General features: G+C 47.7%; 363 protein-coding genes, 15 tRNA genes, 1 other RNA gene and 1 pseudogene (1 of these 380 running past the window's edge). 286 read left to right on the top strand and 94 right to left on the bottom strand.

Going from position 1 to position 351,788, the window contains the following annotated elements; translation table 11 throughout:
* Positions 1–106: 106 nt before the first annotated feature.
* From rpmH to A1sIIB76_RS06825, 8 genes are read left to right on the top strand one after another with little or no spacing between them, the layout of a single operon-like run.
* On the top strand, positions 107–244 hold the full coding sequence (gene rpmH / locus A1sIIB76_RS06860; RefSeq protein ID WP_095675443.1) for a 50S ribosomal protein L34: 138 nt from the start codon (positions 107–109) through the stop codon (positions 242–244).
* Positions 245–270: 26 nt separating this feature from the next.
* The gene (gene rnpA, locus A1sIIB76_RS06855) at positions 271–627 is read left to right on the top strand and encodes a ribonuclease P protein component (protein WP_095697333.1); all 357 of its coding nucleotides are present in this window, start codon (positions 271–273) and stop codon (positions 625–627) included.
* Positions 627–887, top strand: a complete 261-nt coding sequence (gene yidD / locus A1sIIB76_RS06850) for a membrane protein insertion efficiency factor YidD (RefSeq protein WP_095694103.1) — start codon at positions 627–629, stop codon at positions 885–887. Before rnpA ends, yidD begins: the two co-directional genes overlap by 1 nt.
* A complete protein-coding gene (yidC, locus tag A1sIIB76_RS06845) occupies positions 887–1,819 on the top strand; it encodes a membrane protein insertase YidC (RefSeq protein ID WP_095675440.1) in 933 nt (310 codons plus the stop codon). The genes yidD and yidC overlap by 1 nt, the downstream gene beginning before the upstream one ends.
* Before the next feature lie 52 nt (positions 1,820–1,871).
* Positions 1,872–2,414, top strand: a complete 543-nt coding sequence (locus A1sIIB76_RS06840) for a Jag family protein (RefSeq protein WP_190286236.1) — start codon at positions 1,872–1,874, stop codon at positions 2,412–2,414.
* 12 nt (positions 2,415–2,426) lie between these two features.
* A complete protein-coding gene (gene rsmG / locus A1sIIB76_RS06835; protein WP_095697332.1) occupies positions 2,427–3,008 on the top strand; it encodes a 16S rRNA (guanine(527)-N(7))-methyltransferase RsmG in 582 nt (193 codons plus the stop codon).
* A gap of 39 nt (positions 3,009–3,047) precedes the next feature.
* Positions 3,048–3,956 carry a ParA family protein gene (locus A1sIIB76_RS06830; protein WP_095697331.1) on the top strand — a complete coding sequence of 303 codons (909 nt, stop codon included), beginning with the start codon at positions 3,048–3,050 and terminating at the stop codon, positions 3,954–3,956.
* Entirely contained in the window at positions 3,956–4,825 is an 870-nt protein-coding gene (locus A1sIIB76_RS06825) for a ParB/RepB/Spo0J family partition protein (RefSeq protein ID WP_095697330.1), read from the top strand. The genes A1sIIB76_RS06830 and A1sIIB76_RS06825 overlap by 1 nt, the downstream gene beginning before the upstream one ends.
* On the opposite strand, the gene A1sIIB76_RS06820 is transcribed toward A1sIIB76_RS06825, so the two are convergent.
* From A1sIIB76_RS06820 to A1sIIB76_RS06790, 7 genes are read right to left on the bottom strand one after another with little or no spacing between them, the layout of a single operon-like run.
* Positions 4,818–6,077, bottom strand: coding sequence for an aminotransferase-like domain-containing protein (locus tag A1sIIB76_RS06820; RefSeq protein ID WP_095697329.1), 1,260 nt, complete (start codon positions 6,075–6,077; stop codon positions 4,818–4,820). The two genes, A1sIIB76_RS06825 and A1sIIB76_RS06820, sit on opposite strands and share 8 nt — an antisense overlap.
* 57 nt (positions 6,078–6,134) lie before the next feature.
* Positions 6,135–7,133: an N-acetylmuramoyl-L-alanine amidase gene (locus A1sIIB76_RS06815; RefSeq protein WP_095694098.1), complete on the bottom strand. Its 999-nt coding sequence runs from the start codon at positions 7,131–7,133 to the stop codon at positions 6,135–6,137.
* Between the two features lie 28 nt (positions 7,134–7,161).
* Complete coding sequence (gene trxA / locus A1sIIB76_RS06810; RefSeq protein ID WP_095675434.1) at positions 7,162–7,485, bottom strand: thioredoxin; 324 nt, start codon at positions 7,483–7,485, stop codon at positions 7,162–7,164.
* A 52-nt stretch (positions 7,486–7,537) separates the two neighbouring features.
* On the bottom strand, positions 7,538–8,467 hold the full coding sequence (trxB, locus tag A1sIIB76_RS06805; protein WP_095675433.1) for a thioredoxin-disulfide reductase: 930 nt from the start codon (positions 8,465–8,467) through the stop codon (positions 7,538–7,540).
* Between the two features lie 27 nt (positions 8,468–8,494).
* Positions 8,495–10,129, bottom strand: coding sequence for a murein biosynthesis integral membrane protein MurJ (gene murJ, locus A1sIIB76_RS06800; RefSeq protein ID WP_095697328.1), 1,635 nt, complete (start codon positions 10,127–10,129; stop codon positions 8,495–8,497).
* Positions 10,126–11,220: a DUF6049 family protein gene (locus A1sIIB76_RS06795; RefSeq protein ID WP_095697327.1), complete on the bottom strand. Its 1,095-nt coding sequence runs from the start codon at positions 11,218–11,220 to the stop codon at positions 10,126–10,128. The genes murJ and A1sIIB76_RS06795 overlap by 4 nt, the downstream gene beginning before the upstream one ends.
* A complete protein-coding gene (locus A1sIIB76_RS06790) occupies positions 11,217–11,813 on the bottom strand; it encodes an NUDIX hydrolase (RefSeq protein ID WP_095675430.1) in 597 nt (198 codons plus the stop codon). Before A1sIIB76_RS06790 ends, A1sIIB76_RS06795 begins: the two co-directional genes overlap by 4 nt.
* A gap of 2 nt (positions 11,814–11,815) precedes the next feature.
* Between A1sIIB76_RS06790 and A1sIIB76_RS06785 the strand changes: the two genes are divergently transcribed.
* Positions 11,816–13,294: a CCA tRNA nucleotidyltransferase gene (locus tag A1sIIB76_RS06785; RefSeq protein WP_095697326.1), complete on the top strand. Its 1,479-nt coding sequence runs from the start codon at positions 11,816–11,818 to the stop codon at positions 13,292–13,294.
* Here the strand turns inward: A1sIIB76_RS06785 and A1sIIB76_RS06780 are convergent.
* Positions 13,278–14,555: an MFS transporter gene (locus A1sIIB76_RS06780; RefSeq protein WP_190286235.1), complete on the bottom strand. Its 1,278-nt coding sequence runs from the start codon at positions 14,553–14,555 to the stop codon at positions 13,278–13,280. The genes A1sIIB76_RS06785 and A1sIIB76_RS06780 overlap by 17 nt on opposite strands.
* Positions 14,556–14,598: 43 nt before the next feature.
* Here A1sIIB76_RS06780 and A1sIIB76_RS06775 point away from each other — a divergent pair, with 43 nt between their 5' ends.
* The 7 genes from A1sIIB76_RS06775 (at position 14,599) to rplI (ending at position 19,954) form a co-directional block, all read left to right on the top strand.
* A complete protein-coding gene (locus A1sIIB76_RS06775; protein ID WP_190279070.1) occupies positions 14,599–15,015 on the top strand; it encodes a DUF5318 family protein in 417 nt (138 codons plus the stop codon).
* A gap of 26 nt (positions 15,016–15,041) precedes the next feature.
* Positions 15,042–16,949 carry a transglycosylase domain-containing protein gene (locus A1sIIB76_RS06770; protein ID WP_095697325.1) on the top strand — a complete coding sequence of 636 codons (1,908 nt, stop codon included), beginning with the start codon at positions 15,042–15,044 and terminating at the stop codon, positions 16,947–16,949.
* A 6-nt stretch (positions 16,950–16,955) separates the two neighbouring features.
* Positions 16,956–18,143: a mannosyltransferase gene (locus A1sIIB76_RS06765; protein WP_095697324.1), complete on the top strand. Its 1,188-nt coding sequence runs from the start codon at positions 16,956–16,958 to the stop codon at positions 18,141–18,143.
* A gap of 105 nt (positions 18,144–18,248) precedes the next feature.
* Positions 18,249–18,533 (top strand): 30S ribosomal protein S6, encoded by a 285-nt coding sequence (gene rpsF / locus A1sIIB76_RS06760; RefSeq protein WP_017955646.1) that lies wholly within the window; start codon positions 18,249–18,251, stop codon positions 18,531–18,533.
* Positions 18,534–18,620: 87 nt separating this feature from the next.
* Complete coding sequence (locus A1sIIB76_RS06755) at positions 18,621–19,121, top strand: single-stranded DNA-binding protein (RefSeq protein WP_095675425.1); 501 nt, start codon at positions 18,621–18,623, stop codon at positions 19,119–19,121.
* An 84-nt stretch (positions 19,122–19,205) separates the two neighbouring features.
* Positions 19,206–19,493: a 30S ribosomal protein S18 gene (gene rpsR, locus A1sIIB76_RS06750; protein WP_095675424.1), complete on the top strand. Its 288-nt coding sequence runs from the start codon at positions 19,206–19,208 to the stop codon at positions 19,491–19,493.
* A 14-nt stretch (positions 19,494–19,507) separates the two neighbouring features.
* Positions 19,508–19,954, top strand: coding sequence for a 50S ribosomal protein L9 (gene rplI / locus A1sIIB76_RS06745; protein WP_095675423.1), 447 nt, complete (start codon positions 19,508–19,510; stop codon positions 19,952–19,954).
* Positions 19,955–20,019: 65 nt separating this feature from the next.
* Here rplI and A1sIIB76_RS06740 read toward each other — a convergent pair whose 3' ends face one another.
* Positions 20,020–20,991: a magnesium and cobalt transport protein CorA gene (locus A1sIIB76_RS06740; protein WP_095697323.1), complete on the bottom strand. Its 972-nt coding sequence runs from the start codon at positions 20,989–20,991 to the stop codon at positions 20,020–20,022.
* Between the two features lie 230 nt (positions 20,992–21,221).
* Between A1sIIB76_RS06740 and dnaB the strand changes: the two genes are divergently transcribed.
* Entirely contained in the window at positions 21,222–22,685 is a 1,464-nt protein-coding gene (gene dnaB / locus A1sIIB76_RS06735) for a replicative DNA helicase (protein WP_095697322.1), read from the top strand.
* A gap of 11 nt (positions 22,686–22,696) precedes the next feature.
* On the opposite strand, the gene A1sIIB76_RS06730 is transcribed toward dnaB, so the two are convergent.
* Positions 22,697–23,620 carry an EamA family transporter gene (locus tag A1sIIB76_RS06730; protein ID WP_095697321.1) on the bottom strand — a complete coding sequence of 308 codons (924 nt, stop codon included), beginning with the start codon at positions 23,618–23,620 and terminating at the stop codon, positions 22,697–22,699.
* Between the two features lie 23 nt (positions 23,621–23,643).
* Positions 23,644–25,470 carry an acyl-CoA dehydrogenase gene (locus A1sIIB76_RS06725; RefSeq protein WP_095697320.1) on the bottom strand — a complete coding sequence of 609 codons (1,827 nt, stop codon included), beginning with the start codon at positions 25,468–25,470 and terminating at the stop codon, positions 23,644–23,646.
* Between the two features lie 81 nt (positions 25,471–25,551).
* Here A1sIIB76_RS06725 and dcd point away from each other — a divergent pair, with 81 nt between their 5' ends.
* From dcd to A1sIIB76_RS06680, 9 genes are all read left to right on the top strand, one after another.
* Positions 25,552–26,130 carry a dCTP deaminase gene (gene dcd / locus A1sIIB76_RS06720; protein WP_095697319.1) on the top strand — a complete coding sequence of 193 codons (579 nt, stop codon included), beginning with the start codon at positions 25,552–25,554 and terminating at the stop codon, positions 26,128–26,130.
* 58 nt (positions 26,131–26,188) lie between these two features.
* Entirely contained in the window at positions 26,189–26,737 is a 549-nt protein-coding gene (locus A1sIIB76_RS06715; RefSeq protein ID WP_095697318.1) for a LemA family protein, read from the top strand.
* An 8-nt stretch (positions 26,738–26,745) separates the two neighbouring features.
* Positions 26,746–27,663: a M48 family metallopeptidase gene (locus A1sIIB76_RS06710; RefSeq protein WP_095675417.1), complete on the top strand. Its 918-nt coding sequence runs from the start codon at positions 26,746–26,748 to the stop codon at positions 27,661–27,663.
* 248 nt (positions 27,664–27,911) lie between these two features.
* The gene (gene gyrB, locus A1sIIB76_RS06705) at positions 27,912–29,891 is read left to right on the top strand and encodes a DNA topoisomerase (ATP-hydrolyzing) subunit B (protein WP_095697317.1); all 1,980 of its coding nucleotides are present in this window, start codon (positions 27,912–27,914) and stop codon (positions 29,889–29,891) included.
* Entirely contained in the window at positions 29,891–32,389 is a 2,499-nt protein-coding gene (gene gyrA, locus A1sIIB76_RS06700; RefSeq protein WP_095697316.1) for a DNA gyrase subunit A, read from the top strand. Before gyrB ends, gyrA begins: the two co-directional genes overlap by 1 nt.
* 96 nt (positions 32,390–32,485) lie before the next feature.
* Positions 32,486–32,560 (top strand) — tRNA-Ile (locus tag A1sIIB76_RS06695).
* 13 nt (positions 32,561–32,573) lie between these two features.
* Positions 32,574–32,646, top strand: a tRNA-Ala gene (locus A1sIIB76_RS06690).
* 1 nt (position 32,647) lies between these two features.
* Positions 32,648–33,160, top strand: a complete 513-nt coding sequence (locus tag A1sIIB76_RS06685; RefSeq protein WP_095675414.1) for a peptidylprolyl isomerase — start codon at positions 32,648–32,650, stop codon at positions 33,158–33,160.
* Positions 33,161–33,175: 15 nt separating this feature from the next.
* A complete protein-coding gene (locus tag A1sIIB76_RS06680; RefSeq protein WP_095694084.1) occupies positions 33,176–33,733 on the top strand; it encodes a rhomboid family intramembrane serine protease in 558 nt (185 codons plus the stop codon).
* On the opposite strand, the gene A1sIIB76_RS06675 is transcribed toward A1sIIB76_RS06680, so the two are convergent.
* The 3 genes from A1sIIB76_RS06675 to A1sIIB76_RS06665 are packed head-to-tail and all read right to left on the bottom strand — an operon-like array spanning position 33,708 to position 37,293.
* Positions 33,708–35,753, bottom strand: coding sequence for a 4Fe-4S dicluster domain-containing protein (locus tag A1sIIB76_RS06675; RefSeq protein WP_095697315.1), 2,046 nt, complete (start codon positions 35,751–35,753; stop codon positions 33,708–33,710). The two genes, A1sIIB76_RS06680 and A1sIIB76_RS06675, sit on opposite strands and share 26 nt — an antisense overlap.
* Before the next feature lie 17 nt (positions 35,754–35,770).
* Entirely contained in the window at positions 35,771–37,000 is a 1,230-nt protein-coding gene (locus tag A1sIIB76_RS06670; RefSeq protein WP_095697314.1) for an alpha-hydroxy acid oxidase, read from the bottom strand.
* 26 nt (positions 37,001–37,026) lie between these two features.
* The gene (locus A1sIIB76_RS06665; RefSeq protein ID WP_095675529.1) at positions 37,027–37,293 is read right to left on the bottom strand and encodes a cell division protein CrgA; all 267 of its coding nucleotides are present in this window, start codon (positions 37,291–37,293) and stop codon (positions 37,027–37,029) included.
* A gap of 29 nt (positions 37,294–37,322) precedes the next feature.
* Between A1sIIB76_RS06665 and A1sIIB76_RS06660 the strand changes: the two genes are divergently transcribed.
* Complete coding sequence (locus A1sIIB76_RS06660) at positions 37,323–37,952, top strand: aminodeoxychorismate/anthranilate synthase component II (protein WP_095697313.1); 630 nt, start codon at positions 37,323–37,325, stop codon at positions 37,950–37,952.
* On the opposite strand, the gene A1sIIB76_RS06655 is transcribed toward A1sIIB76_RS06660, so the two are convergent.
* Positions 37,949–39,496, bottom strand: coding sequence for a protein kinase domain-containing protein (locus tag A1sIIB76_RS06655; protein WP_095694080.1), 1,548 nt, complete (start codon positions 39,494–39,496; stop codon positions 37,949–37,951). The two genes, A1sIIB76_RS06660 and A1sIIB76_RS06655, sit on opposite strands and share 4 nt — an antisense overlap.
* Entirely contained in the window at positions 39,493–40,269 is a 777-nt protein-coding gene (locus A1sIIB76_RS06650; RefSeq protein WP_095694171.1) for a PP2C family protein-serine/threonine phosphatase, read from the bottom strand. Before A1sIIB76_RS06650 ends, A1sIIB76_RS06655 begins: the two co-directional genes overlap by 4 nt.
* A gap of 36 nt (positions 40,270–40,305) precedes the next feature.
* Between A1sIIB76_RS06650 and A1sIIB76_RS06645 the strand changes: the two genes are divergently transcribed.
* The 10 genes from A1sIIB76_RS06645 (at position 40,306) to A1sIIB76_RS06600 (ending at position 48,414) form a co-directional block, all read left to right on the top strand.
* Positions 40,306–41,001: a glycerophosphodiester phosphodiesterase gene (locus A1sIIB76_RS06645; RefSeq protein ID WP_095697312.1), complete on the top strand. Its 696-nt coding sequence runs from the start codon at positions 40,306–40,308 to the stop codon at positions 40,999–41,001.
* 3 nt (positions 41,002–41,004) lie between these two features.
* The gene (gene pheA / locus A1sIIB76_RS06640) at positions 41,005–41,847 is read left to right on the top strand and encodes a prephenate dehydratase (protein WP_095697311.1); all 843 of its coding nucleotides are present in this window, start codon (positions 41,005–41,007) and stop codon (positions 41,845–41,847) included.
* Positions 41,844–43,112, top strand: coding sequence for a serine--tRNA ligase (serS, locus tag A1sIIB76_RS06635; protein ID WP_095697310.1), 1,269 nt, complete (start codon positions 41,844–41,846; stop codon positions 43,110–43,112). Before pheA ends, serS begins: the two co-directional genes overlap by 4 nt.
* Positions 43,109–43,939 carry an HAD family hydrolase gene (locus A1sIIB76_RS06630; protein WP_095697309.1) on the top strand — a complete coding sequence of 277 codons (831 nt, stop codon included), beginning with the start codon at positions 43,109–43,111 and terminating at the stop codon, positions 43,937–43,939. The genes serS and A1sIIB76_RS06630 overlap by 4 nt, the downstream gene beginning before the upstream one ends.
* Before the next feature lie 60 nt (positions 43,940–43,999).
* A tRNA-Ser gene (locus tag A1sIIB76_RS06625) sits at positions 44,000–44,082 on the top strand.
* A 171-nt stretch (positions 44,083–44,253) separates the two neighbouring features.
* Positions 44,254–45,054 carry a hypothetical protein gene (locus tag A1sIIB76_RS06620; RefSeq protein ID WP_095685142.1) on the top strand — a complete coding sequence of 267 codons (801 nt, stop codon included), beginning with the start codon at positions 44,254–44,256 and terminating at the stop codon, positions 45,052–45,054.
* 15 nt (positions 45,055–45,069) lie between these two features.
* On the top strand, positions 45,070–46,965 hold the full coding sequence (locus A1sIIB76_RS06615; RefSeq protein ID WP_095697308.1) for a fumarate reductase/succinate dehydrogenase flavoprotein subunit: 1,896 nt from the start codon (positions 45,070–45,072) through the stop codon (positions 46,963–46,965).
* Complete coding sequence (locus A1sIIB76_RS06610) at positions 46,965–47,723, top strand: succinate dehydrogenase/fumarate reductase iron-sulfur subunit (protein ID WP_095675402.1); 759 nt, start codon at positions 46,965–46,967, stop codon at positions 47,721–47,723. The genes A1sIIB76_RS06615 and A1sIIB76_RS06610 overlap by 1 nt, the downstream gene beginning before the upstream one ends.
* A gap of 2 nt (positions 47,724–47,725) precedes the next feature.
* Positions 47,726–48,079 carry a fluoride efflux transporter FluC gene (locus A1sIIB76_RS06605; protein ID WP_095697307.1) on the top strand — a complete coding sequence of 118 codons (354 nt, stop codon included), beginning with the start codon at positions 47,726–47,728 and terminating at the stop codon, positions 48,077–48,079.
* Positions 48,076–48,414 (top strand): fluoride efflux transporter FluC, encoded by a 339-nt coding sequence (locus A1sIIB76_RS06600; RefSeq protein ID WP_095697306.1) that lies wholly within the window; start codon positions 48,076–48,078, stop codon positions 48,412–48,414. The genes A1sIIB76_RS06605 and A1sIIB76_RS06600 overlap by 4 nt, the downstream gene beginning before the upstream one ends.
* 169 nt (positions 48,415–48,583) lie before the next feature.
* Here the strand turns inward: A1sIIB76_RS06600 and A1sIIB76_RS06595 are convergent, their stop codons facing one another.
* Together A1sIIB76_RS06595 and A1sIIB76_RS06590 are read right to left on the bottom strand one after the other, a co-directional pair.
* Positions 48,584–49,993 carry an aminopeptidase P family protein gene (locus tag A1sIIB76_RS06595; RefSeq protein WP_095697305.1) on the bottom strand — a complete coding sequence of 470 codons (1,410 nt, stop codon included), beginning with the start codon at positions 49,991–49,993 and terminating at the stop codon, positions 48,584–48,586.
* 44 nt (positions 49,994–50,037) lie between these two features.
* Positions 50,038–50,649, bottom strand: a complete 612-nt coding sequence (locus A1sIIB76_RS06590; protein WP_095697304.1) for a Rieske (2Fe-2S) protein — start codon at positions 50,647–50,649, stop codon at positions 50,038–50,040.
* Between the two features lie 192 nt (positions 50,650–50,841).
* On the opposite strand from A1sIIB76_RS06590, the gene A1sIIB76_RS06585 reads away from it, so the two are divergent.
* The 3 genes from A1sIIB76_RS06585 to A1sIIB76_RS06575 all read left to right on the top strand — a co-directional run bounded on the left by A1sIIB76_RS06585 (position 50,842) and on the right by A1sIIB76_RS06575 (position 53,832).
* Positions 50,842–52,464, top strand: a complete 1,623-nt coding sequence (locus tag A1sIIB76_RS06585) for a hypothetical protein (protein ID WP_095697303.1) — start codon at positions 50,842–50,844, stop codon at positions 52,462–52,464.
* A 126-nt stretch (positions 52,465–52,590) separates the two neighbouring features.
* Positions 52,591–52,679, top strand: a tRNA-Ser gene (locus A1sIIB76_RS06580).
* A gap of 100 nt (positions 52,680–52,779) precedes the next feature.
* Positions 52,780–53,832 (top strand): Gfo/Idh/MocA family protein, encoded by a 1,053-nt coding sequence (locus tag A1sIIB76_RS06575; RefSeq protein WP_095697302.1) that lies wholly within the window; start codon positions 52,780–52,782, stop codon positions 53,830–53,832.
* Here the strand turns inward: A1sIIB76_RS06575 and A1sIIB76_RS06570 are convergent.
* Together A1sIIB76_RS06570 and A1sIIB76_RS06565 are read right to left on the bottom strand one after the other, a co-directional pair.
* Complete coding sequence (locus tag A1sIIB76_RS06570; RefSeq protein WP_095697301.1) at positions 53,790–54,938, bottom strand: MmgE/PrpD family protein; 1,149 nt, start codon at positions 54,936–54,938, stop codon at positions 53,790–53,792. The two genes, A1sIIB76_RS06575 and A1sIIB76_RS06570, sit on opposite strands and share 43 nt — an antisense overlap.
* Positions 54,931–55,947 (bottom strand): LacI family DNA-binding transcriptional regulator, encoded by a 1,017-nt coding sequence (locus A1sIIB76_RS06565; protein ID WP_095697300.1) that lies wholly within the window; start codon positions 55,945–55,947, stop codon positions 54,931–54,933. The genes A1sIIB76_RS06570 and A1sIIB76_RS06565 overlap by 8 nt, the downstream gene beginning before the upstream one ends.
* A 149-nt stretch (positions 55,948–56,096) precedes the next feature.
* Between A1sIIB76_RS06565 and A1sIIB76_RS06560 the strand changes: the two genes are divergently transcribed.
* The 5 genes from A1sIIB76_RS06560 to A1sIIB76_RS06540 all read left to right on the top strand — a co-directional run bounded on the left by A1sIIB76_RS06560 (position 56,097) and on the right by A1sIIB76_RS06540 (position 62,482).
* Positions 56,097–57,224, top strand: a complete 1,128-nt coding sequence (locus tag A1sIIB76_RS06560; RefSeq protein WP_223298151.1) for a mandelate racemase/muconate lactonizing enzyme family protein — start codon at positions 56,097–56,099, stop codon at positions 57,222–57,224.
* Positions 57,225–57,475: 251 nt separating this feature from the next.
* On the top strand, positions 57,476–58,489 hold the full coding sequence (locus A1sIIB76_RS06555; RefSeq protein WP_095697299.1) for a sugar ABC transporter substrate-binding protein: 1,014 nt from the start codon (positions 57,476–57,478) through the stop codon (positions 58,487–58,489).
* A 55-nt stretch (positions 58,490–58,544) separates the two neighbouring features.
* Positions 58,545–60,035, top strand: a complete 1,491-nt coding sequence (locus tag A1sIIB76_RS06550; protein WP_095697298.1) for a sugar ABC transporter ATP-binding protein — start codon at positions 58,545–58,547, stop codon at positions 60,033–60,035.
* 14 nt (positions 60,036–60,049) lie between these two features.
* Positions 60,050–61,036: an ABC transporter permease gene (locus A1sIIB76_RS06545; protein ID WP_095675391.1), complete on the top strand. Its 987-nt coding sequence runs from the start codon at positions 60,050–60,052 to the stop codon at positions 61,034–61,036.
* Between the two features lie 3 nt (positions 61,037–61,039).
* Positions 61,040–62,482, top strand: a complete 1,443-nt coding sequence (locus A1sIIB76_RS06540; RefSeq protein WP_095675390.1) for an L-fucose/L-arabinose isomerase family protein — start codon at positions 61,040–61,042, stop codon at positions 62,480–62,482.
* 31 nt (positions 62,483–62,513) lie between these two features.
* On the opposite strand, the gene A1sIIB76_RS06535 is transcribed toward A1sIIB76_RS06540, so the two are convergent.
* The 5 genes from A1sIIB76_RS06535 to A1sIIB76_RS06515 all read right to left on the bottom strand — a co-directional run bounded on the left by A1sIIB76_RS06535 (position 62,514) and on the right by A1sIIB76_RS06515 (position 67,071).
* The gene (locus A1sIIB76_RS06535) at positions 62,514–63,560 is read right to left on the bottom strand and encodes a LacI family DNA-binding transcriptional regulator (RefSeq protein WP_095685128.1); all 1,047 of its coding nucleotides are present in this window, start codon (positions 63,558–63,560) and stop codon (positions 62,514–62,516) included.
* 113 nt (positions 63,561–63,673) lie between these two features.
* Complete coding sequence (locus tag A1sIIB76_RS06530) at positions 63,674–64,714, bottom strand: mandelate racemase/muconate lactonizing enzyme family protein (protein WP_095697378.1); 1,041 nt, start codon at positions 64,712–64,714, stop codon at positions 63,674–63,676.
* 88 nt (positions 64,715–64,802) lie between these two features.
* A complete protein-coding gene (locus A1sIIB76_RS06525; RefSeq protein WP_095675387.1) occupies positions 64,803–65,042 on the bottom strand; it encodes a biotin/lipoyl-containing protein in 240 nt (79 codons plus the stop codon).
* Positions 65,042–66,037, bottom strand: coding sequence for a thiamine pyrophosphate-dependent dehydrogenase E1 component subunit alpha (locus A1sIIB76_RS06520; RefSeq protein ID WP_095675386.1), 996 nt, complete (start codon positions 66,035–66,037; stop codon positions 65,042–65,044). The genes A1sIIB76_RS06525 and A1sIIB76_RS06520 overlap by 1 nt, the downstream gene beginning before the upstream one ends.
* Positions 66,034–67,071: an alpha-ketoacid dehydrogenase subunit beta gene (locus A1sIIB76_RS06515; protein ID WP_095697297.1), complete on the bottom strand. Its 1,038-nt coding sequence runs from the start codon at positions 67,069–67,071 to the stop codon at positions 66,034–66,036. The genes A1sIIB76_RS06520 and A1sIIB76_RS06515 overlap by 4 nt, the downstream gene beginning before the upstream one ends.
* Before the next feature lie 119 nt (positions 67,072–67,190).
* Here A1sIIB76_RS06515 and A1sIIB76_RS06510 point away from each other — a divergent pair, with 119 nt between their 5' ends.
* On the top strand, positions 67,191–68,318 hold the full coding sequence (locus tag A1sIIB76_RS06510; RefSeq protein WP_095697296.1) for a CaiB/BaiF CoA transferase family protein: 1,128 nt from the start codon (positions 67,191–67,193) through the stop codon (positions 68,316–68,318).
* Here A1sIIB76_RS06510 and A1sIIB76_RS06505 read toward each other — a convergent pair.
* Positions 68,315–69,076: an SDR family NAD(P)-dependent oxidoreductase gene (locus A1sIIB76_RS06505; RefSeq protein ID WP_095697295.1), complete on the bottom strand. Its 762-nt coding sequence runs from the start codon at positions 69,074–69,076 to the stop codon at positions 68,315–68,317. The two genes, A1sIIB76_RS06510 and A1sIIB76_RS06505, sit on opposite strands and share 4 nt — an antisense overlap.
* 136 nt (positions 69,077–69,212) lie before the next feature.
* On the opposite strand from A1sIIB76_RS06505, the gene A1sIIB76_RS06500 reads away from it, so the two are divergent.
* The 5 genes from A1sIIB76_RS06500 to A1sIIB76_RS06480 all read left to right on the top strand — a co-directional run bounded on the left by A1sIIB76_RS06500 (position 69,213) and on the right by A1sIIB76_RS06480 (position 73,928).
* Positions 69,213–69,974: an SDR family NAD(P)-dependent oxidoreductase gene (locus tag A1sIIB76_RS06500; RefSeq protein ID WP_095697294.1), complete on the top strand. Its 762-nt coding sequence runs from the start codon at positions 69,213–69,215 to the stop codon at positions 69,972–69,974.
* Positions 69,971–70,837, top strand: a complete 867-nt coding sequence (locus tag A1sIIB76_RS06495) for a sugar phosphate isomerase/epimerase family protein (RefSeq protein WP_190286234.1) — start codon at positions 69,971–69,973, stop codon at positions 70,835–70,837. The genes A1sIIB76_RS06500 and A1sIIB76_RS06495 overlap by 4 nt, the downstream gene beginning before the upstream one ends.
* A gap of 131 nt (positions 70,838–70,968) precedes the next feature.
* Positions 70,969–71,847, top strand: coding sequence for an SMP-30/gluconolactonase/LRE family protein (locus tag A1sIIB76_RS06490; RefSeq protein WP_095675380.1), 879 nt, complete (start codon positions 70,969–70,971; stop codon positions 71,845–71,847).
* Positions 71,844–72,626 carry an SDR family NAD(P)-dependent oxidoreductase gene (locus A1sIIB76_RS06485; protein ID WP_095697292.1) on the top strand — a complete coding sequence of 261 codons (783 nt, stop codon included), beginning with the start codon at positions 71,844–71,846 and terminating at the stop codon, positions 72,624–72,626. Before A1sIIB76_RS06490 ends, A1sIIB76_RS06485 begins: the two co-directional genes overlap by 4 nt.
* A gap of 174 nt (positions 72,627–72,800) precedes the next feature.
* The gene (locus A1sIIB76_RS06480; RefSeq protein WP_095697291.1) at positions 72,801–73,928 is read left to right on the top strand and encodes a mandelate racemase/muconate lactonizing enzyme family protein; all 1,128 of its coding nucleotides are present in this window, start codon (positions 72,801–72,803) and stop codon (positions 73,926–73,928) included.
* Between the two features lie 42 nt (positions 73,929–73,970).
* Here the strand turns inward: A1sIIB76_RS06480 and A1sIIB76_RS06475 are convergent, their stop codons facing one another.
* From A1sIIB76_RS06475 to A1sIIB76_RS06455, 5 genes are read right to left on the bottom strand one after another with little or no spacing between them, the layout of a single operon-like run.
* Entirely contained in the window at positions 73,971–74,813 is an 843-nt protein-coding gene (locus A1sIIB76_RS06475) for an HpcH/HpaI aldolase/citrate lyase family protein (RefSeq protein ID WP_095697290.1), read from the bottom strand.
* Between the two features lie 25 nt (positions 74,814–74,838).
* Positions 74,839–76,239: a rhamnulokinase gene (locus A1sIIB76_RS06470; protein ID WP_095697289.1), complete on the bottom strand. Its 1,401-nt coding sequence runs from the start codon at positions 76,237–76,239 to the stop codon at positions 74,839–74,841.
* 2 nt (positions 76,240–76,241) lie between these two features.
* Entirely contained in the window at positions 76,242–78,305 is a 2,064-nt protein-coding gene (locus tag A1sIIB76_RS06465) for a bifunctional aldolase/short-chain dehydrogenase (protein ID WP_223298766.1), read from the bottom strand.
* Positions 78,293–79,459 (bottom strand): L-rhamnose isomerase, encoded by a 1,167-nt coding sequence (rhaI, locus tag A1sIIB76_RS06460; protein WP_095697288.1) that lies wholly within the window; start codon positions 79,457–79,459, stop codon positions 78,293–78,295. Before rhaI ends, A1sIIB76_RS06465 begins: the two co-directional genes overlap by 13 nt.
* A 33-nt stretch (positions 79,460–79,492) precedes the next feature.
* Positions 79,493–79,816: an L-rhamnose mutarotase gene (locus A1sIIB76_RS06455; RefSeq protein WP_095675374.1), complete on the bottom strand. Its 324-nt coding sequence runs from the start codon at positions 79,814–79,816 to the stop codon at positions 79,493–79,495.
* Positions 79,817–79,989: 173 nt separating this feature from the next.
* On the opposite strand from A1sIIB76_RS06455, the gene A1sIIB76_RS06450 reads away from it, so the two are divergent.
* The 4 genes from A1sIIB76_RS06450 (at position 79,990) to A1sIIB76_RS06435 (ending at position 83,920) form a co-directional block, all read left to right on the top strand.
* Positions 79,990–81,027 carry a substrate-binding domain-containing protein gene (locus A1sIIB76_RS06450; RefSeq protein WP_125918795.1) on the top strand — a complete coding sequence of 346 codons (1,038 nt, stop codon included), beginning with the start codon at positions 79,990–79,992 and terminating at the stop codon, positions 81,025–81,027.
* Positions 81,028–81,049: 22 nt separating this feature from the next.
* Positions 81,050–82,324, top strand: a complete 1,275-nt coding sequence (locus A1sIIB76_RS06445) for an FAD-dependent oxidoreductase (RefSeq protein ID WP_095697286.1) — start codon at positions 81,050–81,052, stop codon at positions 82,322–82,324.
* Between the two features lie 3 nt (positions 82,325–82,327).
* On the top strand, positions 82,328–83,764 hold the full coding sequence (locus A1sIIB76_RS06440) for a GuaB1 family IMP dehydrogenase-related protein (protein WP_095697285.1): 1,437 nt from the start codon (positions 82,328–82,330) through the stop codon (positions 83,762–83,764).
* Between the two features lie 83 nt (positions 83,765–83,847).
* Positions 83,848–83,920 (top strand) — tRNA-Arg (locus A1sIIB76_RS06435).
* A 44-nt stretch (positions 83,921–83,964) separates the two neighbouring features.
* On the opposite strand, the gene A1sIIB76_RS06430 is transcribed toward A1sIIB76_RS06435, so the two are convergent.
* From A1sIIB76_RS06430 to A1sIIB76_RS06410, 5 genes are all read right to left on the bottom strand, one after another.
* Positions 83,965–85,371: an aspartate aminotransferase family protein gene (locus A1sIIB76_RS06430; RefSeq protein WP_095697284.1), complete on the bottom strand. Its 1,407-nt coding sequence runs from the start codon at positions 85,369–85,371 to the stop codon at positions 83,965–83,967.
* A 134-nt stretch (positions 85,372–85,505) separates the two neighbouring features.
* Entirely contained in the window at positions 85,506–86,261 is a 756-nt protein-coding gene (locus A1sIIB76_RS06425; protein WP_095697283.1) for a sulfite exporter TauE/SafE family protein, read from the bottom strand.
* Positions 86,258–88,081 carry an adenylyl-sulfate kinase gene (gene cysC / locus A1sIIB76_RS06420; protein WP_095697282.1) on the bottom strand — a complete coding sequence of 608 codons (1,824 nt, stop codon included), beginning with the start codon at positions 88,079–88,081 and terminating at the stop codon, positions 86,258–86,260. Before cysC ends, A1sIIB76_RS06425 begins: the two co-directional genes overlap by 4 nt.
* Positions 88,081–88,986: a sulfate adenylyltransferase subunit CysD gene (gene cysD / locus A1sIIB76_RS06415; RefSeq protein WP_095697281.1), complete on the bottom strand. Its 906-nt coding sequence runs from the start codon at positions 88,984–88,986 to the stop codon at positions 88,081–88,083. Before cysD ends, cysC begins: the two co-directional genes overlap by 1 nt.
* Positions 88,983–89,855: a sulfotransferase gene (locus tag A1sIIB76_RS06410; RefSeq protein WP_095697280.1), complete on the bottom strand. Its 873-nt coding sequence runs from the start codon at positions 89,853–89,855 to the stop codon at positions 88,983–88,985. Before A1sIIB76_RS06410 ends, cysD begins: the two co-directional genes overlap by 4 nt.
* A gap of 47 nt (positions 89,856–89,902) precedes the next feature.
* Here A1sIIB76_RS06410 and A1sIIB76_RS06405 point away from each other — a divergent pair, with 47 nt between their 5' ends.
* Genes A1sIIB76_RS06405 through A1sIIB76_RS06395 form a run of 3 tightly spaced genes read left to right on the top strand, consistent with a single transcriptional unit; the run spans position 89,903 to position 93,607 of the window.
* On the top strand, positions 89,903–90,724 hold the full coding sequence (locus A1sIIB76_RS06405; RefSeq protein ID WP_095697279.1) for a glycosyltransferase family A protein: 822 nt from the start codon (positions 89,903–89,905) through the stop codon (positions 90,722–90,724).
* Positions 90,725–90,765: 41 nt separating this feature from the next.
* On the top strand, positions 90,766–92,244 hold the full coding sequence (locus tag A1sIIB76_RS06400) for a glycosyltransferase family 2 protein (RefSeq protein WP_190286233.1): 1,479 nt from the start codon (positions 90,766–90,768) through the stop codon (positions 92,242–92,244).
* On the top strand, positions 92,237–93,607 hold the full coding sequence (locus A1sIIB76_RS06395) for a glycosyltransferase (protein ID WP_095697277.1): 1,371 nt from the start codon (positions 92,237–92,239) through the stop codon (positions 93,605–93,607). The genes A1sIIB76_RS06400 and A1sIIB76_RS06395 overlap by 8 nt, the downstream gene beginning before the upstream one ends.
* Here the strand turns inward: A1sIIB76_RS06395 and A1sIIB76_RS06390 are convergent.
* Positions 93,604–94,398, bottom strand: a complete 795-nt coding sequence (locus tag A1sIIB76_RS06390; RefSeq protein ID WP_095697276.1) for a tryptophan 2,3-dioxygenase — start codon at positions 94,396–94,398, stop codon at positions 93,604–93,606. The two genes, A1sIIB76_RS06395 and A1sIIB76_RS06390, sit on opposite strands and share 4 nt — an antisense overlap.
* On the bottom strand, positions 94,395–95,669 hold the full coding sequence (locus A1sIIB76_RS06385; RefSeq protein WP_095697275.1) for a kynureninase: 1,275 nt from the start codon (positions 95,667–95,669) through the stop codon (positions 94,395–94,397). The genes A1sIIB76_RS06390 and A1sIIB76_RS06385 overlap by 4 nt, the downstream gene beginning before the upstream one ends.
* 24 nt (positions 95,670–95,693) lie before the next feature.
* Here A1sIIB76_RS06385 and A1sIIB76_RS06380 point away from each other — a divergent pair, with 24 nt between their 5' ends.
* Positions 95,694–97,466 carry an ABC-F family ATP-binding cassette domain-containing protein gene (locus tag A1sIIB76_RS06380; RefSeq protein WP_095697274.1) on the top strand — a complete coding sequence of 591 codons (1,773 nt, stop codon included), beginning with the start codon at positions 95,694–95,696 and terminating at the stop codon, positions 97,464–97,466.
* A 12-nt stretch (positions 97,467–97,478) separates the two neighbouring features.
* On the top strand, positions 97,479–98,435 hold the full coding sequence (locus A1sIIB76_RS06375) for a DMT family transporter (protein ID WP_095675357.1): 957 nt from the start codon (positions 97,479–97,481) through the stop codon (positions 98,433–98,435).
* Here the strand turns inward: A1sIIB76_RS06375 and A1sIIB76_RS06370 are convergent.
* The 3 genes from A1sIIB76_RS06370 to upp are packed head-to-tail and all read right to left on the bottom strand — an operon-like array spanning position 98,365 to position 101,000.
* Positions 98,365–98,988: a DedA family protein gene (locus A1sIIB76_RS06370; protein ID WP_095675356.1), complete on the bottom strand. Its 624-nt coding sequence runs from the start codon at positions 98,986–98,988 to the stop codon at positions 98,365–98,367. The genes A1sIIB76_RS06375 and A1sIIB76_RS06370 overlap by 71 nt on opposite strands.
* Positions 98,985–100,361, bottom strand: a complete 1,377-nt coding sequence (locus A1sIIB76_RS06365; protein ID WP_095697273.1) for an NAD-dependent malic enzyme — start codon at positions 100,359–100,361, stop codon at positions 98,985–98,987. The genes A1sIIB76_RS06370 and A1sIIB76_RS06365 overlap by 4 nt, the downstream gene beginning before the upstream one ends.
* Positions 100,362–101,000 (bottom strand): uracil phosphoribosyltransferase, encoded by a 639-nt coding sequence (upp, locus tag A1sIIB76_RS06360; protein WP_095685101.1) that lies wholly within the window; start codon positions 100,998–101,000, stop codon positions 100,362–100,364. It lies immediately after the preceding gene.
* Between upp and A1sIIB76_RS06355 the strand changes: the two genes are divergently transcribed.
* A complete protein-coding gene (locus tag A1sIIB76_RS06355) occupies positions 100,999–101,520 on the top strand; it encodes a tRNA adenosine deaminase-associated protein (protein ID WP_095675353.1) in 522 nt (173 codons plus the stop codon). The two genes, upp and A1sIIB76_RS06355, sit on opposite strands and share 2 nt — an antisense overlap.
* Before the next feature lie 29 nt (positions 101,521–101,549).
* On the top strand, positions 101,550–101,978 hold the full coding sequence (locus A1sIIB76_RS06350; RefSeq protein ID WP_095697272.1) for a nucleoside deaminase: 429 nt from the start codon (positions 101,550–101,552) through the stop codon (positions 101,976–101,978).
* Here A1sIIB76_RS06350 and A1sIIB76_RS06345 read toward each other — a convergent pair.
* Positions 101,967–104,306 (bottom strand): amino acid permease, encoded by a 2,340-nt coding sequence (locus tag A1sIIB76_RS06345; protein ID WP_095697271.1) that lies wholly within the window; start codon positions 104,304–104,306, stop codon positions 101,967–101,969. The two genes, A1sIIB76_RS06350 and A1sIIB76_RS06345, sit on opposite strands and share 12 nt — an antisense overlap.
* A 93-nt stretch (positions 104,307–104,399) precedes the next feature.
* Here A1sIIB76_RS06345 and A1sIIB76_RS06340 point away from each other — a divergent pair, with 93 nt between their 5' ends.
* The 3 genes from A1sIIB76_RS06340 (at position 104,400) to A1sIIB76_RS06335 (ending at position 107,082) form a co-directional block, all read left to right on the top strand.
* Entirely contained in the window at positions 104,400–105,818 is a 1,419-nt protein-coding gene (locus A1sIIB76_RS06340; protein ID WP_095697270.1) for an NAD-dependent succinate-semialdehyde dehydrogenase, read from the top strand.
* Positions 105,819–105,931: 113 nt separating this feature from the next.
* On the top strand, positions 105,932–106,102 hold the full coding sequence (locus A1sIIB76_RS06930) for a hypothetical protein (protein WP_190277052.1): 171 nt from the start codon (positions 105,932–105,934) through the stop codon (positions 106,100–106,102).
* 122 nt (positions 106,103–106,224) lie between these two features.
* Entirely contained in the window at positions 106,225–107,082 is an 858-nt protein-coding gene (locus tag A1sIIB76_RS06335; protein WP_095697269.1) for a hypothetical protein, read from the top strand.
* Between the two features lie 23 nt (positions 107,083–107,105).
* Here the strand turns inward: A1sIIB76_RS06335 and A1sIIB76_RS06330 are convergent.
* A tRNA-Ser gene (locus tag A1sIIB76_RS06330) sits at positions 107,106–107,193 on the bottom strand.
* A gap of 92 nt (positions 107,194–107,285) precedes the next feature.
* On the opposite strand from A1sIIB76_RS06330, the gene ffs reads away from it, so the two are divergent.
* From ffs to gmd, 7 genes are all read left to right on the top strand, one after another.
* Positions 107,286–107,382, top strand: an RNA gene (ffs, locus tag A1sIIB76_RS06325) — signal recognition particle sRNA small type.
* A gap of 81 nt (positions 107,383–107,463) precedes the next feature.
* Positions 107,464–109,194: a DNA polymerase III subunit gamma and tau gene (locus A1sIIB76_RS06320; RefSeq protein WP_095697268.1), complete on the top strand. Its 1,731-nt coding sequence runs from the start codon at positions 107,464–107,466 to the stop codon at positions 109,192–109,194.
* A gap of 11 nt (positions 109,195–109,205) precedes the next feature.
* Positions 109,206–109,799 carry a recombination mediator RecR gene (recR, locus tag A1sIIB76_RS06315; protein ID WP_095697376.1) on the top strand — a complete coding sequence of 198 codons (594 nt, stop codon included), beginning with the start codon at positions 109,206–109,208 and terminating at the stop codon, positions 109,797–109,799.
* A 90-nt stretch (positions 109,800–109,889) separates the two neighbouring features.
* Positions 109,890–111,161: an aspartate kinase gene (locus tag A1sIIB76_RS06310; protein ID WP_095697267.1), complete on the top strand. Its 1,272-nt coding sequence runs from the start codon at positions 109,890–109,892 to the stop codon at positions 111,159–111,161.
* A complete protein-coding gene (locus tag A1sIIB76_RS06305; protein ID WP_095697266.1) occupies positions 111,158–112,237 on the top strand; it encodes an aspartate-semialdehyde dehydrogenase in 1,080 nt (359 codons plus the stop codon). Before A1sIIB76_RS06310 ends, A1sIIB76_RS06305 begins: the two co-directional genes overlap by 4 nt.
* A gap of 32 nt (positions 112,238–112,269) precedes the next feature.
* Complete coding sequence (locus A1sIIB76_RS06300; protein WP_095697265.1) at positions 112,270–113,202, top strand: GDP-L-fucose synthase family protein; 933 nt, start codon at positions 112,270–112,272, stop codon at positions 113,200–113,202.
* Positions 113,199–114,182, top strand: coding sequence for a GDP-mannose 4,6-dehydratase (gene gmd / locus A1sIIB76_RS06295; RefSeq protein WP_095694026.1), 984 nt, complete (start codon positions 113,199–113,201; stop codon positions 114,180–114,182). The genes A1sIIB76_RS06300 and gmd overlap by 4 nt, the downstream gene beginning before the upstream one ends.
* Here gmd and A1sIIB76_RS06290 read toward each other — a convergent pair whose 3' ends face one another.
* Entirely contained in the window at positions 114,183–114,998 is an 816-nt protein-coding gene (locus tag A1sIIB76_RS06290) for a metallophosphoesterase (protein ID WP_095694025.1), read from the bottom strand.
* 38 nt (positions 114,999–115,036) lie between these two features.
* On the opposite strand from A1sIIB76_RS06290, the gene A1sIIB76_RS06285 reads away from it, so the two are divergent.
* Genes A1sIIB76_RS06285 through A1sIIB76_RS06280 form a run of 3 tightly spaced genes read left to right on the top strand, consistent with a single transcriptional unit; the run spans position 115,037 to position 116,125 of the window.
* Positions 115,037–115,489 (top strand): GatB/YqeY domain-containing protein, encoded by a 453-nt coding sequence (locus A1sIIB76_RS06285; RefSeq protein ID WP_095685088.1) that lies wholly within the window; start codon positions 115,037–115,039, stop codon positions 115,487–115,489.
* 22 nt (positions 115,490–115,511) lie between these two features.
* Positions 115,512–115,664, top strand: coding sequence for a DUF4177 domain-containing protein (locus A1sIIB76_RS06925; protein WP_190286232.1), 153 nt, complete (start codon positions 115,512–115,514; stop codon positions 115,662–115,664).
* On the top strand, positions 115,664–116,125 hold the full coding sequence (locus tag A1sIIB76_RS06280) for a RidA family protein (RefSeq protein ID WP_095697264.1): 462 nt from the start codon (positions 115,664–115,666) through the stop codon (positions 116,123–116,125). Before A1sIIB76_RS06925 ends, A1sIIB76_RS06280 begins: the two co-directional genes overlap by 1 nt.
* On the opposite strand, the gene A1sIIB76_RS06275 is transcribed toward A1sIIB76_RS06280, so the two are convergent.
* Positions 116,126–116,809 (bottom strand): Crp/Fnr family transcriptional regulator, encoded by a 684-nt coding sequence (locus tag A1sIIB76_RS06275; RefSeq protein ID WP_095697263.1) that lies wholly within the window; start codon positions 116,807–116,809, stop codon positions 116,126–116,128.
* Between the two features lie 17 nt (positions 116,810–116,826).
* Between A1sIIB76_RS06275 and nth the strand changes: the two genes are divergently transcribed.
* Genes nth through A1sIIB76_RS06260 form a run of 3 tightly spaced genes read left to right on the top strand, consistent with a single transcriptional unit; the run spans position 116,827 to position 118,513 of the window.
* Positions 116,827–117,525 carry an endonuclease III gene (nth, locus tag A1sIIB76_RS06270; RefSeq protein WP_095697262.1) on the top strand — a complete coding sequence of 233 codons (699 nt, stop codon included), beginning with the start codon at positions 116,827–116,829 and terminating at the stop codon, positions 117,523–117,525.
* A complete protein-coding gene (locus A1sIIB76_RS06265) occupies positions 117,522–118,046 on the top strand; it encodes a TlpA disulfide reductase family protein (protein ID WP_095697261.1) in 525 nt (174 codons plus the stop codon). Before nth ends, A1sIIB76_RS06265 begins: the two co-directional genes overlap by 4 nt.
* The gene (locus tag A1sIIB76_RS06260; RefSeq protein WP_095694020.1) at positions 118,043–118,513 is read left to right on the top strand and encodes a CvpA family protein; all 471 of its coding nucleotides are present in this window, start codon (positions 118,043–118,045) and stop codon (positions 118,511–118,513) included. Before A1sIIB76_RS06265 ends, A1sIIB76_RS06260 begins: the two co-directional genes overlap by 4 nt.
* On the opposite strand, the gene acs is transcribed toward A1sIIB76_RS06260, so the two are convergent.
* The gene (gene acs / locus A1sIIB76_RS06255; RefSeq protein ID WP_095697260.1) at positions 118,497–120,461 is read right to left on the bottom strand and encodes an acetate--CoA ligase; all 1,965 of its coding nucleotides are present in this window, start codon (positions 120,459–120,461) and stop codon (positions 118,497–118,499) included. The genes A1sIIB76_RS06260 and acs overlap by 17 nt on opposite strands.
* Before the next feature lie 395 nt (positions 120,462–120,856).
* Here acs and fbaA point away from each other — a divergent pair, with 395 nt between their 5' ends.
* The 18 genes from fbaA (at position 120,857) to A1sIIB76_RS06165 (ending at position 137,498) form a co-directional block, all read left to right on the top strand.
* Positions 120,857–121,891 carry a class II fructose-bisphosphate aldolase gene (gene fbaA / locus A1sIIB76_RS06250; protein WP_095685082.1) on the top strand — a complete coding sequence of 345 codons (1,035 nt, stop codon included), beginning with the start codon at positions 120,857–120,859 and terminating at the stop codon, positions 121,889–121,891.
* A 32-nt stretch (positions 121,892–121,923) separates the two neighbouring features.
* Positions 121,924–123,207: an adenylosuccinate synthase gene (locus A1sIIB76_RS06245; RefSeq protein ID WP_095697259.1), complete on the top strand. Its 1,284-nt coding sequence runs from the start codon at positions 121,924–121,926 to the stop codon at positions 123,205–123,207.
* Positions 123,208–123,210: 3 nt separating this feature from the next.
* The gene (purD, locus tag A1sIIB76_RS06240) at positions 123,211–124,455 is read left to right on the top strand and encodes a phosphoribosylamine--glycine ligase (RefSeq protein ID WP_095697258.1); all 1,245 of its coding nucleotides are present in this window, start codon (positions 123,211–123,213) and stop codon (positions 124,453–124,455) included.
* The gene (purB, locus tag A1sIIB76_RS06235; protein WP_095697257.1) at positions 124,456–125,877 is read left to right on the top strand and encodes an adenylosuccinate lyase; all 1,422 of its coding nucleotides are present in this window, start codon (positions 124,456–124,458) and stop codon (positions 125,875–125,877) included. It abuts the gene before it with no gap.
* Positions 125,874–126,755, top strand: coding sequence for a phosphoribosylaminoimidazolesuccinocarboxamide synthase (locus A1sIIB76_RS06230; RefSeq protein ID WP_095697256.1), 882 nt, complete (start codon positions 125,874–125,876; stop codon positions 126,753–126,755). Before purB ends, A1sIIB76_RS06230 begins: the two co-directional genes overlap by 4 nt.
* 21 nt (positions 126,756–126,776) lie before the next feature.
* A complete protein-coding gene (gene purS, locus A1sIIB76_RS06225; protein WP_095697255.1) occupies positions 126,777–127,022 on the top strand; it encodes a phosphoribosylformylglycinamidine synthase subunit PurS in 246 nt (81 codons plus the stop codon).
* Positions 127,023–127,027: 5 nt separating this feature from the next.
* Positions 127,028–127,696 (top strand): phosphoribosylformylglycinamidine synthase subunit PurQ, encoded by a 669-nt coding sequence (gene purQ, locus A1sIIB76_RS06220; protein WP_095697254.1) that lies wholly within the window; start codon positions 127,028–127,030, stop codon positions 127,694–127,696.
* Entirely contained in the window at positions 127,696–129,927 is a 2,232-nt protein-coding gene (purL, locus tag A1sIIB76_RS06215) for a phosphoribosylformylglycinamidine synthase subunit PurL (RefSeq protein WP_095697253.1), read from the top strand. The genes purQ and purL overlap by 1 nt, the downstream gene beginning before the upstream one ends.
* 6 nt (positions 129,928–129,933) lie before the next feature.
* The gene (locus A1sIIB76_RS06210) at positions 129,934–130,230 is read left to right on the top strand and encodes a sterol carrier family protein (protein WP_095697252.1); all 297 of its coding nucleotides are present in this window, start codon (positions 129,934–129,936) and stop codon (positions 130,228–130,230) included.
* Complete coding sequence (gene purF / locus A1sIIB76_RS06205) at positions 130,227–131,699, top strand: amidophosphoribosyltransferase (RefSeq protein ID WP_095697251.1); 1,473 nt, start codon at positions 130,227–130,229, stop codon at positions 131,697–131,699. The genes A1sIIB76_RS06210 and purF overlap by 4 nt, the downstream gene beginning before the upstream one ends.
* Positions 131,699–132,757 (top strand): phosphoribosylformylglycinamidine cyclo-ligase, encoded by a 1,059-nt coding sequence (gene purM, locus A1sIIB76_RS06200; RefSeq protein WP_095697250.1) that lies wholly within the window; start codon positions 131,699–131,701, stop codon positions 132,755–132,757. Before purF ends, purM begins: the two co-directional genes overlap by 1 nt.
* 5 nt (positions 132,758–132,762) lie before the next feature.
* Complete coding sequence (locus A1sIIB76_RS06195; RefSeq protein WP_095697249.1) at positions 132,763–134,094, top strand: hypothetical protein; 1,332 nt, start codon at positions 132,763–132,765, stop codon at positions 134,092–134,094.
* Positions 134,091–134,786 carry a class I SAM-dependent methyltransferase gene (locus A1sIIB76_RS06190; protein WP_095697248.1) on the top strand — a complete coding sequence of 232 codons (696 nt, stop codon included), beginning with the start codon at positions 134,091–134,093 and terminating at the stop codon, positions 134,784–134,786. Before A1sIIB76_RS06195 ends, A1sIIB76_RS06190 begins: the two co-directional genes overlap by 4 nt.
* 120 nt (positions 134,787–134,906) lie before the next feature.
* Entirely contained in the window at positions 134,907–135,083 is a 177-nt protein-coding gene (locus tag A1sIIB76_RS06185; RefSeq protein ID WP_095675322.1) for a DUF3073 domain-containing protein, read from the top strand.
* Positions 135,084–135,110: 27 nt separating this feature from the next.
* A complete protein-coding gene (locus A1sIIB76_RS06180; protein WP_095697247.1) occupies positions 135,111–135,926 on the top strand; it encodes a DUF8083 family protein in 816 nt (271 codons plus the stop codon).
* Between the two features lie 117 nt (positions 135,927–136,043).
* Entirely contained in the window at positions 136,044–136,241 is a 198-nt protein-coding gene (locus A1sIIB76_RS06175) for a BldC family transcriptional regulator (protein WP_095675320.1), read from the top strand.
* A gap of 15 nt (positions 136,242–136,256) precedes the next feature.
* Positions 136,257–137,297, top strand: coding sequence for an MraY family glycosyltransferase (locus A1sIIB76_RS06170; RefSeq protein ID WP_095675319.1), 1,041 nt, complete (start codon positions 136,257–136,259; stop codon positions 137,295–137,297).
* Positions 137,298–137,306: 9 nt separating this feature from the next.
* The gene (locus A1sIIB76_RS06165; RefSeq protein WP_095675318.1) at positions 137,307–137,498 is read left to right on the top strand and encodes a DUF5302 family protein; all 192 of its coding nucleotides are present in this window, start codon (positions 137,307–137,309) and stop codon (positions 137,496–137,498) included.
* Positions 137,499–137,514: 16 nt separating this feature from the next.
* Here the strand turns inward: A1sIIB76_RS06165 and A1sIIB76_RS06160 are convergent.
* From A1sIIB76_RS06160 to A1sIIB76_RS06140, 5 genes are all read right to left on the bottom strand, one after another.
* Positions 137,515–137,588, bottom strand: a tRNA-Phe gene (locus tag A1sIIB76_RS06160).
* Positions 137,589–137,664: 76 nt separating this feature from the next.
* Positions 137,665–137,738 (bottom strand) — tRNA-Asp (locus tag A1sIIB76_RS06155).
* Between the two features lie 44 nt (positions 137,739–137,782).
* Positions 137,783–137,855, bottom strand: a tRNA-Glu gene (locus A1sIIB76_RS06150).
* 76 nt (positions 137,856–137,931) lie between these two features.
* Positions 137,932–138,636 (bottom strand): SIMPL domain-containing protein, encoded by a 705-nt coding sequence (locus tag A1sIIB76_RS06145; protein WP_095697246.1) that lies wholly within the window; start codon positions 138,634–138,636, stop codon positions 137,932–137,934.
* A 14-nt stretch (positions 138,637–138,650) separates the two neighbouring features.
* Complete coding sequence (locus tag A1sIIB76_RS06140) at positions 138,651–139,790, bottom strand: glycosyltransferase (protein ID WP_095697245.1); 1,140 nt, start codon at positions 139,788–139,790, stop codon at positions 138,651–138,653.
* Positions 139,791–139,829: 39 nt separating this feature from the next.
* Here A1sIIB76_RS06140 and A1sIIB76_RS06135 point away from each other — a divergent pair, with 39 nt between their 5' ends.
* Together A1sIIB76_RS06135 and A1sIIB76_RS06130 are read left to right on the top strand one after the other, a co-directional pair.
* Positions 139,830–140,795, top strand: coding sequence for an L-threonylcarbamoyladenylate synthase (locus A1sIIB76_RS06135; protein WP_190286231.1), 966 nt, complete (start codon positions 139,830–139,832; stop codon positions 140,793–140,795).
* Positions 140,796–140,843: 48 nt separating this feature from the next.
* Positions 140,844–140,916 (top strand) — tRNA-Lys (locus A1sIIB76_RS06130).
* Positions 140,917–140,953: 37 nt separating this feature from the next.
* Here A1sIIB76_RS06130 and A1sIIB76_RS06125 read toward each other — a convergent pair.
* Positions 140,954–141,865 carry a hypothetical protein gene (locus A1sIIB76_RS06125; RefSeq protein ID WP_095697243.1) on the bottom strand — a complete coding sequence of 304 codons (912 nt, stop codon included), beginning with the start codon at positions 141,863–141,865 and terminating at the stop codon, positions 140,954–140,956.
* Between the two features lie 205 nt (positions 141,866–142,070).
* Between A1sIIB76_RS06125 and A1sIIB76_RS06120 the strand changes: the two genes are divergently transcribed.
* The 3 genes from A1sIIB76_RS06120 to A1sIIB76_RS06110 all read left to right on the top strand — a co-directional run bounded on the left by A1sIIB76_RS06120 (position 142,071) and on the right by A1sIIB76_RS06110 (position 144,376).
* Positions 142,071–142,143, top strand: a tRNA-Lys gene (locus tag A1sIIB76_RS06120).
* A 56-nt stretch (positions 142,144–142,199) separates the two neighbouring features.
* Complete coding sequence (locus tag A1sIIB76_RS06115; protein WP_125918794.1) at positions 142,200–143,321, top strand: metallopeptidase domain-containing protein; 1,122 nt, start codon at positions 142,200–142,202, stop codon at positions 143,319–143,321.
* Between the two features lie 152 nt (positions 143,322–143,473).
* Entirely contained in the window at positions 143,474–144,376 is a 903-nt protein-coding gene (locus A1sIIB76_RS06110; protein ID WP_095697241.1) for a DMT family transporter, read from the top strand.
* Here A1sIIB76_RS06110 and nicT read toward each other — a convergent pair.
* Positions 144,373–145,560 carry a Nickel transporter NicT gene (gene nicT, locus A1sIIB76_RS06105; protein WP_095697240.1) on the bottom strand — a complete coding sequence of 396 codons (1,188 nt, stop codon included), beginning with the start codon at positions 145,558–145,560 and terminating at the stop codon, positions 144,373–144,375. The two genes, A1sIIB76_RS06110 and nicT, sit on opposite strands and share 4 nt — an antisense overlap.
* A gap of 158 nt (positions 145,561–145,718) precedes the next feature.
* Here nicT and A1sIIB76_RS06100 point away from each other — a divergent pair, with 158 nt between their 5' ends.
* On the top strand, positions 145,719–146,672 hold the full coding sequence (locus A1sIIB76_RS06100) for a tetratricopeptide repeat protein (protein ID WP_095697239.1): 954 nt from the start codon (positions 145,719–145,721) through the stop codon (positions 146,670–146,672).
* Positions 146,673–146,679: 7 nt separating this feature from the next.
* On the opposite strand, the gene A1sIIB76_RS06095 is transcribed toward A1sIIB76_RS06100, so the two are convergent.
* The gene (locus A1sIIB76_RS06095) at positions 146,680–147,330 is read right to left on the bottom strand and encodes a TrmH family RNA methyltransferase (RefSeq protein WP_095697238.1); all 651 of its coding nucleotides are present in this window, start codon (positions 147,328–147,330) and stop codon (positions 146,680–146,682) included.
* Positions 147,331–147,374: 44 nt separating this feature from the next.
* Here A1sIIB76_RS06095 and A1sIIB76_RS06090 point away from each other — a divergent pair, with 44 nt between their 5' ends.
* The gene (locus A1sIIB76_RS06090) at positions 147,375–147,722 is read left to right on the top strand and encodes a hypothetical protein (protein WP_095697237.1); all 348 of its coding nucleotides are present in this window, start codon (positions 147,375–147,377) and stop codon (positions 147,720–147,722) included.
* Between the two features lie 11 nt (positions 147,723–147,733).
* Positions 147,734–148,951 carry a D-alanyl-D-alanine carboxypeptidase gene (locus A1sIIB76_RS06085; RefSeq protein WP_095697236.1) on the top strand — a complete coding sequence of 406 codons (1,218 nt, stop codon included), beginning with the start codon at positions 147,734–147,736 and terminating at the stop codon, positions 148,949–148,951.
* Here the strand turns inward: A1sIIB76_RS06085 and A1sIIB76_RS06080 are convergent.
* Positions 148,929–150,011, bottom strand: a complete 1,083-nt coding sequence (locus tag A1sIIB76_RS06080) for a YncE family protein (protein ID WP_095697235.1) — start codon at positions 150,009–150,011, stop codon at positions 148,929–148,931. The two genes, A1sIIB76_RS06085 and A1sIIB76_RS06080, sit on opposite strands and share 23 nt — an antisense overlap.
* 39 nt (positions 150,012–150,050) lie before the next feature.
* On the opposite strand from A1sIIB76_RS06080, the gene A1sIIB76_RS06075 reads away from it, so the two are divergent.
* Positions 150,051–150,920, top strand: coding sequence for a heme o synthase (locus tag A1sIIB76_RS06075; protein WP_095697234.1), 870 nt, complete (start codon positions 150,051–150,053; stop codon positions 150,918–150,920).
* Here the strand turns inward: A1sIIB76_RS06075 and metZ are convergent.
* Positions 150,902–152,125 (bottom strand): O-succinylhomoserine sulfhydrylase, encoded by a 1,224-nt coding sequence (gene metZ, locus A1sIIB76_RS06070; RefSeq protein WP_095697233.1) that lies wholly within the window; start codon positions 152,123–152,125, stop codon positions 150,902–150,904. The two genes, A1sIIB76_RS06075 and metZ, sit on opposite strands and share 19 nt — an antisense overlap.
* A 36-nt stretch (positions 152,126–152,161) precedes the next feature.
* On the opposite strand from metZ, the gene A1sIIB76_RS06065 reads away from it, so the two are divergent.
* The 17 genes from A1sIIB76_RS06065 (at position 152,162) to A1sIIB76_RS05985 (ending at position 169,622) form a co-directional block, all read left to right on the top strand.
* Complete coding sequence (locus tag A1sIIB76_RS06065; protein WP_095697232.1) at positions 152,162–153,070, top strand: ABC transporter ATP-binding protein; 909 nt, start codon at positions 152,162–152,164, stop codon at positions 153,068–153,070.
* Positions 153,067–153,858: an ABC transporter permease gene (locus A1sIIB76_RS06060; protein WP_095697231.1), complete on the top strand. Its 792-nt coding sequence runs from the start codon at positions 153,067–153,069 to the stop codon at positions 153,856–153,858. The genes A1sIIB76_RS06065 and A1sIIB76_RS06060 overlap by 4 nt, the downstream gene beginning before the upstream one ends.
* A gap of 54 nt (positions 153,859–153,912) precedes the next feature.
* On the top strand, positions 153,913–155,115 hold the full coding sequence (locus tag A1sIIB76_RS06055) for a C40 family peptidase (protein WP_095685053.1): 1,203 nt from the start codon (positions 153,913–153,915) through the stop codon (positions 155,113–155,115).
* Between the two features lie 9 nt (positions 155,116–155,124).
* Positions 155,125–156,084: a tRNA lysidine(34) synthetase TilS gene (tilS, locus tag A1sIIB76_RS06050; protein ID WP_095697230.1), complete on the top strand. Its 960-nt coding sequence runs from the start codon at positions 155,125–155,127 to the stop codon at positions 156,082–156,084.
* Between the two features lie 31 nt (positions 156,085–156,115).
* Positions 156,116–156,667, top strand: coding sequence for a hypoxanthine phosphoribosyltransferase (gene hpt, locus A1sIIB76_RS06045; RefSeq protein ID WP_095697229.1), 552 nt, complete (start codon positions 156,116–156,118; stop codon positions 156,665–156,667).
* An 8-nt stretch (positions 156,668–156,675) separates the two neighbouring features.
* Positions 156,676–158,745: an ATP-dependent zinc metalloprotease FtsH gene (gene ftsH, locus A1sIIB76_RS06040; RefSeq protein ID WP_095697228.1), complete on the top strand. Its 2,070-nt coding sequence runs from the start codon at positions 156,676–156,678 to the stop codon at positions 158,743–158,745.
* Positions 158,742–159,353 (top strand): GTP cyclohydrolase I FolE, encoded by a 612-nt coding sequence (folE, locus tag A1sIIB76_RS06035; protein ID WP_241389350.1) that lies wholly within the window; start codon positions 158,742–158,744, stop codon positions 159,351–159,353. Before ftsH ends, folE begins: the two co-directional genes overlap by 4 nt.
* A gap of 6 nt (positions 159,354–159,359) precedes the next feature.
* Positions 159,360–160,115 (top strand): dihydropteroate synthase, encoded by a 756-nt coding sequence (gene folP / locus A1sIIB76_RS06030; protein ID WP_095697227.1) that lies wholly within the window; start codon positions 159,360–159,362, stop codon positions 160,113–160,115.
* Positions 160,112–160,468: a dihydroneopterin aldolase gene (gene folB, locus A1sIIB76_RS06025; RefSeq protein WP_095697226.1), complete on the top strand. Its 357-nt coding sequence runs from the start codon at positions 160,112–160,114 to the stop codon at positions 160,466–160,468. Before folP ends, folB begins: the two co-directional genes overlap by 4 nt.
* Positions 160,465–160,911, top strand: a complete 447-nt coding sequence (folK, locus tag A1sIIB76_RS06020; RefSeq protein ID WP_095697225.1) for a 2-amino-4-hydroxy-6-hydroxymethyldihydropteridine diphosphokinase — start codon at positions 160,465–160,467, stop codon at positions 160,909–160,911. The genes folB and folK overlap by 4 nt, the downstream gene beginning before the upstream one ends.
* A gap of 50 nt (positions 160,912–160,961) precedes the next feature.
* Complete coding sequence (locus A1sIIB76_RS06015) at positions 160,962–161,732, top strand: 4-phosphopantoate--beta-alanine ligase (RefSeq protein ID WP_095697224.1); 771 nt, start codon at positions 160,962–160,964, stop codon at positions 161,730–161,732.
* Positions 161,729–163,342, top strand: a complete 1,614-nt coding sequence (locus A1sIIB76_RS06010) for an L-aspartate oxidase (protein ID WP_095697223.1) — start codon at positions 161,729–161,731, stop codon at positions 163,340–163,342. The genes A1sIIB76_RS06015 and A1sIIB76_RS06010 overlap by 4 nt, the downstream gene beginning before the upstream one ends.
* Positions 163,339–164,163: a carboxylating nicotinate-nucleotide diphosphorylase gene (nadC, locus tag A1sIIB76_RS06005; RefSeq protein WP_095697222.1), complete on the top strand. Its 825-nt coding sequence runs from the start codon at positions 163,339–163,341 to the stop codon at positions 164,161–164,163. The genes A1sIIB76_RS06010 and nadC overlap by 4 nt, the downstream gene beginning before the upstream one ends.
* A 2-nt stretch (positions 164,164–164,165) precedes the next feature.
* A complete protein-coding gene (locus A1sIIB76_RS06000; protein ID WP_095675291.1) occupies positions 164,166–164,933 on the top strand; it encodes a type III pantothenate kinase in 768 nt (255 codons plus the stop codon).
* Between the two features lie 34 nt (positions 164,934–164,967).
* Positions 164,968–166,476, top strand: coding sequence for a lysine--tRNA ligase (gene lysS / locus A1sIIB76_RS05995; protein WP_095675290.1), 1,509 nt, complete (start codon positions 164,968–164,970; stop codon positions 166,474–166,476).
* 2 nt (positions 166,477–166,478) lie between these two features.
* Positions 166,479–166,973 (top strand): amino-acid N-acetyltransferase, encoded by a 495-nt coding sequence (locus A1sIIB76_RS05990; RefSeq protein WP_095675289.1) that lies wholly within the window; start codon positions 166,479–166,481, stop codon positions 166,971–166,973.
* Between the two features lie 147 nt (positions 166,974–167,120).
* Positions 167,121–169,622 (top strand): ATP-dependent Clp protease ATP-binding subunit, encoded by a 2,502-nt coding sequence (locus A1sIIB76_RS05985; RefSeq protein WP_095697221.1) that lies wholly within the window; start codon positions 167,121–167,123, stop codon positions 169,620–169,622.
* A 10-nt stretch (positions 169,623–169,632) separates the two neighbouring features.
* Here A1sIIB76_RS05985 and A1sIIB76_RS05980 read toward each other — a convergent pair whose 3' ends face one another.
* The 3 genes from A1sIIB76_RS05980 to A1sIIB76_RS05970 are packed head-to-tail and all read right to left on the bottom strand — an operon-like array spanning position 169,633 to position 172,684.
* Complete coding sequence (locus A1sIIB76_RS05980; protein WP_095697220.1) at positions 169,633–170,481, bottom strand: HhH-GPD family protein; 849 nt, start codon at positions 170,479–170,481, stop codon at positions 169,633–169,635.
* Positions 170,481–171,848, bottom strand: coding sequence for a DNA repair protein RadA (gene radA, locus A1sIIB76_RS05975; protein ID WP_095697219.1), 1,368 nt, complete (start codon positions 171,846–171,848; stop codon positions 170,481–170,483). The genes A1sIIB76_RS05980 and radA overlap by 1 nt, the downstream gene beginning before the upstream one ends.
* Before the next feature lie 26 nt (positions 171,849–171,874).
* Positions 171,875–172,684, bottom strand: coding sequence for a DUF3109 family protein (locus tag A1sIIB76_RS05970; RefSeq protein ID WP_095697218.1), 810 nt, complete (start codon positions 172,682–172,684; stop codon positions 171,875–171,877).
* A gap of 30 nt (positions 172,685–172,714) precedes the next feature.
* Here A1sIIB76_RS05970 and proC point away from each other — a divergent pair, with 30 nt between their 5' ends.
* Complete coding sequence (proC, locus tag A1sIIB76_RS05965) at positions 172,715–173,530, top strand: pyrroline-5-carboxylate reductase (RefSeq protein WP_190286230.1); 816 nt, start codon at positions 172,715–172,717, stop codon at positions 173,528–173,530.
* The gene (locus tag A1sIIB76_RS05960; protein ID WP_095697217.1) at positions 173,530–174,720 is read left to right on the top strand and encodes a hypothetical protein; all 1,191 of its coding nucleotides are present in this window, start codon (positions 173,530–173,532) and stop codon (positions 174,718–174,720) included. The genes proC and A1sIIB76_RS05960 overlap by 1 nt, the downstream gene beginning before the upstream one ends.
* 2 nt (positions 174,721–174,722) lie before the next feature.
* On the opposite strand, the gene A1sIIB76_RS05955 is transcribed toward A1sIIB76_RS05960, so the two are convergent.
* A complete protein-coding gene (locus A1sIIB76_RS05955; RefSeq protein ID WP_223298765.1) occupies positions 174,723–177,089 on the bottom strand; it encodes a fibronectin type III domain-containing protein in 2,367 nt (788 codons plus the stop codon).
* A 44-nt stretch (positions 177,090–177,133) separates the two neighbouring features.
* Here A1sIIB76_RS05955 and A1sIIB76_RS05950 point away from each other — a divergent pair, with 44 nt between their 5' ends.
* On the top strand, positions 177,134–177,385 hold the full coding sequence (locus A1sIIB76_RS05950; RefSeq protein ID WP_095697215.1) for a glutaredoxin family protein: 252 nt from the start codon (positions 177,134–177,136) through the stop codon (positions 177,383–177,385).
* Here A1sIIB76_RS05950 and A1sIIB76_RS05945 read toward each other — a convergent pair.
* Genes A1sIIB76_RS05945 through A1sIIB76_RS05930 form a run of 4 tightly spaced genes read right to left on the bottom strand, consistent with a single transcriptional unit; the run spans position 177,348 to position 183,099 of the window.
* Positions 177,348–178,997, bottom strand: coding sequence for a DNA repair helicase XPB (locus A1sIIB76_RS05945; RefSeq protein WP_095697214.1), 1,650 nt, complete (start codon positions 178,995–178,997; stop codon positions 177,348–177,350). The genes A1sIIB76_RS05950 and A1sIIB76_RS05945 overlap by 38 nt on opposite strands.
* Positions 178,994–180,094 (bottom strand): M20/M25/M40 family metallo-hydrolase, encoded by a 1,101-nt coding sequence (locus A1sIIB76_RS05940; RefSeq protein ID WP_223298764.1) that lies wholly within the window; start codon positions 180,092–180,094, stop codon positions 178,994–178,996. Before A1sIIB76_RS05940 ends, A1sIIB76_RS05945 begins: the two co-directional genes overlap by 4 nt.
* On the bottom strand, positions 180,091–182,292 hold the full coding sequence (locus A1sIIB76_RS05935; RefSeq protein ID WP_095697213.1) for a helicase-associated domain-containing protein: 2,202 nt from the start codon (positions 182,290–182,292) through the stop codon (positions 180,091–180,093). The genes A1sIIB76_RS05940 and A1sIIB76_RS05935 overlap by 4 nt, the downstream gene beginning before the upstream one ends.
* 45 nt (positions 182,293–182,337) lie before the next feature.
* A complete protein-coding gene (locus A1sIIB76_RS05930) occupies positions 182,338–183,099 on the bottom strand; it encodes an HAD family hydrolase (RefSeq protein WP_095697212.1) in 762 nt (253 codons plus the stop codon).
* Between the two features lie 51 nt (positions 183,100–183,150).
* Between A1sIIB76_RS05930 and A1sIIB76_RS05925 the strand changes: the two genes are divergently transcribed.
* Genes A1sIIB76_RS05925 through ccsB form a run of 5 tightly spaced genes read left to right on the top strand, consistent with a single transcriptional unit; the run spans position 183,151 to position 187,411 of the window.
* Positions 183,151–183,771 carry a histidine phosphatase family protein gene (locus A1sIIB76_RS05925; RefSeq protein WP_095697211.1) on the top strand — a complete coding sequence of 207 codons (621 nt, stop codon included), beginning with the start codon at positions 183,151–183,153 and terminating at the stop codon, positions 183,769–183,771.
* A gap of 1 nt (position 183,772) precedes the next feature.
* The gene (locus A1sIIB76_RS05920; RefSeq protein WP_095697210.1) at positions 183,773–184,309 is read left to right on the top strand and encodes a TlpA family protein disulfide reductase; all 537 of its coding nucleotides are present in this window, start codon (positions 183,773–183,775) and stop codon (positions 184,307–184,309) included.
* Positions 184,306–185,031, top strand: coding sequence for a cytochrome c biogenesis CcdA family protein (locus A1sIIB76_RS05915; RefSeq protein ID WP_095697209.1), 726 nt, complete (start codon positions 184,306–184,308; stop codon positions 185,029–185,031). Before A1sIIB76_RS05920 ends, A1sIIB76_RS05915 begins: the two co-directional genes overlap by 4 nt.
* The gene (gene resB, locus A1sIIB76_RS05910; RefSeq protein WP_095697208.1) at positions 185,031–186,497 is read left to right on the top strand and encodes a cytochrome c biogenesis protein ResB; all 1,467 of its coding nucleotides are present in this window, start codon (positions 185,031–185,033) and stop codon (positions 186,495–186,497) included. The genes A1sIIB76_RS05915 and resB overlap by 1 nt, the downstream gene beginning before the upstream one ends.
* Positions 186,497–187,411, top strand: a complete 915-nt coding sequence (gene ccsB, locus A1sIIB76_RS05905) for a c-type cytochrome biogenesis protein CcsB (protein WP_095697207.1) — start codon at positions 186,497–186,499, stop codon at positions 187,409–187,411. The genes resB and ccsB overlap by 1 nt, the downstream gene beginning before the upstream one ends.
* A gap of 6 nt (positions 187,412–187,417) precedes the next feature.
* Here the strand turns inward: ccsB and A1sIIB76_RS05900 are convergent, their stop codons facing one another.
* From A1sIIB76_RS05900 to A1sIIB76_RS05890, 3 genes are read right to left on the bottom strand one after another with little or no spacing between them, the layout of a single operon-like run.
* The gene (locus A1sIIB76_RS05900; RefSeq protein ID WP_095675273.1) at positions 187,418–187,681 is read right to left on the bottom strand and encodes a PLD nuclease N-terminal domain-containing protein; all 264 of its coding nucleotides are present in this window, start codon (positions 187,679–187,681) and stop codon (positions 187,418–187,420) included.
* A 17-nt stretch (positions 187,682–187,698) separates the two neighbouring features.
* Positions 187,699–188,544: a 1,4-dihydroxy-2-naphthoate polyprenyltransferase gene (locus A1sIIB76_RS05895; protein WP_095697206.1), complete on the bottom strand. Its 846-nt coding sequence runs from the start codon at positions 188,542–188,544 to the stop codon at positions 187,699–187,701.
* Positions 188,540–189,634 carry an AMP-binding protein gene (locus tag A1sIIB76_RS05890; RefSeq protein WP_095697205.1) on the bottom strand — a complete coding sequence of 365 codons (1,095 nt, stop codon included), beginning with the start codon at positions 189,632–189,634 and terminating at the stop codon, positions 188,540–188,542. Before A1sIIB76_RS05890 ends, A1sIIB76_RS05895 begins: the two co-directional genes overlap by 5 nt.
* Before the next feature lie 80 nt (positions 189,635–189,714).
* On the opposite strand from A1sIIB76_RS05890, the gene menB reads away from it, so the two are divergent.
* The 3 genes from menB to menD are packed head-to-tail and all read left to right on the top strand — an operon-like array spanning position 189,715 to position 193,077.
* A complete protein-coding gene (gene menB, locus A1sIIB76_RS05885) occupies positions 189,715–190,554 on the top strand; it encodes a 1,4-dihydroxy-2-naphthoyl-CoA synthase (protein WP_095685232.1) in 840 nt (279 codons plus the stop codon).
* On the top strand, positions 190,499–191,503 hold the full coding sequence (locus A1sIIB76_RS05880) for an o-succinylbenzoate synthase (RefSeq protein ID WP_420021855.1): 1,005 nt from the start codon (positions 190,499–190,501) through the stop codon (positions 191,501–191,503). Before menB ends, A1sIIB76_RS05880 begins: the two co-directional genes overlap by 56 nt.
* Complete coding sequence (gene menD, locus A1sIIB76_RS05875) at positions 191,461–193,077, top strand: 2-succinyl-5-enolpyruvyl-6-hydroxy-3-cyclohexene-1-carboxylic-acid synthase (RefSeq protein WP_223298762.1); 1,617 nt, start codon at positions 191,461–191,463, stop codon at positions 193,075–193,077. Before A1sIIB76_RS05880 ends, menD begins: the two co-directional genes overlap by 43 nt.
* Here menD and A1sIIB76_RS05870 read toward each other — a convergent pair.
* Both A1sIIB76_RS05870 and A1sIIB76_RS05865 read right to left on the bottom strand, forming a co-directional pair.
* Complete coding sequence (locus A1sIIB76_RS05870; protein WP_095697202.1) at positions 193,066–194,289, bottom strand: isochorismate synthase; 1,224 nt, start codon at positions 194,287–194,289, stop codon at positions 193,066–193,068. The two genes, menD and A1sIIB76_RS05870, sit on opposite strands and share 12 nt — an antisense overlap.
* Positions 194,290–194,889 carry a biotin transporter BioY gene (locus A1sIIB76_RS05865; RefSeq protein WP_095697201.1) on the bottom strand — a complete coding sequence of 200 codons (600 nt, stop codon included), beginning with the start codon at positions 194,887–194,889 and terminating at the stop codon, positions 194,290–194,292.
* A gap of 69 nt (positions 194,890–194,958) precedes the next feature.
* Here A1sIIB76_RS05865 and A1sIIB76_RS05860 point away from each other — a divergent pair, with 69 nt between their 5' ends.
* The 16 genes from A1sIIB76_RS05860 to A1sIIB76_RS05785 are packed head-to-tail and all read left to right on the top strand — an operon-like array spanning position 194,959 to position 211,682.
* A complete protein-coding gene (locus A1sIIB76_RS05860) occupies positions 194,959–195,648 on the top strand; it encodes a demethylmenaquinone methyltransferase (RefSeq protein WP_095697200.1) in 690 nt (229 codons plus the stop codon).
* A 43-nt stretch (positions 195,649–195,691) separates the two neighbouring features.
* Positions 195,692–196,057 (top strand): NADH-quinone oxidoreductase subunit A, encoded by a 366-nt coding sequence (locus tag A1sIIB76_RS05855; RefSeq protein ID WP_095693961.1) that lies wholly within the window; start codon positions 195,692–195,694, stop codon positions 196,055–196,057.
* Positions 196,058–196,060: 3 nt separating this feature from the next.
* Positions 196,061–196,618 (top strand): NuoB/complex I 20 kDa subunit family protein, encoded by a 558-nt coding sequence (locus tag A1sIIB76_RS05850; protein WP_095697199.1) that lies wholly within the window; start codon positions 196,061–196,063, stop codon positions 196,616–196,618.
* A complete protein-coding gene (locus tag A1sIIB76_RS05845; RefSeq protein WP_095693960.1) occupies positions 196,619–197,254 on the top strand; it encodes an NADH-quinone oxidoreductase subunit C in 636 nt (211 codons plus the stop codon).
* Positions 197,251–198,591 carry an NADH-quinone oxidoreductase subunit D gene (locus A1sIIB76_RS05840; RefSeq protein WP_095675262.1) on the top strand — a complete coding sequence of 447 codons (1,341 nt, stop codon included), beginning with the start codon at positions 197,251–197,253 and terminating at the stop codon, positions 198,589–198,591. Before A1sIIB76_RS05845 ends, A1sIIB76_RS05840 begins: the two co-directional genes overlap by 4 nt.
* Complete coding sequence (nuoE, locus tag A1sIIB76_RS05835; protein ID WP_095697198.1) at positions 198,591–199,220, top strand: NADH-quinone oxidoreductase subunit NuoE; 630 nt, start codon at positions 198,591–198,593, stop codon at positions 199,218–199,220. Before A1sIIB76_RS05840 ends, nuoE begins: the two co-directional genes overlap by 1 nt.
* Complete coding sequence (gene nuoF / locus A1sIIB76_RS05830; protein ID WP_095697197.1) at positions 199,220–200,500, top strand: NADH-quinone oxidoreductase subunit NuoF; 1,281 nt, start codon at positions 199,220–199,222, stop codon at positions 200,498–200,500. The genes nuoE and nuoF overlap by 1 nt, the downstream gene beginning before the upstream one ends.
* Positions 200,500–202,863 carry an NADH-quinone oxidoreductase subunit G gene (locus tag A1sIIB76_RS05825; RefSeq protein ID WP_095697196.1) on the top strand — a complete coding sequence of 788 codons (2,364 nt, stop codon included), beginning with the start codon at positions 200,500–200,502 and terminating at the stop codon, positions 202,861–202,863. Before nuoF ends, A1sIIB76_RS05825 begins: the two co-directional genes overlap by 1 nt.
* Positions 202,860–204,089 carry an NADH-quinone oxidoreductase subunit NuoH gene (nuoH, locus tag A1sIIB76_RS05820; protein WP_095693956.1) on the top strand — a complete coding sequence of 410 codons (1,230 nt, stop codon included), beginning with the start codon at positions 202,860–202,862 and terminating at the stop codon, positions 204,087–204,089. Before A1sIIB76_RS05825 ends, nuoH begins: the two co-directional genes overlap by 4 nt.
* Positions 204,086–204,700 (top strand): NADH-quinone oxidoreductase subunit NuoI, encoded by a 615-nt coding sequence (gene nuoI / locus A1sIIB76_RS05815; RefSeq protein ID WP_095697195.1) that lies wholly within the window; start codon positions 204,086–204,088, stop codon positions 204,698–204,700. The genes nuoH and nuoI overlap by 4 nt, the downstream gene beginning before the upstream one ends.
* Positions 204,700–205,470 (top strand): NADH-quinone oxidoreductase subunit J, encoded by a 771-nt coding sequence (locus A1sIIB76_RS05810; protein ID WP_095675257.1) that lies wholly within the window; start codon positions 204,700–204,702, stop codon positions 205,468–205,470. Before nuoI ends, A1sIIB76_RS05810 begins: the two co-directional genes overlap by 1 nt.
* A complete protein-coding gene (gene nuoK, locus A1sIIB76_RS05805) occupies positions 205,470–205,769 on the top strand; it encodes an NADH-quinone oxidoreductase subunit NuoK (protein ID WP_095675256.1) in 300 nt (99 codons plus the stop codon). The genes A1sIIB76_RS05810 and nuoK overlap by 1 nt, the downstream gene beginning before the upstream one ends.
* 2 nt (positions 205,770–205,771) lie before the next feature.
* The gene (nuoL, locus tag A1sIIB76_RS05800) at positions 205,772–207,661 is read left to right on the top strand and encodes an NADH-quinone oxidoreductase subunit L (RefSeq protein ID WP_095697194.1); all 1,890 of its coding nucleotides are present in this window, start codon (positions 205,772–205,774) and stop codon (positions 207,659–207,661) included.
* On the top strand, positions 207,658–209,175 hold the full coding sequence (locus tag A1sIIB76_RS05795) for an NADH-quinone oxidoreductase subunit M (protein ID WP_095697193.1): 1,518 nt from the start codon (positions 207,658–207,660) through the stop codon (positions 209,173–209,175). The genes nuoL and A1sIIB76_RS05795 overlap by 4 nt, the downstream gene beginning before the upstream one ends.
* Entirely contained in the window at positions 209,176–210,693 is a 1,518-nt protein-coding gene (gene nuoN, locus A1sIIB76_RS05790) for an NADH-quinone oxidoreductase subunit NuoN (protein WP_095697192.1), read from the top strand.
* Positions 210,693–211,682 carry a polyprenyl synthetase family protein gene (locus A1sIIB76_RS05785; protein ID WP_095693952.1) on the top strand — a complete coding sequence of 330 codons (990 nt, stop codon included), beginning with the start codon at positions 210,693–210,695 and terminating at the stop codon, positions 211,680–211,682. The genes nuoN and A1sIIB76_RS05785 overlap by 1 nt, the downstream gene beginning before the upstream one ends.
* Here the strand turns inward: A1sIIB76_RS05785 and rarD are convergent.
* Positions 211,641–212,552 carry an EamA family transporter RarD gene (rarD, locus tag A1sIIB76_RS05780; protein ID WP_095697191.1) on the bottom strand — a complete coding sequence of 304 codons (912 nt, stop codon included), beginning with the start codon at positions 212,550–212,552 and terminating at the stop codon, positions 211,641–211,643. The genes A1sIIB76_RS05785 and rarD overlap by 42 nt on opposite strands.
* A complete protein-coding gene (locus A1sIIB76_RS05775; protein WP_095675250.1) occupies positions 212,553–213,041 on the bottom strand; it encodes a YajQ family cyclic di-GMP-binding protein in 489 nt (162 codons plus the stop codon).
* Between the two features lie 95 nt (positions 213,042–213,136).
* On the opposite strand from A1sIIB76_RS05775, the gene A1sIIB76_RS05770 reads away from it, so the two are divergent.
* The 5 genes from A1sIIB76_RS05770 (at position 213,137) to A1sIIB76_RS05750 (ending at position 216,784) form a co-directional block, all read left to right on the top strand.
* Positions 213,137–213,221, top strand: a tRNA-Tyr gene (locus A1sIIB76_RS05770).
* Between the two features lie 131 nt (positions 213,222–213,352).
* Positions 213,353–214,198: an ABC transporter substrate-binding protein gene (locus A1sIIB76_RS05765; protein WP_095697190.1), complete on the top strand. Its 846-nt coding sequence runs from the start codon at positions 213,353–213,355 to the stop codon at positions 214,196–214,198.
* A gap of 36 nt (positions 214,199–214,234) precedes the next feature.
* Positions 214,235–215,101, top strand: coding sequence for an amino acid ABC transporter permease (locus tag A1sIIB76_RS05760; protein ID WP_095697189.1), 867 nt, complete (start codon positions 214,235–214,237; stop codon positions 215,099–215,101).
* Positions 215,101–215,847 (top strand): amino acid ABC transporter ATP-binding protein, encoded by a 747-nt coding sequence (locus tag A1sIIB76_RS05755; RefSeq protein ID WP_095697188.1) that lies wholly within the window; start codon positions 215,101–215,103, stop codon positions 215,845–215,847. The genes A1sIIB76_RS05760 and A1sIIB76_RS05755 overlap by 1 nt, the downstream gene beginning before the upstream one ends.
* Positions 215,848–215,851: 4 nt before the next feature.
* Positions 215,852–216,784 carry an NHL repeat-containing protein gene (locus A1sIIB76_RS05750; protein ID WP_095697187.1) on the top strand — a complete coding sequence of 311 codons (933 nt, stop codon included), beginning with the start codon at positions 215,852–215,854 and terminating at the stop codon, positions 216,782–216,784.
* Positions 216,785–216,797: 13 nt separating this feature from the next.
* Here A1sIIB76_RS05750 and A1sIIB76_RS05745 read toward each other — a convergent pair whose 3' ends face one another.
* On the bottom strand, positions 216,798–217,283 hold the full coding sequence (locus A1sIIB76_RS05745) for a phosphate-starvation-inducible PsiE family protein (RefSeq protein WP_095697186.1): 486 nt from the start codon (positions 217,281–217,283) through the stop codon (positions 216,798–216,800).
* A gap of 168 nt (positions 217,284–217,451) precedes the next feature.
* Between A1sIIB76_RS05745 and msrB the strand changes: the two genes are divergently transcribed.
* Positions 217,452–217,853 (top strand): peptide-methionine (R)-S-oxide reductase MsrB, encoded by a 402-nt coding sequence (gene msrB, locus A1sIIB76_RS05740; protein WP_095685006.1) that lies wholly within the window; start codon positions 217,452–217,454, stop codon positions 217,851–217,853.
* A gap of 15 nt (positions 217,854–217,868) precedes the next feature.
* Here msrB and A1sIIB76_RS05735 read toward each other — a convergent pair whose 3' ends face one another.
* A complete protein-coding gene (locus A1sIIB76_RS05735) occupies positions 217,869–218,285 on the bottom strand; it encodes a CoA-binding protein (RefSeq protein WP_095697185.1) in 417 nt (138 codons plus the stop codon).
* Positions 218,286–218,328: 43 nt separating this feature from the next.
* Between A1sIIB76_RS05735 and A1sIIB76_RS05730 the strand changes: the two genes are divergently transcribed.
* The 8 genes from A1sIIB76_RS05730 (at position 218,329) to A1sIIB76_RS05695 (ending at position 222,827) form a co-directional block, all read left to right on the top strand.
* Positions 218,329–219,501: an FUSC family protein gene (locus A1sIIB76_RS05730; protein WP_095697184.1), complete on the top strand. Its 1,173-nt coding sequence runs from the start codon at positions 218,329–218,331 to the stop codon at positions 219,499–219,501.
* Between the two features lie 187 nt (positions 219,502–219,688).
* A tRNA-Thr gene (locus A1sIIB76_RS05725) sits at positions 219,689–219,761 on the top strand.
* A 28-nt stretch (positions 219,762–219,789) separates the two neighbouring features.
* Positions 219,790–219,863: transfer RNA gene (locus A1sIIB76_RS05720), tRNA-Met, on the top strand.
* A gap of 99 nt (positions 219,864–219,962) precedes the next feature.
* Positions 219,963–220,133, top strand: coding sequence for a 50S ribosomal protein L33 (rpmG, locus tag A1sIIB76_RS05715; protein ID WP_017955317.1), 171 nt, complete (start codon positions 219,963–219,965; stop codon positions 220,131–220,133).
* On the top strand, positions 220,133–220,522 hold the full coding sequence (locus tag A1sIIB76_RS05710; RefSeq protein ID WP_095697183.1) for an FAS1-like dehydratase domain-containing protein: 390 nt from the start codon (positions 220,133–220,135) through the stop codon (positions 220,520–220,522). The genes rpmG and A1sIIB76_RS05710 overlap by 1 nt, the downstream gene beginning before the upstream one ends.
* On the top strand, positions 220,519–220,914 hold the full coding sequence (locus A1sIIB76_RS05705; RefSeq protein ID WP_095697182.1) for a MaoC/PaaZ C-terminal domain-containing protein: 396 nt from the start codon (positions 220,519–220,521) through the stop codon (positions 220,912–220,914). Before A1sIIB76_RS05710 ends, A1sIIB76_RS05705 begins: the two co-directional genes overlap by 4 nt.
* The gene (locus tag A1sIIB76_RS05700) at positions 220,911–221,801 is read left to right on the top strand and encodes a glycosyltransferase family 2 protein (RefSeq protein WP_190286229.1); all 891 of its coding nucleotides are present in this window, start codon (positions 220,911–220,913) and stop codon (positions 221,799–221,801) included. The genes A1sIIB76_RS05705 and A1sIIB76_RS05700 overlap by 4 nt, the downstream gene beginning before the upstream one ends.
* Positions 221,802–221,810: 9 nt before the next feature.
* The gene (locus tag A1sIIB76_RS05695) at positions 221,811–222,827 is read left to right on the top strand and encodes a UDP-N-acetylmuramate dehydrogenase (RefSeq protein ID WP_095697181.1); all 1,017 of its coding nucleotides are present in this window, start codon (positions 221,811–221,813) and stop codon (positions 222,825–222,827) included.
* Here A1sIIB76_RS05695 and A1sIIB76_RS05690 read toward each other — a convergent pair.
* Positions 222,817–224,010, bottom strand: a complete 1,194-nt coding sequence (locus tag A1sIIB76_RS05690) for a pyridoxal phosphate-dependent aminotransferase (protein WP_095697372.1) — start codon at positions 224,008–224,010, stop codon at positions 222,817–222,819. The genes A1sIIB76_RS05695 and A1sIIB76_RS05690 overlap by 11 nt on opposite strands.
* Positions 224,011–224,173: 163 nt before the next feature.
* Here A1sIIB76_RS05690 and A1sIIB76_RS05685 point away from each other — a divergent pair.
* From A1sIIB76_RS05685 to groL, 65 genes and pseudogenes are all read left to right on the top strand, one after another.
* A tRNA-Trp gene (locus tag A1sIIB76_RS05685) sits at positions 224,174–224,247 on the top strand.
* A gap of 53 nt (positions 224,248–224,300) precedes the next feature.
* Complete coding sequence (gene secE, locus A1sIIB76_RS05680; RefSeq protein WP_095697180.1) at positions 224,301–224,525, top strand: preprotein translocase subunit SecE; 225 nt, start codon at positions 224,301–224,303, stop codon at positions 224,523–224,525.
* Positions 224,526–224,538: 13 nt separating this feature from the next.
* Complete coding sequence (gene nusG, locus A1sIIB76_RS05675) at positions 224,539–225,306, top strand: transcription termination/antitermination protein NusG (RefSeq protein ID WP_095697179.1); 768 nt, start codon at positions 224,539–224,541, stop codon at positions 225,304–225,306.
* A 39-nt stretch (positions 225,307–225,345) separates the two neighbouring features.
* On the top strand, positions 225,346–225,774 hold the full coding sequence (gene rplK, locus A1sIIB76_RS05670; RefSeq protein WP_095675235.1) for a 50S ribosomal protein L11: 429 nt from the start codon (positions 225,346–225,348) through the stop codon (positions 225,772–225,774).
* Positions 225,775–225,875: 101 nt separating this feature from the next.
* A complete protein-coding gene (rplA, locus tag A1sIIB76_RS05665; protein WP_095675234.1) occupies positions 225,876–226,580 on the top strand; it encodes a 50S ribosomal protein L1 in 705 nt (234 codons plus the stop codon).
* Between the two features lie 209 nt (positions 226,581–226,789).
* Entirely contained in the window at positions 226,790–227,437 is a 648-nt protein-coding gene (gene rplJ / locus A1sIIB76_RS05660; RefSeq protein WP_095684999.1) for a 50S ribosomal protein L10, read from the top strand.
* A gap of 18 nt (positions 227,438–227,455) precedes the next feature.
* Entirely contained in the window at positions 227,456–227,839 is a 384-nt protein-coding gene (gene rplL, locus A1sIIB76_RS05655) for a 50S ribosomal protein L7/L12 (protein WP_095675232.1), read from the top strand.
* 227 nt (positions 227,840–228,066) lie between these two features.
* Complete coding sequence (gene rpoB / locus A1sIIB76_RS05650; RefSeq protein ID WP_223298143.1) at positions 228,067–231,519, top strand: DNA-directed RNA polymerase subunit beta; 3,453 nt, start codon at positions 228,067–228,069, stop codon at positions 231,517–231,519.
* A 14-nt stretch (positions 231,520–231,533) separates the two neighbouring features.
* Positions 231,534–235,340 (top strand): DNA-directed RNA polymerase subunit beta', encoded by a 3,807-nt coding sequence (locus tag A1sIIB76_RS05645; RefSeq protein ID WP_095675230.1) that lies wholly within the window; start codon positions 231,534–231,536, stop codon positions 235,338–235,340.
* 68 nt (positions 235,341–235,408) lie between these two features.
* Positions 235,409–235,753, top strand: coding sequence for a hypothetical protein (locus A1sIIB76_RS05640; RefSeq protein ID WP_125918793.1), 345 nt, complete (start codon positions 235,409–235,411; stop codon positions 235,751–235,753).
* Between the two features lie 250 nt (positions 235,754–236,003).
* Entirely contained in the window at positions 236,004–236,384 is a 381-nt protein-coding gene (gene rpsL / locus A1sIIB76_RS05635; protein ID WP_095675227.1) for a 30S ribosomal protein S12, read from the top strand.
* On the top strand, positions 236,384–236,854 hold the full coding sequence (rpsG, locus tag A1sIIB76_RS05630) for a 30S ribosomal protein S7 (protein WP_095675226.1): 471 nt from the start codon (positions 236,384–236,386) through the stop codon (positions 236,852–236,854). Before rpsL ends, rpsG begins: the two co-directional genes overlap by 1 nt.
* 49 nt (positions 236,855–236,903) lie before the next feature.
* The gene (fusA, locus tag A1sIIB76_RS05625) at positions 236,904–239,015 is read left to right on the top strand and encodes an elongation factor G (RefSeq protein WP_095675225.1); all 2,112 of its coding nucleotides are present in this window, start codon (positions 236,904–236,906) and stop codon (positions 239,013–239,015) included.
* A gap of 61 nt (positions 239,016–239,076) precedes the next feature.
* A complete protein-coding gene (gene tuf / locus A1sIIB76_RS05620) occupies positions 239,077–240,270 on the top strand; it encodes an elongation factor Tu (protein WP_095675224.1) in 1,194 nt (397 codons plus the stop codon).
* Between the two features lie 92 nt (positions 240,271–240,362).
* Entirely contained in the window at positions 240,363–240,671 is a 309-nt protein-coding gene (gene rpsJ / locus A1sIIB76_RS05615; protein WP_017955300.1) for a 30S ribosomal protein S10, read from the top strand.
* 17 nt (positions 240,672–240,688) lie between these two features.
* Positions 240,689–241,387, top strand: coding sequence for a 50S ribosomal protein L3 (gene rplC, locus A1sIIB76_RS05610; RefSeq protein WP_095675223.1), 699 nt, complete (start codon positions 240,689–240,691; stop codon positions 241,385–241,387).
* Between the two features lie 2 nt (positions 241,388–241,389).
* Positions 241,390–242,073, top strand: a complete 684-nt coding sequence (gene rplD / locus A1sIIB76_RS05605; protein ID WP_095675222.1) for a 50S ribosomal protein L4 — start codon at positions 241,390–241,392, stop codon at positions 242,071–242,073.
* Positions 242,073–242,366 (top strand): 50S ribosomal protein L23, encoded by a 294-nt coding sequence (gene rplW, locus A1sIIB76_RS05600; protein WP_095675221.1) that lies wholly within the window; start codon positions 242,073–242,075, stop codon positions 242,364–242,366. Before rplD ends, rplW begins: the two co-directional genes overlap by 1 nt.
* A gap of 31 nt (positions 242,367–242,397) precedes the next feature.
* Entirely contained in the window at positions 242,398–243,231 is an 834-nt protein-coding gene (gene rplB / locus A1sIIB76_RS05595; protein ID WP_095684996.1) for a 50S ribosomal protein L2, read from the top strand.
* Positions 243,232–243,240: 9 nt separating this feature from the next.
* The gene (gene rpsS, locus A1sIIB76_RS05590; RefSeq protein WP_095675219.1) at positions 243,241–243,522 is read left to right on the top strand and encodes a 30S ribosomal protein S19; all 282 of its coding nucleotides are present in this window, start codon (positions 243,241–243,243) and stop codon (positions 243,520–243,522) included.
* The gene (gene rplV, locus A1sIIB76_RS05585) at positions 243,515–244,006 is read left to right on the top strand and encodes a 50S ribosomal protein L22 (protein ID WP_095675218.1); all 492 of its coding nucleotides are present in this window, start codon (positions 243,515–243,517) and stop codon (positions 244,004–244,006) included. Before rpsS ends, rplV begins: the two co-directional genes overlap by 8 nt.
* Positions 244,006–244,806 carry a 30S ribosomal protein S3 gene (gene rpsC, locus A1sIIB76_RS05580; RefSeq protein WP_095675217.1) on the top strand — a complete coding sequence of 267 codons (801 nt, stop codon included), beginning with the start codon at positions 244,006–244,008 and terminating at the stop codon, positions 244,804–244,806. The genes rplV and rpsC overlap by 1 nt, the downstream gene beginning before the upstream one ends.
* Positions 244,806–245,219, top strand: coding sequence for a 50S ribosomal protein L16 (gene rplP / locus A1sIIB76_RS05575; protein ID WP_095675216.1), 414 nt, complete (start codon positions 244,806–244,808; stop codon positions 245,217–245,219). Before rpsC ends, rplP begins: the two co-directional genes overlap by 1 nt.
* A 2-nt stretch (positions 245,220–245,221) precedes the next feature.
* Entirely contained in the window at positions 245,222–245,434 is a 213-nt protein-coding gene (rpmC, locus tag A1sIIB76_RS05570; RefSeq protein ID WP_095675215.1) for a 50S ribosomal protein L29, read from the top strand.
* Positions 245,434–245,706 (top strand): 30S ribosomal protein S17, encoded by a 273-nt coding sequence (rpsQ, locus tag A1sIIB76_RS05565; protein ID WP_095675214.1) that lies wholly within the window; start codon positions 245,434–245,436, stop codon positions 245,704–245,706. Before rpmC ends, rpsQ begins: the two co-directional genes overlap by 1 nt.
* 17 nt (positions 245,707–245,723) lie before the next feature.
* Positions 245,724–246,092, top strand: coding sequence for a 50S ribosomal protein L14 (gene rplN, locus A1sIIB76_RS05560; RefSeq protein WP_095675213.1), 369 nt, complete (start codon positions 245,724–245,726; stop codon positions 246,090–246,092).
* 2 nt (positions 246,093–246,094) lie between these two features.
* Positions 246,095–246,406 carry a 50S ribosomal protein L24 gene (rplX, locus tag A1sIIB76_RS05555; RefSeq protein WP_095675212.1) on the top strand — a complete coding sequence of 104 codons (312 nt, stop codon included), beginning with the start codon at positions 246,095–246,097 and terminating at the stop codon, positions 246,404–246,406.
* The gene (gene rplE / locus A1sIIB76_RS05550; protein ID WP_095675211.1) at positions 246,406–246,963 is read left to right on the top strand and encodes a 50S ribosomal protein L5; all 558 of its coding nucleotides are present in this window, start codon (positions 246,406–246,408) and stop codon (positions 246,961–246,963) included. Before rplX ends, rplE begins: the two co-directional genes overlap by 1 nt.
* 2 nt (positions 246,964–246,965) lie before the next feature.
* Positions 246,966–247,151, top strand: coding sequence for a type Z 30S ribosomal protein S14 (locus A1sIIB76_RS05545; RefSeq protein WP_018207218.1), 186 nt, complete (start codon positions 246,966–246,968; stop codon positions 247,149–247,151).
* 67 nt (positions 247,152–247,218) lie between these two features.
* Positions 247,219–247,623 (top strand): 30S ribosomal protein S8, encoded by a 405-nt coding sequence (gene rpsH / locus A1sIIB76_RS05540; protein ID WP_095675210.1) that lies wholly within the window; start codon positions 247,219–247,221, stop codon positions 247,621–247,623.
* A gap of 7 nt (positions 247,624–247,630) precedes the next feature.
* A complete protein-coding gene (gene rplF, locus A1sIIB76_RS05535; protein WP_095684994.1) occupies positions 247,631–248,170 on the top strand; it encodes a 50S ribosomal protein L6 in 540 nt (179 codons plus the stop codon).
* Entirely contained in the window at positions 248,170–248,547 is a 378-nt protein-coding gene (rplR, locus tag A1sIIB76_RS05530; RefSeq protein ID WP_095675208.1) for a 50S ribosomal protein L18, read from the top strand. The genes rplF and rplR overlap by 1 nt, the downstream gene beginning before the upstream one ends.
* Complete coding sequence (rpsE, locus tag A1sIIB76_RS05525) at positions 248,547–249,167, top strand: 30S ribosomal protein S5 (protein ID WP_095675207.1); 621 nt, start codon at positions 248,547–248,549, stop codon at positions 249,165–249,167. Before rplR ends, rpsE begins: the two co-directional genes overlap by 1 nt.
* On the top strand, positions 249,167–249,349 hold the full coding sequence (gene rpmD / locus A1sIIB76_RS05520; protein WP_017955281.1) for a 50S ribosomal protein L30: 183 nt from the start codon (positions 249,167–249,169) through the stop codon (positions 249,347–249,349). The genes rpsE and rpmD overlap by 1 nt, the downstream gene beginning before the upstream one ends.
* Before the next feature lie 2 nt (positions 249,350–249,351).
* Complete coding sequence (gene rplO, locus A1sIIB76_RS05515; RefSeq protein ID WP_095675206.1) at positions 249,352–249,792, top strand: 50S ribosomal protein L15; 441 nt, start codon at positions 249,352–249,354, stop codon at positions 249,790–249,792.
* A 37-nt stretch (positions 249,793–249,829) separates the two neighbouring features.
* Positions 249,830–251,125: a preprotein translocase subunit SecY gene (gene secY / locus A1sIIB76_RS05510; protein WP_095684993.1), complete on the top strand. Its 1,296-nt coding sequence runs from the start codon at positions 249,830–249,832 to the stop codon at positions 251,123–251,125.
* Positions 251,125–251,760, top strand: coding sequence for an adenylate kinase (locus A1sIIB76_RS05505; protein ID WP_095697177.1), 636 nt, complete (start codon positions 251,125–251,127; stop codon positions 251,758–251,760). The genes secY and A1sIIB76_RS05505 overlap by 1 nt, the downstream gene beginning before the upstream one ends.
* A gap of 9 nt (positions 251,761–251,769) precedes the next feature.
* On the top strand, positions 251,770–252,582 hold the full coding sequence (gene map / locus A1sIIB76_RS05500; RefSeq protein WP_095697176.1) for a type I methionyl aminopeptidase: 813 nt from the start codon (positions 251,770–251,772) through the stop codon (positions 252,580–252,582).
* Between the two features lie 161 nt (positions 252,583–252,743).
* Entirely contained in the window at positions 252,744–252,965 is a 222-nt protein-coding gene (gene infA, locus A1sIIB76_RS05495; protein WP_017955276.1) for a translation initiation factor IF-1, read from the top strand.
* 32 nt (positions 252,966–252,997) lie between these two features.
* Entirely contained in the window at positions 252,998–253,111 is a 114-nt protein-coding gene (rpmJ, locus tag A1sIIB76_RS05490; protein ID WP_017955275.1) for a 50S ribosomal protein L36, read from the top strand.
* A 135-nt stretch (positions 253,112–253,246) separates the two neighbouring features.
* Positions 253,247–253,624: a 30S ribosomal protein S13 gene (gene rpsM, locus A1sIIB76_RS05485; protein ID WP_095675516.1), complete on the top strand. Its 378-nt coding sequence runs from the start codon at positions 253,247–253,249 to the stop codon at positions 253,622–253,624.
* Positions 253,624–254,043 carry a 30S ribosomal protein S11 gene (gene rpsK / locus A1sIIB76_RS05480; RefSeq protein WP_095675202.1) on the top strand — a complete coding sequence of 140 codons (420 nt, stop codon included), beginning with the start codon at positions 253,624–253,626 and terminating at the stop codon, positions 254,041–254,043. Before rpsM ends, rpsK begins: the two co-directional genes overlap by 1 nt.
* Positions 254,044–254,059: 16 nt before the next feature.
* Positions 254,060–254,686, top strand: a complete 627-nt coding sequence (rpsD, locus tag A1sIIB76_RS05475; protein ID WP_095675201.1) for a 30S ribosomal protein S4 — start codon at positions 254,060–254,062, stop codon at positions 254,684–254,686.
* Positions 254,687–254,747: 61 nt separating this feature from the next.
* The gene (locus A1sIIB76_RS05470; RefSeq protein ID WP_017955271.1) at positions 254,748–255,758 is read left to right on the top strand and encodes a DNA-directed RNA polymerase subunit alpha; all 1,011 of its coding nucleotides are present in this window, start codon (positions 254,748–254,750) and stop codon (positions 255,756–255,758) included.
* A gap of 11 nt (positions 255,759–255,769) precedes the next feature.
* Positions 255,770–256,123 (top strand): annotated as a pseudogene (rplQ, locus tag A1sIIB76_RS05465) (50S ribosomal protein L17); the annotation flags it as partial.
* Positions 256,124–256,146: 23 nt separating this feature from the next.
* The gene (truA, locus tag A1sIIB76_RS05460) at positions 256,147–256,986 is read left to right on the top strand and encodes a tRNA pseudouridine(38-40) synthase TruA (RefSeq protein WP_095697175.1); all 840 of its coding nucleotides are present in this window, start codon (positions 256,147–256,149) and stop codon (positions 256,984–256,986) included.
* A gap of 124 nt (positions 256,987–257,110) precedes the next feature.
* The gene (gene rplM / locus A1sIIB76_RS05455; protein WP_095697174.1) at positions 257,111–257,563 is read left to right on the top strand and encodes a 50S ribosomal protein L13; all 453 of its coding nucleotides are present in this window, start codon (positions 257,111–257,113) and stop codon (positions 257,561–257,563) included.
* Positions 257,564–257,580: 17 nt separating this feature from the next.
* Positions 257,581–258,066 carry a 30S ribosomal protein S9 gene (rpsI, locus tag A1sIIB76_RS05450; RefSeq protein WP_095675196.1) on the top strand — a complete coding sequence of 162 codons (486 nt, stop codon included), beginning with the start codon at positions 257,581–257,583 and terminating at the stop codon, positions 258,064–258,066.
* Positions 258,067–258,114: 48 nt separating this feature from the next.
* A complete protein-coding gene (glmM, locus tag A1sIIB76_RS05445; protein WP_095684988.1) occupies positions 258,115–259,461 on the top strand; it encodes a phosphoglucosamine mutase in 1,347 nt (448 codons plus the stop codon).
* Positions 259,462–259,464: 3 nt separating this feature from the next.
* Complete coding sequence (gene glmS, locus A1sIIB76_RS05440) at positions 259,465–261,303, top strand: glutamine--fructose-6-phosphate transaminase (isomerizing) (RefSeq protein ID WP_095684987.1); 1,839 nt, start codon at positions 259,465–259,467, stop codon at positions 261,301–261,303.
* A gap of 2 nt (positions 261,304–261,305) precedes the next feature.
* On the top strand, positions 261,306–261,974 hold the full coding sequence (locus A1sIIB76_RS05435; RefSeq protein ID WP_223298142.1) for a phosphatase PAP2 family protein: 669 nt from the start codon (positions 261,306–261,308) through the stop codon (positions 261,972–261,974).
* 20 nt (positions 261,975–261,994) lie between these two features.
* Positions 261,995–262,336 carry a holo-ACP synthase gene (locus A1sIIB76_RS05430; protein ID WP_095675193.1) on the top strand — a complete coding sequence of 114 codons (342 nt, stop codon included), beginning with the start codon at positions 261,995–261,997 and terminating at the stop codon, positions 262,334–262,336.
* Positions 262,333–263,436, top strand: a complete 1,104-nt coding sequence (alr, locus tag A1sIIB76_RS05425) for an alanine racemase (RefSeq protein WP_095684986.1) — start codon at positions 262,333–262,335, stop codon at positions 263,434–263,436. Before A1sIIB76_RS05430 ends, alr begins: the two co-directional genes overlap by 4 nt.
* Before the next feature lie 42 nt (positions 263,437–263,478).
* On the top strand, positions 263,479–264,276 hold the full coding sequence (locus A1sIIB76_RS05420; RefSeq protein WP_095675191.1) for an ABC transporter ATP-binding protein: 798 nt from the start codon (positions 263,479–263,481) through the stop codon (positions 264,274–264,276).
* Positions 264,269–264,982, top strand: coding sequence for an ABC transporter ATP-binding protein (locus tag A1sIIB76_RS05415; RefSeq protein WP_095684985.1), 714 nt, complete (start codon positions 264,269–264,271; stop codon positions 264,980–264,982). Before A1sIIB76_RS05420 ends, A1sIIB76_RS05415 begins: the two co-directional genes overlap by 8 nt.
* Positions 264,982–265,893 carry a branched-chain amino acid ABC transporter permease gene (locus tag A1sIIB76_RS05410; protein ID WP_095684984.1) on the top strand — a complete coding sequence of 304 codons (912 nt, stop codon included), beginning with the start codon at positions 264,982–264,984 and terminating at the stop codon, positions 265,891–265,893. The genes A1sIIB76_RS05415 and A1sIIB76_RS05410 overlap by 1 nt, the downstream gene beginning before the upstream one ends.
* Complete coding sequence (locus A1sIIB76_RS05405; RefSeq protein WP_190277047.1) at positions 265,886–266,878, top strand: branched-chain amino acid ABC transporter permease; 993 nt, start codon at positions 265,886–265,888, stop codon at positions 266,876–266,878. The genes A1sIIB76_RS05410 and A1sIIB76_RS05405 overlap by 8 nt, the downstream gene beginning before the upstream one ends.
* Positions 266,879–267,065: 187 nt before the next feature.
* Entirely contained in the window at positions 267,066–268,427 is a 1,362-nt protein-coding gene (locus A1sIIB76_RS05400) for an ABC transporter substrate-binding protein (RefSeq protein ID WP_190286228.1), read from the top strand.
* A gap of 4 nt (positions 268,428–268,431) precedes the next feature.
* Positions 268,432–270,039 carry an alpha/beta fold hydrolase domain-containing protein gene (locus A1sIIB76_RS05395; RefSeq protein WP_125918792.1) on the top strand — a complete coding sequence of 536 codons (1,608 nt, stop codon included), beginning with the start codon at positions 268,432–268,434 and terminating at the stop codon, positions 270,037–270,039.
* Positions 270,040–270,116: 77 nt separating this feature from the next.
* Positions 270,117–270,554, top strand: a complete 438-nt coding sequence (gene tsaE / locus A1sIIB76_RS05390) for a tRNA (adenosine(37)-N6)-threonylcarbamoyltransferase complex ATPase subunit type 1 TsaE (protein ID WP_223298760.1) — start codon at positions 270,117–270,119, stop codon at positions 270,552–270,554.
* Positions 270,551–271,084, top strand: coding sequence for a tRNA (adenosine(37)-N6)-threonylcarbamoyltransferase complex dimerization subunit type 1 TsaB (gene tsaB, locus A1sIIB76_RS05385; protein WP_095697171.1), 534 nt, complete (start codon positions 270,551–270,553; stop codon positions 271,082–271,084). The genes tsaE and tsaB overlap by 4 nt, the downstream gene beginning before the upstream one ends.
* Positions 271,081–271,533, top strand: coding sequence for a ribosomal protein S18-alanine N-acetyltransferase (gene rimI, locus A1sIIB76_RS05380; protein ID WP_095697170.1), 453 nt, complete (start codon positions 271,081–271,083; stop codon positions 271,531–271,533). Before tsaB ends, rimI begins: the two co-directional genes overlap by 4 nt.
* Complete coding sequence (gene tsaD, locus A1sIIB76_RS05375; RefSeq protein WP_095697370.1) at positions 271,533–272,561, top strand: tRNA (adenosine(37)-N6)-threonylcarbamoyltransferase complex transferase subunit TsaD; 1,029 nt, start codon at positions 271,533–271,535, stop codon at positions 272,559–272,561. Before rimI ends, tsaD begins: the two co-directional genes overlap by 1 nt.
* A gap of 148 nt (positions 272,562–272,709) precedes the next feature.
* Positions 272,710–273,003: a co-chaperone GroES gene (groES, locus tag A1sIIB76_RS05370; protein ID WP_095675183.1), complete on the top strand. Its 294-nt coding sequence runs from the start codon at positions 272,710–272,712 to the stop codon at positions 273,001–273,003.
* Positions 273,004–273,006: 3 nt separating this feature from the next.
* Positions 273,007–274,641 carry a chaperonin GroEL gene (gene groL / locus A1sIIB76_RS05365; protein WP_095675182.1) on the top strand — a complete coding sequence of 545 codons (1,635 nt, stop codon included), beginning with the start codon at positions 273,007–273,009 and terminating at the stop codon, positions 274,639–274,641.
* 69 nt (positions 274,642–274,710) lie between these two features.
* On the opposite strand, the gene A1sIIB76_RS05360 is transcribed toward groL, so the two are convergent.
* Positions 274,711–275,013, bottom strand: a complete 303-nt coding sequence (locus tag A1sIIB76_RS05360) for a WhiB family transcriptional regulator (protein ID WP_095675181.1) — start codon at positions 275,011–275,013, stop codon at positions 274,711–274,713.
* A gap of 145 nt (positions 275,014–275,158) precedes the next feature.
* On the opposite strand from A1sIIB76_RS05360, the gene A1sIIB76_RS05355 reads away from it, so the two are divergent.
* From A1sIIB76_RS05355 to A1sIIB76_RS05330, 6 genes are all read left to right on the top strand, one after another.
* A complete protein-coding gene (locus tag A1sIIB76_RS05355; RefSeq protein WP_095697169.1) occupies positions 275,159–276,046 on the top strand; it encodes a MerR family transcriptional regulator in 888 nt (295 codons plus the stop codon).
* 44 nt (positions 276,047–276,090) lie between these two features.
* On the top strand, positions 276,091–277,206 hold the full coding sequence (guaB, locus tag A1sIIB76_RS05350) for an IMP dehydrogenase (protein ID WP_095697168.1): 1,116 nt from the start codon (positions 276,091–276,093) through the stop codon (positions 277,204–277,206).
* Between the two features lie 2 nt (positions 277,207–277,208).
* Positions 277,209–278,321, top strand: a complete 1,113-nt coding sequence (locus A1sIIB76_RS05345) for a GuaB3 family IMP dehydrogenase-related protein (protein WP_095697167.1) — start codon at positions 277,209–277,211, stop codon at positions 278,319–278,321.
* Positions 278,311–279,861 carry a glutamine-hydrolyzing GMP synthase gene (gene guaA / locus A1sIIB76_RS05340; RefSeq protein WP_095697166.1) on the top strand — a complete coding sequence of 517 codons (1,551 nt, stop codon included), beginning with the start codon at positions 278,311–278,313 and terminating at the stop codon, positions 279,859–279,861. The genes A1sIIB76_RS05345 and guaA overlap by 11 nt, the downstream gene beginning before the upstream one ends.
* A 12-nt stretch (positions 279,862–279,873) precedes the next feature.
* Positions 279,874–280,512 (top strand): peptidylprolyl isomerase, encoded by a 639-nt coding sequence (locus tag A1sIIB76_RS05335; RefSeq protein ID WP_095697165.1) that lies wholly within the window; start codon positions 279,874–279,876, stop codon positions 280,510–280,512.
* Between the two features lie 186 nt (positions 280,513–280,698).
* Entirely contained in the window at positions 280,699–282,426 is a 1,728-nt protein-coding gene (locus A1sIIB76_RS05330; RefSeq protein ID WP_095697164.1) for an IlvD/Edd family dehydratase, read from the top strand.
* Positions 282,427–282,440: 14 nt separating this feature from the next.
* Here the strand turns inward: A1sIIB76_RS05330 and eno are convergent, their stop codons facing one another.
* From eno to A1sIIB76_RS05305, 5 genes are all read right to left on the bottom strand, one after another.
* Positions 282,441–283,709, bottom strand: a complete 1,269-nt coding sequence (gene eno, locus A1sIIB76_RS05325) for a phosphopyruvate hydratase (protein WP_095697163.1) — start codon at positions 283,707–283,709, stop codon at positions 282,441–282,443.
* Positions 283,706–284,701, bottom strand: a complete 996-nt coding sequence (locus A1sIIB76_RS05320; RefSeq protein ID WP_095697162.1) for a phosphotransferase — start codon at positions 284,699–284,701, stop codon at positions 283,706–283,708. Before A1sIIB76_RS05320 ends, eno begins: the two co-directional genes overlap by 4 nt.
* A gap of 3 nt (positions 284,702–284,704) precedes the next feature.
* Positions 284,705–285,400 carry an SDR family oxidoreductase gene (locus A1sIIB76_RS05315; protein ID WP_095697161.1) on the bottom strand — a complete coding sequence of 232 codons (696 nt, stop codon included), beginning with the start codon at positions 285,398–285,400 and terminating at the stop codon, positions 284,705–284,707.
* Positions 285,401–285,403: 3 nt separating this feature from the next.
* Positions 285,404–286,327: a U32 family peptidase gene (locus A1sIIB76_RS05310; protein ID WP_095675171.1), complete on the bottom strand. Its 924-nt coding sequence runs from the start codon at positions 286,325–286,327 to the stop codon at positions 285,404–285,406.
* A gap of 80 nt (positions 286,328–286,407) precedes the next feature.
* Entirely contained in the window at positions 286,408–287,298 is an 891-nt protein-coding gene (locus A1sIIB76_RS05305; RefSeq protein ID WP_095697160.1) for an SMP-30/gluconolactonase/LRE family protein, read from the bottom strand.
* Positions 287,299–287,416: 118 nt separating this feature from the next.
* On the opposite strand from A1sIIB76_RS05305, the gene A1sIIB76_RS05300 reads away from it, so the two are divergent.
* The 15 genes from A1sIIB76_RS05300 to A1sIIB76_RS05230 all read left to right on the top strand — a co-directional run bounded on the left by A1sIIB76_RS05300 (position 287,417) and on the right by A1sIIB76_RS05230 (position 301,369).
* On the top strand, positions 287,417–288,181 hold the full coding sequence (locus A1sIIB76_RS05300; protein WP_095697159.1) for an SDR family NAD(P)-dependent oxidoreductase: 765 nt from the start codon (positions 287,417–287,419) through the stop codon (positions 288,179–288,181).
* 243 nt (positions 288,182–288,424) lie between these two features.
* Entirely contained in the window at positions 288,425–289,444 is a 1,020-nt protein-coding gene (locus A1sIIB76_RS05295; RefSeq protein ID WP_095697158.1) for a sugar ABC transporter substrate-binding protein, read from the top strand.
* Positions 289,445–289,523: 79 nt separating this feature from the next.
* Complete coding sequence (locus A1sIIB76_RS05290) at positions 289,524–290,294, top strand: ATP-binding cassette domain-containing protein (RefSeq protein ID WP_095675168.1); 771 nt, start codon at positions 289,524–289,526, stop codon at positions 290,292–290,294.
* A gap of 7 nt (positions 290,295–290,301) precedes the next feature.
* Positions 290,302–291,306 (top strand): ABC transporter permease, encoded by a 1,005-nt coding sequence (locus A1sIIB76_RS05285; protein ID WP_095697157.1) that lies wholly within the window; start codon positions 290,302–290,304, stop codon positions 291,304–291,306.
* 18 nt (positions 291,307–291,324) lie between these two features.
* Positions 291,325–292,227, top strand: a complete 903-nt coding sequence (locus tag A1sIIB76_RS05280; RefSeq protein ID WP_095675166.1) for a dihydrodipicolinate synthase family protein — start codon at positions 291,325–291,327, stop codon at positions 292,225–292,227.
* Entirely contained in the window at positions 292,220–293,158 is a 939-nt protein-coding gene (locus tag A1sIIB76_RS05275; protein ID WP_095697156.1) for a sugar kinase, read from the top strand. The genes A1sIIB76_RS05280 and A1sIIB76_RS05275 overlap by 8 nt, the downstream gene beginning before the upstream one ends.
* Positions 293,155–293,775, top strand: coding sequence for a bifunctional 4-hydroxy-2-oxoglutarate aldolase/2-dehydro-3-deoxy-phosphogluconate aldolase (locus A1sIIB76_RS05270; protein ID WP_190286227.1), 621 nt, complete (start codon positions 293,155–293,157; stop codon positions 293,773–293,775). The genes A1sIIB76_RS05275 and A1sIIB76_RS05270 overlap by 4 nt, the downstream gene beginning before the upstream one ends.
* On the top strand, positions 293,772–294,935 hold the full coding sequence (gene dgoD / locus A1sIIB76_RS05265) for a galactonate dehydratase (protein ID WP_095697154.1): 1,164 nt from the start codon (positions 293,772–293,774) through the stop codon (positions 294,933–294,935). Before A1sIIB76_RS05270 ends, dgoD begins: the two co-directional genes overlap by 4 nt.
* Positions 294,936–294,940: 5 nt before the next feature.
* Positions 294,941–295,699 (top strand): SDR family NAD(P)-dependent oxidoreductase, encoded by a 759-nt coding sequence (locus tag A1sIIB76_RS05260; RefSeq protein WP_095675162.1) that lies wholly within the window; start codon positions 294,941–294,943, stop codon positions 295,697–295,699.
* Between the two features lie 93 nt (positions 295,700–295,792).
* Positions 295,793–297,004 carry a CaiB/BaiF CoA transferase family protein gene (locus tag A1sIIB76_RS05255; protein WP_095697153.1) on the top strand — a complete coding sequence of 404 codons (1,212 nt, stop codon included), beginning with the start codon at positions 295,793–295,795 and terminating at the stop codon, positions 297,002–297,004.
* Between the two features lie 3 nt (positions 297,005–297,007).
* On the top strand, positions 297,008–297,802 hold the full coding sequence (locus A1sIIB76_RS05250; RefSeq protein WP_095675160.1) for an enoyl-CoA hydratase/isomerase family protein: 795 nt from the start codon (positions 297,008–297,010) through the stop codon (positions 297,800–297,802).
* Between the two features lie 4 nt (positions 297,803–297,806).
* Positions 297,807–298,895 carry a glycoside hydrolase family 88 protein gene (locus A1sIIB76_RS05245; RefSeq protein ID WP_095697152.1) on the top strand — a complete coding sequence of 363 codons (1,089 nt, stop codon included), beginning with the start codon at positions 297,807–297,809 and terminating at the stop codon, positions 298,893–298,895.
* Positions 298,892–299,611, top strand: coding sequence for a FadR/GntR family transcriptional regulator (locus A1sIIB76_RS05240; RefSeq protein ID WP_095675158.1), 720 nt, complete (start codon positions 298,892–298,894; stop codon positions 299,609–299,611). Before A1sIIB76_RS05245 ends, A1sIIB76_RS05240 begins: the two co-directional genes overlap by 4 nt.
* Entirely contained in the window at positions 299,611–300,399 is a 789-nt protein-coding gene (locus A1sIIB76_RS05235; RefSeq protein ID WP_095697151.1) for an enoyl-CoA hydratase/isomerase family protein, read from the top strand. The genes A1sIIB76_RS05240 and A1sIIB76_RS05235 overlap by 1 nt, the downstream gene beginning before the upstream one ends.
* A gap of 13 nt (positions 300,400–300,412) precedes the next feature.
* Positions 300,413–301,369 (top strand): MBL fold metallo-hydrolase, encoded by a 957-nt coding sequence (locus tag A1sIIB76_RS05230; RefSeq protein ID WP_095697150.1) that lies wholly within the window; start codon positions 300,413–300,415, stop codon positions 301,367–301,369.
* 3 nt (positions 301,370–301,372) lie between these two features.
* On the opposite strand, the gene A1sIIB76_RS05225 is transcribed toward A1sIIB76_RS05230, so the two are convergent.
* Entirely contained in the window at positions 301,373–302,098 is a 726-nt protein-coding gene (locus A1sIIB76_RS05225; protein ID WP_095697149.1) for a PIG-L deacetylase family protein, read from the bottom strand.
* A 28-nt stretch (positions 302,099–302,126) separates the two neighbouring features.
* On the opposite strand from A1sIIB76_RS05225, the gene pcrA reads away from it, so the two are divergent.
* The 11 genes from pcrA (at position 302,127) to A1sIIB76_RS05170 (ending at position 313,711) form a co-directional block, all read left to right on the top strand.
* Positions 302,127–304,370 carry a DNA helicase PcrA gene (gene pcrA, locus A1sIIB76_RS05220; protein WP_095697148.1) on the top strand — a complete coding sequence of 748 codons (2,244 nt, stop codon included), beginning with the start codon at positions 302,127–302,129 and terminating at the stop codon, positions 304,368–304,370.
* A gap of 65 nt (positions 304,371–304,435) precedes the next feature.
* A complete protein-coding gene (sucC, locus tag A1sIIB76_RS05215; RefSeq protein WP_095697147.1) occupies positions 304,436–305,602 on the top strand; it encodes an ADP-forming succinate--CoA ligase subunit beta in 1,167 nt (388 codons plus the stop codon).
* Positions 305,602–306,483 carry a succinate--CoA ligase subunit alpha gene (gene sucD, locus A1sIIB76_RS05210; RefSeq protein ID WP_095697146.1) on the top strand — a complete coding sequence of 294 codons (882 nt, stop codon included), beginning with the start codon at positions 305,602–305,604 and terminating at the stop codon, positions 306,481–306,483. The genes sucC and sucD overlap by 1 nt, the downstream gene beginning before the upstream one ends.
* A gap of 7 nt (positions 306,484–306,490) precedes the next feature.
* A complete protein-coding gene (locus A1sIIB76_RS05205; protein WP_095697145.1) occupies positions 306,491–307,576 on the top strand; it encodes a cell division protein PerM in 1,086 nt (361 codons plus the stop codon).
* Complete coding sequence (gene purN, locus A1sIIB76_RS05200) at positions 307,573–308,145, top strand: phosphoribosylglycinamide formyltransferase (protein ID WP_095697144.1); 573 nt, start codon at positions 307,573–307,575, stop codon at positions 308,143–308,145. The genes A1sIIB76_RS05205 and purN overlap by 4 nt, the downstream gene beginning before the upstream one ends.
* On the top strand, positions 308,138–309,685 hold the full coding sequence (gene purH, locus A1sIIB76_RS05195) for a bifunctional phosphoribosylaminoimidazolecarboxamide formyltransferase/IMP cyclohydrolase (protein WP_095697143.1): 1,548 nt from the start codon (positions 308,138–308,140) through the stop codon (positions 309,683–309,685). Before purN ends, purH begins: the two co-directional genes overlap by 8 nt.
* A gap of 21 nt (positions 309,686–309,706) precedes the next feature.
* Positions 309,707–310,549, top strand: a complete 843-nt coding sequence (locus A1sIIB76_RS05190) for a bifunctional methylenetetrahydrofolate dehydrogenase/methenyltetrahydrofolate cyclohydrolase (protein ID WP_095697142.1) — start codon at positions 309,707–309,709, stop codon at positions 310,547–310,549.
* Entirely contained in the window at positions 310,537–310,764 is a 228-nt protein-coding gene (locus A1sIIB76_RS05185; RefSeq protein ID WP_095675147.1) for a hypothetical protein, read from the top strand. Before A1sIIB76_RS05190 ends, A1sIIB76_RS05185 begins: the two co-directional genes overlap by 13 nt.
* 58 nt (positions 310,765–310,822) lie before the next feature.
* Positions 310,823–311,773, top strand: a complete 951-nt coding sequence (mdh, locus tag A1sIIB76_RS05180) for a malate dehydrogenase (protein ID WP_095675146.1) — start codon at positions 310,823–310,825, stop codon at positions 311,771–311,773.
* A 28-nt stretch (positions 311,774–311,801) separates the two neighbouring features.
* Positions 311,802–313,016, top strand: a complete 1,215-nt coding sequence (locus tag A1sIIB76_RS05175; protein WP_095684958.1) for an NADP-dependent isocitrate dehydrogenase — start codon at positions 311,802–311,804, stop codon at positions 313,014–313,016.
* 5 nt (positions 313,017–313,021) lie between these two features.
* Positions 313,022–313,711 (top strand): Type 1 glutamine amidotransferase-like domain-containing protein, encoded by a 690-nt coding sequence (locus tag A1sIIB76_RS05170; protein WP_095675144.1) that lies wholly within the window; start codon positions 313,022–313,024, stop codon positions 313,709–313,711.
* 53 nt (positions 313,712–313,764) lie between these two features.
* On the opposite strand, the gene A1sIIB76_RS05165 is transcribed toward A1sIIB76_RS05170, so the two are convergent.
* Entirely contained in the window at positions 313,765–314,847 is a 1,083-nt protein-coding gene (locus tag A1sIIB76_RS05165) for an ABC transporter ATP-binding protein (RefSeq protein WP_095675143.1), read from the bottom strand.
* A gap of 136 nt (positions 314,848–314,983) precedes the next feature.
* Between A1sIIB76_RS05165 and A1sIIB76_RS05160 the strand changes: the two genes are divergently transcribed.
* From A1sIIB76_RS05160 to A1sIIB76_RS05115, 10 genes are all read left to right on the top strand, one after another.
* Positions 314,984–316,279: a hemolysin family protein gene (locus A1sIIB76_RS05160; protein ID WP_095697141.1), complete on the top strand. Its 1,296-nt coding sequence runs from the start codon at positions 314,984–314,986 to the stop codon at positions 316,277–316,279.
* A gap of 20 nt (positions 316,280–316,299) precedes the next feature.
* Positions 316,300–317,292: a tryptophan--tRNA ligase gene (gene trpS / locus A1sIIB76_RS05155; RefSeq protein ID WP_095697140.1), complete on the top strand. Its 993-nt coding sequence runs from the start codon at positions 316,300–316,302 to the stop codon at positions 317,290–317,292.
* A complete protein-coding gene (locus A1sIIB76_RS05150; RefSeq protein WP_095697139.1) occupies positions 317,292–318,275 on the top strand; it encodes a BMP family lipoprotein in 984 nt (327 codons plus the stop codon). The genes trpS and A1sIIB76_RS05150 overlap by 1 nt, the downstream gene beginning before the upstream one ends.
* Before the next feature lie 135 nt (positions 318,276–318,410).
* Positions 318,411–319,472 carry a BMP family lipoprotein gene (locus A1sIIB76_RS05145; protein WP_223298758.1) on the top strand — a complete coding sequence of 354 codons (1,062 nt, stop codon included), beginning with the start codon at positions 318,411–318,413 and terminating at the stop codon, positions 319,470–319,472.
* Positions 319,473–319,571: 99 nt separating this feature from the next.
* On the top strand, positions 319,572–321,071 hold the full coding sequence (locus A1sIIB76_RS05140; protein ID WP_095684954.1) for an ABC transporter ATP-binding protein: 1,500 nt from the start codon (positions 319,572–319,574) through the stop codon (positions 321,069–321,071).
* A complete protein-coding gene (locus A1sIIB76_RS05135; RefSeq protein WP_095697137.1) occupies positions 321,068–322,237 on the top strand; it encodes an ABC transporter permease in 1,170 nt (389 codons plus the stop codon). The genes A1sIIB76_RS05140 and A1sIIB76_RS05135 overlap by 4 nt, the downstream gene beginning before the upstream one ends.
* Positions 322,237–323,514: an ABC transporter permease gene (locus A1sIIB76_RS05130; RefSeq protein ID WP_223298336.1), complete on the top strand. Its 1,278-nt coding sequence runs from the start codon at positions 322,237–322,239 to the stop codon at positions 323,512–323,514. Before A1sIIB76_RS05135 ends, A1sIIB76_RS05130 begins: the two co-directional genes overlap by 1 nt.
* Positions 323,514–323,912: a cytidine deaminase gene (locus A1sIIB76_RS05125; protein ID WP_095697136.1), complete on the top strand. Its 399-nt coding sequence runs from the start codon at positions 323,514–323,516 to the stop codon at positions 323,910–323,912. Before A1sIIB76_RS05130 ends, A1sIIB76_RS05125 begins: the two co-directional genes overlap by 1 nt.
* The gene (locus tag A1sIIB76_RS05120; protein WP_095697135.1) at positions 323,909–325,198 is read left to right on the top strand and encodes a thymidine phosphorylase; all 1,290 of its coding nucleotides are present in this window, start codon (positions 323,909–323,911) and stop codon (positions 325,196–325,198) included. Before A1sIIB76_RS05125 ends, A1sIIB76_RS05120 begins: the two co-directional genes overlap by 4 nt.
* Positions 325,195–326,289: an adenosine deaminase gene (locus tag A1sIIB76_RS05115; RefSeq protein WP_095675133.1), complete on the top strand. Its 1,095-nt coding sequence runs from the start codon at positions 325,195–325,197 to the stop codon at positions 326,287–326,289. The genes A1sIIB76_RS05120 and A1sIIB76_RS05115 overlap by 4 nt, the downstream gene beginning before the upstream one ends.
* 5 nt (positions 326,290–326,294) lie before the next feature.
* Here the strand turns inward: A1sIIB76_RS05115 and A1sIIB76_RS05110 are convergent, their stop codons facing one another.
* The 9 genes from A1sIIB76_RS05110 to A1sIIB76_RS05070 are packed head-to-tail and all read right to left on the bottom strand — an operon-like array spanning position 326,295 to position 336,095.
* A complete protein-coding gene (locus tag A1sIIB76_RS05110) occupies positions 326,295–327,146 on the bottom strand; it encodes an aldehyde dehydrogenase family protein (protein ID WP_095697134.1) in 852 nt (283 codons plus the stop codon).
* Positions 327,147–328,649, bottom strand: a complete 1,503-nt coding sequence (locus tag A1sIIB76_RS05105; RefSeq protein WP_223298757.1) for an aldehyde dehydrogenase family protein — start codon at positions 328,647–328,649, stop codon at positions 327,147–327,149.
* Complete coding sequence (deoC, locus tag A1sIIB76_RS05100) at positions 328,609–329,556, bottom strand: deoxyribose-phosphate aldolase (RefSeq protein ID WP_095675130.1); 948 nt, start codon at positions 329,554–329,556, stop codon at positions 328,609–328,611. The genes A1sIIB76_RS05105 and deoC overlap by 41 nt, the downstream gene beginning before the upstream one ends.
* Positions 329,553–331,169, bottom strand: a complete 1,617-nt coding sequence (locus tag A1sIIB76_RS05095) for a phospho-sugar mutase (RefSeq protein ID WP_095684948.1) — start codon at positions 331,167–331,169, stop codon at positions 329,553–329,555. Before A1sIIB76_RS05095 ends, deoC begins: the two co-directional genes overlap by 4 nt.
* 19 nt (positions 331,170–331,188) lie before the next feature.
* Entirely contained in the window at positions 331,189–332,019 is an 831-nt protein-coding gene (locus A1sIIB76_RS05090) for a purine-nucleoside phosphorylase (protein WP_095684947.1), read from the bottom strand.
* Positions 332,016–333,734, bottom strand: coding sequence for an acetyl/propionyl/methylcrotonyl-CoA carboxylase subunit alpha (locus A1sIIB76_RS05085; RefSeq protein WP_095684946.1), 1,719 nt, complete (start codon positions 333,732–333,734; stop codon positions 332,016–332,018). Before A1sIIB76_RS05085 ends, A1sIIB76_RS05090 begins: the two co-directional genes overlap by 4 nt.
* Positions 333,731–334,333 carry a Maf family protein gene (locus A1sIIB76_RS05080; RefSeq protein WP_095684945.1) on the bottom strand — a complete coding sequence of 201 codons (603 nt, stop codon included), beginning with the start codon at positions 334,331–334,333 and terminating at the stop codon, positions 333,731–333,733. Before A1sIIB76_RS05080 ends, A1sIIB76_RS05085 begins: the two co-directional genes overlap by 4 nt.
* Positions 334,333–334,515: an acyl-CoA carboxylase subunit epsilon gene (locus A1sIIB76_RS05075; protein ID WP_095684944.1), complete on the bottom strand. Its 183-nt coding sequence runs from the start codon at positions 334,513–334,515 to the stop codon at positions 334,333–334,335. Before A1sIIB76_RS05075 ends, A1sIIB76_RS05080 begins: the two co-directional genes overlap by 1 nt.
* 2 nt (positions 334,516–334,517) lie before the next feature.
* Entirely contained in the window at positions 334,518–336,095 is a 1,578-nt protein-coding gene (locus A1sIIB76_RS05070; protein ID WP_095684943.1) for an acyl-CoA carboxylase subunit beta, read from the bottom strand.
* Between the two features lie 12 nt (positions 336,096–336,107).
* On the opposite strand from A1sIIB76_RS05070, the gene A1sIIB76_RS05065 reads away from it, so the two are divergent.
* The 3 genes from A1sIIB76_RS05065 to purE are packed head-to-tail and all read left to right on the top strand — an operon-like array spanning position 336,108 to position 338,500.
* Complete coding sequence (locus A1sIIB76_RS05065) at positions 336,108–336,875, top strand: biotin--[acetyl-CoA-carboxylase] ligase (RefSeq protein WP_190279060.1); 768 nt, start codon at positions 336,108–336,110, stop codon at positions 336,873–336,875.
* A complete protein-coding gene (locus A1sIIB76_RS05060) occupies positions 336,832–337,992 on the top strand; it encodes a 5-(carboxyamino)imidazole ribonucleotide synthase (protein ID WP_095684942.1) in 1,161 nt (386 codons plus the stop codon). The genes A1sIIB76_RS05065 and A1sIIB76_RS05060 overlap by 44 nt, the downstream gene beginning before the upstream one ends.
* Complete coding sequence (purE, locus tag A1sIIB76_RS05055; RefSeq protein WP_095675122.1) at positions 337,985–338,500, top strand: 5-(carboxyamino)imidazole ribonucleotide mutase; 516 nt, start codon at positions 337,985–337,987, stop codon at positions 338,498–338,500. The genes A1sIIB76_RS05060 and purE overlap by 8 nt, the downstream gene beginning before the upstream one ends.
* On the opposite strand, the gene A1sIIB76_RS05050 is transcribed toward purE, so the two are convergent.
* A complete protein-coding gene (locus A1sIIB76_RS05050) occupies positions 338,497–339,807 on the bottom strand; it encodes a UDP-glucose dehydrogenase family protein (RefSeq protein ID WP_095684941.1) in 1,311 nt (436 codons plus the stop codon). The two genes, purE and A1sIIB76_RS05050, sit on opposite strands and share 4 nt — an antisense overlap.
* 45 nt (positions 339,808–339,852) lie before the next feature.
* Positions 339,853–340,953, bottom strand: coding sequence for an LCP family protein (locus A1sIIB76_RS05045; RefSeq protein WP_095675120.1), 1,101 nt, complete (start codon positions 340,951–340,953; stop codon positions 339,853–339,855).
* Positions 340,954–340,989: 36 nt separating this feature from the next.
* Between A1sIIB76_RS05045 and A1sIIB76_RS05040 the strand changes: the two genes are divergently transcribed.
* Genes A1sIIB76_RS05040 through A1sIIB76_RS05025 form a run of 4 tightly spaced genes read left to right on the top strand, consistent with a single transcriptional unit; the run spans position 340,990 to position 344,810 of the window.
* The gene (locus A1sIIB76_RS05040; RefSeq protein ID WP_095684940.1) at positions 340,990–341,991 is read left to right on the top strand and encodes a glycosyltransferase family 2 protein; all 1,002 of its coding nucleotides are present in this window, start codon (positions 340,990–340,992) and stop codon (positions 341,989–341,991) included.
* 30 nt (positions 341,992–342,021) lie between these two features.
* Complete coding sequence (locus A1sIIB76_RS05035; protein WP_095684939.1) at positions 342,022–342,849, top strand: ABC transporter permease; 828 nt, start codon at positions 342,022–342,024, stop codon at positions 342,847–342,849.
* Positions 342,827–343,633: an ABC transporter ATP-binding protein gene (locus A1sIIB76_RS05030; RefSeq protein ID WP_223298137.1), complete on the top strand. Its 807-nt coding sequence runs from the start codon at positions 342,827–342,829 to the stop codon at positions 343,631–343,633. Before A1sIIB76_RS05035 ends, A1sIIB76_RS05030 begins: the two co-directional genes overlap by 23 nt.
* On the top strand, positions 343,626–344,810 hold the full coding sequence (locus A1sIIB76_RS05025; protein WP_223298136.1) for a SpoIID/LytB domain-containing protein: 1,185 nt from the start codon (positions 343,626–343,628) through the stop codon (positions 344,808–344,810). The genes A1sIIB76_RS05030 and A1sIIB76_RS05025 overlap by 8 nt, the downstream gene beginning before the upstream one ends.
* A 10-nt stretch (positions 344,811–344,820) precedes the next feature.
* Here A1sIIB76_RS05025 and dapD read toward each other — a convergent pair whose 3' ends face one another.
* Positions 344,821–345,738 (bottom strand): 2,3,4,5-tetrahydropyridine-2,6-dicarboxylate N-succinyltransferase, encoded by a 918-nt coding sequence (gene dapD, locus A1sIIB76_RS05020; RefSeq protein ID WP_095684938.1) that lies wholly within the window; start codon positions 345,736–345,738, stop codon positions 344,821–344,823.
* A 30-nt stretch (positions 345,739–345,768) separates the two neighbouring features.
* Between dapD and A1sIIB76_RS05015 the strand changes: the two genes are divergently transcribed.
* The 9 genes from A1sIIB76_RS05015 to A1sIIB76_RS04975 form a co-directional block, all read left to right on the top strand.
* On the top strand, positions 345,769–346,308 hold the full coding sequence (locus A1sIIB76_RS05015) for an LOG family protein (protein ID WP_095675116.1): 540 nt from the start codon (positions 345,769–345,771) through the stop codon (positions 346,306–346,308).
* Entirely contained in the window at positions 346,309–346,758 is a 450-nt protein-coding gene (locus A1sIIB76_RS05010; RefSeq protein ID WP_095675115.1) for an SRPBCC family protein, read from the top strand.
* Between the two features lie 40 nt (positions 346,759–346,798).
* Positions 346,799–346,990 (top strand): sigma factor-like helix-turn-helix DNA-binding protein, encoded by a 192-nt coding sequence (locus tag A1sIIB76_RS05005; RefSeq protein WP_223298135.1) that lies wholly within the window; start codon positions 346,799–346,801, stop codon positions 346,988–346,990.
* Between the two features lie 98 nt (positions 346,991–347,088).
* Positions 347,089–347,268: a DUF3117 domain-containing protein gene (locus tag A1sIIB76_RS05000; RefSeq protein ID WP_020045748.1), complete on the top strand. Its 180-nt coding sequence runs from the start codon at positions 347,089–347,091 to the stop codon at positions 347,266–347,268.
* A 224-nt stretch (positions 347,269–347,492) separates the two neighbouring features.
* Positions 347,493–348,764 (top strand): leucyl aminopeptidase family protein, encoded by a 1,272-nt coding sequence (locus A1sIIB76_RS04995; protein ID WP_236849853.1) that lies wholly within the window; start codon positions 347,493–347,495, stop codon positions 348,762–348,764.
* Positions 348,761–349,387 (top strand): O-methyltransferase, encoded by a 627-nt coding sequence (locus tag A1sIIB76_RS04990; protein ID WP_095675113.1) that lies wholly within the window; start codon positions 348,761–348,763, stop codon positions 349,385–349,387. The genes A1sIIB76_RS04995 and A1sIIB76_RS04990 overlap by 4 nt, the downstream gene beginning before the upstream one ends.
* 27 nt (positions 349,388–349,414) lie before the next feature.
* On the top strand, positions 349,415–350,536 hold the full coding sequence (locus A1sIIB76_RS04985) for a S1C family serine protease (RefSeq protein WP_223298134.1): 1,122 nt from the start codon (positions 349,415–349,417) through the stop codon (positions 350,534–350,536).
* Between the two features lie 20 nt (positions 350,537–350,556).
* Positions 350,557–350,862 (top strand): sec-independent translocase, encoded by a 306-nt coding sequence (locus A1sIIB76_RS04980; RefSeq protein ID WP_095675112.1) that lies wholly within the window; start codon positions 350,557–350,559, stop codon positions 350,860–350,862.
* Positions 350,859–351,788, top strand: partial view of an Mrp/NBP35 family ATP-binding protein gene (locus tag A1sIIB76_RS04975; protein ID WP_095684936.1) — the 5' portion only. The gene runs 189 nt beyond the window's last position; the window shows 930 of its 1,119 coding nt (coding positions 1–930); its start codon is at positions 350,859–350,861; its stop codon lies beyond the right edge, outside the window. The genes A1sIIB76_RS04980 and A1sIIB76_RS04975 overlap by 4 nt, the downstream gene beginning before the upstream one ends.

The following is a 351,788-nucleotide window of genomic DNA, read 5'->3' as shown; positions in this document are numbered from 1 at the left end:
TCGCTGGTTTGACCCGCGGCTATCCACACCCGTAACCTTGCCATCTTGCCTCCCCCGTATTTATGACCAGCTAGGGCTAAAGCGCCCTCAACATTTTGGAGTTCTCATGACAAAGCGCACCTTTCAGCCAAATACGCGTCGCCGCGCCAAGAAGCATGGCTTCCGCGCCCGCATGGCTACCCGTGCAGGACGCGCAGTTCTCTCTGCTCGCCGTGCCAAGGGCCGTATAAAGCTCTCTGCCTAAGGTTTAAGAGCGCAACGGATCTTCTCGTGCTCCCAATAGATGCACGTTTAACTTCAAGCTCTGATTTCGCCCGAGCAACTAAAAGCGGAATCCGAGTTACTACAGAACACTTTGTTGGATATCTCTACATCTCACCTGTCACAAATAATGCATCGGCAAAATGTGGACTCATCATTAACAAAACTGTCGGCGGATCCGTCAAACGTCACCGCCTTGCGCGCAAAGTTCGCCACGCGGTCGCACCTCATATTGTAGAACTCCCACTCGGATCACTTTTTGTTGTTCGCGCTCTTAAACAAAGCGATGATAAAAACGTGGCGTCAGAGATTTCTACCCTTATCCAAAAACTTATTGAGCGCTCTAAAAGAATTGAGGCGCGCTAATGAAGTTACTTCTTACCGCATTTACCCGCACCTACCAATTATTTTCTAGCGCATTCGCGCCACGATGCAAGTACTACCCATCATGTTCTAACTACGCCCTCACAGCGATTACTCGCCATGGGCTAAAAGGAATTGCGATGGCCTCATACCGAATCCTTCGCTGCAACCCGTGGTCACTCGGCGGCGTTGATTATGTAGATGAAGACCTTGATTGCGCAGATGCGAAAAAAGCCCATAAAACACTAGTAGGAGCTCGCTAATGGACTCAATTCTTAACCCACTCTATAGCATCGTCTCCGGTGTCATGGTGGCAATTCACCAAGCGGTTGCTCCCATATTTGGTAAAGACTCAGGTGTCACCTGGACTCTTTCCATCATAGGTCTGGTAATACTCATCCGAATTATTCTGATCCCACTTTTTGTGAAGCAGATTAAAAGCCAACGCGCAATGACTGCACTACAACCTCACATGAAAGAGATTCAAAAGAAGTTTAAGGACGACCGTCAAAAGCAATCAGAAGAGATGATGAAGCTCTATAAAGAGCACAAAACAAATCCACTCGCATCATGTTTCCCGATCATTGCCCAAGCACCAATTTTCTTCGCCCTCTTTACCGTTCTTAACGGAATCGCGGCAAAGACCGATGAAGGTGTAGCAGCCCCTATCGGACGCGGATTTCTTAAAGGAGAATTCCTAGATAGCGCGGCGCAAGCGACATTTTTCGGCGCCAAGATTTCACAGAGCTTCTTAGGCACTACCGACCTTAATGTTCGCATCGTCACTGTAATTTTGATTATCTTCATGTCTGCCACAACATTTACTACCCAGCGCCAACTCATGGTTAAAGGCATGCCAAAGATGGATGCAAGTAACAATATGATGTTGCAGCAGCAAAAAATTATGTTGTATGCATTCCCAGTTATCTTTGCAGTTTCAGGAGTTAACTTCCCAGTGGGTGTATTGATCTACTGGTCGACTACAAACCTCTGGACTTGGGGACAGCAGTACTACGTCATCAAACGAAACCCAACACCGGGATCTCCGGCATATGAGGCGTTGGCAAAAAAGCGCGCGGAGAAAGAAAAGTTAGAGAATAAAACACAGAGCACTGAAATTGACCAGAACCAGGAGCAGGCTCCAGAAGTTCTGGGACAACGAAAACAACCAAAGAAGAAAAAGAAGAAGAAGTAATAAATCAGACAAATACTATTAATAACGCTTAACCCGGACAAAGGATGAGAAGATGTCAGAGAGCACCGAAACAACAGTAGAAACTTTAGAAGCAACCGAAGAAGTGGTTGGTTCAAAAGAGGAGCGCGCTCCAAAAAGTGCTGCCAAACTTGAAGAAGAGGGCGATATCGCAGCCGACTACCTAGAAGGCCTACTTGATATTGCAGATCTCGATGGCGATATCGATATCGATGTGGAAAATGGCCGGGCAGCGCTAGCAATCGTGGGTGGCAAGCTCAAGCACCTGGTTGGCGCAGAAGGTGAAGTCCTTGATTCAATCCAAGAGCTCACCCGCCTAGCTGTGCAGACAGCAACCGGGGATCGCAGCCGACTCATGCTTGATATCGATGGATTTAGAGCAGGGCGCCGTAAAGAGTTGACCGCCCTGGCAGAGAAGATGGCTGACCAAGCAAAGACCACAGGTAGCTCAATCAAGCTAGACCCAATGAACGCCTTTGAGCGCAAAATCATCCACGACACAATCCAGACCTTAGGCCTGACCTCAGAGTCAGATGGGGAAGACCCAAACCGCTTTGTCGTTATCTACCCAGCGTAGATCTAGTTTCACGTGGAACAATCAGTAGAGGGGCTAGTCGGCCGCTACTTCCCAGAACGCCAGGAAGAGATCCGTGCCTTTGCGCAATTCCTGACCACCGCTGGAATTGAACGAGGCCTGATTGGCCCCCGCGAAGGTGAGCGCATCTGGGAACGCCATATCTTTAACTGCCTACCGGTAACCCAGCTTCTGCCTCAGAATGCCTCCCTTTTTGATATTGGCTCCGGGGCGGGCTTGCCTGGCATAGTGATAGCCCTAGCTCGTCCTGATCTAAAAGTAACCCTGATCGAACCCCTTGAGCGCAGGGTTGAATTCCTAAAAGAGGCGACCGAAGGACTGGATATTGAAGTGATCCGCGGGCGCGCCCAAGATGTGAAGAAGTGCGCCGAATACGTCACCGCCCGAGCTGTGGCCCCGTTAGAGAAGCTGAAGAAAATTAGCTGGCATATGGTTAAAACCGGGGGAGCCTTGCTTGCAATGAAGGGTGAATCTGCCGCCGCCGAGATGGTGGGGGTAAAGAACGCGGTACTACATGAGATTGAACTTGAAGGTATAGGACTTGGGCGCATCGTCGAACTGCGCAAACCAAGCTAGTCGAGCTAGCCGCAGCTCCGGGAGTGGTTAGATTGGCTCATGTCCGGTGATGATTCACGTGAAACACTCCCTAAAGTTGTTGGGGTCCGCCGGCTAAAAGAGGCGATGGCAAAGCCGGCCTCCACCCGAATTTTCACCGTGGCAAACCAGAAGGGCGGGGTGGGCAAAACCACCACCACCGTCAATATTGCAGCCGCCCTTTCTATGGGGGGCTTGCGAGTACTTGTCATTGATCTAGACCCACAAGGAAATGCCTCAACTGCCCTGGGGGTGGAACACCGCCAATCTGCCGGTGTCTATGAAGTGCTGATGGGTAGTGTGCAAATTTCAGAGGTCATTCAAAAAGTGGCAGGTTTTCCAGCACTTGATTGCCTTCCTTCAAATACATCACTTGCCAATGCTGAAATCAATTTAGTTTCCATGGTTGCCCGCGAATTACAACTCAAGGCTGCTATCGATGAAATCAGTGCAAATTATGATTACATCTTTATTGATTGCCCACCGTCGCTAGGTTTACTTACCATCAACGCATTTGCTGGATCAAAAGAATTGCTCATCCCGATTCAAACTGAGTACTACGCGCTAGAAGGTTTGTCACAACTTCTTGAGACCTACTCTGTTGTGAAGAGGAGATTGAACCCAACACTTAACCTTTCCACCATTGTTTTAACTATGTTTGATGGGCGCACACGTTTATCAAATGATGTTGCGGCAAATGTGCGATCTCATTTTCCTAATGAACTTATTGATATTCCTATCCCTCGTGCGGTGCGCGTTTCAGAAGCGCCTTCATACAACCAAACGGTGATGACCTATGACCCGCTATCACCAGGTGCGATTGCCTATATGCAAGTAGCCCGCGAAATTGCAGAACGTGGGAAAGCTAAAGATGATGTTGTCTTTGATTCAAATGTTGTCAGCATTAATTACAAGGGTGGAATTGCATAATGGCGATTAAGCGTGGTGGGCTCGGTACAAATCTTGATTCACTTATTCCCACCTCACTAACTGTTGCCGGCACTGAAGTTGCGCAGCAAAACGAAGTACCCATCAACCAAATTTCACCTAACCCACGTCAGCCGCGCACCGTCTTTGATGAAAGCGCACTCAATGAATTAATTGCATCCATCAAATCAATTGGTATCTTGCAACCACCAGTAGTTCGCAAAGTTGCGGAGAATAAATATGAACTCGTTATGGGAGAGCGTCGTTACCGCGCTGCTAAAGCTGCCGGGCTCACATCCATTCCGGTCATTATTAGACAGACACCCGATAACGAATTACTTCGTGATGCACTGATTGAAAATATTCACCGAAGTAACCTCAACCCTTTGGAAGAAGGCGCGGCATATGCACAATTACTCAGCGACTTCGGCTGCACCCACGATGAACTCGCACTCAAACTTGGCCGATCACGCCCGCTGATTTCAAACACAATCCGGTTATTAAATCTTCCTGATGCGGTACAACGCAAAGTTGCATCCGGTGTTCTTTCTGCTGGCCATGCGCGAGCACTGCTGGGGCTAACAGATGCAACAGAGATTGAAAAACTAGCATCAAGAATTGTGGCAGAGGGGCTAAGTGTTCGCTCTACTGAAGAAATTATCGCCACCATGAAACCCACAAGTAAGGGCGCTAAGAAATCTAGCGTTAAGGGAGTATCGGGTGCCGGCTTAGCTGCCGCCGAACTCTTAAGTGATTACCTTGATACCCGCGTGAGTGTGGAGAGCGGAAAAGGTAAAGGCAAGATTGTTATTGAATTTGCCGGCAATGAAGATCTACAACGCATCGTTGATCTCATCGAAGGATCTAAGTAAGCGCGGTTCCTCTGCGACCCATCTCTTGCTTAATCACACCACCGAGTGCTTTCACGCCTTCACGAATTCGCTCTGGTGTTGGGTGGCAATAAGAAAGACGCATCGACCATGAACCAAGACCATCTGCATAAAAAGCACTGCCTGGCACATAAGCAACCTTGGCCACAATCGCCTTCGGCATTAAAGCTTTAGTATCAATTTCGGCCGGCAAATTAACCCACACATAAAAACCACCGCCAGGCTTTGTCCATGTGGCCTCTGCTGGGAAATGTTGCTCTAGAGATTCCAGCATCGCATCGCGGCGCACCTTATAAAGCTCACAGAAGCTAGCAATCTGATCGCGCCATGGCTGATCAGCTAAGTAACTAGAGATAGTGAGCTGGGTGAAGTTTGACGGACACAAAATTGAAGATTCAGATGAAATCACCAACTTATCTTTCAGTGATTGCGGAACAAGTGCCCAACCCACACGAAGCCCAGGAGCAATAGTCTTTGAAAAGGAGCCTAAATAAATAACATTTTCAGAATCTTCGGCGCGCATTGCATTCGGGGAAGGCTTATCAAAACCTAATAGCCCGTAAGGGTTATCTTCAACGACAAAGATTTCTTCTTCACGGCAGATACTTAAGATCTCGGTGCGGCGATCGGCTGGCAGACAAACACCAGTGGGGTTTTGGTAATTTGGAATCAGATACAAGAACTTGATCTTGCGCCCGGTAGCACGCACGCTCTTAATTGCTGCACGCAATGAATCAGGAACCAGGCCATTGTTATCCATCTCAACGTGCACAACCGAAGCTTGATATTGCCGGAAAGTACCGAGGGCGCCGACATAAGAAGGAGCTTCAACGAGCACAACATCACCTGGATCGATAAAGATTCTAGAGATGAGATCAAGTGCCTGCTGGGAACCGGTAGTGATGACGACATCATCAGGGTTTGCGCGAATTCCTTCAAGTGCCATCACATCGCAAATCTGTTGCCGAAGTTTTGGATGTCCTTGGCCACTTCCATATTGCAGTGCTTCCGAACCATTGGTGAGAATGAGTTCCTTGACTACCCCGGCAATCATCTCCATCGGAAGAGCAGAAAGATTTGGCATTCCACCCGCGAGTGAAACAATTTCCGGGCGAGATGCAACTGCAAAAAGTGAACGAATCTCTGAAGGCAGCATCTCGGCAGCGCGCGCAGCAAATCTCTTCTCGAGATTCTGCGGGGCACCGGTTTGGTAGCGGATAGAGATGTCAGACATAAGGAGAAGTCTCCCATAAGTCATGCGATGCTAGCGAATGAATATCCTCTTCATTAATCAGCGAAGACCTGCGCTACGTAGGTCTGATATTCGCAAGGTTCCAGTCTTTGCATCATCTTCGGCCGCTAAATAAAGGCGCTGAATCGCAATAATGAAGCTTTCAGCAATGGTGTCTCTAAATTCGGCTCGGGCTAAACGAGCGGCATCTGCGCTATTTGAGATATATCCAAGATCCACACGAACTGCAGGTGCGGTGATTAGGCGAAGTGAATCCCATGTCTTTGCATGGGTGCGGCAATTCAGGAAATCAGTACGTGCACAGAGTTCGCGCTGTACTAAGGATGCAAATCTTTCACCCACAATTGAGTGCACACCATGTTGGTCATTGCCATAAAAGAATGTTGCCACACCATGTGCTTCAGAGTTTTTGTGCTGGTCGATGTGAAATGAAATCATCAGATCAGCCTTATTTTTATTGGTAAATGAAATCCGCTCTTCTTCACTGGGGTTGTTATTAGCACCGCGTGTGAGAAAAACAGATGCACCCAGTGCTAATAGACGTCCCTCTAACCGCTGTGCGATATCAAAGACAATATCTCTCTCATGTTCTTCTGAACTTGGATCAATCACAATTACTTTATTAGCCAAAGCAGGCCCACGATTTTTCTGCAGCGCACTTTCTCGAAGTGCAGCGGGTGCGCCACCAGAAACAATTTTTGTCAGGCGAAGCATTGCGATAATTGTTGCCGGACCACACTTACCATCAATTGCAACACCGACAGATTTTTGGAATTCCTTAACCGCACTTTCGGTCATAGCTCCGTAAATTCCATCAACTCGTCCGCAGTGAAAACCCATCTCAGTCAGACGCGATTGCAGAGCTGCCACATCATCACCATGCATCAATGGCGGCTTTTGTAGATAGAGCGAGCGATCGCCCAACTTCCATCGAGCCTCTTCTAGCGCGCGAAGCGTTTGTTCGTTGAGCTCACCGGTGATGTGAAGACCACGCTCTTGCTGAAAAGAGCGAATGTCATCGGCCGACATCTCTTTCATAGCAAGACTCTTCCTAAAAGTAAGTTAATTAAATGAAACCTTCGAGCTCTTTCAGAAGAGCAGGCTTTGGCTTTGCACCAATGATTGTCTTTACTACTTCACCATTGACATAAACATTGAGCATTGGAATAGAGGTCACGCCATATTTGATAGCGATGGCAGATTCTTCATCGGTATTGAGCTTTACAATCTTTAACTTATCACCGTGTTCTGCAGCGATATCATCAAGAATCGGAGCGATTGCGCGGCATGGACCACACCATTCGGCCCAGAAATCAACGAGCACTGGCGTGCTGCTTTTAAGTACAACCTCATCGAAATTGGCTGCTGTGACTTTGATCGGTGCACTCATCTTTACTCCTATTTTCTATCTAGCTCTTGTAATTCTATAGCGGTTGAGGTTACTAGTGGGATAAAAACTTTTCAGCATCAAGAGCTGCCTGACAACCCGAGCCCGCCGCTGTGATGGCTTGTCGGTAGGTGTGATCGACCAGATCACCACAGGCAAAGACTCCAGCGAGGTTTGTGCGGGTAGAGCGGCCTTCGACTTTCACATAACCCTCGTTATCAAGTGTCACAGAAGATGTAACAAGCTCAGAGCGCGGAATATGCCCGATGGCAACAAATAATCCAGTGAAGTTACGCTTACTTACTTCTCCAGTTTTAGTGTTACGAAGTTCGAGGGCTTCAACTTTCTGCTCACCTAGAACATCAATGACTTCGGTATCCCACAACAATTCGATTTTAGGATTAGCAAATGCGCGCTCCTGCATAATCTTTGAGGCGCGAAGTTCACCACGGCGGTGAATCAAAACAACTTTGCTCGCAAACTTTGTGAGAAATGTTGCCTCTTCAAGTGCGGAGTCGCCACCACCAACAACAGCAATCTCCTGATCTCGAAAGAAGAAGCCATCGCACGTGGCACACCATGAAACACCACGTCCCGATAAACGCTTCTCGTTCTCTAAACCAATTTCTCGGTATGCCGAACCCATTGCAAGGATTACCGAACGGGCGCGAACAACATTTCCTGACCCATCTTTAATAATCTTGATATCACCAGTGAGATCCATTTCAACAACATCATCGGTAATCAGTTCAGTACCAAAACGCTTTGATTGCTTACGCATGTTATCCATGAGATCCGGTCCCATGATTCCATCAATAAAACCTGGAAAGTTTTCAACTTCAGTTGTATTCATCAGCGCACCACCGGCGGTGACAGAACCTTCATACATTAAAGGATTTAATTGAGCGCGCGCGGCATAGATAGCAGCGGTGTAACCAGCTGGCCCAGATCCAACAATGACAACCTCGCGAATATCTGTGCTCATAGGGTGAGAATATCGCGCTTAACAGAATTACTTATCGCGACGCCGGCGCAGGGTAGCGGCAACGAACCCTCTAAGCCCTGAGACTTCACTCACTTTCAGAGCTCTGGCAATAAAGAGATAGGCAATCCCACTTCCCGCAAGAATAAAGAGCAATCGAATAGCACGAAGGGCAAGGGAGGCATCGTCATAAGCCCAATCGAAGTAGAAAGCGATTGCAAAAAATGGAAGCATTCCCACAAAGGATGCAATTAACAGAAGCCCATGTTGAGCGGCAAAATCACCAACTTGTAACCGCCCGATATGTTTTTTCAATAAAGAGATAGTAATAAAAAGCCCAACGATGTAACTGACTGAAAACGCTAAACCGAGTCCCACTGTCACCCAATAACTATCTAAAGTTTCCAGGAATACATAAGATAAAGCAACAGAGATGATGTTAATAATCAAGATAGATAACACCTGCGTTTTAGTATCTTCAAATGCGTTAAAGCCACGAATCAAAATTAAGTTGATTGAAAAAGCAACGAGACCGATACTGAGCGCCGAAAGAACAAAACCAATGTAACGGGCATCTTCTAGCGAAATTCCTAAATAGAGGGATTGAGTCATCAGCGGGCCAAAGAGAAGTAACGCAACAGCGCTGGGCACGGTGACAACAGCCACCATTCGAATTGCGCGAATGAGCTGCTTGCGCACCTCTTCAATATCCTTAGCTATTGCAAGTCGTGATAAGTGAGGAAGCAGCGCTGTCACAATTGAAATTGTGACGATCGAATATGGCAAGAGCATGATGTAGTAAGCGCTAGTAAATGGAGTAAAACCAACACCTGTTGTTATTCCAGCTTGGGCACTTCGCACCGCGGCACTTGTTGCAACATTTACTGTTACCAAATAACCGAGTTGAGAGATAAGTACGTAGATCAAAGTCCACCCGGCTAGACCGAAAGATTTACCGAGCCCGCCAAGACCAAACATGGGGCGAATATGAATTCCAGAGCGCTTAACTACCGGAATCAAAATCAACGCTTGCACAACAACACCCAGCGTCGTGCCCCAACCCAGAATCTGTACTTGCAGATCTGTAATTGTGCCCAGCGCTAGTGAGCGCTCAGTGATGAGAACGGCGGCAAAAACAACGATCACAACCAGGTTATTTGCAATCGGCGCCCACATTAGTGGCGCGAATGAACCACGGGCGTTTGCAACCTGACCGAGCATTGTAAAGAGACCAAGGAAGAAGATTTGTGGCAAGCAATAGCGAGTAAAGGCAACTGCAATCTCTTGCTCAGTTTCAAAGCCAGGAGTAGAAAATTCAGGTGCATATAAACGAACAAGTGCGGGCGCAAAAATTACTCCCACTGCAACAAGTACGAGGAGAATAAGAGAAATAGTTGTGACAAGTCTGGAAGCGAAACCATGGCCACCATCGTGATCTTCAAAAGATCTCACTAGTTGAGGAACAAAGATGGCGGTGAGCGCACCACCAACAAGTAAGTTATACAAAATGTTAGGCATGGTATTTGCAACGTTAAATGTGTCAGCTAAGAGTGCGGTACCAAGCACGGCGACAGCAAGCAGTGCGCGAACAAAACCGGTAATTCGGGAAAGTATTGTTCCTATCGCCATGATTCCAGAGGCGCGAAAGAGTTCGTTATTTTTCATTTACGACTCTTTCGCACTCTTCGAACAGATTGCGTAATTGCACCTAAGAACAATAGAACTGCAGCAGCCGTTGTAAACCACGCAACACGAGAATCTATGATCGTCGCGCTCAAGGCTAGCTCAGATTGCTCACCAACTAACTGCCCTTCACTATTCATAAATTGGGCATTCACAAGGACAGATCCCGGAGCAATGACATTTACCTCCAGTGTTAACTGCTGCCGCGATTTTGCAGCTAACTGGATGTTATTTACATTCTCAATTGTGATACGTGAGTTCAGCGGAATGAGAGAAAGATTTACAACAGTTGGTGTGTCAAAACTATTTACCAAAGTCACCGGCAACTTAGCGGTAGTAGAAGTGAGTTGATATCGACCTGGAATCACGCGCAGCTTGGCAGTCATTGCCTGAACCGCACGCGTTGCTGAGTAAGAGAAAAAGACGCGTTCACTTTCATCAAGTGCTGGATTCATTACCGTGCCAAGTCGCGCCCGAAGAGCGGTGATTTCAGGGGCGGTTGAGATTGTAGAAAGTCCAGTGAGCATCCTGCGGTTCTCTGTATACAGAGCTTTAAATGGAGAATTAAGGCGCGATGCCCCTTTGCTCCACCCATTTTCGGCAATAACAGGCCGACCTAATTGAAGTTCTAATCGCTGCTTTCCAAATAGCGAGTAGAAACGTAACTCACTTGGCGCTAATCGCTTTGCAAGAGATTGATCTGGGTTGCCATACGGCAGCGCGATAACCGGATTATTAAGCGTCGTAAACTTCAAGGCAAATAACCAACTCTGTGCAGCTAATTGCCCTGCTTTATCTTCTTCGCCCGCAATCGAATAACCATCTGCCATATCTGCGATCTCATCAATAAGAGCTGGGTCTATCACCCACGTTTTTCGCGAGTTCGCTGGGTTATAGACAATTTTGCCTAACTTACCTTCGGGAGTGATCAACGTTGCTAATTCATTATTGCGAAATTTGCCCTCGAAATCTTTATGAGGTTTATCAGTAATTCTTACAACTGGAGTTGCAGCATCTGCAGGCGTCACACCAAAGGCAATGAGTGCCAACAGAACTATTGCTACCTTCTTCATAGCGCAGACATTTCCTGCGCCGCATTTGTTCGCGCAATTAATTTCTTCTCGTCAGGATAAGCAAGGCGTTCCACGATTTCAGCAAGCGGGAACCATGCAACCTCATCTACTTCACTCTCCTGCGCCGCCAGTACCCCGCCATTTTCTCGGAATAAATAATGATGAACAGTTTTATGAATTCTCTTCCCACCTGCCATAAACCAGAAATCAATTACACCCAAAGATTTTTCAATAACAGAGACGATGCCGGTCTCCTCTTGCACTTCGCGCAAGGCCGCTTCTTCTGGAGTTTCACCCTCTTCAATATGTCCCTTTGGCAGTGACCAGAGAATTCTCTTGCCGGTCGTATCTTTAAGATCGCGACGGCCGATAAGCAGGCCAAGTTTTCCGCTGGCATCAACGACAAGTCCACCGGCGCTGACTTCATCTACTCGTTTGGCATAAACAACTTTTGCTGGTGCTTTTTTTGCGCGCTCTGCATTAGGGGCGGTGGGGGTCGTTACATCTTGAGATTGTGGGGAGCGATGAGCTGGGCGCTTGCGCCTACGCTTTTTCTTCGTACCTTCGCTGCCCGCACCAGGTGCCGGGGTCATAGATGAAGAGTACGCGACTACGCTTATCTATTGTGAGCGCAGAGAAGAGCAATTTTGGGGCAGCCGCCGAGTTGGCTATCCGCTCCCTCATCGCAAACGCGCCAGCGGCATCATCACTTGCCCAAGCTTTCACCGCCAGTGGTTTTCGCCTTGCACTCGTGGGTGGCCCTGTGCGCGATGCAATCTTGGGTCGACTTGGAAATGATTTAGATTTCACAACAGATGCGCACCCACATGAGACAAAGAAAATACTTAAAGCATGGGCAGATAATACTTGGGATACCGGAATTCTCTTTGGCACAGTTGCAGCCAAACTCGGTGATGTCACTGTTGAAGTAACTACGTATCGATCAGAGAAATACGAAGAGAATTCTCGTAATCCAGATGTTGAATTTGGTGACAACATTGAAGGAGATCTCTCCAGACGAGATTTCACCGTTAACTCGATGGCGCTAGAGCTCACAGGAACCGAACCAGAATTTATCGATCCATTTGGTGGGCTGGAAGATTTAGCGAAGAAAGTATTAAGAACACCAGCAAGTGCCGAACAGTCATTTTCAGATGATCCACTTCGCATGATGCGTGCTGCTCGTTTTGCAAGTCAACTTAACTTTGCAATTGATCCAGAAGTCACTGCAGCAATGACAGCGATGGCTTCTCGCATCTCGATTATTTCGGCTGAGCGGGTGCGCGATGAGTTTATAAAAATGCTGATGTCAGAAAACCCACGACTTGGAATTACCATTTTGGTAGATACTGGTCTCGCTGATCTTGTCCTGCCAGAGATTCCAAAGCTGCGTCTGGAAATTGATGAGCATCATCACCATAAAGATGTGTATGAACATTCCATTACCGTTCTAGAGCAAGCAATTGCGCAAGAAGACAGACTAGGCGGCCCTAACCTTGTCATTCGCCTAGCAGCGCTTCTGCACGACATTGGAAAACCAAAGACTCGTAACCTTATTGAAGGCGGCGGAGTTTCATTTCATCACCATGAAGTAGTTGGAGCCCGACTAGCAAAGGCGCGCATGAAGGCGCTCCGCTTTGATAATGAGACAGTCGACGCCGTTGAAACCCTCACCGCTTTGCATCTGCGTTTTCACGGTTATGGCGATGACGAATGGACTGACTCTGCGGTGCGCCGTTACGTGCGCGATGCTGGTGAATTACTCACACATTTACATGTATTAACTCGCGCCGATTGCACTACTCGTAATGCAAAGAAGGCAGAACGACTAGCTCGAACATATGACGGCCTTGAGGCGCGCATTGCAAAACTGGAAGAGGAAGAAGAGTTATCAAAGATTCGCCCAGATCTAGATGGCGCGCAAGTAATGCAACTACTTGATCTCAAACCTTCAGCTGATGTTGGCAAAGCCCTTGATTTCCTGATGGAGCTACGCATGGAACATGGTCCGCTGGGTGAAGAACGTGCAACGCAAGAGTTATTACAGTGGTGGAAAGCTAGGCGTCATCCTTAAGAAAGAATTTTTCTGGGCGTAGCAATACTGTGGCAACAAGTACCCAGGAGATTGAAACGATAAGTGGCAATAACCATGAATCACCACTGAGGGGCAAGATCCAGGCGGCAAATAGGGCGCCGGTAACAATTGCTGAATTAACAACAACGTCATAGACCGAAAAGACTCGACCACGGAAGTAATCATCAATCTTTGATTGCACCAAGGCATCGTTTGTCACCTTCACACTTTGACCACACATCGCAGCAAAAAATGCGGTAGCCCCAAGCAGAATTGGGGTGCGATCTATAACGAGTAAGAGTGAACCAAAACTTGCGGCAAAGATAGATAAGCGAATCCAACGATGGCGTCCAACTTTTCGCACGCCGTAAGGAGCGGCAAGTGCCCCAATAACAAAGCCGGTAGCTGCAATAGATAAGGTGACACTTAATCCGGTAAGACCAGCCTCACTGTCGGCCGGATCATTAAAGGTATTTCTTTCTAGTAAAAGCGCGGTCAGCGTAAGGGCGGTCAGACCTCCGCGGTGAATTGCCGTTGCTGCAATTCCGCGAGCAGCATCGGCGTGCTCTTGTAGGAATTGAAAACCTTCGCGCATTTCAATGAGACCTTGGGTAAAGCTTCCTTTAACAATTTCATGTGGGCGCGGGCCAATTTCAGTCTTTCCCAACAAAGATGTGAGCAGTGCAGCAATCAGATACCCGAGAGAAGCTGCAAGTATTAGTACAGCGTCTGCGTTATCGGCGCTCCCGGAAAGATCAAGAAGCTGGCGAATACCTAAGCCAATACCTCCGCCAATAACAACCCAGACTGAACCACCGGTGACAGCGAGAGCGTTAGCGGAAATAAGTTCTTTCGGTGTTGTCATCAGTGGTATTCCGGCAGATAGCCCGGCAAGAATTAATCTATTAACACCGAATGCAATCAAGACGAAGACAGTAATTTCTAGCCCAGTTCTTCCATTAAAGATTAAGAGTGCGATAACGACAAGCGTGAGCGACCTAGTGAGGTTAGCGAAAAATATCGCTCGTTGGCGAGAGAATCTATCGAGCAGAGTTCCAACAAATGGACCCACAATTGAATAGGGCAGCAGCACAACAGCAAATGCCACCGCCGCATTCACCGCACTTGCCTGACGTTCAGGAGAAAAGAGAATAAAAGAGGCAAGCGCGCTTTGAAAAATACCATCAGTGATCTGCCCAGACCAACGGATTCGCAGCAAGCGAAAGAGTTTCCGATCTCTGAGCAATTGCCACAAAGTCATAGGAGAAGCGTAGTTAGGTAAAGGGGTTTATTCTTCTCCTATTATGCAGACTCGACGAGGGTTCATCGATTATTCACTTGATAAGCGTGCAACCCTGCTCGCTCTCTTTCGAGGTGTTGTCGATGCGTGTGATGCTGACCCATATCTGATGCGAGCAGCTAAATATCACGGTGAGAAAACTGAGCGCAAATGCCCAGTGTGTAAGAAAGATGGGCTAGTAGAACTGCGTTACACATTTGGGGATCAACTTGGGCAATTCTCTGGCCGTATAAAAAATGGAGCCGAACTTGCAGAGATGGAGAAAGAGTTCGGAGAGTTCTCTGTGTATGTCGTTGAGGTCTGTCGTGAATGTTCCTGGAATCACTTGTGCTCTACATACTTATTAGGCGATGGCCGCGAGCGTAAAGCTCCACGTCGCCAGCGCACACTCGAGGATGAAGACTTCGCTTCACTGAAGTAGACATATTTACCCAGTAATCTAGCCAAATGATTAAAACCAAATTGATCCGAGCCGGAATCTTCCTGGCAGGCTTTGGTTTTATTGCGGGTGCAACCCTCTTCGCATTTGCCTGGTTTACTGTTTCAATCCCGGACCCAAATGCCTATGTAAATAGTCAATCCACCGTCATCCAATATTCAAATGGTTCTGAAATTGGGCGTGTAGGAACTCAGAACAGACAAATCTTGCCGCTTGCAAAAATTCCACTTCGTCTACGTTATGCAGTGATGGCGGCAGAAGATCGCAACTTTTATGCCAATCGCGCCTTTAGCCCAACCGGCATCGCACGAGCACTTCTCAATAACCTCAGATCAGGAGATCTCACCGGAGAAGGTGGCTCAACAATCACGCAGCAATATGCAAAGACCGCATTTTTATCACCAAGTCGCACAATCCAAAGAAAAATTAAAGAACTTGTTATCTCACTTAAGTTAGAAAATGCGCTCTCGAAAGATCAGATCTTAGAGAACTATCTCAACACCATTTATTTTGGTCGCGGTTCATACGGCGTGCAGACTGCGGCTCAGCAATACTTCAATCGCAACGCTCATCAACTCAGCATTTCACAATCTGCAGTCATCGCAAGTATCTTGCGATCTCCTGGTTATTACGATCCTTCGCTCTCTAAAGAAAACGCAGTCCGACTTGAAAATAGATTTGCTTATGTCATTCAAGGAATGCTCGACAAGAAGTGGATTACTGAAGCCGAGGCAAAGGATGCCAAGTTCCCGCGAGTGGCACCACGTACAACATCTGGACAATTAAGCGGTCCCAAGGGTTACATCATTGATGCGGTACAGAAAGAGCTCAGCAAACTCGGATTTACTCAAGACCAGCTACTTGTTGGCGGTTATGTCATTAAGACAACGCTCGATCAACGCGCACAACAAGCTGCAGTTGATGCGGTAAATAAATTCACACCTGCTGACGCTCCGGAAAACCTTCACACCGCACTTGTTGCTATTCGCCCCGGCACTGGCGAAGTCATTGCGATGTATGGTGGAAAAGATTATGTAGTTCGACAACTAAATGATGCCACCCAGTCCATTGCCCTGGCCGGCTCTACCTTTAAGCCCTTTGCACTCATTGCCAGCCTTGAAGCTGGAATTCCGATGACATCGATGTGGAATGGTGATTCACCTCAAACTTTTGATGACTTAGGAAGACCGTATGAAGTATCGAATTACGGCGATGAAGGGTGGGGTCAGGTAGATCTACTCACCGCAACCCAACACTCCATCAACACTGTATTTGTGCCCCTGGGTATGAAAGCAGGCTTGGATAAAGTTGTTGATGCAGCTAGACGTGCTGGAATTCCAGAAAATGTGGCGATGATTGCAACCCCATCTGTTGCCTTAGGTGTTGCAAGCCCGCATGTGATCGATGTAGCAAACTCCTATGCCACATTTGCCGCCCAAGGTGTGTACTCAAAGCCTTATATGGTTGCATCTGTGACCGGATCAAATAAAGGCTTGCTCTATCAAGGCAAAGCACAGACACAAGAAGTATTTACTAAAGAGGTGATGGCAGATCTCACCTACGCACTTAAGAGTGTGGTCAATGGCGGAACCGGATCGGCAGCCCTTGCTTTGGGTCGCCCGGCTGCTGGAAAAACTGGAACATCGCAATCAAATGCGTCAGCGTGGTTTAGCGCATACACACCACAACTAGCGGCTTCCGTTGCCCTCTTTCGCGATAGCGCATCTGAATCACTTAATGGAATTGGCGGCCTCACATCTGTGACAGGTGGAACATTCCCGGCAAGAATCTGGACCTATTTTATGAAGGGCGCTTTGAAAGATGAGCCCATCATGAGTTTTCCAGCACCTGCAAATATTGGCGGCCTTGAACCTGTCGTGATGACAAGTGGTGGCATTCAAACAAGAAAGAAGTAATACCTAATGCGCGTTGGAATTCGCGTCGTTCTACTTCTTGCAGTTCTTTCTTCGCTAGTAAGTTTTGCCAAGTTCAATTACTGCAGCAGCGAAGGCTGGCAATCACCAGGCCAGTATGTTCATGCATGTTATTCAGATATTCCTGCCCTGTATGGCGAACGTGAATTAGATCAAGGCAGATGGGCTTATTCCAGTGCCGAGAACGCTGTTGAATACCCCGTTGTCCAGGGCGCAATCATGTGGGTTACGGCAAAACTTATTCCGCAAGGAGTAACTAATTACTTCCACATCAACATACTTCTCTTAGCACTGCTCTTTCTCTTTATTTCTTTCATCACATTTAAGATCAAACCCGAATTTGCATATTTACTCCCGCTGGCACCGGCTGCAGTGGCCTCGCTCTATATCAACTGGGATCTCTGGGCGATAGCAACGATGTTAGCTTCGATATATTTCTTCGATAAGAAGTTAGAGATACCGAGTGCGATACTTCTTGGAATTTCGATCTCAACAAAGTTTCTCCCCATCTTCTTACTCATCCCCATCGCGCTTATCTTCTTTCGCCGAGAAAAGATTGCAAAGTTTGCGCAATATTTCCTCATCACCGTTGTCACATTCATTGCAATCAACGCACCGGTATTTCTCACAACACCACAAGGGTGGTGGCGCTTTTATTCACTTAACCTCAACCGCGGATCTGACTGGGGTTCGATTTGGTATGCCCTCTCTAACTTAGGTCTTAACCTCACCCACCAAAATTATTTATCTGTTCTCTGTTTACTCATCGGAATTACCGCACTCATCATCTATTTACTCCAACTCACTAAACCACCCACCCTTGCCCACACAGCGATCTTTATCTTCATCATCGTGATGGCGGTGAGCAAGGTCTATTCACCGCAGTATGTTCTCTGGTTAACACCCCTTGCCGTGATTGCACTTATCGATGAGAAAGATTTGGCCGTGTTCTTCTTCTGGCAAGGGTGTGAACTCTTGTATCACTTCGCAATCTGGCAACATCTTGCCTCTGTTACTGGTGCGAAATTCGGTCTACCGGTTGTGGCATATTCAGTCATTACCCTGGTCCGGATTGGAGCCTCGATTCTCCTGCTGGCCCGCCTAGCCGCCCGCCATCGAAAATCCCGCGTATTTCCGAGCGAATTTCTCTTATCAACAGGCGAGAGTTACCCTTAGCGTCCTGAATTACACAATCCTTCGGAGCGTGTTCTTCAGGAGTATTAACCCTCCTGTCACGGAAATGCCGTGGCCGTCTTAGTCCAAAGGAGGTCGGGTTAACGCATGCGTCACTATGAATTAATGGTCATTCTCGATCCAGAACTCGAAGAACGTACAGTCACACCATCACTTGAGACATATCTCAAGATCATCAAAGACAGCGGAGGCCGCGTCGACAAGCTCGATGTTTGGGGCAAGCGCCGTATGTCATTTGAAATCAATAAGAAGCCAGAAGGCATTTACGCAGTTGTAGATATGCACTGTGAGCCTGCGGCAATCAAAGAGTTAGATCGTCAGCTGAACCTGAACGAATCTGTCTTACGCACAAAGGTAATACGCCCCGAGTAATCAACAGCTGCCGCGTTTCGCGCGGTAGATGTCACCTATTACGGGTAATTTATTAGCACGGACTCCACGAGTAGATAAGAGGAAAAAATGGCAGCAGGAGATACAACAATTACCATGATCGGCAACCTAGTTGACGATCCAGAGCTACGTTTCACACCTAGTGGTGCAGCGGTAGCAAAATTTCGTGTTGCCTCAACACCTCGTTATCTAGATAAGGCTACAAATGAATGGAAAGACGGCGAGAGCCTCTTCCTTCAATGCCAAATCTGGCGCCAAGCTGCAGAAAATGTTGCAGAGTCACTAACAAAGGGAATGCGCGTCATTCTCTCTGGCAGACTCAAGCAACGTTCATATGAAACAAAAGAAGGCGAAAAGCGCACGGTCTTTGAGGTAGAAGTTGATGAAGTAGGTCCATCACTCCGCAATGCAACAGCGAAGGTCACACGAGCTTCGCGTGCAGGTGGAACTGGAGCAAGTGCAGCACCAGCTGCAGCCGAATCCTTCAACGACGATCCATGGGCTGCCGCAACGACTTCACCAGCCGGTGGTGGATGGGGAACATCTACAACCGACGAACCACCCTTTTAAATAGAAGAAGTTAAACAACCGACAATCCATTCCTTCTAAGCAAGTTGCGAAACTACTTGGAAGGGCCCGAAAAGGAGCACCACAATGGGAGCAAGAAATAACAAGGCTCTACGCGAGCCGAAGAATAAGGGCGCTAAAGCAGCAGCCCTTAATAAGAAGTTCAAGAAGAAGCCTTGCAGCTTCTGTCGTGACAAGGTCACATATATCGATTACAAAGATATTGCGACCCTACGTAAGTACATCTCTGATCGCGGCAAGATCCGCGCTCGCCGAGTAACAGGTGCTTGCACACAACACCAACGTTCAGTAGCAACAGCTGTCAAAAACAGCCGTGAAGTAGCGCTACTGCCTTACACATCTTCAGCGCGATAAGGGAGCTAAGAACTATGAAACTCATCCTTACTCGTGAGGTAAATAAGGTCGGAAACGCTGGCGATGTTGTCACTGTTAAAGATGGCTACGCACGCAACTTCTTGTTGCCACGTGGCGTTGCAATCGTCTGGTCACTTGGTGGCGAGAAGCAGATCGAAGGAATCCGCCGTGCACGTGCTGCCCGCGAAGTCCGCGATCTCGATCACGCTAAAGAGATCAAGGCAACACTTGAGAAGGCAACAGTGACCGTAAAAGTCAAGACCGGTACAGCTGGTCGCCTCTTCGGTTCTGTCACAGATAAAGACATTGCTGCTGCAATCAAATCAGCAACATCAGTTGATATCGATCGCCATAACCTCAAGACAACAGGTCATATCAAGAAGACAGGCACACACGCCGTTAAGGTTTCACTTGCACATAACATCGTTGCAACTGTTAACTTGACTGTAGTTTCTGCTTAATAGATCTTCAGTTATAAGAAAGCCCGTCGCAATCTGCGGCGGGCTTTCTTATTTCACCAATTAATTTAGAGCCAGCCAGATTTCTTGAATTTCCTATATAGAACAACGGTGATCACGAGGAGTGAACCGATGACGGCCGGATATCCAAATTCCCAGCGTAATTCAGGCATGGTGTCGAAGTTCATTCCGTAGATTCCAGCAATCATTGTTGGTACAGATGCCAGGGCAACATAGGAAGTAATTTTGCGCATATCGCTATTTTGCTGAAGTTGTACTTGTGCAAGCTCTGCCTGCAGCGCCGATGTGAGTAGCGCATCTAGGCCAGATGCTGCATCAGATGCGCGTGATAGATGGTCGAGGGTATCTCTGAAGAATGGCGTAAGTTCGGTCGGAATATTACGAGCGCCAATACTAGCGATATGTTGAAGTGGCGATAAAAGTGGATCAATTGCATGGCGGAATTCAATAACCTCGCGCTTAAGTAAGTAAATCTCTTGCGATGCACTCTCTCTGGTATCTCCAAAAACCTTATGTTCTACTTGCAACACATCGTTTTCAAGTTCGATTGAGATATCGATATAACAATCAATGACATGGTCAAGAATTGCGTGTGCAACAGCGTAAGGTCCTTTTGCTAATTGCTCCGGGTTACCTTCCAAATGATGGCGAGTGTTCACTAACGGTGCACCATTTCCGTGTCGCACGACAACAATGAAATGTTCTCCAATGAAGCAGAAGATTTCACCGGTAGAAATTTGGCTACCCTTCTCTTCATAAAAGGCGGTCTTTAGTACCAACGCTTGCACGCCGGGGTACTCTTCAAATTTTGGACGTTGATGAGCGGTAATGGCATCTTCGATTGCAAGGGGATGAAATTTAAAGTCACCGATGATCTTGTTAAATTCATTCTCGGTCGGCTCTGCCAGACCTAGCCAGACGAAGCCCCCATCGCTTCTTGCCTTTTGAATAAGTTCAGCGAGATTGGAGGGTTGGGTGTACCGAACGCCATTTTGGTAGAGGGCGTAATCAACAATCATGTGCGAAGTGTTCCGCAGAAAAGTGAATATCAGGTGATATCTCACCAGGTGAGAACTCCTAATTTACTTTTCTCCCCACCTTTCCACGCTCAATTGGCAAGCTATCCACCGATAGGCGTGAGTTACACACACCTTCTCCACACCCTTTTACACATAGAAGTGGGCTTTATCCACACCTTTACCCCCAGGGCCCTTCGCATTTGTCAGTGCTCTAGAGGAAGGTACGCCTCGTGAGCATCGCAGAACTACCCAATAACTCCCAACGTAACGGGCAGTACAACACTGTTGGGGCTGAGTTTGAGCGCACACCACCACAAGATCTTCAAGCAGAACAATCTGTTCTCGGTGGAATGCTGTTATCAAAAGATGCGATTGCAGATGTTGTTGAAGTTCTTCGTGAACGTGATTTCTACAGACCAGCACACGAACTTATCTATGATGCAATTCTAGATCTCTACGGACGCGGTGAACCAGCCGATGCAATTACTGTTGCGGCAGAACTCACAAAGCGTGGCGATATTGCGCGCGCAGGTGGTGCACCTTACTTGCACACACTTATCTCTTCTGTGCCAACCGCTGCTAACGCCGGCTACTACGCAAAGATAGTTTTAGAACATGCAATCATGCGCAGGCTTGTGGAGGCAGGAACAAAGATTGTGCAACTTGGCTATGATCAAAATGGTGAAGTAGATGATGCAGTAGATGCTGCGCAAGCAGAGGTCTATGCGGTAACAGAACGACGCTCTTCTGAAGATTATGTGCAACTTAATACTTTACTGCCGCAGGCACTTGATGAGATTGAAGCTATTTCAAAAGGTGTTGGCGCCGAAGGTGTTAAATCTGGTTTCCGCGATCTCGACCTTCTTACACACGGTTTCCATCCTGGAAATATGATTATTCTTGCAGCTCGTCCTGCTGTCGGTAAATCAACGCTCGGTCTTGATATTGCCCGTCACGCCGCAATTCACGATAACCAAACAGCGGTGATCTTCTCTCTTGAAATGTCGAAATCTGAAATCACAATGCGCATGCTCTCTGCCGAAGCGCGTGTGGGACTTAATAGCATTCGTTCCGGTCAACTCAGCGATGATGAATGGTCAAAGCTTGCTCGCCGAATGGGTGAGATCTCAGATGCACCGTTATTTATTGATGATTCAGCCAACCTTTCTATGATGGAGATTCGAGCAAAAGCACGCCGCTTAAAGCAACGTCACAATCTCAAACTCGTCGTGATTGATTACCTGCAGCTGATGACATCAGGTAAAAAGGTGGAGAACCGCCAGCAAGAAGTCTCGGAATTTTCGCGTCAATTAAAGTTGATGGCAAAAGAATTAGATGTTCCAGTTATTGCAATCTCACAGCTCAACCGTGGCCCGGAACAACGTACAGATAAGCGCCCGATGCTCTCAGACCTTCGTGAATCTGGTTCTATCGAACAAGATGCCGACGTAGTTATCTTGCTTCACCGCGATGATATGTATGACTCACAGAACCGATCAGGTGAAGCAGATTTCATTGTGGCCAAGCACCGTAATGGACCAACTCGCACCATTACCGTCTCTGCCCAACTTCACTTTGCACGCTTCTTTGATATGGCACCGAATGTTGGTTCTGGACGCGACTTCACACAATCAACAGGATCTACAAATGATATCCAACCAACTGCGCCAGGTGATGGTGGCTGGAACGAGTAGTTCCTTTTGATTTATTCTGTGGCCACCGTTTTTGCACGGTCTGCTAAGTAGATTCCAAAGAGCACGACGAGTGCTCCGAAGAGTTGAATTACATCCCAGCTCTGAGCAAACCAGACCCAGGCAAAGGCACCGGCCAGTACCGGCTCAAGCATTCCAATGACGCTACTTGTCGATGCAGTAAGGAGTCGCATTCCGGTAAGCACGCAGAGATAAGGAACTACGGTTCCAATGATTGCAGCTGCTGCCATCATCACCCAACCAGGAACTAATGTGCCAGCAGCAATGCCACCCAGGTCCATCTTCATTGTAAATACTTCAAAAGGAAAGGTCCAAGGTGGAAGAACTACAAGCCAAAAGATTGATGCAAATCCCATACCAAAGATAAGTAGGGCAATCGGTTCACGTTTCTTTCCAATTTTCTCACTCATTAAGAAGTACGCAGCTAGCGCGAAGGCGCTCATCACAGCACCACCGATACCAATCAAGTCGAAAGCGAAGCCATCCCACGCCTTGGCAACCAAGACCAAACCGAGAATTGAGAAGGCGATAGCTATCCACATTTGGCGCGCAACGAAAGACTTACGGACAAACTTAATCCATAAGGCGATCCAGATTGAAGCGGTGAACTCGATAATCAAAACAAGAGCTAGTGGCACTCCACGTTGGATGCCAAGTAGGTATCCAAAATTAACCATCGCAAAACCGATGACACCGTATAAGCCTAATTTAGGTATTTCAGCGCGCACCATCCTGATGATTTCAGGGCGGGTGAGTGCAACCAGTGTTCCGAGAATGAGCACAGCCGTCACAGAACGGAACTCAGCTAAGCGAAATGCTGGCAAATGCTTTAGTACAACCGTAACCACGATTCCGCTTAATGCGAAGAAGAAAGCTCCTAAAACAAGAAAAAACTCACCACGATGTTTTGAAAGCACCAGGAAAGGTTATCGTACAAGGACTAAAAAGCGGACTCCGGGATCTCCATAATCGTTGAATCAGTTGCTTCCACAATCTTACGATCTGCAGTGATATGTGGAAGAACTGTTGCAACAAAGAACTTTGCCGATGCAATTTTGCCGGTGTAGAAATCAGTATCTTTGCCAGCACCGGCAGCTAACTTCGCTTCTGCAATATCTGCCTGGCGAAGAAGAAGCCAAGTAATGATGACATCGCCCACTGCCATCAAAGCGCGTGAGGTGCTTAAGCCCACCTTGTAAATCTCATCTGACTTCTCTTGTGATGCCATCGCATGGCCAACAAGTACGCCGATAATTCCATTGAGATCAGCCAGTGCTTTAAGGAGAGCTTGCTTCTCAGCGGCATGTGCTCCTCCACTTTCAGCAAATGCTTGAATCTCTTTTCCGAGTAGACCAAGTGCACGCCCACCATCTTTTACAACTTTGCGGAAGAAGAAGTCCAAACCTTGAATTGCTGTTGTGCCTTCATACAAAGTATCAATCTTGGCATCGCGCACATACTGTTCTAGTGGCCAATCTTGGGTAAATCCGGCTCCACCAAATGTTTGTAGTGATTCAGTACCAAGAAGTGTCCATGATTTTTCAGAACCGAAGCCTTTAACAACTGGAAGCAGGAGATCGTTCAGACGTTCCATCTTCTCTAACTTCTCTTCTTCCCCGGCTGCTCGAGCCAATTCGATTTCATCTTGGATAGAGGCGGTATAGAGCACGAGTGCGCGCATTCCTTCGGAGTAAGCCTTCTGCACCATCAAGGAGCGGCGAACGTCTGGATGCTTAATGATTGTCACACGCGGGCTTGCTTTATCGTTCATCACCTTCATATCGCCACCTTGCACGCGGACTTTGGCATAGGAGAGTGCTTGCAGATAGCCGGCAGATAACGTTGCAATCGCCTTAGTTCCCACCATCATGCGAGCGAATTCGATAATTTTAAACATCTGGAAGATTCCTTGGTGGACATCACCGAGTAGATAGCCAACGGCAGGCTCTTTCTCGCCAAGATTTACTTCGCAGGTAGCAGAAACATTAAGGCCCATTTTACTTTCCAGGGCTGTGACATATACGCCATTGCGTTTTCCTAGTTCGCCTGTCTCAAGATCGAACATGAATTTAGGAATGAGAAAGAGTGATAAACCTTTTGTTCCTGGTCCGCCACCTTCACGACGAGCGAGCACAAAGTGCATCACATTCTCATAGAAGTCGGCATCTCCGGAAGTGATGTATCGCTTATTTCCGGTGATATGCCAAGTCCCATCTGCTTGTTCCACAGCTTTTGTCCGCCCTGCCCCAACATCTGAACCAGCATCTGGTTCAGTCAATTGCATGGTCGCGCCCCAGTGACGATCAACCATATGTTTCGCCATTGTTTTTTGAACATCTGTGCCCAATAAAAATGCAACATGGGCAAAGGCGTAACCGGATGCATAGAGGTGAACAGCGGGATTTGAGCCAAGAACCATTTCGGCAATCGCCCAACGAATGGATGCTGGAACTTTCATACCACCGAGTTCTACTGGTGCATCAAGTCGCCACCACTCGCCATCAATGTATGACTTATAAGATTTAATAAAGCTCGCAGGCAGATTTACATTGCCAGTCTCTTTATTCAGGATTGCGCCAACGCGATCGCCTTCAACAAAGGAAGCAGCGAGATCGTTCTCACATAAACGCTTCATCTCTTCTAACATTCCCATTGCGGTATCGCGATCAAGTTCAGAGTAGATAGAAGTACCCAGTACTTTTTCGCGACCAAGTAGGTCAAAGAGGCAGAATTCAATATCGCGCAGGTTGGCTGTGTAATGGCTCATGGCGCAATAATGCTACCCGCCAGTAACTTAGGCAAGCGCGCCGGACTCCTTTTTCTAAGCCCGCAAAGGTAGGCTCGCGCCGTGCTTCTTAGTGATCGCGATATTCGCTCCGAAATAACGGCGGGCCGCGTGGCCGTTGAGCCTTTTGAAGAGGCGATGATTCAACCTTCCTCTGTCGATGTCCGCCTGGATAAATTCTTTCGCGTCTTTGAAAATCATAAATATTCAGTCATCGATCCATCACTGGAACAACCCGAGCTCACTCGCGAAGTTGTTGCCGAAGATGGCGAAGCATTTATCTTGCACCCAGGTGAATTCGTATTGGCAAGCACCTATGAAATTATCACTCTTCCCGATGACATCGCCGGGCGGCTAGAGGGCAAATCTTCACTGGGCCGCCTTGGACTGCTGACACATTCCACTGCAGGATTTATTGATCCTGGATTTTCTGGACACATCACCCTGGAACTATCGAATGTTGCTAACTTGCCGGTGAAGTTATTCCCAGGCATGAAAATCGGTCAGCTCTGTCTGATTAGACTTTCATCCCCTGCTGAACACCCATACGGTTCAGCCATTTACGCATCACGTTACCAAGGACAGCGCGGGCCAACCCCAAGCCGCTCCTTTATGAATTTTCACCAGAGCAAGATCAAATAGCTCCTCGGATAGCCTATATCTGGGGAATACAACTACCCACCAGAAGGTTGAACACATTATGGAATATATAGTCATCGGCGCAGTCGTACTTTTGGTTCTATTTTTTATTGCTCAATACAACCGCCTCATTCGTCTAAACATCACAGTCGATGAAGCATTCGCGCAGATTGAAGTACAGCTCAAGCGACGCGCAGATCTGATTCCAAATTTAGTAGAGACCGTTAAAGGTTATGCAGCCCACGAACAATCAACATTTGACGCCGTTGTCACAGCGCGGGCAAAGGCAACAAGTGCAACAACAGTTGCTGACGTTGCAGCAGCAGATGGCGCTCTGACAAATGCACTCAAAGGTTTACTTGCAGTTGCTGAGGCGTATCCAGATCTAAAAGCATCGGCAAACTTCTTATCTCTGCAAGAAGAACTTTCTACAACTGAGAATAAAGTTTCCTTTGCACGTCAGTTCTATAACGACAACGTGCGCTCACTTAATACAGCCGTTAAAACCATCCCCACCAGCTTCTTTGCTGGCTTTGCCAAGGTAGATGCTCGTGATTTCTATGAAGTTGAGAATCCAACAGATCGCAACGTTCCTGGCGTTAAGTTCTAGTTAGTTCGATGGCTGAGAATAACTTTCGCGCACTCGCTTCTGCCAATAAAGGAAAGACCTATTTCCTTCTTGCAGCAATGGGAGTTCTCACCTGGCTTGTCGCATACGCGGTACTAACATATTTTGGAGCCGGGACAGCTTCGACAATTGTTCCCTTTGCGGTGGGAATATCACTCATCGGTGTGTGGGGCTCTTACTATGGCTCAGATAAATTAGTTCTCACCATGACAGGTGCCAAAGTTGTTACCCGCGAAGATGCCCCCGAACTCTTCAATGTGATTGAAGAAGTGGTGATTGCAAGTGGTCTACCTATGCCTAAAGTGGCAATCGTGGAAGATTCTGCGCCCAATGCATTTGCTACAGGGCGAAATCCCGATCATGCACTGATTGCATTTACTACACGGATTCTAGAAGTCATGGATCGCGATGAACTTCAGGGAGTCATTGCCCATGAGATGTCACATGTGGCAAACCGTGACACCTTAGTGTCAGCAGTTGCTGCAACCACTGCCGGAGCAATTGCAATCCTGAGTGATTTCCTGATGCGCATCATGTTCTTTGGTGGCGGTCGCAGAGATGGAAACCAAAATCAAAACCCAGTAGCACTTGTTCTCTCACTTGTTGTCTTAATTCTTGCTCCGATTGCAGCGCTGCTCTTGAAATCTGCAATCTCACGTAAGCGTGAGGCGCTCGCTGATGCCACGGCGGTCTCCTTTACGCGCAATCCTGCTGGGCTACGCAAAGCACTTGAAGTTTTGGCTGCTGATTCAACCGTGGTGCGCCAGAAATCAAATGCGGTCGCACATATTTGGATCGAATCCCCGTTGGATGCAAAAGCTGTCTCAAAGTTATTTAGTACTCATCCACCCATCGAAGAGCGCATTGCAACGCTACGTGCGATGGAATCGCTAGGACCACAGATTTGATATTTCTAACTTTGCGCTGAATTACATGGGTGTAACTCCACCCACAATGGGGATAAACTCTGTGGATATCTAGCAAAGAGTGAGTTGATTCAGTAGGAACCCTCACCCCTGCGCCGAACGGGCGGTAAATCCCACTCCTAAGGCTTCTCGCCGGTATTTGACTTGCGATTTAACGATAGGATTTCACCCTGCTATAGCGGAATCACCGCTCTATAGCCCATTTAAGGCAAATTCAAGGAGTTCCCACTTTGAGCGAAAAGCGTGATGTGAAGAAGGAACCAGGCGGATACGACGCCTCCTCGATCACAGTCCTAGAGGGCCTTGAGGCTGTTCGAAAGCGCCCCGGAATGTATATCGGCTCCACCGGTGAACGCGGGCTGCACCACCTTGTCTATGAAATCGTCGATAACGCAGTTGATGAAGCGCTCGCAGGTTACTGCACTGAAATTAAAGTCAGCTTGATGCCCGATGGATCACTACAAGTGGTCGATAACGGTCGTGGAATCCCGGTTGATATCCACCCGATTGAAAAGAAGCCAGCACTTGAAGTTGTTCTCACCGTTTTACACGCAGGAGGAAAGTTTGGCGATGGTGGTTACTCCGTCTCTGGCGGTCTGCACGGTGTTGGCTCATCCGTGGTTAACGCACTTTCTACAAAGCTATCTGCTGAAGTAAAGCGTGATGGATTTACCTGGCGCCAAGATTACCGACTTGGCGTTCCACAAGCACCTGTTGCTAAAGGTGAAGCAACAACTGAGACCGGAACAACAATTCAATTCTGGCCGTCAGAGGATATCTTTGAAACAACTGATTTCTCATTCGAAGTTCTCTCTACTCGCTTTCGCGAGATGGCATTTCTTAACCGCGGCCTAATTTTATCTCTGACCGATTTACGCCCTGGCCATGTCGATGACAAGGGCGAACAAATTGCAGTGCGCTACCAATACCAGGGCGGAATTACTGATTTTGTAAAGCACCTGAACTCCACCCGTGGTGAGCTGCATAAGACCGTTATCGCCATTGAGTCAGAGGATAAGAAGGCGCAACTTTCTCTTGAAATCTCGATGCAGTGGAATAACGGCTTCTCCGAATCTGTCTACACCTTTGCCAACACTATTCACACCCATGAAGGTGGAACCCACGAGGAAGGTTTCCGCACAGCACTGACTTCAGTGGTTAATAAGTTCGCCGAAGAACAGGGACTTATTCGCAAGAAAGAAGATCGTCTTACTGGCGATGATGTCCGCGAAGGTCTTACTGCAATTGTCTCCATCAAATTGGGTGAACCACAGTTTGAAGGACAGACAAAGACCAAACTCGGTAACACTGCCGCGAAATCATTTACCCAAAAGGTAGTCAATGAACGTTTGACCCAGTGGTTTGAACAAAACCCACAAGAGGGCAAAGACATTATTCGTAAATCAATCGATGCAGCTTCTGCTCGCGTGGCAGCACGCAAAGCACGTGATTTAGCTCGTAACCGTAAGGGTTTGCTCGAAGGTCGTGGAATGCCCGGCAAGCTAGCTGATTGCCAGTGGACTGATCCTTCCAAGTGCGAGCTCTACATTGTCGAAGGTGACTCCGCTGGTGGTTCGACAAAGGGTGGCCGCGATTCACGAAATCAAGCAGTCCTACCAATTCGCGGCAAGATCCTTAACGTTGAAAAGGCTCGCATTGATCGCGTGCTACAAAATAATGAAGTGCAATCCCTGATTACCGCACTCGGTACCGGAGTTCACGATGACTTTGATATCGAAAAGCTGCGCTATCACAAGATTATTCTGATGGCCGATGCTGACGTTGATGGTCAACACATTCGCACACTACTTCTTACTTTGTTATTTAGATTTATGCGTCCATTGATTGAAAACGGTTTCGTCTATCTTGCCCAACCTCCACTTTATAAACTCAAGTGGGGAGGTAAAGACCCGGTTGAGTATGCATTTAGTGACAGAGAGCGCGATGGCATGATCAAGATTGGTCTAGATGCCGGAAAGCGTCTTCCGAAAGAAGATGGAATCCAGCGCTTTAAAGGTTTAGGTGAAATGCCGGCAAAAGAGTTGTGGGATACAACTATGGACCCAGAGCATCGGGTCTTGATTCAGGTAACACTAGATGATGCTGCAGCAGCCGATGATTTGTTCTCTGTTCTGATGGGTGAAGATGTAGAACAACGACGGGCATTTATTCAGCGCAATGCTAAAGACGTTAGATTCTTGGATATCTAATGACAACTGATGACATGACACCGGAAGAGGTAACTTTCGATCGCATCGAAAAAGTAGACCTACAAGTTGAAATGGCGCGCAGCTATCTCGACTACGCCATGTCTGTCATTGTTGGGCGCGCACTTCCTGATGTGCGAGATGGGCTAAAGCCAGTTCACCGCCGCGTTCTCTATGCCATGTTCGATGCTGGTTATCGCCCCGATAAGGGCTATTACAAATCTTCTCGCATCGTCGGTGATGTCATGGGTAATTACCATCCTCATGGTGACACCGCTATCTATGACACCGTTGTTCGTTTAGCTCAGTCATGGTCACTTCGTTATCCATTGGTAGATGGCAACGGAAACTTCGGTTCACCCGGTAACGATCCAGCAGCTGCGATGCGTTACACCGAAGCTCGCTTGGCACCTCTTGCCATGGAGATGATGCGTGATATCGATGAAGATACCGTCAACTTCTCGCCCAACTACGACGGGCGATCACAAGAGCCAGATGTATTACCTGCACGCTTTCCCAACTTACTTGTGAACGGTTCTGCCGGTATTGCAGTGGGTATGGCGACAAATATTCCGCCACATAATCTTCGCGAAATCGGTGAGGCAGTTATTTACGCACTTGAACATCCAGATATGCCGGCCCCAGATCTACTTAATCATTTGCTTACTGTTGTGAAAGGCCCAGATTTTCCAACCAAGGCACTGATTGTTGGCCGTGGCGGCATTGAAGATGCCTATCGCACTGGTCGTGGCTCAGTGACTATGCGGGCAGTAGTAAATGTAGAAGAGATTAATAAGCGCACCTGCTTAGTTGTTACTGAACTTCCCTATCAAGTAAACCCAGATAACCTGGCACTTAAAATTGCGGAACTTGTTAAAGATGGAAAGATTAAAGGAATCGCAGATGTGCGCGATGAAGGTAACGAACGTTTAGGCCAGCGCCTGGTTATTGTCTTGCAGAGCTCGGCAATTCCAAAGGTGATTCTGAATAATTTATATAAGCAGACTCAACTACAAGATACTTTTGGTGCCAACATGTTGGCACTTGTCGACGGTGTTCCGCGTACCTTGCGCTTAGATGAATTCATTAAGTATTACATCGAGCATCAAGTTGAAGTCATTGTGCGTCGTACTAAATTCCGCTTAGTTGAAAAAGAGAAACGCGCACACATCCTTAAGGGATACCTCAAGGCACTCGATGCCCTCGATGCCGTGATTGCACTCATTCGTGCCTCAAAGACCCCCGAAGAAGCGCGCACAGGTTTGATGAAGTTACTTGATGTCGATGAGATCCAAGCAAATGCAATTCTTGATATGCAGTTGCGCCGGATTGCAGCACTTGAGCGGCAGAAGATTAATGATGAATACGAAGGCCTGATGGCTGACATCATCGAACTCAACGCAATCTTGGCATCGGAAAGTAAGCAGCGCGAAATCATCAAGAGCGAGCTCACTGAAGTGATTACTAAATATGGCGATGAGCGCCGTACTCAAATTGTGGCAAGTGAAGGTGATTTCTCGGCTGAAGATCTCATCCCTGATAATAATGTTGTAGTAACTATTACCCGCGGTGGGTATTCCAAGCGCACTACCGCTGATCTCTATAAATCACAGCGCAGAGGTGGTCGCGGCGTTAAAGGTGCGGCGCTGAAGCAAGATGATGTGGTTGATCATTTCTTTGTCGCCTCTACCCATGATTGGCTCTTGTTCTTCACCAACCAGGGCCGCGTATATCGGGCGAAGGTGCACGAGCTTCCTGATGCTGGCCGCGATGCCCGCGGACAACATGTGGCAAATCTGATGGCATTTAAGCCAGAGGAACAAATTGCACAAGTCCTTTCATTTAAAGATTACAACGCAGCTCCTTACCTAGTACTTGCCACAAAAGGTGGACTAGTTAAGAAGACCCCACTGACTGAATACGATTCACCGCGCACAGGTGGCCTCATTGCAATCTCATTAAAGCCTGGAGATGAAGTTGTTTCAGCTTCTCTTGTCCGTAATGCCGATGAACTCTTACTTGTCTCTAAGAAGGCGATGTCACTGCGCTTTACCACCGATGACGATTCACTTCGCCCGATGGGACGTTCCACATCTGGTGTGATTGGAATGAAATTTCGCGCGGGTGATGAACTCTTAACAATGGCGCGCGTTGATTCTCAATCTACGCAAGGTGCATTTGTCTTTACCGCAACTGATGGTGGCTATGGCAAAAAAACTCCAATCGATGAGTATCGATTACAGGGTCGTGGTGGCATTGGCATAAAGGCGGCAAAGATCGATGAAGATTCTCGCGGAACTCTTGTATCCGCACTTGTATTAGAAGATAAAGATGAAATCCTTGCGATTACATCTGCTGGAACTGTCATGCGAACCCCTGCAGCTGAAGTGCGCCAAACAGGCCGCGATTCAATGGGAGTTCGTCTGGTCAACTTAGATGTTGGTGTGACCCTGTTATCTGTGACCCGCAACAGCGAAGATGAGATTTCGGAGCAAAAGTAGTAGGGTTCACGCCTGTAGTAATGGGGGCCGTTTTGGCTACTTGATGATATTCAAGTAACCTTGCGCTTCTGCGAAACGCACGAAAGTACGTCTAGCGGGCCCATAGCTCAGCCTGGTTAGAGCGCTTCCCTGATAAGGAAGAGGTCGGTGGTTCAAGTCCACCTGGGCCCACCCGTTCTAATACGGGGACCTAGCTCAATTGGTAGAGCGCTGCCTTTGCAAGGCAGAGGTTAGGGGTTCGATTCCCCTGGTCTCCACATGTCAAACACTGCAACCCTTCATACCTCACTCGGCGACATCGTCATTGAGCTATTTCCTAACCATGCGCCAAAGACTGTTGAAAATTTTGTTGGTCTTGCAACGGGTGCCAAAGAGTGGACAGATCCTCGCACAGGTAAAAAATCAAATGAGAATTTATATGACGGAACTATTTTCCACCGCGTCATCGCTGGCTTCATGCTCCAAGGTGGAGACCCACTTGGTCAAGGATTTGGCGGACCTGGTTACCAGTTCGCTGATGAATTCCATGGCGAGCTTCAATTCGATCGCCCATACATCCTTGCCATGGCTAACTCTGGACCAGGAACAAATGGTTCACAGTTCTTTATCACCGTCGCACCAACAACATGGCTAAACCGCAAGCACACAATTTTCGGTGAAGTAAAAGATGTCGCTTCACAAGCTGTCGTAGACAAGATTGGCGCAACACCAACAGGTGCTCAAGATAAGCCTGTGACGCCAGTTGTCATCAATAGCGTCACTATCGCGTAGTACTTTTCTAAGCGTATGAAATCGCGTTCAACAGTCATAACGCTAATCACCATTATCTGCGCGTTTTACCTATACGAACTCCTTGATTCCGGAATCATTGGCACATTTGGACTTTATGGAATTGAATTACTTAAATCAACAAACGAGTGGTATCGACTTGTCACTGTGGCTCTCGTGCACGATAACTCAAATACAATTCCAATTCACCTAGCATTTAACATGCTTGCGCTGCACTCACTTGGAACACCGATAGAGCGCTTTATGGGCCGCAATAAATTTCTCATTATCTTCTTCATCTCACTTATTGGCGGCTCACTCTTTTCGGCATACAGTCTTGGCTACAACGGATATTCAGTGGGAGTATCAGGTGCGGTCTTTGGTTTATTCGGTGCATTCGTTGTCATTGGTAAGCGAATGGGCGGCGACATTAAAAGCATCATCGTTGTCATTGCCCTGAACTTTGCACTGGGTTTTACTATTGGCGGCGTAGATTGGCACGCTCACCTTGGTGGTCTTATCGCAGGTGCTGTAGTGACTAAGTTATTGCTTACTCTGAAGCCTTCACGCTTCTAAGTAATATCTGGGCAACATCTAGTACTTCAACATCTGATTGCCGCGCCACCATTCCATCGCCGACCATGATTCGGCAGAATGGACAGGCAACAGCGACTTCTTGCGCACCAGTTTCGATAGCTTCATCAACACGATTTAAGTTGATGCGGGTTCCAAGTTTTTCTTCCATCCACATGCGACCACCGCCACCACCGCAGCAGAATGATCGTTCCTTATTACGTGGCATCTCTTCCACATCGCAACCACTTGCCTCTAATAGTTCGCGAGGTGGTGCATAAATTTGGTTGTGTCGACCGAGGTAGCAAGGGTCATGATAAGTCAGCTTCTTATCTGATTTATGAGGACTTGGCTTCAGCCGCCCTTCTTTAATCAAAGTGTTAAGTAATTGCGTGTGGTGCAACATTTCGAGCTCAAAACCACTCTGTGCATAATCTCGTCCAATAGTTGTGAAGCAATGCGGGCAGGTAACAACAACCTTCTTCTTACCTTTTGATCTATCGCCAAAAGTTTCGTTAAAAGTTGCGATGTTTTCTTGGGAGAGAATTTGGTAGAGAAATTCATTACCGGAGCGACGTGCCGGATCTCCAGTGCAAGTCTCACGTTTTCCTAGAACGGCAAAGTTAACTCCGGCCATATGTAGTAACTCAGCGACAGCCTTTGTTGTCTTCTTTGCTCGATCTTCGTATGCACCAGCGCAGCCAACCCAGAAGAGATATTCAACTTCTTCTGGAAGTTCACCGCTAACAACGCGTACTGGGAAATCACACTCTGCAATCCAGCTCTCGCGGTCAGCCTTATTTGCACCCCATGGGTTGCCGGCCTTCTCCAGGTTTCTAAACGTTCCACCAAGCTCTGTCGGAAACTCGGATTCAACTAATACTTGGAAGCGACGCATATTAACGATGTGATCAACGTGTTCGATATCAACCGGACACTCTTCAACACAAGCACCACACGATGTGCAAGACCATAAGACATCAAGTGAGATAGGAGCGTTCTCACCCACAATGTTCTCAGTCTCGACAACCTTTGACATCGCGTGATCGCGCATCGCCATAATCAATAACTTAGGTGAAAGTGGTTTATCGGTATGCCAGGCCGGACATTGCGATTGGCAACGACCACATTCGGTGCAGCTGGTCATATCCAGCAAGCCCTTCCAGGAGATATCTCCGCGCGTTCCAAGCCCAAATACATCATCTTCTGCCGGATCTTCGAAATTAACCGGCTTACCTTTTGAGAGCATCTCTGGCAGCGCACCGAGTGCTGGTTGATCGATATTGCGTTTGTAGTAAATATTAAAGAAGGCAAGGAATCTGTGCCAGGCGATACCCATAGTGAAATCAGATGCAATCACAATGAACCAGGCCATTGAAATAACAATCTTGAGCGTTGCAACGATAACTATTGCACTTTCAAGGGATGCAACTGACATAGAGTTAAAGGCAAGAACTGCCGGCCATGAAATTGCATAGTGCCAGTTCCATGATTCTTCATTAGCGAGTGCGCCTTCCAAACCGCGAAGTGCAATGACACAGAAAACAATGCCAAGAATTGTTGCCTCGATGTAATAGGCCTTACCCATATTCGATCCACTAAAACGATTGCGCGTGCGAAGACGAGTTACTTGGCGAATGCCAATCAAGGTAACTATGCCAACGCCGGTGAGGGCGGCAATAAGTTCAGCGAAGAGTTCATATCCAACAAAATGCCCAATGATAGGAAGTGCAAAGTCAGGGTTAATTACTTGTCCATATGCGGTGATAAGAGTTCCGAATAGCGCACCAAAACCAATCATCACAAACCAGTGAGCGATTCCCGTGGCTGTGAAGTTGAGCATCTTGGTATGTCCAAGAACTTCTGTGAGCATGTTCTTAAACCGCGCAGATTTATTGTTGCTGCGAGTGGGATCTGGTTGCTGCTTCTTATAAATAGCAATTAATTGGCGCACTCGCACAGTAAGAAAAATGAGTGCGAAGGCAGTAATGAGATAAGAGAGTCCTGCCAGCGCAAACTTCATGAGCGTAAGGGTAATCGTTACTGGCGATTTAGGAAGCGCACATGCTTAGGAGTCAACTCATCTAATGAATTCACACCCAACAACTTCATATTTCGAACCATTTGCGTGCGCATGATTTCAAGTGCGCGCTCGACGCCATCTTGGCCACCAGCCATCAGGCCATATAAATAAGCTCTGCCCACATAAGTAAATTGAGCACCGAGTGCGATAGCGGCCAGAACATCAGCCCCATGCATAATTCCAGTATCAATATGAATCTCGTAATCTTTCTTAAATTCCTTCTTGATATCACTGAGTAAATGCAGCATTACTGGAGCGCGATCGAGCTGCCTGCCGCCATGATTGGAGAGTAGAACCGCATCGGCTCCAAGCTCTGCCGCCTTTTTTGCATCATCAAGATTTTGAATTCCCTTGACCGTCAGCGTTCCATTCCACTGTTCTCTAATCCACTTCAGATCTTCCCATGTCATTGTTGGGTCGAACATGTAGTCAAGGAGTTCTCCTACAGTGCCCTCCCAATTCTTCATCGATGCAAATTCGATTGAGGGAGTTGTTAGAAAGTTAATCCACCAAGCAGGTCGAGGAATAGCGTTAATCACTGTTCCAGCTGTCAGACGCGGTGGAACGGTGAGGCCATTTCGATAATCACGAATTCTTTGTCCGGCGGCAGGAACATCAACTGTGAGCATTAGGTTTTTCACACCAGCACGTTGTGCACGCTCGACCAACGCCATGCTTCCTTCGCGATCTTTCCACATATATAACTGGAACCAATTGCGACCACCAGGTGCTGCGGTGACAACATCCTCAATAGTTGTTGTGCCAAGGGTTGAGAGCGTAAATGGAATTCCATATTTTTCAGCAGCCCGTGCTCCCGCAATTTCACCTTCAGTCTGCATCATGCGGGTAAATCCGGTTGGAGCAATACCAAGTGGCATTGAGAATTTTTCTCCGAGTGAGGTGCGAGTTAAATCTGCAGTAGATACATCTTTTAAAATACTTGGAATAAATTCAAGATCGGCAAATGCTTGACGAGCACGTTCTAGACTAACTTCACTCTCTGCTGACCCGTCGGTGTAATCAAACGGACCTTTAGGAGTGCGCTTCTTTGCAATATCGCGTAAATCCCAGATTGTGTATGCCTTCTCTAAGCGACGCTTCTTGCGGCGCAGAGTAGGAAGTGAGAACTTAAGAAGTGGGGCTAGCTCCGAAGGCTTGGGAAATTGACGCTTAACATTCTTGCCCATGGAAGAAGTGTTCTAAAGTTTCTTACTTAGCGCCACTTAGTTGCGAGCGAGAATCCCACGGCAATAAAGCTAAAGCCAATAATCATGTTCCAAGCTCCGATACCCGGAATTGGGTAGCGAGTTTCGCTGACATAGAAGATGACAATCCAGAAGAGGCCGATTAGGAAGTTGGCAATCATCACAGGGGCAAGCCACGATGGGCTCTCGAGCAGCGGTGACTCTTCTTCGATGTGATGCTGTTCTTCGTGAGCGTGCTGCTCGGCGACTTTCTTACGCAACTTCGACTTTGGCATGAGGGCAAGGTTACAGCACAATTAGGACCATGGCTCGAATCCTCGTCATCGATAACTACGACTCGTTCGTCTTTAACCTCGTTCAATACCTCGCACAATTGGGGGCAGAATGCACCGTTGTTCGAAACGATGAAGTCACAGCCGATGAAGCTGCGCGATATGACGGGGTTTTAATCTCCCCAGGACCGGGCACTCCCGATAAGGCTGGGGTCAGCATCGCGATGATCAAATACTGCGCAGCGAATTCAATTCCGTTATTTGGCGTCTGTCTTGGCCATCAAGCAATCGGTGAAGCATTTGGTGCCACTGTCTCTCGCGCTCCAGAGCTTTTACATGGAAAGACGTCAGAAGTTATTCATAACGCAACGGGAGTACTGAGTAATCTGCCTTCACCATTTACTGCAACTCGCTATCACTCACTTGCAGTAGAACGAGATACCGTTCCAGATGTCTTAGAAATTACCGGGTCAACTGAATCTGGTGTGGTCATGTCACTTAAGCATAGAAATTTGCCAATCGAAGGCGTTCAGTTCCACCCAGAATCAGTCTTAACCGAACACGGACATCAGATGTTGGCTAATTGGTTGGTGACATGTGGTGATCTAGCTGCACCTAAGCGAGCAGTTGGATTATCGCCAGTAGTCGGCAGAGCTAATTAAGGCTCTCTATTAATTGTAATTGTGACTGATTTACCAATTGTTTGGGTTGACTCCGCATCAGGTGCTTGGCGAATAACAACTCCGAGTGGTTGCTCCGGATCAAAATCAAAGAATTCGTTGATAAGAAAACCCGCTTGAATCAGCGAAGTCTTAGCTTGAATTGCTTCCACACCAACCAAGTCTGGAACAGTGATTTCACCACTTGCAATTGTGAGAATTACTCCACTGCCAGCATCGGTAACTGAGCCCACTGCAGGTGTCACTTCGAGCACTGTTCCCTGTGGTTCATCTGATGGAGCAGCAATGGTCTGTGAAACAAGTAGACCAACAGCGGTAAGGGCTGCGCGCGCATCGATTAGTGACATACCAATTAGATCATCAGGAACAATTGCCTCTCCCGGACCCTTTGAAATCGTAAGTACGATCGATGATCCGGGTTGGGCGCTCATTGTTGCTAGTGGAATTTGGCTTGCAACTCGATCGCGTGGAATAACACCGTCATTCGCTCGTCTAATCGTGATTGTGTATTGGCTCAAGAGGGCGCGTGCTTGTGCCTCACTCAAGCCCACAACATTAGGGATTTGCGCCAGATTCTTATTTGAGCTGCCACTATATAAATAACCACCAATAGCTAGCGCAATTGCGGCAAAGAAGGCACCACCATAAATAAGGGCAGACTTACGAGTAAATACTGGAGGGCTAACAACCTTGGCTAATACTTTCTCACCTGCACGTACTCGAGCAATATCATCGAGCATTTCTTGTGCACTTTGGTAACGATCTGCAGGTTTCTTGGCTAGTGCAACTGCAAGGATAGTTTCAATTCCTTCTGGAAGATCTGGTTGTATGGTGCGAATAAGTGGAGCGGTGCTCGAAGCATGTTGGTAGGCAATTGATACCGGAGTTTCTCCAGTAAATGGTGGTTGCCCCGAAAGTAGTTCAAAGAGTAAGCATCCAGCTGAGTAAATATCACTTCGTGAATCTGCGGGCTCACCCACAGCTTGTTCAGGTGAAAGATATTGCGCAGTTCCCACAACATTCCAGGTGCTGGTAAGAGTGGCACCAAGATCATCCATGGCACGCGCGATTCCAAAGTCCATCACCTTCACATCACCTTTATCGGTGATCATTACATTCGCCGGCTTGATATCGCGGTGAACAATCGCTCGCGCATGTGAATACTCAAGGCCTGCAAGAACGCCCTCGGCAATTTCTAGTGCGCGCTGGAGCGGAAGTCTTTCCCCGTCGTGAATCAGATCACGCAGAGTGTGCCCAGAAACAAGTTCCATCACGATATACGGCGCAGGTTCTTCACCAGAGTCATAAACAGCAACAATTGCTGGGTGATTAAGGCCAGCAGCAGCTTTTGCTTCTTTTCTAAATCGAGCCACGAAGAGTGGATCTTTTGCTAAATCACTCCGCAAGATTTTGATAGCTACTTCTCGTGACAAACGTTGGTCTTGTGCAATATACACATCGGCCATGCCACCGGTGCCAATCATTTCCCCAAGCAGGTAGCGAGCACCCAATAATGAATTCATCATTGTGCGGCACCTAAGGTGAGAATCGAACTATCTTCACTTATCTCCACCAGATCAGCGATGATTACCGTGACGTTATCGGGAGCGCCATTGATATAGGTGGCATCAACTAAAGCATCAACAGCTTCTTTGCGATTCTTACCTTTAATCAATGACTTAATCTCTTTCTCGGTTAAGACAGAGCTCAACCCGTCGCTGCATACTAGATAGCGATCTTTAACTTTTCCTTCGAGAATCAGTAGAGGTGCGTGTGTGATGCCATCGCCCATGAGGACTTGAGTGAGCACCGAGCGCTGAGGATGCGTTGCAATATCTGCCTCCGAAATTGCACCTTGGCTAAGTAGCTCTTGAATCACGGTGTGGTCGAGAGAGAGTTGCTCAAATGAGTTTGCCCGCAACCGATATGCCCGGGAATCTCCAATGTGGAGCAAGGCAATCTTTTCCTGTGAGAGAAAGAGAGATGTCAACGTAGTTCCCATGCCCGAAAGCTCTGGGTTTTCATCTGCCGCACTCTTTAGCTGAGTATCAATAGTGTGAAGTGATTGGCCAAAGAGATCGTCAGCAGAATCAGAATCAATATCTGGGTGAGTAATAACTGAGGTGAGTTCGGCAAGTGAATTGATTGCAATCTTTGATGCAACTTCTCCTGCTGCATGCCCGCCCATTCCATCGGCAACGGCAATAACGTGCAGTGAAGTAAGAGCGCTATCTTCATTGCCCTTGCGGACAAGACCCACCGCAGAACGCGCGGCAGTTGCGAAGTAGAGCTGGCCCATGGGGGTAAGACTAATCTCTTTGCTACTCTCGGTCTCATGCTCATCTACGCGCATCGCGGTGCGAGTGCCGATTTTCCAGAACTCACCATGGCCGCCTACGAAGGCGCAGTTGAACAAGGCGCCGACGGCTTCGAGTGCGATCTGCGCATCACCAAAGATGAAGTACCTATCTTGTGGCATAACGCTTCGATGCTCGAACGGGCTGGCAACCGAGGCCTCATTGCTGAGATGACATATGAAGAGGTATCTCAGGCATACCCGCAGGTGCTCACCCTTGATACTTTCTTAGATTATGCAATCGCCAATAAGAAAGGTGTGCTTTTAGAAACTAAGCATCCCGTCTTTTCCGGCAACCGCGTGGAAGAGTTACTAGTTGCCGCACTCCATGAAAAGAAAGCGCTTGCAAAAATTGCAGTCTCGGTCATGTCATTTAGTTGGCTAGCGGTGGAGAAGATGCGCAGATTAGATTCAACAATTAATACAACATTTCTTATGCATAAAAATACGCCATGGTTTCAGGCACGTTTTTCATCTAGTGCTGCAATCGGACCAGGAATGAACGAGTTACGTGCCGAGCCAGTGATTGCGAAAAAGATCCAGTCGCTAGGGCGTTCGCTCAATGTGTGGACCGTCGATAAGGATGAGGACATTCGGTTGTGCCACAAGTTAGGCGTAGACATTCTCATCACCAATAAGCCGGCACATGCACGTGAGGTACTCGGGTATCCTTAACCAGTGAGCACCCAAGACAGCCATACATATGCCTATTTGGGGCCGGTTGGAACTTTTACGGAAGCTGCGTTAAAAACAATTACCAGTGAAGCTGATATCTCCATTCCTTTTGCCAATGTCACCGCCGCACTCGATGCAGTGCGTTCTGGGAAAGCGGATTACGCACTCGTTCCGATTGAGAATTCGGTAGAAGGCGTTGTTGCACGCACCCTTGATGAACTTGCAACTGGAGAACCACTGACAATTGCTAGAGAAGTAACGCTTGCCGTGACCTTCGCTTTAATGTTTAAGCCAGGTACGAAAGAAATCAAGCGGATTGGCACACATCCACATGCCGAATCACAATGTCGGGCCTATATTGCAAAGAACTATCCGCATGCAGAAATAGTTTCTACCGCCTCAACATCTGCCGCAGCTGAGGCAGTGAGCAAGGGTGAAATAGATGCAGCTATTGCATCAAGTGCGGCTGCCCAACATTTCAACCTAGAAGTCATTGCTGAAAATATTGGAGATAACGGCGGCGCCGTCACCCGATTTATCGCCGCCCAGAAGCCGGGATGGATGCCAGAGCCGACCGGACACGATCGCACCTCAATTGCCGTCTTTATCGATATCGACCATGCGGGAGCGCTCCTTGAAATTCTGCAAGTCTTTGCCCAACACGATGTAAACCTGACATTCATCCAGTCACGTCCAACGGGTCGCGAACTTGGTCACTACCATTTCATCATTGATGTCGAAGGTCACATTAAAGATGCGCCAGTCGGTAAATCCGTGGAAGAGCTCCGCGAAATCTGCGACGACATTAGATTCTTAGGATCTTATCCACGGGAGGTGCGCGCATGATTGATATCAAATTCTTACGTGAGCACCCAGATGTTGTCCGTGCATCACAAAAGGGGCGCGGTGAAAGTGTTGAACTCGTAGATCAAATCCTCGCAATTGATGAGAAGAAACGCGCTGCGGTAAAAGAGTTTGAAACGCTACGCCAAGAACAGAACACCCTTTCCAAGAGCGTTGGCGCAGCTAAAGGTGATGAGAAAGCAGCGCTGCTTGAGAACGCGAAAGCGCTGGCAGATAAAGTTAAAGCAGCCGATAGCAAGCGCGCCCAAGTAGAAGAACAGACCAAAGCGCTAATTTTGCAACTCTCTAATCTATTAGACACCCAAGCACCGATAGGCGGCGAAGAAGATTTCCTCATCATTGAACATGTTGGAACTCCTCGTGATTTTGGCAAAGACGGTTTTGCGCCAAAGGATCACGTAGAGCTCGGTAAGTTACTTGGTGCCATTGATACCGAGCGCGGTGCAAAAGTTGCTGGCTCACGTTCTTATTACCTGACCGGTGTTGGTGCGCTCCTGGAATTTGCACTCGTTAATTACGCAATCCAGAGCGCGGTAAAGAATGGTTTCACACCTGTTATTCCACCAGTGTTGGTAAACCCTGCGGCAATGGAGGGAACAGGATTCCTTGGCCAAGCAGCAGAGAATGTATATCGCATTGAAAAAGATGATGTCTATTTAGTAGGAACATCTGAAGTCCCACTTGCAGCGATGCATATGGATGAAACTCTACCGGTTGATAAATTGCCACTTCGCTATGCCGGATATTCGTCATGCTTCCGCCGCGAAGCTGGAACATATGGAAAAGATACTCGCGGAATTATTCGGGTGCATCAATTCGATAAAGTAGAAATGTTTACCTTCTGCAAGCCTGAGGATGCACAAGCAGAGCATCTGCGGTTGTTGCAATGGGAGAAAGATTTCCTGAGCGCAATGGAGATCCCATTCCGCGTAATCGATGTTGCATCAGGTGATCTCGGTTCATCTGCCACACGCAAATTTGATATCGAGGCATGGATTCCTACCCAGGACGCCTATCGTGAAGTAACAAGTACATCTAATTGCACGGAGTTCCAGGGGCGACGCTTGAATATTCGTTATAAAGACTCTGAAGGAGTCAAGGCAATTGCCACTCTCAATGGCACCCTAGTTGCTATTCCTCGCATGATTGTTGCAATTTTAGAGAATCATCAAAATGCAGATGGCACGGTCAATGTTCCAGCAGCGCTGCAACCATTTCTTGGCATGAAGAAATTTGAGGTTGTGTGAGTCTTCCTCAAGTATCGCAGCGCCGTCCAAAGCTCATTGCATCAGATCTCGACGGCACTATCGTCGCCCACTATGGCAATGTAACTCAGCGCACCATCGACGCTTTTCGTAAAGCGCATTCCATGGGAATTGAAATCTTCTTTGTTACAGGTCGCCCACCGCGTTGGATGCCAGAGATCAAAGAGGCATTTGGAATTGGTAACGCAATATGCGGCAATGGCGCCATGTTGTATGACCTGCAGAACAATAAAGTCCTAGAACAATGGCTGATGGATGCTGAAGATATCCTGGAATCTGTCAAGCGATTGCGTGCAGCGATTCCCCAGATTTCATTTGCAGTGGAATCACATAATTACTTTCACCGAGAAAAGATTTATATTCCGCGCTGGGATGTTGGTTTAGATAACATCGGAGTAGATCGCATTGAAGAAGTGATTACTTCTCCATCACTGAAGCTGCTCGCTCGCTGCTCTCAGCAGGAGCTAACATCGGATGAAATGTTAGCTATCGCATCAGTTGAATTAGAAGGCCTAGCAACTGTTACACATTCAAATCCGCATGACTCACTTCTTGAAATTTCTGCTATTGGTGTTTCAAAGGGAATGACACTGGCAAAGATGGCTGGGCGACTTGGCATTGATGCAGCAGATTGTGTTTCATTTGGAGATAACCCAAATGACTTTTCAATGCTTGAATGGTGTGGCCGATCATTTGCGATGTCTGATGGACATCCCGATGGCGTGAAGTATGCAAAGGCAGTTGCTGGTCCATGTGAAGAAGATGGTGTTGCAATCATCATCGAGCAGCTGCTCGAACTTCCTGCCTAATTACTCACTAATTTTTCGCTGAATTATTCAAGATGGCCACTTTCGGGTAATCTCTCCCACGGAGGACTCGCATAGCGGCCGAGTGCACCGGTCTTGAAAACCGGCAGGTGAAAGCCTCGTGGGTTCAAATCCCACGTCCTCCGCGCTTAACGCCAAACCCGCCTCATGCACTGGGGCGGGTTTTGCATTTCATGCGCCAGTTGTGGCTGACTTCATAAGCTATATGCGGCTCACCGCCTAGCGACTTTGCCCCAGTAAGCGCACACTTCTCTCATTAGAGAATCCCGTCACTCGGGAAAACTAGGGGAGCAGACATGTCCGGAGTTTTTTCTCCAACGCGCGCGAAGATTAAAGAGCGCACGCTACGCACAGATAAATGGTGGTTAGAACCCGCAATTACCTTCGGAGTTCTTTTCTCATTCATTATCTATGCAACCTTTAGAGCTTTTGAGGGTGCCAACTACTACAAAGATCATCTGATCTCACCTTTCTATTCACCGTGTTTATCAGAAGCCTGCGTGCCGGAAGCAACATTTCTTGGCTTTACTCCTGTCAGTGCTCAAATTTTTAACTTCGCACTTTCACCAGCACTTATTATTTTGATCTTCCCACTTGGTTTCCGTATGACTTGTTATTACTACCGCAAGGCTTATTACCGCGCTTTCTGGCTTTCACCACCAGCGTGCGCAGTTGCCGAACCACACACGAAGTACACAGGTGAAACACGCGCACCTCTTATCTTGCAGAACTCACACCGTTGGTTCTTCTATGCAGGTTTGGTCTTTAACGTCTTTCTTACCTACGACGCAATTATTTCATTTAAGAGCGTTGAGGGTGAGTGGGGACATATGAGTGTTGGTTCCCTCGTACTGCTCGTGAGTTCAACACTTCTCTGGTTCTATTCACTTTCATGCCACACCTGTCGCCACACTATTGGTGGACGTTTAAAACATTTCTCAAAACACCCAGTTCGATACAAGGCATGGACTTGGGTTTCAGCGCTTAATCACAAGCATCAACAATTTGCCTGGTACTCACTTGCTGGCGTTGCATTTGCCGATATCTACGTTCGCCAAGTTGCAACTGGCGCCTGGACAAACTTCTACTTCTTCTAAAGGATGCCGACAGATATGACTGCCAACGAATCAACTCTGCAAAGAGAGAAGTACGACGTCCTCATAATTGGTGCTGGTGGTGCAGGTTTACGTGCAGCTGTGGAGGCTCGCGAAGCAGGCTTGAGCGTTGCCATTATCTGTAAGTCACTCTTTGGTAAAGCTCATACGGTGATGGCCGAAGGCGGCGCTGCTGCATCTATGGGAAATGTGAATGATAAAGATAATTGGATGGTCCACTTTCGCGACACTATGCGTGGCGGTAAATTCCTTAACCATTTCCGGATGGCAGAACTACATGCCAAAGAAGCACCAGACCGCATCTGGGAACTTGAAATGTGGGGCGCGCTCTTTGATCGCACAAAAGCAGGAAAGATTTCACAACGTAACTTTGGTGGACATGAATATCCACGCCTTGCACACGTAGGAGATCGCACCGGCCTAGAAATTATTCGCACAATGCAACAGAAGATTGTTCAGTTGCAACAGAAAGATGGTCGCGAATTTGGCGACATGGAAGCGAAGATCAAAGTTTTCGCTGAATGCACTATCACTGAAATTCTTAAGGAGAACGGCAAAATCTCTGGTGCTTACGGTTACTGGCGTGAGAGCGGAGAAGAAGTTCTCTTTGAAGCACCTGCAGTAGTTATTGCTACCGGCGGTGTTGGAAAAACTTTCAAGATCACATCAAACTCCTGGGAAGGCACCGGAGACGGACACGCACTTGCACTCAAAGCTGGCGCGAACCTGGTTGATATGGAGTTCTTACAGTTCCACCCAACAGGAATGGTCTGGCCACCTTCAGTACGTGGAATCCTTGTTACTGAATCAGTTCGTGGTGAGGGTGGAATTTTGACTAACTCACTCGGTGAGCGCTTTATGTTTAAGTACATCCCAGATGTATTCAAAGATAAGTATGCCGATAATGAAGAAGAAGCAGACCGCTGGTATCTAGATCAAGATAACAACCGACGTCCGCCAGAGCTTCTGCCTCGCGATGAAGTTGCTCGTGCGATTAACACCGAAGTGAAATCAGGACGCGGTACTGAACATGGCGGTGTCTACCTCGATGTTTCAAAGCGCATCCCTGCTGAAGTGATTAAGAAGCGTCTTCCTTCGATGTGGCATCAGTTCTATGAACTTGCTGGCGTTGATATTACAAAAGAGGCGATGGAAGTTGGCCCAACTTGTCACTATGTGATGGGCGGAGTGGAAGTTGAACCAGATACTGCAGCAGCGGTAGGAGTTCCAGGACTCTATGCCGCGGGTGAAGTTGCTGGTGGAATGCACGGCTCAAACCGTCTTGGCGGAAACTCACTCACAGACCTTCTTGTCTTTGGTCGCCGAGCAGGTGCGGGCGCTGTTAATTATGTGAAGAGCGCGGGTGCTAATCCGGTCTCGGCTGCATCAGTTAAGGCAGCTGCCGATCGCATCGAAGCACCATTTAGTCGAGCGGGTGGAGAGAACTCATACTCACTTCACGCGGAGCTGCAGGAAGTCACACATAACTTAATTGGAATTATTCGCACGCGCACCGAGATTGAAGAAGCAATCATCAAGATTGCCGACATTCGCGCTCGCAGTAAGAACGTAGCCGTTTCCGGGGGGCGTTTATTCAACCCAGGATTCCACCTAGCCTTTGATCTAGACAACATGCTCCTGGTTGCTGAATCAACAGCTAAGTCGGCGCTATTGCGGGAAGAATCGCGTGGTGGACACACTCGAGATGATTTCCCTGGCATGAATAACAAATGGCGCCAGATCAATAACATCGCCAGCTTTGACGGCAATCAAGTCAACATTAAAGAACAAGCTTTGCCAGTATTACCTAAAGAGCTCTTTGATCTCTTTGATGTGCACGAACTTGAGAAGTACATGACACCGGAAGAAATTGCGAAAGGCGGTTCCAACTAATGGCACGCACACTTAATCTTCGCATCTGGCGAGGAGACGCAAAAGACGGTGGTCTCAAAGATGTACAAGTTGATGTCAACGAGGGCGAAGTAGTTCTCGATGTTATTCACCGTGTTCAAGCAACACAGATGGGTGACCTCGCTGTCCGCTGGAACTGCAAGGCAGGAAAATGTGGATCTTGTTCGATGGAGATCAACGGAAAACCACGCCTTGCCTGCATGACTCAGGTTGCTTCATTTGATGAGAATGAAACTATTACTGTTACTCCACTTCGCGCATTTCCTGTCATTAAAGATCTCGTTACCGACGTATCTTTTAATTATAAGAAAGCAATGGAAATTCCGGCCTATGAGCCACCTAAGGATTTAGCACCAGGTGAAGCACGCATGCAACAGGTCGATGTTGAGCGAAGCCAAGAATTCCGTAAGTGCATTGAGTGCTTCTTATGTCAGGACACTTGCCACGTAATTCGCGACCACGAAGAGAACAAGCCATCTTTTGCTGGGCCACGATTTTTTATCCGTATCGCAGAGCTAGATATGCACCCACTAGATATCTTGAAAAACCGTAAACGCACTGCTCAAGAAGAGCATGGCCTTGGAATGTGTAACATTACAAAGTGCTGTACTGAGGTCTGCCCAGAGCACATCAAGATCACTGACAACGCAATCATTCCGATGAAGGAGCGCGTTGTTGATATTAAGTACGATCCAGCTCGCATGTTTGCCGGTCTTCTCAAGCGAGAAAAGCGCAGCTAACACTGAAGGCGGTCTGGCTAGTCTCACTTGGGGGAGTTCTCGGCTCTCTTACCCGCTGGATACTTTCTTTAATAATTCCACACAGTGGTAACGGAACACTTGCCGCCAATCTACTTGCAGTAGCTTTAGCAATCTTCTTCCTAGTGTTGATGGAGCGTCGCGGCATTACAGAGCTACGTTATTTCTTACTTCCAGGTTTCTGCGGCGGACTTTCCACATTCTCTGCTGTGACATATGAAGCTGTGGCACCTGATGAAGCTGGATTTACTTACTTATTAATCAACGTGGTTGCCTCATTGATAGTGGCTTACCTTTCACTTAAAATCGCGCGAAAAGTTGTGAAGGCTCGAATATGAATGTGTTCATGGTCATTATTGGCGCAGCTATCGGGTCCCCTGCACGATTCTTAGTTGATCAATATTTCAAGAAATTTACAGATAAACCTGCTGGAACTTTCATAGTAAACATTCTCGGCTCATTTCTTATCGGGCTCACTTTTGCAACAACCGAGCACTGGCACGATTTTCTGGCCGTTGGCTTTGCCGGCTCCTTCACAACATGGTCCACATTTATCGTTGATCTCTATCTTGGCTATGAACTCAAGCACTACAAGGTAGTTGCAATTAACCTCTTAGCTTCAATTACTTTTGGCTTACTGGCCGCTTATCTGGGCTATAACTTGGTCAGCTAGCCAAAGAGGCTAATTAATTCAAGTCTAGGCTGGCAGAAGTTCACTTTTCATTAACTTTCTAGACCCCAAGACACTCTATTTTTCCTTCGTTATGGCGTGTATTGCGTGTAACGGGACACAAAAAGTGGGCGATGTTTTTCGAGGGAGTCGTCCACTTTTTGCTTTCTATTTATCGCTCTAAGACTCGCTTCATCCACATTTCAATATCATTAGGATGGCGCGGGATGTTTTCAGAAAGATTTCTATATCCATCACTTGTTACAAGAACATCATCTTCAATACGAATACCAATACCGCGATATTCAGGTGCGAAGAGTTCATCATCAGGTTGGATGTATAGACCGGGTTCCACAGTTAATACCATGCCCTCACGCAATGGTGCATCGGAGTACATCTCTTTGCGTGCTTGGGCGCAATCATGCACATCAATACCTAAGTGATGACTTGATCCATGCAAAGTCCAGCGACGATGTAGACCTACCTCAGGCTTCATTGATTCTTCGACCGAGATGGTGAGAACTCCCATATCGGCTAAACCACGTGCCAATACTTCTTGGCATGCCTTATTTACATCAGAAAATAGCGCTCCAGGTTTAACGGCGGCAAAACCAGCGAGCTGAGCTTCATAAACAAGCAGGTAGAGCGCACGTTGTGCCGGAGAAAACCTGCCATTTATTGGAAAAGTGCGAGTGATGTCGGCGGTGTAGAAAGATTCCATTTCAACACCAGCATCGATTAAGACAAGTTCACCTGGATGCAGATCGCCATCGTTACGTGTCCAGTGCAGTACACACGCGTGTGAACCTGCGCCCACAATGGTGTTGTAACCAAGATCGTTACCTAATATGCGGGCGCGGCCATAGAAAGCGGCATCTAGTACTCGTTCACCGCGCGAGGTTTGAACAGCGGCCGGAATGGAGCTAATGACATCATTAAACCCAAGTGTTGTTGCGTGAACTGCGCGCTGCAGTTCACGCACCTCATATTCATCTTTGCATAAGCGCTGTTCTGAGATGAACGTTGCAAAATCCTTATCAGCAGGCGAGAGTGATTTCTTGCCATCAGCTAGTAACTCTTTGAGCTCACTCAAATTCCTGGTTTCAATTTGGTAGCGCGCCTTAGCCTCTGACAATGTGAATCTGCGACCTACCCAGAGTTCGCCATATCTTGCATCGCGATAGAAAGCTTCAGTATCTCTAGTTGAACGTGGGTTCATATAGAGATAGGTAATGTGTGAATCTCCACTCGGTTCAAGTATGAGTACCGCATCAGCTGTTGCATCAGGTCCTTGCACCCCGCTGTAATAAGCAAAAGCACTATCAGGGCGGTAGTTGTAATCGGTATCACCTGCGCGCACTTTGAGTTCGCCGGCAGGAATTACTAGTCGTATTCCTTGGTATGCCGCAGAGAGAACTTGCCTGCGGGAGTAAGCATAGGTAACAACTTCCAGCGGCTCTAACTCAGTGAGTTCACTTTCGGCCCAGCCACTTTTCATAAACTCAGCGAAGAGGTGCGAAGGTCCCTGATCATGGACCCGTGCGGTTTGCTCTTGCGGTGCTTGGGTATTCTCGCTGCTCATTGTGCAATCCTAGGACTTACCGCAGTAAGTTCAAGATGGATGTATCAAGGCGCATCAACGACGAAGATGGTGCCATCCCTTTCTATCGTGGGTAGCAGGATGAGGTTTCTTGTCGCCGGACCCCCAGTTGGCTTACCGGTCGTCGCTTCAAAATATGAACCATGTGCAAAGCAGACTAATTGAGAACCAGAGATCTCGACATCACGCCCCAAGTGGGTGCACCGATTGCTAAATGCAATGACGCCATCTTCGCGGCGAATGAGGATGTAACCCCGCGCTGGGTAATTAAGTGAGGGGTTACTCACCGAGATTGGCTGGTTAAGTTTTAGATTCGCACTCTTCGCTACCGCAAACTCATCTGGTGGAGGCGTGTAGGCAGGGTGCGGTGCAGTTGAAGTGGTGGGAGTTGGCTGCGTGGAAGGTTGAGTTGTAGCCGAAGGAGTTGGCTTGGCTGGTGTGACCGGGACACCTTTATTCCACACTAGCTTGTTACCAGATTTCACACATGTGTATTTCTTATCCCGCCAAATAATCGTTTGCCCCACCCGTGTGCACTTCAGAGTCGGAACTTGAGCAGCCTCAGCAATAAATGGGTTGGCAAGAAGTGCCACTCCAGTGAGAATTTGAAGAATCTGTCTGCGTGAGAAGTGTGACATGTAACGATTATTCCCTGGAATTAGGTGATGAAAGTAAACACCAGGATAACGCAGTATTAATGGAGACAAAAAGCAACACCATGCATTCATATAAAAAGTGATAACAATTTGCCTGGTTGTTACTGGAAATATAACTCTCACCTAAAGACTTCGCGCAAACCTCACCGTGAGGTATTACCTAAGGAGTAATAAATGAAGAAGAAACTCTTCGCAGCTGTATCTACGGGTGTGATTGCATCATCACTCGTTCTTCAGAGTGCATCTGCAGCAGAAGCGCCGGTCTACTTAATTCCCGCAACAGATGCCGCTTCACTTGCTGTTATCGCAACAACAGGCGACAAAATTTCAAACGAAGTACTTCGTGGAGTTCCAGATGGAATGGGCGCGATGAAAAACGCAGATGGAACACTGACCCTGCTTTCAAACCATGAAATCTCAACTGGTGCAGATATCGCAAATAAGAAAGACACCGGAACATGGGGATCATCAATTTCAAAGATGACATTCGATCCGGCAACAAAGAAGATCACAAAGATGGAAAGCTGGATGAAGAGCATGTCCTACTACAACTACGCCACCGAGAAGTGGGGTTCAACATGGGAGCAGTCACTTCCAGTAGGCACTCCAGCCACTGATGCTTATGGATCAATCATCGGCACCAACGGAATTAACCGCCTATGTTCAGGTGACTTGGTCGCGGCAGGTGGATTTGCGTATAGCGAGAAAGATGCAAAGACAAAGAAGACAGTTACCTACGGTTACAAGGATGCTGTCTACCTCACAGGTGAAGAAGGCTCTGATGACCAGTCACGTGCTTTCGCATTCGACGTCGACGGTAACGGAATCCAGCTTCCAAAGATGGGTCTTGCTCCATGGGAGAACCTTCTTACAAAGCCAGGTACAGGTAAGACAACGATTGTTATGGGAAATGAAGATGGCAACGCAACAGATAGCCAGCTTTACATGTATGTCGGTACAAAGCAGACAACAGGAGCTAACTTTGCTGAGAAGGCTGGCCTCACAAACGGCAAGCTCTACACAATTGCGCTAGAGAACTACCGCACAGATAACGCTGTTCGCACAGCCCCAAAGGGCACAAAAATCAAGGTTGGCTTCAATGAAGTTAACACAAACCCTAAGTTCGGAAAGCTTGCAACAATGTCACAAGCTAACGGAACGACATTCTCACGTATCGAAGATGGCGAGTTTGATTCAAAGAATCCAAACGTCTTCTACTTCGTTACAACAGAATCAAATAAGGATCCGCTAGCAACAACACCACGTCCAGGTGCTACATACTCACGTGATGGTGGCGCACTTTGGAAGATGACTTTTGCTGATGCAAAGGATCCATTTAAGGGTGCAACAATTGAGATGCTGCTTAACGGTACCGAAGTTCCGTACCTTACTAAGCCAGATAACCTAACCATTGATGGTGACTACATCCTGATTCAGGAAGATCCAGGCAACAATGCTCACATTGCTCGCCTAGTTGCATACCGTATCTCTGATGGCAAGCTCGCCGAGATTGCAAAGTTTGACGAGCAGTACTTCATCACAGGTGCAGCAAAGTTCATCACCCAAGATGAAGAATCATCAGGAATCATCAACGTCAACAAGTTCTTGAAGGCAAGTGGCGACACAAAGTCACATTTCTTCTTGAACGCACAGGTTCACTCAAAGCTTTCAGTGGCACGCCCAGATTTGGTTGCTGGCCTTGGAACAACTGAAGTGATGGCACTTGATAGCAAGGCAATTGAAGGCGGTCAGTACTACCACCTTGCAGTTGACTGGACAAAGGTCACATTTGCTTAATAAGTAAATGAAGATTTACAACTGAATAAGGCAGAGAGCGGTTCGCTACACAGCGGGCCGCTCTCTCGCCATTTATACAGGGGTTAGGTATGCCTGGGCAGAGGCGCTAAACTTGCCCTGCAACTCGGAGACGTCGCATAGCCCGGTCGAGTGCGCCTCACTGCTAACGAGGTAAGGTGTAAAAGCCTTCAGGAGTTCAAATCTCCTCGTCTCCGCTCAATCTTTCCTCTCTCACGCAAAAATATGAAATGCACTCTTGACCTTTGATAGGAATATTAGATACTTGGGCACACCCAAAGGGAAAGAATAATAAAAATGGCAAAAGTACGTGTTGGTGTCATCGGTGCTGGAAGTTGGGCAATCGCTTCACACCTCCCGCATCTTGCAAATCATGACGACCTCGAATTTGTGGGAATCTCACGTAAAGGTCCAGAAATCCTGAAAAAGATTGCAGATCGTTATGGATTTAAAGTCGCCTCTGAGGATTATCGCGATGTATTAAATGCCGGAGTAGACATTTGCGTGATTGGTAGCCCAACAGGATTACATCATGAGCATGCAAAAGCGGCGCTGGAGGCTGGCGCACATGTTATGTGCGAAAAGCCAGTAACCATCAACCCGACAGATGCATGGGATCTTGATGCAACCGCAAAGCGCGTAGGTAAAGAGCTCATCATTGCCTTTGGTTGGAATTACATGCCAATGATGCAAGAGGCGAAAGCTTTAATGGAAAAGTATGGAATTGGTGATTTAGAACATCTGACTATTCATATGTCTTCTATGACAAGAGAACTTCTCTCCAACACAGGTGCTTATCCGGATGCGACACCAGAATCCTTGCCTGATGAGAAAACTTGGACCGATCCAACACTTTCTGGCGGCGGATATGGTCAGGCACAGCTTTCTCACGCACTAGGTATGGGTTTGTGGGCAACTGGTGCTAGAGCTGAGTCTGGTTTCGCCTTGATGTCTTATCCAATGAATGCTCCTGTTGAAATGCACGATGCGATCAGTTATCGATTTGAAGGCGGTGCAATCGGTTCCGTCTCTGGTGGCTCTGCTCACGCAAAAGCCCATAAGGCTTACCACGCACTTGAATTAAGAGCTATTGGCTCTGATGGCCAAATCCTTTTGGACCTTGAGCGGGCAGCGGTCTGGTTGTATTACAAAGGCGAAAACATCAGATTAGATCTTGATGATGATGCCGGTTATTACAACTGTCAGGGACCAATTGACGCACTTGTTGCAGCGGGTAAGGGTGAGAAGTTTAGGAACTACTCACCAGGAGAACTCGGCGCTCGCTCGGTAGAAGCTTTGGATATTGCTTATCGAAGTGCGGCAAGTGGAAAGCTTGAGCACCGTCTGTAAGAATCTTCCGCACTGCTGATTCCTGCATTGCCCCATTTAACATCGCGCCAAGTGTTCTCTTCGGGCGCTAGTTCCACGTACTCCTCATGCTCGCCACTCGCTGTTTTAATTCGCACTTTTCCGGCGCCAATTGGCATCTCTTCAAATTCAACGTGTGTCACAGCAAGAAATTCAGAGGCGCTTTGCAAGTTAGTTGGATCTCCTGATTCCCAGAGCGCTGCAACTGCATAAGCTGGGTTCCACCACGGCCCGCCTTGTGAGGCATCCAGTATTGAGGCAACAGAAGTTGAGAGCACGACTGTGATGGATTCGATTTTTTCTTTATGCACTTCACGTAATTTCAATGCAGCAGCAAGGGCGGCATGAACAAATCCATTTGCGTCCATTAAACGAATTGCCACACCATCGATACCGTTGAGAATTTCTGATGTTGATCCTTCAACAAGGAATAGCTCAAAGAGCCCGCGAGGCCCACTCCATATTTCTTCTGCGTGTGGAGCGCCAACAAGTGCGGCATGAGCGCTTGTAATTCCAAGTGAAATAGCTGAAGCACGATTTGTTTGGGCGGCACCCTTGCGCTCGAGAACGGCTTGCGAAGAACCACCGATGTTCATAGCGCAAATATGTAGTGCTTTTACGTGTTGCTCTCTTGATAGCCCAAGTGCGATTGCAGCAGTTGTTGTTGCAGCGAATGCTCCACTGGTTGCTGTGACATGCCATTTAGATCTATGCAGTGGTCCAAAGAAATTGGCAATCGTTGCCCCGGTTCGATATCCGTAGGCAGCAGCTTCATAGACTTGCTTGAGCGTCAGACCGCGCTCGATTCCAATCGATGTTGCGATAGGCCAGATGATTGAACCTGGATGAGTGAGTACTTTCCAATTCACATCATCCATATCAAGTGCGCTGGTATAGAGACCTAAAGTCACAGCTCTTTCACTAATGCCCGAGGAGAGCGCCGGTGCGCTCACCCCATAGTGCTTTTCACCTAAAACAGCAGAGGCCACAAAATCTTGGAAGAGTATTTCAAGGCGGTTTTCTTTGATTTCAAGATTGTTTTGCGTCAGTGCTTCGATCATCAACTTTCCAAGTTTGGGATCATGCATGAGAGAGAGCCTTACTACTAGATCGTGGTCGGTAGATTGTGGGAACAACTGCTTGCGATGGGGCCTTTTCTGCAATGAGATCTAACATCAAGCGCGCAGATTGCCGCCCCATCTCTTCCGGATCTCGGTAGACCGAGGATAAATCGGAGGAGAGAAGATCAAACATGGGCCATTCATCTAGTGCGACGAAGGCAATATCGGCCCCAGGCTTAATCTTTAACTCTTTTAGTGCGTGAAGTGCTCCGGTTGAAGCACCAATGCCACCTGTAATCAGCGCATTTGGTAATTTGTTACCAGAGAACAAATCTTTAGTTTGTTCGTATGCAAATTGTTCCCCAAATTTACCAAGTCGAATTAAATCCTCATCAATTTTTATTTTTGCATTCGATAAGGCTTGCTCATAACCTTTAATTCTGTTGCGAGAGATAAAGACATCTTTTCGCCCTGACACAAAAGCAATTCGCTTGTAGCCATTCTTAATGAGGTCCGCTGTGGCTTCTCTTACGCCTTGCGCATGATCGCAGATTACAGCGCTAGCGTTGAGTCCAGTCACTTCCCGATCTAAAAGCACTACTGGGGCACCTAGTTCATTAATCGTGTTGCGAACATATGGAGAGTCTTCGGAGACAAGGGAAGCGATAACACCATCGATTCGGCGACGCTTAAAGAGTGCAAAATTCTCTTTCTCGGCATCTAAATCTCCATGTGAATTAATCAAGATGATTGAATAGCCAGCTTTACGTAATTCGTGCTCAGCGCTCTGTGCAACAATTGAAAAGAGGGGATTGGTGATATCTCGAATCATGAACCCAATCGTGTTGGTAGCTCCTTTGCGCAGTGATTGCGCCAAGTGATCTGGTTCGTATCCAAGCTGGGCAACTGCTGCCTCGACTTTTTCGCGCATTTTCTCTGAGACATCGCGATGGCCGGAGAGAACTCTAGAAACACTAGAAATTGCGACGCCAGCTTTGGCGGCAACATCATGAATCGTGATTCGATTCTTTCCCATGGTCAGCCAGGGTAGTCCTGGCACGAGGGAATGAGAATGAATCCTGGAAATTATTCCCAGAAAAGATTTCCGGGGTAAATATTGACAAAGGCAGATTCCTGCTTAGAATTAGGAATCGTTTCCAGTTTTACTATCCCAGGAGGTGCAACGTGGACCTAACCATCACTCGTGTTGAAACTGAGTCAGTCCGTGTTCCCCTAGAGCGGGTTTATAAGGGCAGTCACTACAAGATGACTCACCGCTCGACAACCATCACTCGTATCTTCACTAAATCTGGCCTCGTCGGTGAGGCTTATGCGGGAGATGAAGATGCGGGGCTACTTGAAATTGACAATATTATTCATGAAGAGCTTGCCCCATTGATTTTGGGTAAAGATGCATTTGAAATTGAAAAGCTGTGGGAGCTCTGCCGCCCGGCAACATGGGACATTCTTCGTGATCGTCGCCTTGGATTAGTGGCAACTGCCTCTATCGATGTGACTTTGTGGGATCTTCTTGGCAAGGCATATAACGCACCACTCTGGAAGCTATGGGGCGGCTATCGCTCCAAGATTCCGGTCATCACAATCGGCGGCTACTACGGAAGTGATTTAACGATTCAAGAAGAAGTTGAATACCTACTCAAAGAAGAATTTGCCGGAATGAAATTTAAAATTGGTGGACTTGAGCCAGAAGAGGATGCCAAGCGCTTTAAAGAAGCTCGACGTGTGGGTGGAGATAAGTTCCGCATTGCAGTAGATGCCAATCAGGGCTACACGGTTCCGCAAGCAATTAAATTCTCACACTTAGTTGCCGACGATAATCTCTTATGGTTTGAAGAGCCATGCATTTGGCAGAATGATAAGAAAGCGATGCGCGATGTTCGCTATATCGGCAACGTCGCTGTTACTGCCGGACAGACTGAATTTTCAGCAGCAGGCTGCCGCGATCTGATGGAGACCGGATCTATCGATTACTGCAACTTTGACTCATCATGGTCTGGCGGGCCAACTGAATGGCGCCGGGCGGCGGCTATCGCAACTGTTTATGACGTAAAGATGGCACACCATGAAGAGCCACAAGTAGCTTCACATCTACTTGCATCCATTCCTCACGGTACCTACCTTGAGTTCTTCCACCCAATGCGAGATCCCATCTGGCACAACATGATCGCCAACCGTCCAAAGCTGAAAGATGGGTATATGCAGCTCAATGACACCCCTGGGCTCGGTTGGGAACTCGACCGTGATTACATCAAGAAGTACCGGATTGCTGAACGGGTTTCAGAGCTAAAGTAAGTTCGTCCCTGACCAGGTGAATTGGTAAGTAGAAATACTGCGCACGAATACGTGCGCCTGTTCAAAAAATCTGGGTATTTCAATGCATTGTTCAATTTATAACATAAGTTTATCTTGAGTAATTGGTGAGTTTTCTATTGACACACATCACCTGGCAGGAAAGGATTCCAGTTAAGGCAAGAAATGCTTATGGGGAATTCGACACGGATCCCTCATCAAAAAACGAAGTTAGTGAAAGGTAACGGTGAACGATGAAAACTTTATCCAAAGCTCGAGTAGGTATTGTTTCGGCTTTAGCAATTGCTGCACTAGTTGGTTCAACGCTAGTTCCTGCTACAGCAGGACAGTATGAGTTCCGTCCAGCGGTCAAAGGCAGTGGTAAGGGAATCACAATCGGATATATCGGACTCGATGATGCAATCGGATTCGGTAAGGATGTTGGCGATTCCATCAAGCGTGAAGCTAAGAAAGCAGGAGCAAAGGTAATTTACTGTGACTCTAAACTTGATGCTGCAAAGGCACTAAACTGTGCAAAGACATTTAAGTTAAAGAAAGTTGACGGTATCTTGAATTTTCAGCCTGTGGCATCAGCCTCTGCAGCAATCTGTAAGGCAGGCCCACAAGTTCCAGTTATTGCAATTGATATTGAGCAAGATCCATGTCAAGACGCATTCATGGGAGCTGACAACAGCTACGCCGGTGAAGTAACCGGAAAAGCACTCGGCGAACACTTCAAGAAGACATTCAACTGTGAGTTTGATTCATTCATCTCACTCGAAGATTACGGAGTTGGAGTTGTAAACGCTGCACGTATGGGCGGATACCGCACAGGCTTCGAATCAGTTTGCGGCAAGATTGGTGACAAGTTGATCCAGATTGATGCTGGTCGTCTTGAGCCAGCTCTTGCAAAGATGAAGGATGCACTTACAACCCTTCCTAACGCAAAGAAGATTGCTGTTGTAGCAATTAACGATGAAGGTATCCAAGGCGCATTCGCTGCTGCAAGAGCAATCGGTCGCGACCAGGATATTTATGCAGGTTCACAAGGTGCAGCTGCTTCAGCTCACTGCGATATCGCTAAGAACCCTAACTGGATCGGAGCAACTGCTTACTTCCCAGAGCGTTACGGCGAGATTGGTGTTCCTTACCTTATTGACCTCATCAAGGGAAAGAAAGTTCCTTTCCAATTGAAGATCAAGCACGTCGCAGTAACTGGGGACAATGTATTTAAGTTGTTCCCAGCTTCAAAGGCGAAGTGCGCGTAATACTGCATAGGTAGGAAAACGCTTCACAACCAACTGCTAGAAAGGGTTTCTATAAATGTCGAACAAGACGGAATTGATTCGTTTGGAAGGCATTAAGAAGTCTTATAACAGTGTGGAAGTTCTGCACGGAGTGGATTTATCTGTAAACGCCGGGGAAGTCATTGCACTTCTCGGGGAGAACGGAGCAGGTAAATCCACTCTCGTGAAGGTTCTGGCGGGGGATATTCCTCCAACAGAGGGCGTTATTAAAGTTAACGGTGCCGAGTTCTCTCAGCTTGATGTATTTAAAGCGAGAGAACTCGGTATTCGTATGATTTTTCAAGAACTTAACGATGCTCCCGCACTCACCGTTGCTGAAAATATTTCTCTTGGCCAATGGCCGACATCCGGTGGAAAGATTGCGTGGAAAGAGCTGAAGGCAAAGGCAAAAGAAGTCCTTAATCGGCTCGAAGTAGATATTCCACTCGATGCAGAAGCAGGCTCACTGCGCGTGGGAGAGCGGCAGTTGCTTGAGATTGCACGAGCTCTTATTCAAAATGCAAAAATTCTTGTTCTGGATGAACCATCGGCAGCTCTTTCAAACATTGAAGTTGAGCGCCTTTTTAAAGTAATGGATCAACTAAAAGCCCAAGGTGTAGGAATGGTCTACATCACCCATCGCCTTGATGAAGTCAACCGCGTTGCAGACCGCGTACAGGTGCTCCGTGATGGCGACTCTGTACTCAATGAAGTGGCTCAAGAAGTCTCACGTGAAGAATTGGTAACTGCGATGCTTGGCCACGCAACTGTACAAAACGTACGTCCAGTAGTTTCGAAAGGAGATACTCGCGCCCTAGTTGTGAATAACCTCTCGGACGGACATGTTTTTAATGACATTTCATTTGATGTTCATCAAGGTGAGGTTCTCTGTTTATTTGGAAAAATTGGTTCTGGCACCTCTGAAATTCTCGAGAGTATTTTTGGTTTGCGCCCACTTAAGTCTGGCGAGATAAGCATGTACGGAGAGAAATTCACTCCTAAGTCTCCGCAAGACTCTACCTCTAAGAAGATTGGCTACCTGCCTGCAGACCGCCAACGACTTGGCTCCTTTGCGATTCGCTCTGTGGCCGAAAATCTCGCTGTTAGTTCATGGGATCGGATGGCTAAGTTTGGTTTTGTGAAGAACGCAGATGAAGAAAAGGCTTATGGAACATGGCAAGAAGCGCTCTCTATCAGCTCGCGCCGCGGGCCATCACAAGAGATTTCAACTCTCTCGGGTGGAAATCAGCAGAAAGTTCTTCTTGGCCGTTGGTTTGAGGCAAAGGTAAATGTGCTTCTCCTTGTTGAACCTACACGAGGTGTGGATGTTGGAGCGCGTCGTGATATCTATGAAATTATTCGTAAACAAGCGAAAGAGAGCAACATGGCTGTTCTTGTTGCCACATCTGATTATGAAGAAGTAGTTCTTCTCGCAGACCGTGCACTCGTCATTTCCCGGGGTGCAATATCTGCAGAATTTACCGATGATTTTGTTCAAGCCAGCAATCTAATAGAAGCGTCAAGTTAGGAGCACATAGCAAAATGATTAAGAATAGAGCTAAATCAGTGACAGCAGGCACCGAAGATGGTGCAAAGAAGTCTCGCAAGATTCCTGACACCGCTCCGCTTATTGCTGTGCTTGTTTTGATGATGATGTATTTCAGTGTCGCCAGCGAATACTTCTTCCAAGTCGAAAACTTCAGAAATATTCTTGCCAACGCTGCAGTAACTGGAATTGTCTGTATCCCATCTACATTTTTAATTATCGCAGGTCATATCGATCTATCCGTTGGATCAGCTGCTGCAGTATCTGGAATGATGCTTGCTCAAGTTGTGAACTCCCAAGGGGTGGCAGTTGGAATGCTTGCAGTTCTCGCCTTTGGATTGGTCTTTGGATGTTTTAATGGATTCCTTGTGACCGTCGTTGGTGTTAACTCGCTGATTACCACCCTTGGCGGCCTTGGATTCCTCTATGGAGTAGCCCTTCTAATTGGTAACGGCCAGACAGTGGGCATGAACGACTTTGAATGGCTAGGAACCGCTCAACCGCTCAAGATTCCACTCCCAATCATCATTTTCGCGGTGATTGCTCTTCTTGGAGCGATCACGCTTCGATATACAAAGTTTGGTCGCTCAATTTATGCAATTGGTTCAAATCCCAATGCAGCCCGTGTTGTAGGTATTCGCTCTAATCGAATTATCTTCCAGACATTTATTCTCTCTGCAGTTGCATCGGCTCTTGCAGGTGCTGTCCTTACCTCACAACTTTCTGCAGGTTCTCCAAACTCAGGTCTAGGACTTGAACTTCAGGTGATCACAGCAATCGTTCTTGGTGGCGCCAGCCTTGCTGGTGGCCGAGGTTCAATCTTAGGAACAGTTCTAGGACTACTCATCGTGGGTATCTTGAACAACGGTCTGATTCTGATGGATGTACCAACCTTCTGGCAGCGTATTGCTCAAGGCTTGATGCTTATTCTTGCTGTTTCCTTCGACTCTATTCGAGCCAAACTCAATAGCACTAGGAGTTAACGCATGACGGTCAATGTTTCTACACAGAGAATCATTCCTGCTCGTCGACCTAAGAGGACTATCAAGGTTGGTTTAGTTGCCGGCGGACTCGGCACATACTGGCCGCAATTTCCACATCTCTTGCCGCAACTACAAGCATCAGCAAAGTATGTCTCACAACGTATCGGGGCGATGGATGTTGAACTAGTTGATGCTGGATTTATCTCTGATCCACAAGAAGGTGCAATAGCTGCTGAGAAGTTACGTGCTGCAGGCTGTGACATGATCGTAATGTTCTTAACTACCTACATGACATCATCAATGGTTATTCCTATTGCCCAGCGTTCTAATTCGCCTGTGCTCGTAATTAACTTGCAACCAACTGAACAGATGGATCACGCAAATTTCGACACCGGTGATTGGCTGGCATACTGTGGAGCTTGTCCACTGCCAGAAGTAGCTAACGCATTTGAGCGGGCCGGAGTTCCATTCCGATCAGTATCAGGATTCCTACGCGAAGAACGCGCATGGACAAAGATTCATGGTTGGATTCAAGCTGCTGGAATTCGCGCAATGCTTCGCAACTCACGTCATGGCATTATGGGCCACCTTTACCCTGGAATGTTAGATGTATCCACCGATATGACTATGGTGACTACTCACTTTGGTGGTCATATGGAAGTGCTTGAATTTGATGACTTACGCGTGCGCGTTGAGAAGGCAACTGAAAAAGAGATTAACGCAGTCCTTGATGAAACTCGTTCAATCTTTGATTTAGATTCAACAGTTAACGATGATGATTTGCGTTGGGCAGGACAAGTAGCAGTTGGACTTCGCCGCCTCATTGATGATTTCGATATTTCAAGTCTTGCTTACTACCACCGTGGTCTGGATGGAGAAATTCACGAGCGTCTCGGTGCTGGAATGATTCTTGGTTGTTCACTTCTTACCGCAGAAGGCGTTCCTGCTGTGGGTGAGTATGAATTGCGCACATCCATCGGAATGTTGATGTTTGATCGAATTGGCGCAGGTGGATCTTTCACTGAGTTCCAGGGACTTAACTTTAATTCTGGTGTTGTTGAAATGGGCCACGATGGCCCTGCTCACCTATCAATTACAAATGACCGACCAATTCTTCGTGGCCTCGGTGTTTTCCACGGTAAGCGTGGTTATGGAGTTTCGGTTGAAATCGGTGTCAAACATGGACCGGTCACTACCTTTGGAGTTAATCAGCGCAAGAACGGAAGCTATCAATTCGTTGCCTCCGAAGGTGAAGTTGTTGCTGGCCCGCGTCTTCTGCTTGGAAATACAACATCACTGATTGATTTTGGAATGAATCCAGGTGAATGGTGTGATGCCTGGAGTGCTACTGGAGTGCCTCACCACTGGGCGCTAGGAACCGGCCACCGCGTGGCAGAACTGCGTTCAATTGCAGAACTTCTTGATATTGAGATGGTTGTTATCTAGTAGCTCTTAGACTGTTAAGAATCAAAGAAATTTAGTAGGACTTCTTTCCTTTATTGCTATTTGTTCTAGCCTTCGTCTCTGCAACGTTATGGAAAGTCGTCGGAATCAAGATAGTTCTTGGAGCCTCGCCACGGATTAACTCCAGAATCAGCTCAGCAGCATATCTACCGATTAATTCAGGATTTCGATAGACCGAAGAAATAGGTGGATTTAACAAGTCAAATAAAGGCCATTCATCTAGGGCAATGATGGTGACATCCTTCTCTGGCACCTTGCCGATCTCTTTAAGGGCATGCAACGTTCCACCGGAAGCTCCAATTCCACCAGTTAAAATAGCGGTGGGCGGCTTTGGGAGCTTAAACAATTTTAAAGTTTCTTCCTTGGCATATTTTTCAGTAAAGTCCTTAAGTCGGATGAGCTCAGGAAAAATCTTCTCATCAGCATCTTTATAAGCGGATCTAAAACCTTCTAAGCGGTTCTTTGTTACATACATATCTTTTGGCCCTGAGATAAAAGCTATGCGAGTGTGGCCCTGTGAAAGAAGGTGTGCAACTGCCTTTTTAACACCCAATGCATGATCGCTAAGTACGGCGCTACTTGTGACTCCGGGCAGCTTACGATCTAGGAGAACCGTTGGTGCACCGAATAATTCGAGGTCTTCTTTCACGCTATCAGATGTCTCAGAGACCAGTGACGCGATGACGCCGTCCACACGCCTGCTCTTTAAAATAGCAAAGTTTAACTTTTCAGTATCTTCTGTGCCCGATGAATTGATAAGAATCATTGAATAATGAGATTTACGTAGCTCTGCTTCACAACTTTGCGCGATAGTTGAGAAAAACGGGTTCATAATGTCTCGGATCATAAATCCGATGGTGTGTGTTGTTCCACGACGCAAAGATTGCGCTAGATGATCAGGTCTATATCCAAGGTTATTGACAGCCTTCTCAACCCTTATTTTCATTGTTTCCGAGACCGACTTATGTCCGGAGAGAACACGAGAAACACTAGAGATAGCCACACCCGCTTGGGCAGCGACATCCTCGATTCGGACCCTAGCTACTTTCTTAGATTTCAAAACTTTGCCTTTCGCAGGGCTATCTTCTTTTGCGGTGTGTGGAGTCTAAAAAGGAGTAAATGCGTTCACCGCATTATAGGAGAATTACCTTGCTTGCAAGAAATTACAGGGAATTAATTCTTATCAATCCTGTATTTTGCAATGAAGTCCTCGTCTAGCTCCCAGCCGAATCCAGGCTCCTCTGAGAGCAGGAAGTTGCCGTTATCGAGCGGCTTCTTATTTGCGAGCATCTCCCAGAAAATAGGATCTCGGGTTGGGGAGAAGCATTCGGTATAGGTACCGTGAGGCACCGATGCCAATAAATGCGATGATACTTGAGCCTCTTCATGGTGACCTAGTTGCACATCAAAAGTGGCGGCAAGAGCTGCAACGCGGCGCCATTCAGTTGGGCCGCCGCCCCAAGATGCGTCGTAGTTACATACATCGATTGCATCATTGACCATTAGCTCGCGCATACCAAGTTTGGTGAACTCACTTTGTCCAGCGGCAACATTGACATTTCCACGAGTTCGAATGTCACGAAGCCCGCGCCAATCTGAATGCCAACGAGTTGGCTCTTCAAACCAACGCAACTCAATCGAATCCTCAATGCATGCCAAGAATGCCAGTGCTTCCGGAACGGTATATCCCTGATTGGCATCAACTACGAATAGAAAATCATCACCAACAATTTTCTTAGCTAGCTTTAATCTGGCAGCATCTTCCTCAGGCGGTTTTGCCCCAATCTTAAATTTCATACCAACTGTGCCAGTTTCTTCCTTGAAAAATTGAAGTTCACGTTCTAAGTCAGCTTCACTGGAACCGTAGTAACCACCAATTCCAATCATTGGAATCCGATCTCGGAATCCACCCCATAGGCGCCATAAAGGCTGGTTAACGCGCTTTCCAAATGCATCCCAGAGCGCACTATCGATACATGCAATAGATTGCATCGGAATTGCGCGATCGCGCAATTGATCGAAGGTAACGGGAAGCATTGCGTGCCACACTTTTTCAATCTGGCGCGAGTCCATGCCGATAATCGCAGGAACAATCTCGTCATGGATAATGCCTAAGACTTCGTGTTGCTCTTCATCTGTGTCAGCGTTATAGCTTTGGCCGACTACTCCATCAGATGTCGTAATTCTTGTGATGATTGTGCAGCGGTTACGCATCTTGTAGTACGAACCTTTGTAGAGGTGTTTAAGAGGTACCTTTATCGGAATCGTCTCGATTTTTTCTATAATTGGCACTTTATCTCCCTTAATTGGTTTCGCAGGTAAAAATGACGTCGCCTGTTTTTATCGCGTCGTTCTCCTTAAATAGGAGTTCAGTAATTTTCCCACTCACGGGAGATGGAACTTCAACCGAAGCTTTATCAGTTTCTACCTCAAGGACCATCTCACCAGCTTCAACCTGGTCACCGACTGATTTCTTCCAGTTTAAAAGGAAAACCTCATCCACTGTGTCACCAAGTCGTGGAAGTTTGACGCTGGTTTTCATTATTTACCTTTCTTATCGGTATAGATATTTTGGAACATTGAAGCCAAAGTAGGATTTGGAGCGCTCTTACACACTTCAACAACACCCTCGATTACCTTAAGAGTCTCCTCTTTAATCTTATTAATTTGAGCAGCATCAATTAACTTCTCTTTGACTAGTTTTTCTTCAGTCAATTTAATTGGATCGCGTGCTTGCCATTTTTCTAACTCTCCTTCTGGGCGATAGAGCGCTAAATCGGCTCTAGAGTGGCCGGAGAATCGGTAAGTCTTTGCTTCGATAAAAGTTGGTCCTTTACCGCTTCTTGCATGATCTACAGCCTTTTGAATACCTTCTTGCACGGCTGCAATATCCATGCCATCAATTGCATAGTGAGGCATGCGATAACTCTCGCCCCGCAGGTGCAAATCTTCCAGCGGTGTCGTGATATCGATGCGGCTGTATTCGCCGTAAACATTGTTGTCACAAATGAAGACAATAGGCAGGTTCCAGATAGCCGCTAAATTCAGGGTTTCATGGAAAGCTCCAATATTTGTTGCACCATCACCGAAAACAGCAACTGCTACATCATCTGTTCCTCGGGTTTGGAATGAGAGCGCGGCGCCTGCAGCAACTGGCATACCGCCTCCGATAATTGCCGAAGTAGGAAGAAGTCCTAATTCCATGTTGCTTAAGTGCATAGAGCCGCCTACGCCACCACAACAGCCAACTGTCTTACCCATGATTTCGCCCAAGACTGATTCCGGGCTAAGTCCAAGTGCGAGTGCAATTCCGTGACCGCGATACGTTGCTGAAACAATATCTGTAGGTCGAAGCACTGATGCCATACCAACTGCAAGTGCTTCTTGCCCGATACACAAATGTGTCGTGCCTCTAATCTCACCTGAGGCAAAGAGCGCATTTATCTGTTCTTCTAAAGTACGTATTTCAATCATACGTTCATACTGAGCAACTTTATTGCCGGCTAAGGCAGATCGACGTTTTAGTTCAGCACTCATGAGCTTAGACCTTCAATCTCCCACCACTGTTTCGGAGTTAATCCGTTTTTCAATGATTCTGTAAGTTGGCGAGCTATATCTTGCGCTGTTGGAATGTATCTTGCTTCCAAAGTTCCACTATAAGGAACTGGAACATCAGGTGTAGTGATTCTAAATGGCGCTGCTTTCAGTGATGAGAAGAGCTTTGAAGTAGTTGCAGCAAGTATCTCAGAGCCCCAGCCACCACTGAGTGGAGCTTCTTCAACCACGACCAAACGACCAGTCTTTTTCACTGATTCAAGGACAGTTTGGCGGTCCCAAGGAACGATGGTCGCAAGGTCAATAAGTTCGGCATCAATTCCAGAAATCTTAATAGCCTCGTGACACACCTTTACCATTTGTCCCATCGATACCAAAGTAATGTCTTTTCCTGAACGCAGAACTCGCGCCTTACCGATCTCCATTTTTAATGAGGTATCAACTGGTCCACGATCGGCGTAAAGAACTCTAGTTTCAAGAAACATTACTGGGTCTGGATCTTGAATTGCTGCTCGAAGCAAACTGTATGCCGACTGAGCATCGCTAGGAGTGATTACTTTTAATCCTGGGGTTGCACTTACCCAGTTTTCAAGAGTTTGCGAATGCTGGCTACCAAAACCTAAACCAGATCCACAAGAAGCACGCACGACCATCGGTACAGATAACATGCCATTACTGAGGTAACGCATCTTTGCCGCTTCAGTAACGAGCTGATCGAGTGCGACCCCTAAGAATTCCATAAACATAATTTCAACAACTGGGCGCATTCCCATGATTGCTGCTCCGACTGCGGCGCCCGTGAATGCCATCTCAGAGATGGGAGTATCTCGAACGCGAAGGGGTCCAAATTCCTGAAGCAGACCTTCTGAAGTTTTAAATGGCCCTTCAGCTACTGCCACATCTTCGCCGAAAATCATTACTGACTTATCGGCTCTCATCTCATCTGCCAGCGCCGTTGCTATTGCTTGGCGAAAACGGATTTCCTTTGTGCCGCTCTCAAGGACCTGTTCAGTCATTTCTTATAACCCTTCACAAGGATAAATCCTATTTTGTTTACATTTTGCTTTACTCAAGCCTATGGAAACGATACCATGTCAGAATATAACTTTCCCACCATAGGAGTCAATAGCTTCACATGTACAACAAATCACTATTTGAGCACTTGCCGCTCTCGGGCTTAAAGGTCCTAGATGCAACCTCTAACATTGCTGGTCCTTTTGGTGGGGCAATTCTGGCTGATTTGGGCGCAGAGGTAATTAAAGTGGAGACTCCGGCAGGTGATGCCTCGAGAACTATGACACCGCAAGATGGAGATAGATCAGCCTATTTTCATATTGTGAATCGGAACAAATCTGCAATCAGTATCGATCTCAAATCGGCAGAAGGTCAGGCAGAGCTGAAAAAGCTTTTGGCTGATACCGATGTCTTTCTGACTAATTTTCTTCCGGAGCGTTTAACGGCGATGCATCTGACCCCAGATGAACTGATGAAGATAAAACCAGGGTTGATTTTTGGCAATTTATCTTCTTATGGCAGCAGCGGACCAGATTCATCTGTGCCTGGATATGACGCCACCTTGCAGGGGCGAACCGGAATCATGCATGTTACCGGCGAACCTCACGGAAAACCTGTTCGAGCCGGTGTCTCAGTACTCGATATGGGCGCCGGGATGTGGCTAGCTATTGGAGTTTTGGCTGCCTTAGTTAAACGCGCTGAAACCGGGCTAGGTTCGGTAGTAGAAACTTCGCTCTATGAGACAGGTGCGTCGTGGGTGAGTTATCACCTTTCCGCGTTCCAACTGAGTGGGAAGCCTTCTGAAAGATTTGGAGCAAGTCACCCAGCTTTTGGTCCTTATGGTCTCTATCAAACACTTGATGGAGACATCTGCATTGGAGTGGGCAACGATAATATTTTTTCTAAGTTGTGTGTCTTACTCCATCGCGAAGATTTGATTACGAACCCACAATTTGTGACTAATACCAGCCGAGTTGCGAATGCAGCGCTACTTCGAATTGAGCTAGAAAAGGTCTTGGTAACCCAGGGCGCTAAGCATTGGGCCGAACATCTTGGTAGACAGGGAGTTCCCGTAGATCGCGTTTCCAAGCCCGAAGATTTGTTAAATGATCTACAGGCGCAAGCAGTGGAGATACTGCTGCCTTACCCTGATGAGACAAGTAAGGTAAAGAAGATCCCGGGGGTCCCAATCCGATTTAATGGAGAAAGGCCACCAATTAGAAATTCCGCCCCACACAGACCCAATTAATACATTAATTGTCCACCGGAGACGTTAAGCACAGCCCCGGTGATGTAAGAAGAAGCATCTGAAGCTAGGAATATCACTGGACCTGCTAGCTCTTCTGGCGTAGCAAGGCGGCCAAGTGGAATCATTGAAACGAATCCTGCTAAAGCTTCTGGAGTTTGATTACCCACCATCATCTGTGTATCGACTCCACCAGGAGAGACCGAATTGACGCGCACCCCATCTGGTGCAAATGAGCGAGCAAGACCTTTAGTCATTGTGACAACTCCACCTTTACTGGCGGCGTATACAACTGAACCACCGAAGCCACCGGTCCACCAACCTTGAGAGGAAAAGTTAACGATGGAACCCTTTGTGCCGGCGTTCCGGAATGAATCTCGGGCGGTGCGGTTTAAGAAGAAGGTTGCTTTTAAATTGGTATCAATTTGGAAATCCCAATCATCTTCTGTTATCTCATCCACAGTTGAGCGCCGGCGCAAAACTGCTGCACAGTGAACAAAAGCAGCCATGGGCGCCATCTCTTGCGCGAGCTCAAAAATACCTTTGTGATTGGCTAGTTGCGATAAATCTAGTTGAAGTGACTTATGCCCCGTGCCTGCCAAGCCAGAAATTATCTCCTCAACTGGGGATCCGGGGATATCAACGAGAAGAACGTGAGCCCCAGCTTCTGCCAATCCTTGGACAACTGCCTTGCCAATTCCACCTGCGGCTCCAGTAACAACAACACTTTTACCCGTTAATCCTGAATCACTTCGCCACATGGACGCCCCACTCCCCGAGTTAGTTAGTTCTTTCGAAAAATTACCAAAACACCTATTTAATATTGTTACATAAACCGCTACAGTCTATTTCACAGCACACCCATAGAAAAGTCAATATATTTAAGGTGGAAATTTAATGGAATCACTATTCGGTATCACTGGATCTAAAGTTTTACTCACTGGCGGTACAGGTGGAATAGGTTCTGCACTAGTCGAGGGTTTTCTCCGAGCCGGAGCTCATGTTTGCGTGTTGGCTCGCGACGAGGATGCGGTGAAAATTTCACAGCAGAAATACTCTGAATTTGGTGGGAACTTAACTTATGTGATTGCTGATTTCCTATCAGATGATTCATGCCTAAGCGCAGTCGCGCAGGCAACAAAAGCGCTAGGTCAGATTGACACTTTGGTGTTGGCACATGGCAACGCCATGCCAGGACCTGCCATCGACCTGACCCTTGATGCATGGTCGGCGCAGATTCAAGTGAACTTAACTGCGACCTTCCGTTTAGCACAGGCAGTTGCGCCAGAGATGATTAAGCGAAAATCTGGAAAAATTATTACTTATGCGAGCATGCTGACATTCCAAGGTGGATTAAATGTTGCTGGATATGCCGCGAGTAAAGGTGGGGTTGGCCAACTTACTAAGGCCTTATCCAATGAATGGGCGCCCCACGGAGTAAATGTGAACTCGATTGCTCCTGGATATATCAAAACCAAACTCAATCAACATGTGTGGAAGGATCCTGAGAGAGAAAAGAGTGTATTAGCTCGCTTAACAAGTGGGCGATGGGGCAACCCAGAAGACCTCGTTGGACCGACCCTGTTTTTAGCTTCCCACGCAGCAGATTACCTACATGGAGTAATTCTTCCCGTGGATGGCGGATGGCTCTCTCGGTGAAAGACGAAGTCGCTACCAACGTTGGTATCGATAGCTACACCTTCCATCGATTCTTTGGCGAGATCACTAAGTGGGAAGAGCCTTCTCAGGAACAGTGGAAGCTAAAGGATTTCTTTGACTTTGCAGATCAACAAGGAGTCTCTTTCGTCTCGCTGCAGACCGTCTACTTAAAAAACGAGATTGATACCTTCAAAGCAGATATCAAGAACTGGTTGGCAAAACCCAACCGCACCGTGGTCTTCACCTGGGGCCATCCAAACGGATTCGATGGCGGGCGCAAACCAGAGATGTTATTTGATGCCTTGTATTTCCTGCAGGTATCCCATGAATTAGGACTTCCGCAGATGCGGATTGTGCTGGGCAATCATTGGAATTTTGATATGCCGGTGCAAGAACGGTTAGAGACGCTTCGACCCCTTGTGAAGTCAATGCTGGTAGCGGCTGAAAATTTTGGGATCAAGATATCTATTGAAAATCATGCAGACTTTCTAGCCGTTCAACTCATGGAATTTATCAAAGAGTTCAATTCTCCCTATCTAGGGATGTGTTTGGATTTAGCAAATGTCTTTCGAGTGGGAGAAAATCCAGAGCAACTTTTGAGAGATTTCAATCTTGATAAGGTATTTATGATTCAGGCAAAAGATGTCAGGAAAATTGAAGGTCATGAACACCCCACTGGATGGTGGCCAAGTCAATTCTTTGGATCTGGAGATGTTGGTTTAATGAATTGCATGAAGGTGTTGAAAGAAAAGAACTTTAGCTCTCCTGTAGTTGCAGAGATATCAAATCTATTTACTGATCTAGAGGTGAAAGAAGTTGCAGCGCAGGCAGTTGCCTACCTAGCCCGTGAACTAAATACCTAATTTTCATGTTAATTGACTTAAGAAGAGTTTAAAAGAGGGAGGAATTCCCATCTGCTCTATTGACGCCATTCCTGCACAGTCTATGCTTATGGAAAGGTTTCTATGAGCAGGTTTCTAATGAGAGAGAAAACGTGAAAGCAGATATTGAAACACTCGCAACAGGGCTAGGTCATCCAGAAGGTCCTGACATTTTGCCTGATGGCCGTATCGTGATGGTAGAAACATTTACAAGTAGAATTATTGCTTGGTCACCGACACGAGGAATTCATGATTACGCGAACTGTGGTGGTGGACCGAATGCTTGCAGGCTAGGTTCAGATGGAGCTGTATATATAACGCAAAATGGTGGCACGGCTGGTACATGGAGAGCCAAAGTTATGTCAGTACCTTCTATCCAGAAGGCTTGGCCAGATGGCAGCGTCGAAATCATTGTTGAGCAAATTGATGGATATAAATTACAAGCCCCAAATGATTTGAGCTTTGGACCTGATGGACGACTTTACTTTACAGATCCAGCAGATTACGACCCTGAAGATAGAGGACTGGGACGCATATTTGCGGTAAATCCTGATGGCACTGGCGAACTTTTAGATGAGATTCCCGCAGCGTTCCCCAATGGCATTGTTGCAGAAGCGGGTGGCACCATTGTTTGGGTAGATTCATATGAAGGCGGTGTATATCGATTGCGTCCAGGTGGGAAATCAGAGAAGATTGCGCAGTTACCTGAAGGTCACGTTCCTGATGGTTTGAAAATTGATGTAAATGAAAATCTATGGATTACTACTTATACAGGTGGAGGTGTAGACATCATTAAGCCAGACGGAACTTATATTGATTTTCTTAAAACTGGGGGCGTTCCACTCAATTGCGTCTTCGAAGGTGAAAACTTAATCATCACCGATTTTGGCGATATTGACACTATTTCAGTTGCTGAACCCATGGAAGGAAGACTCTGGCGGATTCCGGTCGGAGTAAGAGGGATGGAACTATTTCGAGGTGCAATAGCATGACCGATTCTTTTGACCCAATGTTCTCTGTGCAAGGCAAAATCGTGCTGATTTCAGGTGCTGGAAACGGACTGGGAAGAGCAATCGCCATTGGTTTAGCTGCTCGCGGCGCAAAAGTAGGAGCCCTCGATTTTGCTTCAGATCAAGTACAAGAAGTCTGTGATGAAATTATTTCTCAGGGTGGAATCGCAACTCCGCTTGTTGCCGATGTGAGAGATACAGCTGCGCTCGCAATTTGTTTAGAACAATTAATCGAGAAATTTGGAGTTCCAGAAATTGTCGTTGCGGCGGCTGGAATAAATCGGCGTGGTACTGCCGTTGAAATGCTAGATAAGGATTGGCAAGATGTTATTGATGTCAATTTAACCGGATCATGGAACCTTGTGCGCCTCGCTGCAGCAGAGATGATTAAGGCTAAAGTGCAAGGTTCGATGATTTTCATCTCCTCAGTTGCAAGCCTGGTAGGAATCACAACCGGGATTGCGAATTATTCTGCCAGCAAAGGTGGGATTAACTCTCTTACGCGCACCTTGGCGATGGAGTGGGCAACCTTGGGAATCCGAGTCAACGCAATTGCGCCGACTCATTTTCGAACCCCAATGTTGGAGAAGGCAATTTCATTAAATCCAGAAGGCGCTGAATATTTCACAAGAAATATTCCATTAGGGCGACTGGGCCAACCAGAAGAACTGGTCGGGACAATCGTCTACTTGTCTTCGGCCGCATCAAGTATGGTCACCGGAATAGTCTTAGCCGTAGATGGTGGACATACCGCACGATAAAGAAGGTCAACGATTCTCACGATGTCCAAGTAGTGGACTCTGGCCCTGAGATCTCTAATTTTTTATCCACTATCCATTTAGCTCTTCCCATTTTTCTATGCTGGGAGTAGTATCTGGAAACGATACCAGCGGGGAATATGGCAGAAATATTTTCCAACAACGAAAAGGGTTCCTATGAAAATTGTAAAAGTTGAGCCAATCCCCGTCGCATATCCTGAACCCAACGACTTTAATGCTGAGCGATACCTCTGCCTGGTAAAAATCACTACCGATGACGGCCTCGTTGGCTGGGGTGAATCCATCACACAATTTAAAGAAGCAAATTTTGCAGTTGCAGCTCTCATAGAGGGACTCTCCGAGTTCGTTATCGGAAAGTCTCCGGTTGATAATCAGGCAATCTGGACATCAATTCGCGAACGTTATTGGTGGTATGGATACCGTGGCGGCTTAGCAGCATATGCACTTTCTGCAATTGATATCGCACTCTGGGATCTTAAAGGTAAGGCTCTGAATGCAAGTTTGCTTGATTTACTCGGCGGACCTGTGCACGAGAAACTCCCGGCTATTGCTTCTGGTCATGCTCACGACTCATCAATTCCGGCAATGGCTGAACAAGCTAAGGGATGGCTTGCAACTGGAATGCAAGGAGTGAAAGTCGGATTTGGTAAGCGCGGGAATGCACATCTTGGATACGAACACGATCGCGATGTTGAGTATGTAAAGCAGATGCGTGAAGCACTTGGTCCAGATAAGAAGCTCATTATTGATCTTGGCTATGCAATTAAATGGGATGTTGCAACTGCGGTAAAGCGCGTGCAGGCATTTGATGAGTACAACATTGATTGGATTGAGGAACCACTCGGTGCTTGGGACCCTGAGGGTTATCGAACACTTCGCGATAAGACTAAAACTCTCATCGCTTACGGAGAGCGCGAATGGAATGTTGCCGGCTATGAGGCAATTATTGCCACTGGCACCTGCGATGTATTTGGTATTGATCCTGGCCGCGTAGAAGGTGTCACAGGCTTTACAAAGATTGTCTCTCGCATTGAATCAGCAAAGCGACAGGCCAACGCTCACGCTTGGTCATCTGCAATCGTCTCTGCGGCAAGTATTGCGGTCAGCTTTAGTAGTTTGGCCTTTAAGCTCTTCGAATTTAAGCCACTTGCTAACCCGATGCAAAATGATCTCGTTACAACCCCGCTAACCCATACAGATGGCTGGGTCTACCCACCATCCGGGCCAGGACTAGGTATCGAAATCAACGAGGATGTAGTTAATAAGTATCGCCAGAAGAAGTGAGTTTTTCTAGAAAGCGCATCGGTTTTACTGGTCGAAGAATGGCTAGTTGTGAATCTGAGCAGCTCTTTCTAATAAACGTTCTGCAACCTTCTTTGATGCTTCATCAATCATCAGGCCGTCGAGATTAGTAGCACCTGATGATGCGTTAAATGCGGCAATAATTTCTTTTGCATGTGCAATCTCTGCCGGACTCGGTGTAAATGCCTCATTGACCAGAGCGATTTGATTTGGATGAATCACCCATTTCCCATCAACACCTAAAGCGCGGGCGGTGCGGGCAGAGCTTGAGAGGCCGGCATCATCGGTGATTTGAAAGTAAGGCCCATCGTAGGCAGTCTTTGCGTGCGCATGCGCTGCAATCACAACTTGCATCAGCGGCCATTGCAGTGCGTTGGCTGCTTCCGCCCAAGGAGTTCCAGGATTACTACTTGGCATTCCTGCTGAAGCCATGAAATCTGCTGGCCCAAAGGCAAGGGAGATCACTTGCGGATGAGATGCAATCTGTGGCGCATTGATGAGCCCCATCGCACTTTCAATTTGTACTTCAAGTTGCATATTGGCCGGAAGTTTAGCCGCCCAGCTCTTTACGTCCTCCAGGCTATGTATTTTAGGAAGAATAACTGAACTAAGAGGTTGTGGATTAAAACCACAGATGAGATCAATATCGGCTTTGGCAAAGGTGCTTGAGAGTTCATTAACACGGAGTGAAATTTTCTTTTTACTCTCAACTTTGCTCAGAAAATCCTTAAGGTATGCGCGAGCCGCTACTTTATCTGCGGGCGTAACAGAATCTTCCAGGTCAAGAATTATCTGATCGCAATCGAGCGTCAGAGCCTTTTCCACCATCTTTGGCTGGCTAGCAGGCACGCAGAGCAATGAACGCATGTTGCTTAGTCTAGAGGCAGCGGGCTTACGAAGGAAGGAAAATCCTCTGGGTAATCGATGCTGAAATCATTTCACGTAGTTGCGCTAAGCCCGAGACTTCTCCAGCAGCAATAGCCTGCATACCTATATTTCCTAGGAGAGTAGCTTCTACTGCGCCAGTAATAACTTTCTTTCTGGTGACATCAGCGGTCAATTGATTGAGGAAATCATTGGCGCTGCCTCCACCCACTACATAAATGAGATCAAATGAATGGCCTTCCACCTCTTCAAAATCAGAAATTATCTGATCATAAGCAGCAGCCAAACTGTCAAAAATACAACGTGCATACTCCGCCGGAGTATTGGGAACTGGTGCGTTATTTGCAATGCAATACTCGGCAATACGGCCGACCATGTTTCCGGCAGCCAAAAAGATATGATCGTTAGGATTGATAAGAAAGGAATTGGCAGGCACCTTCTGCGCCGCGGCAACGAGTTCTTCGACCTTAATATCTAATCCTTGGGCAGCCCAGTCTCGCTGACATTCTGATAGCAACCACATTCCAGCCACATTACGCAAGGACCGCACAGTTGCCTGCACACCTAATTCATTTGTTAAATCGATTTCAAATGCTTCATTGGAAGTATTTGCTTGCGATTTCTCGTAACCAACCAGAGACCATGTTCCACTTGAGATGTAAATGGATTTCTCCGGATGAGTCATGGGTACGGCTGCAACGGCCGATGCGGTGTCGTGTGAACCCACTGCCACCACTTGAATCCCGTCGAGTTCTCCATGGCCCTTAATCTTGCTTAAAAATGCTCCCGCTTCATGGAGTGCGGGAAAAATTCTCTTGGGGAGATCTAATTCTGCAATCAAATCCCAATCCCAATCGCGCGTTATGGGATTAAGTAATTGAGTAGTAGATGCATTAGTTACCTCTTGCGTCGCACTCCCGCAGAGGAAATAATTAAGTGCATCGGGAAGCATTAGAAATTGAAAAGCACCATCAAATTCATCAATTGAGAGCCCAGCGATTAATTGATAAATTGTGTTAAAGGTGAGAAATTGGATTCCAGTACTTTTATAGATTCGCTCTTTGCCAACTAGCTTGGTCGTATCTTCCATAACTCCTTCGAGTCGTAAATTTCGATAGGAAAAAACTCTTTTGTTAAGCGATCCATCGCTATTAAGAAGTTGGTAATCCACACCCCAAGAATCAACGGCCACTGATGTTAAGGGATATTTCTTCGCCGCCATATTCAGCCCTACAAGAACTTCTTCTTGAAGCTTGGACCAGTTCCAAAGAAGACCATCTACAGGATCATCAATGGGGTCATTGGTAAAACGGTGAATAACTTCGAAGGAGATTTTTCCATCCGAAATAGTCCCAACTGCCACACGGCCGCTGGTTGCACCTAAATCAATCGCTGCGTAAGAAGCCATAGTTAGCGCAGGAATGCACTCGCTACACCGCTATCAACCGGGATATGTGACCCTGTTGTCAGTGGTAAATCTCCTGCAACAAATGCAAATGCCGCTGCAGCAATGTGGGAAGGAAGGACCTCAAGTTTTAAGATGCTGCGCTGGGCATAGAACGCACCAAGCTTCTCTTCTTCAACGCCATAGACGGCAGCGCGATTTGCGCCCCATCCACTAGCGAAAATTCCAGAACCTTGCACAACACCGTCTGGGTTAATTCCATTAACCCGAATTCCATACTCACCGAGCTCAGCAGCTAGCAATCTCACTTGATGAGCTTGATCTGCCTTGGTCGCGCCGTATGCAACATTGTTAGGACCGGCAAAGACGGCATTCTTTGAAGCAATGTAGAGAATATTTCCAGCCATCTTCTGCACAATCATTGCCTTTGCAACTTCGCGTGAGAATAAGAATGAACCACGAGCCATCACATTATGTTGAAGATCCCAGTCACTAACAGTTGTATCAACTAAAGATTTAGAGAGTGAGAGCCCGGCATTGTTGACCAAGATATCTATTCCACCGAATGCCAGTGTTGTGGCATTTACTGCAGCAGCAACTTGATCTTCAAGTGTGACATCGACACCCACGGCGAGTAATCGCTCAGAATTACCCATTTCAGCTATGAGCTTCTTTGCACCTTCTAGATCGCGGTCTGCAATTGCAACACAAGCACCCTCATCAAAGTAGCGCTGAACAATTGCGCGTCCGATTCCTGATGCACCACCTGTCACAAGTGCGATTTGTCCGGCAAGTGCCTTGGGCTTAGGCATGCGACGAAGCTTTGCTTCTTCAAGATCCCAGTATTCGATGCGAAACTTTTCGAGTTCTGAGATTGGTGCATATGTTGAGAGAGCTTCAGCTCCACGCATCACATTGATGGCGTTGACATAAAACTCTCCTGCAACACGAGCTGTCTGCTTATCTTTGCCGTAAGAAAACATGCCGATTCCTGGAACCAGAATAATGAGTGGATCTGCCCCACGTATTGCCGGAGATTCCTTGGTTGCATGACGGTTGTAGTAAGCCGAGTAACTCGCGCGATACTCCTCATGCAAAGTGCGAATACGAGCGGTTACTTGCTCAAGATCAGCACCTGGCTCTGTATCAAGGACCATAGGGGAGACCTTGGTACGTAAGAAGTGATCAGGACATGATGTGCCTAAGGCAGCGAGTTTTTGCAGTGACTGGCTGGCGATGAAATCTAAAACTACATCTGAGTCGGTGAAGTGACCAACCATGCGTGCATCCTGTGAAGCCACGCCTCGCAGTATTGGAGAGAGTTGTGCGGCGCGTGCCCTACGTTCTGCTTCCGCAAGCGCCTTGTACTTAGCGATACTTGCACCAAATGGTTCTGATTTGCCATTTGCCTTAATGAAATCTTCTGCCTTCTTTATGGCATCAAGTGAGCGCTTCTCGCACTCATCAGAAGTATCAGCCCATGTTGTTAAGCCATGGCCACCGAGAATGCACCCTTTAGCGCTCGGGTTCTCTGCGGCAATCTTTGCAATATCCAATCCAAGTTGAAACCCAGGTCGGCGCCAATCCACCCAGAGAATTTCATCCCCAAAACATTTCTTGGTGATGGCAGGACCATCGGCGGAGGTGGCAAAGGCAATGATGGAATCTGGATGTAAATGATCAACATGTAACTTATCTACCAAACCGTGCATCGAAGTATCAATGCTCGGTGCTGCTCCACCTTTACCGAAGAGGCAGTAATCAAATAGTGCAACCATTTCATCCTCGCGTTGCTCACCAGGATAAACATTCTTAAGCTCATGAACTTTATCGGTATATAAAACTGCTATTCCTTCTTCTTTGAGAGTACCGAGATCACCACCGGAACCCTTTACGAAGATAAGCGAGGTTGGCTTACCGGAAATTGGATCAGTAATCGTTGCCTTCGCAGAGGTATTGCCACCGGCGTAGTTAGTCACCTTCGGGTCAGCACCTAAACGATTAGAACGAGAAATCAGTTCGTTTACTGCAGGAGTTAACTCAGATAGCTTTTTAATTATGCACCCCACCCAGCTTGATTGCCGCCGACTCGTGAGTCAGCAATTTTCTTTAGATAACCAGAGGCTTTAAATGCCTTCATAGGATTGGGATCAATTCCCTTATCGCTGCGCCACTCTTCAAGAAGCGGACGGACATCAGTGTTATAGGCATCCATCAGGACACCGTTTGCCTCAAGCACATCACCTGCAGCTTGCGCAGCTTTAAGTGCACTCTGGTCAACTAATAGCGCCTTTGCAGCAGCCTCTTGAACATTGAGAATTGAGCGAATTTGCCCAGGAATTTTCGCCTCGATATTGTGGCATTGATCTAGCACAAATGAAACGGGCGTTCCGATGTCGAATCCGCCGTTGATGTTAACTTCGTGCAGAATGCGGAATAACTGGAACGGATCTGCGGCTCCAACAATCAAATCATCATCAGCGTAGAAACGTGAATTGAAATCGAATGCACCAAGCTTCTTTGCTCGAAGTAAGAAGGCCACGATGAATTCAATATTTGTTCCAGGCGCATGGTGTCCAGTATCAACGCAGACCATTGCACGCTCGCCAAGTTGTAGACAGTGAGCGTAGGAAGTTCCCCAGTCAGGAATATCAGTGGTGTAGAAAGAAGGCTCAAAGAACTTGTATTCAACAAGCATTCTCTGATTGCCTTTGAGATGATTATAAGTTTCGTGAAGTGATTCAGATAAACGATCTTGACGAGAGCTGATGTTGTCTTGGCCCGGATAGTTGGTGCCATCTGCAAACCACAACTTCAAATCTTGCGACCCAGTGATATCCATGATTTCAATGCACTCTAGAAGGTGGCGGACTGCTTTCTCGCGAATCTTCTTATCGGGATGACAGACTGACCCCAGCTTGTAATCATCGTCTTGGAAGGTATTGGAGTTAATTGTTCCAAGCACCACACCTAGATCTTTTGCGTGCTTGGCAAATTTTGCGTAATCCTCAACCTTGTCCCAAGGAATGTGTAGGGCAACGCTGTGAGCAGCACCGGTGTACTTATGTACCTGTGCGGCATCTTCTACTTTTTCAAAAGGATCACGAGGAACACCCGGTTGACCAAAAACTTTAAATCGTGTTCCAGAATTTCCGTATGCCCATGATGGAGTTTCGATTTGTAGTCGGTCAAGAACTTTCTTAACGTCCGCCTTTGATGCCATGCCGTGCTCCTCTAGTAGTGGATGTAATAGAATTTATTGAAGAAAAAAGACTTGCTCAAGCTTGATAAATCCCTGATCTGCATTAACGCCTTCAAGATTTTCAAAGAATGGCGCCATATCTTTCTGCCATTTCTCGTTAATCTCAGTCTTTCCCATCCCTGCTAGCGCCGCCTCTAAATTAAGTGTTTCGAAATATCCAAAAAGTGAGCCATCAGCACGATCGAGGAAGATGGAGTAGTTGGTCCAACCAGTAGAGCGAAGAGCGTCGAGCATCTCGGGCCAGACTTCTGTATGTCTGCGCACATACTCATTCATCATCTCTTTACGAACTTTGAGACGAAATGCGACTCTCTCCATAGAATTCTCCTTGAACCGTTTTAAGCAGTTAGCTAAGGCTATTCATTGAGTTTAAAGGCGTCAATTGAGCGCGAAAAGCGAATCTGTTCAAAAGGCAAAGTAGCCAGACTCGCTCTAAATCCTGTATCGTTTCAAGTGTTCAATAGATTTTGTTCAATTCTAGGGAGATCTTTGTGGCAAGTATCAGAGATGTGGCCAAAGCCGCCGGCGTCTCTTTGGGCACCGTCTCTAATGCGATTAATCGCCCAGAGGTATTGGCACCACTGACTCTGCGTAAAGTGCAAAAAGTTATTGAAGAAATGGGCTTTGTTCCGAATGCATCCGCCCGCAATCTGCGCGCTGGACGAAATCGCGTAATTGGATTAATTGTCCCTGACATTTCTAATCCATTCTTTACTGCGCTAGCCATGGGTGTAAACGATGCTGCCTTTGCCGCAAAGTACGTTGTGATTTTATGCAATACAGATGAGAGCACTGATAAAGAGAGCCAGTATTTAGAGGTACTCAGCGCTCAAAATGTAGAAGGAATTTTGATTACACCAGCTAGAGAGACTATTAGGGCTCTGGCAAAAGTTGCCGAAAAGGGAATTCGCTTGGCTCTAGTTGATCGTCCTGCGCTCGGTTTGCAAGCATGTAGCGTTGCAGTGAACGATTCATATGGTGGTTCGCTAGCTCTCACTCACCTACACGAACTAGGGCACCGCAAAATTTTATTGCTCACCGGAAGTGAAGATATTCCACAAGTTGCCGATCGCAACACCGGAATTAGAGATTCTATGAAAGAAATCCCGGCTAACCAACTCCCTCAGATTATGGAACTTCGCCTGGATTCTATGAGCGCTTCAAATGCATACGATGCGATGATGAAGAAGATTGAATCAGGTGTTGATTTCACAGGAATCATCTGTGGCAATGACTTGATCGCACTCGGTGCCATCCGCGCGTTGCGCGAAAAAAATATTTCGGTCCCAGAAGATGTCTCTGTTATCGGATATGACGATATAGATTTTGCGGGCAGCGCCAACGTTCCCCTCACTTCAATATCACAACCCGCTTATGAACTCGGTTTTGCAGCGGCTGAATTGATTATTTCAGAGTGCGAAAACCCCGAGCGCCATGTTCATCAACGCATTGAATTCCAGCCACGTTTAGTAGTTCGTTCTTCTACCGCCCCTACTAAATCCCACCGTGCAAATTTGCGAATTTCCTAACTGAGTAAGAAACTGGGCATCAATGTCAAGATTTAAGGTAGCAATCGTCGGCGCAGGTCCTGCTGGCTACTTTGCAGCCCAAGGTCTGCAAAACTTGCAGAGCGATGAACTTCAATTTTCTATTGACATGATTGAACGTTTACCAACGCCTTGGGGTTTAGTGCGTAGTGGTGTGGCCCCGGATCATCCAAAGATTAAGACCGTATCGAAAGTATTTGAGAAAATTGCTGTTGAACCAGGCTTTAGGCTATTTGCCAATGTTGAACTCGGCTCAGATCTGACGATTGAACAACTCAAAGAGAAGTACGACGCGGTCATAATCGCTACCGGGTCTGCAGTTGGCAAGAAGCTTGGCATTCCTGGAGAAGATCTACCAGGCTCCATGTCTGCGGCCACCTTTGTGCCTTGGTACAACTCCCACCCAGATTTCAAAGATCACACTATTGATTTGAGTTCCGATACGGCCGTTGTCATTGGCGCCGGCAATGTTGCTATGGATGTTGCCCGGATTTTGGCGCTGGAGCCCAGTGAACTCGATCCAACTGATACTGCAGATCACGCAATTGATTCATTTAAAGCAAGTGCCGTGCGCAAGGTAGTAATCAGTGCTCGCCGTGGACCCGAGCATGCCGCCTTCACATCACCTGAACTTCGCGATCTGCCAAAACTTGAACATACCAATGTCATGATGAGTAAATCAGATATTTCCGATGCTATTTCACGTGCAGGAGCTGAACCTGCAAAAGATGTGAAGAGCAATCTTGATGCCATGTTATTGATTGCTGAAAAAGAAACGACCAACCACGAGCGCACGATTACCTTCCAATTTCTAGCCACCCCGATTGAGATTAAAGGCGCTGGCCGCGTTGAAGAGGTTGTATTTCAGAAGACGGGCAGTGATGAGATATTTAGTATTAAGTGTGGCCTAGTGATTACCGCCATTGGTTATGAAGCAACAGCGCTAGCGGGTGTGCCCTATGAGAAGGGCAAGGTAGTAAATACTGATGGTCGAGTACATGAGAACGTCTATGTTGTTGGTTGGGCTAAGCGTGGTCCGTCAGGTGTGATTGGCACAAATAAGTCAGATGCAGCAGATGTCATGAAATTACTAGTCGATGATTTAACTACTCCCAAGAGCGCGGGTGATATCACCGATGTAATTACACATAACAGAGTTGTCACCCAAGCTCATTGGCAGGTAATAAATCAGGCTGAAGTAGCAGCAGGTGAACCGCTGGGTAAACCGCGTCGCAAGGCCGTTGATCGCGAGGAGCTCTTAAGACTCGGTAGGCTGTAGTACGTGCGATTTATCAACCAGCCGATTTATGATCTGACTTACGACGATGTATTCATGGTTCCAAGCCATTCTGAACTTACTAGCCGTTTAGAGGTAGATCTTTCTTCACGCGATGGCAGTGGCACAACAATCCCGCTTGTTGTTGCAAACATGACAGCAATTGCCGGTCGACGCATGGCAGAGACGGTAGCAAGACGTGGTGGCCTGGTTGTCATTCCACAAGATATTCCAATTCCTGTTGTTGCAGAGGTCATTGCATCGGTAAAAGCTCGCCATACATTTTTTGAAACTCCCATCACGTTGACTCTCAAAGAGACTGTGGCTGATGCCGCATCACTTATTCATAAGCGAGCACATGGGGCCATCATCATCGTTGATGGCACAAAGCCTGTGGGAATCGTGACTGAGGAAGATTTAGCAGGCGTTGATCGCTTTACTCAACTCAGCCAGGTAATGACACAAGAGCTAACAAGCATGCCTGAGACCTTAGATCCGCGTCAGGCGTTTGATTTCCTGCATGAGCGCCTGCGCACTGTCGCCCCAGTAGTTTCGGCAAAAGGTGACCTCGTTGGCATAGTTACCAAAGTAGGTGCACTACGCGCAACGTTGTATACGCCAGCAATTGATAAGAAGAACAGATTACGTATTGCGGCAGCCGTAGGAATTAACGGCGATGTAGCTGATAAAGCGGCAAAGTTAGTTGCGGCAGGAGCTGACGTACTTGTCGTTGATACCGCCCATGGTCATCAGAAGAAGATGATCGAAGCGCTGCAGAGCATTAAGAAACTTAACCTTGGAGTACCAATCGTTGCCGGCAATGTTGTTACCGCCGATGGTGTTCGCGATTTAGTGGCAGCAGGTGCGGACATTGTTAAAGTGGGTGTAGGACCAGGTGCCATGTGCACAACGCGCATGCAGACAGGTGTTGGCCGACCACAGTTTTCAGCAGTTCTTGAATGTGCTACCGAGGCAAAAAAGTTAGGTGCACACGTCTGGGCCGATGGCGGAGTACGCCATCCTCGTGATGTTGCACTGGCGCTCGCCGCTGGAGCATCGCAAGTAATGATTGGTTCTTGGTTTGCTGGCACATATGAATCACCTGGAGATTTAATGCGTGATAGTTCAGGGCGCGCGTATAAAGAATCATTTGGAATGGCATCAAAGCGCGCAGTGAGTGCACGCACTTCACAAGAGGACGCATTCGATAGAGCACGGAAATCACTTTTTGAAGAAGGCATCTCATCTTCCCGAATGTTCCTTGATCCAATTCGTCCAGGAGTTGAAGACCTCATCGATGAAATCATTTCTGGACTTCGTTCTTCTTGCACGTACGCAGGTGCTAAGAACCTAGAAGAGTTTGCAGACCGCGCGGTTGTGGGAATTCAATCTGCCTCTGGTTATGCAGAGGGACGCCCACTGAATCAAAGTTGGCGCAGTTAAGCATTAATTTCTGCTCGTTTTAAGCGTTTTTCAGTAGCGAGAAAAGCCTGTAGTATTCGTTTTCGCAATACACAATTTAATAGGCGTGCGTAGCTCAACGGATAGAGCATCTGACTACGGATCAGAAGGTTAGGGGTTCGAATCCCTTCGCGCGCACAAGTTAAGCCTCGAGTGCCTTTCACACTCGGGGCTTTTCTTCTTTACGCTCTTATTGCCTTCGCAAACTCGCGGAAATCTTCAACTAGTAAATCAATTTCAGCCTGGCCATGCGCCAGTGAAATTAACCATTGCTCATCAAGTCCTGGCGGAGTGATGATTCCGCGGTTGAGGGCAAATAACCAGTGCGCTTCTGCGATACCAAAGTCAGATGCTTTATAGTCACGATAGTTGCGAACTGGTGTTGTTGACCAGGTAACGCAGCCCTTCACACCAAAACCGACAGTGTGTGCTGGAAGTTGGTATTCATCGATAATCTGACCGATGCGTGTAAGTGCCTGCAGGTTCAACTCTTCAGCTGCTGCAAGTGCCTCATCAGTACAAATACGATCTATGGCGCGAACACCTGCCATTGCAAGCGGGTTACCGTTAAAAGTTCCAAAGTGTGCCATTTTTCCGTTGCTGACAAAGTCCATGTATTTCTTCTTGCCACCGAAGGCGGCAAGTGGAAGTCCGCCACCTATAGATTTTGCAAGAGTGATGAGATCTGGCTTTACGCCAAGTCGAGCAGATGCACCGTGTGCACCCGCTGTGAGTCCAGTTTTAACTTCATCAAAGATCAGGATTACGTTGTATTGATCGCAGAGTTCACGAACTCGCTCGAGATAACCTGCATCAGGAAGAACAATCGCAATGTTCTCTAGAACAGGCTCGACGATGAAGCAGGCAATTTTATTTGCGTTGCTTGCAAACATACGCTCGAGTGCTTCAATGTTATTAAATGGAACGACATAGATATCTCCGGGCACCAGATTTGAGTCAATATAAGGAGTTGGCTCTTCAGCGTCTCCAGCTTCTGCAACCGGTGGCTTGGAAGAAACTACAAATGGGTCATAGCTACCGTGGTAGCCACCCTCAATTTTTAGAATGCCCATCTTCTGGGTCGCAGAGCGGGCAACGCGGACGGCATACATTGTTGATTCGGTGCCTGAATTGGTAAATCGAACTTGGTCGATTCCAAAGCGCTTACAGATTCGCTCTGCCGCATCAGTTGAGGTCGGGGAAGGAGTCACGAAGAGCATGCCTTGCTTCAGGGAGGCTTCAATCTCTTCAATCACAATTGGGTTCAGGTGGCCGGCGAGCATTGCGCCAAAGCCCATAGAGAGGTCGAGTAATTGGCGACCGTCGACATCGGTCATATATGCGCCCTTGGCCGATGAGATGGAGATCGGGTAGGGATCCCAGTGCTGGAAGCTAGAGGTGACGCCAAGTGGCAGTGAGTTAAATGCCCGCTTGCTCTCAGTCTCAGATGCTTTGGTGCCTTGTGTGAATAATTCCCATTCAGCCTTAAGTACAGAAGCTACTTTTTCTGGCGAAACTGGAGTTGATGTGGACGGTACGTATCGGTGTGTTGCTGCATGTTGCGATTGGATCGCTGCTTGTGTAGTCATTGTAAAGCTGTACGGCAAATGTTTCTGATTTAGAAACCGTTTGAGAAGTACTCTCCTTTGGTTTTGCGAATGAACGCAAACCAATTATCTATGAAGTGGTAAAAACTTGCAACTAATGCGTGTTTCAGCGAGTTTTACGCACGAATAATCTGAATTGCATTCAATACGATAATTCCTACCGCCACGATAATTCCAAGATACTTTGCGGGTAAACGGCCAACTAGGCGCGCTGCAACTGGGGCGGCGATGACTCCACCAAGTGCCAATCCGCCAACTGTTGACCAATTAATATCAATGCGCCCAATCTGTGCCAAGAATCCGGCAGAAGCAGAAAGTGCAACGACAAATTCTGCTGCGCTCACTGTTCCGATAACTTTACGAGGTTCAGTTGTTGTCGTTGTCATCAGAGTTGGCGTAACAATTGGGCCCCAACCTCCACCACCTGATGCATCAACAAATCCACCAGTGAAACCAAGGTAGGTGAGGAAACGCGGATTTTTTATCTCTAACAAATTAGTTTGTGGTTCGGTCTTAAATACATTGCGGTAGAGAAGTAAGAAACCTAAGAAAAGTAAGAGCGTTGAGATAAATACCTTAGAACTTGAAAGATCAATAAATGTAAGGAATGTGGCCCCTAAGAACGCGCCAATTCCTCCTGGAATAGCCAACCTGAGAAGAATCTTCTTATCTATATTCTCAGCATGCCAGTGAGAAGCACCGGATGCGAGAGTCGTACCGATTTCAGCGATATGAACAGCGGTAGAGGCAACCACTGCAGATGCCCCTAGCGTGACTAAGAGAGTCGAACTTGTGAGTCCAAAACCCATTCCCAGAGAGCCATCAATTAACTGAGCTGCTGACCCTACGAGGGCAAAGAGAAGCCAATTCATAGCAGAATCTTAATTATTTTCTCCACATTGTCTGCAACTGACGCGGTTCCATCAAGGTGCAAATCTGGAGCGAGAGGTCTTTCATAGTCTTGTCCCACACCAGTGAAGTTTGGAATCTGCCCAGCAGCAGATTTCTTATACAAACCTTTTGGATCTCGGGAACGACATGTTTCAACTGGCGTATCAACAAAAACTTCCAGGAACTCACCATCGTCAAAGATGCTCTTGGCACGCTGTCGGTCGACCTCAAATGGACTCACCAGAGCGGTAATGACAATAAGGCCAGCATCAACCATTAGCTTTGCAACTTCAGACACTCGTCGAACATTTTCAGCGCGATCTTCTGGTGTAAATCCGAGATCCATATTTAGGCCTAATCGTAAGTTGTCACCATCTAAAACATACGCGTGAGCACCTGAAGCAAACAGCCGTTGCTCTAGCGCATTAGCAATTGTTGACTTACCTGAACCTGAAAGACCGGTGAGCCAAATTACGCGCGCTTTCTGAGACTTTTGGACCCCACGTTGGGCTTTTGTTATTTCATAATCCTGGTGCGTAACGTTCGAGGCGCGTCGAAGAGAGTGACGGACCATTCCAGCACCAACTGTTTTTAAGGTCAGTCGGTCGACAAGAATGAAATTACCAAATTCTCTCGAATCCGTATAAGGTCGCATGACTACTGGGATATCTGTGGCTACTTCAACATCGCCAATTTCATTCATCTGTAGAACATCTGAAGAGATATGTTCACCCGTATTTACATCAATCTTGTGGCGGATTTTTGTAACAATTGCCGGGGTCGTGGTTGCGCCACTCACAAGCAGGTAAGAACGACTATGAATGAGGGGCTCTTCATTGAGCCAGACAATGTGGGCGGCTAAGCGATCAGAAGGTATTAAATCTTCAGTTGACTGGGCGATGATGTCACCGCGGGTCGCATCAACTTCAGGTGTTAGTACCAAAGTGACCGCCGAATCAGTGGGGGCGTGCGCACTCTCTTGGTTAAAGGTAACTATCGAGGAAATTTTTGCCTTCTGCATGCTTGGAAAAATCGTAACTTCATCACCTTTACTGAAACTTCCACGACGGACAGTTCCTGAAACCCCGCGAAAATTTTCAGCTCGAGCAATCATCTGAATCCGCATCAACCCCCGTGCTTCATGGTCAACTGGTTCGCTCCAGTCTTGGATGCTCTCAATAAGGGTTTTTCCTGAATACCAGTTCATATTTTCGCTGCGGAAAACAACATTATCGCCCGCCAACGCACTCAGCGGGATGATGTGAACATCTGTGAGCTCAAGCCGATCGATAGTTTTCTGAATCTCGGCTGAGATGTCATCAAAGACTTTCTTATCAAAACCGACAGCATCTAATTTATTGATGGCAACAATTACTCGGGAAACGCCCATCAAAGAACAGATTGTTAAGTGGCGCAACGTCTGTGTGCGCACGCCCTTGATTCCATCAACTAAAACCAGTGCTATGTCGGCACGTGAGGCTGCAACCACCATGTTACGTGTGTACTGCTCATGGCCTGGAGCATCGCTAATAATTAAACGTTTACCATCCAAAAGATTCATTGATCGATAAGCGACATCGATAGTAATTCCTTGTTCGCGCTCAGCTTCAAGCCCATCGGTGAGAAGGCTGAAGTCAATTTCTCCAGCAGGGATAGTCGAACCTGTGCGACGTACTTTTCTTGCGGCCCCGACTGTGTCGTGCGGGATGCTATCTGTCTCAACTAATAGGCGGCCAATGAGAGTTGATTTACCATCATCAACACTGCCACAGGTTAAGAGGCGAACAATTGCACCGGACATTAGAAGTACCCCTCGGACTTCTTCTTCTCCATAGAATCTTCATTATCGCCATCAATTAATCGGGTAGCACGTTCACTGAGCTTTACTTGCAATACTTCTTCAACAACATCCTCAATAGTGAGAGCATTGGATTCAACAGCTGCGGTGAGTGGATAACAGCCCAGCGTGCGAAAGCGAACCTGCTTCATAAATGGAGTTTCACCAGCTTGCAAGGGGTAACGATCATCATCGACCATTATTAATTGTTCACCACGTTTGACTACTGGTCGTTCTTTGGCGAAGTAGAGTGGATTTACTTCAATGCCCTCCTGCAGGATGTAATGCCAAATGTCATTCTCGGTCCAGTCAGAAATTGGAAAGACGCGCATGGTCTGCCCAGGGCCCAGCCGAGTGTTATATGTGTTCCACAGTTCAGGGCGTTGTTCGCGCGGATTCCAACGATGGCCAGGATCTCGAACGCTAAAGATTCTCTCTTTCGCCCGGCTCTTCTCTTCATCTCTACGTGAACCACCAATAGCAGCATCAAAACCATGGAAATCAAGTGCTTCACGCAGGGCAACAGTCTTCATCACACGGGTGTATTCGGAAATTCCAGTAGTAAATGGGTTGATATTTGCATCCACGCCAGCTTGATTTGTATGCACAATAAGTTTCGAATTGGTTTGCGCAACTACTCGATCTCTAAAAGCGATCATCTCTTTAAACTTCCACGTGGTATCTATATGTAGCAATGGGAATGGAATAGCTGCCGGATAGAAAGCTTTACGAGCAAGGTGTAGAAGTACCGTCGAATCCTTACCGATTGAATACATCATGACCGGTTTACGGAAACCCACCGCCGTTTCACGGAAGATCTCTATCGATTCGTTCTCGAGTTCTTTAAGGATGCGTGACTTTATACTCATGAGCCCACCCGTGGAAATATGAAGTCTGCATGACTCTTGCCCAGTGATGCAAGAAAATCATCTTGAACCTTGCTCGAGCGATCTTGTTTTACCGTTGTTGGTGCAAGAGTTAACTTTTCCCAATCTGAGAAGCCAGGGAATGCTGCAAAACTCTGTATCTCTCGTACCTTTTCCGGGTTATGTAAATCATCGAAATCAACATCAAGAATCTGGCAACCTTGCGCTTTAGCGAATTTCACATAGCGAGTATAAAAGTCTGTAAAGTCATTAGTAAATCTCTTGAGCTCATTTGCATCAAGATTAATCACTAAGTCAGAAGTAGAAGCTGTATGCCATTTGCCGCTGGCATTTGCTTTCTTGTGCGATACAAAACGATCAAGATGATTTCTACGCAAGAAAATAATGTGCGGCTTGAACTCGGAGATCAGTGATTCCAATTCCTTATCAGGAAGGTGTTGAGGAAATATCTTGATGACGTGAATTCCAGGAATCTTCTTGATTGCACTCAGGGTTTTTCGAGAATCAAGAGATGTCGTTTCGAACTTGTTATAGGACCATTTCTTACGTTGCTGTTTTAGGTTTTGTGAATATCTAAATGAAAAGAATGGATAGTGGCGATTAATCTTTTCAATATTCTTATTCCATGCATTGAAGATGAAGAATTCACCGTAGTAATGAAATCCCACCTGATCATTTGAGAGCAAACTGCCAATTGCATGGGTGCCAGAGCGGGGGAATGAGAGCACGAAGACTATTTTTGATTCCACTTGAATGGCTTTGCGAAGGTAATTGACTACGAAATAGGGAAGTAGCGCCCTGACATTAAGGAGAAACTTCTTTATTGAGGGCATTTTACCTTCGGTAGACACTTTAGAATCTTATCAGTCCAAGTTTTGAACATTGATAGTCTTACCCTGTGTCAGAGCCCGCAATTAAGAGTCTAGATAAACTCACCAGCTTTTCTCAGGAAATTGATGCTCTAGAACAATTACGTAAGCGACGAAGGTCGAAAGTTAAGAAATACCCTTCAGTCTCTGTTCTAGTTTCTACGGTTCGTCCAGATGATCTGACCAATCTACTGCAACAGTTAGTCAGCCAAAGCCTTCCTTTATTTGAATTACAACTTGGTCTGCATGCAATTAAAATAAATGCCTCACACAAGAAACTGATTCGAGTTCTCGAGAAACGAAAAATCTCAGTAAACATATACACATTTGACCGGGAGAGTAGCCTTGGCACAATTCTCTCTTCATTAGCCCAGGCATCGTCAGGAGAATTCATCGCAAAGATGGATGATGATGATTATTACGGACCTGAGCACCTAAGAGATTTATTGGATGCAGCCCTTGATACCGGTGCGGATGTAGTGGGTAGGGCGATGAATTATGTATATCTCGAACCCTTGCAGCTAACCGTTCGTAGATTTTCACCTCACGGGATTCAAGCCGTTGAGTTATGGAGTGATTGGGTTTGCGGAGGAACAATTCTTGCTAAGCGTGCAGTAGCTGAAGCCGCACATTGGTTTGGAGATGGCAATACTGCAGTCGACAGGTTCTTACTCAGCGGAGTAACTAACAACGGTGGAAAAATCTGGAGAACTTTTGGGGCCGGATACATTTATCGTCGCACCTTTACATTCCATACTTATGCAACGAACTATTCCAAGTATCTCAACGGCGCAAATGAACATGTAGTCGGAAGATGGAAACACCCGGTATTTGGAGGTAATCTCCTATGAGTACCAATTTTAGGTTTAACCGCCCTCAAAATCTTGCGCTAGTGAGTAGACCTTCGCTGTCAGTGGCCGTGGTCATCGCATGCAAAGATGGACAAGAGAAGCTAGATCTTGTTTTAGCCTCCCTTACCTCGCAGAGTTACCCATCACGTTTATTCAACGTCTATGTCATTGACGATGGAAGTAGCACACCAATCACTATTCCTTCAATCTCACCGAAAAAAACACGCCTATTGAAGTATAAAAACTCGCCATCTCACTGGGGAAAAACTGCAGCCACCAATCATTTTGCAGCAGGACTTAAAGAAGATGTTCTGTGGTTCATCGATGCAGATATGGTTTTCGAACCTGACCACCTTGCCCACCATATGAAGTGGCATCATGAAGCAAATGATTTTGCAGTCTTAGGTTGGAAGCGATTTGTCGATCACTGGGATTACACACCAGCCATGCTCTTTGAATCGCTACGTAAAGGTGGCTTCCATCAGCTGCATTCTCAGAGCTGGAGTAAAGAGTTGTGGGAAGAACGAGTCAATCGCACGCAGGATTTAGTAAATCCGGCACTTGAAGGTTATCGAACTTTTGTAGGTGCAACATTTTCAATTATGAATTCTCAGTGGAAAAAACTTGGTGGCTATAACCGCGAACTCATCACTGGTGAAGATACTGAACTAGGTTGGCGTATCTTTACAAATGGGCTAAGAACAGTTCCGGAGCGAGAGGCGCACTCTTGGCATTTAGGATTTAGCACAGTCGAGAAAAATAAAGAGTCGATTCACCGCCATAATGATCCGGCGTTAGCGCAGTTTATTCCGGAGATGCATTCAGTCCGGGCACGCTATGAATTTGATTGGAAAGTTCCCACATACCAAGTCTTTGTTGATTCCCGCAATTTAACCTTAAGAGATTTGCTCCTGCGCAGACAGGAGCTGCTAGCAGTCAATGGCACATCCGCTCATTTCACATTGATGGGCCCATGGAAGCTTCTGAGAAGTCGATATTCGCCAACTGCAGATAAGTTCGCCGACCTTCGGGAAATCCATAGCTGGTTAAAGGCAGATGAGAGTTATACATTTGTCGAAATTGATTCAGAAATAAATATGACAATCGATAGCGTTGTTGAATTAATCGAACCAAGTGCAACACCGCACTACATATTTATTGAAGGCTCATCTAAGGTTGATTTAAAGCATTTGGTTGACTTACAGATAACTCAAGGCCATGGCTTGGTGGGAGTTGTTGATAAGGAAGATAATCGAGCTTTTGTCATCTTTGCACCAGCACTTTCGCGCGCGCTCACATCAGGCGGTGATGTGTATGAAAATATCTCCGCACAATGGGGACTCAATTGGATGACAGATGAGAAGTTTCTTCAGCTCAATGCTGGTAGAAAATCTCGCATCAAGCGCTTCAATCGGTTTCTCAAGCGCGAGGGGAAGAAGATTAATTCTCCTGCGCAGCTTTTCATCTTTATCCAAAAGCTTGGGAAGTTGATTCTTCGAAAAGTTTTGCGCAATGGCTAAACCGACAATAATCCTTGCGACAAGCAACGGAATCGGAATGGGGCATCTCGCCAGAGCAACTGCGATAGCAAAAGCAATGCAGGAATTTGCCACCCCTGTGATTGTCTCTGTCGCTGGAGGAATTGCCGAGATTCCATCTGCAACTGGTTTTCAATGTGAATACATTCCAGGAAAGACTCGCGGATGGATGCCGCGCGGTAAATGGGATACCTATTTTCGCGATCGCTTAGTTGCGATAGCTCAGGAAACTGGCGCCAGCGTCATCGCCTTTGATGGAGTTGTTCCTTATCCAGGGTTTATTGCAACTAAATTGATGGATCCCCAGTTAAAACTTGTGTGGATACGACGAGGTATGTGGCAGAAGAATCTCTTGCGCTTTGTTCTTCCCTTTCAATCGCAATTAGTTGATCAAGTTATTGAACCTGGGGATTTTGCTCGAGGCTATGATTTCGGACCAACGGCTGGGCGCAATGAAGCCATCCTTACCGCTCCGGTCTCACTCTTTCAAAAAGATAAGGCGCTATCACGCGATGAAGCCCGAAAAGTTTTAGGTCTTGATATAAATCGCCCAGCTGTACTAGTGCAACTTGGCACCGGTGATAGTGATGTGAATCAGAAAATGAATGCCGCACTCTCAGGGCTTATTGGATGGAAAGATTTGCAGGTTGTACTCACCAAAGATCCAGTTGATAAGAATGGCGCCTCGTTGGCACCCGATGGCTTAGATATTCGGGTAGTGCGCCATTTCCCACTAGCTCAGGTGTTGCGCGCATTTGATGCAAGCGTCTGTGCCACCGGATATAACGGAGTTCATGAACTTTTACCGGCGCAAGTACCAACAGTATTTGTCTCTAATATTCGAGGAACTGATGATCAAGAAGCACGTGCACAGTGGTGTCATGACATGGGCTTCGCCTTACGTGCCGACCAGTCAGATTTAAGCAACATCACTGCAACAGTAAGAAAATTACAAGATTTGCAAATTCGCGCGCGGCTACATCAGCAATGTGAGCATCTTCCAGATCCAGTGGGCGGGCAAGAAATTGCGAAGATTCTGTATGACCTGGCAAGTAAGAAAAAGATGTCTCGTCAAGGGCCCGTTAATCGCCTGAAGCGACTTTTATTGTGGTCAGTTCTCAGAAGGGCGGCTCTCATTTATCGCACGATAAATCCCCATAACGTAGATGACTTAGTAAACCGCGAGGCACCAATCTGGGGATCTCAAAATACTGCTGAAGATCTTCACCCACTTATTAAGGGATCGATGCGTTTTGAACATCTAATAACTGGTGCATCCGAGAATTACATGAGGCGACGCAAGGAGATTGCACAGTCCGCCTACGGCACTCCTGGTCCTAGCTAGAAGCGAGAGCGAATTTCCCAGAGATCTTTAAATATCGGATTAAAGAGAGTGCTTGCAAGATATTCGACTCCACTTGAACCACCGGTTCCTGGTTTCTTGCCGATAGTTCTTTCAACCATTTTCACATGGCGGTATCGCCACTCTTGAATACCTTCATCAATATCGACCAGTCGCTCACTGACCATGGAACTCTCGGGATCTTGCTTATGAACAGTTAAGAGAACATCTTGAACAAGCGGATTGGATTCATATGCAATGGATTTATCCCGCGAGATCACTTCATGGGGAAGTGTGTAACCTCGTGCTTGTAGGTAATCCAGGAAAGAATCCCATAATGAATTGCGAGATGTAATCTCAGCAATTTCTAATTGAACCTCCGGTGGAAGGTGGCTCGACATACGGCTATCGCGACGCCCAAGAATCGCTTCGACTTTTCTAAATTGAGCTGATTGAAATCCACTTGAGGAAGAGAGAAAGCCTCGAAAAGCATTAAATTGAAGTGGCGTCATCGTTTCCAAAATATCTACCTGTGCAACGCATACCTTCATGATGGTCCGGATCCGCCCAAGGATTGCAAGTGCATAGTGGGTGTTACCAGACTCAAGTGCGCGTTGGGCTTCGAAGAACTCATGGATTAACTGTTTGAACCAGAGTTCATAGGTTTGATGGATGATAATAAAAAGCATTTCATCGTGCTCAGGTCCGGTGGAAAGTGGCTTTTGGAGTGCAAGTAATTCATCGATGGCAAGGTAAGAACTGTATGTAAGGGCGGAATCGAATTCATTACTCATGTGACGCGAGATTCCGATCCTTCAATTTTCTCGTATTGACGGGTCTCAGTAAGGGCTGTAATTCGCTGGAATCCATCCCACACCTCGACATAGGAAGTCGCTAACGGGGAGATAGCCAGGCGTATCGCATTAGGAGTGCGGTAATCAGGGATTACATTGGCAAATTTTCTAAGTGCAACGCAAATTCTTGCGGCATCAGGATGACCGAGTGAGATGTGTCCACCGCGTTCCTGAGGATTTCTCGATGTTAAAAGGGTGTAACCAAGCGGAGCTAACCATTCATCGAATAAATCAATCATCATCTGAGTTCCGATAGCAGCCTTCGATGCAATGACGTTTATACCTGCCTCTTCAATCATCGAATAGGAAACTTGCACGCCACGTATTCCAATAATGGACGGACTAGCAATTTGGAAACCGCGAATTCCTTCTGCTTTAACGAAATCAGCTCCCATGCCGAATTGATCTTCATTTGCAAACCATCCTTGAATGGGAGTCTGTAATTCACTTTGAATCTTCTTATTCACATATAACCATGCTGGTGATCCAGGGCCAGCATTGCCATATTTATATGTGCACCCCACTGCAAGATCGACCCCGTTGTCATCGAAGTTCATCTCAATAGCTCCTGCTGCATGGCTGGCATCCCACACAACGAGAGCACCATAACTTCTAGCCAAATCAGTGATGGATTTAATGTCCGAACGAGCACCAGAGCGATACTGAATTACTTCGAAAGTTACTAGTGCGACATCTTCTGTCATGTACTTCTCTAGCAGTTCTGCAGTGACTAACTCATTTTCTGCAATGGCAGGATCTTCGTTGTCGATGATTACCAGGTTCAGCCCATAGCTCTTTGCGATTCCATCGAGTATGTAACGATCAGTAGGAAAATTTGCCGCATCTGTAATTATTGTCTTTCGACCAGGGCGTGCGTTAATTGCCGCTAAACAAAGTTGATAGAAATTAACTGAAGTTGTGTCACAGACTAGAACTTGTCCAGCGCCTGCGCCTAGAACTGCTCGGCCCAGAAGATCTCCCGCTACCTGCGCTTCATCGATCCAATGGCTCCAACCGGTAACGACTTCATTGCCCCACTCGTGGGACAGGAAATCTCCCACCGCTTTGACGGTGGCATGGGGCAATCTGCCCAAGGAATTTCCATCGAGGTAGCAGAGGTTAGGGTCTGTGATTACGAACTTGCTTCTGTATTCGGCGAGCGGGTCATTCTTATCTAATTCCAACGCGTAAGCGCGGTCAGTAACCTTCATAGTTCAAAGGTACGCTCTCCTACCGTGGCGCGCAATGTTGTAAATATCGAAGAGGTTTCTAAGGCCTTCGATATTCGTCCTCTTCTCGATCGTGTTTCACTCGGAGTCTCAGAGGGTGAACGAATCGGAATCGTTGGGCGCAATGGTTCGGGTAAAAGCACGCTCATGAAGATTATTGCAGGCGTAGAAGATCCAGACGCAGGTCGAGTTACAAAATCAAATGCAGCCCGTATTGGAATTCTCTCTCAGATTGATACAGCCGCCGCCGATGCCACCGTTGGTGATGTTGTGATTGGCAATCGTGAGAAACACGAATGGGCTAGTGACCCACAGATACGTGAGATATTTACCGGACTATTTGGTGGATTCGATGACCACCTGTTTGAAAGAGTCTTCTCATCGCTATCAGGTGGTGAAAAAAGACGGGTAGGTCTTGCCAAGTTACTCATTGATGACCTGGATCTGATCTTACTTGATGAGCCAACAAACCACTTAGATGTTGAAGGCGTTGCCTGGCTAGCCCAGCATTTAAACAATCGAAAAGATTTAGCACTTCTTGTTGTTACTCACGATCGTTGGTTTCTAGATGCAGTCACAGATCGAACCTGGGAAGTAGTACTTGGAAAAGTAGAGGAGTATGACGGTGGTTATTCAGCATTTGTTTTAGCAAAAGCAGAGAGATCTCGTCAGGCAAATGTATTGGATAGCCGTAGAAACAATCTCATCCGTAAAGAGTTAGCCTGGCTTAGACGTGGCGCACCAGCTAGAACAACTAAACCAAAGTTTCGAGTTGATGCGGCAAATGAATTGATCTCTGCCGAACCCGCCCCGCGAGATTCAACTGAACTCTTAAAGTTTGCACTCAACCGCCTAGGAAATACTGTCTTTGAACTACACCATGCACTTATCAGGGCTGGTGAAAAGAAGTTGATTGAAGATCTCACTTGGAATATCGGTCCAGGAGATCGCATCGGCATAGTGGGGGTTAATGGTTCCGGAAAAACAACTCTCATGCGCACTTTGGCTGGCTTGCATCAACTCTCAGCTGGAAAACTTGTCACAGGCATTACAGTAAAGATTGCCTTCCTCACCCAACATTTAGATGAGCTAGATCCAGAGTGGCGCCTACTTGAAGCGGTAGAAAAAGTTGCAACCCATGTGGAGATTGGTAAAGGAAAGACTCTTTCAGCATCACAACTATGCGAACGTCTGGGCTTTGATCGCGATGCCCAGTGGACTCCGGTGGGAAATCTTTCTGGGGGAGAAAGACGACGATTGCAACTAACCCGATTGCTTATGGATTCGCCCAATGTTGTTCTACTCGATGAACCTACAAATGATTTTGATATCGAAACCCTCACCGAACTCGAAGATTTACTCGACAGCTATGGTGGAACTCTGATTGTTATCTCTCACGATAGATATTTTCTCGAGCGAGTCTGTGATCGCTTCTATGGGTTGCTTGGAGATGAAAATCTTCGAGATCTACCTAGAGGTGTAGATGAATATCTTGAGCGAAGAGCTGATTCAGTGTCATCACGGGGTAACACGGCACCGAAGCAGTCATCTGGTTCAAGTGCTGCAGAACAGAGACAACTCAAGAAAGATTTAGCCCGCCTTGAGAAGCAGATAGTAAAAGGTAAAGAGAGAATTGCAGAACTATTTGCCGAACAAGAGCGTGAAAGCGCGAATCATCAACGTTTAATTGAACTCACCCATGAACTAGCTTCGGCTGAAAGTGAACTTGCGAGTCGAGAAGAAGAATGGCTGCAAGTGACGTTAGCCCTCGAAAGTTAATAGGATTGGGTTATGTCTAAAAAGACGCAACGCTTAGATGTATTGGCTGCAATATCTGGAGTCATGATTGCTCTTCAGGCACGCGCAAATGGAGAACTCTCACACTTAATCGGCAATGGCGTCCAAGCAGCCCTTGTTTCATTTGGATCAGGCCTAGCCATTATTGCGGTGATTGCACTGTTTAATCCGGCTATCAAAGCTGGCGCAGCTAATTTACGTGGGGCCATTACACGCAAAGAGTTACCAAAATGGACTCTCTTTGCTGGGGCGCTGGGTGGAAGTTTTGTCGCAGTGCAAACGCACATTGTTCCCCTTATCGGTGTGGCAATTTATTCAGTGGCATCTATTGCCGGACAGACCGCAGCTTCACTTGTTGTTGATCGCATCGGGTTAACTGGTGGTGGCAAGAAGCACATCACTCCACGACGAATCGGGGCGGCGCTATTTACAGTCTTTGCAGTCTTCATCTCGGTCTTCGACCGACTTGATGCACAAAACCTTTCAATCTTCGCCGTTATCTTGGGCTGTATCGCGGGGGCGATTGTTGGAGTACAGCGTGCGCTCAATGGACAGATAAACGAACATTCTCATCAGAGTTTCACAACATCCCTGCTCAATTTCATTATGGGAACTGCTTTCCTCGTAATTTTCCTTTTCATGCTTATCGCACTTGGTCCAACAGAACTTGTTCCTTTACCTGCGGGCCCATGGTGGATTTACACGGGTGGCGTCATTGGAGTTATCTACATTGCCTTTACTTCAACGATTGTGCAACACCTAGGAGTTCTAACTTTTACGCTATTCAGCGTTGGCGGACAACTAGTTGGATCCTTGATAATTGATTTTTATTCACCTACTGAAGGCGTGCAGGTAAGTGCTTATCTAGTTACAGGAATCGTTATGACTTACTGTGGGGTTCTCGTCGGTGGCGTGAATAATTCACAATCCCGGAAACGATTGAACCAATAATGAAGAAGGCTGCAATCGCGTAAGAGAATGTTCTCACCCACGGAACACTTGCCGCATAGAACCCAGCGAGAGTAATTCCCGCCCCCCACAGAACTGCCCCCACGACATTGGCAGATAAAAATTTGTAGTAATTCATCTTCGATGCCCCCGCAATGGGTGGAACGAAAGTTCGAATCCAAGGGAAGAAGCGTGCTGCTACAACTGCCCACCAGCCAGATTTTTCATAGAAACGCTCGGAGTTCGCAATCATTCGTTGCACACGCGGTGACTTTCTCTTATCAAGATATGGCCGGCCCACAACACGACCGATGACGAACCCAACTTGATCTCCGAAGAATGCCGCGAGCAAGATAACTGCCACTAAGACAGCAATATTGATATTTCCATGAGAAGCAGCGACTAAGCCTGCGCTAAACAAGATTGAGTCACCAGGAAGGAAAAAACCAAAGAGAAGTCCAGTTTCAATAAAAACTATTGCCCCAATAACAATGTAAAAGATGAATGGAGCAAGAGTTGAGAGTTGTGAATCAAATGATGCGGCTAGCTCAATCACACAGAAGCCTTCACTGCCGCCGCAACTTTAACAACAACGTTAGGGTCAAAAACGCTAGGGACGATGAATGATGTATTTAACTGCGAAGGACTTACGCAATCGGCAATCGCCTCGGCTGCAGCAACAAGTAATTTGTCGGTAATTTTATGAGCTTGCGCATCAAGTAGACCTCGGAAGATGCCCGGGAATGCAAGCACGTTGTTTATTTGATTAGGGTGGTCACTTCGTCCGGTCGCAACGACAGTTGCATACTTTCGAGCGATAACAGGATCAATTTCTGGGTCAGGGTTGGCAAGTGCAAAAACTATTGAACCTGCTGCCATTGCAGCTACATCCGCTTCCTTGAGAACGTGAGGCGCACTGACTCCAATAAATATATCTGCTCCCACCATCGCCTGGTGAATATCACCCGCAAAATTGCCAGGGTTTGAGTGTTCGATAAACCAGGAACGCATTGGGTCTGATGATTTTGAATCTCCACCGATGAGTCCATCTTTATCGAAAGCAATAATATTCTGAGCGCCACTTAAGAGAAGTAGTCGCGCAATCGCTGTGCCAGCAGCTCCTGCGCCACTCATAACAATTTTCACAGTGGACATCTCTTTCTTCACCAACTTAAGAGCATTGCGCAGCGCTGCTAGAACGACAATTGCAGTCCCATGCTGATCATCATGAAATACAGGAATATCAAGAAGTTCACGCAATCGACGCTCGACTTCAAAGCAGCGGGGTGCCGAGATATCTTCAAGATTGATTCCTCCATATACAGGGGCAATAAGTTGCACTGTGCGAACAATTTCATCAACATCTTGTGTATCTAGGCAGACAGGCCACGCGTCCACATTTGCAAAGCGCTTAAAGAGCGCAGCTTTTCCTTCCATGACGGGAAGGGCGGCAGCTGGACCAATATTTCCAAGGCCAAGCACGGCAGAGCCATCAGTAACAACGGCCACCGTATTGCGCTTCATGGTCAGGCGACGAACATCGGATGGGTCATCAACAATTGCTTGCGAAATTCGAGCAACGCCTGGAGTGTAAGCACGCGATAGATCATCACGAGTTTTCAATGGAACCTTAGAAGTTACTTCGATCTTTCCGCCGAGGTGTAGCAAGAAAGTGCGGTCACTTACTTTGCGAACGGTAAGGCCATTATTGGCTGAGAGGGCATCATGAATTTGTTGAGCGTGGTCAGAGTCAATCGTGTCGCAAGTAACGTCAATGACTACTTTTTCAAGCAAAGATTCAACAACGTCGAGTGCGGTAATCGTGGCACCAGCATTGGTAATTGTTGTAGTAATTAATGCAACAGGTTGAAGTTCTGGTGATCCTTCAACACGAATCGTGATTCCGTAGCCGGGTGATGTAGAAGCCATTTACACAACTCCATAGAGACGGTCGCCGGCATCGCCTAGACCAGGAACGATGTATCCCTTTTCATTTAACTTTTCATCGAGGGAGCCTGTCACTAGCGTTATAGGAATTCCTGCATCTTTAAATTCATCCTCGAGTGCCTTGATTCCTTCTGGGGCGGCAAGTAAACAGATGGCAGTAATTTCATTCGCACCTCGCTCGATGAGGTAATTAATAGCCATCGCCAACGTTCCACCTGTTGCAAGCATTGGATCAAGGACAAAACATTGGCGACCAGATAAATCTTCAGGCAAGCGGTTTGCATAGGTGCTTGCTTGCAGCGTCTCTTCGTTGCGAACCATACCGAGAAATCCAACTTGTGCAGTTGGCAATAACTTTGTCATGCCTTCAAGCATTCCTAAACCTGCACGCAAGATGGGTACGACAACTGGACGAGGTTCAGCTAATACCAATCCTGTCGTGGCAGTCACCGGAGTTTTAATGGAGATAGATGTGGTGCGAACATCACGGGTTGCCTCATACGCGAGCAGGGTCACTAACTCTTCAACGAGAAGTCTAAAAGTTGGAGAATCGGTCTTTTCATCGCGCAGAATGGTTAATTTATGAGAGATTAACGGATGGTTAGCAACGTGAACTTTCATGTCATTTACTCTACAGGGCTTTCTTTCTAATCCAATGAGTGCCAAAATGGTTGATGTGTCAGAGCAGACCCAGGACTTCGCAATTGAGGCGTGGCATGAAGACGGCCGTTGGTCTCTTGCCGCATTGCCTGACCCGGATGACCTAACTCACATTATTGATCGGTTAAAAAAGCAGCAAACAAATGGCGGTGCTGTTGCTCTCATCGCTATCGATGACGAATTCTTCATCGCAATTCGTGTACTAGGTAGTAACGTTAAATACTTCATGAGCGATATCACTGCAGCTCTCGACTATGAGGTGGCCGCTGAATTCTTAGAAATTGCAGATATTGATGCACCAGATGAAGAAGATGAGCCACTTCCTACAGGAGACCTAGATATTTTTGCTGACTTAGGTTTACCTCATATGGAACTTTCAACTCTCTGTGATGATGCCAATCTTTTCCCAGACGAACTCATCGAAGCTATTGCTCATCGATTAGGATTTGGGGAGCAATTCGCAGAGTTATTGGAGTCGTAGAAATTTCACTTCGTACGCCAGATCAATTAATGGGTGAGGCAATTGCAATCGCTCATGGCGCCGTGCGCACAGGTGATGTTCCAGTTGGTGCAATTGTCTTGAATAAGGATGGCGTTATTATTGGAATAGGTTCCAATGAACGCGAAGCAAAGAACGACCCGACAGCCCACGCCGAAGTAGTTGCTATTCGTAATGCAGCTTCACGATTACAAAATTCGCGCCTTGATGGATGCACCTTGGTGGTAACCCTCGAACCGTGCGCCATGTGTGCGGGTGCTATCGCACAATCAAGAATTTCACACTTAATCTTTGGTGCTTGGGATGAAAAAGCAGGAGCAGTGGGCTCGGTATGGGATTTACTTCGTGATCCGCGTTCAATTTTCAACGTTGAAGTCATTGCTGGAGTACGTGAAGCTGAGTGTGCGCAGTTACTGAAAGATTTCTTTTCAGATAAGTAGTTCGTAAGAAGGATTTAAAATAACGAGCTGTCCATCTTCTTCCCCGACCATTCCCTCTGCGCGCATTTCCATACCAACTTCCAAGCCAGCTATTTCTCGGCGACCCAAGAAGTTCAAAGTGATTCCACCACTGTGATCCCACACTTCAACCTGAAGTATCGGCGCAGAACCACGCGGAGCAGTTGAGATTGAAGTTACCCTGCCGTGGACCATAGAGCGCTTACGCCATTGGATCTCTCCGATTGCGGTGACATCGTCTACATAGTGAGTAACCGGAGCAAAAACCTTCGGAGCATCCTGTGTTGGCTTCTGGACATCGGTGGTCTTAACGTGGGCCAGGCTCTCACTCGCATGGTTGATAGCAAGTGGTTTACCTGAAGTAATTCTGTTGACATCAAATGGCACAATCGTTGCCACCACACGCTGTAACTGTGAGATTGGTGCTGCAATGTTTTCCGCTGTTTGATCATGGAGCAGGCGACCTAAGAATCGTGAGTATGAACGACGAGGCAATAAAATAGTTAACTCAACATCAGGTTTCTCGGTCTTGCGAATTGCGTAGTCGAGTGCAGAGTTAGCGATTCGACGGTCTGGGCAATCAATGAGTTCAAGCTGAACATCTTCGAGGGCAACAGATGCTGCCCAGGCCTTTTGAATATCTTCAGCGCGACGATCATCAATGACGAAATGCACTGCTCTAATCTTGTGTGGTTTAAGGCTTCGTGCATAACGAACTGCTCCAACTGTCGCAACATCGACGCTATCGACGAATATTGTGACAATGTGACGTGCCATAGACGTGGCACGCTCTTGCTCGGTCTTCACAGAGAGAGCATCTTGTTCGCGTGTGTATTGACGGCGTAAACGCAAGAATGTTGCTACCAAGATTGGCGCCGTCACAAGTACCAACCATGCGCCTTGGGTGAATTTAACGACAGAGAAAATGATGACGATTATTAGCGAGATTGAACCGGCAAGTCCGTTGACAAAGACTTTAATTTTCCATCCCTTTGGTTTTTTACGTAGGAAGTAGCGAGTCATTCCGAACCCAGCCAATGTAAAGCCAGTAAAAACTCCGAGGGCATAGAAGGCGACGAGATGTTCGACAGATCCGGCCGTGATTACCACCAAGAGGAGTCCGCCACCTGCAAGTAAGAGAATTCCATTTGAGAATGCAAGACGGTGACCGCGCTTAGTTAGCTGGCGTGGAAGGTAACCATCTGATGCAATAAAGTTAACTAGCAGCGGGAATGCACTGTATGTGGTGTTTGCTCCAGCAAATAAAATAAGCATTGTTGCTAGCTGAACCATAATAAACATAAATGACCCAAAGGCGCCTGTACCCACCGCAGCCTTTGCAATCTGTGAAATTACTGTCGGAACACCAGATTCATATGGCATGGCATAGATGTGATGAGCAAAGTAGGAGACTCCTAAAACAAGAGTTCCAAGTAGACAGCTCATGATGACAAGAGTGCGCTTGGCATTTACATGCTCTGGTGCTTTAAAGAGGGCAACACCATCGGAGATTGCTTCAAGGCCAGTAAGAGATGATCCACCATTTGCAAAGGCACGAAGCAAGATGAAAATCGCTGCAAATGTGAGCAAGCCTTGTGGTTCTCCTAATTCGACGGCACCAGGCAAATCGGTATCGAGCACAGGCAAAGTTCCATTTGCTAAGCGGTAGAGCCCCATACCAAAGACAATGAACATACATCCGATGAAGAAATAGGTAGGAAATGCGAACGCTTTTCCCGCTTCCTTAACTCCACGCAAATTTCCATATGTAAGAAGTGCGATGACTGCAAAAATCATATGCATCTTCCACGGTTCAGCGGAAGGGAAAGTCGAAATTATTGCAGCGACTCCTGCAGCCGCTTGAATTGCGAGAGTGACGATGTAATCAAGCATCAGTGCGACAGCAGCTATCTGGGCAACAACAGGCCCGAAGTTATCGCGCGAGACAATATATGCGCCACCAGTTTTCGTATACACATCAATAACATTTCGATATGACAATGTAATGATGACAAGTATTACAAGAACTATTGCTGTCATTGGCATCAAGATTGCGAATGCTGCTAATCCAAAGGCGGGAAGGAGTGCGATCAAAATCTGTTCTGAACCGTAGGCAGAAGATGAAATGCAGTCTGAAGAGAGAATTCCGAGCCCGTATCTCTTGCTCAGGCGTTGGTGACCAAGTGAGTGACGATTGAGTGCGCCGCCTAGAAGAAAGCGCTTTACCTTGTAGGAGAATGGATCTTTCACGTGCGCGTGTTCCTGTAGTGCTACCGGCTCCGGTGCATCATCGGTCCAAGACTTAGGCACTTCTACTCCCTCGGGCGTTGCAGTTAAGGCATCACCGCTGCGTAGGAAACCATTTTAGGTGACCCATCGATATCTCGTAAGTATGCTTATCTTATGCGCACTCAGTTATATATAGATGGTCAATGGGTAGATGGAATCGGCACGCTAGACGTTATCGACCCCAGTGACGGCTCTGTTATCGCCAAAGTTGCCACATCCAGTGATGATCAGAACCTCGCCGCCGTAGAGGCCGCCGACCGCGCGGGCCCATCGTGGGCACAGACTGCCCCACGCGTGCGAAGTGAAATTTTGCGGAAAGCCTTTGAGATGATGATTGCCGAAGCCGATTACTTGGCTGAACTGATCTCAAAAGAAAATGGTAAAGCTTTACCTGATGCAAGGGCTGAAGTGAATTACGCGGCAGAATTTTTCCGCTGGTTTGCTGAAGAGACTGTTCGAATTTCAGGTGATTTCAGAATGGCACCTTCGGGGGATAAGCGAATTCTGGTCACACACCAACCTATTGGTGTCTCGCTTTTAATTACACCGTGGAATTTTCCTGCCGGAATGGCAACGCGCAAGATTGGTCCAGCCATTGCCGCAGGCTGCACCATGATTTTGAAACCTGCTGGTGAAACACCACTGACTGCCCTCGCTATCGCCGACATCCTTGAGCGTTGTGGATTACCCAAGGGCGTCTTAAATGTAATTCTTCCAGCGAAAACTGGTCCAGCAATTAGCAAACTGCTTCACGATGATCGGGTAAAGAATTTGTCATTTACTGGATCCACCCAGGTCGGAAAGATTCTGCTTAAAGAAGCAGCAGATCAAGTAATTCGTTGCTCGATGGAAATGGGTGGTAATGCGCCATTCGTTGTTCTAGATGATGCAAATGTGGAAGAAGCCGTAAAGGGTTTGATGCTGGCAAAGATGCGCAATGGTGGCGCTGCATGTAATGCTGCCAACCGCATCTATGTCGCGCGTGCTATTGGCGATAAATTCATTGCAGAATTTACAAAGGCAATGGCGGCTATGAAAATGGGCGTTGGTCGAGAAGCTGGAACACAGCTTGGGGCAAGTGTTTCGATGAAAGAGCGAAACAAGATTGCCGAACTTGTCGATGCTTCAAAAGCGCGTGGTGCCAAAGTTCACCTCGGTGCTACTACTCCTGATGGTCCTGGTGCTTTCTATCCAGCAACCGTGCTTGAAGTTTCCAAAGATGATGACCTCTTGGCTAATGAAATCTTTGGCCCAGTTGCACCGATTGCACTCTTTGATACTGATGAAGAGGCCCTTGTACTGGCTAATGACACTGAATATGGGCTCATGAGTTTCGTGTATTCGCAAGATTTAAAGCGTGCCATCCGATTTGCAGAAGGTATCGATGCTGGCATGGTTGCAATCAACCGCGGATTAATCTCTGACCCTGCTGCGCCATTCGGTGGTGTAAAGCAATCGGGCCTTGGGCGCGAAGGTGGCTTTGAGGGAGTGCATGAGTTCTTGCAGACGAAATACATTGGCGTAGAGATTTAATTTCTTCGCCCATTATTTACCTGACATTCACTATTAGCCGCTGAGTACCTACACGGTGAGGCGGAGAATTAGGACGCTTCCCCAGCCGATTACTTGCTAAAGAAGGGGTTGCTGTGTCACAAATTAATGATCTACCAGAGTGTTTCTTGTGCCGTTCGCAAGACCTCGAACTTGTTATGAATGCAGAAAAAGGACCGATGGTTCTCTGCGATGAGTGCGGGTATTCAAGCTTGATGTCTAATAAACATCTCACGCTGCCAACAGTTTTCACTATCGCTTCGTAATCTGGGCCAAATACTTCCGGCTCACACCTGGCGGAGGATTAGGGATTTATGCTCTTCAGCCTGGGTAATTCGCCGTTCCAAACCTCTGTTCGCGTTACTATCCCGTTGATATTCTTGGAGGTATGAAGCGAGTATCTGCAACCATAGTAATTGGTTGCTTAGTTCTTTCGTTAAACCTTTCAACTGCAACAGCGGCGGTAAAACCTGGCACTACTTGTAAAAAACTTGGCCAGATCAGTACATCCGCAGAGATCAAGTACACATGCATCAAGAGTGGTAAGAAACTTGTTTGGAATAAAGGAGTTGGCACCAAGGGCAGTTCTCCTACTTCACCGGCATCCTCATCTCCAAATGCTGGTGCCACTCCATCGTCATCATGTCCAACTCCGCTTCTTCAAACACCGGTTGACCTTTCAAAGGTCACATCGATTCTTTATCCGGGACAGGAACGAGGCGGAAATTACAAAGCTCATGGTGGTTTTGGTTTTGATAATGCGACCGACAATTTGGTAACAGTGAAGATCCCACTAAATGGCAAGATCACACGGGTTGTTCGTTATAGAGAAATGGGAGAGATTCAGTATCTCTTTGAGTTTGATGGAAATTGTGGAGTTTCCTTCCGATTCGATCATTTAAGAAAATTGACCCCAAAATTTGAAGCGGTAGTTAATGCGTTTCCGATAAAGGAAGACACTCGCACTGACCCAGTAAGCCCGCCTGTCGCTGTAACGGTCGGTGAAGTGATTGCCACGGAAGTTGGTTTCCTCAATAATGTCTCTGTAGATTTCGGCGTTTATGATATGCGTCAGAAAAATGAAGCATCAAAAGATCCTGCTTGGGCTAGCGCTCATTCTCAGTATCCAGCAGATTCTTACGGTATTTGTTGGCTTAATTCACTGCCTCAAGCTGACAGCTTGGCGGTGAAATTGCTTCCTTCTCGTGATGGCAAAAATGGACAGACGAGCGACTACTGCAAATAAGTTTTCATTTATTTTGCACCTACTGGCGGAGGATGAGGGATTTGAACCCTCGATAGGTTGCCCTATACACGCTTTCCAAGCGTGCGCACTCGGCCGCTATGCGAATCCTCCTGAGTCATACCTACCTGCTTCAATGAAGCCCGTGAGTCCGACCGGCTAAGGGTATCGGTGTCCAAGTGAGTGCTCTGACACTTAAGATTGGGTCAGATCTCCGGTGCGACGCCACCGTACCGAACTCCCCCAGGGTAGGAATACAGCAAGGGTAGGTACGCTCTGACGGGTGCACCGGAGGTCCCAAATCAATAAATGCAGTCAGAAGTTAATCAGCTCGCAGCCAATTAGAAGTGAATTGAATTGCGACCTTCACGAGAGTAGAAAAAGATGTCGTTAGCGTTATATCGAAAGTATCGCCCCTCTGTATTTGCAGATGTCATCGGCCAAGAACATGTCACTGTTCCGCTTTCAAACGCGCTCGAATCAGGAAAAACTCATCACGCATATCTCTTTAGCGGACCTCGTGGTTGCGGAAAAACTTCGAGCGCTCGCATCATGGCACGCTCACTTAACTGCGAAAAAGGACCCACGCCGAATCCATGTGGCATCTGCCAATCATGTAAAGATCTAGTAGCAAATGGTCCTGGCTCTATCGATGTGATTGAACTCGATGCGGCAACACATGGGCTGGTCGATGATGCCCGCGATCTTCGCGATAAAGCATTCTTTGCACCAGTACAAAGTAAGTACAAGATTTACATTATTGATGAGGCACATCAGCTAGGGCCAGGTGCTTCAAATGCACTACTCAAAGTTGTGGAAGAACCACCTCCCCACGTAATTTTTATCTTTGCCACAACCGAGCCAGAGAAGTTAATCTCAACAATTCGCTCACGTACCCATCACTACCCATTTCGTTTAGTACCGCCAGGAACTCTGACCACACATCTTGAAGGCATCTGCCAATCAGAAGGCGTGCAAGTTGCAAAGGGTGTTCTGCCACTTGTAGTTCGTGCCTCCGGTGGCTCAGTTCGAGATGCTTTATCTGTCCTTGGCCAACTCCTTGCCGGTGCTGGCAAAGATGGAGTGAGTTATGACATCGCAATTCAACTTCTTGGCTTTACCGATGGGGCGCTCCTTGATGATGCGATGGATGCCATCGCTGCCCGCGATGGTGCAACGCTATTTAAGACAGTGGACCGGGTTATTGAATCAGGACATGACCCACGTCGCTTCACTCAGGATTTACTCGAACGATTGCGCGATCTCATGATTGTTGACGCGCTAGATGCGACAAATGCCAACAGCATCTTGCGCGAACTTCCAGATGATCAACTCGAACGGATGCGCGGGCAGGCACAGAACATCGGACAAGCATCGTTATCTCGCGCTGCAGATATTGCAGCAGAGGGACTCACTCAAATGCGTGGAGCAACTGCGCCGCGTCTTATTCTTGAACTCATCTGCGGGCGCATATTGCTACCGATGGGCGATGCCGGTGAATCAGGACTTCTCGCTCGCATCGAACGGCTGGAGCGCGTTGAAAGTATTGCCCCACAGCCTCGAGCCGTTGATAGAGCCGATTATGTAAGTGCGGCAACTGCTGAAGCAAAACGGGAAGCCCCTGTTAAGCCAGTAAAAGAAGCTGCTGCCGTCGAAGTTGTGGCTGAAGAAAGTAATGCAAAGAAGGAAGCTGCTGCGCCTGCAAAAGCTCAGATTGATTCCATTGATGTGGCAGGGCTGCGAAGGTTGTGGCCTGATGTGATTGAAAATGTGAAGAAGCGCCGCCGCCTTACCTGGTCACTGTTATCAGCTAGTGCACAGATTCTTGGTGTGGATGATAAGAACATCACTATCGGAATCGTTAATTCAGGTGCACGTGATTCATTTGTGCGCAGCGAATCAGATGAGATTCTGCGCCAGGCATTTATTGAAGTTGTTGGCCTTGATCGCAAGATTGAAGTTACAGTTGATCCAAGTATTGATATAACAGCAACACCAGAATCACGTGCGGTGCGAACATCAGAGGCTCCAACAGATAAGTCCCAACTATCGGGTGCAGCGCTCCTTGCCTCCGAACTTGGTGCCACTGTCATTAGCGAAACGAATCACGAATAATGTCAACCGGAATGTATGAAGGCGCGATCCAGGACCTCATTGATGCGCTAGGTCGGCTGCCAGGAATTGGACCCAAGAGCGCCCAACGTATTGCATTTCATATCTTGCAAGCAGATTCTGAAGTAGCAGCTAACTTAGTTGAGGCAGTTCGCACGGTGAAAGAGCGGGTTAAGTTCTGCACGCAGTGTGGCAATGTTTCAGAGGAGACCGAGTGCCGAATTTGTCGCGACCCACGACGTGATGGAACAAAGATTTGTGTCGTTGAAGAGAGTAAAGATGTGATTGCAATCGAGCGCACGCGCGAATTCCGTGGGAAATACCATGTGCTTGGTGGCGCCATTAGTCCCATTGATGGAATTGGCCCAGACCAACTGCGCATCCGAGAATTAATGCAGCGGCTGGCAGACTCATCGATTACTGAAATCATTTTGGCCACAGATCCCAACCTTGAAGGTGAAGCCACTGCCACCTACCTGGCTCGCCTGATTAAGCCGATGGGCATCAACGTCTCGCGCTTAGCTTCGGGTTTGCCTGTGGGCGGAGATCTGGAATATGCAGATGAAGTCACGCTCGGTCGTGCCTTTGAGGGCCGTACAAACCTTTAGTCTCATTATCTGGGCGCTGGAGCATCTCACATAGTAAGATTTTTGGATAATTGGGTGGCGTCATTTTTTCTCCTGCTTCACACTTAAGCCATGGGTCTGATTGTTCAGAAATTTGGTGGCTCCTCTGTAGCTGATGCCGAGGGCATGAAGCGCGTGGCTGCCCGCATTGTGGCGACAAAAAAGGCCGGCAATCAGGTTGTCGTCGTGGTCAGCGCCATGGGCGATACCACTGATGAACTCATCGAACTGGCCAATGCCGTCACTCCGATTCCGCAGGGACGCGAGCTGGATATGTTGCTCACCGCTGGTGAGCGCATTTCAATGGCCGTGCTTGCGATGGCAATTAACAATCTTGGCTTTGAAGCACTTTCCTTTACTGGATCGCAAGCTGGCGTAATTACAGATTCAGTTCATGGCAAAGCGCGCATCATTGATGTGACACCGGGTCGGATTCGGGAAGCTATCGATGGTGGGGCTATTGCAATTGTTGCCGGCTTCCAAGGAATTTCCCAAGATACAAAAGACATTACAACTTTAGGCCGTGGTGGGTCCGATACAACTGCGGTGGCGCTCGCCGCTGCACTAGAGGCAGATGTTTGTGAGATTTTTACAGATGTCGATGGCGTCTTTTCAGCCGATCCACGAGTTGTTCCAGCTGCGCGCAAGTTAAAGACTGTTACATATGAAGAGATGTTAGAACTTGCTGCAGCTGGTGCGAAAGTTCTGCATTTGCGTTGTGTCGAGTATGCGCGCCGATTTAATTTACCGATTCACGTCCGATCATCATTTTCACCTAACGAAGGAACATGGGTGGTTGAAAACCATCCGGATGGAGGCACCATGGAGCAAGCAATCATCTCTGGCGTAGCGCACGATAAGTCAGAAGCTAAAGTCACAATCGTGGGCGTGCCTGACCGCACCGGCGTTGCTGCCCGCATCTTCCAAGCCGTTGCCGATAACGACATTAACGTTGACATGATTGTTCAGAATGTTTCTGCCGCCGCTACTGGCCTGACAGATATTTCCTTTACCGTCTCAAAGACTGAAGGACAGAAGGCAACGACTGTATTGCAACGCATTCAAGGCGAAGTTGGATTTGCATCAATTATTTACGATGACACAATCGGCAAACTCTCACTTGTGGGAGCAGGAATGCGTTCACATCCAGGTGTGACAGCTACATTCTTCGCGGCCATGGCTGATGCCGGAGTTAACATTGAAATGATTTCTACCTCTGAAATTCGCATCTCGGTCATCGTTCGTCAGGCAGACCTTGAGCGCGCGGCAAAGGCTGCCCACACCGCATTTGGACTCGATGCCGATCAGATCGAAGCAGTTGTATATGGAGGAACAGGTCGATGACACCTAAGAAGGCAAAGAGTGCGAAGAAACTTCCATCACTTGCAGTAGTGGGAGCAACAGGTGCGGTCGGCACAGTGATGCTTGATATCTTGAGTAAGCGCAAAAATGTTTATGGTGAAATTCGTCTGATTGCATCTGCACGTAGTGCTGGAAAGAAATTGATGTGCCGCGGTGAAGAACTCACAGTTGTCGCACTCTCACCAGAAGCCTTTGATGGTATTGATATTGCAATGTTCGATGTTCCAGATGAAATTTCAGCCGAGTGGGCACCGATTGCCGCAAAGCGCGGAGCTGTCGTCGTTGATAACTCTGGTGCATTTCGCATGGATAAGAAAGTTCCACTCGTTGTTCCAGAAGTAAATCCGAAGGAAGTAAAGAAGCGTCCAAAGGGAATTATCTCTAATCCGAATTGCACAACACTTTCCATGATTGTTGCTATGGGCGCACTTGATAAGAAGTTCGGCTTGAAAGAACTTGTTGTCTCTTCTTATCAGGCAGCATCGGGTGCTGGGCAACCTGGAATTGATGCGCTCCACGATCAGATTTCAAAGGTTGCTGGTAAGAATCTTGGATCAGTAACCGAAGATCTTCGTGGCACCATTACTGATTTAGGACCATTTCCAGCACCGCTTGCCATGAACGTTGTTCCATGGGCCGGTTCTCTTAAAGAAGCTGGATATTCATCGGAGGAACTTAAAGTTCGCAATGAGTCACGAAAGATTCTCGGTATGCCAAAACTTAAAGTGGCTGCAACATGCGTGCGCGTTCCTGTTATTACTACTCACTCACTCACAGTTCATGCCACCTTTTCCAAGGTTGTTACACGGAAAGCAGCTCAATCGGCCCTAAAAAAGGCGGAGGGAGTCTTCCTCTATGACAATCCAGAGAAGATGCAATTTCCAACTCCTGCTGATGTAGTGGGAACTGATCCGACCTGGGTTGGCCGTGTCCGTCAGTCATTGGATAACCCAAAGTCAATTGACCTCTTTGTATGTGGCGATAATTTGCGCAAGGGTGCAGCGTTAAATACTGCACAAATCGCAGAGTTACTTGCTGCTGAATTCACCCAAAAGTAAATAATCGCAGGAAGCAGAACTAGACTCTGACCATGACAATCGTGGTCGCAGGCGGTACTGGCCTTGCTGGCTCTGCAATTGTGCGGGCCTATCAGGCCACCGGCGCCGAAGTGGTTGCAATCAACCGAAAAGTTGTCGACCTGCTCGATCGTGATGCCACAACAGCCTTCTTGAAATCAGTAAAACCATCTCTGGTTGTTGATGCTGCTGCCAAAGTTGGCGGCATCGGTGCAAATAACGCTTATCCCGTCGAATTCCTTTCCGATAATGTGCGCATTCAAAACAACCTGATGGAAGCGGCGCACGCGGCAGATGTAGAAAAGTTTATTTTTCTTGGCTCCAGCTGCATCTATCCACGAGATTGTGCTCAACCAATTAAAGAGGAATATCTACTCACCGGCCCGCTTGAAGAGACCAACTCTGCCTATGCAATTGCAAAAATTGCTGGAATAGAACTCATTAAATCTTTCCGTAAAGAGTATGGCCGCACCTGGATTTCATTGATGCCCACAAATCTCTACGGCCCACGTGATAATTTCGAATTACAGGGATCACATGTGCTTCCTGCCTTTATTCGCCGCTTTGTCGAAGCCGCGCAGAATGACGTTGCTACCGAAACTTTATGGGGCACAGGTTCACCTAAGCGCGAGTTTTTACATGTCGATGATTTAGCTTCGGCAGTGGTGCACTTGGGCAACACATATGATGCAAAAGAGCACCTGAATATTGGAACAGGTGAAGACCTGACCATTAAGGAATTGGCGCAACTTGTGGCGCAATTAGCGGGCTTTACCGGTGAAATCGCGTGGGATACGACAAAACCCGATGGCACACCTCGCAAGGTCCTTGATGTTTCGAAGGCGAAATCGCTAGGTTGGGCCCCACAGATTTCTTTACGCGATGGAATCGCATCAACTATCGCTTGGTATAAAGATGCAACTGCAAAGGGAGAAGCGCGACGATGAGTAGAAAAGTTGCATTAATTACCGGCGTCACCGGTCAAGATGGTTCCTACCTTGCAGAATTCTTATTAGCTAAAGGTTATGAAGTGCACGGTCTGATTCGTCGTTCTTCTACATTTAACACTTCACGCATTGACCACATATACCAAGACCCACATGAGAAGAACCCAAAGCTATTCCTGCACTATGGCGACCTCATTGATGGAGTAGGACTAACTAACCTCATCCGTGAAATCAAACCGACTGAGGTATACAACCTTGGTGCGCAATCACACGTTCAGGTTTCATTTACTATGCCGCAATACACCGGCCAGGTGGATGCCGTCGGTGCGGTTGGATTACTTGAGGCAATACGTTCTGCCGATCTCGACATTCGTTTCTATCAAGCATCAACTTCCGAACTCTTTGGATCAACTCCACCACCACAGAATGAAGATTCTGTTTTCCGTCCGCAATCACCCTATGCGGCGGCAAAGCTGATGGCGTACTGGTGCACAGTTAATTACCGCGATGGCTATGGGCTTCATGCAACAAATGGAATTCTCTTTAACCACGAATCCCCACGTCGTGGCGAAACATTTGTGACTCGTAAAATTACCCGCGCTGTGGCTGCTATTAAAGCTGGTAAGCAAGAGAAGGTATTCCTAGGAAACCTCACCGCGGTGCGTGACTGGGGTTATGCAAAAGAATACGTCGAATCAATGTGGCTCATGCTTCAGCAAGATAAGCCATCAGATTATGTAGTGGCAACGGGTGTGGGAGCTACCGTGAAAGATTTTGCGGAAGCAGCATTTTCACGAGCTGGTCTAAATTGGCAAGATCATGTTGAGACAGATAAGAAATACATCCGTCCAACGGAAGTAGATGCACTTATTGGTGACCCATCAAAGGTGAAGAAGGCGCTTAATTGGAGTGCGACTACTCACTGGAAAGAACTTGCCGAACTGATGGTTGATGCTGATATTGCAGCACTTAATAATTAATTAGAAACCAGCGGTAAGAGTTACCAAAGAAACTTCTGGTGGACTTGCAACGCGAATTCGTGAGAATGGTCCGGTTCCCATACCTGCAGAAACATTAAGAAGCGGTTCACCTTTCACAACCGTTAATCCACGGGCGCGCCAATTGGGCAGATCGCAATTAGTAGTCAGCGCCTTTGATCCACCAGGCCATGGCAAGCGCACCTGACCGCCATGAGTGTGGCCAGCAAATATTGCATCGAGGTTGTCATCAGACATAGCCTTAAGAATACGCAGATATGGTGCATGGGTAACACCGATAGCGACATGACATTTTTCTGGTTGCCCGGCAACGAGTGAGTAATCATCAAATTCCAGATGTGCATCATCTGTGCCGCGAGCTTCAATCACCGTTTTATTGATGGTCACCATTGCGCGCGAAGTGTTGAGGTTCTTCCAGCCACGTGCTTGCAAACCAGAATCAAGTTCTTGCCAGGCAAGTTCGGGGCCGTGCACACGTTTTCCATGGTTGGGAAGTAGGTACTTAAGCGGATTCCTCGGTACTGGTTCGAAGTAATCATTAGATCCAAAGACAAAGAGCCCAGGAATATCTAAGAGAGAGTCGAGTGCAGCTAAGACCACAGGCACGGCGTGCTTATGGGCCAAGAAATCACCGGTACTAATGACAAGGTCGGGTTTAAGTGAGGCAAAGGATTTAATATCTGCAATCTCACTCTTTCGAGCTGGCGTGAGGTGAAGGTCAGAAAAATGCAGGATTCGAATATCTGCGTGGCCTGCCGGCAAGATAGGCATCTCGGCCTCGCGGAGTACATAACTCATGATTAACCAACAATAGTGGGGCATGAGAAGATACGGCTATGGGATTAAAAGAGACACTCAAGAGTGACCTGACAGAGGCAATTCGTAGCAGCGACAAAGTTGTATCGGGCACCATCCGAATGGTTCTGACCGCTATTACCAACGAAGAGGTATCTGGAAAAGAAGCACGAGTTCTTTCTGATGACGAAATCATTACTGTGCTTTCTCGTGAAGGCAAGAAGCGTCGTGAGGCTGCAGAAGAATTTGCAAAAGCTGGACGCACCGATAGAGCTGCGGAAGAAAAAGCTGAAGGTGAAGTCATTGCCAAGTATCTTCCTGCACAACTTTCCGAAGATGACATTAAGAAGTTAATCGCTGCTGCAGTTGCATCAACTGGTGCAGCGGGACCAGCTGATATGGGTAAGGTTATGGGAGCAATAAAGCCACAGATTGCAGGAAAAGCAGACGGTGCACTCGTTTCATCGCTGGTTAAAGCAGCGCTAACCAATTAAGCACAGGGAGAGGCAATAACTAATGAAGTTTGAATATGCCACAGTTCCACTACTTTCACATGCAACTAGACAAATTCTTGATACCTGGGGCTCAGATGGTTGGGAACTTGTCACTGTTATTCCAGCACCTGGCGGGGAACAACTCGTCGCATACATGAAACGTGAGATTAAGTAATGAGCGTTGATGTTCGGGCAAAGCTGGCCGAAAAAGGGCTAGTACTTCCAGTTTCCTCTAAGCCACTTGCTGCCTATGTTCCAGCAGTGCGCACCGGCAACATTGTCTTTACCGCCGGTCAACTTCCGATGGTCGATGGAAAGATTGCGCGCGAAGGAAAAGTTGGCTCAGATATCACCGTTGAAGAAGCTAAGGCACTGGCTGAAATTTGTGCACTGAATGCGCTCTCTGCTGTTGAACTTGTTGCACCCGTAGATTCCATTGTGAAAGTTGTTCGTATTGTCTGTTACGTCAACGGTGCACCCGGATTTATTTCTCAGCCAGCAGTTGCCAATGGTGCATCAGAGCTCTTTATGCATATCTGGGGAGATGCTGGAGTTGCTGCGCGTAGCGCGTTAGGTGTTGCAGAACTTCCGCTTAACTCACCGGTTGAGGTCGAGTTAACTGTCGAAGTAAGGTAATTACTTACCGCGCTTTTCCAGGCGCTCTAGATCTGTAATCAACACTGCGCGACCATCGAGTTTGAGCCAGCCACGGCCAGCGAAATCTGCGAGGGCTTTATTTACCGTCTCGCGTGATGCTCCAACTAATTGAGCGAGCTCTTCTTGTGTCAGGTCGTGATGAACAAATAAACCTTCGCTGCTCTGCTTTCCAAAGCGGGTACCTAAATCAATAAGTGCTTTTGCAACGCGGCCTGGAACATCAGAGAAGACCAAGTCGCCAACGGCTTCATTGGTGCGACGCAAGCGTTGCGCCAAACGAGTGAGCAGGTGAAGTGATACTTCTGGATTTCCCTTAAGCCAAGGAATCAATTTTTCGTGACTGAGCGAAAAGAGTTTTGCATCAGTAACTGCTGTGGCAGTTGAGGTTCGTGGGCCTGGATCAAAGAGGGAGAGTTCACCGAACATCTCACCGGGTCCAAGAATTGAGAGCAGATTTTCTCGCCCATCACCGCTAGATGTACCTAGCTTTAATTTGCCTTCGAAGATGACATAGACATGTTCACCCTCATCGCCTTCTTTAAAGAGGATGCCGCCCTTGGGGATCTTGACTGAATCCATTGAAGCGCGCAGCGAAGCTGCCTGAGCATCATCAAGGGCGGTAAAGAGCGGGGCGCGTCGTACGACTTCATCTTCTTGGGGCACATCGGTAGTTTACTCGCATGGCCGCCGATAGCGAAACTCGAAGTAACGCTCGCGCTATCTATCGGATCTTGACCAGGACCTACCCAGAGGTACGCTGCGAGTTAGATTTTACAAACCCGCTTGAGTTAACTGTGGCAGTTGTTCTATCAGCGCAATGCACCGACAGGAGAATTAATACCCTGACGCCAGCACTCTTTAAAAAATATAAGAAGGCGAAAGACTACGCGCGAGCACCACTTGCTGAAATTGAAGAGTACATTTTTTCTGCTGGTTTTTACCATGCAAAGGCAAGGCATCTCAAAGGCCTCGGAACCAAACTTGTTGAAGATTTCGATGGGAAAGTTCCGGCCACTATTGAAGAGCTCGTTACCTTGCCTGGTGTGGGAAGAAAGACTGCCAACGTCGTACTCGGACACGCATTTGGTATTCCAGGAATTACTGTAGATACCCACTTTGGCCGGTTATCGCGACGCTTTGCTTGGACAACATCGAAGGATTCCGTCAAAGTTGAGCATGAAGTCGGTGCACTCATCCCGCAGAAAGAATGGACGAATCTTTCTCAACGAATGATTTGGCATGGCCGGCGTATTTGTCATTCTCGTAAACCAGCGTGTGGTGCATGTCCGGTCGCAAAGATTTGCCCATCATTTGGAATTGGTGAAATGGATAAAGCAAAGGCGAAGTTACTGGTGAAGACGGAGAAGGATTTCAGATGAAGAAACTCTCTGGACTCTTTGTACTTCTTTTGGCTCTCACCGCTTGCTCTTCCATAGAACCTATTCAAGTTAAAGGCGTAGTGGTGGATTGTGAAAAAATAAAGGTCGAAAGTGGAACAGGTGAACCTCTGGAGTGTCTTGGTGGCGGTAGCGCAATCGCTGCCGATTCCATTCGCGGGCCAGCGCTAATCAATGTGTGGGGCACGTGGTGTGAACCTTGTAAGCAAGAGTTACCGCACCTCGCTCACTTCTTAGCTAAATACAGCGACCAAGTCGATCTAGTGGGAATTGCCGTGGAAGAGAAGAACCAGCAGAGCGTAAGAAAGTTTGTTCAAAGCCACGGAATTTCATGGCCCATTCTTTATGATGCAACTGGTGCGACTCGTGGCAAATTTGGTATGGGCGTGCCTGTAACCTGGCTGGTAGATGAATCTGGCACAGTTGTATACAAGAAATACGGACCATTTAAGTCCACCGAAGAGATTGAGCTAGCAGCGATAAAGTATTTGGGAGTGAAATGATTTTTGATCTTATCTTCGCACTTGTTGCCATTGGTGCATTCTTTAACGGTTATAAGAACGGCCTGGTCACTACAGTTATTAGAACAATATTCTTCATCGCTGGTGGCGTAGGTGCGATGTATCTAGTTGTTAAATACGATCAATCAGGTTGGCTCATCATCGCAATCATCGTCGGTGCCTACGGAGCTGCTTTTGTAGGAACGCAGATTGCTAAAGGCCTTAAGGTCACCGTTATTCGCGGACCACTTCGGCTGGCAGATTCGCTGATTGGGAGTGCATTTGAAGTTGGTAAGTATGTTCTTCTCTTCTATGTAATTGGCACAATTTTATTGTGGGCGCCATGGCCAGCAGGGCAGAACTCAGTATCTGAGAGCCGCTTCTATCTGCAGGTCAGTAACCACGCACCTGAGGTGATTGCTGATATTCGTAAAGAGGTAGAGAAGGTTCTTTCTAATCCTCGTCTTTAGAAGTTTTCAAACCTTCAGAAATCAACTTCATCACATTGGGATCTGCCAGAGTTGTTGCATCACCTACCGCACGATTTTCAGCAACATCTTTTAACAGCCTTCGCATAATCTTGCCGCTTCGGGTCTTAGGAAGTTCATTGACCACCATGATCTGACGAGGCTTTGCAATAGCCCCAATTTCTTTAGCAACGTGGTTGCGTAGCTCCTTTACGAGTGCATCACCATCGGCATGGGCTGTTCCGCCTCGTAAAATAACGAAGGCAACAATTGCCTGACCGGTAAGTTCATCAGCTGCGCCAACGACGGCAGCCTCAGCGATTGCCTCGTGGGAGACAAGTGCCGATTCAACTTCAGTAGTAGATATGCGATGGCCAGAAATATTCATCACATCATCGACTCGACCCATAAGCCAGATAGCACCGTCATCATCGAGCTTGGCACCATCGCCGGCAAAGTAAATTCCTGGAAAACGAGACCAGTAGGTTTCTTTATAACGTTCAGTTTCACCCCAGATACCGCGCAACATTGATGGCCATGGTTGATCAAGGATGAGGTAACCACCATGTCCATTTCCAACTTCTACACCTTTGTCATCAACAACTTTCGCGCTGATACCGGGTAATGGCCGCATTGCAGATCCAGGTTTTGTGGCAGTCACACCTGGAAGAGGGGAGATCATGATCGCCCCAGTTTCAGTCTGCCACCAGGTATCAACGATTGGGCAGTTACTGCCACCAATAACTTCGCGGTACCACATCCATGCTTCCGGATTAATTGGTTCACCGACAGAACCGAGTAGGCGAAGTGTTGTGAGATTAAACTTATTAGGAAATTCATCGCCCCACTTCATCCAGGTGCGAATGAGCGTTGGTGCTGTATACAAAATAGTGACGCCATACTTTTCGATAACTTCAAAGATGCGACCTTTGTGTGGCGTATCAGGTGTACCTTCATAAATAACTTGGGTGCAACCATTAATTAGCGGTCCATAGACCATGTAGGTATGGCCGGTAATCCAACCCACATCTGCAGTGCACCAATAGATATCTGTTTCAGCCTTGATATCAAAAACAACCTTGTGGGTATATGCGGCTTGGGTGAGATAGCCACCGGTGGTATGAAAAATTCCCTTTGGTTTAGCTGTTGTTCCGGATGTGTAGAGAATAAATAAAGGGTGCTCGCTATCGAAATACTCTGGGGTATGCGTTGGGTTCTGGCGATCGACAAGATCATGCCACCAGATATCCCTGCCTTCAGTCCAGGCGGTCTCTTGCCCAGTGCGCTTTACCACTAAGACATTTGCAACGTTTGTCTCACCTTTCAGTGCTTCATCTACAAGTGGTTTAAGGGCAAATGCTGAACCTTTTCTAAAACCACCATCTGCTGTGATGACTAATGTGGCATCGGCATCTTGAATGCGAGATAGGAGCGCGTCGGCGGAGAATCCACCAAAGACAACAGAGTGAATTGCGCCAATACGGGCACATGCCAGCATGGCAATGATTGCTTCTGGAATGAGTGGCATGTAAATCGCAACACGATCTTCTGAGTTGATTCCAATTTCAGTCAGAGCATTAGCAGCTTTACTAACATCGGCAAGTAGTTGTGCATAAGAAATAGTTCGAGTGTCGCCAGGTTCGCCCTCAAAATGAAAAGCTATGCGATCACCATTACCTTCGGCAACATGTCTATCTACTGCGTTAACGCTCGCATTAATCTCGCCACCAACAAACCATTGCGCAAAGGGTGAATCCCATTGCAGCGTCTTATCCCATTTCTTATGCCAATTCAGAGCACTGGCCTGCTCATCCCAGAAAGCTAAGCGATCTTTATCAGCGTGTGCGTAGAGGTCAGCCCCTGCATTTGCTTGGGCAGCAAAAGCACTTGATGGAGGAAAAGTTCTATTTTCGGTGGAGAGATTTTCTAGTGATTCAGAATTGCCACTCATATACGCGAGATTACTCCTTTGTCAGGAGATTTTTCTAGCGGTATTTATCAACAGAGCGCCAGATTGAGTCCCATTTCTTATCGATGAAGGCTGATGATTCGCAGCTATCGCCACATCCATCTGAAATATGAAAGGAAAATTATGACAATCGCAGCCATCATTACAATTCTGCTCAAAATCCTCGGCAACCCCGCCCTCATAGCAGGGCTGATCGCCTACCTGCAGAAACTCCTCCACCCGTAGGGGGTTTACCGCCTGCAGCTGCTCCCGCGTAGTAAGTGAGTCGATTTTTCTTACGCGGGGGTAGGTGGTTGGATTAGGCGTAAGCCTGACAAAGACCCAGTGCCGCGTCGATGCGTTTACACCAGTTCTACTCACTCACTTGGGAGCCTCAGATGCCAATAGCAACCCCTGAAGTTTATGCAGCAATGTTAGACCGCGCGAAAGCGGGATCATTTGCTTATCCAGCAATCAACGTTTCCTCATCACAAACAATCATCGGAGCAATTCGTGGTTTCGCCGAAGCAGAATCCGATGGAATTATTCAATTTTCTTGGGGCGGAGCCGAATACGCCTCCGGTTCAACGGTAAAGCACATGGTTGATGGCGCAGTAGCGCTAGCAGAGTTCGCCCATGTGGTGGCCAAGAATTACAAAGTCAATATTGGTATTCACACAGATCACTGCCCAGCAGAGAAGCTAGATGGATTCATGCGTCCGCTTCTTGAATTCGGTGCGCAGCGAATTAAAGAAGGCAAGCAGCCACTATTTAACTCACATATGTGGGATGGATCAGCTGTTGATATGCCAGAGAATATGAAGGTCGCTCGCGAACTTCTTGATAAATCTGTTGCAGCTCGCACCGTGCTTGAAATTGAAATTGGCGTCGTGGGCGGAGAAGAAGATGGCATCGAGGCAAAGCATGATGCAAAGCTCTACTCAACTCCAGAAGATGCCCTTCTCACTATTGAAACTCTCGGCACAGATGCAAAAGCTCGGTACATGGTGGCAGCAACATTTGGAAATGTGCACGGTGTATATAAGCCAGGAAACGTTGTATTGCAGCCAAAGATTCTAAAGACTTTGCAAGAGGCAGTTGCGGCAAAGCTTGGTTTACCTGCTGGAAGTAAGCCTATGGATCTCGTCTTTCATGGCGGCTCTGGCTCACTACTTTCAGAGATTCGCGAGTCACTTGATTACGGCGTGATCAAGATGAATGTTGATACCGATACCCAGTACGCCTTTACCCGCCCAGTCGTTGACCACATCATGAAGAATTACGATGGTGTCTTAAAGATTGACGGCGAAGTGGGAAATAAGAAGGCCTACGACCCACGTGCGTGGGGCAAAGCGGCAGAAGCGGGAATCGCAGCACGCGTTGGCGTAGCATGTGAAGACCTTCGCTCCACCGGCACATCACTACTTAAATAACAACCTAACAACGAGTCGGAAAGGCTTTATCCATGCCTGCATTAGTACTGCTGGGAGCTCAGTGGGGCGATGAGGGCAAGGGTAAAGCTACCGACTTGTTGGGCGATCGCGTTGATTACGTTGTTCGCTATCAAGGTGGAAACAATGCAGGTCACACAGTTGTTATCGGCGATCAGAAGTACGCCTTGCACCTCCTGCCTTCTGGAATTCTTTCGCCCAATGTAATTCCAGTTATTGCCAATGGTGTTGTTATTGACCCAGGTGTATTACTTGAAGAAATTAAAGGGCTGACCGAACGCGGAATTGATTGCAGCAAGTTAGTGATATCAACGAACGCACATCTGATTACTCCTTACCACCGCACCATCGATAAAGTCTCTGAGCGTTTTCTAGGCAAATCAAAGATTGGTACAACTGGTCGTGGAATTGGTCCGGCCTATGCTGACAAGATCAACCGCATTGGAATTCGTGTACAAGATCTATTTGATCCATCAATTCTTCGTCAGAAGCTAGAAGCAGCGCTACGCGATAAGAACCAAGTTCTGATCAAGGTTTTCAACCGGAAAGATATTGAGGTCGATGAAGTATTAGAAGAGTATTTACGTTACGCCGAGATTTTGCGCCCTTACGTCGCAGATACTGTGTTGCTGCTTGATAACGCGCTCAAAGCTGGCAAACGAGTACTTCTTGAAGGTTCGCAAGGAACGCTCCTTGATGTCGATCATGGAACCTACCCATTTGTTACTTCATCTAACCCAACCGCGGGCGGTGCATGTACAGGATCAGGAATCGGACCAACAAAGATTGATCGCGTCATTGGAATTGTTAAGGCTTACACAACTCGCGTTGGGTCAGGTCCATTTCCAACAGAACTCTTCGATGAAGACGGTGAGAAGCTACGCACCATTGGCGGTGAAGTCGGTGTGACAACGGGCCGTGCACGCCGATGCGGTTGGTATGACGCACCTATCGCCCGCTATGCGGTGCGAGTCAATGGACTCACCGATTTCTTCTTGACCAAACTCGATGTATTAACTGGATGGGAACAAATTCCAGTCTGTGTTGCATATGAAATCGATGGTAAGCGCGTTGAGGAACTTCCTGCGTCACAAACAGATTTTCACCATGCAAAACCAATCTATGAATATTTGCCAGGGTGGAAAGAAGATATCTCTGGCGCTAAGAAGTTGAGCGATCTGCCTAAGAACGCGCAGGATTACGTGAGCTTCCTGGAAAAGATTTCTGGTGCACCAATGAGCGCCATCGGCGTTGGTCCCGGGCGCACTCAAACAATTGTTGTGAAGGATTTCATCTAAGCCATGAAAATCCTCCTAGTCGGAAGCGGCGGCCGTGAGCACGCACTCGCACTAGGACTACAGGCAGATACAGCATGTACCGAACTCCATGTAGCACCAGGAAATCCTGGCATTGCAACTATTGCCACAATTCATCCAGTTGCTGTGACAGATAATGATGCAATCTGCGAGTTAGCTACGAAGTTAGAAGTTGATTTAGTAGTCATTGGCCCAGAAGTTCCACTTGTTAATGGTGTTGCAGATGTATTGCGCAGCGCTGGTTTTGCCGTCTTTGGTCCCTCAAAGGCCGCAGCGCAACTTGAAGGTTCTAAAGATTTCGCAAAAGGGGTCATGCGCGATGCTGGAGTTCCCACTGCGCATAGTTTTACTTGTACTAAGCAATCAGAGATAGAGATAGCACTCGACAATTTTGGTGCGCCCTATGTTGTTAAAGATGATGGCCTTGCCGCAGGTAAGGGAGTGGTGGTCACCAGTGATCGCGATGTCGCACTGGCGCATGCGCTTACATGCACCCGTGTTGTTATTGAAGAATATTTAGCTGGCCCAGAAATTTCACTCTTTGGAATTTCAGATGGCCGAAACATTTTACCGATGCAACCTGCGCAAGATTTCAAACGCGCCTTCGATGGCGATCTGGGACCAAACACCGGAGGCATGGGGGCATACTCGCCACTTGCCTGGGCACCGGATGACATCGTTGAAGAAACCTATGAGAAAGTATTAGCGCCCATGATTGCCGAGATGGCAGCGCGGGGGACTCCCTTTGTGGGGCTGCTCTATGCCGGGTTAGCGCTGACCGATGATGGAATCCGAGTGATTGAATTTAATGCGCGTTTTGGAGATCCGGAAACACAAGTACTTATTCCACGATTGGTAACACCGCTGGCCACACTTCTCTATAAGGCTGCTACCGATGATCTAGATGATGAAGTTCTGCACTGGCGTGATGAAAGCGCCGTCACTGTTGTACTTGCAGCTGGCGGATATCCGGAATCACCCAAGACGGGCGGAGTCATCACATTAAAACCCACAGTTGAGAAAACCCAGATTTTTCACTCTGGCACAACACAGAACGGAGCATCGCTACTCTCAAGTGGCGGCCGGGTGCTGACAATTACCGGAATGGGCGCTGATCTCACCGAAGCTCGGGACCGCGCATATCGAGTCATCTCACAGATTGCACTCGAAGGCTCTTTCTACCGCAGCGATATCGCACTTAATGCGTCGGTGGCAGAGAAGGGCAATTAAATGGAGGAGAATGCACCAGTGAGCGTATTAGCTAATCGTTATGCATCCGCCGAGATGCGCAAAGTCTTTGCGCCCGAAGAAAAAATCATTGCTGAACGCAAACTCTGGATTGCAGTAGCCAAGGCGCAAGCAAAGCTAGGGCATGTGATTGCTGACTCAGTAATCGCAGATTATGAAAAAGTTATATCAAAAGTAGATCTAGCATCTATCGATGCCCGCGAGAAGATCACTCGCCACGATGTCAAAGCCCGTATCGAAGAATTTAACGCACTTTCTGGCCACGAAGCAATCCATGCCGGAATGACCAGTCGTGATCTGACCGAAAATATTGAAGCACTTCAAGTTCGCAATGGACTTTCGATTGTTCACAATAAGACAGTCGCACTCCTTGCCGCACTTGCTGCAAAAGCAGCGCTGTACTCGGACCAACCCATTGCTGGGCGCTCACATAATGTTCCAGCACAGATAACAACTCTGGGGAAGCGTTTTGCATCAGCGGCGGAAGAACTTCTCTTTGCCTATGAACGACTTGTCTCTCTTCAAGATCGCTATCCCATGCGCGGAATTAAAGGTCCAGTTGGAACAGCGCAAGATTCGATTGATCTCTTGGGTTCAACCGAAGCCCATCAGAAACTGGAATCTGCTATCGCAGCTGAACTTGGTTTCAACCGGGTATTAGATTCAACTGGTCAGGTCTATCCGCGCTCACTTGATTACGATGTAGTAACAACTCTTGTTCAAATTGCGGCTTCTCCTTCCTCGCTTGCTACATCCATTCGACTGATGGCTGGTGCTGAACTTGTCACTGAAGGCTTTAGGGCCGGACAAGTGGGCTCATCTGCCATGCCACACAAGATGAATACCCGTTCATGCGAACGAGTAAATGGACTCACTGTCATTCTTCGCGGATATGCATCGATGGTCTCTGAACTCGCTGGCAATCAATGGAATGAAGGCGATGTTTCATGCAGCGTTGTTCGCCGAGTCGCCCTACCTGATGCGTTCTATGCTATCGATGGGCTACTTGAAACCATGCTCACAGTCCTGAATGAGTTTGGTGCATTCCCGGCCATTATTGCGGCAGAGCTAGAAAGATACTTGCCGTTCTTAGCGACAACAAAGATTTTGATGGCTTCAGTAAAAGCAGGAGTCGGTCGCGAAGTTGCACATGAAGTGATTAAGGAACATGCAGTTGCGGCAGCACTAGGAATGCGCGAAGGAAAGCAAAATAATTTCCTTGATGCGATTGCACAAGATAATCGCATTCCATTCGACAGAGCAGCACTCGATGCACTCATTGGAAATCCACTTGAATTTACTGGCGATGCTCGCCAACAAGTTGCTCGAGTTGTGAGTCGCATTGAGGCGATTTCATCCGCGCACCCTGCCGCTGCGCAGTACAAGCCCGGCTCTATTCGGTGAGCGGCTTCGGTGTAGCTGGCCCGCCGCCAGCACCATCGATTGAGGGTTGGAACCACCTTCGCACCGGAAAAGTCCGCGACTTATATTCAAATGAATCGGGCGAAATTCTGCTTGTGGCATCTGATCGCATTTCAGCTTTCGATTGGGTATTGCCAACAACTATTCCTAATAAGGGTGCAATCCTGACTCAGCTCTCACTCTTCTGGTTTGAATTACTTGCCGACATCGTTCCTAACCATGTCATCTCTGATGAGGTACCCGAATCTGTTGCTGATCGCGCAGTTATTGTGCAACCGCTTGAAATGTTTGCCATTGAATGTGTGGGCCGTGGATATCTGACCGGCAGCGGGCTGGTGGAATACAAAATCAACCAAGAAGTGTGTGGAAATCCACTTCCAGCAGGGTTATTAGATGGTTCAGCCCTGCCAGCAAGCATTTTCACGCCAGCAACAAAGGCTGAAGTAGGTGATCACGATATCAATATAGATTTCCAGAGCGCGAGCAAAATAGTCGGGGCAGAAGCAGCCGAAGATCTTCGCCGGCTTACTCTTGCTCTCTATGACACTGCAGCCGATTTCGCACGCGGGCGTGGCATCATTTTGGCAGATACTAAATTTGAATTTGGAATTAATATGGCGGGTGAAATTACACTAGGAGATGAAGCTCTCACTCCAGATTCATCAAGATTTTGGGAATCTGATGGTTGGGCTCCTGGAAAATCACAACCTTCTTTTGATAAACAATTTGTACGTGATTGGTTAACTGCTAGTGGCTGGGATAAGAAATCTGCGCCACCAGAGCTACCAGCAGAAATTGTTGCGAAGACAGCAGCACGTTATCAAGATGCATATGAACGAATTACCGGCAGTAAGTTCTAAGCGAAAACTAGGGAGATAAAAATGGCAAAGATCGTGGTTGATGTGATGTTAAAGCCCGAAATTCTTGACCCACAAGGAAAGGCCGTTGCTGCTGCCCTTCCACGACTTGGATTTAGCTTTGCCAAAGATGTCAGACAAGGAAAGCGATTTGAAATAGAGGTAGATGGGGATCCAACGCCATCACAGTTGGCCGAAGTTGAGAAGGCAGCCGAAAAATTGTTATCAAATCCAGTGATTGAAAACTTCACAGTGCGAGTGGAGAAGTAGAAGTTATGAAAATAGGTGTTGTTACTTTTCCAGGCACGCTTGATGATCGAGATGCGGCCCGCGCAGTTCGTCACGCAGGTGGGGAAGCCATATCTTTGTGGCATAACGACGCCGATTTAAAAGGGGTAGATGCAGTCATTCTTCCCGGCGGTTTTTCCTACGGTGATTATCTTCGCTGCGGTGCGATCTCGCGCTTTTCGCCAGTGATGGAGCCCATCATTGATGCAGCTAATGGCGGGATGCCGCTTCTCGGTATCTGTAACGGCTTTCAGGTACTTGCCGAAGCGCATTTGATTCCGGGGGCACTCACACGTAATCACGAGCTACATTTCTTATGTCGCGACCAGAAACTTAAGATTGAAAATACAAACACTGCATGGACTTCTTCCTATACCCAAGGTCAAGAAATTCTAATCCCGCTAAAAAATGGCGAAGGCGCATATATGTGCGATGACAAGACCCTGGCAGAGCTAGAAGGTGAAGGTCGCATCATTGCGCGATATGTCGGTGAAGATCCAAATGGATCTCGCAATCTCATTGCCGGCATCACTAATGCACGTGGAAATGTTGTTGGTCTGATGCCCCACCCAGAACATGCAATTGATTCACTGACCGGACCATCAGCAGATGGTTTGGGCTTCTTTACTTCAGTATTGAAAACCTTGGTGGGCTAATGGCACTTGATACCGTTGCAATTGCCCAAGCTAATCCAGATGCAACTCAACCTTTTGCAGAACTTGGGTTGAAAGCAGATGAATATGCAAGCATTAAAAAGATTCTAGGACGGCGCCCCACTTCCTCAGAGCTAGCCATGTATTCAGTGATGTGGTCTGAACACTGTTCGTATAAATCATCAAAAGTTCACTTGAAGCAATTTGGTGAGAAGGCAGTCAAAAGTGATGCGCTCCTGGTTGGTATTGGTGAAAATGCTGGCGTTGTTGATGTCGGACAAGGCTATGCCGTAACTTTTAAAATTGAATCTCATAACCACCCATCATTTATCGAGCCATATCAAGGCGCTGCCACCGGTGTGGGTGGAATCGTGCGTGACATTCTTACAATGGGTGCACGGCCAATTGCAATCATGGATCCACTTCGTTTTGGACCAGCAGATGCACCAGATACTCGTCGCGTACTACCTGGAATCATTGCTGGTGTTGGTGGATATGGAAACTGCTTAGGTTTGCCAAATATTGGTGGCGAAGTTGTCTTTGATGAAACATATATTGGAAACCCACTGGTCAATGCCCTCTGCGTAGGCGTCATGAAACATAGCGATATTAAGCTCGCAAAAGCAGCCGGTGCCGGAAATCTCGTAGTTCTTTACGGAGCAAAAACCGGCGGTGATGGAATCGGTGGCGTATCTGTACTTGCATCAGAGACATTTGAATCTAAGGGACCAGCAAAGCGTCCGGCAGTTCAGGTGGGCGACCCCTTTGTTGAAAAAGTCTTGATTGAATGTTCACTTGAGATATTTGCCGAAGATCTCGTTGTTGGAATTCAAGATTTGGGTGGTGCGGGACTTTCTTGTGCTACCTCAGAACTCGCATCCGGCGGTTCAGGTGGAATGAAAGTGCAGTTAGATAAAGTTCCGCTGCGCGACCCATCACTTTCACCAGAAGAAATCTTGATGTCTGAATCACAAGAGCGGATGTGCGCAATTGTGGAGCCAAGCAAGATTGCACGTTTCCTTGAAATCTGCGAGAAATGGGATGTCACAGTTAATGTGATTGGTGAAGTCACCGATGGCAAACACCTTGAAATTACCTGGAACGGCGAACTTATTGTTGATGTCCCACCTCGCACAGTTGCCCATGATGGACCGGTCTATCAACGTCCACTGGCACAACCTTCCTATATTGATGCGGTTGCCAAGGAAGTAATCAACGTTCCTATTCCATCAACGCCAGATGAAATCAAAGCTACCGTTTTGAAGTTGGCAGTAACTCCAAATTTGGCAGATAAATCATGGGTCACCAATCAATACGATCGTTATGTTCAAGGAAATACCATTCAATCGCAACCTGATGATTCCGGAATGGTGCGTATTGATGAGAAGACACATCTGGGTGTGGCAGTTGCAACAGATGCCAACGCCAATTGGTCTTACTTAAATCCTTACCAGGGTGCGAAGTTAGCTCTGGCAGAAGCAGCACGAAATATTGCAACTGCAGGCGCTAAACCACTTGCGGTGACCAACTGTCTTAACTTTGGCTCACCGGAAGATCCTGGTGTGATGTGGCAATTCGCCGAATCTGTGCGCGGGTTAGCAGATGGATGTTTAGAGATGGGACTACCTATTACCGGTGGAAACGTCTCGTTTTATAACCAGACGGGATCTGTTGCAATCCTTCCTACCCCAGTCATTGGTGTACTTGGTGTCATTGATGATGTGCGCACGCGCACGCCGATGTCATTTGATCGCGCTGGCCTTGATCTCTATCTCCTTGGTGAAACAAAGGAAGACTTGGCTGGAAGCGAATGGGCATATTTGCATAATCAGCGTGGCGGTATTGCACCGATTGCAGATCTTCAACGTGAGATGCGTCTGATAGAACTTCTTGTGGCTGGTCGCACAAAGAAGATATTTACTGCAGCTCATGACTTAAGCCAGGGCGGCTTAGCGGCAACACTGACAGAGATGGTGCTGCGCCATCACACAGGTGCAACAATCCAATTGGAGAACGTTGGAATTGCACTGTTGAGTGAGAGCCCAGGTCGCGTTGTTGTGGCAATTGATCCTGCCCAAACCAATGCACTCACAAGTGAGGCAGCAGCGCAAAAGATTGCACTGACAAAGATTGGTGTAACTGGTGGAGATGCTCTTGTTATCAATGGCGCAGCTATTGCGCTAGCTGAACTGCACACAGCACACACGCAAACATTTCCGAAGTTGTTTGGCTAATTAGCTATGCGCGACCCAGTTGTTCTTCAAGAAGTAAAAGCAACGCTTGCACTTCTGACCGAACGTTCGCCAGGGCGCGCGATAGAAGTACGAGTTCCTCCCTATGCCGCAGTGCAGTGTGGTGAAGGCCCCACACATACGCGCGGAACTCCAGCTAATGTGATTGAGATGGATGCCCAGACCTGGCTCGCACTCGCTCGCGGTGAACGCACCTGGGCCGATGCAATGGCAGCAGGTCTGATTACTGCCTCAGGTGTTCGAGCAGACCTCACTTCACTTCTACCGCTTAAGATTGCGCCATGAGCCGGCGCCCAGATGGATTGTTAAATCACAATCTGCTCGATGCTGACCTTGGACCACAAGATGCCTGTGGTGTTTTCGGAGTATGGGCACCGGGTGAAGAGGTAGCAAAGCTCACCTTCTATGGTTTGTATGCACTTCAACATCGTGGGCAAGAATCAGCAGGTATCGCAACATCTGATGGTGAAAGAATCTTGATTTATAAGGATATGGGTCTTGTTTCCCAAGTATTTACCGAGACCGACCTAGCTTCCCTGGTTGGCAATCTTGCCATTGGTCACTGTCGTTACAGCACAACCGGATCTAGTACCTGGGTAAATGCCCAGCCCACACTTCGACCTACGAAGTATGGAACGTTAGCTCTTGCACATAATGGAAATCTGACAAATACCGGCTCTCTTGCTGAAATTGTGCAAAAGTTAGAGACAAACCTTTCAAAGAATGAACGCGGTGCCACAACTGACACTGAAATCATGACCGCACTCATTGGTCTGCAAGATGAGAACAATGTGGAGGCAAGTGCACTTGCAGTCTTGCCAAAACTTGAAGGTGCATTCTCACTCGTCTTTATGGATGAACATACCTTGTATGCAGCCCGTGATCGCCATGGTGTTCGACCACTTGTCATTGGCAAACTCGAACGCGGTTGGGTAGTCGCATCTGAATCTGCCGCCCTGGATATTGTCGGTGCCGCATTTGTTCGTGAAGTTGAACCTGGTGAATTCCTTGCCATCAATGAAGATGGAATTCGTTCGCAGATGTGGGCAACACCTGATCCCAAAGGCTGCATCTTTGAATATGTCTATCTAGCTCGTCCTGACACAACAATTGCTGGCCAGGGTATCCACGCCGTGCGCGGGCGAATTGGTCAGCGCTTAGCTATCGAGGCTCCCGTGGATGCAGATCTTGTTATTCCAGTTCCTGAATCTGGAACACCAGCAGCAATTGGTTATGCAAAGCAATCTGGAATCCCATATGGCCTTGGCCTGGTGAAAAACTCCTATGTGGGGCGCACATTTATCCAGCCATCACAGACCATTCGCCAACTTGGAATTCGTTTGAAACTTAATCCACTTCGCGAAATCATTGAAGGTAAGCGCATCATCGTTGTCGATGACTCAATTGTCCGTGGAAATACCCAACGGGCACTTGTTCGTATGTTGCGCGAAGCTGGAGCCCTGGAAATCCATGTTCGTATCTCATCCCCACCTGTGAAATGGCCCTGCTTCTATGGAATTGATTTTGCTACCCGCGCCGAACTCATTGCTAGTGGCTTAGAAGTCGAAGAAATTCGCCGTTCCATTGGCGCGGATTCACTTGCCTATGTCTCTGAGGCAGGCCTGATTGAAGCCACAAATGTCGCCGAAGATAAGTTATGCACTGCATGTTTCTCCGGTAAATATCCCATTGCAATCCCAACAGATATGTCTGAAGGAAAGATGCGCCTAGAAATCACAGAGGTTCACAAGTAGTGGCAACATATAAAGATGCTGGTGTTGATATTGATGCTGGAGATCGCGCAGTCGAATTAATGAAGGCATCTATTGCGCGCGCTTCACGCCCAGAGGTAATGGGTGGCATTGGCGGATTTGCTGGACTCTTCGATGCATCTGCGCTCAAAGGCATGAAGCAGCCACTTCTTGCAACATCGACAGATGGCGTTGGCACAAAAACTGAGATTGCTCGCCAATTAGGAAAGTACGACACCATTGGTGAAGACCTGGTTGCGATGGTTGTTGACGATCTTGTTGTTTGCGGGGCAGAACCCTTGTTTATGACTGATTACATCGCAGTTGGCAAAGTAATTCCTGAGCGAATTGCAGATATCGTTGCCGGAATTGCACGTGGGTGCCAGAAGTCAGGAACCGCTCTCATTGGTGGTGAAACTGCTGAACACCCTGGCCTACTTGATGAGGATGAGTTTGATATTGCAGGCGCGGCAACCGGTGTGGTCGATGCTGAGAAACAATTAAGTGCCGAGCGAGTTAAAAGTGGAGATTTGATTATCGCAATGCCGGCAAGTGGCTTTCATGCAAATGGGTATTCACTGATTCGCCACATTCTGAGCTCACAGAAACTTGATCTCAATAAAAAGTATGAAGGATTACATGCCACGCTTGGAGAAGTCCTGCTGACTCCTACTGAAATTTACACACTTGATTGTTTAGCACTGATTAAGGCTCAAGGAGAAAAGTTGCGCACCTTTAGCCACATCACTGGTGGGGGAATAGCCGATAACACTGCGCGCGTTATTCCGGCCGGGTTGCGTGCGCGATATGACCGCTCAACTTGGTCACTACCTATGGCAACACAGTTTTTAGCAGAAAGTGCATCGGTGCCCCAAGCAGATATGGAACGCACCTGGAATTGCGGCATCGGCATGAGTGCCATCGTTGATCCAGCCATTGGTGATCTGGTTATTCGCTCCCTAGCAGCTCGTGGAATGTCGGCCTGGATTGCGGGAGTCGTTGAGCCTGCTCAAGATAATGATGCCCCACGTTCATACTTGGTCTCTGAGTACAAAGGATAAATTCAATGGCAGGTAAGTCAAAGATGGCCCGTCAACAACAAGTGAAGCAGAGTAAGAACGTTAATTTCTACATCATTGCGATTCCGGTTCTTGGTTTTCTTATCAAGTTGATCACCATGATTAACACCCCCAATGGCGGTTGGCTTGGCGCAGATGGTGAAAATTACTTCAGTGGCGTTGACGGATTGCTTGCAGATGGATATTTATCGGATAAGGACGTTCTTTCCTACTGGCCAGCCGGATATCCCATACTGCTGTGGGGCTTAGCGAAGATATCAGTCACACAAATAATTTGGCTCATTTCAATTACGCAGACCCTCTTCTATGCCTACGCCAGCTACTACTTTGTTAAGCAACTTCGCGATACGAAATTGCGCCCTTATCTATTTCTCATCGGGATCATTCTTGCCATTAATCCCACCCTTTCCTTAAGTTCGATGGCAGTTGGTTATGAAAGCCCAATCGCAGCATGCATGTTGATGGTTGTGGGTCTGATTATCAAATCTTTGCAGAGCCCCAATGATCGCCGTTTGGTAATTCGAGTTCTTGGTGTGGGTGGTTTCTCGGCCCTTGCCACATTTATGCAGCCGCGTTGGATTCTGACCTCAATTGTCATTGCAGTGGTGTGGGCGTTGATGTCTAAGAGCCGCAAAGTGCAGGCCCTGATTCTTGTGGGCGTTATTGGAGTAATGGCAATTGCGCCGGCAATCCTTATTCAACGCAACGTGGCATCGATTGATAAACCAATTATCTCAACAAATATCTCTGCTGCGCTCAAGATAGGAACTGGTCCGGAGACATCTGGTGGCTATGATCACACAGGTCCAAACATTAAATGTGAGTCAAAAGTCAAAGGTGAGCAACCATCAGATGGTGAATTCCTGGCCTGCGCAGCAAAATGGTATGTATCCAACCCAATCAAGACTCTGCAATTAACATGGAATAAATCAATCTATTTCTGGTCGCCGTGGAGTGGTCCGATAGCTAACGGCACGATGGCCAGAAACCCTTGGTTAAAAATAAATCCAATTATTCATATTGGAAAGAATTCTCAAGACGGCAATGATTTGGTTTACGGAATCGGTGGAAAAATCATTTCTTGGATCTGGTTGCTATCTGGCCTTGCTCTGCTGTTCTATGGGTTTGTTGCCTTAAAGCGCCTTGGAAACGTGGAGAAACATCTCTCTTACCTTTTACTTCTACCAGTAATTGCGTCATGGCTTGCAAGTGTTGCAACAATTGGGGATCATCGATTCAGAATTCCAACGATGTCGTTGAGCTTGGTGCTACAGGTTGTGGGATTTGTGTTTCTAAAGCAGAGATTTACTAAAAGATGAGTAAATCCGAATCAAATCGCGGAAATGTAGAGCTCTACTACAAGGAGTACTACTCCCGGATGATGGGACATGACTCCGATGGAATTCTGAGTATTTTGTGGAAGTACCCGCATAAGGTGATGGAAAAACCATTTCGCTCTAATGCAGGAAGTCATATTCTTGAACTTGGTTTTGGCGAAGGCGAACACATAGGATTTGTTTCACAAGGATATGAGAGATATCTTGCAACAGATATCGATGCTGACAGATTAAACCGAATAAAGGGATTCCTGCCGTCATCTGCATCCGTTTTGGCCTGCGATGCACTTGCGCTTCCTTTTGAGGATGCTATTTTTGATCGAGTGATTGCTACATGCTTGATTGCGCATCTTTCTAATCCTGAACAAGCGATGATTGAATGGCGGCGGGTTTTAAAGCCTGGTGGGAAACTAACGATGTATGTTCCATGTGAACCGGGTCTTTCCCTCCGACTTTTTAGAAAACTCTTTACGGCACCGAAGGCTAAAAAGCTCGGTTTCGATGGCTTTAATCTTTATATTTCCAGGGACCACATCAATGACGCCTTCAGGGTCCTGAATATTGCAGCTGAGGTCTTTAGGGCCGATTCATTCAAACAGGTTTTTCGGCCCTTCTTCTTCCGATCCTGGTATCTGAACCTCTTCTGCATCGTCCAGATATCCAAGGCGAAGTAAGGCAGGGCCAGGCCCCTTATTCAGGCTAAAACGCGCTCATTTGCGGTGGCTTTGGAGTCAAGTGCCAAGGCGCGATAACCTACGCGTCTGACACGCTAGATATTCGTAAGGAGGTCGCCCATGGGTCGCGGCCGTGCAAAAGCAAAGCAGACCAAAGTCGCTCGCGATTTAAAGTACAACTCTCAGGAGATGGACCTCGATCGCCTTGCCAAAGAACTTCATGGCGATACTCCGAGCCAGCAAAATCAAGAGGATGACGATCCGTTTGCTGAAGGAAATTACATCCCTCGCGCATAAGTAGTTTTTCTACATAGACTTTTCTATGTGAGACCAACCCCGTATGTCGCATCCCTGCGCATCTACGAACCTCTTTCCGCATTTGATTCCCTTGACCGACTTCGTTGGCAGAGTATTGATGCAAATACTGATACTCGCAAAGAAGAGCAAGCGCTCGCACTTCGCAGACTAGTATTTCCAGAACCACCAGCAGGTCGCCCCGATGGTGCACATGTATTAGATATCAAAGACACTCGTTATGTATCACCATGGTCAACTGCAACCCGTTGTTGGGCAGCACTCGATGATTTTAAAGAATCACTGCCATCATCGATTACTCCATTTTTTATCTCATCGGCCCTGGAAGAAGTAATCACAACGGGAGTAGATCTCATTGAAGATCGAGTTCCGCATATCATCACCGAAACCTGGGTGATTCCACCGCGCTGGTTCTCACTATTTACTCCGGAAGAGCGGGTGCGCGGGGAAGATGACGATGGTCCGTTTTCATTTGCGCGAACAACAATGGCTAAAGCTCGCGAACGTGCTATGAGTTCGCATGAAATTGTCTTGGGTGCATTTGGCCAAGGCCCAGTCGAAGGAGAAATTGAGAATTTACTCGATTGGCTTGAGCTCTTTCACCCAGAGTCACTGGTGGAGTTAGATTACGGCGGCTTGGCCGCATACCTTGATGCTTCACTTCGAGCGCAAGGTAAAGATGGTCTTGATGACGATACTTCGATCGAAGATGTTGCGCATAGCTTGTCTGGATTGGCAGCAGCCGATGGCGCCATCGCCGGGCAGGGCTATGAAAAGCTTGTTTCGCGCTGGAGATTGGTGCAAGGGTTCGAATCAGCAACCTAATCTTCATATTTCGGTAAGAAGCTCGGTATTGCCACCAGCGTGGTGGTGGGGAATACTTCGCGACATAACGGCCCAAATCGGACACTCGAATAAGGCCAAGTTTTTTGGAGGAAATACATGAGTCGTCTGCCTGATGCAGAAGTGCTTCTGACTCCGCGCGAGGTTGCCGACTTATTTGGCGTTGATCCCAAGACCGTTACTCGTTGGGCGAAAGCCGGAAAACTCACTTCGATTCGCACGCTAGGTGGACATCGTAGATATCGTAAATCTGAAGTCGATGATCTTCGCCAAAATTACTTCAAGGCACAGAATTAGCTAACCATTTACTTTATGAGTTATTCAATCGCGCAATTTTTCTTATTAGGTTTTCTCACCTTCGCACTCGTTGGTCTGATTACGCCACCAATCAGATATCTTGCGCTGCGCTTTGATGCCGTTGATGCACCCACACTAGAGCGCAAGGCGCAGAAAGAACCCGTTCCATATTTAGGTGGGGTGGCAATTGCTATTGGAATTATCTCTGCATCCTACGGTGCTCTCATTGCAACCGATTTCTCATTAGCCGCCCTCAAACTTGCTAGCTCGGTATTAGTTCCAGCAATTGCAATTTCAGCGATGGGTTTATGGGATGACTTACGTGGTTTAGCTCCATGGCCACGGCTAGTTGCGCAGACATTTACCGGAATCATCGTTGCCGTCATTCTTACCGTCACCGACACCATGGGTTTTGCCTTCAGTAATCACATCGTCAATTATGCAATCACAGTGCTCTGGATAGTTGGCGTCTGTAACTCCATTAATTTCTTTGATAATCATGATGGTGGGGCCGCCGGCACAGTTGCCGTCATTACCTTCTTCCTCTTCTTTATCGCCTATGACCGCCAGCAGGTGCTGGTGAGCGCCCTTGCGATAGTGACCGCCGGTGCCACAGCTGGATTTCTCATCTGGAATCGCACTCCAGCAAAGATTTATATGGGCGACGCCGGCTCACTCTTTCTAGGCATCATCGTTTCGGTGTTAACAATTCGTTTAAGTCCTGGAGTTATTCCTACCTATAAGTCACTCGCTATTCCGCTATTTCTTATGGCAACGCCCATTCTTGATACAACTGTGGCAGTAACATCGCGTCTTTATCGCGGCATCTCACCTTTCCAAGGAGGCCGTGATCACCTTTCTCATCGCTTGATGCGCGTCGGCCTTAATCGTCGCATCACCGCATTTACCTTGTGGGCCTTTGCTGGCTTTTATGGTTTTGTTGCTCTCGCAATCTATATCTGGCCTGATACGTGGGGCACGCAAGTGATTGTTCTAGGCGCCATCGCATGGGTGGCACAGTTGATTTATTTCTTAAGAATTCCTTCTGAGGGGTAGACTGCGAACATGTCAGATAAAAACGAAGATATGAAAGCAAAGATGCTTGCTGCCCTAGAAGCGAAGAAGAATAAGAAGGGCGCACCTGGTTCCCAGACTCACTCTGAATCAGGGTCAAAGATTCGCGGTGGACAACGCAGTGGTGGGGCACCACAGGTGCAACGTAAAGCAGGACCATCTGGCTCAGGTTCTGCAGGTTAATAAAGAAAAATAGAAGTGGCTCGGGACAGGATCGAACTGTCGACCTCACGATTTTCAGTCGCGCGCTCGTACCAACTGAGCTACCGAGCCATTATTTAGTTTTAGTTATCACGTTGCGGCAGTACTTTAAAAAGAGAAGAGAGCGTGTGGACACTCTCTTCTTTCGCGACCCGGACGGGACTTGAACCCGCGACCTCCGCCGTGACAGGGCGGCGCGCTAACCAACTGCGCTACCGGGCCTTGATAAATCAAAGCCTTTACTTCGTACTGCTTCTTGCCTCTTGTGCCCCCAACGGGATTCGAACCCGTGTTACCGCCGTGAAAGGGCGATGTCCTAGGCCCCTAGACGATGGGGACGTTTGAGGCTCGCAAATCGTACCGGCTTACGGGTGCACGACCAAACTCGATTAAAAAGCCCCTATAAATATGGGATTTAGAGCAGTGACCACTGCACTGTGACAGAGACAGTGACATCTTGTTCGCCAAGATCAACGACTGTCGCATCTGATTCTGCTTTTGCAACTGCCACCACTGGAATGTAAGGAGTTGGCGCAGAGTTTTCTACCAGGTAATTAACTTTCCCAAGTTTTACACCGAGAAGTGATGCATATGATGCTGCTTTTGCACGAGCATTTTTGACTGCAACTGTGCGAGCCGCCGTTGCCGCTTTTGTGTTATCTAGCACAAAAGGAGTAGCGCCATTGAGTTGAAGGCTATCGCCACCTGCTGAAACTATTGCATCAATGACATCGCCGGCAGTAGCTGCCGCTCGCACAGTAATTGTGAATGATTGCGATGCGCGGTATCCCACGAGAACAGTGGTGTTGTTATCGTATTTGTATTCCGGGTATACCGAAACACTTGTACTTGCAATATCTTTCTTATCAATTTTGGCCAAAGTCAGAGCAGCGCGGACCGCAGCAGAAGTCTTCGCTGTTGCCGCCAGAGCTTCTTTGCTAGTCGCAGCAATATTTGTAGAAGTTGCGTTGATGCGCACTGCATCAGGAACAACCTTGACGCTACCTTGCGAGCTGATGGTGATGTAACGAGTAGCGGCTGCGTTGGCAGATGGAGCTACTAAAGCTGCAATGGCTAGTGTTAACACGGCAAGAGTTGAGATACGGCTACGAGTTGTCATGACTCTATTATCCCTTACTTCTTGTGGGGTGCGTTATAGATTCCTGTGTGATCTCGGAGCATTCGCTCTAATGAGAAGTATGTATGTGCTTGCTCTCTGCCTGCGGCGCCCAACTGATTTCGTAACTGCGAATCAGCGGCTAATTCAATGACACGTGCTGCCATGGCGCTAGCGGTGGGGGCGGTAAGAAAGCCTGTCTTTGCATCTTCGACGATATCTGAAATAGAACCGACAGCTGGAGCAACTATAGGTAAACCTGCTTGTGCCCCTTGGATCAGCGTAAGTGGAATTCCTTCATTATCACTTGTCAGAATTGCAATATCACTAGCTGCAAACAGTTGGTCAATATCTTTGCGCCATCCTAAGAAAGTTATTGGTAGTTTCTTTGCAGTAGCTCGCAAACGAGAGCTTTCAAATAACTCTCCTTCACCGGCCACCAAAAAGTGCACGGCCACGTTCTGTTTTGCGATGTCGGTGGCAACATCGAGTAGTCGGTCAGGTCTTTTAATCTGTGTGAGTCGACCTACAAATGTGCAGTAAATAGTTGCCGGGTCTAGTTCTAACTCTTTACGTAGTTCGGCCCTTTCGAACCTCTTTGGCTCCGGTAATCCAGGAAAGAAGACGCTGAATTGCGCTGGCTTACCAATACCGGCAGCTAGCAGGTCATTCTTCACAACCGTGCCAATGGCAATGAGGTGATGGGTGCGCGCAGCAAGTGCTTTCTCAATCGCAATAACTAGTTGGGTTTTCCATCCAGAAAAATAACCGTGTAACAAGTGGCCGTGAAATGTGTGAATTCGGATTGCACCGCGTCCGGCGATAATCGAAGCAAGCCGGCCCAGGACGCCAGCTTTCGCAGTATGGGTGTGAATTACATCAGGCTGAATTTTCTTGATCATTGCAACCAGACCGATAAATGCTCTGAGGTCAGTCACTAGTGATATTGATCTACCAAGGCCGGCAATCCGAGTTGCCTTGATATCTGTGGCTACTTCTTCCAGGTAATCTGCTTCATTGACATCGCAATAACCAGTGACAAGCACTTGCTCGAATTTGGATGCATCAAGGCCTCGCATTAATTCGGCCACGATGACGGCAGGTCCACCCACATTCATGCGGGCGATAATCTGCATCACTTTTATGCGCTCGGCCATGTGGTTATCTTCTCGCAAAAAGGCTGGATAATTGAACTCATGAGCAGCGGGCAATTCGTATCTGAGTGCACAGCAGATGTAATTACGCGCGCTGCCCAGCAACTTAAAGCGGGTTCACTGGTCGCGCTACCGACTGAGACTGTCTATGGGCTGGGCGCCGATGCCACAAATGCTGCTGCAGTTGCCAGAATTTATGAAGCAAAGGGACGTCCGGCTGATCACCCGCTGATTGTGCATGTGAGTGAAATGGCAGATATCTCTGATTGGGCCGATGAAATCCCAGAATATGCAATTTCATTAGGACGTAAATATTGGCCAGGACCCATGACGCTGATTTTTAAGAGAACTGATCTCGTGCAAGATTTTATTACTGGGGGACAAGAGAGCGTTGGGCTACGAGTCCCAGACCATGTTGTGGCACTTGCGCTGCTTGCAGAATTTAAGAAGCTTGGCGGTAAAGGTATTGCCGCACCTAGCGCTAATCGCTTTGGACATGTCTCACCAACATCTGCAGCAGCTGTCAACGCCGAACTTGCAGCCTATCTAGTTGACGGTGATCTCATTCTTGATGGCGGCCCATCGCAGGTCGGCGTTGAATCAACAATCATTGATTGCACGGGTATTGCTCCAAGAATTTTAAGACCTGGTGCAATCACGGCAGAGATGATTGAGCAGGTAACTGGATTACACCTTGAAGAATCCGAGACAGATATTCGAGTAAGTGGATCACTTGAAAATCATTACTCACCGGAAGCCACAGTGGCACTTGATTGCCAGCCACAACCAGGTGATGGATTTATTGCACTTGCAAGTGTTCACACACCGCAAGGAGTTGTTCGCTTGGCATCACCTGCAAACAATGAAGAGTTTGCGCGCGTTCTTTACGCCGCGCTACGAAGTGCAGATGAGCGCTCATTAACCCGTGTTGTTGTGCACCAGCCAGCAGGAGATGACATCTCAGTAGCCATCCGCGACCGATTACTGCGTGCCAGCCGCGGTCGCTAAGGTGATAAAGTTCAGCTTCTAGCGCGCAGTTGGCGCTAGTTGTATGTGGGGCCTATAGCTCAGCCGGTAGAGCAACGGACTTTTAATCCGTGGGTCGACAGTTCGAGCCTGTCTGGGCCCACTTTCAGTCCAATTCCTACTCGTATCTGCTATGAAGTCTAAAACTTTGGAATAAGCGTGTATTCAAATCGAGTTACTCGAGATAGCCATGGATAGAGCGGTATATCAGTCAACAAGGCACCTACCTGTAAATTGATATAGCCAGTCTCTCCAGGTTCTATCTCATTTTCAAAAAATCCAGATAGGTATTCTGTTGCAATACCACCAAATGTATTTCCAAACGTGTCCTTAAAAGTGCCGTAGAGAAAGAAATTACAGCCACGATCATCGCACGTTAAGGCCTGGTCAAAAATGTTATCTATGATAATTCTTGAATTAAGGGTTGCCTGAATCTGAAGAATATCTCGTCGCTTACCCCCATAATTATAGTCCAAAAATTCTTCACTGAATTGTTCGAGGCTTAGTGGAGACTTACCTTTTATAACTTTATATTGTTTCCAAACTGTACTTTTGCAGGTAGTCCTTAGTCTCACATCAGTTGGAAACTTTCCTTCAAAAAAGTCTGCCCCGCCTCCAAACTCTAAAGTTTGCCCTGGGAATAATTTAGGGACAGATATCTTGTCCTTCTTGAAGATTCCAAAATTGTCGTAATATTCTACATAGACGTTTATGTCAGTAGCCATGTATTTAATGCTCGCATTAACTAGCATCGCAGAAAACCATACATCCCTGTAATCAAGCCAAAGATCAGAAATTTCCATGCTCCAAGTCGGCACTACGACATTACATGAGGCAGGCATGTCTAATGGAGAAGTATTGGGTTTTTTAGTTGGCACCCCGTTATCCCAATAAAGTTTCTTGCCGAGCTTAATACATGTGTAAGACTTGCCTTTATATGTTGCTTTTTGACCTGCTGACTTACAAGAGGTTCCAGGCGTGATGGTTGCTGCGTAGGCTGGAGGAACACCCAGAATGAGAAAAGCCGCAAGAATACAACTCAGTCGTTTCATTCAGACATTATATGGAATTAACTCTTGAGACAGTAGAGGATTACTTTTTTGTTTAAATTGGCTTAATTTTACAAATAACCACCTTGGCATCCGCATTACCTACTGGACATCTGTTAATTGGCTACCCTAAACAAGACATAAATTGATCGAACCAAACGGAGTTCGAATACTTAAATAGTCGAACAGATGAGCCAATTAGGCAGTGGGGCCTATAGCTCAGCCGGTAGAGCAACGGACTTTTAATCCGTGGGTCGACAGTTCGAGCCTGTCTGGGCCCACTTTGGTATTCGATTGGCCCTATTGGATTGAAATAGAGGCAGAGTAAAGTACGCAAATGCACCGTATGAAAAGAATCCTGGTTGGAATCACTACGGTCGCCCTCACAGTTTCTTTTATGCCTTCTGCACCAGCAGCCACACAGCAAAACAAATGGACTACGACACAGAAGATTGTTTACGTTGGATTAACTCCAAAAGACCAGCCAAATTTCTGGACCGAGAATTCATCAGAATCAGCGACGGCAGAGAGCGAAGGAGAGATGCTGAGTTACGCCAAGAGCACTGTTACTGATGCGATTACCTTTTGGAAGCAAGCCTCCCGCGACAAAATGAAGTTTGGGTCCACCAAATTCATTATCGGCAAATCCGGAACAGCTGTGAAGCATTGCAACAGCTCTGCGGATATAAAGACAGCAATGAAAATCGCAGGGCTGAAGTCAATTCCAACAGGAACCCACTTGATTACTGTAAATGTAAACGACTCGTGTGGATATGCAGGACTTGGCGAACAAGGCGGAAATGCGTTAAACCTTAAATCTTTTGGTTCAACAACATTGATTCACGAGCTTGGCCATAACTTTAATTTTTACCATTCTTCTACCCTTTACTGTGAGAAGTCTGATTACACAAAATTTAATGCAAAGAATTGTTCGGTTGAAGAGTATGGAGATTTTAGAGATCTGATGGGCAGTGATGATTGGTGTCTTGATGCCACATTAAGCGCTACGCAACGCGCAATTACTTTTTCCACCCCGAAGGCAAAAAATGTGACAATTGGCGTTGATATAACTGTTGATGAATCAAGACTTACTACAGACAAGATTGTCTATCAATTCAAGTACATAGGTAACTGGTATTTCTTCGAGTACTACGTGCCAGGTGAAGAGCGTTGCATTGCCTTCCCTACCTTTCTCGATAAACCGCAGATTCAAGTAAGAATGATTGGGCCTGCTTGGACAAAACCCAAAGGGAGTGCCGTTGGTCCCATGCTGATAAAAAGACGCGATTCTGATCTGCCAACTAGTGTTGTAAATCTGGATCCCGAAGTCCTTCCTGAGAAATGGATCCTTACAGGTTTTCTCGAAGGCGAGACGTTTCAATTACCGGGCGCACCATATGTACTTACTGTCAAAAGCACGGGTGCAACAAGTGCAGTCGTAACTCTGACAAAGAGCTAGTGGTTCTACCTGGTACTTCCAGGTGCGAGTCACAATTAACGGTGGGACGTACGGCACTTAAAGACACGCTTAGGAACTTACTAGGTCAGACTTTTAATCCGTGGGTCGACAGTTCGAGCCTGTCTGGGCCCACCCTTAAGTAAAGTCACACCATGAACACCCCCGTGCAGCGTCAGAGATCTTGGATCCCTGCATACATCACACTAGGAATTGTCTGGGGCTGTTCCTTTATCTTCATCAAGTTAGGTCTTGAATTCCTGACACCCTTTGGCGTCGCCTTCGTGCGCTGCGCACTAGGCGCACTTGCACTTCTCATCTACGCAAAATTAAGAGGAATATCCCTACCTAAAGATCGCATGGTGCGATTTCATCTGTGGGTTGTTGCAATCTTTATTAACGTCATTCCTGGAATCTTCTTTGCACTTGCTGAAACTGCAGTGACCTCAATTTTGGCAGGCATTATCAATGCCGTGACACCATTGATGACAATCATTGCAATTTTGGTTATCAACCGAGAGGAAAAACCGAAGCCATCACAACTGCTGGGTCTATTACTTGGCTTTCTTGGAGTCCTTACCGTTCTGGGTGCATGGAGAGGCCTCGGCGATAATCCACTCTGGGCAATACTTGCTTTACTCCTTGCCGTCAGTTGCTATGGAATTTCATTTCCTTACACCCGCAAATATGTGATTCCACTTAAGATTCAAACTGAGTCCCTCATGGCTATGCAGCTCACGTTGGCTGCCTTCACACTCTTACCTTTCTTTCTTTTAGATGGAATTTCTAAGTACGAATATCGAATTGGACCAGTACTGGCAATGATTGGTCTGGGTGTCTTTGGCAGTGGCTTTGCCTACTTATGGAACTACAAAGTTATGCAGCTAGCTGGTAGCGCGATCGCAAGCTCAGTTACTTACCTGACTCCACTAGTTGCAATTATCGTTGGAATCATCTTTCTCAACGAATCAATTACCTGGAATGAGCCAGTGGGCGCGCTCATTGTTCTATTTGGTGCAGCAATTGCGCAGGAGAGAATCACCTTAAAGCAGAGTTAGTCGATCTTCCATCCATCATTAATTGGACCGAGATCAATTCCCGCTGCAGCGTGATCAGTATTTTCTCCACGAGCCATTTGGGCAGCATGTGCTGAGTCATGCCAACGCTCTTCAATCTTGCCAAAACGCCACAGAAGAAGGGCCACACCCCACACAACTACAAAGGCAGCGACGATGTAATAACCGGCTGAATTTAAGTTAAAGGCAAGTGCATATTCCCAGAATCCACCTGTGAGGTTTAACTGCTCGGCAATTACTTGGCAGATTTCAAGGCCACCTACGAAGAGTGCAACTGCTACTGAGAGCCCAGTAATAATGATGTTGTAATACACCTTACGTACTGGTTTCGAGAAAGCCCAACCGTAAGCAAAATTCATGAATGAGCCATCGATAGTGTCGAGCAAACTCATGCCACCGGCAAAGAAGAGTGGAAGTGAGATAACTGCCCACCATGGCAGACCGGCAATCACAGAAGAACCTGCAAGGACTAGTAGACCAATTTCAGTTGCGGTATCAAAACCAAGTCCGAAGAGAATTCCAAGTGGATACATCTTCCAGCTCTTATCAATGCGGCGTGCAATCGGACCGAAGAAGCGCATGAGCAGACCACGAGAGTTCAGGTGCTTTTCAAGCTCTTCTTCGTTATATAACCCTTTGCGCATCTTGAAAAAGACGCCAACAATCGAGACCAGGACAATTAAATTCAAGATTGCAATGAGCATTAAGAATGTGCCTGAGACGGTAAGGCCAATAATGCCGGTGTAGTGGTTAAGGGCAGAGTCTTCATCTTTCAATTGGCTACCAACGGCCTTAATTCCGAAGGTGAGTAATATTGCAAGTGCTGCAACTACCGAGGAATGTCCGAGGGAGAAGAAGAATCCAGTTGCTAATGGCCGTTGTCCTTCTGACATTAACTTTCGTGTTGTGTTATCGATTGCGCTGATGTGATCGGCATCGAATGCATGTCGCATGCCAAGGGTGTAGGCGAGAACGGCAGTTCCCCAACCGAATAAGGTGCCATCGGCTAACTTATAGTTGCCCGTTGTGGCCTTCCACATGAGAAAGGCGCCTGCAACGTGCAGGAATGCGATGAAGCCGAACATGAGCCCCATCCGGCGCCACTCATCGGGTGTGAGGCGATCACGCAGGGGGACGCGAGGAAGCTCGCGTACTACTTCATTCATGGGTGAGGCCTCTCCAGCTAGATGCAAATCATTCGCAAGAAGCGTAGGTTAATCGAGAATTTACCCTCGTGCCACTCGAAATAACCACGAGCCAGCCAGCGTTAGGTCTAAAGTGCAGGAATCTGCCAAGCACGGCGCAAGCCAACGGGAGGTCACATATGAGCGAAGACTACGGCCAGGAAGAGCTCGTCACTGAAGAAATGCTCTGGGATCGAATCCCTGAGGTCCAAGGTGAAGAACGTGCCAACACTTTCTACGAACTCTCCGCCCGCATCTTTGCTCGTGGCCAATACGACGAAGCGTTAGCGCTCGCCGAAACCGCGCGAGATATTTTTTCGGAGTTGGGCGCATTGGCGCCGAGTGAAGGTTTAGCTCAGGCGTATTCAGCCATTGGTTATAACCTCAATCAATTAAAACGTATGGATGAAGCAGCAACTGCAATGAGTAAGGCTGTTGCAATTTTGCGCGATAACAAATCACCGATTGCACTTGAGCTTGCCTGCACCCTGGGTGAGTGGTGGTATTCATCCAAGAATTACGAAAAAGTAATTGAGACCATGTATGAATGTTCGCAAGAACATCTAGTCGACGGAAACACCATTGGGGCGGCAAATGATATGCACCTCATTGGATGCGCTCAGCGCGAACTAAAGAACTTCAATGAGGCGATCATCTGTTTCCAGGAAGCGCGCAAGATGTTTAAGATGGAAAAGGAAGTAATCAACGTTGCTCGTTGTGATCAGAAAATTGCATCCTGCTATGTTGAAATTGGCGAAGGCGAAAAGGCCCTCCAAGCCGCTCGCAAATCAATTGATGTATTTGAAACTGCCCATGATCATCGCCGCGAAACATTTGCCCTCTTTGAATACGGCAAGGCCGAAATTCTGCTTGGAAAGCTAGAAGATGGGCTTTCTACACTTGATAACGTGCTTCAAATCATTGCTGAAGATGAGCCAAAAGACTTTGACTTTATTCTAGATATTGAAACCCGGATGGTGGCTGTCATGCGCCAACTTGGGAGAATGGAAGAAGCCGATGAAGTTGATCGTCGTCTTGCCACAGTAAGAGAGGCGCTAGAAAGTGAAGAAGCTTCTAGAGAAGTCGGCTTCTAAAACAACACTAAAACTTACGCGGTAAGTGCTGCAGGGCCCAGTGATACATCGCAATAGCCCCAGCGGCTGAGGCGTTCATTGACCTGGTAGATCCATATTGTTCAATGGCGTAGAGGACTTCACAGACTGCAATGCCCTCATCTGACATTCCAGCGCCTTCTTGCCCAAAGAGCAGGACGCACTTCTCAGGAAGTGCCGAACCCTCTAGATGTTTTGAAGAAGGAACGTTATCGATTCCAATGATGGGAACTTCATTCTCCTTACACCATGTTGCAAAGTCAGCAACAGTGGGGTGATGCATGACTGTCAGGTATCGGTCAGTAACCATTGCCCCGCGTTTATTCCAATCGCGTTTGCCGATGATGTGGACCAATGACACATTAAAAGCATTAGCGGTGCGCACAACAGATCCAATGTTTAGGTCATGTTGCCAGTTCTCGATCGCAATTTGTAGCTTATGACGTTTACTGTCTAGGTCAGCAACAATGGCTGCAACCGACCAATACCTGTAATGATCGAGGACATTCCTGCGGTCGCCGTTTTCCAACAATTCTGGGTCGTATTGAGCACCCGTTGGCCATGGCTTCTCATGTGGGCCAACGCCAACAACTGGGAAAAATTCACCCGGTCCGATGACGGCAGGTGTGTTGATTTCCATGGATGCACTCTAAACTTACTTTACGGCTAATACCAAGGAGCATCATGAATATCGTCTACCAGATTGCATTTGGCATACATCTACTCTGCATCGTTGCCATATTGGTGCTGCTACTGCTGCAAGTGAATAAGAGCCCTCGTACTCTCAACCCTGGTGTAGTCCACGCAACACTGACTGCACTTATTGCTGGAGTTGTCATGGTGGGGCTATATGAAACGGTAAAAGTTGATGAGGTTGCCAATCACACAAAGTTTGGTGTTAAAGGATTGATCATTGCGGTGTTGTTGACCTTGGGCTACAAGAATTTCAAGAAACCCGAACTAAAGACTTCAGTCTGGGTGGCCATGCTGGTGCTCACGCTTTCTAATGTGCTCATTGCATATATCTGGTAACCAATTTAGTAATGAAGCGTAAAGTTAGCCTATTCTGCAGCGCCCTGCTCCTGCTTACCTTTCTTAGCCCTGCTTCTGCAACAGCGCTGGAGCCAAATTCTGTTGCATCTGTATTTAGTAGATATATTGAAAATAAGTACCTGGCAAACCCTTCGGTGGTTGTGATTGATCAGCATGACGGATCTGTGGTTTACCAAAAAGGGGCGTATTCGTTACGAAAGCCAGCATCAATTCAGAAGATTTTCATGGGTGTAGCAGCGGTCATGCATCTGCCCATGGATCAGGTCTTTCCCACTTCGCTCTGGGTTGGTACAGAACCAAATAGTTTGGTGATTCAAGGGAGTTATGACCCATGGATTAGTACTAGTGCCAAGCTTGCCGAAAAGATGGGCCGAACATCTTTACCGCGGATTGAATTCAACTCACTCAAAGCACTTAAGGACCTAAACCCAGATTTAAATTCGAACTTCACCCTTTTCTATTCAAGTCTTTTTACTCCCGAAACTGAACATATTAAGAAGTTTTTTCGAACCAAGGGCTTAAATGTAAAAATGAAGAGAGTGAGCAACCAGACTGCTCTTGATTTTTCAGGCACACGAATTCTTGGCTCAGAGTCTCCCGTACTTGAGGAAATGCTTGCTTATGCAATTGCATGGAGTGATAACACGCTCTCGGAGCGGATAGCCCGACTTGCCTCTGTAGCCGCAGGCAATACCTTTGATCAAGCTGGCGTTGCAGATACTTTCTCAAATGCATTGGCAGAACTTGGAATCGAATCTTCAAAGATGATTATCAAAGATGCCAGCGGGTTATCTAAAGAAAATCGCGTCACCGCAAATCTGGTCGGTCAATTACTTGTGAAAATTAGAACAGATGAACGATTCGTGCCACTAATAAACGGTTTTCCGATAAGTGGTATTTCTGGCACCCTACGAAACCGATTTACTGAAACTGCCCCAGATGCAGTCGGTTTAGTTAAAGCAAAGACTGGAACGCTGAGCAATACAACTAATTTAGCGGGGTATGTTGAATCTGGAGACCGCGAATATGCCTTTGTCATCATTTCCGATAGACATTTAAAGACTTATTCTGTTGCAAGTCGCATACGCGATCTGATTGACCGCATTCTAGGAAAGATTGCAGCTCCATTTTTCCAAAGCGTGCAAGAAGAACCAGAGGTAGCACTAGAACCAGAAACCGAAATTACTAGTTCTGAAATACCTTTATAGAGCCTTCATAACAAGCAACCCAGGCTTGTTCAGTTTCATTATCGTAGGTAACACCGATTGGTTCCTTGCATACCTTAATGTTTTGGATAATCGAAAGATCGGCAGCCCGCAACTTCGTCATGGTTCCGCTTCTGAAATTAACTACGAAGAGCGCCGTTCCATCACCATTAAGTGCCAGGCTGCGTGCAGAAAGTCCAGTCTTTACACTCTTGATGACCTTGTTCTGCTCTAAATTCCAAGCTATAACTTTCCCTGAGATATTAAGGGTGGCGTAGAGAGTTTTGTCATCTGGCGATAATTGAATGGTACGCGGGTTAGAACCGATTGGAATCAATGACTTAGTAAAGTCAGTTAGATCAATTCGATGAATACTATTCCCGCCCATCTCAGCGACATAGGCATATCTACTATCTGATGAGATTGCTATACCTCGAGGATATCGACCAATTTTCATGGTCTTGATTACTTTTTGTTTTTCAACCGAGATTACCGAAACTGTATATGAACACCAGTTGCTGACCAGAACATATTTGTTATCAGGTGTAACACTTACCACTTTGGGAACTGAACCCACTGGATACACAGCATCGATCTCATAGTTCTCTAGATTGATTCGAGAAACAAAACTGTTATCAAATCCAGATGAGGGTGAGCAGACATCGTGACCCTCCTTATTCAATCCTTTTCCATACATCGCATAGTTAGTGAAGTAGAGATACTGTGAATCTGGTGAGTATGCCCCTTCGACGGGAGCGCCTCGATAAGTGCCGGAAAATCCTGGAATCCCAAGGGATGAAAGTGAGACCGAATCTTTGACTGTCGTAATCAATTCAAGAGAACGTGAATCAAAGATTGTGACGCTATGTTGATACATCATGTTATGCGCACTCACCAAGCCGCTCTGAGATGCTGCTACCGACTTAGGGCTCAAGGATCCAGTGAAAGTCTTAACCAACTGCATCTTAGATTCAGCTGGCTCACTAGCTTGTACTGGGCTGGCAAAAACCAGGGGCGTTAAAGCGGCAATGCAGAGGGCAACTGTGACTTTGGTCTTACGCATGCTGGCAAGAGTACTAGTGCAAAAAGGTAGGCTATACATATGAAGTCGGTGCGCGCATATGTAGACCTGATGAAATTACGCGTGGTTGAACTCTTGATTATTACAACTCTGCCAGCGATGGTTTTGGCAGAGAAAGGGTTACCAAGTTTTGGCTTAGTTGCGGCAACGCTGATTGGTGGCACGTTAGCTGCAGGTGCATCTAACGCCTTTAACATGGTGCTTGAAGCTGAAACCGATAAGTTAATGGCTCGAACTTCACAGCGTCCTTTGGTAACAGGATCCGTCACTCGAACCCAAGCAATCATCTTCGCCTCCATATTGACAGTTCTATCTCTCCTCATTTTTGAAATCTTTACCACCGAGCTGGCAACTCTTCTCGCAGCGCTAGCAATTTTCTACTATGTGGTCATTTACACAATCATTCTTAAGCCCAACACTTCACAGAATATTGTCTGGGGTGGTGCAGCAGGCTGCATGCCAGTTCTGATTGGTTGGGCTGCTGTCACAGGATCACTGACTCTCGTTCCGGTTGCATTCTTTCTAGTTGTTTTCTTTTGGACGCCACCACATTTCTGGGCTCTTGCAATTAAATATAAAGATGATTATTCGGCGGCTGGAATTCCAATGTTGCCTTCGGTTTCAACACAATCTAACGTCATTAACCAGATGTGGTTTCACACAATTGCCATGGTCGTGTCTTCTGCAGCCATGATTCAATTGGCGGGACTGCCGGTATGGGTTCTCTGTGCCACAGTATTTCTTGGAGCAGTATTTACATTCCAACTTTTTGCACTCAAAGAGAATTCAGATAACTACAACAAGGTGGCTGCTGGAATTTTCCATTGGTCGATCACCTACTTGAGTTTATTCTCAGTATTACTGGTTGTAGCTCAGTTACTCAGTGCTTGATCTAGATCTTTAATTAAATCGCCAACGTGTTCTAAACCGACGGAAAGTCTGAGTACCGAAGGAGTAATACCCATCTTGAGCTGATCTTCAGGGCTCAGGCGTCGCTGGGTAGTAGAAGCAGGATGAGTAATGAGTGATTTGCTATCTCCAAGATTATTTGAAATATCAATGACGCAGAGTGCATCCATAAAGGTAAAGGCTTCCCGTTGTGAGCCGACAAATTCAATACCTATAGTGGTTCCACCAGCAATCATCTGCTTCTTAGCTAATTCAAAATCCGGATGCGAAGGCAAGCCGGGATAGCGAACACTCTTAATCTTCGGATGCCCTTCAAGAAATTCCGCAATAGCCTGCGCACTTTCTGACATACGAGAAACTCGAAGTCCCATAGTTTCAAGAGATTTAACAAGAACCCACGCGCTAAATGCACTCAGCGTTGGACCCGTATGTCGAACAAAAGGAATCAATTTTTCATAGATATACGAGAACGATCCAAGAATTGCACCGGCAAGGACGCGACCTTGACCATCAATGTGTTTTGTTGCTGAATACATCACCACATCTGCGCCCAGTTCGAGCGGTTTTTGTAATACCGGCGATGCCATCACGTTATCAACAATCACCGTTGCACCAACTTTGTGGGCTAAATCGGAGACAAATCTGATATCAACAATTTCAAGAAGTGGATTACTTGGTGTTTCAATAAATACTGCCTTTACTTTCTTAGACAGTGCTTTCTCCCAGCCAGCTTTATCATTCGCTTTAACTAACTCGTAAGTCACGCCCCACTTAGGCAAGATTTCGGTAATAACAACATGGCATGAGCTAAACATCGCAGCTGAAGCAACAATGTGGTCACCAGCTTCAAGAATGCAAGCCAAGGATGCAAACATTGCAGCCATTCCAGATGCGGTTGCTACGCAGTGTTCTGCTCCTTCTATGGCTGCCAATCGCTTTTCAAACATTGCAACAGTTGGATTATGAAAGCGGCTATAGAGAAAATGATCAGTTTGGTCGGTAAAAGCATCGGCTGCTTCTTGTGAATCGGTGTAGGTAAATCCACTGTTGAGATAGAGCGCCTCAGATGTCTCACCGAATCCAGAACGAGCGAGTCCTTCGCGAACTGCTGAAGTTTGAGGATGAACTACCCACTCGGGCTCGCGACGTTTTGGGTGTTCGTGATAACCCCAGACCTCTTTACTCATAAGAGCATTCTAAGGTTTGCGTGGTATTTTGCACATATGACGACTATCGCGATATCTGTCAAAGATCTCAGCAAGAAATACGATTCTGGCTTTGCAGTCTCGCACGCAAATTTTGAAGTTCCCTTAGGCACCATCTGTGGGTTCGTTGGTCCTAATGGAGCGGGTAAGACAACAACTATTCGTATGCTGCTCGGCTTGATCTCACCTACGGGCGGAACTGCGGAAATTCTTGGGCAATCCATCAGCCACCCAGATAAATACCTCTCACAAGTGGGCGCCATGATTGAAGGTCCTGCCTTCTATCCGGCGCTGTCAGGTGCGGAGAACCTTAAAGTCCTGGCAACCCTGGGCGGATTTCCTATCGAACGCGTGGAAGAACTTATTCGCATAGTAGGACTCGAGGGACGAGGCCAATCGAAATATAAAACATATTCACTCGGCATGAAGCAGCGACTGGGTATTGCAGCAGCCCTGCTGCCGAATCCAAAGATTTTGATACTAGATGAACCAACCAATGGATTAGATCCAGAAGGCATCCAAGAAGTTCGTGACTTACTCAAAAAGCTAGCTTCACAGGGCACCACTGTTTTTGTCTCATCACATCTACTTTCAGAGCTAGAACTCATTAGTGAATACATCGTCATGTTACGAAAAGGCGAAGTTGTATTTGCAGGGCCACTTCTAGAACTTATGCAAGCGCAACAGCCACTGATTTTGGTGAAGACGCAAAATCCTTCGGACTTACAGAAGATTATTGAGATTGCCGAACGCGATGGACATAAGGCCTCAATCCGCTCTGAAGTTGCACATATTGAAGGTCCAGAAGAGTGGGCCGGAACTCTCAATAAAAAAGCATTTGAAGCAGGCATTGTTCTTACCCAACTTGCTCCGCAACTTCCTAACCTAGAAGAGACATTCTTTGAAATGACTGGAGATCGATCATGATTCGCGTGATTATGGCCGAGTGGCGCAAGCTGCGCAGACCAACTCTCTTCCTTGGCACTTTAGGTGCTGCTCTTTTCTTCACCGCCTTAACCAGCGTTTTTCTCTACCTCATGATTGATTCTGAAAGAGGAAACTCAGATCGTGGTCGACAGGTGAGTCGAGAAGTTCTGGAATTAGCTGGGGGCTCTGTTTTTGGATTTGCATCAGTGGGTGGGTTACTCGGAGTTATTGCACTCTGTGTTTTCGCCGCACAGACCGCGCAGGAGTACACCTACGGAACTTTAAGAAATCTGCTCGTGCGCCAACCTGGGCGGCTTCGGATTTTGGCCGGCAAATTAATTGCCATGAAACTCTTTGCTCTTGTATTAGTAATTATCTCAGCAATCGTGAGTATTGGGATTTCCGTTGCGCTATCTGGGCGCGCAAAAGTTGCGACAGATTTATGGTTCACAGCATCGGGCTTCCACGCAATTGGTCAAACGCTGCTCAATGTCAGCATTTCAGTAATTTACTTTGGCATCGTAGGAATGGTGTTAGGACTGCTCTTTCGCTCGCCAATTTCTGCGATCTCTATCGGGGTTTTGTGGCTTCTTATTATTGAAAACCTCATCGGCGCTGTGAAACCAGTGACGCTGGATTGGATGCCTGGAAATCAACTATCAGTAATTGCCCAAGGTGGTAGCTCAGATGTTTCATATTTGCATGCATTAATTCTGGGAACTCTCTATGTATTTGTTGGATCTATAGTTGCTGCAACACTTTTCTCTCGAAGAGATGTGGCTAACTAACGACACAGGGCCAATAGCCCCAACTAATAACTGTCTCTGATTTATTCTTCTTCAATGCGCCGCAGAAATCGCCTACTTAGCCTTGCAATTATTGCCGGGCTGACTTTGGCATCCACACCTGCTGTGGCAAAACCCAAGCCGACTCTGGCCGAAATTGAAGCCGCCAAGAAAGCAGAAGCGGCGAAGAAGGCGATCGCCGATGCAGCAGCAAAGAAATTAGCGGCGGCAAATACAACTCTTAAAGAATTGACGGCAAAGGCAAGTGTTGCGCGAGCTCTCTATCTCAAGGCGCAGAATGAGCTGAATATCGCTACCGCGCAAGCAGTTGCTGCCGCCAAGTATGCAGCTGAGACTGCAGCAGCAGTGCAAGAAGCACATCGCGTGATTGGCAAGTTAGCAGTTGATGCTTACATGCTTGGTGGTGCGATGAGTGATATCGAACCACTGCTCAGTGCAAACGGCCCACAAGATCTGATTGATCAACTTTCAACACTAAATACCTTAGGTGCACAAAACAGCACTGCGTTAGATAGATATAAAGAAGCAGAGATTGTTGCTCGTGCGGCCAAGAAAAAAGCGGAAGAGGCGAAAGCAGTGCAAGAGGTAGCAACTGCAAAAGTTGCCGCAGCTAAGAAAGTTGCCGATGATGCACAAGCACTGCAACAAAAAGAGGTAGATAAACTTCGCGCAGTGCAAGATAAGTTGATTAAAGAACTTGCTACTGCACGAAATGTTCGCATCACACTTGAACAACAGCGACAGCTCGCTCTCCTGGAAGAGAGCCAGGCAGGAACTGCAGCGAACACCATCAACCAAGCAAAAGTTTGGCCAGATATAGGATTTAAAGGAAGATCAACCATTCGCACCACTGAAGCACAACGTGCAGCTGCAGTTGCATTTGCAAAGAAGCAGGTCCTCGCGCGCAAACCATATATTTGGGGTTCAGAGGGTCCTAACTCATTCGACTGTTCCGGGTTGGTTTATGCAGCTTACAAATCTGCTGGCCTTGGATGGCCTAACTGGGATCGCCTTAACTCAGCGCTCTATTCAGGTTATACAAAGCATGTGTCTCTCAACGAGTTGGTACCGGGTGATCTTCTCTTTTACTCATATAAAGGAACCATCTCAACAATTCACCACATCACAATTTATGCAGGTGGCGGCATGATGTGGGAAGCGAATTCCAAGGGCAAAGGCCTGCTCTATTCAAATATTTATAGCGTAAAGGGACTTATGCCATTTGGTGGTCGGGTCTAACCTAGACCCATGGCGCAGGCATCAGTTGCAATTCGTAACGCGGTAAGAGAGCAACTCGAAAGATGTGAAGCTGGCGACTGCATTCTTGTTGCAGTTTCTGGGGGAGCAGATTCACTCGCTCTAGCCCAAGCAACACTTGTTGAATGCGCCCCGCTAGCAATCAAGGCCGTTGCAGTCACTATCGATCATCAATTGCAAGAGAAATCAGCTGACCAGGCAGCGAAAGTCGAAAAACAATTGAGAGCAATGGGCTTTCAAGATGTGGTGGTTGCCAAAGTAAATGTCTCACTTGAATCTGGATTAGAAGCTGGCGCGCGAAGTGCTCGATACGAAGCGCTACAAAGAATTGCGGGAGAAAAAAAAGCGGTCAGGGTGTTACTGGGGCACACCCGAGATGATCAGGCCGAAAGCGTTCTACTCGGATTGGCTCGTGGTTCAGGAACTCGTTCACTTTCCGGGATGGCAATTGAAAATGGAATTTATCTGAGGCCACTTCTCTCACTTACTCGCACGCAGACCGAAGAAGCCTGCACGGAAGCAGGTGTCGAATTTTGGAATGATCCTCATAACGAAAACCATGAGTTTTCTAGAGTGAGAGTTCGCCGTGAAGTTCTGCCGGTAATGGAAGAACAGATTGGCCCTGGAATTGCAGCAGCTCTGGCCCGCAGTGCTGCTTTACTTCGAGATGATGCCGATGCCCTGGATGCAATTGCCAGCGCTGAAATTTCAAGTCATAACCTCAAAGATTTGGATTGCTCAGCCCTTGAGCTTTTGCCTCGAGCGATCAGAACTCGCATCCTGCGCAGCGCAATCTATGCAGCGGGTGCACCTTCAGGCTCAATTTCAGCTGACCATGTCGGGGCAGTTGAGGCGCTGGTCACTTCTTGGCACGGTCAGGGGCTGGTGAGCCTGCCGGGTGGTGTGAAGGTTGAGCGAATTTCGGGCAGACTTTCGCTCTCAAACCAGTAAGTTCGATTCGAACACATAAGGAGCACACCCGGTGGATCTCGCAGCAGTCGGCACAGATGTTGAAAAAGTTATTGCAACGGAAGCAGAACTGGCTGCAAAGATTAAAGAACTTGCAGCGCTCGTTGATGCCGATTACAAAGACAAACAAGTTCTACTTGTCGGAGTTCTTAAAGGTGCGATCATGGCGATGGCAGACCTCACTCGTGCAATGAAAACACATATTGAAATGGACTGGATGGCTGTTTCTTCCTACGGCTCCGGTACAAAATCAAGTGGCGTAGTTCGAATCCTTAAAGATTTAGATCGGGATATCACTGGTCGCCATGTGCTGATTGTGGAAGACATTGTTGATTCAGGTCTGACGCTCTCATGGCTCAAATCAAACTTACTTTCTCGCGGCGCGGCATCCGTTGAAATTCTGGCAATTCTCCGCAAGCCTGAAGCTGCCAAAGTCGACGTTAACGTTAAATACGTCGGCTTTGATATTCCGACAGAGTTCGTTGTCGGATATGGACTCGACTTCAATGAGAAGTATCGCAACCTTTCATTTATCGGTGTGCTTGCCAAGCACATGTACTCATAAGGAGCTCCATGTCTTCCCAAGCACCCCAAACTAAGTCTCCATTGGATAAATTCAAAAAGTCCAAAGAGAAAAGCGCTGCGAAAAAGAATGTGAAAGCGACGCCGCAGACACGTGCACAGAAACTTTTCCGAGGACCACTCTTTTGGATTATCGTCGCAATTATTGGAGTAACCATTTTTGGGCAAATCTCCAGCGCCTCAAATAGATATACCGAGATTAAGACTTCACAAGCAATTGCTGCCATCTCACAATCTGAAGTTGAGTCAGCTGTACTGATTGATAAGAGTCAGAAGATTCGCCTGATATTAAGTAACGGAAAGACAATTAAAGGTGCAACAAAAGTTGAAGCTTCTTACATTGCGCGCCAAGAACCCACACTTATCGATGAACTCACAGCTAATCCGCCAATAAAAGGCTGGACGGTAGATGTTCCAAAGACATCAGTACTAACGACTATTCTCTTTAGCTTCGGTCCAATACTTATTATCGGTCTGCTCTTCTTCCTGTTGATGAGCCAAGCACAAGGTGGAAATAGAGTATTTTCCTTTGGTAAATCACGGGCAAAGCTGCAAGATAACGATGTACCGCAGAATACATTTGATGATGTTGCAGGTGCTGATGAAGCAATCGCTGAACTAGAAGAAATAAAAGATTTCCTGGCAGACCCAGCTAAGTACGCGCTACTCGGTGCCAAGATTCCTAAGGGAGTACTTCTCTACGGCCCGCCAGGAACAGGAAAGACTCTTCTTGCTCGCGCCGTTGCCGGTGAAGCAAAAGTTCCTTTCTATTCAATTTCTGGCTCTGACTTTGTAGAAATGTTTGTGGGAGTTGGCGCCGCCCGAGTTCGCGATTTGTTCAACCAAGCGAAGGCGAATGCACCCGCGATAGTTTTCGTAGATGAAATCGATGCAGTTGGACGCCAGCGTGGTGCCGGTATGGGTGGCGGCCATGATGAACGCGAACAAACTCTCAATCAACTTCTCGTTGAGATGGATGGCTTTGAAGCTAATGGCCAAGTGATTCTCATTGCTGCCACAAACCGTCCAGATGTTCTTGATCCAGCACTTCTTCGTCCAGGGCGTTTTGATCGTCAGATTCCAGTCGAGCGCCCAGATCTCAAGGGCCGGGGAGATATTCTGAAAGTGCATGCAAAGAACAAACCAATTTCAAAGGAAGTTGAACTCGTTGCATATGCCCGCAGAACACCAGGATTCACTGGAGCCGATCTAGCAAATGTGCTTAATGAAGCAGCGTTGCTATCTGCGCGTGAAGGCCAAAAGACAATTGGTAATACGCAGATAGATGAGGCCATTGATCGCGTCATGGCTGGACCACAGCGCAAGTCACGGTTGATGTCTGAAGAGGAACGTCGCGTTACTGCATATCACGAAGCAGGTCACGCACTTGTTGCGCATGCTCTTCCGCATACTGATCCAGTTCATAAAATAACTATCATGCCGCGCGGGCGAGCACTTGGTTACACCATGGTGTTACCTGATGAAGATAGATACTCAACTACACGTAACCAACTTCTTGATCAGTTGGCGTATTCACTGGGTGGTCGCGCCGCCGAAGAACTTATCTTCCATGACCCATCCACTGGTGCCTCAAATGACATTGAAAAGGCAACCGCGCTTGCTCGCGCAATGGTGACCCAATATGGAATGACTGAGGCAATTGGCGCAATTAAATTAGGAACCGATGCATCAGAACCATTTATGGGCCGTGACTATGGACATCAACGAGATTATTCAGAGAACGTTGCTGCAGTAGTCGATGCTGAAATCCGTAAATTAATTGAAACTGCCCACCAAGAGGCTTATGACATTCTTGAAGCAAATAGAACCATTCTTGATGAAATGGTAATTAAACTTCTTGAGATTGAAACGCTCAATAAAGAAGAGATTGCGCAGATATTTGCCAAGGTGAGGTCATGGCCTAATCGTCCGGCATGGACAGGATCAGAAACACGCACACCTTCAGCTACTCCACCGGTTGATATTCCAGAGCGCATCATCACCGCAACACCTGATGCATCGAAAAAAGCACGGCGCGTGAAGAAAGCAACTTCCGAGTGAGTGATATTTCTTCAGTATCAATGGGGCCACATGATGGAGGCGCATCGCATCCATATGATCATGAGCGCGCGGAAAAGGCTGTCCGCGAACTCTTATTGGCCCTTGGTGAAGATCCCGATCGTGAAGGCTTAAAAGACACACCAGCACGCGTTGCTCGTGCATTTGCCGAAAACTTTGAGGGACTTTGGCAGAAGCCAGAAGATGTATTAACAACAACTTTTGATATTGGACATGAAGAGTTAGTCATCATTCGCGATATCGAGGTATTTTCTCATTGCGAGCACCACCTCACTCCATTTCATGGTGTTGCCCACGTTGGATATATCCCCAGTGGGAAAATTACTGGGCTCTCTAAAGTTGCACGATTAGTAGATCTCTTTGCACATAGACCACAAGTGCAGGAGCGATTAACAACCCAGATTGCCGACGCACTCGTTGAGATCCTTAAGCCAATGGGCGTAATTGTGATTATTGATTGCGAGCACCTATGTATGTCAATGCGTGGGGTGCGTAAGTCTCAAGCACGAACAACGACATCAGCTGTGCGCGGAGTTCTACGCGATCCAACAACTCGCGCTGAAGCAATTAGTCTTATTACGAATCGATAAATCTCAATGCTTGTGATGGGAATTCTCAATGTCACACCGGATTCCTTTGCCGATGGTGGAGTAAATTTTGAGACACACATTGCAATCACCCGTGGCTTAGAGATGATCGAAGAAGGTGTCGACATCATCGATATCGGCGGAGAATCTACACGGCCAGGTGCCGAACGAATATCGGCTCAGGAAGAACAAGCGCGCGTGATTCCCGTCATTGAAGGCCTTGCTGGCAATGGCGTCACTCTGAGCATTGACACCATGCGAGCAGAGACTGCGCGATTGGCTGTGCAGGCAGGTGCGAGCATTGTTAATGATGTCAGTGGCGGGGCAGCAGATCCAGATATGTTTGCAACAGTTGCCGAATTGGATTGTAAATACACGCTGATGCATTGGCGAGGTCATTCAGCAGATATGAATTCAAAGGCTATCTATGGTGATGTGGTCAGTGAGGTAATCGAGGAAGTAACGCTGCAACTAGATAAGGCACTCGCTGCTGGCATTAAGCGTGAGAACATTATTCTTGATCCAGGTATTGGTTTTGCAAAAGATGCCGAACATAACTGGGAGATATTAAATCGCATCGATGAATTCATTGCCCTGGGATATCCAGTTCTTATTGGGCATTCTCGTAAGAGGTTCCTTGGCGGTGACACTCCAGATGCGCGTGAAGAAGCCACCGTTGCAGTTACGCAATCACTTGTGGGTAAAGGTATTTGGGCAGTTAGAGTTCACGGTGTGAAGGTGAATAAGGATGCGATCAGCGCATGAGTGATGTAATTTCAATTAAGGGCATTCAAGGGTTTGGCTATCACGGAGTCTTTGACCATGAAGCAAAAAATGGACAAGATTTCTACGTTGATCTCGAGATTGCCTTAGATTTATCAAAAGCGAGCACCTCAGATAATTTAGAAGACACCATCGATTACGGTGCTCTCGCTGATCTTGTAGTGGAAGAAATTACTGGCGCTCGAGTGCAATTGATTGAAAAACTCGCTGGAAGAATTGCAGATCGAATTAAGGCATCTCATCAGCAGATTGAACGCGTGAGCGTAACCGTGCATAAGCCTAAAGCGCCTGTTTCGGCAGAGGTTGCAGATATCGCAGTAACGATCTCGCGATGAAAGCAGTCGTTGCACTCGGTGCCAATATTGGTAATCCCCGCGAACAGATTGAGTTAGCGCTGACTATGTTGCGAGCTGCAACCGAAGTTATTGCCGTCTCTTCCTTGCACACCACTAAACCTGTGGGGGGTCCAGAGCAACCCGACTACATTAATGCAGTCTGTATTCTAGAAAGTGAATTACCTGCGACAGATCTACTCTCACTCTTACATGGCATTGAAAAAACTCTTGGCCGAGAGCGCCAGGAGCGATGGGGCCCCAGAACTATTGATCTAGATCTCATTCAATATGGCAGTCTGCTCAGCAGCGCCGAAGAGTTAGAACTTCCACATCCACGGGCACATGAAAGACGCTTTGTATTACAACCTTGGAGTGAGATTGAACCCGATGCAATTTTGCTCACCCACGGGAAGATCTCTCACCTTTTGGAGCAATTGCCATAACGCTTTAGACTTAACTCACTGCCTGCCCGGTACCTGAAAGGACTGGAGCCATGAAAGTAGTAACAGATGTTGGCCAACTTCCTTCAGGCTGCGCATTTGTTCCCACGATGGGCGCACTTCATGCAGGACATGCTTCACTAATGTCTATTGCTAAAGAGCACAGCGAGAACGTGGTGGTTAGTATTTTTGTGAACCCACTGCAATTTGAGAATACGGAAGATTTAGCAAAGTACCCAAGAACTCCAGATGCTGATATTGAATTGGCTGCAATGCACGGTGTGACACATGTGTGGTTACCGCCGCACGCAGATATTTATCCGAAAGATCACCCTGTTCTTACCGCTGGTCCAATTTCACATCTCTATGAAGGTAAATCAAGACCAGGGCACTTCGATGGTGTGGTCACCGTAGTTCGTAGATTTTTTGATTTACTCAAACCAAGTACCGCAATATTTGGCGAGAAAGATTTTCAACAACTAAAGCTTGTTGAGGAGATTGCGGGTGATGTAAAAATCATTAGAGCACCCATTATTCGTGAAGCTGATGGCTTGGCGATGTCATCCCGAAATATCCGATTAACCCCCGAAGGCAGAGCAGCAGCGGCAGTGATCTCACAAGCCCTATTTGCATCTGAGACTGAGAGTGAATTACGTAAAGCTCTGGCATCACAGCCACTTCTTACCGTTGATTACGCCGATTTCATCGATGAAGAAAGCTTTCTCCCAGCAGGTGGAGATACAGCACACACTCGTGCAATTGTTGCCGGGTGGATAAATGGGGTCCGTTTGATTGACAATAGGCAGATGGTGCAGCGCTCATGAGATTAGTAGCCCCCGCACCTGGCTGGACTGCGCAAGCCGATGTCATAGTCGTTGGCTCTGGTATCGCTGGCCTAACTACGGCGTTGCAATGTCGAACATTTGGTTTATCCGTTCTACTTGTTACGAAAGCAAGCGTTGATGAAGGTTCGACAAAGTGGGCACAAGGTGGAATTGCTGCTGCCCTTGGTGATGGTGATTCACCTGAAGCGCACGAAAAAGACACTTTAGTTGCTGGTGCTGGGCTATGTGATGTCGATGCTGTTCGAGTATTAGTCACAGAAGGACCGGAGGCGGTACGAAAACTTATTGAACGTGGCGCTATTTTTGATAAAGAGGCAAGTGGTGAGATCGCACTTACTCGCGAAGGCGGACATTTACGTAATCGAATTATCCATGCAGGGGGTGATGCAACCGGAGCTGAAGTTTCACGCGCCCTGCTTGCAGCTGTTCACAACGATCCTGAAATCGAGGTTGTTGAGAACGCACTTGTTTTAGACGCGCTTAAAAACGATATTGGAGATATCTGCGGCGTGACTTTGCACGTGATTGGTGCTGGTAGTCGCGATGGAGTTGGTCGCGCAATTGCTAAGGCTGTTGTCTTGGCAACCGGTGGATTAGGACAAGTCTTTGCTCAAACTACCAACCCTTCTGTTTCAACTGGAGATGGCGTTGCCCTAGCACTTCGCGCCGGTGCCAAAGTTGCTGATGTGGAATTTATTCAATTCCACCCCACCGTTTTATGGCTAGGAAATAACTCCGAAGGCCAGCAACCTTTGATTAGCGAAGCAGTACGAGGTGAAGGTGCCTATCTCCTTGATGACCAAGGGAATAGATTTATGAAAGAGATTCATCCACTTGCTGAGCTAGCGCCACGCGATGTTGTGGCAATTTCAATTATGCGAGTAATGAATAAGAATCATGCACAGCATGTGTGGCTTGATGTGCGCCACCTGGAAGGATTTGAGAAGAGATTTCCAACCATTTATGCATCCTGTATTGCACATGGAATAAATCCACTCACAGAGTTAATTCCGGTGGCACCGGCTTCTCACTATGCATCCGGTGGCGTACGCGTGGATCTCAATGGCAGGACGAGTGTCAATGGTCTCTATGCGTGCGGTGAAACAGCATGTTCTGGAGTGCATGGAGCCAATCGACTTGCATCTAATTCCTTACTCGAGGGCCTTGTTTTCAGTGCGCGTATCGCATCAGATATTGCAGCGAACCTTCCTGAATTTACTGAGCCGGTAGAAAATGTCTCACGAGCCATACTTCTTGACCCATCAGTACGTCACGATATTCAGGTGAGCATGAGCCGGGGAGCGGGGGTATTGCGCTCCTCGGATTCATTAGTGCGCACAAGTTCAGATCTCACACGTATTGAAGATAGAACTAGCGCGCAGCCGTGTGTAGAGGCGTGGGAGACAACCAACCTCTTTCAATTAGCGCAAGCTATTCTTAAAGCAGCACTCATTCGCCAAGAGACACGTGGCTCACACTGGCGGGAAGATTTCCCAGAAACAAGCGATCAATGGCGAAAGCGTATTGTGCAACAACTTGATCAAACTGGATACTGGACAACGGGTTATCAGGAGGTAGGCAATCAATGATTGATCGCGAACTCATTAAACGCGCACTTGCTGAAGATCTAGATGGCGGGCAAGACATCACTTCGGTTGCCACGGTTTCTGGAAGTGAACGAGTCGTTGCAGATTTTGTCTCCCGTAGTGCGGGTGTTATTGCTGGCATGGATATGGCACGCGCGGTACTTGAAGAAGTGGGCCTGAGCGATATCGCGGTATTGGTTGCCGATGGCACAAAGGTCGCTAAGGGAAATGTTCTCATGAGCGTTCGCGGAGATACTCGAGCAATCTTGCTGGCAGAACGTACTGCGCTTAATTTTCTCGGACATCTGGGCGGCATTGCCACACTGACCCGCACTTGGGTAGATGCAATTGCAGGAACTACTTGTGCAATCAGAGATACACGAAAGACAACACCAGGAATGCGAGTCTTGGAAAAGTACGCAGTTCGTATGGGCGGCGGAACCAATCATCGGATGAATTTAAGTGCGGGCGCGCTCATTAAAGATAATCACATTGCCGCAGCTGGCGGAGTCACAGCAGCTTTCAACCGGGTACGTGAGAAGAATCCGACAGCTGAGATCGAAATTGAAGTCGATACTCTGGATCAATTAGCAGAAGTAATTTCACTGAAACCTGATTGTGTGCTGCTCGATAACATGAGTCCAGAGCTATGCGCAAAGGCGGTTGCACTAGTAGCGGGTGCATTTAAACTCGAAGCATCTGGTGGAATCTCACTGACGAACGCACGTGCATATGCCGAAACCGGCGTTGACTACTTGGCAATTGGTGCACTAACTCATAGCGCACCTGTTTTAGATATTGGCCTAGATCTGAGAGCGGAGTAATTATGTTGTTAACAATCGATGTGGGAAATACAAATACAGTTCTAGGAATATTTGAGAAAGAAACTCTCATTAGGTCCTGGCGAGTAAAGACTGATCCCCGCACAACAGCTGATGAACTATGGTTGCAATACAGCGCACTTGTTACCGGTTATGAAGTCGCTGCACTTTCCATCTGTTCCTCTGTCCCGGCTACCCTTCGCGAATTGCGGACCATGATTGATACATATTTCAGTGACACCCCGGTGACAATCGTGGAACCAGGAACAAAGACTGGCGTTCAATTGCTGGTAGATAACCCCAAAGAGATAGGCGCAGACCGAATAGTTAATACGCTAGCTGCCCATACTCTCTATGGTGGACCTGCAATTGTTGTTGATTTCGGAACCTCCACAAATCTTGATGTTGTTTCTCCGAAAGGTGAGTTTTTAGGTGGCGCACTCGCACCCGGTATTGAAATCTCTGTCGATGCGTTGGCAGCACGCGCAGCACAGCTAAGAAAAGTTGAATTAATCAGGCCAAAGAATGTTATTGGCAAGAACACTGTAGAAGCTTTGCAATCAGGAACGATCTATGGATTTGCGGGACAGGTTGATGGCCTTGTCGAACGCATTACTGATGAACTTGCGCAAAGTTATGAGAAAGCACCGATAGTTATTGCAACGGGTGGATTAGCCCCGCTCATTATTGGAGTTTCAGAAACCATTGATGAGCATGAGCCAGACCTGACTCTCATTGGACTTCGCCTTATCCACGAGAAGAACTCTCACTAGTTCTACTGCCAAAAACGATAGACTGTGCGCCACCATGACCACCGATAACTCACCCGCACAAGAGGACGATCTACCGGAGCAACTTCGGATTCGTCGCGAGAAGCGCGCCAGCCTGCTTGAGCGTGGAATTGAGCCATATCCGGTGGCAGTTGCTCGCACAAAATCATTGTCAGAGATTCGTGAAAAATACGTGGGTCTTGAAACCGATATCGCTACCGGAGATATTGAAAGCCTTACCGGGCGAATAATTTTTAAGCGTGATACAGGAAAACTTTGCTTTGCAACGCTGCGCGAAGGTGATGGAACAGAGCTGCAAGCGATGTTATCCCTGGATAAAGTCGGCGAAGTGCAACTCGATGCCTGGAAATCAGATATTGATTTAGGTGACATTGTTTCAGTCACTGGTGAAATCATTACCTCTAAGCGCGGTGAGCTATCGATTCTTGCTAATTCTTGGACACTTGCATCAAAATCGCTACGACCACTACCTAATGATCACAAGCCGATGTCGGAAGAGACGCGCGTTCGTATGCGTTATGTCGATCTTATTGTTCGCCCGGAAGCGCGCAGTGCTGCTCGCATGCGCCCCAATGTCATGCGTTCACTTCGTGAAACTTTTCACTCACAGAGCTTTATCGAAGTAGAGACACCCATGCTGCAAGTCATGCATGGTGGGGCAACGGCGCGTCCATTTAAAACATTCAGCAACGCTTATGACATGGATTTATATATGCGTATTGCCCCTGAACTCTTCTTAAAGCGTTGCGTTGTGGGCGGTATTGAGCGCGTCTTTGAAATTAATCGAAATTTCCGTAATGAAGGCGCCGATTCTTCTCACTCACCAGAGTTTGCAATGGTCGAGTCATATATGGCATACGGTGATTGGCGCACAATCGCTGATCTCACTCGTTCGCTGGTTCAAAATGCAGCCGTTGCCGTGTCGGGTTCTCACGTTGTCACCCATCACGATGGACGTCAAGCAGACCTTGGCGGCACATGGAAAGAGATTTCGCTCTACGACGCAATTTCGCAAGGTGTAGGTGAGACGGTAACGGCATTGACTTCTATCGATGAGCTAAAGAAATATGCGACAAAACTTGGCATGAAGATTGACCCGAAGTGGGTAACAGGCAAGCTCGCCGAAGAGATCTTTGAACATGTAGCAAAAGATAAGTTAGTTGAGCCAACCTTTGTGATGGGCTATCCAGTAGACACTTCACCTTTGGTGCGTGCCCACCGCGAGCTGCCAGGCATGGTTGAAAAATGGGATCTCTATGTCGATGGATTTGAGTTAGCAACTGGGTACTCAGAACTTATTGACCCAGTCATTCAACGTAATCGCTTAGTGGAGCAGGCTCAGCTTGGAGCTAAAGGTGATTTAGAAGCAATGCAAGTGGATGAAGATTTCTTACGCGCAATGGAATTCGGCATGCCCCCAATGGGTGGAATGGGAATGGGCGTCGATCGTTTACTCATGGCGCTCACAGGTCTTGGAATTCGTGAAACTATTTTGTTCCCGCTAGTAAAACCGGAAGTTGATTAGCCATGACAATTATTCGTTCGGCAAAGACTTCTGATGTTAAGGCAATTCGTGAACTTGTAGATTCATATGCGGCGCCTGGGCAAATGCTGGCAAAAGAAACTGTCACGCTCTATGAAAGCGTTCAAGAATTTATTGTTGCTGAAGACGATGGTGTCATTATTGGTTGCGGGGCGCTGCACGTGCTCTGGGAAGATTTAGCAGAAGTGCGAACAGTTGCGGTTGACAAGAATTGGCATAAAAAAGGTGTCGGGCATCTAATTATGGAAGCAATTATTGATAGAGCTCGCAACGTCGGAGTCCAGCGAATTTTCTGTCTCACATTTCAAACTGAATTCTTTGGCCGACATGGTTTTGAAGTGATTCAAGGAACGCCAGTTGATCACGATGTCTACCAACAGCTACTTCGTTCCTATGATGCTGGCGTTGCCGAATTCCTGGATCTCGAATCGGTCAAGCCAAATACCCTGGGCAACACCCGGATGCTGCGCACTCTCTAGAGCCGGCCACCGCTAGTAATCCGAGGGAATATTCACCCCATATTTAGGGTTCTATGAGGCAAGTAGCTTTCTACCTCGCGCCTTCCCTAGGCGGGGTTATAGGCTTACCGCCAGCACATCGAAAGTTAGAAATAAAGGAGTCCGCCAATGTTTGAGCGCTTTACCGATCGAGCTCGACGAGTAGTTGTCCTAGCTCAAGAAGAAGCACGTATGCTCAATCACAATTACATCGGCACTGAACATATCCTCCTTGGCCTGATCCATGAAGGTGAAGGCGTTGCTGCTAAAGGTCTGGAATCACTCGGCATCTCACTCGAGGGTGTTCGCGCACAGGTAGAAGAAATTATTGGCCAAGGTCAACAAGCACCTAGCGGTCATATTCCATTTACTCCTCGTGCAAAGAAAGTCCTTGAGCTCTCACTTCGGGAAGCACTTCAGCTCGGACACAACTACATTGGAACAGAACATATTTTGCTTGGACTCATTCGTGAAGGCGAAGGCGTTGCTGCACAAGTTCTCGTAAAGCTTGGCGCAGATCTCAACCGAGTCCGCCAACAAGTAATCCAACTTCTCTCTGGCTATCAAGGTAAAGAGACTGTTGCCCAAGGTGGTCCGGCTGAAGGAACACCTTCTACCTCACTCGTGCTTGATCAATTTGGTCGCAATCTCACAGCAGCAGCACGCGAAGGCAAACTCGATCCTGTTATTGGCCGCGAATTAGAAATTGAACGTGTGATGCAGATTCTCTCTCGCCGCACAAAAAATAACCCAGTTCTAATTGGTGAACCAGGAGTTGGTAAGACTGCGGTAGTTGAAGGCCTTGCTCAAGCAATTGCCAAGAACGATGTTCCAGAAACTTTGAAAGATAAGCAGCTCTACTCACTAGATCTCGGTGCACTCGTTGCGGGTTCTCGCTACCGTGGTGATTTCGAAGAACGCCTGAAGAAAGTTCTGAAAGAGATCAAGACACGTGGCGACATCATTATCTTTATCGATGAGATTCATACCCTTGTCGGCGCAGGTGCGGCCGAAGGTGCTATCGATGCCGCAAGTATTTTAAAGCCGATGCTGGCACGTGGTGAGCTCCAGACAATCGGTGCAACCACACTTGATGAATATCGCAAGCACATCGAAAAAGATGCAGCGCTAGAACGCCGCTTCCAACCTATCCAGGTAAAAGAGCCATCAGTTGCGCACACCATTGAAATTCTTAAGGGTCTTCGCGATCGCTATGAAACACACCACCGTGTCTCAATTACTGATGGCGCACTAGCTGCCGCTGCAAATATGGCAGATCGTTATGTTTCAGATCGCTTCCTTCCTGATAAGGCAATTGACCTTATTGATGAGGCAGGATCACGTCTTCGCATTAAGCGCATGACGGCTCCTGCTGAACTTCGCGAATTTGATGACAAGATTGCCGAGGCTCGCAAAGCCAAGGAGTCAGCTATCGATGCGCAAGACTTTGAAGGCGCCGCATCTTTCCGCGATAACGAGAAGACACTCCTTCAAGAGAAGCAAGAAGCGGAAAAGAATTGGAAGGCTACAGACCTCGATAAGGTCACTGAAGTTGATGAAGAGCTCATTGCTCAAGTCTTATCTGCTTCAACTGGTATCCCAGTCTTTAAGTTAACTGAAGAAGAGACTGCTCGCTTGCTTCGCATGGAAGATGAACTTCATCGCCGTGTGATCGGTCAAGATCAAGCAATCAAGGCTCTTTCACAAGCAATCCGCCGCACACGTGCAGGACTTAAAGATCCAAAGCGCCCGGGTGGATCATTTATCTTCGCTGGACCTTCTGGAGTCGGTAAGACAGAACTTTCTCGCACCCTGGCATCATTTTTGTTCGGTGATGAAACAGCGTTGATTCAACTTGATATGTCTGAGTATTCAGAACGTCACACTGCATCACGTTTATTTGGTTCCCCTCCGGGATATGTGGGTTATGACGAAGGCGGTCAGCTCACTGAGAAGGTGCGTCGTCGTCCGTTCTCAGTTGTGCTCTTTGATGAAATCGAAAAGGCACATCCAGATATCTTCAACTCACTCCTACAAGTCCTTGAAGATGGACGCCTGACTGATGCGCAAGGTCGCACTGTTGACTTTAAAAACACAGTCATCATCATGACTACCAACCTTGGAACACGTGATATCTCCAAATCACTTGGACTTGGTTTTGCTAATGCCGATGATGACCTCACAAATTACGATCGCATGAAGGGCAAGGTTCAAGACGAACTCAAGAACCATTTCCGCCCAGAGTTCCTTAACCGCATCGATGATGTCATCGTCTTCCACCAGCTCACTAGGGAGCAGATCATTCAGATTGTTGATCTCATGATTGCCAACCTTGATGAGCGCTTGAAGGCAAAAGATATGGGTATCGAACTCACTCAGGCTGCCAAAGACCTCCTTGCAGCTCGAGGTTATGACCCACTTCTCGGTGCACGTCCACTTCGTCGCGTTATTCAACGAGAGATCGAAGATGCACTCTCTGAGCGAATCCTCTTCGGTGAACTTAAGGCTGGCGAAATAATTGTGGTCGATGTTGAAGGCGTTGATGCCGATGCGAAGTTCACCTTTAAGGGTTCGCCAAAGGTATTAATGCCAGATAGCCCAGAGGATTTAGCACAGACACCTACTGCTTAATTGCACGTGCTTAATTGCGGGGAAGTGAGTAACTACTCTTTCCACGTGCTTCAATCAAGCCATCATCTAATAGCGTAAGAAGCGCCTTCTCTAATTGCGAGGGCACATCCCACAACTGCGCAATCTCGCTCTTTTTTAAGACTTGGTTTTCGCGCAGTGCTTGAACAATTGCGCCTCGGCACTGTCTATCTGTGCCATGCCATGTTTGTCGCCTTTTAACGATATCTGATTTTGGGTAATCCAAACTTCGCCAGGTGCAATCCTTTGCCACCGGACAGATTCCACACTTCGGAGTCTGCGATGTGCAGATAAGAGCGCCTAGCTCCATCGTTGCCGCCGCCCACACGTGCGCCTCGTTCTTTGGGATCAACTCTTCATAGCGAGATTTCTCAGCCCTGGTTGCAGATGGTTTTGGAGTTTCTACTCCGTCATAAAGCCTGGCAAAGAGTCTGCGGATATTGATATCAAGAACAAGTGAGCGTTCGTTAAATGCGAAGGCAACCATGGCAGCGGCGGTGTAATCACCGATTCCGGGCAGTGCGCGTAGCTCTGCCTCCTCACGGGGAATACGTCCTTTGTATTGACTTGTAATTACTTTCGCGCATTCATGCAAGCGCAGAGCCCGACGCGGATAGCCAAGTCGTCCCCAGGCAGTAATGACTTCTGCAGGTGTGGCCTTAGCAAGGGATGCGGCAGTGGGCCAGCGCTTAATCCATTCGGTATAGACAGGAAGTACGCGAGTAACGGGAGTTTGTTGCAACATAAATTCAGAAACTAGAACGCCCCAGGCATCTGTCTTTCGCCACGGAAGATCACGCTTATTGCTCTTAAACCAAGAGATGATTTCTTTCTCGTACATTAATCACCAGTGATTTTTACGCGCGCCAGCGCTTGATCAAGACGAGAAACTTCGACAATCTCCATTCCATCAATCTTCACATCAGAGCCAGCTGGAACTAAAGCGCGTTTGAAACCTAAGCGATATGCCTCAGCTAATCTGCGAGAAACACCGCTTACTTTACGAATCTCACCTGCCAACCCCACTTCGCCAATAGCAACCAGATCAGCGGGCAGTGCTAAGCCCTTAGCAGCAGATGCAACTGCAAGTGCGAGAGCTAAATCGGCGGCAGGTTCGGACATCTTCATGCCACCGACAGTTGCCGCATAGACATCGCGCCCACCTACTCGAACGTGGGCACGTAACTCCAGAACTGCAAGTGTCATTGAGGTGCGCGCTGCATCGAGTCCACTTGTTACCCGCCGTGCATTTCCAAAATCATTCTCACGCCCAGCACTTACTAGTGCTTGAATCTCGGCCAGAAGTGGGCGACGACCCTCAAGGGTTACAGTGACACACGTTCCAGGAACTGGTTCGGTGTGACGAGATGTAAATAGCCCCGTGGGGTCTAGCACGCTCTCTATTCCGGTATCACTGAGATCAAAACAACCAACTTCATCGCTAGCGCCAAAACGATTCTTAATTGCACGAATAAGGCGAAGTCGTGAATGACGCTCGCCTTCGAATTGAAGAACGACATCGACGATATGTTCCAGCAAGCGTGGACCAGCAATAGAACCATCTTTTGTCACGTGGCCGACTAAGAGCAGAGTGATATCGCGATCTTTGCAGATGCGAATGAGCGCCCCTGCTACTTCTCGCACCTGTGTTACTCCACCTGGTGAGCCATCAGCAGTTGATGAACCGATTGTTTGAACCGAGTCGATGATAAGTAATTCAGGCTTGACTGCATCGATATGTGCAATGACGGCACCTAAATCTGTTTCGGACGCCAGAAATAATTGTGGGTCAATCGCTTTGATGCGCTCTGCACGTAAGCGAACTTGAGATGCGGATTCTTCACCTGAGATATAGAGCGCCGGAATTCCTTTTGCCGCACTTTGGGCGGCTACGGAAAGCAGGAGAGTTGATTTACCAACGCCGGGTTCACCAGCGAGCAATATGGCCGCACCCGGTACAAGTCCGCCGCCGAGCACTCGATCTAACTCTGATACACCGGTTGGTCTAGCGTGCGCCGCAGATAGGTCGACATCGCCGATAGCTGTTGCTTTATTTGTTACCGAACCTGCAACGAGTGAGAGCTTCTTTGGCGCGGCAAGTTCTTCAACTGTGCCCCACGCCTGGCATTCTCCGCAGCGACCAACCCACTTCTGTGAACTCCAGCCGCATTCAAAACAGCGAAATGGGTCCTTCTCAACTTTGGCCATAGTCCTAGATTAGACCAGAGAACTGACTACTTACCGGCTGCGATTGTTGCTGGGTGTTGAATAACGAAGAGCGGTAGCGAGCGAGCTTGAGCATCTTTGATGCCAGCAATGCGCTTATCGCAATGCTGGGCAAGAACTGCATAGGCATCTTTACCCATGAGTTGTTGCAATTCGGCCTTGTTGGAAATATAGACAGGTTCACTACCGACGTGAGCATCGGTATTACTTGTGCAGTACCAATCGAAATCGTCTCCACCATCGCCCCATGCAAGACGTTCATATTCGCCAATGACGGTGATTTGGTATTCACGTTCGCCAACTTCGCGAGTTTCAAAACTGCGTCGTAAGGGAAGTTGCCAACAAACATCAGGTTTTGTATCTACAAAGTGAATTTCACGCTGCTGTGCCAGGTGATGCAGAACGCAACCAAATGATCCGGTAAATCCTGGTGCTTCATGACCTTTGCGGTTAAGGAATATGCAGGCATTATTGACGGTGCGAGTCTTGCGTTCTTTATCTTCATCTAAATCGGTAATGCGAAGTTTGCCGCCAGGTTTCTTTGGGCGAGCCTCTTCATAGAATTGCCACATTTCAGGGGTCAGATATTCAGCTGCCTTACGAACGCGTTCTTCATCATCCTCATCTGAATACATCGCACCTTCGGTGCAGCATCCATCATTGGGGCGATCCTTAAATACACCTTGGCAGCCATCGCCATAGATACAGGTCCAGAATGAGGTCAACCATGTGAGGTCGCACTTAAAAATTTCTTCTTCATCATTTGGATCTGAAAATTCGACCCAATCACGTGCGAAACCTGGCTTTATCTCTGACATAGTCGCAGAGCCTACGCGTACTCTTTCGCCATGGCTAATTACAAAGGCATCTCCAGAGTTGGCATCATCGGTGCCGGAACTATGGGAGAAGCATTTATTGCAGCCCTTATTCGATCTGGATTACAACCCTCTGCAATTGCCATTGTTGTACGCAGACAAGAACGCGGCCAAGAGCTGGCAAAGAAGTACGGTGTCACAGTTGTTGGCTTAGCTGAAACCATCTCTTCATCTGATGTTCTGCTTCTAGGAATAAAGCCCCAGGGTCTCTCAGAGTTATTGCCTGAAATTGCGCCACATCTGCGTCCCCAAACTCTGGTGATTTCCCTCCTTGCTGGTAAAACCATCGCCGCAATCTCAGAAGGTCTAAGTGGCCATACAGCTATCGCCCGTGTGATGCCAAACACCCCAACCCTTCTGGGCAAAGGGATGGCTGGTTACTCACTAGCTACCGGCGTCACTGAAGATCAGAAGAAGTTTGTTGATCAATTACTGACCGCAACTGGCAAATCACTTCTTATTCCAGAAGAGTTACAAAATGCGCTCACCGGAACAAGTGGCTCAGGACCTGCATACTTCTTCCGTTTTGTGGAAGCGATGATTGATGGCGCTATCGCATTGGGTCTCTCCCGTGAAGATGCAACAACACTTACGGTGCAAACAATCGTTGGGTCTGCGGCCATGTTAGAAGAATCAGGTGATAGCCCAACAGTTCTTCGTGAGAAAGTTACCAGCCTGAAAGGTGCAACTGCCGAAGCACTTGGCGTCTTTAATGAGGCAGGAATTTCGAAGATTGTTGCAGATGCGATGGCTGCATCTGCAAAACGTGCAGCAGAGTTAGCGCAGTAATGAAAAGAATTGCACTACTTCTTGTAATTTCAATAACGCTGATGCCGACAGCTGAAGCTGTTCAAAAGAAAGTCGCAGTGAAGAAAGTGACGACGGTTCTTAGCGTTCCTGGTGCCGAGATGCTGGCGGTATCTGGCTCCTCCATCATCACCATTGCAACGGTAGATTCACAAACAACCGATATTGTGCTGAGCGCTGTTAATGGCACTGGAGTCTCACTCTGGCAGAAGGTCATTGATTCAGGCGTTGATGAAGTGGCGATGGCAACAACTGTTGATGGTGCGGCAAATGTGTGGCTGGCAGGCTTTTCATCGCAAGTAAAGAGTGCTTCTACAGAAACAGCATCTGTCATAGCTGAAAACCCCGATGCAATCACTTTGGAAGCCGCTGAAGAATTGCGAGGAGATCTCAACGTACTCACTGTGTGGAAGATTTCCCCCGCAGGTGAACTGCTTGCAACCTATACATCTCAATACGATCTTCCTGGCCTGATCAACTCAATTTCTGTGAACAAATCTGGGTTATCAATCGTTGGCGTTCTTTCAGAGAAACCGTTTCTGCAGAACATGAGCGCTGCTGGTGAATTCTCACAACAAGCAAGTATTGGAACATCTAAGACCACAATTAACACTGTTGTTCGAAATAGTGATGGAAGTTCATCACTATTTGGTTCCAGTACCGAAACTCTAGGCGGAAAGAAGTTAGCTGGGGTTCGAGACGGTGTACTTGTTAAAACCTCCAAGTCCGGAGCAATCGCTTCTGTGGTTCGAAGCTCTGCTATCAAAGGCGATCGCTCCTGGTTAAGTGCCGATTCAAGTTTGCTCTTAAGTGGTTACGTGAAGGTTGGAAAAACTACAGAGACTGCGATTACAAAATTCACTTCGACATTTGTACCCACTTGGACAATAAGGTTTGCTTCCACCGGTCAATCACGTGCCATCACTGGGGCTGGAATAAGTTATGCCGCGATGGGTTCAAAATCTGCAATTGCATCCATTACAGGATGGAAGCCAAGTAAGGCACAGCTACTGGTTGTGGTATTTGATGCAAAAGGTGTAATGACAAGTGCATTTGGTTCTAGCGAACTAAGTGAGCCGCTGGCACTTGCGTACTCAAAAGATTTGGGAATTGTGGGCCTTGCGCTCAACGCAGATCAATCACCGGCCGTATTTCGTATCGCTGCCCGTTAAATCTAGGGACGAAACATTGAAAGTTGGCCTTTATAGCCGGCAACTAAATATCGAACTCCATTTACGACAACCCAGGCTGAGGAAATTCCAGCTGAGTTTTCCTCGGTAGCAACTAACTTAATGGTTGGTGTGCTCTTTGAATGATCTAGAACACATAACCTCTGAGCACAATTAAAGGCCGTTGCATTGCCATCTGTATTAAGGAATTTACTTGGGGCACCAAAGTTTTCAGGGGTAACCACATTTTGTTCAGGAGTGCTCGCTAGTGTGCTCCAACGAATTCGATTAGGGCTCGGCATCGTTGCCGGACTTGCAATCATCCAACTAGCACTGATTCCCGAAAGATTCTTTGCAATAGAAATATCGTAGCCAGTCATCGGAGTAAAGGACCCGGAAGCATCGAGGTTGTAATAACTCCAAGGCACAGTGGATAGTGTGTCGCGTGATGCAACCCGCACTTCACCTGATGTTGCTTCTTTGCGCTGATTAATTGTGAGAACAGAGTCATAAACAACAAAGGTCTTCTTGCCATCAAAGATAGCTTTGAGGTGAAATGCCACATCGCCTGTGCTGCGGCCATCAATCTTACGATCACCATCGACTAACTCATAGCTCCACTTTGTTGCACTCTTAAGCTTTGATGCACCTAGGAGAATGCCTTGGCTCTCATCACGATAGAAGACTTGAATTCCGGCTGCTGTTGCAACACAGGCGCTTGAAACACTGACATCACTTGCAGTGCGCACACGAATTGGATCTTTGTAGTCATTTACGGCAGTGCCATTTCCATCGATGATTTCATAGGTAAATGACTTGCCGTCATAACGTGCATAGCGCAGATCTCGATCTACCTTTTCGGAGTAGAAGATATGCAGAGTTTGACTCGTTCCTGATCCGTTCACACATGTGGAGATTGGGCTGGTGATTGGGTGCTTAGTGCGCGGAGTGCTTCCGCCTGCGCCATCAATTGTAAGCTTCCTCCAACTCTTACCTTCCCAAGTAGCAATCTTTAGACGCCCACTATTGGAATCGGTATAGAGCAGAGTTGGCTTTCTATTGAAGTTAATGCTGGTCACATTTGTAGCATCAGATGAATCATCGATCACAAATCGCTTCCATGCTGCGGTCGGGGCAACTGGTGCGGTAATCACGGCATCAGAAGTTCCATTGGAATTTGAAGCCACAATGCTGAAGGGATAACTGGTGCCATTCTTAAGGCCAGTAAAGGTTATAGGCGATGACATTCCACTTATCACTTGATCTGTTTTGAGGTTACGGACCGAGTAGCTAGTAATTTGCGCGGATCGGGCATTCGCTGGTGGGTCGAAGGTAACAATGACAGCGCCATCAGAGATCAGCGCTGCTGCATTTCTTACAGCTTGCGGAATTCCAACAGCCACACCCACTGGAGGCTTGCGACGCATATCTTCCATCATGGCAAGTAAAAGCGGGCCTGGTTCGCGGAAGACTTCACCCGCATCAAGATTAGGCGTCATGATGCGATTGAGTTCAGATTTTGAATAAGTCTCTTCATCTAAATGGCTAACAGAAGATCCTTCTTCATATCGCGCAGGTGTATAAAGAAGTGGTTTCACACCGCCGTTGGCTGCTATTCCAAGGGCGCCAGACCACACAAGAGTTGATGTCAGAGCTTTGCCGAGTTCAAGTGATGGCGAAGGAAGGTCGGCAAGTCTTCGACCATCTGGTAACTGTGCATATGCATCATATGGCGTGGGTTGTTCAATAGTTCCATACCCAAAAAAATTGTCGTATGAATCAGTTGAGAGAAAACCTAGGCCATGTCCCATTTCGTGCAAGAAGACAGATTGGAGATCGTATTCATTAACACGCGGAGTGCCATCGTTTCGAGTATTCCAATCTGCAGTTGAATTAACCTGGATAACCATCTCTGGATTATCAGAATCTAAATCTTTGCCAGCTAGTGCATTTGCAAGAGCCGATGGATACCAAAGACTGGGATCAGGTGCACCATCAAAGCCGGAATAGAAATTTCCTGGTCGCGCGCTACCCAGAACCCCATCTGCTGCAACACGATTCCAGGTTGCCTCGATATTAATTGGAACACTCGACTTAAAATTAGCCCCCCATATATCTACTGCTGCTTGTAAATCCTTCCTCGCCCATTCTGGAAAATTCTTATAGTTAACGACAAACTTTGATTTCTGTTCTAAATACGCAATCTTTGGCGAACGAGTCTGCGCCTTAGCAAGTGAGGGACCAGCGTAGATGTATCCCCACGAAGTAGATGGTGCGACCTTGAAATTATTAAGGGCATAAGACTGAACTGGAGAGAGGAGGGAAAGTCCGAGAGTGAAGATTGTGAGAGCGCTGGCTGCTGTGCGTTTCATGCCTCTCATAGCGCCCAACGCTATCAGGATGCGAGAATGCAGTCATGGTCACAGTCACGGTTTATTCACGCCAAGGCTGTCATCTCTGTGAAATCGCTGAGAAAACACTTGAAGATTTGCGAAAAGAGTTAGTTTTTACTTTGGAAAGACTTTATATCGATGGTAACGCCGAGCTTGAAAAACTATACGGAACAGAAGTTCCAGTCATTCATATCAATGGCGAACACCACGATTTTTACAAAGTAGATCCGGTGAGATTTAGAACTTGCCTTGAAAAATATCGTCAGCATCAATAATTCGGTATGAATAACCTTGCTCGGCTAAGAAACGTTGGCGGTTTTGCGCAAAGTCTTGATCAATAGTGTCTCGTGAAACCACTGAATAAAACATTGCCCCACGACCATCTGCCTTAGGTCGCAAAATTCGCCCTAAACGTTGTGCTTCCTCTTGGCGAGAGCCGAAGGCTCCGGAAACCTGAATAGCAATTGTTGCCTCTGGTAGATCAATAGAAAAGTTTGCAACCTTTGAGACAACAAGACAGGTAATTTCACCGGTGCGAAATGCCGCAAATAAACGTTCCCGTTCTTTCTGCGGCGTCTCACCTTTAATCACCGGAACTCCAAGAGTTTCTGATAAATCATCGAGTTGATCTAGATACTGACCAATAACAAGAATCTGCTCATTGGCATGGTGAGCCACAATCTCTTCGACAACATTTCGCTTGGTTCGAGTAGTTGCGCAATATCGGTAACGTTCTTCTGGCTCAGCAGTTGCATAGGCAAGGCGCTCGGCTTCGGTGAGATTTACTCGCACCTCAATACATTCAGCTGGTGCGATATATCCCTGCGCTTCAATCTCTTTCCAAGGAACATCAAAACGCTTAGGACCGATGAGTGAGAAGACTTCACCCTCCATGCCATCTTCCCGGACAAGAGTTGCAGTCAGGCCTAACCGTCTGCGCGATTGAATATCGGCTGTGAAACGAAAGATTGGCGCAGGCAATAGATGTACTTCGTCATAGATGATCAGCCCCCAGTCGTGAGTATCAAAGAGGTCAAGGTGGGCATAGACACCGTTCTTCTTCTTTGTCATCACTTGGTATGTGGCAATTGTTACTGGGCGAATCTCTTTCTTTGAGCCAGAGTATTCACCGATCTCGTCATCATTAAGGGTTGTGCGCTTAAGTAATTCAGAGCGCCACTGACGGGCGGCAATGGTGTTGGTGACAAGAATGAGAGTCGTAGCTTTCGCATGCGCCATTGCGGCAGCGCCCACAATTGTCTTTCCAGCTCCACACGGAAGAACTACAACACCTGAACCGCCATGCCAAAATCCTTCAGCGGCATGCTCTTGGTATTGGCGAATCTTCCAGCCATCTTGCCTGAGCGCAATCTCATGAGCTTGGCCATCGACATAACCTGCAAAATCTTCTGCTGGCCAGCCAAGGCGAAGAAGTGATTGCTTAATCTGACCGCGTTGGCTGGGGTGCACTGCAATTGTTTCATTATCAATTCTTATACCAAGTAGCGGAGCTATCTTCTTCGCACGGATTACTTCTTCCAGCACTCCAACGTCAGTGGTGGCAAGGATAAGTCCATGAACGGGGTCAGCTTCTAGTCGCAGGCGACCATATCGAGACATCGTTTCGGCAACATCAACAAGTAGTGAATGAGGAACTGCATAGCGCGAATACTTAATCAGAGTATCAATTACCAGCTCTGCATCGTGTCCGGCAGCGCGTGCATTCCAGAGTCCAAGATTGGTTAAGCGGTAGGTGTGAATATGTTCAGGGGAGCGCTCTAGCTCTGCAAAGGGTGCAATTGCGCGTCTGCACTCAGTAGAAAGTATGTGGTCAACATCAAGAAGAAGTGTTTTATCGCTTTGAACGATTAATGGGCCATCGCTCATGAGAGTAAATCCTTAATAAAGGCATGCAGGAAATCACTGCGAGGTTGCATGGAGGAAATACTGACCCATTCATGCGGTGCATGGGCACCGCCACCGACGGCACCAAGTCCATCTAGAACTTGCGCACCAGCTGCTGCGGCAAAGTTTCCATCGCTAGCCCCACCTACTTCTGCCGAACCTAAGGCAGGCATTCCCATTGCTGCCGCAACTTTCTCGGCTCGCTCATAGAGTGCTTTGGTAGAAGTGGGTTGTAGTGGGGGACGATTAAGTCCGCCAGTAACTTCAATCCGAGCGTTGGGATTTTCGGCAACGAGCGTGCGAATCTCACGATCAATTCTTTCCAGTTCTGATTGTGAAAATGAGCGGGCATCAATATCAAGTGTCGCTAAATCAGGAACGGTATTGGTTGTATTTCCTGAGCTGAGCAGGGTTGGCACAACAGTCGTTCCGTGCTCAGTATTTTCCAGAGCGGAAAGCTTAAGAATAATGTGGGCAATCTCAGTAGTGGAGTTGACTCCCTTTTCAGGTTCGAGGCCAGCATGAGATGCCAGACCGTGCACTGCAATCTGATACATCGCAGTACCTTTCCGACCTGTCTTCACCTTTCCATCAAGTGATGCTTCAAGGACTAGAACTGCCTTCGCCTTTGATGAGACTTCTTTAATCAAAGCTTTTGAGCAATGACTTCCGGTCTCTTCATCGGTAGTTGCAATGAGGGCAACCGAGCCTTCAATACCTTTCAGTGCATAGAGTGCTTGAATAAATCCGGCCTTCATATCAAATGTGCCAGGCCCGCGTAGAACATCGCCCTTGATTTCCCAGATAGGTTGATAGGAACCAATCGGCCAGACGGTGTCGAGGTGAGCAAGAATGACTACATCAGGAGATTCAGCGCCCCACCAAAAAACAGGACGGCCTTCAATCTCTTTTATCTGTGCCGGAACACCGAGTACGCGTGTGGCAATATCACTTGCAAGTGTGACAACCGACCGACATGCACCGAGATCATCGCTGGGTGATTCACAGCGAACAAGTGCTTCTAGGGCGGCCAACATAGGCTCAAGTCTGCCGTATTGGGCCACCTTCTCGCTTGTCATAGCGCAGCCACCCCTGTGATTCGAGCGATTCTAAAGGTCTGCACTTCACCGGTGGCGTGATCTCGTGCGACCAGTGAGCCGGCAGAGAGTTTCAAGGGATCAATAATGCGGTGAGAAACGAGCCCATTGTTATCGGCATAGCCAATAGAGAGCGATGTTGATGGTTGATTCTGCAAGTAATCACTTAAGAGTTCCAGGGTTTCATTTGCAGTTGTGCGAGGAAGTGAACCCAGCGCCTCTGTTGCAATATTGCGCATGGTGCTCTGCTTACGACTTGATTTCTCACCGGTGCGAAGCGCTCGCAAAGCTCCTTGAATATGAATTTCATCGGGGCGATCAATTTCACCGATAATTCTTGGAGGCCGTGCCTTACTTTGCGCTCGTTGAATTCGCGGGCCGCTCAAAAGAAGGCCGCGAGAATCTTCTGCTGCAGGCAAGTAGCCACAACTGCGCAACACATTCATCGCCTCTGCTGCATCGTGGCCACAGATAAGCACCTCAGGTGCAATCTTGCGCAGACCCAAGATCTCAAGTCGCTTATCTCCCATGATTTGGGTAATGAGAGCTGAATCCTCACAACGGATAAATGAAGCGGTATTTCCCACACGCAATTTTCCATGTTTCTTGGCAACATCGGCGATTAAGTACTCAAGTGGTTGCGGCATAGGAGTCTTTGATGTCTTGGCTAGGAATTTAGTAATTTCTTCACCAGTGCGTCCATGATCGAGTCCTCTACGAATCGAGCTTTCCGAGAATCGATAGACAGTTGCACCACCCCGTGATTCCACATCAGCAATCAGGGCTAAATCTTGCGCTACTTCATGTTCTAGTGGTCCTGGTGCGATTGCGGTGTTATCACTCTGAATAAGTATGTGATCAACAGGCTGTGGCAGATCTGTATTAATTGATTCGTTGTCGCCACCCTGCAAGAAATCAATACCGTATGCCGAGATAACTCCTTGGCCGGTAATTCCCAGCCATTCGGCTTCGCGCAGCGTCCATGTCACGTAATCGAGTTGCAGCCCACCAGAGCGCTTACTCGGAGCCAGCCACTGCGCAGATTGATGTAATGAATCTAAATCTGGTGCGATAGCAGAATTTTCACTAAGCAGTTGCAGAACCAATCGTCTGGTGGTCGCAGCCATTGAACGATCTAACTCTGGGCCCAACGGTGCAACATTCTTCTGTCCCTCTTTGCCAACAAGACCCGACATTCGCGATGAGATATACCAAGCAGATGCCAGTGATTGCCAACGCACAGAAACACTCTGGGTAAGCCAGATATCAAATTGGTGAGTAGGCAATATTTTGTCATCCGGATCAATTGTGAGCAGCCCTGCAAGATATGAAACTTCTGCAACAAATGCCGCACACGTTTCATCGACACCTAGATGAGCCGATAGCTCCTTTAGTTCTCGCACACCTAAGCCACCAGAACGAAGTGCTGTGGCAGGCTCTTGCGCCCAAAAATTCAATACTTCTTCTGTCCAGCGAAGGAAGGTGGTGATATTTGCAATCGCAGCTAGTTGCACATTACGCAGATCACGGGCTGTGCCAGTAACTGATGGCTGCACGTTTTCAAGTTGGCGATGAACTTTATTTCCACGCAAGTACAGCGCTACTTCGCGCGGCATAACAACGGTTTGTTGATTAAATGCAATCAGAAACTTTTCATCTAGTAACCACTGAACACCAGCAGATGGCTTCTTCAGATCACTGATGGCACCGCGTGGTGGTCCCCAGAGCATGGCATCTAGAACTTTCTTCGCTGCATCCGGTGCTTCTTCTAATTTCTTTAACTTCAGAGTTCCAAGAGATGCGGGGCCGAGTCCAGCAATTTCATTTCCGAGCACTTCCCGCAGCGTTGATGGCACGCGAAGACCATCTTTATCCTGATAGATCAGACCTCGTTCAATCAGTCCAGGCAGAACAAAGAGGGCAGACTTTTCTGTAACCGTAGCGATCTCTTTTTCAGTAAATGGTTCATTCATCACGGCACACGCTTCAAGAACCTGTAGTTGCCACTTGTTTAGTGCATCAACTGCGCGGGCAAGACTGGGTGCAGAAGATGCACGCACTGCCAGGCTTGCGATATCTGGTGGAACCGGAGTGATCAGATCAGGACGATATGAAAATATGGCGATGAGCGCGGCATCATCGAGTGCGCGTAGGTAATCGGCGTAAGAACGAATTTCCATAACCTGCCAACGATAGCCGTTAGTGAGGTTGATGTGCCAATCGGGTTAGCGTTTGCGAGGAGAGAGCAGGGTTGCAAGGGCAGCAAGTCTGCTGACAGCCGGCCCAAGTAAACGGTTGACGAATCGAGCTCTACGAAAATCGTGAATTGGCCATCCTTCTGCAAGTGCGCGAATACGAAGAATGGCATCAGGATTTATTGCGCAAGGGTGGCCAACCGCTTGCAACAAAGGAATGTCGTTGTGGCTATCTGAGTATGAATAGCAATCTTGGAGGATAAATCCATGTTCGTCTGAAAGTCTTTGTATTGCTTTTGCTTTCTCTATTCCGTGCAGAAGTTTTCCTTCTAGTTCACCGGTGTAGACACCATTTTCAATACTTGCCTTGCTGCCAAGTGCTCCTGTTAATCCGAGACGTTGAGCGATGATGTCTGCCATATCTTGAGGAGCAGCTGTTACTAGCCAAACTTCTTCACCGCGATCTAGATGAGATTTTGCAATCTCAAATGTTCCTTGCCACAATTTTGGTGAGACGAATTCATCGTAAATCTCTTCTCCAACTTTTTTAATCTCTTCAACTTTATGGCCACCGATAAAATCAGTAGCCGCATTTTGGAACTTTTCAATTACTTCCTTCTTTTCCGTACCTGTCATGCGAAAACGTAGGTTGGCGACCACAAATCGAGAGATATCGGCTTTTGTGAAGAAGCCGCGCTGGTACATGCCTCGTCCGAGAAAGTAGAGGGTGGACCCTCGCACGAGGGTGTTATCTACATCGAAAAAGGCGGCTCGATTTGCTGTGAGTGCCATGTCACTACCCTAGCGATACGCGGTAGAAATAGACGCTTTATGATTAGGGTCATGAGTTCGATTGTCCACGTTATCCGTCATGGTGAAGTGGAGAATCCTGAAAAAATTCTCTATGGCCGCCAACCCGGATGGCGATTGTCACAGCGCGGGCAAGAGATGGCGCAGGTGATTGGTGATTGGTCTAAGTCAATTGATCTCGGCGCAGTACATGCCTCACCGTTACAGCGTGCGCAAGAGACAGCGACACCAATTGCGCGGGCACACTCACTTGATATCACAACAGATGAAAAATTAATCGAAGCTGCCAATATATTTGAAGGTAAGAAATTCGAACTTGGTAGCGGAGTTCTTAGACACCCATCATCATGGAAACATCTGATTAATCCCTGGAAACCATCATGGGGTGAACCTTATGAAGAGCAAATTTCACGGATGTTAGCTGCTGTTTTTCAAGCACGAGATGCTGCGCAAGGTAAAGATGCAATTGTTGTTTCACATCAACTACCTATCTGGATTCTCAGAAGTGCCATTGAGGGGCGAAGATTGATTCACGACCCACGCAAGCGCCAGTGCACATTGGCATCGGTGACTAGCGTTCACTTTGATGACGAGGGAATGATTTCTGGAACCTCCTACTCCGAACCAGCAAAGCATCTTTTGCCACAGAAATAAAATGAAGAAATTTATTCCGGTAGTTATGGCGCTCTTACTGTTGGTGGGATGCAGCAATGGTGGCGCATCGAAAGCGGAAGAGAGTTACATCTCTGGCGATGGAGCGGTTACATTTATCAACTCCAGTGATCGCATTCCTGCTCCAGCAATTTCAGGAATGACGCTACTGGGAACCAATTACACGTATTCAGTCGGTAAAGTCGCCATAGTTAATGTGTGGGCTTCTTGGTGCTCACCATGCAGAGCTGAAGAGCCGGCGCTCTCCGCACTTGCAACCATGTATCCAGAAGTGGCATTTATCGGGATATTAACGCGTGATAATCCAGTCAATGCTGAAGCATTTGTGCGAAAGCGAAACATTCCGTACCCCACTTTGATTGATGACTCAATTCTCATCGGGTTTAGAAAATCACTGCCCGCCAATGCAATTCCCTCAACAGTTGTCATTGATAAACAAGGAAATGTCGCCGCACGCATATCAGGTGCCGTCACAGTCTCATCCTTGAAGGATTTAATAGAAAAGGTTTTGGCAGAATGACCGATTTTATTGTTAACCAGATTATGAGCGGATTTTTGCTGACCGCTATGCCACTAGCAATAGTGGCAGGAGTGGTCTCATTTATATCTCCTTGCGTTCTACCTCTTGTTCCTGGCTACCTCGCTTTCGCTGCCGGCTTTTCGAATTCTCGTGGGAAAGTGCTTCTTGGCTCACTCCTATTTGTGGCTGGGTTTAGCGCACTCTTTATCTCTTACGGTGCTCTGTTCGGAGCACTTGGCTCGCGCGTTGCAACCAATGAAGAGTTAATAACCCGGGTACTTGGCATATTCACCATTCTTATGGGGCTCATTTTTCTTGGACTATTTCCCATGATGCCAACTCTTAAACCAAAGATTTCAACTACGGGCGGACTTATTGGCGCACCATTGCTCGGATTCCTGTTCGGTGTTGGCTGGACGCCATGCATTGGCCCAGCCCTTGCCACAGTGCAGACCTTAGCTTTTCAAGAATCAAGTGCGGTACGCGGTGCGATTCTTTCGTTGGGCTATTGCCTTGGCCTTGGAATTCCGTTTATTGCCACCGGCCTGTATTTAGATAAATCTCAATCTTTGCGAAAATTCATGGTGCGAAGAGGTGACTTGATTACAAAGTTTGGTGGCTCTCTTCTTATTGTGATTGGCGTGCTGCAACTTTTGGGGTTCTGGTCAGATCTCATGATTTCCCTACGTTCACTTATCTCAGACTTTAGCCCGGTGATTTAATGACAGAGCAGAGAGAGTTACCAGAGTTAGGTTTTGTGGCTTTATCTAGATACGCATGGCGACAGCTGACAAGCATGCGCACCGCGTTAATTCTTCTCATGCTGATGGGGGTAGCGGCAATACCTGGCTCGTTAATTCCGCAAAGACCAATAAACCCAATGGCCGTCCGTGATTTCTTTAGTAGCAATCCCGAGCTCGCACGTTGGTATGACCGAGCATCACTCTTTGAGGTCTATGCCTCACCGTGGTTTAGTGCAATTTACATCCTTCTTTTCATCTCACTCATTGGTTGCGTACTTCCACGTTCAGTTGAACACTACAAAGCAATGCTGGCAAAACCTCCTGCGACTCCTAAGAATTTAGCTCGACTTGCGCATTATGAGAACTTTTCAACCACACCGGGCGCTCTTGAGCGTGCGAGCAGTTGGTTCAGTAAGAATAGATTTCGAGTTCGAGTTGAAGAGAATTCACTCTCAGCAGAGAAAGGTTATCTGCGAGAAACTGGAAACCTACTCTTTCATCTCTCCTTAATCTTAATCTTGATAGGAGTTAGTTTCGGTTCCCTCTTCGGCATGAATGGTTATGCCATTGTCAATGTGGGCGAAAGATTTATTAATGTGCCCACAACGTATGACTCGCTCTCATTTGGAAAACTTAAGAGCGATAACTCCTTGCAACCCTTCCAAATCAAGGTTGATAAATTCCTTGCCAAGTACGATCCGAAGACAAGTGCCCCACTTGATTACACCGCCTGGGTGACGGTCACAGACGAAGGCAAAACTCGGAAGCAGACAATTAAGGTCAATAAGCCACTGACCTTTGGAAACGCTCGTGTATATCTGCAGGCAAATGGGTATAGCCCAGTAGTCACAGTGCGCGATGAACTTAAGAACGTTGTATTTCAAGGCCCCGTGCCATTTCTGCCACAAGATGGAAACTTACGATCTATTGGCGCAATCAAAGTTCCAGATGTGCAACCTTCCATTGGCTTCGTTGCCTCATTTGTTCCCACTAACGCCCGAACAACTTCACAGGGTGCGGTATCTATCTATCCAGAGTTACTTGATCCGAAACTACTCTTTTCTATCTGGGAAGGTGACCTCGGACTAGATTCCGGAGTACCTCAATCTGTTTACAAAATTGATACATCTACCTTGAAGCAGATTGGCCTTGGTTCAGTTAAGCCGGGTGATACATATAACTATCCTGGTGGCTCCATCACACTGGAGACCGTTCTTCCATGGGTCAATTTGCAGGTAGTGCAAGACCCCGGAAAGAGTTATGCGCTCATCGGCGCTATTCTTGCCATCGCAGGACTACTTACTTCCCTTTACGGTCGTCGTCGCAGAATCTGGATTCGCGTGACAGATAGTGGAGTTGAAGTTGCAGGGCTGGCAAAAAATAGTGCGCCAGGTCTTGAAGTAGAAGTTGATAAGTTTATTTCGTTTGTTAAGGGAGAGCGGTAATGCAGACTACGTGGGCCTATATCTCTAACTACTTCGTTTACTCTGCAATGGCAGTTTTCACCTTTTCATTTATTGCACATGCATTTGAAACTGCTTTTGCCGTGCGCACACCGGAGAATGCAGATTCAACAGCTGGAAATCTTCTGGTAAAAACTTTAGATTACAAGCGCACGGAAAAAACTGCCCGTATCGCGACAGCCCTGATGATTTTAGGATTCGTTTTATTACTCGCAGGCGTTGTCGCTCGTGGGATTTCTGCCAAGCATGTCCCATGGGGAAATATGTATGAGTTCTCAATCACCGGAGCACTTGCATTTACCGGCGCTTACTTAATTGCGTTGCGAAAGCACGATCTTCGTTGGCTCGGACTCTTTGTATCGATCTCTGTTCTTCTCACACTTGGCACAGCAGTCACGCTGTTATATCGCGATAGCTCACCACTTGTTCCTGCGTTGAAGTCACCATGGCTTGTTATCCATGTAATTGCCGCAATTGTCTCTGGTGGAGTCTTCTTACTTGCAAATGTAGTCGCAGGTGCTTATCTCTATCTTGAAAGAGTTGAAGAGAGAGGCTCGCGTCCTGCTTGGCTGCAACGAGTACCGAGCCTTGAAGTTCTGGATCAACTTTCCTATCGCCTGGTTGCATTTGTATTTCCACTCTGGACATTTTCTGTCATTGCCGGTGCCATCTGGGCAGAAGCCGCTTGGGGTCGTTACTGGGGTTGGGATCCAAAAGAAACCTGGGCATTTATCACCTGGGTTGCATATGCCGCTTACTTACATGCACGTGTAACTGTTGGTTGGCGCGGACGCCGAGCTGCCTGGCTCTGTATCTTTGCTGGCTCTACATTCTTATTTAATTACGTATATGTCAACGTGTGGGGAACTGGAAAACACACTTACTCTGGGCTGTAGAAGTTTCTATATTCTGCGCAAGAAATCTGGGTCATCATCAGGAGGCAAGATTCGCTTCTGTGGCTTTCGCTTAGGCAGGTTCTTCAATGGGTTTCTTCCAATAACCAAATAGGCAATCGGACCAAAAATTCCAGTCAAGAGAATAATGATTAACCAGCCCCACTTAGGCAATTTCTGAATTTGCGTTTCATCCCGACGAGCACAATCAATAAAGGTGTAGAGAGTCAGTGCCACAGACAAAATCAGTAAGAGACCTGTCAATTTAATCATGCTCCAATTGTAATCACCTAGAGTGCTAACGAGCCAGCAAAGGTTATCGCAAAGAGAAGTTGCAACTTACCTGTGCTCCCCAGAAGCGGAATTAGCTGGCTTCCGGTAGCTCCCTGCAGCACCTTTTTGGATATGAAATACGCCATAGGAACGGTGATGAGAGTCAAGAGAACCCAGATATGTCCGGTCAGGGCGGCAAAGATATAGGCAGATACCAGCAAGAGCACGAAAAATACTCTTGAACCGCGATCTCCTAAGCGCACCGCAAGTGTTCGCTTTCCAACTAACTCATCTTGTGCGCGGTCGCGAATGTTATTTATTGCAAGCAGAGCACACGACAGTGAGCCCATCGGAACGGAGGCGGCAAATGAAACCCAGTTAATTTCTAAGGTCTGCACGTAATAACTTCCCATCGTTGCTACAATTCCGAAGAAGATAAAGACAGACATCTCACCTAAACCTTTATAACCATAGGGATTGCTTCCACCGGTGTAACCCCAGGCAGCTGCGATTGCTGCGATCCCCAGAAGAATGACCCACCACGATGACAGCGCTGCCAAAGCAATACCGGCGATAGATGCGGCTGCAAATGCGAGGATTGCGGCACGTTTAACTGATTTAGCTGGTGCTAAACCTGACGCAGTTAAACGAATGGGGCCAATGCGATTGTCATCTGTTCCGCGAATACCATCGGAATAATCATTTGAGTAATTGACGGCAATTTGAAGACAGAGGCTGACAGTCAGTGCGAGAAGTGCTTGAACAGGTTTGAAATCAGCACCAGCTAAGACTGTAGCAACTAGAACTGGGGCGATAGCTGCGGGCAGTGTGCGAGGACGGGCACCTTGAATCCAGATATTAATGGGTACCCTCCTGGTGCAACTCGGCTAACTTCTTGCGATCTACCTTACCGATACCAATCAGGGGCAATTCGGGAAGCGATAGAAATCCTCGTGGTTTTGCAACAACTCCAAATTCCTCAACTAAGAATTCTGTAATTTCTTTCTCATTGGCTGCCACATCACCAGCAATAGCAAGATGTAGCGCATCGCCCCATTCGGAATTTTTCACTCCAAAGGCTGCGAGGGTAAGTGCTGGATATCTGTTCTGTAGAAAGCGTTCAACAGCGCTGATGGAGATGTTTACGCCGCCACAGATAAGAACGTCATCGACTCTACCTTCAACAATAAGTCTGCCATTTTCTAACTTTCCGAAATCAGAAGTGAAGAACCACCCATCGTGCATTTCTTGCTTCCATAATGACTCTGCTCCGATGTAGCTGGTTGCAAGTACTGACCCTTTAATTGCAATCCGGTTTCCCTCAACGATTTTTACTTCAACTCCAGCTAGCGCTTGACCGTTATAGATGCAGCCTCCGCACGTTTCAGTCATCCCGTAAGTAGTAACAATGTTGATGCCGGCAGCAGTAGCTTCTTTTCTAAGCGCATCAGATAAAGCGGCGCCACCAACGAGAACAGCTTTTGCATCTACTAAATGCTTCATCAGATTGGAATCACCGTTAAGTGCGCGAAATAAATGCGTGGGAACAATTGCCGTAAAACTTACTTGCGGATATGGCCCTTGCTGCTTTCGCAGATCAACAGGTTCAGTTCCGAGTTCGAGGCAGCGGATCAGCACATTAATGCCTGCGATATGTGTTGCTGGCAATAGCAGCGACCAGGTATCACCAGCGGATGCACCTAAAAATTTATTTGACCCTTGCGCAGATGAAACAAGTGCTGCTGCCGAAAGCCCGACCTCTTTTGCTACCCCGGAACTTCCGGTCGTAGCAACTACAAGGCTGATATCGCCATCGACAGTTCTGGTAGCGCTCTGCCCAAGAGAAAGTGCTGGGCCCTGTGATGCCAAAGCTTCTGCCAGGCGTGCCATTAACTCGCGCACACTCCACTCGGGATTGGCTGCGAGAAGTTCTCGTTGTGCGTTCTGCTCCATTGCCCGCGTAGGCTATCGCTCGTAGACCAGATGGAGGAATCGTGAGCAAGCCTATTAAGCGTGATTTTGGTGACCGGACTATCCCGGCCTGGGCAACCGGCCCTGGTGGCGAGGCATTTACCGATATCAAATATCAAGTAGCCGATGGCATTGCAAAGATCACGATCAACCGCCCAGAAGTGCGAAATGCATTTCGCCCGCAAACAATTATTGAATTGAAGTCAGCTTTTGATTTAGCACGCGATCACTCTGAAGTTGGAGTCATCATTCTTACTGGTCAAGGCGATGAAGCATTTTGTTCTGGCGGAGATATCAGCGTTCGTGGAGATGATGGATATCTCGGAGATGACTCACTTTCACAGCAAGGCGTTGGTCGACTTAATGTTTTAGATTTGCAAGTACAAATTCGTAGAACTCCAAAACCAGTCATTGCCATGATTGCCGGTTGGGCAATTGGTGGCGGTCATGTTCTCCATGTTGTCTGCGATCTTTCTATCGCTGCAGATAATGCAAAGTTTGGTCAGACCGGACCACAGGTTGGTTCCTTCGATGGCGGTTACGGTTCAGGACTACTGGCTGCAAGTGTTGGCCAGAAGAAAGCGCGCGAAATTTGGTTTCTTACTCGTCAATACGATGCCCAAGAAGCTTTATCAATGGGGTTGGTTAACACCGTTGTTCCACTGAAAGAATTGGAAGCTGAGACAGTTTCCTGGTGCCGCGAGATGTTGCAGAACTCTCCGATGGCACTTCGCCTAATTAAGGCATCGATGAACGCTGCCGATGATGGTCTTGCTGGAGTTCAACAACTTGCAGGAGATGCAACGCTGCTCTTTTATTTATCACAAGAAGGACAAGAAGGCCGCGATGCCTATAAGGAAAAGCGCAAGCCTGACTTTGGAAAGTTCCCTAAGCGTCCGTAAATCTATGGATCAATCCCTGCTCGAAAGTATGCGCGTAGTCGCGCTGCCTATGAAGACAAACTTTCGTGGCATCAACCTTCGGGAAGTAGCACTCTTTAAAGGTGAATTTGGTTGGGGAGAGTTCTCACCATTTCTTGAATACAGTTATGAAGAATCTGCACCATGGTTATTGAGTGCAATTGAGGCCGCGACAAAGCCTCGCCCCAAGCTCTATCGCACTTCAGTAAAGGTTAACGGCACTATTCCAGCGCTGAATGATCTTAAAGATATCGAAGGCATCGTAAATTCTTTTCCTGGAGTAAATACCTTTAAGGTAAAAGTTGGCGAGAATCTGCCAGAAGATATTGCTCGCCTTGCCAAAGTCAGAGCATTGCGCCCCCATGCTGCGCTACGAATCGATGTCAACGGTAATTGGTCTGTACAAGAGGCAGTCACAAATCTCCGTGCCATCTTCGAAAACATTGGCCCGCTGGAATATGTAGAGCAACCATGTGAAACCCTTGATGAACTACGCGAATTAAAATCAAGCATTAATATTCCACTGAAGATTGCTGTAGATGAGGCTGTTCGTAAAGCTAAAGATCCATTTGCGATTAATCTAGAAGGCGCTGCAGATATTGTGATGCTTAAAGTTCAACCATTGGGCGGTATCGCACGAGTACATCAGTTGGCCAAACATCACAATCTTCCAGTAGTTGTATCAAGTGCGCTAGAGAGTGCGGTTGGCATTAGCTATGGATTAATCCTGGCGGCATCACTCCCAGAGCTGAACTTTGACTGTGGCTTAGGTACTGGCTCATTACTCGCTGCAAATGTCGACGAGTTGCCGATCATTGATGGTCAGATTCACCTCAAAGAATTTGAGCCAGAATTCAGCGGTAACGAAGTGGCGCTAGAACGCTATGAATGGTGGAAGAATCGGGTCATGAAGACTGCCGAGCTCTTGTGATGAATTCTTCAACTCAATTAGCTCGTGTGATTGTTCGCCAAATTCTTGAAGCTGGTGTGAAAGATGTTGTCATTTCACCAGGTTCACGCAACGCTCCACTCTCAATCGCTTTTTATCATGCAAGCAAGAAGCAGCTGATTAATCTTCACGTGCGTATCGATGAGCGCACCGCAGCCTTTTTCGCACTCGGCATCGCAAAGGCATCAGGGCTGCCAGTGCCAATCCTTTGCACCAGCGGAACAGCGGTAGCTAATTACCACCCGGCAGTTCTGGAAGCATCACATACAAATACTCCACTGCTAGTGCTCACAGCTGATCGGCCTGCAGCACTACGGAGAACTGGTGCCAATCAAACAACCGAGCAAGCTCGCATCTTTGGTAAGGCTGTTCGTTACTTTGCCGATGTATCAGGTTCTGCCTATCCCATGGAACTTCCTTTTAATTCACTTCATTCAGGTCCCGTGCACCTCAACATTCAATTTGAAGAACCACTTATTGGCGACAGTGATGATTCTTGGCTTGATGGGTTGCAAATTGCTGCGCCAAAAGTTTTCAATCGCAAAAGTGCTGGAACTTTTCACACCAAGTCCACCCGCGGAATACTTGTTATCGGACATGATCGCGGTGGCTTAAGCACTGAATCAGTTCTTGCCTTTTCGAAAGAACTTGGCTGGCCAGTCATCTCCGAAGACCCACTCACCTTCGAAGGCGCTATTTCACATGCCAGCGTCTTCTTGACCTCAAATACGATCTCTGAAGATCTCGCGCCAGACACAGTTGTCGTAGTTGGTCGCACCACTCTTTCCCGCTCAATTAACGCACTCATCGCGCGGGCTAGGAAAGTCATTGTGATTGATCCGCGTTTAGCTACCGTTGACTCTGATCGAAGTGCCTCACAGAAATTTACCCAACTACCAGCTCTCGAAGTGCATATACCGGATGCCGAATATGCCGAGAAGTGGGAGAAATACTCACTTCGCGCGATGAAGCTAGTTGCTGATATTTCAACCTGGTCGGAGCAACTTGTTGCACGCGAAATTGGTGCAGCAATTCCTGAAGGTACTGCGCTCTTTATTTCTTCTTCTCGCCCCATCCGTGACATTGAGGGATTTGCACTTGCGCGGGCTGGCGTTGAAACCTTTGCTAACCGCGGCCTTGCTGGCATTGATGGCAATATCTCAACTGCCCTCGGAATCGCATCACAGCGTAAAGCGACTATTGCGGTTCTGGGCGATCTTGGTTTTCTTCACGATCTCACGGGGTTAATTCAGCAAGAGAAGATCAACCTCAAAATTTTTGTGATTAACAATGATGGTGGTGGCATCTTCTCCACGCTAAGCCAGCGCGGGGTTGATGGTTTTGAAGATGTATTTGGAACACCACATGGTCTAGCTATCCCAGCAATTGCTACTGCTATGGGAGTCACTGCAAAAGAGATCGATAGCCAAGCTCAGTTGATATCAGAGATTGCCGCACCTGTGCAGGGACTGAGTGTTGTTGTTATCAATGTTCCAACTAGAGAAACGAACGCGGATTTCTTGCAGGGGATTTACAAGAGCATTTCATCCATGTAGTGCAGATCGCATCGGAATCATCTTCGCCGCGCTCTCTTCCAGTTCCTTTTCGGGAGTAGATGCGGCAACAATTCCGCAGCCAGCAAAGATGCGAATACTGCGATCAGTAATTTGACCCGTGCGCAGTGCAATACCAAGTTCACCATCACCGCTGGCATCAATCCAACCCACTGGACCTGCATAGCGTCCACGGTTCATGCCTTCAATCTCATCAATAATGTCGAATGCAATATTACGGGGCGTTCCACATACCGCGGCAGATGGGTGAAGTGCTTGCAATAGCGAGAAAGCATCGATGTGTTGTTTTGATTCAATCAGTGCTCCTGTGACATCTGTTGCAAGGTGCATAACGTTAGCCAAATGCAGCACATAAGGAGATTCCGGCACATTTGTGGAAGAACAAAACGGATCTAGTGCATTGGCCACTGATCGCACCGCGTACTCATGTTCTTCCAGATCTTTTGATGAACGTGCAAGGGAAGCCGCAAGTGCTAAATCTTTCTCATCTTCACCGGTCTTTGAAATAGTTCCGGCCAACACGCGTGATGTCACCATGCCACGCGAAAGTCGCACGAGCAGTTCAGGAGTTGCCCCCACCAAGCCATCGACGGCAAATGTCCAGGTAGTTGGATATTCGGCGGCAAGAGTTTTAAGTATCGGACGTGGATCTATAGTTGACTCAGATGTTGCAATCAGATCTCGCGCCAGCACTACCTTTTCCACAGCAGTAGTGCTTACTCGCGCAACGGCATCTGCCACCCGCTTCATCCACTCAGCCGAAGACAGACTTCCTTCGCCAAAGGTAAATGTTGAGGTGCTCAGTAGTGGTGGTGATTCTGGCAGCGCAGGTTGTGGTTGATCACCAATCCAGGTAACCCAGGAATTGGCACCTTTCTGCCCCACAACAACTTGTGGAATAACTAATACCGATTCTTCATTTCTATCAAATGAGAACGAGGTAAAGAGAACGGGACCAGTACCACTGCCGTGTACTGAATTAGAGATTGAGAATGTCTCTAGTTGTTGGTGCCACCAGGTGCGAGCTTTTGCAAAGCGATCTTTTCCACTTACCACTGTGCTTGCATGCACGCCCCAACCAACGAGACCTTCACCATTTCGCACCCATGAAATAGGCGCAGTCGCAGGCAACAAATCGAGAAGCGGAAGATGTTCACCAATTCGAGCAGTGGTGACTGGAATTAACTGCGGCATCTATTTATTAAGTGTGCGTGAAATTCTGCGCCACACAAGCGGCAGCGAAGTAGCAGTAATTGCAATCTTGATTGCTTCACCGAGAATGAAAGGGGTAAAGCCGGCCGCAATTGTCTTTGACCAAGAGAGATCAAGTGTCTGCTGTAACCAGAGTAAGCCGAAGGTGAAGATGATTGCATCGCCAAGAAGAAGTGCTGGGAAAGAGGTTCTGAATTTCTGATCTGCTTTACGATCAGCTAAATAACCAAGCACAAGGGATGCCACCAACATTCCAACAAGGTATCCACCGGTTGCGCCAATCAGGCGATCAATTCCGTGATTGGCAGATGTGCCAGAAGGAGCAAATATTGGTGCACCAGCAACACCGGCAAGAAGATATGTGGCAAAAGTAAGAACTCCTAAGCGAGCGCCATAGGTAGTTCCAATAAGGAGCACAGCAAGTGTTTGCCCTGTGACAGGAACAGGAGAACCGGGAACTGGGATAGCAATCTGGGCAAGGAGTGCGATGAAAGCTACGCCAGCTGCCACAAAGAGCACTTGGGTAAGTGCTGAGCTACGAGGGAAAACAGTCGCGCGTAGTGATCCTGATTGAATCGACATCGGTAGAGCCTCTCATCTGTCATCAAGTACAAGTTGTGCACGAAGCCTACCTTCGGGGAGAATATGCGCATGTCACGCGCCAATATGGATAAGAACCCTGATGAAGTGGCAGCGATGTTCGATGGGGTTGCCAAGCGCTATGACCTAGTCAATGACCTGCTCAGCTTGGGCCAGACCAAAGCCTGGCGCCGGGCAACGACCAAAATCATCGCCCCAAAAGCAGGGATGAAGATTCTTGATTTAGCCGCCGGGACAGGTTCGAGCTCTGAGCCATTAGCCGCAGCGGGCGCCGATGTGATCCCAGCTGATTTCAGTGAGGGGATGTTGGCCGCGGGCCGCAAAGCTCGCCCGCACCTAGCCTTTACCAAGGCCGATGCCCTCAACCTTCCTTTTAAAGATGGCGAATTTGATCTTGTCACTATCTCTTTTGGCCTTCGAAATACTCAGAACACCCAGCTGGCCTTAGCCGAGATGCTGCGGGTGACAAAGCCCGGTGGCCAATTGGTGGTCTGTGAATTCTCCAGCCCAACCTTTGCCCCCTTTCGCAAGATCTATACCAACTACCTGATGCGGGCACTTCCCTGGGTGGCCAGTCGAACCTCATCTAACCCAGATGCCTATATCTACCTGGCAGAGTCGATTCGAGCATGGCCGAATCAAGGGGCGCTCGCTGCTCAGATTAGCCAGGCCGGCTGGAGTGGGGTCACCTGGAAAAACCTGACTGGCGGAGTTGTCGCAGTTCACATGGCGTTCAAGTAATTCCAGTTTTTTGCCACGCTGGATTGCACTTAGGATTGCGCTCGTGAACGGCAATCCATATATCCCAATAATCGTGATTTTCGCGATTGGTTTTGGCTTTGCCGCCTTTTCGGTCGCAATCGCTGCCGTAACCGGCCCGGCTCGCTATAACCGCGCCAAGCAAATGGCCTATGAATGCGGAATCGAACCTTCTCCACAAGCGCTGCAAGGTGGACGCTTTCCGGTCAAGTACTTTCTTACCGCGATGCTCTTCATCATCTTTGATATTGAAATTGTTTTCCTTTATCCATGGGCGGTTGCATTTGATCAACTTGGGCTATTTGGATTAGTTGAAATGGCAATCTTTATCGGCACAGTTTTTGTTGCATATGCATATGTGTGGCGCCGTGGCGGATTGGAATGGGATTAAATCGTGGGACTAGAAGATAAATTACCAAGTGGAGTTTTACTCTCCACGGTTGAAGGTCTTGCCGGCTACATGCGCAAGAGCTCACTCTGGCCAGCAACATTTGGTCTTGCATGTTGCGCCATTGAAATGATGGCACTTGGTTCAGCGCCAAAGCATGATATTTCTCGTTTTGGTATGGAACGCTTTTCGGCATCGCCTCGTCAAGCAGATCTCATGATTGTTGCTGGTCGCGTTTCGCAGAAGATGGCGCCAGTGCTGCGCCAGATTTATGATCAAATGACAGCGCCAAAGTGGGTTATTTCCATGGGTGCATGCGCATCCTCTGGTGGAATGTTTAACAACTATGCAATTGTGCAAGGTGTTGATCACATTGTGCCTGTTGATATTTATCTTCCAGGATGCCCACCGCGTCCAGAACAGTTGATGGATGCAATCATCAAGCTGCACGCACTTATTAGCGATACCAAGCTCGGTCCAAACCGGGAAGCGGTTATTAAAGAGGTAGAACTTGCAGCGATGAATGCCAAGCCAACCATTCAAATGAAGGGTTTGCTCGCCTAAATGACTCAAGAACAGAACGGTATGTTCGGCGCTGCCGGAACGGGAGATACCTCGGGATATGGCGGACTTGTTCGCACCGCGGCAGCAACTGGTTCAACTGAGCGCCCATACGGTGGATATTTTGACGATGTTGCAGACGATCTTGAGCGTGCATATCCTGATTTTGCCGATGCCATCACTCGCGTAGTTGTAGATCGTGGCGAACTGACTTTGCATATTAAGAAATCACGTTTAGTTGAGGTCGCATTTATCTTGCGCGATAAGTTGAAATTTGAAATGTGTATGGGTGTTTCTGGTGTGCACTACCTAGATCGCACAGGTGCGGAACTAGTTGCCCTTTATCCACTGCTCTCGCTGACAAAGAATCAACGTATTCGCCTTGAGGTTGCTACCTCAGAACTTGACCCACATATCCCATCTCTTGTTGAAGTATGGGCTGGCAATAATTGGCATGAACGCGAAACCTTTGACATGTTTGGAATCATCTTCGATGGTCATCCTGGGCTTACTCGTATTTTGATGCCCGATGATTGGGATGGACATCCGCAACGTAAAGATTATCCATTGGGTGGAATCGCAGTTGAGTACAAGGGCGCAACAACGCCTGCTCCATCACAACGCAGGAGCTACCAGTGACTACAACATTTGATCCATACGCATCATCACGCGAAACCACCGAAGGAACAGTCTTTTCAGTTACTGGCGGTGATTGGGATTCACTCGTTTCCGAAATTGGTGAATCTAAAGAGGAACGCATTATCGTAAATATGGGTCCACAGCATCCATCTACGCACGGAGTGCTTCGCCTCGTTCTTGAACTTGAGGGTGAAACCATTACTGAAGTGCGTACCGGTATTGGCTATTTGCATACTGGAATTGAAAAGAACATTGAATACCGTAACTGGACCCAAGGGGTCACATTTGTGACTCGCATGGATTACCTGTCACCAATTTTTAATGAAACTGCTTACTGCCTGGCCGTTGAAAAACTTCTGGGCATCACCAATGACATTCCAGAGCGCGCTTCTGTAATTCGGGTTCTGATGATGGAACTCAACCGAATCTCCTCACACATGGTCGCACTTGGCACCGGCGCACTTGAGCTCGGAGCCATGGGACCAATGTTCTTCGCCTTCCGCGATCGTGAAATTGTGCTTGATACCTTTGAAGAGATCACTGGATTACGTATGAATATGGCCTATGTGCGCCCCGGGGGAGTATCGCAAGATCTTCCAGCCGGAATGGGTGTCAAGCTTCGCGAAGTAGTGAAGACACTTCGTAAGAACTTTGAAGATAATGCCAAGTTGCTTATCGGTAACACAATCTGGATGAAGCGCACAGAAGGTATTGGTTATCTCGATCTAGCTGGCTGTACAACACTTGGAATTACTGGACCAGTACTTCGCTCTGCCGGACTTCCATGGGATCTACGAAAGACGCAGCCGTACTGTGGATATGAAAATTATGACTTTGATGTCATCACAGCAGATACCGCAGATGTCTATGGCCGTTTCCTAGTGCGCATGGCAGAACTAGAACAGTCACTTCGCATTATTGAACAAGCAATCGATAAGTTAGATGCACTAGAAGGTCAACCAGTAATGGTTGCCGATAAGAAGATTGCCTGGCCGGCGCAGTTGGCACTGGGCGCTGATGGTCTTGGAAACTCACTGGAGCACATCCGCGAAATTATGGGATCTTCTATGGAATCACTGATTCACCACTTCAAACTTGTTACCGAAGGCTTCCGAGTTCCAGCAGGCCAGGCATATGTGGCAATTGAATCTCCACGTGGGGAACTTGGCGCACATGTTGTCTCCGACGGTGGAACTCGCCCTTACCGAGTACATTTCCGGGAACCATCTTTTAATAACTTGCAAGCAACTTCTGCCATGAGTGAAGGCGGAATGATTTCTGACATTATCGGCGCAGTTGCATCTATCGATCCTGTTATGGGAGGGGTGGACCGCTAATGGCAATCAATCAAACTTTGAATCAAGAAATAATGCAATCAATCATTAAGCGCTATCCACGTAGCCGCTCAGCAATCATGCCGCTGCTTCACTATGTGCAATCGGTATCTGGTTATGTAACAAATGAAGGTATTGAATTAATCTCTGATCTACTTGATATTGAAACTGCAGAAGTATCTGCAGTGGCAACTTTCTATACCCAGTACAAGCGCAAGCCGGTCGGGGAATATCATGTAGGAGTCTGCACCAATACCTTGTGCGCGGTAATGGGTGGAGATGCAATCTTTTCCGCCCTTAAAGAGCACCTCGGCATTGAAAATGATGGCGTGACAGATGACGGAAAAGTTTCACTTGAACATATCGAGTGCAACGCTGCTTGTGATTACGCACCTGTCGTGATGGCTAACTGGGAGTTCTACGATAACCAAACTGTTGAGTCTGCTAAATCTCTCGTTGATGCAGCGCGCTCTGGAAATCCTCCGGCACCCACACGTGGCCCAAACAAACTTGTTACCTACAAGCAAGCATCGGCAGTCCTTGCCGGACTCGATGACGGACTTGCGCGCGAAGGTGTTCAAGCTGGTGGCCCAACGCTCCTTGGGTTGAAACTTTCAAAGGAAGGTAAGTAATGTCAAAGTTAACTCCCGTCCTTTCGGCACATTGGGATGAAGCAGATTCATTTACCATCGAGGCTTACACACGTCACGGTGGATATACCGCTTCGAAAAAAGCACTTGCCATGGATCCTGAAGCAGTCATTCAAATGGTGAAAGATTCTGGTCTTCGCGGTCGCGGTGGTGCGGGCTTTCCTACCGGTATGAAGTGGGGATTTATTCCACAAGGTGACGATAAAGATCACTACCTGGTAGTTAATGCTGATGAATCTGAGCCGGGAACTTGTAAAGATACGCCGCTACTTTTGGCTAACCCACATGTATTAATCGAAGGCTGCATCATTGCTTGTCATGCAATTCGGGCAAAGCGTGCATTTATCTATATTCGCGGTGAAGTAACACATGTAGTCCGTCGAGTAAATGCTGCAATTGCAGATGCATATAGCGCCGGACATCTTGGAAATGGAATTGATGTCACCCTTCACATCGGAGCAGGTGCATATATTTGTGGCGAGGAAACCGCACTCCTTGATTCACTAGAAGGTTTCCGTGGGCAACCACGTCTGCGCCCACCATTTCCAGCAATTGCTGGTCTCTATGCCCGCCCTACTGTGGTCAACAACGTGGAATCAATCGCATCTGTTCCGGCAATTATTAGCAATGGCGCAGAGTGGTACCAATCAATGGGCACAGAGAAGTCAAAGGGTGCAACTCTTTACTCACTTTCGGGCCATGTGAATAATCCTGGCCAATTCGAAGCACCACTTGGCATTACTTTGCGTGAAATTCTTGAAATCGCTGGTGGAGTTCGAACCGGGCATAAGCTCAAGTTTTGGACACCTGGTGGATCTTCCACTCCACTATTTACCGATGCCCACCTTGATACGCCACTGGATTACGAAGGTGTGGCAGCAGCAGGTTCGATGCTTGGAACTAAAGCACTGCAAATCTTTGATGAAACAACATGTGTAGTGCGCGCAGTACTTCGCTGGACTGAGTTCTATAAGCATGAGTCATGTGGAAAGTGCACACCGTGTCGCGAAGGCACCTGGTGGTTGGTTCAGATCTTGCGTGATCTGGAAAATGGAACAGGTACAGAGGCAGACCTTGAGAAGTTACTTGATCTTTGTGACAACATCATGGGCCGCTCATTTTGCGCACTCGGTGATGGCGCAACTAGCCCAATTACATCTTCGATTAAGTATTTCCGTGATGAATACATCGCACACCTCACAAACGGTGCCTGCCCATTTGATCCCGTGAAATCAACACTCTTTGTCGGGGCGGTGAACTAATGACTACGACTCAAGATGCTGCAGTTGCCGTAGAACTGATCACTGTTGTCATTGATGGTTTCGAAGTCTCTGTTCCAAAGGGAACGCTCATTATTCGCGCCGCTGAAAAACTTGGAATTCAAATTCCACGATTCTGCGATCACCCACTTCTAGATCCAGTAGGGGCATGTCGTCAGTGTCTAGTTGATGTTGAAATCAATGGTCGTGCATTTCCAAAGCCGCAAGCTTCTTGCACAATTCCGGTAGAACCAAACATGATTGTAAAGACACAGCTGACTTCACCTGTTGCAGATAAAGCGCAGAAAGGTGTGATGGAGCTGCTGCTTGGTAACCATCCACTTGATTGCCCAGTCTGCGATAAAGGTGGCGAATGTCCATTGCAGAACCAGGCAATGAGCAATGGGCGCGCAGATGCCCGCCTAGATGGATATAAGCGCACCTTCGAAAAGCCAATCAGTATTTCTTCATCCGTACTACTTGATCGTGAGCGTTGTGTTCTCTGTGCTCGCTGCACCCGATTCTCGGAACAAATCGCATCAGATGCCTTTATTACTCTTAACGAGCGTGGCGCCCTCCAGCAGGTCGGCATTTATGAAAATGATCCATTTAAATCTTACTTCTCAGGTAACACAGTTCAGATTTGCCCAGTGGGTGCGCTGACCGGTACTTCCTATCGTTTCCGTGCTCGTCCCTTTGATTTAGTTTCTACGCCATCAGCTTGTGAGCATTGTGCTTCAGGTTGTGACATGCGCACCGATGTTCGACGAGGCAAGACCCTTCGCCGTCTCGCTGGTGATGATGCATCAGTTAATGAAGAATGGAATTGCGATAAGGGACGCTGGGCATTTAAGTATGTGACCGCACTCGATCGTCTTACTCACCCACTTGTGCGAAATGCAGAAGGTGTGCTTGTGCAAGCATCATGGCCGGAAGCACTGGCAGCAGCGGCAGCAGGACTTAAGGGAAAGCGTGCCGCGGTAATCACTGGCGGGCGCGTTACTACCGAAGATGCATATGGCTATTCCAAGTTTGCCCGCATTGCACTAGGAACAAAAGATATTTATTTTCGAGCGCGTGTTACTTCAGATGAAGAAGGGGACTTCCTGGCCGCCCACGTTGTTGGCTCAGCTGCCACCTATCGCGATATCGATATGGCAGATCATGTTGCACTGATCGCCTTCGAACCAGAAGAAGAGTCTCCGATTGTTTTCTTGCGTTTAAATAAGAATTTTAAGAAGCGTGGCCTGAAAGTTTCGGCAATTGCAACGAAAAAATCTATTGCCATGGATAAACTCAAGGCAGAGTTTGTAAAAGTCGCACCAGGTGCGGAAGGTTCTGCAGTTGCCACACTTTCACTTACTGCAAAGTCTGTGATTCTTGTTGGAGAGCGTGCCTCTGAAAGTGCTGGGCTCTTCTCAGCAGTGGCAGCACTTGCCGCAAAGACTGGTGCAAAGATTGCATATATTCCACGTAGAGCAGGAGAACGTGGAGCACTAGAAGCAGGTGCACTCGGATCACTTCTTCCAGGTGGACGTCCAGTTGCTGATGCCGCAGCTCGAGTAGATATTGCAGCTGCATGGGGAGTTGCCGCACTACCAACGCAACCAGGTCGCACAACAGCAGAAATAATCTCTAGCCTGGCAGCAGGTCAACTTGATGCAGTCGTTGTCGGTGGCATCGATGCGCATGACTTATCTAATTCACGCGTGGCACTAGATGCGCTGAAGAAATCATTTGTCGTCTCATTAGAAATTGCGCCAAGTTCCATTACCGAAGTTGCCGACGTTGTATTACCGGTTGCTGCAATTACTGAAAAGAGTGGAAGTTTCCTTAACTGGGAAGGTCGAGCACGCGCATTTGATGCAGCGGTGGAAGACTCCCAGAACCGTAGCGATGTTCGAATTCTGTCCATGATTGCCGATGCCATGGGTGAATCCATCATGCTCGGCACCGTCACCGCAGCAGCTCGTGAATTTAACCAACTAGGTAAGTGGGATGGCGCCCGCGTTGCCTTCACATCGGTCGCGCCAGTAGCTGCGAAAGCAATCGGTGCCAACGAGGCACTTCTTACTTCATGGCGCCGCCTGCTTGATATGGGAACTTTGCAAAAGGGTGAAGATAATCTTGCTGGCACGCGTCGTCCAACAGTTGCTGTGATTTCAGCTAAGCGTGCGACATCACTCGGTGTTACATCAGGTGATCAGGTGCGAGTAGCAAATGCTCACGGCTCGATCACTATTCCGGCACTGGTTGAAGATATTCACGATGATGCAGTGTGGTTACCACGTAATTCCTTTGCATCACAGACTCTAGTTTCACTCAATGCAGTGCACGGCGATGTAGTAACGGTGGTGAAGGCATGAGTACAGCAGAGCTTTTAGGAAAAGATCCAGGTTGGATTATTGCTGTTAAGGCACTTATTGTCTTTATTATCTGTGTGGTTGCAACGCTGATGGCGGTGTGGACTGAACGTCGCGTTCTCGCCAAAATGCAGCTGCGTACTGGCCCTAACCGCGTGGGAAAGTTTGGTCTTCTTCAATCACTTTCTGATGGCGTCAAGCTAGCCTTAAAGGAAGACATCATTCCGGCAGCTGCAGATAAAGTTGTTTTCATCCTCGCACCCATTATTGCTACCTCAATGTGCTTTATGGCCTTTGCTGTTATTCCAATGACTGGAGTGGTAAATCTCTTTGGGCACCAGACCGCGCTACAACTGACCGATCTGCCAGTGGGAGTTCTTTACATTCTGGCCGTGACATCAATCGGTGTCTATGGCGTTGTACTTGCAGGGTGGTCTTCTGGATCTACTTACCCACTACTTGGCGGATTGCGTTCAAGTGCGCAAGTGATTTCTTATGAAATCGCAATGGGGCTCTCACTTGTTGCAGTCTTTATCTATGCCGGCTCGATGTCTACATCGGCGATTGTTGATTCACAGCACCAAAACATTTGGAATGCAGTGGTGCTCTTCCCGTCATTTATTATTTATGTCATTTCTATGGTGGGCGAGACCAACCGCGCACCATTTGACTTAGCTGAAGCAGAAGGCGAACTCGTTGGCGGATTCCACACCGAGTATTCATCACTTAAATTCGCACTCTTCTTCCTGGCTGAATATGTCAACATCATTGCAGTTTCAGCTCTTGCAACAACACTCTTCCTCGGTGGCTATCACGCACCTCCAGGACTTGGTTTCACAGAGCAATGGCTTGGTGGATGGTTCACATTTGTTTGGTTCATCACCAAAGTTAATTTGTTCTTCTTTATCTTCATGTGGTTGCGCGCAACTCTTCCGCGCCTGCGTTATGACCAGTTTATGAAATTTGGCTGGAAGGTTCTCATTCCTGCCTCACTTGTTTGGATTCTCATCGTTGCAACTATTCGCGTTTTGCAGCAAGAAGGTGCAAGCAGAGTAGTGACCATCGCATTTGCAGGGGGAGTAGCTCTGCTCTTGATGGCGATTTCATCGCTGACAGATCGCAGTAAGAAAGTTTCTGGAGCACCACTTGCGCAAGGTGAAAGCCCTGAATTCCCAGTGCCTTCACTTCCACATCTTCGCTCCATTAGCGTTACAGGAGGCCAGAAATGACAGATTTAATTGAGCCACGCAAGAGCTCAGAGCTCGGTATCAATTCAGTTCCTTTTGTAGAAGTTGAGCAACCTGGCGCTGCGCCACTGCTAGAACAAGCAAAGGGATTCTGGGTCACCTTCTCAACCATGTTTAAGAAGAACCAGACTGTGCAATACCCAGATGTGAAAGCCCCAACAGCGCCACGTTTTCATGGTCGCCACCAACTTAATCGCCATCCTGATGGTTTAGAAAAATGTATTGGGTGCGAACTCTGTGCGTGGGCATGCCCAGCTGATGCCATCTTTGTTGAAGGCGGGAATAACACTCCAGGAAATCAACTCTCGCCAGGAGAGCGTCATGGCGCCGTCTATCAAATTAATTATCTGCGCTGCATTTTCTGTGGGCTTTGTGTTGAAGCATGTCCAACGCGCGCCCTAACCATGACTAATGAATACGAACTCGCAGATGACAAGCGGGAAAAGTTAATCTTCGAAAAGGAAGATCTCCTTGCCCCGCTTCGTCAAGGAATGCTTGCACCGCCACATCCAATGTATCCAGGGATGACAGATACTAATTATTACAACGGCGAAGTTACGCAAGCACACCCATCACAACTGGAACAGAACTAATGCTAGAAATTCAAACTCCTGAAACCATCATGTTCTGGGTGCTTGCTCCACTTTCAGTTATTGCGGCGCTCGGAATGCTCCTGGTGAAGAAGGCCGTGCACTCAGCGCTCTTACTTGCCTGGGTCATGATTACTCTTGCCATTTTCTATATTGCACAAGATGCACTCTTCCTCGGCATTGTTCAGATTGTGGTTTATACAGGGGCAGTCATGATGCTCTTCCTCTTTATTTTGATGCTCGTCGGTGTCGATGCCTCTGATTCATTGACCGAAACAATTTCTGGTCTTCGCCCGATAGCAATTACCGCAGCCGTTGGCTTTGGCGGTCTTTTTGTCTCTCTGATTGGCAGAGCGTCATTGGGCCGTGATGCCGTCGGTCTTACCGCTGCAAATGCCAATGGAAATGTGGAAGGCCTTGCCGCCAAGCTCTTTTCTACCTATGTCTTCCCTTTTGAAGTCGTCTCTGCGTTGTTAATTACGGCAGCCCTTGGCGCCATGGTTCTTGCTCATCACCAACGAAGTGTTGCTCGCCCTACCCAACGCGAACAATCAATTGCACGTTTTCGAACAGGCTCACTTGCAGGTGCCGCCGGACTTCCTAGCCCAGGTGTTTATGCCCGTCATAACGCAGTAGATGTGCCAGCGCTGCTTCCTGATGGAAGCGCCGCACCTACCTCAATTTCGGCAACACTGAAAGCACGCGGGGATATTTTGGAATCTCGATCCTTTGAACTCGGCGAAGTTGATAACACGGTTGCGGAGGAGAAGTAATGAATCCGTATAACTATCTCTACTTAGCAGCCTTGCTCTTCACAATTGGCGCAGTCGGTGTTGTTGTCCGTCGTAATGCAATTGTTGTCTTTATGTGTGTCGAGCTCATGCTCAATGCGGCAAACCTCACCCTCGTTACTTTCTCACGCATTAATGGCACCCTCGATGGTCAGGTCGTTGCCTTCTTTACGATGGTCGTGGCTGCATGTGAAGTTGTGGTTGGACTCGCAATTATCGTGACGATTTATCGCTCACGTCGTTCTGCCTCTGTCGATGACGCTAGTTTGTTGAAGCGATAATGATGACTACTTCGACATCTCTCGGATATCTCATCGCCCTGCCACTTGCAGGAGCTGTAATTTTATTACTCGCTGGACGTCGGGCCGATAAGTGGGGCCACCTGCTCGCCACCACACTTTCGGCAAGTTCATTTGGTGTGGGTATTTATCAACTCACACAGATGCTTGCGCATGAGCCAGAAGAGCGCGCATTTTCGCAGAAGCTCTTTTCTTGGATTAGCGTTGGAACATTTAACGTAGATGCCGGGCTCTTACTTGATCAACTCTCAATCTGCTTTGTACTCCTCATTACTGGTGTGGGCACCCTGATTCATATCTATTCAATCTCTTATATGTCTCATGACCGAGACCGACGTCGCTTCTTTGCTTATCTCAACCTCTTTATCGCCGCCATGCTCTTGCTGGTTCTCGGAGATTCCTATCTCAACCTCTATGTGGGTTGGGAGGGCGTAGGTCTTGCTTCTTATCTCTTGATCGGTTTCTGGAATCAGAAGCCGTCATATGCAACTGCATCAAAGAAGGCATTTGTCATGAACCGTATTGGCGATATGGGTCTTTCATTTGCCATCATGATCGCCTTTGCAACTCTTGGAACTGTCTCCTTTAGTGGAGTTAAAGAAGCTTCAGAGACGGCATCGACTGCTGCACTCACTGGAATTGGACTTATGTTGTTAGTGGCAGCCGCAGGTAAGTCGGCGCAATTCCCACTGCAAGCGTGGCTTGGTGATGCGATGGCTGGTCCAACGCCAGTATCTGCACTCATTCACGCAGCAACGATGGTGACAGCTGGTGTCTATCTCATTACTCGATCTAACTTTATCTTTGATGCCGCACCAACAGCGCAACTTCTAGTCGTTATTGTCGGAGCAGTTACTCTGATATTTGGTGCCCTTGTCGGTACTGCAAAAGATGACATTAAGAAAGCACTCGCAGCATCAACGATGTCCCAGATTGGTTACATGATCTTGGCTGCTGGCCTTGGACCTGCTGGATATGCATTTGCAATCATGCACTTACTTACCCACGGTTTCTTTAAAGCAGGCATGTTCTTAGGTGCTGGTTCAGTCATGCATGGCATGAACGACCAAGTGAATATGCGCCGCTATGGAGCACTTCGTAAATTTATGCCCATTACCTTTGCCACCTTTGGACTTGGTTATCTGGCAATCATTGGCGTTCCACCATTTGCTGGTTTCTACTCCAAAGATGCAATTATTGAGACCGCCTTCAACGCCGGTGGCATAAAAGGAATTCTCTTGGGATCTACCGCCCTACTTGGCGCAGCTATCACCGCCTTCTATATGACACGTGTCATGGTGCTGACATTTACTTCACCAGAGCGTTGGGAAGAAGATCAACATCCGCACGAGTCACCGTTTCTGATGTGGCTGCCTATGGCTGTTTTGGCAGTGGGATCTGTAACAACCGGATACTTATTTACTCGTGGAGATGGGCTCGTGCATTGGTTGGAACCGGTATTCGGTGAGCATGGTGAACATGAAGAGTTCTTGCCGGCAATAGTTGTTTCAGGAATGGCAATTACTGCCGTCATTATTGGTGTTTCTATCGCACTGATAAAGTATCAATTCTCAGATGTTGATGCCGAGGCGCCAGAAAATGTCACAGAATTTACTCGCATTGCACGTAAAGATTTGTTGCAAGATTCATTTAACGAAGCCTTATTCATGCGCCCTGGACAAGCGCTCACAAGACTCCTCGTTAAGGGCGATGACAGTGTTGTTGATGGCACTGTGCGCCTGGTCGGACGTACGGCGCTCAGTGCTGGTTCTGAGCTTCGAAAGACACAGACTGGTTTTGCCCGCAGCTACGCTGCTCTTATTCTGATTGGCGCCGTAGTCCTGATTGCAGCAGTTTGGGTGGTCACACAATGAACGCGCTGACCACAATGATGTTGCTTCCAATTCTTGGCACGCTACTGCTTGCGGTAATTCCGAGTGATCAAGTACTACGCATTAAGCAGGCAGCACTTGCTACCACGCTATTGGTTGCAATCTCTGGCGTACTCACCTGGTTTAACTTTAATGCAGCCGATACTTCATTCCAGTTTGTGCAATCAGTTGAATGGATTCCTTCATTTGGAATCAATTACGCAGTCGGTGTTGATGGACTATCACTCGTTCTTATTCTGATGTCCGTGCTCCTTGCACCCATTGTGGTCTTGGCTGGGTGGAAAGAATCTGAAGGCGGACGTTGGTCTGCCAAGGTCTTCTACATGCTCATTCTTGTTCTAGAAACGATGATGATTGGTGTCTTTGCGGCAACAGATGTATTCCTGTTCTACGTCATCTTCGAAGCGATGTTGATACCGGTCTACTTCCTCATTGGTGGATATGGCAGTGGCGATCGCGCAGCTGCTGCGGTGAAGTTCTTGCTCTATAGCCTCTTTGGCGGTCTCTTGATGCTCGCCTCAATCATTGGTCTTTATGTGATTTCCGGTGCTAATGGCGGACATACCTTTGATATCAACAAATTATCTGAGCTTCATAATTACATGAGCCCTACGACACAGAACCTGCTCTTCCTCGGTTTCTTTATCGCCTTTGCCATCAAGGCTCCACTATGGCCACTACACACCTGGCTTCCAGATGCCGCATCCTCTGCAACTCCAGGAACATCTGTGTTACTCCTTGGCGTGCTAGATAAAGTCGGAACATTTGGAATGATTCGTTTCTGTCTCACACTCTTTCCAGATGCGAGCAAGACCTTCACGCCAATCATTATTACTTTGGCTGTAATCTCAATTATCTACGGCGCCTTCCTAGCTATTGGGGCTACTGATATCAAGCGCCTGATTGCTTACACATCTATTTCTCACTTCGGATTTATCACCATGGGAATCTTCGCTATGACTACTCAAGGTCATAGCGGTGCCACTCTTTATATGTTCAACCACGGCTTCTCAACTGCCGCGCTATTTATTGTGGCCGGCTGGATGGCAGCTCGTCGTGGATCATCAACAATTGCTGACTTCGGTGGCTTACAACGTGTCACACCAGTAATGGCCTGGTCCTTCTTTATCGCCGGCATGTCATCGCTGGCACTTCCTGGACTATCAAGCTTCGTCAGTGAGTTCTTAGTCTTGGTGGGAACATTTACCCGTTATCCAGTTGCGGCCGTCATTGCCACCTTCGGAATCGTGCTTGCCGCACTCTATATTTTGATTCCGGTGCAGAAGGCGCTGCATGGTCCTACTACTCCTGGCAATGAGAACCTGCCAGATTTAAACCTGCGGGAAAAGATTGCTATTGCGCCAGTGATGGCAATCATTATTGCTCTCGGTTTCTATCCATCACCGCTACTCAACGTCATTAATCCAGCATCCGCGCACGTTCTTGAAGTTCAGGGATTTACCGATCCAATACCAACAGAGGGCGCAGGTAAGTAAATGGAATTTATCTCCCCTTCCCTTAATTACGCCCAACTGGCTCCCATTCTGATTGTGCTGGCTGGCGCTCTAGCTGGCGTACTCATCGAAGCCTTTGCCCCTCGTGCTTCGCGTTACTCATCGCAACTCTTTGTCTCAATCTTTTCACTCGTAGCATCCTTTGCAGCGCTCATGCGCGTGCGCACCCAGACTTCAGTCGATGCCGCAATGGGCTCGGTTGCATTCGATGGCGTGGGGGTTCTGCTGCAGGGTTCCATTCTTATTATCGCCGTGCTATCCATATTTCTGATTGCAGATCAAGAGAACTTCACAGCGTTAGCAGCGTCAGTTCCGGGTTCAGAGGAAGAACGTGATGCGGTGCAATCTGATCTGCGCGTCACCGAAGTTTTCCCACTCACACTTTTTGCAGTGGCAGGAATGCTGCTATTTCCGGTTGCTACTGATCTGATTACCCTCTTTGTGGCACTTGAAGTGCTCTCACTTCCTCTCTATCTCATGGCCGGACTTTCCCGTCGTCGTAGATTGGCTTCGCAAGAGGCAGCGCTTAAGTACTTCCTTCTTGGTGCATTTTCTTCCGCCTTCTTCCTACTAGGAATTGCCTATCTTTTCGGTTACTCAGGTTCCATTACTTTGGCCGGAATCCAAGCCAGCGTGATTGGCGGGGCCGGCAATGATGTCTTCCTACTTCTAGGAATCGCATTTATCTCTATTGGCCTGCTCTTTAAAGTGGGCGCAGTGCCATTTCATGCCTGGTCACCTGATGTGTATCAAGGCGCACCGACTGCGATTACTGGATTTATGGCAGCAGCGACAAAGGTTGCAGCATTTGGCGCAATCCTTCGCATCTTCTATGTGGCAATTGCAAATGCAGAGTGGCAGTGGCGACCTGCGATGGTCATCATTGCAATTATCACGATGGTCTTTGGCTCAGTCGTTGCCATCACCCAGCGCGATGTCAAGCGCATGCTTGCTTACTCCTCCATTGCCCATGCTGGTTTCTTACTCGCCGGCGTGATCGCCTTGAGTAAAACGGGCCTAGAAGCTTCCATCTTCTATCTCTTTGCTTACGGCGTTGCCACCGTTGGTGCATTTGGAATCGTCACACTTGTGCGCGATGCATCCGGTGAAGTGGGTGACCTTAACCGCTGGAGCGGTCTTGGAAAGCGTTCACCACTATTAGCATCTGCCTTTGCCTTCTTCTTACTTGCCTTTGCCGGTATTCCGCTGACTTCCGGATTCATTGGAAAGTTCTCCATCTTCTCTGCTGCATATGAATCAGGAAGCACCTCAATTCTTATCGCCGGTGTGCTCTCATCTGCAGTTGCCGCCTTCTTCTATATTCGCGTCATCGTCTTGATGTTCTTTAAAGATCCGGTTGAAGATGGAACATCAGTAGTGATTCCATCAGCGCTGACCACAATCACAATTACTGTTTCATCTGTGCTGACTTTGATTCTTGGAATCTACCCAGCGCCGCTGATTGACTTCATCGCAACAACTGCCACCTTTATTCGCTGATGTCATCCTTTGGAATTCCGGGTTTAGCACCAGCCCTTGAGGTTGAACTCAAAGCAAGTATGAAGAAGGTCGAAGACCTGCTCTTTAGCCATATCCAAGGTGATTACCCGCTGGTGGAAGAGACCTCTCGACATTTAGTTGCCGCTGGTGGCAAGCGATTACGTCCACTACTGACCATCCTTGCATCGCACTACGGAGATAAGAATAAGTTCGGAATTATTGAATCAGCTGCTGTCTGCGAATTAACCCACGTGGCCACCCTCTATCACGATGATGTGATGGATGAAGCACCACTTCGTCGTGGTGTTGTAAGTGCTAATAACCGCTGGGGAAATACCGTTGCTATTTTGACTGGGGATTACCTCTTTGCAAAGGTTTCTGCGTTGCTGGCAGATATCGGACCAGAAGCGGTGCGACTACAAGCATCAACATTTGAACGTCTTGTTATTGGTCAGATCATGGAAACGCAAGGACCACAGAACGGGCAAGCACCGCTAGCGCATTACATGCAGGTAGTAGCCGATAAGACAGGCTCGCTAATTTCAGCCAGTGCTCGCTTTGGTGCGATGGTCTCTGGGGCACCCAATGAAATAAAGGAGACACTGACCGTCTTTGGTGAGAAAATTGGTATTGCCTTCCAATTAGCAGATGACATTATTGATATCGCAAGTGAGTCTCATGAATCAGGAAAGACTCCAGGAACAGATCTACGTGAAGGTATTCCCACTTTGGTCACACTCAATGTTATGAATTCAACTGCTTCCAAAGATCGCGCGCTCATTAAGTTACTTAAAGCACCTATTAAAGATGAAGCAGTTGTTGCTCAAGTATTGAAGGAGCTACGCACACACGATGCAATAGCGCAATCGCGCGCGCAGTTACTCGATATTGCACGCGATGCGCGCACCGCCCTTGGTCCACTGCCAGTTAATGATGTGACCGGGGCTTTATTTTCCCTCTGTGATGCGATTATCGACCGTTCTGCTTGATCGCACGAGATCTACACCGAGTGCTATTAGTGCGCACCAGATTAGGAAGAAGCCGATCCAGCGCGCAGTAGGCATTTCTTCGTGACGTACCCAGACTCCGATAGAAAATAGAATTGTTGGAGTGATGTATTGCAAGAGCCCGATAGTGCTATATGGCAAACGAGTAGTAGATCCGTTAAACAAGAGAAGTGGAATAGCTGTCACCGCCCCGGCGCTAATCAAGAGCAGTGTGAGTCCAGGGGACTGGCCAAAGGATCCGCTGCCTTGCTGGCCGAGAAAGATTAAATATCCAGCGTAAGGAAGCAGCGAAATAAGCGTCTCAATTGTGATCCCTTCAACGGCGCCCAGGTTTAGTTTCTTCTTTACTAACCCATAGCTACCCCATGAGAGTGCAAGTGCGAGTGCTATCCAGGGGAGCCGGCCATAATCAATAGTGAGAACTAATACACCGAAGGCAGCTATTGCAACTGATACCCATTGCAACGGTCGCATTTTTTCGCGCAGAATAATGATGCCGAATGCGATGATAACGAGTGGGCTGATGTAATAACCGAGAGCCGCCTCCACCACATGTCCATGGTTTACAGCCCAGATATAGGTAATCCAGTTGATGGAAATCAAGATTGTGCTCAGTAGCAGCACCACCATAATCTTTGGATTCTTCACGAACTGCAAGGTGGAGAAAATCTGTTTGGTCAGTGCCAGAACTATCAGACAGAAAACCAGCGTCCAAACGGCGCGGTGAGCAACTATTTCTAGCGCATTCGCCGGTTGCAGCAGTGGCCAATACAAGGGCAGTAGCCCCCAGATAACGTAGGAGCTAATTCCAAAGAGTAGCCCTAGTGAATACTCGCTACGTTTACCTGCCACTTAGCGGAAGTTAACAAACTGAACAGCAAAATCAAATTTACCATTCTTAATTTGCTCGATAGCCTCTTGCAGATCATCACGGCTCTTAGATGTCACACGAAGCTCATCACCCTGAATCTGGGTCTTAATTGACTTCGGACCCTCATCGCGCAAGAACTTGGCAACCTTCTTGGCATTCTCAGTAGAGATTCCCTCTTTTAAAGTGCAGGCGATCTTGTAGATCTTGCCTGATAATTGAGGTTCAGGTGCTTCCAAGTGCTTAAGTGATACACCGCGCTTAATCAACTTATCTTTGACAACATCAAGAGTTGCCTTTGCGCGCTCTTCAGTATCTGCCTCAATTGCAATCTTGTCACCTGTTAATTCAATCTTTGCACCGGTGTTCTTAAAGTCAAAGCGGGTATCAATCTCGCGAATAGCCTGATTAATGGCGTTATCTAGCTCCATCCGGTCAATCTTTGAGACTACGTCAAAACTGCTGTCAGCCATTGTTGTGAGGCTCCCCTGTGATTTTTAAAGTTCCAGCGCCTAAGGTATCGTTTGCCGCTCGCACTACCAAAGCGCCGTAAGACTTGTATGACCCTGGCGGGTTGCCCGAGCGGCCAATGGGAGGGGACTGTAAATCCCCCGGCTCTGCCTTCGAAGGTTCAAATCCTTCACCCGCCACCAGTAACGCCCTTCATAACGAGGGGCGTTTTTGCTTTCCTGGGCTTCCTGCGGTTGATTTGCGGGTCGACATTCATGGACTCGGTTAATACTGTTATCCAGTATCCATCACGCCTCGACCTTAAGGAGTTAACGTGCAAAAACGTTTCGGAATTTTCGCGGTAGCAGTAATCGCAGCAGCTTTCACACTCACAGGATGTGGGTCTGGAGAATCTTCATCATCACAAGCTGCATCATGTGAAAAGGCAGATCTAGCAACAATCACTGAAGGTAAGCTGACAATCGCAACTGGCGAACCTGCTTACTACCCATGGGTTATCGATGACAAGCCAGAATCTGGTGAAGGCTTCGAGGGCGCAGTTGCTTACGCAGTAGCTAAGCAGCTTGGCTTTGATGCTGCAGATGTCGAATGGGTCCGCACCACATTTGATTCAGCTGTCACCCCAGGGGAGAAGAAGTTTGACTTCAACTTGCAGCAATTCTCAATCACTGAAGATCGCAAGAAGGCAGTTGATTTCTCTTCACCTTATTACACCGCCCCACAAGCAATCGTTTCATTTAAGGGAAGCAAGATTGAAGGAAAGACTTCACTTGCAGAGCTTAAGGACGCCAAGCTTGGCGCAGCTGTGGGAACAACCTCACTTGATGCAGTTGAAAATCAGATTGGCGTCAAGCCACAGGTATTTAACGACAATGCAGCTGGTGTGTCAGCACTGAAGAACAAGCAGATTGACGGTCTCGTCGTAGATCTTCCAACTGCCTTCTATCTATCAGGTGTTGAAGTTCCAAACGGACTGATTGTTGGACAACTTCCATCAACTGGTGCAGGCGATCAGTTCGGTCTCTTGCTTTCAAAGGGCAGCAAGCTCACATCTTGCGTTACTGGCGCAGTTGATGCCATTACCGCTGATGGAACACTGGCCGCAATTACAGATCAGTGGCTAGCAACTGATGCTGGCGCTCCTGTATTAAAGCCTTAATAGAAACTCAGCAGTAAACACGGTAGTTTGGCGACCATGTCAGAGAAGCAAAACTCTGCTTGGTCGCCAAGCTCACGTGAATTAGAGCGTCGTAAATCTCGCCGATCAATAAGCCGCAGGCAAGCAGGTATTGCCGCGGCTTCTTCTATTTTTGTGCTCGGCACACTCGCCGCAATTCTTGTGACTTCACCAGGCTGGGAAACTGTTAAGGCAACTTTTTTTGATATTGATTACGGCCGGGAAGTCTTTCCCACTGTCCTTCGCGGGCTTTGGATCAACTTACAGTTAACTTTTATTGGTGGGGCAGCAATCGGTGTCATCGCACTTGGTTTGGCGTTGCTGCGCACTACAAAATCACCAGCGCTTACTCCCTTTAGATTCTTAGCTACCGCCTATGTTGATATCTTCCGAGGTGCACCGCTGATTTTGATTATCTTGCTAGTGGGTTTTGGTGTTCCAGCTTTAGGACTTACTGGCGTATCAAGTAATGTAATTTTCTTAGGAACTGTGGCTGTTGTGCTCACCTATTCCGCCTATGTGGCAGAAGTCATTCGAAGTGGGATTTTATCTATTCACCCAAGTCAGCGGGCAGCAGCTCGTTCCCTTGGATTAACTTCCGGGCAGACAATGCGTTTTGTTGTCTTGCCGCAAGCAATACGTCGCGTTGTGCCACCGCTACTCAATGATTTCGTCTCACTGCTCAAAGACACCGGTTTAGTCTCTATTCTGGGTGTCACTGACGCTGTGCGCGCTGCTCAGATTAATGCAAGCCGTACCTTTAATTACACGCCATATGTTGTCGCCGCCATCTTGTTCTTGCTCATCACTATCCCGATGACTCGTTACACAGACCGAGCCATCAGGCAACGCACCAGTGCCCAGAACTCTGAAGGTGCAATTTAATGAGCAACGTCTTAGAGCTGGTAAATGTTCGAAAGTCATTTGGCGAAGAAGTTGTGCTCCAGGATCTATCGCTTTCGGTCCCAGAGCACACCGCCACCGTGCTTATTGGCGCCTCGGGGTCCGGTAAATCAACGCTCTTGCGCTGCATCAATCTGCTGGAATCAATCGATGATGGTCAAATTTTCCTTGATGGGCAAGAGATTTCAGACCCACTGATGAATGTTGATGAAGTTCGCCGCCGCTTGGGAATGGTTTTTCAATCCTTTAACTTATTCCCACACAAAACAGTCTTAGAGAACATCACACTTTCGCCGATCAAAGTCCATGGCAAGAGCAAGGATGAGGCCAATACTCATGCCACACAGCTGCTGAAAAGATTTGATTTAGCCGATAAGGCAGATCAGTATCCAGATCGCTTGAGTGGGGGACAGCAACAGCGAGTGGCAATCATTCGCTCACTTGCAGTTAACCCACGCTTACTTCTTCTAGATGAAGTGACATCAGCACTTGATCCAGTCTTAGTAAATGAAGTTCTCTCTGCTGTGCGTGACCTAAAAAGTGATGGCATGACGATGGTCCTTGCCACACATGAAATGGGTTTTGCAACCCAGGTTGCCGATGAAGTCTGCTTCCTTGAATCAGGTAACGTCATTGAACGTGGAAGTGCGGAGCAAGTCCTGCATAACCCGCAGAACCCAAAGACGCAAGAGTTCCTCAAGCGAGTTCACCAGGCTGGTCGGTTGTAGAGAGATGTCTAAACCCAATTCAATTCCACACGAGGTCAATTGGAAAACACTTTTTAGTGGCAATCCCAGAGATGGATGGATGCATTCGGGCATTGGAATCTTGAGCGATGGTCACATAGTTTTTGAATCCCCTGGTGGACGCGCATTTATTGTCTTAAATCCAGAAGATGCAAGCTTTACTAGAGTTGATGTTGATGCAGCAATCCTGCATGGAATTACCGTGGTTTCGAACTCCAGTGATGATTCTTTCTGGATCTGTGATCCGGGTGGCACGGAGGCTGCGCAAGTGCTTTTGGTTAATCGTAAAGGCGAAGTGCTACGAAAAATCTCAAGACCTAACACTTCCGAAGGCGACGCCGTCACATGGAAACCCACAACGCTTGCCATTGTTGAAGAAGCGGGCCCGTACCAGGGAGATATCTGGATTGGTGATGGATATGGGGAGAGTTTAGTTCACCGCATTAGACCCGATGGCAGCTCTCAAAGCTTTGATGGTTCTTCAACTTCGCTAGTTTTTAACTGTCCCCATGGAATTCTTATTGATACCCGTGGACCGCAATCATTTGTGGTCATTGCTGACCGACGAAATAAAAGAATTGTTTTTTTCACACTCGATGGCGAATATGTGAAATCAGTAAGTTCTGAAGCCATGATCGGTCCTTCATCCTTTGCCATTCGTAATGATCTTCTTATTGTGACTGATCTTTATGGGGCGATGCTTTCGGTGGACCTTGCCGGCAACGTAGAAATTCTTATTCCCAGTATCAAGCCTGAGCGCGGTGAAGGTTGGCCGAATCAGATAAAGGATGGCGAAAGTGTTGCCCCTGATGTAATAGAGGGCGCGGTAAATAGCCCCCATGGCGTTGCAGTTAATTCAAGTGGAAGCGTGTTTTTTACAGAGTGGTATTTCGGAGGCCGAGTAGTTCGGATTTACTGAGTAACTTGTTTTCTTAACGGCTCTTATCTGGCTTTCGTGCAGCCCTTGCTAGGAATAGGCCAAAGACAAGAGCTAGAACAATTCCAGTATTAACACCCATTTCAATGAGCGCACGATTGAAGTATTGATCTGTTTTTTCTTCTTGCATCGTAAGAGATGCACCCACAGTAAGGATGTGTCGGACAGCTGCAATAACGCCGATAATGAGGAAGTTTTCGAGCTGGAATATTCCATCGGTAAATCGCACAATGACGGTGCGCATGATTTCAAGAATGATGACAACAAATAAAATGTCATTAATTCCCTGAATCATTCCAAGTGGGAAGAATGGTCTGGTCTCGATGAGGCGTTGCAAGGTGTATCCGGCAGCCAAGATAGAGATGCCGAATAGAACTATTCCAAGAAAACCATGTAAGAGGTCTTCGAGCTTATCGATGAAATTTGTTGGAATCAGAGACTCATCGTTGGTGAGCAATCCTTTAACAGACTTATATTTCACAATTACCGCCCTTGTTAGCCATGGCTAAGGGTAGGTGCAGGTATAGATGCCCGCAACATATTTGTCATCCGTGTCCTTTTTCAGTTCAATGGATAAATCTTTCTGATTACCCAATTCCGATGGGCTCGGGTATTTTTCTCTCCTCAACACTGGTGGAGGAGCTCTGAGATGAAACCAATTAACGAGGATGAACTCAAGGCTCGCCTTGATCCGCTGTCTTATGCCGTACTTCGTGAAGGTGCCACAGAGCGAGCATTTACCGGTGAATACACCGATACCGACACAATCGGTAGTTATCTCTGCAAAGCCTGCGACAACGTTCTCTTTACCTCTGACACTAAATTTCATTCCGGATGCGGCTGGCCATCTTTTTATGCACCGACTACAGATGATGCAGTGACTCTGATTGAAGACCGTTCACTAGCACCACGCATTCGCACTGAGGTGCGTTGTGCCAAGTGTGATTCACACCTTGGACATGTATTTTCCGGTGAAGGCTATGACGTTCCAACTGATGAGCGTTGGTGTATTAATTCAGTATCACTCGTACTCCAGGAGAAAACTAACTAGTCCTATTGCCCGGGACTAGAAGAAGTTACTGTAATCAACCTTCAGACACCGATCCATCACCACATTCATTCCAGCTGCAGCACCTGCCTCTAAAACTTCTGGGCTAGTAATTCCGAGCTGCAGCCAGATTGCATCTGCGCCAACTGCGATTGCATCTGCAAGAACTTCCATGCAGTCACTAGGTTTTCTAAAGACATCAACTAAGTCGATATGTTCTGGGATTTCACTCAGTGAGTGATAAACCTTTTCTCCAAGTGCTGTCTCTAGCATCGGATTTACAAGAAAGACTGTGTAATGCGAGTGTTCAAGTAAGTATTTGGCCACACCATAACTTGGCCGCTCAGGCTTATCTGAAACTCCCACAATCGCAATCGTTCTTGATTCTTTGATTAGGTTGCGAATCTGGGTGCTATCAGTCACGTGGCCGGGCATGGATTAATCATAAAGGGGTTGGTTGGGCGTAAACTCCTCCTTAATGATTAGAAAAATAGTTAACCTCTTTAAGAACCGGAAGAACTGGGTTCGCCAGATTCTGGTCGCCGGTTTAGCAGGTGGCGTTTCTTGGTTTGTGGGAGATCTACTCATCGAAGATGGTGGGGTAGTCGCTGCCATTGTCTGCACCTTGAGTATTCGCATCTCTCTGCATAAATCTATGCGCGAAGGTTTTGGCCAAATTGTTGGAACGGCTGTGGGTGCAGGTATCGCACTCTTTACCGTCAGTGTCTTTAACTTTGGCTTCATCGCAGTTGCCACAACAATTATTTTCTGCGCCGTCATAGCAAGAGCGCTGCATCTTGGTGAAGTTGCTTCGGTCAACGTGCCAGTAACAGCACTGATTGTTATTGGACCAGGAATTTCGCAGAGCACTGCCGTTCACAGACTGGGATCAACTCTCATCGGTGCCGCAATCGCAATCCTCTTCTCCTACTTTTCACATCCCAATACTCCAGTGGGACGTGCACAAATCCAGATCAGAAATGTGAGCACTAAAGCAGCAGCTCTTCTTGCTGAAATGTCAGAAGGTGTTGCCGCCGGATATACCCAGAAGGATGCCGGCAGCTGGTTGGCACGTGCGCGACTTTTAGTGGAAGAAGTTCCGGCCATCCGCGCGCAATCAGTGGAAGCTCGAAGTCATGCGAGATGGTTTCCTACTGCTGAAAAAGATGAAGCCGAAGATATCTACATTGAAGGAATTGCCGCCGAGCACACCTTGGTGCAGGTGCGCATGATTGCCCGAACACTCTTTGATTCCGCGGTAGAAGGTGGAATTGCAGATTCAACCCAGAAACAAATTGCAGTGGCGCTATCGGCTGCCAGCTATGCAATTTCAGCTCACGTTGAGATACCAGATGACATCAATGATGATGCCTCTTCACCAACAGATGATGCACGTGAGGCAGGCTCAGTCCTGGCCGGAACACTGATTGAAGATGGAGATGATGTTGACCAAGATCAGATTGTCCGCGGGCTCTCTATTGTTGCCAATATCGGCAGAATTGCGGATTCACTTGATCAGAACTCTCCTGCCATCACAGATGTCATCACACCTGATGAGCCAGCCAAAGACCGAGTGCTCAAGCTTTCGCCCATGCAGCAAACTTCTACGATTCGGAATAAGATTAGGAAGTTTTTCAGAAAGTATTTCTAGGAGGAAATATGTGTAGCAAAGTTCAATGCACCAAGTGCGCAAAACCAACATGGCAAGGCTGCGGGGAGCATATAGAAGAGGCCTTAATGGGAGTCGCGGAAGCCGATCGCTGCTCCTGTAATTAACTCATTTGCCACGGCAATTTTTCACTTTAGGCCTTAAGCCCTAGACTTCACTCTCTACCATTGCCCCCCTAGCTCAGTCGGTAGAGTGTTTCCATGGTAAGGAAAAGGTCACCGGTTCGATTCCGGTGGGGGGCTCGAACAACAATTTAATATGCACGCCCTTGGCGGGGTAGCTCAGCTTGGTAGAGCAAGCGGCTCATAATCGCTGTGTCGTGGGTTCAAATCCCGCCTCCGCTACTAATAATCAAGTGCGAAATACGCACGGATTTCACCATTGAAGGTTGCTCGGGTAATCTGAGCTCCGCTTAGTGCAACATCTACGAAGGAGTTAAGACCATGGCAAGTAAGAGCGCGGACGTACGTCCAAAGATCACCATGGCATGCGTGGATTGCAAAGAGCGTAACTACATCACCAAGAAGAACCGCCGCAACGATCCAGACCGCATGGAACTCAAGAAGTTCTGTCCACGTTGCAAGTCTTCAACTCTTCACCGCGAAACCCGCTAATGCTCAACCCCGATTCGGTCGGGCGCACCTTCGCCGGTACAGATGTCATAAAAATTGCTCAATCTGAAATCGATGCCTTCTGTGCTGTTATTGGCGAAACAGATACATCGATTGCTCCACCTACATTTTCTATCCGCATCACACTGACTCAATTTGAAGAAATCCTCACCCAACCAGAGATTGGCCTTGATTGGTCACGCCTAGTTCATGGTGATCAGAAGTTTGAAATATTTTCACCGGTAAAGGCCGGTGATGGACTTACCTGCGCTGCAACTATTGAAAGTTACCGAGTCGCTGCTGGAAATGAAATAGTTACCGTTCGCTCTGATCTACATCGTGAAGGCGCCCTTGTGATATCTGCTTGGTCCACATTGGTGGTGCGCGCATGATGGAAGTGGGCACAGTGTTGCCAGAACAAGTCTTCTCTATTAATCGCGCGATGCTCAAAAGCTATGCCGATGCCTCAGGTGATCAAAACCCTATTCACCAAAATGAAGAGTTCGCACTCTCTGTGGGCCTTCCTAACGTCATTGCCCACGGCATGCTCACCATGGCGCTGGTGGGTAAGTACATCTCTGACTTTGCCGGGGGCGCCGCCAACGTTCTGGAATTCGGTGCTCGCTTTACCAAGCCAGTAATCATTCCTGCAGGTGAAAACGTTGACCTGACCGTCAGTGCAACGGTGAGTGAAGTAGTCGATGGAAAGATTTCACTGAGCTTAAGTGCAACCTCTGCTGGCGTGAAAGTACTTGGAATGGCGAAAGCAGTGGTGCGAAAGTGAGTGCACCCGATTCGGTACACGAGTTAGCCAAGGCTCGATTAGCTGCTCGCGCTGAGAAAAACTTTGCCCGCTCTGATCAACTGCGTGATGAGATTGCAGCTGCCGGCTTTGAAGTTGTTGATAGCGCTGGGGGATATGAACTGCGTCCTAAGAAGCGTTTTCCAGTATATGAATCCACTCGCGATATCCGCCCGATTAATTCAGGCAAATTCGAGATCACAGTGGCAATCATTGTCGAAGGATTTCACGAGGATGCAGCGACTTGTATTGAATCGATTAAGGCCCATAGCCAATGTGCGATTGCCATCCTGGTAATTGGCGATCCTGGAATTCTTGTTGATCAGCTAGATTCACGAACATCACTAGTTCAAGTCAATGAAAACTTTGGCTGGGGCGAGAATGCCAATGCGCTCCTGCGCAATGTGACAAGTGAATTCATTATCATCATGGATCCATCGACGACCTTCACTGGCGATGCAATCACGCCAGTGCTTGCCGAACTACAAAAAAGAGAATTTGTAGCTGTCGGCTGGCGCGGGGGACTAGTAAATCTGGAAGATGATTGGCGCAGTACTGAAGATAAAGGTGCCGGCGAAGTAGATGTTCTCTTTAGTTACTTCATGGCAATGCATCGTGAGGATGCTTTGGCCGTGCGTGGATTTAGCAACCGCGCACTTTTCTATCGCAATGCAGATATTGAATTCTCACTCACTCTTCGTCATGGAAATGGCCGCTTGCTGCAGATGGAGCTACCCCTTGAACAAGGACGCCATCATGGGTATCACGACAGCGAGCCTGAATATCGCGAAGTGCAATCGAAGAAGAATTACGACCGCATTCTTGAGCGCTTCAGAGGCAAGACTGCGATATTGAGTCCGCGCAGGTAGCCTAAGCACATGGCCGATTTACGCGATTACACATCACTACGCGTAGGTGGGCCTGCCAAAAAGTTTGTCGAAGTAGGCACTGAAGCAGAGATCATCGCTGCCATTGAAACCGCTGGCAATTCCCCAATACTTATTATTGGCAGTGGAACAAATATTTTGGTTTCAGATACTGGCTTTGAGGGAACCGTTATTCGCATTGTCAATCACTCGCTGCAATCTGAAATTGATGCATGTAGCGGTGCAACACTGACCATTGGCGCTGGTGAAAATTGGGATGATTTTGTGAAGACCACACTGGAACGTGGCTTTGCCGGCCTGGAAACCTTGAGTGGAATTCCTGGCAGTGTGGGAGCGGCGCCTATTCAAAATATTGGTGCCTATGGACATGAGGTTTCAGAGTTCATCACTCGGGTGCGCACCTATGATCGCCAGAAGAAAGAGATCAAAACATTTACCAACCTTGAGTGCGAATTTGAATATCGTAACTCTCACTTCAAATCTCATCCCGGGCGCTATGTCATTCTTGATGTGCAATTCAATCTGCGCCAAGGTGAAATCACCACACCGATTACCTATTCCGAACTTGCCACAAAATTAGGAATTGAGGTGGGCGAGAAAGCACCGGTAGCTGAAACCCGTAAAGCGGTATTAGAGCTGCGCGCTATGAAGGGAATGCTGCTCAACAAAACAGATCGCGATTCCTGGTCTGCTGGTTCATTTTTTACCAACCCTATTGTTTCGCCAGAAGTCGCAGCGAAGCTTCCAGCAGATGCCCCCCAGTGGCCAACATCTGATGGTCGTGTGAAAACAAGCGCTGCCTGGCTGATTGAAAACTCGGGGATACATAAGGGTGATGCACACGGTGGTGCAAGAGTTTCGACCAAGCATGTGCTGGCACTTACCAATGCGGGTAATGCAACTGCCAAGGATATTCTCGAGCTGGCACACGTTGCCAAAGAGAAGGTCTATGAGAAGTTTGGTATTACCTTAGAGACGGAAGTTAATTTAGTTGGAGTTACTCTGTAAGTAACTTCTTGATCCGCCCAATACCTTCAACGATATCTTCATCGCTGGTGGCATAGGAGAATCGCAAGTATCCCGAAGGCCCAAAGGCTTCTCCAGGAACAGCAGCAACTTCAACTTCTTCTAAGATGATTGTGGCTAGTTCGGCAGATGTATTTGCAACCTTGCCACGAATAGTTTTACCGAGTGCGCTCTTTACAGATGGATAGACATAGAAAGCACCCTGTGGTGTGGGGCAATCAAAGCCAGGAATCTCATTGAGAAGTCCAACAATTAATTTGCGGCGACGGTTAAATGCTTCACCCATCTTGTGTACTTCATCAAGGTTTCCAGAAACTGCGGCAATCGCTGCGCGCTGTGAAACATTGGAAACATTTGATGTCAGATGAGACTGCAGATTTGTTGCTGCTTTGATGGCATCTTTTGGCCCGATCATCCAACCCACACGCCAACCAGTCATGGCATAAGTCTTGGCAACTCCGTTGATGATGATGCAGGTGTCAGCAAGTGCTGGAACCAACACTGGAAGTGATGGAGCTTTAGCACCGTCATATAGTAGGTGCTCATAGATCTCATCTGAGATTACCCACACATTGTTCTTCACAGCCCATTCGCCAATTGCTTTTGCTTGCTCAGGTGAATAGACCGAACCAGTTGGATTAGAAGGGGAGCAGAACAGTAAAGCCTTCGTCTTTGGTGTTCGGGCCGCTTCTAACTGTTCAACTGTCACTAAATAGTTTTGTGACTCATCTGCAAATACTTCAACGCTCTTTCCACCGGCAAGCTTGATTGCTTCTGGATAGGTTGTCCAAAATGGTGAAGGTAAAATGACTTCATCACCTGGATCAATAATTGTGGCAAATGCTTGATAGACCGCTTGCTTGCCACCGTTGGTAACAAGAACTTGATCGACGGTAATTTCATAGCGTGAGTCACGCTTTGTCTTTGCCACAATTGCTTCACGTAGTTCGGCAAGGCCAGGTGTGGGTGTGTAGCGATGATTTGCGCCGACTCTGGTTGCAGCAGCAGCTGCTTCGATAATGTAATCAGCGGTGGGAAAATCTGGTTCACCAGCTCCGAATCCAATGACTGGTCGACCTGCTGCTTTGAGTGCTTTCGCTTTTGCATCTACTGCCAATGTGGCTGACTCTGCGATAGCTGAAATTCGTGCGGAGATTCTGCTCATACGCGAAGTCTGCACCATGGCCCGCATCTCTGGCACGCTCAGAAATGGTGGTACTGGCCACCTCAGAATTAGCCAGTTTTACTCCAGCCGCCCCCTGCCCTTACACTTCGACGCTCACGATGATTTTCTTCCTCGCCTTGGCGCGCCTGAAAATTCGTCGCGAAGGGCAGTAGCTCAATTGGCTAGAGTTGCCGTCTCCAAAGCGGCCGGTTGGGGGTTCGAGTCCCTCCTGCCCTGCAAGATGTTTTACAACCGATGTACCGAATGAAAGATGAAAGAGAAGGAAGATCATGACTGATGCAGTTGAAGTTACCGAGGAGAAGCTCGGGATTTTTGCGCGCGTTGGACTTTTCTACCGCCAAGTTCTTTCAGAGCTGAAGAAGGTTGTTTGGCCAACCCGAAATATGTTGACCACCTACACCGCCGTCGTGCTCGTATTCGTGACTTTTATTATTGCTGTCGTTTCAATCATCGACTTTGTTCTCACCAAAGTTGTCTTCTGGGTATTCGGATAAGGAATTGAGCGAGATGACTGAAGAAATTACTTCTAATACTCCGGCGCCAGATGCCTTTGAGGCAGCCCTTGCTGCCAACGCTGATGATCTTGCAACCCCTGTTGCTGAATTTGTAGCCGAGCCAATTTCTGAAGCTATCGATGACCAGTCGAACTCAGATTTGGCGCTGGCAAGTGATGAAGATGGCGATATTGAATCTGATGAGAATGATCCCAACGCCGAGTTCCGCCGCACACTGCGCGCCGCAATTGGTGATTGGTATGTAATCCACTCTTATGCTGGATATGAGAAGAAGGTAAAGGGCAACCTTGCCAACCGTATTCACACCCTGAACATGGAGGAGTACATCTTCCAGATTGAAGTTCCAGAAGAAGAGGTAATGGAAGTTAAGAATGGTGCGCGCAAGATGGTTAAGCGCAATATCTATCCTGGCTACGTTCTTGTTCGCATGGATCTCACTGATGAATCTTGGTCAGTCGTTCGTAATACTCCTGGAGTCACAGGCTTCGTTGGTAACGCGCACAACCCAAGTCCACTGAGCATGGGTGAGGTCGAGAAGATTCTTGCACCACGTCCAAAGAAAGCTGCCGATAAAGCAGATATTAAATTTATTGATTTCGAAGTAGGAGAATCAGTCACCGTAATGGATGGCCCATTTGCCACACTTCCAGCATCAATTTCCGAGATCATGCCAGAGCAGGCAAAGCTCAAGGTATTGGTCTCTATCTTCGGTCGCGAGACCCCAGTAGAACTTTCATTTACCCAGGTACAAAAGCTCTAACGAACTTTACGAAAATACGAATAGGAAAAGAGAAGCGAAATGGCACCAAAGAAGAAAGTCACCGGATTCATCAAGTTGCAGATCCAAGCTGGCGCAGCAACACCTGCACCACCAGTAGGTCCGGCACTTGGTCAGCATGGTGTCAACATCATGGAGTTCGTCAAGGCATATAACGCTGCGACTGAATCACAAAAGGGCCAGATCATTCCGGTTGAAATCACCGTCTATGAGGATCGCTCATTCGACTTCATCACCAAGACACCTCCAGCATCACGCCTCATTCTTAAGGCAGCTGGCGTTGAAAAGGGATCTGCTATTCCGCACAAGACTAAGGTTGCAAACATCACCATGGCTCAGGTCAAGGAGATCGCAACAACAAAGATGGCTGACCTCAATGCCAACGATATCGATGCCGCAGCAAAGATCATCGCCGGTACTGCCCGTTCAATGGGAATCACAGTCTCGTAAATAAATTTCTTTGTGTCACAGTGGCATAAAGATGTGGGAGAACCGCGCTGGTTCGCTAACCACAACCGAAAACTTGTAGCAATACAAGAAAGAAGGAAGATATGAAGCGCTCAAAGAAGTACACCGAAGTAGCAGCGAAGGTCATCAAAGACCACCTCTACACACCTCTTCAAGCAGTCACACTTGCGAAAGAGACAACAACAACTAAGTACGACTCAACTATTGAAGTTGCACTCGTACTAGGTGTGGATCCAAAGAAGGCTGACCAAGCAATTCGCTCAACTGTTAACTTGCCACACGGCACAGGAAAGACAGCACGCGTTTTGGTATTTGCTAACGGAGAGCGTGCCGAAGAAGCACGTGCTGCTGGTGCAGATATCGTCGGAGGCGATGAACTCATTGATGAAGTATCAAAGGGTCGCCTAGATTTCGATGCAGTTGTTGCAACACCAGATTTGATGGCCAAGGTTGGTCGTCTCGGTAAAGTTCTTGGAACTCGTGGCCTCATGCCAAACCCAAAGACAGGAACAGTGACAACAGATGTCACTAAGGCTGTTAATGACATCAAGGGTGGAAAGATTGAATTCCGCGTTGATAAGAACTCAAACCTTCACTTCATCATCGGCAAGGCATCATTTACTGCAGATCAGCTTGCAGATAACTATGCAGCTGCCCTGGAAGAAGTTCTTCGCGTGAAGCCAAACTCATCAAAGGGTCGCTACATCGCCAAGGCTGTTGTCTCATCTTCGATGGGACCTGGAATCGCGGTAGATCCAAACCTCACACGCGAGCCATCAGCTAACTAGCTCTATTAGGCAGGGGATTTGACCAGTTCCAATCCCCTGCTTAAGATTTACCCATAACCAAAGACCGCAGGTCTTAAGCTCGCAAGAGCTCAAGATAATTGAGGAATCTCAGCCCGCGTAGGTGTTCACATTAATCCGTGCGCATTTACGCGTCACGGATTTTTTTATTGCCTGTAGTCACCTTGAACAACTAACGAAAGGTGAACCGAATGGCTCGCCCAGATAAAGCAGCAGCAGTTGCTGAACTGACTGAAGATTTCAAGTCAGCTACAGCGACTTACCTCACCGAATATCGCGGTCTGACCGTGACTTCGATGAAGGCGCTACGCCGCAGCCTTGGTTCAGATACCAAGTACAGCGTCGTAAAGAACACTCTTACCAAGATTGCAGCAAAGAATGCTGGCGTTGAGATCTCTGATGATCTCCTTGCTGGCCCATCAGCTGTTGCATTCATTAAGGGCGATGCAATCGATGCAGCTCGTAACCTGAAGAACTTCCAGAAAGAGAACCCACTCCTAATCATTAAGGGTGGAATCTACGAAGGAAAGTTTGTTACAACAGCAGAGATCATGAAGCTCGCAGACCTCGAGTCTCGCGAAGTACTTCTTGCAAAGCTTGCTGGTGCCATGAAGGGCTCGCTTGCTAAGGCAGCGCGTACTTTCGATGCACTTCGCATCAAGATGGAAGCAGGAGCACCAGCTGCAGCACCAGTTGCAGCAGCAGCTCCAGTAGCAGAAGCGGCACCAGCTGCAGAAGCTCCAGCCGAGGCACCAGTTGCTGAAGCAGTTGTAACAGAAGAAGTTGTCGCTGAAGTTGCTGCAGAAGCAACAGATGCAGCAGAAACTCCAGCGGAATAAAGAAAAGGACAATACAAAATGGCAAAGCTCTCACAAGCAGATTTAATGACTCAGTTCAAGGAAATGTCACTTGTTGAACTCTCAGAGTTCGTCAAGGCATTTGAAACAGAGTTCGATGTAACAGCAGCAGCACCAGTTGCAGCAGCAGGTGGCGGCGCAGCAGCAGGTGGCGGCGCAGCAGAAGCACAAGATGAATTCACAGTCATCCTTGAAGCAGCAGGCGGACAGAAGATTGCTGTTATCAAGGAAGTACGTAACCTGAACTCAGCACTTGGTCTTAAGGAAGCAAAAGATCTAGTTGATGCAACTCCAGCAACCCTTCTTGAGAAGGTAAATAAGGAGACAGCAGATAAGGCAAAGGCAGCCCTCGAGGCAGCTGGCGCAACGGTCACTGTTAAGTAAATTCTTAACTAAAAAGCCCGGTTCCCTCGTGGAGCCGGGTTTTTTTATCCCCAAAGGGCAGACAAGCGGGGGGATTTGGGGGTATAAGCACTCGGTTTGCCCCAACGGGGGGTGAGGAGTTACTCTTCCCCTTCGCATATTTTTCTAGAGGTCTTTGCATATAGCGGCGGCGACCTTCTAATTGTGCGTGTCCACATAAAAGTGAATTTTGTCTGGAAGGACATCTCTTGGCCGCGAAAAAGAGTTCAACTGCCCCCCGTCGTATTTCGTTCGCAAAGATCCGTGAACCGCTAGAAGTTCCTAATCTGCTCGCGCTGCAAGTTGAAAGCGTTGACTGGTTACTAGGAAACGATCTATGGCGAGCACGTCTTGCACAATCAACTAACACAAATCGAGGAGAACTTCCTTCGAAGTCCGGTTTGGAAGAAATCTTTGAAGAGATTTCACCAATCGAAGATTTCCAAGGAACGATGTCACTTTCATTCCGTGACCATCGCTTCGAGCCACCTAAGCATTCAATTGCTGATTGCAAAGAGCGCGACATGACATATGCGCAGCCACTCTTTGTGACTGCAGAATTTACAAATAACGAGACCGGCGAAATTAAGTCTCAGACAGTCTTCATGGGCGACTTCCCGGTCATGACACCACGCGGAACATTCGTTATTAACGGAACCGAGCGCGTTGTTGTTTCACAGATCGTTCGCTCACCTGGCGTGTACTTCGAACGTCAGATTGAAAAGACTTCAGATAAAGATGTATTTACTTCAAAGATTATTCCTAGCCGCGGTGCTTGGCTTGAATTTGAAGTTGATAAGAAAGATCTCGTTGGCGTTCGTATCGACCGCAAGCGTAAGCAATCTGTCACAGTATTCCTTAAGGCCCTTGGTTGGACCGATGAACAAATTCGTGAAGAGTTTGGTGACTTCGCTTCCATGATGGCAACACTTGATAAGGACACTGTTAAGACTCAAGATGAAGCACTTCTTGATATCTATCGCAAGATGCGTCCAGGTGAGCCTCCAACTAAGGAAGCGGCACAGAACCTTATTGAAAACCTTTACTTCAACCCTAAGCGTTATGACTTGGCTAAGGTCGGTCGCTTTAAGGTTAATAAGAAGCTCGGTCTTGACCTTGAGCTATCACAGAGCATGCTCACCATTTCAGATATCGTGGCAACACTTCGCTACCTCGTAGCGCTGCACCGCGGAGATCTCACAATGGATTACGGCCGCGAAGTTCGCGTGGAGAAAGACGATATCGATCACTTCGGTAACCGTCGTCTTCGCACAGTAGGCGAGCTCATTCAGAACCAAGTACGTATCGGACTCTCACGTATGGAACGTGTTGTTCGCGAACGTATGACAACCCAAGATGTGGAAGCAATTACTCCTCAGACTTTGATCAACATCCGTCCGGTTGTTGCATCAATCAAGGAGTTCTTCGGAACATCTCAGTTGTCACAGTTTATGGATCAGACAAACCCACTTTCAGGTCTCACACACAAGCGTCGTCTTTCAGCCCTCGGGCCCGGTGGTCTCTCACGTGATCGTGCCGGCTTTGAAGTGCGTGACGTTCACCCATCTCACTACGGACGTATGTGTCCAATCGAAACTCCAGAAGGACCAAACATCGGTCTTATCGGTTCCCTTGCGACATATGGTCGCGTTACCGCGTTCGGTTTTATCGAAACTCCTTATCGCAAAGTTGTAAAGGGCAAGGTCACCGATCAGGTTGACTACCTCACAGCTGATGAAGAAGACGAGCACATCATTGCTCAGGCAAATGCGCCATTGACAGATGACAATCACTTCGCAGAAGCACGCGTACTTGTACGTCGTCGCGGTGGCGAAGTTGAATACATCATCGCTGATGAAGTGGATTACATGGACGTTTCACCACGTCAGATGGTTTCTGTTGCAACAGCAATGATTCCGTTCCTCGAGCACGATGATGCAAACCGCGCACTCATGGGTTCTAACATGATGCGTCAGTCAGTTCCGTTGATGCGTGCAGAAGCACCATTTATCGGTACTGGTATGGAATTTCGCGCAGCTGTCGATGCCGGTGACGTAGTCATGGCAACAAAGGCTGGCGTTGTAACTGAAGTTGCTGCTGACGAAGTTAAGGTCATGGGCGATGACGGTACCTACCAAACATATTCACTTGCTAAGTTCACTCGCTCTAACCAAGGTACTTCTTACAACCAGAAGGTTGTAGTTACTGAAGGTCAGAAGCTTGAAGTTGGTTCAGTAATCGCCGATGGTCCATGTACCGAAAACGGTGAAATGGCTCTTGGTAAGAACCTACTCGTGGCATTTATGTCATGGGAAGGCCACAACTACGAAGATGCGATCATTCTTTCGCAGCGCCTAGTGCAAGACGATGTACTGACCTCAATTCACATTGAAGAGTATGAAGTCGATGCCCGCGATACCAAGCTTGGTGCCGAAGAAATCACACGCGATATCCCTAACGTCTCTGAAGAAGTTCTGGCAGATCTCGATGAGCGCGGAATCATCCGCGTTGGCGCCGATGTTGTGCCAGGCGATATCTTGGTTGGAAAGGTAACTCCTAAGGGAGAAACTGAACTCACACCAGAAGAGCGTCTACTTCGTGCAATCTTTGGTGAGAAGGCTCGCGAAGTTCGCGATACATCTCTTAAGGTTCCACACGGTGAATCAGGAAAAGTTATCGGCGTAAAGATCTTTGAATCAGAAGAAGGCTTCGAGCTTGCAGCTGGCGTTAACCAATTGGTTCGCGTTTATGTTGCGCAGAAGCGCAAGATTCAAGATGGTGACAAGCTTGCTGGTCGCCACGGTAACAAGGGTGTTATTTCAAAGATCCTTCCAGTGGAAGATATGCCATTCCTTGAAGATGGAACTCCAGTTGATGTTGTCTTGAACCCACTTGGTGTTCCAGGACGTATGAACGTCGGACAGGTTCTTGAAATGCACCTCGGTTGGGTGGCAAAGACAGGTTGGGATGTTTCCGGAGTCTCTGAAGCATGGGCAGATCACCTCAAGGAGATCGGCGCCGAAAAGGGAGCACCAGGAACAAACCTGGCAACACCGGTATTCGATGGTGCACTTGAAGATGAAATCTCAGGTCTGCTTTCATCAACACTTGCAAACCGCGATGGCAACCAACTTATTGGTCGTTCCGGCAAAGCCCGTCTCTTTGACGGTCGTTCTGGCGAGCCATACCCAACTCCAATTTCAGTTGGATATATGTATATCTTGAAGCTGCACCACTTGGTCGATGACAAGATTCACGCACGTTCAACTGGTCCATACTCAATGATCACTCAGCAACCACTTGGTGGTAAGGCTCAATTCGGTGGTCAGCGATTTGGTGAAATGGAAGTGTGGGCACTTGAAGCTTACGGCGCCGCATACACACTCCAAGAGTTGCTCACTATTAAATCTGACGATGTTCTCGGACGCGTCAAGGTTTACGAAGCCATTGTGAAGGGCGAGAACATTCCAGAACCAGGCATCCCAGAATCATTTAAGGTGCTTATCAAGGAAATGCAATCACTCTGCCTCAATGTCGAAGTCCTCTCTTCAGAAGGTGTCGCAATTGAAATGCGCGATAACGATGAAGAGATTTTCCGTGCCGCCGAAGAACTAGGTATCAACTTGTCACGAGTTGAGCCAAGCTCAGTAGAAGAAATTTAAGGAGCGAATCAAACATGTTAGATGTCAACTTCTTTGATGAACTACGAATCGGTCTTGCATCGGCTCAAAATATTCGTGATTGGTCTTTTGGCGAAGTAAAGAAGCCAGAGACAATCAACTACCGCACACTCAAGCCCGAGAAGGACGGACTCTTCGACGAGAAGATCTTCGGACCAACTCGTGACTGGGAATGTTATTGCGGTAAGTACAAGCGCGTTCGATTTAAGGGAATCATCTGCGAGCGTTGCGGTGTTGAAGTAACACGCGCAAAGGTTCGCCGCGAACGTATGGGTCACATCGAGCTTGCTGCTCCTGTTACTCACATCTGGTACTTCAAGGGTGTTCCATCACGCCTTGGCTACCTACTTGACCTTGCACCTAAGGATCTCGAGAAGGTTATCTATTTCGCTGCGTACATGATCACAGAAGTTGATGCTGAAGCTCGCGAAGAAGATATGCCACAGCTTGAGAAGAAGTTGGCCAATGATCGCAAGAAGATCGAAACAAAGCGCGATGTTGATGTCGATACTCGCACCAAGAAGCTTGAGGCAGATATTGCTGAACTCGAAGCCGAAGATGCGAAGTCAGATGTGAAGCGCAAGGTTCGTGAATCTGCAGAGCGCGAGCTCAAGGCAATCCGTGAACGCGCAGAGCGCGAACTCACCCGCCTAGAAGATGTCTGGTCACGCTTTAAGAACCTCAAGGTTCAAGATCTCGAAGGTGATGAGAATCTTTACCGCGAAATGCGTGATCGCTATGGCATGTATTTCAAGGGAGATATGGGAGCTGCTGCAATTAAGAAGCGCCTGGAAACTTTCGACCTTGAGACAGAGCATGCAATGCTCACTGACCTTTCCGAGAACGGCAAGGGTGCGAAGAAGACTCGTGCTATCAAGCGTCTGAAAGTTGTTAATGCATTTATGACAACGAGCAACCACCCAGCATCAATGGTTCTCGATGCGGTACCGGTCATACCACCTGATCTGCGCCCAATGGTTCAGCTAGATGGTGGACGCTTTGCGACTTCAGATCTAAACGATCTCTATCGCCGCGTTATTAACCGTAACAATCGTTTGAAGCGCCTTGCTGATCTTGGTGCTCCAGAAATTATCGTGAATAACGAAAAGCGTATGTTGCAGGAAGCTGTAGATGCGTTGTTCGATAACGGTCGTCGTGGTCGTCCAGTTACTGGCCCAGGAAACCGTGCACTGAAGTCACTGTCAGACATGCTTAAGGGCAAGCAAGGACGTTTCCGTCAGAACTTGCTCGGAAAGCGCGTTGACTACTCAGGTCGTTCCGTAATCGTTGTTGGTCCACAGCTGAAGTTGCACCAGTGCGGTCTGCCAAAGCAGATGGCGCTAGAACTCTTCAAACCATTCGTAATGAAGCGTCTAGTAGACCTTAACCACGCGCAGAACATTAAATCTGCAAAGCGCATGGTTGAACGTGCTCGTCCAGTTGTATGGGATGTTCTTGAAGAAGTTATTGCAGAACATCCAGTGCTTCTGAACCGCGCTCCTACACTTCACCGTTTAGGTATCCAAGCATTTGAACCACAGCTGGTTGAAGGTAAGGCAATTCAGATTCACCCACTCGTTTGTACAGCATTTAACGCTGACTTCGACGGTGACCAGATGGCTGTCCACCTTCCATTATCTGCCGAAGCTCAGGCTGAAGCACGTATCTTGATGTTGTCATCAAATAACATCTTGTCACCAGCAAATGGTCGCCCAATTACATCTCCTACCCAGGACATGGTTCTTGGTCTCTACTACTTAACAATGGATCGCGAAGGCGTACTTGGCGAAGGCCGTGCATTCGGTTCCATCGCTGAAGCGATCATGGCTCATGATCAGCACTCAGTTTCATTGCAAGCAAAGGTAAAGATTCGCGTTAAGGGAGAAACTCTTGAGACAACGATCGGCCGTGCCCTCTTTAATGAGGCGCTACCTGAGCAATTCCCATTCGTTGATCACGATGTAACTAAGAAAGCACTCGGCGCAATCGTCGACAAGCTGGCTGAGTTCTATCCAAAGGTCACCGTGGCACAGACACTCGATGCGCTTAAGTCACTCGGTTTCCACTGGGCAACTCGCGCTGGTGTAACAATCGGTATCGAAGATGTTGTCACACCTCCTCGTAAGCGTGAAATCCTAGAAAGCTATGAAACACAAGCCGACAAGGTTCAATCACAGTACGAAAAGGGACTCATCACAGATGACGAGCGTCGCCAAGAACTCATTGAGATCTGGACCAAGGCAACAGCTGAAGTAGGTAAAGAGATGGAAGAGAACTTCCCTCGTCTAAACCCAGTCTGGATGATGGTCTTCTCAGGTGCTCGTGGAAATATGATGCAGATTCGTCAGATTGCAGGTATGCGCGGACTTGTTGCAAACCCAAAGGGTGAAATTATTCCTCGCCCAATTAAGTCCAACTTCCGTGAAGGCCTCTCTGTTCTCGAGTACTTCATCTCAACCCACGGTGCACGTAAGGGTCTTGCAGATACAGCGCTTCGTACCGCTGACTCTGGTTACCTCACACGTCGTCTGTGCGATGTTGCTCAAGATGTCATCATTCGCGAAGAAGATTGCGGAACTGATCGTGGTCTCGTACTTCCAATCGCTACTCGCATTGAAGCTGGCAGCCTGGTTAAGCATGATCACGTTGAAACTTCTGTCTATGGCCGCACATTGGCTGAAGACATTACTGTCAACGGTGAGGTCATTGCCCAAGCCGGTGCCGACCTTGGCGATCGCAACATTGATGCACTCGTTGCTGCTGGAGTAGATGAAGTAAAGATTCGCTCAGTTCTTACTTGCGATAGCAAGGTCGGACAGTGCGCAGCTTGCTATGGTCGCTCCCTTGCTGCAGGTCAACTCGTTGCAGTCGGTGAAGCAGTCGGAATTATCGCAGCGCAGTCAATCGGTGAACCAGGAACGCAGCTCACAATGCGTACCTTCCACACCGGTGGTGTTGCTGGTGATGACATCACTCACGGTCTTCCACGTATCGTCGAGCTCTTTGAAGCGCGTACACCTAAGGGTGTTGCGCCAATCGCAGAAGCTGCTGGCGTTGTCTCATTCCGAGAAGATGCAAAGGGTAAGAAGATCATCGTGACACCAGATGATGGTGGCGAAGAAGTTGCTTACCCAATCACACGCCGTCAGAAGCTACTTGTAGAAGAAGGAACACGCGTTGAAGTTGGCCAGAAGATGGTCGTCGGCGCAATTGATCCTAAGCAGGTACTTCGTATCCTCGGACCACGTGCAACTCAAGTTCACTTGGTGAACGAGATCCAATCTGTTTATCGCTCACAGGGCGTAGGCATTCACGATAAGCACATCGAAGTTATTGTTCGCCAAATGCTCAAGCGCATTACTGTGCTTGAAGCTGGCGATACTGAAATGCTTCCAGGTGAACTCGTTGAACGCGGTCGCTTTGAAGCTGAAAACCGTCGCGTTGTGACAACTGGTGCTAAGGCTGCATCTGGTCGCCCAGAACTTATGGGTATCACCAAGGCATCCCTTGCAACTGAGTCATGGTTGTCAGCGGCTTCATTCCAGGAAACAACTCGCGTACTAACTGATGCCGCACTCTCTGAGAAGTCTGATCCACTCTTGGGTCTGAAGGAGAACGTCATCATCGGTAAGTTGATCCCTGCTGGAACAGGCCTTGCCCGTTACCGCAACATCCGCGTTGAACCTACTGAAGAAGCGAAGGCAGCGGTCTATGCAGCCTACGACGAGTACGACTTCACTCCATTTGATCAGCAAGGATCAGGAGAAGCAGTACGTCTTGATGAGGTAGAAATTCCTCGCTAAGTAATTAGCTAGAAAGGGCCGTCGCATAATTTGCGGCGGCCCTTTCTCTTTCTCGGTAACATTCTTTTATGGCTAGAGTGATGAGAGAAGGAAATGAATTGGTTCTTCAACTCTCCTTCTGGGAAAAAATGGGCGCTCTGCACTCAAATCCGCGCACATCAATTGATGCCATAGAAAAAATTGAATTCGTTGATCAACTCTGGGGCTCTTCCACTCTTCGCGGAGTGCGTGCTCCTGGAACTGCTATTCCCTATGTGGTGCTCTTAGGAACGCTGCGAGGCCTGGGATATAAGGACTTTGTAGCAATGAAGGGCAGGGGAGAAGGGGTCGTGATTACGCTCAAAAGCGGTCCTTTTGCCCGCTGGATTTTCACCCTAGGGCAGCCAAATTCGGAGATTTCCGCCCTCTTATAGCGACACGCCGAATGGGCCAAAACCCTGAAAATAGGGGGTGTTGGGGGTCCTGCGGAGTAGAAGGGCCGTTTTGACCTTTCATGCGCCCTGCCGATACCTTTCTCCTCTGCGCTTTTTAGCGCGCTTGTTGCTTCCTCCTGTTAAGAAATTAATCGGGCGAAATGCGAATCGGGTGCAACACACCCGACCGCGTGGGTCGGAAGTATGAGCGTGGAATTAAAAAGTTCAGTAAACGAAATGGAGAAAAGTAGTGCCAACAATTCAGCAGCTAGTGCGTCGTGGTCGTGCAGAAAAGACTACGAAGACATCAACACCTGCGCTTAAGGGTTCCCCTCAGCGACGTGGTGTGTGCACACGTGTTTACACAACAACACCTAAGAAGCCTAACTCTGCGCTTCGCAAGGTTGCACGTGTTCGTCTTACTAGCGGAATGGAAATCACTGCATACATCCCAGGTGAAGGTCACAACCTACAAGAGCACTCCATTGTTCTTGTTCGCGGAGGCCGCGTAAAAGATCTTCCTGGTGTTCGTTACAAAATTATTCGTGGATCACTAGATACACAAGGTGTTAAGAACCGTAAGCAATCTCGTTCACGTTACGGTGCTAAGAGAGAGAAGAAGGCTAGCTAATGCCACGTAAAGGTCCCGTAGTAAAGACTCCTGTAGTTGCTGATCCTGTTTACAACTCACCAGTTGTAACTGCACTTATCAACCGTGTACTTCTTCACGGCAAGCGCTCAACAGCTGAAGCAATTGTTTACAACGCACTAGAAGGCACACGCAAGAAGACTGAAGTTGATCCACTGATCACACTGAAGCGCGCACTTGAGAACATCAAGCCTGCTGTTGAAGTTCGATCACGCCGTGTTGGTGGAGCTACCTACCAGGTGCCAATTGAAGTGAAGGCTTCACGCTCTTCAACTCTTGCACTTCGCTGGTTAGTTGACTACTCACGCGATCGTCGCGAGAAGTCAATGTCAGAGCGTCTTCAGAATGAACTTATCGATGCCGCAAATGGTCTTGGAGCAGCTGTAAAGCGCCGCGAAGATACCCACAAAATGGCGGAAGCAAACAAGGCGTTTGCTCACTACCGCTGGTAATAGTTAAAGAATCTAAGACTTAAAGAATCCGACGAGAAGAGGAATATACGTGTCAACGTCTACAGTAGAGAAGATCGATTTAGCTACGGTTCGCAACATTGGAATCATGGCTCACATCGACGCGGGCAAAACCACTACTACTGAGCGCATCCTTTTCTACACAGGTATTTCTTACAAGATTGGTGAAGTGCACGAAGGTGCAGCAACCATGGACTGGATGGAGCAGGAACAAGAGCGCGGTATCACTATCACCTCTGCTGCAACAACTTGTATGTGGAAAGACCATCTCATTAACATCATTGATACACCAGGCCACGTTGACTTCACAGTTGAGGTAGAGCGTTCACTTCGTGTACTAGATGGCGCAGTTGCAGTATTCGATGGCGTTGCTGGTGTTGAACCACAATCTGAAACAGTATGGCGCCAGGCAGATCGTTATTCAGTTCCACGTATTTGTTTCATTAACAAGCTAGACCGCACAGGTGCTTCATTTGATAAGTGCGTAAGCATGATCAAGGATCGCCTAAATGCAGTAGCCCTCGTTCTTCAACTTCCTATCGGTAACGAATCAGATTTCATTGGTGTAGTTGACCTGATTGCTATGAAGGCACTCGTATGGCGCGGAGAAACTAAAAAGGGCGAAGATTACGCAATCGAAGAGATTCCAGCTGACATGCTCGATAAGTGTAAGCAAGCTCGCGCAGAGATGCTCGAAACTCTTGCCGAAAATGATGATGTTCTCATGGAGAAGTTCCTTGAAGGAATTGAAGTTTCAGAAGAAGAAATCATCGCCGGTATCCGCCGCGCAACAATCGCTGCCAAGCTTTCACCAGTTCTTACCGGTTCTGCATTTAAGAACAAGGGTGTTCAGCCAATGCTTGACGCTGTAAATCGCTACCTCCCATCACCACTTGATATCGATGCAATCGTCGGTACAGATATGAACGATGTGACAGTTGAGATGAAGCGCCAGCCTAAGAATGAAGAACCATTCTCAGCCCTAGCTTTTAAAATCATGACAGATCCACACCTTGGAAAACTTACATTTATCCGTGTTTACTCAGGCGTTCTTGAGACAGGATCAACAATCCTTAACTCAACAAAGAACCGCAAAGAGCGCATCGGAAAGATCTACCAGATGCACGCCAACAAGCGCGAAGAGCGTGACAATGTTGGCGCCGGAATGATTGTTGCTGTGATGGGTCTTAAGGACACCACAACAGGTGAAACTCTCTGTGATCCAGCAAAGCCAGTAATCCTGGAATCAATGGACTTCCCAGCACCAGTTATCTCGGTTGCGATTGAGCCAAAGACAAAGGGTGACCAAGAGAAACTTGGCGTTGCTATTCAGCGTCTATCTGAAGAAGATCCAACATTCCACGTTAATACTGACGAAGAGACCGGCCAGACAATCATCGCTGGTATGGGTGAACTTCACCTTGAAATCTTGGTCGATCGTATGCGTCGTGAATTTAAGGTTGAAGCAAACGTTGGTAAGCCACAGGTTGCATACCGCGAAACACTTCGTAAGCCAGTTGCACGCCATGACTACACACACAAGAAGCAGACCGGTGGTTCTGGACAGTTTGCAAAGATTCAGATTGCTATCGAGCCACTTCCAACAGGTCAGGTTGAAGGCGGATATGAATTCGTTAATAAGGTCACTGGAGGCCGCGTTCCACGCGAGTACATCCCTTCAGTTGATGCAGGATGTAAGGAAGCGATGACAGCAGGACCACTTGCTGGATATCCACTTACAGATGTACGAGTAACTCTTCTTGACGGCGCGTATCACGATGTTGACTCATCGGAGCTCGCATTCAAGGTGGCTGGTATCGCAGCATTTAAGGAAGCAGCAAAACTTGCTGATCCTGCAATTCTCGAGCCAGTGATGAAAGTCGAAGTTGTTACCCCTGAAGACTTCATGGGTGATGTCATCGGCGATCTCAATAGTCGTCGTGGCCAAATCCAGGCCATGGATGAGCGGTCAGGTGCCCGCGTTGTTAGGGCGCTAGTTCCGTTGTCGGAGATGTTCGGTTATGTCGGAGATCTCCGCTCCAGAACACAAGGTCGCGCGAGCTACAGCATGGAATTCGACAGTTATGCCGAAGTTCCAGGAAACGTCGCAAAGGAAATCATTGCGAAAGTTCGCGGCGAATAACCCTAATAAGAACAGCACAACCCCTAATAACTAAGCACTAGGAAACGAAAGAGGAACCAAAATGGCAAAAGCCAAGTTCGAGCGTAATAAGCCGCACGTTAACATCGGAACCATCGGCCATATTGACCACGGTAAAACAACACTTACTGCAGCAATCTCTAAGGTTTTGCATGACAAGTACCCAACTCTTAACGCAGCTACTGCGTTCTCAGATATCGATAAGGCGCCAGAAGAGCGTCTTCGCGGTATCACAATCTCTATCGCTCACATCGAGTACCAGACAGAGAAGCGTCACTACGCACACGTTGACTGCCCAGGCCACGCTGACTACATCAAGAACATGATCACTGGTGCTGCGCAGATGGACGGAGCAATCCTCGTCGTTGCAGCAACAGACGGACCAATGCCACAGACTAAGGAGCACGTTCTCCTTGCTCGTCAGGTTGGCGTTCCATCAATCGTTGTGGCTCTTAACAAGTCAGATATGGTCGATGACGAAGAAATTCTTGAACTCGTAGAAATGGAAGTTCGCGAACTTCTATCTAAGTACGAATTCCCAGGCGATGACACACCAATCGTTCGCATTTCAGCACTTAAGGCTCTCGAAGGAGATGCAAAGTGGGCTGAGAAGATCATCGAGCTCATGGATGCAGTGGATGCATTTATCCCACAGCCAGAGCGCGAAATCGATAAGCCATTCCTTATGCCAGTTGAAGACGTTTTCACAATCACGGGTCGTGGAACTGTTATCACAGGTCGTATCGAGCGCGGAATCGTTAAGGTTAACGAAGAAGTTGAAATCGTTGGTATTCGTGAGCTAGCTCAGAAGACAACTGTTACAGGCGTTGAAATGTTCCGTAAGTTGCTCGATGAAGGACAGGCTGGCGAGAACGTCGGACTTCTTCTTCGTGGAACAAAGCGTGAAGATGTAGAGCGCGGTCAGGTTGTCTGCAAGCCTGGTTCAATCACACCACACACAGAGTTCGATGCATCTGCATACATCCTTTCAAAGGATGAAGGCGGACGTCACACTCCATTCTTTAACAACTACCGTCCACAGTTCTACTTCCGTACAACTGACGTGACTGGCGTTGTAACACTTCCAGAAGGCACAGAAATGGTTATGCCTGGCGATAACACTGAGATGGCGGTAACGCTCATCCAACCAATCGCAATGGAAGATGGTCTTCGCTTCGCAATCCGCGAAGGTGGCCGCACAGTAGGTGCAGGTCGCGTAACAAAGATCAAGAAGTAATTGTGAAAGCGCCGGCGGCGTAAAAACCGCCGGCGCAAACACAACCGAAGACAACAAAAGTTTGAACTAACGAAAGTAAAGAGGAGAACGACATGGCGGGACAAAAGATCCGCATTCGACTCAAGGCGTATGACCATGAGGTGATTGACTCTTCAGCGAAGAAAATCGTTGAGACAGTCGAGCGCACAGGTGCAACCGTCGCGGGTCCAGTGCCGCTACCAACAGAGAAGAACACCTATTGTGTGATTCGCTCTCCTCACAAGTACAAGGACAGCCGCGAACATTTCGAGATGCGCACACATAAGCGCCTCATCGACATCATCGACCCAACACCTAAGACTGTTGATTCATTGATGCGTCTCGACTTGCCAGCAGGCGTCGACATCGAGATTAAGCTCTAAGGAAAGGACGAAAACTAATGACACGTGAAGTTGTAACTCAGTCTTACGGTTCGTCCATCAAGGGCGTTCTCGGTAAGAAGCTTGGCATGACCCAAGTATTCGATGCAGAAAACAAGATGATTCCTGTGACAGTTGTTTCAGTTGAGTCATGCGTTGTTACATCGATTCGCACACCTGAGAAGGATGGCTATTCAGCTGTTCAACTTGGATACGGCGCAATTGATCCAAAGAAAGTTTCTAAGCCACTTGCTGGACATTACGCAAAGGCAGGCGTCACTCCTCGTCGCTCCGTTGCCGAACTCCGCACACTCTCAGCTGCTGAATACACAGTAGGACAAGAGATTGGCGCATCAACATTTGCAGCTGGCGATATCGTCGATGCAACTGGAACATCAACTGGTAAAGGAACTGCTGGTGTTATGAAGCGCCACGGTTTCGGTGGGCTTAGCTCATCTCACGGTGTAGATCGTAAGCACCGTATGCCAGGTTCAATTGGTGCATGTTCAACACCAGGTCGCGTTTTCAAGGGAATGCGCATGATGGGTCGTATGGGTAATGAGAAGGTCACAACACAGAACCTCACAGTTCAAGCTGTAGATCTAGAAAATAACCTACTTCTTATCAAGGGTTCTGTTCCTGGTACCGATGGTGGTCTCGTCTTTATCCGTTCAGCTGCTAAAAAAGCACTTGTTGAGACTGTAAAGGCAGGGATGTAACCATGGCACTTACCGTTGAAGTAAAGAACGCAGAAGGTAAGAAGGTTGGCTCAGTTGATTTGCCAGCAGATATCTTCGATGCGCAGACAAATATTCCTCTTATTCACCAAGTCGTAACAGCTCAACTTGCAGCTGCTCGTCAAGGTACCCAGAAGGCAAAGAACCGTGGAGAAACTTCTGGTTCAGGTAAGAAGCCTTTCAAGCAGAAGGGAACAGGTCGTGCTCGTCAGGGTTCGATTCGTGCTCCGCTTCAGCGTGGTGGCGGTGCTGCACACGCAGTTCGTCCACGTTCATATTTCCAACGCACACCTAAGAAGATGATCGCAGCAGCACTACGCGGTGTTCTCTCTGACCGTCAGCGTAATGAGCGAATTCACGTTCTTGATTCAGTAACAGCTGCTCCTTCAACGAAGGCAGCACTTGCTGCAGTGCGTCAATTCTCAACTCGCAAGAACCTCTTGGTTGTTGTCTCACGTAAGGAAGACGCTGCATGGCGTTCACTTCGTAACGCTGATGACCTACACCTTCTTGTTCCAGATCAGCTCAACGCTTATGACATCTTGAAAAGCGATGACGTTGTCTTCTCTGAAGCAGCGATCAACGACTTCCTCAAGTTCAAGGCTTCAGCTAAGACTTCAGGAAAATCTGTGAAGTCAGTAGCACGCGAAAGTGAGGTATCTGCATAATGAAGGATTACCGTGAAGTTTTGCTAGCACCAGTTGTCTCTGAAAAGAGCTACGGGTTGCTCGATGAAAACAAGTACACATTCCTTGTTGCAACAGATGCTAATAAGACAGAGATCAAGATCGCTGTTGAAAAGGTATTTGGTGTGAAGGTGGTCAGTGTTAACACTATGAACCGCCAGGGAAAGAATAAGCGCACACGTTTTGGTGATGGAAAGCGCAAAGACACAAAGCGAGCAATCGTTCATGTGGCCGCTGGCGACCGTATCGACATCTTCGGAGGCCCTGTTTCGTAATTGAAACAGGACCTTAAAGAGAGGAAACCTCATGGCACTTCGCAAACTAAAGCCAACGACCCCAGGTCAGCGTGGAGCAACTGTTCCAGATTTCGCAGAAATCACTCGCTCAACACCTGAGAAGTCACTCGTTCGCCCAATTCACTCAAAGGGTGGTCGTAATAATCAAGGTCGCATCACTGTTCGTCACCAAGGTGGCGGGCACAAGCGTGCATACCGTCTTATCGATTTCACACGTAACGATAAAGATGGTGTTCCAGCAAAGGTTGCACACATTGAATACGATCCAAACCGCACAGCGCGTATCGCACTTCTTCACTACGCAGATGGAGAAAAGCGTTACATCATCGCTCCAAATAAGCTTGAGCAAGGTGCAACAGTTGAGAACGGTCCTAAGGCCGATATCAAGCCTGGCAACAACTTGCCACTTCGCAACATCCCAGTAGGAACAACTGTTCACGCAATTGAACTTCGCCCAGGTGGCGGAGCAAAGATTGCTCGTTCAGCTGGCGCATCAGTTCAGCTCGTTGCAAAAGAAGGAGCATATGCACAACTGCGTATGCCATCTGGAGAAATCCGTAACGTAGATGTTCGTTGCCGCGCAACTGTTGGTGAAGTTGGAAACGCAGAACAAGGAAACATTAACTACGGAAAAGCTGGACGTAAGCGCTGGTTAGGCGTTCGTCCATCTGTTCGTGGTGTTGTTATGAACCCAGTCGACCACCCACACGGTGGTGGTGAAGGTAAAACTTCTGGTGGTCGCCACCCAGTTTCACCTTGGGGTAAGCCTGAAGCACGTACTCGTAAGAAGAAGGCTTCAGATTCAATGATCGTCCGTCGTCGTAAGTCGAACAAGAAGCGCTAAGGAGCCCTCATGCCACGTAGTCTCAAGAAGGGTCCATTCATTGATGGACATCTCACCAAAAAGGTGGATGCCCAAAATGAAGCCAATACAAAGAATGTCATTAAGACATGGTCACGACGTTCGATGATCTCGCCTTCAATGATCGGACACACAATTGCGGTACACGACGGCCGCAAGCATGTCCCTGTATTTATTACCGACGCAATGATCGGTCACAAGCTTGGTGAGTTCGCACCAACACGTACATTCCGCGGACACGTTAAAGATGATCGGAGAGCTACTCGTGCCTAATACACAAGACGCACTCATCGCTCGTGCAGTACTGCGCGACATCCGCCACACACCACAGAAGGCTCGTCGCGTTGTCGACTTGGTCCGTGGAATGCGTGCAGATGAAGCACTTAACGTTCTTAAGTTTGCTCCGCAAGCAGCTGGTTCAGATGTCTACACACTTCTTAACTCAGCAATTGCTAATGCTAAGCAGCAGAATCCAGCAATCCGTGATGCTTCAGAGCTCTGGGTTGTCGAAGCACTCGTTGACGAGGGACGCACAATGAAGCGTTTTCGCCCACGTGCACAAGGACGAGGTTTCCGTATCTTGAAGCGCTCAAGCCACATCTCTGTGACTGTCAGCGATTCAAAGGTGACTTCAAAGTCACTATCTCGCACGTCAACAAAGGCGCAGACACGAAATCCAAAGCGTTCTGAGAAGTCACCACTTGCTGCTCCAGTAGCAGCAGTTCCAACACCAGCAGCGAAGGGAGCGTCCAACTAATGGGTCAAAAAGTAAACCCACACGGCTTCCGTCTCGGAATCACAACTGAATTTAAGTCACGTTGGTATGCAGATAAGTTGTACAAGGATTACGTCAAAGAAGACGTCGAAATCCGCCGACTTATGCAGAAGGGCATGGAGCGCGCAGGCGTTTCACGTATCGAAATCGAGCGCACACGTGATCGTGTACGTATCGACCTTCACACTGCACGCCCAGGAATTGTTATCGGTCGTCGCGGACAAGAAGCAGACGTTCTACGTCTAAAGCTTGAAAAACTCACCGGCAAGCAAGTTCAGCTCAATATTCTTGAAGTAAAGAACCCTGAAATTGATGCGCAACTCGTTGCACAGGGAATTGCCGAGCAGCTTGCTGCACGTGTTTCTTTCCGTCGCGCAATGAAGAAGTCAATGCAATCAGCGATGAAGGCAGGAGCTCAGGGCATTCGTGTTCAGTGCGGTGGTCGTCTCGGTGGTGCAGAAATGTCACGTTCTGAGTTCTACCGTGAAGGTCGCGTTCCACTACACACACTTCGCGCTGATATTGATTACGGCTTCTACGAAGCTGCAACAACATTCGGTCGCTTGGGTGTAAAGGTCTGGATTTATAAAGGTGAAGTTATTGGTTCACGTGCAGAGCGTGCTGAAAAGGCACTTGCGGAAGCACGCGCACCAAAGCCAGAACGTCGCGGACCACGCACACCACGTGCCCCACGCGCTGAAGTAACAACTTCACACGTTGCAACTGCAGATTCAACTCCTGCAGCTCCAGCAACAGAGACTTCAGAAGGAGGAGCGCAATAATGTTAATTCCTCGCAAGGTTAAGCACCGTAAGCAGCACCACCCATCACGTTCAGGTGCGTCAAAGGGTGGAACACAGGTTGCATTTGGAGACTTCGGTATCCAGGCACTTGCTCCTGCTTATGTCACTAACCGTCAGATTGAGGCAGCGCGTATCGCGATGACTCGTTATATCAAGCGTGGTGGAAAGGTTTGGATCAATATCTATCCAGATCGCCCACTTACAAAGAAGCCTGCTGAAACTCGTATGGGTTCCGGTAAGGGTTCTCCAGAATGGTGGATCGCAAACGTGAAGCCAGGTCGCATTATGTTTGAAATTTCAGGCGTAACAGAGGCGGTAGCTAATGAAGCTATGCGCCTTGCGATTCACAAGCTCCCAATGAAGTGCCGCGTTGTAAAGCGTGAGGAGGCATAACCATGGCGATTACTACTGAAGAACTTCGTCAACTGTCAGCTGATGAGTTAACTGCAAAGCTTCGTGAAGGTAAAGAAGAACTCTTTAACCTTCGCTTCCAAGCAGCAACAGGTCAGCTTGAATCACATGGTCGTCTCGGTGCAGTTCGTAAAGAGATTGCTCGTATCTACACAATTATTCGTGAACGCGAACTAGGAATTGGAGGCGCTGCGTAATGGCTACAAATCCAACAGAAGATCGCGGATCCCGCAAGACTCGTGAAGGCATCGTTGTCTCAGACAAGATGGATAAGACCATCACCGTTGCAGTATCAAACCGTGTTGCACACGGTATGTACTCAAAGGTTATGAGCCGCACACACAAGCTCAAAGCACATGATGAGACAAACTCAGCAGGCACAGGCGATCGCGTATTGATCATGGAGACACGACCAATATCAGCCTCAAAGCGCTGGCGTTTAGTTCAAATCATCGAGAAGGCTAAGTAAGGGAACGGGTGGAATAAATGATTCAACAAGAATCGCGCCTACGCGTCGCGGATAACACAGGAGCTAAAGAGCTTCTCTGTATTCGTGTGCTCGGCGGAACCAAGCGCCGTTACGCCGGTATCGGAGACATCATCGTATGTTCAGTCAAGGATGCAATCCCTGGTGGACAGGTAAAGAAGGGTGAAGTCGTTAAGGCTGTCATCGTTCGCACAGTAAAAGAACGTCGTCGTCCAGACGGTTCTTACATCAAGTTTGACGAGAACGCTGCAGTTATCCTCAAAGCGGATGGCGAACCACGCGGAACTCGTATCTTCGGACCAGTTGCTCGCGAACTTCGCGACAAGAAGTTCATGAAGATCATTTCACTCGCTCCGGAGGTGCTCTAACCATGGCGAAGATTAAGAAGAATGACGAAGTTTTGGTTATCGCTGGCAAGAACAAGGGCGTAACCGGCAAGGTTCTTCATGTAGATGGAAGCCGCGTCACTGTTGAAGGCGTTAATCGCATTCAGCGTCACACCAAGGAATCAACTTCTGACCGTGGCGTCAAAGTAGGCGGAATCATCACACAAGAAGCATCAATTCATATTTCAAATGTCATGGTCGTAGATGGAGATGGCAAGGCAACACGTCTTGGCGTTCGAGTCGATGAAGAAGGCACAAATGTTCGCATCTCACGTCGCACAGGAAAGGACATCTAATGAGCACTGCTACAGATGTTCGTCTCAAGGCTCGCTATAAGAGCGAAATCCAAGCAACTCTTAAGGGTGAATTTGGATATAAGAATCCAATGCAGATTCCTACGCTGACAAAGATTGTCGTCAACATGGGTGTTGGTGAAGCTGCGCGCGATGCCAAGCTCATCGAAGGTGCAATCCGCGATCTAGCAATCATCACTGGCCAAAAGCCACAGGTTACTAAGTCACGTAAATCAATTGCCCAGTTCAAGCTTCGCGAGAACATGCCAATTGGTGCACACGTCACTCTTCGTGGAGATCGCATGTGGGAATTCGCAGACCGTCTTCTCTCAATCTCTCTTCCACGTATCCGCGACTTCCGTGGTCTTTCTCCAAAGCAGTTCGATGGAAAGGGCAACTACACCTTCGGTCTTACCGAGCAGGTTGTATTCCCAGAAATCGAACAGGACAAGATCGATCGCACCCGCGGTATGGATATCACTGTTGTAACAACAGCTAAGAACGATGACGAAGGTCGCGCACTGCTTAAGGCGCTCGGCTTTCCTTTCAAGGAGGCATAAGAATGGCTAAAACATCACTCAAGGTTAAAGCTGCTCGCAAGCCAAAGTTCAAGGTTCGCGGTTACACACGTTGCCAGCGTTGCGGCCGTCCGCATGCTGTTTATCAAAAGTTTGGAATCTGTCGCGTCTGTTTCCGTGAAATGGCGCACCGCGGCGAGCTTCCAGGTATCACCAAGGCTTCTTGGTAATAGTACAAACGAAAAAAGTCCAAGCAGATCGCTTGGGTACTAATTCGAGAAAGGCCACAGGCCACGTATGACAATGACAGATCCGATCGCAGACATGTTGTCTCGTCTGCGCAATGCGAACTCTGCCTACCATGACACGGTTTCAATGCCGTCATCATCGGTCAAGGTACGTATTGCAGAGATCCTCAAGCAAGAGGGTTTCATTGCAGAATACCGCGTTGAAGCAATGGCAACTGGAGTAGGCAAAAACCTCACTCTTGACCTTAAATTCGGCACAAACCGCGAGCGTTCAATCGCCGGTCTTCGCCGCGTGAGCAAGCCAGGACTTCGCGTATACGCAAAGTCAACTGCGCTTCCAAAAGTTCTTGGTGGTCTCGGAGTTGCAATCATTTCAACTTCATCTGGACTACTTACAGATAAGCAAGCCAATAAGAAGGGTGTAGGCGGAGAAGTTCTCGCCTACGTATGGTAAATCTCCCATGTCACGTATTGGTCGTATGCCTATCACCGTTCCAAGCGGTGTAGAAGTTTCAATCACAGGTCAGAGCGTTGCAGTGAAGGGACCTAAGGGTTCACTCGCAATTGCAGTTCCAGCACCTATCCAAGTTTCACAAGCAGATGGTGTTATCACCGTTGCTCGTCCAAATGAAGAGCGCGTAACACGTTCACTCCACGGTCTATCTCGCTCACTTGTAGCGAATATGGTCGAAGGTGTAACAACTGGTTACTCACTCATAATCAACATCGTCGGTGTTGGTTATCGTGTGGCTGAAAAGGGCAAGGATCTTGAATTCCAGCTCGGCTACAGCCACTCAATTCTTTTCCCAGCCCCAGAAGGCATCTCCTACAAAGTTGAATCACCAACAAGGTTAATTATCAATGGAATTGATAAGCAGCTTGTTGGAGAGACAGCAGCGAAGATCAAAAAGCTTCGCAAGGCTGATCCATATAAGGGTAAGGGCTTGCGTCTTGAAGGCGAAGCAGTTCGTCGCAAGGCTGGAAAGGCAGGTAAGAAGTAATGGCAATCGGAGTTAAGGTCCGCAAGGGCTCAGCGCAGAATGCGCGTGCTCGTCGTGCTTTCCGTCTTCGTAAGAAGATTTCAGGCACACCATCACGTCCACGCCTAGTCGTTTCACGTTCATCACGTCACCTCTTCGTACAGGTTATTGATGACACCCAAGCAAAGACAATTGCTTACGCATCAACAATGGAGCTCGAACTTCGCAAGTCATCTGGCGATAAGACAGATAAGTCGAAGCAAGTAGGAGCACTCATTGCTGAACGCGCTAAGAAAGCCGGAATTTCGACAGTTGTCTTTGACCGCGCAGGTAATAAGTACCACGGTCGTATTGCTGCAGTTGCAGATTCTGCACGAGAGAATGGATTGGAGTTCTAATGGCTGTTAATCCAACTAACGATGCAGCGTCCACAACAGGCGCACCTTCAAATAAGGGTCGCGGCGAACGCCGCGAACGTCGTGATGATCGCGAGAAGGAGAAGTCTCCATACACCGAGCGCGTGGTTTTCATTAACCGCGTGTCAAAGGTTGTGAAGGGCGGACGTCGCTTCTCATTCACAGCACTCGTTGTTGTGGGAGATCAGAACGGAACCGTTGGCGTTGGCTACGGAAAATCTAAGGAAGTTCCACAAGCTATCGCTAAGGCAGTTGAAGAAGCTAAGAAGTCATTCTTCGTAGTGCCACGCGTTCAAGGAACAATTCCTCACCCAGTACAGGGTGAAACAGCAGCGGGTGTAGTTCTACTTCGCCCAGCAAGTCCAGGTACCGGAGTAATCGCCGGAGGCCCTGTTCGCGCCGTACTTGAGTGCGCTGGTGTTCACGATGTACTGACAAAGTCTCTCGGTTCTTCAAATGCAATCAACATGGTTCACGCCACTGTTGCAGCACTGAAGATGCTTGAGTCACCTGCACAAATTGCAGCACGCCGCGGTCGTCCGTTGGAAGATGTTGCTCCTGCAGCAATTATTCGCGCCTCACAGATGACAGTTGGTGTCTAATGCCACGTTTAAAGATCACACAAGTCAAATCAACAGTCGGCAATAAGCCAGAGATTCGCAACACCGTTCGTTCACTCGGACTCAAGCGCATCAATGACGTTGTCGTCAAAGAAGATCGTCCAGAAATTCGTGGCATGGCAGTAGCTGCTCGCCACTTAATCAAGGTAGAGGAGGTCGAATAAAGATGACACTTAAACTTCATCATCTTCGTCCAGCTCCAGGTGCTAAGAAAGACAAGACTCGTAAGGGTCGCGGAGAAGCATCAAAGGGTAAGACTGCTGGTCGTGGCGGTAAGGGAACACATGCTCGTAACACGGTTCGTCCTGGTTTCGAAGGTGGTCAACTTCCGCTCGTCATGCGTCTTCCAAAGCTTCGCGGCTTTAAGAACCCGGCACGTATTGAGTACCAGGCAGTGAATGTCTCAACAATCAACGCACTCTTTCCAAAGGGTGGCGCTGTAACAGTTGCAGATCTCATTGAAAAGGGTGCAGTTCGCGATTCACTACCTGTAAAGGTTCTTGGAAATGGCGAAATTGCAGTTAAGGTATCTATTACGGCACATGCATTTTCTGCATCAGCGATTGAGAAGATCTCAGCTGCTGGTGGATCGACAGCAACTCTGTAATACAAACAAACATTATTGAGCTAGAGGGAGAAGATTGATGCTTTCAGCATTTGGAATGGCATTTAAGACGCCTGAACTTCGTAAGAAAATCTTCTTCACTCTCTCAATCATGGCCCTCTTCCGCTTTGGTTCCGTCGTTCCAACACCAGGTGTTTCATACACAGCGGTAAAGGGATGTCTTGCCCAAGCACAGACTGGTGGCCTATTCGGGCTTATCAATCTTTTCTCAGGTGGAGCGCTCTTGCAGCTCTCAGTCTTTGCACTCGGCATCATGCCTTACATCACCAGCTCAATCATTATTCAGTTGCTGACCGTTGTTATTCCTCGCTTTGAAACACTGAAGAAGGAAGGACAGTCAGGTACTGCAAAGCTCACTCAGTACACCCGCTACCTCACCATCGGACTTGCAATCTTGCAGTCAACAGGTCTTGTTGCTGTTGCTCGTACACCTGGTCGCTTGATCTCCGGTTGTAATGTTCCCATCATTCCTGACACTTCATGGCAACGTATCTTGACCATGATTGTTGTGATGACAGCAGGAACATCAGTAATCATGTGGCTTGGTGAGCTCATCACTGATCGTGGTGTTGGTAATGGAATGTCCATCCTTATCTTCACATCAATCGCATCAACTTTCCCCGGTCAGCTCTGGTCAATCAAGCTTCAAAAGGGCCTCTTCGCATTCCTATTCGTTTGCGCAGTGGGAGTCGTCGTAGTTGCCGCTGTTGTATTCGTTGAACAGGCGCAGCGTCGAATTCCGGTGCAATACGCCAAGCGCATGGTGGGACGTCAGGCATATGGCGGAACATCAACCTATATTCCAATTAAGGTAAACCAGGCTGGAGTTATCCCGGTTATCTTCGCATCATCACTTCTCTATATTCCATCGCTGATTGTGAACTTTACCAATAGCCAATCAGGATGGGCGGTGTGGGTTTCACGTAACTTAGTTACCGGTGATCACCCCATTTATATGGTTACCTACGCAGCTCTCATTATTTTCTTCACTTACTTCTACGTTGCAATCACATTTAACCCAGAAGAGGTTGCAGATAATATGAAGAAGTACGGTGGATTTATTCCAGGAATCCGTGCCGGACGACCAACAACTGAATACCTTCAGTATGTTCTCTCTCGTATTACCGCCCCTGGTGCGCTCTATCTGGCACTTGTTGCACTCATTCCAGTCTTCGCACTCGTTCTCTTCGGTGCCACCCAGAACTTCCCATTCGGTGGAACTGCAATTCTGATTGTGGTTGGCGTTGGTCTAGATACAGCCAAGCAGATCGAGAGCCAGTTGCAGCAGCGTTCATATGAAGGTTTCTTGAAGTAATGCGTTTAGTCCTGGTAGGTCCACCAGGTGCCGGTAAAGGAACTCAAGCTCAGTTCCTGGCTGCGCACTATTCAATTCCTCATATCTCTACCGGCGATATTTTCCGGGCAAACCTCAAAGCCAGCACACCGCTCGGTCTTAAGGCAAAAGGATTTATGGATTCTGGACAACTAGTTCCTGATTCAGTGACCAATGAGATGGTCAAAGATCGCCTTACTCATGACGATGTTGCAAACGGATTCCTACTCGATGGCTTTCCACGTAACACCGTGCAAGCTGAGGTCTTGCGTGCTTTCTTAACTGAAAAGGGCACACCACTTCAAGCTGTCCTAGAACTAGCAATTGAAAATGAAATCATCATTAAGCGCCTATCCTCACGCCGCACCTGTAAAGAGTGTGGGGCACCGGCTGCAGCCAACCTTGAGAAGTGTGCGGCATGTGGTGGCGAGCTCTACCAACGCGAAGATGATAAAGAAGAAGTGATTGCCAAGCGCCTTGCTGTCTATGAAGAGCAGACTGCGCCTATCATCTCTTTCTATCGCAACGAAGGCTTGCTTATTACTATTGGCGCCGATGGCGATGTAGCAGATATTACAGAGCGCGCGATTACTGCGTTAAGTCGCGTTCACGGCTAAGTAAGCACCATGGCAATTCAAATCAAAGACCTTGAACAACTCAAGGTGATGCGTCGCGCCGGTCTCTTGGTCGGACAAACGTTGCAACTTCTGCGGGAAAATATCAAAGCTGGCATGACAACAGCTGCCCTGGACGCAATTGCGGCAGCAAATATCAAACGCGGGGGAGGCACCTCAAACTTCCTTGGCTATCATGGATTTCCAGCAACTATCTGCGTCTCAATCAACGATGAGATTGTCCACGGCATTCCTGGAACGCGCGTGATTAACGATGGAGATATCGTCTCTATTGATTGCGGAGCAATTATCGATGGTTGGCATGGAGATGCTGCATTTTCTATCGGCATTGGAAACCTAGATCCAGCAGATCAGAAGCTGATGGACACATGCGAAGAATCAATGTGGGTTGGTATTGCAGCCGGCAAAAACGGTGCTCGACTTTCCGATATTGGTCACGCAATTGAGCAATACATAGATTCGCAAGGTAAGTATGGAATCTTGCAAGAATACGGTGGCCATGGAATCGGCACTGAGATGCACCAAGAGCCTCATGTATTGAACTTTGGAAAGGGCGGAAACGGCCCAGAAATCATTCCTGGAATGGCACTTGCCATCGAACCGATGATTACTCGGGGATCACCCAAGACCAAAGTCTTGAGCGATAAATGGACCGTGGTTTCAACGGATCAATCTCGTGGCGCCCACTTCGAAAACTCATATGTCATCTGCCCTGATGGAAAGCCCTTTGTTCTGACCGCACTCGATGGCGGCAAAGCAGAACTGGCTCGCTTTGGCATAGAGACCTCCGAACTCCTCGCCTAGGCGGCGTGTCGGGTACGGTCAATCAGCTCTTTTTGGGCGATTTCCCTTTATAAGGGGCTCTGCCATAGAATGACCCTTCGCGCCACATTCAATTCCTCTCGGTTTTGAGCGTGGTTCGACCCTGTTCGTTCACATGGAAAAAGAGAAGAAGGTATTGATCCTTGGCAAGTAAAGATGGTGCGATCGAAATCGAAGGCACTGTTGCTGAGGCGTTACCTAATGCGATGTTCCGTGTTGAACTTACAAATGGACATAAAGTCTTGGCGCACATTTCAGGAAAGATGCGAAAGAACTACATTCGTATTTTGCCTGCAGATCGTGTGATCGTAGAGCTAAGTCCATATGACCTTACAAAGGGTCGAATTATTTACCGTTACAAGTAAATCTTTCGCCCCCACTAACAAAAGGAAAACACGTGAAGGTTAATCCAAGCGTGAAGAAGATTTGCGACAAGTGCAAAGTCATTCGTCGCAAGGGTCGCGTAATGGTGATCTGCGAAAATCTTCGTCACAAGCAGCGTCAAGGGTAACTCCGAGACAAAGATAAGTACGCGTGATGCGACTTAACTAGAAATAGTTAAGACCCCCGGACCGGTAGGCCAGGGCTCGATAAATATGTCGAGGAGCATTGCGAAGGACCTCCGGATATAGAAATGGTTGAACATATGGCACGTCTAGTCGGTGTCGATCTTCCACGTGAAAAGCGTGTTGAGATTGCACTCACATACATTTTCGGAATGGGTCTTACCCGTTCCCACGAAACTCTCGCGGCAACTGGTATTTCACCAGATACTCGCGTAAAAGATTTGCAAGAGTCAGAACTTGCTCAGCTTCGTGAATACATCGAAGCCAATTACAAAATCGAAGGAGATCTTCGCCGCGAAGTTGCAGGCGATATCCGTCGTAAAGTTGAAATTCAAAGCTACCAAGGTATTCGTCACCGCAAGGGACTTCCTGTACGTGGTCAGCGCACTCACACAAACGCTCGTACTCGTAAGGGTCCACGTAAGGCAATTGCCGGCAAGAAGAAGGTGACTAAGTAATGGCCACTCCTAAAGCAAAAACAGCAGCCCCAGCAAAGGGCAAAGTAAAGCTTCGTAAGAAAGAGAAGAAGAACGTTGCAGTAGGTAAGGCTTTCATCAAGTCAACCTTCAACAACACAATCATCTCAATCACTGATCCAACAGGGGCTGTTATCTCTTGGTCATCATCTGGCCAAGTAGGTTTCAAGGGCTCACGTAAGTCGACTCCATTCGCAGCACAGCTTGCAGCAGAAGCAGCAGCTCGTCGCGCACAGGAGCACGGCCTAAAGAAAGTAGATGTTTTCGTAAAGGGACCTGGTTCCGGACGCGAAACTGCAATCCGTTCATTGCAAGCAGCAGGCCTAGAAGTTGGAGCAATCTCAGATACAACTCCAGCTCCACACAATGGCTGCCGCCCACCGAAACCACGTCGAGTTTAAGGAAGGAAGAGAATAAATGGCTCGTTATACCGGAGCAGACTGCAAGCGTTGCCGTCGCGAAAAAGTAAAGCTCTTCCTTAAGGGCTCAAAGTGCGATGGACCAAAGTGTCCGATCGAATCTCGTCCTTATCCACCAGGACAGCACGGCCGCGGCCGTTCAAAGGAGTCTGAATACCTATTGCAGATGCGCGAAAAGCAAAAGTGCGCACGTATTTATGGTGTTCTCGAAAAGCAGTTCCGTGGTTACTACGAAGAAGCGAACCGCAAGCAAGGTAAGACTGGTGAAAACCTTCTTATTCTTCTTGAGACTCGCCTCGATAACGTTGTATTCCGCGCAGGATTTGCAAAGTCTCGTGACATGGCGCGCCAGTTGGTTCGCCATGGTCACTTCGTTGTCAATGGTAAGAAGGTAAACATTCCTTCATATCGTGTATCTCCAATGGACATCATTGATGTTCTTTCAAAGTCACACGACCTCACACCATTTATCGTCGCAAGCGCAGAGTTCGGTGAGAAGTCTGTTCCAGCGTGGATGGAAGTTGTTGCAGCACAGATGCGCATCATCATCCACGGTGTACCTGCTCGATCAGTGATCGATACCCAGGTTCAAGAACAGCTCATTGTTGAGCTCTACAGCAAGTAATTTTTCAACCCCCTAGAGGAAATCAAATAGAGGATTTCCACGAGAAGAAAGAGGAGCACAAGTGCTAATTGCACAACGCCCAACGCTTAGCGAAGAAGTAATTTCCGAGAACCGCTCACGTTTCATCATCGAACCACTTGAGCCAGGTTTCGGCTACACACTCGGCAACTCAATGCGCCGTACCCTGCTTTCATCTATTCCAGGTGCTGCAGTAACAAGCATTCGTGTTGCTGGAGCTCTCCACGAGTTCACAACTCTTGAAGGCGTGAAGGAAGATCTCACAGATATCGTCTTGAACATCAAGAACCTTGTTCTTTCAAGTGATAACGATGAGCCTTCAGTGATTTACATCCGTAAGTCAGGTGCTGGCGCTGTCACAGGTGCTGATATCGCTGTTCCAAGTGGCGTAGAAGTTCACAACCCTGAGCTTCACATTGCAACACTAAACGGCAAGGCAAACCTTGAAATCGAACTTACAGTTGAGCGTGGTCGCGGATATGTGACTGCAGTTCAGAATAAGCAAGCTGGAGCAGAGATTGGTCGCATTCCTGTTGACTCAATCTACTCTCCAGTTCTTAAGGTGACCTACAAGGTTGAAGCAACTCGCGTTGAACAGCGCACAGACTTCGATCGTCTTGTTGTTGATGTTGAGACAAAGCCATCAATGAAGCCACGCGATGCTGTTGCATCTGCTGGAAAGACACTTGTTGAGCTCTTCGGACTCGCTCGCGAACTTAATCTTGATGCAGAAGGTATCGAGATGGGGCCATCTGTTATGGATGCTGCTCTCGCTGCTGACCTTGCTCTTCCTATCGAAGATCTTGATCTCACAGTACGTTCATATAACTGCTTGAAGCGCGAAGGCATTCACACAGTGGGTGAACTCGTTAATCGTTCAGAGGCTGACCTACTTGATATCCGTAACTTCGGATCAAAATCAATCGATGAAATTAAGGCAAAGCTTGTATCAATGGGAATGTCACTTAAGGACAGCCCAGCAGGATTTGATCCTTCACAACATCAGAACTACAACGTGTCAGATGAAGACTTCGCTGACGCAGATCAGGCATAAAGGAGAAAACAATGCCAAAGCCAACTAAAGGCCCACGTTTGGGTTCCGGCCCATCACATGAGCGCTTGATTCTTCGTACTCTTGCCGAGCAGTTGTTCGAGCACGGAAAGATCACAACTACAGAAGCAAAGGCGAAGCGTCTTCGTCCACTAGCTGAAAAGTTGATTACCTTCGGTAAGAAGGGCGACCTCTCTGCTCGCCGTGAAGTAATGGCGCGTATTGCTAACAAGAGCGTTGTTCACACACTCTTTACAGTAATCGCTCCAACCTTTGCTAACCGCGAAGGTGGATACACACGCATTACAAAGATTGGTCCACGTAAGGGCGATAACGCTCCTATGGCAGTGATCGAACTCGTAACAGATAAGTAAAAACACTTACCTTTACCATGGCGGCGCCCACTCTCTTTCCTGAGAGTGGGTTTCGTCGTTTACGGCTTGATATTGCCTACGATGGCACCCACTTCTTTGGCTGGGCAACACAACCAGGCCACCGAACACTGCAAGATCTTATTGAAGAAGCTATTTCCCGAATCTCACAGACAAATATCGATTCAATAGTTGCTGGGCGCACCGATGCCGGAGTCCACGCAACAGGGCAAGTAATACATGTTGATGTGCCTGATGCAATGTTTGACCGAGAACTTACCTACCTAGATCTGCGCTACAAACTAAATAGAATTCTTGATGAAGATGTGCGCATCATGAATGTCAGCGATGCCCCTCAAGGCTTTCATGCCCGTTTTTCTGCCTTGCGCAGGTATTACAGTTACAAGATTCTTGATAACAACGATGTCATCGCACCTCTTTCTCGCCACGATGTCGCATCGTGGTATCGCCCACTTGATGCTGATCGCATGAATGAAGCAAGTGCGCTGCTTTTAGGCCATCACGACTTTGCCGCGTTCTGTAAATTCAAGGTAGGCGGAACAACTATCAGAACTCTAGAAAAATATGAGTGGCACCGTAGTGACGAGGGCTTGCTGGTTGCCGATGTTGTTGCCGATGCCTTCTGTTACTCCATGGTGCGCAATCTTGTGGGCGCAGTTGTCTGTGTTGCTGACGGGCGGCAAAGCCCTGCCTGGATTGCGCAATTGCTGGCCAATAAAGAGCGAGTCTCAGATTCCTTGGTATTCCCCGCCCGCGGCCTGACTCTGTATCAAGTTGATTACCCCAATAATGATCAGCTGCTAGAGCGGGCTAAAATCACTGTCGCCAAGCGTGAATAAAGCGTTTTTCACGCTCAGAGGCCGATTTGGCCTGGCACTCCAGGGCAGGTAAAGTTCATCCCCTGCGCCAGATTAGGTGCCGAAAGTAGTCCCCAAGATAAAGAAAAGAAGAAGGTAATAAAGCATGCGTACATATAGCCCCAAGGCAGGCGACGCCGACCGTAAGTGGCACGTTATTGATGCACAGGATGTTGTGCTCGGTCGTCTTGCAACCCATGCAGCCGTTCTTCTACGCGGAAAGCACAAAGCAACATTTGCACCGCACATGGATATGGGCGACTTCGTTATCGTCATCAACGCTGAAAAAATCGCGCTCTCTGGCAACAAGGCGCTGACAAAGTTTGCACACCACCACTCAGGTTTCCCAGGCGGCTTAACTTCAACTGTCTACGGTGAACTGATTGAAAAGCACCCAACACGCGCTGTTGAAAAAGCGATCAAGGGAATGCTTCCAAAGAACCGTCTTGGCGCACAGGTTGCATTGAAGCTCAAGGTCTATGCCGGCCCAGAGCATCCACATGCAGCACAGTCACCAGTTCCATATGTATTCACTCAAGTTTCTCAAGTAGCGAAGTAAGGGATAAGTAAATAAACATGTCAGATACAACTTTCAACGAGATCGACGAGACAGAGACACTTACTTCCTACTCTTCAGCTACTCCAGCTGCTGCAACTAACCGCAAGGCAATCACTGCACCAGGTGCTGGCACAGGTCGCCGCAAGGAAGCAGTTGCTCGCGTTCGCCTAGTTCCAGGTACAGGTCGCTGGGTTGTAAACGGCAAGACACTCGATGGTTATTTCCCAAATAAGGTTCACCAGCAACTAGTTTCAGAACCATTTCGCACAGTAGGTGCAGAGGGTCTCTACGATGTTTTTGCTCGCATCAACGGTGGTGGAGTTTCAGGTCAAGCTGGCGCACTACGTCTTGGTGTTGCACGTTCACTTAACGAGATCGATACTGAGGCTAACCGTCCAGCACTGAAGAAAGCTGGCTTCCTCAAGCGCGATGCTCGTGTGATTGAACGTAAGAAGTACGGCCTTAAGAAGGCACGTAAGCGTTCACAGTACTCAAAGCGTTAATTCTTTTTATCCAGATATCCCGTTTGTTCCTGCAGTAAAGGAGTTGTTATGGCTCTCTTTGGAACAGACGGGATTCGTGGTTTAGCAAACGGGCAAACACTTACCGCTGAAATAGCAGTTGATGTGGCGGTCGCGGCAGCGCATATTCTCGTTGAATCATCGAGTAATAAAGGCAAGCGTCCTAGAGCCATAGTTGGCCAAGATTCCCGTGCATCAGGAGAATTCTTAGAAGCAGCTGTTGCTGCAGGTTTAGCAAGTGCGGGTATCGATGTGTATCGCGTTGGTGTATTACCAACCCCAGCGATTGCCTACCTTGTGGGTGAATCAGGGGCCGATCTCGGGGTCATGATTTCAGCATCGCATAACCCGATGCCAGATAACGGAATCAAATTGTTCTCACGTGGTGGTGGAAAGCTTGATGATTCCATCGAAGCCGCTATTGAAAAGCGTATGGGCGAGCCATGGACACGTCCTACCGGGCGAAATGTTGGACGCATTACCTTTGATGACACCGCCAGCGCTCGCTATCTCAACCATCTAGCCACTTCGGTAACTACACCCCTTAAAGGTCTGAAAATTGTTGTTGATTGTGCCAATGGTGCATCTTCTTTTGTCGCACCCATTGCATATGAAAAAGCTGGAGCAACTGTCGTTGCTATTCATCGTTCTCCTGATGGCTGGAACATTAACGAGAACTGTGGATCTACCCACTTAGAAGATTTACAGGCAGCTGTTGTTAAAGAGGGCGCCGACTTTGGAATTGCCCATGATGGCGATGCTGATCGATGCCTTGCTATCGATGGTGCTGGCAAGGTTGTCGATGGCGATGCCATCATGACAATTCTTGCTATTGGATTCAAAAACCGCGGTGGCCTTACATCTAACACAATCGTCGGCACAGTAATGAGCAACCTAGGATTTATGCATGCTATGAAAGATGCTGGTATTTCAGTCATTAGCACAGCAGTCGGTGACCGCTATGTGCTTGAGAAGATGATTGAGGGCGATTTCTCATTAGGTGGGGAACAATCAGGACATTTGATTATGCGCGAATTTGCCAACACTGGCGACGGAATTCTTACCGCCCTGCAATTGGCACAAGAAGTAGTTCGCAGCGGGAAGTCGCTGGCAGAACTAGCATCACAAATGCAGCGCTTCCCACAGGTTCTGATCAATGTCTCTGATGTGAAAAAAGATAAGTTGGATGAATCAGCAGCGATTGCAAAGGCTGTGGCTACTGCCGAATCAACTCTTGGCGAGAATGGTCGAGTCTTATTGCGCGCATCTGGTACCGAGGCGCTGGTAAGAGTGATGGTTGAGGCCTCGAGTGATAACCTTGCGCAAGACATCGCAACATCTCTTGCAGCTGTTGTGAAAGCAGAACTGGGGAACTAATTCGTGTGCGGAATCGTGGGTTACACCGGACCACAATCTGCAATCACGCCCATCGTTGAAGGTCTTCGCCGACTTGAATATCGCGGATATGACTCTGCCGGAATCGCACTTGGTACCAACAACTCTCTCTTTGTGGAAAAGCGTGCCGGCAAACTCGCTAATCTTGAAGCGGCGCTTCCGGCAAATTTACCCACTGTGCATTCTGGAATCGGACACACACGTTGGGCAACACACGGTGGCCCCACTGACAGTAATGCGCACCCTCACTTAGATAATGAAGGCAAGCTGGCAGTTATTCACAATGGAATCATTGAGAATTATTCAGAGCTACGCAAAGAGCTAGAAGCTCGCGGTCATGCCTTCTCATCTGAAACAGATACCGAATCTGTAGCCCACTTACTTTCTGACCTTCGCAAAGAACATGGTGGTGATCTCACCGCGGCCATGCGGGCAGCGGTCAAACGACTTCGCGGCTCTTTCACACTTCTTGCCATTCACGCAGATGCCCCACAAACAATCGTGGGAGTGCGCCGTAATTCGCCATTGGTAGCCGGTATTGGCAAGGGTGAAAATTTCTTAGCATCTGATGTCGCTGCCTTTATCGATTACACCAAGCGCGCAGTTGAACTTGGCCAAGATGAAGTTGTCACCATCAGCCCAGAGGCAATCACAATCTGTGACCTCGAAGGCCGGGCTGTTGCACTTCGTGAATATGAAATCACATGGGATGCAGCGGCGGCGCAAAAAGGCGGGTTCGCCCATTTCATGCTCAAGGAAATCTTTGATCAACCAAAAGCAATAGCCGACACTCTTATTGGCCGCCTGAGTGATAACAACCAGATACTTCTTGATGAATTACATATGAGCGATGATGAAATGAGACAGATTAAGAGAATTTCTGTCATTGCTTGCGGCACCGCCTATCACGCAGGCATGGTGGCAAAGTATGCAATCGAAAAATGGGCAAAGATTCCCGTTGATGTGGAGATTGCCTCTGAATATCGCTATCGCGATCCGATTATTGATAAAGATTCACTCGTCATCGCAATCTCACAATCAGGTGAAACTATGGATTTGCTGATGGCGGTGCGCCATGCAAAGGCAGCTGGCGCTCGAGTATTGGCAGTCTGTAATACAAACTCATCTACGATCCCACGCGAATCAGATGCTGTTCTCTATACCCATGCAGGTCCTGAAATTGCTGTTGCATCAACGAAAGCGTTTCTTACACAAATTGTTGCTATCTATCTCATCGGCCTGAAACTGGCGCAGGTGCGAAAGCAGCTCACCGAAAAAGAGGTACGCGATCTATATAGCCAGATGCTTGAGCTTCCTGGCAAGGTGGAACAAATCTTGGAAACTATCGAACCCCTTCGTGAGCTAACTCGTAAGTTTGTAAAGAACGACACCATTCTCTTTTTAGGGCGCGGAATTGAATATCCCGTTGCACTTGAAGGGGCACTTAAATTAAAAGAGCTTGCATATATTCATGCTGAAGGATTTGCAGGCGGCGAACTTAAACACGGCCCCATCGCTCTCATTGAAGAAGGTACTGCTGTGATTGCAATATTGCCGCCTGCTGATGAGCATGGCTTGGATGAGAAGATGCTCAGTAACATTCAAGAGGTAAAGGCACGCGGTGCTCGTGTAGTTGTCATTGCTCCAGAAGGTGCTGAAGTAATTGGCGCCGAACACATTATTCGCATTCCTGTGACATCTTCCTTATTCCAGCCGGTCCTTGCAACCGTTCCGCTGCAAGTCTTTGCATATGAAATAGCTGTGGCTCGTGGCACAGATGTAGACCAACCTCGTAACTTGGCTAAATCGGTCACCGTCGAATAACTATGTCAACGATTGTCGATCCTCGCCAGCGCCAAATGCGCCGTGCTCTGAAGTGGTCAGCAAGCCTATTCGCAGGTTACTTATTTGTTACTTATCAGGTACTCACCAACGGATTTCTCATTGAGATTGACCGCACTTTTAACGATGTAGATCACCCGAAATTCCAAGGTTTATCTAACTTTGTTATTCGCAGGCTAGATGACCTAGGTCTGCGTGGCGTCTCTGGGGTTGCGCTGCTGATTGTTGCCGTTTACATCTCGCGCCGATTTAAAACATGGCGGCCAATTAATTTAGGAGTGCTCTCATTTCTTGCCCTCAACGTAGTTGTTGGTGCATTTAAATATGGGTTAGGCCGCACAAAGCCAAAAGAAGGTTTCGATCTCTTGCATGCTGGTGGAATGTCATATCCCAGTGGTCATGCATCAAATGCCATTCTTATTTGGGGGATGGTTGCATATTTGATTTACCGATACGCCCATGTCAATCGCTATCAAGGAAGGCTTGCTAGCGCTGGCGTTGGCCTGCTTGCCTTAACTGTTTGTGTAGTCTCATTGCTGCGAAATACCCACTGGTTCTCAGATCTCTTCGGTGGCCTCTTACTTGGGGGTTCCCTTTTGGTTTTGATAATCGCGATAGACCGATATTTCCCATCTGATAGCCAACTTCACTAACCACTAATAGACTCAGTGTCATGATTGATGGAATTGGCATCGATGTCGTAGACATTGCCCGATTTAAGCAATCCCTCGAGCGCACCCCACATTTGGCGCAAAAACTATTTACCGAATCTGAACGTACCAAATCCGCACCATCACTTGCCGCCCGCTTTGCCGCCAAAGAGGCGCTCTATAAAGCCTTGAGTCCAACTCATGGGCTGCAGTGGCACGATGCTGAAGTCATTAACCATGAAAACGGTAAACCCGACTTTCTCTTTCGTGGTGCAATCGCAGAACTCATTGACGGCGCCACCGTGCACCTTTCACTTTCACACGATGGTGGTATCGCATCGGCGATGGTGGTGATTGAGCGATGAGAGCAGAAGCACTTATTGATCTCAGTGCAATCAAACATAACGTTGAACTACTTAAAGAGCGTTCTGGAACAAATCTTCTGGCAGTTGTGAAAGCTGATGCCTACGGCCATGGACTCATTCCGGTTGCCAAGGCAGCGCTATCAGCCGGTGCTTCATACCTTGGCGTTGCCCTCCTGGAAGAAGCAGTTGCGCTGCGTGAAGCAGGAATCACTGCGCCAATCTTGGCGTGGCTTGTGCAACCTGGCTCAGATTTTGCACAAGGGATCGAGTTAGATATTGAAATCGCTGTGGCATCACTAGCTGCGCTGAAAGAAATTTCGGCAGCAGCTAAGTCTAAGAAAGCGCGCATTCACTTGGAAGTTGATACCGGTATGACCCGTGGTGGGTTTCTGAATGAATGGGATCAACTCACTGCAGAGCATCTAAAGGGTGTGGAAGTTGTCGGAATCTTCTCGCATTTTGCCCGGGCAGATGAGCCAGCTGAAAAACAAAATAGTGATCAACTGGGGCGATTTAGCGCTGCCGTTGCGCATCTGAATTCTCTTGGCCACGTCAACATCATGAGACATTTATCGAACTCAGCGGCCACACTAAAAAATGGCGCTGCTAGCTTTGACATGGTGCGCACAGGTATTGCGATGTATGGACTTTCTCCCGATGTGCAGACACTCGGTGATTCCAAATCTCTCGGCCTTCGCCCAGCTATGCAGTTACGGGCTGCTCTCTATTTAGTAAAAGATGTTCCAGCCGGATCACCTGTTGGTTATGGGGCAACCCAGAGCACAACGGTCGACACCAAGTTAGGTGTAGTTGCGATGGGGTATGCCGATGGAATTCCACGGATCGCACGCACTGCCGGAGTGTGGTCTGCAGGAAAGCGCGCACCGATTATTGGTCGAGTATCCATGGATCAATTTGTTGTGGATTTAGGTGCGGATTCCAAGGCTCGCTCGGGAGACTGGGTGACAGTTTTCGGTAACGGTTCACACGGTGAATACACAGCAGATGACTGGGGAGCAGCGTCTCAATCAATTAATTATGAGATAGTCACACGAATAGGCCCGCGTGTGCCTAGAATCTACGCGCCCCATGTTTACTAATTCCAGATTGAATGCTCTGAGATTGATGAAAGAGAGGACGTTATGAGTGCTGGTCCAGCTCTATCAATTTCTCATCTCAGCGTTAAATTCGGCGGCCTTACCGCACTCGATGATGTATTTCTTGAAATCGCACCCAACACAATTGTGGGTCTGATTGGCCCCAATGGTGCGGGTAAGACAACAATATTTAATGCGATTTCAGGACTTGTCACGCCAGCTTCTGGAGCAATTGCTATTCATGGCAAAGAGATGAAATGGCCAGCAAGTCATGATTTGGCCGGACTTGGCATAAGTCGTACATTGCAAGGTGTTGGACTCTTTAGCGGATTGAGCGTTATTGAAAATGTCATGATGGGCGCCAATCACAGCAGCGGTACCAACTTTTTTAGAGATTTATTAGGACTCTCAGGGCGAGCAGAAGCAAAGCTGCGCCGGCGTGCAAGTGATGCACTTGCGTGGGCTGGTGCGCTGGATTTAGCCGAGAAGATGCCTGGCGAACTTACCTATCCAGAGAGCAAGCGAGTTTCTATTGCTCGGGCGCTAGTTTCTCAACCCGAGATACTTCTTCTGGATGAACCTGCTGCCGGATTAGGTCAAGATGACATTGATAAATTTGCTTCACTTCTCAAGCAATTAAAGCAACGCTGTGCAATCGTCATTGTCGAACATCATGTGGATTTTATTGGCGCGATCTCAGACCAGGTCTATGTTTTAAACTTTGGAAAAGTCATCTCAAGTGGAAGCTTCGACACTGTTAAGCGCGACCCAGCTGTGCTCGCTGCCTACCTTGGCACCTCACAGCAAACCGGCAGTGAAAAGTTGGGCGGTGCGCATGCTTAAGATTGACAATCTCGTCACTCGCTTCGGTTCTGTTGTGGCCATTGATGGCGTATCGATGCAGGCGCAGGAATCAAAGATCACTACCGTGATTGGCGCCAACGGCGCCGGAAAGAGCACGTTACTGCGCACGATTTCAGGTCTGGAACATCCCAGTTCCGGTTCCATCACATGGAAAGGGCAATCAATCCTAGGAAAGCGCCCAGAAGATATTGTCCGATTGGGAATCGCACATGTTCCTGAGGGGCATGCAGTGATTTCAGAGTTGAGCGTGGAAGAAAATATCTCGATGGGTTCTCTTTTCCGCCGTAGAAAATTTAAGTCAGATATAACAACTGCAATAGATGAGATGTATACACTCTTTCCGCGACTTAAAGAGCGCCGTAAACAATTAGCAGGCACGCTCTCTGGCGGAGAACGTCAGATGTTGGCTATCAGCCGCGCCTTGGTGTCGCGTCCACAATTACTTCTTCTAGATGAACCATCACTGGGATTGGCACCTCTTGTTGTTGAACAAATCATTGATTCCGTAAATATCCTGTGTCGCAGCACTGGGCTTTCGGTTTTACTTGTCGAGCAAAATGCCAATACCGCACTCGGTGTGGCAGACCACGGTGTGCTGCTCGCACTTGGAAAAGTTGTGGCAGATCGCCCTGCAGCAGAGCTCAAAGCTGATGCAAAACTACGCGCTGCATATTTGGGGTATTGATGAATACTTTCTTAGCAGCCCTATCTTTAGGCACATCTCGTGGAGCGATCTTCGCACTCGTTGCGCTCGGTCTCGTCATTGTCTGGCGCGGTGCCGGCATTGTGAACTTTGCCCAAATGGGTCAGGCGATGTTTAGTACTTACATCGCTTCAACGCTGATTACTAACGGCTATTCATATTGGCTTGCCTTCTTTGTAGCCCTTCTTTCTGGGGCCGCACTTGGTGCGCTCCTTGATATTTTCATCATGCGACCGCTCTCAAATAAGAAGCAGAGTGAATTACTGAGCAGTGAATCAATGCGGGCGGCAGTTCCTGTTATTGCATCCCTTGGAATCCTAGGCGCACTGCAAGCACTTGCCGGAATTATCTGGGCTGCAGAAGAGCGAGGATTTCCCTCACCAGCAAAGCAGGAAGGCTTCACTGTGGCCGGCAATGTTTTGCCCTTTACCTCATTCGATGTTTTCGTAGTGTCAATTGTGACTGTCACATTAATTCTCACAACACTGTTCTTTACTAAGACTGGCATTGGCCTAGCAATGCGCGCAACAGCCCTTAATCAAGAAGTAGCAAAACTCAGTGGAATTCGAACAAATCGCACTCGTACAATTAGTTGGGCTATATCAGGTGCGGCATCTTCACTAGCTGGACTTCTCATTACCCCAACTTCGAATTTATCGCCGAACACACTTGATCTCGTTCTCATCGTGGGCTTTACCGCGGCAGTTGTTGGCGGACTCGATAGTCCGGCAGGAGCAGTACTCGGAGGGTTCATTCTCGGAATGGTCATCTCATTTGTGACCTTCTATGACACCCCAGAAGATGTATATCTGGCTATCTTGGCGGTGCTTCTCCTGGTTTTGATTATCAGGCCGCGCGGCATTCTCGGCTCAAAGGATGCGCGCCGTGTCTAATCTCAAAGTGAAATCAATAGCACGCACCAGCCTTATTCGCACGCTAATTTTCTCAGCCCTAATACTGCTCGTTGGTCTGCAATTTGATGCCTACAACCAAGCACAACTAGCTGTGGTGCTGATCTTATTTATTGGCGTTCTATCAATCACGTTGCTGACTGGAATTTCAGGGCAATTGTCCTTGGGTCAAGGCGCACTGATGGCGGTGGGCGGATATTCCACGGCGCTGCTGATGATTAATTACAAACTTTCACTCTGGGTTGCGATTCCGCTCTCAATTATTTCTTCAGCCATTGCCGGTCTATTACTCGGTGTTGCGGCAGCTCGACTTCGCGGACCGTACTTAGCCGGAACAACGCTAGTAATTGCACTTGCAATTCCAACTATTGCAAATAGATTTATGTCAGTATTTAAAGGCGATGAAGGGTTGCAAGTAGATGTGGGGTATCCACCACAGTGGTTCTCCTCTCTCTTTGGCGAACCCACCTATGAACAATGGCAGCTCTACGTGGCACTGCCATTTGCAGCGGTAGCACTCTTTTTTGCATCCAACATTCTCTTATCGCGCACTGGGCGGATGTGGCGATCTATTCGAGATCATGAAAGTGCGGCATCACTTGCCGGAGTTAACTTCGCTCGCCAGAAGATTTATGTCTTTGTTATCTCATCAACATTTGCTGGGTTATCTGGCGCCCTCTACGGGCTTCGTGGATTAGTGGGTCCCAGCGTCTATCCAGTTTCACTCTCACTGTTGTTATTGACCGCTGCAGTACTTGGCGGAATCCGCAGTATTGCCGGCGCCTTTATCGGTACTGTCATCGTTGTTTTCTTACCTGACTGGATCGAGCTAATTCTTGGAAACTTCGAATTAAGCGAACAGGTCTCCAACTACTTACCGGCGCTAATCTCTAGCCTCTTACTTATTCTCACAGTGGTGATAAACCCTGCTGGAGTAGCTGGTGTGAAGCTTCACAAACATAAATAAGTTTTATATATTTTTGTTATAAACAAAAATTATAGGCATTCCCGTAGGCAGGGACTCGCCCGTGAGGACTCTTTCCGTTCACTTACCGTTCGGTATCTGTTAGCGTGAGGTCGTTCTAGCCCACCTCGGGGCTAGTGGCGATATGGCGGCTTATGTCCCCTTATCGCATATAAGGCAAAGAGAAAGAGTGAATGCAGTGAAAAATCGTGCATCTCTGTCCCGATCACCTCGTAAGTCCATCGCAGTTATCTCTGTAGCCCTCGCTGGAGCGCTCGCGCTCACGGCGATGCCGGCTCAGGGTGCGAGCACACCAGGTGTAAGTGACACTGAAATTGTTTTAGGAATGCAGCTGCCACAGACAGGCGCAGCGAGCCCCGGATATAACAAGGTAGATGACGCCATGCGCGCCTACTTCGACTACGTCAATTCAAAGGGCGGCGTCTATGGCCGCAAGATCACTTTGGTTGCCAAAGATGACGCATACAAGGCTGGCCTCACAGTTTCAACTGCGTCAGCACTGATTAATAAGGATAAAGTCTTTGCGATGGTGGGCTCTATTGGAACCCAGACACATATCTCTGTTATCAAGGATATTAACCGTCGTGGAATCCCTGACCTCTTTGTCCTTAGTGGATATAGCGGTTTCTACACAGATCCTAAGAAGTATCCAACAACCTTTGGTTCTTTGGGAACCTACGTTGTTGAAGCGAAGATTATTGGAAAGTACATCAAGGAGAATCTGTCTACAAAGAACGTCGGAATTCTCTATCAGACCGATGACTTCGGTCGTAACACTGTGGAAGGTCTAGCAACTGCTGGAGTAACTTTCACAGCGAAGAAGAATGCCGCAACATTTATCGCTGGCGCTCAAGCTGGTGGACTCGATGCTCAGATGCAACAGCTAAAAGACAATAACGTCGAAGTTGTTGTAGTTGGCGCCACTGCTTCAGCATTTGCAGCAGCTGTGGGTTCAGCGAACAAGATTGGCTACAAGCCACAGTACATAGTCATCTCTGTGGGATCAGATGCCACCACCTTCCAAACAATTCTCTTCACAAAAGGTATTCCTTTTGCAAGCTCTGCAGCCCTCCTAGCTGGAACGATTTCAGCATCACATGCTCCATCACCAGGTGAAGCAGATGACGAATTCGTCAAAGCATTTAAGAAGATCAATGATGAATTCAACACCGGCCCAGCCGCAGGCAAGGCTTGGGATAACAATGTTCTGCAAGGAATGAACATTGGCTACACCATGACAGCTGCTCTTATGGGTGCTGGTAAAGACCTCACACGTCCAGGAATCATCAAATACATCGAAAACAATCCAGCTAAGTTATCGAGTGCAGCTCTTGCTCCACTCGGATACTCTGCAAAGACCCACGAGGCTTATACCGGCTTCTGGATCGGAAAATATGATGCAACGGCAGTGCTTAAGCCAATCGATGGCACACGTAAAGTGTGGACAACTGATTCAGCTAAGGGTGCTGTAACCGAACTCAAATACACACGTCCTGCAATCGCAGCCGATGCACTACCAAAGGTTGGTTAATCAGATGAAACTATCAATGCGTAAATCAATCGCAGCTGTGAGTGCGGCAGCACTTGTAGCAGCAGGTGTTCTTGTATCTGTTCCTGCAGCAAACGCTGCGGCGCCAACATGTACAACTGACAAAGCAGCTCTTGAAACCTGTACGGGCACGCTTGCTAATGGTGCTGGATATGTATTTAAGGTGCCATTTAACTTCAAGGGAACTATGTTCTTCTGGGAGCACGGTTTCCGAGCAACATATCCAGGAGTTTCTGCTGTTCCTAAAGGAGTAGAAGAAATTACTCCTGCTAGTCAATCAACAGGTAAAGACATCACAAAAGAGATGATGCTTGCCGGTTATGGCGTTGCAGCATATGACGGAACCGATAAGGGAGCCCGTGGTTGGAATAACACCTCCCGAGTAGAGATGCTCAAGGAAGTTATCGATACGGCGATGGAGAAGTACGGTGCAAAGATTGAGAAGAAGGTTGTCTACGGATCTTCTCAGGCTGGCGCTATTCTTACGCCATTTATTGAAAAGTACCCAACATATGCCGATGCTGTCGGAATCTTGGCTGGAAATACACCTTCGCCAGCTGACTCAATCCAATCTGCATGCGACATCTTCTACATCCTCAGTGTCTTTGCTGACCCAACCATTAAAGGTTGCGCAGCATTTGGAGTGAAGGGGCCGGCAGGACATGGGGCATCAGTAGCAGAATTGCTAAAAGTTGTAGCACTGCTCAAGGCTTGGGAGGTGAATTACGGAGCTCCAGGACTTCAATATCCGGCAGCTCTCAAAGGGTCACCAATTCCACAACGTTCAGCACTTCTTCTAACTGGTCTTCTTTCAGGAGTTCCAACAAAGAGTGCACACATGGATGGAATCTCAACAAGTACACTTGTGCCTGAGCACAGCATCAATGCAACGGTTGCAATCCTGGAAAACATGGGAGAAGCAGTCGCAACTGGAGTCTTGGCCGGACAATCAATGTCTGAAATAACTGGCCCTGGTTTCTACGACAATACAAAAACTAATTGGGCAGCACTGCTCGATGAGGCTGATTCTGGTCGTTACAACCTAGGACTTTCAGGTGATGAAGGTATTGCTGCAATGCTTGGAGTGCTTTCCATGGCTCCTCGTGTTACAGGTGATGCAGCTGCAATTGCCAAGTTCAAGGCACTTGATAAGTCATCATTTACCTCAACCAAGCCAACGATCTTGATTTCAAATGAAGCAGATCGTTTGGTCTTTGCCGGTAACTCATCACGTTATGTAGATCGCAAGCGCGAAGTCTACGAAAAGGCACTTTCAGCTTGGGAGAAGACAAGAACTGGCAAGAAGCCAATCTGGAACACGCTTGCACTCTATGCCATGACACCTGAAACCTACACAAAGTTCCTTGCTACAGGTGCGCCAGATTTGAAGGCAGCTCCAGCAGTATCTGGAGTAGGCCATCAATCCTTCACCACAAAGCAGATGAAGGCATGGGTAGATATGCTCGCAGTCGCTGCTAAATCAGGAAAGGTTCCTACAAGCAAGTATGTTCAATACATTGCAGAAAAGGTTCCTTACCTCAATGGCGATATTGATTATCGTCCAGCCGATCTGAAGTATGACTTCGGCTATTAATTCAGCAATAAGTTAAGAAGAAGGGCCCTGGGAGACTGGGGCCCTTCTTCTTTTTCACTATGAACTATCCTTCACGAGTGAGAATCGAGACTGCTGCAGATATGCATGCACTAGGTATGCGCATAGGTGCACAGTGCCGCGTTGGAGATCTGATCTTGCTCAACGGCCCATTGGGCGCTGGCAAAACTGTTTTGGTTCAAGGTATTGGTCAAGCACTTGGCATCAACGACGTTACATCGCCCACCTTTGTGATCTCCCGAATTCATCAGGCTCCGCTCACACTTATCCATGTCGATGCTTACCGACTACTTGAAGGTGGCAATGCAGCTGTTCACTTAGATGACTTGGATCTTGATACGGCGCGCGAAGATGCCGTGACGGTCATTGAATGGGGCGGGGCTGAATCTGCACGATTAAGTGATGAACGCCTTGAAATCACCATTGATCGCACTGAAGAAGTTCGTGAAGTATTTATCAATAAGGTCGGCGCGCGCTGGCAGGGTGTTGAGCTATGACAATCTCACTCGCTATCGACACCTCAACTTCAAAGACGATTGTTGGCATTATCGAAGATGGCGTAGTTCTTTTTGAGAAAGCTCATGAGGGAGCAACTGATCATGGACGCGCACTTTCAGAGTTAGTTGCAGATGCGCTGAAGGTTGCCAAGCCTCCGCACCAAGTAGTTGTGGGAATGGGTCCGGGGCCATTTACCGGTCTTCGTGTGGGGATCGCATTTGCGCAGTCCTTTGCTCTCGCCCGCCAGATTCCTGTTATTGGAATCTGTTCACTTGATGCGATTGCAATTGATAAAGATCAGTACACAGTGGCAATTGATGCCCGCCGGAAAGAGATTTACTGGGCTAGTTACAAAGATGGCGTCCGCGTTGCTGGTCCCTCGGTCAATAAACCAGCTGAAGTTGCCAACTTCATCATTGATGTTTTTCCCGATATGCAAAAACTAGTTTCACTGGCAGCAAGTCAGAGCGTAACTGAGCCTATGTATTTACGTCGACCTGATGCTGTGCCCACTGCGGAGCGGCCATGATTAGTTATCGCCAGCCCATCGCATTGGATATTCCAGTTCTTGTCGGTTATGAGAAAGAGTTATTTCCATATTCACCGTGGAGCGCTGCGCAATTTAAAGAGGAGTTTGCTGGAATTCCTCGCAGCCGATTTATGTCGGTGGCCGAAAGTGATAATCGCATCGTGGGGTATTGCGGCGTATTTCTGCCAGCACCAGGAGTTGAGGCAGATATTCTCACCGTGGCAGTACTTACTGAATTTCGCAGGCAGGGGATAGCCCGCGAATTTATGCGACAAATTGAGCAATGGTCAGAAGAACGTGGCGCCAGTGCCATGATGCTGGAAGTCGAACATACCAACGCCGCCGCCATCGAGCTCTATCAGGCACTTGGATATATGCAGATTTCGGTACGTATGAATTACTACGGTCCTGGCAGTGACGCTCTTGTCATGCGCAAGGAGTTCACATGATGCAGCCGATAGTTCTTGGCATTGAAACTTCGTGTGATGAAACCGCAATAGGAATTGTGCGCGGGCGCACTTTATTGGCTAATGTCATTGCATCGAGTGTGGAAGAACATGCACGCTTTGGGGGAGTAGTTCCTGAAATCGCATCTCGTGCACATTTAGAGGCGATGCTTCCCAGCATCCAACGCGCCGTGACAGAGGCAAAGATTTCACTTAAAGATATCGACGCCATTGCTGTGACAGCTGGCCCCGGATTAGTGGGAGCACTCCTTGTCGGCGTTGCATCAGCAAGTGGACTTGCGCAAGGTCTTGGTCGCCCGCTCTATGGTGTGAACCATTTAGCAGCTCATGTTTCAGTTGATTACTTAACCCATGACAAACCCACAGATCCAACTATTGCGTTGCTGGTTAGCGGTGGTCACTCTTCACTTCTCCAAGTAGATGACATCACCGGTTCAATTACCAAACTAGGTGCAACGATGGATGACGCGGCAGGTGAAGCTTTCGATAAAATTGCACGGCTATTGGCGCTAGGTTTTCCGGGCGGGCCTGCAATCGATCGGGAAGCAGTTGGCGGATCACCAACTGCAATTGATTTTCCAAGAGGGCTGACAACTTCCCAAGATTGGCAGTCTCGCCCTTATGAATTTTCTTTCTCTGGACTTAAGACTGCAGTGGCTAGATATTTAGAGAACACGCCAAGATTTGTTCGCGCAGATGTGGCAGCATCATTTCAAGAGGCGGTAGTTGATGTCTTGCTGCTTAAGGCACTGGCTGCATGTAAATCGACGGGGATTAATTCATTGGTGATCGCTGGTGGAGTAGCTGCTAATTCACGTCTTCGCGCGGTGGCAGCTGATCGCTGTGAAAAAGCCGGGGTGGAGCTTCGTATCCCAGTCGCCGGCCTTTGTACTGATAATGGGGCGATGGTGGCGGCTCTGGGCTCCCTGATGCTCAGTTCGGGCAGGCCAGCCACACACGGGGCCTTTGATGCCGATTCGAGCCTGAAGGTGGAGCAGGTCAGCCTTTAGCTCTTGGATTTGCCGGGTGGAATAAGCGCCCCTAGGCTTGGCGTTAGCACTCTCGGGCCCACACTGCTAATTGCAGGTAAGTCCCGGCATAGTGGAAATATCAAAGCTAAGACTCGAAACACACACTCGAATAAGAAGGAGTACCACCATGGCAGTTGCCATTAAGCCACTCGAAGATCGCATTGTTGTTAAGGCAAATGAAGCTGAGACTACAACTGCATCAGGTCTTGTTATCCCAGATACCGCGAAAGAGAAGCCACAAGAAGGCACAGTTGTTGCAGTTGGCCCAGGCCGCTTCGATGATGGCGTTCGCGTACCAATGGATGTAAAAGTTGGCGACGTTGTTCTCTATAGCAAGTACGGCGGAACTGAAGTGAAGTACAACAACGAGGAGTACCTCGTTCTCTCTGCTCGCGACATCCTCGCGATTATCGAGAAGTAATCCATGGGAAAAATGTTGGAATTCGACGAGCATGCTCGTCGCGCAATGGAACGTGGAGTTAATCAACTCGCGGACACAGTCAAGGTAACTCTTGGGCCTAAGGGTCGCAACGTGGTTATCGCAAAGTCATTTGGTGCACCAACTATCACTAATGATGGTGTGACAATTGCAAAAGAGATCGAACTTTCAGATCCAGTAGAGAACATGGGCGCACAGCTTGTTAAGGAAGTTGCCACAAAGACCAACGATGTCGCTGGTGATGGAACAACGACTGCAACAGTTCTGGCTCAAGCGATGGTCAAGGAAGGTCTTCGTAACCTTGCTGCCGGTGCCCAGCCAATGGATCTCAAGCTCGGTATCGAAGCAGCTGTAGAAGCAGTTTCAGCGCGCCTTCGCGAAAATGCAACAGTAGTTAAGGACAAGGCACAGATTGCTGACGTCGCAACTATCTCTGCTCAAGATCGCGCAATCGGTGACCTCATTGCAGAAGCAATGGACAAGGTCGGTAAAGATGGCGTCATCACTGTGGAAGAAGCATCAACTACCGCACTTGAACTTGAGTTTGCAGAAGGTATGCAATTCGATAAGGGTTACATCTCGCCATACTTCGTCACAGATCCAGATCGTATGGAATCTGTATTAGATGACGCCTATGTGTTGATCTCGGCAAATAAAATCTCAGCCCTACCTGAACTCCTACCTCTCCTAGAGAAGGTTTCACAGGCAGGAAAGCCGCTTCTGATCATCGCCGAAGATGTTGAAGGCGAAGCACTTTCTACTCTTGTGGTAAACCGCATGCGCGGAGTATTTACTTCAGCAGCCGTTAAGGCACCAGGCTTTGGAGATCGTCGCAAGGCAATGTTGCAAGACATCGCAATCTTGACGGGAGCCACAGTCATCTCAGGTGAAATTGGCATGAAGCTAGAGGCGGCAACACTTGAAGATCTCGGTCGCGCTCGTCGCATCGTGATCACCAAGGATGCAACCACAATCGTTGATGGAGCTGGCGATAAGGCACTTGTTGCTGGTCGTGTGAGTGAAATTCGTAACGAGATAGCAACCTCTGACTCTGATTGGGATCGCGAGAAGCTACAGGAGCGCGTTGCAAAACTCGCTGGTGGCGTCTGTGTTATCAAGGTCGGTGCACACACTGAAGTTGAGCTTAAAGAGAAGAAGCACCGCTTAGAAGATGCTATCTCTGCAACTCGCGCTGCTGTGGAAGAAGGAATCGTTATTGGTGGAGGAGCAGCACTTGTTCACGCTGCCGATGCTCTCAATGACAACCTCGGCTTCACAGGCGATAAGGCAGTTGGTGTGGCACTCGTTCGCAAAGCTTGCGATGAACCACTTCGCTGGATTGCAGAAAATGCTGGACTTGAAGGCTACGTAGTAGTTGCAAAGGTCCGCGCACTGAAATCACATGAGGGCTTCAACGCTGCAACTGATGTCTATGGCGATCTTGCAAAAGATGGCGTTATCGACCCAGTGAAGGTAACTCGCTCAGCACTTGCAAATGCTGCCTCTATCGCTGCGATGTTTATTACAACAGAAGCTGTTGTATTTGAGCGTCCGGCTGATCAAGAGCCAGCAGCTGGTGGACATGGACATTCCCACGGTCCTGGCGGGCACGGACACTAATAAAAAAGTTGATAAGAAAACCCCCGTACTGAGTACGGGGGTTTTTCTCTTCTAGTAATTATTTGATAATTATGATGCGTGTGAAATAACTGGTATGCCGCGCTGTATCAAGATTGCGCTGCGATCATCTTCTGATAGACCGCCCCAGATTCCATAGGGTTCTTGGACGGCGAGCGCGTGGGCGCGGCAGGCTGCAATGACCGGACATGATGCGCAGATAGTCTTCGCGGCATTCTCGCGATTGCGACGACGGGGTCCACGTTCTCCATCAGGATGGAAGAACTTCTCAGAGTCCATCGATCGGCAGGCACCTTGGTACTGCCATTCCCATTGCTCAGCAATAGGTTGAGGAAGTCGTGATAGTTCAGCCATGATGGTTCTCCTTTTCCCTAGGGATCTCAGAGGATACAATCGTTTCATAGGTTGTTCAAGAGGCAATCGTTCCGTGTCTTGTTCAAGGGCCAAAATGTCCGTTTTTCAGGTGGTGAGTTGAGCCACTTTCCGACAGGATTACGTCATGGCTGCCATAGGTGAAGAGAAACTCACCGTGGCGGCGGTGGCTCGCCGGATTGGCGTAGCCCCGGCAACTCTTCGCACCTGGGCCCGCAGATATGGCCTTGGTCCATCGGGCCACGAAGCCGGTGAGCATCGTAAGTATCTCCCGCAAGACCTCGCCAAATTGATCATGATGCGACGGTTGATTGTTGCCGGAGTGAGTCCGGCAGAGGCTGCCGAACAAGCCCTATCTCATAAGGGCAGTCTTAACCTGGAGCAGATCGTAGAGACGGTTCACGAGCGCTCTGATGTGGTGGATGCGATTGTGAGCGCTGCGCAATCACTTGATCACAATTTTGTTGAGGCGCTATTGCGTCAGGAAATTTCTCAATTCGGAGTCATTGATAGTTGGCATGAGGTCATGGTTCCGGTCTTAATTATCGTTGGCGATATCTGGGCGCAAACTGGTGAAGGAATTGAAGTAGAGCACTTACTTTCGGAATCAATCACAAATGTTTTGCGTGATTTCTCAAGGGAGATTAAGAGCCCTATCAATCCTCGTCCGGTGCTGCTGGCATCTGTCGGGGAGGAGCTGCACTGTCTAGCTTTGCATGCACTTACCGCCGCACTTGCTGAATTGAATATCGAATGTCAGGTAATGGGGGCGCGAACTCCGCTGGCAGCGCTATCTACGGTCGTAACTCGCAGCGCCCCACCTGCTGTATTTCTCTGGGCTCAGTTAGCAAAAAATGGTGATCCTAAATTCTTTAAGGAAATTCCGAATGTTCGCCCAGCCCCGCGAGTTGTCCTAGGTGGCCCTGGCTGGGACCGAGATCAATGCCAAGAGGTTGCCTTTGCTGAGGATTTAGCGCTCGCCTGTTCTGAAATCAAGCAGGCAATCGGCGCTTAATTCTCAAGTTAGACTAGGGCGCTCAACCACAGTACGGAGGGCTCATGAGCGGCGATAACGACAAAGTCGCGATGCTCGGGCTGACCTATGACGATGTCCTGCTTTTACCTGATGCATCCGATGTTGTTCCCTCTGAAGTAGATACCTCCACTCGCCTAACTCGAAACATCACTTTGGCCGTGCCACTAGTTTCATCTGCCATGGATACCGTGACTGAATCCACGATGGCAATAGCAATGGCTAAAGCTGGTGGAATTGGGATTATTCACCGTAACTTGCCGATCGATGAGCAAGTCACGCATGTGAAGTTAGTAAAAAACGTTGGTCTTGCTGGGGCAGCAGTTGGTGTGGGCGATGATGGATTTGCACGCGCACAAGCACTCATTGAAGCCGGGGTGGATGTTGTTGTCGTAGACACAGCTCATGGACATCACCGCGCCGTACTCGATGCAATTGCGCGAATAAAGAAGTTTTCTTCCACCATTGAAATCATCGGTGGCAATGTGGCAACTCGCGCCGGTGCCCAGGCGCTGATCAACGCTGGCGCCGATGCCGTCAAAGTAGGCGTTGGTCCCGGATCAATTTGCACAACCCGCGTTGTTGCAGGTGTGGGTGTTCCGCAAGTGACTGCGATTATTGAAGCAGCGAAAGCATGTAACAAGGCTGGCATCCCACTCATTGCAGACGGTGGACTTCAATATTCAGGTGACATCGTTAAAGCAATTGTTGCTGGTGCACACTCTGTGATGCTCGGTTCATTACTTGCTGGGTGCGAAGAATCTCCTGGCGAACTCGTGGAAATTGATGGGCGCACATACAAGGCATACCGCGGTATGGGTTCCCTCGGTGCCATGCAATCTCGCGGTGAACAGAAGTCATATTCGAAAGATAGATATATGCAAGATGATGTTCTTTCTGAAGACAAACTTGTCCCCGAAGGCATTGAAGGAAAAGTTACCTATCGCGGCCCCGTGGCCGATGTTGTTCACCAACTTGTTGGCGGACTTCGTAGCGGCATGGGTTATGCCGGTGCACCCGATATCGAAACGCTGCGACGTGAAGGTCGCCTCATTCAAATTACTGCAGCTGGCTTACAAGAGAGCCACCCACATGATGTTCTGCATGTGGCCGATGCCCCCAACTACAGCAAGAAGAAATAGCTATGGATTACGAAATCGCACCCGGAAAAAGAGCCCGTCACGCCTATTCATTTGACGATATTGCCATTGTGCCAAGTCGTCGTACTCGTACCCCGGAAGATGTTTCCACTACCTGGCAGATAGATGCCTATAAGTTTGATCTACCACTGATTGCAGCACCTATGGATTCAGTGGTCTCACCAGAGACTGCGATTGCGATAGGAAAACTGGGCGGTCTAGGAGTACTTAACCTTGAGGGGTTGTGGACTCGTTATGAGGATCCACGTATTCCACTCGGTGAAATCGCATCGATGCCAGATCAGCATGCAACACGTCGCATGCAAGAGATTTATTCCGCACCTATCCGGCCTGAACTGATCAAAGAACGTATTAAGCAGATTCGCGATTCAGGTGTCACTGTTGCGGCATCACTTTCACCACAGCGCACCGCCCAACTTCACAAGGCGGTGATTGATGCAGGTGTGGATATCTTTGTTATTCGTGGAACCACAGTGTCTGCCGAGCATGTTGCCGCCGAAAATGAAGCACTGAACTTGAAGAAATTTATCTATGAACTCGATGTGCCAGTGATTGTGGGCGGGGTTGCAACAACAACTGGCGCACTACACCTCATGCGCGCTGGAGCTGCTGGAGTTCTCGTTGGTTTTGGCGGCGGAGCTGCCCACACAACCCAAACAGTTCTTGGTATTGAAGTTCCGATGGCAACAGCAGTTGCCGATGTTGCAGCAGCTCGTCGTGAATACCTCGATGAATCTGGCGGACGTTATGTCCATGTTATTGCCGACGGCGCCGTTGGAAAATCTGGAAACATTGCAAAGGCGATTGCATGTGGAGCAGATGCGGTCATGATGGGCGCAGCACTTGCCAAGGCTGTCGAATCTCCAGGTCTTGGTTGGCATTGGGGTTCTGAGGCATACCATCCTGAGGTTCCTCGTGGTCAGCGCATGAATGTGGGAACCGTGGGAACACTGGAAGAAATTTTGAATGGGCCATCACATGCATCCGATGGTTCTATGAATTTATTTGGTGCACTACGTCGTGCGATGGCCACCTGCGGATACTCAGATGTGAAGTCATTCCAGCGCGTAGAAATCGTTATGCAGCATGGCCGATAAGCACGGAGTACTTGTCGTCGATTTCGGCGCACAGTATGCACAGCTCATCGCCCGTCGCGTGCGGGAAGCAAAGGTATATTCCGAGATAGTTCCATCATCTATTACGGCAGCTGAAGTAAGTGCAAAGAACCCAGAAGCAATCATTCTCTCGGGTGGCCCATCTTCAGTCTATGCAGATCACGCACCTAAAGTTGATCCAGCAATCTTTGCACTTGGTATTCCGGTATTTGGAATCTGTTATGGGTTTCAAACAATGGCCGCCGCCCTTGCTGGCGTAGTTGCCCAGACCGGTAAATCAGAGTTTGGTCGCACCCCACTTGATGTGAAGGGCGGCTCTAAGATTTTTGCTGGACTTCCTACATCACAATCCGTATGGATGTCACATGGCGACGCCGTCTCGGAAGTACCGCGTGGCTTTAGCATCTCGGCATCCACTGCCGACACCCCAATTGCCGCCTTTGAGGATGCAAGTGGAAAATTAGCTGGCGTGCAATTTCATCCAGAAGTTCTGCACTCAGAACACGGCCAGGCGATTTTGCAGAATTGGCTTATTAACATCGCAGGATGCATTCCATCATGGACTACTGCAAACATTGCCGAAGAAGAAGTTGCCAAAGCGAAAGCTGCAATTGGCGCAAAGCGAGTAATTTGTGGCCTCTCTGGTGGGGTTGACTCTGCAGTTGCCGCAGCAATTGTGCAAAAGGCAGTCGGAAACCAACTCACCTGTGTCTTTGTCGATCACGGTTTACTGCGCAGCGGAGAATCTGAACAAGTCCAACGTGATTTTGTCACCGCAACTGGAATCGAACTCGTTGTAGTTGATGCGCGGGAGCAGTTCCTTTCCGCCCTGGCTGGTGTGATTGATCCGGAGACAAAACGAAAGATTATTGGCCGCGAATTCATTCGCTCATTTGAGTCAGCAGCCCGCGATATTGCGGCTGGGGGAGATGTTGAATTCTTAGTGCAAGGCACCTTATATCCCGATGTTGTGGAATCAGGAGGCGGCACCGGAACTGCCAATATTAAATCTCACCACAATGTGGGCGGCCTGCCCGATGATTTAAAGTTTGCATTAATAGAACCGCTGCGCACTCTCTTTAAAGATGAAGTACGTCAGGTGGGTCTGGAACTTGGATTACCGGAAGAGATTATTTGGCGCCAACCATTTCCTGGGCCAGGCCTTGGCATTCGCATCATTGGTGAAGTAACACAAGAGCGTTTAGATATCTTGCGCGAGGCAGATCTCATCGCTCGCCAAGAACTCAAAGCTGCTGGCCTTGATCGTGAGATTTGGCAGTGCCCAGTAGTTCTGTTGGCCGATGTTCGAAGTGTTGGCGTGCAAGGCGACGGACGCACATATGGTCATCCCATCGTGCTGCGTCCGGTTTCAAGTGAAGATGCAATGACAGCCGATTGGTCGCGAGTTCCCTATGATGTGCTCGAGAAAATTTCTACCCGCATTACCAATGAAGTTCGTGAAGTAAATCGGGTAGTCCTAGATGTCACAAGTAAGCCACCCGGCACCATTGAGTGGGAATAGGAAAAAAAGAGAATGAGAAAAGTAAGTGCGATTGCAGTAGCTGTATTGGTTCTAGCTGGTGCACTCATTTCGGTACAACAGGCAAGTGCTGCGCCAATAGTCTGCAAGCCAACAACAGCTAAAGCGCACACGCCCTTAAAAACAGTTCCGCCACAGAAGCCTGCTAAGCCTCTTCCCAAGTCAATGACACTTAAAACAAACTGCGGAGATGTAGTAATAGCACTCGATGCAAAGGCACCATTTACTGTTACTCAAATTACCGCACTAGCTAAAGCTGGTTACTACAACAAGAGTCTCTGTCATCGAGAAGCGGTATCTGGCTTTGAAATGTTGCAATGTGGCGATCCAACTGCGCAAGGTAATGGGGGACCAGGATTTACGTATGGGGATGAGAATTTACCTATCGGCAAAGCTCTGGCATATCCAGCAGGCACAGTGGCAATGGCAAACGCTGGGCCAAACACAAATGGCAGCCAGTTCTTCCTCGTATTTGGAGATTCACCTGCTCTGGGGCCCTCATATTCAATTTGGGGAAAGATTACAAAAGGCCTTGATGTGTTGAGATACATCGCATCCAAAGGCGTTAATGATCCAAGTGGAATCGGAGCGCCAAAGATAAAGGTTGCTATCGAATCAGTTGTTGTTAAATAACGTAACGTTGCAAACTTTGAGTAGAACTTTCCTTCATTTGTCATAAATAATGGCCTGAATCTCATAACAAAAGTGAGCAAGCCGAGGGACCTATCTTCAGGGATGCATTTGCTATTAGAATCATGACCTTAAGGTAGACAGGTAGCTAGTCACGCTAGTTGGTGAACTCAATATCAGGAGGCAATTGTGTCCGAAGAAGTATTTGCTCGTAGAAGTGAGAACTGGTTTGCGCTAAAGGACAAACACGGATTCATTTATCGCGAACGCTTACGCAATCAAGGCTACGCCCCAGATGTCTTCATCAATAAACCTGTCATTGGTATTGCGTCTACTTGGTCTGAGCTCAATCCTTGCAATGGCCACCTCAACCGAGTCGCAGAGGCTGTTAAGCGTGGAGTCTGGGAATCTGGTGGTTTCCCACTTGAATTTCCTGCCATGTCATTGGGTGAACCAATCATGCGCCCAACAACTATGTTGTATCGCAATTTGCTGGCAATGGAGGCCGAAGAATTAATTCGTGCCAATCCTTTAGATGGCGTTGTACTTCTTGCAGGTTGCGATAAGACACCTCCCGGATTGCTTATGGGAGCTGCAAGTGTGGATCTTCCAACTCTGATGATTACCGGTGGACCAATGCTTAATGGTCGCTATCAAGGAAAGACTCTTGGTTCTGGCACTGCAGTGTGGAAATACAGTGAAGAACTTCGCGCCGGCAAAATGACAATTGAAGAGTTCTTTGCGATGGAGAGCTGCTCAGCTCGTTCCAACGGAAGTTGTATGACTATGGGAACTGCGTCCACAATGGCATGTGTTACCGAAGCGCTCGGCGTGCAATTGCCAGGAAGTGCCGCAATTCCAGCAGTTGATGCTCGCAGATACTCAACTTCCCATGAAGCTGGCCGTCGCATTGTTCAGATGGTCCATGAAGATCAACGACTTTCTAAAGTCCTCACCCGAGAAGCTTTTGAAAATGCGATCCGGGTAAACGCCGCTATTGGTGGCTCAACAAACGCTGTTGTTCACCTCCTTGCAATCGCCGGCCGTATTGGCGTGAAACTAGAGCTCGATGACTTCGACCGACTAGCACGCGACGTTCCAGTCCTATTAAACCTCATGCCATCAGGTAAGTATTTGATGGAAGAGTTCTTTGATGCAGGCGGCCTTCCTGTGGTTATGAAGGAAATTGAAAGCTTGCTCCATACAGATCACATCACTGTTTCTGGAAAAACTGTTGCAGAAAATATTGCGAACGCTAAATCATGGAATGACGATGTCATTACTCCAATGGCCAAGCCGTTCCAGAAAGCGGGATCGGGCATCGTTGTCGTACGTGGCTCGCTGGCACCAAATGGCGCTGTTCTAAAAATTTCGGCAGCTACTCCTTCGCTCTTGCAACATCGTGGTGTGGCAATGGTTTTTGATCGCATCGAAGAGTATTTAGAAGTAGCTGATGATCCAGATTTAGATGTCACTCCAGATACCGTGCTAGTTCTTCGCAACGCTGGACCAATGGGATATCCAGGTTTTCCAGAAGTTGGAAACATGCCCCTACCTAAGAAGATTCTTGAGATGGGTATTACCGACATGGTGCGCGTCTCTGATGCTCGCATGAGCGGAACTGCCTATGGAACAGTTGTACTTCATGTTTCTCCAGAAGGTGCCGCAGGTGGCCCACTTGCGCTGGTTGAAAACGGCGATGAGATTGAACTCGATGTTGCGAATCGATCACTTACGCTACATGTGAGCGAAGAAGTGCTGGCCGAGCGCCGAGCCAAGTGGAGTAATCCAAATCCGCTTCCCGATCGTGGTTGGTCACGGCTTTATGTGCAACATGTTCAGCAGGCACATTTAGGTGCAGACTTTGACTTCCTGGTAGGTGGAAGTGGATCGGGAATTCCGCGTCACTCTCACTAACTAAATCGCATTACTTAGAATGGTTGAGCGAAGCTCGTCTCTTCCGTAGCTTCTAACTCAAGTAAGCGGTTCCATTTTGCAGTGCGTTCTGAGCCATGGGTTGAGCCCACTTTAATTTGCTGCGCCTTCGAACCTGTTGCTAAATCTGCCAGCCAACTATCTTCAGTTTCACCAGAGCGAGCGGAAAAAACAGTCTTAAAGCCCGCCCCATGGGCGCTTTCGAGGACGCGAAGAGTGTCAGAGACCAGCCCATTCTGATTCGGCTTGATAAGAATTGCGTTTGCACTCTTCTCCGCAATCCCACGCTCAAGTCGCGACTGGCTCGTTGTAAACAAATCATCACCAAGTAATTGCAAATGTGGCGGTGCAACTGATGCAAAATTTTTCCATGAATCCCAGTCATCTTCAGCGAAAGGATCTTCAATCGAGATGATGGGTTGGTTCTTCACAAGATTGGTGATGAAATCTACAAATTCTGCTGATGTGTAACTCTGCTTTGCATTATGAAGTTGATACTGACCATTTTCAAAGAATTGTGTGGATGCAATATCTAGCGCAAGGGAGACATCGACAGCTGGCTTTAGGCCAATCTCCTCAATACATGAGACCACAAAAGAGCAGGCATCCTCTATCGAATCAAATGGAATTCCGAGGCCACCTTCATCTGCAACTAGGTGAGTAACTAGGCCTTTATCCTTGCCTCGAACCGCAGCAAGCTCTCGTATTGCAACAATCCAGGAAAGGGCTTCTGAGAAAGATGTTGCACCATGTGGAAGTACAAGTACATCTTGAATATCCAATGTGCGGTTGGCATGAGCACCACCCGAGAGAATATTAACCATCGGCATTGGAAGTAGGAGATTGCCGGTGGGGGTGAAAAAACGAGCCAGTGATTGGTTCTTACTATGTGCCTCCGCTTTTGCGCCAGCAAGTGAGACTGCAAGCGTGGCGTTTGCTCCTAACCCCTTACGGCTGGTACTCGGATCAATTTCCCTTATTTGATTGTCAATGGTGTGGAGGGCAACTTCTTTACCAACAAGTGCTGGTGCAATTTTTGTATTTATATTTGCAACTGCGGTAAATACTGACTTACCACCATAGAACTTCTCGGCAAGAGCAGTGCCGGCATCTCGTAATTCAAGAGCTTCATGAGCACCTGTCGAGGCACCTGATGGAACTCGAGCGGTATGAACAGATGTGTCAGCAAGGGTGATCGCTGCAGCCACTGTCGGGCGACCCCGGGAATCAAGGACTTGGAATGCCTGAACTCTTGTGATCTTCATTGAGATTCCCCGTTAAATAGTTCTAGTAAATTCATGGGAGCTGTCTCAGAGAGGGCACCCTTGCATAGCTTGGTCAGCCCGATTTGAGCTGATTCATCTAAGTAATTTACTAGTGAAGTTCCCTCAACTCGGGCAAGTGCGATGAGTGCGGTGTGCCAAGCAAGAGAGGGTGCATGTGTAATTTCGCTCTCGGCATCGTATGCCTTAAGGAAATCCTGCGCTGTTTGACGAAGGAGTCCTCGGTTATGAGAATCTTGCTCTCGATGAAATTTACAGAGTAAGTGGGCAGTGAGAAAAGCTAAATCAAATACTGGATTACCAGTATGCGTCACCTCAAAATCTAGAATGTATATATCTTGATCTTCACTGATCATTATGTTCTTCGGTGAAAAGTCGCCATGAACTAGCGTCGTTTTTTCACTCTTTAACTCCTTGACCAAGCTCATAATTCTTGGAGACAGCGGCGGATTCTTACCAGCAACGGTGCCATAAAAGGGAGTAATGCGAAGTTGTTCAAAGAGTAAATCTTCCGAGAATTTCTTTCTTGATTCTTCGGAGCTACGCCCAAAGTTATGCCACGTAGCTAGCGTGTGGCCAAGTTTTGCCCCTATCTCTGGATAGATAACCCCTTGAAGTAAATCTGACTTCCAGACCGTTGCAGAATGTGGAACTCGCTCGAGTACGAGGGTGAATAAGTCAGGATCGTAATCAACAAGCGCTGGCACTTGTTGTGGGGAGAGAGCGTGAAAAGTCTCGATTGCATGGGCCTCAACAATGGCCCGGCGTTGATCTGCCTCCCATTTTGTTGCCACCTTTAACTCGGCAAGTGCCTGCTTTAATACCAAGTCTTTCGATGGAGTCTGAACAGCAAGAACTACATTGGAAACGCCACCAGTCAGGATTTCAACTGTTGCTTTCTCAGTGTCAGAAATGACCCCTCTAGCTTGAAGATATGCAACTACCGTATCTTCAGTGAGAAGTTCAACACTCATTACTTAAATAACTCTCGAAACCGAGAATGCATTATCTACGAAGATGCTTTGTCCTGAAATCGCCGTATTTGATTCGCTGGCTAATAAGTAAGCGCTATTTCCAACATCTTCCGGAGTAACCAATCTTCCACCTGGGGTTGCATTTTCCACATTCGCTATCTGTGCAGCTGTAAGCAATTTCTCCGCCATTGGTGTTTTTACGATCCCGGGGAGAATTCCGTTAACAAGAATTCCTTTTGCACGACCAAGATCTACCGCCATTGATCTTACTAGTCCGCCTACCGCGGCTTTAGAGACGGTGTAAGACATTTTATCTTGGCGAGTAGATAGCTCCCACAGCGAACTTAAGATAACTATTCGCGCACCTCGTTTGATTTTATCGTGGTGCATCAACCCAGCTGTTGCCTCGGTGATTGCGACCACGTTACCTTCGAATACACGTAGCAGCTCTTGAGTCTGACCGCTTATCACACTGTCATTTGTGTTCGTTCCTTGCGCAAAAATAACGGCATCGAATTCAACATCTGCAATCTCAGCCGGAAGATGGTCCTTGGTTATTGGCAAGAGAAAAGAGTGGGCAAGTGTTGATGGTGAACGCACCGCGCAGTAAACGTTCCAATCGGCTTTCACAAATCGAGCATGGATAGCGCCACCTAGGGCACCCGTTGCACCAAAGATTAGAACGTTATTTGTTGCCACAAATTAACCCTTGTAGTCATAGCGCGTAAGCATGGAGTGACCAATTGACGCTCTACGAACACGTTCGCGCGCTGTTGATTCAACGAGACCTTGGATATGGCCGCCGGATGGATAGAGGCCAGGAGAGTTGCGCACCGTAAATTTCAGATAAACAGGGGCGGCAACTCGTACTAAGTCTGGAACTTCATAGTGACGAACAGCCCCACCGAAATCATCGGGACCCTCAACGTAAACATCGAGTGGAACATCTACCTGGGCACGAATTGCAGCAATCTGTTGCAGCGATAGATCTGTTGCAAGATTAAGAGTTGATGCACCTAGCTCTTCCAAAATCTTTGCCGTAGCTGGATTAGTGCAAGGCAGCGCGACCGAGGTTTTCAAAATGAAATCTTTCGGCAAATCGCCCTTCTTCTTCGCTTCACCCAGAACGGCAAGTAGTCCTAGATCTCCGACAAGAACGGAGCGAAGTCCAAGGCTTGCACCATGGAGCACATCTTCAACTGCATAACGAAGTTGATCAGCACCACGAAGAGTAGGCGCGGCTACTCCGCCAGCGGATGAGACAGGTTGCTTTCCGATATCCCATGCAGCGCGCGGGCCAACAAAGAGACAGACCTCAATCTTTTCTTTCTTGCCTATTGCCACCATCTCTGCGATTTCATCATCAGTTTGCATCATGATGCCGGAACCTTGGGAGATGCGATCAATCTTTAGTTTACGTTTCTTTGCTTCTTCAAGAACAACCTTGAAGGCTGCTGGACCTTCGACAGATGGAATCTCAATTTTCCAACGACTGCCATCTTTAAATCGCTTTGCAGATTCGGGAATTGCATCTGCATCTTGGCTCTGCACACCTTGGTTCTTAAGAAGTGAAATTGACTTCTTCATCGGTCCTTTTGGATCTCGAGTTGAAGGCCAGTTAGCCATAGGTGTAGCCCAATCTGTGGAGGCGAAAATCTATTTCCGCAGTGAATAAAAGTTAAGCGTAAGTGTAACCACCCCTGGACTTACATAGGGAAGAGGTTGGTCGCAACCCCTTTGACACCGGGCTTGCAGATAAAGGTCATACCGGACTGTGGCACGGCATCTGCTTGGCCATTATGTGCGGTTGTGATTATCAAAGTATCTAAATTAGGACCGGCAAATACACAGCTCGTGACAAAAGGAGCAGGAATATTAATTTCAGCGGTAATTCTGAAATCTTTATCGAAGCGTCGCACAACAGAGCCACCCCAGAATGCAACCCAAAGGCCGTCTTGCTCATCTATCGCCATGCCATCAGGAAGAGCCGGGTCTCCTTCGGGGACTTTCCACATCGCTCTTCGGTTGGAAATTGTTCGACCATCAGCAGCCACATCAAATCGATCGATACTCAGCGCCATGGTATCGATGTAGAAGAATGCGTCATTTTTAAATGACCAATCCATTCCATTGCTGATTGTTATATCACTAACAATGCGCTCTAGAAAAGAACTATTAGGCGTGTATCGATATAGCGCACCTGCATGAGGCTCCACGTCATAAGCCATTGTGCCAAGCCACAGGTCACCGTTGCGAGAAACTTTTGCATCATTCCAGCGAGTAGGAGTTGTATCTACATCGCCTACGACAGTTGATCGTGTTGGTAGCTGGTGAATTTTTCCGTCCGGACCTCGCAATACCGGCCCACTGACAGTTCCTAAAACTTCACCACCATGCGTGCGAGGAATAGCGAAGGAGACATGCTCTGAGGTGTCGTAGCCGCCTGCAATCCCAGTTTCGAGGTTGCGCCACATGACTTGGTTCTCAAGAATATTGACCCACATCACGTGGTTGTTTCCTGGTCCTGAAGATGTAGGGCCTTCACCGAGAAGGCATTTTCGCTCGTCAAAGACTTCCACTGAGATTTTAGTCGACATCTGCCAGCCCCTTAAAATAAGCGCTCAAAAAGGTTTCTACTGTATTCAAGTTAGTGTAAATTGCCGTAAATACTCAATAGGTGAATGAAACTTTTTACGCCAAACCGAAGGGCTCATCATGACCGAAGACCTCACATCACTCGCTGGGCAGATCTCGGTAGTTACTGGCGCTGCCAGTGGCATCGGGCGAGCATCGGCTATTCTGCTTGCTCGCCGTGGTGCTCATGTCATTGCACTCGATGTCAACGAAACTGGCTTGAAATCTGTTGTGGATGAGATAAAAAGTAGTGGCGCCAGCGCCGCTTATCACATCTTTGATTTGGGTTCTGAGGAAAATGTACGTCAAAGGATTAAAGCTATTGAGAAAGAGCACGGCCGAATTGATTCAGTGGTGAATGCCGGTGGAATTACGGGACCAACGGGAATGCAGACAGAAGATATAACCTGGGAACAATTCCTCAAGCCACTAACAATCGATCTCTTTGGTGCGATTTGGATTACGCAAGCAGTGATGCCACTGATGAAAGAGCGCAAGTATGGGCGCATTGTGCAAGTAGTTTCTATTGCAGGCAAAGAAGGCAACCCTGGAATGTCGCCATATAACACTGCAAAGGCTGGATTAATTGGCTATGTAAAAGGTGTAGCAAAGGAAGCTGCCGCATCTGGCGTAGTAATTAACTCATTGGCCCCAGCGGTAATTCGCACAGCGATAAACGAGAATACAACCGAAGATACGATGAAATATATGATCTCTCGAATCCCGATGGGTCGAATCGGGGAGTCAGAAGAAGTCGCTGAGATGATTGCCTTTATGGCATCACCAGCTTGTTCCTTCACCACAGGATTCACCTTTGATATCTCAGGCGGGCGCGCAACGTATTAACCGTAAGGAGTACTAGGCAAGCCCTACAGGAGGGTCTAAGAGTTTGTCTAGTGGGGTGCGGTATTCATTCTTTTTTTCTTAGCGATAAGTCTCAATTAATGTGCGCTCAGAAGTGCCCTAAAGATGCTTTATGCGGAGTTATCTAATCGTTACTCAGCCGTGATGCAAACCCCTTGTTTCTCCATTAAGTATGAAGTATAAAAGGGGCGGGTCGATTCACGATTCAAACTCTAGGAGGAATAAATGTCAATCAAGAAAGCTAAAGTTGGCTTTGTTGCACTTGTCTTTGCAGCTTCTTCACTTGTTGCGTTTAATAGTGCAACATCTGCAAACGCAGCAGCAACAGGCCAGTGGTGCAAAGGTGTAAAGATCGCCGCATTCCCTGGTGGTCCACAAGGTGGTGTCTTTGCAAATAACGTTTATAACGGTTATCGCCAAGCTCAAAGAGATCTAGGCCCAACAGTGAAGTACTACTTCTCAGATTGGGATCCTGCAAAAATGGTAACCCAGTGGAAAGAAGCTATTGCAACTAAGCCAAACGGCATTGCAATGTACGGCTTCATGGGACCAGAAGCTGCTAAGCCACTAGTCGAGGAGTCTTTCAAGAAAGGCATCATCGTCACAACATTGAACACATCACTTACAGATCTACAAGCCCAGTATTCAACACAGGGATTTGGCTATGTCGGTGCGGTTAACTACAAAGCTGGAGTAGATCTAGCATCAGAAATGGTTAAGCGTGGAAAACTTGCTGCTGGCGACTCAGCATTCGTTTGGGGCCTCAAGGGTCAAGGCGGAGATCGCGGTCAACGTACAGTTGGTGTAATTGATGGCTTCGAAAAACTGAAGGTTAAAGTTATCTATCAGGAAATCGATCAAGCTACCAACACAACACCTGCATCAGGCGGTCCAACATTTGCTGGAATCATGGCAAAGAACCCTAATGTGAAGGCTGTTGTTACTGATCACGGTGGCTTAACTGCTACTGCAGCAACATATATGAAGGCAGCAAACTTGAAGGCAGGATCTGTCTACTTCGGTGGATTCGACGTATCTCCTGCAACAACAACTGCTATCGAGAGTGGCTTCCTACAACTCGTAATCGATCAGCAACCGTTCTTACAGGGATATCTACCAATCCTTCAAATCTGTCTAACCAAGAAGTTTGGTTTCTCAGGTCTTGATGTGAATACAGCTGGTGGATTCGTTGATAAGTCAAACGTTGCAGTCGTAGCACCACTTGCAAAGGTAGAAATCCGCTAATAAATAGCTGATAAATTAGTGTGTGTCGGTTGGGAAGGTAATTCCCAACCGACACACCTTTTCGAAGGGGTTCAGACATATGTCCGGTAGTGCACCAGTAATTCAATTGAAAAATGTTTCAAAAACATTTGGCGAGGTTCGCTCTCTATCTGGAGTTGATCTAGAAATTTATCCTGGCGAGATTGTTGGCCTACTTGGCGATAATGGCGCTGGCAAATCAACCCTAGTTAAGACAATTATGGGTTTCCACAAGCCAGATGAAGGCGGCGAGATTTGGTTTAAGGGCGAGAAGATAACCGACTGGAGCGTGGCTAAGGCCCGTGACCTGGGAATTGAAACAATCTACCAAGAGCGCGCACTCTGTGAACTACAACCTATCTGGCGCAATATGTTCATGGGTAGAGAGATTAAAACTAAATTTGGTCGATTAGACGTTAAGAAAATGAGAAGCGAAGCAACCCGCCTCATGAGCGAACACATGGGTTTCACATCAACGGCAGTGCATCCTGATAATGCAGTCTTAACTATGTCCGGCGGTGAAAAACAAGGAGTGGCAATCACAAGAGCCCTTTATTTTGATGCCGAGCTCGTGATTTTGGATGAGCCAACAGTAGGCTTGTCTCTATCAGAAACTAAGAAGACGCTAGATTTTGTTCAAAACATCAAGAAATCTGGTCGTTCGGCAATCTTTATTGACCACAACATTTTCCATATCTACCCGGCTGTTGACCGGATGATTGTGCTCGATCGCGGCAAAGTGGCCGGCAACTATAAAAAGAGTGAAATTACAATGGATGAGTTAATCGAGAGCATGTATCGAGTTGCTCGCACCGGGTCAATAAAGGAGTAATGAGATTATGAGCGAAAGAACTGATTCAAAGGTAAAGAACAACGCAGCCCGTCCGCCATCATTTTGGCGCAGATTTGGAATGCAATTTGGTATCTGGGGAGTTGGAATTGCGATGTGGCTCGTTTTTGTGGTCACAGCCTCCGAAGCATTTACTTCTAAAGATATTTATTTGGCCTTCGCTTCGAGTACTCCACTCTTTGCCCTGATGGCAATTCCACTAACACTTATTGTTATTACCGGAGAGATTGATCTTTCTTTCCCTGCCGTGATGGCGCTCTCCACAGCAACATTTGCCAAAATTTACCAAGGAACGGGAAATATTTGGCTGGGCTTTGCAGGGGCACTGATTGCCGGAACTCTCTCTGGATACTTCAATGGCTGGCTAGTAACTTACTTTGCTATTCCGTCACTTGTAATCACTATTGGTACTGGATTTCTATTCCGCGGAATCGAACTTGCTTGGATGAACGGCTCCGGAGTTGGCCTTACAGATAAGGAGCTAGCCGGCGTCTCTAACCTTCTTGTAGGTAGATCCTTTTTCGGTATCGCAAATCAATTTTGGTGGGCAGTCCTAGCCACAATCATTTTGTGGTTTGTACTCAATAGAACTCAATTTGGTGCGCATGTTTTCTTAACTGGCGACAATAAAACATCTGCCCAATTGATGGGTGTGAATGTCAACCAAGTGAAGAGACGTACCTTTGCAATCATGGGATTCTTCGCGGCCTTTGCCGGCTTAGTCGCATCCTTTGAGGTTTCATACTTCTGGCCAACACTAGGCGAAGGACTTCTGATGAACTCAATTGCATCAGTGTTCTTGGGTGGCACCTCTGTATTCGGTGGCATCGGAACCGTCACTGGCACATTTGTTGGCTCATTCATTATCGGAGCTATCAATGCCGGAATTGTTGCCTCTGGAATCAACGCCTTTTACACCCAAGTATTCTTTGGGCTAGTAATCATTTTATCCGTGATTATGCAGGCAGTTATTTCTAAGAAAATCAAGCGCTAGTAATTAGGATAAGACCGGGTGAGCATCAAAGGCGTTTGCCCGGTTTTATCTGTTCCTTTCACAACAAAAGGTGAAGTCGATTACGAAAGCTTTCGCGCGCTCTGCCGTTGGATTATCGAGATCGGAACGAAATCCACTCTGTTCTTCGGGGTGGCAAGTGAGAATATAAAACTCTCCGACCCAGAGCGTTATCAACTCTTGGATATCCTGCTGACCGAACGTGCTGGCTCAGATCTGAAGATCATTACCACGGTGGCAGATCACTCATCAGAGCTGGCAGTAATTCGAGCAAAAGACTATGAAGCAATGGGTGTCGATTACATCAATATTTTGCCACCGACATTCTTTGCGCCAACTGCTGCGCAAATAGATTTTCATCTTGAATCTATTTTGAAGTCGGTCAAAATTCCAGTGGTAATTCAACACCTTCCGCAAGCCGGTGGAATGGCTGATGTTTCAGGGCTTGTGAATCTTGCAAATAAATATGAGAATCTGCAAATTATCAAATGTGAAGCGAATCCACCTACAGAATCAATCAAGACTGTTAATTCCTTAACTAACGGTCGAGTCAGAACTCTTATTGGCTGGGGTGGAATCTTTTGGAAAGAGGGAGTTGCCGCAGGTGCTGACGGACTTCAGCCGGGGTGTGGTCTCACTGATCTGTATCTCTGGGCAGAGCGAGCATTGCTCGCAGGTGATCACAAGGAGTTTGATTCACGGCTAGATAGGTTTATCCCGCATATCGCTCGATGGATATCAAATCTCGATTTACTTATCGCTGCTGAGAAAGATGTTCTTTTTAAGCGTGGAATTATTGAGACGAACTACTGTCGGAATCCGACCGTGTCACTTGATGTAGATACGTTAAGAGAGATTGAAGAAATGCTCGCACTTGTTGAAGAGGTGCAGACAAATGTCTGATCTCTATACCCTGGGCGAAATGATGGGGCTCTTTCTTGCAACTGATACTGATGACGTAGCGACAGCGGCAAAATTTGAGTTATCTGTTGCCGGCGCCGAAGTAAATGTTGCAGTTGCGGTGACGCGCCTTGGGCTGCGTGCAACTTTGATTTCGCGGCTCGGAGCCGATCAGCTGGGAAAGAATATTCTTGCGAAACTGAAAAGTGAGGGACTGAGTCTTGATGGGATTAAAACCGTTGAGTCTTATACCCCTGCACTGGTGCGTAATCGTGGCAAAGAGAATCCGATAGATGTGACCTACCTTCGTAAATCATCTGCCGGCTCAACAATCTCTGTGGCAGATATCAAAGAGGAAGAGATTGCCTCTGCTCGATGGGTGCATATGACTGGAATATCTGTTGCAATCTCGGAAAGTTCTGCTGGCGCAGTTGCAAAGGCAATGGATTTAGCCCGCAAAAACAACATTCCAATTAGCTTTGATATCAATCTGCGCCGCAAACTATGGAGTGAATCGCAGGCTGCTCAGGCACTTCATTCACTCATTCATGATGTTGAACTCGTTATCGGTGGCGTGGACGAATACGCCGTGGTCTGGGGAAGTAGCGACCCGGAAGAAAATCTTCGACTAGCTGGTGCTGCGGGTGCAAAAACAGCAATCATGACTGCGGGTGATCAGAAAATGCGCGTGCTGCACAATGGCGAAAGGTTCGACATATCCCCAGAAGTTGTAGAAACTGTGGATCCTGTTGGTTCTGGGGATGCTTTTGTGGGAGGTACGATTTCTGGAATTTTAGGTGGACTTTCAATGCGAGAATCAATTTTGCAAGGAAGTACATGTGGCGCACTCGTTGCATCACACTTGGGGGACTGGACAGGTCTTCCATTTGGCACATCAGGTGTCATCTCTCAGAGATTGGTAAAGAGTTCATGAGCGCACTAGAGGAATTTGAGAAGAGTTCTATAGTTGCCATTATTCGTACTAAGACATCGGCTGAAGGCAGGAGCGCGGCGCATGCCTTACATAGTGCAGGCATTACCTCTTTTGAATTTACGACAACAACACCCGATGTCTTTGATCTGATTGAAGAATTCTCAGCCATCAAGGGAATCACAGTTGGAGTTGGAACAGCTATGAGCCCTGCACATGTCATTAGCGCAAAGAAGGCGGGAGCTACATTTGTTCTCTCACCACATACAGATGCTGCAGTCATTAAGAAGACTCTTGATCTCAACCTTCTATCAGTTCCAGGTGTTGCCACGCCTACCGATGTGGCTCGTGCGCTGCAGGCTGGTGCGAAAGTTTTGAAACTCTTTCCAGCCTCACACTTTGGCCCCGCCTATTTGAAGGCGGTTCGAGATCCATTCCCAGAAGCCAAATGGTTGGCTACCGGTGGAGTAAGTGTAGAAAACATTAAGGATTGGTTTGCTGCAGGTGTTTTAGGCTTCGGAGTCGGGGGACCTTTACTAGGTGGCGGAATTCCAGAAATTCCTACAAGGGTTGCAGCTTTCATCGCTGAAATTAAGAGAGTGAAATCGGGTAAAAAATGAAGATAACTAAAATAACAACAACTGTCGTCAATGCCAAGATGCGCAATTGGGTTGTTGTCCGGGTATATACAGATGTCGCAGGACTTATTGGAATTGGTGAAGCTACTCTGGAGTTTCAAACACAAGCGGTCGTTGGTGCGGTAGAAGATTTAGCGCCGCTACTTGTCGGCCGCGACCCACGTGAAATCGAGCGCAATTGGCAGATTCTTTACCGGCACCCATTTTTTAAAGGTGGAGCCGTGACAATGTCTGCAATAAGCGGAATTGATCAAGCGCTATGGGATATTTCGGCAAAAGATTTAAACGTTCCACTGTGGCGCATTCTTGGTGGCTTAGCCCGAGATCGAGTACGCATGTATGACCACCTTGGTGGTGGAAATTCTGATGCCGTTTATAACTCTGACAGTGTCTCTTCCTTTGAAGATAAGATGAAGCAGAGCATCAAAGATGGATTTACCGCAGTGAAAATTCTTGCGGTTCCGCAATCGGCACCGCTTGGAGATGCACAAAAACTTCGCCATGCAGGAGAGTTGATGGAATCAGCCAGACGTGCTGCTGGACCAGATGTAGACATCATGATTGATTTCCACGGACGAACAACTGCCGCGATGGCGATTCAATTCGCTGAGGTTTTAGCTCCTTATAAGCCACTCTTTCTCGAAGAAATTGTTCCACCCGATCAACATGAAGCGCTGAAGCGGGCTCGAGCAAAGATCACTGTTCCGCTTGCCACAGGTGAACGCCTGCTTCACCGTGAGGATTTCCTGCCGCTCCTCGAGGATGGTCTTATTGATGTCGCTCAACCGGATGTGTGTCATGCAGGTGGCATTACAGAGCTACGAAAGATTTCAGCGCTCTGTGACACATACGGAGTTACGATGGCGCCACATAACCCACTTGGCCCTATTGCAACTATGGTCAACGTACATCTTGGCCTGACTACACCGAACTTCCTCATTCAAGAAGTGATGCGCTCGGATGTTTCTTGGCGTTCAGAAGTATTTTCTGGCGTCCCAGAAATCAAAGATGGTCATATTTATCCACCGACTGCACCGGGAATCGGCGTTGAGATGGATGAAAAAGAAGCAGCGAAACACCCATTTGTATCGGGTATTCCGGTTCAATGGTTCCACAACGACGGCTCAGTAGCAGATTGGTGAAAGAAATGAAACTTCAAAATGAACATGTTTTTGTCACAGGTGGAGCATCTGGAATTGGTGCAGCAATTGTTTTAGATGCTGTTCAACAAGGAGCTCGAGTCTCGTTCTGTGACATCGTAGTCCCAGCCGGTGAAGCCTATGCAGCCGAATTGACGGCGCAAGGATTTAAAGTGATGTTCCATCAAGCAGATGTGGGTAAGTTTGATTCACTTAAGACGGCCCATGATGCGATTGTAAAAGAGCTCGGTCCAATTACAGGCTTAGTCAATAACGCAGGTGTGAATTCAAATGCAGATGCAGTTGAAATGACCGATGAAGAGTGGAACAAATTCTTTGATGTAGATTTAAAGAGCGTCTGGCATACTGCAAAATTAGTATTACCTTCAATGCGAGCAGCTAAGAAGGGTGCGATTGTTAATATTGCATCAATCCATGCGCGCATGACCTACCCAAAGTATTTCCCATATGCAGCTGCAAAGTCAGGCGTCATTGGTTTGACCCGCAACTTGGCACTTGATGAAGGCATCCACCAGATCCGCACCAATGCGGTCTCACCTGGGTACACCCTCACCCCGTTACTGCTGTCGTGGTTTGAAATGCTGCCTGAAAAGAAGGCCGAATCAATGGCGGTGCAACCAATGGCTCGCATGGCACAGACATCAGAGATCGCAAAGGTTGTTACCTTCCTTCTCTCCGATGATGCCTCATTTGTGAACGGGGCAGATTGGATCGTTGACGGCGGCCTGAGCTGCCGATTTGCATAAATGGGATAAAACCCCAGTTCAGCAAGGCAATAACCCGGTAGATGGCAGCGAAATTTCGTTGACATTGAATTCTTCATAAGAAAGTATCTATCCATGAATTCAGCTAAAGGCGCCCTAGATAACCTGCGCGTAATCGATGCAACACAGATGTTGGCAGGACCCATTGCCGGAACTCGACTCGGTGACCTTGGCGCTGATGTAATAAAAATTGAGCCGCCTGTTAATGGTGAATTTAATAGAACTCGCGGATTCGAAGATCGACAGAGTAATGGCGAGATGACCACATTTCTTGCAGTCAATCGCAATAAGAGATCGCTTTCAATCGATCTTAAGAGTGCAGAAGGAAAAGAAGTTCTCTATGAGCTAGTGAAGAAATCTGATGTCTTCTTGCAAAACTTTAGATTTGGAACTGCAGACCGCCTGGGAATTGGTTACGCGGACCTTAAGAAGATAAACCCCAAAATTGTTTACTGTTCTATTTCGGGTTACGGATCTTTTGGGCCTTATCGAGATCGCCCAGGGCAAGACCTCATTGTTCAGGGCTATAGCGGTTCGATGTTTAGCGTTGGAGCGCTAGGTGATGACCCAACTCCGAGTGCGCTCTGGGGCGCTGACGTGATGACTGGATATCAGGCAGTTATAGGAATTCTTGCCGCAATTGAATCACGCCATCAGACTGGCACTGGTCAACACGTTGAAATCGATATGTTGTCAGTCGTGATGGATTGTCAGCTTCAAGAGATTGTGACTTTCTTAAATACAGATCGTATGCCAACTCGTATGGAAGAACGGAGTGCGCATGCCTCAATTCCAGCACCATATGGCGTGTATAAAACAAAAGATGCTTGGCTAACTTTGGCCATGGTGCCGCTCTCAATTCTGGGCGAAGTTCTGGATAATGATTTCCTGCGAACCTTGACGCACTACAACGACGGACATAAACATCGTGATGAGATTTATAAGCTAATTCGACATAGTTTCCAAGAGAAGACTACTGCTGAGTGGATTGAAATCTGTGATCGAGTCGGAGCATGGTGTGGGCCGGTGTATGACTACGAAGCTCTTGTGAAAGATCCACATATTATTGAAACAAAGTACATCTGGGAACAACCGCAGCTGCGGGGTGGAAGTGCAAAAACCGTACGCCCTCCGGTGCGTCTTTCTGATACTCCACCAACTATTCGCCGCGGTGCACCTGCTTTAGGTGAACATACGAAGGAAATTTTGATTGATCTTCTTGGAATGCCGGCCACGAAGGTTGAAGAGCTCATTAAGTCTGGCGCCGTCGGAACAGTGAAGGAGTAAGAAATGGCTACACCACTTACAGGACAGGTCGATTTTGAAGTTCATGGAAAAGTTGCCCATCTCATTCTTAATCGCCCCGAGAAGATAAATGCGATGACCGTGACTATGGATGAGCAGATGAATAGCTACATCTACGAGATTAATAACAACTTAGAAATTCGCTCTGTACTTCTTTATGGCAAAGGCGAGAAAGGTTTTTGTGCTGGCAGCGACCTCACTGATTTAGGCGAATATGGAAGTAATTGGGAATATCGCAATCGCTTTGATCGTAATCTTGATTATGCCCGTGCAATCTGGCTTATCAAGAAACCTGTCGTTGCATCTCTTCACGGCTGGGTAATTGGTGGCGGACTTGAAATGGCATGTGCTTCAGATATTTGCGTGGCTTCTCCTGATGCAAAGTTTTTAGCAGGTGAGATTAGATGGGGTTGGCATGGTGGTTCCGGCCAGACTCAATTGCTCTCACACAGAGTGGGTCCTGGAAATGCCTCGCTCTTTCTATTGCACGGAGAACCCGTCTTGGCAGCTGATGCACTTCGCATGGGTTTGATCCAAGAGTTAGTACCCAGAGAAGAAGTGCTTAATCGCGCCATTGTTATTGCGGAATCTATCGCTGAGAAAGCTCCTATCGCGGCGCAAATGACCAAGCACATGGTGCGAATCTCACAAAGCATTCCGCTAGAAACCGGACTGCTCTACGAAAATGATTCTTTTGCATACTGCATGACAACTGAAGATGCAGCTGAAGGCCAAAGAGCTTTTGCAGAAAAACGTAAACCAGAATTTAAGGGACGGTAAATAGATGACTCAGGCACCCGCACTCCCATCGCGAGAAGAAAGACTTCTACTTCTAGAAAAGGTAGGCAAGTCTCTGCTTGCAATGCCGTACAAGAGTTGGAATTTTGGCGATTCCACAGGATTTGAGGGAATTCTGGAAGCAGGCCGATTACTCAAGGATCCCACTTATTTTTCATTTGCAAATGGCTGGATTCGCGCCTGGGCAAGCCGACCAGAACCATTTCGACGCCTTGATTGCACAGCACCCGGTGTTGCAATGGTGGAAATCGCTCATGAGACAAAAGATAAAGCGATTATCGATTCACTCAATCTATTAGCTGCATATCTAATGAGCCGCACAAAAGACCGTGGAATTTATGACACCTGGGAATCACTCTGTTTGATTCCACCATATGGCGGGGAAGAGCTTCCAACAAATGAAGCAAAGTGGCTGGCAAACCCACCAGGGGGAACATGCATCGACTGTCTTCACTTTGATCCACCATTTTTCACCGCACTTGGTAAAGAAACAGGTAGAGAAGATTTGGTTACCGTTGGAGTCGAACAGGCGCACGCATATATTGATGCGCTACAAAAAGAAAATGGGATTTTTGATCACTTCTTTATGAATGGCGTCGAAGGAACTTGGGCGCCAGGTTGGGGTCGTGGCCAAGGATGGGCCTTACTCGGAATGATGGATGTGCTGAAGAACATTTCACTCAATCATCCGGGACGCAAGAAAATTGAAGATGCTTCAACGAAACTGATTTATTCTATGATTAAACTTCAGCGCGAAGATGGTCGCTGGTGGTGTGTTGTTGATAGCGAACGATCAGGTGAAGAAGGTTCCACTGCAGGCTTTATGGCAACTGGTTTTGCTCGCGCAATCAAGCTTGGAATAGTTGATGAGTCGATTGTGAAACCAGCCATGATCAAAGCACTTGCCGGGGTGATTGCAGATACAGATTCTGCCGGTGAACTTCAAAATGTGACTGCCGCAGTCATGGCATCAACCCGAAAGTCACATTATGAATTTACGCCACGTGGATTCTCAGTTCCTTGGGGACAAGGACCTGTCGCACTTGCTATCTGCGAAACTGATTCACTCCTATGAAAACTAAGATGGCGCGCAACCTGCCAACCCAGATTGTCATCTCACTGGGCAACCAAATAGTCTCTGGTCAAGTTGCGCCGGGCTCAGTGATTACATCTGATGTGCTGGAAGCTCAATTTGGAGTCAGTCGCACCGTAGTCCGGGAAGCTCTCAAAGTGCTTCACGACAAGGGTTTAACTCGTGCTCGCACTAAGACCGGAACGATTGTGCTGGAGCGACATGAGTGGAATTTATTGGATCCTGACGTGATCTCTTGGCTACAGGCATCTGGGCTTGGCCGAGAATTAGTTCGCGATTTAGAAGAAGTTCGAGCGAGCTATGAACCATGGGTAGCTCGAATTGCTGCGAAACGACGCGGAAGTAAAGATATCTCTGTCCTCACCAATTCATTGAAGAAAATGACAGATGCCTTTTATCAAGAGGGACCACAATCTGAAGCAATCGGTGAAGCAGATGCGGCATTTCATCAAGCTCTTTTGGATGCCACGCAGAATGAGTTGATGAAACGTATTGGAAAACTATTCATTCCACTTTTGAAGATTAGAGATGACATGGTTCGCCACGTTGTCGATGATGGAGACTTTCTGATTCAACATCAAGCAGTTCTGGACGCAATTGTTGAGGAAGATGCTGATCTAGCCGAAGCCGCCATGAAAGTACTTCTCAGCCAAGCGATACAAGCATCGACAGATGCTCGTAAGAAATCTCCACGATAATGAGAACTTTGCCAGGGTTGCCAGATGAATTGCTCTTTGTACAAGATGGAGCAGTTGCCACTATAACTTTAAACCGCCCAGAGAAGCTCAATACAATGACGCCTGCAATGGGTAAGGCCATCATCCAATTAGTCACCTACATTAATAATGAGGATTCCATTCGCGTGGTCATCCTGACCGGAACTGGAAGTAGAGCGTTCTCGGCTGGAAGTGATGTAAAAGTTCTTGATGACTATGGGTCTAATTGGCAGTTACGAAACCGGATTGATTACGCTCGCGAACTTTGGAAGATTCGTAAACCAGTAATTGCGAAAATTAGAGGCTATTGCATCGGTGGTGGACTCGAAATGGCGCTGATGTCTGACATTCGTTATGCAACTCCCGATTCCAGATTTGCTGCTGGGGAGATAAAACTTGGATGGCATGGAGGAGCAGGCAACACGCAGCTTCTTCCACGTGTGATGTCACCTGGCAGAGCACTTGAAATGTTACTCACAGGGGACATGGTGAGCGCAGAGGAGGCGCGTGATTGGGGCCTAGTCGACAGAATTTTCGATGATGCTGATATTGATGCAAAGGTAGCCGATCTCGCAGCTCGAATCGCAGGAAATGCTCCTATCGCTTCAGAACTGGCAAAACATCTGGTGCGAGTCTCAATGTCAACTGCTGTAGATGTTGGGTTGCAGTACGAGAATGACACTTTTGCATATTGCTTCACAACCGAAGATAGCGATGAAGGCCGAGCGGCCTTTACCGAAAAAAGAAAACCGAATTTCAAAGGAAGATAGGGAAAGGCAAAAAATGGAGATACTCCCAGGTTTACATCGCATTGAATGTCCAATTGGGCCTCGTTATGTGGCCCTCTATGCCATCGTTGGCAAAGTTGATATTTTGCTTGTCGATACCGGTTTTGATGGCTCGATACGTGAAACCTTAGTTCCATACTTTAAAGAACATAATCTTTCACTGAGCAAAGTTCGCTATGCCATTAATACACACTCAGATTACGACCATACTGGTGGCAATGGCGCAGTCAAAGAGCTGATGCCAAATGCATTGATATGTTGTGGTGAACGAGATCGTCCGATGATTGAAGACCTTCAGATTATGATTGATGATCGATATAACGAATTTGCTCATGACCACGGGTTTGCAGAATCGCAAGAAGCGGTCGATTTCATTCGTACCGTTGCCTTTGAAAGTAAAGTAGATATTGGTTTTGCCGGTAATGAGCGAATTGATTTAGGCGGACGCATGGTAGAGATACTCCATACACCTGGACACTCATGGGGACATTTATCTGTACTCGACGAACAGACTGGTGCAGTAATTATCGGAGACGCAGTTTTAGGTGAGTCAGTTCTCCTTGCAGATGGTGCTCCAGCATTCCCACCCACATATAGATTTGTTGAGGCATATCGTTCAACAATTCGACTTTTAAAGGCCTACAAACCAAGTGAAGTACTGACATCACACTATCCACGATATAAAGGTCAACTTGGTCTTGATTTTCTAGATCTATCTCTTGCGTACACGGATCGAATTGAAAAAATTTGCTTCGAGACTATTCAAGAAGTAGCTAAGCCGATAACCATGCTAGAACTGATTGAGATCGCACATACTCGAATGGGACCATGGCCAGATCCTGCATATAAATATCTGGTCTACCCCGTACTTGGACATCTTGAAGTACTTGAATCCTATGGAAAAATCAAGAGAAGCAAAAATAGTGCGGGAATCGATACCTTCAGTATCTAATATTTAATTCGTATTGACGATTTTGAATGCTTCGGCGATTCGACCCTCTGGAAGTTCGCCTAAGCCAGCGTTACGTTGGCCCCATTCGCGCAGCATTTCTTCCAGGTTTTCCATATGTGATGTCTGGGAAGCATGTTCTTTCAGCGCCGCCAATTTAAAGTGGAATGTGTCGGTGATATCAACGAAGTGATCTGGATGTGCGTGACCCTGCATCCAGACTTCTTTCACCTTCCACGGTTGTAGACCTTCTTTTTCCAATAAATCTGTAAAGGCAAATGGGTTACGGGCATCGGGATAGACCGCTTGAATAGTGGCTTCACCTGCAGCTAGGTGATCTGGATGGCTGGCACCGATGCGTTCCCAATTGCGCTCAGGTGATTGGCAGATCATACGATCTGGTTTCACTCGGCGAATTTGCCTGACAATATCTTTGCGTAGCTCGATAGTCGGTTCAAGATGACCGTCTACATAATTCAGGAATGTGACATCACTAATTCCGAGTGCGGCACATGCTGCGCGTTGTTCTCTCTGACGCACTGCCGGCATCTCTTCTTTGGTAAGTCCAGATTCTTCGCCACCTTGGTCGCCATTTGTGCACAGCACATAAGAGACTTCAATGCCTTGCGCCACCCACTGCGCGATAGTTCCTGAGGCTCCGAAATCTGAATCATCGGGGTGGGCGTTGATAACTAAAACGCGCTTGATCTCTGAATCTGCAATCGGCTCCATGATGCACAAGCCTAATAGACTCCGCGGCATGAGCGCGACCGACCCATTGCTAGACGGACTCAATCCGCAGCAACAGAAGGCGGTTTCCCATGCCGGATCACCGCTGCTGGTTGTGGCAGGTGCTGGTTCTGGAAAGACGCGCGTGCTCACACGCCGAATTGCATACATTATGGCTAGACGCGATGTGCGCCCCTATGAAATCTTGGCGATTACATTTACCAATAAGGCTGCCGGTGAGATGAAAGAGCGGGTCACTGAACTTGTTGGCCCTGTTGCAAAGTCAATGTGGGTCTCTACATTCCACTCATCGTGTGTGCGCATGTTGCGCCAAGAGGTGGAACGACTTGGCTACAGCAGTACTTTCAGTATTTATGACTCAGCCGATTCTCAGAAGCTCATTTCACGAGTCATGGAGACGCTCAATCTTGATTCCAAGCGTTATCCAGTGCGCCAATTCCAGAATCTGATTTCTAATGCAAAGAATGAATTACAGACTCCTTATGAATACTTAAGTCAGGCTAGCAATCAATTCGAAACCATCGTTGCTGATGTCTATACCCTCTATGAAAAGCGGCTGCAGCAGGCCAACGCCATGGATTTTGATGACTTGATCATGAAGACTGTTCAGGTATTGCAGAAATTCCCTGAAGCCAAGGCTCGCTTTCGCTCTCGCTTTCGCCATATTTTAATTGATGAGTATCAAGATACAAATCATGCTCAGTACCAATTAGTAAAAGAACTTACCGGCGTTGAAGGAGACGGCTTCCCACTGGCAGAGCTCTGTGTTGTTGGAGACGCCGACCAATCTATCTATGGCTTTCGTGGGGCAACAATTCGAAATATTCTGCAATTTGAAGTTGATTACCCAAACGCAACTACGGTCTTACTTGAACAGAACTATCGCTCCACCCAGAATATTCTCAGCGCCGCGAATGCGGTCATCACTAAGAATGAATCTCGCAAAGAGAAGAATCTGTGGTCTGATGCTGGTGCAGGTGCGCCACTGACTGGATACGTTGCAGAATCTGAGTATGACGAAGCTGAATTCATTGAGGGCGAGATTCGTTCACTGCAGGATATGGGCCACTCAAACCCGGGCGATACCGCCATCTTCTATCGCACAAATGCTCAATCTCGTATCTTCGAAGAAGTGTTTATGCGTGCAGCAATTCCATATAAAGTCGTTGGTGGGCTGCGCTTCTATGAGCGCAAAGAGGTAAAGGATCTACTGGCATACCTTCGGGTGCTGGCCAATCCTGATGATGAAGTTTCACTGCGTCGAGTTATTAACTTTCCTAAGCGGGGTATTGGAGATCGCGCCCTGGAAGAAGTTGAGTTGTTCGCCGAATTACACGGCATTTCATTCTGGAACGCGCTTTTGCGAGTAACAGAGGCAACAGCGGTGCCAAATAAAGCTGCCCACTCCATTAGTTCCTTCACCTCCATGCTCACAGCTCTGCAAACTCTGGTGGAAGCAAAGACAAAACCTTCCGTGATTATTGAAGCAGTCCTTGAGCAATCTGGGTTGCTTACTGAACTTGAGGCAAGTACAGATTCGCAAGATGAAGTGCGAGTGGAGAACCTGAAGGAACTTGTTTCAGCCTCGATGGATTATGAAGGGCGCCCATTTGAAGAGCTCATTGAAGATGAAGAGATTTCACTTTCAGGATTCCTGGAGAAAGTTTCACTTGTGGCCGATGCCGATGAAATTCCAGATGGAGCCGATCATGGGGGAGTTGTCACCCTCATGACTCTGCACACCGCTAAAGGTTTGGAATTTCCAACAGTCTTTCTCACCGGAATGGAAGATGGAATATTTCCCCATGCCCGCACCCTCGATGATCCGAAAGAGATTGAAGAAGAGCGCAGACTTGCCTATGTGGGTCTTACTAGGGCGGAGAAACGTCTCTACATTTCTCGCGCTGAATATCGCTTAACTTTTGGAACACCTAAATACAATCCGGCATCACGATTCCTCGATGAGATTCCTGCTGAACTTATTCAATGGAATAGCGAAGCTCGTTCATCTTTTACATCCTCATCCGGTGTGAAGAAATCTCGACTTCCATCAGGGCCACCGCCACGAGCCACGGGAAAGAAATCAACAGCGATGGCACTTGTCGTGGGACAGCGTGTGTCACATGACACATTCGGACTTGGCACCGTCGTTTCACTTGCCGGCGAGGGCGATAAATCAGAGGCGACCATTAACTTCGGCGCCTACGGTGATAAACGCCTGCTGCTTCGATATGCCCCTGTCACAGCGCTATAAATTAAGCCTTTAGGATTAGGGGCATACACGTCCTGCTCATTAGCCACACCTGAAGGAGCCCATTAGTGGATCTCTACGAATACCAAGCACGCGATCTCTTTGAAAAGCATAACGTTCCAGTATTACAAGGAGCAGTCGCTACAACAGCAGATCAAGCACACGATGCAGCCGCCAAGATGGGTGGCAAAGTAGTTGTTAAGGCGCAGGTAAAAGTTGGTGGGCGCGGAAAAGCTGGCGGTGTAAAGCTGGCAGTTGACGCAAATGATGCAAAGGAAAAAGCAGGAGCCATTCTTGGAATGGATATTAAAGGCCACACTGTTCATAAAGTGATGATTGCTCAGGCCGCACCTATCGTTGATGAATATTACGTTTCCATACTGCTTGATCGATCTAACCGCACCTTTCTTGTGATGGCATCGGTTGCCGGCGGTATGGATATTGAAGAAGTTGCTCATACTGCGCCAGAGAAATTGGCAAAGGTGCCAGTTAGCGCCGTCGATGGAATTTCATTGGCAAAGGCGACAGAGATTGTTACCCAAGCACAATTTCCCGCAGATGTTGCGGCGCAAGTTGCAGATGTGCTGGTCAAACTTTGGGAAACTTTCCAATCAGAAGATGCCACGCTCGTTGAAGTAAATCCACTTGTAAAGACAGAAGATGGTCGTGTTGTCGCACTTGACGGGAAAGTAACTCTCGATGAGAACGCTGATTTTCGCCAACCAGATCATGAGGCTCTGGTAGATCACGACTCCACCAATGCCCTAGAAGCAGCTGCCAAAGAGAAGGGACTGAACTACGTCAAGCTTGATAGTGGTCAAGTTGGAATCATTGGAAACGGCGCTGGTCTTGTGATGTCTACCCTCGATGTTGTTGCCTATGCTGGAGAAAAATTCGGCGGAATGCGCCCAGCGAACTTCCTTGATATTGGTGGCGGTGCTTCAGCCCAAGTGATGGCAGATGGTCTATCCATCATTCTTGGTGATTCAGATGTGAAGAGCGTATTAGTTAACGTCTTTGGCGGAATCACTGCATGTGATGCGGTTGCAAATGGCATCGTTCAAGCCCTGGAACTACTTGGACCGAAGGCAACGAAGCCAATCGTTGTTCGACTCGATGGAAATAACGTTATTGAAGGTCGTGCAATTCTTAGCGCAGCTAACCACCCATTGGTGGAGCAGGCGCAGACTATGGATGGAGCAGCATCACGTGCTGCAGAATTGGCGGCCAAGTAATGTCAATCTTTATTAATTCAGCAAGCAAGATAATCGTTCAAGGAATGACTGGTTCTGAAGGAACTAAGCACACCCGTCGCATGTTGGCATCAGGTTCCAAAGTTGTTGGTGGTGTGACACCCGGTAAGGGTGGACAGTCAGTCGATATCGATGGCACATCACTTCCAGTGTTTAACACAGTAGCTGAGGCAATGACAGCAACTGGAGCCAACGTTTCAGTGGTCTTCGTGCCGCCAAAGTTTGCTAAGGCAGCGGTCATTGATGCAATCGACGCCAAGATGCCGCTTGTTGTTGTCATCACTGAAGGTATTCCGGTGCACGATTCAGCATTCTTCTATGCCTACTCGCTTCAAAAAGGCACCACACAAATCATCGGCCCCAACTGTCCAGGGCTGATTAGCCCCGAACAATCAAATGTTGGCATCATTCCAGCAGATATTACAAAGCGTGGACCGATTGGCTTGGTATCAAAGTCAGGAACTCTTACTTATCAAATGATGTACGAACTTCGCGATATCGGATTCTCAACAGCTGTTGGTATTGGTGGAGACCCAGTTATTGGAACCACCCATATTGATTGCCTACGTGCATTCCAAGATGATCCTGAAACAACTGCAATTGTGATGATTGGTGAAATTGGTGGCGATGCCGAAGAGCGGGCAGCTGCATTTATCGCTGAATATGTCACCAAGCCAGTTGTGGGTTACGTTGCCGGATTCACCGCTCCTGAAGGAAAAACTATGGGACATGCTGGTGCAATCGTTTCTGGTTCATCCGGTACTGCGCAAGCTAAGAAAGATGCACTTGAAGCAGCTGGCGTGAAAGTGGGACAAACACCAAGTGAAACTGCGCAATTAATGCGCGACATACTAGGTCGTTAATCCCACGATGCAACGCGTCCTCCTGGTCTCGTTGTCTCATGTATTTCGTAGTGCTGCATTTCTACTGCTGCCATTCTCTTTTATTGCACTGATTGCTTGGTCTACAGCAGGTAGCGCAAGCGGATCAACTACAGATCCCATACGTGGAGCGCTCTGGATCTGGCTCGGCGCTCATCACATTCCATTTCAACTCTCCCTTCCACCAACTGGTGTTGCTGGCTATCTCACCTACTTGCCTATAGGTGCAGTAGTTCTGCCAATTCTTGTTATTCGCTCCTCATTTACGCGCGCTCTCGAGCGACTTAAGGGTGATTACCACGACCTTAATGTTGTGAGACTTAACTTCTCAATCATTTATGCACTACTCGTCACCATTTTGGCGTTCATGAGCAGATCAAACACGGTTGCAGTGCAGTGGTATCTAGCCCCACTCTTTGCATTTGCCATCGCTCTGATTTCAACTCTGACAGTGGGTAGTCGGGTAGTGCCATCACGCCCACTTCAAATGAGTGCTCGAGTTTTATCAGTTCTCCTAGGAGTTTCATTCATCGTCGTATCAGTACTTATCTTCATCAATTTTTCTCAGGTGAGAACAATTACGACCTCGCTACAGCCCGGAATCTTTGGTGGAGTACTACTCCTCTTTCTCAATATTCTCTATCTACCGAATGCAGCCATTGCCGGTGCGTCTTATTTTTCAGGAACTGGATTGGCAGTTGGCGCTGGAACTCTGATTTCACCGCATTCATATAGCTTGGGCGAGATTCCAGCCCTGCCACTTCTTGGAATTCTTCCAGTGGGCCCAAAACCTCTTGCACTGTTTGGAATACTTTTCTTTATTGGCCTTGGTGCACTTTTAGGTTATCTGACAGCAAATTTCGATTTCCGCGCGATCATCCAGAGCTATCTCTTTACAGTCGTTGGTCTGGTAGTTCTTGGCTATCTTGCAAGTGGATCACTGATTACCGCAGAGATGGGCGCCATGGGCGTTTCAATCTGGAAGTTCGCACTCTCCATCGCCCTCGAAATGGGAATAGGTCTAGCTGTCACAATATTTATTTCCAATAAGGTATTAAATAGAGGCGTTCGGTGAAGCGAGTTGTCATTCTTGCTTCCGGCGGTGGAACGCTGGCACAGGCCATTTTCGATGCGCGCTCAACAACTTTGGCTGATGTAGATATTGTGGCAGTCATCTCTGATCAGAAAGATGCTCACGTTATTGCCAGAGCAGAAGCAGCGCAGATTGAGTCTTTTGTTGTTCCCATGATGGCCGATCGCACACAATGGGATCGAGAGCTCGAGACACTCCTTGGCGCACTCAAGCCTGACCTCGTGGTTAGCGCTGGGTTCATGCGCTTACTCTCAGCTATGACAGTTGAGAGATTTAAGATCATTAATAGCCATCCTTCACTTCTGCCGCTCTTTCCAGGTGCTCATGCAGTTCGTGACGCCCTGCAAGCAGGAGCCACTCAAAGCGGCACGACAATTCATTGGGTTGATGCTGGGTTAGATACCGGGGAAATTATCGCTCAAGAAAAACTCGAGATAGGTAGTGGGGAAACCGAGGAGTCTCTACACGAGCGCATTAAGATTCTGGAACGCGGTCTCATCGTTGCGACTATTGCATCGATACTGGCTACGCAGGAGAAGAATAATGGCTAATCGCAAACCGATTCGTAGGGCGCTAGTCAGTGTTTATGACAAAGTGCGATTGCTCGAACTTGGCAAAGTTCTGGTTGAAGCTGGCGTTGAAATACTTTCCACTGGTTCTACTGCCAAAACACTGCAGGACGCTGGAATACCAGTAACCGAGGTGAGCGCCTATACCGGTTTTCCAGAAATTATGGGTGGTCGCGTAAAGACTCTGCACCCGAAGATTCATTCAGGAATTTTGGCCGATCAGAATAATCCAGAACATCTGAAAGCAATTGCAGATCTTGATATCGAACCCTTTGATCTTGTTGTCATTAACTTGTATCCGTTTGCAGCAACACTTGCCTCAGGTGCTGATTTTGCTGAGTGTATTGAGCAGATTGATATCGGTGGCCCATCAATGTTGCGCGGGGCAGCCAAAAACCATGGTTCTGTTGCAGTTATCTGCAATACATCGCAATATGACCAGCTCTTTGCATCCATAAAAGCCGGTGGATTTAGCGATGAAGAGCGAAAGTTACTTGCTCTGGAAGTATTTCGCACAACAGCGGAATACGACCTCACCATCGCAAGTTGGCTTGGCTCAACAGTGAGCGATGAGATTCAAGATCTTGATTGGCTTGGTCTAATTTTCAAGCGCGAGAATTCCCTTCGTTATGGCGAGAACCCACATCAGCAAGCTGCCATTTATCGTGGTGGCCCATCGGGAATTGTGAATGCAGTGCAATCACATGGCAAGGAGATGTCATTTAACAATTACACCGATGCCGATGCAGCGTGGCGAGCGGCTTTGGATCATGTCGAACCATGTGTGGCAATCATTAAGCACGCCAACCCATGCGGCATCGCAGTCGGAAAAGATATTGCGCAAGCGTATGCAAAGGCACATTTATGCGATCCAGTATCGGCATTTGGCGGGGTGGTAGCGGCAAATCGCACGATCACTGCTGCGATGGCGCAGTCTCTTTCGGAAGTATTTACTGAAGTAATCATTGCGCCAGAATATGAGAGCGCTGCGTTAGAAATACTGATGAAGAAACCCTCCATTCGAATTCTTACATGCGCTCATACTCGAATCTCGCCTCTTGAAATTCGCCCCGTCTCAGGTGGCGTGTTAGTGCAAGAGACTGATCTCATTGCAGCCGATGGTGATGATCTAAAGAATTGGAAGCAAGTAACTGGCGCCGCACTTTCACCCGATGTCATGCGCGATCTTGAATTTGCATGGCGCGCTGTTCGCGCCGTGAAGAGCAACGCCATTCTTCTTGCTAAAGATGGCGCAGCGGTAGGAATCGGAATGGGGCAAGTCAACCGCGTTGATTCTGCAAAGCTGGCCGTTGATCGCGCTGGAGCTCGCGTTGCAGGAAGTGTGGGCGCTTCCGATGCATTCTTCCCATTTGCTGATGGTCTTGAGATTCTTAGCGCAGCCGGGGTGATAGCAATCGTGCAGCCAGGTGGCAGCGTTCGTGATGAGGAAGTGATTGCTGCGGCAACTAAGGCTGGAATAGCGATGTTCTTCACTTCAACCCGACATTTCTCGCACGCCTAGAGCAACGATTAAGATAAAGCCATGAGCGCGCAAATACTTGATGGCAAGGCACTTGCTGCAACCATCAAGAAAGATCTCACAGCGCGCACGCAGGCACTGAAAGCTAAAGGCATCATCCCAGGCCTTGGAACGATCTTGGTGGGCGATGATCCAGGTTCGCATTCTTATGTTGGTGGAAAACATAGAGATTGCCAGGAAGTAGGAATCAATTCGATCCGGATAGACCTACCGGCAACTGCAACACAAGCCGATGTATTGGTGGCCATTAAAGATCTCAACGCTGCCAAAGAGTGCACTGGATATATCGTGCAACTTCCGCTTCCAGGTTCGATTAATACGCAACTTATTCTAGAAGCCATTGATCCCACAAAAGATGCTGATGGTTTGCACCCACTTAATTTAGGTCGACTCGTTGCCGGCTACCAAGCACCGCTTCCATGCACCCCACGCGGAATTGTTGAGCTTATTAACCACTATAAAATTCCACTTTCAGGTGCAGAAGTTGTTGTCATCGGACGTGGACTTACTGTTGGTCGCCCGCTTGGGCTCTTGCTTACCCGTAAGCAAGAAAATGCAACGGTAACTCTGACACACACTGGTACCAAAGATTTGCTCGCTCACACTAAGCGAGCCGATATTGTGATTGCAGCTATCGGACAACCACACTTCTTAAAGGCGGCAATGATTAAAGCGGGTGCAGCAGTTCTCGATGTCGGGATCTCACGAACTGATGCTGGGCTCATCGGTGATGTTGATCCAGGTGTATTCGAGGTCGCATCATTCGTTGCACCAATGCCAGGTGGTGTTGGGCCCATGACTCGTGCCATGTTGCTGATGAATGTGGTCGATGCATGCGAGCGATAAACGCCCTACAACTTCGTATTGCATACATAGTTATTTCACTCGGAGTTCTCCTTGGTATTGCAGGATTTGTCCGTACTGGAGCGCTGCTTATTTCGGCGGGCACCGGTGTGATTGCGCTCTCGCAGTGGGGGGCTCGCTCTTTCGAGCGCTATCTGCCGCTAACGATAGCCGTGGTGCTTTTCGGGCTGGCAATTGCACTTCCTAATGGGTTGTAGAATTCTCTCGATATCAAGATAAATACGTTCAATACATCAAGGTAGATAAAGGATCGCTATGGCAAAGAAAGTCACCGTTGTAGGTGCAGGTTTCTATGGTTCAACAACAGCCCTTCGGTTAGCCGAATACAACATCTTCGATGAAGTTGTACTCACCGATATTCTTGAAGGAAAGCCAGAAGGTTTGGCCCTTGATATGAACCAATCTCGCTCAATCGAAGGTTTTGAAACGCGCATCACTGGCGCGACAACCACGGCTGAAGGTGCTGGATATGAAAAGACAGCTAACTCTGATGTTGTAGTGATTACGGCAGGACTTCCACGTAAGCCGGGAATGAGTCGCATGGATTTAATTGGTGTTAATGCCGGAATCGTTCGTGGAGTTGCTGAAAATATTGCAAAGCATTCACCAAATGCCGTCATCATCGTGGTCTCTAATCCACTCGATGAGATGACAGCCCTGGCACAGATTGCTACCAACTTTCCGAAGAACCGCGTGATGGGTCAAGCAGGAATGCTCGACACTGCACGCTTTACCAACTTTGTAGCAGAAAAACTGGGAGTGCCGGTTTCTTCAGTGAAAACTCTGACGCTGGGTTCACACGGTGACACAATGGTTCCGGTTCCAAGTCGCTGCACAGTTAATGGCGTTGCACTTTCTGAGAAGTTATCCCAAACTGAAATTGACGAACTAGTTGATCGCACACGCAACGGTGGCGCCGAAGTAGTTGCACTTCTGAAAACTGGCTCTGCTTACTACGCGCCATCTGCAGCAGCAGCGCGTATGGCTAAAGCAGTAATTGAAGATTCTGGTGATGTCATGCCGGTCTGTGCCTGGGTTGATGGCGAATACGGAATCTCTGGCGTCTATCTCGGTGTGGAAGCAGAGATTGGCAAGGTAGGCATTCGCAAAGTTGTGGAGAGCGCACTGACAGATGCAGAGGTTGCCTCACTGAAGGAAGCCGCAGAAGCTGTTCGTGCAAAGCAAGCAGACGTTCAAACACTGTAATTAAGTAGAAGCTAATCGGGAGAAGATAATGTCAAAGATTAAAGTAGCAGGCACAGTTGTTGAGCTAGATGGCGATGAGATGACTCGCATTATCTGGCAGTTCATCAAAGACAAATTAATCTTGCCTTACCTCGATGTAAACCTTGAGTACTACGACCTTGGCATGGAACACCGTGATGCAACCGATGATCAAGTAACAATCGACTCTGCTCGCGCAATCCAGAAGCACGGCGTGGGAATTAAGTGCGCGACCATTACTCCCGATGAAGCTCGCGTTAAAGAATTTGACCTCAAGAAGATGTGGAAGTCTCCTAACGGAACGATTCGCAACATCCTTGGTGGTGTTATATTCCGCGAACCAATTATTATCAGCAACGTTCCGCGCTTAGTTCCACACTGGACTAAGCCAATTGTCATTGGCCGCCACGCTTTCGGTGATCAATACCGCGCAACTGATTTCAAGGTACCAGGAGCTGGAAAACTCACCCTCTCATTTGTGCCAGAAGATGGATCTGCTCCACAGGAGTTTGAAGTGTTTAACTTCGAATCTTCAGGCGTTGCAATGGCTATGTATAACGTTGATGACTCAATCCGTGACTTCGCTCGTGCCTCCTTGAACTATGGACTTCTTCGTAAGTTCCCGGTCTATCTCTCAACCAAGAACACAATTCTTAAAGCCTACGATGGACGCTTCAAAGATATCTTTGAAGAGATCTATCAAGTTGAATTCAAGACGCAATTTGAGGCCGCAGGTATTTGGTATGAACACCGCCTGATTGATGACATGGTTGCCATGTCATTGCGTATGGAAGGCGGATATGTCTGGGCCTGTAAGAACTACGACGGAGATGTGCAGTCAGATACCGTCGCACAAGGTTATGGCTCACTTGGTCTCATGACATCTGTGCTCATGACGCCAGATGGAAAGATTTGCGAGTCAGAGGCAGCCCATGGAACTGTGACTCGTCACTACCGTGAGCACCAAGCAGGTAAAGCGACTTCAACAAATCCGATCGCTTCCATCTTCGCTTGGACCCAGGGCTTAGCCCACCGTGCCAAGCTTGATAACAACGCTGAGCTTGCTAAGTTCACTAAAACTCTCGAGCGAGTATGTATTGAAACGGTCGAGCAGGGAAAGATGACTAAGGATTTAGCGGTACTGATTTCTAAAGATGCGCCATACCAAACAACTGAGCAGTTCCTTGATTCCATTGATGAGAATCTCAAGAAAGCAATGGCTTAAATCAATTGATAAATCAGGACTCTGGTGCAATAGCACTTGTTGGTTCTGGCGAATATTCACTGCAGATGCAGGAGCTAGAAACCGAGCTCCTGCATTTAGCTATTTCTAAAGGTAAGAAAAACACTTTTGTGCAGATCCCAACTGCGTCTTCGCATGAGGGGCAATCACGCCGCGAACATTGGCAATCACTCGGAAGAGAGCAAGCAGATCGCATCGGAAGTCAGTGCGTTTACTTACCTATTCATGAACGTGAAGATGCATTTAACCTAGACTTTCTAGATTTGATTGCTGATGCTGGACTTATCTATTTTTCTGGGGGAGACCCACACAGAGTTGCCGAAATCTTTAGTGGTTCTCCACTCTGGGAAGAAATCATTAAGCAATGGAATTCAGGAACTTCCCTTGCTGGGTGTTCAGCTGGCGCTATGGCTTTTGGGGGCACCATTATGGGCTTGCGTCGCTCAAACCATAGTCCAGGGCTATCACTCTTGCCAGATATTGAAGTGATTCCACACTATGACAAAATGTTAGGTTGGCTACCAGAGCGAGTTGCATCCTTTGTTTTAAAATCTGATTCTCAGTCTGTACTTCTTGGAATAGATGAATACACGGCGTTGGTGCATACCGATTCATGGCGGCGGGCAGGACGCGGGAAAGTACATGTTCTGCGCGGATCCCTTGATTTCACAGAATAAGAAACCCGCCGTAGAAAACTACGACGGGCCACTTACTTAAATATTAGCTGTGATTAATTAACTCGCCCACCTGTTGCAGAATCAAAGAGGTGAACTGCACCCGGTAAGTTAGTGACGGTAACGATCTGTCCCGCCTTTGGTGGGTTCTTTGGATCCCAGCGCACAATTACTTGAGCGCCTTCATCGACAGCATTTGCGAACTTGATGCTTGCATCGGCCGGCTTGCCATAGACAAATGCATCAGAACCAAGTTCTTCGACAACTTCAACATGAACTTGGAATCCCTTATCTGCTGGAACTAATCCTTCTGGACGAATTCCCACGGTCACAGTTGAACCTGCTGATGCGGGAACATCGATATCAAGATCTCCAAGGTGTGCCTTGCCACCAGATACTGGAGCAATAAGTAAGTTCATGGCAGGTGAACCAATAAATCCAGCAACAAATGCATTTCCTGGCTTGTCATAGAGATTACGAGGTGTATCAACCTGCTGTAGCAATCCATCTTTAAGAACTGCAACGCGATCGCCCATTGTCATCGCTTCCACTTGATCGTGAGTGACATAGACAGTAGTAATTCCAAGACGGCGCTGAAGCGCGGCGATTTGGGTACGAGTTGCAACACGCAACTTCGCATCAAGGTTGGAGAGTGGTTCATCCATAAGGAAGACCTGTGGTTCACGCACAATTGCGCGACCCATTGCAACGCGCTGACGTTGACCACCAGAGAGAGCCTTTGGCTTGCGCTCAAGATATGGTTCAAGGTCGAGTAACTTTGCAGCTTCACGAACGCGCTTATCGCGTTCAGCCTTATCGATACCGGCGATCTTTAGAGCGAAGCCCATATTTTCGGCAACGGTCATGTGTGGGTAGAGCGCATAGGACTGGAAGACCATTGCGATATCGCGATCTTTTGGTGCGACATTTGTTACATCGCGATCACCGATAAGAATTCGACCACCGTCGATTTCTTCTAGACCTGCAAGCATGCGAAGTGATGTTGACTTTCCGCATCCTGATGGTCCGACGAGTACTAAGAACTCACCATCTGCAACGGTGAGGTTGAGCTTATCTACTGCTGGAGTTGTGGTTCCTGGATAGATACGTGAAGCATTTTCGAATATGACTGATGCCATCTTTTTTCACCTTCCTTATCCGGGCAGGTACGTGCCCGACGATCCGTGGAGTAAGGCGCTGGTCGGGTGACCAGCGTGGCTAAGGGTATGTCAGCGGCAGGCGGGAGGCAATTACGCTCGGTAGACTTCTCCCATCATGGAAAGTGACCCGAGTACCCCACTTATTAGCTCCATCCTGATTGTTGTAGGCCTCATCGTTACCGGCGGACTCTTTGTAGCTGCTGAGATCGCACTTATCTCATTACGCGAAAGTCAGGTTAAACAATTAGCGCTGCGCGGAAAGCGCGGAGCAATCGTTGCCAAGTTAGCAGCTAATCCCAATCGATTACTTGGAGCACTCCAGGTTGGTGTCACGCTTACAGGATTTCTCTCTGCCGCATTGGGCGCAGAGAAACTTGGAGTTTATGTCATTCCATGGCTAGAAGATCTTGGTGTGCCAACGAAATCTGCAGACACCACGTCACTCATCGGCGTCACCTTAGTCATTGCTTACTTCTCACTTGTATTCGGTGAACTCGTTCCAAAACGGTTGGCGCTATTTCGCACCGAACAAATTGCGCTCGCCTCTGCTTTATTCATTGATTTCGTGGCCAATCTTTTCAGGCCAATCATTTGGGTCTTATCTCACTCTACAAACCTTATTGTTCGCCTCTTCGGTATTGATCCAAAGGAGCAGCGCACAGCCATCTCTGAAGAAGAGCTACTGGATCTTGTGGCTGGCCATGCCGCCCTCACCGATGAAGAACGCGACATTGTGGAAGAAGTATTTAACGCTTCAGAGCGACAAGTGCACGAAGTCATGGTCCCTCGCACAGAAGTAGATTTCATGGATGCTTCTCTCACTGTTGGAAAAGCGATTGCACTGGCTATCGAAAAAGCACACTCTCGCTACCCGGTCGTGCGTGGATCCTCTGATGAAGTCATTGGCTTTATCCATGTTCGAGATTTGTTAGACACCAGCCTTGCGAATTCAAATGCAAAGATTCAAGAGCTTGCTCGAAACATCATGTATCTGCCAGGGACAAAAGCAATTTTGCCGGCCCTGACTGAGATGCGAAAGCAACGTCAGCACCTGGCTATTGTCCTTGATGAGTACGGCGGAACCGATGGCATCGTCACCCTCGAGGATCTCGTGGAAACTCTCATCGGAGATATCCGAGATGAATATGACTCCGATGAGGTAGAAATTTCGGAAGAATCACATACTGGCGATTTTGAAATTGATGGTCTGATTTCACTCGAGGATTTACAAGAAGAGTCCGGGGTTGAGTTACCCGAAGGTCCATATGAGACCGCAGGCGGATTTGTCATGCATTTTTTAGGGCGTATTCCGGTTGAGAACGACATCGTTGGAGTAAATGGAGTTCGAATCACAGTGCTTTCCATGGAAGGCAAGCGCGCTGGTCGACTATTAATCTCACGTAACTACTAAGGCGTGCGAGAATTACACCCATGAAGCGCGTCTTATCTGGAATTCAACCCACAAGTGATTCTTTCCACTTAGGAAATTATCTAGGTGCAGTCAAGCAATGGGTTGAGCTGCAAGATGGCCATGATGCTTTCTACTGCATTGTTGATCTACATGCTCTGACCGTTGAGACAGATCCAGTACTACTTCGAAAGCGCACGCTTGCTTCTGCCGCGCAATTAATCGCACTCGGCATCTCACCTGAAAAATCAACGCTCTTTGTTCAATCTCAAGTTCCACAACACAATCAACTGGGTTGGATTATGGAGTGCCTGACTGGTTTTGGTGAAGCAAGCCGCATGACGCAATTTAAAGATAAATCTTCTAAATCTGGCGCCGATTCCTCTCGCGTTGCGCTCTTTACATATCCCATGCTGCAAGCTGCAGATATCTTGCTCTATCAGGCGCACTATGTTCCGGTCGGTGAGGATCAACGTCAACACATTGAACTCACTCGCGATTTAGCCGGACGATTTAATTCACGCTACGGCCAGACCTTCCAATTGCCAGAAGCCTACATTTTAAAGACCGCTGCAAAAATTAATGACATTCAAGAACCTACTTCCAAAATGAGTAAGTCATCAGGCGCCGTTGCGGGAGTCATTGAGATTATGGATTCACCAGATGCTAACTTGAAGAAGATTAAGAGTGCGGTCACCGATGCTGGTCGCGAAGTCACATTCGATGCGGCCAAAAAACCTGGCATCAGTAATTTGCTTACTATCCATTCCGCGCTTTCTGGCAGAACAATTGCCGAGCTCGAAAATGAATTTGCCGGCAAGGGTTACGGAGATTTTAAGGCAGCTGTTGCAGAGGTAGTTGTTGAATACCTACGCCCCATTCGCACTCGAGCACTTGAGCTCCTAGAAGATGAGAAGCATCTACTTGATATTTTGCACCAGGGTTCAGCTAAAGCCCGCACAGTTGCAGAAGCCACTCTTGCAGATACATATAAGAACCTCGGGGTAGTTCTTTAATGAAACTGCGCATGGCACTTGCCTGTGCGCTGATTTTTGGCGTGCTCACTCCGGCGCCCAGTTCGGCAGATACAGCCACCATTGGAGTTGCCTACGATCTTGGTGGACGTGGAGATAAATCTTTTAATGATGCCACCGCAGCAGGCTTAGAAAAGGCTAAGAAGTCACTCGATTTTGGTATTGAAGCAGTGGTTACTGATGGAACCTCTGAAGACCGCGATAAGAGAATTCGTAGCTTGATTACAAAGAAGTGCGCTCTGATTATCGCTGTTGGCGAGGGATACGGCCCAACTTTGCAAGCACTCGCCTTTGAATTCCCCAATACGCAATTTGCCATTATTAATGACGCAAGCGTTGCGGCAGTAAATGTCAGCTCTATCATCTTTGCTGAAACCCAAGGAGCCTACTTGGCGGGTTTTAGCGCCGCACAAATTTCACAGACTGGCAAGGTTGCGATGATTGCCAACACAAATCAAGCTGATTTATTCAAAAATGGTTTTAGCGCAGGCGTCTTAGCTAGCAAGAAAAAGGTTATTCCCATCGTGAAATATGTTTCTGGCTCCTACTCATTGGCGGCAAGTCAGGTGATTTCTGTTGGTGCAGATGTCATCTATTTGAGCACTCAAGGATCTGACGCCGAGGTATTCAAGGTAATTGTCTCCAACAATATGAAGAAAAGTGCCAAAAAAGTTTCACTCATAAATATCGAGCCAGATCAATACTTGGCCGTGACAAGCCAAACCAAGAAATTTTTGGCTGCAACAGTTGTTAAACGAGTGGATAAGGCAATTATTGACATCATCTCCAAATCACTTTCAGGTGATCAATTTCTGGATTATCTCGACCTAGATGCCGGCCTATTTGGCACCCGCTACGGCATTGATGGCGGAGGAATAGAGTTCACCATCCGATCCAAGGAGTTATTGGCGAAAAGTGATGCAATCAATATTGCAGCCGCCACAGCTGAAAAAATCACCGAATAGCACTCAACTTCAACTTGAGAGTTTTCCTAACTGTTACATGCCACGCCCACGCTTTAGCTCTTCAATTCTTAGGAATTATCACCCTCAACTACTAGGCTCGGGCAAAGCAATATTCAACTATTCCTTGGAGGAACCTTGAAAAACAAATTAGCCTTTATGGCGATCTTTGCCTCGGCTGCCCTTGTATTAAGCGGCTGTAGTGCGTCAAGTGAGAGTGCTGGAGCCAAAGCGTGCCTTGCTCTCGACACAGGTGGCGTGGATGACAAGTCATTTAACGCATCAGCATGGGCTGGAGCTCAGGCTGCAGCTGAAGAGAATTCAGATATCGAAGTTAAGTATCTTGCTGCAGCAACCGATGCAGATTACGCACCAAACATTAAGAAGCTTGTTGATGAGGGATGTACAACAATCATCGGCGTTGGCTTCCTTATCAATGGTGCAATCATTGAAGGTGCTAAGGCGAACCCAGATGTTAAGTTCGCAATCGTTGACCAGGATGGTGAAGATCACGGACCAGATGGTTCAATCTATCCAGGAACCAAGTTTGATAACTTGAAGCCAATTCAATTTTCAACAAATGAGTCAGCTTTCCAAGCAGGTTACCTATCAGCAGGAGTTTCAAAGACCGGAACTGTTGCTACATACGGTGGACTTAACATTCCACCAGTCACAATCTTCATGGATGGCTTTGCTCGTGGCGTCGCGCACTACAACGAAGTTAAAGGCAAGTCTGTAAAGGTTCTTGGGTGGGATACCGCCAAGAAGGACGGCACATTCGTTGGCGGGTTCTCTGACTCCGCAAAGGCACTGCAAATCTCTAAGAACTTCGAGCAACAGGGTGCAGACATTATCTTCCCAGTTGCTGGTGGACTTGGTGGAGCAACTGCAGGTAATTCAATTGCCTCGAAGAAGTCATACGTAATCTGGGTCGACACCGATGGTTACGTGGCTGCCTCTCAGTACAAGGAAGTACTTCTTTCCTCAGTTGTGAAGGGTGTAGATACATCTGTTAAGGCAGTAATTCTTGAAGCAGCTGCAGGTACATTCACAGCAACTGGTTACCAGGGCAATCTTGAGAATGGTGGAACCTACTTGGCTCCATACTATGATCTTGCAGATATGGTTCCTGCAGAACTCAGCGCTGAAATTGAAGCACTTGGTGATGCAATCAAATCAGGTGAGGTCGCTGTTCAGTAATCTGTAAAGGACCGATTTCAAGTCCAACAAATGGGACTAGTGATTATTCACTAGTCCCATTTGCTTTCTATAAAGTAAATTACAGAGTAGATTTACGCTATGTCTCTTGAGCTCCGCGGCATCACCAAACGATTTGGTGATTTGATCGCAAATGATTCAATTAGTTTGAGAGTTGAGTCAGGCGAAATCCACGCGCTTCTTGGTGAAAATGGTGCTGGTAAATCTACGCTTATGAATATCGTCTACGGGCTCTTAGCACCGGATGAAGGCAAAATTTTAGTTGATGAGAAAGAAATTACGATTAATTCACCGCTTGATGCCCTTGCCGCTGGAATCGGAATGGTGCATCAACATTTTATGCTTATTCCGGTATTCACGGTCGCTGAAAATATAGTTCTAGGTCACGAAAAGGTAAGAGGGTTTGGGTTCCTCGATTTGGAAGCGGCAAAGAAAGAGATAATCCGAGTATCTGCTGAGTTTAATTTTGATGTTGACCCCGATGCCTTGATTGAAGATTTGCCGGTGGGAATCCAGCAGCGCGTAGAGATCATTAGAGCTCTCATTTATAACGCAAAGGTGCTCATCTTGGATGAACCAACGGCGGTCTTAACCCCACAGGAGACAGATGAACTCCTTCGAAATATGAGGAAACTTCGGGATCAAGGTACGGCAATAATCTTCATCACTCATAAGCTACGTGAAGTGCAAGAAGCAGCAGATAAGATCTCCATTATTCGCCGCGGTAAGGTTGTAGCGATTGCCTCACCTGAGGCTTCACAAGAGGAACTTGCCTCTCTTATGGTTGGCCGACCTATCTCATTTGAAATTGAAAAAGCTCCTGCATCATTTGGTTCAGTAATTCTCGATGTGGAGAATTTAACAATTCGAGACCACACGGGCAGGGCACTTGTCTCTGATATCTCATTTTCTATCCGGGCTGGAGAAATTCTGGCAGTTGCGGGCGTGCAAGGAAATGGTCAGAGCGAGCTAGCAGAGGCGATTGTTGGATTACAGGACCACGTAGATGGGAAAATTACTTTAGCGGGGAAGGACATTTCGAAGGTTTCTGTGAGAAAAGCCCTGCATGCAGGAATTGCATTCGTTCCAGAATCTCGAGAAGAGGACGGATTGATATCTTCATTTAGTATTGAAGAGAATCTCATCCTCGACTTACATGATCTCCCTCCTTTTGCTAAAGGTCCGGTTATTTCTCAAAGCGTTGTTTCAGAAAACGGAGCATCTAGAGTTACTGAGTTTGATATCCGTGCGCAATCACCAAAAGATTCTGCGTCTTCACTCTCTGGTGGTAATAAGCAGAAGGTGGTCCTTGCCCGTGAATTATCTCGGCCAGTGAAATTAGTAGTAGCGTCACAGCCCACGCGTGGATTAGATGTTGGATCAATCGAGTTTGTACACGAAAGAGTCATAGCAGAACGTGATTCGGGCCGCGCAGTTCTTCTCTTCAGTACCGAACTAGACGAAGTGATTTCTTTGGCAGATAGAATTGCAGTGATGTATCGAGGCAAATTTATTGCAATCGTACCTGCAACAACTTCAAGAGAAGAACTTGGATTATTGATGGCGGGGGTAAAGAGATGAAGAACCTTTGGCAAAGAGTCTCCAGGAAGCTAGCCCTTCCATTGTTGGCATTTGGTTTGGCGCTCCTAGTGAGTGGCCTGCTTGTTGCATTCTCTGATTCAGAAGTGTTGGCCCTTAAATCCTCTCCTTTACAGATGCTGGTAAAGGCCTTTGCTACAGCTGGTGGTGCTTTTGCGGCGCTATGGCAAGGTTCAGTTTTCGATCCAAATCTGACTCGAAATGGATACTGGAATGGCTTCTATCCACTCTCAGAGACAATCGTTGCCGCTTCACCTTTAATTCTCACAGGACTTTCTGTGGCACTAGCCTTTCGTGCAGGACTATTTAATATTGGAGCCCAAGGACAATTTATTGCAGGCGCAATTGGAGCAAGTTTTGTTGGATTTTATTTCGATCTTCCGGTCGTAATTCATGCACTTGCCGCCATACTGGCTGCAGTAATTGCTGCCGGAATTTACGGTGGATTTGTGGGCTTACTAAAGGCACGTACTGGTGCGCACGAAGTTATCGTCACAATTATGCTCAATTATGTCGCAGGATACTTTTTGCTTTGGCTTTTAAGCACTGAAACTTTTTTGCGACCAGGTCGTCAAGATCCACTTGCACCCGAAGTTGCGCTCACGGCGAGATTGCCTAAGCTTTTTGGCGCCGACCTCAGAGCAAATTTAGGATTTATTATCGCTTTAGCTGTAGCAGCCCTGGTCTGGTGGCTTTTGCAACGCAGCACTTGGGGATTTCGATTTCGCGCAGTTGGAGCTAATGCAGTCGCAGCCAAGACTGCGGGTATATCAGTTGGGCGAACTACGACGACGGTGATGTTTATCGCTGGTGCTCTTGCTGGTCTGGGTGGTGCAGTGCAGATACTTGGCTCGGAACCAGCACTCACAGCTGGGGTTGGTGGAACTTTTGGATTCGATGCAATCACTGTCGCCTTACTTGGACGCGCCACCCCTATAGGAACAGTATTTGCTGCTCTACTTTTTGGTGCTCTTCGAGCTGGTGGGTTAGAGATGCAGGCGAGCACGGAAACACCACTGGATCTAGTACTAGTAATTCAAGCTCTCGTTGTCCTCTTTATTGCGGCACCAGCTTTGGTTAAGGCAATTTTCAGATTAAAGAATCTAGACCAAGGAGCGACAATCTCTTCGAAGGGATGGAATGGCTGATGGCAAAGATTAGTTTGCGCACAATGTCTGTTCCGGAGAGACGAAAATTCCGTGGGGTAATCACAATGGGTGTACTAGGAATTTTTGCACTTGTAGTTTTTGCACTCCTGCCGGATAAAAGCCAGCCTGTCACATATGGTTTTATTTTAGGCAAGGAATGGGTGCTGCTCGAGAAGTGGGTCGTTGACTCCAAATCTGGCGCCTTACTCTTCGCCGTCCTGTCAGTAGTTACTGCGCTTGTGGCATTGGGCCTCTTTACGATGAGGAAACATTCAAGAGTCATCAGCCTTGTTTTCGGATCTACATTTCTTATGTCCTTCCTCTGTTGGGCAGCTGCAGGGAAGTTCATTCCTCTTACAGGTCTCTTACAAGGAGGTTTACTACTTTCCGTTCCACTTATTTTTGGGGCAATGGCTGGTGTGCTATCAGAACGCTCAGGAGTTATCAATATTGCAATCGAGGGACAGCTTCTAGCCGGGGCCTTTGCCTCAGGTGTTATTGCTTCACTGCTAAATAATAATTGGTGGGGACTTCTCTTTGCTCCCATAGCTGGAGCACTAATTTCCCTCCTTCTTGCGATTTTTGCAATTAGATACGGAATTGATCAGGTAGTTCTTGGTTTTGTTCTCAATGTTTTGGTAATTGGATTAACTAGCTTTCTTTACAAGAAACTTCTTATTCCATATCAAAGCGAATGGAATTCAGCAACGGCATTTGCTCCCATAGAGATTCCTTTGCTTTCCCAGATTCCAGTGATTGGACCAATCTTTTTTGCCCAAAGCATAATTGTTTACCTCATGTATATTTTCGTAACTATTATTCACATTGCGCTATTTAAGAGCAGGTGGGGTCTTCGTACACGCGCTGTAGGTGAGCATCCAACTGCTGCAGAATCCGTTGGAATCAATGTCAACGCAATTCGATTTAAGAACGTAATTTTAGCTGGTGCCATCGCAGGTCTTGGTGGCGCCTTCTTCACTTTGGGTGCAGTTGGATCTTTCAGTAAGGAAATGACTGCAGGTAAGGGTTTTATCGCCTTGGCAGCGCTCATCTTTGGCCGCTGGAGCCCCATGGGCGCAGTAGCAGCTGCATTGATCTTTGGCTTCGCCGATAACCTCCAAGGGCTACTGACAATTATTGGTACCCCAATTCCATCTGAATTTATGTTGATGGCGCCATACATTGCGACAATCATTGCCGTCTCAGGATTTATTGGAAAAGTTCGAGCGCCGGCGGCAGATGGAATTCCGTATAAACGTGGCGGAGGCTCGCACTAATGAATATTTCTTGGGATGTACTGCACGCAGAGGCGCTAACTGCGATGAAGAAGGCATACGTGCCGTATTCAAAGTTTCCGGTGGGTGTGGCAGCACTTGTCGATGATGGGCGAATTGTTTCTGGATGCAATGTTGAAAATGCGAGTTATGGACTGACCTTGTGTGCTGAATGTGGCTTGGTTTCCTCACTGATTGCAACAGGTGGGGGCCGTCTCGTGGCATTTGTATGCGTGGATATCGCAGGAAATGCATTGATGCCGTGTGGTCGCTGTCGCCAATTACTGCAAGAACATGGTGGTTCCACACTACAAATGATGACTGATCAGGGCGTAAAGACTTTGGCAGATTTACTTCCATGGGCTTTTGGACCCGAGGAAATTGAGAATCGCCTTTCATGATTGAACCTTTTGCAGCTGTAGAAATCATTGCAGCTAAGCGAGACCGAAACGAACTAAGCGACACACAGATTGATTGGGTTATCGACGCGTACACCCGTGGTGTTGTTGCAGATGAGCAGATGTCGGCACTTCTCATGGCAATTCTGCTAAATGGTATGAACTCGCGTGAGATATCACGCTGGACCAATGCGATGATAAATAGTGGCGAGCGTATGGATTGGTCGATGCTTGATCGCAAAACTGTAGATAAACACTCAACCGGCGGTGTTGGCGACAAGATCACACTTCCGTTGGCACCGCTTGTGGCAGCATGTGGTGGCGCCGTCCCTCAACTTTCTGGTCGCGGACTTGGCCACACAGGTGGAACACTCGACAAACTTGAATCAATTCCTGGTTGGCGCGCATCACTTTCTAATGATGAGATGCTTAAGGTATTACAAGAGACTGGTGCAGTCATTTGCGCAGCTGGTGCTGGGTTAGCACCGGCAGATAAGAAGCTTTATGCACTACGTGATGTCACTGCAACGGTGGAGGCGATTCCGCTGATTGCATCATCAATCATGAGCAAGAAGATTGCCGAAGGAACTTCCGCTCTTGTTCTTGATGTAAAGACTGGCAGCGGAGCCTTTATGGCAGATCCCAAGAAGGCATCAGAGCTCGCTCGCACGATGGTGCAACTTGGTACAGATGCCGGAGTAAAGACTCGCGCGTTAGTAACTGCGATGGATGTGCCACTGGGCTTAACTGCAGGCAACGCACTTGAAGTGCGTGAATCTGTTGAGGTATTAGCAGGGGGTGGCCCCAGCGATGTTGTTGAATTAACAATTTTGCTTGCACGTGAAATGATTGATGCTGCTGGAATTATTGGAAAAGATCCAGAAGTTGCACTGAAAGATGGCAGTGCAATGGATCATTGGCGCAGAATGATTAGCGCCCAAGGGGGAGACCCGGATGCAGCGCTGCCAGTAGCGCGAGAAAAACATGTGATTGCAGCTGCTCACAGCGGCACAGTGACCACCATGGATGCCATGAAGGTGGGAGTCAGCGCTTGGCGCTTAGGTGCGGGGCGCTCTAAGCAGGGCGAGAAGGTCCAGGCGGGAGCTGGAATCGAGTTACACGCAAAGCCAGGGGATTACATCACTGCAGGTGCACCGCTTATGACCTTACATACCGATGAGCCAGCGAGATTCGAGCGCGCTTTAGAGATTCTAGAAGGTGCTGTCACAATAGTAGAAGGCGGAACAGTCAACCGACTGCCATTAGTTTTGGAGAGAATCGAAGGATGAGTAACATCACCAAGAAGCCAACTGCTGAACAGGTAAAGCGTTTACCTAAGGCGTTGCTGCACGATCACCTCGATGGCGGACTGCGCCCCCAAACAATCATTGACATTGCCAAAGAGATTGGCCATGAACTCCCAACTTATGATGCGGCAGAGCTTGCTGAATGGTTTAGATCATCATGTGATTCAGGCTCACTAGTTCTCTACTTAGAAACTTTTGCCCACACGGTTGCCGTGATGCAACGCAGACAAGATATTGTCCGGGTTGCGCGCGAATGCGCTGTAGATCTTGCGCGCGATGGTGTTGTTTATGCTGAAGTTCGCATGGCACCTGAACTGATTACCGAAAAAGGACTGACACTTGCACAAGCCATCGAAGCAATCCTCGAGGGTTTCCGCGAAGGTGAAGCTGAAGCAAAGAGTGAAGGGAACACGATTCGCGTCATGTCACTGCTTTGTGGAATGCGCCAAAATCAACTCTCACAAGTAGTTGCAGAACTGGCAGTGAAGTATCGCGATCAAGGAGTTGTCGGCTTTGATATTGCAGGGCCAGAAGATGGATTCCCACCAAGTGATCAGCTAGATACCTTTGAATATCTGCGCCGCGAGAATGCGCACTTCACTATTCATGCTGGTGAGGCCTACGGCCTGCCATCTATCTGGGAAGCAATTCAATTGTGCGGAGCAGAACGCTTAGGTCACGGTGTTCGCATTACCGACGATATCGATTTCAATCACACACCAGCCCGCCTTGGTCGTCTCTCTTCTTATGTGAGAGATCGCAGAGTGCCACTTGAAATGTGCCCATCTTCCAATATTCAAACAGGTGTTGCAGATTCATTTGCCCACCATCCGCTAGCAAAGCTGGCAAAGCTTCGATTTAGAGTGACCATCAATACAGATAATCGCTTGATGTCTGCAACTTCGATGTCACGTGAGATGACAGAGATGGTCAATCAATGTGATTGGACCTTCCAAGATTTGCAGCGAGTGACAATTAATGCCCTGAAAAGTGCGTTTATTCCTTTTGAGGAACGGCTATCGATTATCGAAAGCGTTGTGAAACCGCAGTATGCAAAGATTTCAGAGGAGTAAGTTCGTTACACCCCAACTGAGTGCCAGACAGTTTTAGATTCCATAAATGCAAGGATTCTTGACGGGCTTTGACCAGTACTAAATGCATGAATCCGCTTTAAGTTCTCAGCCCCAGCTACTTTCAGTTCTCCATGTTTTTTCTTGTTAACACCAGAAATATCAAAACCATCAATATCCATATGAGATGCAGCCCACGGGGCAAGTTCATCAAGTGATCCGGTCAGGATATTGATGACACCAGCCGGTAGGTCACTTGTTGCCAACACCTCGGCGAAAGTCATGGCTGGTACTGCAAGTGAACCAGGAACGAGAACAACAGTTGTATTACCTGAGACTACGGCGGCGGCGATAGCATCGATGAAATCGATAAAACTCACATCAGATGCGATGGCAATCACGCCTTGCGGCTCAGAGATTGAGAAATTGAAGAATGGACCAGAGACTGGATTTGTGGCTCCACTGACTGCTTGAAGTTTGTCACTCCAGCCGGCATACCAAACCCAACGATCAATAGCATCTGTTACTTGTGCCTTGGCTTTAGCCGCGGTTATCTGCGAAGTAAGTGCAATTTCAGATTCAAACTGTTCTGCTCTGCCTTCAAGCATTTCAGCGATGCGATAGAGAATTTGACCACGATTGTATGCAGTGGCTTTTGCCCACCCTGATTGCGCAGCACGCGCCGCTGTGACTGCATCACGTAGATCTTTACGCGATGCCAGTGCAGGGTTAGCAATGAAATCCCCATTCTTGGCAGTTACTTCAAATACGCGACCAGATTCACTACGGGCAAATGCACCATTGATGAAGAGTTTGTAAGTCTTCTTCACATCAACACGAGGCTGCTTCTTAGTAGTCATTTACTTCGCCCCAGTCTCTTTGCCATTTTTTAAATATGCAGCAAGGCCATGCTTGCCACCTTCGCGACCCCATCCAGATTCTTTATAACCTCCGAATGGCGATGCTGGATCAAATTTATTAAAGGTATTTGCCCAGATAACTCCAGCTTTGAGGTGTTGGCTAGCCCAGAAAATTCGTGAGCCTTTCTCGCTCCAGATACCGGCAGATAATCCGAAGGGAGTGTTATTTGCCTTGTCGATAGCTTCTTGGGGAGTTCTAAAAGTTAGGATTGACAGAACTGGACCGAAGATCTCTTCCTGCGCGATTCGGTTAGCCTGAGTGACACCAGTAAAGATTGTTGGAGCAAACCAGAAACCTTTATCAGGCAGATTGCACTGTGGGCTCCAACGTTGAGCACCTTCGCCATCTCCGATTGCTGAGAGCTCTTTAATCTTTACCAACTGCTCCTTTGAGTTGATGGCACCGAGATCAGTATTTTTATCGAGCGGATCTCCGACTCTAATTTTAGACATTCTGACCTTGAGCTTTTCAATCACTTCGTCAGCGATACTCTCTTGCAGAATTAGCCTTGATCCCGCGCAGCAGACATGTCCCTGATTAAAGAAGATTCCATTGACGATTCCTTCGACTGCTTCATCTACTGGGGCGTCATCGAAGACAATATTGGCACCCTTTCCACCTAATTCCAGGGTCGCTTTCTTATCTGTGGCTGCAATAGCGCGAGCAATCTTCTTCCCAACTTCAGTAGATCCGGTAAATGCAATCTTATGTATTCCTGGATGGTTCACTATCGCTGCACCAGTAGAGCCATCGCCGGTGACAATATTGACTACTCCATCTGGTAATTCAGCTTGCTGACAGACTTCGGCAAAAAGAAGAGCAGTCAGCGAGGTTGTCTCTGCTGGCTTGAGAACCACTGTGTTACCGGTGGCAAGTGCCGGTGCAACTTTCCAAGCCAGCATTAACAGTGGGAAATTCCAAGGAATGATCTGTCCCGCAACGCCATAGGCTTTAGGGGAGTGACCGAGACCTGCGTAATCTAATTTGTCGGCCCACCCTGCATGATAGAAAAAGTGTGCTGCAACGAGTGGAATATCAATATCGCGAGTTTCACGGATTGGCTTTCCATTATCGAGAGTCTCAAGGACGGCAAACTCACGTGCACGTTCTTGCAGAATTCGAGCAATTCGATATAAATATTTTCCACGTTCTTTACCTGAAAGCTTTGACCAGGTTTTTGTATAAGCCTTTTGTGCCGCTGCAACCGCCTTATCAACATCTGACACACCACCCAGAGAAATAAGGCTCAACACCTCTTCGGTCGCAGGATTGATGGTTGGGAAGTGCTTCTTTCCGGCAACAAAAGAGCCGTTGATGAAGTGACCATACTTAGGCTTGATTGAGACGATCGCCCTAGATTCCGGCGCCGGTGCATATTCGAAGGTCATCTTGCGCCCATTCCTAGTCAATCGATACGTAGTTAGGGCTAGCGTAGTAGCCATCTGACATTTTCATGCGTTGCATCAGTAAATCATTGAGAAGCGCGCTTGCCCCGATTCGAAATAGCTGCGGAGTTAACCAGTCAGGTCCTGCAGTCTCATTTACCAGAACCAATTGCTTAATTGCATCCTTCGTAGTCCGGATTCCGCCGGCAGGCTTGACTCCAATTTTTCGTTGTGTGAGTGTGTAAAAATCACGCACAGCTTCAAGCATCACAAGCACAACTGGCGGGGTAGCAGCAGGAGCCACCTTTCCTGTGGAAGTCTTGATGAAGTCAGCTCCTGCAAGCATTGCAAGGTAGGAAGCCTTTCGAACATTGTCATAGGTGACAAGTTCGCCAGTTTCAAAGATAACTTTAAGATGCGCCTTCTCACCACAGATTTCTCGAATCTTTACAATCTCATCAAAGACCATTCCATACTTACCTGCCAAGAATGCTCCACGGTCAATCACCATATCAATTTCAGCTGCACCCGCATTGATTGCATCTTGAGTATCTTGAATCTTCACCTCCATGGAAGCTCGGCCAGATGGAAATGCAGTGGAGACAGCGGCAACTGGAACATGTTCCCCGCCAATTGCATCTAAATGTGTGCGAGCTATTTCAACCATATCGTTATAGACACAGATTGCGCCTACGCTAGGAACTGTTGGATCCGTTGGATCAGGCCTGACTGCCTTTGAACACAAGGCGCGAACTTTCCCAGGTGTATCTGCACCTTCGAGAGTTGTTAGGTCAACCATGGATATTGCGGTATCAATCGCCCATTTCTTGCTTGTTGTCTTAATACTACGAGTTGCCAGCATTGCAGCTCGAGAGTCTGCACCCACTTGGTCAACGCCAGATAGTTGCTCTAAGAATTTAAGAAGAGATTTCTCAGATCCATCAACTAGGCCATAGAAACTCATGAAAGGAATTCTTTCAGAGGTTGGCGAATCTCGTCGAGTATTTTCTGTGACTCACCTGACGTTGCTGTCACGACTTCGATATAACACTTGATTTTCGCCTCAGTACCTGAGGGACGCACAATGACTCGAATTCCTCCAGCAAGCCAGATTCGCAGCCCATCTGTTGGTGGTAATCCGTTTGTAGGAGCCGCTAAGTCATCGATGGCTTCAACGCCACGTCCGGCAATCTCTTGTGGTGGGTGCTGGCGTAGCCGTGCGAGTAGACCAGTAACCACCGATAGATCAGCGACGCGAATTGAAATCTGTTCCGTGCCATGGAAACCATGTCGGGCCCATACTTCATCGAGCAGGTCAGAAATAGTGAGTCCATCGCGCTTTAAATCGATTGCTATCTGAGCGATGAAGATTGCAGCTGATATTCCATCTTTATCATTAACATTTTCGGAATCAACGGCGTAGCCAATCGCTTCTTCATATCCAAAGGACAGGTTCTCAATCTTTGCCAGCCACTTAAAGCCTGTGAGCACCTCTTTGTATTTGATTCCATAGTGCGCGCTAATCTTGCCCAGTGCCGAGGAAGAGACGATAGAAGTTGCGAATGTTCCAGATGGCTTGGTGCGTGCAATCCATTCGCCAAAGATTATTCCAAGCTCATCTCCGCGCAACATTCGCCAGCCGACTTTAGGATCTTTAATTGCCACCGCACATCGGTCAGTATCTGGGTCATTAGCAATTACCAGCTCAGCGCCAAAATCGCGCGCTTTCTTGAGTGCTAAATCAATTGCGCCAGGTTCCTCCGGGTTTGGGAAAGCAACTGTTGGAAAATCCGGATCAGGAGTGCATTGGTCATCAACCAGAATCAAAGTGGCAAAACCCGCATGGTTAAAGACTCTTTGCACAGTCTCGGTTCCAACGCCATGCATCGCGGTGTAGACAATCTTGAGATCACCGGGACGGGGGGCTAACTGTGCAGTGCGCCTCACGTATTCGGTAATGACATCCTCACCAACGATTTTCCATTCTTTGCCGCGAGGCTGTGATTTCAAGGAATTCACTAAAGTGATTTGATCGGCAATTAACTGATCGGTGGGGCTGATGATTTGCGAGCAGGCGTAGTTGATTCCATCGGCGCTCGGTCCTACATAAACCTTGTAGCCGTTATCTTGTCGAGGATTATGGCTTGCAGTCACCATAATTCCGATATCGCACTTCAAATACTGCGTAGCAAATGCCAATACTGGCGTCGGAAGCGGGCGAGGCAGAACGTACACATCCATGCCGGCACCGCTGAAGATTGATGCGCTCTCCTGGGTAAATTCAGCCGATCCATGACGTGCATCTTGACCGATAACAACTGATTTCATTCCATGAGATTTCATATAGGCAGCGATACCTGCTGCGGTGCGGCCGACTACGGCGCGGTTCATAGCCGAAGGACCGGGACCTACCGGTCCACGTAAACCTGCCGTGCCAAATTGGAGAAATCCATTGAAATACTTCTTAAGTAATTGTTCATCACCGGCATCAAGTGCTTTCTGAAGTTCGCCGGCTGTCTGCGGATCTGGGTCATCGGCTATCCATGCCTCTACTTCTGCCTTCAGTGATGCATCCATAAGAAGAGAGTAACTTTCCTTATACGAGCTTTGGAATTGTGGTTTTAAGAAGTGATCCCATGCGACTCGCAGCAGCTTTCCCTGCGGCAATGACTTCTTCATGGTTTAACTTCTCACCAGTCACACCAGATGCAGCATTTGTTACCAAGGAAATGCCTAGAACTTCAGCACCGAGTGCGTGAGCTGCAATTGCTTCCGGAACCGTAGACATTCCGACTAAATCGGCACCCATGGTGCGCATCATGAGAATTTCTGCCGGAGTTTCATAAGTAGGCCCGCGCCAGTGAACATAGACGCCCTCAGCGAGAGATGAATCTTCCTTCTTCACAATCTCGCGAATTCGCTTGCTGTAAAGATCTGTGAGATCAATAAATGTTGCACCTGAAAGGGGTGAGGCTGCAGTGAGTGAAATATGGTCGCGAATAATGACTGGTTGACCAACCTTGAAGGAGGTGTTAATTCCACCGCAGGCATTAGTTAAAATGACAACCTTGCAACCGGCTTTGACTGCAGTGCGTACACCGTGCACAACTGGCTCCATGCCCTTGCCTTCATACAAGTGTGTACGACCAAGAAAAACTAGCGCTCGTATCGTCTTGCCATTTTCACTGATTTCATATGAGCGAACTTTTCCAGAGTGACCTTCTACTGCTGGAGCTAAGAATCCAGTGAGTTCATCTGCATCGCATTCAAAGGCAGGAGTGCCAAGTGCATCAGCTGCGCCCACCCAACCCGAACCCATCACCAGTGCAACATCGTGCGATGGCACACCCGTGCGCTGGGCGATTTCTTTCGCCGCTTGCGTAGCGGCGGAGAGAGGATCGGAGTAGAGAAGTTCGGTTGAGGTCATGCCTGAATAATGTCACAGAGAACTGTTCCACTAGCCACAGTCTCACCAATTACAGCTTTTAAGTTCTTAATCACACCGCTGGTATGGGCAGTTAATGGCTGCTCCATCTTCATGGCTTCAAGCACTATAACAAGGTCACCCGCTTCAACGCTCTGTCCTTCTTCCACGGCAATCTTTACCACCGTTCCTTGCATCGGAGATGCAAGCCCGGTTCCTGCTGCGCCAGTAACAGAAGATTGCTTTGCACGGTGGCGCTTTACGACTGGTTCTGGTGCATGAACGAGAATCTCAAACCGCTTTCCATTAACTTCAGCAACTAATTTCTCAGCAGCAACCTTCGTCTGAATATCTAAAGGAACAGATTTAAATGCTGGAATCTCGTTGATAAATTCATTTTCAATGTAACTGGTATAGATCTTGAAATCTTCTGTGTAGGCAGGGTCTTCAAGAATTGCGCGGTGAAACGGAAGTGCTGTAGCTAGTCCACCAACTATAAACTCGGCAAGAGCGCGACGAGCACGTTCAATGGCTTGTTCACGTGTTGCACCGGTAACAATGAGTTTGGCAAGAAGTGAATCGAAGTTTCCACCAATTACATCACCGTTACGGAAACCTGCATCAACCCGAACGCCAGGACCAGTGGGGATACTCCACGCAGTAATGCGACCAGGAGCTGGCAAGAATGAACGCCCTGGATCTTCACCATTAATACGGAATTCAATTGAGTGCCCACGCACTACAGGATCATCGAAACCTAAACTTTCACCCATTGCGATTCGGAACTGTTCACGCACTAAGTCAATGCCGGTAACTTCTTCAGAAACAGGATGTTCTACTTGCAGACGAGTATTTACCTCTAAGAATGAAATTGTTCCATCTTGTCCAACAAGGAATTCGCATGTGCCGGCACCGATATAGCCTGCCTCTTTCATAATCGCCTTACTTGAGCGGTAGAGCTCTTCATTCTGAGCTTGTGTCAGAAATGGTGCTGGCGCTTCTTCTACAAGTTTTTGATGTCGGCGTTGCAATGAACAGTCTCGGGTTGAAACAACAACTGCGTGGCCATGCTTATCAACTAGTACTTGAGTCTCAACGTGGCGCGGCTTATCAAGGTAGCGCTCTACAAAGCATTCACCGCGTCCAAAACCTGCAATCGCTTCCCGCACCGCAGAGTCATAGAGCTCTGGGATTTCCTCCATAGTGCGAGCAACTTTGAGACCACGCCCTCCTCCGCCGAAGGCAGCTTTAATTGCAACAGGAAGCCCGTGTTCTTTCGCGAATGCCAATACTTCGCCATGACCAGTAACTGGATCTTTTGTACCTGCAACAAGTGGCGCACCAGCAGCTGCTGCAATGCGACGAGCAGAGACTTTATCGCCGAGCGCGCTGATTGCCGCTGGGGGAGGTCCAATCCAGATGAGACCTGCATCAAGGACTGCTTGTGCGAAGTCGGCATTTTCAGAGAGGAATCCATAGCCAGGATGTACCGCATCAGCCTTTGCTTCTTTGGCAAGTGCGATGATCTTTGGAATATTCAGGTAAGTATCTTTGGCAAGTGTTCCATTCAGTGAGTAAGCAAAGTCGGCGCTCTGGGCGTGCAGCGCATCACGATCTTCTTCTGAGTACATGGCAACACTTTCCAGGCCATGGTCTTTGCAGGCGCGAATAACACGTAAAGCGATTTCGCCTCGGTTAGCAATCAGAACGCGCTTCATAACATCTCCTTTACCTGTGGCCAAGAATATCCAAGTTGCTTCATTGCGCCACGAAGAAAGGGCATCGATATACCGACAACATTAGTGTAATCGCCTTCAATTACCGGAATAAATGGAGAACCGAAGCCATCGAGAGTAAAACCACCGGCGACGTGAAGGGGCTCACCGGATGCAACATAGTCGGTGATTTCTTCTTCGGTCATATCGGTGAATGTCACCTTCGTGGTGACGCGATCTGCAATTTCAATACCTTTCTCAGTATCAATAATGCAGTGACCTGTATGAAGTAGCCCAGTGCGCCCACTAATTTTCTTTGCGCGTTCAATGGCAATATCTGTTGTTCCGGGTTTTCCAAATGAAACTCCATCAACATCAAATGTTGAATCACAACCAATGATGATGGCTGGATAATCAATCATTTCGCGAACTGTATGAGCCTTTGAAACTGCTAGCGCAATGACCATATCCGTTGGGCTCATGGCATTGAAAAAATCAGTTTCTTCATCAACATTGCTTACAATAATTGTTGGCTTAAGTCCCGCATCTTCTAAGAGCCTACGGCGGGAAGTTGATTGGGAAGCAAGAACAATACGGGGCATTAATTCATCTTTCTTGCGCCAAAAGCAACGTGATGAGGCAATGGTTGTCGTAGTTGAGGCCGCCCAAAAATGCTTCGCTTAATCACTGGTGTGAGATCAACAGATTTATGGTTGGCCAAGACTGCTTGCAGCGCGAGGAGTTCCTCTGGAGTGGGGTTTCCAGATACGACGGTGAATTTCATTGCTAGAGCGGAATGTTTCCGTGCTTACGAGCCGGCAAGGTATCGCGCTTTGTCTTTAAGGTGCGGAAAGCCTTTGTGATGTACTGACGTGAATCCTCAGGCTCAATCACACTATCGATAGTCCCGCGCTCTGCAGCCAAGTATGGGTTTGAAAACTTCTCGGTGTACTCAGTAATGAGTTCGGCTCGCTTAGCGTTCTGATCCTTAGATTCAGATAACTCTTTGCGATACAAGATATTGACCGCGCCTTGTGCACCCATCACCGCAATTTCTGCCGATGGCCAGGCAAAGTTGATATCACTGCCAAGGTATTTGGAGCCCATCACAATAAATGCTCCGCCATATGCCTTACGGGTAATGAGTGTGACAAGCGGAACTGATGCTTCAGCGTACGCATAAAGTAGTTTTGCACCGCGACGAATGATTCCGTCCCACTCTTGTTCGGTGCCAGGCATAAATCCTGGAACATCGACGAGGGTAAGAATTGGAATGTTAAAGGCATCGCAGAAACGCAGGAACCGTGCTGCTTTTTCAGATGAATTGATATCGAGTGTTCCAGCTAGCTGTGAAGGTTGGTTGGCGATAACACCGATTGATTGTCCTTCAATACGTGCAAAACCCACAACAATATTTGGCGCATAGAGAGCGTGGACTTCAAGGAATTCACCTTCATCGACAAGAGCTGAAATCAGTGACTTCATATCGTATGGCTGATTAGGGCTGTCAGGAATCAATGTATTGAGTGCAACATCAGATGAGTTCTTATCAAGGTTCTGTGTTGGAGGCAAAACTGGAGAACCATCCATATTATTTGATGGAAGATAAGACAGAAGCGCTTTCACATAATCAATCGCATCAGCTTCCGAATCTGCCATGTAGTGAGCATTTCCTGACTTTGTACTGTGAGTAAATGCGCCACCAAGTTCTTCCATTCCAACATCTTCGCCAGTGACAGTCTTGATGACATCTGGTCCGGTGATGAACATATGCGAAGTTTCCTTAACCATCACGGTAAAATCTGTGAGGGCAGGTGAATAGGCAGAGCCACCGGCGCAAGGTCCGAGAATGAGAGATATTTGTGGAATCACTCCTGATGAGCGAGTGTTCAGACGGAAGATCTTTCCGTAACCATTGAGCGATGCAACACCTTCTTGAATTCGCGCTCCACCTGAATCGTTAATACCGATAAGCGGGATACCTGCTTTGAGTGCAAACTCTGCAATCTTCACAATCTTTTCCGAGTGAACCTCACCGAGTGATCCGCCGAAGACGGTGAAATCTTGCGAGTACAGAGCGATTGGGCGACCATCGACAGTTGCTGTTCCAATAATGACACCATCGCCATATGGACGGTTCTTATCCATTCCAAAGTTCTGAGCGCGATGACGTGCGAACTCATCTATCTCGGTAAAGGAATCGGCATCGACAAGCATCTCAATTCGCTCGCGAGCTGTTCCTTTGCCCTTGGCATGCTGTTTCTCTCGGGCTCTTGTCGAACCAGCGTCAACGGCTTCATTAATTCGCTCACGGAGGTCTTCAATTTTCCCCGCGGTAGTGTGCAGATCTGGGCTCATGAACATAAGGTACTAGTCGTGAGTACAGATACGCCAAGACCACCGCTAGATACCGTGCAGATCTCTGAAAAAATCTCGCGGTACTGGCGAGTAAGCGTGGTCGAAGTCACGGGTTCCACGCAAGAAGATTTACTCAATCTTGTACAGCGGGCAGAGGCACGCACCGGCGATGTTCTTGTTACCAATTATCAAAGTGCCGGACGCGGAAGACTTGATAGAACATTTGAAGCACCGCAAGCATCAGCTCTTCTCTTCTCTTTTTACATTCAACCAAAGCGAGATCAGAGTGAGTGGTCACTCTTACCTCTCATTGTTGGGCTCAGTGCAAGTTTCGCGCTCTCAACACTTGACCCTCAAGTAACCTCATCACTGAAATGGCCCAATGATCTTTTAATCAGTGGCTTAAAAGCTGGCGGAATGATTGCTCAGACAGCCGGCAACGGAATCATTATTGGAGTCGGAATTAACGTTGCGATGCAAGAATCAGAACTTCCTGTTGCCCATGCAACTTCACTGTCGTTGCAAAATTTTGGCGAACTCAATCGCAATGTCATCTTGGCAGCGTTTCTTAACGAATTTGCCAATCTTTTAGAACGCTGGGAAGCCGGCGAGGATCTCCGACATCTCTATCTCGAACGCTGTAGCAGTATCGGTGCGAAGATCCAGGCAGAACTTCCAGGTGGAGTTATCAAGAGCGGAGTCGCAGTCGGTATCAGCCCAAACGGGGAGTTGATTCTAGAAGATGGCTCACGAATTACTGTTGGAGACATCGTTCATCTACGATAAGTCAGTGAACGAGCGATTCCCAACAGTTGGCGTCATTGGCGCGGGCCAGTTAGCGCGCATGATGGTTGCACCAGCTTCGACGCTCGGAATCAATCTCCTTCTTTTCGCACAAAGTGCAGATGACTCAGCGGCTCAAATTAATAGCCATGTGATTGGTGATTTCACAGATTTAGAGGCGCTCAAGAGTTTTGCTGCGCGCTGTGATGTCATTACATTTGAACACGAACTTGTGCCGCTGCCGGTCATTAAAGGACTTGAGGCAGCAGGTGTACGTGTGTATCCAGCATCATCGGCATTTGTCTATTCACAAGATAAGGCAGAGATGCGTAAGAAGTTAGTAAATTATCAAGCACCAGCGTGGAAGGTAATCACTGCAACATCTGAAGTAGATCAGTACCCATTGATTGCAAAGGCCATTTCAGGCGGCTATGACGGGCGTGGAGTATGGAAGATTAATTCTCAGGATGAATTGGCTGAAGTGTTAAAGCACACCCCAAAATTATTGATTGAAGAGCTGATTTCATTTGATTCTGAGATTGCCGTCATGGTTGCACGTTCCCCTCATGGTCAAGCAACATCGTGGGCCCCAACACAGACCGTGCAAGAAGATGGAATCTGCACCATGACCATCACGCCCGCACCCTGCATCTCTGACGAGATTGCAGAACTAGCGCAGAAGCTGGCGCTAGATATTGCAGCCGAAGTAGGTGTCATTGGCGTGATGGCAGTTGAGATGTTTGTAAAAGGTGATCACTTATTCATTAATGAGCTCGCAATGCGTCCACATAATTCTGGACACTGGACCATCGATGGCTCTCGAACAAGCCAATTCGAACAACACCTGCGAGCAATACTCGATCTTCCACTTGGTGAACCTGCCATGACTCACGAGTATGCGGTGATGGGAAATATTTTAGGTGGCGATAAAACCGATATGTATCGCCCATATTTACACCTGATGGCTCGAAACCCAGACCTTAAGTTTCATCAATATAAGAAGGAAGTTCGAAAAGGGCGCAAGATTGGTCATGTCACCGCAATCGGCTCCGACCTTCTACAATTAACCACAGATGTGCAGCATGCACGGGACTACATGAGCGGGGCAATTGATGAGTAATTCTAAAGATGTAGCGATAATCATGGGCTCTGACTCTGATTGGCCAGTCATGGAAGAAGCTGCCAAAGTTCTTGACTCATTTGGTATCTCTTATGAAGTAGATGTTATTTCTGCCCATCGCATGCCACTCGAGATGGTTGATTTTTCACAAAAGGCGCAAGCAAAAGGATTTAAGGTAATTATCGCTGGTGCTGGTGGGGCAGCTCATCTACCTGGCATGGTCGCTTCGCTAACAACACTTCCGGTAATCGGAGTCCCTGTTGCACTAAAGAATTTAGATGGAATGGATTCACTACTTTCAATTGTGCAGATGCCTGCTGGAATTCCAGTTGCAACTGTTGGAGTAGGAAATGCAAAGAACGCGGGAATACTTGCGGCGCGCATTCTTGGAATTTCTGATGCAGCTATCTCTGCCAAGGTTTCAGAATCTCTCAAAGCAATCAATGAAGAGGCAAAAGCAAAGGGCGCTCAATTAAGCGCCCGTCGCAATCAAAAAACTGGGTTCTAGTCAGTTCGACCTAGTGCGTGTACGCGCCAACCAGCTGCACGCCAGAGATTACGATCGAGCATATTGCGACCATCAATTAAGAATTTAGATTTCACAAGTTGTCCAATTACTGAAGGATCTAGTTCGCGATATTCCTTCCATTCCGTCAGGTGCAAGATAGCGTCAGCGCCTTTGACTGCATCGACTACCTTTTCTTGGTAATCAAGGTTTGGAAAACGCTTACGTGCAGGTTCTATTCCCTTAGGGTCATGAACGACAACGGTTGCACCAGCTGCTTGTAGTTGAGCTGCTATATCAAGTGCTGGGGAGTCGCGCACATCATCGCTATCGGGCTTAAAGGTCGCACCCAATATTGCAATCTTGTATTGAGTGAGGTCTTCTGAAAGGTCGGCGCGAACAACATCGATGACTCGTTGACGAGCTCGCATGTTAATTGCATCGATTTCGCGTAAGAATTCAAGTGCTTGATCTGCGCCAAGTTCCTGCGCGCGCGCCATAAAGGCACGGATATCTTTTGGTAAACATCCACCACCAAAACCAATTCCTGCTTGCAAGAATCGATTACCGATTCGGGGGTCATATCCAATTGCTTTTGCAAGAACTGTGACATCTCCGCCTGCTGCCTCGCAGACTTCAGCCATTGCGTTAATAAATGAAATCTTTGTCGCAAGAAATGAATTAGCGGCAACTTTGACAAGCTCTGCTGTTGGTAGGTCTGCGCGTATCCACGGAGTGCCAAGATCAATAATGGGCTTGTAGACCTCTTTAAGAATTTGTTCGGCACGATCATTTACAACACCAACAACAAGGCGATTGGGGGTCAGAGTGTCTTCCACAGCAAAACCTTCCCGAAGAAATTCTGGATTCCAGGCAAGGTCTGCCTGTGGGGCAGATATTGCTAATTGATCGCGTAATAGTTGAGCAGTTCCTACTGGAACAGTTGACTTACCTACAACAAGTGAACCCTCTTTAAGATGTGGGGCTATTGCGGCAACCGATGACTTCACATAGGTCAGATCTGCGGCCAGCCCATCCTTACTCTGTGGGGTTCCCACGCAGATAAAGTGAACATCGGCATCGCTTACTGCAGAGAAATCTGTTGTAAATGAGAGCCTGCCAGTCTTCATCTCTGCTGCAAGAAGGGTATCTAAACCTGGTTCATAGAATGGAAGTTCTCCACGAGAGAGAAGATCAACCTTGCTCTGATCTGTATCAACTCCAACAACTTCGAAACCGAGTGAGGACATACATGCAGCATGAGTGGCGCCAAGATAACCACAGCCAATCACCGAGAGCTTAAGGGTCATGCGCAGGAGTCTATTGCAGCCATAATTGAAATCTCTCCATTTTGACTACTTCTTAGGAGCGCAGGGATTCTCCGCCGCCGTCTTCGTCTTAAATTTATCGATTTTGATTGGCGCAGCTGTAGCACTTGGTGAAGGCTTTACCTCATCTATCAGCGCTTTATCATCACGAATACGTGTCCATAAGTCTGCGGCTAGCTCTTCATCCCAAATCACAACTGAGCCAACAACTGGATCTCTTCCATTGGGGTTAGAAATTGGAACGGTTAGCGTGCGCACATTGCCAGAAGAGAGATTACGCATCTGCTTTGCCAAGGTGAGCAGGTCATTCTTACTCACTCCAGAATCCATCTTCACCGTTGAAATAGTTGCGTTATAGAAATTTGCTAATTTAATTGGGTTTAGCAATACACCACTGCTTGTGGCTTTGCGCAAGACCGAACTGACAAACTTCTGTTGACGCTCCATGCGTCCAATATCTCCGCGACCATCGTAATCACGTGTTCGCACATACTTAAGTGCCTCAATTCCACCCAAGGTGTGCGTGCCGGCGCTCAGTACTAAGTGGCTCTTTGGATCATCGATATCAACGCTGGTACAGACTTCAATTCCACCCAGGGCATCAACTACACGAGTAAATCCGGCAAAGTTTACTTCGACGTAATGGTCAATCTTTAAATTAGTCTTGGTCTCGATAGTTTGGATAAGTAGAGGTGCGCCACCGAAGGCAAATGCTGCATTGAGCTTTCCAGGGCGTTCAGAAATATCTGTCGTTCCATCTTGGCTCTTATGTGCGGGAACTTGAACCAAGGTATCTCTGGGTAGGGAGACGATAAATGCGGCATCTCTACTTTTACTAATGTGAATTAAGAACATTGTGTCCGAGCGTCCACCTGCAGCAACAGCGGTACTGCCCACCCGTAGCGCTTGAATCTCTTTCTTGCTCAAACCTTCGCGAGAATCAGATCCCACAACCAAGTAATTAAGGGCCCGAGAAGTTTTTTCAGGACGGTCTGTGAGCTTTCCAAAAACATCGATACGCGAGATTTGACCACTGACTTGACCTAATCCAACCCATGAAAGCGAGGCTAGTATTACAACACCTAAAGAGAGTGATGTAATTATCCGAATCGCTCGAGTAGATTTCACATACGTAGATTACTTGCACGATAGCGTGGAGGGGTTATGGCGACACCAATGCAAGAGTTAATTGGCTCACCGCACCCATCAATTAGCGTGATCTTGCCTGTGCTCAATGAGCAGTCACATCTGGAGAGCTCAGTTCGCTCGATACTTTCACAAGATTACCAAGGCCCCATAGAAGTCATTTTGGCAATCGGTCCATCAAAAGATAGAACACTAGAAATTGCAAAGCGCATAGCTTCGGCAGATTCACGAGTTGTGATTGTAGAAAACCCCACGGGCAAGACAGCGATGGGTCTGAATCTTGCACTTCGGCAATCATTGAATCCAGTTGTGGTGCGAGTCGATGCCCATGCTGAGATTCCCCAGAATTACCTCTCCTTAATAGTTGAGGTGCTAAATAAGACGGGCGCTGTCAATGTCGGCGGTGTTATGGCCGCTGTTGGGAAAACGATCTTTGAAAAGTCTGTTGCAGGTGCAATGCGCAGTGCATTCGGAGTTGGTGCATCACGTTTTCACACTGGAGGAGAAGCGGGGCCTGTAGATACTGTCTACCTCGGAGCTTTTCGCAGAGAGGCCCTGATTGCAATCGGCGGATTCGATGAACGATTTACACGCGCTCAAGATTGGGAACTCAATTTTCGCTTACGTGAAAATGGAGGAGTCATTTACTTTGATCCCCGACTTCACGTGACATATCGCCCACGGTCAACAGTGCGCGCTCTTGCAAAACAATACTTTGAATACGGCCGCTGGCGTAGAGTAGTTTCTAGGAGACATAAGGGAACAATCAATTATCGTTACCTGGCGCCACCGGTTGCACTCGTTGGGTTCTTAGCATCAGTAATACTTGGATTACTCGTCTCGCCAATTCTTTTTTTCCCGGCTGCGATCTATACGCTCTTTGTCCTGGGAGCCGCAGTAAAGATTTCGTCTTCAATTCGTGAATTCTTTCTATTACTACTTGTCTTACCCACAATGCACTTCGCGTGGGGTGCTGGATTCATATCTTCCCCAAAGACTCTCATGCCTTCATCGGAGTAAGTAGCAACAGGCTGCGGTAGCCTTTCGCACGTGGATAAACCAGTTGTAATTTACGAACCTTTCCGCGCTGGCTTGCCGCCGATGCGGGAATATTTCGCCTCCCTGTGGAGCCGGCGCGCGTTTATCTCAGAGTTTTCTCGATCAGGGCTACGCCAACAAAATTATGGATCTCTCTTTGGTCAGCTCTGGCTGATTCTCAATCCATTGCTCTTATCCGCGGTCTACTTCTTACTTATCTACGTTATTGGCGGCAGTAGTGATGCCACTCGCTTCGGACACCTCACCGCTACGCTTTTTCTCTTCTATTTAATTGCAAATAGCCTCACAGGTGGAGTCAAAGCAATTACCTCGGGTGAGCGCCTGATTCTCAACACACCATTTCCGCGCATCATGCTTCCAATTTCAGCCACTGTAATTGCCCTCTTTAAATTTTTACCTACCGTCGTTGTCTTCACGGTAATTCACCTTCTCATTGGTTTGCCATTTTCGTGGCAGATGCTCTGGGCAGTTCCAATCCTGTTTATTGCAGTTGTGATGGCACTTGGGATGTCGATTCTTATTTCATGCATCAATGTCTATTTCCGAGATATTTCAAGTATTTTGCCTTATCTGACGCGCAGTCTTCTGTATTTATCTCCAATTTTGTATGAGGCAGACAGTATTTCTGAAAGTATTAAGAAATTTGAAATTCTTAACCCCCTCTTCTATCTACTTGATTCATGGTCACGTGTTGTTGTGCATGCTGAGGCTCCATCAATGAATGGGCTCATTCACGCGTCACTATGGGCACTCGGACTTTTATTGATTGGCTCCTACATCTTCCTATCGAGGGAGCGTGATTTCGCTGTCCGACTTTAACCACGAACATGCCCAGCATGGCATTGCTGTTTCGGTGCGAGACCTGGGACTCACGTACACAACATCAATCGAAAAGAAACCAACGTTAAAGGCGCGCTTCAAATCTCTTGGTCGAGGCAAGAAATACACCCGAATTGTTCCTGCACTCACCGATGTGAACATTGATGTTCACTATGGCGCTGTGCTTGGAATTATTGGCTCTAATGGAGCGGGTAAATCAACGTTGATGCGTGTGATTTCAGGAATCATTCCTCCCTCACAGGGGCGCGTTGAGGTCTATGGAAGTGTCAGCACACTGCTTGCACTCGGCGTTGGCTTTAATCCATCAATGACAGGCCGCGATAATGTCTATCTCGGTGGTCTGGCAGCAGGAATGTCTCGGGAAGAGATCGATAACCATTTTGATGCGATTGCCGATTTTTCAGAACTTGGGGAAGCAATCGATGCTCCGATGCGCACATATTCTTCTGGAATGTTTGCTCGCCTAGCCTTCTCAGTAGCTGCCGTAGTTGAACCCGATATTTTGATTATCGATGAAGCGCTCAGCACAGGTGATGCGAAGTTTAAAGAGAAGAGTCTGAACAGAATTAAGGAGTTGCGCAGCGCAGATCGCGCGCTCATTCTTGTCAGCCACGCACTTGCCACTATCGAGGATATTTGCAATGAGGTCATCTGGCTTAATAAGGGCAAGCTTATGATGCGTGGAAACCCTACGGAAGTCATTACTGCCTATCGTGAATTTGTTAACGCTAGAAAGAGCGCATCATCTGATGAGGATGTTTAAAGCCTTACTCTTAGTTTTCTCCATCTCATTTGCTGCAACATCGACCGCCACAGCAACCGCACCTCTCCAATTTTCTTTTACGGGTTCCGGATACGGCCACGGCGTTGGAATGAGTCAGATTGGAGCCAAGGCTCGTGCTCTCTCAGGTGAAAGTGCCACGGCAATTCTCAATTACTATTACAAAAATGTGCAGATTGCACCGATAGTAGATACCCATACGATTCGAGTAAATATTGGTCGCGCTTTAAAGTCAATTTCATTTGTCAGCGCGACACCAGATTCAGCAGTGCAGATCTTTAGCGGTGACATTGCAAATGCGCAAGATGTTCCACCCATTATGACTTTAGCTGCCAAGAAGAAGATAACCTTCAACGTTGATGGTGCATTCGCTACGGGTGAAGGCCTGCGCGCCAAAGCCTTCACCATTAGGTGGAGTGGACCTTCGTCAGTCATTACATTTTCACAGCCAGGTAGTGTCGTGAAATACAGGTATGGGCAGATTCAAGTGAAGGTAGTAAAAAGCGCAATGGAGGTCACTAACACACTGGCCCTTCGCGATGAGTACTTATGGGGGATTAGCGAAGTTCCGTCATCTTGGCCTGCAGCTGCACTTGAAGCACAGGTAATTGCTTCGCGATCATATGCAATGTCAAAGCTTGGAAAAATTAACTCTGCATGCGACTGTCAGGTTTATTCACATATTGCAGATCAGAACTTTGTGGGCTTTTCTAAAGAATCTGAACCGAGGTTCGGTCAGTTCTGGAAAGCGGCAGTTTCGCGAACAATCATTGACACTTCCACAAGTCTGGCAATTCTAAGTAATGGAAAACCAATACAGGCTTACTTCTTCTCATCCTCAGGTGGTGCAACGCAGACAACTCTCGATGCCTGGGGGCAGGCAACGAGTTATACGCAATCAGTAGTTGATCCTGCGGGGCTAGATCCTAAAAACAATCCTCGCTTTGCTACCTGGAGCGCATCGGCAGATCAATCTCTAGTTGCCACTGCCTTCCTGCTCGCAGACATCGTCACTCTTGAAATAATCTCCCGAAATACTGCAGGGGCAGTTACCTACATCAAGGGCACAGCAAGTGATGGGTCAACCAAATTATTAAGGGGAGATACCTTTAGAAGTAGAGTAAAGATTCCTTCGCCCTACTTTAATTTAGCGGGTTAACGCTCGATTATTAGTTGGCGTGCAAGACGGAGTTCAGGCCGCCCCAGGTACCGGTGCGCATCACAACTTCAAGGCCACCACTCAGTGAGTTACGACGAAATAGCAGATCATTTGCACCTGAAAGTGTGCCAGCTTTAACAACTTCACCATCAGGTAACTTCACCTTGGCAGCTGCTGTGATGTAGGTACCGGCTTCAATGACGCAGTTATTGCCTAGTGAAATTCCTAAACCAGAGTTAGCACCCAGTAAGCACTTTTCTCCTACAGAAATTACTTCTTTGCCGCCGCCGCTGAGGGTTCCCATAATCGAAGCGCCACCGCCAACATCTGTGCCATCTCCAACAACTACACCTGAAGAGATGCGACCTTCGACCATCGACGTTCCAAGAGTTCCAGCATTAAAGTTAACAAATCCTTCGTGCATCACAGTTGTGCCAGGTGCTAGGTGGGCACCTAAACGAACGCGATCAGCATCTGCAATGCGCACACCACTTGGCACGACGTAATCAACCATGCGCGGGAACTTATCTACCGAGATAACACTCACGTGACCATGTTGGGCTTTCAAACGTGCACGGGTAAGTTCAAATCCTTCAACGGCGCACGGTCCAACTGAGGTCCAGACAACATTGGCAAGTAGTCCAAAAATTCCATCGAGTGATGCACTATGTGGCTTAACCAAGCGGTGTGAAAGTAAGTGCAGTCGCAGGTATGCATCGCGTGCATCTTTCGGTGCTACCGCTAAATCAATTTCAATCGAGACTAGCTCTCGAGTTACTCCTCGCGCATCATCTGAGCCCACCATTGATTGCAATGATGAATCAGGGGCGCCAGCAATGGCTCCAAGTGCCGGCGCAGGAAACCAGACATCGAGCACAGTTGTGCCGGCAAGAGTTGCGATTCCGTGGCCATGAGCTAATGAAGACATGTTCCAAGCCTAACCCCTATCCTGTGTGTCATGCGCATTGCAGTGTTTTGTTCTTCATCACCGTCGATTGATTCGAAATATATAGACCTAGCCTTTGAACTTGGCGCCGGTATCGCCGAGAGCGGCGCCGAATTGGTTTCAGGGGGCGGTCATATCTCTGCCATGGGCGCAATTTCACGTGGAGCTCGCAGTAAAGCAGGGCGCACCATCGGGGTGATACCGCAGAAGTTAGTTGATATTGAATTTGCAGATCATGAGAGCGATGAATTAATTGTGGTCGACTCTATGCGCACCCGTAAGGCAAAGATAGAAGACCTATCCGATGCCTTCATTACCCTCCCAGGTGGGCTCGGCACTCTAGAAGAACTCTTTGAAATATGGGTTGGGCGCTACCTTCAATTCCACGATAAGCCAGTGATCATTCTTGACCCACATGGTATTTATCAGCCACTACATACATTGGTGGAGCATCTAGAGAATGAGAATTTTGTGAAACCTGGAATGCGCGATCTCTTACATTGGACAACTACGGTTGAGCAAGCACTTGATTATGCACACGGGAAAAAGTAGATGGCGATTAACACGCTAGCGATTTCGCTCTCCATTCCAGCACCTCAGATAGAAGTGTGGAAGGCGATTGCGGATTGGCCTTCACAAGGACAGTGGATGCTGCAAACAAAAGTCTGGGTAACATCAGAGCGCACTTCAGGAGTTGGCACTTCCATTTCTGCATTCACTGGGCCACTTCACAAGTTCTATCCTCGAATTAAGTCACCAGGATTACTGGACCTCATGACTGTTACTCGCTGGGAGGAGCCAGCTCGATGCGATGTTGATCATCATGGAAAAATTCTTAAGGGAAGCGGTTCTTTCATTCTCACCGAAGAGGGTTCACATTCCACGCGCTTTGATTGGTCAGAAACAATCGTGGCACCGCGAGCGCTCTTTTTGCTGATTGCCCCTTTTCTATATGTGGGTGTACGCATATCCCTCGCACGATTCGCACGTTCATTTCACTAAGCACTCAACAATTACTACCTCACCGAGTAATCTGTATCCCGTGAGCAACCCTCAAACACTGGCGCAATTGCTCGCCTCGCTACCTGAGGAAGAGCGATTCATCCTCACCTTGCATTACCTTCGATCCAAGAGCAGTGCAGAAATTGCAGCGCTCCTATCAGTTCCTGAGAAATCGGTTATCGCCGTAATTGAAAGCGGAAAGAAGCGGCTCACCGCCTTTTTGGGCATGTAATTGCCTCGATTTCACCCCGGGCTCATTCTGCGAGATACTTCTCCCTACTGTTCACGCCCGTGCGCATCATCACCCCGTCGTCTCAAGGAGTCCCCACTATGGCAGCTATGAAACCTCGTACTGGTGATGGACCCATGGAAGTCACCAAGGAAGCGCGCTCGCTCGTCATGCGTATTCCGCTCGAAGGTGGAGGCCGTCTGGTCGTTGAACTTAATCCTCAGGAAGCAAACAACCTGAGCGCAGCCCTTGAGGCCGCAGTTGCTCTTATTAAGAAGTAGAGCGGACCGAAGAAATTCTTCACGCAGTTGCTCCTGAATTAGATTCTCTTATCGGAGCAGATGTTCTTGTACTGGGATACATTCAATCTAAAGATGGCGAAATCACCTTTGTTGGAAGCAAGAAGTTACTGAGTAAAATCGAAAAGTTCTTTGAGATAAATCTGGTTGATGAAGTTTCATTCTTTACACCGACTGGTAAAGCAGGAGAAGTAAACGAAATTCCCGTGCTTCACGATGATGCCACCGTTGATCGCCTTTATCTTCTCGGTCTCGGAGATCAATCCCTTACTTCTTATCGCACAGCTGGCGCAGCTATCGGGCGCAAAGTGCGTGGAAAAGCAATAGAAATCATTTCACTCTGTGCCGAGAGCGCTCCTGAAATTAAAGCGCATGGAGTTTCAGCTTTACTTGGCGCCTATTCGTGGAGCTTAAAGACAGGTAAAGAAGTTGAGATTCCTCGAATTGGTATTGCAACTCTTGATGAAAAAACTGTTACTCGCGCATCGGTCATTGCAAAAGCGCTCTATACCGCGCGAGATCTAGTTCATACGCCATCAAATATTAAGAATCCGTTGTGGATGGCGCAAGAAGCGAAGAAGATTGCAGATGAATGTGGATTGGCGATCAAGGTATTAGCCGGTAAGCAACTGGCTGAATTTGGGGGACTACGCGCAGTGGGAAACTCCTCGCCAACACCTGGACCACGCTTTATTGAACTTTCGTATATTCCAAGGATGCGTGGCAATTCAGCGGCAGCGCTACCTCATATTGTCATTGTCGGAAAAGGAATCACCTTTGATACCGGTGGTGTTTCACTTAAGCGCCCCTATGAATTTATGACGGCCATGAAGAGTGATATGGCGGGGGCGGCTGCCGCCCTTGCAACTATCAGCGCACTTCCACAATTACAACCCAAGGTGCGAGTAACCGTCTTGATGATGTGCGCCGAAAATGCACTCTCGGGTAGTGCGCAGCGACCATCAGATGTCATCACGCAATATGGCGGTACCACTGTCGAAATCATTAATACAGATGCCGAGGGAAGACTCGTTCTTGCCGATGGGCTTGCTTATGCGGTGGCAAACCTCGACCCGGATTACCTGATTGATATTGCAACACTGACAGGTTCTGCAACCCTTGGGCTAGGCCGCCAATATGCCGCCCTGTATTCGCGCGATGAAAAACTTGCTAAGAAATTGATGGAGATCGGCGAGGAAAGTGGCGAACGTGTCTGGCATATGCCACTCATCGATGATTACGCCGATTCCCTCGACAGTGATGTGGCAGACCTAAATCACGCAGCAGATAAGGGAGATTACTCTGCCGGATCAGTCACCGCAGCCTTATATCTCGAACATTTTGTCGGAGATAGTCGCTGGGTGCACCTCGATATCGCCGGAACAGGGCGTAGTGAAAATGACTCTGGAGAAAATGTGAAAGGCGGCACTGGATTCGGCGTGCGTTTATTCATTGATTGGATAGTGTCTCTCTCATGAACATTGACCCGCATACCTATGCAGAGACATTTATTGCAGAAGGCACTGTGAAAAGTGCGGCGCGTGCGCGAGGAGAAGAAAATGGAGTCATCGATGTCTCCCAAGGAACGGGTGCATATCTGCGCCAACTTGCTCATCAAATTAAGGCACAGTCAGTAGTTGAAATTGGAACAGGATCTGGAGTTGGTTCACTCTGGCTACTTGAGGGAATGCTTGGAAGCGGAACTCTGACATCGATAGATGATGAGATGGAACATACGTCGATTGCAAAAATCGCTCTAGCCGAAGCAGAAATCGCACAGACTCGAATTAGATTTATTACCAATGCGGTTATGGATGTCATGACAAAGCTCACCGATCGCGCCTATGACCTGGTTGTCTTTAGACACAATCCGGAGGATTTAAGTTTTGCCATCTCTGAAGCACATAGAATCCTTCGAAGTGGCGGCGTTTTTGTGATTGATAATTTTTATGGTGGTGGCAAGGTTCCGGACCCAGCCCAGCGCGATCCGAAGACTATTGCTCTGCGTGAGGCAGGAAAAGCTGTAAAGGCCGATACTGATTCGTGGGTGACATCACTAATTCCAATCGGGGATGGATTGTTGCTTGCAACGAAGTTGTAGCAGAATTTATAGAGTGAGGTTCATCAAGTGAGTGATTTCGATAGCAAGCCGTGGTGGGAAGCGCCCGCACCAAAAGGCTTGAATAAAACAATCTCTCTAAAATCTGCAATCGTTCTTGCCCTCGGTGTGGGTCTTATTGCAGGTACATTTACAGCTTCCTCTACTGGATCGCTCTTTGGCCGCTCGGTAAATCTTGTTAAATCTTCATCGACAATCGAACGCCCGGTTGGATCTGTCGCCGAAATCGCCCAACGCGTTCTTCCATCAGTTGTCTCCATTGCGGCAAACTCAAAAAATGGTGGCGCAACTGGTTCTGGATTTGTTATCGACAGTACTGGCTACATCCTGACAAATAACCATGTGATTGCTGGATCAGTTGAAAGTGGTGGGGATATCTCAGTCAGTCTCAATGATGGGTCTGAGTATTCAGCGAAAGTCGTAGGTCGAGATAGTTCATATGATCTGGCAGTTCTGAAAATTACTGGTGCAACTCTCAAAGCCTTGCAATTCGGAGATAGCGATAAAGTTGCCGTGGGCGATTCAGTAATTGCTATTGGCTCACCACTGGGACTCACTGGCACAGTAACTCTCGGCATTATTAGCGCTAAGGATCGCGCAGTAACTGCCGGAGAATCGCGAGAAGACAATTCATTTATCAACGCGCTGCAAACCGATGCGGCAATTAACCCTGGAAACTCAGGCGGACCACTAGTCGATGCAACAGGTTCAGTCATTGGTGTGAACTCTGCTATTGCATCCCTTGGATATTCAGCAAGGTCTCAAACCGGGTCTATTGGTCTTGGATTTGCGATTCCCATTAATCAAGCACGCAAGACAGCAGAGCAGCTAATTAAGAATGGTAAAGCGACATATCCTGTTATTGGAGTCTCAGTTGAGATGACCTACAACGGGGGCGATGGCGCTCTCATTGCAAAGACAGGTGTTGCAATAGTCAAAGGTGGAGCCGCAGATAAAGCTGGGCTTAAGGCTGGAGATATCATCACTGAATTTGACGGACGCGCGATTGGGTCAGCTGAAGAGTTGATTGTTGCAATTCGTGCGCAAAATGTGGGCGATAAGGTAGAGATAATCTTTAAGCGTGGATCCGAGACCAAGAGAGCCATACTGGTTCTGACTGCATCAGAGTAAAGAGATAGGCTTTCCACATTATGTTCTTTGACTTTGGTGCTGGTGAAGTAATCGGGCTCGCTCTCCTTGCGATGATTCTTTTGGGTCCTGACAAGTTGCCACAATTCGCCGTTGATGCAGCAAAGATGGTCAAGAAAATCAAGAATTTTGCATCCACAGCCACAAGTGAACTTAAAGAGAATCTAGGCCCAGGTTTTGAAGATTTACAGCCTTCTGATTTACACCCAAAGACATTTATTAAAAAACAGTTAGCCAATGCTCTCGAAGAAGATAGCAATCCAAAGAAATTAAAGACAAAAGCACAGATCGATCCCGATCTCCTATGAGCACCTTAGAACTCATTCACGCAGCACTTGCCACCGTGCAAGACCCGGAACTCCATCGAGCTCTACCTGAACTGGGCATGGTGAAATCAGTTGCGCACAATGGAACAACGGCCGAGCTAGAGATTCTGCTCACCATTACTGGGTGCCCTATGAAGGATCGCCTTACAACCGATATTGAGAAGGCTGTTCTGGCAGTTGATGGAGTTTCAGAAGTTTCCATTACTTTTGGAGTGATGGATGAAGAGCAGCGGGCAAATATCAAGAAGTTACTTCGTAATGGCCGTGAAAGCTTTATCTCATTTGCGCAAGCTGATTCACTTACTCGTGTAATTGGTGTTGCATCTGGAAAAGGCGGGGTCGGAAAGTCATCTCTAACAGCAAACTTGGCAGTCGCATCTGCCCAGAGAGGGCTACGTGTCGGCATTCTTGATGCTGATGTCTACGGCCACTCAATTCCCCGCTTGATGGGATTAATAGGCCAACGCCCCACCGCGATAGATCAAATGTTTATTCCACTTGAATCCTTTGGTGTGAAGACTGTTTCGATGGAGATGTTTAAACCTGAACGCTCTGATGCCATTGCTTATCGCGGACCACTTCTACATCGCGTTCTGGAACAACTCTTATCAGATGCCTATTGGGGCGATCTTGATCTGCTCTTTATCGATCTTCCACCTGGAACCGGTGATCTTGCGATATCACTGGGGCAATTAGTTCCCACATCAGAGATTGTCGTCGTAACAACTCCACAAATTGCCGCAGCCGAAGTTGCAGAGCGAGCAGGGCGAATTGCCCATCAGATTCATCAACGTGTTTTTGGCGTGATTGAAAATATGTCAGCCTATCCATGCGCCAAGTGTGGTGAACTGACATCACTCTTTGGCGAAGGCGGGGGAGAAGAAACATCTAAACGGCTATCGCAACTG

The organism is Candidatus Planktophila versatilis (assembly GCF_002288265.1).
Taxonomy (GTDB): Bacteria; Actinomycetota; Actinomycetes; order Nanopelagicales; family Nanopelagicaceae; genus Planktophila; species Planktophila versatilis.
This window is presented reverse-complemented; position numbering and strand designations above follow the sequence as displayed.

Coding starts and splice junctions, on each gene's coding strand:
- A1sIIB76_RS06425 (WP_095697283.1), bottom strand. CDS start 86,261: ATGAATTGGCTTCTCTTTGCCCTCGTAGGGTCAGCAGCTCAGTTAATT.
- A1sIIB76_RS06305 (WP_095697266.1), top strand. CDS start 111,158: ATGACACCTAAGAAGGCAAAGAGTGCGAAGAAACTTCCATCACTTGCA.
- A1sIIB76_RS05825 (WP_095697196.1), top strand. CDS start 200,500: ATGACTACGACTCAAGATGCTGCAGTTGCCGTAGAACTGATCACTGTT.
- A1sIIB76_RS06075 (WP_095697234.1), top strand. CDS start 150,051: ATGAAGTCGGTGCGCGCATATGTAGACCTGATGAAATTACGCGTGGTT.
- rpsC (WP_095675217.1), top strand. CDS start 244,006: ATGGGTCAAAAAGTAAACCCACACGGCTTCCGTCTCGGAATCACAACT.
- lysS (WP_095675290.1), top strand. CDS start 164,968: ATGACCACCGATAACTCACCCGCACAAGAGGACGATCTACCGGAGCAA.
- A1sIIB76_RS06665 (WP_095675529.1), bottom strand. CDS start 37,293: ATGCCAAAGTCGAAGTTGCGTAAGAAAGTCGCCGAGCAGCACGCTCAC.
- A1sIIB76_RS06510 (WP_095697296.1), top strand. CDS start 67,191: ATGTACAACAAATCACTATTTGAGCACTTGCCGCTCTCGGGCTTAAAG.
- A1sIIB76_RS05230 (WP_095697150.1), top strand. CDS start 300,413: ATGGAGATACTCCCAGGTTTACATCGCATTGAATGTCCAATTGGGCCT.
- groES (WP_095675183.1), top strand. CDS start 272,710: ATGGCAGTTGCCATTAAGCCACTCGAAGATCGCATTGTTGTTAAGGCA.
- purQ (WP_095697254.1), top strand. CDS start 127,028: ATGAAAATAGGTGTTGTTACTTTTCCAGGCACGCTTGATGATCGAGAT.
- purF (WP_095697251.1), top strand. CDS start 130,227: ATGAGCCGGCGCCCAGATGGATTGTTAAATCACAATCTGCTCGATGCT.
- A1sIIB76_RS06610 (WP_095675402.1), top strand. CDS start 46,965: ATGGCACGCACACTTAATCTTCGCATCTGGCGAGGAGACGCAAAAGAC.
- A1sIIB76_RS06350 (WP_095697272.1), top strand. CDS start 101,550: ATGGGTGAGGCAATTGCAATCGCTCATGGCGCCGTGCGCACAGGTGAT.
- A1sIIB76_RS06615 (WP_095697308.1), top strand. CDS start 45,070: ATGACTGCCAACGAATCAACTCTGCAAAGAGAGAAGTACGACGTCCTC.
- A1sIIB76_RS05135 (WP_095697137.1), top strand. CDS start 321,068: ATGAAGAACCTTTGGCAAAGAGTCTCCAGGAAGCTAGCCCTTCCATTG.
- A1sIIB76_RS06785 (WP_095697326.1), top strand. CDS start 11,816: ATGAAGAGTACGCGACTACGCTTATCTATTGTGAGCGCAGAGAAGAGC.
- A1sIIB76_RS05050 (WP_095684941.1), bottom strand. CDS start 339,807: ATGACCCTTAAGCTCTCGGTGATTGGCTGTGGTTATCTTGGCGCCACT.
- ccsB (WP_095697207.1), top strand. CDS start 186,497: ATGCAGACTACGTGGGCCTATATCTCTAACTACTTCGTTTACTCTGCA.
- A1sIIB76_RS05355 (WP_095697169.1), top strand. CDS start 275,159: ATGGCTGCCATAGGTGAAGAGAAACTCACCGTGGCGGCGGTGGCTCGC.
- A1sIIB76_RS06335 (WP_095697269.1), top strand. CDS start 106,225: ATGAAGCGAGTATCTGCAACCATAGTAATTGGTTGCTTAGTTCTTTCG.
- tuf (WP_095675224.1), top strand. CDS start 239,077: ATGGCAAAAGCCAAGTTCGAGCGTAATAAGCCGCACGTTAACATCGGA.
- folK (WP_095697225.1), top strand. CDS start 160,465: ATGAAAGCAGTCGTTGCACTCGGTGCCAATATTGGTAATCCCCGCGAA.
- A1sIIB76_RS06670 (WP_095697314.1), bottom strand. CDS start 37,000: ATGGGCAAGAATGTTAAGCGTCAATTTCCCAAGCCTTCGGAGCTAGCC.
- A1sIIB76_RS05255 (WP_095697153.1), top strand. CDS start 295,793: ATGAATTCAGCTAAAGGCGCCCTAGATAACCTGCGCGTAATCGATGCA.
- glmM (WP_095684988.1), top strand. CDS start 258,115: ATGGCTCTCTTTGGAACAGACGGGATTCGTGGTTTAGCAAACGGGCAA.
- A1sIIB76_RS06430 (WP_095697284.1), bottom strand. CDS start 85,371: ATGACTACACAAGCAGCGATCCAATCGCAACATGCAGCAACACACCGA.
- A1sIIB76_RS06925 (WP_190286232.1), top strand. CDS start 115,512: ATGAAGTTTGAATATGCCACAGTTCCACTACTTTCACATGCAACTAGA.
- A1sIIB76_RS06290 (WP_095694025.1), bottom strand. CDS start 114,998: ATGAGTTATGTACTCCGCGAGGCCGAGATGCCTATCTTGCCGGCAGGC.
- A1sIIB76_RS06170 (WP_095675319.1), top strand. CDS start 136,257: ATGAGTTATTCAATCGCGCAATTTTTCTTATTAGGTTTTCTCACCTTC.
- menD (WP_223298762.1), top strand. CDS start 191,461: ATGGTGGAAGAATCGGGTCATGAAGACTGCCGAGCTCTTGTGATGAAT.
- A1sIIB76_RS06375 (WP_095675357.1), top strand. CDS start 97,479: ATGTCTAAAAAGACGCAACGCTTAGATGTATTGGCTGCAATATCTGGA.
- rpsI (WP_095675196.1), top strand. CDS start 257,581: ATGTCAGATACAACTTTCAACGAGATCGACGAGACAGAGACACTTACT.
- A1sIIB76_RS06775 (WP_190279070.1), top strand. CDS start 14,599: ATGCAGACTCGACGAGGGTTCATCGATTATTCACTTGATAAGCGTGCA.
- nuoN (WP_095697192.1), top strand. CDS start 209,176: ATGGAATTTATCTCCCCTTCCCTTAATTACGCCCAACTGGCTCCCATT.
- serS (WP_095697310.1), top strand. CDS start 41,844: ATGATTGATATCAAATTCTTACGTGAGCACCCAGATGTTGTCCGTGCA.
- rplL (WP_095675232.1), top strand. CDS start 227,456: ATGGCAAAGCTCTCACAAGCAGATTTAATGACTCAGTTCAAGGAAATG.
- A1sIIB76_RS05190 (WP_095697142.1), top strand. CDS start 309,707: ATGAGCGCGCAAATACTTGATGGCAAGGCACTTGCTGCAACCATCAAG.
- A1sIIB76_RS05335 (WP_095697165.1), top strand. CDS start 279,874: ATGAGAAAAGTAAGTGCGATTGCAGTAGCTGTATTGGTTCTAGCTGGT.
- ftsH (WP_095697228.1), top strand. CDS start 156,676: ATGTCTTCCCAAGCACCCCAAACTAAGTCTCCATTGGATAAATTCAAA.
- A1sIIB76_RS05750 (WP_095697187.1), top strand. CDS start 215,852: ATGTCTAAACCCAATTCAATTCCACACGAGGTCAATTGGAAAACACTT.
- A1sIIB76_RS06765 (WP_095697324.1), top strand. CDS start 16,956: ATGCGCGTTGGAATTCGCGTCGTTCTACTTCTTGCAGTTCTTTCTTCG.
- alr (WP_095684986.1), top strand. CDS start 262,333: ATGAGAGCAGAAGCACTTATTGATCTCAGTGCAATCAAACATAACGTT.
- A1sIIB76_RS05075 (WP_095684944.1), bottom strand. CDS start 334,515: ATGAAATTCACCGTCGTATCTGGAAACCCCACTCCAGAGGAACTCCTC.
- nuoE (WP_095697198.1), top strand. CDS start 198,591: ATGGCAATCAATCAAACTTTGAATCAAGAAATAATGCAATCAATCATT.
- eno (WP_095697163.1), bottom strand. CDS start 283,709: ATGAAGATCACAAGAGTTCAGGCATTCCAAGTCCTTGATTCCCGGGGT.
- A1sIIB76_RS06015 (WP_095697224.1), top strand. CDS start 160,962: ATGAAAGTAGTAACAGATGTTGGCCAACTTCCTTCAGGCTGCGCATTT.
- A1sIIB76_RS05900 (WP_095675273.1), bottom strand. CDS start 187,681: ATGATTAAATTGACAGGTCTCTTACTGATTTTGTCTGTGGCACTGACT.
- A1sIIB76_RS06125 (WP_095697243.1), bottom strand. CDS start 141,865: ATGAAACGACTGAGTTGTATTCTTGCGGCTTTTCTCATTCTGGGTGTT.
- sucD (WP_095697146.1), top strand. CDS start 305,602: ATGTCAATCTTTATTAATTCAGCAAGCAAGATAATCGTTCAAGGAATG.
- A1sIIB76_RS05990 (WP_095675289.1), top strand. CDS start 166,479: ATGACAATTATTCGTTCGGCAAAGACTTCTGATGTTAAGGCAATTCGT.
- A1sIIB76_RS06710 (WP_095675417.1), top strand. CDS start 26,746: ATGGCTGAGAATAACTTTCGCGCACTCGCTTCTGCCAATAAAGGAAAG.
- A1sIIB76_RS06100 (WP_095697239.1), top strand. CDS start 145,719: ATGAGCGAAGACTACGGCCAGGAAGAGCTCGTCACTGAAGAAATGCTC.
- folB (WP_095697226.1), top strand. CDS start 160,112: ATGAGTGATGTAATTTCAATTAAGGGCATTCAAGGGTTTGGCTATCAC.
- groL (WP_095675182.1), top strand. CDS start 273,007: ATGGGAAAAATGTTGGAATTCGACGAGCATGCTCGTCGCGCAATGGAA.
- A1sIIB76_RS05320 (WP_095697162.1), bottom strand. CDS start 284,701: ATGAGTGTTGAACTTCTCACTGAAGATACGGTAGTTGCATATCTTCAA.
- A1sIIB76_RS06010 (WP_095697223.1), top strand. CDS start 161,729: ATGAGATTAGTAGCCCCCGCACCTGGCTGGACTGCGCAAGCCGATGTC.
- A1sIIB76_RS05915 (WP_095697209.1), top strand. CDS start 184,306: ATGACCGATTTTATTGTTAACCAGATTATGAGCGGATTTTTGCTGACC.
- rplB (WP_095684996.1), top strand. CDS start 242,398: ATGGCACTTCGCAAACTAAAGCCAACGACCCCAGGTCAGCGTGGAGCA.
- tilS (WP_095697230.1), top strand. CDS start 155,125: ATGGCGCAGGCATCAGTTGCAATTCGTAACGCGGTAAGAGAGCAACTC.
- rplX (WP_095675212.1), top strand. CDS start 246,095: ATGGCGAAGATTAAGAAGAATGACGAAGTTTTGGTTATCGCTGGCAAG.
- secE (WP_095697180.1), top strand. CDS start 224,301: ATGACTGATGCAGTTGAAGTTACCGAGGAGAAGCTCGGGATTTTTGCG.
- rpmC (WP_095675215.1), top strand. CDS start 245,222: ATGGCGATTACTACTGAAGAACTTCGTCAACTGTCAGCTGATGAGTTA.
- yidC (WP_095675440.1), top strand. CDS start 887: ATGGACTCAATTCTTAACCCACTCTATAGCATCGTCTCCGGTGTCATG.
- A1sIIB76_RS05545 (WP_018207218.1), top strand. CDS start 246,966: ATGGCTAAAACATCACTCAAGGTTAAAGCTGCTCGCAAGCCAAAGTTC.
- A1sIIB76_RS05645 (WP_095675230.1), top strand. CDS start 231,534: ATGTTAGATGTCAACTTCTTTGATGAACTACGAATCGGTCTTGCATCG.
- rplP (WP_095675216.1), top strand. CDS start 244,806: ATGTTAATTCCTCGCAAGGTTAAGCACCGTAAGCAGCACCACCCATCA.
- A1sIIB76_RS06065 (WP_095697232.1), top strand. CDS start 152,162: ATGACGACTATCGCGATATCTGTCAAAGATCTCAGCAAGAAATACGAT.
- A1sIIB76_RS06685 (WP_095675414.1), top strand. CDS start 32,648: ATGTCAAACACTGCAACCCTTCATACCTCACTCGGCGACATCGTCATT.
- A1sIIB76_RS06565 (WP_095697300.1), bottom strand. CDS start 55,947: ATGGGAAAGAATCGAATCACGATTCATGATGTTGCCGCCAAAGCTGGC.
- A1sIIB76_RS06395 (WP_095697277.1), top strand. CDS start 92,237: ATGGCTAAACCGACAATAATCCTTGCGACAAGCAACGGAATCGGAATG.
- rpsJ (WP_017955300.1), top strand. CDS start 240,363: ATGGCGGGACAAAAGATCCGCATTCGACTCAAGGCGTATGACCATGAG.
- A1sIIB76_RS05955 (WP_223298765.1), bottom strand. CDS start 177,089: ATGAAACGCACAGCAGCCAGCGCTCTCACAATCTTCACTCTCGGACTT.
- A1sIIB76_RS06840 (WP_190286236.1), top strand. CDS start 1,872: ATGTCAGAGAGCACCGAAACAACAGTAGAAACTTTAGAAGCAACCGAA.
- dgoD (WP_095697154.1), top strand. CDS start 293,772: ATGAAGATAACTAAAATAACAACAACTGTCGTCAATGCCAAGATGCGC.
- A1sIIB76_RS06470 (WP_095697289.1), bottom strand. CDS start 76,239: ATGGCTTCTTACGCAGCGATTGATTTAGGTGCAACCAGCGGCCGTGTG.
- A1sIIB76_RS04990 (WP_095675113.1), top strand. CDS start 348,761: ATGAACATTGACCCGCATACCTATGCAGAGACATTTATTGCAGAAGGC.
- A1sIIB76_RS06000 (WP_095675291.1), top strand. CDS start 164,166: ATGTTGTTAACAATCGATGTGGGAAATACAAATACAGTTCTAGGAATA.
- A1sIIB76_RS06550 (WP_095697298.1), top strand. CDS start 58,545: ATGTCGAACAAGACGGAATTGATTCGTTTGGAAGGCATTAAGAAGTCT.
- A1sIIB76_RS06210 (WP_095697252.1), top strand. CDS start 129,934: ATGCGCGACCCAGTTGTTCTTCAAGAAGTAAAAGCAACGCTTGCACTT.
- A1sIIB76_RS05110 (WP_095697134.1), bottom strand. CDS start 327,146: ATGACTACTAAGAAGCAGCCTCGTGTTGATGTGAAGAAGACTTACAAA.
- A1sIIB76_RS06115 (WP_125918794.1), top strand. CDS start 142,200: ATGCACCGTATGAAAAGAATCCTGGTTGGAATCACTACGGTCGCCCTC.
- A1sIIB76_RS05250 (WP_095675160.1), top strand. CDS start 297,008: ATGGCTACACCACTTACAGGACAGGTCGATTTTGAAGTTCATGGAAAA.
- purS (WP_095697255.1), top strand. CDS start 126,777: ATGGCAAAGATCGTGGTTGATGTGATGTTAAAGCCCGAAATTCTTGAC.
- A1sIIB76_RS06500 (WP_095697294.1), top strand. CDS start 69,213: ATGGAATCACTATTCGGTATCACTGGATCTAAAGTTTTACTCACTGGC.
- rplM (WP_095697174.1), top strand. CDS start 257,111: ATGCGTACATATAGCCCCAAGGCAGGCGACGCCGACCGTAAGTGGCAC.
- A1sIIB76_RS06675 (WP_095697315.1), bottom strand. CDS start 35,753: ATGAAGTTTGCGCTGGCAGGACTCTCTTATCTCATTACTGCCTTCGCA.
- A1sIIB76_RS06095 (WP_095697238.1), bottom strand. CDS start 147,330: ATGGAAATCAACACACCTGCCGTCATCGGACCGGGTGAATTTTTCCCA.
- fbaA (WP_095685082.1), top strand. CDS start 120,857: ATGCCAATAGCAACCCCTGAAGTTTATGCAGCAATGTTAGACCGCGCG.
- nicT (WP_095697240.1), bottom strand. CDS start 145,560: ATGAATGAAGTAGTACGCGAGCTTCCTCGCGTCCCCCTGCGTGATCGC.
- rpsR (WP_095675424.1), top strand. CDS start 19,206: ATGGGAGCAAGAAATAACAAGGCTCTACGCGAGCCGAAGAATAAGGGC.
- rpsH (WP_095675210.1), top strand. CDS start 247,219: ATGACAATGACAGATCCGATCGCAGACATGTTGTCTCGTCTGCGCAAT.
- A1sIIB76_RS05120 (WP_095697135.1), top strand. CDS start 323,909: ATGATTGAACCTTTTGCAGCTGTAGAAATCATTGCAGCTAAGCGAGAC.
- A1sIIB76_RS05015 (WP_095675116.1), top strand. CDS start 345,769: ATGCGCATTGCAGTGTTTTGTTCTTCATCACCGTCGATTGATTCGAAA.
- rpmD (WP_017955281.1), top strand. CDS start 249,167: ATGCCACGTTTAAAGATCACACAAGTCAAATCAACAGTCGGCAATAAG.
- A1sIIB76_RS05415 (WP_095684985.1), top strand. CDS start 264,269: ATGCTTAAGATTGACAATCTCGTCACTCGCTTCGGTTCTGTTGTGGCC.
- rplF (WP_095684994.1), top strand. CDS start 247,631: ATGTCACGTATTGGTCGTATGCCTATCACCGTTCCAAGCGGTGTAGAA.
- A1sIIB76_RS05090 (WP_095684947.1), bottom strand. CDS start 332,019: ATGACCTCAACCGAACTTCTCTACTCCGATCCTCTCTCCGCCGCTACG.
- rplW (WP_095675221.1), top strand. CDS start 242,073: ATGAAGGATTACCGTGAAGTTTTGCTAGCACCAGTTGTCTCTGAAAAG.
- rplD (WP_095675222.1), top strand. CDS start 241,390: ATGGCACTTACCGTTGAAGTAAAGAACGCAGAAGGTAAGAAGGTTGGC.
- A1sIIB76_RS05205 (WP_095697145.1), top strand. CDS start 306,491: ATGCAACGCGTCCTCCTGGTCTCGTTGTCTCATGTATTTCGTAGTGCT.
- A1sIIB76_RS05305 (WP_095697160.1), bottom strand. CDS start 287,298: ATGTCGACTAAAATCTCAGTGGAAGTCTTTGACGAGCGAAAATGCCTT.
- nuoL (WP_095697194.1), top strand. CDS start 205,772: ATGACTACTTCGACATCTCTCGGATATCTCATCGCCCTGCCACTTGCA.
- upp (WP_095685101.1), bottom strand. CDS start 101,000: ATGAAAGTTCACGTTGCTAACCATCCGTTAATCTCTCATAAATTAACC.
- A1sIIB76_RS06620 (WP_095685142.1), top strand. CDS start 44,254: ATGTCCGGAGTTTTTTCTCCAACGCGCGCGAAGATTAAAGAGCGCACG.
- nuoH (WP_095693956.1), top strand. CDS start 202,860: ATGAGTACAGCAGAGCTTTTAGGAAAAGATCCAGGTTGGATTATTGCT.
- rpsG (WP_095675226.1), top strand. CDS start 236,384: ATGCCACGTAAAGGTCCCGTAGTAAAGACTCCTGTAGTTGCTGATCCT.
- A1sIIB76_RS05730 (WP_095697184.1), top strand. CDS start 218,329: ATGATTAGAAAAATAGTTAACCTCTTTAAGAACCGGAAGAACTGGGTT.
- A1sIIB76_RS05285 (WP_095697157.1), top strand. CDS start 290,302: ATGAGCGAAAGAACTGATTCAAAGGTAAAGAACAACGCAGCCCGTCCG.
- A1sIIB76_RS06185 (WP_095675322.1), top strand. CDS start 134,907: ATGGGTCGCGGCCGTGCAAAAGCAAAGCAGACCAAAGTCGCTCGCGAT.
- A1sIIB76_RS06280 (WP_095697264.1), top strand. CDS start 115,664: ATGAGCGTTGATGTTCGGGCAAAGCTGGCCGAAAAAGGGCTAGTACTT.
- A1sIIB76_RS05095 (WP_095684948.1), bottom strand. CDS start 331,169: ATGGATGCATCACTGAAGGCAGAAGTAGAGGCATGGATAGCCGATGAC.
- trpS (WP_095697140.1), top strand. CDS start 316,300: ATGAAGCGCGTCTTATCTGGAATTCAACCCACAAGTGATTCTTTCCAC.
- A1sIIB76_RS06245 (WP_095697259.1), top strand. CDS start 121,924: ATGCCTGCATTAGTACTGCTGGGAGCTCAGTGGGGCGATGAGGGCAAG.
- purD (WP_095697258.1), top strand. CDS start 123,211: ATGAAAATCCTCCTAGTCGGAAGCGGCGGCCGTGAGCACGCACTCGCA.
- rpsS (WP_095675219.1), top strand. CDS start 243,241: ATGCCACGTAGTCTCAAGAAGGGTCCATTCATTGATGGACATCTCACC.
- A1sIIB76_RS04980 (WP_095675112.1), top strand. CDS start 350,557: ATGTTCTTTGACTTTGGTGCTGGTGAAGTAATCGGGCTCGCTCTCCTT.
- A1sIIB76_RS06310 (WP_095697267.1), top strand. CDS start 109,890: ATGGGTCTGATTGTTCAGAAATTTGGTGGCTCCTCTGTAGCTGATGCC.
- deoC (WP_095675130.1), bottom strand. CDS start 329,556: ATGAGTTTCTATGGCCTAGTTGATGGATCTGAGAAATCTCTTCTTAAA.
- A1sIIB76_RS05890 (WP_095697205.1), bottom strand. CDS start 189,634: ATGGAGCAGAACGCACAACGAGAACTTCTCGCAGCCAATCCCGAGTGG.
- A1sIIB76_RS05010 (WP_095675115.1), top strand. CDS start 346,309: ATGGCGATTAACACGCTAGCGATTTCGCTCTCCATTCCAGCACCTCAG.
- A1sIIB76_RS05970 (WP_095697218.1), bottom strand. CDS start 172,684: ATGTCAGAGATAAAGCCAGGTTTCGCACGTGATTGGGTCGAATTTTCA.
- A1sIIB76_RS05270 (WP_190286227.1), top strand. CDS start 293,155: ATGAGCGCACTAGAGGAATTTGAGAAGAGTTCTATAGTTGCCATTATT.
- dapD (WP_095684938.1), bottom strand. CDS start 345,738: ATGTCTTCATTAGCTCATGGCCACGGAATCGCAACTCTTGCCGGCACA.
- A1sIIB76_RS05985 (WP_095697221.1), top strand. CDS start 167,121: ATGTTTGAGCGCTTTACCGATCGAGCTCGACGAGTAGTTGTCCTAGCT.
- A1sIIB76_RS06660 (WP_095697313.1), top strand. CDS start 37,323: ATGGCTCGAATCCTCGTCATCGATAACTACGACTCGTTCGTCTTTAAC.
- rplO (WP_095675206.1), top strand. CDS start 249,352: ATGACACTTAAACTTCATCATCTTCGTCCAGCTCCAGGTGCTAAGAAA.
- recR (WP_095697376.1), top strand. CDS start 109,206: ATGTATGAAGGCGCGATCCAGGACCTCATTGATGCGCTAGGTCGGCTG.
- A1sIIB76_RS05930 (WP_095697212.1), bottom strand. CDS start 183,099: ATGGCACTCACAGCAAATCGAGCCGCCTTTTTCGATGTAGATAACACC.
- A1sIIB76_RS06570 (WP_095697301.1), bottom strand. CDS start 54,938: ATGCATGATCCCAAACTTGGAAAGTTGATGATCGAAGCACTGACGCAA.
- A1sIIB76_RS05690 (WP_095697372.1), bottom strand. CDS start 224,010: ATGAGCAGAATCTCCGCACGAATTTCAGCTATCGCAGAGTCAGCCACA.
- A1sIIB76_RS06110 (WP_095697241.1), top strand. CDS start 143,474: ATGAACACCCCCGTGCAGCGTCAGAGATCTTGGATCCCTGCATACATC.
- rplA (WP_095675234.1), top strand. CDS start 225,876: ATGAAGCGCTCAAAGAAGTACACCGAAGTAGCAGCGAAGGTCATCAAA.
- A1sIIB76_RS05755 (WP_095697188.1), top strand. CDS start 215,101: ATGAGCAACGTCTTAGAGCTGGTAAATGTTCGAAAGTCATTTGGCGAA.
- A1sIIB76_RS06590 (WP_095697304.1), bottom strand. CDS start 50,649: ATGTCACACTTCTCACGCAGACAGATTCTTCAAATTCTCACTGGAGTG.
- A1sIIB76_RS05125 (WP_095697136.1), top strand. CDS start 323,514: ATGAATATTTCTTGGGATGTACTGCACGCAGAGGCGCTAACTGCGATG.
- acs (WP_095697260.1), bottom strand. CDS start 120,461: ATGAGTGGCAATTCTGAATCACTAGAAAATCTCTCCACCGAAAATAGA.
- A1sIIB76_RS06365 (WP_095697273.1), bottom strand. CDS start 100,361: ATGGCTTCTACATCACCCGGCTACGGAATCACGATTCGTGTTGAAGGA.
- mdh (WP_095675146.1), top strand. CDS start 310,823: ATGGCAAAGAAAGTCACCGTTGTAGGTGCAGGTTTCTATGGTTCAACA.
- A1sIIB76_RS06755 (WP_095675425.1), top strand. CDS start 18,621: ATGGCAGCAGGAGATACAACAATTACCATGATCGGCAACCTAGTTGAC.
- rpmG (WP_017955317.1), top strand. CDS start 219,963: ATGGCAAGTAAGAGCGCGGACGTACGTCCAAAGATCACCATGGCATGC.
- A1sIIB76_RS06445 (WP_095697286.1), top strand. CDS start 81,050: ATGTCAAGATTTAAGGTAGCAATCGTCGGCGCAGGTCCTGCTGGCTAC.
- A1sIIB76_RS05295 (WP_095697158.1), top strand. CDS start 288,425: ATGTCAATCAAGAAAGCTAAAGTTGGCTTTGTTGCACTTGTCTTTGCA.
- A1sIIB76_RS06145 (WP_095697246.1), bottom strand. CDS start 138,636: ATGACAACTCGTAGCCGTATCTCAACTCTTGCCGTGTTAACACTAGCC.
- A1sIIB76_RS05345 (WP_095697167.1), top strand. CDS start 277,209: ATGGATTACGAAATCGCACCCGGAAAAAGAGCCCGTCACGCCTATTCA.
- A1sIIB76_RS05795 (WP_095697193.1), top strand. CDS start 207,658: ATGAACGCGCTGACCACAATGATGTTGCTTCCAATTCTTGGCACGCTA.
- nuoK (WP_095675256.1), top strand. CDS start 205,470: ATGAATCCGTATAACTATCTCTACTTAGCAGCCTTGCTCTTCACAATT.
- gmd (WP_095694026.1), top strand. CDS start 113,199: ATGAGTAGAAAAGTTGCATTAATTACCGGCGTCACCGGTCAAGATGGT.
- rpsE (WP_095675207.1), top strand. CDS start 248,547: ATGGCTGTTAATCCAACTAACGATGCAGCGTCCACAACAGGCGCACCT.
- A1sIIB76_RS06320 (WP_095697268.1), top strand. CDS start 107,464: ATGTCGTTAGCGTTATATCGAAAGTATCGCCCCTCTGTATTTGCAGAT.
- rplR (WP_095675208.1), top strand. CDS start 248,170: ATGGCAATCGGAGTTAAGGTCCGCAAGGGCTCAGCGCAGAATGCGCGT.
- purE (WP_095675122.1), top strand. CDS start 337,985: ATGAGTAATTCTAAAGATGTAGCGATAATCATGGGCTCTGACTCTGAT.
- A1sIIB76_RS06790 (WP_095675430.1), bottom strand. CDS start 11,813: ATGACCCCGGCACCTGGTGCGGGCAGCGAAGGTACGAAGAAAAAGCGT.
- A1sIIB76_RS05080 (WP_095684945.1), bottom strand. CDS start 334,333: ATGCCCCGTATTGTTCTTGCTTCCCAATCAACTTCCCGCCGTAGGCTC.
- A1sIIB76_RS05070 (WP_095684943.1), bottom strand. CDS start 336,095: ATGTTCATGAGCCCAGATCTGCACACTACCGCGGGGAAAATTGAAGAC.
- A1sIIB76_RS06795 (WP_095697327.1), bottom strand. CDS start 11,220: ATGAAGAAGGTAGCAATAGTTCTGTTGGCACTCATTGCCTTTGGTGTG.
- yidD (WP_095694103.1), top strand. CDS start 627: ATGAAGTTACTTCTTACCGCATTTACCCGCACCTACCAATTATTTTCT.
- A1sIIB76_RS05870 (WP_095697202.1), bottom strand. CDS start 194,289: ATGCCGCAGTTAATTCCAGTCACCACTGCTCGAATTGGTGAACATCTT.
- A1sIIB76_RS06540 (WP_095675390.1), top strand. CDS start 61,040: ATGACGGTCAATGTTTCTACACAGAGAATCATTCCTGCTCGTCGACCT.
- A1sIIB76_RS05175 (WP_095684958.1), top strand. CDS start 311,802: ATGTCAAAGATTAAAGTAGCAGGCACAGTTGTTGAGCTAGATGGCGAT.
- A1sIIB76_RS05960 (WP_095697217.1), top strand. CDS start 173,530: ATGAAAAGAATTGCACTACTTCTTGTAATTTCAATAACGCTGATGCCG.
- A1sIIB76_RS05085 (WP_095684946.1), bottom strand. CDS start 333,734: ATGAAGCGCGTTCTGATTGCTAACCGAGGCGAAATCGCTTTACGTGTT.
- A1sIIB76_RS05040 (WP_095684940.1), top strand. CDS start 340,990: ATGGCGACACCAATGCAAGAGTTAATTGGCTCACCGCACCCATCAATT.
- A1sIIB76_RS05505 (WP_095697177.1), top strand. CDS start 251,125: ATGCGTTTAGTCCTGGTAGGTCCACCAGGTGCCGGTAAAGGAACTCAA.
- A1sIIB76_RS06340 (WP_095697270.1), top strand. CDS start 104,400: ATGCGCACTCAGTTATATATAGATGGTCAATGGGTAGATGGAATCGGC.
- A1sIIB76_RS05160 (WP_095697141.1), top strand. CDS start 314,984: ATGGAAAGTGACCCGAGTACCCCACTTATTAGCTCCATCCTGATTGTT.
- A1sIIB76_RS05810 (WP_095675257.1), top strand. CDS start 204,700: ATGCTAGAAATTCAAACTCCTGAAACCATCATGTTCTGGGTGCTTGCT.
- A1sIIB76_RS05395 (WP_125918792.1), top strand. CDS start 268,432: ATGAAACTATCAATGCGTAAATCAATCGCAGCTGTGAGTGCGGCAGCA.
- A1sIIB76_RS05240 (WP_095675158.1), top strand. CDS start 298,892: ATGAAAACTAAGATGGCGCGCAACCTGCCAACCCAGATTGTCATCTCA.
- rpmH (WP_095675443.1), top strand. CDS start 107: ATGACAAAGCGCACCTTTCAGCCAAATACGCGTCGCCGCGCCAAGAAG.
- A1sIIB76_RS06815 (WP_095694098.1), bottom strand. CDS start 7,133: ATGAAAGAGATGTCGGCCGATGACATTCGCTCTTTTCAGCAAGAGCGT.
- nadC (WP_095697222.1), top strand. CDS start 163,339: ATGATTGATCGCGAACTCATTAAACGCGCACTTGCTGAAGATCTAGAT.
- A1sIIB76_RS05920 (WP_095697210.1), top strand. CDS start 183,773: ATGAAGAAATTTATTCCGGTAGTTATGGCGCTCTTACTGTTGGTGGGA.
- A1sIIB76_RS05165 (WP_095675143.1), bottom strand. CDS start 314,847: ATGGCATCAGTCATATTCGAAAATGCTTCACGTATCTATCCAGGAACC.
- nuoF (WP_095697197.1), top strand. CDS start 199,220: ATGTCAAAGTTAACTCCCGTCCTTTCGGCACATTGGGATGAAGCAGAT.
- A1sIIB76_RS06650 (WP_095694171.1), bottom strand. CDS start 40,269: ATGGGCCAGCTCTACTTCGCAACTGCCGCGCGTTCTGCGGTGGGTCTT.
- rplK (WP_095675235.1), top strand. CDS start 225,346: ATGGCACCAAAGAAGAAAGTCACCGGATTCATCAAGTTGCAGATCCAA.
- truA (WP_095697175.1), top strand. CDS start 256,147: ATGGCGGCGCCCACTCTCTTTCCTGAGAGTGGGTTTCGTCGTTTACGG.
- nth (WP_095697262.1), top strand. CDS start 116,827: ATGGCCGCCGATAGCGAAACTCGAAGTAACGCTCGCGCTATCTATCGG.
- A1sIIB76_RS06175 (WP_095675320.1), top strand. CDS start 136,044: ATGAGTCGTCTGCCTGATGCAGAAGTGCTTCTGACTCCGCGCGAGGTT.
- tsaB (WP_095697171.1), top strand. CDS start 270,551: ATGACAATCTCACTCGCTATCGACACCTCAACTTCAAAGACGATTGTT.
- guaA (WP_095697166.1), top strand. CDS start 278,311: ATGGCCGATAAGCACGGAGTACTTGTCGTCGATTTCGGCGCACAGTAT.
- A1sIIB76_RS06140 (WP_095697245.1), bottom strand. CDS start 139,790: ATGGCCGAGCGCATAAAAGTGATGCAGATTATCGCCCGCATGAATGTG.
- A1sIIB76_RS05430 (WP_095675193.1), top strand. CDS start 261,995: ATGATTGATGGAATTGGCATCGATGTCGTAGACATTGCCCGATTTAAG.
- A1sIIB76_RS05710 (WP_095697183.1), top strand. CDS start 220,133: ATGCTCAACCCCGATTCGGTCGGGCGCACCTTCGCCGGTACAGATGTC.
- A1sIIB76_RS06825 (WP_095697330.1), top strand. CDS start 3,956: ATGGCGATTAAGCGTGGTGGGCTCGGTACAAATCTTGATTCACTTATT.
- A1sIIB76_RS06645 (WP_095697312.1), top strand. CDS start 40,306: ATGCTCATCTACGCGCATCGCGGTGCGAGTGCCGATTTTCCAGAACTC.
- A1sIIB76_RS06190 (WP_095697248.1), top strand. CDS start 134,091: ATGAGTAAATCCGAATCAAATCGCGGAAATGTAGAGCTCTACTACAAG.
- nusG (WP_095697179.1), top strand. CDS start 224,539: ATGACTGAAGAAATTACTTCTAATACTCCGGCGCCAGATGCCTTTGAG.
- A1sIIB76_RS06725 (WP_095697320.1), bottom strand. CDS start 25,470: ATGAGCCATTACACAGCCAACCTGCGCGATATTGAATTCTGCCTCTTT.
- A1sIIB76_RS06480 (WP_095697291.1), top strand. CDS start 72,801: ATGAAAATTGTAAAAGTTGAGCCAATCCCCGTCGCATATCCTGAACCC.
- A1sIIB76_RS05290 (WP_095675168.1), top strand. CDS start 289,524: ATGTCCGGTAGTGCACCAGTAATTCAATTGAAAAATGTTTCAAAAACA.
- A1sIIB76_RS05130 (WP_223298336.1), top strand. CDS start 322,237: ATGGCAAAGATTAGTTTGCGCACAATGTCTGTTCCGGAGAGACGAAAA.
- A1sIIB76_RS06390 (WP_095697276.1), bottom strand. CDS start 94,398: ATGAGTAATGAATTCGATTCCGCCCTTACATACAGTTCTTACCTTGCC.
- A1sIIB76_RS05025 (WP_223298136.1), top strand. CDS start 343,626: ATGTTTAAAGCCTTACTCTTAGTTTTCTCCATCTCATTTGCTGCAACA.
- A1sIIB76_RS06600 (WP_095697306.1), top strand. CDS start 48,076: ATGAATGTGTTCATGGTCATTATTGGCGCAGCTATCGGGTCCCCTGCA.
- proC (WP_190286230.1), top strand. CDS start 172,715: ATGGCTAATTACAAAGGCATCTCCAGAGTTGGCATCATCGGTGCCGGA.
- cysD (WP_095697281.1), bottom strand. CDS start 88,986: ATGAGTATAAAGTCACGCATCCTTAAAGAACTCGAGAACGAATCGATA.
- A1sIIB76_RS06770 (WP_095697325.1), top strand. CDS start 15,042: ATGATTAAAACCAAATTGATCCGAGCCGGAATCTTCCTGGCAGGCTTT.
- A1sIIB76_RS06385 (WP_095697275.1), bottom strand. CDS start 95,669: ATGAAGGTTACTGACCGCGCTTACGCGTTGGAATTAGATAAGAATGAC.
- A1sIIB76_RS06165 (WP_095675318.1), top strand. CDS start 137,307: ATGTCAGATAAAAACGAAGATATGAAAGCAAAGATGCTTGCTGCCCTA.
- secY (WP_095684993.1), top strand. CDS start 249,830: ATGCTTTCAGCATTTGGAATGGCATTTAAGACGCCTGAACTTCGTAAG.
- A1sIIB76_RS05115 (WP_095675133.1), top strand. CDS start 325,195: ATGAGTAACATCACCAAGAAGCCAACTGCTGAACAGGTAAAGCGTTTA.
- A1sIIB76_RS05695 (WP_095697181.1), top strand. CDS start 221,811: ATGGCCGATTTACGCGATTACACATCACTACGCGTAGGTGGGCCTGCC.
- A1sIIB76_RS06680 (WP_095694084.1), top strand. CDS start 33,176: ATGAAATCGCGTTCAACAGTCATAACGCTAATCACCATTATCTGCGCG.
- A1sIIB76_RS06090 (WP_095697237.1), top strand. CDS start 147,375: ATGAATATCGTCTACCAGATTGCATTTGGCATACATCTACTCTGCATC.
- rpsD (WP_095675201.1), top strand. CDS start 254,060: ATGGCTCGTTATACCGGAGCAGACTGCAAGCGTTGCCGTCGCGAAAAA.
- nuoI (WP_095697195.1), top strand. CDS start 204,086: ATGACAGATTTAATTGAGCCACGCAAGAGCTCAGAGCTCGGTATCAAT.
- rpsM (WP_095675516.1), top strand. CDS start 253,247: ATGGCACGTCTAGTCGGTGTCGATCTTCCACGTGAAAAGCGTGTTGAG.
- A1sIIB76_RS06780 (WP_190286235.1), bottom strand. CDS start 14,555: ATGACTTTGTGGCAATTGCTCAGAGATCGGAAACTCTTTCGCTTGCTG.
- A1sIIB76_RS05260 (WP_095675162.1), top strand. CDS start 294,941: ATGAAACTTCAAAATGAACATGTTTTTGTCACAGGTGGAGCATCTGGA.
- A1sIIB76_RS05945 (WP_095697214.1), bottom strand. CDS start 178,997: ATGAGCGATGGCCCATTAATCGTTCAAAGCGATAAAACACTTCTTCTT.
- rpsQ (WP_095675214.1), top strand. CDS start 245,434: ATGGCTACAAATCCAACAGAAGATCGCGGATCCCGCAAGACTCGTGAA.
- rplI (WP_095675423.1), top strand. CDS start 19,508: ATGAAACTCATCCTTACTCGTGAGGTAAATAAGGTCGGAAACGCTGGC.
- A1sIIB76_RS05880 (WP_420021855.1), top strand. CDS start 190,499: ATGCCTATAAGGAAAAGCGCAAGCCTGACTTTGGAAAGTTCCCTAAGC.
- A1sIIB76_RS05185 (WP_095675147.1), top strand. CDS start 310,537: ATGCGAGCGATAAACGCCCTACAACTTCGTATTGCATACATAGTTATT.
- A1sIIB76_RS06485 (WP_095697292.1), top strand. CDS start 71,844: ATGACCGATTCTTTTGACCCAATGTTCTCTGTGCAAGGCAAAATCGTG.
- A1sIIB76_RS06505 (WP_095697295.1), bottom strand. CDS start 69,076: ATGTGGCGAAGTGATTCAGGATTAACGGGTAAAAGTGTTGTTGTTACT.
- A1sIIB76_RS06260 (WP_095694020.1), top strand. CDS start 118,043: ATGATTTTTGATCTTATCTTCGCACTTGTTGCCATTGGTGCATTCTTT.
- rplE (WP_095675211.1), top strand. CDS start 246,406: ATGAGCACTGCTACAGATGTTCGTCTCAAGGCTCGCTATAAGAGCGAA.
- A1sIIB76_RS05785 (WP_095693952.1), top strand. CDS start 210,693: ATGTCATCCTTTGGAATTCCGGGTTTAGCACCAGCCCTTGAGGTTGAA.
- A1sIIB76_RS05225 (WP_095697149.1), bottom strand. CDS start 302,098: ATGGAGCCGATTGCAGATTCAGAGATCAAGCGCGTTTTAGTTATCAAC.
- folP (WP_095697227.1), top strand. CDS start 159,360: ATGCTTGTGATGGGAATTCTCAATGTCACACCGGATTCCTTTGCCGAT.
- rplC (WP_095675223.1), top strand. CDS start 240,689: ATGACACGTGAAGTTGTAACTCAGTCTTACGGTTCGTCCATCAAGGGC.
- radA (WP_095697219.1), bottom strand. CDS start 171,848: ATGGCCAAAGTTGAGAAGGACCCATTTCGCTGTTTTGAATGCGGCTGG.
- A1sIIB76_RS06525 (WP_095675387.1), bottom strand. CDS start 65,042: ATGAAAACCAGCGTCAAACTTCCACGACTTGGTGACACAGTGGATGAG.
- rimI (WP_095697170.1), top strand. CDS start 271,081: ATGATTAGTTATCGCCAGCCCATCGCATTGGATATTCCAGTTCTTGTC.
- A1sIIB76_RS06830 (WP_095697331.1), top strand. CDS start 3,048: ATGTCCGGTGATGATTCACGTGAAACACTCCCTAAAGTTGTTGGGGTC.
- trxA (WP_095675434.1), bottom strand. CDS start 7,485: ATGAGTGCACCGATCAAAGTCACAGCAGCCAATTTCGATGAGGTTGTA.
- A1sIIB76_RS05925 (WP_095697211.1), top strand. CDS start 183,151: ATGAGTTCGATTGTCCACGTTATCCGTCATGGTGAAGTGGAGAATCCT.
- A1sIIB76_RS05845 (WP_095693960.1), top strand. CDS start 196,619: ATGACTCAAGAACAGAACGGTATGTTCGGCGCTGCCGGAACGGGAGAT.
- A1sIIB76_RS06355 (WP_095675353.1), top strand. CDS start 100,999: ATGTCATTTACTCTACAGGGCTTTCTTTCTAATCCAATGAGTGCCAAA.
- A1sIIB76_RS05000 (WP_020045748.1), top strand. CDS start 347,089: ATGGCAGCTATGAAACCTCGTACTGGTGATGGACCCATGGAAGTCACC.
- A1sIIB76_RS06740 (WP_095697323.1), bottom strand. CDS start 20,991: ATGATTGTTGATTACGCCCTCTACCAAAATGGCGTTCGGTACACCCAA.
- A1sIIB76_RS05300 (WP_095697159.1), top strand. CDS start 287,417: ATGACCGAAGACCTCACATCACTCGCTGGGCAGATCTCGGTAGTTACT.
- A1sIIB76_RS05310 (WP_095675171.1), bottom strand. CDS start 286,327: ATGGCTAACTGGCCTTCAACTCGAGATCCAAAAGGACCGATGAAGAAG.
- purL (WP_095697253.1), top strand. CDS start 127,696: ATGGCACTTGATACCGTTGCAATTGCCCAAGCTAATCCAGATGCAACT.
- A1sIIB76_RS05935 (WP_095697213.1), bottom strand. CDS start 182,292: ATGGAAATTCGTTCTTACGCCGATTACCTACGCGCACTCGATGATGCC.
- A1sIIB76_RS05705 (WP_095697182.1), top strand. CDS start 220,519: ATGATGGAAGTGGGCACAGTGTTGCCAGAACAAGTCTTCTCTATTAAT.
- resB (WP_095697208.1), top strand. CDS start 185,031: ATGACAGAGCAGAGAGAGTTACCAGAGTTAGGTTTTGTGGCTTTATCT.
- A1sIIB76_RS05410 (WP_095684984.1), top strand. CDS start 264,982: ATGAATACTTTCTTAGCAGCCCTATCTTTAGGCACATCTCGTGGAGCG.
- A1sIIB76_RS05150 (WP_095697139.1), top strand. CDS start 317,292: ATGAAACTGCGCATGGCACTTGCCTGTGCGCTGATTTTTGGCGTGCTC.
- A1sIIB76_RS05360 (WP_095675181.1), bottom strand. CDS start 275,013: ATGGCTGAACTATCACGACTTCCTCAACCTATTGCTGAGCAATGGGAA.
- pcrA (WP_095697148.1), top strand. CDS start 302,127: ATGAGCGCGACCGACCCATTGCTAGACGGACTCAATCCGCAGCAACAG.
- map (WP_095697176.1), top strand. CDS start 251,770: ATGGCAATTCAAATCAAAGACCTTGAACAACTCAAGGTGATGCGTCGC.
- purH (WP_095697143.1), top strand. CDS start 308,138: ATGGCTAATCGCAAACCGATTCGTAGGGCGCTAGTCAGTGTTTATGAC.
- gyrA (WP_095697316.1), top strand. CDS start 29,891: ATGACAACTGATGACATGACACCGGAAGAGGTAACTTTCGATCGCATC.
- rpsF (WP_017955646.1), top strand. CDS start 18,249: ATGCGTCACTATGAATTAATGGTCATTCTCGATCCAGAACTCGAAGAA.
- rplJ (WP_095684999.1), top strand. CDS start 226,790: ATGGCTCGCCCAGATAAAGCAGCAGCAGTTGCTGAACTGACTGAAGAT.
- A1sIIB76_RS05865 (WP_095697201.1), bottom strand. CDS start 194,889: ATGTCGATTCAATCAGGATCACTACGCGCGACTGTTTTCCCTCGTAGC.
- guaB (WP_095697168.1), top strand. CDS start 276,091: ATGAGCGGCGATAACGACAAAGTCGCGATGCTCGGGCTGACCTATGAC.
- A1sIIB76_RS06585 (WP_095697303.1), top strand. CDS start 50,842: ATGAAGAAGAAACTCTTCGCAGCTGTATCTACGGGTGTGATTGCATCA.
- A1sIIB76_RS06080 (WP_095697235.1), bottom strand. CDS start 150,011: ATGCGTAAGACCAAAGTCACAGTTGCCCTCTGCATTGCCGCTTTAACG.
- A1sIIB76_RS06085 (WP_095697236.1), top strand. CDS start 147,734: ATGAAGCGTAAAGTTAGCCTATTCTGCAGCGCCCTGCTCCTGCTTACC.
- A1sIIB76_RS06455 (WP_095675374.1), bottom strand. CDS start 79,816: ATGGAGAGAGTCGCATTTCGTCTCAAAGTTCGTAAAGAGATGATGAAT.
- A1sIIB76_RS05105 (WP_223298757.1), bottom strand. CDS start 328,649: ATGGCTACTACGCTAGCCCTAACTACGTATCGATTGACTAGGAATGGG.
- A1sIIB76_RS06515 (WP_095697297.1), bottom strand. CDS start 67,071: ATGACTGAACAGGTCCTTGAGAGCGGCACAAAGGAAATCCGTTTTCGC.
- A1sIIB76_RS05275 (WP_095697156.1), top strand. CDS start 292,220: ATGTCTGATCTCTATACCCTGGGCGAAATGATGGGGCTCTTTCTTGCA.
- A1sIIB76_RS06135 (WP_190286231.1), top strand. CDS start 139,830: ATGAGCAGCGGGCAATTCGTATCTGAGTGCACAGCAGATGTAATTACG.
- A1sIIB76_RS05980 (WP_095697220.1), bottom strand. CDS start 170,481: ATGTACGAGAAAGAAATCATCTCTTGGTTTAAGAGCAATAAGCGTGAT.
- A1sIIB76_RS06820 (WP_095697329.1), bottom strand. CDS start 6,077: ATGTCTGACATCTCTATCCGCTACCAAACCGGTGCCCCGCAGAATCTC.
- A1sIIB76_RS05760 (WP_095697189.1), top strand. CDS start 214,235: ATGTCAGAGAAGCAAAACTCTGCTTGGTCGCCAAGCTCACGTGAATTA.
- A1sIIB76_RS05435 (WP_223298142.1), top strand. CDS start 261,306: ATGTCAACGATTGTCGATCCTCGCCAGCGCCAAATGCGCCGTGCTCTG.
- A1sIIB76_RS06265 (WP_095697261.1), top strand. CDS start 117,522: ATGAAGAAACTCTCTGGACTCTTTGTACTTCTTTTGGCTCTCACCGCT.
- A1sIIB76_RS05235 (WP_095697151.1), top strand. CDS start 299,611: ATGAGAACTTTGCCAGGGTTGCCAGATGAATTGCTCTTTGTACAAGAT.
- rpsK (WP_095675202.1), top strand. CDS start 253,624: ATGGCCACTCCTAAAGCAAAAACAGCAGCCCCAGCAAAGGGCAAAGTA.
- metZ (WP_095697233.1), bottom strand. CDS start 152,125: ATGAGTAAAGAGGTCTGGGGTTATCACGAACACCCAAAACGTCGCGAG.
- trxB (WP_095675433.1), bottom strand. CDS start 8,467: ATGAGCACAGATATTCGCGAGGTTGTCATTGTTGGATCTGGGCCAGCT.
- A1sIIB76_RS05640 (WP_125918793.1), top strand. CDS start 235,409: ATGGCTAGAGTGATGAGAGAAGGAAATGAATTGGTTCTTCAACTCTCC.
- A1sIIB76_RS06545 (WP_095675391.1), top strand. CDS start 60,050: ATGATTAAGAATAGAGCTAAATCAGTGACAGCAGGCACCGAAGATGGT.
- A1sIIB76_RS06520 (WP_095675386.1), bottom strand. CDS start 66,037: ATGAGTGCTGAACTAAAACGTCGATCTGCCTTAGCCGGCAATAAAGTT.
- A1sIIB76_RS05950 (WP_095697215.1), top strand. CDS start 177,134: ATGGTCACAGTCACGGTTTATTCACGCCAAGGCTGTCATCTCTGTGAA.
- A1sIIB76_RS06575 (WP_095697302.1), top strand. CDS start 52,780: ATGGCAAAAGTACGTGTTGGTGTCATCGGTGCTGGAAGTTGGGCAATC.
- A1sIIB76_RS06055 (WP_095685053.1), top strand. CDS start 153,913: ATGCGCCGCAGAAATCGCCTACTTAGCCTTGCAATTATTGCCGGGCTG.
- A1sIIB76_RS05860 (WP_095697200.1), top strand. CDS start 194,959: ATGTCACGCGCCAATATGGATAAGAACCCTGATGAAGTGGCAGCGATG.
- purB (WP_095697257.1), top strand. CDS start 124,456: ATGGAGGAGAATGCACCAGTGAGCGTATTAGCTAATCGTTATGCATCC.
- A1sIIB76_RS06555 (WP_095697299.1), top strand. CDS start 57,476: ATGAAAACTTTATCCAAAGCTCGAGTAGGTATTGTTTCGGCTTTAGCA.
- msrB (WP_095685006.1), top strand. CDS start 217,452: ATGAAACCAATTAACGAGGATGAACTCAAGGCTCGCCTTGATCCGCTG.
- A1sIIB76_RS06530 (WP_095697378.1), bottom strand. CDS start 64,714: ATGCGTAACCGCTGCACAATCATCACAAGAATTACGACATCTGATGGA.
- cysC (WP_095697282.1), bottom strand. CDS start 88,081: ATGTCCGGTGCAATTGTTCGCCTCTTAACCTGTGGCAGTGTTGATGAT.
- A1sIIB76_RS06300 (WP_095697265.1), top strand. CDS start 112,270: ATGACAATCGTGGTCGCAGGCGGTACTGGCCTTGCTGGCTCTGCAATT.
- A1sIIB76_RS06715 (WP_095697318.1), top strand. CDS start 26,189: ATGGAATATATAGTCATCGGCGCAGTCGTACTTTTGGTTCTATTTTTT.
- A1sIIB76_RS06195 (WP_095697249.1), top strand. CDS start 132,763: ATGGCAGGTAAGTCAAAGATGGCCCGTCAACAACAAGTGAAGCAGAGT.
- A1sIIB76_RS06655 (WP_095694080.1), bottom strand. CDS start 39,496: ATGATGAATTCATTATTGGGTGCTCGCTACCTGCTTGGGGAAATGATT.
- A1sIIB76_RS05940 (WP_223298764.1), bottom strand. CDS start 180,094: ATGACAAGCGAGAAGGTGGCCCAATACGGCAGACTTGAGCCTATGTTG.
- rhaI (WP_095697288.1), bottom strand. CDS start 79,459: ATGGCATCAAAGGCGGACGTTAAGAAAGTTCTTGACCGACTACAAATC.
- tsaD (WP_095697370.1), top strand. CDS start 271,533: ATGCAGCCGATAGTTCTTGGCATTGAAACTTCGTGTGATGAAACCGCA.
- A1sIIB76_RS06475 (WP_095697290.1), bottom strand. CDS start 74,813: ATGCGTTCATTGCTCTGCGTGCCTGCTAGCCAGCCAAAGATGGTGGAA.
- A1sIIB76_RS06595 (WP_095697305.1), bottom strand. CDS start 49,993: ATGAGCAGCGAGAATACCCAAGCACCGCAAGAGCAAACCGCACGGGTC.
- A1sIIB76_RS06285 (WP_095685088.1), top strand. CDS start 115,037: ATGGGATTAAAAGAGACACTCAAGAGTGACCTGACAGAGGCAATTCGT.
- A1sIIB76_RS05060 (WP_095684942.1), top strand. CDS start 336,832: ATGGCTCACGAATTACTGTTGGAGACATCGTTCATCTACGATAAGTCA.
- A1sIIB76_RS05775 (WP_095675250.1), bottom strand. CDS start 213,041: ATGGCTGACAGCAGTTTTGACGTAGTCTCAAAGATTGACCGGATGGAG.
- A1sIIB76_RS05245 (WP_095697152.1), top strand. CDS start 297,807: ATGACTCAGGCACCCGCACTCCCATCGCGAGAAGAAAGACTTCTACTT.
- A1sIIB76_RS05140 (WP_095684954.1), top strand. CDS start 319,572: ATGTCTCTTGAGCTCCGCGGCATCACCAAACGATTTGGTGATTTGATC.
- rplN (WP_095675213.1), top strand. CDS start 245,724: ATGATTCAACAAGAATCGCGCCTACGCGTCGCGGATAACACAGGAGCT.
- A1sIIB76_RS06060 (WP_095697231.1), top strand. CDS start 153,067: ATGATTCGCGTGATTATGGCCGAGTGGCGCAAGCTGCGCAGACCAACT.
- murJ (WP_095697328.1), bottom strand. CDS start 10,129: ATGAAAAATAACGAACTCTTTCGCGCCTCTGGAATCATGGCGATAGGA.
- A1sIIB76_RS05420 (WP_095675191.1), top strand. CDS start 263,479: ATGAGTGCTGGTCCAGCTCTATCAATTTCTCATCTCAGCGTTAAATTC.
- A1sIIB76_RS05735 (WP_095697185.1), bottom strand. CDS start 218,285: ATGCCCGGCCACGTGACTGATAGCACCCAGATTCGCAACCTAATCAAA.